Consider the following 456,578-nt stretch of genomic DNA (forward strand, 5'->3'; position numbering starts at 1 on the left):
GCGACAGATCGGCCGGCATGTCTATCAGCGCCTGCTGGATGTCGATGGGAATCTCCACGCTGACCGGGCCCGTGGGGGCAGTCATCGCGGCCTGCACCGCAGCCTTGAGCGTGGACAGGCAGGTCTCTGCGCTCAGCACGCGGAAGGCGGCCTTGGAGACGGACTTCAGCATGGTCAGCTGGTCCGGTGCCTCATGGATGTACGACAGCTTCTTGTCCAGATACTGGGTCTCGATCTGGCCCGTGATGTGCAAGAGCGGCGTGCCGGCCGTATAGGCTTCCACCAGGCTGCCGGCGATATTGCCCGAAGCCGGGCCGGTGCTGGTGATGCACACGCCCAGGCTGGAAGTGGAACGCGCGCAGGCGTCGGCCATATTGCCGGCGCCAGCCTCGCCGCGCGCCATCACAAAGCGCACCTTGCCGCGTGCAAACATCGCGTCGAGGATGGGCATGTTGTGGATGGAGATCACCCCGAAGGCGGCCTTCACATCGCAGTGCTCGAGGAATTCGGCAATGACGGCGCCGACGGTGATTTGGGTTGCGTTAGGCATGGCGGGAAAGGCCTCCGGAAACATCGATATGGCTGCCGGTCGTGTATGACGACAACGGCGTGGCGAGATAGAAAATGGCGCGCGCGGCTTCGGCGGGTGATCCCAGGCGGCCCAGCGGAATGGACTTCTTGCTGGCCAGCTCGGCGCTCCACTGCTCCCAGGTCTGGCTGCGGTCCTCGCGGGCATCGAAGCGGCGGCGCCACTGGCCTGACTCGATGAGGCCGACCAGGATCCCGTTGACGCGCACGCCCTTGGGCGCGAACTCGGTGGCCATGGAGCGCACCAGGTTCTTGAGACCGGCGCGCGCCGCCGAGGTCGCGACCATGTGCGGCTCCGGCTGGGAAGCCAGCAGCGAGTTCACACAGACGATGGCCGAGCCTTCGCCGCGCTCAAGCTGCGGCAGAAAGGCGCGCGTGGGATGCAGCACCGAGAAGAACTTCAGGTGCAGCTCTTCGGTCCAGGCTTCGTCGCTGGTGTTCTCGAAGGTGGAGACACGTCCCTGACCGGCGTTGTTGATGAGGATGGAAGCCGGGCCCAGAGCCGCTTCGCTGGCGCGGGCGAACTGCTGCACCTGCTCGGCATCGAGCACGTCGCAAGCCTGGGCGAACAGGCGCGCGCTGGCCTCGGGATGGCGCTCCAGCAGTTGCTTGACGGCCTGCTCCAGGCGCTCTGGATTGCGGCCGCACAGGGCCACGCGTACGCCCTGGGCCAGCAGCAGCTCCACCGTGGCCAGGCCTATGCCCGAAGAGCCGCCGGTGACGACGGCCGTCGCGTCGAGTGTGAAATCATGCATGGCCGCCTCCTGCGCGCCTTGAAGTGATGGACAGAACCTGCGCGCTGGATTGCGGCCGGTAATTGAGCAGCTCCGACAGTTCGGTGGCCGCCGCACAGACACGCGGCACCAGCTCCGTCTGGCGCTCGAGGTCGATCTGGGCCGAGGCCAGGGTCACCCCAAGGGCTGCGATGACTCGGCCGCTGTGATCGCGCACGGGCGCCGCGATGGTGGAGATCGAGCTTTCGTAGAAGCCCGCACCGGCCACATGGCCACGCTCGCGATCGGACTGAACCAGGTCGAAGAGCTCGATCACGGTCCTGGGCGTATTGGGCGAATGGCCTTCCAGTTGCTCTTCGGGATAGAGGGCACGCAGCTCCGGCAGCGACAGGTCGGCCAGCAGGATTCGACCCAGCAGCGTGGCATGGGCGGGCAGCCGCGTGCCCACGCGCACCGAGCTGGTCAGCGGTGTCGGCGGCGTGACCTTGGCCACATAGACGATGTAGCGGCCGTCGCGCACCACGATGTTGCAGGGGAAGCGGATTGCCTCGCACAGCCGCGCGATCACGGGCTGGCCCAGCTCGGTCAGGTCCATGGAGGACAGGAACTCGAAGCCCAGGCGCAGCACGGACAGGCCCAGCCGGTAGTCGTTGCCGCCCTCGGCGCGCTGCAGAAAGCCCATGCTCTCCAGCGTGTTGAGCATGCGGAACACTGTGGCGCGCGGCAGCTGCAGGCGGCGCGCCAGCTCGGGAGCGCCCAGCGTGGCGTTGCCGCGACCGAACTCCTGCAGCAGGCGCAGGCCGCGCTCCAGCGCGGGCACCATGTACTTGTCGGAGCCGCCGTCGGCGGAGACGTTGTCGTTGTCGCTCATGGGGCGCTCAGTTCATGACGAAGCCGCCGTTGACGGGCAGCACCTGCCCCGTCACGAAGCGCGCACCGTCCGACAGCAGATAGGACACGGCACCCGAGACATCCTCGGGCCCTTGCTCGCGCTGCAGCGCGCGCTGATCGATATAGAGGCGATGACGATGCTCGGGCACGTACTCGGTGGCCTCGACCAGCACCAGGCCCGGAGCCACGGCATTGATGGTGATGGCATCCGCGCCCAGCTCGCGCGCCATGGAGCGCGTCATGGCCATCACGGCGCCCTTGCTCGCCACATAGGCCATCAGGTTGGGAGCGCCCCACATGGCGGTGTCGGAAGCCAGATTGACGATGGCGCCGCGCCCGCTGTCCTTGAGCGCCGCACGGCAGGCACGGGTCATCAGCCAGACACCACGCACATTGACGTTCATCACCTGATCCCACTTTTCCAGGGCGATGTCGTCCATGCCCTTGCCGCCGGAGTCCGTCACGGCCGCGTTGTTGACCAGGCCGTCCAGACCGCCGAGGGTCTGCACGGCCTGCTGTGCGCACTGTTCTATGGAGGCCGGGTTGCTCGCATCAAAGGCGATGCCGTGAGCCTCGAAGCCCATGGCGCGCAGCTTGGCAACGGCTTCGCTCAGCAATTCGGCGCGCAGATCGGCCAAGACGAGCTGTGCCCCCTGTTGGCACAGCGTCTGAGCAAAAGCAAAACCCAGGCCGCGGGCAGCGCCGGTCACAAGGATCCGGCGCCCAGCGAGCTGACCGGTGGAAGGCATGGTGTTGAGGGTCATCTTAAACCTTGTTTGTTTCAAATATGAAATGACACTTTTTTCTTGAAACAAGACTGCAGTTTAGTGAGCTTCTTTTGAGTCAATACCCGGAGAAACCCGTAGTCAGCACACCACAGCGACATACGGGCGTAAAAAAACCGCGACAAGCGCGGTTGAAAGGAAAACGGGGCAACAAAAGGTATCCGGCCTGCAGTTGTCGGCAGGCTGGATCGAAGTCATCAATATCAATAGCTTATAGCGCCTATTAGTGAATGAGTTCAGGCTTAAAACACCTTAAAACTCATATTTATCAATCGTTTACAGCTATTAAAAGATTAGCAAACAGCCTGCTTCTTCGCGGGCGTCTGGCGCAGAAAGTCCAGCACCACGCGTTGCGCGTAGCGGCTTGCCACCGTGCGCACGAAATCCGAAAAATCCACATGGGCGCTGTCGTCCGCCCGGTCCGAGATGGTGCGCATTGCAGTAAACGGCGTGCCGTAATCCAGGCAGGTCTGGGCCACGGCAGCGCCCTCCATCTCCACGGCCAGCACGGCATGGCCGGCGGCCTCCAGATCGGCTCTGAGCTGTGCGCTGGCCTGGCGCGAGCTGACAAACTGATCGCCGCTGGCAATCAGGCCCTCATGGACGCGGGCCGAAGCATACGAAGCCACGATGCCCGAGCGCAGCGCCGAGTCGGCGGCCTGCACCAGCCGGTCCGTCGCCGCTTCGTCGCAGGCCAGGGTGCTGCGACCGTAGCCGGGCAACTGCCAGCGCGGAAAGATCGGCGAGGCATCCATGTCATGCTGCAAAAAGCTCCGCGCGATCACCACATCGCCCACGTTCACATCCGCGCCGATGCCGCCCGCCACTCCGGTGAACAGAATGCCGCGCACGCCAAAGCGCTCGATCAGCGCGGCGGTGGTGGTGGCGGCGGCCACCTTGCCTATGCCCGACAGCGCGCAGACCACCTCATGCCCGTGCAGCCGGCCCAGCCAGAAGTCGCGCCCGGCATGGCGCAGGCACTGCATGTCCTGCATGGCGTCGACCAGGCCGTTTTGTTCTTCGGCAAGAGCGCTGAGAATGGCTAGCGTCATGGATGGGGATACTCCGAACATGGGCCTGTAGGCCCTGGTGAAAGCACAAAAGCGGCACTGGGCCGCTTTTGTGGGAAGCGCAAGAGGCGCGATTAGAGCATGACGGTTACTGTGCCACGATATTGTGGCTCTTGACCACGGGCGCCCACAGTGCAGTCTCCTTGCGGATCAGCTCGCCAAAGGCATCGCCCTTGACCACCCAGGGGGTCATGCCCTGGGCCTTGAGCTGGTTCTGCGCGGCCTGGGTCTTCATGACCTTGTCGATGTCCTCGGCCAGCTGCTTGACCACTTCGGGCGGTGTGTTCTTCGGAGCCAGCACGCCATACCAGGACGAAACGGCAATACCCGGAACACCAGCCTCCGCCAGTGTCGGCACATTGGGCAGGAAGCTCGAGCGCGTGGCATCGGTCACGGCCAGGGCGCGCAGCTTGCCCGACTGCACATGGGGCAGCACGGTGGGCATGTTGGCGATCAGCATGGGGATGGTACCGCCCAGGGCATCGTTCAGGCCCTGCCCCGAGCCCTTGTAGGCCACGTGCATGATGTCGGCACCCGACTTGTCCTTGAACAACTCGCCGGCCAGGTGCAGGCTGGAGCCCACGCCGGGCGAGGCATAGCTGATCGAATCGGGCTTGGACTTGGACAGTGCCACCAGCTCCTGGATGGTCTTGGCCGGTACCTGGGGATTGACGACGATGACATTGGCCGCACGCCCCATGGAGGCCACGGGCACGAAGTCGCCGAACACGTTGTAGGGCAGCTTGGGCATCAGCGTGGGATTGATGGTCAGGTTGCCCTGAGGCACGACCAGCAAGGTATGGCCATCGGGCTTGGCGCGCTTGACCATGTCGATGCCGATGTTGCCGTTGGCACCGGGGCGGTTGTCGACGATGGAGGCCTGCTTGTACTCCTCAGTCAGGCCCGTGGCCAGGATGCGGGACAGGATGTCCACCGCTCCGCCGGCGGGGAACGGCGCAATGATGGTGAACTGACCGCTGGACAGCTGTTCGGCGGCACTGGCAGCGAAGGCCGGGGATATGGCGGCGGGGAGCGCAGCGGTGCAGGCCAGCGCCAGACAGGACTTGAGGAAGGCGGAACGTTGCATGGTCTTGTCTCCTGGGAGAACGGAAATTTCAAAAAGGCTAAAGGCCGATGCGCCTCAGGCTTGATGCAGCGCAAAGGCCGGCGGGCAAAGACATGACACCATGGATGCCATGCTCAGATGGGCGGTGCTGGCGCGCACTTTTGCAAACACGCAAGCAAGACCGATGCCACCGGCACGGCACATGGCTGGAACGGGTCAGTACCGGGTTAGATGGCCAGGGAAGCCACGTTGTTGAGCACGGCGCGCACCACGCTGTACACGGTCAGCGCCGAGGTCTTGGGATTGGCCGCCAGAGGCTTGCCGCGCATGGTCAGTTCCATGGCGCCGAAAGCACCCCGCGCCTCGACCTGGTGCACGTTCTCCTGAACGGCAGGATCGGCAAACAGACGCACCATGGTCTTGTCCAGCCCCAGTCCGGCCAGCGACAAGGTGGCCGCCACATTCGCATTCTTGGGATAGAGCTGTGCGGCCTCGCGCGCCGAGCCCTCGAAAATGCAGAAGGCCTCGGTCAGGCCGTCCAGATCGCAGACCTGCTCGGCCGGGGTGCCGCTCCATGCCTTGGGCGGCTTGCGGCCCGTGTAGAGCACCGTCTCCAGGCCGCCGACACGCGCCGCAGCCAGGGCATCAATGCCGCCGATGGCGCCCGACAACAGCTGGGCCTGCGTCTTGCCGGTCTCGGCCGCAGCCTGTACGCGCTCGGCCATGCCCGGCGCGCTCAAGGCGCCTATGGATGCGATGACCGCAGGAATGCCGCGCGCCAGCGCCGGCAGCACATGCTCCTCTATGGCTGCATGACCCGCGCATTCCACGAGAAGATCCGGCACCGCATCGCCGGGCAGGGCCTGCAGCAGCTGCGCCTGTGGCGCCAGGCGGGCAGCCGTCTCGCGCACGGCTGGCGTGATCTCGGGAACCAGTACCCAGCCCACTTGCAACCGGGTATCTCCGCTCAACAGCTCCAGCACACTGGAGCCAATCGCGCCGCAGCCAATCAAAGCAATATTTTTCATCTCTAGCCTCCTGAAAAATGCGCTGGCCCGGCGTGATCGGGGTCAGCGCAAATGGTCCGGGTGCTGCTGGCGCAAATGAGCGGACAGAGTCTCTGCCGCCTGCTGCACCTTCTGCACCCAGAGCTGGGTTTTTTCGGGCCCCAGCTCGGTAAACGGAATGGCCATGGCCAGCCCCGCAACCACCCGCCCGTCTGCGGCGCGCACCGGCGCTGCAATACTGGAAACGCCAGGCTCGTAAAAGCCCTCTCCCATGGCATAACCACGCTCGCGATCCTCGGCCAGCAGGCGCAGCAGCTCGTCGACATTGCGCGGCGTGCTCTCGGAGAACTGGGGCAGTTCCTCGCCGCCAAACACCGAGCGCAGCTGCGCGCCGTCCATGTCATGCAACAGGGCCCGTCCAAGCACCGTTGCATGCGCCGGCAGACGCGATCCCACACGCACAGCGCCCTGGAATGCTCCGGACGGAGTGACGCGAGCCACATAGACCACGGAAGTGCCGTCGCGCAATGCAAGATTGCTGGTCATGCCCAGCTCATCGCACAAGGCCTGCAGCACAGGCTCGGCCAGTTGTGCCAGCGGCTGGGTGGACAGGTAGTCATAGCCCAGGCGCAACACGGCCAGACCGAGCCGGTATTCGGTGCCGCTGCGCTGCAGATACCCCGAGTTTTCAAGCGTGGTCAACATGCGAAACACCGTGGAGCGCGGCAGCTCGAGGCTGCGCGCCAGCTCGGGCGCACTCCAGACCGGTTGCGCCGGGCCAAAGCAGGCCAGCAGGCGCAATCCTCGGTCCAGAGCGGGCACGGTGTAACGGTCTTGTTCGTTGGTTGAAATCTCGGAGGTTTCGCTCATGGCAATCAGCTGGTATTGGGGCAATAGCTTTGGTTCAACAAAGATGCCAGCCTATGCGCGACCTCCATTGGTTGTTCCACGGGTGAAGCATGACCGGCAGCCGCAAGCGTACCGTAGTGCGCGCCCAGCATTTCGGACCAGGACTTGCAAGCTGCAGGTGTAGTCACCACATCGTGCTCGCCGACCCAAACCTCGACCGGCATGCCAAGCCTGCCCCGTGCCTGTGCCAGATCGCTGCCGCAAAGCAGCTCGACCGCCTGCGCATAGCCCTGCGGCTGCATGCGCGCCGTATTCCAGCGCACCCATGCACGCACGACTTCAGGAGCCTCGGAGGACACCAGACGCTGGTCGATGACGGCCGCCAGACCGGCGACGCCCTTCTCGGCCAGAGCCGCCAGCCGGCCCTCGCGCACCTTGGACTGCTGCTCGGCCTTGGCCGCAGCGCCGTAGCCGCCCGCCGGGCTGATGAGCACCAGTTGCTCGACCAGTCCTGGTGCTGCCATGGCAGCCAGCCTGGCTGCCATCAGGGCGCCCAGCGAGTGCCCGACCAGGATGCAGCGCCGCACGCCCAGCACCAGCAGCGACTGGGCCAGCGCCTGCGCATAGTCGGCATCGGCAGGCGCCGACTGTGCCAGCGGCGTCGACACGCCATAACCGGGTGCATCCCAGGCCAGGACACGCACTTTGTCAGCCAGCTGCAGCGCCACATCCAGCCAGGATGCAGCCCCGGAGCTGATGCCATGCAGCAGCACCACCGCAAAGTCGGAGCTGGCGTCGCCTGCCTCACGCCAGGCGACCTGGGCGCCCTGGGGAAGCTTCACCAGCCGCTCGGGAAAACCGGTCTGCAGCAGCTGCAGTTTCAGCGACAGCAAATCCTCGTGCATGACGAAGCTCAGCGCTTGATCTTGGCCAGAGGATGCTCGGGCGGATAAGTCGGAGTGACGGGCTTTTTAGCGCCCAGCATCACGCACATCAGCGCATCCTCATCACCGACATTGATCTCTTCGCGGTAGACGCCGGGCGGCACCGAAACCACATCGCGATCGGTCAGGATGGTCTCGAAACGCTCGCCGTCCTTTTCCAGCACCAGCTTGAGCTTGCCGCGCATCACGAAGAACACTTCTTCCACATCGGTGTGCAGATGCGAAGGGCCTTCATGGCCGGCGGGAATCACCATGGTGGAGAAGGTGAAGTTTTCCGACGGAATGGTGTTGCTGTCGGAGGCCACGCCCGTGCCGCCCGTGCCGATGTAACGCATCTGGCCGCGGCGATATTTGGGATCAAAGTCGGCCTGGAACTTCAGGGCATCGAAGTCGTACTTGCGCGTGGCAAAGCGCGCAATGCGTGTGCTCATCCAGTCTTCAAAGCTGGAGCCCTCGGGGCGATCCCAAGTACGGGCGCTGTTGTCTTGTGCGATCTCGCTCATATGTCTCTCCTGAAACCGTTGTAGAACACAAAAAGCGATTTGCTTTTTGTTTTACTAATAAAACCAGGTTCATTTGGCGAAACAATTATAAGAAGACTTGCCCGATATCAACAAGCACATTTCCTTGTTGCTGCGGTGGAGACAGGTATCGGCGTGACGTTTTGCTCCCGGCTCACACAGGCACGGGCCTGAAAACAGGCATAAAAAAAGGAGCGCCAAGCGCTCCTGTGAACTCGCCTTGAAGGACAAGATGAAAAACTCTCAGGCGTCGCGCAGTTCCCTGCGCAGGATCTTGCCCACGGGAGTCTTGGGCAGATCCGTGCGAAAGACGATGTGGCGCGGACGCTTGTAGCCGGTCAGATTGGCTTGGCAGTAGTCGCGGATGGCCTGCTCGGTCAGTGCCGGGTCTTTCTTGACGACGACGAGCTTGATGGCCTCACCGGACTTTTCGTCGGGCACGCCGACCACCGCGCACTCCAGCACGCCGGGGCAGTTGGAGACCACGTCCTCGACCTCGTTGGGGTAGACATTGAAGCCGCTGACGATGACCATGTCCTTTTTGCGATCCACGATCTTCACAAAGCCGCGCTCGTCCATGGTGCCGATGTCACCCGTGAGGAAGTAGCCATCGGCCGTCATGACCTTGGCGGTTTCGTCGGGGCGCTGCCAATAGCCGGCCATGACCTGCGGGCCCAGCACGGCGACTTCACCGGGCAGACCCGGCTCGCTCACGTCCTGGCCGTCGCTGCCGACCAGCTTCACATAGGTGCTGGGCAGGGGCACTCCTATGGTGCCCGAGTAAGCCGTGGCCGTGACCGGATTGCAGGTCACCGAGGGGCTGGTCTCCGAGAGGCCGTAACCCTCGCAGATAGGGCAGCCGGTCTTCTTGAGCCACAGCTCGGCCACGGCACTCTGCACGGCCATGCCGCCGCCCACCGAGACCTTGAGGTGGCTCCAATCCACTGTGCCGAAGTCGGGGTGGTTGGCCAGTCCGTTGAACAAGGTGTTCACGGCCGGAAAGCTGTGGAAACGATGCCTGGACAGCTCCTTGAGCGTGGCCTTGAGATCGCGCGGATTGGGAATCAGCACGGTCTTGCCGCCGGTACGCATGGCCAGCATCATGTTCACCGTGAACGCGAAGATGTGATAGAGCGGCAGCGCGCAGATGCTGGTGGGCTGTTCGCCGGCCGGCACCTTCTTCATGGCAGGCTCGTTCCAGGCTTCGGACTGCAGCACGTTGGCGATGATGTTCCGGTGCAGCAGCACAGCACCCTTGCTCACGCCGGTGGTGCCACCCGTGTATTGCAGCAGCGCCATGTCGTCGGCCTTGAGCACCGGCGCGTTCAAGGTCGCACCGCGCCCCTTGGCCAGTGCATCCTTGAAGCGCACGGCACCGGGCAGGCTGAAGGGCGGCACCAGCTTCTTGACGGAGCGCACCACGTAATTGACCAGCATGCCCTTCAAAAGCCCCAACTCGTCGCCCATGGCACAGAGCACGATGTGCTGCACGGCGCTGCCATGCATGCCGTCCTGCAGCGTCTTGGCGAAGTTCTCGATGATGACGATGGCCTTGGCGCCCGAGTCCTTGAGCTGATGCTCGAGCTCGCGTGCCGTGTAGAGCGGGTTGACGTTGACCAGTACATAGCCGGCACGCAGCACCCCGGCCACGGCCACCGGGTACTGGGGAATATTGGGCATCATCAGCGCCACACGGTCGCCGCGCTGCAGCCCCAGGCTTTGCAGATAGGCGGCAAAAAGCTTGCTCTGCGCATCGACCTGGGCGAAGGTCAGCTCCTTGCCCATGAAGGAATAGGCCACCTTGTCGGCATGCTTGGCAAATGCCTCTTCCATCAAGGCCACCAGCGATGGATACTGGGACGCATCGATGTCCGCAGGAACTCCCTCTGGATATGCATTCAGCCAAGGACGGTCACTCATTCTTCTGTCTCCGTGTCTTATCGTCTGATCCGGCCATTGTGATAAAAAGCACGGTCGTTCGATACTGTAGTAACCCTAGGAAACAAGCCGGGTCACCTTGGTAACAGAAGTCAAAGCCCATGAAAAAAGCCCGCAGGCATCAGGCTGCGGGCTTTGAGTGTTTTCAGCCTCCAGCGCTTGCTGGAAAAGCGCTGACAGCTATCAAACTTGAGCTCACTTGACCAGCTGGGCCAGATCGCCGGCGGCGTACTTCTTGGCCATTTGCTCCAGGCTGTAACCCTTGATCTTGGCACCCTGGCCTTCGCAGCCGAACTCGATGTAGCGGGCCTTGCAGACTTGCTTGGCCGCTTCGCGTGCAGGCTTGAGCCATTCGCGGGCGTCGAACTTGTCGGGGTTCTCGGCCAGGAACTTGCGCACGGCGCCGGTCATCGCCAGACGGATGTCAGTGTCGATATTGATCTTGCGCACGCCGTACTTGATGGCTTCCTGGATCTCTTCCACGGGCACGCCGTAGGTTTCCTTCATCTTGCCGCCGTACTGGTTGATGATGGCCAGCAGCTCCTGGGGCACGGAAGAGGAGCCATGCATCACCAGATGGGTGTTGGGGATGCGGGCGTGGATTTCCTTGACGCGCGAGATCGCCAGGATGTCGCCTGTGGGCTTGCGGCTGAACTTGTAGGCGCCGTGGCTGGTGCCGATGGCGATCGCCAGCGCATCCAGCTGGGTGGCCTTGACGAACACGGCAGCTTCTTCGGGGTCGGTCAGCATCTGGCTGTGGTCCAGCTTGCCCTCGGCACCGATGCCGTCTTCTTCGCCGGCTTCGCCGGTTTCGAGGTTGCCCAGGCAGCCCAGCTCGCCTTCCACGGTGGCGCCGATCTGGTGGGCCATGGCCACCACCTTCTGGGTCACGTCCACGTTGTAGTCGAAGGACGAAGGTGTCTTGCCGTCGCTCATCAGCGAGCCGTCCATCATTACCGAGCCGAAGCCCAGGTTCAGCGCGCCCTGACAGACTTCAGGCGTGGTGCCGTGGTCCTGGTGCATCACCAGGGGGATGTGGGGATACATCTCGGCAGCCGCCTGGATCAGGTGCTTGATGAAGGGCTCACCGGCGTACTTTCGGGCACCGGCGCTGGCCTGCAGGATCACGGGCGCGCCGACTTCGTCAGCCGCCGACATCACGGCCTGGACCTGCTCCAGGTTGTTCACGTTGAAGGCGGGGATGCCATAGCCGTTTTCAGCAGCATGGTCCAGCATTTCGCGCATCGAGATCAAAGGCATGGTGGGTTCCGTTCAAAGTTTTGAGAGGCAACGCCCCCGGCAATGAATCACTGCAGTGCGCCGCACGACAGCTGTGGCCCGGGGAAAAACCAGCGGCCACGCTTCGGTAACCGCTTAGTAACCGGGTATTTTAACCGGCTAGCGGTAATTCCATGCGATAGCAGGTGGTGAAGCCTTGCGGCGCCTCGGCCACCATGAAGCGCCCGCCATGGGCCTGCATGACACGGCTGACGATTTCATGGCCCAGATGCAGGCTGTCCACGGGCGGCACATGGTCCGGAGCGGCATCCCGTCGGCCGTCATCGCAGACCTGCACCCAGGCCCGTTCCTGGACGCTGTCAAGGCCGGCCTGCACCTCGATCTGCGTGCCCGTCGGCGTGTGGCGCACGGCGTTTTCCACCAGATTGCGCAGGGCCGAATCGAGCAGCAGCGCATTGCCGCGCACCGGCAGCTCCTGCGGGGCGTCCACGGAGATCATGTCTTCACGCTGCCAGGCATGCTGGGCCTGCGCCGCCGCCACATTGCGCACCACATCGGCCCAGTTCACGGTCTGCAAAGGCGCATCCAGCATGCCGCGTCCAGCCCGGGCCAGGGTCAGCAACTGATCGAGCACATGGCCGGCATGCAGGGCGTCCTGACCGATGCGCTGCAGCGCGGCCTGCATGACAGCGGTATCGGCCTGCCCCTCCGTCTTCAGCGCCTGGGCCTGCAAAGCGATGGAAGCCAGCGGCGTGCGCAGTTCATGGGCCACTTCATTGGCCAGATTGCGCTCGCGCTCCAATGCCTCCTGCTGGCGGTCGAGCAAGGTGTTGATCGAGCTGACCATGGGCGAGAGCTCGCGCGGCACATGGGCATCGGAGAGGCGCTGGTCACGGCCCAGATCCAGTGCCTCCACGCGTTGCGTGAGCTGATTGAGAGGACGCATGCCGCGGCGCATGGCCACACCCAGCGCAATCACGATCACGGGCAGCAGCCAGAATCCCGGCTCTATCATCTGCATGGCGATGTCGTCGGCCAGACTGTCGCGCTCGGCCAGGTCGATCATCACCGTGACCTTGGCGGTTTTGTCGTGGCTCCACTGGGTATAGCTGCGCCAGGCCTTGCGTTCATCCGCACCAATCGTGGCAAAGCCCTGCTCGATGTCGAAGTCCGGCAAGGGCGCCTGTCCGGTGCGCGATATCAGCAGGCCTTGCGCATTCCAGAGCACCACGCTCAGCGACTCCTGATAGTCGTGGGCGTGCAGGCCTGCAGGCGGCTGGACAGCCGTGGTCTCTCCGGCCGGCACATCGTCCTGCACATGCCAGTTCAAGGTCAGCGCGGCCACTCCGGCCAGGTGTCCGTCGGTCAGCTCATCGGCCTCGTGCACTCCGGTCTGGTAGCCCCAGATGACGAAGCTGCCCCAGACCAGCGCCAGCGCGCCCAGCATCCAGGCCAGCAGATTCAGCTGCAGCGAGCTGCGGCGCATGCCGGTCTGCGGCATGGCCTTCATTCCTGCTCCTGCGGCATGAAGTAGCCCACGCCGCGCATGGTCACAATGATCTTCTGGCCCAGCTTCTTGCGAAGATGGTGGACATAGACCTCCACGGCATTGCTCTCCACCGTATCGCCCCAGCTGTAGAGATGCTCCTCGATTTGCGGGCGCGACAGCACCCGCCCGCGCGCAAGCAACAAGGCCCAGAGCACGGCAAATTCGCGCGGTGATACCTCCACCTTCTGCCCCGCCTGCCTGATGGTGCGGGTAGCCGGGTCCACCTCCAGATCTGCATGGCGGATCACCGGCGATGCCTGACCGGCCGCGCGGCGCATCATGGCGCGCAAGCGTGCCTCCAGTTCGTCCATGTCAAAGGGTTTGACCAGATAGTCATCGGCGCCCAGATTGAGCCCCGCGACCCGGTCCTGCACCTGATCGCGTGCCGTGAGGATCAGCACCGGCGTGGCCGGATCGGGCAGTTGCGGCGCACCGGGCCGTCCTGTCTGCAGACGCAGGCGGCGCACGACCTCGCTGCCATCACCGTCGGGCAGACCCAGGTCCAGCAACACGGCATCGAAGCGCTCGGCACTCAGGGCATGCCAGGCCTCGGCCACGCTGGCGCACACGTCCACCGCATAGCCGCGCTGCATGAGATTGGTTCGCAGCCCTGCTGCAATGCCTTCGTTGTCTTCGACCACCAGAATTCGCATGCACGCATTGTGCGCGGCAATCCGCAATCCGCTCAACTGGCTGGTCAACGCCGGCAACCACCTCCCCTGATCGCTCATGGGCTTGACATCCGCAAGCCTGCATTTCGCTTTAACATCGGCCACCTTCCATTGCCGCAATCTGCCGCAGCGCCTTCATGTTCTTCTTCGATCCATTTCTGTTTGCGCTGTTCAATGCCGATGCCCAGACGCACTGGTTCAGCATCCAGCTGGCACGTGCACTCTCGGCCTGGTTGCCCAATCTCAGCGGCATTCTTGTCCTCATCGCCCTGGTGTTCGGCTCGCCGGCAACACGCCGCACCATGTTGATGCTGCTGCTGTCCATGGCCACGGCCTGGCTGATCGCCAGACTCATACGCTGGGGCTTCCCGGCCCCGCGCCCGTTCCAGCTCAATCTGGGTACGCTATGGATTCAGCATGGAGGACGTGCCGGCTTTCCCAGCCTGCATGCCAGCGGAGCCTTTGCCCTGGCCATGGCCCTCAGCCTGGGCGCAACCCGCCACCGCAAGCCGCTTGTCTGGCTGGCCTGGATAGCCGCCATCGGCATCGCCTGGAGCCGCGTCCATCTGGGGGTGCACTTTGCGTCCGATCTGATGGCCGGCGCGCTGATAGGCATCAGCGGCGCGCTCATCGTCTGGCACATCGCCTTCCAGCTGCGCCGCCGCCGTCATCTGCGCGTCGTGCCGCATCTCAAGCGCCTGCGCGGCGCATGGGCGGCCCAGGGCTGAGCCTGCTCTTAAGCGCTTGTTAAGCAGCGCTTTCTATCGTGGCGGACATGAAGTCGTCCGCCCCCTCGCACCCCCTCCCTCCTCTTCGCCAAGCCTCCGCTCCAGCCCTGCTGAGCTGGACTGTCATTGCCCTGGCCTGCGTACTGGCCTGGGACATGAGCAGCCTTGACATGCCCATGGCGCACTGGTTTGGCAGCAGCCAGGGCTTTGCCCTGCAGAACGACTGGTTCATGGTCAACATTGCCCATGAAGGTGCGCGCAAACTGGCCTGGGCCATCGTCATGGGGCTGAGCCTGATGATCTGGTGGCCCATAGGCTGGATGCGAAAAGTGTCTTACCCACGCCGGATACAACTGGTCGTGGGCGCACTGGTCTCGCTCATCATCATGGCGCTGATGAAACGCATCAGCGTCACCAGCTGCCCCTGGGACCTCGCCGACTTCGGCGGCGTGGGCCACTATGTCTCGCACTGGGCCTGGGGTGTCATAGATGGCGGTGGCGGCCACTGCTTTCCGGCCGGTCATGCCTCGGCGGGCTTTGCCTTCATCAGCGGCTACTTCGCGCTGCGCCACGAGCTGCCGCGCACTGCATGCCTGTGGCTTGCCGCTGCCCTTGCGGTCGGTATGGCCCTGGGTCTGGCGCAGCAGATGCGCGGTGCCCACTTCATGAGCCACACGCTGTGGACCGCCTGGCTGTGCTGGACGGCCAGCTGGTTTTGCGATCTGCTGACCACCCGCCGCCTGGCGCACCAGACACCGGCGGATGCAGCCCTGCCCCTCGACGAGCTGCTTGCCCAGGACTGAGCGCAGCACACACGCAAAGGCCATTCATGCTGCTTATCGATGCCCCCGTATTTCACTTTCTGAATGCCAACACCCAGAGCCCGCTGTGGTGGATTCAGGCCTCGCGCTTCGCCTCCAACTGGTTGCCCGGCCTGTGCGCCCTGCCCGTGATTGCCGCCATGCTGGCGCTTGGCAAGGGCTGGCGGCGCAGCCTGCAACTGGCCTTGCTGTCAATGGCATGTGCCTGGGTGGCCTGCCGTCTGATTCGCTGGGGCCTGCCCATGCCCAGGCCGGCGCAACTGGGCATGGGCATGCAGTGGATAGCACATGGCGCCAGCGCCAGCTTTCCCAGCATGCACGCCGCCGGCGCCTTTGCCCTGGCTCAGGGCATCAACCTGGGAGTGGGCAGACACCAGCGCTGGCTGGTTGTTGTCGCATGGCTTCTCGCCACCAGCGTGGCACTGAGCCGCGTGGTGCTGGGCGTGCATTTCCCTTCGGACGTTCTGGCCGGCATGCTGGTCGGTGCCGCCAGCGCCGTGCTGGTCTGGCGCAGCGCCCTGCAGATCCAGCAAGCCCGGCGTCGCAAACAGCTCAAGCGCCGCCTGCAACCCCTGCTCGGCTGATTCACGCTCTCAAAACAAAAGCTGCCAGCGCTTATGCATAAAGCGCTGGCAGCTTTTTTGATGAGGCATGCTTCAAGTCAGAGACATCAAGCAAGAGCCGCCTCGCAGCGAAGATGCCGTCCCCCTCGGGGGGAAGCGGCATAGCCGCTCAGGGGGCTCACTCCACCCTGCAGATCTTGAGCATATTGGTACCACCGGGCTGACCCATGGGCTCTCCGCAGGTGATGGCGTAGACATCACCGGACTGCACGATGCCGCGGGCCAGCAAATGGCCCTTGGCCTGGTCCAGCGCCATGTCGCGCTCGGCGCTGGTGTCCATCAGCAGAGGGCGCACGTTGCGGTACAGCGCCATCTTGCGCTGCGTGGCCAGCTTGGGTGTCAGAGCGTAGATGGGAATATGGATGCGATGACGGCTCATCCACAGCGCTGTCGAGCCGGAGTCGGTCAGCGCCACGATGGCCTTGGCACCCAGGTGATGAGCGGTGAACAGCGCGCCGATGGCGATGGCCTGATCGGTACGCTTGAACTGGCTGTTGCTGAAGTCGGCATCCTTGACGCGGTCTTCGGCCGCTTCCGCAGCGGCGCAGATGGCGGCCATTTCGCGCACGGTTTCCAGCGGGTACTTGCCGGCAGCGGTTTCGGCGCTCAGCATCACGGCATCGGTGCCGTCCAGCACGGCATTGGCCACGTCGCTCACTTCGGCACGGGTGGGCACGGGGTTGGTGATCATGGACTCCATCATCTGGGTCGCGGTGATCACCACCTTGTCCATGTCGCGCGCCATGCGGATCATCTTCTTTTGCAGCGCGGGCACGGCAGCGTTGCCCACTTCCACGGCCAGATCTCCACGGGCAACCATGATGCCGTCGGAGACCTTGAGAATCTCTTCCAGGCGCGGAATGGCCTCGGCACGCTCGATCTTGGCAATCAGGCCGGGCTTGTGGCCGTACTGGGCAGCGGCCACATTGCAAAGCTGGCGCGCCATTTCCATGTCGGTGGCGTTCTTGGGGAAGCTCACGGCCACGTAGTCGGCCTGGAAGGACATCGCGGTCTTGATGTCTTCCATGTCCTTGGCGGTCAGTGCGGGAGCCGTCAGGCCGCCACCTTGCTTGTTGATGCCCTTGTTGTTGGACAGCTCGCCACCCAGCTTGACGACGGTGTGTACCTCTTCACCGCGCACTGCGTCCACGGTCAGCACGATCAGGCCGTCGTTGAGCAGCAGCACATCGCCGGCCTTCACGTCACGGGGCAGCTCCTTGTAATCAAGGCCCACGCCGTTGATGTCGCCCAGTTCGGTGCGCGATGCATCGAGCACGAAGCGCTCGCCGGGCTCGAGCATGACCTTGCCCTCGGCAAACTTGCCGACGCGGATCTTGGGACCCTGCAGGTCGGCCATGATGGCCACTTCGCGGCCTGCACGCTGGGCAGCCTCGCGCACCATGGTGGCACGGTCGATATGGTCCTGCGCCTTGCCATGGCTGAAGTTCAGGCGCACGACGTTCACGCCTTCGCGCACCATTTGTTCAAGCAGTTGCGGATCGCTGGAAGCGGGGCCCAGTGTGGCGACGATCTTGGTAGCACGACTCACTTGCATGAAATGTCTCTCTCGCGATGGAATGTAATCGGGTTTCAATTCTGGCACGAATGCGGTTACATGACTGCATCTTGCACGCTGCTGCCGCACCCGACAAGCCAGCCACAGGACCACAAAAACAGTAGCTGCCTACACATGTCCATTATTGAACTCAGGTCATATCAAGCATGAAATGTTTATATTTCAAGCGCTTGCAGCTACTGATTCAGAAGCATAAGAGCGAAACTCGCGCCCGAATCGGCGCGCCTGCTGCAGTGCATCAAAGACCGCGTCGAAACAGTTTTGCCCGGCAGGTTCAAATGTGCAGGCCTCAGATCAGCCCGTGCGAGAGCAGATAGGTCACCACATGCGTGAGCATGGCGGCCTCGAGCCCGTAGCGCCAGAACATGATGCCCGCCAGCAACCCGTAGACGCTTTCACACACCAACAGCTGCAGTACGACCGGCGCCGACAGCTCGCCGACCACGGTCCAGCCCAGAAACACCGGAATGCAGCCGGACAGCAAGGCAGCCAATGCAATCGCCGCCCAGCCCAGCCGCCAGTCCGGGCGCTGCCTGGGGCTGCCAAAGGCCTTCCACAGCAGCCACATCACGGCGCTCAGCATGCCAAGACGCAACAGCAACTCTTCGGTAATCGCGCCATAGAGCAGCTTGGGCCATAGCGGCAAGCCGTAGACCGGGTCCACAAAAGACATGCTCTCGGGCCAGACCACGGCCAACGTCACCAGCCAGGCCGCGCCGATCACGCCGCCCGCCACGCCGGGCAGGCTCAGCACGCGCACACCGCGCCAGGGCATGCGCCCCTCGGCCACGGCATGAATCAATGGTGCGCTCAAGCCCAGCCTCGGGCCCAGCCGGACCCCGAGGCCCACGCTCAGCGCCAGCAGGACGCTCAACCCCGCCGTCGCGGCCCAGCCGACCACAATGTCTGAGCCGCCACTGGCGAGAGCGGCCAGCCAGGCAGGCGGCGTCGTCCAGGCCAGCGCCACCACGCCTGGCAGACCCAGCAACCAAAGCAGCAAGCCCATGCGCGCGGCAGACTGTGGCCTGGCCGCAGCGCGATGAGACAGGTGGGTAAAGGTCTGCGGCATGATGAACCCTGGCTCAGGCCTCTCAGTCACGCATCAACGCTTCGATCTCGTCGGCCTTGACCGGCACGCCGCGGGTGATGAGCTCGCAGCCGGTCTCGGTGACGATGGCATCGTCCTCGATGCGGATACCGATGTTGTGGAACTGCTCGGGCACGCCGGGCGCAGGACGCACATAGATGCCCGGCTCTACCGTCGTGACCATGCCGGGGCGCAGGATGCGGCTGGGGCGATTGGCAATGGTTTCGCCCGAGATCGGGTCCTTGCGCTCGCTGACCACGCCCAGCTCGCTGGGTTCCACATAGCTGCCGCAGTCATGCACATCCATGCCCAGCCAGTGGCCGGTGCGGTGCATGTAGAACTGGAAGTAGGCACGCGACTCGATCACATCCTCGGCCGTGCCGTACTTGGTACGGTCCAGCAGCCCCAGGTCCAGCATGCCCTGGGCCAGCACGGCCACGGTGGCGTCATGCGGGTCGTTGAAGCGCTTGCCGGCCCTGGTGACGGCAATCGCCGCTTCCTGGCTGGCCAGTACCAGGTCGTACAGCGCACGCTGCGCCCCGCTGAACTTGCCGTCGGCCGGGAAGGTGCGCGTGATATCGCTGGCATAACCATCCAGCTCGCAGCCCGCGTCGATCAGCACCAGCTCGCCCGCGCGCACCGGCGCCTTGTCGGCCTGATAGTGCAGCACACAGGCATTGGCACCGGCGGCCACGATGGAGCCGTAGGCCACGTACTGCGAGCCATGCTGGCGGAACTCGTGCAGCAGCTCGGCGTCCAGATGGTATTCGCGCACCTCCTCGCCATTGCGGATCATGCGGGCCGAGCGCTGCATGGCACGCACATGGGCCTGGGCACTGATCTGCGCGGCGCGGCGCATGATGTCCTGCTCGTGCGCGTCCTTGACCAGACGCATTTCATCGAGCAGCGCACAGGCATCGCCCTGCTGCGTGGGACAGAGCACGCCAAAGCGCGAGCGGGCGCGCACCTGGCTGAGCCAGCCTTCGACCTGCTCGGCCAGGCCCTTGTGGGTGGCAAAGGGGAACCAGACGCGCTCACGATTTTCCAGCAGGCGCGGCAGGCGGGAATTGATTTCATCGCTGGAGAACGCCTGAGCCATGCCCAGCTTGGTCTTGGCAGCCTCGGGGCCCAGGCGATAGCCGGTCCAGACCTCGCGCTCCAGATCCTTGGGCTGACAGAACAGCACGCTCTTGCCGTCGCTGGTCAGCACCAGGCAGGCATTGGGCTCGGAAAAGCCCGTGAGGTAGTAGAAGTAGCTGTCGTGGCGATACAGATACTCGGTATCGCGGTTGCGATGCAGCTCGGGAGCCGTGGGGATGATGGCGACACCGCCGTCGCCCAACTGGGCGGCCAAGCGTGCGCGGCGTTGGGCATATACAGAAGTCATGGGCATATCGTAATGCTGGCCGGGCATCTGTACATCAGCTTACATCTGCGGATGTCAGCTATTGCGCTCCTACCCTTGTGCCGGTCTGAGTCCCGGCGGCCAGCAGCGCCATCGCATCACCGGGCACCAGGGCCTCGGGCTGACTCGCGCGCCAGCCCGACCAGAGCAGGCTTGCCCCGGACAGAATCAGCAGGCCGCAGACCAGCCATTCCACCAGCCTTTTGGGCCAGGCGGGCGGATGTCTGGCACTCCACCAGGTCACGCCTGTGACGACAGGAAAGGCCAGTGCCGTCCAGCCCATGACCGCCCAGTTCAGTTGCCCCTCCACAGCCACCATGGCAGCGCGCAGCAAGGAGCAGGAGACAAACATGGCAAACAGGCAGTGGCGCACCAGCATGCGATCCAGCGGCTGGCGGTAGAGGTGATAGACCATGGGCGGGCCGGGTGTGGCAAACAAGCCACCGAGCAGCCCCGACGACACGCCGGCCACCCACATCGAGACAGGGCCCGAGGGCTGGTCCAGCGCCTTCTTCTGCATCAGCAGCAACATGGCGCACAGCACGATCACCAGGCCCAGCAGCATGCGCAGGCCGTTGAGCGTATTGCCGCTGAGCCAGTGCAGCAGCAGCACCCCGCCGACCACGCCCAGCACGCTGCTGATGAGCATGGGCTTGAGCATGACCCAGTCCGGCTCGAAGCGGTAGGCGCGCATATAGCTGATGCCGTTGATGATGGACAGCAGACAGGCCACATTGGCCGCATCGGCAATATTCATCAGGCCCGTGGCCCCTGCCACGCCGACAAAGATCAGTCCGAACGCGAAGCCCGTGAGGTTCTGGCAGAACGCGGCCAGCCCCACCAGAGCCATGAAGAAAACGATTTGCATGCACTCACCCGATGACGGCCACAAGAGGAACTGTGGATTTGCATCCGGTTGCGCCAGTCAGAAAATTAAAAAGCATAGCAGACGCTTGCCATGACAAGCATTCGTGCGATCCACAGAGAAGCTCCTCAACTCATAGCTTCGTGCGCATTGCTGGCATAAGTTCCAAAGTAGTTTAGGGAGTAAGTATTTTTATCTGCTGCGCCGACCACTCGACCAGCTCGCCACGCTGCGCATGCCAGCCCTGGGGCGCGAAATCGGGCCAGAGGCAAAGCAGCTCGCGGGTTGGCATATCCCAGAGCCAGCTCTGCCCTTCGCCCACCACCAGCAAGCGACCGTTCACGCAGTGCAGATATCGGGCGCGCGGCAGGCCAGGCATGGGCCAGAGCTGGCCCGCATGGCCTTCCTCGGGCACAGGCTCATGGATATCGAAGATCACCGCGCCCGGCGCATGCAGACAGTCGCCAAAGCCGTCGTCATCCCAGTTGCCGACGTTCCAGATCGCGACGCGCGAGTCATCCAGCCACACGCAGGGCTGGTCCCAGCCCTCGCCCTGCGCCAGCCGCTTGCGCGAGGGGCCGTCCTCGGACTCCCAGCGATTGCCATCCAGCCAGGCCGGCAGCGACCACACGGCGGGAATGCCCACGGGCGCCCAAACCCAGCCGTCGTCCAGCAGCCATTGCTGCGAAGGGCTGGGCAGAAGACGGCCATGAAAATAATCCAGATAGTGCGGCTGCTCGAACGCCAGCCCGTCGCGCTCGGTCAGGTTCTCGCCCGTCGCGCAATCCATGGCATCGAGCCGGTTCCACTGCGTGCGATGAATCAGCACATCGCGGCCCTGGTGCTGGACAAATGCGATGGAAAAAGGCACGGTCCTGGGGTGGTAGTCGCCCCCAAAAAGCTGCACGACGCGCTCGCCCGTACACAAATTCACCAGCACGCCAAATGTGCCTCCATCATCTGCAATCACCGCATAGTCGCCACTGATTGCGCAATGCACCTTGAAGCCATGCTGCCAGTGCGGCGTAGGCGATGTCGGCTCTGGCAAATCCAGCTGCGCCAGTTGCTGGCTCCGGCCGCTTGGCAGCTTCAACGCATGCAAGCCGCCGTCCCCGGTCAGCAGCAGCAACTGGCCCCAGCCAGCCTGCGCAGTGCAGGCGTGGACGATGTGCGGGCCTTGCCAGTCGATGCTGCGTGCGCTCATGTCTCAGCCCTGATTCAGCTCGGCCAGTCGCTCGGGCGTGCCCACATCGACCCAGCGACCGGTGTAGAGCGAGGCCCCCACGCGGCCGTCCTGCATGGCGCGGCGCAGCAGCGGGGCCAGCGGGGCGCGCAGGCCTTCGGGGTTTCCGGGCTGCACATCGAACCACGGTGCTGCAAACAACTCGGCTTTCAAGAGCGCAATCGTGCTGTAGGTATAGCGCGGGCGTTCGTCGTCGGCAGACAGATCCAGCGCCTTGCCGTCCTCGCTCAGACCGAAGTCGCCACGCGGATTGTGTGCAGGATTTGGCACCAGCCACAGATGGGCCAGTTCATCGCTGTGCGCAAACGCCTGGGCATCCTGCACCGCAAAGCAGAAATCCGGCGCATAGACATCGCCTGCGGCCAGCCAGAAAACCCGGCCCAGCTGAGGCAGGGCGCGGCTGATGCCGCCAGCGGTCTCAAAGGCTTTCTCGGGTTCCTCCGAATAGGAAAGCGCTAGCTTCGCGCTCGCGCGCCCATCGGGTTGCGGCACGAATTCATCGCCGAAATACGCGGGAATCTGCGCCCCCAGCCAGCCGGTATTGATGACGGCCCGTGCCACGCCCGCAGCCTGCAGCGCCTGCAGGTGCAGCTGCAGCAGCGGCACGCCCTGCACCTTGAGCAACGGCTTGGGCGTGATATCGGTCAGAGGCCGCATGCGCTCGCCCCGGCCTGCGGCCAGCAGCATTGCAGGGGGTTGCACCAGGAGGGGGGCAGCGTTTTCTACAGTCATTGCAATCAGCTTTTCAACACGGTTTGAGGTGTAGCAGACACCTGTTTCTGGGGTTGCACTGTAGAGCATTGACCCGCATCCCGCCTGCGAAAATTGGGCCTCCATTAAAATGATGGGCTTAGCAGAATTACCCCTCCTTTTCGGAGCGCCCTGATGGCCAACACTCAAAATATGGCGAATGCAATCCGTGCACTCGCAATGGATGCCGTTCAACAAGCCAATTCCGGCCACCCCGGTGCCCCCATGGGCATGGCCGACATGGCCGTAGCGCTGTGGAGCCGCCACCTCCAGCACAACCCCGTGAACCCTCACTGGGCCAATCGCGACCGCTTCATTCTGTCGAACGGTCACGGCTCCATGCTGATCTATGCGCTGCTGCACCTGAGCGGCTACGACCTGCCCATCGAAGAGCTGAAGAACTTCCGTCAGCTGCACAGCAAGACTGCCGGCCACCCCGAAGTGGGCATCACTGTCGGCGTGGAAACCACCACCGGCCCTCTGGGCCAGGGCATCACCAATGCCGTGGGCTTCGCACTGGCTGAAAAGCTGCTGGCTGCCGAGTTCAACAAGGACAAGCACGAGATCGTCGACCACCACACTTACGTGTTCCTGGGCGATGGCTGCCTGATGGAAGGCATCTCGCATGAAGCCGCTGCCCTGGCCGGCGCCTGGAAGCTGAACAAGCTGATCGCCCTGTACGACGACAACGGCATCTCCATCGACGGCAAGGTTGCCCCCTGGTTCATCGACAACACGCCCGAACGTTTCGAAGCCTACGGCTGGAACGTGATCCGCGCCGTGGACGGCCACAACGTGGACGCCCTGGACAAGGCCATCGCCGCCGCCAAGAAGAGCGCCGACAAGCCCACGCTGATCTGCTGCAAGACCCATATCGGCAAGGGCTCGCCCAACCGTCAGGACACAGCCAAGGCCCACGGCGAACCTCTGGGCGCCGAAGAAATCGCACTGACCCGCGCGGCTCTGGGCTGGACTCATGGCCCCTTCGAGATCCCTGCCGAGGTCTACACCGACTGGAACGCCAAGGATCTGGGCACCAAGGCCGAAGCGGCCTGGAACGAAAAGTTCGCAGCCTACACCGCTGCCTTCCCCGAGCAAGCCGCCGAGTTCACACGCCGCATGGCTGGCGATCTGCCCGCCAACTTCGGTGAAATCGCCGCCAAGATCGCCTCCGACGCCCATGACGCCGGTGCCACCGTGGCCAGCCGCAAGGCCAGCCAGCTGGCTCTGGAAGGCCTGACAGCCGCTCTGCCCGAGCTGCTGGGCGGCTCTGCCGACCTGACCGGCTCCAACCTGACCAACACCAAGTCCACCCCCTCTTTCCGCGTGGACGACAAGGGTGCCGTGGTCAAGACCGAAGAAGGCCAGATCGGCCGCCACATCAACTACGGTGTGCGCGAGTTCGGCATGGCAGCCATCATGAACGGTGTGGCGCTGCACGGCGGCTTCATCCCCTACGGCGGCACCTTCCTGACCTTCTCCGACTACAGCCGTAACGCCATCCGCATGGCGGCTCTGATGAAGCAGCGCGTGATCCACGTCTTCACGCACGACTCCATCGGCCTGGGCGAAGACGGCCCCACCCACCAGTCCATCGAGCACGCAGCCTCCCTGCGCCTGATCCCCGGTCTGGACGTGTGGCGCCCCGCCGACACCACGGAAACAGCCGTGGCCTGGACTGTGGCCCTGAGCCAGAAGAACAAGCCCACAGCCATGCTGCTGAGCCGCCAGAATCTGGCTTACTCGCCCAAGAGCGAAGACGCGCTGGACGACATCGCCTGCGGCGCCTATGTGCTCTCCGAGCCCAAGGATGTGGGCCTGAAGGGCAAGAAGGCCCAGGCCGTGATCATCGCCACCGGCTCCGAAGTGCAGCTGGCTCTGGCTGCCCAGAAGCAGCTGGCCGAACGCAAGATCGCCGTGCGCGTGGTCTCCATGCCCAGCACCACGACCTTCGACAAGCAGGATGTGAAGTACAAGAAGGCCGTGCTGCCCGCCGGCCTGCCCCGCATCGCCGTGGAAATGGGCGTGACCGACTTCTGGTGGAAGTACGGCTGCGCCGCCGTGGTCGGTATCGACACCTACGGTGAGTCCGCTCCTGCAGGCGTGCTGTTCAAGCACTTCGGCTTCACCGCCGAGAATGTGGCCGACACCGTGCAGGTCGCCCTGCAGAACGCTGGCAAGTAAGCGCAAAAGGGGCCTCGTGCCCCTTTTTTCCGGCTGAAGTTTGCTCACCCGCAGTCCTCAGCCATCCGGACCAGGCCCCAGGGTGCCGAGTCCGGGCACAATCCGCTCCGGTTTTTCATTACTCACTATCTACGAGGCAACTATGACGATCAAGGTTGGTATCAACGGCTTCGGCCGCATTGGCCGCAACGTGCTGCGCTCCGCAGTGCAAAACTTCTCCGACATCGAAATCGTCGGCATCAACGACCTGCTAGAGCCCGACTACCTGGCTTACATGCTGAAGTACGACAGCGTGCACGGTCGTTTCGACGGTGAAGTTTCTGTCGAAGGCAACACCCTGGTCGTCAATGGCAAGAAGATCCGCCTGACCCAAGAGCGCGATCCCGCGAACCTGAAGTGGAACGAAGTCGGCGCCGACATCGTGATCGAGTCCACCGGCCTGTTCCTGACCAAGGAAACCGCCCAGAAGCACATCGACGCAGGCGCCAAGAAGGTCATCCTGTCCGCTCCTTCCAAGGACGACACCCCCATGTTCGTGTTCGGCGTGAACCACGGCACCTACAAGGGCGAAGCCATCATCTCCAATGCTTCGTGCACCACCAACTGCCTGGCTCCCGTGGCCAAGGTGCTGAACGACAAGTGGGGCATCAAGCGCGGCCTGATGACCACCGTGCACGCAGCGACCGCCACGCAAAAGACCGTGGACGGCCCTTCCAACAAGGACTGGCGCGGCGGTCGCGGCATTCTGGAAAACATCATCCCCTCCAGCACTGGCGCTGCCAAGGCCGTGGGCGTGGTGATCCCCGAGCTGAACAAGAAGCTGACCGGCATGTCCTTCCGCGTGCCCACTTCCGACGTGTCCGTGGTTGACCTGACCGTGGAGCTGAACAGCGAAGCCACCTACGAAGAAATCTGCGCCGAAATGAAGGCCCAGTCCCAAGGCGCTCTGAAGGGCGTGCTGGGTTACACCGAAGACAAGGTCGTCGCCACCGACTTCCGCGGCGAGACCTGCACCTCCGTGTTCGATGCCGAAGCCGGTATCGCCCTGGACAAGACCTTTGTGAAGGTCGTGTCCTGGTATGACAACGAGTGGGGCTATTCCAACAAGTGCCTGGAAATGGTGCGCGTGGTGGCCAAGTAATCTTCACGATTACATGCCAAAACAGGCTCAATCGCTTATCAGATAAGCGCTGAAAGCTATCAAAAAGCCAGCATGGGACGCCATGCTGGCTTTTTTTCGTCCCGCAAGACCGGAGCCGGCCGGAGCATGTCTCGGATACATTTGTAACACGCAGCCACCACCAACGCCCAAGAGTATGAAGCGCTGCCACTTCCTGGGACAAGGCCGCCATGTTTATTGCGATTCCTCTTGAGAACAAGCCTTCCTGGCGCTCACCGCCCTGGATGACGGTGCTGCTCATCATCATCAACTGCGTGATCTTCTGGGGCTGGCAGGCACCCGAGGAACATGCCGTGGAAAAAGCGGCCCAGCAATATGCCCAGACCGCCTTGCCGACGCTGGAGCTGCCACCGTTCCTGACCTATCTGGAGGAACAAGCCGCCCAGGGCAGCAAGCGCTTCGACCAGCACACGCTGCAGACCGTGCGAAAGCTCTATCAGCACAAGGCCTATGCCCAGCTCTATGCACTGCTGTGGCAGGAGAAGAAATTCCGTCAGCGCCTGCTGGACGGCCAGGTCATTACCTCCAGCCACCCACGCCATGCGCAGTGGCAAGCTGCACGTGCCGCCTTCGCGCCCCATGAACCGCGCGGCAGCTTTACCGAGCAATGGTCCATGAGCTATGAGCATGGCGCCGGCTGGCAGCCCCTGCAGGCCTTCACTTCCATCTTTCTGCATGGCAGCACCAGCCATCTGCTGGGCAATATGGTGTTTCTGTTCCTGTTCGGCTTCACCCTGGAGCTGGCTCTAGGAGCCTTCACCTATCTGGCCTTTTACGTGATCGGCGGCATCGGCGCCTCGCTGTTCGCGCTGATGTTCTATGCCGGCATGGGCGGTTACGGCCTGGGGGCATCGGGCGCGATTTCGGCCCTCATGGCCATGTATGCGGTGATGTACCGCATGCGGCGCATCCGCTTCTTCTACATGCTGCTGTTCTACTTCAACTACGCGAGCTGGCCGGCCCTGATCATGCTGCCGGTCTGGATGGGGGTGGAGTTGCTGCAGCATCTGCTGGGCGGCAAGCAGGTGGCCTATATGGCGCACTTTGGCGGTCTGCTGACGGGTGCCCTGCTGATGTGGAGCTATATGCGTCTGCAGACCGTCGCGGCGCCAGTCAACGAAGAAGAGCAGGCCCTGGCCGCCGCCCGGCCGCTGGCCGAAGCCGTGGCCCGGGCCCAGCGCCATACCTATGCGCTGGAATTTGGCCGCGCCGCTCCGGCCTGGCGCGAAGCGGCACGCCTGGCCCCCTCGGACCCGGCCATTCTGCGGGCCTGGTTTGAAAGCTCGCGCCATCAACCCGCCAGCGAGGACTTTCATGCTGCGGCGCGACGTATCTTCAAGCTGCCGGCCACCACGGACGCCGAACGCCAGCTGCAGCTGGCCAGCTATCGCAGCTATCAGCAGCGCGCACAGCCCGGCATGCGCATGAGCGCCGACACCATGCATGGACTGGTGCGCAGCTTCGTGCGCCTGGGCGCCCTGCCCGAGGCCGAAAAGCTCTGCCGCTCCCTGCACAAGCTGGCAGACCATCCCCAATGGCCGGCAAGCTTGCTGCTGCTGGTCAACGGTATGGCCCAGGCCGGACGTGTGCAGGAGGCCAAAGCCTGGCTGCCTGTGCTGCAGCAATCGGCCCCTGAGGAAGCTCTCACGCGCTGGCTGGCACAACAGCGCTAGCCAACGCCTTGCCGCGCTCAGGTCTTGGCTTCCAGCTCCTGCAGCTCATCACGCAGCACCCACTGCGCCTCCTTGGTGCTCTCGTGCTCGGGAAAGAGCTGCTTCATGCGCATGTAAACGGCCACCCCCTGCATGGGCTGCTCCACGCCCTGCTTGTAGGCGCGCACCACCAGCTCCAGCATGGGCGGGATCAGAGTGCTGCCGGCAAAGCGCTTCTCAAAATCCTTGGCCAGGATCAACACATACCTGGGCTTGCCGGCCTTCCAGGCCTGCTGTGCCAGCTCGTAACTGAGCTGGGCCGAGTCGGGCTTGAAGTCCGGCTTGCGCTTGACGCAGCTCACCCAGGCTTCCAAGGCCTCGCTGGCGCGCTGCTGGGCGAGCAACATGGGAATGAAACGCTGGCCCAGCTCCGCCAGGGCATCCGCGCGTTCGGTCAGCTTGAGCACCCGGAAGTAACGGCGGCAATCGGGCAGGCTCTCATAGTCCTCCCGCTGCCATTCGCGCGCCTGGTTAACAGCCTCGTCCATCTTGTTGTCCTGCACCAGTCTGGCCACCAGCGCATCGCGATGCCTGGCCTCCAGGGCCGCAGGGTCGATCTGCACGGTCGCAGGCCCCTCGGGTGCCTGCACGGGATCGATATCCAGAGCCGCATGATGCTGGTACATGACATAGCCGATCATGGCCGCCATCACCCAGCTGAAATAAATCATCACAAAGCTCACCAGGGGCAGCACCAATCCAGGCGCCGCAACCTTGAGCAGCATCGCCAGAACCATGGGCGAGCCCTGCTGCAGCAGAAACAGAAAAAAGCACAGCAGCAGATAGGACTTGCCGATACCGAAAATCGTCGCCAGCAGCTCGAAGGGATTAACAGCCGAGCTCAGGCTATTGGTATTGATCAGCACCATCCAGGTAGCAGGAATCAGGAAGGCCACCAACAGATTGGCAACCACGCCCAAGGTCAGGCTGCGGGTCGCCATAAAGCCCACAAATATCCCGAAAACGACGAGTACCCCGAAGAATTTCCAGGGCAGCCATTTCCAGTCTTCATCGACCTGACTGGACCGGAAATCGGAGCTATGAGTAATTCCACGAGATGCGAGTGCCGAAACCTTGAATGCATAACGGCTGACTGCCAGCATCAAGCCCAGACCCACAAACAAGACTCCAATCCACCCGAACATCAAGCCATAACTGCATGCCGACAACAGCAAGGCATAGAGCAAAGGCTCGGTCTGCAGAGGAAACAGAAAAAAGCTATTGAGCTTTTGCCAGAACGGAGGGATTTTCCACTCGGAAGAATCACCTTTTTGGTGAACACCACGTATCGAATTCAATGTCTGCTCTCCCACTCTCGGTTTGATGAATCATCTGCAAGCCCGCTTGCAGTGACCTAATCCGCTCTGGTATTGCCCGATTTTTCTTTGAAATCGGGTCATTGCGGAATTCTGCGGTAGAAATTCGCCCTGAATCCAAATACCGATAAACAGCCGGCATATTGCTTTTTTTCGCTTGCCAGAAACCCCGCAAACGCTTTTGCAGCCGTGCTGGCTGGCCAAACCTCATCGAACCGATAACGGATATGACTGCAAGAATTGCAGGCAGCGCTTAAAGTGGCCCAGGTTTTATGGAGAAGCAGCGAATGATTCACAGCGCACACGCACAAAGCAGCCCCACCCCGTACCGCATCACTCTGACCGATGCCCAAGGCCATGTCTGGCATGCCGATGAACCCGTGAATGATGGCGGCGCCGACACCGCGCCCAACCCCATGCAGCTCATGCTCTCGGCCCTGGGAGCCTGCACGGCCATCACCCTGCATATGTACGCGGGTCGCAAGCAGTGGCCGCTAAGCCATGTCGATGTGGATCTGCAGCTCAACCCCGAAGGCAAGCCCGCGGACGCCAACCAGATCACGCGCAGCATCACCTTGCATGGCGAGCTCGATGACGAGCAGCGCCAGCGCCTGCTGCAGATTGCCAATGCCTGCCCCGTGCACAAGCTGCTCGAAGGCAAGGTTTCCATCCCCACCGCCTTGACCGAAGCCGCACAGGCATGAAAAAAGGCACCTCACGCCCCCACCGCGTGGTGCTCGCCTCCTTAGGGAGGGCCGCCTTCATCTTGGGAACTGCCTGGCGACAAAAAAAGCCCTGCAGTCACCGGCAGGGCTTTGGTCGCTGTTGTGTGTAACTTGATTACACCGTCACTTCCAGCGCACCCACTTCCACATAGTGTTCGAACTCACGTTTGGCCAGAGATGCGGTTTCGGGTTGCTGGTCCTCTGGGTCAACCCAGGACAGCACATAGCTTGCGATGGCGGTATCGACCTTCATCTCTATGCCCATGGGAATCTGCTCGGACGGACCATCTCCGACACGATGCTCCACCTTGCCTGTGACGCGAGCGGCAAAGTGCTCGGGATACAGCTGGATCTCGACTGCCGAGATCTGGTTGCCTTGAGTGCTGTGTTCGTTCATGTTTATTCCTCCTGCAGTTGTTAGGTCGCTGCGCACGAATTGCACAACGTGAAAGCCACTGCTAGCGGCCTACGCCTTTAACTTAGCCGACTCCTGGCGGAGCCCGTGTCAGCCTATTGGCTGAATCCTCACAGTGATGTAACTGCGTGCAAGGCGTTGCTGCATTCTGCCGTCTGATTGCGCGAATACCGCATATCCCTGACACTCGAATCCCCTCGCCGTCAGGATTTGTCATGAGTGAATCAAAGAACTTACAACGTCTGCCCACCCGTATAGCCGATGTCGGCGGCATCCCCATCCACCGAGCCATTCCTCAGGCCGCGCTGCGCAAAGTAGGGGCCTGGTGCTTCCTCGACCACGCCGGCCCGGCCGTCCCCCCTCCACCCGGCATGCAGGTCGGGCCCCATCCTCACATCGGCCTGCAGACTTTCACCTGGATGATCGAGGGAGAGGTACTGCACCGCGACAGCCTGGGCAGCGAGCAGATCATCCGCCCCGGCCAGGTCAATCTGATGACGGCCGGCCACGGCATTGCCCACTCCGAAGAAGCCCAGACACTGGGCGTGCATGCAGCCCAGTTGTGGATTGCCCTGCCCGACAGCCATCGCCATATCGCGCCCCGCTTCCAACATTACCCCGACCTGCCCAGGACCGAGATCGGCGACTTTGCCGTGACCGTGCTGGCCGGTGAAGCCCTCGGTCTGGCGGCCCCCGCAGAAGTCCACTCCCCGCTGATGGGCGTGGACCTTCTGGCCTGCGGCACGGCTGGCCAAGCGTGCGCCACCATGCCGCTGCGCGCCGACTTCGAGCATGCGGTGATGAGCCTGTCAGGCGAGGTGAAGGTTGAAGGCCAGGTGTTGCCCTCGCAGGAGCTGATCTACCTGCCCGTGGGCACGCAGGAAGTGCAGCTGGAATGCACGCCCGGCAGCCGCCTCATCATCATCGGGGGCGAACCCATGGATGAAGCCATCTTGCTGTGGTGGAACTTTGTGGCCCGCACCACCGAAGAGATGCAACAGGCCCGGCAGCAATGGGAGGCAGAGGCTGCCACCGATGCGGAACTCGTCAACGGCCAGCCACGCCGTTTTGGCAAGCCAGTGGCTTCGCCTCTGAAGTCGCTGCACTCTCCCTCGCTGGCTGGTGTCAGCCTGCGCGCCTCCAGATAATCCTGCCGGCGCTTATTCAATTCGCACCAAATTGGTGCGAATTGAATTTTTCAAAAAGAAAAATAAAAGCATCTTTGCAAGTTTTGATGGATTTTGAAAGCTTTTAGAGGCAACGCACTCTATTCAAGAGAAGGTAATCCGGACGTTATGCATGAAACGTTTGGACTCATGCACGCCAAGCTTTCATAATCGAGCCAACGCCCTGGCCACGAGAATGCGACCGCCGCTTTTCGTCCGGGGCGTTGCCACGTCCTGCCCAACTCAACTTTGCAAAGAAAGCCGATCAATGCGTCAAGAACATGACTTCATTGGCATCAAAACCATCCCTCCCGACGCGTACTGGGGCGTTCATTCCGCACGCGCAGTGGAAAACTTCCCCATCACCGGTCACTCGGTCGCGCACATGCCCGAGCTGATCCGCGCGTTTGCCTTTGTCAAAAAGGCCGCGGCCCAGGCCAATCTGCAGTTTGGCGCCATCAATCTCAAACAAGCCACCGCCATCTCCCAAGCCTGCGATGATCTGATTTCCGGCCAGCTGCACGAGCAGTTTGTGGTCGATGTGATCCAGGGCGGCGCCGGCACCTCCACGAATATGAACGCCAATGAGGTGATCGCCAACCGTGCACTCGAGCACCTGGGATTGCCCAAAGGCACTTACGACGTGATCCACCCCAATGATCATGTCAATGCTTCGCAGTCCACCAACGACTCCTACCCCACAGCCGTCAAGCTTGCCACCTACGCTGGCATCCAGAAGCTGTTGATCGCCCTGGCCGAGTTGCGCTCTGCTTTCGAAGCAAAGGCCGGCGAATTCGCCCATATCCTGAAAATCGGCCGCACACAATTACAAGATGCCGTGCCCATGACTTTGGGCCAGGAGTTTTCCGCTTTTGCAGCCATGATCGCCGACGATGAAAAGCGTCTGCGCGAATCCGCCTATCTGATGACCGAGGTGAATATGGGTGGCACGGCCATCGGCACCGGCATCAACGCTCCCGTAGGCTACGCCGGCGCCGTGACCAAGGCCTTGGCAGAAATCTCTGGCGTCCCCGTCGTCAAAGCCGGAGATCTGATCGCCGCCACGGGAGATACCGGCGCCTTTGCCGACATTTCCGGCATCTTGAAGCGTGTTGCAGTCAAGCTATCCAAGATCAGCAATGACCTGCGCCTGCTCTCCTCGGGCCCTCAAGCAGGAGTGGCAGACATCAAGCTGCCGGCGCGCCAGGCCGGCTCATCCATCATGCCCGGCAAGGTGAATCCCGTGATTCCCGAGGTAATGAACCAGGTCTGCTTTGAAGTGATAGGCAACGATGCCGCCATCACCATGGCCGTGGAAGCCGGCCAGTTGCAGCTCAACGCCTTCGAGCCGCTGATGGCCTGGGCTCTGCATAAAAGCCTGAGCCACCTGAGCAGCGCCTGCAAGACGCTGCAAGTCAACTGCGTGGAGGGCATTGTGGCCAATGAAGCGCTGCTGGATTCCCGGATTGCCGAGTCGGTGACGCTGGTGACGGCGCTGAACCCTCTGATCGGCTACGAAAAGGCCGCCAAAATTGCCAAGACCGCCATTGCCAACGGCAAGCAGATTGCCGTGGTGGCGGAAGAACTGGGCATCATGAGCCGGACCGAAATGAACAAGCTGCTGGTCGCCGACAAGCTGACCCAGGCCGGCGCATTGACCGCTGCATAAGCGCACTCTTTATCGACAATGCAAAAGGGGCATGTTCGCCATGAACATGCCCTTTTTGGTTGATATGCTTTTAATAGCTTGCTGTGCCTATATTCAAAGGTCAGGAAGCCAAAAACGCTTCATATTCAAGCCACTGCGGCATTCTCGTCACTGGGGTCATCCACGCCGCGCACGCTTTCACGAAGATTTTTGTCCTTGAGCTTGCCAAGATCGGTCTCCACCGCGCGTTTGAGCTTTTCAATCGCCGCGCTGAAGGCCTCCTTGACCTTTTCGGCTTCCGCATTCACTGCGATGGGGGGGCGACCTGTGGCCCGGGTTTCGAGCACACAGCGTTTGCCTGGGCCGCCCGTGGTCTTGAGGGCATCAACGCCCGTGAGGAAGACCTCCACACGCACCACATACTCCTTCAGGCGGGCCAGCTTGGCATTGATCTCCTCCTGCGCCCATTGAGCCAGAGACTCTCCACCCTGGATGGAATCGTCGGCATGAACCTGTACTTGCATGCAAATCCTCCTAGTCACCAAATGCCGCAACCGCTGCGGCGAAATCTGTAGGGGTGCCATAAAGGCAGGCGAAAACATCGTAACGCCAGAACCTTGTTCTGCCCATCGGGGCTTGTTACGCCAGCAAAGGACAGGGGCTTTGACCATTGTGGAGGCAGCTTCTCCCGGATTTGAAAGAGATAGCAACAAGGGTAGGTTCTATGAGCTTTGCCCTTGAGCCAAAGCAAAAAGTGCCGACCGGTAATTTGCAAAAAGTAAGCGTTTTTACGCCTCGGGCCGTCAGTTAATGCCAGCCTTCGATTCAGGCTCCGCGACAAAGCCGATGCGCGTCAGGCCTGCTGCGTGGGCCCAGCCCATGACCTGCACCACGCGACCATAGGGAACGCTGGTGTCGGCACGCAACTGCACCTCGGCCTGAGGATTGCGCCGCCCCAGCTCTTCCAGTTGCTGCTGCACTGCCGCATCGTCCGCCACGACTCCCTGAATCCAGATTTCGCCGGCGGGGCTGACCTCCACCATCAAGGCATCGCTCTTGCTCACGGCAGTCTGCTGCACTGCTGTTTGCGCCTTGGGCAGTTGCACGCGCAAAGTGGCAGCCAGCATGGGAGCAGCCAGAATGAAGATCACCACCAGCACCAGCATCACATCCACCAGCGGCGTGACATTGATGGTGTTGATCGGAGTTTCCGCCCCCTGACGGCGGCTCATGCGACCGAATGCCATGACGCCATCCTTTATGAAGCATCCACTCCGAACTGGGCATGCAGATCATGGGCAAACCCCTCCAGCACAGCCTCCAGCTGGCTGGCCGAACGCCCGAGCAGGTTATAGGCCAGCACGGCCGGCAAAGCGACAGCCAGACCGGCGGCCGTCATGACCAGAGCTTCACCCACAGGCCCGGCAAGCTGAGCGATATCAACCTGACCGCTGCCCGCCAGCGTTCCCAGTGCATGATGAATGCCCCAGACCGTACCCAACAGGCCCACAAACGGTGCCGTTGCACCAATGGTGGCGAGCAAGGTCTGACCCCATTGCAACTGGGTCGATGCCTGACCCAGAGCCTCACGCAGGCTGCGCAACAGCCGCTGCCCCTGCGCCGCGCTTTGTGCCAGAGAGCCTTGCGCAGCCATTCCGCCCTGCGCCACGGCATCGGCCATGGCCTGCACCAGCCCCTGTCTATCCAGCGCCTTGACCTGCGCCCTAGCCTGGACCAGATCGGGCATTTGCCAGAACGCGGCCACGGCCTGCGGCACGCTGCGGCGCGCAACAGCCATAAACCAGAGCTTGTAGAGGATGACCACCCAGCTGAGCACGGACATCAGCAGCATCAAGGCCGCCGTCGCCCATGTGACCGCATCGCCCTCTGCCAGCCATTGCCACATTCCTGCAGACATCGCTCACCTCGCTCCCAGAAATAGCAAGGGGCCGTCACGGCCCCTTTGCAAATTGCGCGGTCAGCGCAGATTCAGCACATCGTACATATCGTACTGGCCGGTCTTTTTGTCGGCCAGATAGGCCACGGCGCGCAGGCTGCCGTTGGCATAGCCGGCACGGCTGCTGGATTTGTGCGCGATCTCGATGCGCTCGCCGGTACCGGCAAACAGCACGGTGTGATCACCCACGATATCGCCGCCGCGCACGGTGGCAAAGCCAATGGTGTCGGCCTTGCGCTCGCCGGTGTGGCCGAAGCGCTCATACACGGCGCGGTCGGCCAGCTTGGTACCCTGGGCTTCGGCAATTACCTCGCCCATTTTCAGGGCCGTGCCCGAGGGTGCGTCGACCTTGTGCTTGTGGTGGGCTTCGACGATCTCGATGTCGTAGCCGCCTTGCTGCAGGGCCTTGGCCGCCATCTCCAGCAGCTTGAAGGTCACGTTCACGCCCACGCTCATATTGGGGGCGAAAACGATGGAAGTTTTTTGGGCAAACTCGGCGATCTGCGTCTTTTGCTCATCCGAAAAGCCTGTGGTGCCGATGACCACGCCCACGCCCAGATCGGCCGCCACGGCCAGGTGCTCCATCGTGCCTTCGGGGCGCGTGAAGTCGATCAGGCAGTCGGCCTTCGACAGGGCTGCGCGCACATCGCTTTCGATCTTCAGCCCGCTGGGCTTACCCAGGAATGCAGAAGGATCGGTGCCGATGGCAGGGCTGTCGGCGCGGTCCAGTGCCGCAGCCAGCACGCAGTCGCTGCTGTTCAGAATCGCTTCGATCAGCATATGGCCCATGCGGCCGGAGGCACCCGCCACAGCAACGCGCTGAGGGGTGGAGGAATGGGTGGTGGATGCGGTCATGGCGCTATCACTCGATCAAATGAAAGACGGCAGGATCACATCCACGCCGTCACAAAAAGAGAGCATCCACCGCTTTCTGCAAGCGGGGAACAGCCTGTTCTGATGCTTAACGCGATTCCAGCGATGGATAGCTGGTGGCGGCGGGCGGCAGATTGGCCGCAGCCTGCTCGGCTTCGGCGTTATTGCGTGCAGGGTATTTGGCCAGCTGGGCTTCGCTGGCTTCCAGCTGCGGAACCTTGGGCGTGCCCTTCATGCCTTTGAGGCTGGCCACGAACTCGGACTCGGAAGGCATCTCGTCACCCTCGGCGCGCGCAAAGGCGTCGCCATTGAAGAAGACGGTGAGCTTGCGGATCTGCGACTCCACGCCGGGGCGATTGATGGTGAACACGTATTCCCAGCGATCGCCGTGGAACACGCTGGTCACGAGGGGTGTGCCCAGAATGTCGCGAATCTGCTGACGGCTCATGCCGGGCTGCAAGGCCTCGACCTGTTCCTTGGACACGAAGTTGCCCTGCACGACATCAATCTTGTAAGGAGTGACGGCATTGGCGACACGGTGCGCGGCGCCATCGATACTGTTGCAGCCGGCCAGTGCCGCTGCGATTGCCAACGTCAGGGCCAGACCTGCGCGGCTACGGGCTTGAACATGCATGGGTAATGGCATAGGGATATGATCGGGTTCATTGTAGCGGCAGGCCCCGGAGACACTTGGAGATTCCCTTTATCTGCGTGTAAAGCTTCTCCTTAAACAAGTGAGTCCAGCCTTCCATGTGCCCGTAGTCCACCAAGAGAGCCGACATGAAAAATATTGATGAACTCAAAAGCACGGGCCTCAAAGCCACTTTGCCGCGTCTGAAAATCCTGGAAATCTTCCAGAAGGGCGCCCAGCGCCACATGACGGCCGAAGACGTGTTCCGGGTGCTCCTGGACGAGCGCTCGGATATTGGCCTGGCCACGGTTTACCGCGTGCTGACCCAGTTCGAGCAGGCCGGCATCCTGATCCGCAGCAACTTCGAAAGCGGCAAGGCCGTCTACGAGCTCAACGAGGGCCAGCACCACGACCACTTCGTCTGCACCAGCTGCGGCAAGGTCGAAGAGTTCTATGACGCCGAAATCGAAAAGCGCCAGAACCTGATCGCCAAGGAAAAAGGCTGGGTGATCCAGGATCACTCCATGGCGCTCTACGGCCAGTGCGCCGAATGCGCCACACGCGCTGCCAAGTAAGAACGCAAAACGCGACGGTGAACCCAGGGGCAGGACATGCAGATGTCTTGCCCTTTTTACATTTGGTGAGGACTTCTTTACATAGCTCCATCAAGCCTCAAGCCAATATCGAGCCGGACTGCGTATGCTGCAGTCATTCCCGCGCTTGAGGAGACCCGGTTCATGCGGCTGCTACCGTTTTCACCTGTCCAGGGCCTGCTCTGTCTGGCAGCCCTCGCCTTGACCGCCTGCGCACCGCTGGCCCCCTCATCGGGCCGCCCCAGCCCCAAGGTGCTGCAGACGCTGCACAGCAGCGCCCTGCCCGACAAGCCCAGCGCGCAGCAAAGCCAGCAATGGCTGGACCGGGTCACCTGGGGCGCCACCGACCATGATGCGGCCCGCCTGCAGCAGCAAGGCCTCAAGCGCTGGCTGGCCGCCCAGCTCAGTCCCTCCTCCGCGCCCATGCCGACCGAGGTGCAGCAGCACATCGATGCCCTGGGCATCAGCCAGAAGCCCATGACGCAGATCCAGCGCGAAATTGCCGACCAGCGCCTGGCCATTCGCAACAGCCAGGATCCCGAGGAAGCCGCCAAACTGCGCAGCGAGCTGCAACGCCAGCTCAATCAGCTGGGCGGCGAAGCCCAGAAACGCCATATCTGGCGCGCGCTTTATTCGCCTCACCAGTTGCAGGAGCAAATGACCTGGTTCTGGATGAATCACTTCAACGTCAGCACCCGCAAGGGCGATGTGCGCATGTGGGTGGGCGACTACGAGGAGCAGGCCATTCGCCCCCATGCGCTGGGAAAATTCCGCGAGCTGCTGACTGCCAGCATGCGCCACCCGGCCATGCTGCTGTATCTGGACAATGCCAGCAATGCCGCCGGGCGCATCAATGAAAACTACGCGCGCGAACTGCTGGAGCTACACACCATGGGCGTGGGCAGCGGCTACACCCAGGCCGATGTGCAGGCCATGGCCCATGTGCTGACCGGTGTGGGCTTCTCCACCCGGGAAGCCGATGCCCCACCACCCAGGCTGCGCCCCGAACGCCAGGGCGACTATCTGCGCCATGGCTTCTTCGAATTCAACCCCAATCGCCACGACTACACGCCCCAGGTCTTGCTCGGCAGGCCGCTGGAAAAAAGCGGACTGGCCCAGGTCAATGAGGCGGTAGACCGCATCGTGGCCTCGCCCGTCACTGCGCGCTTCATAGCACGCAAGCTCTGCGTCTATTTTCTCGGCGACAAGCCGCCCCAGGCCGTGGTCGAGCGCACGGCCCAGGCCTTCGAGCGCAGCCATGGCGATATTGCCGCCACGCTGGCGGCCCTGCTGAGCGACCCGCAGGCTCAGCAGTTCGGCCAGGGCTTCAAGGACCCGGTCCACTATGTGCTGGGCGCCACACGCCTGGCCTATGACCAGCGCGTGGCCAGCGACGTGTCACCGGTACAGAACTGGCTCAATCAGTTGGGCCAGCCGCTGTACGGCCACGAAACTCCCGACGGCTACCCCGTGACGCAGTCGGACTGGTCCAGCTCCGGCCAGATGAATGCCCGCTTCGAGGTCGCAAGGCAGATTGGCAGTCGCGGCGGGCTGCTGTTCCGCAGCAGCGCGCAGCAGCCGCTGGAGAAGCCTCCCTATCCCGACCTGGACAAGCGCAGCAGCGTCCAGGCTCGCGTGCCGGCATTGGGTGCCGCCACACGCGCCGCACTGGCCCAGACCAGGAACCCGGCGGACTGGAACAGCTTTTTCCTCTCTGCCCCCGAAATGATGTACCGCTAAGGAGGGCAGCCATGCAAAGACGTCAATTTCTCAGCCTCGGCGCTGCCCTGCCGCTGTTCTGCCAGCTGGGCCAAGGCCTGGCCGCCCCCTTGCAAAGCGGCTCGCCCCGTTTTCTGCTGGTCTTCCTGCGCGGCGCCTACGACAGCAACAGCCTGCTGGTGCCAACCCATAGCGACTTCTACTATCAGGCCAGGCCCAGCATCGCCATTGCCCGCTCGGGATCGGCCGACGGGGCTCTGGCCCTGAGCTCTCAATGGGGACTGCATCCCGCGCTGCAAAGCAGTCTGCTGCCGCTGTACGAGCAGGGCCAGGCCTGTTTTGTGCCGTTTGCAGGCAGCCACGACCTCTCGCGCAGCCATTTCGAAACCCAGGACTCGATCGAGCTGGGCCAGCCCCAGGAAGGCGGGAAAAGCTATCAGAGCGGCTTTCTGAACCGGCTGACCCGGGTGCTGCAGGCCGACAGCCAGAGCCGGCTCAGCCTCAGCCCCATGGCCTTCACCGCCCAGCTGCCTCTATGCCTGCGCGGCAGCGCCCAGGTGGCGAACATGGCGCTGGCCTCCGTGCGCAAGACGGCCGTGGATGAGCAGCGCAGCCAGATCATTGCCTCCATGTATCAGGGCTCGGCACTGGAGACGCCGGTTCGCGAAGGCTTTGCGGTACAGCGTGCCGTGCAGCGCAGCATGCAGGAGGAAATGGACCAGGCCGGGCGCAATGCCATCAGTGCCAAGGGCTTCAGCCTGGTAGCCCAGCGCATGGCGCATCTGATGCGCGAGCAGTTCGACCTGGGCTTTGTCGATATCGGAGGCTGGGACACCCATGTCAACCAGGGCGCCGCCAGCGGCAATCTGGCCAACCGGCTCGGCGACCTGAGCCAGGGCCTGGCGACTTTCGCCGAGGCCATGGGAGCCGAAACCTGGCGCCATACCGTGGTGGCGGTGATCAGCGAGTTCGGGCGCACCTTCCGCGAAAACGGCAACAAGGGCACGGACCACGGCCATGGCACGGCTTACTGGTTTCTCGGCGGCGGCCTCTCGGCCCAGGCCGGCGGCAAGGTGCTGGGCGAGCAGATCGAAGTCACCGAAAAAGCGCTGTTCCAGAACCGCGACTACCCCGTGCTCAACGAATACCGCTCCCTGCTCGGCGGCCTGTTTGCGCGCATGTACGGCTTGAACGCAGCGCAGCTGCAGCAGATCTTTCCGACGTCCCAGCCAGGCAGGCTGCAGCTGGTCTAGAACGACTCGCCGCTTTCCATGGCGCGGCGGTGGCGCATCACGAATTCCTGGTAGGTGTCGATGCCGCGCAGCTGCAAAATGGCATTGCGCACTGCGGCTTCCACCAGCACGGCGATGTTTCGGCCCGCCACCACCTGGATCACCACCTTGCGCACGGGCACGCCCAGCACATCCTGGGTCAGCGGCTCGGCGGGCAGGCGCTCGTATTCGCGCTCCATGGTTTCCTTGCGCACCAGGTGCACGATGAGCTTGAGCCGCATCTTGCGGCGCACTGCCGTCTCGCCAAAGATGGAGCGAATATCGAGCAGGCCGATGCCGCGCACTTCAAGCAGGTTCTGCAGCAGCTCGGGGCATTTGCCTTCGACCGTGGTCTGGTTGATGCGGTACAGGTCCACCGCATCGTCGGCAACCAGACCGTTGCCGCGCGTGACCAGCTCCAGCCCCAGCTCGCTCTTGCCCAGGCCCGATTCACCCGTGATCAGCACCCCCATGCCCAAAATATCCATAAACACGCCGTGCATGGTGATGCGATCGGCGAAATGCTTGGACAGATAGGCACGCAGCACGTCGATGACAAAGGCCGACTGCTCCTTGGTGGAGAACAGCGGGATATGCGCGCGCTCGCACATGGAGATCAGCTCGTCGGGAGCGTCCTGGCCATCGGCCAGCACCAGCACCGGCGGCTCCAGCGTGACGATGCGGGCAATGCGGCGCAGGCAGTCCTGCGAGGTGGCATTGGTCAGATAGGCGATTTCACGCTCGCCCAGCACCTGCAGGCGGTAGGGGTGAATGTAGTTGAGGTAGCCGACCAGATCGGCACCCGAGCGGGCCGAGCGCACGGCCATCTCGTCAAAGCGGCGCTCGGAGGCACCCAGCCCCGCTACCCACTGCCAGCGCAGGCTGGAGTTGCGAAATGCCTCGAACAGTACGTCGGCACTGATGGCGCTGGGTCTCATGGCAAGGCCCTGTCAGTCAAAAAGAAGGGCCAGGACTCAGGCCTGGGAGGTGATTGAGGACTGCCAGCTGTCGATCATGCCGTGCAGCTGCTGCGCATCGGTGGACGACTTCAGACGCTCGCGCAACTGGCTGTCGCTGAGCAGCTCGGCGATCTCGGAGAGGATTTCCAGGTGCTTTTGCGTCGCCGCCTCGGGCACCAGCAAAAAGATCAGCAGGCCGACCGGCTGTTCATCGGGCGCATCGAAGCCGATGGGGTTGGCCAGCTGGAACACTGCCGCCATGGGAGCCGTCAGGCCCTTGATGCGGCCATGGGGAATGGCAACTCCATGCCCCAGACCGGTAGAGCCCAGGCGTTCGCGTGCGAACAGGCTATCGGTGATCAGGGCACGAGACAGACCATGCAAGCTCTCAAAGAGCAAACCCGCTTCCTCGAAAGCGCGTTTCTTGCTGGTGACATCAACGCTCACAAGCACTTGAGCGGCGGGAAGGATAGAAGCTAGGCGATTCATGGTGTGATCAACAATTATGCACCGCAGCGCTGAAAACCGTGGGGAAACCCTGATCACCATCAAAAACCGCCCCGTAGGGCGGCGCTTTTAGCGTTGTAACAAGGCTACAGCCCTGCAACAAACCGGCGCAAAAGCTAGGTTTGCGCCTCGCTTTCATCAAGCTGACACCTGCGCCAGCTGCAAGCCCCCGGAGTCCAGTCGCTTGGCTGTGGCACGCGGGCCTTGCTGACGAGTCTTGTAGCGCATCACCACACGGTCGAGTTTGTCGGCCAGGGCGTCCACGGCGGCATAGAGGTCGAAATGCTGCGTCTCTACGAACAAGTCTTGCCCTTTCACGCGCACCGTGCAACCGGCGCGCTGTCGTTTGTCTTTTTCCTTTTGCTTGTGGACTGTGAGCAGTACCTTCACGTCCACAACCTGATCGAAGTGCCTGAGAATGCGTTCCAGCTTGGCCATGACATAGCTGCGCAGCGAGGGAGTGACCTCCAGGTGATGCCCGCTAATCGTCAAATTCATAACAAAACACTCCTTAGCTCTCGGTGAAATCACTGCGGTTTCACAGCGCCTGATGGCTGTGCCGCAGCCTGGCAGTTCGGAATGCGCATTCGTCTTTGCTGTGAACCCACTATGCGCCCGCCCCACGCCAAAGGCAACGAAATGACCGTGATAGCGCAGGCTCGCCAGGGGCCTTGTTTGTCGGTTTGATGACAGGCGGTTTTGACGCCACAATGAGTGGCTTTGGCCCGCATGCAAGGGATACGCCAGCATGCCCCAGGGCCTCGATCGCAGCAGGCGCGCACTGGCAAAGACCGTGACCGTCCAAACCCCTGCCTGCGCCATTAAAATCGCGTTTTTACGCAGCCGCCTCTCGGGCCTGCGACGCTGGCAGCCCCTTGGGCTTTCAGGCGCCTGCTGACCGACTGCACGCCTGAATTGCCTGACAGCCCTATCTCGACCATGACCACCCAGCCCTCCGCCCTGCATACCTCCAACATTGCCTCGCTGCCCCTGCTCGCACGTGGCAAGGTCCGCGACAACTACGCCGTGGGCGACGACCGCATCCTGATGGTGGCCTCCGACCGCCTGTCCGCCTTTGACGTGATCATGGGCGAGCCCATTCCCGGCAAGGGCGTGCTGCTGACGCAGATGGCGCTGTTCTGGTTCGACAAGCTGGGCCATATCTGCCCCAACCACCTGACCGGCGAAGCGCCCGAGTCCGTGGTCAAGCCCGAGGAAGTCAAACAGGTCGAAGGCCGCTCCATGCTGGTCAAGCGCCTCAAGCCCGTGCTGATCGAAGCCGTGGTGCGCGGTTATCTGGCCGGCAGCGGCTGGAAGGAATACCAGGAATCGCAATCGGTCTGCGGCGTGAAGCTGCCTGCCGGCCTGACCAACGCGGCCAAGCTGCCCGAGCCCATTTACACCCCCGCGGCCAAGGCCGAAATGGGTGACCACGACGAGAACATCACCTACGAGCGCACCGTGGAAATGGTGGGCGAGCAGCTCGCGGCCCAGATCCGCGACACCGCCATCCGCATCTACAAGGAAGCGGCCGAGATCGCGCTGACCAAGGGCATGATCATTGCCGACACCAAGTTCGAGTTCGGCCTGACCGAAGACGGCACCCTGGTGCTGATGGACGAGGTGCTGACCCCCGACAGCTCGCGCTACTGGCCCGTGGAAGGCTACGAGGACGCGCTGGCCAAGGGCGAGAACCCTCCCAGCTACGACAAGCAGTTCGTGCGTGACTGGCTGGAGCAGGCCCAGGTCAACGGCAAGGCCTGGGACAAGAAGGCTCCTGCGCCCCGCCTGCCCAAGGAGGTGATCGACAGGACGGCGGCCAAGTACCGCGAAGCGCTGGATCGCCTGACCGCCTGAGCGATCGGTGCCAAGCAGACAAAAGGCCCCCGGAACAGAAATCCGGGGGCCTTTTTATTTTGATAGCAGCTTGCGCTTTCAGAAAGAGGATTTCAGCCTGAAATAATTCTGAAATCCTTTATGAGCATGCGCTGACAGCTATGTTTTTAGTGGTGATGGCCGTGGCCGCCGTGCACATGCTTGTGGGCAATTTCTTCTTCGGAGGCCGCACGCACCTCGTTGACCACCGCGCTGAAGCGCAGCGCGAAGCCGGCCAGAGGGTGGTTGCCGTCCAGCAGCACCACGGGGCCCTTGATCCTCACCACGTTGTAGATCTGGGGCAGGCCCTGGTCGTTGGTGCCGCGCAGCTGGCCGCCCACCTTCACGCCAGCAGGGAATTCACCCTTGGGAATGGTGCGCTTGAGGCTTTCGTCGCGCTCGCCGAAGGCGTCGGCCACGGCCAGATCCACGGTCACGGTATCGCCTTTTTGCTTGCCGTCCAGAGCGGCTTCGACCTTGGCGAAAATGTTGTCATAGCCGCCGTGCAGATAGGCCACATCGCCCTTGTCCAGCAGTTTGACGGCCACGCCGCCCGCGAGCAGCTCGTGAATCTTGTAGTTGATGGTGACGGCAGTGTCTTTGGTGATGTTCATGACAATGGATTTCGAGTGGTGCGGTGTCTGACCCCGAGTCCGGCACCGCGCAAAGCTGCCATTGTCGGTGACTCGGGCTATTCCAGTGTCACGCCCGTGGCCTTAACCACGCCGCGCCATTTGTCCACGTCGGCGCGGATCTGCTGCGCGAAGGCCTCGGGCCTGCTGGCCACGGGCTCGGCGCCCAGGCTGCGCAGCTGCCGGGTCACCTCAGGGTCCCGCACGGCCTGGGCGACTGCGGTCTGCAGCGTCTCGAGCACCGCCTTGGGCGTTCCCGCCGGAGCCAGCAGGCCGAACCAGCCCGAGACCTCGTAGCCAGGCACGCTTTCGGCGACGGAGGGAATGTCTGCCGCCCCGGGCCAGCGCTGCGTCGTGGTCACAGCCAACGCCCGCAGCTTGCCGCTGCGCACGAAGGCGATGGTGGACGGCAGGTTGTCGAAGCCTGCCTGTATCTGCCCGCCCATGAGATCGGTGAGCATGGGCGATGCGCCCTTGTAAGGCACATGGGTCATGTCCACGCCCGCCATCATCTTGAGCAGCTCGGCGCTCATGTGCGGAGAGCCGCCGGGGCTGGTCGAGCCGAAGTTGATCTGCCCGGGCCTGGCCTTGGCCAGCGCCAGCAACTCGCCCAGGGTGCGCGCGGGGACGCTGGGATGGACCACGATGATATTGGGCGTGCTGGCCACCACGGTAACGGGCGCGAAGTCCTTGACGGCGTCATAGGGCAGGTTCTTCTGCAGCGCCGAGTTGATGCCGTGCGAGCTGGCCGTTCCCATGACCAGGGTATAGCCGTCGGCGGCTGCCTGGGCCACGGCCACCGAGCCTATGGCACCGCTGGCGCCGGCCCGGTTTTCGACGACGAAGGGCTGGCGCAGCCGCTCGGACAGCTGGGCCGCCGCCAGCCGTGCGATGATGTCCGTGGTGCCTCCTGCCGGATAGGGCACGATGATGCGAACGGGCTTGGCGGGATAGGCCGTGGCCTGCGCGAGGGCCACGCCCGCGCAGGCCACCATGGCCAGCGCGGCGGCGCGAAACAGATGCAAGGTCATTGCGGTGTCTCCTGGTGGAGTTTTATGGAATATGCGGCGGATGCCCGTACTGGATGTCGGCGCCAGTTCAGCCCGGCGCACGGCGGCGCAGCAGCGGCGCCAGCACTGCGGGCACGAGCAGTTCGAAGCCCAAGATGGCCGCCGACAGCGCCTTGCCGTAGTTGTCCACCGACAGGCTGCGCGAGACGCCGCCGCCCAGCGCACCGTGCGCCACGAAGTTCAGCGCGTGCAGGTTATCGGCCTCGTAGCGCAGCACCTCGCCGGTGATGACCCGGCCATGGAAGGCCTTGAAGCGTTCGGCGCTCAGTTGCTGCTTGAGCAGCGCATAGAGCTCGGGCTCGTAGGCAAACACCGCGATGTTGGAAGTATTGCCCTTGTCGCCCGAGCGCGTATGCGCCACCTGCTCCAGCGGCACCCGGATGTCCTGGTTCATGTCCTGCATGCTTTGCTCCCCTGCTCAGCTCGTGAAGTAGTCGATATGCGCCGTCACCTGCTCGCGCGGCACCAGTGAGGACCACACGCCTATCACCTCGCGCGTGCGCTCCTGGTGCGGCACGCGCTTGCCGGTGTGGGCAATCCCCGAGACCGCCATGCCGTCCACTTCCCGCCCCACCTTGACTGCCTCCTCGCGCGAACGGGTGCGTGCCGCCACGCGCACGGCCACTTCATAGGGCTCGGGCGCATCCACCGGCGTGGCAGCGCCATGCACGGCATTCAGGCCCAGGAAGTCGATGCGTACCTCCTCGGCATCGAGCTTCACGATGCGCAAGCGCTCCTCCAGGATGCGCCTGGCCAGTTGGGCGCGGCGCAGCGCGCCGGGGCCGGCGTAGAAGAACATGTCCTCGCCGATGAAGCCCTCCGTGCATCCCATGGAGACCTTGAGCGTGGGTGTGCGTGGCTTGCCCGTGAGCCCCGTCACGCGCACGCGGTCCGGCGCCAGTTGCTCAATGCGGGCCTGCGTGAAGTCGACCACCACATCAGGCGTGATGTAGTTCGCCGGGTCGTGCACCTCGTAGAGCATCTGTTCCTTGACTGTCTGCGGGCTGATCATGCCGCCCGTGCCGTCCACCTTGGACAGGGTCACGCCGCCTTCGGCATCGACCTCGGCGATGGGAAAGGCCAGGTTCCAGGGCTCGGGCACGTCCTTGAGGCCGGGGTCCGCAAAATACCCCCCGGTGACCTGAGCCCCGCACTCCATCAGATGGCCTATCGCACTGCCGGCACCCACGCGCTCATGGTCCAGCAGGTCCCAGCCGAACTCATGCACCATTGGAGCCAGGAACAGCGAAGGGTCGGCCACGCGGCCCGTGACCACGATCTGCGCACCTTCCGCCAGAGCATCGACGATGGGAGCGGCCCCGAGATAGGCTTCGGCCGAGATCAACGAGTGGGCAATGCTCTGCGTGGGGGCACCGGTCTCCAGGATGGTCGGGGCCAGCGACAGCACGCGGTCGGTGATCAGGCTGCCGCCCACGGCCGCCACCTTGACGCCGGTGATGCCCAGCTCGCGCAGCAGCTCGACGATGCGCCGTGCCGCGCCCTGCGGGTTGATCCACCCCTGATTGGAAATGATCCGCGTGCCCTGGCGCATGCAGGCAGGCAGCACGGCGCGCATGCGGTCGTCGAGATAGGTGTCGTAGCCCGGGAAGGACGGGTCCCGTCGGGACCGGACCTGCGCAGCTGAGACCGTGGCCTCGGCCATGGTCTCGAAGCACAGGTAATCGAGCCGGCCACGCTCGGCATTGAGGGCGGCGGGCTCGATCCGGTCGCCCCACCAGGCGGCTCCCGCGCCTATGCGCAGGATCTTGCTGTCATTCATTGCGCTTGTCTCCGTTGTTCCCCCAGACCCGGGGGCTGAGACCATTCTGTACAGTCGTTTTTCAAGAGACAACGCATGCGCGCGCACAGCGCATGTGAATCAAATTCACAGGGGGGCGAAGACCTTAGATGGACCAGTTCGGCGAGATGACGGTGTTCCTGCGCGTGATCGAGGAAGGCAGTTTTTCCGGTGCCGGCAGAAGGCTTGAGCTGTCGCCTTCGGCGGTGAGCAAGCTCATCGCTCGCCTGGAGGCACGCCTTGGCGTGCGGCTGTTCGAGCGGATTGCCGGAGCCATACGCCTGACCCAGGAAGGCGAGCACTTTCGCATCGCCAGCCAGCGCGTGGTGCAGGCCATGGAGCAGGCTGAGGCCTGTGTGCGCGTGGCCGATGCCGAAATCTCGGGCACGGTGCGCATCCATACGGCGCTGACCACGGCCAAGTACCTGGTGGCGCCGCGTCTGCATCTGCTGATGGACCGGCACCCGCGCCTGCACCTGGATTTCGTCCTTGGCACGGAGCGCGGCGACTTCGTGCGTCAAGGCATAGACGTCGCCATCCACAGCGGCAGGCCTACGGAGCAGACGCTGATCGGCCGCCCGCTGATGCTCAGGCCCTGGGTGATAGCCGCAGCGCCGCAGTACCTCCAGCGCTTCGGCCATCCCGAGCAGCCCGAGGACCTGCTGCAGCACCGCTGCCTGAACTTCACCATACGCACGCAGTGGAACCGCTGGACCTTCCACGAGGAAGGCGGGCTCAAGACCATAGACATTCCCAGCCACATCGGAGCCAACCAGGGCGAGCTGTTGCGCAGCCTGGCGCTGCTGGGCCACGGCGTGGTGCGGCTGGCCCACTTCCATATCGCCGCCGACCTGGAGCGCGGAGCCCTGGTGCCGCTGCTGCAGCAGTTCCAGGAGCGCAGCGAGGACGACCGCTTCTATCTGCTGTATCCGCGCGGCAGATCCCTGGCACCGCGCGTGCGCGCCGTGGTGGATTTCCTCGCAGGGGAGTTCGGCTGAGCGGATGCCCCCAGGCATTGCCGCGCACATTCAAACAGGCTGCGCCCCCTTGGATCTGGGCACCGCCCGCAGGGACGCACGAACAATACCGGCATGGCCGGTGCTCAGGGAACTGGGCCGCACGCCGGAGGCTGCCAGCTTCAGGCCCTGAGCCGTATCAGGCGCCGGGAGGCAGCTCCTCGACCTCGGCCCCCGGGTAGCGCGCAAAGCGGCGGTTCTCGCTGCCATGCACCGGATCGTTGTCCTTCCAGGGCCAGCCGCCGAACTGGGTGCGGCGGTAGTCCTGCATGGCCTGCATGATCTCCTCCTGTGTGTTCATCACAAAGGGGCCGTATTGCGCCACCTTCTCGCCAATCGGCTTGCCCTGCAGCAGCACCAGTTCTGCACTGACATCGCCGGTGTTGACCAGCTCCAGCTCGCGCTGAGCATCGATATGCATGGCCAGATGTCCGTTCACGGCTTCGCCACCCACAGTCATGCTCTTGCCTACGAAGAAGTAGAGCATGCGGTGAGTTTGGTCACCGGCTGCCCTGGGCAGGGTCCAGCGGGCACCGGGCTCCAGCTCCAGCGTCCAGATGGCCACATCGCTGCCGGCCTGGGAGGCCCAGGATTCGGGCGGAGGCGGCAAGGCCTTGTCCGCACCGTCCAGGGCACCAGCCACTACGGTCACGGTGGTTTTGCGGCCCGCCGCATCGCTGAAGCTCAGGCGCGGGATCTGCTCGTTCCAGAACATGGTGAAGTGGGGCTCCACCATCTTGTTCCTGGCGGGCAGGTTCAGCCAGATCTGGAACAGCTCCAGCGGATTGGGCTTGTCGCTGTTCAGCAGCGGAAACATCTCCGAGTGCTGGATGCCCTTGCCGGCCGTGAGCCACTGCACATCGCCGCCGCCGAAGCGCGCGGCTGCGCCCAGCGAGTCCGCATGGTCGATGCGGCCCTTGCGCACCAGGGTCACGGTTTCGAAGCCGCGATGCGGGTGGCCCGGAAAGCCCGGAATCGGCTCGCCGTGGTACATGGAGAAGCCGTTGCGGGCGCTGAAGTCGCTGCCCATCTCGCGCCCCTCGAACTCCACGGCCTGCACGCCCATCTTTCCGTTGCTGGCCGGATAGCTGTCATCGTGGTGAGCACAGAACAGGAAAGGGTCCAGGCAGGGCCAGCGCGGTCCCAGCGGGGCACTTTCCAGAATGGGTTGGCGATTCGTGGTCATGAAGTTCTCCTCTTGAGAGGCCGCTGCCAGCTGCAGGGCCTTAAGTCTCGAAGATAAGGCCAGCCCACGGGTTTGAAAGACATCACCACTGGGACAGTACTTGCCGCTTTTGCAACAGCGGCAAGCCCGTACTGCCCTGGTCGGCGTTCAGCCGCGCGGCGGAATGTTCAGACCTTTTTGCGTAGCCGGGCGGGCCATGAAGGCCTTGAGCACGCGCTGCAGCTCTGGAAACCCGTTCCAGCCCACCAGCTCGGCGGCGTTGTAGCCGTTCTCGTCGACCATATTGCGCACCCAGGGCCAGATGGCGATGTCGGCAATCGTGAGCTGCGCGCCCATGATCCACTCGCGGCCCTGCATGCGCTGCTCCAGCACGCCCAGCAGGCGTTTGGACTCGTTGATATAGCGGTCGCGCGGGCGCTTGTCCTCGAAGTCCTTGCCCGCGAACTTGTGGAAGAAGCCGACCTGGCCGAACATGGGTCCCACGCCGCCCATCTGGAACATCAGCCACTGCAGCGTCTCGTAGCGCGCCGCGGGGTCGGCGGGCAGCAGCGGGCTGCTGCTCTTCTCGGCCAGGTAGATCAGGATGGCCGCCGACTCGAACAGTGCCAGCGGCTTTCCGCCCGGGCCTTGCGGGTCGATGATGGCGGGAATCTTGTTGTTGGGGAAAGTGCCGACAAACTCTGGCGTGAGCTGGTCATTGGTCTGAAAGCTGACCAGATGCGCCTCGTAGGGCAGCTGCATTTCCTCCAGCGCAATCGACACCTTCACGCCGTTGGGCGTGGGCAGCGAGTACAGCTGGATGCGCTCGGGGTGCTGCGCGGGCCATTTGCGGGTCACGGAAAAATCGGCAAGGGTGCGGGTCATGCGGCTGGCTCCTGAAAAAGGGTTTGCCGCATCGTAACGGCAGAGGCCGCTCAGCGCAGCATCTGCCAGAACATCTGCACGCAAGGTGATGGCGCCTGCTGCATGCTGACCAGCGCAATGCGCGAGTGGCGCGCGGCATCGGCCAGCGGTTGCAGCACCACGCCGGGCGGGCAGATGCGTTCATAGACGCTGGGCACGATGGACAGACCCAGGCCGGCGGCCACCAGTGCCAGCATGGTCGAGGTCTCACGCGCCGGCTGGGCGATGCGCGGCACAAAGCCGGCCTCGCTGCACAGCGCCAGAATATGTTCGTGCAGGCCGCCGCCGAGCACGGCCGGGTGCAGCACAAAAGGCTGGTCGGCCAGGCTGCTCAGTGCCGGTGCTTCGCCCGCAGCCGCCTTGGCATGTGCCACCGGCAGGGCCAGCTTCAGCTCATCGCGCCACAGCGTCTGCTCCCTAATCGGCACGGGGATGCGAAACGTCGGCGAGGGACGCATGAAGCCGATGTCGATCTGCCCCGCCGTCAATGCCGCGATCTGCTCGCCCGTGGTCATATGCTGCAGATCCAGCTCCACCTGCGGGTGACGGCTGCGAAAGTCGCGCAACATGGTGGAGAACTCTTCAAACAGCGGCACCGATGCCGTGAAGGCGATGCGCAGCCGCCCCGCCAGGCCATGAGCCGCCATGCGCACCAGCTCGCCCGCCTGCTGGTGCAGCTCCACGATCTGCCGCGCCTTGTCCTGCAGCAGCAGGCCTGCCGGCGTCAGCGCCACGGCGCGGCGCGAGCGTTCGAACAACTGCGCCCCCATCTCCTGCTCCAGCAGACGGATCTGCTGGCTCAGCGGGGGCTGGCTCATATGCAAGCGCTGGGCCGCACGGCTGAAATTCAGCTCCTCGGCCACAGCCAGAAAACAGGTCAGACGGCGCAAATCCATAGGACGATTTTCGTATCAAGTCCAGACGCAAACGGTATTGGACGCAATAGCCGCAGCTTTTCACAATCCGGTCAGCCGCAGCAGCCATGACGAAAGTAGCTGCCTGCGTTGATTCCAAAAGGGTTCAAGGCCTATCCCGCCCGCCCAATACAGAGAGACATTGATGAAGCCGTTTCCCCTTTTCACCGTCCGCCGAGCCCTGCTGATCAGCGCTGTGGCGCTGGCCGCAGGCTGCGCCCAGCAGCCAAGCAGCACGCCCAAGGAGCCTGTGCGTCTCATGACCTCGGGCGGCTTCACCGCAGCGCACAAGCTGCTGGCACCGCAGTTCACGGCCCAGACCGGCCTGGCGGTGGAGTCGGCCTATGGCTCGTCCATGGGGGCCTCGCCCACCTCCATTCCCAATCGCCTGAGCAAGGGCGAGAAGGCCGATGTGGTGATTCTGGCGCGCGGTGCGCTCGACGATCTGGCCGCCAGGGGTCTGGTGCGCAACGGCACCCAGATCGACCTGGTGCGCTCGGCCGTGGGCGTGGCCGTGAAGAAGGGTGCCCCCATCCCCGACATCAGCAGCGAGGACAAGCTGCGTCAGGTGCTGCTCAACGCCAAGAGCATTGCCTATTCGGCCAGCGCCAGCGGCACTTACTACGAAACCCAGATGCTCAAGAAACTCGGCATTCACGATCAGGTCATGCCCAAGAGCAAGAAGATCGTGACCGAGCGCGTGGGCACCATCGTGGCGCGAGGCGAAGCCGAAATCGGCCTGCAGCAGGTCAGCGAACTGCTGCCCATCGAGGGCATCAGCTATGTCGGCACCCTGCCCGATTCGGTACAGCACTACACCATCTTCTCGGCCGGCACGGCCAGTACCTCCACCAACCCGCAGGGGCTGGAGCAACTGCTCAAGTACTACACCTCGCCCGCCGCCGCCAAGACGATTCGTGACACCGGCCTGGAGCCCGTCGCCAAGCCCCGCTGAGCGCCGCAGTTCCCGCAAAAAAGCCCGCCAGGCAGACGCCTGCGGGCTTTTCTGTCACCTGGCAGCTCAGCGCTTGCTGCCCGCACTGGCCTTCTGCACCAGGGCCACTGTCAGTCCCTGGGCGGTGACGGTGATGGCGCCAGGCTCCATGGCCAGCGCATCCACCAGGGCCAGATCCTGGTCCTGCAACTGATAGAGCACTACCTGACCCATGGCCTGCTCAGCCAATGCCGTGGCATAGGTGCCCAGCATATCGCTGAGCGCGGGCGACAGCCCGTCCATGCTCAGCTGGTTGACCTTGATCTGGTAGGCGCGCAAGGTGCGGTCGGTGGGCTCATAGCGCAGTGCGAAATCGACATTGAGCAGGCCGCTGTACTGCTCCTTGAGCACCTTGCCGCTGAGCTCGGCCGGGATCACGGCGTTGAGCATATTGCGCTCGGGCAACATGCTCAGCTGCGGCGCCTTCAGGTCCAGTTGCAGCAAACCCGCCACGGGGAACTGCCTGGGGAAACGCCTGGCCAGCATCTCCTGCAGCTTCTGCTGGCTCACGCTCACGCTGCTGGGCACGGACTTGCCCGAGCAGCCCGTGGCAGCCATTCCCAATCCCAACACTGTCACCGCCAACCATGCGCGCCGATTCATCACGACCACCGAACTCCGTAAAACCTGATTCAAAACCCATGCAAACACTTGATAAACCAACGCTGTCAGCTATGGTTTTTGATCAATCCATTGTCTCTGAGCCTGCTATTCCACAGAGTCTCGATGGGTGTTCGCAGTTCCCTATCTGATGCAATCTGCAGGTAAAAGACTGTTATCTAACGTCCGACGCCATCCAGGGTTGACTGTCAACGCTAGCGGCAGTGCATGCACAATGATTTGCATGACTGCAAATTCCCTTCCCGTCAGCCATGAGGCGCTGACCGCCGCCGCCCAGGACACCAGCCTGCCCGACCAAGTTCTGACCCAGTGGTTCGGCAGCCCCAGGCCTGGCAATGCCGATGCCCTGAGGCACAAGGCGCAGTGGTTCACCAAATCGGCGGCCTTCGACGAGGAGCTGCGCCAGCGCTTTGGCACTGCCGTGGAAGCCGCCCTGGGCGGTGCACTGCAGCACTGGGCAACCCAGGGTCCATGGCAGCAGCTGGCATTGGTGATCCTGCTGGACCAGTTCACGCGCAATATCCACCGCAACACTCCCAAGAGCTTTGCCGGTGACGCGCAGGCCCTGGCACTGGCGCTGCAGGCAATCGACGCCGGCAGCGACCGGCTGCTGCCCGAGGTGGTCCGCGTCTTTATGTATCTGCCGCTGGAGCATGCCGAAGACCCGGCCATGCAGCAACGCAGCGTGGCCGCCTTCGAGGCTTTGCTGCAGAGCGCCACGGACACCGAATTGCGCGAATATCTGGCCGGCACGCTGGACTACGCCCATCGCCATCAGGTGGTGATAGAGCGCTTTTGCCGCTTCCCGCACCGCAACCACATTCTGGGCCGCGCCAGCACCGCCCAAGAGGCCGAGTACCTGGCCCAGCCCGGCTCAGGCTTCTAGAGCAATCACGAGCCGCGCGTAGCCTCGCGCAGCGCGGGCTCCTGGCGCGCCTGAGGCTGGCGCTCAGGCTTCTTGCTCGCTCCCAGATCGCGGTGGCGCATGGCCCAGCGCTCCACCGTGTAGAACGACAGTGCCGACAGCGCGGTAGAGATCAGCAGGCCTGCGACCACGGTCACGGGCCAGGAGTAATCGGCGCGCAGATAGCGCACCACCGGGTAATGCCAGAGGTAGATGCCATAGGACAGCTGGCCCAGCTTGATGAGCACCGGTGCCGTCAACATCTCATAGACCAGTCCCGCGGGCTTTTGCACGGCCAGCAGCACGACCAGGGCCGCGCATTCCACCACCGTGATGCCCCAGACCATGGCGTGCTGGTTGTCCCACTCCAGCTCCATGATCAGCGGTACGGCCAGCACAAACCACATGGTGTAGGCGCGCAGCGACTGCAGACGCTCTACCCATTGCGGGCGCTCCATCATCAGCGCCGCTAGCAAGGCGCCGGCCAGCAGACCCGAGGCCCGCGTGTCGAAGCGGAAAAAGATTTCGTAGAACTGCTGGCCCTGCACCACCCAGAAGATGCGCCACAGCGTACTCAGCAGCCACAGCGCCGCAAGCGGCGCCCAGACTCGGCCAGGCGTGGCCTTGCGCAGCAGCAGAACCAGCAGCGGCGGCCAGATCAGATAGAAATGCTCCTCCACCGACAGCGACCACATGTGCAGCAGCGTGTCCGGACTGTCGAAGAAGGCAATGCCGTAATCGGCCAGATAGAGAATGGAGACCAGGGCGTCCGAATAGATGTCCGTGAGATCGGGCCAGATAAAAGGCGCGAACACACAGTAGGCTCCAAGGAACAGCGCCAGCGCAGGCATGAGCCGGAAGAAGCGGCGACGGTAAAAGCGCCAGTAATCGAGCTTGCCATGCTGCCGATACTCCATCAGCAGCAAGGAGGTGATCAAAAAACCGCTGAGCACGAAGAACAGATCGACGCCGAAGAAGGCGCCATCGAACATCGGGGCATGTGCATGCGAGAGCAGCACCAGCACAATGGCTATGCCTCTCAATCCATCGAGCGCTGGGTTGTAGCGCAGCTTGAACGCCGACTCCACCAAAACCGGACACCTTTCCTTTCGCCCAGGCACGGGCCGGGCTTGCAGACAAACAATCACAGCCATGCACAAGACATGGCTGAAGCAGTATTCAGAGTTTGAGCAAAGAGGCAGTAACAGCTCTTTGCAGCGACCCGGGGGTCACTGAGCGCATGAAAACGCGCTCGGGGGTGCCGGAACCTGGCAGGCGATTTGTCTGCTTCAGCTCACTGACGGTGAGACGGCAGATTGTTATGGATGCCCACAGCCAGACGGCTTGGCGTCTGTTGACAGGTGAACAGACCGGGCCAATTTGAACAGATTTTTGCCACCGCCCCAAACCAGGGGCAGAGCTTGCCGGGCTCTGGCAGGGTCTTGGCAAGCCGTGTTAACAATTAAGAACAAAAACAGCATGCCGAGCTCCACCCATCAGCATCATCAGCTATCAAATTCGAAGCTTCAGGATGACTTGCGGCGCCCGCAGGCGGGCGCACTCTGGTGAACATCGCGCCACAGCAGCATCTCGGCCACGCGCTCGGACTTGTCGTCATCAAAGCCCAGCTTCTGCGCGCGCTCGGCGGGGTTGGTCCAGGTGCCGAACAGCATGTCCCACAGCGGCAGACCGTAGTTCTGCGCATGGTGGCCATGCTGATGGTGCACGGTATGCATTTCCGGGCGCTGCAGCACATAGCCAAGCCAGCGCGGCGTGCGCATGTCGGCATGGGTGAACAAGTCGAAGGCCGCCGTCAGTCCCAGGGCCACGGCCGCCGCCGCCGGGCTGGCACCCAGCACCCAGTAGCTGGAGATCACGCTCAGCAGCATGGCAGCGCAGGAGTCCAGCGGGTGGGCGTAGAACGAAGTCAGCACCTCGATGCGGCGTGCGCTGTGATGCAGCTGGTGGAACACGCGCCACAGCAGATCCGAGGCATGGGTGGCGCGGTGCCACCAGTAAAAGACAAAGCTGGTGATGAAAAAACTCAGCAGCCCCACCAGCAGCGGGTTCCAGCGTGCCCCCACATCGAAAAGCGCATGCTGGCGAATGCGCTCCTCCAGCAACCAGCCCAGAACCAGCGTGCAGACCAGCGTCAGCGCGCCCAGGGCGCTGCTGTAGATCAGCCAGCGCCGGTCGCAGAGATTGCGCGAGGCGGGCGCAATCACCTCGCGCGTGAAGACTGCCACGAACAGCAGCGCAATCAGCGGATAGACCAGGTACTCCAGCACGGCAATCATTCCCCTTGAGGTTTGCCATGCAGTCTATCGACTGGCGCCGCTCCAGTGCTTTATTGGGGCAATACGAACTGCTCCAGCGGCGTGTCGTTGGGCGCGGCCAGCTGTTTCTTGAGCACCTCGCCCATGGGCAGGTTCAGATTCACGTTCTTGGGCGCAATGGGCTGCATGAACCACTTGGCGTAGAGCTTTTGCATCTCGCCCGAGCGGATCATCTGCAAGATGGCGCCGTCCACGGCCTTCTTGATCTGCGGGTCGTTCTTGCTGAACTGGATGGCAATCGGCTCGGCACCAATCACCTCGCCCACGATCTTGTAGCCCTTGGGATTCTTGCTCTGACCGATCACGCCGGCCAGCATGTTGTCGTCCAGCACAAAGGCATCGACGCGGCCCGACTCCAGCATCAGAAAGCTCTCGAACTGGTCCTTGCTCATCAGCGTCTTGAAGTTCAGCTCGTTGTCGCTGGCGTATTTGCGCAGAATCTGCACCGCCGTCGTGCCCGTGATGGCGCCCACATTACGCCCCTGCAGCTGCTTGAAGGAGGTGATGCCCGAGTCGGCACGCACGGCCATGCGCACCTCGCTGACATAGGTGGTCAAACCAAACGCCACCTGCTTCTGGCGCGTGAGGTTGTTGGTCATGCTGGCGCAATTGAAATCGGCCGTGCCGTTGTTGATCAGCGGCATGGTGTTCTGCGGCGTCAGCACCATGTACTTGATCTGGGCCTTGGGCGCGATCGCATGCACCACGCGCTCGCAGAGGTCCATGTGATAGCCGACGAACTTCTCGTTGGCACCGATCGCGTAGGACATGGGGACAGCGGCTTCGCGCACGCCCAGCACCACGGTGCCGCCGGCCTGCCAGCGCTGCAGCGTGGGCGATGCGGACAGATCCACGGCCGTGTCGATATTGGCACCGATAGTGGAACTCGCCGCTTCAGTCTTGCCCGCAGCCATGGCCGAACCCGCACATACCAGCGCTGCTGCCAGCCCAACCCATTTCAAGGACATGCCCATCATCCACTCCCAAAAACAAAAGCGCCGAGACCCCTGGTCATCGGCGCTCATCACCAACCCGATCCGGCACACACCTCATGCAGTCATGAGGCCCTGGCCCGATTGTCCTTGTTCGCTTATTGCTTTGAGTGGAATGCTTATGCCTGCACTGCGCTTCATGCGTCGCGTTTGGCGGGGGCGGCCCCCATCAGTTCACGCAGGCGCTGGTGGGCGCTGCTGGCCTCATCGACCGGCTGCTGGTGCTTGGCCTGCAGATAGCGCTCGGTAAACACCCCCAGATAGCTCTCCAGTACCTGGCCGGCCTGCACATCGCCGGCATCGCCCACCAGCTCCAGACACAGCGCCGCCACCTCGCTGGTGCAGAAATGGTCGTCGCGCTTGGATCTGCGCAATTGGTAGCGAGAGATCAGATCCGGGTGCAGGCTGAGCACGGGAAAGCCATCGAGATACGGGCTTTTGCGAAACATCTTGCGCGCCTCCGACCAGGTCGCGTCCAGCAGTATGAACAGCGGGCGTCTGCCGGGCTGCAGCGCACGGCTGTCGCCGCCGTCCAGCGTCTCCAGCACACGCTCTGCAGGCTCTGCATATTCACCGGGGAAGACCACATAGGGCTGCCATTGCGGATCGGCCAGCAAGGCCTCCAGCTGGGGGGCCAGTTCGGTGCGCGACCAGCCAAAGGCATGGGTGTCCTGCACCACGTCGGCAATCAGCCAGCCCGTGTTGCTGGGCTTGAGCGGCTCGGCATCATGCATCAGCAGGCAGAAGGCCGCGCGCGTGGCCAGCTCGGGGCGCAGCGCGCACATGCAGTGGGAGGGGCGCAAACGGCAGCCCTCGCAGCGCTCGCCCTTGGGGCCGCCACGCGCCAGAAACGGACGCGTGCTGCGCGCCAGCCGCGCCTGGCGCAAGCGCGAGACGGCATGCGGAGACAGCGTGGAGGCAACGCTTTTCTGCGGAGTCAGAGTGGCGGAGGACAAAGGCGTGGAAGCGGGCAAGACAGACACCAGCAGGTTCGGACAGATGCCCGGATTGTCCCGCCTTTGCCAAATCCAGTGCTGATGCTGCAGGAGCGCCGCTTACTCGCAGCCCCCCTGCTCGAAGGTCGGACCACGGCCAAAACTGAACACCGTGGGTCTGGCATTCCTGAGTCCGGCGGAAATCACGTTCCTGAAGCGATCCGGCTCGCAGTTGAAGCGCGTGTCCAGCACATAGTCGTCGGACTCTGCCTTGACCATGGCATCGCGCCAGGCGGCAGTCGCATCCAGCACCTTGCCGTCCACCATGGGGGCCTGCACCGAATAATTGATGAAGTTGGTCAGGCGCGAACCCTTGGCCTCCAGATACACCACAGGGTCGGCGGCATTGCCGCACAGCGTCAGGCAGTCGGCGTAGTAACGGCTGTCCAGCAAGGGCTCGAAGCCGCCAAAGGTCAGGTCGCCGAGCTTGATATCGGGCTGGCCCTCGGACACGTTCAGCACGCTCTTGAGCGAGAGATTGCAGCTGGGTGCGATATCGATCTCGACAGACTCGATCACCTTGTCGGCCTCGTCGCTGACCAGGGTGATATCGCAGCCATCAGTGCGGAACTGGTGGCGGTGGAATTCCGAGCGCATGGCCGGGCCGGCAATCTTTTGCACATAGGCTAGATTCATGCCTATGGTCTCGGTGCTGAACAACTGGTCGATCACGCGCCTGGCTTCTGCGGCAGGCGGTGCCGGCGCAGGGGCTGGCGCAGTTGCGGGGGCCTGTGCCGAGGGCGCGGCGCCCTCGGTCTTGGAGTCCGAGCAGGCCAGAAGCAGGGCAGCGCCAGCCATGGCAGCGGTCCAGACTCCGCAGCGTTTGATCCAGCGATGAGGCATCTGCATATCCTTGTGAGTTCGCAAGCCCCGCAATATAGGTGCAGGCCCCGAAATCACCAAGAACCAGAGGCTTCAGCCCCCAACGCACTCCAGTTCGAACAGCGGCATATCGGCCTGACGACTCAGCCATACGCCGCCGCCCAGCTCCTTGAAGTTAGGCTGCAGGCCGCGGCGGTACAGCTCAGCGCGGTGGCGATACAGGCGCGGGTCGGTCAGTTCCTCGTCGATGATGTCGCGCTCGTAGTCCTCGCGTGCCACAGCCTCGATGTAGAGCCCGCCGCGCGACAGCCGGCCCAGATTGGCCAGCGCCTTTTTCAGGTCAGTCGGACTCAGATAGGGCAGCACGCCCTGGCAGATCACCAGATCGAAAGGCTGGCAATCTTTGGGCTGCCAATCCACCACCGAGCCCTGCTCCCAGCCATAGCGCTCGCACAGATAGGGACTGAACTCCACGCCCTGATACTGCACGCCCGGAAAGTGCTTTTGCACCGCCTCGCGCCACAGGCCTATGCCGCAGCCCACATCAAGCACCCGCTGCACGGGCACGCGCAGATACGCAAGATACGAGCAGACAAACGCACCCAGCCGCCGCGCGTGCTCGGGGTCGATCACGCTGGTCTTTTTGTCAAAGTAAAAGCGCTGGTAATACGCCTCGTCAAACCACTCGTTGCTTGCTGATTGCACGCAGCCTCCTTCAAAAAACAAACGGCGCCCGAAGACGCCGAAACTTCAAAAACCGACGCTGACTCAGGAAAGAGACAGCCAGCAAGGGCCTGGGCGGCCCCGCCGCCCCGCAGCGATGGCTTTCGTCCCCCGCCGGGGCAAGGCGCGCAGCGCCTCAGGGGAGTTAAATTCTGCCGACCACGGACCAGCCCTTGCGCTGGTCCTGCTTGTTGTTCTCATAGTCCCACACCGTGCCGCAGCGCTCGCAGACATAGCGGGTCACCGTCGCCGTGGTCGAGCCGCGCTCCTCCTTGCGGTTGCCGCGCTGCATCAGTTCGGCATGGCCGGGGGCTTTGCGCCAGTTGCGCTGAATGCCGGCACAGGCGTCGCACAGATGGTCTTCGGCAGGAGTGGTGGTGTTGGTCATGAAAAAACTACTGAATGTGGTGCAGGCCCCGGACATACGCCCGCGCTGCAAAGCAGCCATTGTGCCGCCTGCCCCGGTTTTGCACCGGCAGCGGGCACAGCATCACCGCTTGCAGGTCGGGCATGACCGCACTCCATGTTGCCGTTCGTGGTTCAAGGCCTTGCCCTGCAAGCGCAGACAGCTCCTGTTTTTGATCCCCTCCACTGAAGATAAAAAAAGGCCGCTTGCGCGGCCCTGGTTCAGGCAGCCTGGATCAGACCTTCGCGGGGCGATAGGCCAGGCAGATCTTGTTGCCGTCTGGGTCGCGCAGATAGGCCAGATACATGGAGTCGCCGCGCCAGCCCGGCGCGTCCTCGATCGACACACCACCCGCTGCCAGGCCTGCCGCATGGGCCGCATTCACCTGATCGGTGGACTGGGCCAGAAAGCCCGTGGTCGCACCATTGCCCGAGCTGGCCGACTCGCCGTTGATGGGCGTGGAGATGGCAAACACGCCCGTGGGGCTGCGGTAGAAGAAGCGGTTCTTGTTGGCAACGCCGGGCGCAATGCCCAGCTGACCCAGCAGCGCGTCGTAAAAGCGCTTGCTGGACTCCAGATCATTTACACCCAGCATGATGTGGCTAAACATGGTTGTCTCCTGGAAAAGCCCTGTTTCGGGCGAAGATGGGAAATCAGCAAGCCATCGTAACGGGAGCTTGCCGTCCTCTTCTGTCACCCATATTCAGCCCGCCATGCTGCCAGACCATTTCACCCCGGTTCCCCTGGACAAGTCCTACCGCCTGCTCAACCACGGCCCCACAGTCATCGTCTCGGCCCAGCATGCGGGCGAGCGCAATGCCATGAGCGCTGCCTGGGCCTGCGCGCTCGATTTCGCACCGCCCAAAATCAGCGTGGTGCTCGACAAGGCCACGCGCACGCGTGCGCTGGTCGAGGGCAGCAGCCTCTTTGCCGTGCAACTGCCCACCGTGCCCCAGGCCGCGCTGACGGTGGGCATAGGTACGGACAGCGCCGTCACCGAACCCCACAAACTCGTCAAACATGGCGTGCAGCTTTTCGACGCACCGGGCTTAGCTGTACCGCTTGTAGCAGGCTGCGCCGCATGGCTGGTCTGCAAGCTGATCCCCGAGCCACACAACCAGCAAAGCTATGACCTGTTCATCGCCGAAGTCGTCGCCGCCTGGGCCGACGAGCGCGTGTTCCGCAATGGACACTGGGAGTTCGGCTCCGCGCCTGCCGAGCTGCGCACCCTGCACTATGTGGCGGGCGGGCAGTTCTTCGCGATTGGCGAATCGGTGCTCGTGAAATAGAAGCTCTCATGGCCGCATCGCTTATGTATCAAGCGCCGGCAGCTATCAAAATAATGCGAACTTTGCCGTGACGGCCACCGACACCCTCAGGCGCCCCGGCCCGCAGCACCTGCACACCCGGGTCTTTGTAACCGCCTTGATTTAGACTGCATCACTGACTGACATATCAAACAACCCATGACTGCAGGTGCCGTACCTCCGCACAGGGCAGCGGTCTCTGCTATCAATCACCGTGAAGTGACAGGCAATGGCGCAAGAGTTTTTTGATCCCGTGCTGTTCATCAAAGAAGATGCGCCGACGTCGGTCGATCTGTCGCAGACACCGTTTTTCTGCAATATCCACGGGTTCCCCCACTATTGCGCAGAGCCGCCCACAGGCTTGCAGCTGCTTGAGCCTGCAACCAGTGACCCCACGGCCGTCATCGGCAACGCATACCGCGTCCTTTCTGCGACCACCACCCACCCCGACCCCAAGTACGGCAATCAGACCAGACTGGATTTCCAGGCCGATCAGGTCGAGTACGAAGCCATTGCAGTCACGCATCAAACTGCAGCGGCGTTCGGCATGACGCTGATCGAGCCGGGCCAGGGAATTCGCATCACCAGCCCCCAGCCACATCTTTCGCTGGTCGACTATGAGTACGGCATGTTTGCCGGACACCGCTCCCCCTATGAGGGAACCGGCTACCGCTTGCTGGGCAAGGTCTGCACCGACCTCGAGCATCACGATTTCCCGCATGTCTTCACCTCCATCGACCCTCACCTGCCGCTGGTGATTTCGGTGGGAAAGTACTGGCCACAGCAGCAGAAAATCTGCCTGGCAGACCTCTGGCTGCCGCGCGGTATGGCCTTGTATGTGCCGCCCCGGCCCAGCCTGCCCGGACAGACCTGCCTGGATCTGCACGGCAACCGCAACTCGGCCCTGGCCTGCTGGCGCGGGATAGAGCGCTCCAGCGTCAAAACCCAGACCCTGCTGCAGACCGAAGGCGGCTATTTCTACTGGTTCTGGAACGAGCTGCCCACCACCCACCCTCTTCTCGATCTGACAGGAGCGTCCCATGCTTGAAGCCCGCCCCCGCCTGCGCACCCTTGAACCCGACACGGACAACGGCCTCTACCAGACGCTGCTGGAATCCACCCTGGCGATTCCGTTCAAGATTGACTGGACCACGAAGAAATACAGCTATATCGGCCCGCAGATCGCTGATCTGCTGGGCTGGAGCCCCGAGAGCTGGGAGACCGTGAACGACTGGGCCGAACGCATCCACCCCGACGAGCGCGAGCAAACCGTCTCGCGCTGCGTGGAGCTGTGCCTGGCGGGTGTGGATCACGAGGCCGAGTACCGGGCGCTGACCAGCGACAACCGCTTTGTCTGGGTCAAGGAGGTCGTGCATGTGCTCTGCGACGAACAGGGCCAGCCCACAGCGCTGATCGGCTTCACCTTCGACATCACCGAGCAGAAAAAATCCGAGCATTTGCGCGCCGAACTGGAAGCCCAGAAGCTCTCCAACGCGCGCCTGCAGGAGCGCCTGCGCCTGACCCACGACCTGCACGACGGCCTGGGCGGCGAGCTGGTCCATATGATTGCTTCCGTCGAGCAGGGCAGCGATGCCATGACCCGGCCCCAGGTACTGTCCATGCTCAAGCTCATCCGCAACGATCTGCGCCAGAGCATAGACAGCAACGCCTCGGCCCAGGTGCGCGTGCCAGCCACTCCACAGGAATGGCTGGCACCCTTGCGCCGCCGCTTCAACGATCTGTTCGAGGCCCTGGGTGTGCGCTGCGACTGGCAGTTTCCGCAAAGCTGGAGTCAGCCGCCTAACGCGCTGCAATACCTGGCTCTGACCCGGCTGATCGAAGAGGCACTGACCAATGTCATCAAGCACAGCCAGGCCCGCCATGTGCGCCTGTCCCTGGTGCAACCGCAGGCGCAGGAGTTGCTGCTGGAGATCGAGGATGACGGCGTAGGCTTTGATGTGCAGGCCGTGGATGCATCGGGTCTGGGCGTGGGCATGCGCTCCATGGCCGTGCGCATTGCGCGGGTCGGCGGACTGCTGGGGATTGAGTCGTCGCCGGGGCGGACTGCTTTGACGGCGCGGGTGGTGTTGGGTTCTGAGGATTGAGTTTTTGGGCTATGGGACTTGCCTAGCTTGCGGCTATAGCTATTCTTTTTAGCGCTTTGCTTGGTTTGAGTTCAGAGGGCGGGTCTCGGCCCGGCTGTCTGGGTCCCTGCGCTTCAAGTGCCGACAGCTGTCAAAACAGCGTTTGCTATGTCGTTAACGACAGGAGCCGGGATTTCGCCCCGGCTGGCGAGTTACTTTCGTGTTCACGCACGAAAGTAACCAAAGAACGTGGCCCGACTGTCTGCGGCCCTGCACTTCGCTGCGGGCAAACCTGCGTCACGCCATTCGCGCTGCGGTGCCGCCCAACTCGCTGCGCGGCATGCCGCTTCGCTCACACATACGGCGGCAAGTCAGAATACGATGCAACGCTGTCCTGCGGCAGCGTTGCCCGCAGCCCGAACCGCGTGCCGCAGGCGCAGACACACGGGTGGATGCGGGCGGCCTGCGAGAGCTATGAGCAAATCGGGCTGTAACGCTTATTCAGCAAACGCAAGCAGCTATCAAAAGCACAAAGAAGCTATTCCGCATTTGGTATTGCCCCTTGTGCCCACGCCTGTGATGGCGGCCTCTTGGTGCTGGCGGCTGCACCGTAGAGTGCAGACGCTTCAACTTCAAATCTGCGGCAATCTGTTTGAACGGAGCGCTGAAAGCGCGCAGTGAGTTTTGCCGCAAGCAGCAAGAGGTTGACGGCGCAGGTTGCCCCGTAGCGCAGCGAAGGGGACGTGGGCAGCAGGGGCTGTGTTCTTTGCTCACTTTCTTGGGGGCGGCCTTCCGTCACAAGCAAGAAAGTGAGTCGGCAGGCGGGCCGAGACCCGCCCTCTGTCCATCAATCGGGCATGTCGTTAAAAGCAAAAACTCAAGCCAAATCAGCCTTTCCCCAAGGCAGACCAAGCGCCATCAGCGATCAATACTCGAGGCAGATCTTGCCGAAATGCCTGCCCGCTGCCTGATGCTCGAAGGCCGCCACCATCTGCTCCAGCGGATAGCGGCTGTCGATCACGGGCTTCCAGCCGAAGTTCTCCAGCGCGCGCACCATGTCCTGCTGCTGCTCGCGGCTGCCGACGATCAGGCCCTTGAGGGTTTGCTGCTTGCGCATCATCTCCACCGTGGGCACGGCGCCCGCAAAGCCGGTCAGCACGCCGATCAACGCGATATGGCCGCCGACGGCACAGGCACGAATGGACTGGGGCAGAGTGCCCGGGCCGCCGACCTCGACCACGATATCGGCACCGCGACCGCCGGTGGCTGCCAGCACGGCGTCGCCCCATTCGGGCTGGTCCTTGTAGTTGATCACCAGATCGGCTCCCAATGCCTTGAGCTGCTCGGCCTTGGCCGCGCTGGAGGTGGTGGCGATGACGGTGGCGCCCATGCTCTTGGCCATCTGCAGCGCAAAGATGGAGACGCCGCCCGTGCCCAGCACCAGCACGGTGTCGCCGGCCTTGAGATGGCCGTCCACCACCAGTGCGCGCCAGGCCGTGAGGCCGGCCGTGGTCAGCGTGGCGGCCTCGGCATGGCTCCAGCCCTCGGGGGCATGGGTAAAGCTGGTGGCGGGCAGGTTCACGAATTCGCGTGCAAAGCCGTCCACGCCGTCGCCGGGCACGAGCTGGAAGTCGGAGGGCACGTGACGGCCCGACAACCATTGCGGGAAGAAGGTGGAGACCACGGCATCGCCCACGGCAAATTCCTTCACACCTGCGCCCACGGCCGTGACCAGGCCAGCACCGTCGGCCATGGGAATGCGGCCGTCGGCCGCCGCGCCGGGGCGGCGCACCACACCCAGGTCGTGGTAGTTGAGCGAGCTGGCGTGAATGCGTACCTGGATCTCGCCGACGGCGGGTGCCGCAGGTGCAGGCAGGTCGACAAGCTTCAGGTGCTCGAAACCGCCGGGGGCGGCCAGTTGCATGACTTTCATGGAGTGCTCCTCAAGAAGTGAAACAGATGCTCTGCATGGTGCCGCCAATGCACGTCAGCCGCCAGTACCAACATATTTGTTGGGTAGTATTAAAAATGTAAGTAATGCATGGGCGCTGGCTGGCGCTACGATGCTTGCAGTCCGGAACTGCAGCGAGGTGATCATGAAGCGATTGAACAGCAAGAGCGGCTGCGCCGTGGAGGTGACGCTGTCCGTCATGGGTGGCACCTGGAAGCCCATCATCCTGTTCCAGCTGCTGCATGGCAAAAAGCGCTTTGGCGAACTGAGCCGTGCCATCCCCGGCATCACCCAGCGCATGCTGACACTGCAGCTGCGCGAGCTGGAAGAAGCCGGCATCGTCGAGCGCACGGTGCATGCCGAAGTGCCGCCGCGCGTGGACTATGCACTGACCGAGCTGGGCCGCAGCCTGCAGCCGGTGCTGATTGCCATGCGCAACTGGGGCATCGCCTACAGCCAGAACTTTGCTCAGGCCGAGCCCATGCATGACGCGGATCAGAACGGCGCAAGCTGCCTGCCGGAATTGAAGCAAAAACAGGCTTGAGCGCTTACCAATCAAGCGTTTAAAGCTATCAATTTCAATAAATCAACAGCAGAAAGCCCACAGGCTGCAAAGCCTGCGGGCTTGGGTGTGAAACCGCCGCGCTTATTTGCTGGCGGTCAGCGTGGTGTAGCTGTTGATCAGATTGCGATAGTCGGGGATGTGGTTGGAGAACAGAGTCCCCAGCCCCTCGATGTCGTTGCGCCAGTCGCGGTGCAGCTCGCAGGCCGCGCCGAACCAGGTCATGAGCTGGGCGCCGGCCTGCTCCATGCGGCTCCAGGCGGCCTGCTGGGTCATGGAGTTGAAGGTGCCCGAGGCATCGGCAATGACGAACACCTCGAAGCCTTCAGCCAGGGCAGACAGCACGGGGAAGGCCACGCAGACCTCGGTCACCACGCCGGCGACGATGAGCTGCTTCTTGCCCGTGGCCTTGACGGCCTTGACGAAGTCCTCGTTGTCCCAGGCATTGATCTGGCCGGGACGCGCGATATAGGGGGCAGTGGGGAATTTTTCCTTGAGTTCGGGCACCAGCGGGCCATTGGGGCCGTTCTCGAAGCTGGTGGTCAGGATGGTCGGCAGCTTGAAGTACTCGGCCATGTCGGCCAGGGCCAGCACATTGTTCTTGAACTTGTCGGGGTCGATATCGCGCACCAGGGACAGCAGACCGGTCTGGTGGTCGACCAGCAGCACGGCGGCATTGTCTTTGTCGAGGCGAACGTAAGGCTTTTGGCTCATGGGAATCTCCTTCAAGAGTGGAGGTGGGTGAAAGCCGGCGGGCGCGCCCGCCGGTGGGAAAACTCGATACCGTGCGACCTGCTCAGGCCGCAGCGCCATGGCGCTCGACCGCCGGGATGCGGCCGAACTGGCCGCTGCGGAAGTCCTCCAGCGCCTGCTGGATTTCCTCGTCGCTGTTCATGACGAAGGGGCCGTAGCCGACCACGGGCTCGTCAATCGGTTCACCCGACAGCCACAGCAGCGTGACGTCGCTGTTGGCTTCCAGATGCACGCTGTCCGCAGCGCGGTCCATATGCACCAGCTGTCCGGCGCGGGCAATCTCCTGTCCGTTGACCAGCAGCGTGCCGTGCAGCACCACCAGCGCCAGCGTGTGGCCGACCCGGGCCTGCAGCTCGGTCGCGGCCCCGGCGTTCAGCCGCACATCCCAGACATTGATGGGCGTGAAGGTTTTCGCCGGGCCGCGATAGGCGGGCCCCTTGCTGCCACGGTAGTCACCGGCGATGACGCGCAGATGACCCGCGTCATCGGGCAGAGCGACCTGCGGGATGTCGGCATTCAGCAGGTTCTGGTAGCCGGGGGCGGACATCTTGTCCCTGGCTGGCAGGTTGACCCACAGCTGCACCATCTCCAGCGGTCCACCGCTGCGTGCAAAGGCTTCGGAGTGGTACTCCTCGTGCAGGATGCCCGAGGCCGCCGTCATCCACTGCACATCGCCGGGGCCGATGGTGCCGCCGGCGCCCGTGGAGTCGCGGTGGGCCACTTCGCCCTCATAGACGATGGTCACGGTTTCGAAGCCGCGGTGCGGGTGCGTGCCTACGCCGCGCCGCGCCGTGGTGGGCGTGAAGCTCTGGGGACCGGCGTGATCGAGCAGCAAGAAAGGGCTCAGGGCCTTGCCGTGGTCGCCATAGCTGAACAGCGAGCGCACCGGAAAACCGTTGCCCACCCAGTGGGGACGGGGAGCTTCGTAGACACCCAGGATTTTCTTGAGCATGACATTTCTCCTTGCGGCTGGCCTGCAGTCCCTATGGAGACCGCAGGCGTTGAACATGGAGAAAGTATGAATTTGGAACGATAACTTGAGTAGTCCACAATATTCAGCCTCAGAGTTCTATTTTTAAAACGATGAAGCTGCCAGATCTCAACGAGCTCTACTACTTCGCCCAAGTGGTCGAGCATGGTGGATTCGCGCCTGCAGGCCGCGCCCTGGGCCTGCCCAAGTCCAAGCTCAGCCGCCGCGTGGCCTTGCTCGAAGAGCGCCTGGGCGCGCAGCTTTTACTGCGTTCCACGCGCAGCTTTGCCGTGACCGAGGTGGGCAAGCGCTACTACCAGCACTGCCGCGCCATGCTGACCGAGGCCGAGGCCGCCGAAGAGTCGGTGGCGCTGGTGCATTCCGAGCCCTGCGGCAAGGTGCGCATGAGCTGCCCCGTGGCCCTGCTGGCCTCACGCGTGGGCCGCATGCTGGGCGAATTCATGCGCCTGTATCCGCGCGTGGAGCTGCAGGTGGACGAGACCAACCGGCGCGTGGACGTGGTCGGCGAAGGCCTGGATCTGGCCCTGCGCGTGCGCCCGCCGCCGCTGCAGGACAGCGATCTGGTGTTGCGCACGCTGGCCGAGCGCCGGCAATGCCTGGTGGCCGCACCCGAGCTGCTGCAGCGCCTGGGTCAGCCCGGCGGCCCCATGGACCTGTCGGCCTGGCCCAGCCTGGACATGGGCGGCGTGCAGGAAACCCACCGCTGGGTGCTGCACGGCCCCGACGCCGTGCGCGCCGAGGTCAGACACCAGCCGCGGCTGGTGACGCAGTCCTTGCTGGCCCTGCGCGACGCGGCCGTGCTGGGCGCCGGCGTGGTGCAGTTGCCCAATATGTTTGTGCGCGAGGAGCTGCGCAGCGGCACGCTGGTGCAGGTGCTGCCAGGCTGGCAGCCGCGGCCCGAGATCATTCACGCCGTCTATGCCTCGCGTCGCGGGCAGCTGCCGGCCGTGCGCGCGCTGCTCGACCATCTGGCCCAATCCTTCAGCGCCCTGTCCGAGGACTAAGCGCCAAAAACGGCTGCAGCGCTTATCGAGCAAGCGCTGGCTGCTATGGATTGCAAGTCTGTCAGACCAGGGCCGCCTCGATATCGTCCGCCAGCTTCTCGGGCTTGTCCTGAGGCGCGTAACGGCGTATCACCTGCCCGTCGCGGCCCACGAGGAATTTGGTGAAATTCCATTTGATGGACTTGGTGCCCAGCACACCCGGCGCTTCAGAGGTGAGCCAGCGGTACAGCGGATGTGCACCGTCGCCGTTGACCTCGATCTTGTGCATGAGCGGGAAGCTGACGCCGAAGTTCAGCTCGCAAAAGCTCGCGATCTCGTCATCCGAGCCTTTCTCCTGGGCACCGAACTGGTTGCAGGGAAAGCCCAGCACCACTAGGCCCCGGTCCGCATACTGTTCGTGCAGTGCCTGCAATCCCTTGTACTGGGGCGTGAAACCGCAGGCGCTGGCGGTATTCACGATCAGCAACACCTTGCCCTGGTACTGCGACAGAGGGACGCTGCGCCCCTGGATGTCGGTGGCTTCAAAGTCATAAACGCTGTTTGCCATGCTGCTCTCCCGCCAATGCGAAGCCGCAAGCTTAAGGCAGTCGGCAACTTGTCTCACAGCTAGAAACAACCCTGCATAACCGCGCCACGGAGACAATACCGGGGCTGCGACCATAGAAAAACCGATCCCCGCAAGCAGAGCGCCTGTTTTTTGGGCATTCTTCGCAGTCTTGCCTTCTTGCGGCCCTTGGCGGGCTGCCTTGCCACGTGCGTTTGTCCTTGAAAGATTTGAAAGAAAAATGGGTAGCTCAAGCCACAGCTCTGTGGATGCGCGCTCGCGCCAGCACTGCCGGCCAGCGCATTGCGGCCCTGCCCTGGTGGCGTCGCTGGCCGACGCGGCGTGAATGGCTGTGGTTTGCCGCAGCCTTGCCGGTGCTGTTTGTCGTCTATGTGCTGCTGCTGATTCCGTTCACGCCCAGCATCAGCGACATCCGCAAGGCCAAGCTCGAGCAACCCGCGCAGATCCTGAGCGCCGACGGCAAGCTGATCGGCGAGTTCAAGCGCAGCAACCGCCAGTGGGTGCCGCTGGAGCAGATTTCGCCCGCCGTGGTCAAGGCCCTCGTGGCCACCGAAGACCACCGCTTCTACGAGCACCACGGCATGGACTTCACGCGCACCGTGGGTTCGGTCATCCATACGCTGGGCGGCAATCCCCAGGGCGGCTCCACCATCACCCAGCAGCTGGCGCGCAATCTCTATCCCACGGAAATCGGCCGCGCCCGCAATGTGAACCGCAAGCTCAAGGAGGCGATCACGGCCTTCAAGATCGAAGCGCTCTACACCAAGGACGAGATTCTCGAAACCTATCTGAACACCGTGCCCTTTCTCTACAACGCCTATGGCATAGAGATGGCGGCGCGCACCTATTTCGACAAACCGGCGGCCAGGCTCACGGTGCTGGAAAGCGCCACGCTGGTGGGCATGCTCAAGGGCAATGCCTATTACAACCCGGTGATCAACCCCGACCGCGCGATTGCGCGGCGCAACACCGTGCTGAGCCAGATGGTCAAGCGCGGCGAACTCAAGGACGATGAGTTCGAGCGCCTCAGGAAACGCCCCATGCGTCTGGACTTCGAGCGCCAGGAAGAACCTACAGGCATGGCGCCGCATTTTTCCCAGCAGCTGCGCAAATGGCTGATCGCCTGGGCCGACAAGCACGACTACAACATCTATACCGACGGCCTGGTCGTGCGCACCACCCTGGATTCGCGCCTGCAGAACTGGGCGCAGCAGGCCGTGAACCGCCAGATGCATACGCTGCAAGGCATTGCCAACAACAACTGGAGTCACCGCGACGGCTGGAGCGCAGAGAACGCGCTGGTGCTGCAGCTGGTACGCGAGACGGAGGCCTTCCGCAAGCTCGCCAGAAGCGGCAAACCTTCCGACATCAGCGAGGAAGAGGCACTCAAGAAGCTGCTGGCCGACAAGACCTTCATGAGGCAGCTGCGCGAGGACAAGACCCGCGTGCAGGCCGGCTTTCTGGCCATAGACCCGCGCACCTCGGCCGTACTGGCCTGGGTGGGCAGCCGCGACTATGCCCAGGATGCATTCGACCATGTGGCCCAGGCACGCCGCCAGCCCGGCTCCACCTTCAAGCCCTTTGTCTATGGCGCAGCCCTGCAGCGTGGCGCCAGGCCCGAGGACACACGCAATGACGAAGCCGTGGAAATCCAGCTGCCTGGCGGCGAGGTATGGCGTCCCAGCGATGCCGTCGAGCCCACGGGCGTGCCCATGAAACTCGGCGACGCGCTGGCCTATTCCAAGAACACCATCACGGCCGAGCTGGGCCAGGAAGTGGGCATGGACCGCGTCATCAAGCTGGCCCGCGGCCTGGGCGTGCGCCAGAGCCCGCTGGAGTCCGTGCCTTCGCTGGCACTGGGCTCCAGCCCCGTCACGCTGCTGGAAATGGTCAACGCCTACGGCAGCATTGCCAACTCCGGTCGCTACATACCGCCCCAGCTGGTCACCCGTATCGAGAATGCCGACGGCGAGCTGCTGGCCGAATTCACCCCGCCCAAGCCCGATCAGGTCTGGGACGAGGAAGAGAACTACGGTCTGCTGGAGATGATGCGCGCCGTGATCGACAAGGGCACAGGCCGCGCGATTCGCAAGCAATACGGCATTCGCGCCGACGTGGCCGGCAAGACCGGCACCACCCAGGGCAATGCCGACGGCTGGTTCATCCTCATGCACCCGCAGATCGTGGCCGGTGCCTGGGCAGGCTTCAACGATGCACGCATCACGCTCAGGAGCGACCAGTGGGGCCAGGGTTCGCGCAGCGCCCTGCCCATGGTGGGTGACTTCATGTCGCGCGCCATGCGCAGCCCGCTGCTCAATGCCAAGGCCCGGTTCACCGAGCCCAACACCAGCCACTGGTGGAGCGATCTGGTGGGCCGTCTGCGCGACAAGGTTCAGGAATGGAGCGGGCCCGCAGATGAGGGCAACGACCCTGATCGCACAGCGCCGACAGCTCCCGCCCATCCAGCGCCCAACAGAAGCAACGGCAGCGAGGTGGACATCATCGAGAGCACGCCCGCTGCACCGCCCTCGACAGGCGGCCAGCCCGCGCCAGCCGACAGCAGCGCCCAGCCGCCTGACCTCGACAGCAGCCCCGGGCTGGCTCCCGGCGAGATGATGTCTGCGCCTGCACCGAGCAAAGCCCCCGCGCCTTCAAGCTGGAGCGATATAGGCACACCACTGCCGCCTGCGGCGCCACTGAATGCGCCGCAGGACAGCCAGTAGCGCGGTTTTCAGCCACATGCCCCACTGGGCTGTCGAATAACTGGTCCAATTGCAGACTGATACCCGCCAGCAGGTCTCCCACCAGGAGGCCGCTGGCGGATTTGTTTTCGCCGGGCATGTAACCCACATGCCGATGGCGCTGCGCCGATCCGGAGCCGACATGACCGCCAATACGCCAACCATAGTCACCTTTGCCATCTACCTGCTGGGCATGCTGCTCATCGGTTGGGCGGGATACAAAGCCACGTCCAACCTGTCCGACTACATCCTGGGCGGGCGCAGTCTGGGCTCGGTGGTCACGGCCCTGTCGGCCGGGGCATCGGACATGAGCGGCTGGCTGCTCATGGGCCTGCCCGGGGCGGTGTTTGCCACCGGCCTGTCGGCCTCGTGGATTGCCATCGGCCTGTGCGTCGGTGCCTGGCTCAACTGGCGCTTTGTGGCGGCACGCCTGCGCGTCTATACCGAAAAGGTGGGCAATGCGCTGACATTGCCCGATTACTTCACCAACCGCTTCGAGGATGGCAGCAGTCTGCTTCGCATCGTCACCGCGCTGGTGATTCTGGTGTTCTTCACCGTCTACTGCGCCTCCGGCGTGGTCGCCGGAGCCCGCCTGTTCGAGTCCATGTTCGGCATGGACTACCAGACAGCCCTGTGGGTGGGTGCCGTGGCCACCATGGCCTATGTGTTCATCGGCGGCTTTCTGGCCGTGAGCTGGACCGACACCATCCAGGCCTCGCTGATGATCACCGCACTGATCCTCGCGCCGCTGATGGTCATCTATGCCGATGGTGGCGTGGGTGCCAGCGCGGCCATCATCGAAACTGCGCGCAGCGGTGCCTTCGACATGTTCCAGGGCCAGGGAGCGATCGCCATCGTCTCCTTACTGGCCTGGGGTCTGGGCTACTTCGGCCAGCCCCATATTCTGGTGCGCTTCATGGCGGCCGAGTCGATCAAGACCATTCCCAACGCGCGCCGCATCGGCATGAGCTGGATGATGCTGTGCCTGGGAGGCGCCGTGGCCGTGGGCTTCTTCGGCATTGCCTTCTTTGCCAGCCGCCCCGATATTGCGACAAACGTCAACGGCAACCATGAACTCGTGTTCCTGGAAGTCGCCAAGTTGCTGTTCAACCCCTGGATCAGCGGTGTGCTGCTGGCCGCCGTGCTGGCGGCCGTGATGAGTACCCTGTCCTGCCAGTTGCTGGTCTGCTCCAGCGCCCTCACGCAAGATATCTACAAGACCTTTTTGCACAGGAACGCCAGCCAGAAGCAGCTGGTCTGGTTCGGCCGTGCCATGGTGTTCGCGATTGCCGTGATCGCCATCCTGATTGCGCAGGACCCCAAGGCCAAGGTGCTGGGCATGGTCAGCAATGCCTGGGCCGGCTTCGGCGCCGCCTTCGGCCCGCTGGTGCTGATCTCGCTGCTCTGGGCCCGCATGACACGCAACGGCGCGCTGGCCGGCATGGTCGTGGGTGCGGTCACGGTTCTGGTCTGGCAGCATTACCAGTGGTTCAAGCTCTATGAGATCGTTCCCGGATTTGCGTTTTCCGCTATCGCAATCATAGTGGTCAGCCTGCTGGACAAAGCGCCTTCGGCCACGATCACGGCCAAGCACCGCGAGGTGGAGGCTGAAATCGCTGCCCACGGCGAATAAAAGCTGCCACGCCCCTGCCAAAGCCCTGTCCGGCCATGCCGACAGGGCTTTTTTGTCGTCGAAAACCGCTCGACAGACTGCACAAAAAATAGGCGCAACTTGCATTTTCGAGGCCTATCCGTCACACTTACGGGTCGAAATTTCAGGCATTACCTGAGATTCTGAAAGGTTTAGTGAATGCTCAAGGCCGCTGCAGCCAAGGTATATCAGACGGGTTTAGCGTTGATGCTGGGTGCCGCTTTTGCGCTGGCATCCCCTGCGGCTTTGGCGCGCAAAGCGCCCGAAGTCGGTGCCACCGTTCCCGGCTTTGAGACCGTGAGCCTGGCCGAACTGCCGCGCGAAGGCCGCACCACCTATGGTCGCATCCTCCAGGGTGGTCCGTTCTCCAGCGACAAGGACGGCACAGTTTTCGGCAACCGTGAGCGCATACTTCCGCGCCAGGCCAGAGGCTATTACCGCGAATACACCGTGCGCACGCCAGGTGCGAAAAACCGGGGTGCGCGGCGCATAGTCTGTGGCGGCTTGCAGCCCCAGGTGCCCGATGCCTGCTTCTACACGGGCGACCACTACAACAGCTTTCAGCAAATCGTCCAATGAAGTTAAAAGACGCCCTCCAGGCCCGCCATACAGCGGCTTTTGACCTCTTGAATTCCGCAGCGGCGGTTTGCGCAGACAGCCTACAGCGCTGTCAGTACCGACTCTGCCACCAGTTTTGATGTTTTTAGAAAGAATCACGGAGATGGACACGCCACTTCGTAAGCCCTCGGAAACACCGTTGCGCAATGTTCGCCCGAACATCGTGCAATCCATTCGCGCCTATCGCATTCCTGATCTTCAGGCAGCAGCAGAGGCGCTGGGCTCCCATTTCCTCTATGCCAACCTGGCCCATGCCCAGACCAAGGCCGATGTTTTCGAGCTGCTGTCCACACAGTTCTACCTGCCGGCACACTTTGGCAAGAACTGGGATGCGCTGTATGACTGCATGACCGACCCGATCAACAAATCCGGCCCGCAACCCGGTTTTGTGGTGGTGCTCGACCAGATTCCGACCACTCCCAAGTTCGACAAGGAAGTGCGCGAGCAGTTGCTGGACGTGTTCCGCGATACCGCGGACTTCTGGGCAGAGCGCAAGATTCCCTTCCGCTGCTTTTACTCATTCCTATAGGCCGGCTGCTGCGGCGCACACAACACAAAATGCCCGCCTTGAATGCGGGCGTTTTTGCTTTCAGAACCAAAGACTCAGGCAGTGCTGTCCTGAGCGGCGACCTTGAGCTGCATCCACTTGCCCATTGCAATCACCAGCACGGCGCCGCAGGCGGCCGCTGCGTAATGCGCCCAGGGATTGATCCGTACAAAACCTTCGAGCATATGGTCGCTGGTGATGGTTTCGCCGGCCACCCAGCCAATCAGTGCCGCGCCCAAAGTGACGATGACCGGAAAACGCTCCATCAGCTTGATCATCAGCGTGGAGCCAAAGATGACCAGCGGAATGCTGATGGCAAGGCCCAGAATCAGCAGCAGCATATCGCCGCCCGCTGCCGCAGCCACGGCGATCACATTGTCCAGGCTCATGACCAGATCGGCGAGCAAAATGGTGCGAACGGCAGCCATCATGCCCTGCCTGGCCACGCTGCCGGAATCCTCTTCTTCATCTTCGCCCTTGAGCAGGCCCACGCCAATCCACAGCAGCAGCAGGCCACCGATCACCTCGACGAATGGCAGCTGCATCAGCTTGGCAGCCACCACGGTCAAGGCAATACGCAACACCACGGCGGCACCGGAGCCGAACAGCACCGCTTTTTTCTGCTGCTCCGGCGGCAGGCCACGTGCGGCCAGAGCAATGACCACCGCGTTGTCACCCGAGAGAATGATGTTGATCCAGACGATCTTGAACAAGCCGATCCAGAAATCGGCACCGAGCATGGCATCCATGGAAAATATTCCTGAGTTCTCTGTCCATTGCACCTTGAACGGACAAACGCCCGGCATTGCAAAGCCAGGCGTGATCAATGCAGGGAAGTTTAGCCAACTGCCTCTTGGAGCCGCTATCGGCGTATTGCTTCTGACGTCATGGGAATTGCAGGCCACGGAGTTCGCTTCCGTTTTGGGACAGACTCCGCAGGCACCTCAAATTACCAGTTTTCAGTGATAGCCAAGCGACTTGATCTCGGTAACAGTGGGACACGAAAACCAGCGGCACCTCACACAATATGGCAGAGACTTTTTCCCTCCCTACAGAGTCCATTCTCCCCAGCCCCTTGATCGTGGTGGAGGATGAGCCGTTGATCCGCAATCGGCTGGAAAACATTTTGCATGGCCTCGGATATGCGGATGATGCCCTCATCTTTGCTGCAACCCTGGGGCAGGCACGCGCCCGGCTGGCGGAGCATCCAGTCGCCATGGCACTGGTGGACCTGGGCTTGCCCGACGGCAGCGGCATAGAGCTGATCAGCCAGCTGCGCGCCGCCGATCCCGGCATGGGAATTCTGGTCATCTCCGCCTGGAGCACCGAGGACGCCATTCTGTCGGCGCTGCGTGCCGGGGCCAACGGCTATGTGCTCAAGGAGCGCGACGACCTGGAGGTCACCCTGTCCATACGCAGTGTGCTGCGCGGTGGCGCCCCCATCGACCCTTTCATTGCGCGGCGCATCATTGCCGAGTTGCAGCCCTCCCAGCCCACGGAAGCGCACAAGGAGATGCCGCCCGAAGCCATACTCAGCGCCCGCGAAATCCAGATCCTCAAGCTGGTCGCAGACGGCATGACCAACCGGGAGATCGCAGAGTCGCTCTTTCTCTCGCGCTACACCGTGGAGTGCCATGTGAAGAACATTTACCGCAAGCTGGCCGTGCCTTCGCGCACCAAGGCGGTCAGCGAGGCCCGGGCACGCGGTTTGCTGAGCTGAATGTTCAAGCGGTCGGCTCTCTTGCTCCGCCTGATATTTGCGCTCGTCATGAGCTGGAGTTGCGGCGTGGCCTGGGCACAGGAGCCCAGGCCTCAGGATCTGCTCTGTGAACCGCGCATTGTGGCCCGCCAATCGGCCAAGGCACTGCCCGAGGGGCCTCCACCCGATGCGGCCTTGCTGAAATGGGTGGATGTGCCGGGGCTGGATGACTGGAGTCAACGCTGGCCCGGCTATGACGGTGCAGCCTGGTACCGCATCGATTGGGAGAGCCCCTGCGGGCGCGATCAGCCCGTGGCGCTGGCCGTCGTCAATATCGTGATGGCGGGCGAAGTGTTCGTGAATTCAGAACTGATCTGGCGCGATCAATCGCTGGTGGAGCCGCTGAGCCGCAGCTGGAATATGCCACGCTACTGGCTGCTGCCCAAGGCGCTGCTCAAGGAGCAGGGCAACAGCATCTGGGTGCGCGTCCACGGGCTCAGCAGCCAGACGCCAGGCCTGGGGCGGCTGCGTATAGGCCATCCAGCCGAGCTCAAGCAATGGACGGCACAGGCCACCTGGAACCTGCGCACCATTTATATGGTCTGCATCACGGTCAGCCTGGTGCTATGCCTGCTGTTTTCGTTTGCCTGGCTCCACAACCGCAATCAAAAACTCTATGGCTGGTACGCACTCAATCTAATGTGCTGGGCACTGATGCTCTGCTTTATGGTCATGACTGATCCCTGGCCCTTCAGCAGCACGCCGGCCTTTGCCAAGGGAAATCTGCTGGTTTTCATTGCCTTTACCTACACTTTCTGCATTTTTACCCTGCGTTTTGCCGAATTACGCCTCATGCGTCTGGAACGTACGCTGACCGGCATATGCGGCCTCTGCGCTGTATTCGCCCTGTCTGTCCCCGATGCACAGATGGCGCTGAGCCAGGCCGTCTGGCTGCTGATGTTCTGTCTTTGCGCTCTGGTCTGCCTGCTGTTTCCACTGCGCGCGCTGCAGACACGCACGCCAGCCCACATCGCTTTCAGCCTCTGCTTCGTGCTCTACCTGGCCATCGGCGTGCACGACCTGCTGCTGCTGACCAAGACCCTGGATCACAATCTGACGCTGACTCCCTACACCACCTTGTTGAGCATGCTGGTGATTGCGTGGTTGCTGGGTCGGCAGGTCGTGTGGAATATGCGCCGCATCGAGCACTTCAACCACGAACTCAGTCTCACCGTCACACAGGCCTGCGACGACCTGAGCCAGACTCTGGAGAGAGAGCATCATCTGGCTCTGAGCCACTCCCGCCTGCAGGAACGTCTGCGCATTTCCCAGGATCTGCACGACGGTCTGGGCGGCTCTCTGGTGCGCTCCATTGCCCTGGTCGAGCAAAGCAGCGCCCCTTTGCCCAATGCCCAGGTGCTGTCCATGCTCAAGCTCATGCGTGACGACCTGCGTCAGATGATTGATACCGGCACCAGCACCGCCATCCAGGTTCCCGAGACACCCATGCAGTGGCTTGCTCCACTGCGCCACCGCTTTGCACGACTGTTCGAGGAGCTGGACATTCAGGTGAAGTGGTGTCTGCCCGAATACTGGACTCACGCGCCCAGCCCCATTCAGTGCCTGACGCTGACCCGCGTGCTGGAAGAGGCATTGACCAATGTCATCAAGCACAGCCGCGCCAGCCAAGTCCAGGTTCGGCTGGAGATTCCCGACTCCAGGGAGTTGCAGCTGCAGATCGAGGACAACGGCACAGGCTTTGATCTCGACAGCACCCAGATCAACAGCATGGGCGTGGGCATGCGCAGCATGCTGGCGCGACTGGAGCGCCTGCAAGGCACTCTGGTCATACAGTCCCGCCCCGGCCGCACCGAGCTGCGGGCCAGCCTGCCGCTGTTCGGCAAGGTGCAACGCCACACCGAAGTACAGAGCGCCGTGTCGTCTCCCCAGAGCATCTGGTAACTGCGCTAAGCTTTCTGCATGCCCCTGCTTATCGACGGAACACCGCATGAAGACGGCGTCTTCAACCTTCAGCTGACGCCTGACGCGCCGCACAGGCTCAAAACCAGCCCCGGTCAGGGCAGCCTGACCCTTGGCCCCAGGACGCTGTTGAAAACAGCGGACCTGTGGCTGCCTGTCGACGCCTGCGTGCTCTGGTCCTGCTTTGACCCCTTTGCCACGCCCGCCGGCTCGCCCTGGCCACGCAGCTTCTACTACACGGGCAATGACAGCGGCTTCTTCACATGGGCGCAGCTGCGTGCTATCGAAAACTTCAGCTGGTACCCACAGCTGCAGCAAGATGTACATATCGACGCCAGCCGGTCACAGATTCGCGAGTTGAGCATTCATCTGCAAGCGGGCAATCAGGGCCACATCCACCTGAAGCTGCCGCAGCAGGGCATGCGCCTTCATCTGCATGGCAATCTGGAGCAAATCACCGTCACCGCAGGCCTGCCTGAAAGCCTGAGTTTGAGCCCGGCCACCAGCAAGAACCCGGCCGACGAGGCCTTCCAGCTGCCCGACATGGGCAGCCTGAAGCAGGTCACCACGCTGGAGCTGAGCAATGGAGCGGGAAAGCAACCCATTTCGCTGCAAAACCTGCTGCAGTTTTCGAAGCTGGAATCGCTCTCCCTGTGGGGAAACCACAGCGATTTGGCTCAGCTTTCATCATGTACGCAGCTCAAGGCGCTATCACTGCGTTTTATGCGCCATCTGTCGGGACTGCCTGCGCTGCCAACCTGGCCGGAGCTGGACTTCTTCATCGCCTACAACGTGGAAGAAGCCACTGGCAAACACCTGCGCCAGCAACTCAAGGACCGTGCCAAGGCACGACCCTGGGCTGACTACACATCCGTCAGCCAGTTGCGCAAGCCCGAATGGTGGGCCAAGGAATATGGGCGGCCATTTGCGGGCTGGCCCGCAGCCCGCGCCAGGATTGCGCATGCAGCTTATGAGCTGGCAGAGCAGGAAATCGGCACTGCCAGCAGCCTTGGCCATGTGCAAGCTGCACTGACGGCCTTTGCCGCCCGCTTCAACACGGTCAAGGGCATTGAAACCAGCGAACGTGAAGACCTGGGGCTGGCCGTGCAGCAACTGGCACAACTGCCTGCGGCACTGTCACTGAAGCTGACGGATGAGCAGGCCCAGCAGTGGTTTGATGAAAACCGCGATTACTAGCGCTTACCTAGTGGCCGCAGGATCGACCTGCGCAATGATGCCGCCGCCCAGGCAGACATCGCCGTCATAGAGCACGGCGGACTGACCAGGGGTGACAGCCCACTGCGCTTCTGGAAAGTCCAGACGGAAGCCGGCATCCGTGGCCTGGGAAATCAGCGCAGGCGAATCGGGCTGACGGTAGCGGGTCTTGGAGCCGTAGGCCTTGCCCTCAGCCGGAGCATGGCCGGCCACCCAGCTGACCTGATCGGCCAGCAGGGCATGCGACTGAAGCAGCGGATGGTCATGGCCCTGCACCACGCGCAGAATGTTCTTGTCCATTTCCTTGCGCGCCACAAACCAGGGCGCATGGTCCCCCGCACCACGGGCGGCGCCCTTTTCCTTGACGCCGCCAATGCCCAGACCCGAACGCTGGCCCAGCGTGTAGAAGGACAGGCCCACATGCTTGCCCAGCTTGCGGTTGCGGTCGTCGAGGATAGGCCCCGGCTCCTTGCTGATGTAGCGGTTCAGGAAGTCGCGGAATGGGCGCTCGCCGATGAAGCAGATACCCGTCGAGTCCTTCTTCCTGGCATTGGGCAGGCCAATCTCTTCGGCAATGCGGCGCACCTCGGTCTTGTGCAGCTCGCCCACGGGAAACATGGCCTTGGACAGCTGGGACTGGTTCAGCCGGTGCAGGAAATAGCTCTGATCCTTGCTGTTGTCCAGGCCCTTGAGCAGCTCGAACAGCTGGGTGGACGGATTCTGGCGCACGCGTGCATAGTGGCCGGTGGCGATCTTCTCGGCACCCAGGCGCATGGCGTGGTCGAGGAAGGCCTTGAACTTGATCTCCGCATTGCACAGCACGTCCGGATTGGGCGTGCGACCGGCCTGGTACTCGCGCAGGAACTCGGCAAACACGCGATCCTTGTAGTCGGCGGCGAAGTTCACGTGCTCGATCTCGATGCCGATCACGTCGGCCACGGCCGCCGCATCGACAAAGTCGATATTCGACGAGCAGTACTCGCTGTCGTCGTCATCTTCCCAGTTCTTCATGAAGATGCCGACGACCTCATGGCCCTGCTGTTTGAGAAGATAGGCGGTGACGGCGGAATCCACACCGCCCGACAAACCCACCACGACACGCTGCTTGTTGCTCATAGGTATGCGATTATCCCAGCGCCCGTCAACTGCTGCGGGCGTGAGGATTTGCCATGGAACTGCGCCAGCTGCGCTACTTTGTACGAATTGTTGAACTGGGCTCCATGAGCCGGGCGGCGCTGGATCTGGACATGGTGCAGTCGGCGCTGAGCCAGCAGATCAGCCGCCTGGAGTCGGAACTCTCGACCCGGCTGCTGCAGCGCACACCACGCGGAGTCATCCCCACCGAGGCCGGCCAGGCCTTTTTCCACCAGGCCCAGCTGACCCTGCGCCATGCCCAGCAGGCCATTCACGCTGCCCAGCAGGCGCGGCTGTCGGGCGCCGTCAGCATGGGACTGTCGCCCACGATTGCCAATGTGCTGGGCCTGCCGCTGATGCGAGCCATGCGCGAACGCTACCCCGATGTGAGGCTGCACATGGTGTCAGCCCTCTCGGGGCATCTGACGAGTCTTCTCAACGCCAGACAGCTGGATCTGGCTATCCTTTTCGATACTCAGAGCGCCCGGCGATGGAGCGTGATGCCGCTGCTGGAAGAGCAGCTGTTTCTGATTCAGTCGCGCCAGCAACCGGTGGCGCCGCAGATTCAGCATGAAGTGCCCATCAGCCTGGAGCAGTTGCAGCAAGTGCCGCTGATCCTGCCCTCGGGCAGCCACGGCCTGCGCAGCTCCATCATGGCCTCGTTCACCAGCGCCGGTTTCCAGTCGCAGATGGCCATGGAAATCGACTCGCTGTCCCTGCTGATGGAAGCGGTCGCCGCCGGCATGGGCGCCACAGTCCAGCCCTGGTCGGCCGTGGGCATGTACCGTGATGCTGCCGAGCGTTTTCAGTGGTCGCAAATCGCCGATGACTCGGTGCGGCGCAAGGCCGCGCTGTGCAGCCTGTCGGACGATGAGCTCTCGCCAGCAGCTCTTGCCGCCCGCGTAGTGCTGATGGATTGCGCACGCCAGCTGGTGCATTCCGGAGTCTGGCGGGGAGCATCGCTGACGGAATGAGTCCTCATCTTCCGTGCAGAGGATGAATGCGAAGCTGGCCGGCCATAGGCGATGTCGGGAAATCAAGGCTCAGGCCTTACGTAATTTCCACAGCAACTTTGTTGCCATGTGAAGCTCATACCTCATGGCAAACCTAGATCTTCATTACAACATTGCTGTTGCGTCCCCTGGGTCGCATCTCGACATCCAACTTGCACCACGCCGACGGCGCCAGCCTACAGCGGGTGCGAGTGCGCTTTTTTTAATATGAGCCTTGCCTCGTGCTGGATGTGGAGTGCGCTTCAGGACAGCCAGCCAAAACCAAGGTTCATTTATGACATCTCTCGATATTCAGCTGCTGCTGACCGCCCTGGTCAGCGTGCTGGTGCTGGTTGCATTGATCGTTTCACGCATCAAGCTGCACCCGTTGCTGGCTCTGCTCATAGTCTCGGTCGGCGTCGGCTTTGCCACCGGCATGGAGCCGGAAGCCATCGTCAAGCAGCTGACCAATGGCGCGGGCAAAACGCTGGGCGCCGTAGGCGTCGTGATCGCGCTGGGCGCCATGCTGGGCAAGATCCTGGCCGATGCAGGCATCACCGAGCAGATCGCCGAAGCCATTCTCAGGCACTCCTCCGATCGCATGATCCCCTGGGCCATGACCCTGGTGGCCTTCATCGTCGGCATCCCCATGTTCTTCGAGGTCGGCCTAGTGGTCATGCTGCCGCTGATCTTCAGCGTGGCGCGCAAGCTGGAAGGCCAGGCCCGCTTCAAGGGCTCGGCCTATGTCTACGTCGGCGTGCCCGTGATCTCGGCACTGGCGGCCATGCACGGCATGGTGCCGCCCCATCCCGGCCCCCTGACCGCCATCGCCACCCTCAAGACCACGGTCGGCCCGACCATGCTGTACGGCTTTCTGGCCGCCATTCCGGCCATGGTTCTCGGCGGCCCGCTGTATGGCGCCTTCATCGCCCCGCGCATGAGCACCAAGCCCGACCAGGCCTTGCTGGACCAGTTCACCATCACCGAGAAAGCCACTGCCGGCCAGCAGCCCAGCATCGCCCTGGGCGTGCTGGCGGCCCTGCTGCCCGCCATTCTGATGCTGATCCATGCCATCGCCGAGATGCTGCTGCCCAAGGATGCGGCAGCCATGCATGTGGCCAGCTTTCTGGGCAATCCCCTGATCGCCATGCTGCTGGGCGTGCTGTTCGCCATCGTGTCCCTGGTGATGGCCCGTGGCGGCGATACCGAAAAGCTGCGTGACGCGCTGGGCAAGAGCCTCAAGCCGATTGCCTCCATCATCATGATCATTGCCGGCGGCGGCGCCTTCCAGCAGATGCTGACCAGCGCCAAGGTCGGTGATGCCATCGTCCATCTGACCCAGCAGTTCGCCTTCCCGCCCCTGATCCTGGGCTGGCTGATCGCCATGCTGCTGTCCGTCTCCACCGGCTCGGCCACCGTGGGCATCGTGGGCGCTGCCGGCCTGCTCGCGCCGCTGGCGGGGGCCGACCCCAGCCTGAACCTGCCCCTGCTGGCCCTGTCCATCGGCTGCGGCTCGCTGTTCTTCAACTATGCCAACCACGCCGGTTTCTGGATGGTCAAGGAATCCTTCGGCATGACCATGGGCGAAGCCACCAAGACCATCTCGGTCGTGCAGTCCATCGTGGCCGTGGTGGGCCTGCTCATGGTGCTGCTCTTCAACGCGCTCGTCACCGTGCATTGAGGCTGGCCGGGGCTGCAGCGCAGCGGCCCTGGTGCCTTCCTCCGGGGTTGCAAGCCGTGGCGCATGACCGCATCGCACCGGCTTCCGCCTGCGGCACAAGCAATACATCACGATTGGTGATACCCCCATCCCCTAGCCCCGCTGCACGGGTGAGGCGGTGCTCACTACAGTGGCGTTCAACTCCAATCTGACCCTGTCAACCGCGCTCCGGCAGCGGAGATGACAGAGGACATTTCCCCACGTTGAACCGCTGCAGGCATCGCCCCGTGGCAGCCCATCATGAAAACTGAAGCCTTTGACACCGATGTACTCGTCATCGGTGGTGGCAATGCCGCCCTGTGCGCCGCGCTAATGGCGCGCGAAGCAGGTGCCCGCGTGCTCCTGCTCGAATCCGCACCGCGCGAATGGCGCGGCGGCAACTCCGGCCACACCCGCAATCTGCGCTGCATGCACGACGCTCCCCAGGACGTGCTGGTCGAGGCCTATCCCGAAGAAGAGTACTGGCAGGACTTGCTCAAGGTCACGGGCGGCATCACCAACGAGCATCTGGCGCGCATGGTGATCCGGGCCTCCTCGACCTGCCGCAACTGGATGCGCAGGCATGGCGTGCACTTCCAGCCGCCGCTGTCGGGCGCGCTGCATGTGGCGCGCACCAATGCCTTCTTCATGGGCGGCGGCAAAGCGCTGGTGAACGCCTATTTCCGCAGCGCCGAAAAGCTGGGCGTGGAAATCCGCTACGAGTCCCCCGTGGACAAGCTCGAAATCGAGAATGGCCGGTTCCAGGCTGCCTGGGTCAAGACCAAGGATGGCAGCCAGCGCATCACGGCCAAAAGCTGCGTGCTGGCGGCGGGCGGCTTCGAGTCCAACCGCGAATGGCTGCGCGAGGCTTGGGGCCAGAACGAGCGCGGCGAATGGCCGGCCGACAACTTCATCATCCGCGGCACGGCCTTCAACCAGGGCGTACTGCTCAAGCATATGCTGCAAGAGCAGCAGGCCGACGGCCTGGGCGATCCCACACAAGCGCACATGGTGGCCATCGATGCCCGCGCCCCGCTGTACGACGGCGGCATCTGCACGCGTATCGACTGCGTCTCGCTGGGCGTGGTGGTGAACCGCGATGCCCAGCGCTTCTATGACGAGGGCGAGGACTTCTGGCCCAAGCGCTATGCGATCTGGGGCCGCCTGGTGGCCCAGCAGGCCGGCCAGATCGCCTACTCCATCATCGACAGCAAGGCCATAGGCCGCTTCATGCCGCCGGTGTTCCCTGGTGTGAAGGCCGATTCCCTGCCCGAGCTCGCGCAGAAGCTGGGTCTGGACGTGGACACCTTCATGGCCACGCTCGACGCCTACAACAGCAGCTGCAAGGTCGGCCATTTCGACCATACAGCGCTGGACGACTGCCACACCGAAGGCCTGGCTCCGGCCAAGACGCACTGGGCGCGCCCGCTCGATACCGGACCTTACTACGGCTATGCGCTGCGCCCCGGCGTGACCTTCACCTATCTGGGCCTGAAGGTGGACGACACCTCCGCCGTGCGCTTCAAGGATCAACCCAGCCAGAACCTGTTCGTGGCCGGCGAAATGATGGCCGGCAATGTGCTGGGCAAGGGCTACACGGCTGGCGTGGGCATGTCGATAGGCACCGCCTTTGGCCGTATTGCCGGACGCAATGCTGCTCTCGCGGCTGCAGGCAAACCCGCTATTCATGGCGCCGTAAAGGACTGAAATGAAACACCCCCTGAGCGGCTTCGCCGCTTCCCCCTCCCTCTTTGGGAGGGGGACAACGCCCTCGCTGCGGGGCGGCCCTTGCTCGGCGTCTCTGACTTGGAGCACGCCAGTTTCAAGTGATGCGAATCACGCTCAACATCATTGATACTGACATGCAAACCCTGAAATCCCTGCAAGAACTGGGCAAGGAAGCCCAGACCCTGGCCACCGGCAAGGTGATTCCCATCCTCCCCGCCCCAACGGAAACCGCTGCCGAAAGCGAAGTGGCGCGCGTGATGCAGATCTGCAATGCCTGCCGCTATTGCGAAGGTTTCTGCGCCGTGTTCCCGGCCATGACGCGCCGTCTGGAGTTCGGCAAGGCCGATGTGCATTACCTGGCCAATCTCTGCCACAACTGCGGCGCCTGCCTGCACGCCTGCCAGTACGCACCGCCGCACGAGTTCGGCATCAACATTCCCAAGGCCATGGCCGAAGTGCGCGGCCAGACCTATGCCGACTATGCCTGGCCGCCCGCCATGGGCAAGCTGTACCAGAAGAACGGCCTGACCCTGTCCCTGGCACTGGTGGCCGGACTCTTCCTGTTCCTGGCGCTGGCCGTCGCAGCGCAAGGTGGCATTGGCCAGCTGTGGAACGGCAATCTGGGCAACAACTTCTACAACCTGTTTCCGCACAACCTGCTGGTCGGCATCTTTGCGCCGGTGTTCCTGTTCGTGGTGTTTGCGCTGTCCATGGGCGTGCGCCGCTTCTGGAAGGATGTGAAGCCCGCCACCAGCAATGTGGATGTCAGCGGCCCTGCCGCTGCCGAAGCCACACACGACGTGCTGCGCCTGAAATACCTGGACGGCGGCCATGGCGACGGCTGCCACAACGAGGACGACGAGTACACGCTCAAGCGCCGCCGCTTCCACCACCTGACCTTCTACGGCTTCATGCTGTGCTTTGCAGCCACCGGCCTGGCCACGGTCTATCACTATGTCTTTGATCTGCCTGCTCCCTACGAGCTGCCCAGTCTGCCCAAGATTCTGGGTGCCCTGGGCGGCGTGAGCCTGATGATCGGCACGGCCGGCCTCTGGATGCTGAACCGCGCGCGCCATCCGCTGCATGGCGATGCCAGGCAAAAGCCCATGGACCTAGCCTTCATCGCCCTGCTGTTCCTGGTGGCTGCCAGCGGCCTGGCGCTATGGCTGGGCCGCGCCACGCCGGCGCTGGCACTGCTGCTGTGCCTGCACCTGGGCGCCGTGATTGCGCTGTTTGCCACCCTGCCCTACGGCAAGTTTGCCCACGGCGTGTTCCGCACGGCTGCGCTGCTGCGCCACAACACCGAAAAGCGCCAGCCCAGCCCCATCGGCCTGGGCGCTGATTGAGCGAAGTCCCATGACAGGCACGCCCGCCGTGCCTGCTTTCAAAAAATCAGCCGGGATACCGGCATTCCTTTCCGACCAAGGAGACATCCCATGATGAACAAACGCCATTTCCTGCGCGCCACGGCCGTGGCCGCCTCCCTGCTGAGCCTGGGCTCGGCGGCACAGGCCGCACCTGACTGGCTGCCCAACAAGCCCGTGACCCTGGTCGTGGGCTTTGCCGCAGGCGGCGCCGCCGACGCGGCGGCGCGCATGATTGCCAAGAAGCTGGGCGAGAACATCGGCCAGACCGTGGTGGTGGACAACAAGGGCGGCGCAGGCGGCAATATCGCCCACCAGTTCGTGGCCAAGGCACCGACCGACGGATCGGTGCTGCTGTTCGGATCCATCGGCCCTCTGACGATTGCGCCCCACATCATGAAGGTAGGCTACAACCCCTTCTCCGATCTGGCTCCCATCTCGGGCGGTGTGAACTTCCCCAATGTGCTGGTGGTGCACAAGGGCGCGGGCGTGAAGAACCTGGCCGAGTTCGTGGCCAAGGCCAAGAAGAGCCCCGGTAGCGTGGACTATGCATCGACCGGCGCGGGCTCGGCCTCGCATCTGGCAGGCGAGTTGTTCAACCAGCGCGCCGGCGTGGAGATGGTTCACGTGCCTTACAAGGGCGGCGCACCAGCCCTGCAGGACCTGCTGGGCGAGCGCGTCACCTCCTACTTCGCCGCACCCCCGACGGCCCTGCCGCATGTCGAGACCGGCAAGCTGATTCCGCTGGCCACCACCGGCCTCACCCGCCCCGCCTACATGCCCAATATCCCCACCGTGGCCGAAGCCGGCTTCCCCGGCTTCGAGGCGCTGAACTGGTATGCCTTCGTCGCCCCCGGCAAGACCCCTACGCCCGTGCTGGACCGCTGGAACCAGGAGATCGTCAAGGTGCTCAAGGACCCCGGCGTGGCCGAGGCGCTCAAGGTCCACGGCCTGACGCCCCAGCCCACGACTCAGGCCGAGTTCGCGGCCTTCATGAAGAAGGAATACGAGCAATGGGGCAAGGTTGTCAAGGAACGCAAGATCACCCAGAACTGAAAGCGTGTTCACGATCTGAGAGCACAAACCCGCTCGCGCCGATGGCATAACGCATGAATTGGGCGCAATCCAGGTCAGGGCGGCGAGAGAGGGCGCCGTGCAGCAGCTCAGACGGTGATGGGCTTTTTCTCCACGGGAGCCGCAAAGCCCACGCACAGACGGTTCCAGACATTGATGCAGCCGATCGCGTAGCTGAGCTCCACGATTTCGCGCTCGCTGAAGTAGGGGCGCAGGGCCTCGAAGTCCTGCTGCCCGGGATGGGCCTGGCTCAGCTGGGTGCAGCGCTCGGCCCAGTTCAGCGCGGCGCGCTCGCGCATCTCGAAGAAGTCCACCTCGCGCCAGACCACCACGCTGTTGATGCGCTGCAGGTCCTCGCCGCGCGACAGCAGCTCGCGCACATGCATGTCCACGCAGAAGGCGCAGCCGTTGATCTGCGAGACGCGCAGATAGACCAGCTCCAGCAGCTGCACACCGAGGCTGGAGCGCGCGATCTGGGCGTTGAGGCCGGCCTGTGCCTTGTAGAGCTCGGGAGCCAGCGCACGGAAGTCCAGGCGCGGCGTGGGGATGGCAATAGGGCTGGCGGTGGGGTTGGCGATGTCGGCCATGTGAATACTCCTTGAGGGACATTGCAGGCCCGCCCCTGCGGCCGGCCCATACCTCTTAGACGCGGCAGCGCTGCGGTTTGTGACAGGCTCCGCCATCCATCTCCGGGCCATCAATAAACATAGCTGCTATCGCCCTTCACTAAACAAATTCAGCAATAAAACTATATGAATCTATTGATTGGCATGCGGTAACAGCTATTGTTTTATTCGCCTTCTGCGACGGGCCTCACCCATCAGGCTGCCGGCACCAGCACGCGAGTCAGCTTGTCCGGATTGCGCAGCGTGTAGATGCGCCGGATCAGTCCGTCCTCGACCAGCAGCGTCTGCACCGACTCCACCTGGCCGTCCACACAGCGCACCAGACCCGGCAGGCCGTTGACCCGCGCCAGATGCAGGGTCTGCTCCTGCCCGTCGCGGCGCAGGCGCCGGGCCGTGGCGAAGTACAGCAGCGCCAGGCGACGCCCGGTCTCCAGCACGCGGCCAAAGGATGCCACCTTGCCGCCGCCGTCGCTGATCAGCGCGGCGTCGGGCGCGAAGAGCGCCTGGATCTGCGCCAGATCGCCGCCCCGCGCCGCCTGGGCAAAGCGGCGCAACAGCTCGGCATGGGCTTGTGCGGGTGCCTCGAAGCGCGGCCGCCCGGCCTTCACATGGGCACGCGCGCGGTGCACCAGCTGGCGGCAGGCGGCCTCGCTGCGGCCCAGCGCCTGGGCTACTTCGGCGTAGTCGGCATCGAAGACCTCACGCAGCAAAAAGGCCGCGCGCTCCTCGGGCGTCAGTTGCTCCAGCACGAACAGCAGCGCCGTGGAGACATCATGGGCTTGCTCCAGCAGCTCTTCGGCCGAGGGAGCGGCCTCGGTCCAGGGCTGGACCAGCGGCTCGGGAAGCCAGAAACCCGCATAGTGCTCGCGCTCCACGCGCAGGCGCCGCAGCCGGTCTATGGCCAGCCGCGTGGCCGTGGTCACCAGCCAGGCCTCGGGCTGGGCAATCGCGGCGCGCTCGCTGTCCTGCCAGCGCAGCCAGACATCCTGCACCAGATCCTCGGCCTCGGCGCGCTGGCCCAGCATGCGATAGGCCAGCCCGAACAGGCGCGGGCGATGGCGCTCGAAATCCTGCAGTCCCGCATCGGCGGACGGCGCAGTGTGGGAAGTGGGGCTCACGTGATGTCTCCTGCAAATAGGCCAGGGCCAGCCACCCAGTGTGACAGGCACCACAAGCCTTAGACGCAGAACGCACAGCTTTTGTGACAACGCAGCCAAAAACTGGCAGAGCCCAAGCCAGGGACGGCAAGCAAGGGCCTCGCCGGCCGCGCCGCCCCGCAGCGAGGCCGTCGTCCCCCTTGGGGGGAAGCGGCACAGCCGCTCAGGGGGGACCTCAGAACCCCACCGCGCACCCATCCTTGCGCGGATCGGAACCCGCGATGTAATGCTCGCCGTCGCGCAGCACCAGCTGGGCGCCGCCAAAGGCGAACACGCCGTGGCCGGTCTCGATGCTGACCTCGTGCCCGCGTGCGCGCAGCTGCTCAACCACGGCAGCATCGAAGGACGGCTCCACGGCCACTCCCTTGCCGCCGGTCACGCGCCAGCGCGGTGCATCGGCCGCAGCCTGCGGGTTCTGGCCGTAGCGCAGCACGCGCAGGGCCATCTGCAGATGGCCCTGGCTCTGCATTGGGCCGCCCATGACGCCGAACGCCATTTGCGGCGTGCCGTCGGCATGCATGGCAAAGGCCGGAATGATGGTGTGCGAGGGGCGCTTGCGCGGGCCGACCTGATTGGCATGACCGGCCTCGGTGGTAAAGCCGTGGCCGCGGTTCTGCAGGCTGATGCCCGTGCCCGGCACGACCACGCCCGAGCCGAAGCCCATGTAGTTGGACTGGATGAAGGAGACCATCATGCCGCTGGCATCGGCCGCCGCCAGGTAGACCGTGCCGCCGGGCCGGGGCGCGCCGCAGCCCGGTGCGCCGGCCAGCTTCGGGTCTATGAGACTGGCGCGTTCGCGCAGGTAGTCGCGGTCCAGCAGTTGGGCGGGAGTGACGCGCATATGGTCGAGGTCGGCGTTGTACTGGTGCAGGTCGGCAAAAGCCAGTTTCATGGCCTCGATCTGCAGGTGCACGCTATCCACGCCGTCCAGCGGCTGCGATCCCGCGCCCAACTCGTCCAGCATGCCCAGCGCCATCAGCGCCGCAATACCCTGGCCGTTGGGCGGGATCTCGTGGATCACCGAGTCACCGAACTTCTGCGACACCGTTCCCACCCAGTCGGCCTGGTGCGCGGCCAGATCTTCCTCGCTCATCACGCCGCCGCAGGCCCGCGAATGCTCGACCATCTTCCTGGCCAGCGCGCCGCGGTAGAAGGACTCGCCCATGGTCTCGGCAATCTCTTCCAGCGTGCGCGCATGGGCTTCGCTCCTGAACACTTCACCGGCCCGGGGAGCGTGGCCACCGGGCAGAAAGCACTCGGCAAAGCCGGGCTGGTCGCCCAGCTTCTTGCCACCCAACTCCCAGAGCGTGGCAATCGTGGGCGAGACCGGGAAACCGTTGCGCGCATAGTCGATGGCGGGCCGGGCCACCTGCGTGAATGGCAGCTTGCCGAAGCGCTTGGACAGCGCCACCCAGGCCGACACGGCGCCGGGCACGGTCACGGCATTCCAGCCCTTTTCCGGAATGCCGCCCAGCTGGGCAAAGTAGTCGGGCGTCCAGCCCTCAGGCGAGCGGCCCGAGGCGTTGAGGCCGTGCAGCTCCTTGCCGTCCCAGACGATGGCAAAGCCGTCGCTGCCGATGCCGCAGCCCGTGGGTTCGACCACGGTCAGCGTCATCGCCGCGGCCAGTGCCGCATCCACGGCGTTGCCACCAGCCAGCAGCATGGAGAGGCCAGCCTGGGCGGCCAGCGGCTGCGAAGTGCTGACCACATTGCGCCCCAGCACCGGCGAGCGGTTCGAAGCATAGGGAAGCGTCCAGTCCTTGATGAGGTTGGTCATATTTAAGTCCGATCAGTGATTCATGGGCGCCGCGCTTAACACTGACACGCCCCAGGCCAAAGGCATCGAGCAAGGGCCGCCTCACGGCGGGAAGCGCCTAGCCGAGGATGCCGTCCCCCGGCGCAGCCGCACAGGGGGTTGCATATGTCATTCCAAAGTAATGTGGTTGTCCCTGATGACCTTGGCCCAGCGCGCGCTGTCTGCCTGCACCATGGCCGCGAACTGCGCGGGCGTCTGCGGCTTGGCGGGCTCCACGCCCTGCTTGGCCAGGCTGGCGATCACCTCGGGATTCTGGAGGGCGCGGTTGAAGGCCTGGTTGATTCTTGCAACCAGCTCGGGCTTCATGCCGGCCGGGCCGTAGATGCCGAACCAGGTGACCGAGGAATAGCCTGGCAGGCCGGATTCGGCCACCGTGGGCAGATTCGGAGCCAGCGTGCTGCGCCTGTCGCCGGTCACGGCCAGGGCGCGCAGGCGGCCGCTGGCCACATGGGGCATGCCCGTGGGGATGGAATCGAACAGCAGATGCACCTGGCCTGCCGCCAGATCGGTGATCGACTGCGCCGTGCCCTTGTAGGGCACATGGGCGAGCTGGATACCGGCCTGCGCGGCAAAGGCGGCGGTGTTCAGGTGCACGATGGTGCCATTGCCGCTGGTGGCGTAGTTGAGCTTGCCGGGGTTGGCCCTGGCATAGGCAATCAGCTCCTGCACGCTCTTGACCGGCAGCGAGGGCGTGACCAGCAGCACGCTGGCCGCGTCGGCCGCGTGGGCGATGGGACTGAAATCCTTGTCCGCCTTGTAGGCCAGCCTGGGCATCAGATGCGGCGAGATGGCATGCGTGCTGCTGGTGGTGAACAGCAGGGTGTAGCCGTCGGCCGCCGCCTTGGCGGCCTCGGCCGTACCTATGGTGCCGCCGGCGCCGGGCCGGTTGTCGATGACCAGTTGCTGGCCCAGCTCCTGCGATACGCGCTGGGCAATCACGCGTGCCACCAGATCGGTGGCGCCGCTGGCCGGAAACGGCACGATCACGCGCACCGGTCGGCCGGGCCAGACCGCCTCGCCCTGGGCCAGAGCCGGAAAGGCCAGCAAACCACCGGCCACGGCCACAGCGGCCTGAAGCCACTGGCGGCGCGTCGTTGAAACAGTAAACCGTGCCCGCATGGCAACTCCCACAGAAATGGAGGGCTGGCCGCTGCCTGGCGACCATCGAACGGGAGATCTTAGAAAACCGGGGCATTTGCCGCTATCGGCAAATTTGCAAGCCATCGTTGCCAAAACAGCAAACCGAGCACAATGGCGCTTTGCTCTCACCGACTGTCATGCCCGAGTCCCGCCATTTGCTGCTGCAAGACACCGCGCTGCGCTACTTCCACGAAGTCGCGCAATGCGGCTCGCTGAGCGAGGCTTCGGCAAGGCTGCATGTGGCGGCCTCGGCCATCAGCCGACAGATTGCGGCATTGGAGGCGCGCCTGGGCACGCCGCTGTTCGAGCGCCACCCGCGCGGCATGGTGCTCAACGCCGCCGGCGAGATCCTCGCCGATCATGCGCGCCGCGCGGGGCTGGACGCAGAGCGCGCGCTCGACGAGATCAAGGCCTTGCAGGGCCTGCGCAGTGGCAAGGTGCGCATCGTCAGCTCCGATGCCTTCGCCAGCGAATTCCTGCCGCGCCTGTGCGCGGCCTTCCAGCGCGAGCACAGCGGCATCGTCTTCGAAGTGACGGTGCTTCCCACGCACGAGGTTTCCGGTGCCGTGCGTACCGGCACGGCCGACATAGGCCTGTGTTTCAGCCGGGCCCCCGAGCCTGGCATCGCCGTCGCCTGCCGCGTAGCCGCACCCGTGCTGGCGCTGGTGGCATCCGGCCATGAACTGGCGCAGGAGCGCAGCGTGGCACTGGCAAGGCTGGTGCGCTATCCGCTGGCATTGACGCCACCCAGCACTGCCGTGCGCCAGCTGCTGGATGCAGCCTGCAGCCGCCAGGGACTGATGCTGGCGCCGGCCCTGGAGAGCAATCACGGCAAGACGCTGCTGAACTTTGCGGCCCAGGGCGCAGCGGTCGCCGTGGCCAGCGAAATCGCCGCCCGCGACATGGTGGCCACAGGCGCGCTCGTGGCCGTGGCGCTCAGCGACCGCGGCATGGATCTGCGCGATATCGAGGTTCAGACCCTGGCCGGCCGCACGCTGCCACATGCGGCGCAGTCCTTTCTGGAGCTGTTGCAGCTGCGCCTGCCCGCCGCCTGGTGAAAAGACGGCCGAAGACCTCGGCTCAATCCGCCTTGGGGCGCAGCACCAGCCAGAGCGACAGCGCAATCAGCCCGCCACCCATGGCATGAGCGATGGTCAAGGACTCATTGAGCAGGGCCCAGCCCCAGAGCACGGCAAACACGGGCACGATAAAGGTCACGGTCAGCGCCTTTTGCGGGCCTTCATCGGCAATCAGCCGGAAATACAGCACATAGGCCAGAGCCGTGCTCAGCAAGCCCAGCAGCGCCACATTGCCCCATGCCAGCAGCGGAGCGGCCTGCAGCCTGGCCAGCATGCCGGGCTCCAGCGCCATGTCGATGAGCAGCGCCGGCGTCAGCACCATCAGCGCGCCCAGCTGGCTGATGAAAACGGCAGCGCGCGTGTCCACGGACGCATTGGCACCCGCAAGCCTGAGCGTCAGATAGCTGGAAAACGCATAGCAGACCGTGGCCACAAAACAGGCCGCCATACCGCCCAGCACGGCTGCGCCGAGATCCAGCGGCCCGGCCTGGGCCAGCACCGCCACGCCGCCAATTCCGAGCAGCACGGCAGCCACACGCGCGGGCGTAATCGCCTCGGCAAACACCAGCGCCCCCACCACGGTAGCAACCAGTGGCGTGGTGGCATTGAAGATGGCGCTATAGCCCGATGGCAGCACCTGGGCCGCCAGCGCGTACATGAGAAAGGGGATGCCGGAATTGATGACACCCAGCCCCAGCAAGGGCCAAAGATAGCGTCCTAGCCTGGGCCGGTAGCCCATGGCAAACAACGCCGCGCCAAGGCCCAGCGCCGAAAACAGGCCGCGTCCCACGGCCGTGGGCACGGCCCCCAGATGGGGTACGGCCACGCGCATGAATAAAAAACTGCCGCCCCAGAGGGCGGCCAGTGTCATGAGTCGGATCAGGCTGGCTACAGACATACAGGACATTGTGCACAGCCCCGGCCTGCACGCCTGTCACAACTGCCGAATGCCAGGATCAGTGAATCTGCACCAGCACATCGTCCAGCGTGGCACCGGCCTCTTCGGGCACCGGGCGCGTGAGCTGCGGCACCTTGTAGATGCTGGCATCGGCATGAATGAGGCCTATGTCATAGCGCTGGCCGGCCAGATAATCGCCCACCGACTCCAGCACGATGGGGCTGCGATGCAGATGCTCGGTGGCCCGCAGTTCGTCGAGCGAGAGCCAGACGCTGCGCACGATGCCGTCGTCCAGATGGCGCTGGGCATGGTGCATGCCCAGATCGCCCGTAAAGGCAAAGCGCAGATAGGTGATGTCCGAGCCCGTGCGCGTGCGCACAAAGCGGTTCATGTAGATGCCGACCAGAGCCGTGGGCGTGAAGCTGTAGGCCGTCTCTTCCATGACCTCGCGCACACAGGCATCGACAGGGCTTTCGGAAGGGTCGAGATGACCGGCCGGCGTGTTCAGACGCAGTCCATCCGCCGTTTGTTCTTCCACCAGCAAAAAACGGCCATCGCGTTCGATGATGGCCGAGACAGTCACATTGGGTTTCCAGCGATTGGGCATGGCGGGCATTATCCTTGTCCCAACCCGACGATGTGTCAGATAAATCCCACCATATAGAGCGCTCCTTCGCCGTAACTGGCCAAATGTTGTTGCTGCGCAGCATTTGTCACGGATTCGACCACATAGCCTTGACGCTCCCAGTAAAGCCGGGAGCCCTGCACCGAAACCAGTGCCGTGCGCTGCACGCCGCGCGCTCTGGCCTGTGTCTTCAGGACCTGGACCATGCGCTGCGCCAGGCCCTGGCCGGCTGCAGCCTCGGACACAGCCATATCGTGCAGATAGAGCACGCTGGCGTCGTCATATTCGGTAAAGTCGCCGTTGAGCGGCGTGATGGCTCCGGGGCGCGACCAATAGGCTGCCAGATAGGCCACCAGCTCGCCGCCCTGCTCTGCCGCCCAGGAACAATGCCCGGCCGTCCGCAAACGGCGCACAAACACCTCGCGCGGCTCCGAAAAGTCCGCACCATAGCAATGCTGCTGTATGCGCATCACGGCATCCACATCGTCCGCGCCCAGCGCACGCAGCTGAATTGGCATCGACCCCGTCATCAAAAACTCTCAAATCAATAGCTGTCAACGCTTATCAGTCAATGGCTGACGGCCAATTTCAATCAAAATCTGGCACATAGCTTAGCAAGCCGTTCATCTCGCAGCAGTCTGTAGGCGCTATCGCAATGGTAATGATTCTCAATTGGAAACTCAGCGCCATCCTCCCTACCATTCATTCATCGCTCAGGGAGAAACAGATGACACGCTTGATCAAGACATTGCGCCAGAACCAGCTCACGCTGACCAAGACCGCCAGCTACTACGTGATCCACATCACCGTCGCCGCCTGCGTCGCCTATGCCGTGACCGGCAATCTGATTGCCTCGCTGACGCTGAGCCTGCTCGAGCCCACAGTCCAGGCCTTTGCCTTCTTCTTCCATGAAAAAGTCTGGGAGCGCCGCCTGAAGAAACGCGAGCAGCAAGCGCTTGCCGGACAGGCACTGAGCGCCTGAGAGCCGTCTATGAACGCCGACCAGCCCACCACTTTTACGCAATGGCTGCTGCAGTCCCTGGCCATGCTGGGCGACTGCAACGGCCATCTTCATGATCTGTAGAAATCATGTGAACAAGCCTTTTGATAAGCCATGGGTAAATATTGAATATCCCAGACTCTTTGTGAGCTTCTGATCATTCACGCCAGAAAATCATCCGAGCCTGACTCTCCGGCATCAGAAAATACTGTGGATAAGTCATGCGGAAGATGCCAATTCGGACTCGCGCCCATGGGTTTGCGGCTATTGCCAAACCGGGCCCAAGGCCAACAATGGCCGGGAATCCAAGGAGTTCCCATGCAGCTTGCAGACCGCCAGACATCCGCAGACCTCGCGCGCCACGACGAACAATGGCTGAGGGCCCACTGGATGCCGTTCACCGGCAACCGCAACTTCAAGGCCAGGCCCCGCATCATCACGGGCGCCCAAGGCGCCTACTACAGCGATGCCGATGGCCGGCGCATTTTCGACGGCCTCTCGGGCCTGTGGTGCTCGGGTCTGGGCCATGGCCGCCGCGAGATCGCCGAGGCCATTGGTCAGGCCGCGCTGCAGCTCGATTACGCTCCCGCCTTCCAGTTCGGCCACCCGGCCTCGTTCGCGCTGGCCAACCGCATCGTGGCGCTGATGCCCCAGGGGCTTGAGCATGTGTTCTTCACCGGCTCGGGCTCGGAAGCGGCCGACACCTCGCTGAAGATGGCGCGCGCCTACTGGCGCGCCAGGGGCCAGGGCAGCAAGACCCGGCTGATCGGGCGCGAGAAGGGCTATCACGGCGTGAACTTTGGCGGCATCTCGGTGGGCGGCATGGGGGGCAACCGCAAGATGTTCGGCCAAGGGATTGAAGCCGACCATCTGCCGCACACCCAGCCGCCAGCAGGTTCGTTTTTCAAGGGCCAGCCCCAGACCGACGGGCGCGCCCTGGCAGACCGGCTGCTCGATCTGATCGCCCTGCATGACGCCAGCAATATCGCCGCCGTGATCGTGGAGCCCATGTCGGGCTCGGGCGGCGTGGTGATTCCGCCCGCCGGCTATCTGCAGCGTTTGCGCGAGATCTGCACCCAGCACGACATCCTGCTGATCTTCGACGAGGTCATCACGGGCTTTGGCCGCCTCGGAGCGATGACGGCGGCCGAAGCCTTTGGCGTGACGCCGGACATCATGAATATCGCCAAGCAGGTCAGCAACGGCGCCCAGCCGCTGGGAGCCTGCGTGGTCACGCCCGCCATCTATGAGCAGTTCATGGAGGCAGGAGGGCCGGAGTACATGCTGGAATTTGCCCACGGCTATACCTATTCGGCCCATCCCGTGGCCTGCGCGGCAGGCATCGCGGCACTGGATCTGCTGCAGCGCGAAGACGGCCCGGGCCGCGTGCGCGCACTGGCCCCCTTGTTCGAGCAGGCCGTGCACAGCCTCAAGGGCGCCAGGCATGTGCTGGACATCCGCAATATCGGCCTGGCGGCTGGCATCACGATCGCCCCCCTGCCCGGCGAGCCCGCCAAGCGCCCTTATGAGATCGCCATGAAATGCTGGGAGGCCGGCTTCTATGTGCGCTACGGCGGTGACACGATTCAGCTGGCGCCGCCCTTCATCAGCGAGCAGGCCGAGATCGAGCGGCTGATCAACGCACTCGGCGATGCGCTGCAGGCCACTGACTGAACTATCAAATCAGTAGCTTCAATCGCTTACCTATAAAGCGATTGAAGCATTTTTCATCCAAATTCAGGAAAGCTGTGCCGCCAGGGCTTCGAATTCGGCGACAGGCACTTCTTCCGCGCGGCGCTGCAGGTCGAACTCGCCGGCAAAGCCCTTGGCTTCCAGCCACTTGCCCAGGGTGTTGCGCAAGATCTTGCGGCGCTGGCTGAAAGCGACCTGCACCAGCTCTTCCAGCAACTTGGGATCGAGATCCGCAGGCTGCTCGCGCGGAATCATGCGCACCACGGCACTGTCCACCTTGGGAGGCGGATTGAAGCTGCCCGGCGGCACGAACAGCACATCTTCCATGGCGTAGCGCCACTGCAGCATCACCGACAGACGGCCGTAGGCCGAGGTGCCGGAGTCCGCCACCATGCGGTCGATGACTTCCTTTTGCAGCATGAAATGCTGGTCCTGCACCACATCCACCTGCTCCAGCAGATGAAAAAGAATGGGGCTGGAGATGTTGTAGGGCAGATTGCCGACCACGCGCAGCTTGGCCACGCCCAGTCGCGCAGCCAGCGCACGGAAGTCCACCTTGAGCACATCGGACTCGACCACATCGAGATCGTCGCGCAGACGCAGACGGGCCGCCAGGTCCCGGTCCAGCTCGATCACGGTGAGCTTGCCCAGGCGCTCGACCAGAGGCTGCGACAGCGCCATCAGGCCGGGGCCGATCTCGACCATGGGTTCGCCCGCCTTGGGGTCGATGGCCTGGACGATGTTGTCGATGATGGCGCCGTCGGTCAGGAAGTTCTGGCCGAAGCGCTTGCGGGGAATATGTTTCATGAATGCGAAAGCGGTGCCTGGGCACCGCTTGGAATGAGGGGGAGCTTCGATGCCCGGTGCGCAATGATGACATTACCGGGCACTTCAAGCGGATTGAATGGGCTTATTGGGGTGGCTCGCGGTATTCCACAAAGGCCTTGCCGCGCAGTTCCTTGAGCCAGGTTTCGTAGTCCTGCTCGGCCTTGCGCTCGCGCACCACGTTGCGAACCATTTCGCGCTGCTCGCGCTCGGTGAGCTTTTCCTGGCGGCGCTCGATCAGCTGAATCAGGTGCACGCCGAAACGCGACACCACGGGGTTGCTGATCTGGCCCGGCTGCAGGTTGTCGAGCACGCGTTCAAACTCGGGCACGAACTGGCCGGGCGAGGACCAGCCCAGATCACCGCCATTGCGCGCGCTGCCGTCCTTGGAGAACTCCTGCGCCAGTTGCTGGAAGGTGGCCTGGCCGGCTTCCACACGACGCTTGTAGTCCTCCAGACGCTTGGCCGCCTGGGCTTCGGTCATGCCATCGCCTACGGTCAGCAGAATATGGCGGGCGTGGTTCTGCGTGATGTATACAGGTGCTCCGGTCTGAGATTTTTCCAGCACCTTGAGCACGTGGAAACCAGCGCCCGAACGAAACGGACCGACGATGGCACCGACAGCCGAATTGCCCACCTGTTGAGAAAACAGCTCGGGGTAATCGCTCATGGGGCGCATGCCCATGGCGCCGCCACCCTGACCGTTGGGTACATCCGAAAATTCCCGCACGGCGGCGATGAAGTCGGGATTCTTGCGCGCCGCTTCTGCCGCCTGCTTGGCCTTGGCCTCGCGCTCCGCCACCACGGCAGGGCTGGCATTTTCAGGCACGGTGATCAGGATGTGGCCCAGATTGGCTGCCGCACCTGCAGCCGCATCGCCCGGACGCTTCTGCTCCTTGAGATAGCGATCGATGTCGGCTTCCGCGACCTTGACGCGACCGTCCACATCACGCTCGCGCACGCGCTGCATCAGCATCTGGTTGCGGATCTCCGAACGGAACTGCGCTTCGGAAATCCCTTCGGCCTTCAGGCGCGACACCAGGCCGGCCTTGTCGGTATTGTTCTGGCGCGCCACATTGGCAACGGCCTGATCGACCGTCATGTTGTCAATGTTGATGCCCGTGTCCTTGGCTTCCTGCAACTGCACGCGCTCGACAATCAGGCGCTCCAGAACCTGGCGGGCCAGCTCGCTCTGGGACGGCAGCTGCCCGCCCTGCTCGGTCACGTTCTGCGCAACGCGCGCCATGCGCGCACGCACTTCGTTATTGGTGATGGGCTCGGAATTGACCACGGCCACGATGTAATCGGCCGAGCGAACACCCTGTGCGGCTGCTGGAGCCTGACGCCCCGAGGGCTGGGCCGTAGCCTCCAATGCACGCGAGATGGAGGAGTCATTGCCAGCCTTGGCCTTGCTGCCGGGACTCTTCAGGCCCTGGGCCTGCACACCGGCAGCCATTACAGCCAGTGCCACGGCAACAGCACATGCATTGGATGTCTTGGAGAAAAAACGCATGAAAAAAGCCTTGATTAATCGTAATTGGTAAAGCGGCTGGGCGGAGTCACCGCCTCACGCAAATATTGGTAGCGCGGCACATTCTGCTTGAGACTGGAGGTGGGGTCGGCACCAAAGCTCAGGCGCGAGAAGCCCACGAACTCCATCTGGAACAGCAGACGCAGATTGGACTGGATGACCGAGCTTTGCAGACGCTCCAGCACCACACGGCCAATCCAGCAGCAACCGTCGTATTCGAAGCCGACCACGGTATCCACCAGCTTGTTGTCCTTGATGGAGTAGTTGAGGCGGCCCACGGCATACCAGCGGCCACCGCCCTGGCCGCGACCGGCGCCCAGATCCTTGCCCTTGTCACCCCAGAGGTCGTTGATGGGCCATTGCCAGCCCACATCCACCAGCTCGCTGGACGGCTTCTTGGTGACCGTATCCAGCTGCGTGCGGTAGCCGATGTTGAAGGTGCGATAGTTGCCCGGACTGTAACGCGCCGTGGCCGTGGTACGGACCGTGCGGTTCAAGTCCTTGTTGTACTGGGTCGTGCCTTCCAGCGACCACTTGTCGGTCCAGTTGAAGGCAGCACCCAGCAGGATATCGGACAGCTTGCTGGTAGCAGCCACCTCACCGGGCAGCAGCACGCGCTGATCTGACAGGCGAACGCGCTGGGCCACGGCGAACTTGAGCTTTTCCGCACCGCTTTCAGGGTCGATGAAGCGCGAGGTCGCGCCCAGCGTCATCAGATGGTTGTCGGCAATGCGGTCCTGACCGACATAGTCGTTCTCGGAAAAAATACTCGCGAAGTTGAAATCGCTGCGACCCGTATCGTAGAGCGGCAGCATGCTCTGATCGCGATAGGGCGTATAGGTATAGAAGGCTCGGGGTTCGAAGGTCTGCAACAGATTCTTGCCGAACCAGGAGGTGTCGCGCTCGAAGACCAGGCCGCTGTCCAGGCTGAAGGTGGGCAAGGTCCGGTTGGCGCTCTTGCTGCCGTTGCTCATCAACTGATCGGTCTGATACATGGAGGTATGCAGCATCAGCTTGGGCGTGATGAAGGCGCCGGGAGACAGGAATGGCCGGCTCAGCTGCGCCTGCACATAGCTGCGCTGGCCGTTGTTGCCGACCTGACCCGTGATGGGGCGAATCAGCTCGAAGCGTGTGGTGTCGGCCACCACGGAGAAATCCAGCCCATGCGGCAGGTCCAGCGGCGTGTAGCGGTACTGCAGCTGCGGCACCATGCTGTAGGGCGGCGCAATCGGCGAAGTCACATCCTGCTGCACTTGATAGCGCAGCACATTGAGGCTCAGCACCCCATCGCCCTTGGCCCAGCTCAGATTGGCCGTGCTGGGCAGCAGGCGCTGGCGCAGCGCCACGGGAGCCAGGCGGAAGTCGCGCCAGTAATCACCGTCGCTGACGCGGTTCAGATTGAGGTTCAGCCCCAGACCGCCGACCGGCGTGTCGAAGCTCGCACGATGCTGCCAGGAATAGCCCCAGCGATCGCGGTTGCGCAGATTGTCTCCCAGCATGTAGCTGGCATAGGTCTCGCCCGAGTAGCTGGGCTCCAGATAGCGGAACTGCCCCGTCAGGTTCACGCCGCGCTTGGTCATCAGCGAGGGCGTGATGGTCATATCGCGATTGGGGGCGATATTCCAGTAATAGGGCTGCGAATACTCGATACCGCCGAGCTTGTCCATGCCTATCATGGGCGGCAGCAGGCCCGATTTGCGCTTGTCCGAGAGCGGGAAGCTCATGCGCGGCACGGGCAGGACGGTCACGCCCTTGAACTTCAGGGACGCACCCTCGGCCACCCCCACCTCTTCGGCCATGTCCAGATGAATGGTCTTGGCCTCGAGCACCCAGCTCGGCTCCCAGCTGGCCTCGTCATCGCGCTGGCAGGTGGTGTAGGTGGCGTCATGGACGACCGAACGATCCTTGTCGATGAAATCCACTCGCGACGACTCGCCATGGCCACCCGTGGCCAGAAAGCGATAGTTGGCGTTGTCGAACTGGCCCTTGAAGGCATCCATCTGCAGATCCAGCGCTGTTCCCTCATAGACATTGCCAGCCTGGTTGATGTGGACCGAGCCCACGGCGTTGATCCTGTCGTCCGGAACCGCATAGTCGAGCTTGTCCGCGCGGATCATGGTGTCGCCGCGGCGCAACTCTGCCTCGCCATGAACCGAGGCCTTGAGATCGGGCTGACCGGACAGGCTGTCACCTTTGATATAGATGGGCTGCTGGTCACGCACTTCCTGAGGATAGCTCTCCTGCAGCGCACTGCTGGACTTGAGTTCCAAGGCTGGCAGCTCGCCCGCGACGCTGGAGGAGGACGATCCGCTCGTTTCGGCCGACTGGGCATAGACCTGCATGCCTGCACCCGCCCATGCCAGTGCCACAGCCCATGCCAGAGGACGAATCACCGGCCGAGCAGCCCCCGCACGCGTCGAACGGGCAGGGCAGGCAGGTAGGAAATCTCGCGGATGGGATGGGGATTGCACGATGATCTTGAACGTCAAAAGCGCGCGTGCCCTGGCACACGTCAACAGAAAACCGAGAGCCTAGCACCACTGTCCACAGATGCGGCGGCATCGGTTTGTAAAATCCGATTATCCATGACCGCTCCTATCACCCCCACAGTTGGCGTTGCCTGGGCAGATTCTGCCCGCCACGCCGCATTCGACGCCTGGCTGGCACCGCTGGCTCAAAAGCACCAGATGCTTCCCGCAACCCTGCGCCCCGCTTCGGCCGATGCGAGCTTTCGCCGCTATCTGCGCCTGTATCGCAGCGATGGAAGCAGCCTGATCGTCATGGACGCGCCGCCAGACAAGGAAGATTGCGCGCCTTTTGCCAAGGTTCAGAGCCTGATGAACCAGGCCGGCCTGTGCGTGCCGCAGATCCTGGACTGGGATGCTGTTCATGGCTTCATGCTGCTCAGCGACCTGGGCGGCCAGACCGTCATCGAGGCTCTGAACCCCGAAAAACCCCAGGATGCCGAAGCCTGGTACCGTTCGGCCATCGAGGTGCTGCTGGACTGGCAACTGGCCTCCAAGGCCGGCAATACCGGCAGCTTGCCTCTCTATGACGAGGCCCTGCTGCGCCGCGAGCTGCAGCTGTTTCCCGACTGGTACATCGCCAAGCACCGCCAGTTCAGGCTGGACGACAAGCAGCAGGCCCTGCTCAGCAAGACCTTCGATCAGATCGTCGCCCACAATCTGCAGGCTCCCAGCGTCTATGTGCACCGTGACTTCATGATGCGCAACCTGATGCAACCTGTGTCCAGCGGCGCGCCGCTTGGCGTGCTGGACTTCCAGGATGCCGTCTACGGCCCCATCACCTATGACATCGCCAGCCTGCTGCGAGATGCCTTCATCAGCTGGGAAGAGGACTTCATCATCGACATCACCATCCGTTACTGGGAAAAGGCCCGCAAGGCCGGCCTGGTGGGAGCCAACAGCGCCAGCGGCTGGGGTGATGACTTCGGCGAGTTCTACCGTGGGGTTGAATGGATGGGTCTGCAGCGCCACCTCAAGGTTGCGGGTATCTTTGCGCGCCTGACGCTGCGCGACGGCAAGCCCAAGTATCTGGCCGATACGCCTCGTTTCATCCACTACATCCGATCCACCTGCAACCGCTACCGCGCGCTGGGCCCGTTCCTCAAATTGATCGACGAGATCGAGGGTATCCAGACGCAGGTGGGTTACGCCTACGGGCGGATGTGAGCACCCCCCCTGAGCCGCTTTGCGGCTTCCCCCTCTCTGCTTCGCGGAGGGGGACGACACCAGCGCTGCGGGGCGGCCCTTGCGCGGTGTCCCTAGGTTAGAGGGTGCCAGTTTTACAGGCTGCGAAGCAGCTCTAACCGCAAGTAACAAATATCAATTTCCCCTATGCCGCGCTATCACTGCCCTATTCCACTGCACATCGGCAACGAGCTGGACCTGCCTGCAGGTGCCGCCCGCCATGTGCAGGTGCTGCGCCACCAGCCCGGCGATGTCATCACGCTGTTTGAGGGCCAGACCGGCAACGGTTTTACCGGTGGCGAGTTCCAGGCGACCATCACCCACATGGGCCGCAGCGATGTGGGCGTGCGCGTGGACAGCCACAGCCCCGCCGAGCGCGAAGCCGCACGTGCCGTGCACCTGGTCGTCGGCATGCCCGCCAACGAGCGCATGGACTGGCTGGTGGAAAAAGCCACCGAGCTGGGTGTCGCCAGCATCCAGCCCGTGATGGCGGCACGCAGCGTGCTCAAGCTCAAGGGCGACCGCGCCGACAAGAAGATCGAGCGCTGGCAGTCGATTGCCGTCTCGGCCTGCGAGCAATGCGGGCGCAACCAGGTACCCGTGATTCATGCCCCGCTGTCGCTGGCCGACTGGCTGCGCAGCCAGCAGGCGCCTGCGGCCGATGCGGCGCGTCTGGTGCTGTCGCTGCGCGAGGGCAATCAACCGCTGCGCGCCGCCGCCGGCGATGCCCGGGCAGTCTGGGTGCTGCATGGCCCCGAAGGGGGTCTGACCGCCCAGGAAGAAGACTGGGCGCTGGAGCAGGGCTGGAAACCTGCCAGCCTCGGCTCCCGCGTGCTGCGCGCTGAAACGGCATCTGTTGCCGCCCTGTCCCTGCTGGCCCTGGAGTAATTCAATGAGCAGCTGTCATCTCTCTCTGGCCAAGCCCGAGTTTTATCTGCAGAACTTTCGTGTGGAGGCTCCCGAGCCCAGGCCCGAAAGCATCATCACCCCGCGCCGCCTCGGCTGCATCATCATCAACGCTGCCACAGAGTCCTCTGCAGCGCTCTTGGGACGTACGTTTACAGCTCCTGAAGAAGGAGCACCCGCACTGCCGGTGGAACGGCTGCTGGTGCCGGCCAGTTTCGGTCTGGTGCCGCACTGGGTGAAGTCGGCGTCTGACGGCCGCCTGCGCGCGCTCAAGCTGGTGAATGCAAAAATCGACAATCTGACCACGGGAACGGCGTTCCGCGATGCCTGGCTGGCCGGCCAGCGCTGCATCGTGCCGCTGCAGTCCTTTCAGGTCGACGACCTGCGCCCCGGCAAGCCCCTGCCGACCCGTATCACCCGCGTGGACAACCAGCCCATGGGCGCCGCCGGCGTCTGGGCGCGCTGGGTGGGCGAGGACGGCGAGGTCATCGTCAGCTACGCCCTCATCACCATCAATGCCAATGCCCATGCGCTGATGAACCGCTACGGCCAGCCCGGCAACGACAAGGCCATGCCGGCCATCCTCAACGAAGGCGCATACGACGCCTGGCTCAATGCCAAGGTCAACAAGGCCAAGGAGTTTCTGCGCCCCTACCCGGCGGAAAAGCTGCGCGCCAATCCCGTGGAAAAAGGCCGCAAGCAGCCGCCACAGCAGTGCTAATCAGGGGGCTGGAAACTGCTGTTCCAGCCACTGCTCGAGCCGCGCAAAAACCGGTGCGGCAAGTTCGGGGCTCTCGTTGAAGATCTCGTGATAGGCCGCCTCAAAGCACTGGGACTGCACCAGACCGCGTGGTGCCTGGGCGGCAAACGCGGCGCTGCCGGCCGGATTGACCAGCTTGTCCTCGCCCGCCCATAGCAGCAGCGTGGGCACGCACCAGGCCGTGGCCTTGGACAGCACATGGCGGCCACCCTCGGCCATATAGCGCGCCAGCCTGGCGCTGATGCGTCTGTGCTGCAGTGCATCGGTGTCATAGGCCAGAGCCACTTCGGGATCATGCGAGAGATGCGCGGACTGCACGCCATTGGCCACGCGCAGATTGGGCAGCAGCCTGGGCAGGCTCGCCACCAGCGCCTTCTGCACACCCGACAGATGCAGGGCCAGCGCCGGCGAGGACAGCACCAGCCCGTCCACATGACGCAGGCCGGACGCGACAAAATCAGCGGCCACCAGTCCACCCAGGCTGTGCCCCAACAGCACCAGGGGCTGATGCCTGGGCATGGCTGCACGTGTGGCATCGAGCACCACGGCCAGATCGTCGAGCAAGCGCATATCGCTGGTCAGGCCGCCCTGCGGCCCGCCCGACAGGCCGTGGCCGTACTGGTCATAGGCCCGCACCGCAAAGCCGAGCTCGTTGAGCCGCTGCGCCAGCACGGCATAGCGGCCGCTGTGCTCGCCCAGGCCATGCACCAGCAGCACCTGGGCACGGGGCTTGACGCCCGGCGCCAGCGGCCAGTCGCGCAGCGCGAGCTGGGTGGCGTCCGATGCGGCCATATGCAGCAGCCGGGGCGTCGTCTGGGTGCGGGTATCGGTAGGCGTCATGCAGGGTCTCTTCAGCTGGCAAGAGCTTGCAGGATGCAGCCACCCCCCCGCCCGCGTCAACCGTGGCAATCCTCGGCCCGCCCCCGGGAATTCAACACTATCGCCACCAAAAGGATAGCTACCGACGCTTTCTGGAAAAGCGTCAGCGACTATTTTCAATGCCGCGATCAGGCCTGGTCCGGCTCCGTCTGATGGCGGGCCATGGCGGCAATCACCTCAGCCACCGACGCCGTGAGCTTCTTGGCATAGGGCACATGGAGGAACTCGTTGGGACCGTGGGCATTGCTCTTGGGTCCGAGCACGCCACAGACCATCATCTGCGCCTTGGGAAAGCCCTTGCTCAGCATATTCATCAGCGGAATCGTGCCGCCCTGGCCGATATAGCCGCAGCCGGCGCCGAAATGGGCCTGGCTGGCGGCATTGAGCGCCTTCTCGAACCAGCCGTCCATGCCCGGCGCATTCCAGCCACTGGAGCTGGACAGGCCTTCCCAGGTCACCCTGGCCTCATAGGGTGCGTTGTCCTCCAGCAGGGCCTTCATCTCCTGCACGCAGGCTGCGGCATCGACCAACGGCGGCAGCCTCAGGCTGAGCTTGAAGGCCGTGTAGGGGCGCAGCACATTGCCGGCATTTTGCAGATTGGGCATGCCCTCCACTCCGGTCACGCTCAGCGTGGGCTCCCAGGTGCGACGCACCAGGGCCTGGACGGGATCGGTGGTCGTGGGCAGGGACACACGAGCCGAGCCGCCGCAGTCGTAATGCGCCCAGGGAAAGCGCGCATAAGCGTCCTCGCCGAGGATCTCCGCCGTGGCGCGGATCTGCGCCATGCGCTCGGCCGGCACCTCGCAGTGAAAGCTCTGCGGCAGCACGCGGCCGTTCTTGCTGTCCTCGAGACGATCCAGCACCTGGCGCATGATGCGAAAGGACGAGGGCACCACGCCCGAGGCATCGCCCGAGTGCACGCCCTCGGTGAGGATCTGCACCTTGAGCGTGCCGCTGGCCATGCCGCGCAGGCTGGTGGTCAGCCACAGCTGGTCGTAGTTGCCGGCACCGCTGTCCAGACAGATCACCAGGCCCACATCGCCCAGACGCGGGCGCAAGGCATCCACATAGGGCAGCAGATCGGCCGAGCCGCTTTCCTCGCAGGTCTCGATGATGGCCACGATGCGGGGGTGAGGCACGTTCTGGCGCTTGAGCTCCTGAATCGCCGCCACGCTGGCATAGACCGCATAGCCGTCGTCGGCGCCGCCACGCCCGTAGAGCTTGCCGTCCTCGTACTTGGGCGTCCAGGGACCCAGATCGCTGCGCCAGCCTTCGAACTCGGGCTGCTTGTCGAGGTGGCCGTACATCAGCACCGTGGGACTGGTCGAGGCCTTCTCGGCCGCACCTTCCACCTCGAAGAAGATGACCGGCGTGCGACCCGGCTGCTGAATCACCTCCAGGGTCAGCCCGGCCACTTTTTGCGCTTCCACCCAGGCAGCAGCGTTGCGCAGCACGGTGGCGATATGGCCTTGCTGCTCCCAGTCGGGTGCAAACATGGGCGACTTGGCAGGAATGGTGATGTAGTTGGTCAGCTCGGGGACGATGCTCTGGTCCCACTGCTCGGTGATGTGCTGCAGCGCGTCCTGTGGCTGCAGCAGATTGGTGGGAGTACGTGCGTTCATGGTCGGCTCCTTCAGTGACGGGGCTACGAGCCATGACGGGCCCGCGCCATGCCCGTGATTGTGCGCCAATGCCGGTGCCTGCGCCGCAGGCATTGACATGGCGATCAGGGTTTAGCGCAATGCCAGCGCCCCCCGCTCCAACTGGAAGCGGGAAACCTCCGTCAGCAGGCTTTCTGCCTGTTGGCGCAGCCCCTCGGCAGCGGCTGCGCTTTCCTCCACCAGGGCAGCGTTTTGCTGCGTGGCCTGGTCCATCTGCATGACAGCCTCGCCGACCTGGGCCACGCCTGCGCTCTGCTCGCTACTCGCTGCGCTGATCTCGCCCATGATGTCCGTCACGCGGTGAATGGCACTGACGATCTCGTCCATGGTGTGACCTGCCTGGTCGGCCAGCGCACTGCCGTCTGCCACGCGCTCCACGCTGGCAGTGATCAACGTCTTGATTTCCTTGGCCGCATCGGCGCTGCGCCCCGCCAGGGCGCGCACCTCGCTGGCCACCACGGCAAAGCCTCGGCCCTGTTCACCGGCGCGTGCAGCCTCCACGGCCGCGTTCAGTGCCAGGATATTGGTCTGGAAGGCGATGGCGTCTATGACGCCGATGATGTCGGCAATGCGCGAGCTGCTGGTGTTGATGTCCTGCATGGTCTGCACAACACGCGCTACTACGGCACCGCCCTGCCGGGCCACTTGCGAGGCGTTCTGCGCCAACTGATTGGCCGTCTGGGCGCTATCGGCGTTCTGGCGCACGGTGGCGTTGAGCTGCTCCATGCTGGCTGCCGTTTCCTCCAGCGCGCTGGCCTGGCTTTCGGTACGCGCAGACAGGTCGGCATTGCCCTGAGCAATCTCGCTGGAGGCATGCTGCATCTGCACCGATGCGCCGTGCATGCGCTGGACCAGTTCGCGCAGCGCGCCGCGCATGGTTTGCAGATCGGACATCAGCCCCCGGGCCATGCCGCCCGAGCTCCCATCGGTCAGATCGCCATCGGCCACGCGGCGCAACGCCTTGCGCGCATCGGCCGGGTCTCCGCCCAGCTCGCTGCGCAGCGTGCGCACCATCACCCAGAGCAGCGTGGCCGAGATGACCACGGCCAGCAGGGCCAGCAGACCCGACCACAGCTGCATGCGCTGGGCGCTGGCACGGGTGGCTGCATGCGATGCTTCGGCCGCATCGCGGGCCGCCTTGAGCTGTTGCAGCACGGCTTCGCGCAGCTTGCGCCAGGCCGGGGTTTCCCGAGTCTTGAGCGCGGCGGCGGCGGTGTCATAGTCCTCGGCCGCCAGAGTCACGATCTGGTCCTGCGCTTCGGACTGGGCCTGGCGCAAGGCCCGCAGGCTCTTGACGGCGACTTCCATGGCCGTGCCCTGCACGCGCCGGCTCAGATCGTCATAGGCGGCGTCATAGGCCCGACGGGCATTGCCCAGGTTCTGCACGGCCTGCCCGTCCGACGGATCCATCACGATATTGCGCAGTGCCTGGCCCGATTGCAGACCCTGGGCATACAGCTCCTGCAACTGCGCCACCACAGCTTGGTTGTTCCTCAGGTAGTCGTTGAAATCGGACTGTGTGCGGGTCAGCCCCCACTGGCTGCTGAGCAGCGCCAAAACAAACAAGGCTGCAGGCGCAGCCGAGCAAAAAATGAGACGGGAACTAAAACGCATGGCAAGGCGCGCACCGGCCGAAGCGTCGGTGCATTGATTCAGATCAAAAAGAAATAAGCAGTTGATTATGAATCAAATGCTTACATTTTTGCATTACGGCGGCGGCAGCACCCCCGCCTTGCCGCAGGAGTGCCGCCCTCTCAGATTTAAGAGCTTCCGGCTCTTGTCAGACAAAGAATTCGATGTGAATCGATACCAGATTCATTGCCAATGAACCGCAATTAGCTACTGTTTCAAGAGCAGCAATCAAGCATGCTCGAAGTGGAACACCGCCGTTGTCGCCAACAGATTGGGCAGGCTCCTCACCACCTGACCGTTTTGCAGACCGAAGGAGTCGCGAATGCGCAGGCGGTTCTTGGTGGCCAGCACCTCGAAGTCCTTGTAGGTGCCCACCCGGATATTCGGCGTGTCATACCACTGGTAAGGCAGGCGACGCGTGACCGGCATGCGCCCGCGCAGCACGGAGAAGCGATTTTGCCAATGTGCAAAGTTGGGAAAGGCAACCACGCCTTGCTTGCCGATGCGGGCTGTCTCCTGCAACATCACCTCGGCATTGCGCAAATGCTGCAGCGTGTCGATCTGCAGCACCACATCGAAGCTGTTGTCGCCGAAGATGGCCAGGCCGTCCTCCAGATTGAGCTGCAGCACGTTCACGCCGCGGCGCGTGCAGGCCAGCACATTGGCGTCGTCCAGTTCCACGCCATAGCCCGTACAGCCGCGCTCGCGCACCAGATGCTCGAGCAGCGCTCCGTCGCCACAACCCAGGTCCAGCACGCGTGCGCCCACAGGCACCAACTGGGCAATGGCTTTCATGGTGGTCAACTCGGTCATGCGGCTTCTCCTGCGCGTTCGGCGGTATTCAGTTCTTTGGCAATGCCTTCAAAATAGGAGCGCATCACGCCCATATAGCGTGGGTCATCAAGCAAAAACGCATCATGACCATGGGGGGCGTCGATCTCGGCATAGCTGACGTCGCGGTTGTTCTCCAGCAGCGACTTGACGATCTCTCGGCTGCGCGCCGGAGCGAAGCGCCAGTCCGTCGTGAAGCTCACGAGCAGAAACCGGGCCTTGGCCACGGCCAGCGCCCGGGTCAGATCGCCGTCATGGGAGCGCGCCGGATCGAAATAGTCCAGTGCGCGCGTGATGAGCAGATAGGTGTTGGCGTCAAAGTAGCCGCTGAACTTCTCGCCCTGGTAGCGCAGATAGCTCTCGATCTGGAACTCCACATCCTGGGTGCTGTACAGGTAATCGCGCCGATCCGGCGCCGGGCCGCCCCGAGTCAGGTCAGCCCCCTCAGCGAGGAGTGCGGGGGCCCTGAGACTGCGGCCGAACTTCTGGTTCATCACGTCATCGCTGAGATAAGTGATGTGACCGATCATGCGCGCGATGCGCAGGCCGCGCGCGGGCACCACGCCATGCTCGTAGAAATGGCCGCCGTTGAAATCCGGGTCGGTGACGATGGCGCGACGCGCCACCTCGTTGAAGGCAATGTTCTCGGCGTTCAGATTCGGCGCACTGGCCACCACCACGGCATGGCACATGCGCTCGGGATAGCGCAGCGACCAGGACAGGGCCTGCATGCCGCCCAGGCTGCCGCCCAGCACGGCGGCGAGCTTGCCTATGCCCAGGCGGTCCAGCAAACGTGCCTGCGCATCCACCCAGTCCTCCACCGTCACCACGGGAAAATCCGCACCATAGGGCTTGCCCGTGGCCGAGTTGGTGTGCATGGGGCCGGTAGAGCCGAAGCAGGAGCCCAGATTGTTGATGCCGATGACAAAGAACTTGTCGGTATCGACGGGCTTGCCCGGGCCGATCATGTTGTCCCACCAGCCTTCGCTCTTGGACTGGCCCTCGTAGCTGCCAGCTACATGGTGGGAGGCATTGAGCGCATGACAGACCACGATGGCATTGCTCTTGTCGGCATTGAGCTGGCCATAGGTCTCGAAGGCAAGGTCGTAATCGGCGATGGAACCACCGCTCTGCAAGGGCAGCGGCTCATCAAAATGCATGAACTGAGGTGTCGCGATGAAGGACATATGAAAAAACCCGGCATCGCTAAAAACGAGGCCGGGTCGGTGTACTGTCACTTCGCGGACGGGTCTTTAGCTGGATTTATAAAGCGCCCGCAAGCTTTGGCAAATCGGCGCGTGAAAAGTGCAGTGTACTGCATTCATTGCACCGAACTCAAAAGCAGACTGTCAAAGCTGTCCAAGCCTTTTTAGGCTTGTGCAAATAGCTATGCTTTTGGTAGCTTCACACTTTGGTCAGGAGCGCCGCCACACCCAGCACCAGGAAGATCACGGCGCACACACGGTGAATCGTCTTGATCGGCAGCTTCTTGGTGATCTTCTCGCCAAACCACACCACCGGTGCATTGGCCAGCATCATGCCCAGCGTGGTGCCAGCCACCACCCAGTAATACGACAGAGGGTACTTGGCGGCCAGGCCCACCGTGGCCAGTTGGGTCTTGTCCCCCATCTCGGCCAGGAAGAACAGCATCAGCGTCGTACCGAAGACACCCCAACGCCCGGCGCCATTGCCGGTATCGTCATCGTCTAACTTGTCGGGAATCAGCATCCAGCCCGCCATGAGGATGAATGAACCCCCCAAGATCCAGCGCAGCACGTCGGGACCTAGCATCGTGGTGATCCAGTTGCCCACGGCGCCGGCCAGAGCATGGTTGACCAGCGTCGCGGCAAAAATGCCGGCCACGATGGGCAGTGGCTTGCGGAACTTGGCTGCCAGTACCAATGACAGCAGTTGGGTCTTGTCCCCCATCTCTGCCAGGGCGACGATGGAGGTGGATATGAGAAAGGCTTCCATGATGGGGATAGACGGCCGGAGTTGCCAGAACGCATTGATCACGCACCGACTCCGGCCTATCTCTTCATAGGTTTTCTCGATACGTAATCAATGGTCTCGGCCGGTCGCACCACGCATTGCACGCGGTACCGCATGCGCCATAGGTCACGAGGACCCAAGTCTGTTGACGCATGCATCCGGCAGACGGCTGCCGAACGGCCTACTCCCCAAAGAAAGTAGCCGTCATTCTACATGCTTAACCCTGTAAGACATCTGCGTATTTGGATATTCAAAATTTTGTATTTCAGGGTAACTCCCATCAGGACAATGTTGTTACAAGCACGAAATTTGATCTTTTCGTAATACTACGGCTTCTCTTGTGACTCATAATGCTTGAGTCTTTGTCTGGAAAGCAATTTCTGGATGGGGCAAGTGCGTTAGCGTCTCTAATGTTGTCATCCAAGGCTGACTCCCTAGGGCTCCATCGCGTTTTCAAGTTTTTTCAGGAGTCCAGCATGGGCAACAAGCTTTACGTAGGCAATCTGCCTTATTCCTTCCGCGACCAAGATCTGCAAGACAGCTTCAGCGAATTCGGCACTGTGAACAGCGCCAAGGTGATGATGGAGCGCGACACCGGCCGTTCCAAGGGCTTTGGCTTTGTGGAAATGGGCAGCGATGCCGAAGCACAAGCCGCTATCCAAGGCCTGCACGGCCAAAACCGTGGCGGCCGTGATCTGGTCGTGAACGAAGCACGCCCCATGGAGCCTCGTCCTCCCCGCTCCGGCGGCTTCGGCGGCGGCTTCGGCGGCGGTCGTGAAGGTGGTTTTGGCGGTGGCCGTGGTGACGGCGGCTTCGGCGGTGGCCGTGGCGACGGCGGCTACGGCCGTCGCAATAGCTACTAATCAGTTATTGCCAATAACAAAAAAAGGATCTTCGGATCCTTTTTTTGTTGCTAAACGTTAGCAATGCGGTTTTCGAGCATTTATTTTTTTCATTGTTCTCCGTCATAATTCCTTTCTCGGGCATTTCCCGTTCACAAGCGAATAAGTGTTCAGGATTTTTTGCATGTTTTCCCATGGATATGCAGTGGACGTCCTGAATTCGATCGCGCCATTGAAGCATTGAGGAGCTAGGAGTTATTAATGGGCAATAAGCTGTATGTCGGCAACCTTCCTTATGGTGTGCGTGACAACGATCTTGAGCAGGCGTTCAGCCAGTTTGGAGCCGTAGCAAGTGCACGCGTCATGATGGAACGAGACACCGGCCGCTCCAAAGGCTTTGGTTTTGTGGAAATGGCCAGCGAAGCAGAAGCACAAGCCGCCATTCAAGGCATGAATGGTCAGCCCCTCGGGGGTCGCAGCCTCGTCGTGAATGAGGCACGCCCTATGGAACCCCGCCCCCCTCGCTCCGGCGGTTATGGAGGCGGCTTCCGCAGTGAAGGCGGTTTTGGCGGCGGTAATCGCGATGGCGGTTACGGTGGCCGCAGTGAAGGTGGTGGCTATGGTCGCGGTGATGGCGGCGGCTATGGCGGTGGTGGTCGCGGCGAAGGCGGCTTCCGCAGCCCCTATGGCTCAGGCCCACGCCACGGCGGTCGCGGCGGCTACGGTGGTGGCAATAACCACGGCGAATGAGCTTCTTTTAACAGCTCAGCAATAAAGGCACGATAGCGTGCCTTTATTTATTTTTGAAGACATTCAAATGCATAGTCATTTTCCCAATGTCTTCCACTCAATCCTTTTTTAGATGCCGGGGCTTTCTGGTTTTCCCCAGAGTCAATCTATCCCACAGATAAGCGGGCAACACCCGCATTACGCCGCCGACAATCCTCATCTGCCAGGGAATAATCGCATATCTGGCTTTGCGCTCGATAACACGAAAGGCACGCCTTGCGAACTCCTCGGGCGAGAGCAGAAAAGGCATGGAATACGGATTATTTTTCGTCAACGGAGTGTCCACATAGCCAGGCAATAAACTGGTCACAGAGACCCCGGATTTCTGCAACTCAACACGCAGACTCTCACAGTAAGCAATGGCTGCCGCTTTACTGGCCGAATATGCGGCATGGCCAGGCAAACCGCGAATACCAGCCACACTGCAAATACCCACCAGACGCCCGGAGCCGCGTCGCACCATGGGTGCAATAAACGGCTGGAAGCTTGCAGCCAGCCCCATTGTGTTGCTGGCCAGCACCTGCTGCATGACCTCAAGATCCTCGCGCAAGGCGGTATCCACACCCCAGCTGACACCCGCGTTGGCAATAACAACATCAGGCAGACCCTGGCGCTCAAGACAGGCATTCGCAGCACTGCAAGCACTTGCTATATTCGTGACATCCGCAGCATAAACGGCGTAGCGGGATGCATCCATTCGCATGGACTGCGCCCATTGCTCCATGAGCACGGTGCGTCTTGCCACCAATGCGATCGACCAGCCACGCTGATAGTAGTACCAGGCCAGGGCCTGCCCAATGCCGCTGGAAGCACCGGTGATATAGACGAGTCCGGCCCCATGCCCTGCCATGATTTACGGCTTTTGGTTGGGCAGGATGACACCCTTGACCCGCCCCTGCATCTGCAGAATCTGATCAAGGTGCGCATACTGCATGCTGTCACCCGTAAATCTGTCATTGCCACGGGTCATGACCACCGCTTTGTTGGTGCTGACGCGCTCGTCATTGGGCCAGATTTGCAGGAACTCGCTCTCCAGCCGCATGGCAGGCAAGGCCTTCTGGGTTGCAGTTGCAGGCACCGGCTCGCGCTGAATGACGGCCTGGCCGAACATCTGGATTTCCGAGCCGTCGCCATTGCTCAATGCCCGGTTGGAGCTGCCCACGGTCTTGCGTCCATCAGGCGTGAAGCTCAGCATGCGTGCGTCGTAGACTTCCAGCGTATCGGTATCGGGAAAGTGCTCACCTGTGGCGCCATTCAGGCGATTTTTGAGGCGGCCCGATGCTTCGAAATTCTTGATGACGAAGTCTTTGAGGAAATAGTCTGGATCGTGCCGCACGGCCTTCTCCGCGCCACTGACAATCGGCTTGGGAGCATTGCGCACCAACCACCAGGTGCCCAGCGCCAGCAGGCCCATGATGAGCACGGGGAGGTACATCGAGGCCTTGTCGCCCACACGGCGCCATTGCCCGCTCATGAGCCATACCCCGAAAGCAGCGCCGCATAAGCACCATTGGCGGCCAGCAGCAGATCGCAGAACTGCCGCACCGCCCCCTCTCCGCCATTCTTGGCACTGACCCAGTCCGCCACATGCGATGCCTCGTCATGGGCATTGGCGGGTGCGCAAGAAAAGTGGCTGCGACGCATGACGGGAAGATCGGGCCAGTCGTCCCCCATGGCGGCGGCCTGCGGCCATTGCAGACCCAGTTCAGCCAGGATGGACTCGGCAGCCGGCACTTTGTCCTCCGTGCCAAAGCGCGCATGTTCAATGCCCAGTTGCTTCAAGCGCAAACGCAGCGGCGCAGAATCTCGCCCCGTCACCACGGCCGGCGTGATGCCGGCCTTTTGCAACATTTTCAGGCCATGACCATCCAGCGTATGGAAGCGCTTGAGGACCTCACCCTCACCCGAGAAGTAAAGGCCGCCGTCGGTCAGGACGCCATCCACATCGAAGAAGGCCACACGAATTCCCTGGGCCTTGAGCAACAGCTGTGGGTCCCATTGCTGGCGGGGTGTCAGAGCAGGTCGGTTCATCAAATCACCTTGGCACGCATCAGATCGCGAATATGCACCACACCCTGCAGGCGCTGGTTGTCATCGGCCACCAGCACTGCGGTAATCCCATGCTCTTCCATCATGCGTGCCGCAGCCACCGCCAGCAGATCGGGCTTGATCGTCAGAGGCCTGGCATGCATGACGTCCTGCGCCGTGCGGCTGCGCAGATCCACGCCAGCTTCCACACAGCGGCGCAAATCACCATCGGTAAAGATCCCCACCAGCTCACCGGATGCGTTGACCACGGCGGAGCAGCCCAGGCCCTTGGCACTCATTTCGCGCATCAGGTCCACGCTGCTCACATCCTGGGCAACCTGGGGCACATCGACACCACGACGCATCACATCGCGCACATGGGTCAGCAGTCGTCGTCCCAATGCTCCTCCGGGGTGTGAGCGCGCAAAATCCTCGGCACCAAAGCCCCGGGCATCGAGCAAGGCCACGGCCAGCGCATCTCCCATGGCCAGCTGAGCCGTGGTGCTGGCAGTGGGAGCCAGGTTCAAGGGACAAGCCTCCTTGTCGACATGGGTGTCCAGCACCCAGTCTGCATGCTTGGCCAGTGTCGATTGCAGACCGCCGGTCACGGCCACCAGGGGCACGCCCATGCGCTTGATGGCAGGCAACACGCCCGTCAGCTCATCGGTCTCGCCACTATTGGACAGGGCCAGCACCAGATCGTCCTGCGTCAGCATGCCCAGATCGCCATGACTGGCTTCTGCGGGGTGCACGAAAAAGGCAGGGGTCCCTGTGGACGCGAGCGTCGCAGCCACCTTCCGGCCCACATGCCCGCTTTTACCCATGCCCATGACCACCACACGGCCTGGCAGCTGCAGAATGCGCTGAACCACCGCCGTGAATGCGCCATTGAGGCGCACCGACATCGCACGCAAGGCAGCGGCCTCTATATCCAGGGCCTCACGGGCCAGGTTCAAAGCTCGCGGTGCGTCGATCAGACGCGAATTGGCAGCATCAGAATTCATGCCCGGATTTTAGCCAGCCCATGCCTGCCGGGCAGCGGGCAACACCCCTTTGGCCCGCATTTCAAGCCCGAGCCCATACACTGGCGAGCATTCAAGAACTCAGGCGGCCACATGCAAACTTCCACCAGCGTCAACGACTATCTGCGTGACCATATCCGCACCGTGCCGGACTGGCCTGCGCCGGGCGTGCAATTCCGTGACATCACGCCCCTGCTGCAGGACCCCAAGGTTTTTCGCATCATGACCGATGCCTTTGTTCATCGTTACATGGACCCCAAGCTGCGCCCCGACGTGGTTGCCGGCCTGGATGCGCGCGGATTTATTCTGGGTGCCGTGATCGCCCACGAGCTCAACGTCGGCTTTGTGCCCATCCGCAAAAAAGGCAAACTGCCCTTCACCACGGTGGAGGAAACCTATGAGCTCGAATACGGCAGCGCTACCGTGGAGCTGCACACCGATGCCGTCAAGTCCGGCGACCGTGTGTTGCTGATCGACGATTTGATCGCCACCGGCGGCACCATGATGGCCGGCAAGAAACTGCTGGAAAAGCTGGGGGCTACCGTGGTGGAAGGCGCAGCGATTGTGGATCTGCCGGAACTGGGCGGCTCCAAGCACCTCAAGGACAGCGGCCTGCCCCTGTTCACTCTGGTTGACTTTGCAGGGCACTGAGCAGCCCCGCAACAGCCCTGGATCAGCGCAGCTCTCCGTACTGCGTCGCGCCCAGAGAGCCCAGTCCGGACACGGCAAATTCGCCGCCTTCCTCATGACCAGAGCCAGGGCCCAGCAATGGCGCCTGGCGTGATTGGCGCACACTCGCGGGCGATGCAGCGGCCATGGCCACTGCCTGCTTGAACGCATCCATTTCCTGCGCGTCAATGGGCTCGAAAGAGCGGCCTGAATGTGCCGCAACCGGAGCATGTCGTGGCGCCTTCATCGGGGGTGCGGCCCCGTCAAACTGCATCTGCGCAAAATCAGGGCTAGCAGCGCTTTGAAGCTGTCCGTTCACGCGCCAGTAAACAGCGTGAACCCCTGCATCCATGCGGGTTCTGGCGAGCTCGGCAATCAATGCCTCGATACGTCTTTGCTGCAGAGCATCCGCAGCGTATGCAGGAGCCAGATCCACCATCACGACAAAGCGCTGGCCGACGTTGTCCAGCGAGAGCACCTTGAACTTGTAGCCGGCCGAAAGAATGCCGACCCTGACCATGGCTTCGCGCACGATGACGTACAACTGCTCGCGTCTGGCGGAGCGCTCCCGGCGCTGCGACTGACGCGCTACCGAATCATCCTCGTGGCGCGGTGCTTGCGTGCTACCTTCTCGGCGAGGCCCGCGAGAAAACCATCGGAACAGGGACATGAGCACACTCGAACAAGCAGGATTTACAACGAGACACATTCTGCCTCCAGGTCTGGAGCAGTTCGTGACATTTACCGAAATATTAGCCTTTGTCCGACGTGGATCAAGCGCCCAGCCCGGCCGAAATACAAAAAATCTTCACTCAGGTGCTGGCCACCCGGCGACGACTGTCCCCAGCGCGGCGGGCCAGCACCTGACCTGCCATGGTCAGCAGCGCCAGGGCCAGAGCAGGCTGACGGTTGGCAATTTCGGAATAACGCAGCGCTGTCAGACACCATAGACGGCTGGGCGCTGCGGCCTGCACCGTGGCCTTGCGTGGTCTATGGGCGAAGAAGGCTCCTTCCCCCACAATCGCCCCCGGCCCCACCAAGGCCAGGCGGATTCTTTCCTTCGAATCCTGGTAATGCACGCTCAGCGAGCCGTACTCCACCAGGTACAGATTGCGATCCAGCGCCCCTTCGGCAAACAACACTTCGCTAGCCGCCAGATTGATCGGCTGCAGATAGGGCGCCAGCAACTCCCATTGAGCGGCACTGAGCACGTTTTGAGCGGTATCGGCGGCAACCGAGGTCGTCATCGCCTGAATCAGCGCCGACAAATCCTGAGGTGTTGAAGCGAACATAAGCAGTGGGTGGAACGCGAACGCCGCATGCCATCCGGTGGACAAATCCGGATACGCATCCCGGCCGCTCAGGGTAAAAGAAATTCATAGCGCGCCATGGCTCACCATCAACGCAGGCTGAATGCTAAGCGACTCTGACAGTCCCGCCAATCACTTGCGGTGCGGAGTTGCTTTTACTTCCCCAGAGTGTCTGCATCTTCATCCGCGTCAAAACAAAAAAGGATCGATGATTCGATCCTTTTTTGATAGCTTACATCGCCCTTCCCAGTTGGGTTAGCGATATTTTTCAAGAAAATCAGCCGTTGGCGCGCTTTTCCAGGATCTCGAAGGCAGGCAGCTTCTTGCCCTCCAGCACTTCCAGGAAGGCACCGCCGCCGGTGGAGATGTAGCCCACGTCCTTTTCAATGCCGTACTTGGCAATGGCGGCCAGGGTGTCGCCACCACCGGCAATGCTGAAGGCGGGTGACTCGGCAATCGCCTGGGCGATGACCTTGGTGCCATTGGCAAACTGGTCGAACTCGAACACGCCCACGGGGCCGTTCCAGACGATGGTGCCAGCCTTTTTGAGCTGCTCGGCCAGCAGGGCTGCGGTTTCCGGGCCGATGTCCAGAATCATGTCGTCGTCGGCCACTTCGGAGGCCTTCTTGACGGTGGCCACGGCATCGGCAGCAAAGGTCTTGGCAGTGACCACATCGGTGGGCACGGGCACATTGGCGCCACGGGCAGCCATGGCGTCGATCACGGCCTTGGCATCGGCCACCAGATCGGGCTCGGCCAGGCTCTTGCCGATCTTCAGACCGGCAGCCAGCATGAAGGTGTTGGCAATGCCGCCGCCCACGATGAGCTGGTCCACCTTGTCGGCCAGGCTCTTGAGGATGGTCAGCTTGGTGGACACCTTGGAGCCTGCCACGATGGCGGCCAGAGGACGTGCAGGCGCGGCCAAGGCCTTGTTCAGCGCGTCGATCTCGGCCGACAGCAGCGGGCCGGCACAGGCGATGGGGGCGTATTCGGCGATGCCGTAGGTCGTGCCTTCGGCACGGTGCGCGGTGCCGAAGGCATCGTTCACAAAGATGTCGCAGAGCTTGGCCAGCTTCTGGGCCAGCTCGGGCTTGTTCTTCTTTTCACCCACGTTGACACGGCAGTTCTCCAGCAGCACGACCTGGCCGGGAGCAATCTGCACGCCGTCCACCCAGTTGGCGACCAGGGGCACATCGCGGCCCAGCAGCTCGGACAGGCGTTTGGCCACAGGGGCCAGCGAGTCCTGGGGCTTGAATTCGCCTTCGGTGGGGCGACCCAGGTGGCTGGTGACCATCACGGCAGCGCCGGCCTTCAAAGCCATTTCAATCGCAGGCACGGAAGCGCGCACACGCGTGTCTTCGGTGATTTCACCAGCGTCGTTCAGGGGTACGTTCAGGTCGGCACGGATGAAAACACGTTGACCCTGGGCCTTGCCCTGGGCGCACAGATCGGAGAAGCGGATGATGTTCATGCAGCAAAAAAGCGACTCCGAAAGTCGCCCATACAAAGGTTGGAAAACACAAAATCTGCCTGCATTCTAGGGCGATCGCCACTTTCAGGCATCGCTTTTACACGCTTACTCGACTCAAAAACAGGAGCATCCTGCGCGCTCTGTAACTTGGTTTCAAGCCTTTTTATAGACAACCCATATGAAAACAGGAGCACGCAGCTCCTGTTTTCTCTGGTCTTGGAGCTACCAGCCCAGACCGATATGCAGAGGCAGATAAATCGCCATGCCCAGAGCAATGGTGCCAAGAATGCTGCGCTTGTAAAAAAAATACACCACCGAAGCGGCCAGCGCAGGCAGTCGAGCATCAGCCAGACTGTTGATCAGCTGACCATTGCTCATCACGATCTCGGGCGCAATCACCGCCGCCAGGGCCGCCAGCGGTGCATATTTGAGCCCGCGCTTGAGCCAGTCGGGCAGCGGCAGTTCACGCTCGGGGATCATGAAGAAAGCACGCGTGATCAGCGTGATGAGGGCCAGACCGATGCAGGCAACGATGACCCAGAAACTGCTCATCATGACCGGTCCTCCTCATTCTTCACCGCAGGCAGCCGGCTGGCCTGCTTTTGCAGTTGCTCGGCCGTCAGGCCTGCAGCCACCGCAGCTGCGATCGCCACCAGGATATTGAGCTTGAGCGGCAGCGCAAAAGCCGCCACAGCTGCCGTACAGGCCACGATGGAGGCCACCCAGGTTGCACGGTCCTTGAGCATGGACAGCAACACGCCCAACAACGCCAGCACGCCGGCAAAGCCCAGTCCCCAGGACAGAGGAATCTGGTCGGCCAGGAAAATGCCCAGCGTGGACGGGATCTGCCAGGCCAGCCAGTTGGTCAGTGCTGCGCCCCAGAAATAGGGCAGTTGCTCGGGCTGCGGCCTGGCCTCTGGGTAGCGACGCATGAAATTCACGAAAATCACATCGCCGCTGAAATAGGCGACCGCCAGACGGTGACGCAGACTCAGCTTGGCGAAATAGCTGCGCCACATGCTGGACAGGATCACAAAACGCAGGTTCACGCAGATGGCGGTGAACCAGACCACCCACAGCGGAGCCCCCACGGCCATCAGCGGCAGCACGGCCAGCTGGGCACTGCCCGCATAGACAGTCAAACCCATGAGCAGCGCCAGAGGAACGGACAGACCGCTCTTGACCATGGCCACGCCGGTCACCAGACCCCAGGCGGCGATGCCCAGGGCGGTGCCGCCCATCTCCTTGGAGCCGACCCAGAAGAACGGATCCCTGACTATCGATTTCGCACGCTGACCCAGCGTGAACGCCATATCCGTCATACCTCGCCAGCACCCTCGCCCAGTTGCGCGCCTGCGGGCAGCTCGAAACCACGCAGAAAATCGCCTGCGGCCAGACGCTTGCCACCGGCACGCTGCAACAGCGTCATGTTGAGCACGCCACTGCCACAGGCCACGCGCACGCCCCGGGCATCGGCCGACAGCACGGAGCCGGGCGCGCCGCTGCCTTGCTGGGCCTCTGCTTCCCAGACCTTGATGGCTTCGCCGCCCAGGCTGGTTGCGCCGCCGGGGAAGGGGTTGAAGGCACGCAAGCGCCGCGCAATGACTTCGGCGCTTTCGCTCCAGTCGATCAGGCTCTCGGCCTTCTCGATCTTGTGTGCATAGCTCACGCCATCGGCGGGCTGTGGCGTACGCGGCAGACCGCCGCAGCCCGCCATTTCCAGCGCTTCCACGATCAGGCGGCCGCCCAACGCGGCCAGCTTGTCCTGCAGGCTGGCCGTGGTGTCGTCTGCGGCTATCGGCAGACGCTCGATCACACACATATCGCCGGTATCCAGGCCTGCATCCATCTGCATGATGGTGACGCCGGTTTCGGCGTCACCGGCCTCGATGGCGCGATGAATCGGCGCTGCACCGCGCCAGCGCGGCAGCAGGCTGGCGTGGATGTTCAGGCAGCCCAGACGAGGCGTATCGAGCACCCACTGCGGCAGGATCAGGCCATAGGCCGCCACCACCATCACATCGGCCTGAGCGGCATCGATCGCGGCCTTGGCGGCAGCGGCATCTTCGGGATATTTGCCGTCCAGACGCAGACTCAGCGGCTGAGCCACGGCAATGCCATGCTCCAAAGCGCACTGCTTGACGGGAGAAGCCTGGAGCTTCATGCCACGCCCGGCCGGACGGTCCGGTTGGGTCAGCACCAGCGGAACTTCAAAACCTGCAGCCAGCAGACTCTCCAGGGCCACGCGCGCAAATTCGGGCGTGCCGGCAAAAATGACTTTCATGGGACTCACAAATTAAAAAGGCAGCCGCCGGCTGCCAGATGTTCAACGATGCGGCTCTCTGAGGTACATGCTTTCATCGGTAAACATGACCTTCTGCACCACACCTTGCGGGTCTATGTGCACATGGGCACGCCGAGCAAAGGTATTGTCCAGAAAACGGTAGGTCCAGATGTCACCTTTGAAGCTGTAGACCCTCTCGACTATGGCGGGCGGGCCGAACATGCGGTAGACATCATCACGGGTATCCACACCATTGCGCAACGCGAAAAAGTGCGCCGTATCCAGTACCTGCTCCACATGCACCAGCTTGCGCTGGGCATCGAAATCCATGTGATAGACCTGCTGACCGGCCGGCTGCTGGCTATAGACCAGGCGCTGGCCGCCCTCGGGCAGAGGCACGACCAGAGTGGGCTTGCCCATGCCTTTTTCCACCTCGGCCTGAGGCATGCCGGGCTTTTGCCACTGGGGCACCATGCAACCCGCCAGTCCCGCTGCCAGCAGACTTGCAGTCAACAGCGTTTGCAGGCGAGGCAGGGACATGGACACTCCGATCAGGCCCTCAGGGCCTGCTTCTGGGCTTTGACCAGCTTGGTCTTGATGCGATTGCGCTTCAGCGGCGAGAGGTATTCGACAAACACCTTGCCCAGCAGGTGATCCATCTCGTGCTGGATGCAGATGGCCAGCATGCCTTCGGCGTCGATCTCACGGCTGTTGCCGTTTTCATCCAGGGCCTTGACCTTGACGGCAATGGAGCGCTCCACGCCGTCGTAGATGCCGGGCACGGACAGGCAGCCTTCCTCGCCCAGCTGCTTTTCCTCGCTGGCCCAGAGAATCTCGGGGTTGATCAAGGCCATGGGCTCGTTGCGCTTCTCGGACACGTCGATCACGATGACGCGCTCATGCACATCGATCTGTGTCGCGGCCAAGCCGATGCCCTGAGCGTCATACATGGTCTCGAGCATGTCTTTCACCAGAGTCTGGATGCGCTCATCCACCTGCGCCACGGGCTTGGCGACCTTGTGAAGACGGGGATCGGGGTAGCAGAGGATGGGAAGAATGGCCATGGTGTCTCGGTAAATCTGTCGTTATTGTCCCAACATTTGATGCCAAACGCTTGGCACGTCCTCAATAAACATTGATCTATCGAGGCCTTGCATCGAGAATTTCGACACATTTGTAAGACTTGTTGGCTGGCTATGCCAAGATCGGCCACAGTGCGGCGACGCGAGGGACGCTGCAGCAAACGAATCCCGCCAGAAGGAACTTCATGACCGCATTTGCCACTGCACGCGCCTTGAGCATTGGAGCCACATTGCTTGCAGCCCTGACTTCGGTCCACGCCCAAAGCTATCCTGTGACCGCCACCCAGCGCTCCACCGCACAGCAAGTCGCTCAGCAAGGCATCCCCGAGAACGAACTGGCGCCCAACGCTCCCGCGCAATACACCGTCAAGCGCGGCGACACGCTCTGGGGCATCTCGGGCATGTATCTGCGCCAGCCCTGGCGCTGGCCCGAACTCTGGGGCATGAACCTCTCCAGCATCGCCAACCCTCATCAGATCTACCCCGGCCAGGTGCTGTATCTGGTGCGCAGCAACGGTTATGCCCGTCTATCGACCACTGCCCCCAACGGCGATTCCGGGGTAGTTCGTCTGTCGCCGCAAACGCGTGAATCGTCACTGAACGACCTGGCCCTGCCCACGCTGCCGCCGCATCTGATCGAGCCCTTCCTGGCCGAGCCGCTGGTGGTGGACAGCCAGGCACTTACACAAGCCCCGCGCATCATCGCCACCCAGGACAAGCGCGTGCTCATGGCCATTGGCGATCGCGCCTATGTACGCAACTCCGGTGGCGCGCTGGTCACCGCCGGCAAGGGCCGGCCCGCGAGCTATCGCATCTTCCGCGATGCCACGCCGCTCAAGGACCCCATCACCGGGGAAATCCTTGGCTACGAAGCCAAGTACCTGGGCAGTGCCACCGTGGCACGTAGTGAAACATTGCTTGAATCCGCGCCAGGCCAGCCTGTACAGACCACGCCTGGAACTGTGGACATCATCCGCTCCAAGAATGAAATCCGCGCAGGTGACCGTCTGCTGCCCTCGCCCGAGCAGCAGTATCTGAGCTATGTGCCCCATGCACCGCGCCATGCGGTGGATGCCGCCGTGGTCTCCATCTATGGCGACTCGGTGGGCTATAACGCAGCTCAGAATCAGGTCATTGCCATCAACAAGGGAGCCCAGGACGGCATGGACATCGGCGCAGTGCTGGAACTCGTCAGCAAGGGCAATGTCATCGTGGACAAGACCAGCCCCAGTCGTGACCGGGTGAAGCTGCCCGATGAGGCCAATGGCTATGCCATGGTCTTCAAGGTGTTTGACCGGGTTTCCTACGCGCTCATCACCACGGCCCAGCGTGGTGTGAACGTGGGCGATGGCCTGCAGTCGCCCCAGCCCTGAATGGAGCATGAGCACGGTGTCGCCCCCTTCACAAGATGCGCACCATGCCCTGCCCGATGCCGAAACTCTGGCCTGGCTGCGCCTGCTGCTGACGCCGGGTCTTGGACGCACCACGGCACGCCGCCTGCTGGCCAAAGCCGGCAGTGCAGACGCGGTCTGGCGGCTGCCGCTGTCAACATGGGCTGAATGCGCCACTCAGGCTCAGATCAAGGCTCTGACAGAGCTCCCGACAGACTGGGAAAAACATTGCAGCACCCTGGCTCGATGGCTGGCCTCGCCCGCACCGGGTACCTTGCACACCGTGATCCATCTGGGCAACTCTCAGTATCCGGACTGCCTGCTGCAGACCGAAGATCCGCCCCTGCTGCTGTTTGTCCAAGGTCCAGCGGCACTGCTGGCATCTGCCCGGCCCTGGTTTCCCTACCCCGCCACCCTGGCCATGGTGGGCAGCCGCAATCCATCCGCCCAGGGCGTCATCAATGCGCGCAGCATGGCGCAGGCACTGGCCGAGCAAGGGCTGTGCATAGTCTCAGGCCTGGCACGCGGCATAGATGCAGCTGCCCATGAGGGAGCACTTCAGGCCCGCTCAGGCCCTACCCCCTGCACGATTGCCGTCGTCGGCACCGGACTCGATCAGGTCTATCCGCGTGCGCACGCCAAGCTGGCACAGCAAATTGCGCGCAACGGGCTGGTCATCAGCGAATACCCGCTGGGCAGCGAGCCCCTGCCCCGGCATTTCCCTCAGCGCAACCGCATCATCTCCGGCCTGTCGCAAGGCACCCTGGTGGTGGAAGCCGCCCTGCAGTCTGGCTCGCTGATCACGGCCCGCCTGGCCAACGAGCAGGGGCGTGAAGTCTTTGCCATCCCCGGCTCCATCCACGCGCCGCAGGCCAAGGGCTGCCATGCGCTGATACGCCAGGGTGCCAAGCTGGTGGAAACCGCTGACAACGTGCTCGAAGAGCTTCAAGGACTGAAACTCGCGTCGACCAGAGCCGAACCAGCGCAGGAAGCTGCCAAAAACAAGGCGTCGACACCGGATAACCCGTTGCTGCAGGCGCTGGGCCATGACCCCATGACCCTGGAGTCCTTGAGCGATCGCACGGGCTGGGATGCCGCCCATTTGCAGGCGCAGCTGATGGAACTGGAGCTCGACGGCCTGGTCGCGCGCCTGCCTGGCGGCCTGTACCAGCGACTTACGCAAAGCTGAAGCCCCAAACCGGCATATCCCGACAAGGCGACGCCCAGCAAGGGCTGCTCCCTTCCCTGGTGCAGCGCGTAGAGAAAGGGGAAAGATGCAAAGCACCTCAGGGGCTTAGACCAGTCTTTCCGGATTCGCCTGAATTTTCTGCAGTGCATCGCGTGTGGCACGCACCGTCAGGGCTTCGGCATCATGCACCGCGAGCAAGCCGGCCTGCAGATAGGTCGCCATGCGTTGCGCCTGCAGCAGATAACAGTGTCCATCCAGCGAGGCGAACAAATGCAGATGCTTGCGACGGCTATGCCAGACATATTGCACCTGCACACGGGCACCGTTGTGGTCCAGCGTGAACCAGCGACCGCTTTCCAGCGACTGGGCCCACTCCAGCATGGTGGGCTCCACCGGACTGTCCGTGTTGGGAATGACGTTCAGATCGCCCGCATCCACGCCCAGCATCAGCTCTATGCTCTCGCTGGACAGCGGCATATCGTCGAGCTTGCCATCCTCGCTGATGTATTTCTCCAGCTCCGCCAGGCGCTTGGCCATGGCCTCGATACGCTCGGCCGGAATGGCTGCCGTCTTGGACATGAAGGCCTGGGCCAGCGTATCGGTCAACACCTTGATCGCGGCCGACTGTGCATCGCCGGTCACGCTCACCAGCTCCAGCCCCTCGCGCAAGGTCTGCAGCAAGGTCGGCAAGCCCTGGATGACACGCGCGCGCTCCTGACGCAAGGGCTTGGCGCTGGCCGACCAGACCAGCTCGCTGGCCGCCTGCTTGAGGCGCATGGCCCGTGCATCCTTGGCGCCATAGCGCACGGTGGCCATGGCCAGCACATCGGCCCAGGATTTGAAGAGAAAGTCTCGCACCTCTTCGCGCACCGGCATGTCGGTGAGCATATTGCGCAGCTCTATGGTGTATTGGATGGCCAGCGTCTCCTTCTGCTCCACCTGCTGAGCCACGCTGGTGATCTTGGCCGTGGACCGATTCTGGGCAAAGTGCCTGGTGAGGAATTCCTCAAACTCGCGCAGCACCAGGGCAAAGACCTTCTGCCCGGTTTCAGGGTACTGCTCTATCACCTGAACCACCCGGCGGATCTCGGTCTCCAGCGCATTGCCGTTGATGCTGCTGGCGTCAAAACCCATGACGCAGGAGCCCATGCGGTCGATCAGCTTGCGCGCCGGGTGATTGAGGTCGCTGAAGAACTGCGGCTCGGCCAGCGCCACGCGCAACACGGGGACCTGCAGGCGCGCGAACCAGACGCGAATGGACGGCGGCAGCCGGTCTTCCGAAAGAATGCTCTGGAACATCAGCGCCACCACCTCGATGGTCGCCTTCTCGCTCTTGGTCTCGGCCTTTTGCTTCCAGTCGGCCGAGCGCTCGCGCACCAGATTGACCAGCTGGCTGATCGCTGCCGGACTGTAGTCCATGGCGAGCATGGCCATGGCCGAACCGGCCGCAGACGGATACTGGGCCTGGAGCTCGGCCGCCATCAGTTGTTGCTGCTCCTGCAGCGCCTGCGCCAGAGCGGCAGACGCAGGAGGCATGGGAACGACAGGCGCGCCAGGCATCAGACCTGGAATGCCGACCGCAGGCTGACTCAGCACCTGGCGCAGCTGATTCATGGCATCCAGCGCGCGATGGCGCGCCCGCGCCAGCATGCCCAGGCCGGCGCTGGCGCCTGGCGGCAGGGCAATGCCCGGAGCCATCCCTGGCCCGGCGCCCAGACCTGCAGCCATACCGGCCGGCATGTACTGCATGGCAGAGTTGCTCCAACCCGCATCGGACGGATTGCCATAGCCACTGCTGGCGCCCAGATGCATGGCACCGGTGGACGGGCCACCCTCGGTACGTCGCACGCGCAGCGGCGCATCCTGTGCCTTGCTGACGCCCTTGGCATCGAGCAGCTTGTGCAGGATGCTGTATTCGGACTCCATCAGCGGTGCCAGCGCATTCTGCAAAGGCTCCACGGCCCTGAGCAAATGCTTGCGCTCCATGCCGCTGCCAAGCCATTGCTCGACCAGATGCAGACAGATGGTCTCGGCACGGAACATGTCCCGGGAAGCCAGCTCATGGCCCTCCAGCGCCTGAATGCGCAGGCGCATGGCCTCGAAGCCGGGCTGCAGCGTCTCCCCCATGGCCAGAGCCATGCGGGAGGCCAGAATCCTGTTTTCGACGACATCGTCGCTGAGCAGCTCGAAGGTCAGCGGAGCCGAGCCCGAAGCATTGCTCTCGGCTCCACCAGAGGGTGGCTTGCGCGCAGCCTGCTGCAGCGCCTGAACGCCTGCCTGCAACCAGGCGTCCTTGTTCTGCTGAAAGCCGACCCAGGCCTCGCGCCACTCCTGCATCTCCTTGGCAGTGGAGACGGCACTGCTCTGGTTGGAGAGGAATTCATCCAGTTGCCGAGCGACCTTGGGCAGGCCCTGACAAATGCCATGGACCCAACGCAAGCGCGCCTGCCAGCCCAGCTGTTGCGGGGCCGCAGGCGCGGTGGAGGAAGACTGCGAGAGAGCCATTCCGTAAGTGTAATGGCGGCAGAAGCAGTCATGCACCCGCCGCAATGGTCAAAGCGTCAGACCACGGCTCCCGCGTTGGGATCGTTGGGATCTTGCGACCCGGACTTGGCGGGAGCCTTGACCAGATCTTCGCGCTTGACGCCCAGCCACATGGCAATGGCGGCCGCCACGAACACCGAAGAATAGATACCGAACAAGATACCGATCGTCAGCGCCAGCGCAAAGTAATGCAGGCTGGGGCCGCCAAAGAAGAACATGGACAGCACCATGGCTTCGGTCGAGGCGTGGGTGATGATGGTCCGGCTCATGGTCGAGGTGATGGCGTGGTCGATCACCTCGTGGGTGCTGAGCTTGCGGAACTTGCGGAAGGCTTCGCGGATACGGTCGAAAATCACCACGGACTCATTGACCGAGTAGCCCAGCACGGCCAGCACGCCTGCCAGCACGGAGAGCGAAAACTCCCACTGGAAGAAGGCGAAGAAGCCCAGGATGATGATCACGTCGTGCAAGTTGGCAATGATGGCCGCCACGCCGAACTTCCACTCGAAGCGAAAGGCCAGATAGATGATGATGCCCAGCACCACCATGCCCAGCGCCATCAGGCCGTTGTGCATCAGCTCATCGCCCACCTGCGGGCCGACAAACTCGGTGCGGCGCAGCGTGACCTCGGCATCCTCGGCCTTCAGTGCAGTGATCACCCGCTCACTTTGCTGAGCAGTCGTCACGCCCTTTTGCACGGGCAGACGAATCATCACATCCTTGGATGTACCGAAATTCTGCACGATCACATCGGCATAGCCGAGCTTGGAAACGGTTTCACGCACCTTGCCGATATCGGCAGGCTGGGTGTAGGCCACTTCCATGACCGTACCGCCCGTGAACTCCACGGACAGATGCAGGCCGCGCGAGAACAGGAAAAAGACGGCCAGCGCAAAGGTGATGAAGGAAATCGCGTTGAAGACCAACGCGTACTTCATGAACGGAATGTCTTTTTTGATGCGGAAGAACTCCATGATCTTCCTCCTTAGTTGTTGCTGCCGCGACCGGCCACGGAACGGTGACCCTCACCCTCAGGCTTCCAGACCTGACCGATGGAGACGCTCTTGAGCTTCTTCTTGCCGCCATACCAGAGGTTGACCAGCCCGCGAGAGAAGAACACGGCAGAGAACATGCTGGTCAGAATGCCGATGCAGTGCACCACGGCAAAGCCGCGCACCACGCCCGAACCGAAGGCCAGCAGGGCCAGACCGGCGATCAGCGTGGTCACGTTGGAGTCCAGAATGGTGTGCCAGGCGTTCTCGTAGCCTGCATGGATGGCCGCCTGAGGCGAAGCACCGGCACGCAGCTCTTCACGAATACGCTCGTTGATCAGCACGTTCGAGTCGATGGCCACGCCCAGCGCCAGCGCCATGGCGGCAATGCCGGGCAGGGTCAGCGTGGCCTGCAACATGGACAGAATGGCCAGCAGCAGCAACACGTTCACCGACAGAGCAATCGTGGAGAACACGCCGAACAGCATGTAGTACATGCACATAAAGGCCGCAATCGCCACCATGCCCCAGACCACGGAGTGAATACCGCGGTTGATGTTGTCGGCGCCCAGGCTCGGGCCGATGGTGTATTCCTCGATGATTTCCATGGGCGCGGCCAGCGAGCCGGCGCGCAGCAGCAGCGAAGTGTCGTTGGCTTCAGCCGTAGTCATGCGACCCGAGATCTGCACGCGGCCGCCGCCGATTTCGCCACGGATCACGGGAGCCGTGACCACTTCGCCCTTGCCCTTTTCGAACAGGATGATGGCCATGCGCTTGCCCACGTTCTCGCGCGTCACGTCCTTGAAGATGCGCGCGCCCTTGGCATCCAGCGTCAGGTTGACGGTGGGCTCCTGGGTCTGGCTGTCAAAACCGGGCTGTGCATCCGTCAGGTTCTCGCCGGTCAGCGTCACCTGCTTTTGCACGATGATGCTCTGGCCGTTGCGGTCCAGGTATTTCTCGGAGCCGAAAGGCACGGGGCCGGAGCCCATCTCGGCAGCACGCGCTTCGGCGGACTCGTCCACCATGCGCACTTCCAGCGTGGCGGTGCGGCCCAGAATGTCCTTGGCCTTGGCCGTGTCCTGCACGCCGGGCAGTTGCACCACGATGCGGTCCAGGCCCTGCTGCTGGATCACGGGCTCGGCCACGCCGAGTTCGTTGATACGGTTGTGCAGCGTGACGATGTTCTGCTTGAGCGCCTGCTCCTGCACCTTGCGCAGGGCTTCGGGCTTGATCGAGGCCACCAGCTTGAAGCCCGTGCCGTCAGGCGTGGAAGTGGCCGCCAGATCGGGGAACTGGTCCGCGATCAGATTGCGCGCCGCCGTCAGCGTGGCTTCGTCGCGCACGCGAATGGTGACGTTGTTGCCATCGCGGCTGACACCGCCGTGGCGGATATTCTTGTCGCGCATCGAAGAGCGCAGATCGCCCGCATAGCTCTCGGCCTTCTTGGTCAGGGCCGCCGCCATGTCCACCTGCAGCATGAAGTGCACGCCGCCGCGCAGGTCCAGACCCAGATACATGGGCTTGGCGCCGATGGCTGTCAGCCAGTCGGGCGAGCGCGACACCAGGTTCAGCGCCACGATGTAGGAGGGGTCGGTGGGGTCGGAGATCAGGGCCTTCTGGATGACGTCCTTGGCCTTGAGCTGCTCGTCGGGCGTATCGAAGCGGGCGCGCACCGAAGTGCCTTCCAGCGACATCGATGTGGCTTTGACGCTGGCTGCGCTCAAGGCAGATTCCACCTTTTGCAGCACCGCGTTGTCCACCTTGACGGTGGACTTGGCCGAGGACACCTGCACGGCAGGCGCTTCACCAAAGAAATTGGGCAGGGTGTAGAGCACCCCCACCAGCAGCGCGATCACGATGATCGCGTACTTCCAGACCGGGTATCGGTTCATGATCGCGCTCTTTTTTTTACAGCAACGCACAACGGGTACGCGCACTCTGGTCGAGCGCCGTACCCCTCAAAATCCACAGCGGACAGGCTTACTTGGCCGTGCCCTTGGGCAGCACCTGCACCACAGCGGAGCGCTGGATCTGGACTTCCACGCCGGAAGCCACTTCGATGTAGATGAATTGCTCGGCCATGCGGGTCACGGTGCCGATGATGCCGCCGGCGGTAGCCACTTCATCACCCTTGGCCAGCGCGTCGATCATGGAGCGGTGTTCCTTCTGGCGCTTCATCTGTGGACGAATCATCACGAAGTACAGCACCACGAACATCAGCACCAGAGGCAGCATGCCGGTGAGCGAACCCATGAAGCCGCCTTCAGCAGCGGCGGCAGGAGCGGTCTGGGCGAAAGCAGAAGAAATGAACACGAAAAAGACTCCGAAAGAGTGAATTTGTCAGGAATAGGTCCCGGCAGGCGCGCACTTGCGCGATCTCGCCAGGTCAGCGGGACATTGTATTCGGCTGGCTTGTACCCAAGATTGGCATGGGCAGCCGCGCAGCACAGGCATTCCCTGATGCGATGAGGACCTCCCTTTCCACATCAGCAATGTCTGCAAAAAACATAGCTATCAGCGCATTACCTGTATTGTTTTGTGACTGTTTTATCTTTGAATATCACTCAATACAAGCGCTGGCAGCTATCAAATTCAGATAGCCCACTGCCAGCATCGCCTCTGGCCATGAATACAAAGGCCGGGTTGCCCCGGCCTTGTTGTGATGCGCCTCGGCGCAATTAGTTCACTGCCATCAGCTTGACTGCTGGCGCAGCAGCTGCAGCCGAGCCATTCCAGCGAGTCATCAAGGACTGCCACTTGATGCGCGCAGCCGCCAGATGGTGCTCCTTCACATGGCCGTAGCCTCGAATGTCTTCGGGGATGGAGGCGATCTCCACGGCCAGCGCCAGCTTGTCGGTCGTCAAACCCGTCAGCAGGGTTTCGATGCACTGGCGGTATTCGACGATCAGGGCGCGCTCGGTACGGCGCTCCTCGGTGCGACCGAAGGGATCGAGCGCCGTGCCGCGCAATCCCTTCATGCCGGCCAGCCAGCCCATGGCCTTGCGCATCCAGGGGCCATAGGATTTTTTGAGCAGATGGCCCTGCTCGTCCTTCTTGGCAAAACCGGGGGGCGCCAGGTGATGGACGAGCTTGTAGTCGCCCTCGAACATCTCGCTGATCTTCTGGGTGAAGGCCGCATCGGTGTGCAGACGCGCCACCTCGTACTCGTCCTTGTACGCCATGAGCTTGAACAGATAGCGCGCCACGGCCTGGGACAGGCGCGTGCCCTGGGCCAGCGGCTCTTCCGCTGCGCGCACCTTGGCCACGAAGTCGCGGTACTGCTGGGCATAGGCCGCGTTCTGGTAGGCCGTGAGGAACTCCACACGCTTGTCCAGCATTTCCTCCAGCGACGGCTTCTTGACGAACTGGATCACCTGCGATGCCTGATACAGAGCGCGCACGGCCTCCAGATCGTGGGCGCAGCGGCGGCCCCATTCAAAGGCCTCCTGATTGCGCGCCACCTGCACGCCGTTGAGCTCCATGGCGCGCATCAGCGAGGCATGGCTGAGCGGCACCCTGCCTTTTTGCCAGGCGTAGCCCAGCATCATGGGGTTGGCGTAGATGCTGTCGCCCAGCAAGGCCGTGGAGGCCTTCTCGGCATCGAAGCTGCCCAGGGCGCCATGACCCACGGCCTCGGCCAGCGCCGTGGCGCAGCGTGCGGCCGGCGACTGCCAGTCGGGGTTGCCCACGAAGGTGGCCGTGGGCGCGGCGTGGCTGTTGAGCGCCACATAGGTGCGCCCCGGCTGCATCACGGACAAGGTGGTCGGCGTGGCCGCCACGATGGGGTCGCAGCCTATGACCAGATCGGCCTTGGCCATGTCCACCTTGGTGGTGTAGATCGCATCGGCGCGGTTGGCGATCTGGATATGGCTCCAGGTGGAGCCGCCTTTTTGCGCCAGACCCGCCGCATCCTGCGTGACCACGCCCTTGCCTTCCAGGTGTGCGGCCATGCCCAGCAGCGAACCGATGGTGATCACGCCCGTGCCGCCGACACCGGCCACCACGATGCCCCAGGCCTGCTCGGCCACGGGCAGGACGGGCTCGGGAATAATGGGAAGGGCCTCCAGGCTGCCCTTCTTCTCCTGCTTGGGCTTCTTGAGCTGACCGCCCTCGACGGTGACGAAGCTGGGGCAGAAGCCCTTGACGCAGGAATAGTCCTTGTTGCAGCTGTTCTGGTTGATGCGGCGTTTGCGGCCGAACTCGGTCTCCACGGGCTCCACCGACAGGCAGTTGGACTGCACCGAGCAATCGCCACAGCCCTCGCAAACCAGCTCGTTGATGACCACGGTCTTGTCGGGCGTGCTCAGCACGCCGCGTTTGCGGCGGCGGCGCTTTTCCGTGGCGCAGGTCTGGTCGTAGATGATGGCCGTGCAGCCCTTGAGCTCGCGGAACTGGCGCTGGATCGCATCCAGCTCGTCGCGATGGTGCACGGTCACGCCCTCGCCCAGCTTCACGCCATCGTATTTCTCGGGCTCGTCGGTGACGATGACCAGCTTGCCCACGCCTTCGGAGAGCAGGCTGTTCATGATCTGCAGCACCGAATGGCCTTCGGGCCGCTCGCCCACGCGCTGGCCGCCCGTCATGGCCACGGCGTCGTTGTAGAGCACCTTGTAGGTGATGTTGGTGCCGGCCGCAATGCTCTGGCGGATCGCCAGCAGCCCGCTGTGGAAGTAGGTGCCGTCGCCCAGATTGGCGAAGACATGGGCTTCCTTGGTGAAAGGCGCCTGCCCCACCCAGGTCACGCCCTCACCGCCCATCTGCGTGAAGGTGCTGGTGCGGCGGTCGGGCATCCAGGTGGTCATGTAGTGGCAGCCGATGCCGGCCACGGCGCGCGAGCCTTCGGGCACGCGTGTCGAGGTGTTGTGCGGGCAGCCGCTGCAGAACCAGGGCGTGCGGTCGCCGGTCGAAACCTCCTTGGCCGCCTTGATCGCCGCTTCGCGGGCGTCGAGCACGGCCAGACGCTGCTGCATGCGCGTTTGCACATGCTCGGGCACGCCCAGCTTCTTCAGGCGCTGGGCAATGGCGCGCGCAATGATGGCGGGAGTCAGATCGGCCGTGGGGCGCAGCAGCCAGTCGGTGCTGGGGTTGGGCAGCGACCATTCGCCGCCATGCTCGTCGCTGAACTTGCCCACCACATTGGGGCGCACGTCGTCGCGCCAGTTGTAGAGCTCTTCCTTGATCTGGTATTCGATGACCTGGCGCTTTTCCTCGACCACCAGAATCTCCTGCAGGCCGCGCGCGAAATCGCGCGTGATGGTGGCCTCCAGCGGCCAGACCACGTTGACCTTGTGCAGCCTGATGCCCAGCTGGCGGCAGGTGTCCTCGTCCAGCCCCAGATCGGCCATGGCCTGACGCGTGTCGTTATAGGCCTTGCCGCTGGCGATGATGCCGAAGCGGTCGTTGGGCCCTTCGATCACATTGTGGTTGAGCTTGTTGGCGCGCACATAGGCCAGGGCTGCATACCACTTGTAGTTCATCAGCCGCGCTTCCTGCTCCAGCGGCGGATCGGGCCAACGGATATGCAGGCCGCCGTCCGGCATCTGAAAGTCTTCGGGCAGGATGATGTTGACGCGATCCGGGTCCACCAGCACCGAGGAGGAGGACTCCACCACCTCCTGGATCGTCTTCATGCCCGACCACAGGCCCGAGAAACGGCTCATGGCAAAGGCATGCAGGCCCATGTCGAGGATGTCCTGCACATTGCTGGGGAAGAACACCGGCGTGCCGCAGGCCTTGAAGATATGGTCGCTCTGGTGCGCGGCCGTGGAGGACTTGCTGATGTGGTCATCGCCCGCAATCGCAATCACGCCGCCATGCTTGGCCGTGCCCGCCATATTGGCGTGCTTGAACACGTCGGAGCAGCGGTCCACGCCCGGCCCCTTGCCATACCAGATGCCGAAGACGCCGTCGAACTTCTTGGTTTCGGGATAGAGATCGAGCTGCTGCGTGCCCCAGACGGCCGTGGCGCCCAGCTCTTCGTTCACGCCGGGCTGAAAGACGATGTGATTCGCCTCCATATGCTTTTTGGCCGCCCACAGGGACTGGTCGTAAGTGCCCAGGGGCGAGCCGCGATAGCCGCTGATGAAGCCGGCGGTGTTGAGCCCGGCCTGCGCATCGCGCAACCGCTGCAGCATGGGCAGGCGGACCAGGGCCTGCACGCCGCTCATAAAGGCGCGGCCGCGGGCCAGGGAATATTTGTCGTCCAGAGTCACAGACTCCAGGGCGCGACGGACTTCATCGGGCAAAGGGGCATTCATGGCTTGTCTCCATGTGGGTGACCACCCGTGGCAGCTGTTGGCTACCAGAGCAGCATATTGCTTTGGGCATTCCTGCGCCAGAGGCACGGAACGCAAGTTGTTTGAGCAAAGTTTAAGGAAAACGCCCCGAATAGAGCTTTCTTTTTATTGCCGGGATTAACCTAGTTTTTGAAAGAATCTTGCTGTAAATTGCGAATCATGAACCAACTTGATCGCTTCGACTGGGCCATCCTGAATGAGCTGCAAATGGATGGCCGCCTCACCAATGCCGAGCTGGCCCAGCGCGTAGGCCTGTCCGCCGCGCCCTGCTGGCGACGCGTGCGCGCGCTGGAGGAGTCGGGCTATATCACCGGCTATCACGCCACGCTGGACCGCCACAAGCTGGGCCTGGGCGTGCTGGCCTTTGTGCGCGTGGATGCCGCACAGAACACGGCCGACATCACGCTGCGCATGGAGGAAGCCATTCGCCTGCTGCCCGAAGTCACCTCCTGCCACTACATCAGCGGCGCGGGCACCTTCGAGCTGCAGGTCGTGGCCAGGGATCTGGAGAGCTTTTCCGGTTTTGTGCGCAATGTGCTGCTGCGCCTGCCCAACGTCAAAGACGTGCACACGATTTTTTCGCTGGGCGAGGTCAAGTCCAGCAGCGCGCTGCCGCTGCCCAGCACGCTGACGCACGCCTGAGTGCCGTTCGCACCAGGCCGGCATCCTTCAAAAGTGGAGCATGTACCGCTTTATTCATCTGCGATGTGGACTCAATCAACATTGAAATCCTTGCTCAAAAAGCGCTGCAAGCTCACTTATCAGTAGCACTCAGGACATGAGCAGCATCGAGCTCCGAGCCAGGCAGGTTTGAGTAACTACGTATTTGTCACATCAACTTTCCTGCTACAGAATCATGCCCCATGGCCCACGATGATTCCGCAGAGCGCGCTTCCCACAATCCAATAACTTCAGAATCCGGCCAGGTCCCTGCAGGCAAGCTGCTGGAAGATCCCTCGGCCATGAATGACGGCGGCGCGCCGCCTGCCGCAGCCCCGGGCGTCTGGACGCCGCTGGCCACGCCCACCTTCCGCATGCTGTGGATGATCTGGATGACGGCCAATATCTGCATGTGGATGAACGATGTGGCGGCCGCCTGGCTGATGACATCGCTGACCACCTCGCCCGTGCTGGTGGCGCTGGTGCAGTCGGCCTCCACCCTGCCGGTCATGCTGCTGGCCCTTCCCAGCGGGGCGCTGGCCGACATCCTGGACCGACGCCGCTACTTCATCGTCACCCAGTTCTGGGTGGCTGCCGTGGCGCTGCTGCTGTGCCTGGCCGTGCTCTCGGGCCAGCTGACGCCCTATCTGCTGCTGGCCCTGGTGTTTGCCAACGGCATCGGCCTGGCCATGCGCTGGCCGGTGTTCTCCGCGCTGATCCCGGAGCTGGTGCCCAAGCACCATCTGCCTTTTGCGATGGCGCTCAACGGCGTGGCCATGAATGCCTCGCGCATCATCGGCCCGCTGGTGGCGGGTGCCCTCATCGCCAGCCTGGGCAGCGCCTGGGTGTTTGTGCTCAACGCCGTGCTGTCCATCGTCTCGGGCTTTGTGCTGCTGCGCTGGAAGCGCCAGCAGCCCGCCAACCCGCTGGGCCGCGAGCGCCTGGGCTCGGCCATGCGCGTGGGCCTGCAGTTCATCCAGGAGTCGCCGCGCATGCATGCCGTGCTGCTGCGCACCGTCTGCTACTTTCTGCAGGCCGCCGCCATCATGGCCCTGCTGCCGCTGACGGCCCAGCGCCTGGACCACGGCACCGCCAGCAGCGGCAGTGCCGGCACCTTCACGCTGCTGCTGGCCTCCATGGGCGCGGGCGCCATCCTGGGCGCCATGCTGCTGCCGCGCATACGCCAGATGCTGTCGGGCGAGCGCACGGTGCTGGCCGGCGTGGCCGCGCAAAGCCTGGCCACGCTGACCGTGGCCTTCGCCCCCCATATCGCCGTGGCCGTGCCGGGCATGATGCTCTCGGGCATGGCCCTGCTGGCCACAGCCAACACGCTGGGCGTGGCCGCGCAGATGGCACTGCCCAACTGGGTGCGGGCACGCGGCATGTCCATCTACCAGATGTCCATCATGGGCAGCACGGCCATTGGCGCCGCCATCTGGGGCAAGATCGCCAGCCTGGGCTCGGTGCAGATCAGCATGGCCGTGGCCGCCGTCAGCGGGCTGACGGCCCTGCTGATCGTGCAGCGCCTGAACCCGGACCGCGACATCGAGGAAGACCTCAGCCCTTCGCGCGCCTTCACGCCGCCGACGGCAGCGCTGCCGCCCGAAGCCGGCCGCGTGGTGGTGACCATCGAATACCTGATCGACCCGGCCAGGGCCGGCGCCTTCCGCGACCTGATGCAGCTGAGCCGGCGCAGCCGCCTGCGCCAGGGCGCGCTGTCCTGGAGCCTGCTGCACAGCATGAGCCAGCCAGAGCGCTTCGTGGAGCAGATCACCGACGAATCCTGGACCGAGCATCTGCGCCGCTTCGAGCGCGTGACGACCGCCGATGTGGCGCTGCGCGACCGCAAGCTGAGCTTTCACAAGGGCAAGGAGCCGCCCGTGGTGCAGCGCTACTTCACCGACGCTCTTTAAAAGAGAGCTTACAGCGCTTTCAATTCAATGATTTCAGATGGTTATTCATCGAAATTCATTGACTGACAAGTGCTTGCAGCTCCTGTTTTTTGCATCAGCGCAGATGCGGCGCCGATCCGGCCAAGGCCTTGGGCCAGAAGGCCCAGAGCTTGAGCGGCTGCTTGATGCGGCCCGCCACATCACCGGCCTCGGCCCCCCAGCCCATGAAATAGTCGGCGCGCACGGCGCCCAGAATGGCGCTGCCCGTATCCTGCGCGAACACCAGGCGGTTGAGCGATACCGTGGGGCCGGGCGTGGACAGCCAGACCGGCGTGCCATAGGGGATGCTGTTGCGATCCACGGCAATGGAGCGGCCCGGCGTCAGCGCCACGCCCTGCGCGCCCTTGGGGCCGAACTGGGCATCGAAGTCATTGAGCGCCTCCTCGCGGAAGAACACATAGCGCGGATTGCTCCAGAGCATCTCGTTGACACGCGAGGGATTGGCGGCAATCCAGGCACTGATGCCGGGCCAGGTGGCATCGCGCACCAGGTTCTGGTCGAGCAGCCAGCGGCCCACGCTCTTGTAGGGCTGATCGTTGGTGCCGGCATAGGCCACGCGGATCATGCGCTGGCGGCCGTCGGCCTCGGTCAGCATCAGCCGGCCCGAGCCCTGGATATGCAGCACCAGCATGTCCACCGGGTCGCGCAGCCAGGCAATGGCACGACCGGCCAGGGCGGCCTGCGCCTCGGAGTTGGTGTCGATCTGCTGGCGCGTGAACCAGGGCTTGCGCTTGCCAAAGCCCTGCGGAACCTGATAGATGGGCACGTTGAAGCCGTTGCCCTGCACACGGCGCGCCTCGTACAAGGGCTCGTAATAGGCGGTCAGCATGCCGTCGGGGCTGCCCGTGGTCGCTTCGATGCGATAGGGCTGCAGCGTGTTCATCATCCAGCTGCGCTGCTCGTCTTCCGAGGCAATGCTCAGCCTTCGTACCTCGCCGCACAGATTGGCAAACACGGTGCTGGGACGCTCGCAGTTCTTGATCCAGGCATTCCAGGCCTCGTTCAGGGAATCCTGGGGCACACCGGGCAACTCGCCCCAGTCCACCGCCACCCAGCGGCTTTTAGTCGGTACATTGGCGGTGAACGGCGGCTTGGCTGCGGAAGCCGGCCCGCCATGCGGAGCCATCTCGGGCACCGATGCCGGGTCGTTTTGCTGCTTGGTGGTGGTGCATGCCACCAGGGTTCCTACAATCAGCGCCAGTGAAGCACGGCGCAGGAGATGGAAATTCATGGGTCTGATTTTGCTTGAAGCACTGCTGGCATTGGCCATTTTGGTCGCTATTGTGTGGTGGACCATGTTCTCAGGTCGAAAAAAGGGTGAGTTGCCGGCCCCGGTCGAGCCTGCGCAGCACAAAGAAGTGCTTGCAGACCCCGAGCAAGATCGCTCTAATCGAGCTTAGCCCATGGCGCTGCAGCCACTGCAGCGCGGGCTGCATGTGACAATCTTTTGCATCAGAAACCGCTCGCTGGCCCGCGTCCTACTTTTTTTGCCTTCTCTTGGCAGTACGCTCGTGGCCTTGCAGCTTTTACGCGAAGCTGGTTTGCAAGACCCTCCGGGTCGTTTATCAAACTAAGGAGTTTTCTATGCGCAAGCAAATGGCTGTGACGGCCGCTCTGGCCTCTGCATTGTTGATCACCGGCTGCGCCAATACCGGCGGCATGTCGGACACCACGCGTCGTACTGCCACCGGTGCAGGCGTGGGCGCACTGGGCGGCGCTGCCATCGGCGCCATTGCTGGCGGCCATGCCGGCAAAGGTGCACTGATCGGTGCCGGTGTCGGCGCCCTGGGCTCCTATATCTGGTCGCAGAACCTCGAGAAGCAAAAGCGTGAAATGGAAGCCGCGACCCAGGGCACAGGCGTGGGCGTGACACAGACCGCGGACAACCAGCTCAAGCTGGACATCCCCAGCGACATCTCCTTTGACACCGGCCGCGCCGACATCAAGGGCAACTTCGCCCCCATCCTCGATCGCTTTGCCGAAGGTCTGCGCAACAACCCCAACGCAGAAGTGCGCATCATCGGTCACACCGACAGCACAGGCTCCGATGCCATCAACAACCCTCTGTCGCTGCAGCGCGCCGAGAGCACCCGCAACTATCTGACATCGCGTGGCGTCAACGGCGCCCGCATCCAGGTGCAGGGCATGGGCTCGCACCAGCCCGTGGCCTCCAATGCCACCAACGAAGGCCGTGCGCGCAACCGCCGCGTGGAAATCTTCGTGGGCGAGCGTGCACCTCAATAAACCAGCGCGAGACCAGCAAAAAGCCCCGCCAAGCGGGGCTTTTTTCATGTCGCGGAGGCTTCCGCTCAGGCGTTGCGCAGCAGATTGGCCAGCTCCACGGCCGACTTGACCTGCATCTTGTCGAAGACCCGCGCCCGGTGCACTTCCACGGTGCGCACGCTGATGTCGAGCTGATCGGCGATCAGCTTGTTCGGCACGCCCTCGACGACCAGCTTCATCACGTCTTTCTCGCGATCGGTCAGCTCGTCCAAGCGGCTGCGCACCTCTTCGCGCGCCTGCAAGGCGGCCAGATGCTCGGCGGACAGCGCCAGCGCCTGCTCCACCCGGTCCACCAGCGCGTTGTCGGAAAACGGCTTCTCGCAGAAATCGAAGGCACCACGCTTGACCGTATCCACGGCCGTCGGCACATCGGCATGGCCGGTCAGAAAGATCACAGGCATGGCCTCGATCTGGCCGCGCTCCAGCATGCGGTTGAACAGCGACAGCCCGCTCATGCCCGTCATGCGCATATCGAGCAGCAGGCAGCAAGGGCGACGCGTCACGGGGCTGGTCTGCAGCACGGCCTGCTCGAATTCTTCGGCGTTGCGATAGCACTCGCTCAGCAATCTGCGCGAACGCAGCAGCCATGCCAATGCCTCTCGGACATCGGCATCGTCGTCCACCACGTAGACGGTAGCGTCGGTTACAGGTTCCATGAAGCCTAGTTCTCTCTGGGTTCCCAGTGGGCCGGAAGCGTGAAGACAAACTCCGTGCCCTGCGGGAGGTGCGGGCGGTAATCAAGGTGACCACCATGTTGCTCCACCACCGTGCGGCACAGACTCAGGCCCAGGCCCATGCCTTCGGTGCGCGTGGTGAAGAAGGGGGTGAACAGCTGCTCGGCGACTTCCGCAGAAATGCCGGCGCCGCAGTCCATGATGGAAAATTCTACCCAACGCGCGTTATTACCGTCAGAACTGCGCCTGACAGCCATGGTCAACACCCTCTCCTTGAGCTCGGGCAGGTCCATGGCCTGCATGCCGTTGCGCGCCAGATTGAGCAGCACCTGCTCGACCATGGTGACATCGCACAGCACCCCTGGCAGATCGGGCTCCAGCTCCAGCTGCACAGTTGCATTGAGCTTGTGCGCCTGCAGATAGACCAGAGGCATGACGGCATCGATCAGCTCCACGGGCTGCACCACCTCTCTGGACTTGTCGCGCCGGCGCACGAAATCGCGCACGCTCTTGATGACCTTGCCTGCGCGGTCGGCCTGAAAACCGATGCGCTCCAGAGCCATGCGCAAGTCCTTGAGATGCGGGACCTGAGGGCCGGTCGGCTCATGCTCCAGCAGATTGAGCGAGCCCGTGGCATAGCTGGAAATGGCGGCCAGCGGCTGTGTCAGCTCATGACTGAGCATGGAGGCCATCTCGCCCACCGTCGCAAGGCGTGCCGTGGCCTGCAGGCGCTCCTGGGAGGCACGCGACATCTCCTCCATGCGGCGCTGCTCGCTGATATCGATGAAAGCGCTCATCCAGCCCGTGTGCTGGCCCTGGGCGGTGATCAGCGGCGCCTCGAAAATCAGCACCGGAAAGCGCGAGCCGTCCTTGCGCATGAACACGCTCTCGTGGCCCTGGCGCGGTGTGGGCAGCAGGCCGGCAAGGCGCTGATCGCGCCGGCTCACATATTCCTGGGCCAGCTCGGGCGGCCAGTAAGGCGCCACATTGAGGCCCAGCAGCTCCTGCGCGCTGAAGCCCACCATATTGCAGAAGGCCGGGTTCACATAGGTGATGCGGCCCTGGAGATCGCGTGCACGCATGCCCGTGACCAGGGAGTCCTCCATGGCCTTGCGAAAGGCCAGCGCATCGCCCAGATCGCGCTCCGCCCGCAGGCGGCGGCGGTTGTCGCGCACCAGCACCACCACCACGGTCACCAGCGCGATCGACATGCCGGTCACCAGCGCCGTCATCACATTCGGAAAAACACTGGGCGCGTGATGCCAGCTGTCCATGCGCAGCACCAGGGTGTTGCCTGGCAGATCCAGCAACTGCTGGGCCGTGAACATGCGCGAGCCGCGCCAGGCCGCCCCCACCATGGCCAGACGCGTGCCGTCCGGCTCGGTGAACGAAACCTCCTGGGTGCGCGGCAGGGACTTGCCCACCTGGGCCATCAGAATGCCCTGCAGGCTGTACGTGCCCAGCACATAGCCCACCACATGGCCGTTCTCCGTCAGCGGCATGCAGACCTGCATGGTCTCCGTGCCCAGGCCCTCGCCCAGCAGCTGGAAGCGGCTGGGCGAGTACGACGGCCCGTTGACGCGCCTGGCCTGGGTACAGGTCAGTGCCTCGCCCGAATGCAGCTCGGGCAAATGGCTTTCGTCCTCGACCAGCAAGGTGCGATAAGGCGTCTCGGCATGCTCGATGAGACGCATGTTTTCACCGCGCCATTCGATGCGCATCAGGTCGCGGCGCTGCTGCAGCAGCTCGGTCGCATGCTCGCGCCAGGCGGCATGCTTGCTGCTGTAGGCGCTCAGCGCCAGCAGGTCCTGCAGATTGCGGCCCAGCGCTGCACGGATATCGCCGACCGCATTGGCAGTGTCGCGCTCCAGCTTTTCCTGCACCTGCGAGGCCTCATAGCGTCCGGCCAGCCAGACCATGGTGACCAGCATGCTGACCACCAGTGCCACCAGCAAGGTCCATAGCGACCAGCGCTTCCAGGCCATGCGCCAGCGCCGCCAGGGCCAATGGGCAGGATGGTCCTCGGGCAGTGCGTCAAGAGCGGTATTCAGCGGATCAGTCACAGCACACGATGGGTCAAGGCCGGCAATTGCTGGCGCACCTGCAGCAGGCGGTCACGATTGAGCTCTCCCGCCACCACGCCGGTGCCGCTGGCCTGCAGGCCCTGCACCTCGCCCCAGGGGTCGATCAGCAGGCTGTGGCCCCAGGTGCGGCGACCGTTTTCATGCACGCCGCCCTGGCCCGGTGCCAGCACATAGGCCAGGTTCTCTATCGCCCGCGCCCGCAGCAGCACCTCCCAGTGCGCCTGGCCCGTGGTGTAGGTGAAGGCACTTGGCACCAGCAGCAGATCGGCCCCCTGTGCGCTGAGCGCGCGGTACAGCTCGGGAAAGCGAAGGTCATAGCAGACACTCAGGCCCAGGCGCCAGCTCACGCCATTTCTGGCCTGTATGTCGCAGACCACGGGCTGGCTGCCCGCCTGCACCACGGCGGCCTCGGTATAGCTCTCACGCCCGTTGTCGAACTGAAAGAGGTGGATCTTGTCGTAGCGGGCCACGCATTCGCCCTCGGGCGAATAGACCAGACTGGTGTTGAGCACATGGCTGTCGTCAGCGGCCTGCAGCGGCAGCGTGCCGGCCACCACCCACAGCTGCAGCTGCCTGGCAGCCCCGGCCATGAAGTCCTGGATCGGCCCCTGGCCAAAATCCTCCCGATAGGCCAGCTTGTCGGTGTCCCTGGCTCCCATGGCACAGAAATACTCGGGCAGCACCACCAGCTCCGCACCCAGGGCGGCAGCCTGCTGCATCAGGCTGCGCGCCTGCGCCAGATTGGCTGCGACGTCCTGACCCGAGACCATTTGTAGAGCGGCAATCTTCATGGCTTCTCCTCCGAGCTTGGAGCGGCAGCGGGCTGCTTGCCGGCATCGTCGGCTCCGGCCTTGGGCACGCTGCGCCTGGGCAGCTCGGTCACCTGCGGGTCTTCCCAGCTGCCGTGGATATGGAACTCCTTGGTCGTGGCCGCAATCAGCGGGCCACGCAGAATCATCTGTGCCAGAAAGCTGCTCAGCCCCACCACGGGATTGATGGCCGTCGCAACCAGGGAGGCGGACAGGGCGTTGATCTCCGGCACCACCACCACATGCAGGTCCTGGGTTTCCTTGTCGATATCGGCAGAGCCCTCCATCAGCACAGCCGCGTTCACGCCCTTCATCTGCATGTTATTCGTCTTGGCAATGCCGCGCTCTATGGTGACATCGCCTCGCATGAAGTCGAACGAGAAGCCGTTGCGGAACACGTCGCGGAAATCCAGCGTCAGCCGCCTGGGCAAGGACTGCAGGCTGAGCACGCCCAGCAGCTTGGCCAGTCCCGGATCGGCCTTGAGGAACTGGCCTTTTTGCACCTCCAGATGCACGGCGCCGGACATGGTCTTGAACTCCGGCGTCACGGGCGCTCCTGTCCAGCTGATTTCACCCTGCAGCTGGCCCTGTCCATTGGCAACCACGCCAGGCATGTCAAAGCGATTGAGCAGCTTGCCCACATCGCGCAGATTGAGCTGGAACTGCAGCTGGGTCTGCCCCGGGTGCTTCTTGTCACTGGAGCGCAGCCCCCAGGAGCCCTGGGCCGTCAACGTCGCCTCGGGCGTGCTGATATTGAAGCGCGACAGTTGCCATTCGCGCTGCCCCGCGCCGACGGACAGCCCGTGATTGCGCGCCACCACATCCAGCTTGCCCAGCGAACGCTTGCCCAGCTGGAAGTCGTCCACACTGACCTGCAAGGCCGGCAGCTCACGCACATTGCCGGTCTGTTCCGCAGCGGCATCCAGCCCTTCGTCCGGGCCGTCGGGAATGCTCAGACGCGAGAGCTTGGCGATGACAAGGCCGCCCGGCTCCTGCGCAGAGGGCTCTCGGTACTCCACACGCCCTGCCAGCTCGCGTGACTGGATCTGGTTGATCCAGACCTTGCTGGCATGGCTGAGCTGCAGGGATACGTCGTGCAGCGAACGGCCATGGAGCTTCACCTCGCGCGCCTGGAGCGCCAGTTGCTGCGGCACAAACTGGCGCCAGCTCTCTTCCTCGGCACCGGGGCCATCGGCAGCGCCCCCTGCGCCATCGGGCCACAAACGACTCCAGGCATCCAGATCAAGCACCGGCAGTTGCACCCTGGCCTGCAGGCCGGCAGGCGGCAACGTGGCTTCCGCCGTGCCCGACTCCACCAGCTCCAGGCTGCCACGTGTGATGCGGGCCTGAGCCCCGCTGATATCGCGCTCCAGCAAAGCTGCGGCGTGATTGCCCCATTGCACGCCGAACTGATCGGTCAGCGGCTTGGCCACGGCTGGCACCGTGCGGTTGACACGCAAGGCCAGGGAGCTGTCGGCCGCCTTGCCCAATGGAGCTGGCAACATGACCGCCATGCCCTGCAGGTCGGACTGCAGACTGATTTCCGGCACGCTGTGCAGCACCTTGATCTGCAAGCCATAACGGGCCTGGCCCTGCAGATGCTTGCCCAGAGCCACCAGTTCGCTCATCTCCTTGGCATCACGCAGGCCCTGGGCCGTGGCAATGCCGTCCACACGCACTTGCACCGGAGCCGTGGCGGCATCGGCGGCAGGCTTCATGCCGCCCTCGATGCGCACATCACCGCCCAGCGCTCTGGCCTGCACGCCCGAGAGCTGAAAGCCGGTCTCCGAAAACTGCACATTGCCGCGCAGTTGGCTGAGTGTGGGCACCTCGGGCATCAGCTGCAGCGTATTGCCCGCCAGCGCCACTTCACCCTGTACCTTGCTGCGCTCCATATGCATGGTGGGCAGATGCAGCCTGAGGCTGAGCTTGGCATTGCCCGTGGCCTTGCTGCCATCCAGAGCATGGGCAGTCAGCGCAGACAGGGCAGAGCCTTGAACCAGGTTCAGCATATCGCCCAGGGCTCCATGAGCCTTGGCGTTGACCTCCACCTCGGTCAGGTTCCAGTCGGCCACTCCGGCCTGCGCTTCATCAACCACGATGGCGGTATGCCCCAGAAAGCCCTTGGCCTTGCGCACCTGCATGGAGTTGCGGTCAAACACCAGCTCGCCCGACAGCTTGGTCAGCGGCGGCCAGGGCTTTTCGCCAGGGCCCAGCAGATAGCCGGGCACAAACTGGTAGTTCACATCATGCACCTGGGCACTGATGTGGAATTCGCCCTTGCCCGGTTTTTCAAACGGCACATGCTCGAGCTCGCCCTTGACGCGGAAGTTCACCGCGCTGGCCTGACCCGTGGTGATGGCCTCGCGCACATAGCGCAGCGCATCGCTGCCCAGATCCTGGGGCAGATAGCGATAAATCCGTTCACCCTTGGCGCGGCTGAGCTGCCCTTGCAGATCCAGCAGTCCCGGAAAGCGCGGCTGCTCCTTGGTCCCAGCACCGGACTGCCAGTTGGCCTGGGCCTGGCCGGCCGTGTCCTCATTGGCGAAACGCAGCCGGGGCACCTGCACCTTGATGGACTGGCCCTTGTCCAGCAGCTGCCAGCGCACCAGGCTGTCGAACTGGTCGAACGGAATATCGGGGTCTTCAAACACTCCGGGGAAGCTCAGCATGGCCTGGCTGGCGGCCGCCGTCTTGGTCAGCGTTGCCTCGCCGCTGTCCTGGTCCAGGCTGAACTTGCCACTCAGCCCCCGCACGCCGGGGATACCAATGCTGTGCGGGCCCTCCTGCGAAGCCTGGGAACGCAAGCCCAGTTGCTCGAAGCGCCCCGAAGCCTTGTACTGGGCCAGCTGCTGCAGAGGTCCGCGCCATGACAGCTTGAGATCACTCAGCTGTCCTGCCGGCGCAAGCGCCTTGAGCTGGGTCTGCACGGCCTGCGGCAGGGGCAGACGCTGCAGCATCTGCGCCGCAATGGCCAGATCGATGCCATCGGCCTGAACCTCGCCATGCTCGCCCTGGCTGCCCTGCTCGGAAGCGCCGGTCGGCACATAGCGCAGGCTGAAGTCACCTCTGGGCCAGTTCAGGCCGTCATCGGCCGTGAACTGCAATCCCTGGACGGAAAACTGGTAACCATTCTGGTTCTTGGCCCGCAGGCGCCCCTGCAAGGCCTGCAGGGCCAGGGGCTCAGGTCTGTCCCGCCATTGGAGTTGCAACGCCTGTACCGCGACATCGGCCACCCCGCCCACGGGCTGGCCGTGCTCCACATCCAGCCAGGCCCTGACCGAGCCCTTGCCCTGCTGCAGCTTCCAGTCCTGCGGACCCAGATACTGACCCAGATGGGACAGATCGATATGCGTGAAGTCCAGATAAGCCTGTCCGCTCCAGCGCTCCAGACGCCCTTCATGCACCGACAGCAAAGGCTCCTTGAAGTTGCCCATGACCGTAAAGCGCTGGCCCCAGCCCTCTGGCGGCGTGGCATCCAGCCGCAGGGAGTGGTGCCAGCGCTTGTTGCGCAGCACCAGATCCACATCCTGCAGCTGCAAGGGCGCGGCATTGCGCAGCTCGTCCACCCACTGCAGCTTGCCGCTGCGGATGGCGATTTCGGGTTGGGAGAAGATCCAGTCGGAGTCGGTTCCCTGCCCCGGATCGGATGACACGGCAATACCGGCCACAAAGATCTGGCCGTCGGCATCGCGGCGGACCGTCAGATCCGGCCCTTCCAGATATATCTGCTCGACTCCCAGGGTCATCAGCGAATGGGCAGAGACCGCCACCACCACCTTGGGCAGCAGCAAGGCCTCACTCTTGTTCGCAGGGTCATGCAGGACTACGTCGCCCAGCTCGAAAGTCGGCACCAGACCCGAGCGGTAAGCATTCAGCCTGCCAATGGAAACCGGTACACCCAGGCTGCGTGAGGCCAGGGATTCCAGCTCGGGGCGCCACTGTTCGATTCGCGGCACAATCCAGAAATGGAGCACCCCCCACACGGTGGCCAGCAGCAGCCACAGGCTCAGGACCAGTCCCAGAGACCACCGTGCCAAGCTGGCCAGCCTATGAATTTGGCGAGTTGGGAGTGGTTTCGGTTCGATCATCGGTGGCCTAGCAATGGCAGGAATTATGACCGGCGCCCCCGTGCGCGTTTCGGTAACCACACGTTGCCGGGCTGATTACCTGCCTGCCTGACACCATTTTTCACGGTCCGCATGCAGTCCCCAGAGCAAGCAATGGCAGAAAACGCCCTCAATGTTCCTTCCCCGGCCCAGTACTCGCGCTTTGTGCAGCGCCTTCACCGCCGTTACGAGAACTGGTTTGACGCCTTGCCGCCGGGAGCCCCCGACCGGGCCCTGATGGAGCAGGCCCTGGGCACGCTGCAGTCGCGCGGCCTGGACCTCTCCGCGGCGCTGCGCGTGCTGCGCCAGTTGGTGATGGAGCGCATCATCGTGTTGGACTGCGAACAGCAGGCACCTCTCGCCGTGGTGACCAAGGCCGTCACCGAGCTGGCCGAGCTGGCCCTGGATCGCGCCTGCACCCAGGTGCGCGCCGAACTCGACACCCGGCATGGTGCACCTCAAGGACCCGCCGGCCAGGAAGTCCAGTTCTGGGTCATAGGCATGGGCAAGCTAGGTGCCCGCGAGCTCAATGTCTCCAGCGACATCGACCTGATCTACGTCTACGAACATGATGGCGACACCCGGGGCAAGGCCGACGGCCGCGGCGTGATCTCCAACCACGAGTACTTCGGCCGTGCCGTCAAGGGCATCTTCAGCCTGATCGGCGACACCACCGAACACGGCTTTGTCTTTCGCGTCGACCTGGCCCTGCGGCCCAACGGCAATTCCGGCGCCCCCGCCGTTTCGCTGTCCTCGCTGGAGGAGTATCTGCAGATCCACGGCCGGGAGTGGGAGCGCTTTGCCTGGCTCAAGAGCCGCATCGTGGCGCCGCTGGCCGATATCCAGACCCCCAACGTCCAGGCCCTGCGCGGCGTGGTGCTGCCCTTTGTGTTCCGCCGCTATCTGGACTATGCGGTGTTCGACTCGCTGCGCAGCCTGCATCGCCAGATCCGCGACCACGCCTCCAAGCGCAGCGCAGGCCATCCCGAGCGCGCCAACGACGTCAAGCTCTCGCGCGGCGGTATCCGCGAGATCGAATTCATCGTGCAGCTGCTGCAGGTGGTGCGCGGCGGCCAGTTCCCCGAACTGCGCCGTCGCCCCACACTGGAAGCGCTGCAGCGCCTGGTGCAGGCCAATCTGATGAGCGCCGAGATTGCCGATGCGCTGAGCCGCGCCTACATCTTCTTGCGCCAGGTGGAGCACCGCATCCAGTATCTGGACGATCAGCAGACCCATGTGCTGCCCACACGCGACGATGATCTGCTGTGGATTGCCCGCACCCTGGGCTATGCCGATGCCTGCGGCTTTCTGCACCAGCTGGACGAGCACCGCGAACTGGTGGCGCAGGAGTTCGACACCTTGCTCGGCGGTGACTCCCAACAATGCAGCAACGGCCACTGCAATGCCGCCAAGGCCGCGGCAGGCGGACCGCCCACGCCCAGAGACATCGAAGACCTGATCGAGGCCCTGCCTCCCTCGCTGGCCGGGCAGGTCGCCGACTGGCGCAGCAATACCCGCATCAATGGCCTGCGCGACGAGGCGCGGGCCCGTTTGTTCAGGCTGGTGGAGCGCACCTCGCAATGGGTGGAAAGCGGCCAGTCCAGCGAAGAAGCTGCCAAACGCTTTCTGCAGTGGCTGGAACCCTTGCTGCGCCGCGAAAGCTACCTCGCCTTGCTGCTGGAACGCCCGGCAGTTCACGAGAGGTTGCTACATCTTTTGGGAGCTGCACGCTGGCCTGCACGGTACCTGCAGCAACACCCCGGGGTGATCGATGAGCTGGCCAGCGATGCCATCCTCAAGGAGCGCTTTGTCGCAGCAGACTTCGAGCACGAGCTGGCCATGCGCCTGGCCGCCCTGCAGTCCACGGGCGAGGACGACGATGAAACCCTGCTCAATCTGCTGCGCCGCGCCCACCATGCCGAAGTCTTCCGCACCCTGGCGCGCGATATCGAAGGCCGCATTACCGTAGAGCAAGTGGCAGACGACCTCAGCGCCCTGGCCGACAGCGTGCTGCGCATCACGGCCCAATGGTGCTGGAGCCGGCTCAAGAACCGCCATCGCGATACGCCACGTTTCGGCATCGTGGGCTACGGCAAGCTGGGCGGCAAGGAGCTCGGCTACGGCAGCGATCTGGACATCGTCTTCGTCTTCGATGACGACGATGAGCGCGCACCCGAGGTCTACGCGGCCTATGTGCGCAAGCTCATCAACTGGCTGACCGTCAAGACCGGTGAAGGCGATCTGTTCGAGATCGACACCGCGCTGCGCCCCAACGGCAACTCGGGCCTGCTGGTGACCAGCTTCGAGTCCTATGCCAATTACCAGCAGCAGCGCGGCAGCAACACCGCCTGGACCTGGGAACACCAGGCCATGACGCGTGCCCGCTTTGTGCTGGGCAGCCGCGACTTTCCCTCTCCTGCAGGCGAGCCTGCGACCGATCTGCACCTGCATCAGCGTTTTGATGCGGTGCGCGAAGCCGTCATCACCGCGCCGCGCGATGCCGCTGCTCTGCGCAACGAGATTGAAACCATGCGTGAGCGGGTGCGTGGCGCCCACCCGGTACGCGGCGGCCTGTTTGACGTCAAACACAGCCCCGGCGGCATGGTGGATGTGGAATTTGCCGTGCAGTACCTGGTGCTGGCCGAATCCGGCGCGCACCGCGAGCTGATCGCCAATGTGGGCAATATCGCCTTGCTGCAGCGCGCCGAAGACGCGGGCCTGCTGCCCAAGACAGTGGGCTATGAAGCAGCCAAGGCCTACCGCGAGCTGCGCCGCCTGCAACACGTGGCAAGACTGGACGAGCGCTCCGGACAGCTGGAGCCGGAGCAGGCCCAGGCCCAGCGCGAAGCGGTACTCAAGCTCTGGGCTGCGGTGTTCGGGCCTGTCGCCTCAGCACAAAGCAGCTAACTGTCTCAAGGGACCGGAGATTGGTGAGTACCTGCTTTTCGAAGCACTGGCAGCATCCATCAAGATTTGCCTACAGGCATTGCCAAACTGTTACAAAAATGAAACCCACGGGGGCTGGAACTTCTGCAACAGTGTCTTATCTGATAGTCAAGTGCAATGAACTGACAGGTCTGCATTCACCAATTTCCAGTTGCGAAGCCCTTGGGTACGCCCATTGAACAATCCCCGGAGCGCTTCTCCTCCCTCCCTCTCTTAATTCGTTTCGGGATGCTTCGCAGCTTTTTTATGCCCCAAAAAAGGCCACTTTCGAGTGGCCTTTTCTTTGACGGCATGCTGTCACTCAGTGGGGCACGGTGTTCACAAAGCTGGGGCGTGCCGCCAGCTTGATCAGCAAGGCGGCCAGATTCGGATGCTCGGCGCGCCAATCCATCTCGGGAAAGCGGAAATCCAGCCAGGCCAGGGCACAGCCGACGCTGATATCGGCCAGCGTCAGATGCGTGCCTCCGCAGCAAAACGGCTTCTCGCCCAGGCCCTGAGACATGACCTTGAGCGCGGCCTGGACCTTGCCCATCTGGCGATCCATCCAGGCCTGGCTGCGCTGCTCTGCGCTGCGGCCGGGCCAGGTGGCCTCCAGCCGCACCAGAACGGCAGCGTCCAGCATGCCGTCAGCCAGGGCCTCCCAGGTCTTGACCTCGGCGCGCTCGCGGCCCGTGCCCGGAATCAGCTTGCCAACCGGCGAAAGTGTGTCCAGATATTCGACGATGACGCGCGAATCGAACATGGCCTCCGTGCCGTCCATCACCAGACGCGGCACCTTGCCCAGAGGATTGCCCGTCCCCGGCGCAAGCGCTTCCTCCCAGGGGTTCTCTTCGACGAATTGATAGTCCAGCTTCTTTTCGGCCAGCACGACGCGGACTTTGCGCACAAAGGGGCTGGTGGTGGAGCCTATTAGTTTCATAGCAGCGGTTCCATGACACGAGTCACCGGCGACGGGCCGGTGCGATGATTCTATGCGCTGGCATGGCGGCACGGCTGCCGCCGCAAAGGGCCGGCATGCATGTCAGTCACGGCCGCAGAGCAACCCAGCGCGGCGTGCGACTGATGCAGCGCACCTACAATTGCGCCACCATGAACCTGTCCTCCCTCACCGCCATCTCTCCCTTGGACGGCCGCTACGCCGCCAAGCTGTCCGCACTGCGCCCCATCATGAGCGAATACGGCTATATGCACCGCCGTGTTCAGGTCGAGGTGACCTGGTTCATCGCCCTGTCCGATGCCGGCTTTGCCGAATTCCCCGCGCTGTCGGCCGAATCGCGCGACTATCTGCACGCGCTGGTCGCCAACTTCTCCGAAGCCGATGCAGACGCCATCAAGGCCATCGAAAAGACCACCAACCACGACGTGAAGGCCGTGGAGTACTGGATCAAGTCCAAGTTCGATGGCCGCGCCGAGCTGCAAAAGGCCGCCGAGTTCGTGCACTTTGCCTGCACCAGCGAAGACATCAACAACACCAGCCACGCGCTGCAGATCCGCGTCGGCCGCGACACCGTGCTGCTGCCTGCCATCGACGGCATCATCGCCAAGCTGCGCGAGATGGCCCACCTCTACGCCGAAGTGCCCATGCTCAGCCGCACGCACGGCCAGACCGCCTCTCCCACCACCGTGGGCAAGGAACTGGCCAATGTGGTCGTGCGCCTGCAAAAGGCCGCTGCCAACATCGCCGGTGTGAAGATCCTGGGCAAGATGAACGGCGCCGTGGGCAACTACAACGCCCACCTGTCGGCCTGGCCCGAGTTCGACTGGGAAGCGTTCAGCCAGAACGTGGTGGAATCGGCCGAGCCCAAGGGCCTGGGCATCAGTTTCCAGCCCTACTCCATCCAGATCGAGCCCCATGACTACATGGCCGAGCTGTTTGACGCGATGGCGCGCACCAACACCATCCTGATCGACCTGTCGCGCGACATCTGGGGCTATGTGTCCCTGGGCTTCTTCAAGCAGCGCCTGAAGGCCGGCGAGATCGGCTCGTCCACCATGCCCCACAAGGTCAATCCCATCGACTTCGAGAACTGCGAAGGCAATCTGGGCATGGCCAACGCCATGCTCAAGCATCTGGCCGAGAAGCTGCCCATCAGCCGCTGGCAGCGTGACCTGACCGACTCCACCGTGCTGCGCAACATCGGCGTCGCCTTCGGCTACACCACGCTGGCCTACGCTTCGCTGATGACCGGCCTGAACAAGCTCGAACTCAACGAAGAGCGCCTGCAGGAAGACCTGAACCACGCCTGGGAAGTGCTGGCCGAGCCCATCCAGACCGTGATGCGCCGCTATGGCGTGCAGGGCGCCTACGAAAAGCTCAAGGAAGTCACGCGCGGCAAGACCGTGCTGGCCGAAGACCTGCACCGCCTGATCAACGGTCTGGAAATCCCCCAGGCCGACAAGGACCGTCTGCTGGCCATGACGCCAGCCTCCTACATCGGCAAGGCTGCCGAGCTGGCCAAGCGCGTTTGAACCGCAAAAAGGATAGCTGCTAGCGCTTGATACTCAAGCATCTCAGCATTAAAGAGCTGCCAAAGCCAATGTTGATTGGCGCTGGCAGCTCTTGTTTTTGATAGTTTTCAAAAGGACTGCCTGCGGGCAGCACCGCCATGGCCATCAAGTCCACCATCTTCAAAGCCAATCTGTCGATTGCCGACATCGACCACAACTACTACGCCGACCACAATCTGACACTGGCGCGCCATCCCAGCGAAACAGATGACCGCATGATGGTGCGCCTGGTGGCCCTGGCGCTGAACGCCTGGAAGCTGCAGGACCTGTGCAATGGTGACGGCACGCTGGGCTTTGGCATCGGCTTGTCCGACCCTGATGATCCGGACGTGCACATCACCGACTACACCGGCCAGAAGCGCCTGTGGATCGAAGTCGGCCAACCCGACGAAAAGCCCATCACCAAGGCCTGCAACAAGTCCGACCATATGCTGGTCTATCCCTTCAACCACGCCGCCCATGTCTGGTGGAAGGGTCTGGAAGGCAAGCTGGCCCGCCAGAGCAAGCTGGAAGTGCATTACATCGACTCGGAAGTGGCCCAGCAACTGGGTGCGCTGGCCGAGCGCAGCATGCAGCTGCAGGCCACGATTCAGGAAGGCCAGCTCACACTGTCCAGCAATCTGGGCACGGTGTTTGTCGAGCCCACGCGCTGGAAATAAGCTTCAAAAACTCTGGCCGCGCCGCTCCGCCGCGCGCTCCGCATAGCGGTTGAAGCGCCAGGAATCGCCCTCGACCGTGATGCGGCGCCATACGGCCCGCTTCTCGGCGGGCTCCATGGCCGTCCAATACTGCACCTCGTCGAAACTGCGGCCGCAGCCCTTGCATTTCTCGTCGCCCTGGCTGGTGGAACAGATGGCAATGCAAGGCGTATCGGGCATGGTGTCGAACCAGGCCAGCCAGGCAGCCATGGCATGTGACGGAAAGCCCTCCACCGCCACCTCGGACTCGCAGGCATGAATCATCAGCGCATACACCTCGGCCAGAGCCTTCACCTCGGGTGCCAGCAGCACGCCGTCGGGCGATGGAGCGCGGCCTCGCCAGTAATTGATGGCAGCTTCGATGTCGGTGATGTGAATGGCAGTCATGGAGCAGGCATCATAAGCCGCTGCCATGAGGCCTGCGTCAGCAAGGTTGCTTCGTTTTTGGTAGCTGCCTGTGCTTTGTGCAAAGGCGCCGCAAGACGGCTGCTCAATATAAAACCTGTGAACTAGATGGGGTTTGAAACTTGAAATCCCATGCCTGCTGTGTTGAAATGCGCAGCTTCGAAGGGGAGTAGCTTATCGGGCGCATGTTTTGCGCCATGAGCGGATGGTCGTCAATACGAAGCGCAAGCTTCCGGCCATACGGTTTGCAGCCAGGCTGCAATCGAGCAAGACCTTTGATAGGCCGATGACGGTCAATCAAAGTGTCTGCCCCTGCACGATTCCTCGCGCGGGTTTGCGCTTCGACTTACGTCACCTTGGTCTTCACCCGCTGGCGTCAAGTGCCAAACCTATGCAGACTGCACCAGCGGCATTCCACAACGAGGAAAAATCACATGGATCTGGACTTTCTGACCCACACGCCCTTCTGGATTGCGCTGGGCCAAATCATCATCATCGACATCCTGCTAGGCGGCGACAACGCGGTCGTGATCGCACTGGCCTGCCGCAAGCTGCCACCCGAGCAGCGTCGCAAGGGCATCATCTACGGTACTGCCGGTGCCATCGTCCTGCGCATCATCCTGATCGCCTTTGCCATGGTGCTGCTGCAGCTGCCGTTCCTGAAGGTCGTGGGTGCCATACTGCTGATCTGGATCGGTATCAAGCTGATTGCTCCCGATGACGAAGGTCATGACAACATCGAAGGCAGCGACAAGCTGTTTGCCGCCATCAAGACCATCATCGTCGCCGACCTGGTGATGTCCGTGGACAACGTGATCGCCATCGCCGGCGCAGCCCAGAGCTCGGGCGACCACCAGATGCTGCTGATCGTGCTGGGTCTGCTGATTTCCGTGCCCATCATCGTCTGGGGCTCGCAGCTGGTCATCAAGCTGATGGAGCGCTTCCCCATGATCATCGTGGCCGGCGGCATGCTGCTGGGCTGGATCGCGGGCGGCATGTTCGTGACCGACCCCGTGTTCGTGAATACCGACAAGTGGCTGTGGATGCCCAAGCTGGGCACGACCGATGCACAAGGTCTGGCCGAGATCTCCAAGACCCTGTACTGGGCAGCCCATATCGGCGGCGCACTGCTGGTTCTGGCTCTGGGCAAGTTCATTGCCAGCCGCCGCCCCGCTGTTGCAGCCCACTAAGTCTGGAAAACCCAGCAATTCGTGAAGGAATGCGGGAACTGACCGCAGCCTTCACGACTCACAATAGAAACAAGTCGGCACATTCCTACAGATGTGCCGCATTCTTCAACCTTCGTTCCAGTTAGGACGCACTTTGAACCCCATCATTGTTTACGTGGATGACGCCACATACGCCCAGCCTATGCTCGAGGCACTGGCGGGATCGAGCCAGGCGGCTTCCTCCCACTGGTTGCTGGTGGCCTGTGCTCCGCGCATGACCCACCGTGTGAGCAAATGGGTCAGCCATCGCGCTCGCGAGAACTGGCGCGGCAAATGGGCAGACAAGCTGTTTGCGGCGCTGATGCCCGTAATGGCGACGACAGGAGGCAAGGTCACCGCCGTGCTGGCCAAGGGCCCGCTGACCGAGCTGGTCGCCGAGTTGCAGCAGGAACATGGCGCAGCGCAGATCATCGACGCCCGCCGCCCCAAGCAGGAGGTCGTGCAAGCCGCTCCCGTCAAGGCCAATGCCAAGACAGGTGCCACCGGCGGCCGCTGGAATCTGCCCGGCACCATGGCGGCGATTGCCGCCATGATGGGCTTTGTGATCGACGACTCGCTCTCGATTTAAGAGCTTCAAGCACTCTTTGAATAAGCCTTGCGCGGCCAACACCTCGCAAGGCTTTTTTTATGCTGCGCCGCGATGACCGCAGACACGGCCTGCTGCTATGCTGGCCAGCATGAAAATCCTCGTCAAATGGCTTCTTTGCGCGGCGGCTCTTCTCGCGGTCGCCTATGTCTACAGCGGCGTACAGGTACAGAGCTTCGGCTCGGCCATGATTGCAGCCCTGGTCATCGGCCTGCTCAACACCATCATTCGCCCCATCCTGGTGATACTGACGCTGCCCGTGACCATCATCACCGTGGGCCTGTTCCTGCTGGTGGTCAACGGCCTGATGTTCTGGATGGCCTCCGGCATCCTCGGCGGCTTCCATGTCACGGGCTTCTGGGCCGCCATGCTGGGTGCGCTGATCTACTCGGTGCTGGGCCTACTTATTGACCGCCTTGTCGCGCAGCTGTTCCCGGAGTAACTCGTCCACGGCACGCAAACGCGTGTCGATGATGGAAGCCTCGAAGTAATCGGCACCGGCGCCGGCCTTGCGGGCCAGATCCTGCGCGGCCTTGAAGCGATCCACCGCTGCCGCGTAGTCATAGTGCGCCACCTGGGCCTCTGCTTCAGCCCGCAGGGCGCGCATCTCCTGGCCCTGGCTGCGCCACACGCGGGCCAGCGTCTGCCAGGCCGAGCCATCGCGGGGATGGTCCGTCACCCAGGTCTGCAAGGGGCTGGCCATGGAGCCAGCCTGGTTGAGCCTGAGCAGGATTTCCGCCTTGAGCAACAGCTCTGGCCTGCGCGGCGCAACCCGCTCCACCACGTCAATCGTGGCCAGACTCGGCCCGGCCTCACGTGGCCCGGCCTCGCGCGGCCCGGCCAGATTGCCGCTGGCCGTGACCCTGGGCGCCGCCTGGGGCGCATTGCCGGACTGCAGCGGCAAAGCCGCCAAGGCCGCCTGCGGGTTGTCGGCCTTGAATTCAAGCTCGGCATTCAGCCATCTGGCTTGAATATTCGCTGGTGCGTTGCCCGCCGTCGCCGCGAGCAACCGCTGCGCCATCTCGCGCGCCAGCGGCCAGTCGCGCAGATACATGGCACTGAGCGTCGCTGCATAGAGCTGAGCAACCTGCTCCAACTGGCTCAGGCCGGAAAAACTGCCGGAACGCGGCAGCGTGGCCCACTGACGACGCACCTCGACACCGGGGTTGGAAATCACGCGTGCGCGGGCCGACATCATCACATGCTCCAGCGTCGGCACAGGGTCGGCCGCACGCTTGCCAGGCGGAATGCGCGAATCCATGTCCGCTATACGCTGGGTGGTCAGCGGGTGGCTGCGCAGATAGGGCCAGCTGCCGTTGTCATTGAGCCGGCTGGCCTGCTGCAGCTTGCCGAACATGCTCACAAAACCCTGGGGGGCAAAACCGGCAGGAGACATCAGGCTGTAACCCATGCGGTCCGCCTCGCTCTCCATGGCACGCGAGAAATTCAGCTGGTTCTGCATCACCGCCGCCGGACCGCCCATCATGATGGCCATGGCTGCATCGGGGCTGCGCGTGGCCGCCAGGGCGCCCAGCAGCATGGAAGCCAGCATCAGCGGCGTCTGCTTGCCTTGCTGCGCCATCATGCGGGCAATGTGGCGCTGGGTGATATGACTGGTTTCATGGGCAATGACCGAGGCCAGCTCATCGCCGCTGCTGACCACGCCGATCAGGCCCAGATAGACGCCCATATAGCCGCCGGGCAGCGCAAACGCGTTGACCTGACGGTCCTTGCCCAGGAGCAGCGTCCAGGCAAAGCGCTCCTCCAGCTCGGGCGACAGCTCGCCATTCTTGCGCGCAGCATCCTGCAGATGCAGCCAGATGCCTTCCACATATTCCTGCAGCACCGGGTCGTCCAGATAGTCCGGATCGCGGTACAGCTCGCGGACGATGGAATCGCCCAGACGCCGCTCCTCGCCCGTGGTCAGCGACGATGCGCCGTCGCCCAGGGTCGGCAAACCCGCCGCCTGCGCAGAGGAAGCCAAGGGGGATACGGCCTGAATAGCTATCAAAACAGAAGCTGTCAGCGCTTTTAGAATATGAACTGTACGCAGTTTTGGCATCAAAAATGGCATGGCAATCACAGCATTGCCGACATACGGATCCTCCATATGCCGACCGTTCAACACCCCACTATGATGCCTTGATTGATGGATGCGGCGAGATGCCCGCCTGTGATGCCCAGGTATAGCCGCCACCCACCACAACCCTGATTGCGCCGCAGAGCCGAACCCGTCTGCTGCCGGAAAGAACCGCCATGTCCTCTCTTACCCACTTCGACGCCCAGGGCCAGGCCCATATGGTGGACGTTGGAGCAAAGCCCAGCACCCACCGCATTGCCGTCGCCGAAGGCCGCATCACCATGAAGCCCGAGACCCTGGCCATTGTGCAGGCCGGCACGGCCAAAAAAGGCGACGTGCTGGGCGTAGCCCGCATCGCTGCCATCATGGCCGCCAAAAAGACCAGCGATCTCATCCCGCTTTGCCACCCCCTGGCCCTGACCCGCGTCGCCGTGGAGTTCGAGCTGGAGCCGGAATCCAATTCCATCCTCTGCACCGCCACCGTCGAGCTAAAAGGCCAGACCGGCGTGGAAATGGAAGCCCTGACCGCCGTGCAGGTCGGCTTGCTGACTATCTACGATATGTGCAAGGCGGTGGATAAGGGGATGGTGATGGGGGGGGTCAGAGTGATGGAGAAGCGAGGGGGGAAGTCGGGGAGCTGGATCGCCTGAATCCTTCCCCGTACAAACTCGGACAACCTTGAGCGGGTGATACGCGATGTACGCTCGCGAAACGGGCCATGCAGCTTCCTTTCTTCACTGTTAGGAACGGTTTCGAGGGTGAGTTCACACTGTAGAACACCCGTTATTTTTTTCCATATTTGTATTCCACCAGCATATTGTCATCTCGGATCACTTCAGGGACTCTGCCTAGCGCCTGAAGATCGTGCTCAACTTTCAAAAATGGGACTTTGGCGTACTTCTCGACAAAATCGCCCCCCTTTCTGAACCCTGGTTTACCATCCACGGTCACCTGATAAAGGCGCTCCCAAGACTGCAAAGATTGGGCCTGGGTGAAAGGGTCCCACTGTGCGCCATAGATAAAGTTTTGATAGCGTCGCGTTTCCTTGAACACCGTCGATGCCGTATAGAACGCATCCACCGAGCCCGTCGCGTTGAATGCCAGCACTCCTTTATCGGTCAGATGGCGACTGACCAACGCCATCATTTCCTGTGAAAGCAACATGGAGCTATTGGCGCGCCAATGCCAGGTCGTATTCATCAGAATAAGGTCGTATTTTTCTTGCGGGTAGTACTGCAGCCAGCGGCGTGCATCGTCAATATGGATACGTACACGCGGGTCTTCCAGCGCCCTGCGCTGTGCCTCAAACTGGCGAGCCAGAGTCATATAGCCGGGATTGATCTCGACGACCTCTATCTGCTCCACGCCAGGAAATCCCCGCACAACTGTCAGCCACGAACCAATGGACAGACCCAGAATCAGCACCCTCTTGGCCTCGGGTTGCAGCACATGCAAGGCAAGCGGCCTTTCCAGTCCATTCGTGTTGCGTTCCAGATCGACATTCACCTTGCCGTCATACACGTTCCCGCCATATACCAAATAATCAACAAACCCCTGCCTTCTGACGTTTTGGGATTCAGTGATCGTAATAATTCCATGCCGATTTTCATGTACAGCAACCAAGGACTGCCCAGGCGCAATTGCCCAGGAGCGGGCAAACGAATGCGCGTCACTCCAGGCCCAGTATCCACCAACCAGAGTCAAGCCCAAGCAGAGCAGCATGCAGCTTTGCACCAATAATTTGTGCCCCAGGCCATATACCCAACCAGCAGCGCAGGCCAGCAAAAAAATCACAGCCGCCAGAAAGGCAAAGGTCTGCGTAATCGTCAAAAACTCCAGCAAGACATAGCCCGTTACCAGCGGCCCCAGCGCAGCCCCTACCACATTCATAATGTAGACCCGCGAAAAGTGCCGACCCTTTCCCATAACACTGCCAGCCGACTGTTGCGGAGTACCTAAATGATGAGTTATGGGAAACAAAACCGACAAGGTGGCAGCAGTCAAGAGAATACCCAGTGGGGCGACAATATCGTCTAACGCCAAATCTCTGGAGCCTAAAAAAACCCAAGGAGCCATTACTGCTACAACAGATCCCACCAGCAGCACCAGCACTGAGACTTTTTCTATATCCTGGCGCAGAGGCAGCTGACACACGCGTTTGCCAATCTGTGCGCCCAGCGCAATCCCCAGCAAATAAATCGCCAGCACATAGGCAAACGCCTGCGGGGTACTCTGATTGGCATAGCCATAGAGACGCACCCAGGCAATTTCAAGCGACAGACTACAAAACCCTGTCCAGAAACTGATAAAGCGAGCTGCATTCATGGCAACAAGTCTCCATTAGGCTGCAGCATATGCAGTTCTATTCGCCGAATGCCCACGTGACAATTTCGCCGCCAGCAAGGTCGCAGCAAAGCAGCCAAAATTGATGGCTGCCGCAGTCCAAGCACTGGCATTCAGGCCCCATTGCATGAACAAGATATTGGCTGTCAACCAAGCACCAAACGCCGCTCCCAGGGTATTGAAGAAATACAGCACTCCGACCGACACACCCACATTGGTCAGCGACTCATCAAAGAACATGGTGAGCAAGGGCAGCGTGGCTCCCATAATCGTAGTAGGCACAAGTACCACCAATACCGCCATACAAGCCACACTCCCATAGGACCAGCCCCAGCTACCAAGCGACTGCATTGCAGCAAACAGCCACGGGCTGGCAAAGCCGATCACTGCCAGCCCCAGCTCCGCCAACGCGTACAGCCTCAGCCGCTCGCGCGGCAAGCGGTCTGCTAGCCACCCACCAAGCGCCCCACCAATACCAATACCCAGCATGAACGACGACACGATCAGCGTCACAGAATCGATATCGACCCCCAGCCCGGTGAACAAATAGCGCTGCCACACTATTTGGTAGACCAGTGCAGCGCATCCCGACGCAAAAAAAGTAAGCGCAATCAGCGCGGAAGAAAGTTTTTTCATGGCAAGCATCCTTATTGCTGGTACCAATACTGGGTAGTTACATCTCACCCCTCAGGGAGCTTTGATTAAGCAGGGGTTGCGAGCTGCGGCCTCTTGAAAATCAACCCATTGCGTACCAGCGGACACGACCCGTTGGATCGTTTCTCGCCGGGGCTTTCGCAAAAAGCTGCCGCCCTGCGCCAACGACGTGGCGACTGCAGCCCCGTCTCCTTCCAGCAGGTCGCGCAAGGTCTGGTGGACAGACGCCGTAGTGTAAGGACTTGCAGCATTGGCCTGCAGTGCTGCCACCACGTTCGGATTAGCCTGTGCATAGGCTTGGCTCAACCACAACAGGGCAGGCACTTCGTAAGCGTCAGCTGTAACCCGGTTCGTATCTGGCCTGTTACAGCGCTGATCGGCTCTTCCCTGTCCATGATCGGATACATACAGCAGCACCGCTGAGCGCGCATTCTGCTCAAGAGCTTCAATCATTTGATCAAGCACCATATCGGTATAGGCCACGCTATTTTGGTAAGCCTGCTCTGCATTGCTTGGCACGGCAAAGGGGCCAAAACCCGGCGGGTATCGGTGCTCAAACCGGAAGTGGCTACCCATGGTGTGCAACACCACAAATGCTCGGCCATCCTGCGCCGCCAAAAAACGCCTCAATGCGGGTACCAGCACTTCGTCATAACTGCCCTGCGTTACAAAACTGGAAGGGTTCAAAAAAGCTTTGGACTGAGCCTCATCGGCATACGATGCAATCACACCATCGAACTCACCCACAGCTGCTTGATTCGAGAACCATCCGGTGCGGTAGCCGACTTTCGCCACCTCCGACAAAATGGAGCGTGTGGCCTGAGGATTTGGTGTGCCGTCCGGCCAAAGCACTGGCTGAGCCGTCAACATGGAAGGCACTGCCTGTCGGGTCGAAACGGTCTGCGCCACCACATTGGAAAAGAGGTACACATCTTCACCTCGATTCAGACGTTGCTGCAATCGGGGCGTAGTCTGCACACCACTCTGCTGATGAAACAGACCCCAGGCTTTGCGTGAGGAAGACTCTCCAATCACCAATACCACCACCTCTGGTGCACTCTTCTTTAACGTGAGTGAATCGGGTATCTCACGCATGCTGGCTATAGAAGCCTCCACCACAGCTCTCGCCTGCCAGTACTGTGCCAATGCCCACGGCAACTCATACGGAAATGCCAGAGGCATATCACCGTCGATACCAATGGGCTGATCCCCCTTTTTGAAAGGGTCCTCGTTTGCCTGTATATGAGCCTGCTCGCCAGCAAGCACTCCCTCCCCTCCTGGTTCCTTCATAGTCCAACGAGCGATCCAGGGAAGAAGGAGCAGGCAGACACACACCCCAAAAACTGAAGCCCGCAACTTTCCGGCCCAGTGCCAATGGCGCTGACGCCAAAGCCCAAATAGCACCACGCCACACATGACATTCCACAGCAGCATTGCCCACACAATACTGCGCGGAATGGAAAGCAGCAGTCCACTCCACTCGCCCGGACTGCTCGCCATAGCGATGCCTACCAGGCTTGCATTCAACGGAGATTCGTTCACATAGCGCACAGCCACCGAAATAGGTAACCACCACAAGCACAATGCCCACGAAATAATCCATGCCACCCAAGGCCGGGCAAAAAGCGTCATTGCCAATGTGGCTAGCAACACGGATTTGAACAAGCGATCCAGCATGTCCAACCAGTACGTGGCAGGGTATAAATTCCGCTCCCAAGGAAGCAGATTCGGAATATTCCAGACAAGCACCATTAGCGCAAAAGTCCACCAAGCAGGCTGCGCATACCACTTCGGGAACTGGAGCGGCAATGCGTCCACATCTTTTCTATGCTTGAGAGACCGGTACATAGCGCGTTATGAGTGAGCTTTCAAAGCAAAAAAAGGGCGGGAATTGAAAAAGCATCGAGAAAACGAGCCATGAACGAATATAAGAAATTACCATTCACGATCCGATGCGTCTGGGTTTGACTAATGCTTGCGAACAAGGAGCGGTGAGGCATCATAAATTGAAGCGAAGTCGAACTGCAACGAAAGCCATACCTCAAAATCGATTATTTGACTGAAAAGCTGATCGATGAAACCTGATTTTTCTCAAATTTCTCTCGTGATTCTTCATCATTAAAGATCGGTGCGTGGTCTCCGACAACAATAACCTCCATTCCCTTCAGAGCGGGATCATGGGTCATTTTTTCCAGTTCTTTAAAGAACTGATAATGTAATTGATGATATACACACAGCTGTTCTGAATAATTTTCTCCTAGCCCATTTTTACAAATGGCTTCATCATAGAAACTGATATCACGTTTATCATAAGGCGTATGAGAATTTAGACTCATCCAGTACAATAATACCTTGGGCACTGACTTCAGCTCATGCAATGCATGCTCAAATAAATAACGATCACAGTATCCAGGAAATGAATAGCACTCTTTGGTCTTGTCAAAAGGCAAATTCTCTTTAAATAACATTTTCTGTATACCCACTAGCGGATACCATGTCATCCGGTCATACATGGTTCCGTGTGCGCCATGGAGGGATACCGTTTTATACCCGTTAGCCATCAAATCATTTGGCAGACACCCTATGAGATCTTCTTTATTGACTTTTCTAAATTTCAGTTTAGTGGGAACAATTCCACACAATTCTCTGAACTCACCATAGATAGTCGCACCACCAGACGAGACATTTCCTATTTTCAAATTACTGATATTTTTGCTTTGAACTAGAGAAGATATCTCGTGGCTCACGATTTTTTCGTCTTTTGACTTTCCCCATGACTCGGCCACAACCAGCATAAGCTTATCCGGCAACCCAGAAGTATCTCCCCAAGCCAAATGAACTGCAGAGGGTTTCTTGACCGGCAAGAACTCTCCCTTTTCGTCACTGGTTAACGCATAAACTTCTCTGTTTAAACCCATCACCTCACTGCTGACATAAAGAGAACTACCGAAAATCAGATTCCCACGAGAGGTCAATGTCGGTCGTATGAGATTCCCATCTCTCAAAGATAATGTAAATTGCGTCATCAAGAGAAGAATTCCTAAAACAGCAAATCTTTTCCAACCCACAGATTTCGAAAATTTTCCAATAGCCACAAAAAACAGAATCAACAAGGAAAAATATAGAACAAACAAGAAAATATAAGATCTCTTAGCCTCAGAGAAAAAACTCAAAACAGTTTCCACTTGAGAAATATCGAACAGATATAAAATCGAAGACATTCCCAACACAAGCTCTATTGCAATAGAGAAGACGAACAATGGAATGGCAATCCACTTCTTCCCCATTAAAATAAAAAAGAAGGATGCATACATTTCTATGCTGAATATGTACCTTTTATATCCAAAAAAATATGACAAATATTCGAAAAACAAACCAAAAATAAAAAAAGCACCTGGAATAATCCAAACCTTCCAGTAATTCTTATTTAACGTCATTTTCTATTCAGAAATAAATCCATCAATTTCTGCGTATGCAATCAATGCCGCACTGCTCTTATCGATAAAGACTATCCAGCCCATATTTTTCTCAGAAGTCAAAGGAAGCCACAGCACACGTTCTGAAGAATAGCCATTGCTTTTTAGAAGCTCATGGATGGTATTTTTTTCATCTGGTCTGTATTTATACAAAAAGCTTACCTCATGGGCCACACTCAATACTTTCTCCTTGGAGTCAATATATTGCGCCCACCAATCAGGGCGCACTGATGGAGGTATTCCATTAAGAGACATTTCCAGGCTTTTCAGGTACTCCTGTCCGTCATTGGGCTCCCTTAGGCTTATGACTTTCGGGCCATCCCAAAATTTATTTTCAAGACCTTTCGAAGCCATGGGATTTTTTTCGCTCTGAACCTCAGAGGCCGTCACCACGCGAAATCTGTCAACTTCGAAAACCGTATATAGCGGACGTGCTTCCACTAACGCATAGCAGCCATAGGCAAGAGCACAAAATTGAATAATGGCCACAACAGCCATATCGAAAAATATTTCTTTGTTTTTCTTGTTTTCATTGAATACTATAAAAGTCAGAACGGGTCCACATATCAGATCTACGCATAAAATCAGAAGAAAAATTCTTTCTCCATCAGAAATTTTATAGTAAGGATATGGAAACCAAACTTTAAATACAAGCCATGCAATAAAAATTGCAATCACTACAGAGATTGCAAAATGGACAGAGCTGACCTTTAATTTACCTTGAATCGACATCATTCAATCAAATAAAAAGGGCGCAAACGCGCCCTTTTTCATCTATGTGCCAATACCGTGATTAACGGCACTCTGCAGGTGAAAACTTGGCTCTCACGCCAGAAGTACCGGCAGCGGTAACAGTTACTTTGCGGGCCGTTGCAGTGGTGGCAGTCTCGCCGGTGCACATCCAGTCCAGAGCACCTGTCGTGCCAGCAGTCCAAGCAGTAGCCAGGGACACAGGAGCAGTGCTTGCATTCGCTGTGCGAACACGTGGGTACAGCCAGATTTCATTCTCGGTCGATTTCATACCACCGACAGTGGTTGTGTTGTAAGTGATAATGATTCTGGCAGTATCACCACCGGTCGCGCTAGAACCTTGTTCACTAAACTTAACCGAAGTCACATACTTGGAGTTTGCGCCAGTGCTGCTGGCCTGCTCGTTCCAGTTGAGTGTATAGCGCTGGTAATCAGCCAAGGCTGCAACGCCATCCGTAGCCAAGCCAGCGCGTGCTGGTTGGGCCAAGTTAAAGCCTTCAGTTACACGTGCACGCACTGTGTAATCCTGATAAGCAGGCAGAGCCACGGCGGCCAGAATACCGATGATCGCCACAACGATCATCAGTTCGATCAGGGTGAAACCCTTTTGAATGGAACGCTTCACTTCAAACTCCCTAGTTGGATGAGACACGGGGTACCAAGCAAGCTTCATGCCAACAATTTGGCAAAGGCAGGCCTTATCCAAGATGACACGTTTGGCAACATTCAAGCGAGTTTGCGTAACAATTTTGGCGTTCCCGTCACAAGTAATGACAAATTTGTCAGACTCTTGGCACAAGTCAAGCCAGCCTGTCACTCCACGACAAAGCGCATGGTGCTGCCCGCCAGGTCCACCGTATCGCCATTGAGCAGCGGCACAGACAAAGGGCCCACCACCTGACCATTGAGCTTGAGGTCTTCGCTTGCGCCCTCCAGTTGGGTGAGCACAAAGCCATGGGGCTTCTGGGTGATGGAGGCGATGGCTACACCGGGCTTGCCCAGGGTGGTCACAACCTTGAATAGAGGTATTTCCCTGCCAGCCAGGCTGCCGGTGAGCATGCGAATCACGGCATGGCGCTCAGGCAGTGCGGCGAGCGAGCCCTGAATGGTGGAGCTGAAGCTAGAGATTTCGCCAAATCCTGAGGGACTGGCGACTTTGGCATAGCCGCTGTCTGCTTCTTCGGAAATATGCGCCAACGCCTTTTTGCCGCCTTGGGCAGTTGACGTATTCGTATCGGCAATCACGGTATCGAGAAAGCGGATTTTGTAGCGGCCAATGTCCAGCAGGTCGCCGTTGAGCAGGTCCTGCTTCTGGATGGCGCGACCGTTGACATAGGTGCCGTTGGTGCTGCGCAGGTCTTCAATGCTGACCTTGCCGCCAGAGATGGTGAGCACGGCATGCTCGCCGCTGACTGCCAGATTCTCGATCACGATGTCGTTGTAAGGACGACGACCCAAGGTCGTGCGCTCCTTGGTGAGCTGTACTTCCTTGATGACTGCGCCGTCGATTGAGATGACCAAAGTCGGCATGCTCGAAGCTCCTGAGGAAACGCCAAGTCCTGCTTGGCTGCACTGGCTAGGACCACTCCCACTTGAGTGTGTGATTCAGCGCTCAATCATCAATCGTAACTGGATGAAACGCGCTTGCATGCTGCATCTTATTTCACTAATTCGATGAAGCCAGCTATTCGATTGAAATTTTCAACCATGCTGTCATTCGACTGCAGCATCTTTCGAATCGCACCCGCAATCTATCAAGTCGCCACATAAGAAAAGCCCGCGCTCATTGAAAGCGCGGGCTTTTTTGCAAATCTTTGCAAAGTGGCGACAGCGACCTGTCCGTGATTTAGAACGGGATGTCGTCATCCATGTCGTCAAACCCCGAAGCTGCGCGCTGGGGAGGAGGAGCCATGGGTGCAGGAGCAGGACGCTGCTGCATGGGTGCCGGTGCGGGGCGCTGCTGCATGGGAGCGGGAGCCTGACGGCGGGGTGCTTCGTAGCTGCTTTCGCCATAGCCATCATCGCTGCCGTAGCCGCCTTGCTGCTGAGCACCTCCCTGGCGGCTGCCCAGCATCTGCATGGCGTCGGCACGGATTTCGGTGGCGTAGCGTTCCTGGCCGGAGGCCTGGTCGGTCCACTTGCGGGTGCGCAGGCTGCCTTCCACATAGACCTGGCTGCCTTTGCGCAGGTACTGGCCCACGATTTCGGCCAGTTTGCCGTTGAAGACCACACGGTGCCATTCGGTGGCTTCGCGGTTTTCGCCGGTGTTCTTGTCGCGCCAGCGGTCTGTGGTGGCGATGGTCACATTGGCCACCTGATCGCCGCTGGGGAAGGTGCGCATTTCGGGGTCACGACCCAGATTGCCGACGATGATGACTTTGTTGACGGATGCCATAGAGATACCTTTTCAAAAAGTGGCCCGGGCAATTACGAAAGGTCCCGAACCAATGAACCTCGTATTCTGCCCCAAGCCAGCCATGACGAGCACGGGATTGCCCTATATCCCATCACGGCGATACATGGTGCCCCAGCAGGAAAGGGGCCACTGCGCGCGAGCAGCCGAGCAAGGGCAGCCCCGCTGCGAGGGCTGCGTCCCCTCTGCGTAGCAGAGAGGGGGAAGGCGGGGCCGCCTAGGCGCACAGCGCCTCAGGGGGTGTTGCTGTAAGTCAGTGACGCCCCACCGGGCGCAGCGGCCAGGTCACGACCAGCCACAGGGCAACAAGCACAGCCGTCATGATGAACAAGCCCGGCACGCCAGCAAATTTGGCGACTGCACCACCGAAAGCGCCACCGGCAAACAGGCCCAGCGACTGCAACGTGTTGTAGGCACCCAATGCCGCGCCACGCAGCGGCGCCGGAGCCATGCGCGAGACCAGACTTGGCTGGGTGGCTTCAAGAGCATTGAAGCCGCAGAAAAACAGAAACATCAGCAGCGCCATGCACCAGACCGTCGGAATGGTGCCGCTGGCGGCCAGCATGCCCAGACCGATCTGCACGACCAGTACCAGGCCAATGGCTCCCAGCAAGGCCTTGCGCAGCTTGCCCTTGCGCTCCATGGAAAACAGCAGGCCCATGGCCAGAAAGGACAGCAGCACGGCGGGCAGATAGATATGCCAGTGCTGCTCCTTGGCCAGACCGGCTTGCACCAGCATGGCAGGCACGGCCACCCACATGGACATCTGCACGGTATGCAGAATGAAGACGCCAAAATTCAGACGCAGCAGATCGGACTGGCCCAGCAGCTCGCTGAACTTGCCCTTGGGCGCATCGGCATGCTGTCTGGGCTCGGGCGGCACCACCCACAGCACCACGGCAATGCCGGCCAGCGCCAGCGCACAGGTCAGACCGAAGATGCCGGACAGGCCTATCCAGGCATTGAGCAGCGGCGCCAGCACCAGCGCCAGTGCAAACATCAGGCCGATGCTGCCGCCGACCATGGCCATGGCCTTGGTACGCACGCCGTCGCGCGTCAGATCGGCCAACAGGGCCGTGACGGCGGCAGACACGGCGCCTGCGCCCTGAATGGCACGCCCCGCCATCAGGCCGGTCAGCGAGTCGGCCATGGCCGCAATCAGGCTGCCCGCCGCAAACACCAGCAGGCCGGCGACGATGACACGCTTGCGGCCGATACGGTCGGAGGCCAGGCCGATAGGCAACTGGAACAGGGCCTGGGTCAGGCCATACAGGCCCATGGCCAGGCCGATCATGGCCGGGTCGTCACCGCCCGGGTATTTGCGTGCCTCCAGCATGAAGACGGGCAGCACCAGGAACAGGCCCAGCATGCGCAGCGCAAAGATCAGCGCCAGGGCACCGCTGGAGCGGCGTTCCTGGGAGGTCATGGTGGAAGAGGATTTGTCCGTGCCCTGCGTGCCCGCGCTGGGGGAGGTATTGATTTTTTTCACGCTCAGATTTTGCCAAGAGTCAAAGTCTTATGCCCAGGTTAACTAAACCACTGCCGGGCAAAAGAGAGGAAATAAAACCGTAGATTGTCCGTGAACCTGAATCATCTAGTCACGCGCAAGCCCGTCTGACTATCATGGAGAGTTTTCCCCGTCTGGAGCGCCCGTGTCCCTGAAGCCTGATTCGCCCTCTGAAGTCCATGATGACAGCCTCTATCTGGGCCGTTCTCTGGCGCAGACACGTATCGCCATTCGCGGCGCACGCACGCACAATCTCAAGAACATCGACCTGGACATCCCTCGCAACCAGCTGGTTGTGATCACCGGCCTGTCGGGCTCGGGCAAGTCCAGCCTGGCCTTCGATACCTTGTACGCCGAAGGCCAGCGCCGTTATGTGGAAAGTCTCTCGGCCTATGCACGCCAGTTTCTGGGCCGCCTGGACAAACCCGATGTCGATCTGATCGAGGGCCTGTCGCCCGCCATTTCCATCGAGCAAAAGGCCACCAGCCACAACCCGCGCTCCACCGTGGGCACGGTGACCGAGATCAACGACTATCTGCGCCTGCTCTACGCCCGTGCCGGCACGCCGTTCTGTCCCGACCACAATCTGCCGCTGCAGGCCCAGACCATCAGCCAGATGGTGGACAGCGTGCTGCAGCTTCCCGAGGACACCAAGCTGATGATCCTCGGCCCCCTGGCGCGCGAGAAAAAGGGCGAGTTCGCCGAGCTTTTCGTGCAGCTCCAGGCCCAGGGCTATGTGCGCTTTCGTGTCGACGGGCAGATCTACGATGCACAGTCCCTGCCCAAACTGGAGAAGAACGAGCGCCACAACATCGATGTGGTGATAGACCGCGTCAAGGTGCGCGAAGACATCAAGCAGCGCCTGGCCGAGAGCTTTGAGGCTGCCTTGCGCGCCGGCGGTGCCGATGCCGGCGGCCGCGTCATCGCCCTGGAGATGGACGGCGGCAAGGAGCATCTGTTCAGCGCCAAGTTCGCCTGCCCGCTCTGCGACTACTCCCTGCCCGAGCTGGAGCCGCGCCTGTTTTCGTTCAACTCCCCCATGGGAGCCTGCCAGGCATGCGACGGCCTGGGCAACAGCGAAGCCTTCGACCCCGACCGCGTCGTGCCCTTCCCGTCGCTGAGTCTGGCCAGCGGCGCCATCAAGGGCTGGGACAAGCGCAACAACTACTACTTCTCCATGCTGGAGAGCGTGGCCAAGCACTATGGCGTGAGCACCGAGACGGCGTTCGAGGAGCTGCCCGAGAAAGTGCGCGACGTGATTCTCTTTGGCTCGGGCGACGAGTCCATGGAGTTCAACTATGTTTTCGAGAGCGGCGAACGCAAGGGCGAAGCCTTTATCAAGTCGCACCCGTTCGAAGGCATCATCCCCAATATTCAGCGCCGCTTTCGCGAGACCGAATCCCAGGTCGTGCGCGACGATCTGGCCAAGCTGCGCAGCATCCGCAAATGCCCCGAATGTGAAGGCACACGCCTGCGCCGCGAAGCGCGCTTTGTGCGCGTGGGCGATGGCGAACAGGCCCGCTCCATCTATGAGGTCAGCCATGCCACGCTGGCCGATGCGCTGGGCTGGTTCAAGCAGCTGAGCATGGCCGGGGCCAAGGCCGAGATTGCCGACAAGATCGTGCGCGAGATCGCCTCGCGCCTGCTCTTCCTCAACGATGTGGGCCTGTCCTACCTGAGCCTGGACCGCAGCGCCGACACGCTCTCGGGCGGCGAGGCCCAGCGCATCCGCCTGGCGTCTCAGATCGGCTCGGGCCTGACGGGCGTGATGTATGTGCTGGACGAGCCCTCCATCGGCCTGCACCAGCGCGACAACGACAAGCTGATTGCCACGCTGGAGCACCTGCGCGATATCGGCAACAGCGTGATCGTGGTCGAGCATGACGAAGACATGATGCGCGCAGCCGACCAGATCATCGATATGGGTCCGGGCGCCGGCGTGCATGGCGGCCGCATCATGGCCCAGGGCAGCTATGAAGACATCAAGGCCAGTCCCGATTCGCCCACGGGCCGCTACCTGAGCGGCGTACAAAGCATTCCCGTGCCCAGGCACCGCACCGCCTGGCTGCCCGTGCTGCGCAAGGACAGTGACGCCGAGGCCACCCAGAGCACATCGCGCTTTCCGGTCACGGCCGCCAAAAAGCGGGAATCTGCGAGCAAGGCACGCACCGACCTTCAGGCGCTGACCGTGCAAGGCGCGCGCGGCAACAACCTCAGGAACGTGACGGTGGACTTCCCCGTCGGCCTGTTCACCTGCGTGACCGGCGTTTCGGGCTCGGGCAAATCCACCCTGGTCAACGACACGCTATATGCCGAAGTGGCACGCCAGGTACACCGTGCAGGCACCGAGCCGGCTGCGCATGACGATATCGCGGGCATCGACTATTTCGACAAGGTCATCAACGTCGACCAGTCGCCCATCGGTCGCACGCCGCGCAGCAACCCGGCCACCTATACCGGCCTGTTCACGCCCATCCGCGAGCTGATGGCCGAAACCAATACCGCCAAGGAGCGCGGCTACGGCCCCGGGCGTTTCTCGTTCAATGTCTCCGGCGGGCGCTGCGAAGCCTGCCAGGGCGACGGCGTGGTCAAGGTGGAAATGCATTTTCTGCCCGATGTCTACGTGCCCTGCGACATCTGCCACGGCCAGCGCTACAACCGCGAAACACTGGAAGTTCAGTGGAAGGGCCGGAACATCTCGCAGATTCTGGAGATGACGGTCGAAGACGCTCATGCCTTCTTCAAGGACGTGCCCAGCATTGCGCGCAAGCTGCAGACCCTGCTGGACGTGGGCCTGTCCTATATCCGCCTGGGCCAGAGCGCGACCACGCTGTCGGGTGGCGAGGCCCAGCGCGTCAAGCTCGCACAGGAACTGTCCAAGCGCGACACCGGCCGCACGCTCTACATCCTCGACGAGCCCACCACGGGGCTGCACTTTGCCGACATCGCCCTGCTTCTGAAAGTGCTGCACCAGCTGCGCGATGCGGGCAACACCATCGTCGTGATCGAGCACAACCTCGACGTCATCAAGACCGCAGACTGGCTGATCGACATGGGCCCCGAGGGTGGCTCGGGCGGCGGCCAGGTCGTGGCTCAGGGCACGCCAGAGGAAGTCGCGGCCAACCCGGCCAGCGTGACGGGCCGCTACCTCAAGCCCTATCTGGACAAGGCTCCTGCCAAATCCAGAGCCAAGTCGGCAACAAGCCAGGATTGACCAAGCACAGCCGGCCATGCAGGACCATGGCCGGCGACACCGAGGAGAGAAGCAATGCAGAAAGATGTCTGGGATTTCGTCATCGTGGGCGCGGGCATGGCCGGTGCATCCGCCGCCTGGCAGTTGGCGCAGTCGGGTGGCGAGAACCCGCCCTCGGTGCTGATGCTGGAGCGCGAATCCCAGCCCGGCTATCACACCACCGGCCGCTCGGCCGCACTGTTTGAAGAGCATTACGGCCCCGCCCAGGTGCAGGCCCTGACCCGCGCCAGCCGCGCCTTCTACGATGCGCCACCGGCCGGTTTTGCCGAAGCCCCCATCCTCACGCCGCGCGGCGTGCTCTATGTGGGCACGGCCGAGCAAAAGGATCTGGTGGATGCCGCCTACGCCGAAGCTACCATCCACTCCCCCGAGGCCCAGCGCCTGAACGCCGAGCAACTCAAGGCCCTGGTTCCCGTACTCGACGCCGAAGTCTTGGTGGACGGCTTTCTGGACACCGGCGCACGCGACATCGATGTGCACGGCCTGCACCAGGGCTATATCCGCGGCCTGCGCCAGCGCGGCGGCGATCTGTGGTGCAACGCCGAGGTCCAGGCCATCACCCGGGTCAACGACTTCTGGCACATTGCCCTGCCCCAGGGCCGCAGCCTTCGTGCCAAGGTCATCGTCAACGCCGCCGGTGCCTGGGTGGATGTCGTGGCCGCCATGGTGGGCGCGGCTCCCATCGGCATCACGCCCAAGCGCCGCAGCGCCTTCACCTTCCCGGCCCCCGAAGGCATGGATGCCACGCACTGGCCTGCCATCATCAGCGCCGATGAAAACTGGTACATCAAGCCCGACGCCGGCCAGCTGCTGGGCTCACCCGCCAATGCAGACCCCGTGGCTCCGCACGATGTAGTGCCCGAAGAGCTGGACATTGCCACCGGCATCTATCACATCGAGGAGGCCACCACGCTGCAAATCCGCCGCCCCTCGCATACCTGGGCCGGCCTGCGCAGCTTTGTCGCCGATGGCGAGCTGGTGATAGGCTGGGATGCCTCGCCCACGCCCGTTCCGGGCTTTTTCTGGGTTGCCGCCCAGGGCGGCTATGGCATCCAGAGCGCCGCCGGCTACAGCCTGCTGGCGCGCAATCTGCTGCTGGGGGAGACGCTGGATGCGTCGCTGACGCAGCAGAAGGTGAATGTGGGGGCGGTGTCACCTGCGCGTTGTCAGCGGACTGATCAAAATTGATAGCGCATCGCGCTTTCTGAATGTGGGTTGTAGCCTGATTTTTTCTTGATCTCAGGGCAGAGGCAGGGATTTCACCCCGGCGCGTGACCTACTTTCGGCCACCAGAAAGTAGGCAAAGAGCACAACCCGAGTGTCTGCGCCCCTGCGCTTATCCAGATTACGGAAGCAGCTATTCAAAGCATAAAGAAGCTATCCCGCATTCGGTATTGCCCCTTTTGCCCACGCCTGCGACGGCTGCCTCTTGTGGCGGGCAGTTGCACCGTAGAGTGCAACTGCATCGTCATCACTTTTACGGCAACGTGTTTGAGCGCAGAGCGAAGCTCGAAGTGAGTTTTGCCGTACAGCCACAAGAGGTTGACGGCGCAGGTTACCCCGTAGCGTAGCGAAGGGGGCGTGGGTAACAGGAGCGGTGTTCTTTGCTTACTTTCTTGGGGGCGGCCCCCCGCCACCAGCAAGAAAGTGAGTCGGCAAGGCGGGCCGAGACCCGCCCTCTGTCCTGCAACCAGCAGAAAAAACAAAAACGGCCTGCGCCCCAGAGGCACAAGCCGTTTCCCAACCGAAGCGACCTCAGGCCGCCGCCAGTCAACGCAAGATCAGTTCTCGATCTTGGCGAACTGAACAATCTTCGAGTACTTGGCAATCTCGGTGTTGATGTACTTGCCGGCATCCACCTTGGGATCGGCCACCACATTGCCGGTCTCTTCCATCTTCTTGCGGAACTCGGGCGAAGCCATGGTTTCCTCCAGCGCCTTCTTCAGCTTGGCAGCGATGGGAGCGGGCAGGCCCTTGGGAGCCATCAGCGCAAACCAGCTGTTGATGTCCACGTTCTTGAACTGGGGCAGCTCGGACAGGGCAGGAATATCGGGGGTGATGGCCGAGCGCTTGGCTTCGGTCGTGCCCAGGGCCACGACCTTGCCGGCCTTGATATGGGGCAGGCCCGAGGACAGCACGAACACGCCAAACTCGATGTTGTTGCCCACCAGGTCGGTGGTCAGAGGCGCCACGCCCTTGTAGGGTACATGGGTCATCTGCAGCTTGCCCTGCTCCTTGACCAGCTCGCCGGCCAGGTGCAGCGCCGTGCCCACGCCGGAGCTGCCGTAGCTGAACTTGTCGGGGTTCTTGGACACCAGGCTCACGAACTCGGCCGCGTTCTTCACGCCAGCCTTGTGCGATGCGACCAGCACCATGGGCTGGGAACCCACCAGACCGATGGGAGTGAAGTCGCCAATGTTGTACTTCACGGCCTTGTTGATGAGCCTGGCAATGGCCAGCTCATTGTTGGCGCCCACCATGATGGTGTAACCGTCGGCAGGGGCCTTGGCCACCTTCTGCGCACCGATGGCGCCACCGGCACCGCCCAGGTTTTCCACCACCACGGGCTGGCCCAGCTGCTTGGCCAGGCCGTCGGCCACCAGACGACCGACCAGGTCGGTGCTGCCGCCGGCCGGGTAGCCCACGACCATGGTGATGGCCTTGCTGGGATAGTTGTCGGCGGCGATGGCAGGCACTGCCACGGCAGCGCCCAGCAGCAGGCCCGCGGCGATGGCGGTACGGCGGAGGATGTTTGTGTTCTGCATGAAACTATTCCGAATCTGTATGAGGCAATTGTCCGAATACGGAGAAAACCTTTTAGTGCCGATCTGGCACATTTCCGTGCCATTTCAGCACATCAACGCGTTTTTGAGCAAATAGAGGGGGAGCAGTGCCGCCAGGAGTCCGATACCAGCTGTTGTTTTTCCAGCTTCAAGTCTGGCCGCAGGCAAAAAAGGAGTGACTGCTCATTTACTGGCCAGTGATATCGGTCCAGAACTGCTCCGCAGCGGTGCTCAAGCGGCGTTTGGGCCGATAAAGCCGCACATCGAAATGCACGTCCAGGCTGCCGTCCCCGGCCAGCGCCAGACGACCGTCCTGGCAGTCGCGCTGCACCATGGACCAGGGCATCCAGGCCACGCCCAGGCCCTTGAGCACGTACTCGTAATTGGCATCCGCCGAATCGCATTCGATGCAGCGGCGCAGGCGCGGCCACAGCGGATGGCTGGCCAGATGATCTTCGGCCAGCCGCCCCAACGCCATGCTGTGCGAGAAAGCCAGATAGGGCACGGGGCTAGCACCGGGCAGCAGGGCCTGCGCCAGTGCAAACAAGGGCTTGCCTTCGGCATCGGCCCGCGCCACGGGCACCAGCTTGTCGCTCATCACCGTCAGATAGCTGAACTGGCGGCCATCCAGCCGCACGGCAATGGCCGCATGGTGATAGAGCAGGGCAAAGCTGACCTCGCCGCGCTGCAGCATATGCACGGTTTCGTCGAGTGTGCGGGTAACGATGCGCATCTCCGCCGTCTGCAGCACGCTGCCGTAGCGCGCCAGCCAGTCGGCCACGATGGTGCGCGCCAGGGTACGCCCCGTGGCCAGCGTGATCACATGGGCCTGCCGACCGGCCACGGCCTGCAGCTCGTCATGCGACTGGGCCAGGGTACGCACCATCTGTTCGGCGGTATCGCGGAAGGCTTCACCGGCCGGGGTGAGACGAACCGGCCCGCCGCCCGCTTCGATCAGCGGCGTTCCAGCCCATGCCTCCAGCGCACGAATGCGCCGGCCAAAGGCGGGATGGGTGACATGGCGCAGCTCTGCCGCACGGGTGAAGCTGCGCTCCTGAGCCAGAAGCAGAAAGTCTTCCAGCCATTTGCTTTGCATGGCCAGAGCCTACCCTGGCTCAGCTCTGGGCTGCAGCCTGCAGCGTGGCGCGCGTGGCGATGGCGGCTTCGCGTGCAGCCTTGGCAAAGTCGTCGCCCTGCCCTGCGTACAGAATGGCGCGCGAGGAGTTGATGATGATGGGTCCGCCGCCGATGCGGGCTGCCTTGACGGTTGCCACGGCATCGCCACCCTGTGCACCCACGCCGGGAATCAGCAGCGGCAAGGTGGGAGCCACGGCACGCACACGCTCGATCTCGTTGGGACGGGTTGCACCCACCACCAGGCCCAGCTGCCCGTTGGTGTTCCAGGGACCCTGGGCCAGCTTGGCCACATGCTCGAACATATGGGGGTTGCCAGGCACATCGGCCAGGACCTGGGCCTGCAGATCGTCACCGCCGGGGTTGGAGGTGCGGCACAGCAAAAAAGCTCCCTTGCCCTCGTACTTGAGATAGGGCGTGATGGAGTCGAAACCCATGAAGGGAGAGAGCGTCACGGCATCGGCGCCATAGCGCTCGAAGGCTTCCTTCGCATACTGCTCGGCGGTGGAGCCGATATCGCCGCGCTTGGCATCCAGAATCACGGGCACATGGGGTGCCACTCGGCGCATGTGCTCCATCAGCTTTTCGAGCTGGTCTTCGGCACGGTGGGCGGCAAAGTAGGCGATCTGGGGCTTGAAGCTGTTGACCAGATCATGGGTGGCATCGACGATGGCTGCACAGAAGTCGTAGATCTTGGACGCATCGCCCTTCATGGCACCGGGAAAGCGGCTGGGTTCGGGGTCCAGACCCACGCACAGCATGGAGTCATTGCGCGTGGACGCGTCGCGCAGCATGTCGATGAAAGTCATAAAGCGTGATTTTAATTGCTCGACCCTTCCAAGCCCCGCTACAGGTCTTGCGCCAAGCCGCAAAGCAGACGCACACACCAACTCAGTGACACCGAGGAAGCGCCGCCGCGCACCGACGGTGTCGTCCCCCTCCCGCGAAGCGAGTGAGGGGGAAGGCGCGAAGCGCCACAGGGGGAGAAAGTCATTCCGGGGGAGATAATCCACACCCATGCCTTCGTTCACGCCCAAACAGCTCATTCTTCTCGTCCTGCTCACCATCGTCTGGGGCCTGAACTGGCCGGTAATGAAGCTCGGCGTACAGCATTTCCCGCCGCTGAGTTTTCGCATGGTCAGCATGTGGATAGGCCTGCCGATTCTGGCCCTGTTTGTGACCAGTCAGCGCTTGCCGCTGACCATACCGCGCAGCTACTGGGGCCAGTTGGCCAAGCTCACGCTGTTCAATATGGTGCTCTGGCACTGCCTGATCATCATCGCCATCCCCACGCTGTCCAGCGGGCGTGCGGCGATTCTGGGCTACACCATGCCCATCTTCTCGGCCGTGTTCGGCAGCCTGTTCTTCAAGGACCGGCTGGGCGCACGCGCCTGGGCCGGCGTGGGAGCGGCCTTTGCCGGCGTGCTGCTGCTGCTGTGGCATGAGGTTGGCGCTCTGGGCAGCAAGCCCCTGGGCGTGATGCTGATGCTGATCGCCGCCGCCGGCTGGGCCTGGGGCACGCAGCTGCTGCGCCGCACCGAGGCACCGGTGCCGCTGATGACGCTGTCGCTGTGGATGGTGGCCATCACCACCGTGGTGCTGACCGTGCTGGCCTTTGTTTTCGAGCGCCAACAATGGCATATGCCCGACCAGAGCGCTCTGGCTGCCATCGCTTTCAATGGTGTGCTGGTGCTGGGCTTCGCCCAGGCCGTATGGTTCTATCTGGCCCGCAGCCTGCCGCCCGTGGCCTCCACGCTGAGCGTGATGATGATTCCGGTGCTGGGCGTGTTCGTGGGCGCCTGGTGGCTGGGCGAGGTCCTGCATTGGCAGGACTGGACTGCTGTCTGCCTGATGGTGGTGGCAATTGCTTCGGTGCTCTGGCCTGCCAGAAGCAGCCGTTAATTCGCGGGCGACTGCGTCTTGCACACGGTGTAGCGCAGCTCGGCCATTCCCGGGCCCATCTGCTGCACGGACTGCAGCTGCAGCACGGGACTCAGCAAGCGGCGCGGCAACAAAGGCTTGCCACGACCCAGAGTGGCCGAGCCAATCTGCACGATGACTTCATCGAGCAGGCCCGCGTCATGGAACTGTCCCGCCAGATCTCCGCCACCCACGATCCAGATGTTCTTGTCGCCGGCTGCAGCCCTCATGCTTGCCAGCACGGGCCGCACATCGCCGCTGACAAAGCGTACATCGGCTCCCTCTATCAACGGCAGCTGACGGCTGGAGAAAACCCAGGCAGGCTGTGCATAAGGCCAGGCCGCGCCGCTCTCCTTCTTCACCGCATCGGCGTTGCGGACCATCCACTCATAGGTGGACGAGCCCATGGCCAGCGCACCGACCTGCGCAATAAAGCCCGGATAGCTGGACTGCGTCAGGCTGCCCAACGGAAACAGCCAGTCCAGAGAGTCGTCTTCGGTGGCAAGAAAGCCGTCCAGGCTGGAAGCGGTGTAGTACTGGGTCTTCATGATGGGCTGTAGTTTGCCTTGAAGGCGCTGACTCGGCCGGTTACAGGCCCGCTATCGAGAAAAATCAATCTCGATAGCATCCAGCGTTCAGGCGCTACGCCCCCCAAAAGGCCCCCTACTGTGCAGGCGCCAGGTTCCGCGCCGTGGCCAGCATGGTGGAGCACAGCAGCTCCCGGCCCGCCTTGCGAGAAAACACATCCGCCCTGGCCACCGTCAGCAGCTTGCTGGCCTGGATGACGCGGCCACGTGCCAGCAATGTCTCGCCATCGGCAGGAGCCAGGTATTTGATGCTGCAGTCGATCGTGGCATTGAGCCAGCCCGGCGGCAGCAGCGTCCCTGCCGCCGATACGGCGGCAAAGTCTGCGATGGCAAAGACCGGCGTTGCCTGCAACTGGCCGGGCCTGAAACTCAGACTTTCCTGGTAGGGCAGGCAGAGATCGACCTCGCCGGGCTCTATGCGTTCAAAGCACAGTTGCAGCATCTGCGCCACTGGCATGGACAGCACCAGCGCCCTGATGTCTCGGGCAAAGTGTTCGTTCTGCGGTGTCATGACTTGCTCCCCCTCCTGCCGGATGGACCGGCATCATTGCCGCCTCGCGCAGAGACGCGAGGAAATCCCGGTTTCGAGGCTGGCCGCTGCTCGCGCAGACGAAACCATTCCACATGGGAAACCAGGTGCTGACGCAGAGCGTTGCGCTTGGCGATTTCGGCATCGATCTCGGCAATGCGCTCCTCAAGCCTGCAGACGATCTCGCTGGCCGTCAGGGACTTGCAGCGGTAGGCCGGCAATACCTCGGCAATCTGCGCAAGAGAGAAACCACATTGCCGCGACATGGCGATGAATCGCAGCTCGCGGATCACGCTGTCATCGAACTCGCGGTAGCCGGAAGGACGCCGGCTGGCGGCAATCAGGCCCAGACTCTCATAGTGGCGAATGGCGTGTACGGACACACCCGACAGGCTGGCAAGTTCCGATATCTGCATGGCGACAAGGCTAACAAGCCTGGGGTTACACGAAGGTTGGTGTCCGCCAGATGTTCACACAGTTTGTCTCCGCACTGCGGCCATAAAAAAACGCACTGTGAATCCACAGTGCGTTCTTTGGGGAGAGACTTCCGGGGCGATCAGGCCGCAGCGACTTCCTTCTTTGCAGAGCGTGCCTGCATGAACTTGCCCAGTCCGACCACCAGCACGGCACCGACCGCAGCGGCAGCATAGTGCAGCCAGGGGTGGGCCATGGTGTAGCCATGCAGCAGGTTGTCGTTGACGATGGTCTCGCCGCCCACCCAGCCGATCAGCGCCGCGCCCAGCGTGACGATGACGGGGAAGCGTTCCATGAGCTTGATCATCAGCGTGGAGCCGAAGATCACCAGGGGAATGGAGATGGCCAGACCCAGGATCAGCAGCACCATATTGCCCTGGGCGGTAGCGGCCACGGCAATCACGTTGTCCAGGCTCATCACCAGGTCGGCAATCAGGATGGTGCGGATGGCGGTCATCATGGAGCCATGGCCCTTGGATTCGCCCTCGCCGTCTTCGTCGCCGGTCAGCAGCTGATAGCCGATCCACAGCAGCAGGCAGCCGCCCACAACCTGCAGGAAGGAGAGTTCCAGCAGCTTGGCAGCCACCACGGTCAGCACGATACGCAGCACCACGGCGGCGCCGGAGCCAAACATGATGGCTTTCTTTTGCTGTTCAGGGGGAAGAGAGCGCGCGGCCAGTGCGATGACCACGGCGTTGTCGCCGGAGAGAATGATGTTGATCCAGATGATCTTCACCAGGCCGATCCAGAAATCGGCGCTATTGAGAAATTCCATTTGTGACTCCACTGTTTTGAATATGAAAGCGCCGCATTGCGCGGCGCTTTCTTTTAAGAGTGGAGGCAGTGTAGGGCGCGAAGCCCATCTTGCCAGTTCGTAATACTGCGTAAATTCAACGCTGTATCACGAACTTTTGCACGAGCTTACTTCTTCAGCAGGCCTTGCAGCAGGCGACCCATTTCGGAAGGGTTGCGGGTGATGGTGAAGCCGCACTCTTCCATGATGGCCAGCTTGGCATCAGCAGTGTCGGCACCGCCGGAGATCAGGGCACCTGCGTGGCCCATGCGCTTGCCGGGAGGGGCAGTCACGCCAGCGATGAAGCCCACGATAGGCTTCTTCATGTTGGCCTTGCACCACTGGGCAGCTTCGGCTTCATCGGGACCGCCGATTTCACCGATCATGATCACGGCATCGGTGTCGGGATCGTCGTTGAAAGCGCGCATCACGTCGATGTGCTTCAGACCGTTGATGGGGTCGCCACCGATACCGACGGCGGAGGACTGGCCAATGCCCAGTTCGGTCAGCTGAGCCACGGCTTCGTAAGTCAGCGTGCCGGAACGGGACACCACGCCCACGCGGCCCTTCTTGTGGATGTGACCGGGCATGATGCCGATCTTGATTTCGTCAGGCGTGATCAGACCGGGGCAGTTGGGGCCCAGCAGCAGAGTCTTCTTGCCGCCGGCAGCTTCCTTGGCCTTCATCTTGTTGCGCACTTCCAGCATGTCGCGCACGGGGATGCCTTCGGTGATGCAGATGGCCAGGTCCAGGTCGGCTTCAACAGCTTCCCAGATGGCAGCAGCAGCACCTGCGGGAGGCACGTAGATCACGGACACGGTAGCGCCGGTTTCCTTGGCAGCGTCCTTGACGGAACCAAAGATTGGGATGTCGAAAATCTTTTCGCCAGCCTTCTTGGGGTTCACGCCTGCCACGAAGCAGTTCTTGCCGTTCGCGTATTCCTGGCACTTTTCAGTGTGGAACTGGCCGGTCTTGCCAGTAATGCCCTGGGTGATGACCTTGGTGTCTTTGTTGATAAAGATCGACATGTTTCTATCTCCGGGGCGTATTACTTAACGGCAGCAACGATCTTGGTCGCTGCTTCAGCCATGGTGTCGGCAGCGATGATGGGCAGGCCGGAATCCTTGAGGATTTGCTTGCCCAGTTCTTCGTTGGTGCCCTTCATGCGCACGACCAGAGGCACGGACAGGTTCACGGCCTTGCAAGCGGTGACCACGCCGGTGGCGATGGTGTCGCACTTCATGATGCCGCCGAAGATATTGACCAGAATGCCCTTGACTTCGGGGTTCTTGAGCATGATCTTGAAGGCTTCGGTCACCTTCTCGGCCGTAGCGCCGCCGCCCACGTCCAGGAAGTTGGCTGGTTCGCCGCCGAACAGCTTGATGGTGTCCATGGTGGCCATGGCCAGACCGGCGCCGTTCACCAGGCAGCCGATGTTGCCGTCCAGGGAGATGTAGGCCAGATCGAACTTGGATGCTTCGATTTCGGCAGCGTCTTCTTCATCCAGATCGCGGAAAGCCACGATTTCGGGGTGACGGAACAGAGCGTTGGGGTCAAAGTTGAACTTGGCGTCCAGGGCCATCAGGTCGCCCTTGGAGTCGCAGTTCAGGGGGTTGATTTCCACCAGCGACGCGTCGGTGTCCATGTAGCACTTGTAGATCTTGGCGAACAGATCCACGGCCTGGTCCACGGACTTGCCTTCCAGACCGATGGCAGCTGCCACCTTGCGCGATTGCGCTTCGGTGATGCCGGTCAGGGGGTCGATCATCTCGGTGATGATCTTTTCGGGAGTGGAGTGAGCCACTTCCTCGATGTCCATGCCGCCTTCGCTGGAAGCGATCAGGGCAACCTTCTGTGTGGCGCGGTCGGTCACCAGCGACACATACAGTTCGTTCTTGATGTCGGCGCCGTCTTCGATGTACAGGCGGCGAACCTTCTGGCCTTCAGGGCCGGTCTGGTGAGTCACCAGCTGCATGCCCAGGATCTGCTCGGACAGCTTTTGCACGTCCTCGATGGACTTGGCAACCTTCACGCCGCCGCCCTTGCCGCGGCCGCCAGCGTGGATCTGGGCCTTCACCACCCACACGGGTCCACCCAGCTTCTGGGCTGCTTCAACAGCCTCTTGCACGGTAAACGCAGGAATGCCACGGGGAACGGGCACACCAAATTGGCGCAAGATTTCCTTGCCTTGGTATTCATGAATCTTCATGACTTTGTCTCTCTGAACTGAGGGGAAATACCCGCTTGCCACCGACTCGGGGGAGCCTGGCCATCGGGTTCATATGACATGGCGAGCAGGAATGTACCATGCTGCACCGCGCAAAACGACACCTGAACATGCGCAAAATCCACAATTTCGCGCAACTTTGTCGTGTTCCGGAAACAGCTGCAATGCCTTGAATTCTTTAGGGAAATTATTCCTACACGATATCTTTTCTTCCCGCAACTTTCTTATGTCTTATATACGAGTCAAGGACATTGGGGCAGCGGCTGGCAATGTGCTGACAACCGCTAATAGCTGCTACGTCTACTGGGCCATTCGCGCGAGACTTGCCCAAAAGACAGGCAGTGCACATCCCTGACGAGATTCAAGGACAATCACCGCTCGGAAAGCGGCAATGGTGCCGCAGGCAGCGGCATAGAAACCAAGAAATGCGCGCGCCGGTGCAGGAGAAAATGCAATGGCAAAAGTCTTTATTGACGGAGAAGCAGGAACCACGGGTCTGCAGATCCGTGATCGTCTGGTCGATTTTGCAGGTGTGGAACTGGTCAGCATCGACCCCGCACTGCGCAAGGACCCGGCCGCCAAGCGCGCTCTGATTGCCGGTGTGGATCTGGTCATCCTCTGCCTGCATGACGATGCCGCCCGTGAAACCGCAGCCATGGTGGACTCCATCACCGCAGAGACAGGCCGCGCCATCAAGATCATCGACGCCTCCACTGCCCACCGCACGGCCGCAGGCTGGGTCTACGGCTTCCCCGAACTGCGCGCCGACCAGCTCGACGCCGTGAAGAGCGCCACCCGCGTCTCCAACCCCGGCTGCTACGCCACGGGCGCCATCGCCCTGCTGGCACCGCTGGTGGCTGCCGGCCTGATTCCCGCCGACTACCCCGTGAGCCTGCCCTCCGTGTCCGGCTACACCGGCGGCGGCCGCACCATGATCGAAGCCTATGAAGGCGGCGATGCCGCACCTTACGAGGCCTACGCGCTGGGCCTGTCGCACAAGCACATTCCCGAAATCCTGCACTACACGGGCATGACCCGCCGCCCCGTGTTCATCCCCGCCGTGAGCAACTTTGCCCAGGGCATGCTGGTGCAGTTGCCGCTGCACCTGGACCTGCTGCCCGGCGCACCCAAGGCCGCCGACCTGCATGACGCACTGGCCAGCCACTACGCCAGGACCAATACGCCTGCCAACTGGGTCAGCGTGTTGCCGCCCACGGACGACAACAAGCTGGCCGCCGACACTCTGGCCAATACCAACAAGCTGGAGCTGCGCGTATTTGCCAACGAACAATACCGCCAGGCCGTGCTGATTGCCCGCCTGGACAATCTGGGCAAGGGTGCCAGCGGCGCTGCCGTGCAAAACCTGCAGATCATGCTCGGCCTGTAAGCCCTGCCCTGCTCCCGAAAAAACGGCCCTGGTGGCCGTTTTTTGCTTTCCATGTCCTGGCAAAAATCGAAAAAAAGAAATTAATTTTTCATATTTTCATTTTTGAAATTTAAATTTCTTGTTTTGTCCAGACGGAAAAGCACCGGCTGTGCTTTGCGCAAGCCACTTCTATAGTCGCCCCATCTGAGCTGTACCTGCCAGAGCCTTTCCCGGCCTTGTGATGCCGGCCGCGCCTGACCCCCGGCGCGGCGGCATCCGCGCAGGCAGCAGTGGATGCGCGGAGCTGCTACCCCTGCTCTCGTAGCCGTTCTCAGTCCCACTGTTGTACGAAAGCGAGGAAACCATGTCTTCCATCCCCGTCTCGGCGGCGCGCAGCGATGTCAGCACCGTGCAGGAGCGCGACATCACCTTTGGCCGCATCATCTGGCGGCTGATTCCGTTTCTCACCCTGATCTGGTTTCTGGCCTGGGTAGACCGTGTCAACGTCGGCTTTGCCAAGCTGACCATGATGAGCGACCTGCAATGGTCCGACGCCGTCTATGGCGCAGGGGCCGGCATCTTCTTCATCGGCTATTTCTTCTTTGAAGTCCCCAGCAATCTGCTGTTGCACAAGTTCGGGGCCAAGAAGACCATCATGCGCATCACCATAGGCTGGGGCGTGACCGGCATCCTCATGGCCTGGGTGCAGACGCCTTTGCAGTTCTATGTGCTGCGCTTCTTGATGGGTGCTTTCGAAGCCGGCCTGCAGCCCGGCGTGATTCTCTATCTGACCTACTGGTTGCCGGCGCACCGCCGCGGCAAGGCCCTGGCGTTCTTTGTCTCGGCGTCGGCCCTGTCGCTGATGCTGGGCAGCCCGATTGCCGCCTATCTGATGGAAACCTTCCATGGCGTGGCCAATCATGCGGGCTGGCAATGGCTGTTCATCATCGAAGGCATTCCGTCCGTTCTCGCGGGCATTGCTGCCTACTTTCTGCTCAGCGACACACCGGCCAAGGCCCCCTGGCTCAGCGCCCGTGAAAAACAGCATGTAGCCGAAGAGCTCAAGGCCGAGGAAGCCTCTTTGGGCCAACGCGAGCACAGCTTCTGGGCCTCCATGCGCAACCCTCGCGTGCTGATGCTGATCCTGATCTTCTTCTGCATCGTGGCCGGCAACTCCACGCTGGTGTTCTACGGACCCAGCATCGTCAAATCCGTGGGCATCACCGACCTCAAGACCTTGGGCTGGGTCATGTCCGTGATCTACGCCTGTGGCTGGATAGGCATGGTGGGCAACGGCTGGCTGTCCGATCGCAAAAAGGAAGTGCGCTGGCACACGGCGATTGCCGCTGCCATGGGCGCTGTCGGGCTGGTGCTGACGGCCTTGTTCCTGCAGCAGGGCAATGTGGCCGGCGTCGTCGCGTCTCTGGCTCTGTCATCGCTGGGCACCATGGGCTCCATCCCCGTGTACTGGCAGATTCCCAACCGCTTCCTCTCGGCCACTGCCCTGGTTGTGGGCCTGGCGGTCATCAACTCTGCAGCCAATCTGGCCGGCTACTTCTCGCCGCAGTTGCTGGGTCTGCTCAAGTCCAGCAGCGGCTCGTATGCGCCAGGCCTGCTCATCATCGCTGCCGTGGAGTTCTGTGCCGCCATTCTGGTGCTGCTGTTCGTGAAGCGCGACAGCGCCGGGGTCGCCAAACAGCATCCATGACCCATAGGCCGCAGGCCAGATGCAATATGCGCAAGCAGTTCCACGACAGCGATGACAATATGCACGGCATGACCGTCAACGGCAGAGTGCCGGGCCGCGCATAGCGCAGCCCTCGCCCTTACCCTCCAAAGCCGCAGGTCTGCGGCTTTTTTCATATCTGCATTCATCAATTTCGTAGCAGCCTGCGCAGCATTTACAAGGTTTACATGGCAGTTATTGTGAATTTTTCAGATAGGACTAACGTTAACAGCTCCTGCTTCAGGAGCAGGAACGGCTGCGCATGAACGCAGCCGCCGCGCAAAAGGCCACGGCCATCGGCCTGATCGCCGTACTCTGCTGGAGTTGCACCGTGGGTCTGATGCGCGCCGTGGCCGAGCCGCTGGGCGCCGTCGGCGGCGCGGCCTGCCTCTACACCATGGCCGCCATCTGCATTGCCGCAGCACGCGGGCGCAAAGGCTGGCGCGAGCTGGCACGCTGGCGCAGCATGCACCCTGCCTACCTCTGGGGCTGCGGCCTGCTGTTCGTGGTCTATGAAATCTGCCTGTCCGTGGCCGTGGGCCTGGCCCACGACCGCAGCCAGGCCATGGAAATCGGGCTCATCAACTATCTCTGGCCCAGCCTCACCATCGTGCTGGCCGTGCTCTGCGGCCAGCAGGCGGCTCGCTGGTGGCTGTGGCCGGGCGTGCTGATCTGCCTGTGGGGTCTGGCGCGCGTGCTGGGCGGCGACAGCTTCAGCCTGCCGGTCATGTGGAGCCATGTGCTGGGCAACCCGCTGGCCTATGGCATGGTTTTTGCAGCCGCCCTGCTCTGGCCGGCCTACTCGCTGCTGGCGCGCCGCTATGGCGCCGGCTTCAACGCCGTGGGTCTGTTCGTGACCTGGACTGCCATCGCGCTGTGGCTCAAGTGGCTGATGCTGGGCGAGTCACAGCCCATGCTCTGGAGCTGGCTCACCGCCGGCCAGGTCTTGCTGGTCGGGGCGCTCACGGCACTGGGCTATAGCTGCTGGGAGCACGGCATCCAGCATGGCAAGCTGGCCCTGCTGGCTGCGGCGTCCTATTTCACACCCGTGCTCTCGGCGCTGATGGCCAGCGCACTGCTGCAGGTGCTGCCGGGCTGGAGCTTCTGGCAGGGCGTGGCACTGGTAACGCTGGGTTCGCTGGTCTGCTGGTGGGCTACGCGCAGCCACCGACATTGAGCCGGTGCCAGGCCGGCCGGGCGCTCAGGCGGTCAGCCAGATGCCCAGGCCGAGCACGACGGCATGGCCGGCCAGCAAAATCCACAACAGCGTCCAGGGCGGCTCGGTCAGGCCCTGCAGCATCTCCTCGATGCGAGCGCCCAGAAAAGCACGCAGCGCCGGGTCGTCCTTGCCGCCTTCGCTGCCCCACTGGGCACGTGTGCGCCCCCATTCCTCGAGCAGATCGGACAGCGGCAGGCGATTGAGCACGCTGCGCACCACGAACTGCACAGCGCGCCCGTTGCCCACCCAGGGCTGCAGATGCTCCATCGCCGCGCCCACGGTGAGCAGGTCGGCCGCCTTGTGCATGGCCTTGTGAGCGCTGGGCAGGGCCTCGATGCGCTGTGCCAGCATGGCAGCCAGGCGCTCGGCCAGGCCCTGGCCGTAGCGCGCCACCAGCTTGCCTGCCGCGCGGGCGCGGCCCAGCTGCAGACCGACCATGAGGTAGGCGGGGATGATGAAGATCAGCACCACGGCCACCAGCAGCGGCGGCGACATCAGCAGGCTGATCACGGCGCCGTAGATGCCGGTATGGGCCGAGGCATGAATGCCCTGGCCGGGATCGGCCATCAGGCGGGAAAAATAGAACACGGCCGCGCCGCAGCCCAGCACCAGGGCCAGCAAGGCACCCAGCATCAGGCCGCCCAGCAGCGATTTGCCGGCACTCAGGCCCACGCGCAGGGCGGATGGGGAATCAGGGGGTTGCGAAGCAGTCAGCACGTGGGTCCCTCCGGTGTAAGAAGCTGTTTCCGCCGCAGGCGGGCGGGGACCGGGTGGCCGCCTCAGTCCTCGTCCTCGCTGTCGGGTGCAGGGGAGTATGGGGCATCGCGCAGCACGCGTGAAGCCACGCTGGACGAAAAGCCGCGCGACGCCAGAAAGCGCAACTGCCTGGCCTTTTCCTTGAGGTCGACGGGCACGCTGCCAAAACGCTTGCACCACAGCTCGCGCGCGCGCTGCAGCTCGCTGCCGCGCAGCTGCTCGCCCGCCTGGCGCACGGTCTCGTCATCAAGCCCCTTGCTGCGCAGATCATGCACCAGACGCGCTGCGCCATAACGGCCGGCCTTGCTGCGCAAGACAGACTCGACCACGCGCTCCACGCTGATGAAGCCCCGCTGCTCCAGCTCGTCGAGCACGGCATTCAGATCGTCGCCCTCCTCCACATGGGCGGCCAGCTTGCGCTGCAGCTCCAGCCGCGAATGCTCGCGCTGCGCCAGCAGCTTGAGGGCGCGGCCCTTGAGTGAAAGTTTGGCAAAGCTCACGACGCATCTCCAGAAACAAAAAGGCGCAGGACGAACCTGCGCAAAGATGGCAAACCTTTTGAGCAATGAGGCCCGCACTCAAACACTGGCGCTCACCAAGCCAGGGACATCAAGCAGGGGCCGCACCCGCAGCGAGGATGTAGTCCCCTTTCGCGAAAGGCGCATGGCGCCTCAGGGTGACTGAATCAACCTTCAATCACGCCGTCCTTGTCCACCTTGCCCTTGCCGCCCTTGGCAGGCTTGGCTTCGGCAGCCGCAGCACCGTCCACGGGCAGCAGCTTGATGCCCAGGCTTTCGCGAACCTTGTTTTCGATCTCAATGGCCAGCGCGGGGTTCTCGCGCAGGAATTCACGCGAGTTGTCGCGGCCCTGGCCGATTTTTTCGCCGTTGTAGGCATACCAGGCACCGCTCTTTTCCAGAATCTTGGCATTCACGCCCATGTCCAGGATCTCGCCTTCGCGGCTGATGCCTTCGCCAAACAGAATGTCGAACTCTGCAGTCTTGAAGGGGGGCGAGACCTTGTTCTTCACGACCTTGACCTTGGTTTCGTTGCCGATGGCCTCGTCGCCCTTCTTGATGGTGCCGGTGCGGCGGATATCCAGACGCACGGAGGCATAGAACTTCAGCGCATTGCCGCCGGTGGTGGTCTCGGGCGAGCCGAACATCACGCCGATCTTCATGCGGATCTGGTTGATGAAGATGACCATGCAGTTGGTCTTCTTGATGGTGGCCGTCAGCTTGCGCAGGGCCTGGCTCATCAGACGGGCCTGCAGGCCGGGCAGGGCATCGCCCATCTCGCCTTCGATTTCGGCCTTGGGCGTCAATGCGGCCACCGAGTCGATGACGATCAGGTCAACGGCACCCGAACGCACCAGACTGTCGCAGATTTCCAGAGCCTGCTCACCGGTGTCGGGCTGGCTGATCAGCACGTCGCTGAGGTTCACGCCCAGCTTCTGGGCGTAGCTGGTGTCCAGCGCATGTTCGGCGTCGATAAAGGCGCAGGTGCCGCCCTGCTTTTGCATCTCGGCAATGACCTGCAGCGTCAGCGTGGTCTTGCCCGAGGATTCGGGACCGTAGATTTCGATCACGCGGCCACGGGGCAGACCACCTACGCCCAGCGCGATGTCCAGACCCAGAGAGCCGGTGGAAACGACCTGAATGTCTTCGATGGCCTCACCTTCACCGAGCTTCATGATGGTGCCCTTGCCGAACTGCTTTTCGATCTGGGCCAGGGCTGCAGCCAGGGCTTTGGCTTTTTCGCTGTTGGCGTCGTTGGTCTTGGCGATGGCGTTCATATCAGGCTCCGAAGTAGGTGAATGACTGTCTGTGGCCAGTCCTGTTTTTGCATTCAGGCTGGATGCTTGAACAGTAGTTTAGATGCGGATACTGCAGATTTATTTAAATATTTAGTCAGTTTGCCTTACTATTTATCCATGTCAGAAATCGCCCCTGTCACCCCGCCCGCCGATGCCTGGCGCCAGACCCATCTGGGCCGTTTGCTGGGCCATGCCATGCGCCGCTTCGATGCGCGCGTGCTGCAGCTCATGGCGCGTGCAGTGGAGGTGCCGCTGGCGCTATCCAATCTGGCGGCGCGCGACAAGGTAGGAGCGGCCCATATCCACATCACGCGCCATCTGTCGCTGGCTGGCGACCGGCTCACCGATCTGGCCGACAAGGCCGGCATGACCAAGCAGGCCATGGCCGATCTGGTGGCGCAGTGCGAAGCCTGGGGATTGGTCACGCGCGAGGCCGACCCGCATGATGCGCGCGCCAGGCGCGTGCGCTTCACCGATGCGGGTCTGGCCTGGCTGCAGGCTTTTCACGACGCCGTAAGCCAGGCCGAGGCCGAATTTCGCGAAGCCGTGGGCGCGGATGTGGCCACCGTGGTCGCGCTGGGCCTGGAAGCCTATGCCGAAGGCTACTGAGATTCTGTATTGACGCCTTCTTGACGCCTATGAGCGGCTGTCGAGAATTGCCCCGAACGGCCATGAGCCATCCCTACAATGGCAGCAAAAGTGCAAACAGGCACACATAACAAGCAGGAGACACACATGCGCATACTGATTGCCGAAGACGACCAGGTGCTGGCGGATGGCCTGCTGCGCACGCTGCGCAGCTCGGGTGCCGTCGTCAGCCATGTGGCCAACGGCAGCGAGGCCGATACCGCCTTGCTGACCAGCAGCGAATTCGATTTGCTGATTCTCGATCTGGGCCTGCCAAAGGTGCACGGCCTGGAAGTGCTCAAGCGCCTGCGCGGGCGCGGCGATGCGCTGCCGGTGCTGATTCTCACGGCCGCCGATTCGATCGAAGAGCGCGTACAGGGCCTGGACTATGGTGCGGACGACTACATGGCCAAGCCGTTTGCGCTGTCCGAGCTGGAAGCGCGCGTGCGCGCCCTCACGCGTCGCGGCATGGGCGGCGCCAGCTCCACCATCAAGCATGGCCCGCTGGTCTATGACCAGACCGGCCGGGTCGCCACCATAGACGGCAAGATGGTGGAGCTGTCGGCGCGCGAGCTGGGCCTGCTGGAGGTGCTGCTGCAGCGCGCGGGCCGCCTGGTCAGCAAGGACCAGCTGGTGGAGCGCCTGTGCGAATGGGGCGAAGAGGTGAGCAACAACGCCATCGAGGTCTATATTCACCGCCTGCGCAAGAAAATCGAGAAAGGCCCGATCCGCATCGCCACCGTGCGTGGCCTCGGCTACTGCCTGGAAAAGATAGCCCCCCCCTGAGCGGCTTTGCCTAGGCGGCCCCCACCGCTTCCCCCCGAGGGGGACGATGGCCTTTGCTGCGGGGCGGCCCTTGCTGGCCATCCCTGAGTTGGAATACGCCAGTTTTACAAGCATGAAAATTTTTCAGCGTGAGCAGCGATCCCTCTTTGGCGAGATCCTCGACTGGATGCTCACGCCGCTGCTGCTGCTCTGGCCCGTGAGCCTGGCGCTGACCTGGCTGGTGGCCCAGGGCCTGGCCAACAAGCCCTTCGATCGCGCGCTGGAGTACAACGCCCAGGCCCTGGCTCAGCTGGTCATCGTGCAGCGCGGCAAGGTGCAGTTCAATCTGCCTCAGTCGGCCAGCGAGATCCTGCGCGCCGATGAATCGGACACGGTGTTCTTCCAGGTCAGCGGCACCAGGGGCGAATATCTGGCCGGCGAGCGCGACCTGCCGCGCCCGCCCTCCGTCGACGAGGACACGCCCACCGGCTCGGTGCTGCTGCGCGATGAGGAATACAAGGGCATTGACCTGCGCGTGGCCTATATCTGGGTGCGCATGCCGCTGCCCGGCGAGCCCAACGCCCTGGTGCAGGTCGCGGAAACACGCGAAAAGCGCAGCGTGCTGGCCACGGAAATCATCAAGGGCGTGATGCTGCCGCAGTTCGTCATCCTGCCGCTGGCCGCCCTGCTGGTCTGGCTGGCGCTGGCACGCGGCATCAAGCCGCTGCACCGGCTGGAGGAGCGCATCCGCGCGCGCAAGCCCGAGGATCTCTCGCCCATCAATCACAAGGATGTGCCGCTGGAGGTGGTGCCGCTGGTCGATTCGGTCAACGATCTGCTGCAGCGCCTGCATGACTCCATCGCCACGCAAAAACGTTTTCTGGCCGACGCGGCCCACCAGCTCAAGACCCCGCTGGCGGGCCTGCGCATGCAGGCCGACCTGGCCCAGCGCGAGGGCACGAATACCGAAGACCTGAAGCGCTCGCTGGCGCAGATCGGCCGCTCAAGCATGCGTGCCACCCATACTGTCAACCAGCTGCTGGCACTGGCACGGGCCGAGAGCGCCGTGCCCGCCATGCAGGGCTGCAACCTCGTGCGCATCGTCACCGACGTGGTGCAGGACTGCCTGCCGCGCGCCATGGACAAGCACATAGACCTGGGCTACGAGGGTGCCAGCGCCAGCACGCCCGGTGTCTGGCTCAACGGCAATGCCACGCTGCTGGCCGAGCTGGTGCGCAATCTGGTGGACAACGCCATCAACTACACGCCATCGACCAGCGAACAGCCAGGCGTGGTCACCGTGCGCGTGCAGGCCGATCATTTCGGCCAGATTCTGCTGCTGCAAGTCGAGGATTCAGGCCCCGGCGTGCCGCTGGGCGAGCGCGAACTGATCTTCCAGCCCTTTTACCGGGCGCTGGGCTCCGAAGCCGACGGCTCCGGTCTGGGCCTGCCCATCGTCATGGAAATCGCCCGTCAGCACGGCGCGCAAGTGCTGCTGCAGGATGCCAGGCCCGGCCATACCCCGCCGGGGGCGCTGTTTACCGTGCGCTTCAAGGCCATGCCCGGACAGCAGTGAAGCGCAACCTAAAAATGCACCAATTCGGTGCCTCCCAAGGCTGAGAAGCCGCGCCAGGCTTGGCTTTGCGCCCGTTTGCCCCGATGCGAATATCGGAAACTGCGTATTTGGCAAGTTCTCGCTTACCCTAGAATCAATTCGATCATGGGTTGTCTGAAGAGTCGCTATTTGCGCTCTGCAAGACAGCAATTTGGAATCACTGGATCCTGGGAGCTTTTTGATGCAACGACGTCAATTCATCTACACCGCCGCTGCTGCCGCAGCCGCTTCTTCTTTCTCCGGCATGAGCATGGCGCAGGACACATCGCGTCCTCTGCGTATCGTCGTGCCCTTCCCCGCTGGCGGCCCCACCGACATGGTGCCCCGCAATATGCAGGACGTGCTGATCAAGCTGCTGGGCGGCCAGGCCGTGGTGATTGAAAACAAGGCCGGCGCCGGCGGCTCCATCGGCATGGCAGAAGTGGCTCGCGCCACCGATGGCGTGACTTTCGGTATTGCCACCCTGTCCACCCATGGCGTGAACCCCGCCGTGTTCAAAAAGCTGCCTTACGACGCGATCAACGACTTCGTGGGCGTGACCGAGATCGTCAAGGCCCCCGGCGTGCTGGTGATCAACCCCAAGCTGATTCCCGTGAAGACTTTTGCCGAGTTTGTGGCCTACCTCAAGGCCAACCCCGGCAAGGTGTCCTATGCCACCCCCGGCAACGGCACCATCGGCCATATGTGGGGCGCCCAGTTCCTCAAGAGCACGGGCACCGAAATGCACCACATCCCCTACCGTGGCTCGGCTCCTGCCATCAACGACGTGCTGGGCAACCAGGTTCCCGTGTACTTCGACCAGGTGAACTCGTCCCTGCCCCATATCAAGTCGGGCAAGGTGCGCGCCCTGGCCGTGTCCTGGCATGAACGCCTGGACGTGCTGCCCGATGTGCAGACCTATGCGCAGGCCGGTCACCCCGATCTGAACGAGCCTTCCTGGTTCGGCCTGGTAGCCCCCAAGAACACGCCCGCCGCACAAGTGGAACGTGTGCAAAAAGCCATCATTGCCGCACTCAAGGACCCTGCCGTCAAGCAGCGCATGGCTGCTCAAGGCCTGTACCCCTCGGGCACATCGAGCGCCGACTTCACCAAGCAGATCGCCAGCGAAGTGGCCAAGATGAAGAAGCTGGCCGCCGTCGCCAATATTCATCTGGACTAAAAACAGGAGCTGGTTGCGCTTGTCGCAACTGGTTTTCCAATACAAAAGGCCTGCAAATGCAGGCCTTTCTTGCGATAGCAGCTACGAAAATTACTTGGCACAGGCCTGCAAGGCCTTGGGCACCAGATTCTTGCCAGCCAGCGCCGCCACTTCGTTGCGCAAGGTCGGCGTGGCCTTGGGCAGGCGCAGCGCATAGGTCGTCACATCGGGGCGCTCCTGCACCACGCGCGCCGTGCGCACGCCCTGGCGCGCGAAAGTCGCCAGCTGGCGCTGGGCGGCTTCTTCCGTCGAAAAACGCCCCAGCGACAGACCGGGCTCGAAGCTGCCGCCGGCGCGGTCGAAGTCGATATTCATCAGGCGCAGCTCGCCGCGCTTGCGGTCCATGAACTCGGCGTCTGGGAACTTGCCCATATAGACCATCCAGCGCCCGCCCTGATGGCTGGCCACCAGCTCCCAATCGCTCTTGGACTTGCCCGCCAGCGCACGGCGAATGCTGTCGGCCTGCGCCTCTTCGATGCCGTTGGCCTGATAACAGGCCTCGGGCTCTTTGATGGCGGTCTTGGCATCCTTTGTGTCCTTGGCGTCCTTGGTTTCCCTGGCCGCGACGGTTGCAGCTTCAGGCTTGCCATCCGACTTGCTTTCGGGAGCGGCTGGCGGCGCGCTGTCGTCCACCGCAGGCGCTTCGGGCTCCATAGTCTTTGCCGGTTCAACAGCCGGAGCTTGCGCCGCTTCGGGCTGCTGCAGCACCAGGGCATCCGGCCTGATCTGCTCCTGAAGGCGCTGCGGCTCGGACTGCAACTCCGGCGCCAGCCCCATGCCGGCCAGATAGCCGTGGCTCCACAGGTAGTAACCGGCGTTGCCCAGTACCAGGAGCAGAAAAACGATTCTCAGCATAGGTTTCTCACATCAGTTATCCATGGGCTGCAGCCGCTCGCGGGCAGCCGGGCAAGGGCCTGGGCGGCCCCGCCGCCCCGCAGCGAGGGCTGCGTCCTTCTCCCCTAGCGCGCACCGCGTAGAGAGAGGAGGAAGGCGCAAAGCGCCTCAGGAGGTGCTTCATTTCAAGCCTGCAGCGGGCTGCCAGCCGGACGCACGCTGATTTCGGAACTGGTCACGGTTTGCAGCCCGGTCGCTGTACGCACCAGAAAGCCGCCATCGGCAGCCACACCCTGAGCCATGCCGCTCGTGCCGTCGCTCAGATTCACCTCGCGTCCGGCCAGCAGGTCGCGCTGGGCGAAACGCTGCATCAGCGGAGCAAAGCCATGCCGGGCAAAGCTCTGCACCTCGGCCACCAGGTTGGGCAATATGCAGGCCAGGGCCGTGGGCGCATCCAGTGCGGCATCGAGCTCCTGCAGGCAGGCCGGGGCCGTGCGCATGCCGTCACCGGGACGGGGACGCACATTGATGCCGATACCGATCACCACATAGCGCGGAGCCGTCATATCGTGCTGCTGGCCGCCGACAAAGCTGGCAGTCTCGATCAGAATGCCGGCCAGCTTGCGGTCGCCCTCCAGCCACAGATCGTTGGGCCATTTGATGCCGATCTTGGGCGCAGCCCCCGCTGCGGGAAGCTGAGGCTGCAGGCTCTCGGCCACGCTCACGCCCACCGCCAATGACAGCCCCGACCAGTCGCGCGGTGCCAGCGGCAGGCCCAGCGAGAACATCAGCGAATCACCGACGCCGCTGACCCAGTTGCGGCCCAGGCGGCCTCGGCCCTGGGTTTGCTGCTCGGCAATCAACAGCACCGGATCCGTCAACCCGTCGCGCGCGCGGCGCATGAGTTCGGTATTTGAGGAGTCGATGGTCGGCAGCACCTCGACCGTAAAGCCCGGCAACTGCGGTGCAATGGCTTCCCACAAGGCTTCGGCATTCCAGTGAATCGGCTGAGTCATTTTTTATCTATTCAAATCTAGAAACTGGCGCAACGCAAGTCAGAGACGCCAAGCAAGGGCCGCCCCGCAGCGAGGGCGTCGTCCCCTTCCCATAGCGCAAAGCGCGTAGAGAGAAGGGGAAGGCGCGCAGCGCCTCAGGGGATGCTTGCAGGCATCGGCGGTCTCCAGCCCCTTTTCGGCGCCAGCATGGTGCCGCGGCAGTTCGCAGCGCCGCAGTAGCAGGCATATTCAGCCTTGAGCTTGGCCGTATAGCGCTCCTCCACCATCAGGCCATAGTCGTAGTTCAGTTCTTCGCCCGCTGCAATATTGCGCAGCGCCACGATATAGACGCGACCGTCGATCTCGTCGGTGTAGCAGTTGGGCGCGCAGCTGTGGTTGATCCAGCGCGAGGAATTGCCCTTGTGCGTGGCGTCTATCACCCGCTCATCGTCGACCTGAAAGTAAAAAGTGTGATTGGGCTGGCTGGGATCATGCGGATGACGGTCCTGCGCCTCCTGCCAGTCAATCACTTCACCCACGTACTCAATAATGGTTTCGCCTTCCGCAATATCCTGCGCGGCGAAAACGCCTTTGCCATGAACGCCGGAGCGCCGGGTCTGGATGCGTCGACCCGTTGAAGAGGCCAGTGATGTGCGGGGCATGTTTTCTCTGATACTTTGAATATGCACACATGTGCGCATGCGCGCGCGTGAGAAGCGAATTGTATGAGCCTGAGTTTCGATTCGGGTTCAGGTGGTTAATGACGACGAGAACACACAATGACTAAAACCCTGGTGATTGCAGAAAAGCCTTCTGTCGCACAGGACATCGTCCGTGCGCTGACCCCGGTGGCAGGCAAGTTCGAAAAACACGATGACTATTTCGAATCAGACAGCTATGTGGTGACCAGTGCGGTCGGCCACCTGGTGGAGATTCAGGCGCCCGAAGAATTCGATGTCAAGCGCGGCAAATGGAGTTTTGCCAACCTGCCGGTCATCCCCCCGCGCTTCGACCTCAAGCCCGTGGACAAGACCAAGACCCGCCTGAACGCCGTGGTCAAGCAGGCCAAGCGCAAGGATGTGACCGAACTCATCAACGCCTGTGACGCGGGCCGCGAGGGGGAGTTGATCTTCCGCCTGATCGAGCAATACGCGGGCGGCGCCAAGGGCGGCCTGGGCAAACCCGTCAAGCGACTGTGGCTGCAGTCCATGACGCCGCAGGCGATTCGCGACGGCTTCAACAATCTGCGCAGCGATGCCCAGATGCAGGGCCTGGCCAGCGCCGCGCGCAGCCGCTCCGAAGCCGACTGGCTGGTGGGCATCAACGGCACGCGCGCCATGACGGCCTTCAACTCGCGCGACGGCGGCTTCTTCCTGACCACCGTGGGCCGCGTGCAGACACCCACCCTGTCCCTGGTGGTGGAGCGCGAGGAAAAGATCCGCAAATTCGTCAGCCGCGACTACTGGGAGGTGCACGGCACTTTCGACGCCCAGGCCGGCCAGTACCTGGGCAAGTGGTTCAACCCGCAGTGGAAGAAATCGGACGATGCCGAGGCCAAGGCCGACCGCCTGTGGAACAAGGCCGATGCCGAAGCGATTGCCGCCGCCGTGCAGGGCAAGCCAGCCCAGGTGACCGAAGAGAGCAAGCCCACCACCCAGGCTTCGCCCCTGCTGTTCGACCTGACCAGCCTGCAGCGCGAGGCCAACGGCAAGTTCGGCTTCTCGGCCAAGACCACGCTGGCGCTGGCGCAAAGCCTGTACGAACGCCACAAGGCCCTGACCTACCCACGTACCGACTCGCGCGCCCTGCCCGAGGACTATCTGCCCGTGGCACGCCAGACCTTCGACATGCTGGCCACCAGCGGCATGCGCCATCTGACGCCCTTTGCCCAGCAGGCCATCAACGACAACTACATCCGCCCCACCAAGCGCGTCTTCGACAACAGCAAGGTGTCGGATCACTTTGCCATCATCCCGACCACGCAGGCCCCTTCGGGCCTGTCGGAAGCCGAACAGAAGCTGTACGACCTGGTCGTGCGCCGCTTCATGGCCGTGTTCTTCCCCAGCGCCGAATACCAGGTCACCACACGCATCAGCAAGGTGGAGCAGCACAGCTTCAAGACCGAGGGCAAGGTGCTGGTCAAGCCGGGCTGGCTGGCCATCTACGGCAAGGAAGCCGCCAACGAGGTGGAGGACGCCAAGGAAGGCGACAAGGGCCAGCCCCTGGTGGCCGTGCAGCCCGGCGAGCAGCCGCGCACCCACCACGCCGATGTCAAGGGCCTCAAGACCAAGCCGCCGGCACGCTACTCCGAAGCCACGCTGCTGGGAGCCATGGAAAGCGCCGGCAAGCAGATCGACGACGACGAGCTGCGTGAAGCCATGCAGGAAAAAGGCCTGGGCACGCCAGCCACGCGCGCGGCCATCATCGAAGGCCTGCTGACGGAAAAGTACATGCTGCGCGAAGGCCGCGAGCTGATCCCCACGGCCAAGGCCTTCCAGCTGATGACGCTGCTGCGCGGCCTGGAAGTCGAGGAGCTGTGCCGCGCCGACCTGACCGGCGAATGGGAATTCAAGCTGTCGCAGATGGAAAAAGGCCAGCTCTCGCGCGAAGCCTTCATGCAGCAGATCCAGGCCATGACCGAGAAGCTGGTCAAGAAGGCCAAGGAATACGACCGCGACACCATTCCCGGTGATTACGCGACGCTCTCCACGCCCTGCCCCAACTGCGGCGGCGTGGTCAAGGAGAACTACCGCCGCTATGCCTGCACGGGCGCCAATGGCGCCAGCGAAGGCTGCGGCTTCTCGTTCACCAAGTCGCCGGCCGGCCGCACCTTCGAGACGGCCGAGGCCGAGCAGTTGCTGCGCGAACGCCGCATCGGCCCGCTGGAGGGCTTCCGCTCCAAGGCCGGCTGGCCGTTCGTGGCCGAGGTCGCCATCGTGCGTGACGAGGAAAACAGCAACTTCAAGCTGGAATTCGACTTCGGCGACGACAAGGACTCCGAGGACACGGGCGAGATCGTGGACTTTGCCCACCAGCAAAGCCTGGGCCCCTGTCCCAAGTGCGGCTCGCCGGTCTTCGAGCATGGCGCCAACTATGTCTGCTCCAAGGCCGTGCCTACGCTGGCCCAGACCACGCCCAGCTGCGACTTCAAGAGCGGTCAGATCATTCTGCAGCAGCCCATCGAACGCGAGCAGATGAGCAAGCTGCTGCAGACCGGCAAGACCGATCTGCTGGAGAAGTTCGTCTCCAACCGCACGCGCCGCAACTTCAAGGCCTTCCTGGTCTGGGATGGTGCTGCGGGCAAGGTGAACTTCGAGTTCGAGCAGCGCGAAGGCAAATACCCGGCACGCAAGACTGCCGGCGCAGCGGCGGCCAAAACCACGACGGCTGCCGCCAAGAAGACAGGCACGGCGGCCAAGAAGACCGCCGCCAAGACAGCGACCAAGACCGCTGCGGTGAAGAAGCCCCGCACCGTGAGCGCCACGCTCAAGCCCAGCGCCGACCTGGCCGCCGTGATCGGCAGCGAACCCACCTCGCGCCCCGACGTGATCAAAAAGCTCTGGGACTACATCAAGGCCAACGGCCTGCAGGATGCCAAGGACAAGCGCGCCATCAACGCCGACGCCAAGCTCAAGCCGGTGTTCGGCAAGGAGCAGATAAGCATGTTCGAGCTGGCCGGTATCGTGGGCAAGCATGTGAGCTGATCGCCAGCCCTGGCGCAATGACCAACGAGGACCGCCGCGGCTTGCCGCTGGCGGTCTTTTTCATTTCAGGCAGCGCAGGGCGTTCAGATAACCGGATATGGCCGTGTTGGCGCGCTGGCGCAGCAAGTCCAGATCCGGCGGTGCATCGGCGGCCAGATAGCTGTGATTGAACAGGCCGTACAGAATGCACTGGCTCACCCGCGCAGCATCGCGCACCGGGTAGTCCGGGGGCAGATCGACGGCCTGCTCTATGGCTGCGGCCCAGGCATCCACAAAGCGTTCGAACATCTTGCGGTAGGCCTCGGAAGTGGAATAGTGGCGCTCCAGCAGATAGTGGGCACCCCATTCATCTGCCCGCTCGCGGTGCGCCTGCAGCTGTGACTCGATCACCGCCTCGGCAATCTGCATCAGCGGCTGGCCCGAATGACTGCCGGTCACGCCGCGAATGCCCAACAGCAGCGACTTGGAACGCAGATGCAGGCAGACCTTGGCCAGATCTTCCTTGCCCGAGAAGTACTCGTAGAAGCTGCCCAGCCCGGTGCCCGCCACCAGGACGATCTCGCGAACGGTGATTTCCGCGTAGCTGCGCTCAAGCAAAAGCCGAACAAAGGCGTCCTGCAGGGCCTGAAACGTCTGCCGCGCGCGGGACTGCAAAGGGCGGCGACGCCCTGCTGTCGCGGTCGAAGGAGTGCGTGGTTTCATGCTGGCCAAATCCGAACACCTTTTTTGCACGGTTTCCTAGAATTTTTGACAGGTACCTCGATGCCATTGTGCATTGCTGCCTGGTGAATAAAAAATTCTCATGAGAGGACGGAGACAAGCATGCACCCTCGTATTTCCACTCCCCTGGCGGCAGTGGCTCTGGCCTGCGCATCACTCGTTCATGCGCAGCCGGCCACGGTGGTGAAGATTGCCTCGCTGGATGCCATGAGCGGCCCCATGGCGGGGCTGGGCCTGAACATACTCAAGAGCTTCCAGTACAGTGCCAAGCTTGCCAACGAGCAAAGCTGGGCCGGTGCCGTGAAGTTCGAGGTCGTGCCCTTCGACAACCGCCTCTCCGCACAGGAGGCGCTGAGCCAGCTCAACTCCATCATCGGACAGAACATCCGCTATGTGGTGCAGGGCGCCAGCTCCTCGGCCGTGGGCCTGGCACTGCAGGAAGCCATCGAAAAGCACAACAGCCGCAACCCCGGCAAGGAAATCATCTACCTGAACTATGCGGCCCAGGCACCGCAGATGACCAATGCCAGGTGCAGCTACTGGCACTTTCGCACCGATGCGAATTCGGACATGAAGGTGGCCGCGCTGACCTCCTACCTGGCCGGGCAAAAGCAGGTGAAGCAGGTCTTTCTGCTCAACCCCAACTATGCCTACGGCCAGGAAGTCTCGCGCGCCGCACGCAGCATGCTGGCGGCCAAGCGCCCCGACCTGAAGATCGTGGGCGATGACTTCCACCCGCTGGGCCAGGTCAAGGATTACTCCCCCTATATCGCCAAGATCAAGCAATCCGGGGCCGATGCCGTCATCACTGCGGACTTCGGTGCCGATCTGGCGCTGATCGTGCGGGCCGCACGCGAAGCTGGCTTGAGCACGGACTTCTACACCCTCAACGGCAACAACTTCGGCGTGCCCAGCGCCATGGGGGCAGCAGGGCAAGGCAGGGTCAAGCTGATCTCGGCCTTCAGCCCCAACTCTGAGCCACTGGCAAGCAACCCGCTGCTGCCGGGCTTCAAGCGCCAGTTCAACGAGGACTTCATCAACGGCCTGGGCCACAACGCCATGCTGATGCTGGCCCAGGCCATACGCGAAGCCAAGTCCGTGGAACCTGCCGCCGTCGCGGCCAGGATGTCGGGCATGCGCTTCGAGGGCATCAACGGCCCCGTGGAAATGCGCAAGAGCGACCACCAGGCCCAGCAACCCATCCATGTGCTGAGCTGGGAGCAAGTGGACGGCAAGGCCGTGGTGCATGACCAGGAAGGAACGGGCCTGGGATGGAAGCCCGTGAGCACGGTTTCCGCACCGGCGGCCAGCCTGGACACCAGCTGCAAGATGAAGCGGCCATCCTGAACCCGCACCCTGGCGGCCCCTGACCGCCAGTTGCGCATGACATAGAAATCACAAAGCCCTGCGCCCTGCTGCGGGCAGGGCCACATAGCAAGGAAGAGACATCATGACTGGCATCCACCCCCATAACCAGGCTCCGGAGCTCAAGGACTACAACGTCTACACCAGCGATCCGGTGCTGCAGCGTGCCGTGACACGCGGCGGCGCACAGTGGCGCGACCCGGAGCTGCAACGCCAGGGCGCGGAATACGGCGCCGAAGCCACGCTGCGCGCCGCAGAAGAAGCCAACCATTTCGAGCCCGAGCTGCACACGCATTCGCCCTCAGGCGACCGTATCGACCAGGTGCGCTTTCACCCTGCATGGCACCAGATGATGACGATTGCACGGCGCAACGGCATCTCCAACCTGCCCTTCACCGACAAGCGGCAGACGGCCTGGGCCGCCTATGGCGCATCGCTGTTCATGCACAGCCAGATCGAGTCCGGCTCGACCTGCCCGACGACCATGACCAAGGCCAGCATTCCGCTGGTGCGCATCAACCCGCAACTCAATGCGGTGCTGGGGCCGCTGCTGGAATCCACCGATTACGACGCGCGCGACATCCCCGCCGAGGGCAAGCGTTCCATCACCGTGGGCATGGGCATGACGGAGCGTCAGGGCGGCAGCGATGTGCGCAGCAACATCACGCGTGCCGTGGCCCTGAACCCATCGGGCAGCAGCGGCCCCTGGGGCGAGGAATACCTGATCACCGGCCACAAGTGGTTCTTCTCGGCCCCCATGTGTGACGGGCATCTGGTGCTGGCCAAGACCGAGGAGCGCGGCCCCACCTGCTTTTTCGTGCCACGCTGGCGGCCCGACGGCAGCAAGAACGCCATTCATATCCAGCGCCTCAAGGACAAGGTGGGCAACCGCTCCAACAGCAGCAGCGAAGTGGAGTTCGACAACGCCTGGGGCGTGCTCATAGGCCAGGAAGGCCGGGGCATTGCCACCATCATCGAAATGGCCACCTACACCCGCCTTGACTGTGCGCTGTCCAGTGCAGGCTTCATGCGCCAGGCCCTGGTCCAGGCCCTGCACTACACGCGCAACCGCCATGCCTTCGGCTTGCCCCTCGCCGAGCAGCCGGTGATGACCGGCCTGCTGGCCGATATGGCATTGGAATCCGAAGCCGCCACCTGGCTGGCCATGGATCTGGCAGCACGCTTTGGCTCCGAAGACGCCCTGGATCAGGCCTGGCGCCGCATCGTCACGCCTGCCGCCAAGTTCTGGAACTGCAAGCGTGCCGTGGGCTACACAGGCGAAGCCATGGAAGTCTTCGGCGGCAACGGCTATGTGGAGACCGGCCCCATGGGGCGCTTGTTCCGCGAAGCACCCGTCAACTCCATCTGGGAGGGGTCGGGCAACGTCATGTGCCTGGATGTGCTGCGCGCCATTGCCCGCAATCCGGACGACGCCCATCTGCTGCTGGACCATTTGCGTGAAGTCGGTTCGGAGGAAGCCGTGCTGCGTGCGCAGGTGGACAAGCTGCGCCAGGCCGTCACCCTGCCCCCTCAGGAGCTGGAGCGCGAGGCTCGCCGCTTCACCCAGCGCCTGGCCACCACGGTGCAAGCCACGCTGATGCTGCAGCATGCGGGCAGCGACAGTGCCTCGGCCTTCATCGGCAGCCGCTTCGACCCGGACTGGGGCCCGGTGGCAGGTGTTGCCTTCGGCAGCAGCGACCCAGCCGCCCTGCTGCGCAATGCCTGGACTGGCTGAGGAGGACGCCAGCAATGATGAATTTCATTTCCCTGCTCGACCAGCAGGCACGCACGCGCCCCGAAAAACTGGCGCTGCGCGCCGACGGCCAGGACTGGAGCTATGCCGCGCTGGCGCAGGCCGGCCGCCGAGCCGCCACCGTGCTTTATGAGCAAGGCGTGCGCCAGGGCGACAAGGTAGGCCTGCTGTGCTTCAACACCCCGGGCTTTGTGTTTGCGCTGCTTGGCGCCTGGCGGCTGGGCGCGGTCGTCGTGCCCATCAACCACAAGCTGCAGGCCCCGGAGGTCAGCTACATACTGCGCCATTCGGGTGTCCGCCTATGCCTTGTGGATGGTGCGCGCGCTTCGCTGATCACCGCCATCCAGGCCGAACCACAGCCGCTGGCCGACATGCAGTGGCTGAGCACAGCTTCTGCCGCCGAGGGCCTGGACTGCTTCGATGAGCTGCTGGCACAGGCTGCGCCCTGCGGCGACGAGCATGGCCGACCTGCGCCACACGCTCTGGCCGAGATTCTCTACACCTCCGGCACCACGGGCCAGCCCAAGGGCTGCCTGCACAGCCATGCCAATGTCTTCCATGCCGCCCTGTGTGCAGCGGCAGCCACCTCGCTGGCGCCCACGGAGCGCACGCTGATCGCCATGCCCATCTGGCACTCGTCGCCGCTGAACAACTGGTTCCTGGGCACCTTGCTCATGGGCGGCACCGCCGTGCTGATGCGCGAATATGCGCCCAGGGAGTTTCTGGAAACGCTGGCGCAGGAACGCATCAGCTTCACCTTCGGCGCACCGATTGCCTTTCTGGCTCCGCTGGCCGTGGTGCCCGATGTGGCCAGCTACGACTTCAGCGCCATGCGATTGTGGGCCTACGGCGGTGGCCCGCTGGGCGCGGACATGGCTCGCAAGCTGGCTCAGGTCTATCGCAGCGACCGCTTCATGCAGGTCTATGGCATGACCGAATCGGGCCCGCTGGGCACCGTGCTCTACCCCGAAGAAGCCGTGGCCAAGGCAGGCTCCATAGGTCGCTGCGCCATACCCGGCGTTGAACTGGAAGTGCGCCGTCAGGACGGCAGCCTGTGCAGCTCCGGCGAAGTGGGCGAGATCTGCCTGCGCTCTGCGGCCATGATGCAAGGCTATCTGGACAACCGCGAGGCCACGGCCGCCGTGCTGGATGACCAGGGCTGGTATCGCAGCGGCGACCTGGCGCGCGTGGACGAGGACAGCTATCTCTACATCGTGGACAGACTCAAGGACATGATCGTCACCGGCGGCGAGAACGTCTACTCCAAGGAAGTGGAAGACGTGCTCTGCACCCACCCCGATGTGCAGGACGTGGCCGTCATCGGCCGCCCTCATCCCGAATGGGGCGAGACCGTGGTGGCAGTGCTGACCCTCAAGCCCGGCAAGACGCCGGACCATGAGGATCTGCGCCAGTTCATGGAGACCAGGCTGGCTCGCTACAAGATTCCGCGCATCTTCGAAGTCCGTGACGCGCTGCCACGCACCGCGACCGGCAAGCTGCTCAAGCACATGCTGCGCGGCAGCACGACCAGCCACTGAGGTCAAAGGCAAGGCAGGCGACGCTTTTCGTCGGGGCCGACGATGCATGCGCCGCAGCTGGGTAACACGGATGACATGGACGGGTCTTTGCAATCCGCTATAAGCAGTGATATGCAACTGAACCACGACCTGCTGACGGAGCGCCCAGCGCGCCAAGTCTCCCTCTCGGGAGCCTCCAATTTCCGTGATCTGGGCGGATATCGGGGCTTGGACGGCCGCCGCCTGCAATGGGGCAAGCTGTACCGCTCCGCCCATCTGGCGCATCTGACGCAGCAGGACCTGGAACAGCTGCAAAAGCTGGGCATCCACCGCAGCGCGGACTTTCGCGGCGAAGGCGAAAGCGCGCATCTCTCCTATGACTGGCCCAGGATCGAACGCCATGCCCTGGTCGTCGAGCCCACGGTAGTGCAGCGCGCCCAGTCCATGATGGAGCAGGGCCGCAACCTCAGCAGCCGCGATACCGAGGAGCTGATGCATGACACCTACCGCAGCTTTGTGAACGTGTACGGCAATCGCTTTGCACAGTTCCTCGCGCTGCTGCAGCTCAGCGATGCGCCGCTGGTCTTCCACTGCACGGCCGGCAAGGACCGCACGGGCTGGGCCGCTGCCCTGCTGCTGACGGCGCTGGGTGTGGACGAGGAGCAGATCATGGAAGACTATCTGCTGACCAATCAATACTTCAGACGCCCCGCCCAGATGTACGGCCAGCTGTCCGAAGAGGCTCTGGATGCGCTGTGGCGCGTGCAGCCGTCCTACCTGATGGCCTCGGTCGATGTGGTGCGCGCCCAGCATGGCAGCGTGGACCGCTATCTGACCCAGGTTCTGGGTATAGACGGTGCTGCACGCGAGCGACTGGCCGAGCTGTATCTGGAGACTTGATCAAATTTGATAGCTGTCAATGCTTATCCTGAATTGGTTTCATACCAATTTCAGGCATAACAAGCTGTTACGGCAGGGTATCTTCGGCCCGCTACCATGGGCCATAAGCCGCAATGGATGCGGACAAGGAAATGCAGATGCGCAAATGGCTCACCCTGGCCGCAGCAGCCGCCACGCTGGCGCTGACGGCCTGCTCCGGCACCATGCCGGCCTCCTCCAGCTCCAGCGGCTCCGGCGGCGTGGAAATCTTTGGTACGGTGGACGCAGGCGTCAGCCGCACCTGGTAGGCCCCGCAGGCACAAAAAAGCCCGCCGTGCTCCATGCACGGCGGGCTTTTGTTTTTACCGCGTAATTAACGGCTGACGTTGGCGTCGGCCACGGTCAGCGCCGTCATGTTCACGATACGGCGTACCGTGGTGCTGGGAGTCAGCACATGCACGGGCTTGGCCGCACCCAACAGCACCGGACCCACCGCAATGCCGCCGCCGGCAGCCTGCTTGAGCAGGTTGTAGCTGATGTTGGCGGCGTCGATGTTGGGCGAAACCAGCAGGTTGGCATCACCCAGCAGCGTGCTGTTGGGCATGAGCTTGGCGCGGGCCTTGCCGTCCAGGGCCACATCGCCGTGCATTTCGCCATCCACTTCCAGCCATGGCGCCTGCTCGCGCAGCAGCTCCAGGGTCTGGCGCATCTTGACGGCGCTGGGCTGGTTGCTGGAGCCGAAGTTGGAGTGGCTCAGCAGCGCAGCCTTGGGCTTGATGCCGAAGCGCATCATTTCCTCGGCGGCCATGATGGTGATCTCGGCCAATTGCTCGGCCGTGGGGTCGTAGTTGACGTGGGTGTCGACCAGGAACACCTGGCGCTCGGGCAGCAGCAGGCCGTTCATGCAGGCATAGGTGGCCACGCCGCTGCGCTTGCCGATGACCTGATCGATGTAGTTCAGGTGCACATTGGTGTTGTTCCAGGTGCCGCAGATCAGGCCGTCGACCTCGCCCTTGTGCAGCAACATGGAGCCGATCAGCGTCAGGCGGCGGCGCATTTCGATCTTGGCGATGGGCGCGGTGATGCCCTTGCGCTCCGTCATGCGGTGATAGCTCTGCCAGAAGTCGCGGTAGCGCTCGTCATGCTCGACGTTGACCACGTCGTAGTCGGCGCCTTCCTTCATGCGCAGGCCGAACTTCTCGATGCGCTGGGCAATGATGGCGGGACGGCCGATCAGCGTCGGGCGGGCAATGCGTTCGTCCACCACGATCTGGGCCGCGCGCAGGATGCGCTCTTCCTCGCCCTCGGCATAGGCCACACGCTTCTTGGTGGCCTTCTTGGCGGCGTGCACGATGGGCTTCATCATGGTGCCGGAGGCATAGACGAAGGTCTTCAGATGCTCGCGATAGGCATCCATGTCCTGGATGGGGCGCTTGGCCACACCGGCTTCGGCCGCAGCCTGGGCCACGGCGGGCGCCACGATCAGCATCAGGCGCGGATCGAAGGGCTTGGGAATCAGGTACTCGGGGCCGAAGCTCAGCACCTCGCCCACATAGGCGGCAGCCACTTCTTCGGACTGCTCGGCCTGGGCCAGCGCGGCAATCGCGTGCACGCAGGCGATCTCCATCGAGGTGGTGATCGTGGTCGCACCGCAGTCCAGCGCGCCACGGAAGATGTAGGGGAAGCACAGGACGTTGTTGACCTGGTTGGGGTAGTCCGTGCGGCCCGTGGCGATGATGGCGTCGTCGCGCACCGCCTTCACATCTTCAGGAATGATTTCCGGGTTGGGGTTGGCCAGCGCGAAGATGATGGGCCTGGCCGCCATCTTCTTGACCATGTCCTGTTTGAGCACGTTGCCGGCGGACAGGCCCAGGAAGGCGTCGGCGCCCTCGATCACCTCACCCAGCGTGCGCAGCTCGGTCCTCTGGGCAAACAGCGCCTTGTCCGGATCCATCAGCTCGGTACGGCCCTCATAGACCACGCCGGCGATGTCGGTCACGAACACGTTCTCGCGCTTCAGGCCCACTTCCAGCAGCAGGTTCAGGCAGGCCAGAGCCGCGGCGCCGGCGCCCGAAGCCACCAGCTTGACCTCTTCGATCTTCTTGCCCGCTACCTTGAGCGCGTTGACCATGGCCGCTGCCACCGTAATGGCCGTGCCGTGCTGGTCGTCGTGGAAGACGGGAATGTTCATGCGCTTGCGCAGCTCGCGCTCCACGAAGAAGCACTCGGGCGCCTTGATGTCTTCAAGGTTGATGGCACCGAAGGTGGGCTCCAGCGCAGCAATCACGTCGACCAGCTTTTGCGGGTCCTTCTCGTCGATCTCGATATCGAACACATCGACGCCGGCGAACTTCTTGAACAGCACGCCCTTGCCCTCCATCACGGGCTTGGAGGCCAGTGCACCGATGTCGCCCAGGCCCAGCACTGCCGTGCCGTTGGAGATCACGCCCACGAGATTGCCGCGGCTGGTGTATTTGAAGGCCGCAGCCGGGTCCTTGACGATTTCCTCGCAGGGCGCAGCCACGCCGGGCGAGTAGGCCAGGGCCAGATCATGCTGATTGGCCATGGGCTTGGTTGCCGTGATGGCCACCTTGCCGGGCTTGGGGAACTCGTGATACTCCAGTGCCGCCTGACGCAGCAACGCACGTTTATCAATCGAGGTAATGGGCTTGGTGTCGGACATCAGCGGTCTCCAGCTCGCAAAGTAAGTCATCCGCAGTAAGGACTCTCTATGGGCACACAGCCCGGCCCCTGCGCTCCTGCGGACGATGAAATCGGATTTTGGATTGTAGGCCGAGTGCTATCAAAAAAAGAGGGGGTGCAGCTCGGCGTTTAAGGTCAAACAGCCATGACTGTTCAATAACAATGCAAACAAAATCATAACATTATGCGAACGATGCATAACACATGGAGATTTTGCACCTCAGGGCGTGCAGGCATCGTCGCGATAGAGCTCGGCATAAGGCACGCCATCGAAATGCAGCTTCCGGCTGTCCTGCAAATGCGGCATCGCCGTGCTGACGTCGTATCCCTGAGCTGCAATCAATATCTCGGGCGCCAGAGTCGTGCTGTGTGCCATAGGACTTTCAGAGATCGCCACCTCTTCACTCCCTTGCAGACCCCTCATTGCCTCGTTCGCCCAATATGCCAGTGGCACCTCCAGCACTGACTGATCATTGCCCTGGCGAGGGCTGTCCACACAAGGAGGAACTCCAAGGCCATGATCAGACACGTAAAGCAGCGCGCTGGGCGCGTCAGACGCTTCATCCAGCATGCGAATCCAGTCGGCCAGCAGGTCCGAGGTATAGCGAATCGAGTTATCGTATGCATCTGCGCCCTCATAACGGGAACGAGGGTAGCGCTGGGAGATATCGGGATGACTGCCATAGGTATGAAGAACCACTAGCTTATGTGACGCTTCATCCGCCAGCGACTTCTCCAGCCAAGTCGTCATCACTTCGTCATGTGCCCCATTGCCCACCTTGGCATAGACATCCGCAGAGCGACGCAATATCTGCGAGTACATATCCTCGCTCTTGTCATTGAATCTGGAGTTGGAAAAGACAAAGGTCTTGTAGCCAGCATGCCGAGCCAAATCCAGGAACGAAGGCGAGGCATTTTTCTGGCTGTCGAAAGCAGACTGCCCCGTCAAAATATAGGGCAGCGCCTTTGCCGTATTGAAGCCATGAGCCATGACCTTGTAGGTCCGCAAACCGGAAACCTGCCTCAGTGACTGATTGGTATCGTCTTCCTGATAGCCCAATAGTGACCAGCGATGGCTGCTGGCACTCTCACCAATAATCACCACCAAGGTGTTTGCCTGAGATGCACTTGGCCTGGCAGGCAGTGTCGGCTGATAGAAAACCTCTTTTTCCAGATCTCCATAACGCACTGCAGCCTTGGCCATATGCATGGGGTAGATATGACGCAGTTTATGCACATAGTCATTGACGGTGAACTGCTGAGTCATGCCAAAGGCAAAAAAGCTGGTCCAGAGCAATCCTATGCCAAGCAGTATTCTTTTCTCCCATTTCTGAAATGGAGCTGCTCCAGGCTTGCAGTTTTTAAAGAGAAAGTAGCCACATCCGAAACTTGCCACCAGCCAGCACAGCACGACAAGAACCATCTGGCGATTGATAGAGTTCAGGAACTCGGCAGCCTCGTGAGCCTCGGTGCGCAGCAGCGTGGCAAGGGAAAACTCATCGATCATGTTTCCCAAAAACTGGGCATGAAAAATATTCGCAGCGCCGATAAAAATCAGAAGTGGAATACAGATCGCCAGAGACTTTCGGGACAGCGCCAAAGGATAGAAAAACAGCGCGGCCAACAGCGTGTAGCCCACTTCTTTTCCATATGAGCGAATGAGAAACGGAGGTGAAAAAAGCAATATCCAGGCGAGTAGAGAGCCCAGTCTCATTGCAAAGGAAGATATATTCATTTTTCGTGACAGATTTGTGACGATTGTATGAAATACTTCTTTTGTTAAATAGCCGCCCAAGCAGCGCTCACCACTGACTTTCTAGGACTTGACCCGCAGGGCTATGATTCGCGGCTTCTCTTCTCGACCGAAAGTCCGCCCATGCTTCCCCGCCACAACGACCCTATTGCCGCCATTGCCACCGCTCCGGGGCGTGGTGCCGTGGGCATCGTTCGGGTCTCCGGCAAAGGCATTGCTGCGCTGGTACGGACGCTTTGCGGCAAGGAGCTGAAACCGCGCGAAGCGACTTATCTGCCTTTCAGGGACGCGGGCGGCTCGCCCATAGACCATGGCCTGGCCATCTACTTTCCCGGCCCGCACAGCTACACGGGCGAGGATGTGCTGGAGCTGCAGGCCCATGGCGGCCCCGTGGTGCTGCAGCTGCTGCTGGCACGCTGTCTGGAAGCAGCACAGAGCGCCAATGAAGATGGCAAGCCGGTGCTGACTGGGCTGCGTCTGGCCCAGCCCGGCGAGTTCACCGAGCGTGCTTTTCTCAACGACAAGATCGACCTGGCCCAGGCCGAGGCGATTGCCGACCTCATCGATGCCAGCACCGAAGCCGCCGCGCGCAGTGCCAGCCGTTCGCTGTCCGGTGCCTTCTCGCAGGAAATCCATGTACTGCGCGATGCCCTGGTGCATCTTCGCATGCTGGTGGAGGCCACACTGGACTTCCCCGAGGAGGAAATCGACTTTCTGCAGAAGGCCGATGCCTTTGGCCAGCTGGAGCGCCTGCGCCACCAAGTCACTGCCGTGCTGGCACGCGCCCACCAAGGCGCGCTGCTGCGCGAAGGCATCAAGGTGGTGATTGCCGGCCAGCCCAATGCGGGCAAAAGCTCGCTGCTCAACGCGCTGGCGGGGGCCGAGCTGGCCATTGTCACCCCCATTGCCGGAACCACGCGCGACAAGGTGCAGCAGACGATTCAGATCGAGGGCGTGCCCCTGCATGTGATCGACACCGCAGGCCTGCGTGACAGCGATGACGAGGTGGAGCGCATCGGCATTGCACGCGCCTGGGACGAGATTGCAGCGGCCGATGCCGTGCTCTTCCTGCACGACCTGACCCGCGTGGAACAGGCCGACTATGCGGCAGCCGATGCCGATATCGCCCGCACCCTGCAGGACAAGCTGCCCGCGCAGGTACCGGTCATCCATGTCTGGAACAAGACCGATATGGCGGCTGCCGACGTGCAGTCCCGCCACACCGCCCAGCTCAATGCCGAGCAGATCGCCTTGTCGGCTCGTACCGGCGACGGCCTGGATGCGCTGCGCAAGCGCCTGCTGGAAGTGGCGGGCTGGCAATCCGCCCCCGAAGGCCTGTACCTGGCCCGCGCCCGCCATGTGGAAGCCCTGCAGGCCGTGGATGCCCATCTGGAGATGGCCGACGAGCAGTTGGCCGCTCAATCCGCCCATCTGGACCTGCTGGCCGAGGAGCTGCGCCTAGCCCAGCTGTCGCTGAACTCTATTACCGGCGAATTCAGCTCCGACGACCTGCTGGGGGTGATCTTCTCCAGCTTCTGCATTGGCAAGTAAGGCCGCAGGCTGGCCCGCCGTCTTGTTCGAGTGGGCATAAAAAAACGCCACCTTTTCAGGTGGCGTTTTTGTTGGCGCTGGCGCCGTGCTTACTTGCCTTCGGCAGCCTTGCCGAACTTCGGCAGATTGAACTGAGGCGGCACGCCCATGCGCTTGTTGATGATCCACTGCTGAGCGATCGACAAAATGTTGTTCGTCAGCCAGTACAGCACCAGACCCGAGGGGAAGAAGAAGAACATCACGCTGAACATCAGCGGCATGATCCACATCATCTTGGCCTGCATGGGGTCAGGAGGAGCGGGGTTCAGGGCGGTCTGCAGCAGCGAGGACAGAGTCATCAGCAGCGGCAGGATGAAGAAGGGATCCGGCACCGAAAGGTCATGAATCCAGCCAATCCAGGGCGCGTTGCGAATTTCCACGCTGGATTGCAGCACCCAGTACAGAGCCATGAAGACAGGGATCTGAATAACGATGGGCAGGCAGCCGCCCATGGGGTTGACCTTCTCCTCGCGGTAGATGCGCATCATCTCCTGCTGCATCTGCTGGGGCTTGTCCTTCAGACGCTCGCGCATTTCCTGAATGCGGGGGTTGATGGCCTTCATCTTGGCCATCGAGGAGTAAGCCTTGGCGTTGAGCCAGTAGAAGGCAATCTTCAGCAGCACCACCAGGGCCACGATGGACCAGCCCCAGTTGCCGATGAACTTGTGCAGCTCGGACAGCAGCCAGTACAGCGGCTTGGCCAGAATCGTCAGCCAGCCATAGTCCTTGACCAGTTCCAGACCGGGCGAGAGCTTTTCCAGCATGGGCTCGACCTGAGGGCCGGAGAACAGGCGCGAGCTCACGGTCTTGGTCTGGCCGGGCTCCACGGTGCCCACGGGCGTAATCATGCCCACGGCGTAGAGGTTGTCACCCACCTTGCGCACGAAGTTGTCACGCTGGATGCCGTCGGCCAGCAGCCAGGCGCTGGCGAAGTAGTGCTGCACCATGGCCACATAGCCATTGGAAGATGCCTTGTCGACTTCGGCCTTGCCGTTCTCGATGTCCTTGAACTCGACCTTGTGGTACTTCTTGGCTTCGGTATAGACGGCCGGGCCAGTGAAGGTGGAGTAGAACGTGGACTCATGCTCGGGCTTGTTGCCGTCGCGCACCAGCTGCATGTACAGCTGGGGGTTCACGGCGGCAGAGCCGGTGTTGACCACATCGTGCTGCACATCGACGGCATAGGAGCCGCGCTTGAGCGTGAAGGTCTTGACCAGCTTCACGCCACCCTGGTCGGCCGACTCGAAGCGCACTTGCACGCTGTCCTGACCGTCCTTGAGCTCGCGCTCGCCGGGCATCACGGTCATGGGAGTCTTGTGCGTGGGGAAGTTGCCGCCGATCAGGCCGGTCTGACCCAGATACACACGCTTGGCGTTTTCCTCGAACACCTGCATGAGCTTCTTGTCATCCACGGTGTCGGAGTACTTGAGCAGCTCGGAAGCTTTCAGCGTGCCACCTTCGCTGTCGAAGGTCAGACGCATCACATCGCTGCCCACGATCACGTCCTGACGGGGCGTCACGGCTGCTGCGGGCTGAGCCGCGGCATTGGCGGCACCGGGCACATCGCCGGCAGAAGCTGCTGCTGCGGGCTGGGGCACGCTGACGTCAGCAGGCTTGACATCGGCCGCAGCAGGCGCACTGACCGTCTGCGGCGATGGGAAGAAGGTGGGCTTTTTGCCGTTATGGATTTGCCACTTGTCCCAGAGCAAAACCATGGAAAAGCCAAATATCACCCACAGTATGGTGCGGCGAATATCGTTCATGAAGACTTCTTAGGTGAGGAAGGTTGGGTGGTCGCGGAAGAGTCCGAGGCATCGTCCAGAAAGGAAAACAGCCTGGGCTTTTGCTGTGGCACGGGATCATGCCCTCCGTCACACCACGGATGACAACGCGCCAGCCGGCGCACCGTCAGATAAGAGCCTACCGCAGCGCCGTGTTGCTCCAGCGCTTGAAGGGAATAGGCCGAGCAGGTCGGCTCGAAGCGACAGGCCGAGCCCAGCCAGGGACTGAGCAGCAGCCTGTAGCCACGCACTACAGCCATGAGCAGTCGCTGCATCATGGCTGATTCTCCGGCTGACTTGCTATTGAATCAGTAGCTTCTCGCGCTTTACCATCAATGGCTTGAGGTGAATTCTTCTTCAAATCCACCTCGGCCTCGGCGGTCTGACGGGCCTGCGTCAGGCGGCGCGCCCCGGTCGCAAAAAGCTGTTGCAGTTCCTTGCGGACCGCTGCCTTGAGCTGATCCGAAGTTGCACTGACGAATTGCTTACGGTCAAACCCCGAGCGCAGGCGCACCACATAGGAAGCACACAGCAGGGCATCCTCGTAATCCGAGGACACCGCGTAGATCTGGCGCTTGATGGTGTGGCGCGTGACCGAGCGGCGTGCCCAGCGCTTGGGCACCATGGCACCCAGCCAGGCCTGCTTGCGCACGGCACCAATGCCAAACAGGGCCTGCGGATCGTTCGATCCGGGCCCTGTCCTGGGGTTGGCAACCATGTCGGGAACCTCGGCCACCAGCTCCATGCGATGCAGGGCGAAGTGCGGGGTACGGGCAATCGTGCCCGCGGACATGGTGGCCTGGAATTGCGGACGCGTTTTCAGCCTTTGCATAGGAGAGCCTCCGTTCAGAGGCCTTCAGCGCAGCGAATGAGCAGACCGCTAGCCAACGCCGGCCTTAGACGGCCAGACGCTTGCGGCCCTTGGCGCGACGTGCGTTGATCACGGCACGGCCACCCTTGGTCTTCATGCGGACCAGGAAACCGTGGGTACGGGCGCGGCGGATCTTGGAAGGTTGGTAAGTACGTTTCATGTTGGTTCCTTGAGAAGGTTCAGTATTTGCGTCGGCAAGGCGCCATGTCTGCGCCCGACCATTCCGGTTTTGCGCCGCACACTGTCACCGCCAAACCCGATATTTTTTCACATGCCGTGCATGTCATCGGACCAGAAGGCAACAAACGGAACAAAGCACCCGCCACAGCGCTAAAGCAACTGGGCGCGCGCGCACAAAAAAGGCGCCCGGCTCATATCACCCTGAACACATTCAGGGAAACCGGGGATTATCACAGCGTTGCGCCTTTGATGCAATGACCCTTGAATTTGCTAAGGACTCACGGGGTATCCCGTCAAGCACCTGCGCAGCCCAGAGATTCTTTACAAACAGCAGGCGGCCAATCTATTAGGATGTGCAGCCTATAACGCACCGGAGTCGGGGACAGCCTTCTGATATTTTGTGGATAACTTCCGCAAAAGCTACAATACCAACCCCGCAACTGTTCCTCCTATCCACAATTAGACTTTTGACAATGACAGAGGAACCAACCAATGATGCAGGCCAGGCCCTGTGGCAGGTCTGCGTTGAGCAACTGGGTCAGGAGCTGCCAGAGCAGCAATTCAACACCTGGATCAAGCCGCTGACGGCACTCGTTGCAGAAGATTTTTCCAAGGTCACCGTCTATGTGGCCAACCGCTTCAAGCTGGACTGGATCCGTGCCCAGTATGCGGGCCGCATCTCGGCCATGCTGGAGTCGCTCTACGGCCAACCCGTCACTCTTGAGTTAGCACTTGCTCAGCGGGAAAGCGTTGTTCGCACTTATGTGCGCCCTCCTTCATCGACTCAGCAGGCTGCACCGCAAACGCACAATGTCGCCGTGCCTACCGTCACCAGCGAAGAGGCCAGCGCACCGGTTTTCCGCACCCGATTGAACCCGGCCCTCACCTTCGAGACGCTGGTCGAAGGTACGGCCAACCGCATGGCGCGCTCGGCCGCCATGCATGTGGCAGGCTCGCCCGGTCACCTCTACAACCCGCTGTTCATCTACGGCGGTGTCGGTCTCGGTAAGACCCACCTGGTGCATGCTGTGGGTAACCAGCTGCTCAAGGACAAGCCCGACGCCAAGATTCTCTACATCCACGCCGAGCAGTTCGTCTCGGATGTGGTCAAGGCCTACCAGCGCCGCACCTTCGACGAGTTCAAGGAACGCTACCACTCGCTCGACCTGCTGCTGATCGACGATGTGCAGTTCTTCGCCAACAAGGACCGTACGCAGGAAGAGTTCTTCAATGCCTTCGAGGCCCTGCTGGCCAAGAAGAGCCATATCGTGATGACGTCCGACACCTACCCCAAGGGTCTGGCCAATATTCACGAGCGCCTGGTCTCGCGCTTCGACTCCGGCCTGACGGTGGCCATCGAACCGCCCGAGCTGGAAATGCGCGTGGCGATTCTGATCAACAAGGCCCGCGCCGAGAACGCCGACATGCCCGAGGAAGTTGCCTTCTTCGTGGCCAAGAACGTGCGCTCCAACGTGCGTGAGCTCGAAGGTGCGCTGCGCAAGATCCTGGCCTATTCGCGCTTCAACCAGAAGGAAGTGTCGATCCAGCTGGCCCGCGAGGCGCTGCGCGATCTGCTCAGTATTCAGAACCGCCAGATTTCTGTGGAAAACATCCAGAAGACGGTGGCTGACTATTACAAGATCAAGGTGGCCGACATGTACAGCAAGAAGCGCCCGGCCAGCATTGCCCGGCCGCGCCAGATTGCCATGTACCTGGCCAAGGAGCTGACGCAAAAAAGCCTGCCCGAGATCGGCGAGCTGTTCGGCGGCCGCGACCACACCACGGTGCTGCACGCCGTACGCAAGATTGCGGGCGAGCGCCAGACCAACACCGAGTTGAACCAGCAGCTGCATGTGCTGGAACAAACGCTCAAGGGTTAAGAGCGTGTTCACGATCTGCTCGCGCCGACGTAGAGATCATGACCACGCTCTGAAAAACTCCCCCATGAATGTCACTCACACAGGGCAAAATGGGGAATTCACGCGGCATGAGGGAGCGTCCGCCCTGCCCTGCGGATGCCGCCGCGTCAAAACAAATGCGCACTTAAATCACTGAGGTTGACATGATCGTCCTGAAAGCCACACAAGACAAAGTTCTCGCGGTCCTGCAATCGGTGGCCGGCATTGTCGAGCGCCGCCACACGCTGCCCATTCTGGCCAATGTGCTGATCAAGAAGACCGGCAATGCACTGCAGCTGACAACCAGCGATCTGGAAATCCAGATCCGCACCACGGCCGAGCTGGGTGGCGACGCCGGCGACTTCACCACCACCATCGGTGCCCGCAAGCTGATCGACATCCTGAAGACCATGCCCGGCGACCAGACCGTGAGCCTGGAGACGCAGCAGTCCAAGATGATTCTGAAAGGCGGCAAGAGCCGCTTCACGCTGCAGACCCTGCCCGCCGAAGACTTCCCGCTGGTGCAGGAATCGGCCGCCTTCGGCCCCGCCTTCAGCGTGCCGCAGAAGGTGCTCAAGGACCTGCTGGGCCAGGTCTCCTTTGCCATGGCCGTGCAGGACATCCGCTACTACCTCAACGGCATTCTGTTCGTCGCCGAAGGCAACACCCTGAGCCTGGTGGCCACCGACGGCCACCGCCTGGCCTGGGCCAGCGCCACGCTGGACGTGGAAGTGCCCATCAAGCAGGAAGTGATTCTGCCGCGCAAGACCGTGCTGGAGCTGCAGCGCCTGCTGTCGGACGCCAGCGGCGAGAACCAGCCCGTCATCGAGATGCAGTTTGCCAACAACCAGGCCAAGTTCACCTTTGGCGGCATGGAGTTCGTGACCAAGCTGGTCGAGGGCAAGTTCCCCGACTACAACCGCGTCATCCCGCGCAACCACACCAACAGCGTGACCCTGGGCCGCGCCCCGCTGCTGGCATCGCTGCAGCGCACGGCCATCATGACCAGCGACAAGTTCAAGGGCGTGCGCCTGTCGGTCGAGCCCGGCACGCTGCGCGTGGCGTCCAACAACGCCGAGCAGGAAGAGGCCATGGACGAACTCGACATCGACTACGGTGGCGACACCATCGAGATCGGCTTCAACGTGACCTACCTGATCGATGTGCTCACCAATATGAGCCAGGACATGGTCAAGATCGATCTGCAGGACGGCAACAGCTCGGCGCTGGTCACCATCCCCGAGAACGAAAGCTTCAAGTACGTCGTGATGCCCATGCGCATCTGAGTGGACCGAACGCAGCCAGCCATTTCATTGCCTGAAATAACAGGAGCAGCTACCGCTCGTCCTGTAATGATTTCAGGCAAGTATTCATTTGAAAGTTATGCAGGTCAGGCGCTAACAGCTCCTGACCTTGTAGCAGCAAGGTAATTTCATGACCGAAGAGAACAAGCCAGACACCCAGACCGCCGCAGATGCAGGCGGCTATGGCGAAGGCGCAATCCAGATCCTGGAAGGCCTGGAGGCGGTGCGCAAGCGCCCAGGCATGTACATCGGTGACACCTCGGACGGCACCGGTCTGCACCACCTGGTCTTCGAGGTCGTGGACAACTCCATCGACGAAGCGCTGGCCGGCTACTGCGACGACATTCTGGTCACCATCCATGCCGACGGCTCGCTGTCCGTCATCGACAACGGCCGCGGCATTCCCACCGGCGTGAAGATGGACGACAAGCACGAGCCCAAGCGCTCGGCTGCCGAAATCGCGCTGACCGAGCTGCACGCCGGCGGCAAGTTCAACCAGAACAGCTACAAGGTCTCGGGCGGCCTGCACGGCGTGGGCGTGTCCTGCGTGAACGCGCTGTCCGTCTGGCTCAAGCTCACCGTCAGCCGCGACGGCCGACGCCACGAGATCGACTTCTCGCGCGGCTTTGTGCAAAACCGCCTGATCGAAGTCGTGGACGGCGCCGAAGTCTCGCCCATGCGCGTGGTCGGTGCCAGCGACAAGCGCGGCACCAAGGTGCACTTTCTGCCCGACCAGGAAATCTTCAAGGAGAACTTCGAGTTCCGCTACGAGATTCTGGCCAAGCGCCTGCGCGAGCTGTCCTTCCTGAACAACGGCGTGCGCATCCGCTTGAAGGACGAGCGCGACGGCAAGGAAGACGACTTCTCGGGCGCCGGCGGCGTCAAGGGCTTTGTGCAGTTCATCAACGGCACCAAGAAGGTGCTGCACCCCACCACCTTCCATGCCAACGGCTCGCGCCCAGCGGAAACCTATGGCGGCATTCCCGGCACCGAAATCGGTGTCGAAGTGTCCATGCAGTGGAACGACAGCTATGCCGAGCAGGTGCTGTGCTTCACCAACAACATTCCCCAGCGTGACGGCGGCACCCACCTGACCGGCCTGCGCGCCGCCATGACCCGCGTGATCGGCAAATACATCGCCGATAACGAAATGGCCAAGAAGGCCAAGGTCGAAGTCTCCGGCGACGACATGCGCGAAGGCCTGTGCGCCGTGCTCAGCGTGAAGGTGCCCGAGCCCAAGTTCTCCAGCCAGACCAAGGACAAGCTGGTCAGCTCGGAAGTGCGAGCGCCCGTGGAAGACATCGTGGCCAAGAGCCTGACCGACTTCCTCGAAGAAAACCCCAACGACGCCAAGATCCTGTGCGGCAAGATCATCGAGGCGGCCCGCGCCCGTGAAGCCGCGCGCAAGGCCCGCGAAATGACGCGCCGCAAGGGCGTGCTCGACGGCATGGGCCTGCCCGGCAAGCTGGCCGACTGCCAGGAAAAAGATCCTGCGCTGTGCGAAATCTACATCGTCGAGGGTGACTCCGCCGGCGGCTCCGCCAAGCAGGGTCGCGATCGCAAGTTCCAGGCCATCCTGCCGCTGCGTGGCAAGATCCTGAACGTGGAAAAGGCCCGCTACGAAAAGCTGCTGTCCAGCCAGGAAATCATCACCCTGATCACGGCCCTGGGCACCGGCATCGGCAAGGTCAGCGAAGACTCGGGCAAGAGCAGCAGCGACGACTACAACCCCGACAAGCTGCGCTACCACCGCATCATCATCATGACCGACGCGGACGTGGACGGCGCCCACATCCGTACCCTGCTGCTGACCTTCTTCTACCGCCAGATGCCCGACCTGGTCGAGCGCGGCCATATCTACATCGCCCAGCCGCCGCTGTACAAGGTCAAGAACGGCAAGGAAGAGCTCTACCTCAAGGACGGCCCGGCCCTCAACAAATACCTGCTCAAGATCGCGCTGAACCATGCCAGCGTGAACACCGGCGGCGACAATCCGCGCACCGTCGAGGGCGAAGAACTGGCCAAGCTGGCCAACATGCACCTGGCCGCCGAAACCGTCATCGAGCGCCTGTCCAACTTCATGGATGCCGAAGCCCTGCGCGCCATTGCCGACGGCGTACAGATCAAGCTCGACACCATCGAGGACGCCCAGGAGTGCGCCCCGATTCTGGAAGCCAAGTTGCGCGAGCTGACCACCACCGGCGTGCCCGCCGATGTGACGGCCGAGATCGACCCCAACAGCGAGCACCCCATCCTGCGCATCAGCCGCCATCACCACGGCAATATCAAGAGCTCCATCCTGACCCAGGAGTTCGTGCGCAGCCATGACTACGCCGCTCTGTCCGACGAAGCGCAGAACTTCGTCGGCCTGCTGGGCGAAGGCGCCAAGGTCACGCGCGGCGAAGGCGAGAAGGCCAAGACCGAAAAGGTCGGCGACTTCCGTCAGGCCATGGCCTGGCTGATCTCCGAAGCCGAGCGCACCACGGGTCGCCAGCGCTACAAGGGTCTGGGTGAAATGAACCCCGAGCAGCTCTGGGAAACCACCATGGACCCCAACGTCCGCAGCCTGCTGCAGGTCAAGATCGGCGACGCCATCGAGGCCGACCGCGTCTTCACCATGCTCATGGGCGACGAGGTCGAACCGCGCCGCAACTTCATCGAAGACAACGCGCTGCGGGCGGGGAATATCGACGTTTGATGTCCTCGGGCGACGTGGGTACCAGTATGGATCAGGATTCACAGGAGGCGCATGCGCTGCCTCCCATGCCTTTTGTTGAAGACTATCTGCCGGCGCTGCTAGCGCAGGCCAGCAAGCTAATTTCAGCTGAATTCCATACCGTGGTCGAGTCCGAGGGCTTCTCAATCACCGAGTGGCGAATCCTAGCCTCGCTGACAGGCACCTCCGGCATCAGCACCGGTCGCCTGGCGCAGATCTCGGTCAGCAAGCAGCCAACTGTCACGCGCCTTCTTGATCGCATGGAAGCCAAGGGGTATGTGGAGCGCTTCGCGCACGATACCGACCGACGTCTCACCATGGTGCGCATCGCGCCGGCCGGCCAGACTATTGTGGCCGACCTGATCCGTAAGGCCAAGGAGCACGAGTTGCGAGTGCTGCAGCCCTTCGGCCTCAAGCGCGCCGAAGCGCTCAAGGTCACGCTACGGCGCATCATCGAACTACACCTGCCTCCGGGCTGAGAGGCGGATTCACTTCAATCCGCCTTGATGCCCTGCGTCCTCACGATAGGACCAAACAACGCCGCTTCCTCGCCTACCATGGCCGTCAGTTCAGCGGGCGACAGCGTCATTGGTTCGGCTCCGACCTCTGCAAACCGGGCTTTGATGACAGGCTGCGCGAGCAACCTGTTCAGTTCGCGGTTCATGCGCATCACGTGGGCCGCTGGCATCGCTGCTGGCGCATAGACCGCAAACGGCGTGTCCACGTAGACTTTGCCAAAACCAGCCTCCTCAATCGTGGACACATCGGCAGCATAGGATGGCCGACGTCGGCTTGCCACGGCCAGCAGCTTGAGCTTGCCGGCCTTTACGCTGGGAAATACCGTGCCTGGCACCAGCGCATAGTCGACCTGGCCGGCCATCACGCTTTGGATTGCCGGCGCTGCCCCTCGATAGGGAATGTGCGCCGCGGTGATGCCCGCCGCCTGCTTGAACAGCTCACCGCCCACATGCGGCGTGGTGCCGTTGCCGGCCGATCCGTAGCTGAGCTTGCCGGGGTTGGCCTTCGCATAGGCCACGAATTCGGCCAGCGTGTCCGCCGCCAGCGTTGGCCGCGTCACCAAAAACAACTGGGTATTGGCCAGTAGCGCCACATGCTGCAGGTCCTTAGCAGGCTGGATCGGCATGCGCTCGAACATCAACGGATTGACCGACTCCAGCGTGGTCACGTTGACCAGGAAGGTGCGGCTATCGCTGCCGTTGCGCGCCACCTCCACTGCAGCGACATTACCGCTGGCACCGCTACGGTTGTCGATAATCACAGGCTGACCAAGCGCTTCGCTCAATTGAGGTACCAGCAGGCGCATCAGCACATCGGCCAATCCTCCCGGAGGAAAAGCCACAACAAAGCGTACGGGCTTGCCGGGCCAGACAGCCTGGGACAGCGCCGGAGTGCCGACTATGGTCATAGCCCCTGCCAAGGCCAGCAGGTCTCGGCGGCGTGGAGAGTGAAAGCGTGAGGCCATCAATATGCTCCTGGAAATGGTCCTACAGTGCCAGGCTGCCGACGCTGGTGCCGCCGCAGACGTAGAGTACCTGGCCGGTCACGAAGCTGTTGGCCGCATCGGCGAAGAAGCCGACGGCGCGCGCCACGTCGGCCGACTCGCCGAGCCGGCGCACGGGCACCGAGGCGGCGAGCTGGCGCTCGCGGTCGCTGCCCTGCTCCACCACGTCGTAGAACATGTCGGTGCGGATGGGCCCGGGCGCGACCACGTTGACGGTGATGCCCTCGGGCGCCAGCTCCAGCGCCCAGGTACGCGCCATGCCCTGCATGCCGGCCTTGGTGGCCGAGTAGCTGGTGCGCGTGGCCAGGCCCAGCGCGGCGCGCGACGACAGCAGCACCACGCGGCCGAACCGGCGCGCGCGCATGGCCGGCAGCGCCGCCTGCAGCATCTGCACGGCGCAGCCCAGGTGCAGGTCGACCAGCGCATCCAGGTCGCTGAGCTTCACGTCGGGCAGCAGCGCGGCGCGGATCACGCCGGCGTTGTGCACGATGGTGGTGACCTCGTGCCGCCGCACCATGGCCTGCACGGCCTCGGCCGTAGCAGCGCGGTCGGCCAGGTCTACTTCGATGCTGTGCAGCCGGGGATGGGCTATCTCGGTGCGCCGTCGCGCGAGCGAGACGACTTCGTAGCCCTGCTCCAGCAGTTGTTCGCAGATGACCTTGCCGATGCCGGCGCTGCCGCCCGTCACCGCCGCGATCTTGTTGGGCTTCATGCCTTGCCCTCCACCAGTGCCAGCACGCGCAGCGGGCTGCCGCTGCCGTTCTCGATCTTCAAGGGCGCCGCCACCACCAGCGCGCCGGTGGGCGGCAACTGGTCGAGGTTGGTGAGGCACTGCAGGCCGTACTTGCCGGCGCCGTGCATCAGCGAATGGCAAGGGTACGGCGGGCGCAGGTGGTAGCCCTGGCCGGCGTCGGTGCCTATGGATTCGGTGCCGAAGCCCAGCACGCCGCGCCGCTCGACCAGGAAGCGCACGGCCTCAGTGTCCGGCCCGGGCGTGTGCTGGCCACTGGCGTCGAAGTTCTGGAAGGCCACGGCATCACGCGCCTGCGACCAGCGCCGCGCCCAGTCGGTGCGCATCAGCACCCAGTGGCCCTCGGGAATGCGGCCGTGCGCGGCCTCGAAACGCTCGATGTCGGCCACGCCCATCAGGTAGTCGGGGTCGGCCGCCGCCTGGGCGCTGCAGTCGATCACGCAAGCCGGCGCGATGAAGTGCTGCGGCGGGATGCTGTCCACCGCGTTGTTGGGCAGGTCGCGCCCTGAGATCCAGTGGATGGGCGCGTCGAAGTGCGTGCCCGTGTGCTCGCCGCAGGAGAAGTTGTTCCAGTACCAGCCGGGGCCGCGTTCGTCGTAGGCCGAGATCTGCTCGATGCGGAAGGGCTGGCACTGGCCCATCTCGGGCGGCAGCGCGATGGCGGGGAAGTCGGGACTCAGCGTCTGCGTCAGGTCGACGATGCGGATGCGGCCGGTGGCGATGGCAAGCGCCATGCCGCCAAGGAGTTCGAGGGGGGTCTGCATGTCAATATCCTCCTGCGGCGATTTCGCGCTCCAATACCTTGGGGTTGTGGCGCCAGCGCTCCAGCCATTCCTGGGCAACGTCGCCGGGGTAGATGTCTTCCACGCCCTCTTTCAGCGCCTTCACGATGGCCGAGGCCAGCGCGGCCGGCGCCAGCTTCGGCGGCGGCAGGTTCTGGTTCCATTCGTCGTCGATGGGGCCGGGAAAGACGTTGACCACGCGGATTCCCGCCGCCCGCATCTCGGCGCGCAGGCACTGCGCCAGCGACAGCGCTGCGGCCTTGGAGGCCGAGAAGGTGCCGTGCGGCGGGAAGTTGGCCAGCGCATAGATCGACAGCAGGTTGACCCAGGCCGTGGCATGCGTGGCGCCGTCGGCCGCGCGGCCCTTGAGCGCCGGGCCGAAGCACTGCGCCAGCCGCAGCAGGCCGAGGTAGTTGACCTCCATCTCGGCCTTGGCCACATCGGTGCCGCGCCGCGCGGCGATGCCAAAGCCACGGTGCAGTTCGGCGGTGTTGACCACGATGTCGACCTTGCCGCCGATCTGGCCGGCCAGGGTACTGACCGAGCGCTCGTCGGTCACATCCAGCGGCACCAGCGCGACCTGCGGCAGGGCCGCCAGCTCCGCCAGGCCCGGCAGCTTTTTCCAGGGCTCGGCATGGCCCACCCAGACGAGGTCGGCACCGGCCTTGACCATTGCATGGGCCACGGCCTGGCCGGTGGCGGACTTGCCGTCCGTCACCAGCACCTTGCGGTACTTCGGGTCGCTGGCCATCTCGCGCAGCATGGGGTCGTCAGCCATGTTCTCCGTTCCTTTCTCGGGGTATCCGATCACCACCGCCTGGCCGGCGCGGTCGAGGCGTGCGCCGACGCGCACGCGCTGGGGCGCTTCGCCCACCTCGCCATGCAGGTGCACCATGACGCTGGGGCCTGCGTCGAGCCGCACCATGCCCAGGCGCCAGGGCAGGCGCTCGCGGAAATACAGGTCGTTGCTGTGGGCCAGCGTGGTCGTGGCCAGCAGCTCGCCTGCGCCGCTCTGCGGCTGCCACGGCAGCTCGGGCGACAGGCAGCGGTGGCAGGCCTCGCGCGGCGGGTACTGCACGGCGCCGCAGTCGGCGCAAACCTGCAGCGCGAAGCGGCCTTCGGCCGCCGCGGCGGTGAGCCCCAGCGCCACGCGGCCGCGCGCGGCTGGCGGCAGGTTGATCTGCGGGGTGCGCAGCACCGGGTTCTTGCGCGGGGGCTTGATGAAGGGCATGGTCATGGCGCCTCCGCCGGGGCGCCCCTAGGAGAGCGCCGCGCCCCCTCGGGGGGCAGTGAGCACACGCAGTGCCGAACGTGGGGGTCTTTCATTCGCTTGTCTCCAGGATCACCGCCCCGGTGCACAGGCAGCGGTCGTAGGTCACCATGCCGAATCCGCCCACCAGCCCGGTGCGCGCGCCCGCCACGCCGCGCTCGCCGGCCTGGCCGGTGAGCTGGCGCAGGGTCTCCGTCATGCCGAGAAAGCCGCCGGCCGCGCCCGCCTGCCCACACGAGAGCTGGCCGCCGCTGGTGTTGTGCGGAAAGTCGCCGGCATACGTCAGGTCGTTCCCGCGCACGAAGGCCGGGCCCTCACCCTTGTCGCAAAAGCCCAGGTCCTCGATCTGCATCATCGCGATCACCGGGTAGTCGTCGTAGGTCTGCAGCAGGTCGATGTCCTGCGGCGCGAAGCCGGCCTGGGCATACAGGTCGGCGCAGTCCATGCGCCAGCCGCCGCGCAGCATCACCGGGTCGTCGGCATAGGCGTTGTGGCGCTCGATCGCGCCGCGCAGCAGCACATGCGGCAGGCCCAGGTCGCGCGCTCGCTCGGGCGCCATCACTAGGAAGGCCTCGGCGCCGGCGCAGGGCATCACGCAGTCGAACAGGTGTATGGGATCGGAGATCGGCCGCGCCGTCATGTACTCATCGAGGGTCAGCGGCTTCTTGAACAGCGCGTTGGGGTTGCACAGCGCGTTCGCCCGCTGGGCCACCGCGATGCGGCCGAAATCCTCGCGCCGCGCGCCGTAGCTGCGCATGTAGCTCGCGGTGACGAAGGCGAACATCGAGTTCGGCCCGCCCGCACCATAGGGATAGCTGGCGTCGCGGGCGAAGTCGCTGAACGCGCCCAGCGTCTGGCGGAACGAATCCACATGGTTGGTATCGGCCGCCACGCAGGCCACCACCTCGGCGTCGCCGCACTGCACGGCGCGGGCCGCGCGGCGCAGCGCCATCACGCCCGAGGCGCCGCCGGTGGGGATGTGGTCGAGCCAGCGCGGCGACAGGCCCAGGTGCTGGGTCACGCCCACGGCCGTGTCGGGCGCCAGCGAGAAGCTGCTGACCGTGAGGCCGTCGATCTGCTCCTTGGCCAGCCCGCTGCCTGCAAGCAGACCACGCACGGCCTGGCCCAGGAACCAGTGCGCGCCCCGGATGGAGTAGCGCTCGTAGGGCACGGTGACGGGCACGGCCAGCGCCACGCCCTCGTAGCCCCTGCGTCGGATGTATGCGGTCATGTTCAGTCCAGCCTGATGCCGGCCGCGCGGATGATGCGACCGAATTTCTGGGTGTCGCCCTGGATGGTCTGCGCGAACTGCTCGGGCGTGCCGGCCACCACCGTCATGCCCACGCCGGACAGCAGCTCGCGCGTCTGCGGCATCTGCAGGATGCTGGCCAATTCCTGGTGCAGCCTGGCTATGACGGGCTGGGGCGTGCCGGCCGGCACCACGAAGCCGATCCAGGTGAGCAGATCGACGCCGGGCACGCCGGATTCGGCCAGCGTGGGGACATCGGGCAGCAGCGGGTTGCGCTGCGCGCTGGTCACCGCCAGCGCCCGCACCTTGCCGCCCTTGATGTAGGGCATGGCCGGGCCCAGCGCATCGAAGATCAACGGCACCTGGCCACCCACCGTGTCCGTCATCGCTGGCGCGCCGCCCTTGTAGGGCACGGCCAGCAGGTCCGCGCCGGTCGCGCTCTTGAAGACCTCGCCCGCAACCTGCGCCGGCATGGCACCATGCGCATAGGCCAGCTTGCCGGGCTGCGCGCGCGCCGCCGCCAGCAACTCGGGCACCGTGCGTGCACTGACCGACGGGTGCGCCGCCAGCACCATGGGCATGGTGATGGCCAGCGTCACCGGCGCAAAGCTCCTGGCCGGGTCGTAGGGCAGCTTGCCGTACAGGCTCTGGTTCATGGCCAGCGTGGAATCGATGGCCACGAACAGCGTATAGCCGTCTGGCGCCGCCTTGGCGGCCGCCTCGGCAGCGATGATGGTGTTGCCACCGGGCCTGTTGTCCACCATGACGGGCACCTTCCAGCGCTCACCGAGGCGCGCCGCCACGGTGCGGGCCACCAGGTCGCTGCCGCCGCCGGGTGGAAAGGGCACGATGATGCGGATGGGCTTGCCGGGATAGGCATCCTGCGCGGCTGCGCCGCAGACCAGGCAGGCGCTGCACAGCAGCAGGGCCAAAGATCGTTTCAGGAAGGGCAAAGCTCGCATGGAAGCTCCTTCGGGTCAGCGCTTGAGCTGGATGCCGGCCGCTTCGCGGTCCCAGGTCTGCTCGGTGATGCCGCGCTCGCACAGCTTGAACTTCTGCACCTTGCCGTTCTCGGTGGCGGGCAACGCGGCCATGAATTCGAGGTAGCGCGGCACCGCGAAATACGCCATGCGCGGCTCGCAGAAGCGCACCAGCTCCACCGGGTCCAGCGCGGCGCCTTCGCGCGGCACGATGGCGGCCATGACCTCGTCCTCGGCCAGCTCGCTCTTCACCGGAAACACCGCCGCCACGGCCACGGCCGGGTGGCTGAGCAGCACCTGCTCGACCTCGTAGGATGAAATGTTCTCGCCGCGCCGGCGGATCAGCGGATTCAGTTGGTCGGCGGCGACGACTTCGACAGCAATCGTTTCCATGGAGGTTCTCCTTCAGGCCAGGGCATGGCGCGCGAGCGCGGCCCGCAATGTCTTGCCGTGTTCATCGGCCAGCGCTGCCTCGCGCAGCTCGCGCAGCGTGGCCGGGGCCAGGCGCCGGCCCGCTACGCGCACCGCGTCCATCAGGTGCAGGTAGTTGGCCAGGCCGCGCGCATGGGTGTCGCTGTAGCCCTTCACAAGGCGCTGGCACTGCGCCACCTCCACCGCCAGCGCGGGGTTGTGCTGCGCGGCCGCTTCGATGTGCGCCAGCCACTGCTCGATGCGCGTGTTCTCGATCTCGTAGCGCAGCGTGCGCCGCCGCATGCCGCGCAGCCGCGACAGGCCCCACAGCAACAGGTAACCGCGCAGCGAGCTGGTGACAACCACCCGGCCCTCACGCGTGAAGCGCGCCAGCAGGCGGTGCACGGCATGCGGACGCTGCAGCCAGCGGCCCAGGCCGGCCGGCAGGGTCTCGCAGATCTCCTCGATGCGCGGGTGCATGAATTCATTGATCGCCAGTTGCTGGCCCTGCTGCACCCCCACCTCGGACTGCACGCGCGCAAAGCGCTGGGCGCGCGTCTTGAGGTCGGCCACGCGGATGGTGTCCTCGTAGCTCATCCACAGCGCGAGATGCCGCGCCGTCTCGCGCAGCAGCAGGCCGGAGCCTTCGGCCAGCACCTGCACCCGCGCCAGGCGGTCGAGGTAGAGCGCGGCATAGTCCGGGTCCTGGTAGTCGAGCATGCGGCGCACGCCCTCGATGATCACTGGTCGCGCGTCGGCCGCAAAGCCCTGCTCCACGCGCTGCAGCAGCGCCGCCACCTGGGGATCGCGCGGCGTGGCCACGGCGACTGCGGCTGTTGCCGTTGCAGGCGATGCACTGTCCGCCTGCTGCGCCTGATCGCATGCGCCGCCAAAGGCCCCGAGGCTGGCCTTGACGCCCACGCCGCCGCGCTCGATCGTGGCCTCGAACTGCGCGCGGTTGAAGGGCAGGACGCCCGTGCCCGCCAGCGCGCCGAACAGCACGGCGCTGACCACGCTGCCGCTGGCCTGCGCAGCCGCGGCCATGTCGAAGCGCACGAAGCGCCTGGCGGCGCGCCCGGCATGGGCCAGCAACTGGGCGTCGTCCACGCGGCCGTCGCCCATGGCCGTCTTCTCGGCGATGGAATAGACGCGGTGCGTGGAGGAGATCAGCGTGGTACGGTCCGGCGTGACCAGGCCGCGCTGCACCGCGCGGCCGGCCTCCATCAGCTCGGATGCCAGCACCACGTCTACATCGCCCGGCAGCGGCATCAGCGCCAGCACGGGCTGCGCCCCGTCGCGGCGCGCCTGCTCCGCCGGGTACAGCTCGACGTAGTAGATGGTGGCGCCGGTGCGCTGCGCCACCCCGGGCACCGAGGTGGTCTGGGCGATGTAGTCGTTGTGCTCCGCGAGGTCGACGATCCAGTCGGCCAGCACGCCGCCGCCCTCGCCGCCCATGGCGAGGATCGCAATCTTGATGGGTTGGGTTTTCATGGCAGTGTCAGCTCAAAAGGCATGGCGGTCGAGGCGGCGCTGGTCGCGGCCCTGCAGCCAGCCGATCACGGCGCCGCGCAGGCGCTGGCGCAGGCGGTCCCAGCGCGTGGGGTTGCTCACGATCTGCGTGCGGTAGAACGAGGGGCAGAGCACGGCCGCGTGCGACACCTCGCCGCACAGGCCGCAGCCCACGCAACTGTCGATAACGGTCGCCACCGGGTCGGTGCGAAGCGGATCGGGGTTGGGCTTGATAGACAGCGACGGGCAGCCGGAGAGTCGGATGCACGAATGATCGCCCGTGCAGGTGTCGGAATCGACGCCGAAGCGCTCGCGCACCACGCGCTCGCCGCGCGCCGCCGCGGCCCGCTGCTGCGGTTTGATGCGGCGCTGCTTGTTGAGCATGCATTCGCTTTGCGCCACCAGCACCTTGGGGCCCTGCTCCTTGGTGGTCAGCGCCTCGCGCAGCGTGCCGACCATGGTCTTCAAGTCATAGGTGCGGCGCACGGTCTTCACCCAGTTCACGCCCACGCCGCGCACCGCCTTCTCGATCGCATGGTTGGTGCTGCGCGTGGGGTTTTGTGCCGCCGACGAGAGGATGTCCTGCCCGCCGGTGGCCGAGGTGTAGCTGTTGTCGACGACGATGGTCAGGTTGTCGCTCTTGTTGAACACCGCGTTGGCGATGCCGCTGGTCAGGCCGTTGTGCCAGAAGCCGCCATCGCCCATGACCGAGATCACGCGCTTGCCGCCTTCCTTCGGCTGCGGGGGATTGAAGGCCGCCGCCCCTGCGGCGCCCAGGCCGTATCCCATCGTGGTGTTGCCCAGGTTGAAGGGCGGCAGGATGGAGAACAGGTGGCAGCCAATGTCGGCGCTTACATGGTGCTCGCCCAGCTCGCGCTCGACCAGCTTCATGGCGGTGAAGATCGGCCGCTCGGGGCAGCCGGTGCAAAAGCCCGGCGGGCGCGCCTGCACGCTGGCCTCGATCGGGCGCTCCGGCTCGGGCGGAGCAGGTTGCAGCGGAATGATCTTGCGCGGCGCGGGCTGCGGCTGCAGCCGGCCATGTGCTTCGAGGAAGGCGCGCAGCCCCTTGAGCACGGCGGCCGTGGTGTACTCGCCTGCGGCGGGCAGCACGTCCTTGCCATGCAGTTGGGTAACCGAGTCGGCTTGGCGCAGGATGGTCGCCACGTTCTGCTCGACGAAGTTGGGCTGGCCTTCTTCCACCACCAGCAGGGCGCGCTTGCCCTCGCAAAAGCGCAGCAGCTCGCCATCCACCAGCGGGTAGGCCACGTTCATCACATACAGCGGAATCTGCGTGTTGCCATAGGCATCGGCCAAATCAAGTTGCTGCAGCGCGCGGATCAGCGTGTTGTAGCTGCCGCCCTGGCAGGCGATGCCGATGTCGTCCGCGCCTTCGGCGAAGAACTCATTGAGCCCACGCTCCTCGATGAAACGCACGGCAGCCGGCCAGCGCTGCTTCAGCTTTTCCTGCTCGTGCAGGAAGCTCGCCGGCGGCAGCACGATGCGGTCCACGTCGCGCTGCGGCCGGGCCATGGCCTGCTCGATGGTGTAGGCCAGCCGGCGGTTGTCGCTGGCGGTGAACTGGCCGTGCACATGGCAGGCGCGGATGCGCAACTGCAGCATCACGGGCGTGTTGCTGGCCTCGGACAGCTCGAAGCCGTCCTTCACAGCCTGCACAATGCCCGGCAGGTTGGGGCGCGGGTCGAGCAGCCATATCTGCGACTTCATCGCGAAGGCGTGGCTGCGCTCCTGCATGATGGACGAGCCCTCGCCATAGTCCTCGCCGACGATCACCAGCGCGCCGCCCTTGACGCCGCCCGAGGCCAGGTTGGCCAGCGCATCGGACGCCACGTTGGTGCCCACCGTGGCCTTGAAGGTCACGGCGCCACGCAACGGGTAGTTGACCGACGCGGCCAGCGTGGCGGCGGCCGTGGCCTCGCTGGCGCTGTTCTCGAATCGGATGCCGTGCTCGGCCAGGATGTCCTGCGCATCGGCCAGCACGTCCATCAGGTGCGAGATGGGCGCGCCCTGGTAGCCCGCGACATAGTTCACGCCCGACTCCAGCAGAGCCTTTGTCACTGCCAGGATGCCCTCGCCGTGGAATACCTCGCCCGCGCCCAGGCGGAGCTTCTTGACCTCTTCGACAAACGAGCGTTCTGCCATCGCAAGATCCTTCACAGGGCCCGCGTGGGAACGGGCATTTATGATTTTGGATGAATATGGCACGTATTACTTTAAAAATAAATATATCCAAAATCATTGTTTTCCCTAGCTTAAAAGGGGATGACAAATACCGTGTCACGGATCAAAAGCAGTGTGAAAACGCCTAGCGCACGCAATGGCCCATGCATGTGCGCCAAGGGGAGAGTGGTTCTGGAGACCCCGGGACGGTCCAGGATCAGGCACACGCCTGCCACTGTGGCCAAAGCCAAGAGCACCGAGGCCATGGATCTGATAGCGGCTAGCGGCTACCAGGAGATCGCTTCAGGCTGATTTGCGTTGAAATTCGAGCAATTTCAGCATCACACCCGATGTTCACAAGATGGGATTTGCCAGCTCTGGGCCGTGCTGCTGCAGCGGAACTACGCTGGTTCCGGGAATCCAAATCCGCCTTTGCCTTCAGCATTGCATAAAGTTGCCCAGATACACGGAAGCCACTCGGAACTCAATGTCTAGTTGCACCTTATTTGCCGATCACCCCAGGCCATTCATGATGGTGTTGCACAGCGAATTGCGCAGATCCGGTGAGCTGTTGAACTGCTCCTTGCAGACCGCTTGATCAGCATCTGCTCTTACAACAACTGGCCCTTAAGCACACCACCGACATACAGAAGTTGCTCACAGTCGGTCAATTCGACCTCGAACACGTCATTCACCTTTTCGATGATTTCTGCCGAATAGGCTTTTTTCCTTCTCCGGCACCGGTCCACTACCCATGGCCTGGACCCTGTAGGTGCCAGCCTGGCTCAGACCCATGATTTCCTTGTCCACTTTTTTGAGCGAGTGATCGCGCTATCGCGTACCGTGAAGAGAGCCTATGGCCCTCTCCCATTGGGACGCAATCAGGCCTGCCACAGCCCTCGTCACAAGCGCTATGGCAATTCACCGATACGCTGGCAGGCGTATTTCTTATCCCTTCACGTCCGGCATTTGAGATGCCGTCAGCCCAGCCTCTGCACCGAAGCCCTGGCCTTCACGCGCTCGAAATGGGCCGCCACGCGCGGGAATTCGGCGATGTCCACGCCGTCGCCCTTGAGCCAGCCGGCCACGGTGTAGAGATAGCCGTCGGCCACGGTGAACTGCTCGCCCATCACCCAGGTCTTGTCGCCCAGATAATGCTCTTCGATCACAGCAAAGCAGTCGCGCATGTTCTGGGGCACCTTGGCGCGCATGGCGGCCTGGGCGGCCTCGTCGTCGGCCCAGCGCGAGGCGCGCGGACGGTGGGCGTGGGCGATGTGCGCGGTCGATGCCAGATAGGCATTGAATTCCTGCATCTGCGCTAGCGCAAAAGGGTCATCCAGCGGCGCCAGCCTTGCCTGCGGATGGGTCTGCGCCACATACAGCAGCAGCGCAGGAGTTTCGGTCAGCACGCCGCGTTCCGTGGCCAGCGCGGGCACCCTGCCCTTGGGGTTGATGCTCAGGTATTCGGGGCTGCGCTGCTCGTTGTCGGCAAAGCTCAGCGTCTTGAGCGTGAACTGGGCATCGGCCTCATAAAGCGCAATCAGTACGGCCTGCGCGCAGGTGCCAGCTGCGTAGTAAAGCGTGGTTTGGCTTGCCAAAATCGTTCTCCCGTGGATGGTGATATGCCTGTGCAGTGTAGGCTGCTGCGCAGCCGGCTCAATCCCATGAGCCGGGTCTGCTCATAGCAATGGCGCAAGGCAGACATCGACATCTCATGGCAGCATCGCGCTTCTCCCAGAAGTGCCCCACCCGAAATGAAATCCTCCATCCGCATTGTTGACGTCGACCGCCTGGAAACCTGGAGCAAGTACAAGGCCGGCATGTGCGACAGCTGCGCAGCCAATTGCTGCACCATGCCGCTGGAGGTACGCCTGCCTGATCTGGTGCGCCTGGAACTGGTGGACCCGTTCGAGGTCGAAAACATCGATCCCAAGCTGATCGCCAAGCGGCTGCTGAAGATGCGCCTGATCGACCACTTCAACCCCAAGCACGAGATCTTCACCATGGCCCGCCGGGCAGGTGGAGACTGCAACTTTCTGGACAAGAACACGCGCCGTTGCACGGTCTATGAAAAGCGCCCGGAGACCTGCAGATTGCATCCCAAGAAGGGGCCCAAACCGGGGTTCTGTGCCTACGGCAACAAGGCGCTTTCGCAGATCTGAAAGCTTCTGGGCAGCGCTTCAGACATCGGCCACGGCAGGCAGCCAGATGCGCGCCACCATGCCCGGATTGGCGTTGTGAAAACTGAGCTTGCCGCCATGCAGCTGGACAATGGCCAGCACACTGGCCAGGCCCAGTCCGTAGCCTGGGCGATCCGATTCTGCGCGATAGAAACGGGTAGTCATTTTCTCCAGAGTCTGAGGATCTGCGCCCGGTCCCTGGTCCTGCACGGTGATCTCCACCCCCCATACGCCATCGCTGCCCTGCTCCTGCGCCGGGGCCGCACGCAGCAGCACGTCAGCGCCATGAACATCATCGGATGACGCTCCGTATTTGATAGCGTTATCAACAAGATTGGAGACGGCGCTGGCCAACAAGTCACCATCGCCCAGGGCCTGAACACCTTGCTGCACATCCAGCCTGAGAATGCCGCCGGCGTCTTCCACCAGCGGCTCGTAGAAGTCCACCACATCGACCAGCAAGGCCTGCAGATCAACCGGCGCAAAGCTCTTGCGGCTGGCTCCGCTTTCCACTTCGGCAATCTGCAAAAGCTTCTCGAACACCACACCGAGTTCAGCGACTTCTTCGGCCACCAGCGCCAGCGTGGCGGACTGCATTTCGGGGCTGGCCTGCTGCGCGTTGCGCAGGCGCAGCAGGATGCGCGTCAGCGGCGTTCTGAGGTTGTGCGCAATGCTGTTGGAGACATGACGTATGCCTTCCATCAACTGCTCGAGCCGATCGAGCATGGCGTTGATATCGCGGTTGAGCAGCGTGAATTCATCGCCGCGCTGATCGACCGGAATGCGCTGTCGCAAATCGCCCGCCGCAACGCGCGACATGGTGTTGCGAATGGCTGCCGCGCGCTCATCCACCACACGCCTGAAGACCATGGCACCGATCAGGGCCATGATGCAGGCTGCAACGGCCGCCAGCAAGCTGGCCTGACCGAACAGCTCCTCCATGTCGCGCTGCAGCTGCATGTCGCTGCCTACGGCCAGCAGATTGCCATTGGGCATTTCGACCACGGCAACCCGGCCCACCATAAGCCGCCCGTTGCGCTTCACGGTCAGCTCGCGCACGCCCATGATGCTGAGCTTGCGCGGAGGATAAACCTCGGCATTGCTGACAATGGTCTCGCCCTGCGGGTTCATGAGAATGAGGATTTCCGTGTCGGTATTCACACCGTCACGAATGGTCTGCAGTATCTCGCTTTCCAGCGCTCCGGGGCCGTATTTGGCCGAGTGCTCGGTCAGTCTGCGCACATGGTTTTCAGCCTGCTTGTCGAGCCTCACCCGCACCACGCCCACGGTCTGCACATAGAAGACGGCCAGCACAATGGCCATGGTCAGAACCAGGAGGCCGCCATAGCTGAGTGCCAGCCTGAAGGCCAGCGAACTCCAGGGTCTGGAGCGCATCATCAGACCACCTCGGGCAGGTCTTGCGGCTGGTCCGAAAGGCTGTATCCCACACCGCGCACGGTATGAATGAGAGGCGTGGCAAAGCCTTTGTCCACCTTGCTGCGCAGGCGGCTGATGTGCACGTCGATCACATTGGTCTGCGGATCGAAGCGGTAATCCCAGACCGACTCCAGCAGCATGGTGCGCGTGACGATCTGGTGCGCGTGCTGCATGAGGAACGCCAGCAGGCGGAACTCGCGCGGCTGCAACGACAGCGGCTGGCCGGCGCGCTCGGCGCTGCGCGAAATCAGGTTGACGCGCAGATCGGCCACCTGCATCTCGCGCGTGGGAGCCGGGATCTGGGCGCGGCGCACCAGGGCTTCGAGCCTTGCCGAAAGCTCGGAAAATGCAAAGGGCTTGGTCAGATAGTCATCGCAGCCGGCCTTGAGCCCGCGCACTCTCTCGTCCGTGGCAGACAAGGCACTGAGCACCAGCACCGGCGTCTGCTTGCCCATGGAGCGCAGTGTCTGCAGAATCTGCAGCCCGTCAAAGCCATTGGGCAACATGCGGTCGAGGATGATGACATCCCAGTTCTCGCCAACGGCCTGTGCAATGCCTTGCACGCCGTCACCGCAGACGCTGACATGCGCGCCTTGCTGGCGCAACCCTTCAGCGATGTAACGCGCGTTGAGCGCATCGTCTTCGATGATGAGGTAGCGGTACATGCTGAGTCTGTCTCTGGCCGTTGGTGGACAGACACTATAAGCCGTTGCCTCCACCTTCGCAGCCGAAGACGCAGCGGCATCAGGAGGTGGTACAGGGGTTTGTGCCATCTCCCTCGCCTCGCTCAAGGCTGCACCTGTGGCAGATCGCCGCTGGCCAGACGCACTTCCCACTCCGCATCCAGCATGTCCTTGACCAGCTCCAGATGCTCCAGCCTGTGCTCGGTGATCGAGCCCAGCGCATCGATCAGCTCCAGGATCGTTCCCTTGCCCAGCTTGTAGGCGTCTTGTGCCATCTGGTGCAGCGGCGCAATCTGCGCCAGCCCTTCCTTCTCGTAGTCGCGCACGGCCGTTCGGCGCAGCGACAGTTGCTGCAGGGCGCGCTGCAGCTCGGACTGGGCGGCAAGCACAGCCGCATCGCGGCGCAGCTCGGCCTGATCGGCCTCGACCTTGGCGCGCTCGATAGGGCCTTGACGGCGGTCGAACAGCGGGATCTCCACGCTCACGCCCACCTGGTTGAAACTGCCATCGACGCTGTTGCGGATGCGGGCCAGACCAAAGGATGGCGTGGGCAATGCTTCACGCTGCTCCAGCTTGATTTTCTGGCGCGACCTGTCGAGCTCGGCCTGCGCGGCACGCAGACTCGGCAACTGGGTCTGCGCCTGGTTCCACAGCTGCTCGTAGCTGGCTGCCTTGCGAATGTCAGTAGCCTGCAGGCTGCCTTCCACACGCACCTGCCATTGCGGCAAGGCCGCAATGCTGGCCACGCGTGATGCAGCATCCCGCAAGGCGGCCTGGGCCTTGCTGACCTGCATGCTCATCTGGGCCTGTTGCAGGTTAAGGCGCGCGCCGTCATAGCGGCTGCGCGTGCCTGCTTCGATCTGGCCCTTGACGATGTTGCCGGCCTTCTCCAGCTCATCACGGGCAGCCAACCACACCTGATAGCGCTGCTGGGCCACCAGCAGCTCATTGAAGGCATGGGCTGCATCGCTCATGGTGACGGCGACTGCGACATCGGCATTCGCCGCGGCGGCCTTCTCGCCCAGCCTGGCGTTCTCGATGCGCATGCCGCGCTGGCCGAAGATGGGGATGGCCTGCTCCACACCCCATTCCTTTTCTCCGCGCTTGCTGGAGTAGTGCATGGCGGGATTGGGTATGGTGGCAGCCGTTTTGCTGTCTGCCTTTGCCAGATCCAGCTGCATGCGATCTGCCGCCAGATTGGGTTGGTTCTGCACGACGATGCGCAGATATTCCTGCAGGGTCACAGGCTGTGCAGGGGCCGCCAGACGGCCCGCTGCAGCATTGCTCTGTGCGGCTGCATCCATAGCCTCGGCAGCATGGCCTGTGCCGCTGAAAGCGCCGCAGCACAGTGCTGCGGCCATGGCCAGAGAGTGCCACTTATTCATCTTGAGCGCTTTCATCACGTTCTTCCTGCGTCAACATGTTCTTGGGGCCCAGCAAGGCATACAGCACGGGCAGCAGCACCAGCGCCACCAGTGGCAGCACCACCATGCCGCCAACGATGACCGAGGCAAAGGGGCGCTGGGTTTCGCTACCCACGCCGGTAGACAGAGCCATGGGCAGCAGGCCCAGCAGCGCCAGTAGTGCCACCAGAATGATGGAGCGCATGCGCTCGGCTGCACCTTCGATCAGCGCCTGCATCAGGGGCATGCCCTGGCGGCGCAAATCCTCGACCGCAGAGACCACCAGCAAGCCCGCCAGAGCCACCTGACCCAGCAAGGCGATAAAGCCGATGGCCGCGCTGATGGACAGTTCGATGTGTGCCAGATGCAAGGCTGCGATGCCACCCACCATGGCAAACGGCGCGCACAGCAGGATGATGCCGGCGCTGCGGGCCTGGCCCAGAGCGCCGAACAGCAGGGCATAGACGATGACCAGAGACAGCGGCACCACCACCTTCAGGCGTGCAGCCGCACGCTGCTGGTTCTCCCACTCGCCGCCCCAGACGGCCTGGTAGCCTTCGGGCAGCTTCACGTTCTGCTTGAAGGTGGCCAGCGTGTCCTTCACTACCGAGCCGATATCGCGGCCTTCCACGTTGAACTTGAGCGCCATGTAGCGCGCATTGCCTTCGCGGAAGATGGAGGAGTTGCCGATCTTCATGCTGACCGTACCTACCGATCCCAGGGGGACCGAACCACCATCGGGCAGCGGTATGGCGATGTTGCGAATGCGCTCCTCGTCCATGCGGTCCACGTAGGGCAGACGCACGCGCACCGGCACGGGGAATTCACCCTCCCACAAAGTGGTGGCCACATTGCCTGCCAGGGCCACTTCCAGCGTCTTTTGCGCGTCTTCCATGGCAATGCCCTGGCGCGCCAGCGCCTGGCGATCGAACTGCACATGCACCTGCGGTGCCGGAGCATCGCGATACAGATCCAGGTCAACCACTCCGTCGATGCCTTTCACCAGCGACTTGGTCTGCTGAAGAATGCCGCGCAGGGTGGGAATATCGGGGCCGAACAGCTTGAGTACCACCTGGCCGCGCGCCCCCGATGTGGACTCTTCCACGCTGTCGCGAATGGGCTGCGCAAAGTTGAAGGCCACGCCGGGAATTTCACCCAGCGTCGCACGCATTTCCTCGATCAGCGCGGGCTTGGTCAAGCCCTTGCGCCAGTCACCATGAGGCTTGAGGCGGACCAGCACCTTGGCCAGATTGAGCGTCTCGTTGTCGGTTCCCGATTCGGGGCGTCCCTGCTCCGTGGTGACGGTGATCACCTCGGGGAAGACCTTGAGACGCAGACGCACATCGCGCAGCACTTCCTGGCCTTTTTCCAGCGAGATGGAGGCAGGCATCTGCACCAGCACATAGGCATCGCCCTCATCGAGCTCGGGCAGGAACTCGGTGCCCAGCCATTTGGCTGAAACCCCGGCCACCACCAGCACGCTCACAAACACGGCAATCACGGCCGTGCGGCGCTTGGCTGCGCCCAGCACCTTGGCGATCCAGTGCTGGTAGCCATGATGCGCGCGGTCGAAGATCTTGGGCTCTTCCACCATCACATGCTTGGGCTTGAGCATCAGGGCGCACAGCGCAGGCACCAGCCCCATGGCAAACACCAGCGCGCCCAGCAGGGCAAAGCTGTAGGTCATGGCCAGCGGGCGGAAGATGCGGCCTTCGATGCTCTGCAGCGAGAACACGGGAATCAGCGCCGCAATCACGATGGCCATGGCGAACAGCGTGGGCTTGGCCACGGCAACGGCTGAATCCACAATGATGTGGCGCATGTCGTTCGCCGTCTGCGGCTTTCGCTGGCGTGCATTGCGGATGATGTTCTCGGCCAGCACCACGGCACCGTCCACCATGATGCCGAAGTCGATGGCTCCCATGGAGATCAGATTGGCGGGCATGCCCAGCCAGTGCAGGCCGATGAAGGCCACCAACAGCGACAGCGGAATCACGGTGGCCACGATCAGCGAGCCACGCAGGCTGCGCAGGAACAGCCACAGCACGGCCACGATCAGCGTGGCCCCGAACAGCAGGTTGTGCTGCACGGTCTTGAGCGTATGGCCCACCAGATCGGAGCGGTCATAGTTGGTGACCATGTGCATGCCTTCAGGCAGGCCGCCACTGTTGAGCTCATCGACCTTGGCATGAATGTCATCGAGCACGATGGAAGGGTTGGCGCCGCGCTTGAGCAGCACAATGCCCTGCACCACATCGTTCTGGTCGTCCATGCCCACCGAGCCCTGACGCGGCGTATGCGACTGCGCGACACGCGCCACGTCACCGATGGTCACGGGAGCCTTGCCACGCATGGCAACGACCACATCCTGAATCTCCTGCGGATTGCGCAACAGGCCGATACCGCGAATGATGAAGGACTGTTCGCCGCGGCGCATCAGACCACCGCCGACGTTGCGGTTGGACTTGGACAGTGCATCGCTCACATCGTCCAGCGACAGGCCCAGGCTGTATAGCTTCTCGGGGTCCACTTCAACGTGGAATTCCTTGACGAAGCCGCCAATGCTCACCACGTCGGCCACGCCCTGCACCTGCTTGAGCACGCGCACCACATGCCATTCCTGCTCGGTGCGCAGCTGCGCCAGAGTGTGCCTGTCGCTTTGCAGGCGATAGTAGAAAATCTTGCCCAGCGGCGTGTAGTCAGGCGCCATTTCAGGCGTCACGCCGTTGGGCAGATCTGCCTGCGGCAGACGCTGCGAAACCTCGGCGCGCGCGGTGAAACTTTTCGCGTCGTCGTTGAAGACCAGGTTGATCATGGAGAGGCCGAAATAGCTCTCCGAGCGCAGCGATATCAGACCCGGCGTGCCGTTGAGCTCACGCTCCAGCGGCTGGGTGATCTGGCGCTCCACTTCTTCAGGAGCCAGCCCCGGTGCCTGGGTGATCACGCCGACCTGCACATTGGTCACGTCAGGATAGGCTTCGATGGCCGTCTGCAGATAGGCGTAGACGCCATAGATGGCAATCGCCAGCGTGGCGCACAGCGCCAGCAGCCGGCGATGGACGACAAATGCAATAAATGAACGCAGCATGGTTCAGACTCCTGCCGGGACTACAGCAGCTGACTGGCCGCGCCGTCGAGCAGCAGGCCACCACGCACCACGATCTTCTCACCGACCTTGAGGCCGCTGATCACCGGCACCATGCCGCGCGATGGACGCCCCAGCGTCACCACGCGTGCCTCGAACTGGTTGTTCTCATGCTGCACATAGACCACGCTGCGGCTCTCATCCTTGATGAGCACGGCAGTGACGGGAATCAGCATCTCCTGCAGATTCGACAACTGCACGCCCACCTTGGCCTGCATGCCGGGACGCAGCACCGGGTTCTGTTCGCTCAGCTCCACCACCACGGCAGCGCGGCGCGACTCCTTGTCCAGCGTAGCCCCCAGATGACGGACCGTGCCCTTGATCGGCTTGGGCAGCTGCGGTACCTCGACCTGCACGGAACTGCCCAGACGAATGCCGGGCAGATCGGACTCGAATACCTCTGCGACCACATTCATGGCCTGGGGATCGCCAATCATGAACAGCGCCGCTCCCGGCTCGGCAGCAGTACCCACCACAGCCTTGCGCTCGGCCACGATGCCGGCACGCGGTGCGCGCAGCTCGATCCGATCGCCGCCACCGGAGCCCAGCAGCGCTGCCGTGCCCTGTGCACGACCAAGCTCCTGCGAGGTTTCACGCAGCTTGGCCTGCGCGGCACGCAGATCGACCTCCACGCCCACGCCCTTGTCCACCATGGTCTGCTGGCGCTGGGCTTCCACCACAGCCACGTCGTGTGCGGTCTTGGCCGCAGCCACGTCATAGCGGGTGCGCAGTGCATCGGGGCTGACCAGCGTCGCCAGCAAATCACCGGCCTTGACCATATCGCCCACATGCGCATTGACAGCCACGACACGCGCCGATAACGGCACTGCAACCGAAGCCACACGATCCTCGACAAACGCCACGTGCGCAGGAGCCCAGGCCATCTGCACCCCTTGCGGATCGGCCACGGGCGCGATCTCCAGCATCTTCACGGATTCCGGCTTGACCTGAATAAAGCCTTTGGGCAGCTGCGCAACCGGTTTCTTCGCTTCCTCGGTGGCCTTGGAGGCATCACAGCCACCCAACAGACCCGCCACGGCAATGGCCGCAGCCACCACCGGCAGTCTTGCCCATGTCCAGTTTGGTAAATGTGCCGCTCCCGGCAGTCCCACAAGGCTTTTGTTCATCGTTCACCCTCTTCCATGACTGGCAAGTGACGAGCTGGTCCGCAGCTTCACTTGCAGTGATGCCACCATGCTAGGAACAGCCCCCAGCTGCGTGGATGACACACGCATTACGGTTTGGTAAGACCGGACACAGGTACAAGCACGACCAGAGAGCAGCCGGGCCAGGGTTGAACAGGGAAATCAGCCTGCAGACTCGACGAATTGCCCGTTTTTCAGGCAATTCATTGACAGCATCTGTCAATTGCTCAAAAAACAGGCATTTTTCATGTATTTTTTCATACATGAGTATTAAAAGTAGCCAAAAATCGTGACCAAAGCCAAGGCCACGCCTGATCTCTGAATTCCTCAGAAAACACGATCAATCCATTGATAAGCAATGTATATCTACTATCAAAAGTAGAGCTTTGAAGTTATCCACGCAGTGGATAGATTGCGCCCCTCCCTCCTCCGCATCCCGGATTTCAACAGAAATGACCGCTCTGGCATACAAACCAGCGGCATGACCGTCATCAGTGGAAAATTCAGAGCCTGCATGCCTTCATGAGCAGATCCATCGAACCTGTGGATAAACTGAGAACTCCATACCCTGCAAGAGCGATACAAGCCATGGATAAACTTACTCACAGCGCTTGAAAACTATGCAGATCCCGAAAAATCTCAGCTGTATCGAAATCTAGAAAAAGCTTTTTATTCATAAAAATTTAACAACCATATCCACAGACATGAATACATGGTTGTCTCCAGGATATGTACAGGCCAATTCTCGGATCTCTCTGTGGATAAGTTTCTTGGTAACTACCATGGACGGAATCCACAACTACAATGAACAAGTCACATACAAGTGGTGGAAAAGTTTCATTGAAACCGCCCACTGGATACAAGCGCAGAACATACAAACTCCCCTGTTTTGTATGCCGTATCACATAAGAAATTCAATCTTATTTGATACATATCTCTGTACGAATACTTATAAAACGCCAAAGCACAGCGTCTTTGCGTCTCAAAAAACGCTGAAATGCATGAAAAAAAGTGGGCTGAAGAGGCCCTGAATTCCTTTGATGCCGTGGTCGGGGCCATGCCGGGGTTTCGCAGTCGTGATGGACAGCGAAAAATGGCAGCCCAGATCGCGCAAACGCTGAGCCAGGCCCAGCTCGGAAAAGTCGATGAAGGCGAACCGGAACCGCGTCGTGCCATCGCTGTCGTGCAAGCCGGAACCGGGGTCGGAAAATCGCTGGCCTACAGCATTCCGGCCATTCGCATGGCGCTGTCACGCGGCACGCGCGTGCTGATCTCCACAGCCACGGTGGCGCTGCAGGAACAGCTGGTGAACAAGGATTTGCCGGCCCTGGCGCAAAAGCTGGACCAGCCATTCAAATTCGCACTGGCCAAGGGGCGTGGCCGCTTTGTCTGCAAACTCAAGCTGGAACGTCTGGCGAGCACGGGGGAAGCACAGGACGAGATGGACGATCTGTTTGGCGATGAGCAGGGCCAGACCAAGTTCAGCCGTCCTCAGCATGAACTGCAGGCCCGCATGCAGTTCTACAAATCCATGGCCGATGCGCTGGCCACGGAGGCCTGGAACGGCGACCGCGATTCGCTGGAGACCCCGCCTGAGGCCGAGGCCTGGAGCCCCGTGGCAGCCGAGTCCTCTTCATGCACCGGAAAGCACTGCCCGGCCTTCGGCAACTGCGTCTATTACGAACGCCGCAAAGACCTGGTGGCGGCGCAAGTCATTGTCGCCAATCATGATTTGCTGCTTTCCTCGCTGGGCTCCAAACTGCTGCCCGAGCTGGACAATTGCCTGTTGGTGCTCGATGAGGCCCACCACCTGCCCTCTACGGCTCTGGACCAGTTTGCCGGCGAGATGGATCTGAGCCGCCTGGGCTGGATCGACAAGCTGGCCAGCCGTGCGCTGCGCGTGAACCAGGTCGCCGAAGTCGAGGAACTGGCCGACGTGCCCAAGCATGCGGGTCAGCTGCGCCAGCAGATGCAGGAGCTGGCGCGACTGGTCATGGAGCACTACGGAGAGACTCTCAAATCGCAGAAAGACAGCTATGGGCCAGCAAGGGTACGGGCACCCCGCGGAATGCTGCCAGAGGCCCTTCTGGAGCCTCTGGGACAGATTGCGCACCATGCCGACGGCTTTCTGGATGCGCTGCGTGCCGTCTCCAAGGCCCTGCGTGCCGAAATCAAGGAACAACCCGAGGAAGCACAGCGCCTGTCCACCGTCTATGCGCAGGTAGGCGCCCTGGCGCCCAGGCTGGAAGCCATTTTCAACACCACGCAATTGCTGCTGCAGAACAACGAGAGCGATGGCGACGGCAAGATGGTGCCCCATGCCAAGTGGTTCACGCTGGAGATGGACGGCGAGTTCATCGTGGTCAAGGCCCATGCCAGCCCCATACAGCCCGGCTCCACCCTGCGCCAGCACCTGTGGTCGCAGGTACGCGGTGCGGTGCTGACATCCGCCACGCTGACCAGTTGCGGCCACTTCGACTTCTTTCTGCGCGAAGCGGGGCTGGCCAATGACGATTCCGTCACCACGCTGGAAGTGCCCAGCCCATTCGACTATGCGCGCCAGGGCACGCTGGTGGCCCGTGAAACGGCCTCAGACCCGCGCGAAGCCGCCCGCTTTACCGAGGAGATGGTCGAGGCCCTGCTGAACGATCTGAGCCGCATAGAGGCCGGCGCACTGGTCCTGTTCACATCCCGCGAGCAGATGCGCCAGGCCGTGGATGCGCTTTCCACCAGCATGCGCAATCAGGTGCTGGTGCAGACCGCCCTGCCCCGCCAGACTCTGCTGGCACGCCATCGTGAGGCCGTGGCGATGGGCGAGCCCTCCATCATCTTCGGCATGCAGTCCTTTGGCGAAGGACTGGACCTGCCCGGAGCGCTCTGCGAGTCCCTGTTCATCACCAAGCTGCCTTTTGCTCCGCCCGATGACCCTGTTGGCGAGGCAAGAGCCGAATGGCTGCGCAGCAGCGGCCGCAACCCCTTCAACGAGCTGGTGGTGCCGGCCACGGCCATTCGTCTGGCCCAGTGGGTAGGCCGTGCCATCCGGACCGAGGAAGACCAGGCCCATGTGTACTGCTATGACCGCCGCCTGACGGGCACCAGCTACGGCCAATTGCTCATCAAGGGCCTGCCGCCCTTCACGCTGCAACGGCGCCCTGTTTCAATGCCTTGAAGTCCTGAGCGAAGCGCGCCTTTCACACTGCTGATCCAAGGCCGTTTCGCTGCTCTTTTGCGCCATTCCTGAGGCAGGTTTTCAGCGCTCCAGGCCTTTGCAGCATGGCTCTTTTCTGCACTGCTGCAGCGCCCTTCCTGCGCACGTTCACTCAGTCCCGGCGCACTCCGCGCAGTTGTAATTTTTCTAACAGTTGCCGGGCAATGCGAGACGGCATCCGTCTTGCAGGACTGGCAACCCGCAAGGTCTTGCCCGAAGCGGCGCAGCCGGGCAGGTGCGCTGCAGACCCCATGGTTGTTGAGCAACTCCGGATTTCAGACCTGTCGGTGTTGGCGGGTGCCGCACTTTCCCAGTGCTTGCCATATCTGGTCCGGGTCTTGCTCCACCGACAAGCGAAAAGTTCTTTTAAAACAACGATCTATAGATCATTGAATTTTTTTGAATGAGTAGGGCGCAATCATGGCTGATATCGATTGCACGCACTTCTGGCCAGTTTCCCCCAGCTGTTCATAACATTCTGTGGATAACAGTCGCTTCAAAGACTCTTCAATGGGAATTTATCCCCACCTCCTGTCATTGAGGAGGCGCATCTTACGCCAATTTTTCGAGATCTGGCGCGTCAATTTTCCCAAAGCCCTTTTTTTCTGAACTTCCCTCTGAATCAAAGGGATTGAAGCGCCTGATCAGCTGCAGTTTTGCATGACCCGGGCTCTTGCCTGCGACTTTGCCTTCAGTTGTTCTTTAGAAGTTTTATAAAAATATAGTCGTAGTAGTAAGACTTGGCATCTGCTGTTGATAACTTTAAAAACTCAAGGTAAATCAAGCATCTTGCGTAATGACAAACATGGAGACAAATGACGGTTGCTGCTGTCCTCGATCCATGAACAACTTGGCCTTCTTCCATATTTTTGTGGAAAACATGAAAGTTGATATCTGCTTATCCACAGAAATCCATTTTTCTGTTGATTGGCAATAAATGCTATTTATCCTTTGATATATATACGCTGTTAGCTATTATTTTTATAGTGAACAACTGATGAAGACATGCTTGAGCACATCGGATTTCAAGGGTGTGATGTAGCAAGAACTTCTTGAAGCCGATCTGATCAGCCTCTTTTTTTATTCAGACCATCTCCGATTGCTGTGTACACTTCGGCCAAAGTTGTTATTTCTAGTCTTATCTTTTTACTTAGTAGTAATAGTAAGTAGTCCACTTAATTGTTGATAAGTAATTAAGTTCATTTAAAATCAATAACTTAGACTTTTCCAAAGTCTGTGCCCTTACATGGGCTGCCGATGTCATTGATTTGGGAACAACTTTCCAGAAGACAGATGGGCTGTGGAAAACAGAGAATTTCTCTGACTTTTATCACCATGTTTATTCACAGGTCGTGCTGCTGTTGCAAAGCATGAAAAAAGCCGCCCGTTGGGTGGCCTGGTCGACCCGGATAGCGCTGGCCCGGGAATTCAGAAGTGGCGTGCGTATCGCAGCTGAAGAAAGTTCTCTCCCGGATTGGGGCGCTTGATGCCTGCATTGGACTGGTGCTCGAAGCGCAGACTGATCTCGTTTTTCAGTTGCTCGCCAAACAGGTAGCCGATGCCTATATGGCTGGCAAAGTTGTAGCGGGTCGAAAATTCCTTGTGATCGGTGATGAAGCGGTGGTTGATGGCATAGCTCACGCCCAGGCCGGCTTGCAGGAACCAGGGAGACTGGCCTTGAGAGGGACGCCAGCGCAATGTGGGTTGTGCTCCCAGAACCCAGGTTGAACGATTGCCGCCCTGATAGTCGGCCGACCAGCGGCTGACAGAGAGATCCCAGTAACCCGTCATCCGACCCGAGCCAAGGGCGTAGCTCCAGTTCCAGGGGAGGATGACGCCGCCTGTCCAGCTGTCGGTGCTGTGCTCCGCCGAGCCGTATTGCAGATAGAGGCCGGTCGTCGATGCTTGAACAGGCTGTGCATGAAGCATGGGGCTGCCCAGGCTGATCAGCATCGGGATTACGAGATTCGTTGCCAATTGCAGTTTTTTCATGTCAATTGCCATCTAAATGTTTTGAATCTGGTCGCGACATCAATGCTTGGGTCATGCCTGGATTTCGCTCCCTCTGTGGATATGAATTTAGAAGCTTGTGAATAAATGTTCTGTCGGCAAGCGCTTGCGTTGGTAGTCAGCCAATTGACATCGAAATGAAAAAAGCCCCCGGTCATGACGACCGAGGGCTTTTATGGAGAAGGCGATTGAACTCGGCTTACTTTGCCGCAGGGGCTGGAGCTGCGGGACGTTCCTGGCCGGGTTTGCCGCCATGATGGCCGTGATGGTGCTCACCGCGCTGGTGATGCATGTGCAGGGTGGCCGCATCGAAGGTCTTTTTCTGCTCGGCATTGAGCTGGGCGTAGAAGGCCTTGGTGGCTTCGGCACGGCGGTCCATTTCGGCCATGCGCTTGCCGCGCATTTCACGCATCTTGTCGATGCGCTCGGGCGTGGTCAGCTTGGCAAAGGCTTCGCGGTCGCCGGGGGCTGGGCGTTCACCGGGCTTCATGGCCTGGGTGTAGGTGGTCCAGGCAGTTTGCTGCGCAGGCGTCAGCTTCAGATCGGCCTTGAGTTTTTCCATGCGCTGCTTCATATGCTCCATGCGGTCGCCGCGCTTGTCACCACGCTGGTGCTTGTGCGGCTCTGGCGCTTTCTGGGCTGCGGCAGGTTGCTCGGCGGCAGCGGTAGTCTGGGCAAAGCTGGGCAGGCTCAGCGAGGCGAGCAGGGCGGTTGCCACAGCGGCGCTGGTCAATGTCTGGCGAAAGCGGGTCATGTCTGTTTCCTTTTCGGTTGAAGTGGAAGAAGTGGCCGCCTGGTCTTGCTCCTGAATGGGCATTCGGTAGCGGATGACTGAAGTGTGGACCCCCCATGTTTCTGAGACGTGAGGTTTTGCAGCCGCTCTGTAAAGATTTGATAAGTTTGAGTGGCTGCGACTGCGCAACAATGCATGCATGGGCTGCATTGGCGGCCGATTTTTTTCCGCGAGATCCAGCTGCAGGAGCTGGCGACGATTGAAGATTTAGCAAAGGTTTTTGATGTTCAAGAACATGATTGTTTATCGCATTGCCGAGAGCTGGCAGGGCGATCTGCAGCAGCTCGAAGATGCGCTGCAAAAGACGGTGTTTGAGGAGTGCGGCGCGACCCAGGAGCGTTCCGTGGGCTGGGTGCCGCCGCGCGGCGAGGCCCATGGCCCGCTGGCGGAAAGCGTGGCCGGCCAGTGGGTGATGCGCTTCATGAGCGAGTCCAAGATGCTGCCGGCCAGCGTGCTCAACCGCAAGGTCAACGAGAAGGCCGAGCACATCGAAAAGACCGAGGGCCGCAAGCCCGGCAAGAAGGAGAAGAAGGAGCTCAAGGACGAGGCCAAGCTGGACCTGCTGCCCATGGCCTTCACCAAGCAGGGAGCCATGTGGGTCTGGATCGATGCGCAGGCGCGCACGCTGGTGCTCGATACCAGTGCACAAGGCCGTGCCGACGAGATCGTGACGCTGCTGGTCGAAGGCCTGCCGGGCTTTGCGGTGGCGCTGCTGGATACGCAGACCAGTCCGCAGGCCGCCATGGCGCACTGGCTGATGACGCAGGAGCCGCCCGCAGGTTTTTCCATAGACCGCGAGTGCGAGCTCAAGGCCGCCGATGAGTCCAAGGCCGTGGTGCGCTATGCGCGCCACCCGCTCGATATCGACGAGGTGCGCCAGCACATCGAGCATGGCAAGCTGCCGACCAAGCTGGCCATGACCTGGGACGACCGCGTGAGCTTTGTGCTCAGCGAAGGTCTGCAGATCAAGAAGATCGCGTTGCTCGACGCAGTGATGGACGGCAACAGCCAGGACGATGGCGGTTTCGATACCGATGTGGCGATTGCCACGGGCGAGCTCTCGCGCCTGATTCCCGATCTGATCGAGGCGCTGGGCGGGGAAGGGCGCACGGGCCTGGGCGACGGCCTGCCTGCATCGCTGTCGTCGGCTCCTGCCGCAGAAACTCTGCCCGTGCGTCTGGCACAGGGGCGGAGTCAGGGGACGGTCACCGGGCCGGCCACGGCGCCCGCCGATACGGCCCCGGAAGAGGCGCCGTTCTGATGCTATGGATGATGTAGCTGCTTGCGCTTTTCAAGCATTGATTTCAGTATTCATAGATGCTGAAATCAATAGCTAGCAAGCGCAAGAAGCTATCAAAAAAGGCCTGCCAGATCTCTCCGGCAGGCCTTTTTCATGGGCATATTAGACGCCTGGAATATGTGCTTCAGACGCGCTCGAAAATCGCGGCAATACCCTGGCCGCCGCCGATGCACATGGTCACCAGCGCATAGCGGCCGCCGGTGCGCTGCAGCTCGTAGAGCGCCTTGGTGGTGATGATGGCGCCGGTGGCACCCACGGGGTGACCCAGGGAGATGCCGGAGCCGTTGGGGTTGACCTTGGCAGGGTCCAGAGCGAGCTCCTGAATCACGGCGCAGGCCTGGGCGGCGAAGGCTTCGTTGGCTTCGATCACGTCCATCTGTTCGATCTTCAGACCGGTGCGTGCCAGCACCTTCTGCGTGGCGGGGACCGGGCCGATGCCCATGTATGCGGGCTCGACGCCGGCGTGGGCGTAGCCGACCAAGCGGGCAATGGGCTTGGCACCGGAAGACTTCAGTGCCTGCTCGCTCATCATCAGCACGGCAGCCGCGCCATCGTTGATGCCGGAGGCGTTACCGGCGGTGACCGTGCCGCCTTCTTTCTTGAACGCGGGCTTCATGCCGGCCAGGGTGTCCAGCGTGGTGGCGGCGCGCACATGTTCGTCGGTGTCGAACAGCACCACGCCCTTGCGGCTGGCAATTTCCACGGGAACGATCTGCTCCTTGAAGCGGCCGGCCTCGATGGCGGCAGCGGCGCGCTGCTGGCTGATGACGGCCAGCTCGTCCTGCATCACGCGGCTGATCTTGTAGCGCTCGGCCACGTTTTCAGCAGTGATGCCCATATGCATTTTTTGCCAGGGGTCGTGCAGGATGCCCAGCATGTAGTCGATGCTCTTGGCATCGCCCATGCGTGCGCCCCAGCGCGCGGACATGTCGAAGTAGGGGCCGCGGCTCATGGATTCGGAGCCGGCGCCAATGGCCACTTCGCAGTCGCCCAGCGCAATCGATTGAGCTGCCGAGACGATGGCCTGCAGGCCAGAGCCGCACAGGCGGTTGACGTTGAAGGCAGGGGTTTCGATGGGGCAGCCGGCGTCCACCGCCGCCACGCGGGACAGGTAGGCGTCGCGCGTGTCGGTGGGGATGACGTTGCCCATCACCACATGACCCACGGTGTCGGCAGCGATGCCGGCACGCGCAATGGCGGCCTTGACCACGGTGGTGGCCAGCTGGGCGTTGGGAACGTCCTTGAGGCTGCCGCCAAAAGTGCCGATGGCCGTGCGCGCGGCGCTGACAACGAAGATGTCTCTGGTGCTCATGGTTTGTCTCCTGCATCGCGTCGGCAATGCTTGTGCTTGAGTGATTTGAAAAGATGAATGAGAGCAACCGCATTCATCGCACAGAGTATTCTGCAGTATTTGCTGCAGTGCAACATGTCTCATTGTTGACGCGGCCCTGCGTGGGCGGCGATGGTTTCACGTGAAACCCATGAGCAGCCTCAGGCCGCAGCCCTGCGCCGGCTTCTCGGGGTGGGAGCCCTGGGTTCGTGATGGGCCGGCGTCAGGTCGGTGTCCGCGCTGGCCAGGTCGTCGAGGATGGGGCAGTCCGGCCTGTCATCGCCATGGCAGCAATGCACCAGAGTCTGCAGCGTGCGCTGCATGGACTGCATGGCGGCGATGCGCTCGGTCAGCGTGGCGATGTGCTTTTGCGCGATGGCCTTGACCTGGCTGCTGGCGCGGCCCTGGTCCTGCCACAGGCCGAGCAGGGTGGCGATCTCGTCCATGGAAAAACCGAGATCGCGCCCGCGGCGGATGAAGCGCAGCGCATGCACATCGGCTTCGGTGTACTGGCGATAGCCGCTGTCGGTACGGTGCACGGGTGGCAGCAGGCCCAGTGATTCGTAGTGACGCACCATGCGCGCAGAAACCCCGGCGCGGCGTGCGGCCTCGCCGATGACGACAGGCCAGTTCTGAGCGATTTTTTGTGTCGATGGGTGGTTGGGCATGGACGATCCTGAAAAAACGCGCCAGCGGCCTTCTGATGGCTCGCGTGAGGTGCTGGCGCGGTAGGGGAGGCTGCGCTCAGGCTACCTTGTAGCCCTCTTCGGCAATGGCGGCTGCCACGGCCTCGCGGCTGGCGCCGGTTTCGACTTCCACTCGATTGGCGGCGCGGTCGATCTTGATCTGCGCCTGGGCATCGACGCCCTGGATGGCATTGGTGACGGCGCGTTCGCAGTGGCCGCAGGTCATGCCTTGAACTTCAAAAACTTGTTGCATGGATGGCTCCTTCAGAAAGTGAGTCGACCGGACTGGCGGACTCCATGTCTTGAATGGTCAACCCTAACATCATGGCAAGGTCAAGCCTTTGACAAGACATGAAGCCGGCAGGGTTGATAAGCCGCAAAGACTGCCGATAAGAACTTGTCATATTGCTGATCGCCATGGCTTGGGCATCGCAGTCACGGGTTTTTCTTGGTGTCGGTGACAATCTGAAACAATTTGCAAGTTCTGGCCCGACAATGCCAGTCGTTCAAAGTGGAGAGGGATTCATGAGTCTGTTGGAAATGATGCGGGGCTTCACCATCCGCACGCGCATGCTGGGCGCCATTGGTGTGGTGATGGTGTTGCTGAGTCTGCTGGGGGGCGCCGGGATGTTGGGCATGTTCCGCATCCAGGACATGAGCCAGGAGTTTCTGAGCAACGCCTTTGTCAAATCGGGCCATATGGCGCAGTTGCGCACCGAGCTGGGTGGCATCCGTTCCAGCGAGAAGGACATGGTCATCCAGTATGAAAAGCCCGAAGAGGTGCGCAAGGCCTATCAGCAATGGGTCATGTTCATCGACAAATCCAAGGTGACATTGGGCAAGTTTGTGACCGACCAGAACGCGCAGGACGCACAGCTGACCAAGAGCATCATTGGGCACATCGACGCTTATCGAAAGCTCTTCGAACCTGTTGCGCGCCAGCTGGAAGCCGGTGGCTATGACTCGGCCACCACGGCCAACCGCATGAGCGGCAAGGCTCTGGCCGAAGTCATGGAGGCCGACAAGCTGCTGGCGCAGCTGGACAACTTGCTGCGTGAGCAGGCCAATGCACTGGCCGCAGCCGAGCGCGACGTGGCCGACCAGACACGCTGGATGTTTGTGGCGGCCGTGATCCTGGCGCTGGTGGTGGTGATTCCGCTGACTTTGCTGAACATGCTGTCCATCTGCCGTCCGCTTGAAGTGGCCCGCCAGATGGCACTGACGATTGCCGGCGGCGATCTGTCGCACAGGGCCGAGGTCAGCGGCAAGGATGAGCTGACGGATCTGCAGCGTGCGCTGGACCAGATGCAGCAATCGCTGAGCACCACGGTGGCCCAGGTGCGCGATGCCAGCGGCAATATCGCCACGGCCAGCCAGGAAATTGCCACGGGCAATCAGGATCTGTCGGCGCGCACCGAACAGACTGCCAGCAATCTGCAGGAAACCGTCGCGTCGCTGGCTCAGCTGACGGCCACGGTGCAGCAGACCGCATCGTCTTCGCAGCTGGCCAACCAGCTGGCAGCCTCGGCCTCTTCGACGGCCGTGCAGGGCGGCGAGATCGTCGGCCAGGCCGTCAACAGCATGCAGGAGATTTCGGCCTCCAGCCGCAAGATCGGCGACATCATCGGCCTGATTGATTCCATTGCTTTCCAGACCAATATCCTGGCGCTGAATGCCGCTGTGGAAGCGGCCCGTGCCGGCGAGCAGGGCCGTGGTTTTGCCGTGGTGGCGGCCGAGGTGCGCAGCCTTGCCCAGCGCTCGGCCCAGGCCGCCAACGAGATCAAGTCCTTGATCAACACCAGCGTGCAGACCGTGGATGTGGGCGCGCGCCAGGTGGAGAGCGCAGGCAAGGCCATGCAGGAGACCGTGGACAGCGCACAGCGTGTGGGCGACATCATCGGCGAGATTACGGCGGCGTCCAGCGAGCAGTCGCTGGGCATCGGCCAGGTCAATCAGGCCGTGGGTGATATCGACCGCATGACCCAGCAGAATGCGGCCCTGGTGGAAGAGTCTGCCGCCGCCGCAGAATCGCTGCGCGAGCAGGCGGCGCGACTGGCACAGCTGGTCAGCCAGTTCAAGCTGGCGGGCGGCGCGATGCATGCAGTCATGCGCAGCCCCAGAGGCGCAGCCCATCCCGGCATGGCACCGGCGGTGCCTGCATCCGCGCAGACTGCTTTGCCTGGTCAGAAGGCGCAATTGCTGGAACATGCCTGAGCCCCGAGCGGCTCATTCCTGAGCGGCTCGTTCCATGAAAAAAGCCCGGTTGCAGTGATGCACCGGGCTTTCGCTTTTTATTCGACAGGCTCCAGCCAAATCAGAGAAAGGGCTGGAGGCTTGATGGATTGAAGTTACTGGCAGGCAACCGAGGGGTAGTCGGTATAACCATCGGCACCGCCCCCGTAGAAACGTTCGCTGTTCCAGGCATTGAGCGGCAGATCGTCGCGCAGACGATGCACCAGATCGGGGTTGGAGATATAGGCCTTGCCGAAGGCCACGACATCGGCATAGCCGCTTTCCACAGCGCGCGTGGCCAACTGGCGGTCATAGCCGTTGTTGACCATCCAGGCTCCCTTGCCGCCTGCAGAGCGATAGGCCTGCTTGAGCGCCTGGTAGTCGAAGGGGCGATCTGCCAGCTCGCGCGGACCGCCTGTTGCGCCTTCGATCACATGGATATAGGACAGGCCCAGCGGGGCGAGCTGGCGCACCAGATATTCGAACAGCACCTGCGGGTTTTCGTCCACGATGTCATTGGCTGGCGTGACCGGAGAGATGCGGATGCCGACCTTTCCGGCACCGATGGCATCGGCCACGGAGCGCACGCATTCCAGCACCAGACGGGCGCGGTTCTCGATGCTGCCGCCGTAGTCGTCGCTGCGCTGGTTGGTGCCGGTCTTGAGGAATTGATCGAGCAGATAGCCGTTGGCTGCATGCAGCTCCACGCCATCGAAGCCCGCCGACTGTACGGCTTCGCGCGCGGCGGTGGCGAAACTGTGAACAATGCCCGGCAGCTCCTGCTGCCGGAGTGCGCGCGGTGCGGAGGTGGCGACAAACTGGCCTTGCCCCGTCTGCTTGTCGATCACATAGGTCTTGGAGCGGGCCGTCAGCGCGGAGGGCGCGACCGGGGACTGGCTGTCTGGCTGCAGCACGTTGTGGGAGATGCGACCCACATGCCAGAGCTGGGTGACGATGCGGCCACCCTTGGCATGCACGGCATCGGTGACTTTTTTCCAGGCCCGCAGTTGCTCTTCGTCATAAAGACCGGGCACATCGGCATAGCCTTGTCCCTGGTGGCTGATGGCCGTGCCTTCGCTGATCAGCAGACCGGCGGAGGCGCGCTGGACGTAGTAGGTCTGCATCAGCGGCGTGGGTATCGCGTCGGGGGCGCGGTTGCGCGTCAGCGGTGCCATGGCAATGCGGTTGGGCAGACGCAGGCTGCCTGCTTCAATCGGTTCGAACAATGAGGTCATGCAGAACTCCAGATGAAAAAAGCTCGGTGGGTACCGAGCTCTGAGAACGTATTTACGATCTCTACGCAGCCGCGTTGGAGCGCAACCGGGATGAATTCGAAGCGATGGCTCGCCGCTAGCACCGGGGTGCAAGCAAGAGTCAGCGCGCAGAAATCGCCCGATTTCGCTCCAACCCTCCGGGACAGTGTCTTTGCGGGTGCTCTGCGGCGTTGCGAATCCTCGCAATAGCACGGCTATTGCTGCGGTATCGCGCGCGGGGGGCCGCCCCCTAGCACCCCATCCCGCAAAGCCTCTGTCGCGGCGCGAGGAGATCGTAAACACGTTCTCAGTTTGCATGGATGTCGAAAAACTTACTTGAGCAAGCCCTCTGCCTTCATGGCAGCCTGCACTGCGGGGCGCGCCAGAATGCGCTCGCGATAAGCCTGAAGGTGCTGGAGTTCAGAGATGTCCAGGCCCACAAATTGGGCCCAGCCTGTGACCGTGAAAAAGTAGGCATCGGCCACGGTGAACTGATCGCCCATCAGATAGGACTTGTTGGCGAGCTGCTCGTTGACCCAGCTCAGGCGCTTGAACAGATTGCCGAGCAGCACAGGCTTGAAGTCTTCGGGCGTTGCGGGGCTGAACAAGGGGCTGAAGCCCTTGTGCACCTCGGTACTGATGAAGTTCAGCCATTCCTGAAGGTGGTAGCGGGCCACGGTGCCGTTGGCCGGCGCCAGGTTCTTTTCGGGGGCCAGGTCGGCGAGGTACTGAACAATGGCCGGACCTTCGTGCAAGGTGTCGCCGTTGTCCAGCACCAGAAAGGGCACATAACCCAGCGGATTGATGCCGTAGTAATCCGTTCCGTCCTGGAGCTTGTGGCTCTTGGTGCTGACCATCACGGTTTCATGCGGCAGGCCTGCTTCATGCAGCACGATGTGCGGAGACATGGAGCAAGCGCCGGGGCTGTAGTAAAGCTTCATGGTGAGTGGCTCTCTATGCAATGAAAAGACAAGCGCCCATGCTAAACCGGTTGCACTTCATATGCATGCGCAGCCGGCAGAAGTCCGGATCGGAGAGGAGATTGCTCAGCCCAGGCGCCCTGCAGCCCACAGCACCTGCTGCACAAGAGCCTCCATGCCTTGCTGGTTCTGTGTACGCAGCAGATGACCCTGGGCATCGAAAGCCTCTGCAGCATGGCTCACGGCATGGCTGCGCGGTGCTACCCAGCATTCCAGATTCAATAGCAGCGCTGCGAGGTGAGACTGGGCTCTCAGGCCACCTAGACCTCCAGGCGAGGCACTGGCCATGCCGACGACCTTGTTGCGAAAGGGCAGGACGCCATCAGACCACTGTGCATCGCCCTTGACCGGGCTGGAGGCCCAGTCAATCGCGTTCTTGAGCAGGGCAGGGTAGCTGCCGTTGTACTCGGGGCTGCAGACAATCCAGGCTGCATGGCTGTGCATGGCCTGCTTGAGGCGAATGACATCGGCTGGAGTGCCCTGCGCTTCGAGGTCGGCGTTGTAGAGCGGAATGTCGTAGTCCGACAATTCCAGCAGGCTGGGTTGTGCGCCCTGTTGTTCCGCGATGGAGGCTGCCACCTTGGCCAGCTTGCGGTTGTATGAGTCCTGGCGGGTACTGCCCGCAAAAATGAGAATTTGCATGCAGTGATTGCAGCACAGAGCGATTGCATTTTTCATGCATAGACGGGACTATCAGGGCAAACATCTAGGCTGGGCTTCAGGTCGCCATGTTTCACGTGAAACCCCCCTGGCAAGGCATTGTTGCGCCAATGGTGGGAAAATTGCAGGTTCCCCGCAGGGCTGGACATGGCGCGAGAACATGTCCGCCTGCCGTGAGAGCCGAGGCATGGTTGCTTCGTGCAGGGGCAAGGGCCGGGCTTGGCCCGGAGCAGGAATATGTTGTACCCACAGGAATTTGATGTGATCGTGGTCGGTGGCGGCCACGCCGGCACCGAGGCTGCGTTGGCCGCTGCGCGCATGGGCAGCAAGACATTGCTGCTGACCCACAATATCGAAACCCTGGGGCAGATGAGCTGCAACCCCAGCATCGGCGGTATCGGCAAGGGCCATCTGGTCAAGGAGGTCGATGCCCTGGGCGGCGCCATGGCCCTGGCGACAGACAAGGGCGGCATCCAGTTCCGCATCCTGAACAGCTCCAAGGGCCCGGCCGTACGCGCCACGCGCGCCCAGGCCGACCGCATTCTGTACAAGGCCGCGATTCGCGAGATGCTGGAAAACCAGCCCAATCTCTGGCTCTTTCAGCAGGCCGTGGATGACCTGATGGTGGAGGGCGACCGCGTGGTAGGTGCCGTCACCCAGGTGGGTCTCAAGTTCCGCAGCCGCACCGTGGTGCTGACGGCGGGCACCTTCCTCGATGGCAAGATTCACGTGGGCCTGAACAACTATGCAGCAGGCCGTGCCGGCGATCCTCCGGCCGTGAGCCTGTCGGCACGCCTGAAGGAACTCAAGCTGCCACAGGGGCGCCTGAAGACCGGCACGCCGCCGCGCATCGACGGCCGCAGCATCGATTTCAGCCAGTGCGAGGAACAGCCCGGCGACGGCATGCCTGGCGGCGTGAACGAGGGTGAAGTGCCTGTATTCAGTTTCATGGGCAACCGTGCCATGCATCCCCGGCAGATGCCTTGCTGGATCACGCACACCAATGCGCGCACGCACGAGATCATCCGCAGCGGCTTTGACCGCAGTCCCATGTTCACCGGCAAGATCGAGGGTGTGGGTCCGCGTTACTGTCCCAGCGTGGAAGACAAGATTAACCGTTTTGCGGACAAGGAAAGCCATCAGATCTTTCTGGAGCCCGAAGGCCTGACCACGCACGAGTTCTACCCCAACGGGATCTCCACCAGCCTGCCGTTCGACATCCAGTACGAACTGGTGCGAAGCATGAAGGGTCTGGAGAACGCTCATATCCTGCGTCCCGGCTATGCCATCGAGTACGACTATTTCGATCCCCGCTCGCTCAAGAGCAGTTTCGAGACCAAGCAAATTCAAGGGCTGTTCTTTGCGGGTCAGATCAATGGCACGACCGGCTATGAAGAGGCGGCCGCCCAGGGCCTGTTCGCCGGCTTGAACGCAGCGCTGCAGTGCCGTGGCGAAGGCCCCTGGATGCCGCGTCGTGACGAAGCCTATCTGGGCGTGCTGGTCGACGATCTGATCACCAAGGGCGTGACCGAGCCCTATCGCATGTTCACCAGCCGCGCCGAGTTCCGCCTGCAACTGCGTGAAGACAATGCCGATATGCGCCTGACCGAAGCGGGCCGCCAGATGGGGCTGGTCGACGATGCGCGCTGGGATTCCTTCAGCCGCAAGCGCGATGCTGTTTCACGTGAAACAGAGCGCCTCAAGTCCACCTGGGTGAACCCGCGTGTCGTGGCAGCGGAAGAGTCAGAGCGCGTGCTGGGCAAGGCCATGGAGCGCGAATACAACCTGTTCGATCTGCTGCGTCGCCCCGGTGTGGACTACGACAAGCTCATGGGCATGAACCAGGGCCGGTATGCATCTGCCGATGTGCAGCCCGAGGCTCTGGGCGAGCTCAGCGCTCCAGTGATCGAGCAGGTGGAGATTGCCGCCAAGTACTCTGGCTATATCGACCGCCAGAAGGATGAAGTCGAACGCGCTGCACATTTCGAGCGCCTGCGTCTGCCGCTGGACTTCGACTACATGCAGGTGGCGGCGCTGTCCTTCGAGGTGCGCCAGAAGCTGCAAAAGCACAGGCCCGAAACCCTGGGTCAGGCCTCGCGTATTTCGGGAGTGACGCCTGCCGCCATCTCGCTGCTCATGGTGCATCTGAAAAAAGGCGGCTTCAAGGGCTTTGCCAATCAGAACGAAGAGGCTTCCGCATGAGTCAGGTTTTGCGTACCCAACTGGAGCAGGGCGTTCAGGCACTGAAGCTGGAACTGGCTCCGGCGCAGATCGATCTGCTGATGTCCTTCATGGATCTGCTGCAGAAATGGAACAAGGTCTACAACCTGACGTCGGTGCGTGATCCCCAGGAGATGCTGACGCATCACCTGCTCGACAGCCTGGCCGCCGTGCCCGCCTTGCTGCGGCATGTGAACCGCCTGCCGCTGGAAGAAGGCAAGCGCCTGCCTCTGCTGGACGTGGGCTCAGGCGGTGGTCTGCCCGGTGTGGTGTTTGCCATCTGCTGCCCGCAGATCGATGTGAACTGTGTGGATACCGTGGGCAAGAAGGCCGCTTTCATCCAGCAGGTGGCTGCATCCTTGCGCCTGCCCAATCTGCGCGGCATTCATGACCGGGTGGAAAACCTCAAGACCCGGTATCCGGTCATCAGCTGCCGCGCTTTTGCGTCCTTGGTGGACTTCACTACCTGGTCGCGCAAGGCTCTGGCCGAGGACGGCATCTGGTTTGCCATGAAGGGCAAGCACCCTGATGAGGAAATTGCTGCGCTGCCTGCCGATGTGAAGGTGTTTCACGTGGAACCTTTGGCCGTTCCCGGCCTGGACGCCGAGCGCTGCGTGATCTGGTTGAAACTGGCTTCTTGAGCGGTAAAGCTTGGTCGGGCACTTTGTTTCCAAGGGGAGCAAAGTGCCTTTTTACATACTGTGTCAGGCAACATCTGTGCAATGCAGATGCGTCGGTCACGGCCCTCGCATAAACTTGCTGTTTTCCATCGCGCAGGGTTTGAATGTTTGGCATCTCTGATTACGGCGCTTTTGCAGCCGCCGTTACCGTCTTCTTGCTGATCCCTGGACCAGGCAATCTGGCCTTGATTACTTCCACGGGCAAGGGCGGATGGAGGGCCGGTGTCGCCTGCTGCCTGGGTGTGATGGCTGCCGACCAGGTGCTGATGTGGCTGGCTGTAGCCGGCGTGGCTGCGGTGCTGGCAGCCTATCCGGCGGCCTTCCATGCCGTGCAATGGGTGGGTGCGGCCTATCTGGCCTGGCTGGGCTACAAGCTGCTCACGGCCAAGCCTGGCGATGCGCCGGCCATTGAAATCCAGCCGCGCCAGTATTTCCGCCAGGGTGCTTTGATCACCCTGATGAACCCCAAGGCCATCGTGTTCTACATGGCCTTCTTTCCCATGTTCGTGGACCCGGCCCGGCATCAGGGCGCCATCACCTTTGGTGTGATGGCAGCCACGGTGGCGGCAATTACCTTTATCTACAGCGTCATCGTGGTGATGCTGACCACGGTGCTGGCAGAGCGCTTGCGTGCCAACCCGGCCGTGGTGAAGTGGCTGGAAAAAACAGCCGGTGTGTTTCTGATCGGTTTTGGCCTCAAGCTGGCCGCCAACTAAAAGAGAAGTTCAATGGCCAAAATTTTCTGCGTTGCCAATCAAAAGGGTGGAGTGGGCAAGACCACGACCACGGTCAATCTTGCAGCCGGTCTGGCCAAGGTCGGCCAGCGTGTGCTGCTGATCGACCTGGACCCCCAGGGCAATGCCACCATGGGCTCCGGCGTGGACAAGCGCGCGCTGGAGTTGACGGTTTACGATGTGCTGCTGGAAAACGCCAGCGTCAAGGAAGTGGCCCAGAAGTCCGAGCAGGTCGGCTATGACGTGCTGGGCGCCAACCGCGAGCTGTCGGGTGCCGAGATCGAGCTGGTCTCGCTGGAGCGCCGCAACGAGCGCCTCAAGACCGCTCTGCAGGCCGTGGCCGCCGACTACGACTTCGTGCTGATCGACTGCCCGCCTTCGCTGTCCATGCTGACCCTGAACGGTCTGTGCTCGGCGCATGGCGTGATCGTGCCCATGCAGTGTGAATACTTTGCACTGGAAGGCCTGACCGATCTGGTCAATACCATCAAGCAGGTGCATGCCAATATGAATCCCGACTTGCAGATCATCGGTCTGCTGCGCGTGATGTTCGATCCGCGCACTACGCTGCAGCAGCAGGTCAGCGACCAGCTCAAGGAGCATTTCGGCGACAAGGTGTTCGATACCGTGATTCCGCGCAATGTGCGCCTGGCCGAAGCCCCCAGCTACGGCCTGCCCGGCGTGGTGTTCGATGCCTCGGCCAAGGGCAGCAAGGCCTTTGTCGAGTTCGCCGAAGAGATGGTGCGCCGCATCAAGAAAATGTGAGTGTTTCACGTGAAACAGCTCCCAGTCTCCCATCCAGCCATCGCCAACCGTCATGACCTCTGAAGCACTGAACCCGCAGCATGTCTGGCTGCTGCCCGGCTGGCAGAACTCCGATCCCGGCCACTGGCAGAGTCTGTGGCAGGACCGGTATGGCTACCAGCGGCTGGAGCAGCATAGCTGGCAGCATCCGCTGCGCGGCGACTGGAGCATTCGCCTGCAGGAAACCGTGCTCGACGCTCCGGCTCCCGTCACCCTGGTGGCGCACAGCCTGGGCTGCGTGCTGGTGTCCTGGTGGGCGGCACATTCTCAGGTTGCCAGGAGCAAGGTGCGCGCAGCTTTGCTGGTGGCACCCGGCGACACCGAGCAGGAGAGTCTGCGCGGCGTCCTGCCGGGCTGGTCGCCCGTGCTGCTGCAAAAGCTGCCCTTCCCGTCGATACTGGTGGGCAGCGAGAACGACCCCAATTGCTCTGTAGCGCGCGCGCAGGCCATGGCACAGGGCTGGGGCAGCCGCTTCGTGAATGCGGGCGCCGTAGGCCATATCAACACGGCCAGCGGACTGGGACTGTGGGAAGCCGGGCATGAGCTGCTGCTCTCCCTTTAAAGAAAGAATTCAGCAATGGTGACTAAGAAACCCAAGGGCCTGGGACGAGGTCTGGAAGCCCTGCTGGGCCCCAAGGTCAGTGAAGCAGAGCAGGTCGCTGCGAGCGGGCAGCAGGCCAATCTGCCGAGCAGCCTGGCGCTCAATGTGATGGTGGCCGGCCAGTACCAGCCGCGCACCCGCATGGACGAAGGTGCCTTGTATGAGCTGGCCGAGAGCATCAAGGCCCAGGGCATCATGCAGCCGATTCTGGTGCGCCAGCTCTCCAGGGGCGACAACGCCGGCAAGTACGAAATCATTGCCGGCGAGCGGCGCTTCCGTGCCGCGCATATCGCGGGTCTGTCCGAGGTACCGGTGCTGGTGCGCGAAGTGCCCGACGAGGCCGCTGCGGCCATGGCGCTGATCGAGAACATTCAGCGCGAAGACCTGAATCCGCTTGAAGAGGCGCAGGGGCTGGCCCGCCTGGTCAAGGAGTTCGGCCTGACCCACGAGCAGACCGCGCAGGCCGTGGGCCGCTCGCGCAGCGCCGCCACCAATCTGCTGCGTCTGCTGAATCTGGCCGAGCCCGTGCAGACCATGCTGATGGCCGGCGATATCGACATGGGCCATGCACGGGCGCTGCTGACGTTGGACCGTGCCACCCAGATCACGGCAGGCAACCAGATCGCGGCCAAGAAGATGTCGGTGCGCGAGGCCGAGTCACTGGTCAAGAAGATCGGTGCCGAGTTCAATCTGACGCGCCAGAAGGCCAAGAAGGATGGCAAGTCGCGCGACGTGAAACGCATCGAGGAAGAGTTGTCCGACCTGCTCACGGCCGATGTCGAGGTGCGCATCAAGAAGACCGTGCGCCGTCACGGCAAGCAGCAGGAAATGGGCGAGATCGCCATCCAGTTCGGTTCTCTGGAGGAGCTCAACGGCATCATCGAAAAGCTTCGCGGCGAAGTCTGATTCTTTGGCCGGAACAAGCGAAAAGAGCATCCAAGGGATGCTCTTTTTTTGTGCGCGCGCAGCGTTCAGCTGCGGTAGCCGGGGTCGATTCTGTCGAGCTTGCGCAGCAGGGCGGGCCAGGCAAACTGGCCGCCCATGCCGCCGGTCTGTACCTTCATGGCATGGGTGATGCCCTGCAGGATCTGCGGGTCGACCTCGGTGAGTTCGGCGCCGCCGGACTGGGCAGAGATCTGGATCTGGCAGGCGGACTCGAAGACGTACATGGACAGAAAGGCGTCGGCAATCGTGGGGCCGCAGGTCAGCAGACCGTGGTTGCGCAGCATGAGGAAGTTGGCCTCGCCCATGTCGGCCAGCAGGCGCGGCTTCTCGTCCTCGCGAAAGGCCACGCCCTCGTAGACGTGATAGGCCAGGGACCCCAGGACAAAGGTGCTTTGCTGGCTGATGGGCAGCAGACCTTGCTTCTGGGCTGCCACGGCCACGCCGGCACGCGTGTGGGTGTGGATCACGCATTGCGCATCGGCGCGGGCCTCGTGCACGGCGCTGTGGATGACGAAGCCGGCCGGGTTCACGGGGAAGGGCGAGTCCATGAGCTTGTTGCAGCCCAGGTCCACCTTGATCAGCGAGGAGGCCGTGATCTCGTCAAACATCAGCCCGTAGGGGTTGATGAGAAAGTGATGCCCTGGGCCCGGCAGCCGTGCGCTGATGTGGGTAAAGACCAGATCGCTCCAGCCGTACAGTGCCACCAGCCGGTAGCAGGCGGCCAGATCCACGCGCAGCTGCCACTCTTCGGGGCTGACCAGATGCTGCACGCTGGGGATGTTCAAGGGCTCTTGGCTCACGGGCGACTCTCCTTCATCGTTGATGAGATGAATGTAGAGACTCGCGCGGCAGCGGTCTGTTGGCTAGGCGACAGAACCCTGGAAACATGGGCGAGGCCAATTCGGATCAGGTGCTTTGGCAATGCCCGTGGCAACTGTTGCCCAGCGTTCGAGAAATAAAAAAACAGGAGCTTGCAGCGCAAGCTCCTGTTGATTTTCAGATCGCTTCTGTACGAAAACTGAAGCAGATCAGGCGAAAGCCGCTATCAAAAGCGCTTACTTGATCTGGCCGCGCGACAGGTCCTGGATCATGCGGGCGGCCAGATACAGGCGCGGTGCGATGGTGTTGATCTGCACGTATTCGGCATCGTTGGAATGCGCGCCATAGCCCGACAGGCCGAAGCCCTCGATCACGCCGCCCTTGGCCTTGAGGGCCGCGAAAGCCGCATCCGTGCCGCCGCCCGTGGCCTTGTCCATGACCTTCATGGGCAGCTTCAGCTCCTGCTCATAAATGCCCTGGGCATGGGCGGCCAGCTTGCGTGCCGTGGCATTGGCTTCCAGCGGCGGGCGGCGCACTTCGAATTTCAGTTCCACCTTGCTGGCGGGGAGCAGCTTGTTGCCGATCTTGTCCTGCATGGCTTTTTCCAGCGCCGTGAAGTCGGCCACGCGCAGCGCGCGGGCATCGGCCTGGGCCGTGGCTTCGGCGGGAACCACATTGCGGTTGGTGCCGGCCTTGGACACCGTCCAGTTGAGTTTGAGGCCGTCCTGGGGCTGGGACAGATCCTTCATCTGCAGCAGCTGGTGCGACATCTCGTACAGCGCATTCACGCCGTCCTCGGGCTTGGCGCCCGCATGCGATGCCTTGCCCGTGACCTTGAGGTAGGCGGCGCCGATGCCGCTGGTGGCCAGGCGCAGGCTGCCGTCGGTGCCGCCGCCTTCAAAGCTGAACACGGCGTCCTGCTCGGCCCCCAGGCGGGTGATGGTGCTGCGTGCTCCGGGTGAGCTGATTTCCTCGTCGCCGTTGATCAGCACCGTGAGCGTACCGTAGTCCTCGATGCCCAGCTTCTTGAGCAGGGGCACGATATGCATGATCAGGGCCACACCCTGCTTGTCGTCGGCAATGCCCAGGCCATAGGCCTTGTCGCCGTCGATGCGAAAGGGCTGGTCCTTGAGCATGCCGGGCAGATAGACGGTGTCCATATGCGCAATCAGCATGATGCGGCTGCTGCCCTTGCCCTTGAATTCGGCATGCACCATGGGGCCGACTTTCTCGGGCGTGTCATCGAGGCGGTAGATGTCGCTGGGCTCGATCACCTCGACCTTGCCGCCCTGCGCGCGCAGCTTGCCGGCGATGTACTCGGCGATCTTCTTCACGCCCGCCACATCCTTGCTGCCGGACTCGATGTGCACCAGATCGCGCAGCGTATCCAGATAGGGCTGCTGCTCCTTTTTCGCATGCTCCAGCCATTCGGCCTGAGGGGCAGCCTGGGCAGAGCCGAAGGACAGCACCAGGGCCAGGGGCAGGGCGCGCAGCAAAGGGGCAGAGGGCGTGTTCCAACGCATAGAAATTCTCCTTGGGGGGGCGGGCCGCTCCCGGATAGGGCCGCGGCAGGAAAGCGGCGTGATGCGCCGCTGAGGGAATTCAGCTTAGCAGCCGTGTTTGCGGCCTCCGGGCTGCCGACCTAGGGATAAATACCAGGGTAACTTGATCTCTCGCGCCGACAAAAAAGCCCTGCAGCTTGCGCGGGCAGGGCTTGGTGGGTTGCGCCGTTTGCTCAGGCCGCCGCCAGATGGGATTTGGTCTTTTTGCTCACACCGTCGCCGACGATGACGGCCGAGACCACCGACAGTACAAGCGCAATTGCCGAGCCGTAGAACACTGCGTTGGTCATCTGGTGGTCCAGCATGTAGCCGAAGACCGGCGCCGCCAGGCAAAAGCCCAGATCCAGGCCCGAATACACCGTGCCGTAGACGCGGCCCGTGGCGCCGGGGGGCGCTGCGCGCTTGATCAGCATGTCGCGCGAGGGGCCGGCCAGGCCCGTGCCCAGACCGGCGACTGAGGCCACGACCACCGCCACCATGCCGGGCAGCCAGCCCGTTCCGACGACAAACAGCAACAGGCCCGAGCCCAGCATGCAGATGGAGATCACCTTTTCCAGCCGCTGCACGCGGCCGACCAGAAAGCCGCCCACGACCATGCCGGCAGCGCCGCACAGCATATAGCCGGTGACGATCAGCGCCGTCACGGAAAGCGGCAGGCCGTACATGGATTGCAGGGCCGGGCTGGCAAAGCTCTGAATGGCACTGAGCGCGCAGGTGCTCCAGAAGAAGAAGGAAAAGCACAGCCACACCGATGGCAGCTTCATGAAGGCCATGGGGTGTTCCTGAGGTGCGGCAATGGCTCCGGCGGCCGGCTTGGAGGCAGCTCCGGCGGATTCGGCGCGATCATCGAGCGCGTCGCGGTTGAAGACCATGATGGCCAGCACCACGGCTGCGCAGAGGGCTCCGCCCAGGCAGGCCAGGCGCCAGGAGCCCGTGGCCGTGGTGATGCCCGCCATGAACAGCGGCGCCAGCGCCCAGCCTAGGTTGCCGGACAGGCCATGTACCGAGAACGCATGGCCTATGCGCTGCTGCGACACGCGCTTGTTGAGGATGGTGAAGTCAACGGGGTGGAAGGGCGCATTGCCCAGGCCCGCAAAAAAGGAGGCAGCCAGCAGCATGCTGTAGCCTTGGGCCGTGCTGGCAATCAGGCCTGCCACCACAAAGCTGCCGAGGGCGGCAAACAGAATCGGGCGTGCGCCAAAGCGGTCCACCGCAAAGCCGGCCAGTGCCTGGCCGGTGCCGGAAACAATGAAGAACAGCGAGACCATGACGCTGAGCTCGGCATAGCTGTAGCCGAAGTCCTTGATCAGCCAGGGAAACAACGGCGGCAGCAGCAGATGGAAGAAATGCGACGAGCCATGGGCCAGACCGATGAGGCTGATGGTGCGCGCGTCACTGCGCAGTGTCTCTGGCGCCTGGTTTTGAGGTGTTGTGGAGGCAGGGCGGTTCATATGTCGCATCTTAGGCAGACTGCTCGCGTCTTGTATGCGATAGTCTGCCAATTGCTATCGCAAGCCAGCCAACCATCATGTCCAGCCTCCACGACCCCGAGCCCCTGCGCGCAGGCAAGGCCAGCGCCTATGTGGAGACGCTGACACCCCATCTCTACATACCCACGGCACAGCGTCCGGTGCGGGCCAAATGCCGCTGGCTGGAGGCCGACACCCAGGTCAAGCCGCACCGTCATCCCTGGGGGCAACTGGCCATCTCCACCACGGGCACCATACGCCTGACGGTAGCGCAGGGCACCTATATCGTGCCGCCCTCGCGCGTGCTGTGGGTGCCGCCGGGCATGGAGCATGCCGTGACCATGGTGGAAAGCGCCGATCTGCGCACCTTGTACTTCTTTCAGACCCAGGGGCGTTGCGGCCCCGATGTGGCCCCCGGCGAAGAGGCTGCCTGGCGCCAGTGCCGGGTGCTCAATGCCTCGGATCTGCTGCGCGCCGTGGTGCGCGAGCTGCCCACGCTGCCCGATGACAGCCAGCAACTGTGCGAGCAGGACAGGGCACGCGAGCACCATCTGAGCCAGCTGCTGCTCGACGAGCTGCGCCGTGCCAGTGCCGTGCAGCTGGGCGTGAACCTGCCCCAGGACAAGCGCTTGCGCCAGCTCTGCGAGGCCGTGCTGGCCGATCCCACGCGCAACGAAACGCTGGAGGACTGGGCGCGCGATACCGGGGCCAGTCCGCGCACGGTGGCGCGACTGTTTCGCCAGCAACTGGAATGCAGTTTTACCCAGTGGCGCCAGCAGGTGGTGCTGGCCCATGCCGTCAGCCTGGCAGCGCGCAACTGGCCGATTCAGCGCATTGCGGCCGAGCTGGACTACAGTCCCAGCGCCTTCAGCGCCATGGTGCGCCGCACGGTGGGTATGCCTCCGGCACAATTTTTCGGCATGCATGCACAAAATGTATAGCTGCTAGCGCTTTGTACAAAAGGGTTTGAGGCTATTTTTGTTATTTTGAGGGGCGGAGCCTCAAACAATATTTGCAGCGGCATGGAATGAAAGCTGCAAACCTGCGCTCTTTAGCACCATGATCTTCTCCGCCGAGTCGCGCTACAACCAGTGGGTGCGCGAGCACTACCGCTTTTTGCTGCGCAGCGCCTGGGCGCTGACGGGCTCTCGCGCCACGGCCGAGGATGTGGTGCAGGATTGCTTCACCAGCGCCTGGCGCTTTCGCCACCAGCTGCGCGACCAGAGCATGGCCAGGGCCTGGCTGTTCCAGATCATGCGCCGCCATGCCTTCAGGCACTTCGATCCTGTGCAATCGCAGACCGAGTCTCTGGATGAAGCCTGCGAGCAAGGCGTGAATCATCACGATGCACTCGATGCGCAGCTGGACGTGGTCAAGGCGCTGAGCCGCATTGCCCCCATCCATCGTGAAGTGCTGGTGCTTTACTACTTTGACGACATGCCCACGGCCCAGATGGCCGAGGCGCTGGATATTGCACCGGGCACCGTGCTCTCTCGCCTGGCGCGGGCACGTGAAGCGCTCAAGACGGCACTGCAGGAGCCGGCGCGCCATCCCGCCGGTGCCGCCACTGAATCTTCTGCAGCTGCCAGCGTGATACCGCTGAGAAAGCGCGCACCATGAAACACCAAGACCGCCCCGAAGACACCGATTTCGACCTGCGTGCCCGTGCCGAGCTGGCGCTGGCTTTCGAGCCCGGCGAGCCGCCGGCCCATTTGCTGCGCCACACGCCATGGCATGCCCGTCGTGGCCTGCAGGCGCTGTGTGCCGCAGTGATCGTCGGCAGCGTCGCTGCGGGCAGCGTGCTGAGCCTGCGCCCACCGCAGATGGTGCGCTCGGCCATCGAGCATGAGTATTACGAGCGCACGCTGCGTGGTCAGTTCATCCCGGAGGCCGAGATTGCCAGGCATATGGACTGGCCTGTCGACCAGAAGCTGCCTGGTTATACCCAGCTCATGCGGCCCTGCGACATCGACGGCAGTCGCGCCTATCACCTGACCACTTTCTTTGAAAAAGGCGGCATCGTTACCGTGCTGGCCTTCGAGCAGCCCCAGCGGATGGCCGACGGCCAGGGCTGGTGGGCCAACAGCTACTGGAAGGTGGTGCGTTCGAGAGAAGGCCGTCCGCTGGTGCTGATCGCACAGAAGAAACAGGCTCTGGCCGTGGCATCGCGCGCTCTGGGGGCCCCTGAGAAAGTCGATGGCTGAACCGGATTTTTCGCTCTGATCATTCACCAAAATTACCAAGGAGACCCCATGCAACAACCCACCTCTCTGCCACGTCGCCGCCTGCTCGCCGGTAGCGCCAGCGCGCTGGCTGCAGCCGGTCTGGCAAGCTTCCAGAGCCAGGCCATGGCACAGGCCGCTGCACCCGCAGCCAAGCCTCTACCCGGCTATGCCGGCTTCAAGAATGCCGATGCCGTGATCGTGCACAGCTCCACCACCATCGAGACCAAGCGCAGCGCGTTTGGCTCCAGCGTGGTCACGCCCACCAACCAGCTCTATGTGCGCAACAACCTGCCCACGCCTTCCGAGTCCATCGTGGCCGATCGCGATGCATGGGCGGTGCAGATTGATGGCGTGAAGAAGCCCGCCAAGCTGACCGTTGGCGAGCTCAAGAAGCTGGGCCTGGAAACTGTGACCATGGTGCTGCAATGCTCGGGCAATGGCCGTGCCTTCTTCCCCACCAAGCCCAGCGGCACGCAATGGACCGTAGGCGCTGCAGGCTGCGTGGTCTGGAGCGGCGTGCCAGTGCGTGAGGTGGTCAAGGCCCTGGGCGGCGTGGCCAACGGCATGCTCTACATGACGGGAACGGGCGGAGAGGTGCTGCCCGCAGGACTGGACCCCAAGAGCGTGCTGGTGGAGCGTTCCGTGCCTCTGTCGGCCATGGAGGACGCGCTGCTGGCCTGGGAGATGAACGGCGAGCCCGTGCCTCTGGCCCATGGCGGCCCGCTGCGCCTGATCGTGCCCGGCTACACCGGCGTGAACAACATCAAGTACATCAAGCAGCTGGCCTTTACCGTCCAGGAAAGCGAAGCGCACATCATGTCCCACGGCTACCGCATCTCGCCCCCCGGCAGCAAGGGCGACCCCAGCCAGCCTTCGGTGCAGGAAATGAGCGTCAAGTCCTGGATCAACAGCCCCATCCCCGAAGACGGCAACCAGGCCTCTGGCCTGGTGCAGATTCAGGGCGTGGCCTTCGGCGGCATGAACGCCGTCAAGGGGGTGGAAGTCTCCATCGACGGCGGCAAGACCTGGAAGCAGGCTCGCCTGATTGGCCCCGATATGGGCAAGTACGCCTGGCGCCAGTTCGTGCTGCAGGCACAGCTGCCCAAGGGTACCTACACCCTGGCCAGCCGCGCTACCGACGTCAAGGGCAATGTGCAGCCCGAAACGCGTGGTGAAAACCAGAGCGGCTACAACAACACCAGCTGGGCCGACCACGCCGTGACTGTCACCGTGGCCTGAGTGTCGCAATCACTGCCCATGCCCCGTGCCGGAAGAAGGGACACAGGGCATGGGATCCAACCCCGATGCATCGCATTTCTCCAAGAACAATGATGAAGACAAACCACACCCTCGCTGCCCTGCTCTTGACCGCCCTTGCGGGCACTGCAGCCCACGCCGATCAGGCTGCCCAGATGGCGCGCGGCAAAGAGCTGTTCACCACTGCTGCAGTCCCTGCCTGCGCGGTGTGCCATACCCTCAAGGACGCTGGTGCGGAAGGTGCCATAGGCCCGGTGCTGGACGAGTTGCAGCCCGATGCGGCCCGCGTGGCGCGTGCTCTGAAGGACGGCATCGGCTCCATGCCCTCCTTCAAGGCCACAATGAGCGAAGCCGATATCGCTGCCGTTGCTCTCTACGTGAGCAAGGCCAGCGGCGGAGCCAAATAAAGCGTCTCAGCTGCGTTCTGCGCCATCCAGCGGAATGGCGTAGATCCATACCTTGTGGCGGCTATTGCCTTGCAGGCATGCCGTCGCTTCCACGCCGGGCAGCTGGAAATCCAGGCTCACCAGCCAACTGCCGGGCTGCATCTCGGTGGCAGCCTTGACAGCAGCGCGGCCCATGCTTTCGGGCCGCTGGAACAGATAGACCAACTGATAGCCGCTCCAGTCGGCCAGCCAGATATCGCCACGCCGCACGCGTGCCCAGGGGCAGCGCAGGGCGCTGGCAATCGCCAGTGGCCAGCTCCATTCCAGACCATTGAGGCGGGCCTGCGGCAGCGCGCTGCGCAGTGCGCGCAAGCCATCGCCCATGCCGCAGCCGGCGTCCAGCACCAGCGCCTGCACCGGCAATTGCACGACCTCTGCCAGCCCTTTGAGCGCATTTAACGGCGTTGGAAAGACCGGGGCATCACGCCATGCATTGAGCGGGTAGATCAGCAGCAGCAAGGCCAGAGGCAGCAGCCAGCCCCAGGCGGGCAACTGGCTGGCGCTGAGCACCAGAAACGACAGCGGAAACCCGGCCGCAATGATGAGCCTGCGCCACCAGTTAGGCCCGTAGAGACTGGCCGCCGTGCTGAAGCCGCCGCCGACCAGCAGGGCCAGCCACCAGGGCAGCAGGCGCGCCAGACCCGCAAAAATCACCCAGGCCAGCAGCCAGACGAGCAGTGCAGGCAGAGGCCAGGTCGAGGCAAGCCATTTTTTTGTCATGAGTTTTGAAATGTATCCGTCATACACAGGCTCCACGACACCGAAGTGCAGGCAAGGCCTTGTCGGGATTTTGCATTTTGTGCGGGATACCCCTCTTTGGTGGGGTATGCGTGTTGTCAACTCGTCGTAAAAATTACCGATTTTTGCTTATGTATACTTTTCGGCTTTCAGCGGCCGAGAATTCAGAGGAGACATCCATGCGCCTGCTCGCCCCCACCTTTTCATTGGCGGCTCTTGCATTGACAGCATGCGCGGTACAGACACCGCAGGAGCAGTTGGCACCTGCTTCGCCCACCGTGCGCCTGTGCGAAGGCAATAACTGTTCCGAGCTGCCGCGCAATGTCGCGACTTTCCGTGGCGAGCCCGTCAATCCCGAGGCGGAGCGCCGCCTGGCGGCACTGGTGCAAAAGGCCGAAGCCGATCCTCGCGCAGCCTATGACCTGGGGCTGCGCTATCTGCGCGGCGATGGCGTGGAGCGCAACAGCTATCAGGCCATCGAATGGATGCGCAAGGCCGGCGATGCCGGTAACGGTCAGGCTCAGTTTGCATTGGGCCGTCTGTATCTGCTGGGCTTTGAAGAGATGGGCCCGGACCCCGCCGAAGCCGAGGCCTGGCTGTCGCGTGCTGCCGCCAAGGGCTTCAAGGAAGCCAAGCGCCTGCTGCCCCAGGCGCAAGCCGCCAAACAGAATGCTCATGCACGCTATCAGGCCATCGAGGATGAGCGCAAGTCCTGGAATGGCTGGTATGTGGGCGCGCCCTACTACATGGTATGGGGCTCGTCGGGTTGGTATTACCGCTGAGGCGCTGTGAGCGCTGCAGCATTTTCTATTTTTTTGAAAGCATCACTATGTCCAAGAAGACAACGCTGCGTCTGGCAGCTATCGCATCGGCCCTGGCACTGGGCGGTTGCGTGACCCCCGGCGGCGGCACCATTTCCACGGGTACGGCTCCCACGGCTGCCACTGGCGCAGCGGGCGGCGCAACCAGCGTGAATGCGAACTCTACGCTCGAGCGTTGCGATGCTCCTCTGGGTACGCTGGCCGTGGACGACGGTCGCGGCAAGGAGTGGTATGCGAGCTTTGGCGCCGCCACCAAGATCACGACCATCGAGCCCCTGATCCGTCTGGCCGTGCAGCAGTCCAACTGCTTTGTGATCACCTCCATCGGCAACAACCGCACCGAAAGCAAGATGTCGGCGATCACCGACAAGCAGCGCAACTCCGGTGAATTCCGCGCCGGCTCCAAGCAGCAAAAGGGCCAGCGCGTGGCTGCCGACTACTACATGGAGCCTTCCATCATCATCGACAACGATGCCACCGGTCAGCTGGCTGCGGGCGTGGGCGGTCTGTTCGGCAATGTGGGTACGCTGATCGGCGGTGCCATGCAGAGCAAGGCTTCGGTGGTGACGCTGAGCATGTTCGACATCCGTTCTGGCGTGCAGATCTCCATCTCCGAAGGCAACTCCACAGCCACCAACTTCGGCGCAGCCATGGGCGCGTTCGGTGGTGGCGTGGGCGGTGGTCTGGGCGGCTTCTCGCGCTCACCCGAAGGCAAGGCCACGGTCGCCGCCTTCATGGATGCCTACAACAACATGGTGATCTCGCTGCGCAACTACAAGGCACAGGAAGTCAAGGGCGGCCTGGGTCGTGGCGGTCAGCTCAAGGTCGGCAAGTAAAGCGCCGATCCGAGAACAGAAAAGGGCCTGCAACTGCAGGCCCTTTTTCATGGTTTGCACGTCTTCAGCAAGCGCGAGCGAGGCTCACTGCAGCTGAAAGATCTTGCCCGGGTTCAGGATGTTCTTGGGGTCCAGAGCCTGCTTGATGGCACGCATCATCTGCACCGCACCGGCTCCCACCTCTTCGAGCAAAAAGCCCTGCTTGTGGATGCCGATGCCGTGCTCGCCCGTGCAGGTGCCGCCCAGCGCAATCGCGCGCGCCACCAGCGTGTGGTTGAGTTGCTCGGCCTGCTGACGCTGGGCATCGTTGTCGGGGTCGATCAGATAGCCGAAGTGGAAGTTGCCGTCGCCCACGTGGCCGACCAGGAAGTAGGGGATGCCGCTGGCATCGGCTTCAGTCACGCACTCCAGCAGCGCATCGGCCAGGCGGCTGATGGGCACGCAGGCATCGGTGGTGATGCAGCGGCATCCGGGCACGCTGGAAACGGCTGCGAAATAGGCGTTGTGGCGCGCGGTGAACAGACGCGTACGGTCTTCGGGGCGTTCGGCCCATTCAAAGGCATTGCCGCCGAATTCATGGGCAATGTCCTGAACCATCTCGGCCTGCTCCTTCACGCCGGTGGGGGAGCCGTGGAACTCCATCAGCAGCATGGGCTCTTCACGCAGGGACAGCTTGCTGTAGGCATTGACCATGCGCACGGAGTTCACATCGACCAGTTCCACGCGGGCGATGGGAATGCCCATCTGGATGGTCTGGATCACCGTGTGCACGGCGTTCTCGATGCTGGAGAAAGAGCAGATGGCGGCGCTCACCGCTTCGGGCAGCGGGTAGATGCGCAGCGTGATCTCGGTGAAGATGCCCAGCGTGCCTTCGCTGCCCACCAGCAGGCGGGTCAGGTCGTAGCCGGCGGCGCTCTTCTTGGCGCGGTTGCCTGTGCGCACCACTTCGCCGCTGGCCGTCACTACCTCCAGGGCCAGCACGTTCTCGCGCATGGTGCCGTAGCGCACGGCATTGGTGCCGCTGGCGCGGGTCGAGGTCATGCCGCCAATCGAAGCGTCGGCACCGGGGTCGATGGGAAAGAAGAAGCCGGTGTCCTTGATGGCCTCGTTCAACGCCTTGCGCGTGATGCCGGGTTGCACGGTGATGGTCAGGTCTTCGGTGTTGACCGAGAGCACGCGACTCATGCGGCTGACGTCGATGGTGATGCCGCCTTGCACGGCCAGCAGATGGCCTTCCAGCGACGATCCGGCGCCATAGGCAATCACGGGCACGCCGTACTGGTCGCAGAGCTTGACGGCATCCTGCACGTCCTGGGTGGATTCGGCAAACACCACGGCTGCCGGAGGGGGCGCGGAAATCGCGCCTTCGTCGCGGCCATGCTGCTCGCGCACGGCCAAGGCCGTGGAGCACTGGCCGCCGAAACGTGTTTGCAGAGCCTGCAGAAATTCTTCGGGGATGGGGCGCTGCACGAAATCGGGCTGCAGCGAGGTATGGGCAACAGGTGCGTTCATCGGGGTCTCCAGAGGAGAAAAAGAATACCACCTGGCCCGGTCCGGGCGTGTACGTATTGGGTACTAGGCCATGCCGCTCAAGGTCGCAATCGCTACGCATGGCACATGCCCATTGAAGCTGGCAGAGATCGCGGTTTCGTCGTGGCGCAGCCGTCTGGCGCGGGCACATAGATAAGTTCAGCCCTAGCTAATGAGAAATCAGTGTTTAGGGTTTGCTCCTGGTGTGCCTATATTGGCAAGCCTCATGGCGTGCGCTGCAGAGCTCGCTTCAAACCAAAAGCAGTTCGGAGGGCGGAGCTATGCGCGATAGGGATCGCAGATCATTCATACAGGGGCTGGCCGGGGTGTCGGCGGCAGGCATGCTGGGCGCGGCATGGCATGTGCGTGCGGCGCAGACCCAGGCCTGGCCGGTGCGGCCCATCAAACTGGTCGTGACCTTTCCGCCCGGCGGTTCCAGCGATATCGTGGCCCGGGTGCTGGCTCCCGCGCTGGCCGAGAAGCTGGGCCAGAGCGTGGTCATAGACAACAAGCCCGGTGCGGGCTCGTCGATTGGCGCGCAGATCGTGGCACACAGCGCCAATGATGGCTACACGCTGCTGGTATCGAATTCGGCGGCGCTGTCGATTGCGCCATCGCTGCTGCAAAGCCCTGGCTACGATCCCTTGCGCAGCTTCGAACACCTGGCCTATATCGGCGCCGTGCCCACGGTGTTTGCCGTGCATCCCTCGGTCCCCGCCAACAGCCTGAGCGAGCTGGTGAGCTGGATCAAGGAGCAGCCTGCCCCCGTGGCCTTTGGCAGCGGCGGCGCTGCCTCGGTGGGGCATCTGGTGGGCGAGCAGTTTGCGCAGACGCTCAAGCTGTCCATGAAGCATGTGCCTTATCGCGGTGCCGGTCCCATGCGTGCGGATCTGCTCAGCGGCCATATCAAGCTGGCGATCGACGCCCTGCCGCAGAACATCGCGCTGCACAAGCAGGGCCGGCTCAAGCTGCTGGCACTGACATCGCCACGCCGCGTGGCGCAGGCACCGGCGGTGCCCAGCGTGGCCGAACTGGGGCTGGCGCAGCTGGTCTCCGAAAACTTCGTCGGCATTTCGGCTCCCGCCGGCCTGCCCAGGGCGCTGGCCGAAAGAATCGCCAGCGCGGTGCGGCAGATCAGCGCGCGTCCCGAGTTTGCACAGACGCTCGAAGCCCAGGGATTCGTGACCCGGGATATGGAATCCAAGGCCTTCACCCAGCTGATTGCGGACCAGCATCTGGCCTGGGGAGATATCGCGAAAAAGACAGGTGCAAAACTTTAAGCAGAAGAGACAACAATGAGCAGCGAGAAACTGTATTCACCCCGTAAGCCACGCTATGCCGTGGTGCTGTTTGGCCCCGAAGGGCAGGGCAGTTTCAACGAGTCGGGACTGCGCGGAGCCCACAAGGCCAGAGATGCCGGTCATGAGGTCGATGTGCTCTGGGTGGCCGGCCAGTCGGCGCAGCAGCGCGCCGCCGAAATGTCCGCATTGTGCGGCGGCCGCTATGCGCTGATTCTTGCGCATGGCGGTCAGGGTGACGGTCCGGTGAAGATCCTGGCCGAGCGCTGGCCCGAGCAGGCCTTTGCGGTCACGCAAGGCAGCTGGGCGGCAGCCAATGTGGCGCGTTACGAGGTGCTGCAGGAGCAGTCGGCATTCCTCGCCGGCGTGCTGGCCAGCCAGTGGAGCAAGACGGGCAAGGTGGGGCATTTCTCGGGCGAGAAAGTGCCGCCGGGTCTGCGTGGCCGCGCGGCCTATGCGGACGGTCTCAGGCGCGCCGGCTTCGAGGGGCAGCTGGTCACCCAGTTCTGCGGTCACCAGCATCGCCCGGGCTGGGCCCGGACCTGTGTCTCGGCAATGGTCGAGCAGACGGGCCTGGACATTGTGTTTGCCATGCTGGATGGCGGCCGCCCCGGCGTCACGCAGGCCTGCCGGGCGCATGGCGTGGCGCAGATCGGCAATGTGCTGGACTGGGTGGCGCGCGACCCCGAGGTGTTTGTAGCCTCGGCGATCTGCGACTCCGGCGAGGCCTTGTTTCGCGCCGTCGAGGACCATGCCCGGGGTCTGCTGCCTCTGGGTGGCTATCGTGCCTTTGGCCTCGAGGAGCCGAGTCTGGTTCGGCTGGAAATGGGGGCCGGGGTGAGTGCTGCGCAGCGCAGCCTGGTCGAAGACTGGGCGCAGCGCCTGCTGCGCCGCGAGTTCGAGATTCACCTGGACTATGCCGGGGCCGAGTTCGCCTTGCCGCAGGAGGAGCTCGGCGCTGCGGCGTGACCAGGAAAGCGCCGCGGCAGGGCCTCAGTACTGCTGAGCACCCTTGTCGAATTCGGCGCGTGACAGCTGGCCGTTGCGGTCGCTGTCGATCTCTTCGAAGCGCTGGGAGATGACAGGCAGCTGGCGTGCTTCCTGCGCACTGAGCTGACCGTCGCGATTGGCGTCGGCACGCTCGAAGGCCGCTTGCACGCTGCTTTTTGCAGTCGGCGCCTGCTGCACGCCGGTGGCGGAACCCGACTGCACGATGCGCGCAGGCTCCTTGTTGTTGCCGGCGTTGCCGCCGCCGGTTTGCGCAAAAGCCATGCCCCCGCCCAGGGTGAGCGCAGAAAACAGCACCACGCTGACGACTTCGAATGACGAGACCTTGCAATTGAGCAGATTCTTCTTGTTCATGAATGGCATTCCTTCTCTATGCGATAACAGGAGTGCATTGCACCCTGTGAGGCGGCAAAGGGCCAGCACTTTTGCCTGCTGTTGCCTCAGACTACATTTGCCTGCGGGCTGTAACGCACAATGGCGGCAGTATCTGAGGGCCGCTCCGGCCCTGAAAACTCGCAGCTTTGACAAGGGATGACCCATGGGCAACCGCCTCACGCAAATCGCCACCCGCACCGGAGATGACGGAACCACCGGCCTCGGAGACAACACCCGCGTTTCCAAGAACAGCGGCCGCCCGCATGCCATGGGCGATGTGGATGAACTGAACTCGCATATCGGCCTGCTGCTGTGCGAGCCAATGCCCCAGGAGGTGCGCGACCTGCTGATCGACATCCAGCACCAGTTGTTCAACCTGGGCGGCGAGCTGTCCATGCCGGGCTATGAGCTGCTCAAGGACGATGCACTGCTGCAGCTCGACAACGCACTGGCCCACTACAACGCACAGTTGCCGCGTCTTCAGGAGTTCATCCTGCCGGCCGGCACACGTGCTGCCGCCCAGGCCCATGTATGTCGCACCGTGGCGCGCCGTGCCGAGCGCCAGGTGGTGGCACTGGAGCAGGCCGAGGCCATGCGAGCCGCGCCGCGCCAGTATCTGAATCGTCTGTCCGATCTGCTGTTCGTGCTGGCCCGCGTGCTCAACCGCCTCGACGGCGGCGACGATGTGTACTGGAAGAGCGAACGCTTGGCGCGCGCGCAGTCCGAGTGAGGCGGTGGCAGGAGGCCGGGCATGCGTCTGCGACATATCGAAGTCTTCAATGCCGTGATGCAGACCGGCAGCGTCAGCGCGGCCGCGCGCCTCATCAACGTCACCCAGCCCGCAGTCAGCCGCACGCTGCAGCATGCCGAGTTGCAGATGGGCTTTGCGCTGTTCCAGCGCGCGCGGGGGAGGCTGACGCCGACCAATGAAGCGCTGGCCCTGTTTCCGCATATCGAGAAGCTGTTCGAGCAGCTCGACGAGGTGCAGCGCCTGGCCGCCAATCTGCGTCATGGTCAGTCGGCCGACCGGCTCAATGTGCTGACGGTGTTCGCGCTCAGCCGCGAGGTGTTGCCGCGCGCCGTGGCGGGCTTCAGGCGTCGCCATCCGCAGGTCCAGGTGCACGTGCAGGCGCTGCACACGCCGCAGGTGGTGTCGGCCCTGCTGCTGCAGGAGGCCGACGTGGGCTTTGTGATCAGCTCCGTGGGCCAGCCCGCGCTGGAGCACGAACTGCTGGCCGAGGTCGACATGTTCTGTGTGCTGCCCAAGGGACTGCTGCCGCCTTCGCGCGTGAGCGCCGAAGGCATGGAACTCAAGGATCTGGCCGATCTGCCCGTGGTCGCGCTCGATGCGCGCGACCCGCTGGGCATGCGCCTGGGCCAGGCCTGCCGCGAGCATGGCGTGGGGCTGTCGCCTGTGGTGACGGTGCAGACCTACCATGCGGCGCTGTCCATGGCCGAATACGGGCTGGGCGCGGCCATCATGGATGGTTGCACGGCCCTGGCGGCCGACCGGCGCCGAGTGCATGTGGTGCCGCTGCTGCCGCGCATCACCGTGGGAGTGAATGCGCTGAGCCTGCCTCAACGCCCGGGCTCGGTGCTGGCGCGCGCCATGACCCAGGAAATGCGCAAGGCCCTGCAGGAGCTTCTGAGCGCCTCCTGAGCGGCAGGCCCGCGCTCAGGCAGCGTGCATCTGCGCGACCAGCCGCTGTGCCGAGCCGAAGGCCAGCGTCAGGCCCAGCGCGCCATGGCCGGTCTGCAGCCACAGATTGCGCGGGCCGCCGCGCTGGCGGCCGGTGATGGGCAGGCCCGTGGGGGTGGCCGGGCGCATGCCGCTCCAGGGATGCAGCGAGCCCTGCAGCGGCAGCTGGGCAAAGACCTGCTGCGTGGAGCGGCGCAGGCTGTCGATGCGGGCCGGATCGATGCGTGTGTCGCGGCCGATGATCTCCACCATACCGGCCACGCGCAGGCGCTCGCCCAGGCGTGCGAACACCACCTTGCGCGCGGTGTCGGTCACGCTCACGCGCGGCGCGGCCTGGCTGTGGTCGGATGCTATGTCCACGGTGATGCTGTAGCCCTTGAGCGGATAGACGGGAAGGCGCAGGCCCAGCTGGCGCGCGTGGGCTGGGCTTTCCCAGCCGCTGGCCAGCACGTAGTGCTCGGCCTGAAGCAGGCCTGCGGCGGTGCGCAGGCCCGTGACGGCGTCGCCCTGGCGCTCGAAGCCCAGCACCTCGGTGTCGTAGCGCAGCTCGGCGCCGCGCACGGCCAGCAGCACCGCCAGCTGCTCGCACAGCTGGCGGCAGTCGGCGGCGCTTTCGCTGGGGGTGTGAACGGCGCCCGCCATGCGGCCCCTGTAGCCTGCCAGCGCGGGCTCCAGGCGCACGGCGGCGGTGGCATCCACCACCTGCTGGCTGGCACCGCCAAGGCGCGATTGCAGGGCCACCTGCCGGGCTGCGGCATCCAGGCCCTGCTGTGTGTCGTACAGCACCAGCTTGCCCGGCGTGTGCAATGCGCAACTCAGGGACTCCTGCGCCTGCAGGCTCTCGAAGGCCTGCCGGCTTTCGGCGGCCAGCCTCAGCAGCGCCTGCGTGCCGGCCATGGAGGCGCGTGCATTGCAGGCGCCCAGAAAGCGCAGCCCCCAGGCCCATTGGGCGGGATCGGCGCGCAGACGCAGGGCCAGCGGCGAGTCCTTTTCCAGCAGCAGCTGCGGCAGCATCTTCCAGATACCGGGATCGGCCAGCGGCTGCACATAGGAATAGCTGAGCTGCGCGCCGTTGCCGCCGCTGGCGCCCGTTGCCGGGCCGGGCCCGCGCTCCAGGATCGTGACGCGGCAGCCCGCGCGCTGCAGCGCATAGGCGGTGGCCAGGCCGACGATGCCGGCGCCCACGATGCAGACATGCATTGATCGTTTCTTCATGCTGCCGCACTGTAGGCCCGTACGGGGCTGCGCAGCCATGGCATTTGACATGCAGGGTATGCACCCAGGTTATGGTCTGCCCACGCGATGTCGATGTATGCGTGCGGCCGGGCGGCCCTCGGTCGCGGTGTTTACCGGAGCATGGCAGTGCCTGCGCTGCCACCCATAAACCAGGGACATGGACCAGCCCGATATTGTCATCCCCCGAAGCTGGGCGCGCTTTCTACACTGGCGGCACATCCACCACCGAAGAGGAGACACCGCATGCAACTTCACTCCACCGTGCTTTGTGCGGCACTGGGCCTGGGTTTTCTGGGCGCTGCCCATGCCGATACCCTGGCCAAGGTGCGCGACAGCGGGCGCATCACGCTGGCCTACCGCGAGTCCTCCGTGCCCTTCAGCTACCTGGACAACGGCAAGCCCATCGGCATGACCGTGGAGCTTTCGCAGACGGTGGCCGAAGCCGTGAAGAAGCAGTTGAACCTGCCCGCGCTGGAGGTGCGCTGGCAGGCCGTGACCTCGCAAAACCGCATGCCGCTGCTGGCCAACGGCACCATAGACCTGGAGTGCGGATCGACCACCAACAACACGGTGCGGGCCAAGGAGGTGGGTTTTGCCATCAACCACTTCTACACCGGCACGCGGCTGCTGGTGAAGAAGAGCTCGGGCATCCAGAACTATGTCGACCTCAAGGGCAAGACCGCGGCCATCACCACCGGCACCACCAATCTGCAGGTGCTGCGCAAGGCCAATGCCGAGCAGGGCTGGGGCATGAACATCGTCATGGCCAAGGACCATGCCGACGGCTTTCTGCTGGTCGAGAACGACCGCGCCGCAGCCTTTGGCATGGACGACATCCTGCTCTATGGCCTGATCGCCAACGCCAAAAATCCCAAGGATTTCCACGTCGTGGCCGATGCGCTGCAGGTCGAGCCCTATGCCTGCATGCTGCGCAAGGACGACCCGCAGTTCAAGCAGCTGGTGGATGGCGTGATCGGCGACATGATGAAGTCGGGCGCTTTCGCCAGGCTCTACGACAGATGGTTCATGAAGCCCATTCCGCCCAAGAACGCAGCACTGGGTCTGCCCATGAGCGAGCAGCTGCAACGCAACCTGCAGGAGCGCGGCGACAAGCCGGCGTTCTGAGATGCAGGCAGTGGGCATTCTCGGCGGCATGGGGCCTGCAGCGGGCGCGGATTTCGTGCGCCTGTTCGTGCAGGCCTGCACCCGGCACCTGCAGGACCAGGGCCTGCCCGTGCATGACCAGGCCTATCCCGAGCACTGGCTGGTGCAACTGCCCATGCCCGATCGCACACAGGCGCTGCGTCGCGATCCGCAGTCACCTGAGGGCCCGGCTGCGCATCTGCTGCAGGGCGCGGGCCGGCTCGCGGCCCTGGGCGTGCGCAGCGTGGCCCTGGCCTGCAACACGGCCCATGCCTGGCATGGGCAGATACAGGCGCTTTTCCCGCAGCTGCGCGTGCTGCACATCGCGCAGCAGACGGCGCTGTACCTGAAGGCAGGCGGCGCGCGCCAAGCCCTGGTGCTGGCCACGGATGGCACCTATGACAGCGGGCTCTACGACGCGGCGCTGGCCGATTGCGGCATTGCCGCGCTGCGTCCCGGACAGGCGGGTCGGGCCCGGCTCATGCAAGGCATATACGAGGGCGTGAAACAAGGTGACATGCCGCTGGCCATGCAATGCTTCGGCGAGGTGCTGGCGCCGCTGCTGCAGCACCACGGCGCCGTGCCCGTGATCATGGGCTGCACCGAGATTCCGCTGGCCCTGCCGCAGGCGCCGCAGGCCTGTGGCGCCGAGCTGGTGGACCCGGCCTGGATACTGGCCTGCGCGCTGGCGCAGGACGCCTACGCGCATTAGTAGCGGCGAGGGAGGGCCAGAGCCCTGTAAAAAGATGAGCTGCAATCGCCTGCCACACAACAGATAGGTGTCGAATCACGGCCAGATCTATTGATGGGTGTGCGGTGCCAGCTCATCTTTTAATGGTGGTTTGCCGGCACGTGCTAGGACTTCCGGGCGTCCCGCATCTCCGAGTCCATGGCGGCCTTGTAGATGCTTTGCCGGGGCCGCTGCATCAGGCGGCGCAGCATGGGCTCGAATTCGCCGAGGGGCAAGGTCTCGGCCCGGGGATCGAAGGCCGGGTTGTCATAGAGTTCGCAGAACTCGGCCGTGCGCTGGTAGTGCGGATGTTCCCGGAACTGCTCGCGCATGTCCCTGTCCAGGCCGATGTGATGGAAGAAGTAATGGCCCTGGAAGATGCCGTGATGCTGGACCATCCAGTGGTTGGCCTCGCTCACAAAGGGCTGGAGAATCGCTGCGGCAATGTCGGGGTGGTTGAAGCACCCGAGGGTATCGCCAATATCGTGCAGCAGCGCGCACACCACATACTCCTCGTCACGGCCGTCGCGCAGCGCGCGCGTAGCGGTTTGCAGCGAGTGGGTGTAGCGGTCCACCGGAAAGCCGCCATAGTCGCCCTCCAGCAGCTTCAGATGGGCCATCACCCGCTCGGGCAGACCCTGGGTGAACTGTGCAAATTCGCCGCCGATCAACTGCCAGTCTTCACGCGTGCTGTCTTGCATGCGCAGAAAGTTCGCCCGTGCATTCATGCCATGTCTTTCGTGGGTTATGGTCGTTGCACTGTAGGGCGCTGGCAGGGGCTGCGCTGTCAAGGGCATGACATGCAGCCGCAGCGTTGATGCGCGAATCCTGTTTGCCGTCCACAGGATTCGCGCGGGCTCGAGGCCTCAATAGGTTTCCAGGTGCAGACGTCCTTCGCGCTTGAGTCTGGCTCCCAGTTCCTCCCAGCCCAGGCCTGCTTGCTGGGCCACGTCACGCAGGGCCAGAACGACGCCGTCCTCCATGCTTTTGAGACCGCAGACATAGATGTGCGTGTTGTCGTCGCGCAGCAATTCCATGAGATCGGCCGAGCGCTCGCGCATGGCATCCTGCACATAGCGCCTGGGCTGGCCGGCCACGCGAGAGAAGGCGAAGTTGATGTCGATGAAATCCTTGGGCAGGTTTTGCAGGGGGCCGAAATAGGGCAGCTCCTGAGGCGTGCGCGCACCAAAGAACAGCAGCAGCTTCCCGCTGTCGAACTTGCCGCTCTTGCGCAGGCGGCGGCGCCATTCCGTCATGGCGCGCATGGGCGCGCTGCCCGTGCCTGTGCAGATCATCACGATGTGGGAGCGCGGGTGATTGGGCATGAGAAAACTGCTGCCGAACGGGCCTATGACTTGCACCTTGTCACCCACCTGCAGATCGCAGAGATAGTTGCTGGCCACGCCGCGCACGGGCTGGCCCTGGTGATCCTCGACCACGCGTTTCACGGTCAATGCCAGATTGTTGTAGCCGGGGCGCTCGCCATTGCGGGCACTGGCAATCGAGTACTGGCGCGCCACATGGGGCTTGCCGCCGGCATCCACACCCGGCGGGATAATGCCCAGCGACTGGCCTTCGAGCACAGGGAAAGGCATGGCGCCGAAGTCCAGCACGATATGGTGGGTCTCGTTGTCGAAGCCGGCCTCCGTGCAGTTCAGATTACCCACCACCGTGGCCGTCACCGCAGCCTTGGGACCATGCAGATTGGTGTAGGCATGGGCGGCAGACCAGGGCGGTGTGGTGGCTCCGTAACTGGCTGCGCGAAAGACTTCCGCAGCGCCGCTTTCGGCCAAGCCGGCAGCGGCCGCGATCACGGCCTGGGCCTGGCTCAGATCCTGCACATCGCCGACATTCTCGGCCGTCTGCGCGGCGGCCAGCACATCGGCGGAAAGCTCTTCGGGCAGGCTCTCCCAGCCCAGTTGTTCGGCCACGCTGTAGGGCTTGCTTGCCGACACCAGCCGCCAGTTGTCGATGGAGCCGGTCGGGCAGGGCGAGATGCAGTCCATGCAGCCGTTGCACTTGTCCGCCATGACCACATAGTTGTTGTCGTCATGCGTGATGGCGTCCACGGGGCAGGTCGCCTCGCAGGTATTGCAGCGAATGCAGATTTCGGGGTCGATCAGATGCTGCTTCAGGATGCCGTTTTCAATCAGCGTGATGGTGCTCATTTCGTTCTCCAAACCGTGGCAACCCAACTCAGTGACATCGAGCAAGGGCCGCCCCGCCGCGAGGATGTCGTCCCCCTTGGGGGAAGCGGCTCAGCCGCTCAGGGGGGATCAAAATTTCACATACTCGAAGTCCACGGGCTGGCGATTGATACCCATGACCGGCGGGGCAATCCAGCCGGCAAACTTGCCGGGCTCCAGGCATGGCTTCATCAGTGATGCGACAAAGCTGCGGTCGTCGTCGCTGGCCAGCCACTCGTTCTTCCTGGCCAGCCATTCCGGCTCGCTGACGGGACGGCCGTCGGGGCTGATGCGCACGCCTGCCAGCGCGCCGATCTGCCGGTTGAAGGCCTTGTGCGGCACCGTCAGGCGGAAGTCGATTCCGGCCTTTTCCATCACCTTGTTCCAGCGGCCCACACCGGCATTGCTGTCCTTGATGTAGTCGTCGCGCAGCACCTCGTTCAAGGCGTTGAGCATGGGCACTTCCTTCTCCTGCAACTTGCCGTCCACCACCTCCAGAACCTTGTAGTTCTGGTCGTGCAACCTGTGGTCGTCCTCGCGCTTTCCCTCTTCGTAACGGCCCTTGAGGCCCGAGCTGTAGAAGGTGGCGGCATTGCTCGACTGGTCGGCACCAAACAGGTCGATGGTCACGCTGTAGTGAAAGTTCAGATAGCGCTGAATCGTGGGCAGGTCGATGACGCCCGCGCTGCGCAGCTTGTTCACATCGTCGGTCTTGAGTTCGTTCATGACTTGGCAGGTTCGGGCCAGCACGCGCGAGACGCCGGACTCGCCGACAAACATGTGGTGCGCCTCTTCGGTCAGCATGAATTTGGTGGTGCGCGCCAGCGGGTCGAACGCGGATTCGGCCAGCGCTGCGAGCTGGAATTTTCCGTCTCTGTCGGTGAAGTAGGTGAACATGAAGAACGCCAGCCAGTCCGGCGTTTTTTCGTTGAAGGCGCCCAGAATGCGAGGGTTGTTTTCATCGCCGCTCTGGCGCTCCAGCAGTGCCTCGGCTTCCTCGCGTCCGTCACGTCCGAAATGCTTGTGCAGCAGGTAGACCATGGCCCAGAGATGGCGGCCTTCTTCCACATTGACCTGGAACAGATTGCGCAGGTCGTACATGGACGGTGCGGTCAGGCCAAGGTGGCGCTGCTGCTCCACCGATGCGGGCTCGGTATCGCCTTGCGTGACGATGATGCGACGCAGGTTGGCGCGGTGCTCGCCGGGCACGTCCTGCCAGGCTTTCTCGCCCTTGTGATCGCCAAAGTGAATGCTGCGTTCCTGATCCGCCGGGTTCAGGAAGATGCCCCAGCGATAGTCACGCATCTTGACGTAGCCGAACTGCGCCCAGCCCTGCGGATCCACGCTCACCGCGGTGCGCAGATAGACATCGTAGTTGGTCGATCCTTCGGGGCCCACGTCGTCCCACCAGCGGATGAAATTAGGCTGCCAGCTCTCCAGGGCACGCTGCAACGTGCGGTCGCCGCTGAGGTCCACGTTGTTGGGAATCTTCTGGCTGTAGTCGATGCTGCTCATGGGGTGTCTCCTGTGATGTTTTGCCGATTCAGGGCCGTTGGCTCATACCCTGTTGAAATCGAAGCCGGCTTTCTGTCCGGTGCCGTAGAGCTTCAGCGCCCCTTTTTCGCCCACCGCGTTGGGGCGGTTGAAGATCCAGTTCTGCCAGGCCGACAGACGCCCGAAGATGCGCGTGACCATGTTTTCCTGGCTGGCAAAACGCAGGTTCGCTTCCAGACCCGTGAGCGCATCGGGCGACATCGCGGCGCGCTCTTCCATGGCGATGCGGATCTCGTCTTCCCAGTCGATATCGTCAAGCGCGGCGGTGACCAGTCCAAGCTGTTGCGCGGCATCGCCGTTGAGCGGCTTGCCCACCGCTGCGCGAGCGGCTTCCAGAGGCCCGGACTCCTCATAGAAGCGACGCTGCAGACGGCTTTGATCGTTGACCAGCGGCAGCAGGCCGAAGTTGAAGGCATCGAGCTCGATGACGGGCTCGCGCTCGGGCTCGTCGGGCAGCACCAGCATGTAGGCGCGATCGGCGCAGAAGACCAACTCGGCCAGCATGCCGACAAAGCAGGAGCCGGGCTCGATCAGGGCGAACAGCGAGCGCGACGACACATCGAGGCGTGCAAAGGTACGGCGCAGCAGGCCTGTGGTTTGCTGCACCAGCCAGTGATCCTTGTGCGCAATCAAAGACTGGTCCGCCGCCAGCACGGCGCGCGCATCGCCCTCGGTCTTGAGAATCCAGGTGCCCACATCGAGCTCGTTGGTGCGCAGATGCAGTATGGCGTCGTCGAGCTCGCGGCCCATGGCCAGCGGCCACCAGGCGGCGCCTGCGCTTTCTATGGCTTCAATGCTGCCGGGCTGTTCGCCACGGGGAGCCTTGACCGTGATGGTGGCACTGCGCTTGCTGCGATCGATTTGCACGCTGACGTGGCGATAGTGCAGGCCGTCCGGGCTTTGCTCGCGCTGCAGCCTGGCAAGCTGTACGCCTTTGGCGGAAGCCGGGCGCGGGCTGCTTTCGCCCAGGGCCGTGGCACGTTGCTGCACCACTTCGGCAAACTGTGCGGGCTTGGCAATCGCGTCCACCAGCCGCCAGTCCACGGCGCGCTGGCCGCGCACGCCTTCCACGCTGGTGCAGAAGATGTCGGCCAGGTCGTGACGCACATGGCGCTTGTCGGTCACGCGCGTCAGCCCGCCCGTGCCAGGCAGCACGCCCAGCAGCGGAACCTCGGGCAGTGACACGGAAGAAGAGCGGTCGTCGATCAGCACGATGTCATCGCAGGCCAGAGCCAGCTCGTAGCCGCCGCCTGCGCAGGCACCGTTGACAGCGGCGACGAACTTGAGTCCGTCGTGCCTGGAGCTGTCTTCCATGCCGTTGCGCGTCTCGTTGGTGAACTTGCAGAAGTTCACCTTCCAGGCGTGAGACGAGACACCGAGCATGAAGATATTCGCACCTGAGCAGAAGATGCGTTCCTTGCCGCTGGTCACGATCACGGAGCGCACCTGCGGGTGCTCAAAACGGATGCGGTTGAGCGCATCGTGCAGCTCCACATCCACGCCCAGGTCATAGCTGTTGAGCTTGAGCTTGTAGCCGGGGCGTATGCCTGCGTCCTCGGCGATGTCCAGCTTGAGCCGGGCGATATTGCCATCCACTTCAAACGACCAGTGCCGGTACTGGCTGGGCTCTGTGCGGTAATCGACGTTGGTTTGCTGCTGCATGCTCGGCTCCTGCTGAGATGAAAGATAGTGCAGTTACTGACTCGGTGTTGGCACAATTATGCAGATGCATTGAAAAAAAGCACGTCAATTTAGGCACTATGTTGCATGTTTTGCTGAAACCAAGGGAAATCCTTAGGTGCTCATAGTTCGCGGAACGGCGCCGGATTGGAAGTGTTTTGGCGGCTATTCCATTGCTAGGAAAGGGCGAGTAGCTAGCAATTACTGAGCAACCGAGCCGGATGGCTTTGATTCGCAAACCCAGCACTGGCGCGGGGTGATGAGCTGCTTGCAAAATGGATCCACCATGCTGACCTTTGCAGATATCCAAGCCGCCGCTGCGCGCCTGAATGGCGCCGTCCTTCAAACCCCTTTTGTGGAATCACGCACGCTCTCGCAGATCACGGGGGCGCAGGTCTATCTCAAGTTCGAGAACCTGCAGTTCACTGCATCCTTCAAGGAGCGTGGCGCGCTGAACAAGCTGCTCATGCTCAGCGATGCCGAGCGCGCACGCGGCGTGGTCGCCATGAGTGCGGGCAACCATGCCCAGGGCGTGGCCTATCACGCTCAAAGGCTGGGTCTGCGTGCCGTCATCGTCATGCCGCGCTTCACTCCCGGTGTGAAGGTGGAGCGCACGCGCGGCTTCGGTGCCGAGGTGGTGCTGCATGGCGACACATTGGCCGAGGCGCGAGCCCATGCCTATCAGCTGGCGCAGGAGCAGCAGCTGACCTTTGTCCATCCCTATGACGACGAAGCGATTGCTGCGGGCCAGGGCACGCTGGCGCTGGAAATCCTGCAGGCACAGCCCGATCTGGATGCGCTGATCATTGCCATTGGCGGCGGCGGTCTGATTGCGGGCATTGCCACGGCAGCCAAGGCCATCAAGCCCGAGATGGAGATCGTGGGGGTGCAGACTCAGCGCTTTCCCTCCATGGTCAATGCGCTGCGCCACACAGATCTTCCCATGGGGACTTCGACGATCGCCGAGGGCATTGCGGTGACCCAGCCAGGCATCATCACCCAGGAGGTGGTGCAGCGCTGCGTGGACGATTTGTTGCTGGTGGACGAAGGAGATATAGAGCAGGCCGTGCTCATGCTGCTGGAGATCGAGAAGACCTTGGTCGAAGGCGCAGGGGCGGCGGGCCTGGCGGCCTTGCTGCGCTATCCCGCTCGCTTCAAGGGCCGGAAAATAGGTCTGGTGCTGTCGGGCGGCAATATCGACCCCATGCTGCTGGCTGCCATCATCGAGCGCGGCATGGTGCGCTCCGGTCGTCTGGCGCGTGTGCGTGTCAGCGCGCGCGACGTACCCGGCGTGCTGGCCCAGATCACGGCCACGGTGGCCGGAGCCGGCGCGAATATCGAGGAAGTCCATCACCAGCGTGCCTTCACCATGCTGGCCGCGCAGAATGTGGAGATCGAGTTCGTGCTGCAGACACGCGGCCACGCCCATGTGAGCGAGGTGCTGGAGCAACTGCGCCGCGCAGGCATGGAGGCGGCCCTGGTGTGAGGCTTGAGCCGCAGGCCTTGCTCAGGCCTGCAGGGGCGTGATCTTCTTGATCAGCGGGGTCACCAGGTCCATGGGCAAGGGGAACACCACGGTGGTGTTCCTGTCCGCGCCGATCACGGTCAGCGTCTCCAGGTAGCGCAGCAAGATGGCCTGAGGCTCCTGCGCCAGAACTTTCGCTGCCTGAGACAGTTTTTCCGAAGCCTGCAATTCGCCTTCGGCGTGAATCACCTTGGCGCGGCGTTCTCGCTCGGCCTCGGCCTGACGTGCGATCGCCCGGATCATGGATTCGGTCAGATCGACCTGCTTGATCTCCACGTTCGAGACCTTGATGCCCCAGGTGTCGGTTTGCGCATCCAGCGCCTGCTGGATGTCCAGGTTCAGCGATTCGCGCTCTGCCAGCATTTCGTCGAGCTGATGCTTGCCCAATACGGAGCGCAGCATGGTTTGCGCGAGCTGACTGGTGGCCTCCAGATAATTGACCACCTGGATCACCGCCTTTTCCGCATCCACCACGCGCAGATAGATCACGGCATTGACCTTGACCGAGACGTTGTCGCGCGAGATCACATCCTGCGCGGGGACCTCCAGGACCACGGTGCGAAGATCCACCCGTACCACCTGCTGGATGGCAGGAATGATGAAGATCAGTCCCGGCCCCTTGACCTTCCAGAAGCGCCCCAGCGTGAAGACCACGCCGCGCTCATACTCGCGAAAAATCCGGATCGACGCCGTCCCCAGGCCAATCACCAGCATCAGCAGGATCAGCCAGAACAGGAAAGAAGCGCTAACCATAGGAGCCATCCTTTCAGCGAGGGACTTCGGCGCTGCGATCTGACGCGGAACAGTGCACATCGATTTCTTAATCGGCGCCGGGTCGTCCGCAAGCCCAGCATATGCTGTTGCACTCCGAGTGCGAACTTATCTGCGCATGGTCGACATCGAAGAAGTGCTGTTCGCCATTGGCGGACATGGGATGCGGGTCTGAGCGCCAACAGCGGCTATGGCTTTCCCTGAGCCATGTCGCCAGGGCTGTGCCTAGAATGGCTGCAGAGCTTGCTTGTTTCACCGCCTGCTTTCAGGAGGAGCATTGATCACATGTCAGATGATTCCGCAGTGAACCACGAGGCACAGGACGCGGCCGAAGCCGTTGTGCCCTATATTCCCATCATCATTCCCGCCGCTGGCGCCGTGATGATGTTCCTGCTGGCCTTTATTGCCGTGAACATGGCCTAGGCATTCCAACCTTCTCGAGCCCAACCCCGCGACGCGGGGTTTTTTTACGTCTGCGCAGGTTATGAATGAATGCGATATGCATATATTGATGCGCAAAATGCATAGATATTGCCCATGATTTGCTGACAAATTCAAGGCCCCTACCTAAAATCGATTTCCCGCTGCTATTCAAAACAAGGTTGTTTTGACTATTTCAGACGGATTTCAGGCGCCAACAAGCGCTAGGGAAAGCAGGCGAGACACCTTCAAAAGCCTTTTTTCAAAGACGCAGCCGAGGATGCTTCTTTGAAAAACTGGTTTTTTAATTGAAGGACTTCCCCCATGAACGCCGCTGTGCAAAGCCTGAACATCCAGGCTCCCGACTACGTCAAGAACCCCAAGCTCATTGCCTGGGTCGCCGAAATGGCCGCGCTGTGCAAGCCTGCCCAGATTCACTGGTGCGACGGCTCGCAAGCCGAATATGACGCGCTGTGCCAGCAGCTGGTGGATGCCGGCACCTTCAAGCCCCTGGCCAAGCGCCCTGGCTCCTTCCTGGCCTGGACCGATCCTTCGGACGTGGCTCGCGTGGAAGACCGCACCTATATCTGCTCCGCCAAAAAGGAAGACGCAGGCCCCACCAACAACTGGATGGAACCTGCCGAAATGCGCGCCACGCTGAACCCGCTGTTCGACGGCTGCATGGCTGGCCGCACCATGTACGTGGTGCCTTTCTCCATGGGCCCGCTGGGTTCGCCCATCGCCCACGTGGGTATCGAGCTGTCCGACAGCCCCTATGTGGCCGTCAACATGAAGATCATGACCCGCATGGGCAAGGCCGTGTATGACGTGATCGGCACCAGCGGCGAGTTCGTGCCCTGCGTGCACACCATCGGCGCACCTCTGGCCGCAGGCCAGAAGGACGAGACCACCTGGCCTTGCAGCAAGACCAAGTACATCGTTCACTATCCTGAAACCCGCGAAATCTGGTCTTACGGCTCGGGCTACGGCGGCAATGCGCTGCTGGGCAAGAAGTGCTTTGCGCTGCGTATCGCCTCCACCATGGGCCGTGACCAGGGCTGGCTGGCCGAGCACATGCTGATCCTGGGCGTTACCAACCCCGAAGGCAAGAAGTACCACGTGGCTGCGGCCTTCCCCTCGGCCTGCGGCAAGACCAATTTCTCCATGCTGGTGCCGCCCAAGGCCTTCGACGGCTGGAAGGTCACGACCATCGGCGACGACATCGCCTGGATCAAGCCCCAGGCCGACGGCTCGCTGCGCGCCATCAACCCCGAAGCCGGTTACTTCGGCGTGGCTCCTGGCACCAATATGCTCACGAACCCGAACTGCATGTTGAGCCTGGACAAGAACGTGATCTTCACCAATGTGGCCCTGACCGATGACGGCGACGTGTGGTGGGAAGGCATGGAAAAGGACCAGGGCAAGCTGCCCGATCACCTGATCGACTGGCAAGGCAAGGACTGGACGCCCCAGATCGCCAAGGAAACCGGCGCCAAGGCCGCCCACCCCAATGCCCGCTTTACCGTGGCTGCGACCAACAACCCCGCGCTGGACGAAGCCTGGGACGATCCCGCCGGCGTGAAGATCGATGCCATGATCTTCGGCGGCCGCCGCTCCACCACCGTGCCTCTGGTGACCGAAGCCCGCGACTGGACCGAGGGCGTGTACATGGCTGCGACCATGGGCTCCGAAACCACGGCCGCCGCCTTTGGCGCGCAAGGCGTGGTACGCCGCGACCCCTTCGCCATGCTGCCTTTTGCCGGCTACAACATGAGCGACTATTTCCAGCACTGGCTGGATCTGGGCGCCAAGATCGAAGGCCAGGGCGCAACTCTGCCCAAGATCTTCACCACCAACTGGTTCCGCAAGAATGCCGAAGGCAAGTTCGTCTGGCCCGGCTACGGTGAGAACATGCGCGTGCTGAAGTGGATGATCGACCGTCTGGAAGGCCAGGCTCAGGGTCAGGAAACCGCCTTTGGCATTGCTCCCCAGTACGCCGAAATCAACTGGAGCGGTCTGGACTTCGATGCTGCCCAGTTCGACAGCGTGACCAATATCGACAAGGCGGCCTGGGCCGAGGAAATGAAGCTGCACGGCGAGCATTTCGACAAGTTGGCCTACAACCTGCCCAAGGCCATGCTGGATACCAAGGCCAAGCTCGAAGAGCGTCTGTCCGCCTAAGCCTTTGACAGAATAAAAAAGCCCTGCAGGCCGTTGGCCGCAGGGCTTTTTGTTTTTGAACCGTTGTGTTGATAGCTGTTGGCGCCTGTCGGACAAGGGGTTGACGCCGATTTCATGAGACGCTGAGCGGGCATGAAAAAGCCGCTGGCCTTGTGGGCAGCGGCTTTCTTCGGAGAGGCGCGGAGCTTAGCGGCTCTGGCGATCCATGGCACGGGCCAGATCGGCCATCAGGCGGGCATCTTGCAGCGCGGCGTTCCAGACGCGTTCATCGGCAGCAGCTTGCTGGCGGCTCTTGACCCAGGCGCGGTAGCCAGTGCGCACCAGATTGATGGCACGGCGTGCGGGAGTGGAGAAGAGGGCAATGCTGGCAAAGGCCATGGCCCACAGAACCATCCAGGCAGCCATCATATGACCGTCGCTCCAGGTTTCGGTGGCCTGGAAGACGCCGGCGGCCAGGGCGGCCAGCACCACAGCCAGCACCATCCAGTACGACCTGGACTGGGATTGCGCCTCGTGCTCGGCGGCAATGGCGGCCATGCGTTCATCGCTGGCTTGATAGATACGCACCACACCAGGGTGCTCGACACAGTAGGAGTTGTAAATAAAGTTGCTCATGGCAGTTAACCCTTTGACCCACGCTTTTGGCGAATTGCCCGGGGAATAGGTGTAACTATAGGGATTACCCTAGGTGTGTTCAAATTTATATTTTGAATCTGTAGCATTCACAGCAGTGATGTATTGGGTGATGCCATGTCTTTGAACTTTCGTTCTCTGGATCTCAATCTGCTGCGCGTCTTCGACGAGGTCATGTCCGAGCGCAGTCTCACGCGTGCGGCGCACAAGCTCAGCATCACCCAGCCGGCGGTCAGCAATGCCATGCGCCGACTGCGCGAGGTCCTGGGCGACGAGCTGCTGGTGCGCCAGGGACAGGGCGTGGAGCCTACGCCGCGTGCCCAGGCCCTGTGGCCGGTGATACGCGAGGCCTTGCAACATCTGGAGGGTGCACTCGCACCCGATGAGTTCGATCCCGAGACGGCCGCCACCACGTTCGTGATCGCCATGGCCGATGCTACGGCTGCCACGCTGATTCCGCCGCTGTACCCGATTCTGGCGCGCGAGGCACCGGGCCTGGGCATACGCCTGCTGCCGCTGACCACGCGCGATCCAAGGCCCTTGCTCGATGATGGCGAGGCCGATATGGCCGTGGGCTATTTCCCCGCCGTACTGGCCGATCTGACGGCGCGTGCCCAGGCTGGCGGTCTGGTGGCGTTTGACAGCCGCCGTCTGTATGAGGGCGAGTACCTGTGCGTGATGCGCAAAGGCCATCCGCTGGCGCATGTTCCGCTGACGCTGGACAACTATTGCGCGGCACGCCATATGCTGGTCAGCTTTTCGGGCCGCTCCTTCGGCTTCATCGACGAGGCCCTGGCCTCGCTGGGGCGTTCGCGCGAAGTGGTGCTCACCGTCAACCAGTTCTTCACCGCGGCGCGCGTGGTGCTCAACTCCGATCTGCTGACCATCCTGCCGCGCCATTTTGTGCCCGTGACCGGCATGAGCGACCAGCTGGAGCTGCGCGATCTGCCCTTCGATGTCACGCCCGTGCATGTGGATGCACTGTGGCGTCGGCGGGGCCCGCACCCGCAGGCCTATGACTGGCTGCTGAAAACGCTGACGCGCTCGGCCGAGATCACCTTTGCCAACGGTTCGGCCCAGGTCACTCACCATGGTTGACTAAACTAGCCACATGAAGATCCAGCTGCTGTCCGACCTGCACCTCGAAGTCCACCCCCAATTCGTGGCCCAGCCAGCTGCGGGCGCCGATGTGCTGGTGCTGGCCGGCGACATCGGCTCCTACCAGAGCAGCACCCAGGTCGACGGCGAGAACTTCGGGCTGGAGCGTTTCTCGCCGCTGCCGCAATACGCCAACTGGCCCACACCCGTGCTGTTCGTGCCCGGCAATCACGAATACGACATGCAGGACTTCGACGAGGCAAGGCTGCGCCTGCAGCGTGTGTGCGACAGGCTGGGTCTGATCTGGCTCGATCGTGAAACCGTGGTCATGGACGGGGTGCGTTTCATCGGCACCACGCTGTGGAGCGACTTCGACGCCATGGCCATGCATGAAGGCGTGAGTGATGCCACGCGCTTGCACAAGCTGCGCGAGAAGGCCTTTCGCGCCGCCAATTTCTATCTGCAAAAGACAGGTGGCAGTCGCCAGGGCGAGCCGTTTCTGGCCGCGCCCATGCGCGAGGAAAGCCTGCTCTGCCAGGACTGGCTGCGCGCTGCGCTGCAGCAGCCTTTTGACGGACCCACGGTGGCCGTGACCCACTTTGCGCCCAGCCTGCGCAGTGCCGATCCGCGCTACGGCCTGGTACCCGGCACGGCCGGTTTCTGCAATGTGATGGACGACTTTCTGCCCCATGCCCAGCTCTGGCTGCACGGCCATCTGCATTGCGCCAGCGACTACATCGCATGCGGCCAGCGCGAGGACGGCAGCGAATGGCAATGCCGTGTGGTGGCCAATCCCCTGGGCTATGCCCGCAAGGGAGAGCAGGATGACTTTCTGCCGGCATCGACAATTGACTTGAGCCAAGTCAAGATGCTGACTGTCCCCAGCCCTTAGGCTTGAGACATCAACAAGGAGAAATTGGTATGAAGATCTTGCTCGCCGTGGACGGCAGTGCCTATACCCAGAAAATGCTGGCCTATCTGACCTCGCATCAGGAGATGCTGGGCACGGGCCATGAGTACACCATCATCACCGTGCAGCCGCTGCTGCCGCCTCGTGCACGCGCTGCGCTGGGCAAGGAAGTGGTGGAGCAGTACTACGACGAAGAATCCGCCAAGATCCTGCAGCCCGTGCTGGAGTTCCTGAAGGGGCGTGGCGTCGAGGCGCAAAGCATCGCCAAGGTCGGCCCCATTGCCGACACCATCATCCATGCCGCCCAGGACGGCAAGTTCGACCTGATCGCCATGGGCACGCACGGCCACGGCGCGCTGGGCCGTCTGGTCATGGGGTCGGTCAGCTCGCAGGTGCTGGCGGGCTGCACCATCCCCGTGCTGCTGATTCGCTGATTTTCATAGCTGCTTGCGCTTGATTTACATGCGTATCAGGCGTAAATCAGCTTCAAATCAAGGTTAGATGAGCGTCCACAGCTACAAAAACCAAAGTACCTCCGTTTGACATCAAGCTCTCAAGGCCGCGCTGCAAAGCACGGCCTTTTTTCTTGTCTGCATCAAACAGCTTGCAGCACTTGGCGGGCCTTGCCCAGCAAGGCCTGGCTGACACGGGCCAGCACGCGTGACTCCAGATTCCAGCAATGCCAGAACAGCGCGATGGACAGCGCATGGCCTGTTGCCACGTCGATCAGTTCACCGGCATCCAGCGCGGGCTGCACCAGCAACTGCGGCAGCACGCCCACGCCCCAGCCGGCACGCACGGCGCGCACCTGCGCCTCGCAGCTGGGCAGCAGAATCTGATGCTGCAGCGACACATTGCGCAGACCCAGGCAACGCGCCACAAATTCGGCCTGCATATCGTCCTTGCGGTTGAAGGACAGATAGGGCAGCTGGTTGAAGTTCTTGCGCGTCAGCCCCTGCGGCAATCTTTGCTGCGCAAATTCGCTAGAGGCCACGGCCACATAGCGCATGGCGCCCAGAGGCTGCACGGTGCAGCCGCGCATGGCCTGACTCAGCGTGGTGACGCAGCCCATGACCTGGCCCGAGCGCAGCAGCTCCTGCGTGAAGTCCTGATCGTCGACCACCACCTCCAGCGGCAGGCCGCTCTTCACCAGCTCGTCCAGAGCCGTCATGGCCCAGGTGGCAATGCTGTCGGCATTGATGGCGATGGAGACGATTTCTCCGGCCAGACTCTGCCCGGTCTGCGGTGCCAGCTCCTGCAACTCATGAGCGAGATCGGCGCGCAGCAGGCGCAGCTGCTTGGCATGCTTGAGCAGCAGCCGCCCGGCGCTGGTGGGCTTGACGGGACGCGTGCGCTCCACCAGTACCGAGCCCACCTGGGCTTCCAGTGCACGCAGGCGCTGGGACACGGCCGACTGGGTGATGTGCAGCCTTTGCGCCGCGCGCTCGAAGCCGCCTTCTTCCACGATGGCGGCCAGGCATTCCAGCGCAACAGGGTCCCAGGAGCTCATGGCAACTTCATTAGCATTTCTGATGAAACTGCTGAAAATTTAATGCTGCTTTTGTTTGCCCGCAAGAGTGCAGACACTGGCCGCATGAACATCATCGTCCTGGGCGCCGGCATCATCGGCATCAGCACCGCCTGGCATCTGCGCGAGCGCGGTCATCAAGTCACCGTGGTGGACCGCCAGAGCGGTCCGGCCCTGGAGACCAGCTATGCCAATGGCGGCCAGATCTCGGTCAGTTACTGCGAGCCCTGGGCGAATCGCCAGGCACCCTGGAAGGCGCTCAAATGGATGTTCGACAAAGAGGCTCCTCTGCTGCTGCGGCCCCAGGCCGACAGCGCGCAATGGCGCTGGTGCCTGCAGTTCCTGGCCCAGTGCAATGACCGCGCCTTTGCGCGCAATGTGCAGCAGATCGTGGCGCTGGGCGCCTACAGCCATCTGGCGCTCAAGGACATGGTCCAGAAGACCGGTATCGAGTTCGAGCGGCTGGAGCGCGGCATTGCCCATTTCTACAGCAGCCCGCAGGCGTTTGCCGAGGCCGCCGAAGGCGTGGAGCTGATGCGGCAATACGGCGTGCAGCGTCGTCTGGTCAGCCGCGAAGAGCTGCTTGCCATCGAGCCAGCATTCACGCCCTATGCCGCGCAGATTGCGGGCGGCACCTTCACTGCCACCGATGAGTCCGGTGATGCGCGTCTGTTCACCGAAAAGCTGGCCGGTCTCTGTGCCCAGGCCGGTGTGCAGTTCCTCTACGGCCACGACATCCTGAGCCTGCAGCCGGCGCGCAGGGGCAGGCCTGCCCAGGTGCAGATTCGCGACGGCAGCGATGGCGCCCCGCGCATGCTGAGCGCGGATGCCGTGGTGGTCGCCTGCGGCTCCTACACGCCGCTGCTGCTCAGGCCTCTGGGCGTGCATGTGCCCATCTACCCGGGCAAGGGCTATAGCGCCACCCTGCCGCTGCTGCGGCTCGAAAAAGCCCCCATGGTCTCCACCATCGACGACAGCCGCAAGGTGGCCATGAGCCGTTTGGGCGACCGACTGCGGGTAGCCGGCACCATAGAGCTGGGAGGCTTCGATCTGAGTCTGGACACGCCTACGGCCAGGGCGCGCTGCGAGATGCTGGTCAGGCGCGTGGAGGAGCTGATGCCCGGCGTCTGCGACACGCGCCTGCCCGAGCAGGGTGGCGATCCGCAGTTCTGGTGCGGTCTGCGGCCCGCCACGCCCAGCAATATTCCCTGCATCGGGGCCACGCAGGCAAGAGGCATCTGGGTCAATGCCGGGCATGGCACCCTGGGCTGGACGCATGGAGCAGGCTCGGGCAAGGCCATGGCGGCGCTGATGAGCGGCGAGCGCCCGGCACTGGATTTCCGGTTCTGGGATGAGCCGGCACCCGAGGTCGCTCGCGGCGCGCGGATTGCGTCGGCCTGAGACAGGGCATAGGACTGCAGGACGAGTACGGGCCGGCTGACTCTTTTGCCCGGATTGACGGTATCGCTGCGTGGGGCTCTTACATACAATTACGCCAGCAACTCGTCCATGCCATGATCCAGCACGACATCACTCCTGCCCTTGAAACCTCACGTTCCTTTGCGCGTTCATTGCCCATGGCTTTGCTCAAGGCCCGCGAGGCGGTCATGGTGCGCTTTCGTCCCTCGCTGCGTGCGCACGGCCTGACCGAGCAGCAATGGCGCGTGCTGCGCATCATGTGGGTGGCCGACAAGCGTTTGCGTCCCATGGAGCTGTCGCAGCTGACCTTCATCAGCATGCCCAGCCTCTCGCGCCTGCTCAAGACGCTGGAAGGACGCCTGCTCATCAAGCGCGGCCGCCATGTAGCCGATCTGCGGGGTTCCGAGTTCGCCCTCACGCCAGCCGGCCAGGAGATGGTGGCCCAGATCGTGCCGCATTTCGAGACCATCTACACCGAGATCGAGGAGCAACTGGGCAGCGCCGAGAGCGAGCAGCTGTTCCGCATACTCGAGCATGTGGTGCAGAGCCTGGGTCTGCCCGGCGAAGACGAGCTGGGTCAGGACTGAGGCGCCTGCCACGGCACAATGCAGTCATGAGTGCTGCGATTGCCGTCATCGACTTCGAAACCACGGGCATGACGCCCGCCCAGGGTGCCAGGGCCACCGAGGTAGCCATCGTGCTGCTGGAGCAGGGCCGCGTGGTGGACCGTTTCCAGAGCCTGATGCAGACCGGGGCCTGGGTCTCGCCCTTCATCACCGAACTCACCGGCATCACCAATGCCATGCTGCGCACGGCGCCGCCCGCCGCCGAGGTGATGCGCGATGCGGCCCGCTTTGTGGGCGCTGCGCCCATGGTGGCCCACAACGCATCGTTCGACAGCAAGTTCTGGCAGGCCGAGCTGGCGCTGGCGGGCGAGGCGGCCCCCCAGCTGTTTGCCTGCACCGTGCTGCTGTCGCGCCGCATCTATCCGCAGGCGCCCAGCCACAGCCTGGGCAATCTGGCGCGCTACCTGCACCTGCCTTCCACGGGCCGCGCCCACCGGGCGCTGGCCGATGCCGAGATGGCGGCGGCCCTGCTGGCCCGCATGCAGCAGGATCTGTGCGAGCGACATGCCTTGCCCTGGCCCGAGCACGAGCTGCTGATGCAGCTGCAACGCTGCAGCAAAGCCAAGGTCGGCGGCTGGCTGGCGCAGCAGGCCGGCCAAGGGCTGCTGGCAGCTCAGACCCAGGATTGATGAAGTTTTAGGCCTGCAGGCCTGTATATTACTGCGTGAGAAGCTATCAAAATTGATGATTCTGGCCTTAAGCCCTTACGGATTGTGACCGGCAAGGTTCAAGTTGATAATTGATCAAGTCCTGCAGATGCTCTTTGGGTCTGCTGATCTTGAACCGTGGCGCACCGTTGTGGTCGCTGACCTGAGCTCTGAATTTCGTGAACTCCGCCTTGCCTACCTCCGTCTTGCGTTCGGCCTTGCCTTTCTCGCAGCGCGAATTTCGCGATGCGCTGGGGCAATTTGCCACCGGCGTGACCATCATCACGGCGCGCAGTGCAGAGGGCCATGCGGTGGGCTCCACGGTCAGCTCCTTCAACGCACTGTCGCTGGCGCCCTCGCTGGTGCTATGGAGCCTGGGTCTGAAGGCCAACTCACTGCCCGTGTTCCGCCACTGCACGCATTACGCGATTCATGTGCTGGCGGCTTCGCAAAAGCCGCTGGCCGAGCTGTTTGCACGCAAGGGTGCGGACCGTTTCAGCCATACCCAGCATCATGACTCCGAGCATGGCGTGCCGCTGCTCGAGGGCTGCAGCGCGGTCTTCGAGTGCCGCAATCTGCGCCAGCATGAGGAGGGCGACCATCTGCTCTTCATCGGCGAGGTGGAACGCTGCGAGCACCATGCCGACCGCGCGCCGCTGCTCTACCACTCGGGCCATATGCACGCCCACGGCTTCGTCAGGTAAAGCCGGCTGCCGACTGGGAACCCTACCTAGTCGGCTTGAACGATACCGATCTCCAAGGCCCGCCCTAGATTGCCCCAGGCCTGCTGCGTCAGGCCCGAGGACAGTGGTTGCAACGCTTTGGAGACACATCATGATTGATTGCGAAGACAGGCCGGCCCATACCCGGCTCAAGGTGGCCGCGGTAAGCAGGACGGGTATCGAGCTCAGGCGCATCTCCCCCGCCATCGGCGTGGAGGTTTCGGGCATAGACCTGCGCCAGCCCATGAGCGAGGAGCAGGCGCGCGAGCTGCGTCAGGCGCTGGTGGCGCACAAGGTGCTGGTGTTTCGCGAGCAGAACATCACGCCTGCCCAGCATGTGGCGTTTGCGCGCCGCTTCGGCGAGCTGGAGCTGCATCCGGTATTTCCCCATCACCCCGACCATGCCGAGCTGGTGCTGCTGGGCGGCAACAGCAAGATCCCGGGCACCGAGAACGTCTATCACACCGATGTCTCCTGGCGCGAGACGCCTTCCATGGCTTCGGTGCTGCGCTGCGTGGAATGTCCCGAGGTCGGCGGCGACACGGTCTGGATCAATATGGAGCAGGCCTACGAGCAGCTGCCCGAGACGCGCAAGCAGCAGATCGCCAGCCTATATGCCGTGCATGACATCCTGCCTTCGTTCGGCGCGCGCATGACGCCCGCACAGCAGGCCCAAGCCCGCGGCAAATACCCGCCTGTGGTGCACCCGGTGGTGCGCACCCACCCCGAAAGCGGCCAAAAGATTCTCTACGTCAACGAGACCTTCGTCACGCATTTCGCCAACTTCAGCTCGAACTTCGACAGCTTCCGCTCGGCCAACGAAATTCATGCCCAGCAACAGGATCTGATGAACTATCTGCTGCGCCAGCCTGCGATTCTGGAATACCAGATGCGTCTGCACTGGGAGCCCAACACCATTGCCATGTGGGACAACCGCTCTACCCAGCATTACGCGATTCAGGACTATTTCCCGGCCGTGCGCCGCATGCATCGCGCCACGGTCGTGGGCGACAAACCGTTCTGAGCCGCCCGCCAATCAAACTGGGTCGTGCAGGTGGTTTAACGCTGCGTTAAACCACCTGCGGCAGTCTTGTCTTGTAGAGTTCAAAGCAGCAAGCATCTGCTTTGACCCTCCCAAACAGCGAGACAGAACATGCAGCAACAAGACTTTGATTACGATTTTCTGGTCATAGGCGGTGGCTCGGGCGGCGTGCGCGCCAGCCGTGTGGCTGCCGGCCTGGGGGCCCGTGTGGCTGTGGTGGAAGCTGCCCAATTGGGAGGTACCTGCGTCAACGTGGGCTGCATCCCCAAGAAGCTGCTCAGCCATGCCGCGCACTTCAGCCAACTGGCCGAGGAGGCCCGGGGCTTTGGCTGGCAGCTGGAGCGGCCGCGCTTCGACTGGCCCACGCTGATTGCCAACAAGGACCGCGAAATCGAGCGCCTGAACGGTGTCTACGGCCGCATGCTGGCCGGGGCAGGCATTACCCTTATCCATGGCCGTGCGGCGCTCTCGGGGCCGCATAGCGTGCTGGTGAACGGCCAGACCATCCATGCCCGCCATATCCTGATTGCAACGGGCGGAACGCCCAGCCTGCCCGATATTCCTGGCGTGGAGCATGCCATCAGCTCTGACGAGGCCTTCCATCTGCCGCATCTGCCTAGGCGGGTGGTGGTCGTGGGCGGAGGCTATATCGCCGTGGAGTTCGCCTCCATCTTCAACGGTCTGGGCGCCGAGACGACCCTGCTGCACCGCCGCCAGCAGTTGCTGCGCGGCTTTGATGCAGACCTGGGTCTGCATCTGGGCCAGGAGATGGCTCAGCTGGGTGTGAACTTTCGCTGGGGCGAAGAAATACAGGCCATCGACAAGCAGGCGGACGGCCTGCACCTGCAGCTCAAGAGCGGCGAGCAGCTGGTCGTGGACTGCGTGATGTATGCCACGGGTCGTGTGCCCCTGATCGAAGGCCTGGGGCTGGAGGCCGCGGGTGTCAAGGTCAACGACAAGGGCGCCATCGAGGTGGATCAGCATTTCTGCAGCAACGTGCCCTCCATCCATGCCGTGGGCGATGTGGTCGATCGCATGGCCCTGACGCCCGTGGCGCTGGCCGAGGGGACAGTGCTCGCCCATCATCTGTTCGGCCAGGGCGGCAAGAGCGCTCCCGACTATGAGCTGGTGCCGACGGCGGTGTTTTCCCATCCGCAGGTGGGCACCGTGGGCCTGTCGGAGGAAGTGGCGCGCGAGCGCTTCGGCGCAGTGCAGGTTTTCCAGTCCGGCTTCAGGCCGCTGACCAACCGCATGGGGGCCGAGCCCGAGAACGTCTTCCTCAAGCTCATCGTCTCCAAGGCCGACCAGCGCGTGCGCGGCGTGCATATGGTGGGAGAGGGCGCGGGCGAACTGATGCAGGGCTTTGCCGTGGCACTGCAATGCGGCGCGACCAAGCAGCAGTTCGATGCGACCATCGGCATACACCCGACCGTGGCCGAGGAGCTGGTGACCATGCGCGAGCCGGTGCGCGAATGAGAAACGGCTCCCGCGCTTTCGCAGGGGGCAGGGCCGCGCGGCGGCATCGCAATGAAAAATGGGCCTTTTCAGGCCCATTTCCTTGTCCATCAAGCGCTAGCGCTATGGATAGATGAGTTGGTATCAGCCGCGTGCGGCGTCCGGCAGCTCGATCTTGACTTCCAGAACCTCAAGGTTTTCCTGGCGCTCCAGCTGTACCTTGATGTCATTGGGGTTGATGTCCACATACTTGGAAATCACGGCCATCAGCTCTTTTTGCAGGGCGGGCAGATAGTCGGGCTTGCCACTTTCGCCGCCCACGCGCTCGCGCGCGAGAATGATCTGCAGTCGCTCCTTGGCGACCGAGGCGGACTTCTTCTTCTCTCCGAGCAGAAACGACAACATGGACATCAGGCTTACCTCCCGCCAAACATGCGCTTGAAGAAACCGGGTTTGACGGCTTCGGTAAAGCGCATGGGTTTTTCTTCGCCCAGGAATCGGGCCACCACGTCCTGATAGGCCTCTGCCACATCCGTGCCTTGCATGTGCACGGCGGGAATGCCCTGGTTGGAGGCCTGGAGCACGGTTTCGGATTCGGGGATCACGCCGATCAGCTCGATGCGCAGAATGTCCTGGATATCCTCCAGCGACAGCATCTGGCCGTCTTCCACACGATTGGGGTTGTAGCGCGTGATCAGCAGATGCTCCTTGATACGCTCGCCCTTGACCGCACGCTCCGTCTTGGAGCTGAGCATGCCCAAGATACGGTCCGAGTCTCGCACCGACGAGACTTCGGGGTTGGTCACCACCAGGGCCTCTTCGGCATAGTGCATGGCCATCAGTGCGCCGCTTTCAATGCCGGCGGGCGAGTCGCAGATGATGAACTCGAAGTCCATGGCGGACAGATCGTCCAGCACCTTCTTCACGCCTTCCTGCGTGAGGGCTTCCTTGTCTCGGGTCTGCGAAGCGGCCAGCACGAACAGGTTTTCGCACTGCTTGTCCTTGATCAGGGCCTGGTTCAGATTGGCTTCGCCCTGGATGACATTGATGAGGTCATAGACCACGCGGCGTTCGCAGCCCATGATCAGATCGAGATTGCGCAGACCCACATCGAAGTCAATCACTGCGGTCTTGTGGCCGCGCAGTGCGAGGCCGGATGCGAAGCTGGCGCTGGTGGTGGTCTTGCCGACACCGCCTTTGCCAGAGGTCACGACGACGATTTTGGCCATGTTTGCACGATTCCTTTAAGACAAATGGGGCAGGTTGATAGGGTGTCCGGTGTGTCTCTCATACCGGCTCGATAACGATTCTTTCTCCCTCCAGGCGCACCTTGGCAGCTTTGCCGGCGACGTCCTTGGGGAGATCGGTTTCAATTGTGCGGTAGATACCTGCGATGGAAAGCAGTTGCGCCTCCATGCAAGTGCTAAAAATTCTTGCGCTGGTGTTGCCGCTGGCCCCGGCCACGGCGCGGCCGCGCAGCGGCGCATAGACATGGACGTTGCCGTCGGCAATCACCTCGGCACCATAGCTGACCATGTCCAGAACCACAATGTCGGTGCCTTTGGCATAGACGCGCTGTCCCGAGCGCAGCGGCCGGTCCACGATGACGGCATCGGCCAGCGGAGCAGGCACCTCGACCTCCACTTCGCGAATGATTTCGTGGATTTCCGGCTCGGTGCGGCGCGTCGGCATGGCATCGGGGGCTGCGCTCAGACCAAGGGCCTTGGCTGCTTCCATCTGGGCCTCGCTGCCGCTGCGCACGGCAACGGGCACTGTGCGGTGGTTGCGCAGGGCCTCGATCAGGGCCGGGAAGTCGATTTCTTCCTCTGCTTCGCGCACCTGGCTGAGGTCGATCAGCACAGGGTCGTTGTCGAAGAAGTCCGGGTCGTCGGCAAGACGGCGGGCCAGATCCTGGGCCAGCGCCTGCATGTCGGTGCTGCGAAGTACCACGGAAAGCACCGGCAGTTGTGCGCTCTTGAGGTCAAAGCTGGGGCGCTCGGCGCCGGTCGATTCAACAGACATGGATGGGATCAGCGCACATCAGGTGCTCTATGAGGACGACAAAGTGTACCTGCCTACCGGTAAAAGATATGGTCACCGAGTGTTTGCACTGCAACACTTGATGCACCTCAGAGGCCTGTGTCTGTGCAGGTCTGGATGAAAATACAGTCATGTCTCCAGAGCTTTTGATCCAGGGCGCCTGTGCCAGCATCACCTTGCGCCGTCCCGAAGTTGCCAACAAACTGCTGCCCGAAGACCTGATCGTGCTGCGTCGTCAGATCGACGAGGTCAATGCCAGCCCCGCGGTGCTGGTGCTGACGCTGCAGGCGGTGGGCAGGCATTTCTGCAGCGGTTATGACATTGGCGAGATCGCCAACAGCCAGAACGAGGGCAGCTCCTTCGGCGAGATGGTGGATGCCATCGAGAACTGCCGTCCCGTCACCATTGCCGCGATTCAGGGCGGCGTGTTCGGCGGTGCCACCGATATGGCACTGGCCTGCGACTTCCGCGTGGGCGGGGCCAACAGCCAGATGTTCATGCCCGCCGCGCGGCTGGGCCTGCATTTCTACCTCTCGGGCCTGGAGCGCTATGTGACCCGCCTGGGCGTGGATACGGCCAAGCGCCTGTTCCTGAGCTGCGAGAAGCTGCAGGCCCAGGCCATGAAGGACTGCGGCTTTCTGACCGATCTGGTGGACGGCACCGATATCGGCGAGCGCGTGATGCAGCTGCAGACCACGTTGGCCGGCATGGCGCCGCTGGCCTTGCTGGGAATGAAGAAACATCTCAACGCCATTGCCCGCGGCGTGCATGACAAGGCGGGCGTCGATGCCGCCGTGCAGGCCACCATCGCCTCAGCCGATCTGAAGGAAGGCGGCGCGGCCTGGCGCGAAAAGAGAACTGCCCGCTTTCAGGGGCACTGATCCCCAAGAAGGGACGGTAATCCTTTGCAAGGCGGCGGAGGCCACTCAGGCCCTCGCACCGCGCCTGCCGCGTCAGGACACTGTGCCTGCTCCTGCCCGGGCCAGATATTCCCTGGCAAAGCCCTCGTACCAGTCCAGGCAGCCTGGGTTGGCCATGGCGTCCTTGTTGACCACCTTGGCCAGCGGCTGGCCCAGCAGCAGCTTCTTGATGGGCAGCTCCTGCTTTTTGCCGCTGAGCGTGCGCGGTATCTCGGCCACGGCAAAGATATCGTCGGGCACAAAGCGGGGCGACAGCGCCGAGCGGATGGCCTTGTTGATGCGCTCGCGCAGCGCCGCATCGAGCTCCACGCCCGGACGCAGGGCCACAAACAGCGGCATATAGCTGTCCTTGCCCAGATATTCGAGATCCACCACCATGCTGTCCAGCACCTCGGGCAGGGCCTCGACGGCGCTGTAGATCTCGCTGGTGCCCATGCGCAGGCCATGGCGGTTGATGGTGGCGTCGCTGCGGCCGTAGATGATGCAGCCGCCCTCGCCAAGCAGCTTGATCCAGTCGCCATGACGCCAGACCGGCCCCATTTCGGCGTCACCATCGCCGCCGCCCGGTTGGCGGCCATGGCCGGCCGGGTACATATCGAAGTAACTCGACAAATAGCGCTTGCCGTCCGCATCGCCCCAGAGAAACAGCGGCATGGAGGGAATGGGCTGGGTGCAGACCAGCTCGCCGACCTCGTCCATCACGGGCTGGCCCTGCTCGTTCCAGGCCTCGACGGCGGCGCCCAGCTGGCGGCACTGCATGACGCCGGGCACCAGGGGCAGATCGCGGTTGCCGCCGATGAAGGCCCCCGCGAAGTCGGTGCCGCCCGAGAGGTTGTTCCACCAAATGTCAGGGCGCCCAAGCTTGGCAAACTGCTCCGTCCCCCACTGCTGTACCTCGGCAGACAGCGGCGAGCCCGTGCTGCCCAGCCCGCGTATGCGCGACAGGTCGCCGCAGCTGGACAGCTCAAGGCCGGCTTTCATGCAGTTGGCATAGAAGGCCGCGCCCGAGCCAAAGCTGGTCACGCCGGTCTCGGCCGCAAAGCGCCACAGCGTGCCCCAGTCGGGCTTGTCCTTGCTGCCGCCGGGGCTGCCGTCAAAGATCACGCAGCTCGTGCCGCCCAGCAGGCCCGAGACCTGGGCATTCCACATCACCCAGCCCGTGGAGCTGTACCAGTGGTAACGCTCGCCCCAGCTATTGGGCTCGTAGCTGCAGCCGATGTCGTTGTGCAAGGCCTTGAGCTGCAAGGCCACCAGCACCATGCCGCCATGGCCGTGGACTATGGGCTTGGGCAGGCCCGTGGTGCCGCTGGAGTAGACGATCCACAGCGGGTGGTCGAAGGGCAGCCACTCTGGCGTGAAGGCTGCCGTCTCTGCATCATTTCGCGCGGTAACGCTGGTGTAGTCTGCGGTGTCGGCTATCTTTATCGAGGTATCCAGATTGGGCACCAGCACCACGTGCTGCACGCTGGGCAGGCCCTGGCGCAGCTCCTGCAGGACTTCGCGGCGGTCTATGTCCTTGCCTGCGTAATGCACGCCGTCCACGGCGATCAGCGCCTTGGGCGCTATCTGCTTGAAGCGGTCGAGCACGGCATGGGTGCCCATGTCGGGCGCGCAGATGCTCCAGATGGCGCCCAGGCTGGCGCAGGCCAGAAAGGCGACGATGGCCTCGGGAATATTGGGCAGATAGGCCGCGACGCGGTCGCCCTTGGCAACGCCCTGGGCACGCAGATGCAGGGCCAGGGCCGCCACCTGGCGCTGCAGCTCGGGCCAGCTCAGCTCGCGCTGCAGACCCTGCTCGTTGCGGCTGATGACGGCCGGCATGCCGGCGGCATGGGCCGGCTGGACATGGCGCAGCACCTGCTGCACATAGTTCACCTGCGCGCCCGGGAACCACTGCGCACCGGGCATGGTGTTCCTGGCCAGCACCGCGCTGTGCGGCGTGGGCGACTGCAGATCGAAGTAGTCCCAGATGCTTTGCCAGAAGGTGCCGAGATCGCTGGTCGACCAGCGCCACAGCGCGTCATAGTCGGCAAAGCTCAGGCCGCGCGTTTCATGCAGCCAGTTCTGGTACAGCCGGATCTGAGGGATATAGGGAGCGGGGTGTTGCGGTGCGGAAGACATGGATCCAGCCTAGCGCTGCAGCCCTTGCAAGTCATTGGTGGTGGCCCCGCCAGATGTCACCTGTGCAGCAGCGCGGTCGGCTGTATGGGCGCACACGAGCACAGCTGAGCGGTCAAACCGATAATCGGGGCCTGTCTACACCGTCAACGGCGCATGCCGGCGACCCGCACCCCATGTCCGCTTTGCCCACCCGCGTGCTGGCCGTCATTCCGCCGATGACGCAGCTCAACACTCCCTACCCCTCCACGGCCTACCTGACCGGCTTTCTGCGCTCGCGCGGCATCACCGCCATGCAGGAAGACCTGGCACTGGCCCTGGTGCTGCAGCTGCTCTCGCCCGATGGCCTGCGCGCCGTGGCCGAGCGCATCCAGAGTCTGCCTGCCAGGCAGCACACGCCTGCCGTCCAGTCCTTTGTCGCGCAGCAGGAGCGCTATCTGGCCACGATCGCGCCCACGATTGCGTTTTTGCAGGGGCGAGACTCCACGCTGGCCCACCGCATCGTGGGGCGCCACTTTCTGCCCGAAGGCCCGCGCTTTGCCACGCTCGATGTGTATGAGGACGAAGAGGGCGGCGATCCGCTGGGATGGGCTTTCGGCGCTTTAGGCCTGCAGGACAAGGCCAAGCATCTGGCCACGCTGTACCTCAACGATCTGGCCGATGTGCTGCGCGATGCCGTGGACGAGCGCTTCGAGTTCGTGCGCTATGCCGAGTCGCTGGCTGGCAGCCAGCCCAGCTTCGATCCGCTGGCCAGCGCACTGGCGGCAGAGCCGAATCTGGTGGACGAGGTGCTGGAGCGCCTGACGCTGGAGGCCGTGGAGCGCCACCAGCCCACGGTGGTGCTGCTGTCCGTGCCCTTTCCGGGCTCGGCCTATGCGGCGTTTCGTATTGCCCAGACCATCAAGCGGCGTTTCCCGCAGATCGCCACCGTGCTGGGCGGCGGCTTTGTCAACACCGAGCTGCGCGAGCTGGCCGAGCCGCGCGTGTTCGACTACTTCGACTTCGTGACGCTGGATGCGGGCGAACGCCCGCTGCTGGCGCTGCTCGAGCATCTGCGCGGCGAGCGCGGCAGATCGCGTCTGGTGCGCAGCTTTGTGCGCGGCGACGATGGCAAGGTGCAGTACGTGAACATGATGGAGTCCGATATCGCGTTTGCCGAGGTCGGAACGCCCACCTGGGACGGCCTGCCGCTGGACCGATACCTGTCGCTGCTGGACATGCTCAACCCCATGCACCGGCTCTGGAGCGACGGGCGCTGGAACAAGCTCACCGTAGCCCATGGCTGCTACTGGAAGAAGTGCAGCTTCTGCGATGTGAGCCTGGACTATATCGGTCGCTACGAGGGCGCCAGCGCCGCCGTGCTGGCCGACCGCATCGAGGCCATCGTCGCCGAGACCGGCCAGACCGGTTTTCACTTTGTCGACGAGGCCGCGCCGCCCAAGGCGCTCAAGGCGCTGTCGCAGGAGCTGATTGCGCGCAACGCCGGCATCTCCTGGTGGGGCAATGTGCGCTTCGAGAAGACCTTCACGCCCGAGCTGGCAGAGCTGATGGCCGACAGCGGCTGCATCGCCATCTCCGGCGGTCTGGAAGTGGCGTCCGACCGGCTGCTGGCGCTGATGAAAAAAGGCGTGACCGTGGACCAGGTGGCACGCGTGACCAAGGCGTTCTCGGAGGCCGGCATCCTGGTCCATGCCTATCTGATGTACGGCTTTCCGACGCAGACCGTGCAGGACACGGTGGACGCGCTCGAGTATGTGCGCCAGCTGTTCCTCAACGGCTGTATCCAAAGCGGCTTCTTTCACCGCTTCAGCTGCACCGTGCACTCGCCCGTGGGCCTCAACCCCGAGGAATACGGCATCGAGCTGCCGCCGCTGCCCGAGGGCAACTTCGCCAAGAACGACCGTCCCTTCATCGACCCCACGGGCGTCGATCACGATGCACTGGGCGCGGCGCTCAAGAAGGCCATCTACAACTTCATGCACGGCATCGCGCTGGAGGAGGATGTGCGCATGTGGTTCCCGTTCAAGGTGCCCAAGCCTACGGTCAAGCGCGATCGCATTGCGCGCGCGCTGCAGCAGAAGCAATGAATTTGATAGCTTCTTGCGCTTGCTGATCAATCACTTCATATCTATTTATCAATGAAATCATTGATGGGTTGGCGCTGGAAGCTATGTATTTGATAGTCTGACGTTCTGCCGCCGTTTTCCCGCGTGTGCAAGAGACCACAGTCCCTGGTTTACCAGTGCTTGCACGACCCCAGCGGGCAAGCACTGCTTGCCATAATCTGCTCCGTTTTTGATATCTCCAAGGAGCGATGGGATGGGAATGTTTCAATGGACGGAGCGATCGTCCGATGTCTTGCAGGGCGGTGGCGTCATCGGCCCCGATGAGCGACTGCCCTGGACGCAGACCGGTTTGATGGGTATCCAGCACGTGATCGCCATGTTCGGCTCCACCGTGCTGGCCCCCATCCTCATGGGGTTCGATCCCAATCTGGCGGTGTTGATGAGCGGCATCGGCACGCTGATCTTCTTTCTCATCACCGGCGGCAAGGTGCCCAGCTATCTGGGCTCTTCCTTTGCCTTCATCGGCGTGGTCAACATCGCCACCGGCTACGTGGCCAGCCAGGGCCCAGCCAACGCCAATATCGGCGTGGCGCTGGGCGGCATCATTGCCTGCGGCTTTGTCTACATGCTGGTCGGTCTGCTGGTGCAGATGGTGGGCACGGCCTGGATCGAACGCTTCATGCCGCCCGTGGTGACGGGCGCCGTGGTGGCCATCATCGGCCTGAACCTGGCCGCGATTCCCATCAAGAACATGGCGTCCAACAACTTCGAGTCCTGGATGCAGGCGCTGACCTTTGTGTCCGTGGCGCTGGTGGCCGTGTTCACGCGCGGCATGCTGCAGCGCCTGCTGATTCTGATCGGCCTGATCATTGCCAGCGTGCTCTACGCCGTCTTCACCAACGGCCTGGGCTGGGGCAAGCCGGTGGACCTGAGCGGAGTGCTCAATGCCGCCTGGTTCGGCATTCCCAGCTTCCATGCGCCGGTGTTCACCAGCAATGCCATGCTGCTGATCGTGCCCGTGGTCATCATCCTGGTGGCCGAGAACCTGGGCCATATCAAGGCCGTGACCGCCATGACGGGCAAGAACCTGGACCAGTACATGGGTCGTGCCTTCATCGGTGACGGCGTGGCCACCATGGTCTCCGGCGCAGCCGGCGGCACGGGCGTGACCACCTATGCCGAAAACATCGGCGTGATGGCGGCGACCCGCATCTACTCCACGGCCGTGTTCTTTGTGGCGGCCCTGCTGGCCGTGCTGCTGGGCTTCTCGCCCAAGTTCGGTGCGCTGATCCAGGCCATTCCCCTGCCCGTGATGGGCGGTGTCTCCATCGTGGTGTTCGGCCTGATCGCCATTGCCGGCGCCAAGATCTGGGTGGACAACAAGGTGGACTTCTCCGACACCAAGAATCTGATCGTGGCTGCCATCACCCTGATCCTGGGCACCGGAGAATTCACGCTGAGGTTCGGCGAATTCGCGCTGGGCGGCATCGGCTGCGCCACTTTTGGCGCCATCATCCTGTATGCGCTGCTGACCATGGGCGAGCGCAAATCTGAAACCAAGGTACAGGCCAAGTGAGTGCCAACATGTAATCGGGGGAACATTCCCCTGACAGCAGCGCGGGGCCTTTGCCGAGAATCCCGGTGTTAATGTTCCGCGCTGGTAACATTTCTCTCTGGAGATATGCCGCCCTACCCGGGCGGTTTTTTTTGGAGGTGCCAGCCTGAGCGCCGAGCATGAGCCGCAAGAATGCCAGCGCGTTGGCGCCGGTCAGGCTCGCGTGCCGGGCCGGGGCCTCTGAGTTTGGAGCATGCAATGTCCATCGCAGATCGCGTACGTTACCCAGAATTCCTCTCGCGCGTCATGACGGCCGAAGAGGCCGCCGCCCTGATTCCCCACGGTGTCAATGTCGGCATGAGCGGCTTTACCGGAGCCGGTTATCCCAAGGCATTGCCACAGGCCATAGCGGCCCGTGCCAAGGCCGAGCATGCCCAGGGCAAGCCCTACAAGATCAATGTCTGGACCGGCGCGTCCACCGCCGCCGAATGCGACGGCGTGATGGCCGAAGCCCACGCACTGGGTCAGCGCCTGCCCTTCAACACCGATCCCATCGCGCGCAAGGCCGTGAACTCGGGTGAGATCGACTTCATCGACATGCACCTGTCCCATGTGGCGCAGCATGCCTGGTTCGGCTTTCTGGGCCATATGAACATCGCCGTGATCGAGGTGCTGGGCGTGACCGCCGACGGCCTGCTGATACCGTCGACTGCCGTGGGCAACAACAAGACCTGGCTGGAGATCGCCGACAAGGTGATTCTGGAAGTCAACACCAAGCCACCCGCCCGGATGGAGGGCATGCACGACATCTACTACGGCACGGCCATCCCGCCGCGCCGCATGCCCATCAACATGACGCATGCCGACGACCGCATCGGCGATGCCTACCTGAAGGTGGACCCCGCCAAGGTCGTTGCCGTGGTCGAGACCCACAAGGGCGACCGCGACAATGTGTTTGCCACACCGGACGAAAACTCCCAGAAAATAGCCGGCTACATCATCGACTTTCTGGCCCACGAGATGAAGATGGGCCGCCTGCCAAAGGAAATGCTGCCCATCCAGTCGGGTGTGGGCAATGTGGCCAATGCCGTGCTGGCAGGCTTGCTGACCGGCCCGTTCGAGAACCTGCTGGGCTTTACCGAAGTGCTGCAGGACGGCATGCTGGATCTGCTGCGCGCGGGCAAGATGAGCAAGGCCTCGGCCACCTCCATCTCGCTGTCTGCCGCGGCTTACAAGGATTTCGAGGACAACATCGACTTCTACCGCGAGCGCATCATCCTGCGCCCGCAGGAAATCTCGAACCACCCCGAGCTGGTGCGCCGCCTGGGCATCATCGCCATGAACTCGATGATCGAAGCCGACATCTACGGCAACATCAACTCCACCCATGTCATGGGCACAGGCATGATGAACGGCATCGGCGGCTCGGGCGACTTTGCTCGCAACGGCTATCTGTCCTTCTTTGTCACGCCCTCGGTGGCCAAGGACGGCAAGATCAGCTGCATCGTGCCCATGTGCTCGCATGTGGACCACACCGAGCATGACACCCAGATCATCGTCACCGAGCAAGGCCTGGCCGATCTGCGCGGCCTGTCGCCCAAGCAGCGTGCGCAAGTCATCATCGACAGGTGTGCCCATCCGGACTACCGCGCCCAGCTGCAGGATTATTTCGACCGCTCGCGCCAGCAGGGTGCACAGCACACGCCGCATATCCTGACCGAGGCACTGTCCTGGCATCAGCGCTTCATGGACAAGGGCGATATGCGTAGCTGAGCTACCCCCTGAGCCGCTGCACCTGGGCGGCTCCGCGGCTTCCCCCAGGGGGACGACACCCTCGCTGCGGGGCGGTGGGGCCGCCTAGGCCCTTGCTTGGTGTCTCTGACTCGGGGTGTGGGTGGGCTGACCGCTGCGAGCTAGTCCGCTTGGTGCTGGCGCCTGCTGCTCCAAGTCCTTAGCATCGAAGGACGCTCTGCAAAGAGCGTCCTTTTTTCATGCACCACAAGGACTGGTATGGCGATCTGGACCCGAGAGCTCGATCTGAAAGCGCTGAACGCAGGCAGCGCAAACACTGCAATTTCCCACCTGGGCATTGAGTTCACCGAATACGGCGACGACTATGTGCGCGCACGCATCCATGTGGATGAACGCACCTGCCAGCCCTATGGCATTTTGCACGGCGGTGTCAGCGTGGTGCTGGCCGAGACGCTGGGGTCGATGGCCGCGGCCTGCAGCATTCCCGAAGGCTACCGCTGCGTGGGCCTGGGCGTGACTGCCAATCATGTGCGAGCAGGTCGCAAGGGCAGCTGGATCACCGCCACGGCGCGGCCCACGCACCTGGGGCGCACCACGCATGTCTGGGCGGTGGAGCTGCGTGATGAAGAGGGCAAGCTGACCTGCAACTGCAGTCTGACGATGGCGATCCTGCCGCCAGAGGCGGCGAAGAATGTGCGACTGGATGCTGCTTCGTTGGGCGGGGTTCAGTAGGTTTTGGTTTGCGAGACCGCTTTGTTTTGAGGATATAGGCCGGGGCGAGTCCCGGCCTCTGTCCATAAATCAGGTACCCAGTTTCACTCCAAACATCAAACAGAGGAGGTCTCAAAAGCTTATCTATCAGGCGTGAACAGCTATCAAAACAAGACGACAGTCAAACTCCCAACAACACCGACAACTTCTCCGGTTGCCGCAACAGATCAGCGGACTGAGCCTGCAAGGCCAGTCGGCCTTTTTCCATCACCACGGCCTTGTCGGTATGGGCCAGCACCTTCTTGTAGTCCCGGTCCACGATCAGCGTGGAGATGCCGGTTTCCCGAATCTGGGCAATCACGCGCCAGATTTCGGCCACCACCAGCGGAGCCAGGCCCTCGGTGGCTTCATCCAGAATCATGAGGCGAGGATTGGTCATCAGTGCGCGGCCGATGGAGACCATCTGCTGCTCGCCGCCCGAGAGTTGATCGCCGCCGTTGGACAGTCGCTCCTTGAGGCGTGGAAAGGTTTCCAGCACACGTTCGTAGGTCCAGCCCCGGCTGCCGTCCAGGCCGGCTCTGGCGCTCATTAGGAGGTTTTCCTTGACGGAGAGATTGGGGAATACGCCGCGCCCTTCGGGGACATAGCCAATGCCAAGACGCGCCATTTTCTCGGGGGCGGAATTCGTCACCTCCTTGCCGTCGGCAAACACCCGGCCCGAACGTGCCGCCACATAGCCCATCAGCGTGCGGATCAGCGTGGTCTTGCCCATGCCGTTGCGGCCCAGCAGGCCCACGGCCTGGCCCTGGGGCAGATCCAGCGAGATGCCGTGCAGGATATGGCTGTCGCCGTAAAAGCTGTGCACTTCCTGCAGGCTGAACATGGCATGGTTCGAAGCCCCGGAAAGTGGGCGCGTGCCTGTGCCAGAGGCAGCAAGCAAGGGCTGCCCCGCAGCGATGGTGCCGTCCCCCGAGGGGGAAGCGGCAGAGCCGCTCAGGGGGTGCTTTGTTTCAAGCATGCTCTTCCTCTCCCAGATAGGCGGTGCGCACGACCGGGTCGTTGCGAATCTGATCGGGCGTGCCCGTGGCCACCACGCTGCCGTTGACCATGACGGTGATGCGATCGGCAATGCGAAAAACGGCATCCATATCGTGCTCCACCAGCAGCACGGCATGCGCGGATTTGAGCTCCTGCAGCAGCTCCAGCATGCGTTCTGTCTCTTCGGCGCCCATGCCTGCCAGAGGTTCGTCAAGCAGCAGCACGCGGGGTGCTGTGGCCAGACACATGGCGACCTCCAGCTGGCGCTTGGCGCCGTGGCTGAGGCTGCCGGCGATGCGCTCGGCATGCTGGGCAAGACCTGCGCGCTGCAGCGCAGATTGCGCCCGCTGCATGCTGGCTGCGCAATGCTGGGCCGATTCCCAGATGCGCCAGGGCCTTGGTAGGGCCTGGGCCTGGGCCGTGAGGCGACAGTTCTCCAGCACCGTGAACTCGGGAAAGATGGTGGTGCGCTGATAGCTGCGCCCGATGCCGGCCTTGGCGCGCTGCGGCTGCGGCATCTGCGTGACGTCCCGGCCTTCAAGCGCAATACTGCCGCTGCTGGCCGCTATCTCGCCCGAGAGCATGTTGATCAGCGTGGACTTGCCTGCGCCGTTGGTGCCGATGACGGCATGGACCTCGCCCTGGTGCAGATCCAGGTTCACATTGTTCACGGCCACCAGCCCGCCAAAGCGCCGCGTCAGGCCGCGCACCGACATCTGGGGAGCATTTTCCGCATCAGCCATGATCTGCTCCTTGCTGGCCAGCGCTTGCCGACTGAGACTTCTGCGCTGCAGCCTTCTTCTGCCATTTGTCGTTGATGCCCACCAGACCCTTGGGCAGCAGCGCGACCAGCGCGATGATGGCGATGCCCAGCGTCAGCTGCCAGTGGTCTGCTGCATTGCCAACGATGGCATGGGTGCTCAGCAGCTCCTTGAGCAGCACAAAGGTGATGGTGCCCAGCACGGCACCGCGCAGCGAGCCCACGCCACCCAGAATCAGCATCAGCAGTACCTCGCCGGAGTGGTGCCAGGCCAGCAGCTCTGGGTTGACCACGGCATCGCGTGCGGCCAGCAGAAAGCCCGCCAGACCCGCCAGCGCACCGGCAATCACAAAGCCGGCGAGCTTGTAGCCGTAGGTGGCAAAGCCGGCAGCGCGCATGCGCTGCTCGTTGACGCGAATGCCGGCCAGCGCATGGCCGAAGCGGGAGTGGCGCAGCATGGCGATGAAGGCATAGACCAGCACCAGCGCGGCCAGTACCACGAAGTACTGCGTGCTGCTGCTTTCCATGTCCAGTGCGCCTATGGCCGGGCGCTGCATCAGATAGATGCCGTCGCTGCCGCCGAAATAGCCCACGTCGTGCACGACAAAGAAAGCCAGTTGAGCGAATGCCAGCGTGACCATGATGAAGTACACGCCCTTGGTGCGCAGACTCAGGGCGCCCACCACCAGCGCATACAGGCCCGAGACACCGACGGCGGCGCCGAGCATGACGAGAAAGTTGCTGCCGTCCTGGCCGGCGGCCTTCACCGCAGCATAGGCACCGAGCCCGAAGTAGGCCGCATGGCCCAGGCTGACCAGCCCTGCGCCGCCCACCAGGATATGCAGGCTCAGCGCAAAGATGGACAGGATCATGATCTTGACCACCAGATCGGAGAGATAGGCCGACCAGAAGGGCTGTGCAGCAGCCAGCAGCGCTGCAGCAGCCAGCGGCAGCACCACAGCTACCCACACGCTTTTGGCGCGAATGGGGCGGCTCTGGTTGGTGACGGCCGGTGCTTCTGCATAGGCCTGATTGGATTGCGGCAGCGGCGTATAGGAGGTGTCGCTCATATCAATGATCCTTGACACTGCTTGCAGAACTGGCGTGAGCCAAGCAGGGGACATGGGGCAAGGGCCTGGCCGGCCGCACCGCAGCGAAGGTGTTGTCCCCCTCCCGCGTCGCGAGAGAGGGGGAAGGCGCGAAGCGACTCAAGGGGAACTTCATCATCTCTTGCCCATCAGGCCTTCCGGGCGCCATACAAGGATCACGGCCATCAGCAGATAGATGCTCATGCCGCTGAGTTCCTGGAAGAACACCTTGCCGAAGGTATCCACAAAGCCCACCAGCAGCGAGGCAATCAGCGCGCCGGTGATCGAGCCTATGCCGCCAATGACCACCACCACAAAGCAGATGATGAGCACGCTGGAGCCCATATTGGGGTAGACCGAACTCATGGGCGCCGCGATCATTCCGGCCAGGGCCGCCAGGGCCACGCCCACGGCAAAGACGATGCGGTAGAGGCGCTTGATGTTGATGCCCAGGCCGCGCACCATGTCGCGGTTGCTGGCACCGGCACGAATCATCATGCCCAGACGCGTGCGGTTGACGGTGTAGTACATCAGCAGCGCCACCAGCAGGCAGGCAGCGGCTGCAAACACGTTGTACCAGGGGTACTGCATCATGCCCATCAAAGGGAAGCTGCCGGCCAGCCAGGCAGGCTTTTCCACGCCATGCACATCGTTGCCGACGAGGATGGCGCGCAGGCCTTCAAACACCAGAATCAGGCCATAGGTCATCAGCACCTGCTGCAGGTGATCGCGCTCGTAGAGAAAGCTGAAGAATGCCCATTCGAGAAAATAGCCCAGCACCACGGCCAGCACCACGCCGGCCAGCAGCATGATGATGAAATGCTGGCCCAGGTACGGTGCGAGCGAGAACGCCACATAGGCACCAATCATGTAGAAGCTGCCATGGGCGAGGTTGATCACCCCCATGATGCCGAAGATCAGCGTCAGGCCAGAGGCCAGCAGAAACAGAAGCAGTCCGTACTGAACAGAGTTCAGACACTGCACCAGAAAAGTGGCGAGATCCACGGCAATCCTTGTTGAAGCAGGAGGCTGCAAAGCGAGGCATACAGCACGGCGAATCGTCGATTCGCGCTGGAGACGAGGTGCTCTGTCGCAGGCGGCACCGAAGGTGCGGCAGGACAGAGCAACCAGGTATCGAGGGCGGTATGGCTCGCGTCTATTACATGCGGCAGCCGCGGGCCGGGTCCGCCAGAGCCTTCACTGCCACGCTGATCTTCTTGTTCTCCTTGCCGTCGACCTTGCGCAGATAGATGTCCTGCACGGGATTGTGTGCCTTGCTCAAGGTGAAGTCGCCGCGCGGGCTGGCAATAGTGGCTTTCTCGATGGCGGTACGGAAGACGTCTTTCTTGCCGATGTCGCCACCGGCGGCCTTCAGGCCCACGGCCAGCATCTGTGCTGCGTCATAGCCTTGCACGGCATAGACATCGGGCTGCAGCTTGTAGTTCTTGGCGTAATTGGTGCGGAAGGCCTGATCGCGCGCCGTACCCAGTTCGTCGGCATAGTGCAGCGTGGTCAGCATGCCCTGGGCGGCCTCGCCCTGAGCGTCCAGCGTGCCGTCGGTCAGAAAGCCCGGTCCGTAGAGCGGAATGGTTTTGGACAGGCCAGAGGCGTGATAGTCCTTGACGAATTTCACGGCACCTGCGCCCGCGAAGAAGGAGAACACGGCATCGGGCTTGGCCGCTGCGATCTCGGTCAGCAGAGCCTGGAATTCGACGTTGGGAAACGGCAGCGTCAGCTGCTTGCTGACCTTGCCGCCGCTTTTCTCGAAGCCTTCCTTGAAGCCGTTGACGGCCTCTTCACCGGCAGCGTACTTCCAGGTCAGGGTCATGGCATTTTTCTTGCCTTCCTTGGCTGCGACCACGCCCATGGGGTAGGCCGTCTGCCAGTTGGAGAAGGAGCTGCGGAAGATATTGGGAGCGCACATGGGGCCGGTGACTGCATCGGCTCCCGCATTGGGCACGATGAGCACGGTGCCGCTTTCCTTGGCGGCCTTGGCCATGGCCATGGCCACGCCGGAGTGCACGGTGCCGACGATCACATCGACCTTGTCGCGCTTGATGAGGCGGTTGACGTTGTCCGTTGCCTTGGCGGGATCTGACTCATCGTCGACCTTGAAGTATTCGATCTCGCGCCCGCCCAGCTTGCCGCCTTGCTCGGCTACCTGCATGCGAAAGCCGTTCTCGATCGCCACGCCCAGGGCTGCATAAGTGCCGCTGAAAGGCAGCATGAAGCCGACCTTGATCTTCTCCTGCGCGATGGCGCTGCTGCCGCTTGCGGCGGCAGCCAGTGCGATTGCGCTCCATATTGCCCATTGCTTGCTCATGCTTGTCTCCTGCTGGTTGATGGACGAATGCCGGCTTACTCTCAGATCAACGGTTATGACTGGCTGTGGTGCTGGGGTTGGCACTGATGCACGAGCGCACTCTAACAACTTTAGGTTTAAAGCAATACCAGCGATTGCCCTAGTTTGTGACTACTGTTTTGATAGCTTCTTGCAACCTTGCGATAAGCAATTAGCGCGGCTTGGATTCCAGCTCACGCAAACGAAAGCGCTGGATCTTTCCTGTCGCGGTCTTTGGCAGCTCATCGACAAATTCAATGAAGCGCGGGTATTTGTAGGCGGCCAGCCGATTCTTCACAAAGGCCTTGAGTTCAGCCTCGCTGGCGCTCTGGCCGGGCTTGCACACCACATAGGATTTGGTCTTGGTCAGGCCCTGTTCGTCGGTCACGCCGATCACGGCCGCCTCCAGTACGGCAGGGTGCTGCTGCAGCGTGGATTCGACCTCGAAGGGCGAGACATAGATGCCGCTGACCTTGAGCATGTCGTCGCTGCGGCCTGCATAGGTGTAGTAGCCGTCTGCATCGCGCACATATTTGTCGCCGCTCTTGAGCCAGACGCCCTGGAAGGTGTCGCGTGTCTTGTCACGGTTGGCCCAGTACATCAGGGCGGCGCTCGGGCCCTTGATGTAGAGGTCGCCGATCTCGCCGTCGGCCACGGGCTGACCGTCCTCGCCGCGCAACTCCACCACATAGCCTGGTACAGGCTTTCCCGTGCTGCCGTAGCGTATGTCGTCCGGGCGGTTGGAGATGAAGATGTGCAGCATTTCGGTGGAGCCGATGCCGTCCACGATATCGGCGCCGAAGCGGGCCTTGAAGCGCTGGGCAATCTCGGCCGGCAGGGCCTCGCCCGCCGAGGAGCACATGCGCAGGCTGACCTGCTCGCGTGCCGGCAGGGCGGGGTGAGCCAGCATGCCCGCAAAGCCCGTAGGCGCGCCGAAAAACACCGTGGGCTGGTGTTCGGTCCAGCGCCTGAAGGTGGCTTCCGGCGTGGGACGCTCGGCCATCAGCACCACGCTGGCTCCCACGCTCAAGGGGAAGGTCAGGGCGTTGCCAAGACCGTAGGCGAAGTAGAGCTTGGCGGCGGAAAAGCAGACATCGCTTTCGTTCAGGCCCAGCACCGGTTTGCCATACAGCTCGGCCGTCCAGTAGGGGTTGGCGTGGGTATGCACCGCGCCCTTGGGTTTGCCGGTGGAGCCCGAGGAATACAGCCAGAAGCCGGGGTCGTCGCCCATGGTTCTGGCGGCATGAGCGAGCGGCGTTTGCTGCTGCAGCCAGGGCTGCAGCGGCTCGAAGGCCGGCGGCAGGCCTTGCGGTGCTTCATCGGGCCTGGCGACCCAGATATGGTTGACCTCATGCTGCGCCTGCTCCAGGGCCTGCTGCACCACGGCAACCAGCGCGCCATTGGTCACGATCGCCTGAGCACGGCAATGCTCGAGCATATAGGCATAGTCGGCGGCCGTGAGCAAGGTATTCACCGCCACCGGCACCACGCCTGCGTACATGGCGCCGAGAAACGAGACCACCCATTCGCGCATATCGTGCATGACCAGCAGCACGCGCTCCTCGCGATGGATGCCGGCCGCGAGCAGGCCATGGGCCAGGCGGCGCGCCTGCTCCTGCAGCTGGGCATAGCTGAGCGTGCCCTGGTCATCGGTGTAGGCGTTCTTGTCACCGCGCCCCTGATTAAGATCGAACAGATGCTGGGCGAAGTTGAAGGGCTGACTGAAGTCTGTCATGGCTCATGCTCCCGTCGTTTCGGCCAGTGCCTGCAGAAGCTGTGGTGCGGCTTGTATGGCGCTTTTGCGATGATAGAAATCCAGTGCCCGCAGGCCGCCGAGTTCGGAGCCGCCGCCGGCGCGGCCCGGACCGCCATGCAGGGACTGGGGCATGACATTGCCGTGGCCGGTATGCAGCCTGGCGACAGCGGGCGTGACCACATGCACGCGGCCGTGGCTGACTGCGAGATCGGTGGCGGCGGCGGCCAGGGCCTGGTCGTCATCGCCATAGATCGAGCAGACCAGCGAGCCCTGGCCGCGATGTGCAAGTGCCAGGCCATGTGCCAGGTCACGGTAGGGCATGAGCGTGGCCACCGGGCCAAAGACTTCCATGTCATGCACGAATGCACTGCCATCGGGGTCCTGTGTTCCCAGCAGCACAGGCTGGGCGCAGGCGGCAATCGCCGGGTCGGCATCGATCAGCGCATTGCGCTGGCCGTCATGCAGGGCCGTCGTGTGCTCCAGCAACCGGCCTAGGCCCTGCTGCACGCTGTCGTACTGCTCGCGGCTGACCAGAGATCCCATGCGCACAGCGTCGTTGCGCGGGTTGCCTACAGTGATTTTGGCCAGTTGTGCACCGATGGCCTGGGCCACACCGTCGTACAGAGCTTGCGGTACCAGCACGCGGCGTATGGCCGTGCATTTCTGGCCGGATTTGACCGTCATTTCGCGCACCACTTCACGCGCCAGCAAGGCGCTGGCTTCGCTGTCCGGGCCATGGCCGGGCAGCAGCAGCGCGCAGTTCACGCTGTCGGCCTCGATATTGCTGCGCACCGAATGGCGGCTGATGGCCGCGTGAGAGCGTATGGTTGCAGCCGTCTCCGCAGACCCTGTGAACGAGACCACATCCATGGGCTGCAGCTGATCCAGCAATCCGGCGGCACTGCCGCAGATGACGGACAGCGCCCCCGGCGGTAACACGCCGGCATCGATCACATCCCTGACCATGCGCTGGGTCAGCCAGGCGGTGGCCGTGGCCGGCTTGACGATGACGGGCACGCCCGAGAGCAGGGCCGCAGCCGCTTTTTCCCACAGCCCCCAGGCAGGGAAGTTGAAGGCGTTGATGAACAGCGCCACGCCGCGTGTCGGGACCTGGATATGCCGGGACAGAAAGGCTCCATCCTTGGCCAGCGCCACGGCTTCGCCGTCGCTCAGATGCCTCGCATCGCCGAGCGCCGCGCCCCATCTGGCGTATTGGTTCAGGGTGTAGATGCCGCCGTCCACATCGACGGCGGTGTCGTTTCTGACGGTGCCGCTGTTGGCGGTGGAAATCTCGTAATACGCGTCGCGCCGGCTTTGCAGCACGGCGGCAATATCGGCCAGCAGGCTGGCGCGCCGGGCGTAACTGAGGGCTCGCAAGGCTTTGCCGCCGGTGTCGCGTGCGAAGGCAAAGGCGGCGCCCAGATCAAGCCCTGTGGCATCGACACGCACCAGCTCTGCTCCCAGTACCGGGTCGCGTAACAAACTGCCCGGGCCGCTGCCGGTTTGCCAGCGGCCAGCCACATGGTTGGCCAGTAACTCGGTCATGGGGGTCTCCTGAAGTGCTGTTCTGATCAGCATCAAATCCTTGATGAAACATGCAATATTGTGCGTGCAATCAAAAGATAAATACGTGACAATGCAGTGTCAAGCAATATATTGCATGATTCGCGTTAACCCCGACTGTTTATCATTCACGGCCTCTGAGGAGCTTTATGGATCAGTTAGACATGGCATCCGCGTCGGTTGCGGAAGGGGATGAAGCGGGCAAAAGCCCGTTGCTGCAGGCCTTGGGCGAGAGGGTGCGCAATCTGCGTGCGCGTCGCGGTCTCACGCGCCGCGGGCTGGCTTCGGCGGCCGTGGTGTCCGAGCGCCATCTGGCCAATCTCGAATACGGCACGGGCAATGTCTCCATCCTGGTGCTGCAGCAGATCGCGCATGCACTTCAGTGCAGCATGGCCGAGCTGCTGGGCGATGTGACGACGGCCAGTGCCGAATGGCTGTTGCTGCGCGAATTGCTGGAAGGCCGCAGCGAGGCCGATTTGCAGCGCGTGCGACTGGCGGCCGGAGAGATTCTGGGAACGGCGCCCATGGGCGATCCGCACCGGGCTTCGCGCATTGCCCTGATAGGCCTGCGTGGCGCGGGCAAGTCCACGCTGGGGCGTATGCTGGCCGAGCAGCTGAATGTGCCGTTTCTCGAGCTGAACCAGGAGATCGAGCGAGTGGCCGGTTGCAGCGTGCGCGAGATTTATGACCTCTATGGAGCGGGCGCCTATCGTCGTTACGAGCGCCGTGCACTCGAAGAGGCCGTGCAGATCTACAGCGATGTGGTGATTGCCACCCCGGGCGGCATCGTGTCAGACCCCGCAACCTTCAACGAGTTGCTCAGCCATTGCACCACAGTCTGGTTGCAGGCCCAGCCCGATGAGCATATGAGCCGTGTCGTGGCCCAGGGCGACACGCGGCCCATGGCGGCCAATCCCGAGGCCATGGATGATTTGCGCCGGATTCTGGACGGCCGATCCGCCTTTTATTCCAAGGCCGACCATGTGCTGGACACCAGCGGAAAGAGCGTGGCGCAAAGCCTCAAGCAGCTGAAAGTGCTGGTCGCAGCCTGACGGTATTCACAGGGGCAGGGCACGCTCCAGCACGGCGGCGATGTCCAGCCCAGCCGGGTCGAATGCTCCGACCACCATGGCCCCGTTCTGCGCGCCCAGGCGGGTGTGGATGAAGCCATCGGCCATGGGGGCGGGCGCGTGCCTGTGCAGGAGGCAGGCCTGGGCCAGCAGACACAAGTCCTGCACCAGTCGGCGGGCCTGCGGCTCCAGTGCCTCGGGGGAAACGGACAGGCGTTTGGCCAGCGATTGCGCCGTGGACGTCAACAGGGGCTGGCCGGCAGCCATATCGCTGAGATCCTGCAACAGCAGGCGCGTGGCCTCGGGCTCTCGGCCCATGGCGCGCAGCACATCGAGACACATCACATTTCCAGAGCCTTCCCAGATGGAGTTGACCGGCGCTTCGCGGAACAGGCGCGCGACTATGCTGTCCTGTACATAGCCGTTGCCGCCAAAGACCTCCATGGCTTCGCCCGTGATCTCCACCGAGCGCTTGCAGACCCAGAACTTGGCGGCCGGAGTCATGATGCGCTTCCAGGCGCGGGCCACCAGATCGCCTTCGGCCTCCAGCTCATAGGCCTGAGCCAGATGCATGGCGAGCTGCATGGAGGCTTCGCTTTCGAGTGCCAGGTCCGCGAGCACGGTGGCCATCAGCGGCTGATCCGCGAGATGTCTACCAAAGGCCGAGCGCTGGCGCGCATAGGCAATCGACTGCACGGTTGCGCTGCGCAAAATGGCCGCGCTGCCCAGCACGCAGTTCAGCCGCGTGTAGCTGGCCATTTCGATGATGGTGGGAATGCCTCGGCCTTCCTCGCCCATGAGAATGCCCCAGGCGTCCTGCAGTTCTACTTCCGAGCTGGAGTTGCTGCGGTTGCCTACCTTGTCCTTGAGGCGCTGCACACGCACGGGGTTCTTGCTTCCGTCAGGGCGCCAGCGCGGCACGAAAAAGCAGGCATGACCGCCGAGCTCACCGCTTGCCGTGGCCATGCGAGCCACCACCAGATGGGCGTCGCACATGGGGGCCGAGAAAAACCATTTGTGGCCGCGCAGCAGATACTCGCCGCCGCGACCTCCCTCATGCACGGGGCGAGCCACCGTGGTGTTGGCGCGCACGTCCGAGCCGCCCTGTTTCTCCGTCATGCCCATGCCTATCCAGATGGATTTTTTCTGGCTCAAGGGCAGATCGCGTGCGTCGTACTCGTGGCTGAACAACCGGGCCTGCAACTGGCTCCACAGCTGCGGCTCTTTTTGCAGCACGGGGATGGCCGCGGTGGTCATGGTGGCTGGGCATAGCGTGCCTTGCTCCACCTGGCCGTGCAGGTAAAAGCCGGCGGCCCAGGCGCTCCAGCGGCCGCGGCTTGGGCTCTCAAAGGGCAAGGAGATCAGGCCCTGTTTGCGATACAGCTCCATGAGGCGGTGCCAGCTGGGGTGGAATTCCACGGCATCTAGCACACGCCCGCGTGCGTCAAAACGCTGCAGCTCGGGCGTATGGCGGTTGGCGAGTTCGGCATGCTCCCAGTTGTGCTTCTCGCCAAGCTGTTGCGCAAAGCGGTTCAGAGCCGGCACAAAGCCCTGCGCCTGCTGGCGCTGCAGCACTTCCTGCAAGGCCGCATCGGCCTGCAGCAGATTGATGCCGGTCAGCTCATCGAACTGGTTGAAGACGTCATGGGTGTCCAGGGCCTGCATGCGATCACTCCTGTGGCTGTGCGCTCGTCACAGGCCAATATAGAGCGCAGCATGGCTGACGCAAAGCGGGTTTTCAGCCGCCTTGTCGCTGGTGTTCAGCGCCTGCGTGCCTGCTCGTACAAGCCCATGACGCGCGGCACGTTACCCTCCAGCTGGCGTATGCGATCGGGGCCTGTAGGGTGAGTGGAGAGAAAGCCTATGCCGCCTTCGCCCGTGGCCTGACCCATCTTGCGCCACAGACTCACGGCGGCCTGCGGGTTGTAGCCGGCGCGTGCGGCCAGTTCCAGTCCGACCAGGTCGGCATCGCTTTCGTCATTGCGGCTGAACTTGAGGCTGAGCAATTGCCCGCCCAGGCGTGCAGCGGCATTGCCGATATCGCCCAGACCCAGCAATTGCGCGCCCAGCGATATGCCTATGCTGGTGGCCTGGTTCTTGGCCAGTTGCTCGCGCGAATGCTCGCGCAGGGCATGGGCCATCTCGTGGCCCATGATCATGGCGATCTCGTCGTCCGTCAGCTTGAGCTGGTCGATGATGCCTGTGTAGAAGGCGATCTTGCCGCCGGGCATGCAGAACGCGTTGATCTGCTTGCTGCCTATGAGGTTGACTTCCCAGCGCCATTGGCTGGCGCGCGGGTTCCATTGCGCGGCATAAGGGATGAGGCGCTGGGCAATGCTGCGCAGGCGCTGCAGCTGCGGGTTGCCGGCGTCTGCCAGCGCGCCCTGGGCCTTGGCCTTTTGCAGCAGCTCCTGGTATTGCTGGGTCGCAGAGTTTTCCAGCGTCTCGGCCGGCACCAGCTGGCGCATCACCGATGCTTTGCCGACCTCCACCTGCGCATGCGCTGGCGCGTGCATCAGCGCAGCACAGACCAGTGCGGGCAGCAGGCAGTTGCGGGTGGCGGGCAGGCGCAGGGATGAGATGAGGGCGTGCATAAGCGCCAAGTCTATGCGAGCTGTAGTCTGCCTCGGGTCAGACGGTTTCTGCAGTCTTGCGCTCTGCCTGTACTACCAGCCACAGACCGCCGATCACGCCGAGCAGACCGATCACGGACCACCAGGCGGGGCGCTCGCCAACCACCAACAGCGACAGCGCAAAAGCGGTGATCGGCTCGGCCTTGCTCAGTGCCACGCCGGTCGCGGCAGACATGCCGCGCAGGCCCACGGAGAACAGCAGATAGGCAAAGCCCGTGGCGAACATGCCCAGATAGATCACCACTGCCCAGCCGCTGGCGCTGATCTGCAGCGGCCCGCCCAGCCAGGCCGAAACGGGCAGTGACAGCAGGGCCGCGCAGGCAAACACCCAGGCATTGACCGTGGCCACGCGCGATTGCAGCACCAGTGCCTGGTTGACCAGCGCGTAGGCGGCATAGGACAGACCGGCGAGCAGACACAGGGCCATGCCCGCCCATGGCAGATGCTGTCTGTCGGTGGCGGCCAGCGCCATGACAATGCCTCCGCCCACGCCGGTGCAGGTACCCAGCCACCATTGGAGACTGGGCATGCGCTTTTGCACCACGGCCTGCATCAGGCCGGCCCAGATGGGACCGCTGCCTATGGCCAGCGCCGTACCCAGGGCTACGCCGCTGGCCTTGACGCCGGCAAAGAAGCTGAGGTTGTAGATGGCCATGCAGAGGCCGCAGAACACGATGCGCGCCCAGCGCATGGGCTGGCGCGCATGGCCTCGGTCCAGCAGCAGCGCCAGCGCGCCAAAGAACAGCGCGGCCATGACCATGCGCAGGCCGCCCACCCAGTAGGGCGAGAGCTGTGCAGGCGCGAAATGCTGTGCCGTGCCCGTGGTGCCCCAGAGCATGGCGGCGGCCAGCACCAGGCCGACAGGGCCCAAGGCGCTGCGGGGTGATGGGGAAGAGATAGCGGAAGTGACAGACATGAGTGAGCCATCATGCGCGGGCCCGGGCCACCCATCTGTCGAGAAACGCTTGAAGTGAGGGGGCGGCTCAGCGGCGCTCACGCAACTGGCGCGATGTCAGGCCGCGCTCGCGCCGCAATGCATAGGCCAGGGCGCTGGCCGATGCGTAGCCGCAGCGCAGCGCGGTCGCTTCGAGTGCCGCCCCCTTTCTGAGCTGCAGCACGGCAGCGTCCAGACGCAGGCCGCGAAGCCAGTCCTGCGGCGTGCGATCCGTCAGCTCCACGAAACGGGCATGGAACTGGGCCACGCTCAGATGCACCAGGTCCGCCAGCCGGGCCGTGGGCCAGCTTTCATGCAAAGCCGCCTGCACTTGGCGCTGCAGCCACAGCAGATCCATGCCGCGACGTTGCAGCAAGGTGGGAGCCTGCAGCACCAGCGCCATCTGCGCGGCGGCTGACAGGCTTGATTGCGGAAAGCGCAACGCCGGGGGCACGGCAAAGCGGCGCAGCTTGTCCAGCCCCTGGATCATGGGCGCATCGATCACCAGCACCTGGGTTTGCGGTGCTGCCAGATAGCCGTGGCCGGTACCTGCGGGTATGACCATGCCGCAGGCGCTGTCCACAAAGCTGGGCCTGCCACCCACCTCCAGCTCCATGCGGCCCTGCAGCGCAAACAGAATCTGGGCATGGTCATGGGCATGGGCCTGATGCTCGCCGCTGTAGCTGCGCACCGATGCCTGTGCCTGGTCAAGCACGGGGTGCGGGGATGCGGTGTCACGGCTCATGGCTAATCTTGCTTGCTTACAGAAAGAGACGGTGATCCGGCCAATGGTAGCGCCCGGTGACTGGCGTGGGCAACCGATAATGCCCTCTGCCTCAGAGAACCAGACCATGACCGAGTCGTCCCAAACAAGTCGCAACCCCTCCTCCGCAGATGTCGTCATCAAGCCCAAGCGCAGCTGGAGCCAGGCCTTCAAGGTCTATGCCCAGCCCACCAGCCTGCGCATGCTGGCTTTGGGTTTTTCGGCCGGCCTGCCGCTGTTGCTGGTACTGGGTACCTTGAGCTTCTGGCTGCGCGAAGCCGATATCGATCGCACGACGATTGGCTTCCTGAGCTGGGTGGGTCTGGCCTATGCCTTCAAATGGGTGTGGTCTCCGCTGGTGGACCGCTTGCCCTTGCCTGCACTGACGCGCATGCTGGGGCGTCGCCGCAGTTGGCTGTTGTTTTCGCAGCTGCTGATCGTGGCGGGCCTGCTCGGCATGTCCTTCATGGACCCCAAGCAATCCCTGCAGCCGCTGGTGTTATGCGCGGTGCTGGTGGCTTTCGGCTCGGCTACGCAGGATATCGCGCTCGATGCCTATCGCATCGAGTCCGCCAAGGTCGACGATCAGGCGGCTCTGGCGGCCACCTACCAGACCGGCTATCGCCTGGCCATGATCTGGGCTGGCGCCGGCGTGCTGTGGGTGGCGGCCCAGGTTCAAGGTGATGTGCAGGGCTATATGGTGCAGGCCTGGCATGTGGCCTACACGGCCATGGCGGCGAGCATGCTGGTGGGCATGATCACGGTGCTGCTATCGCCCGAGCCTGAAGCTCGTCCCATGGCACCGGCACGCAATGCGGCCGAGTGGATCAAGGGCGCGCTGATCGCTCCGTTTGCCGACTTCATAGGCCGCTACCGCTGGCAGGCGTTGCTTCTGCTGGCGCTGATTGGTCTGTATCGCGTGAGCGACGTGGTCATGGGCATCATGGCCAATCCGTTCTATGTGGACATGGGCTATACCAAGGAAGAGGTGGCTGCCGTGACCAAGGTGTTCGGCGTCATCATGACGCTGCTGGGTGGCTTTGTGGGCGGCACCATGGCGGTGCGCTGGGGCGTGATGCGCGTGCTGATGCTGGGCGCCGTGCTGTCGGCATGCACCAATATTCTGTTTGCCTGGCTGGCTACGCGCGGCCACGATGTCTCGGCGCTGGTCTGGGTGGTCAGCGCCGACAATCTCGCCGGGGGAATCGCCTCGGCGGCCTTCATCGCCTATCTCTCGGGCCTGACCAACGTGCAGTACTCGGCCACGCAATATGCGCTGTTCAGTTCGATGATGCTGCTGGCCCCCAAGTGGCTGGCGGGTTTCTCGGGGGCGTTTGTCGATGCTTATGGTTACGAGGCGTTTTTCCACACCACGGCGTTGATGGGCTTCCCCGTGCTGCTGCTGATTTTCCTGGCATCCAGAGTAAAAATTGGCTCTGACGCTTGATGAACAAGCACTGACAGCTATTGTTTTTGAGCGACTCGGCGTTTACCCAACTTTACGCACCAGACAAGAGCAGGTCACCTGCGTGCTGCAGCATGGCGTCTTGAAGAAATACCGAGGCGCGAGCATGACTACACTGCCCCCTATGAGCACGCACCAACTTCTGATGATTGAGGACGACGTTCGCCTGGCGCAAATGGTGAGCGATTACCTGGGCAATAACGGCCTGGAAGTGACCCATATGGCTGACGGCAAAAGCGGCCTGGAACAGCTGCAGCCCGGCGATGGCGGCTCGGTCGAGCTGCCCGATCTGGTGATCCTGGACCTGATGCTGCCCGATATGGACGGTCTCGAAGTCTGCCGCCGCATACGTTCCATGCCTGGTGCCCCCGCACAGGTCCCGGTGCTGATGCTGACCGCCAAGGGTGATCCCATGGACCGCATCATCGGTCTGGAGCTGGGCGCCGACGACTATCTGCCCAAGCCTTTCGAGCCGCGCGAGCTGCTGGCCCGCATTCGCGCCATCCTGCGCCGTAAAGGCAGCGAGAGCCAGGCGGCCCCCGCCAATGCCGTCATGCGCTTCGGCAGCCTGGAAATCGATCGTGATGCCCGCACCGTGTCGGTGGGCGAGCAGCAGGCCGATCTCACTTCCTACCAGTTCGACCTGCTCGTGGCACTGGCCGAGCGCGCCGGTCGCGTTCTGACGCGCGACCAGATCATGGAAGCCGTGCGCGGCCGCGAACTGGAGGCCTTCGACCGCTCCATCGACGTGCACATGGGCCGCATCCGCGCCGCCATCGAGGCCGACCCCAAGGCTCCCAAGCGCATTCTCACGGTGCGCGGCGTGGGCTATGTCTTTGCCAAGCAGCAAGACTGATGAAGCTGCTGCACATCTTCTCCCAGCGCCTCTATCTGCGCATCTGGCTGGCCGTGGTGGTCGGCGTGGCCGTGCTCACGCTGTGTGTGGCCTGGGCCTGGAATATTGCTGAAGAGCAGCGCGCACAGAACAGCACCACGCCTCCCTCGCGCGAGATGGTGCTCAAGGGCCCTGAGGGCGAGGTGCTGGTGGAGGGACGTGGCAACCGCATCTCCGGCTCGCCCGTGGATGGCGTGCGTTTTGAAATTGCCGCCAGAGACGGGCAGGTCTATGAGCTATGGATGGCGCCACGCGAGTGGCGTGAGGGCCGCCCTCCCCCGCGTGACGGTGCCGTCGCCTTCTGGCTGCGGCCGCCATTCGGCTTTCTGTGGATGCTGGGCCTGGTCGGCGTGGCGGTGGTTGTGGGTGTGTTCCCCATCATTCGCCGTCTGCTCAAGCGTCTGGAAAACCTGCAGCGCGGCGTCAAGCGCTTTGGCGAGGGTGATCTGTCGGTGCGCGTGCCCGAGCATGGGCATGACGAGGTGGCGGATCTGGCGCACCAGTTCAACGCTGCTGCAGCGCGCATAGAGACCTTGATGACCTCTCACAAATCTCTGTTGGCCAATGCCTCGCATGAACTGCGCTCGCCGTTGACGCGCATCCGCATGGGCCTGGAGTTCATGGGTGACGACCCGGCCAGTGCACGCGCCAAGGCCGAGATTCAGCGCAATATTGGCGAGCTTGACCAACTGGTCGACGAGATCCTGCTGGCCAGCCGCCTGGATTCCAGCGAGGTCGATGTGGGCACGGTGGAGTCGGTCGATCTGATCGGTCTGGCGGCCGAGGAGTGCGCGCGCATCGATGCCGATCTGGAGATGCAGACCGATGGTCCGCTTGAGGTGCAGGGGATCGCGAAACTGCTGCGCCGTGCCGTGCGCAATCTGCTGGAGAATGCGCGCCGCTACAGCGAGGGCGAGATCACTCTGTCCCTGTCCAAACAGGATGGCATGGCGTTGATCCGTGTCGAGGATCACGGCCCCGGGGTTCCCAAGGCGCAGCGCGAGCGTATCTTCGAGAAGTTCTATCGCCTGCCCGGGGCCAGCGAGCGCTCCGGCGGCGTGGGCCTGGGCCTGTCGCTGGTGCGCTCGATTGCCGAGCGCCATGGCGGCACCGTGCACTGCGAGGCGCGCCAGGACGGCCGCAGCGGTGCGAGCTTTGTGATCTGCCTGCCGCTGTCCTGAGCCGCTGCCCGGAAAAAAGCCCCGCAGGTTTCTGCCTGCGGGGCTTTTTGTTTCAGCGCGGCTGCTGGGCGGGGCGGCCTATGGAGACATAGCCCAGGCCATGGCTGGCAGGCAGGGCAGGCTCGTAGAGGTTGCGGCCGTCAAAAATCATTCTGTCGTTCAGTGTTGTGGCCAGCAGGTCGAAGTCCGGCGCACGGAAGATCTGCCATTCGGTCACGATGGCCAGACTGTCTGCATCCTGCACGGCAGCCAGGGGGCTGTCCACCAGCTCCAGGTCGGCACGCTCGCCGTAGATGCGACGGGCTTCCTTCATGGCAACGGGATCGTAGGCTTTCACCTTGGCACCGGCGGCCCAGAGCGACTCCAGAAGATTGCGGCTGGGCGCTTCGCGCATATCGTCGGTATTGGGCTTGAAAGCCAGGCCCCAGACGGCGATGGTCTTGCCCTCAAGCTGGCCGCTGTAGAAGGCGCTGATGCGCTCGAACAGCACATTGCGCTGGGCATGGTTGCGGTCCTCTACGGCATTGAGCAGCAGAGGCTCGAACTTGACCTCCCTGGCTGTGTGGATCAGCGCCTTCACGTCCTTGGGAAAGCAGCTGCCGCCATAGCCCACGCCCGGGTAGATGAAGTGGTAGCCGATGCGCGGGTCACTGCCAATGCCGCGGCGCACGGCCTCCACGTTGGCACCCAGCTTTTCCGACAGGTTGGCAATCTCGTTCATGAAGCTGATCTTGGTCGCCAGCATGGCATTGGCCGCATATTTGGTCAGCTCGGCGCTTCGGACATCCATCATCACGATCTTGTCGCGATTGCGGTTGAAGGGAGCGTAGAGCTCGCGCAGCTTGGCTTCGGAAGCCGGGTTGCCGGTGCCTATGATGATGCGGTCCGGGCGCTGGCAATCGCCCACTGCCGCGCCTTCCTTGAGAAACTCGGGGTTCGACACCACATCGAAAGGGTGCTGCAGATTGCGCTGCGCAAGGCCTTCGGCAATCACGGCCGAGACCTTGTCCGCCGTGCCCACGGGCACAGTCGATTTGTTGATGACGATGCGCGGTCCGTCCATGTGCTGGGCGATGGTGCGGGCCACGGCCAGCACATATTGCAGGTCGGCGCTGCCGTCTTCGTCGGGCGGCGTGCCCACGGCCAGAAAGATCAGCTCGCTGTGCGCCACGCCTTCGGCGGCATTGGTGGTGAACTGCAAACGACCCAGTTGCTGGTTGTTGATGACGAGTGCATCGAGGCCTGGTTCATGGATGGGAATCTGGCCAGCCTTGAGTGCCGCGACTTTCTTCTCATCCACATCCACGCAAAGCACCTGGTGGCCGACATCGGCCAGCACGGCACCTTGCACAAGACCGACATAGCCGGTACCAAAGACAGTAACTTTCATACGCGATAAAAAGAGCGATACCAATCCACAAAATGCTGCACGCCCGTGGCCACGGGCATGGCTGGCGAGAAGCCGACCCAGGCTTGCAGGGCACGTGTGTCGGCCGAGGTGCTGTGCATGTCGCCGGGCTGTATGGGGAGCATTTGCTTGCGGGCGGTAATTTGCAGGGCGCCCTCCAGTGCCGCGATGTAGTCCATCAGCACGGTGGGCGAGTTGTTGCCGATATTGAAGATGCGATAGGGCGCGGTGCTGGTGCCGGGATTGGGATTCCGGCTGTCATAGCCGGCATCGGGCGTGGCGGGCTTGTCCAGCACGCGCATGATGCCTTCGACGATATCGTCGATATAGGTGAAGTCGCGCACCAGCTTGCCTTCGCCATAGACATCGATGCTCTCGCCGGCCAGCATGGCCTTGGTGAACTTGAACAAGGCCATGTCGGGGCGGCCCCAGGGGCCGTACACCGTGAAGAAGCGAAGGCCTGTGGTGGGAATGCCGTACAGGTGCGCATAGCTATGGGCCATCAGCTCATTGGCCTTCTTGGTGGCCGCGTAGTAGCTGATGGGGTGGTCCACCGCGTCGCTTTCGGCAAACGGCATCCTGGTGTTGCCGCCATAGACGCTGGAGCTACTGGCATAGACCAGATGCTCGACCTGGTGCTTGCGGCAGCCTTGCAGGACATTGCCAAAGCCCAGCAGATTCGAGTCGGTGTAGTCGTCGGGCTGATCGATGGAGTAGCGTACACCGGCTTGTGCGGCCAGGTGCAGAACTTTGCTGGGGGCTGCCTCGGCAAACAGGTCGGCCATGCCTTGCCGATCCGCCAGATCGAGTTCCACAAAGCGGAAGTGGGCGTGTGGGCGCAACTCGGCGAGGCGGGCATGCTTGAGCGCCACATCGTAGTAGTTGTTGAGGTTGTCGATGCCAACCACGGCCACACCTTGCTCAAGCAGTCGCTTGGCGCAATGCATGCCGATAAAGCCGGCACAGCCGGTGATCAGGACAGGATTCATGGGGCAATCCAGAGATATTGGTATTGCGCAGGTGTTGCGCTGGCAGGCATTTTCTCGAAAGGGATGCTCAGTGTCTGCAGCGCGGTTTTTGCCTGGGTGGTGAAGATGCCGTCCCACCAGCCCGCGACGGGCTTGTCGGCGCGTGTGATCAGCAGCAGGCCGCCTGCGGTATCGGCGCCGGCCTGAGACAGGCACTGCCTCAGCTGGGCGCCATCGGAGCAGCCCAGGGCATAGGTTTGCGGGAACTGCGAATGCAGCATGGCCGCCATCATATGGTCCGAGCCGACGATGACGCCCTTGCCGTCATAACCGGCCTGGCGCAGTTCCTGGGCCAGCGTCTTGACCGGATGGTTGAGCTCGTCGGGATCGTGCTTGCGGCCGCCCTGCCAGGGGCGCAGCGTGGCCATGATCAGAAAGATCAGGGCAAAGACGATGACGAAGACGGTGAACATGCGGCCCACGCCCTGTTCCAGCAGTGCCGGGCGCCAGACATACAGGGCCAAGGGTACAACAGCCGTCAGAGGCAGCATCCAGCGCTGCTTGAAGTCCGTGACATCAGCTGCCAGCACCATGCCCAGCAGGCAGACGGCAATGATGAGCAGGTAGTTGCGCAGCAAAGGCCTGGCCCATTCCTGGCTGGGCAAAGACGCGTCGGTGCCGGGCTTCCAGAGTCTGGAGCGATAGCTGAGTACGGCGGCAATCAGCCATAGGCCCAGGGTGGAAAGCAGGGCCTTGAGCAGATTGCCCAGACCTTTCAGATGCGAAGCCTCGGTGGAGATGGACATCTTCTGTACGGTCTCGGTGGTTGCCATGCCCCAGTGCGAGGCCAGCCAGAAGGCATGGGGCGCAAACACCAGCAAGCCCACCAGCGGAGCCAGCCACCAGCCCCTGGCGAAGATGGCCGAGCGGACCTGCGTCACCGTCATGGAGGCCACGAACAAGGCGCCAATGAGCATGGCATAGCTGTATTTGGACAGCATGCCCAGACCGCAGAAGAGGCCGATCCAGACAAAATTGACGGCTTGCGGCTTTTGAACCTGGCGCAGCACGGCCCACCACAAGCCCATGGTCATGGCTGTCACCATCACCGTATGAGTCTGGTCGCGCAGCGAGTCCCAGCCGAAGGGCGGCATCAGCAGCAGACCTGCGGCAACCCACCAGGCACCTTTTTGATTGAGCAACTGCCGGCCAGCCAGCCATGCCAGGCAATAGGCCAGGGCAATCAGCAGATGTTTGAGCAATGCCAGAGCCAGCACCGAAGGGCCGAGAAGCTGACAGACCGCCCATTGCATCCAGGTATACAGAGGCGGCTGCGGGCCATAACCCAGCTGCAATTGCTGGGCCCAGAGAATCTGTTCGGATTCATCCCATTTCATGCCTGCTGAAATGCTGATACGGGAAACGATATGGGCACAAACTAAAAGAGCCAGCCATATCCATGGCTTGGCATAAAGGGTCTGCTGCCAGTCTGGGCGAATAGAAGTCGAGGAGTTTGATGCCATAGGATTTGGCGGGCGCACATGTTTTGATAGTGCGCACTTACGATTGCGCTTGGCTTTGCAGGCCAAACAATGGGCCTGGCGCAAATGGCACCTAGGGTATTCAGTTAGTATAGGTGACTGTTATCCAAAATCATTGAGCATGACGTCCGTGCACGATTCCAATCCCGAAGTTTCCATCGTTGTTCCTGTTTATAACGAGTTCGATAATCTGCCCGATCTGGTGGCCCGCATTGACGAGGCCATGCGCACCCAGTCACTGAGCTACGAACTGATTGCGGTGGACGATGGGTCGACGGATGGCAGTGCCAGACGTCTGCGCGAGCTGGCCGAACAGCATCCCTGGGTGCGTGCCGTCTGTCTGGTGCGCAACTACGGTCAGTCCAGTGCCTTGCAGGCCGGTTTTGACCGGGTGCGCGGCCGGTATGTGGTCACGCTGGATGCCGACCTGCAAAATGAACCCGGCGATATTCCGCTGTTGCTGGAACGTCTGGAAAATGACCCCGATGTGGACATGATCTCGGGCTGGCGCAAGAACCGCCAGGACAAGGCCCTGTCGCGCCGCCTGCCCTCGGTGCTGGCCAACCGCCTGATTTCCAAATTTACCAATGTGCAGCTGCATGACTATGGCTGTGCATTGAAGGCCTATCGCCGCGAAATCATTGACCGCATTCGCCTCTATGGCGAGATGCACCGCTTCATTCCCTCACTGGCGCGTGATGCCGGTGCGCGTATCACGGAGATTCCGGTGCGTCACCATGCACGCACGCGCGGTGTTTCCAAATACGGCATAGATCGCACCTTCCGGGTGATTCTGGATCTGATCTTCATTGTCTTTTTCATGCGCTTTCGCCAGCGTCCGCTGCATGCCTTTGGCGGCATGGGACTGTGGATGGCAACGCCTGGCGTGCTGATCCTGCTGTGGCTGCTGGCACAGAAGATCATGGGCGAATCGATTGGCGGCCGACCCCTCTTGATGGCGGGAGTCATGCTGGTGCTGATGGGCATGCAGTTCATCGCAGCGGGCCTGATCGGCGAGCTGCTGACGCGTATCTATTACGAGTCGGGCAGCGGCCTTCAGTACCACGCCAAGGATTACAGCGCAGCCAGGCACAAGCCCGAAGAAAAAACAGCGAAAACCGAGACTACGGTCCTGTGAGCAAGGCGCGTAAGGCGGTTGTCCGAGCCCTGATGGGCATCGCTTTGCTGGCCGCCGTTGTCTATCTAGCCAACCCTGTGCAACTGTGGGGCCGGCTGCAGCAGGCCAGCCCCTGGTGGTTGCTGGGGGGCTTGGGGATTTCCATTGCCTCGAACGCTGTGTCGGCATGGCGCTGGCGTGCCATGGCGCGGTGGCTCGGGGCCGAGATGTCGGTGACCTCTGGCATACGCTGGTACTTTCAGGCCATTGGCCTGAATGTGTTGCTGCCTGGCGCTGTTGTGGGCGGTGATGTCTATCGTGCGATTGCGCTGCAGAAGACCGGGCAGGCCAAGGCGGCAAGCAATCTTTCGGTGATTCTGGATCGCGTCAGCGGTCTGTGGATGTTGTGCGCGATCGGTGGCCTGGGGGCGGTGGCCTGTGCTTCCACACTGGCCCCCTGGATACACATGAACACCACGGTTTTCATCGCTCTGCTGCTTGTCGTCATCATGCTGTGGTTGCTGCTGCCTTGGGCTGCTCTGCAGGGCCTGCGCAGCAACTGGCTCAAGTTGCCTGGTGCATGGATGGAGCCTGTGCGCTTGGCGGCAAGCAGCCCGAACTTCCTGCTGCAACTGTGGGTGCAAGCCGCATCCTCGGCATTGGTGCAATTGCTGTCTGCTGGTGCGCTGGCCTGTGGCGCCATGGCTCTGGGCCTGCATTTGCCGCTGGCCGTATGGGCCTTTGTCATCGCCCCCGTGTTTTTGATGGCTGCACTGCCTGTCAGTGTGGGCGGCTGGGGCACCCGTGAAGCTGCTGCTGTGGCAGCCCTGGCTCCCTTCGGAGTCCCTGCGGTACTAGCGGTTGGGGTTGGGCTCTTGTATGGTGTCTTTGCCCTGGGCCAGGGGGCTCTGGGAGCTCTGGCCCTGGGTTTGCCGGGCAGGTCTCAGGACTGAGTTTTGGTGACTGCAGACTGGGTTTCCATTCTGCAAATACCGCCCCAGAGCACGGCGAGGCTGAAAATATAGAACATGTTTCCGCTGTTGTGCGCGAAGAACACCTGGGTCCAGCCAAAGCCGAAGTAGGCCAGCGGCAGCAGCGTGGCGGCCGCGCGCAGAGCCAGCAGCTTGGAGCGCTGCGCCGCATCGGCATGCGCCAGACGGCGCTGCGTGGGCCAGAAAATGGCTGCAGGCACGGCATAGAACGCCAGCAGCAGGATCAGACCCGGCAGCCCGCGCTTGACCCACATGTCCAGGATTTCATTGTGCGCATGCCCATATTCCATGACCGAAGGGTGGGCCAGGCCTTGATCGACCATTTGCTGCTTGGCTGCAGAATAGCCGGCCAGTCCCCAGCCGCTGAAGGGGCGCTGTTCGATCAGATGTATGGCAAGCCGCCATTGCTCCAGACGCTGACCGACAGAGGTCACTGCATATTTCTGCGGGTCTTGCAGATACTGTGAAACTTCCCGAGCAGCTTCGCTGCTTCGTTGTTCCAGCTTCTGGTAGGCCGGCACTGCCACGATCAGCCCGAGCAGCAGCATGGCTGCCGCCGTCATGCTGGCCAGACGCTTGTAGCCATTGAGCCATGCCATCAGCCAGATGGCCGCAATCAGCAGCGGTATCACGACCCAGGAGCCGCGGGAGTCGGAAAGAAAGGACGCATAAATACCGCATGCAGCCATTAGCCCCAGAGCTGCTGTTTGAGACTTGCTCCAGCGGCCCAGCAAAGCCAGGGACAAGGTGGCAAAACCCATATACATGGCGATGCCACCATACTGGATGGCATTGGTAAAGCCGGAGACACGTAGCATCTTGAGCACGCCGGCCTGATACGCAGCAATCGCCAGAGCACCCACACTCCCCAGAGCCAGGCCCCAGACAATGGCCGTGAGCCGGATACCTGTTTTGCTCAGATACCAGAGGCAGAGAGCGGCCAGCGCGTATTTCGCGCCATAACCCCAGCCCGCCGCCGAGAACCAGTGGTCGAAGGACAGGCTCCAGAGCAGGCCCAGCACCAGCAGAAGCCCCGCCAGCACGAAAGTCTCGCGCCTGGCAAGGCCTTGGGGGCGGGCCGCGATACAACCGGCGAGAGTCAAAAGAGCCAGGGCCGTGGATCCGTAAGAGTAGCCAGAGGGGACGCAAAGACTCAACGCAAAGAATGCAAAGCAGGCGGCATCCAGGGCATGCGCAAGAGCAGTCGCCCGCTTGCCGGTTCGAGGTGTGACTTGTGTAGGCACATTCATAGTTGTCAATCAGGTTCTCCTGCGAGGCAGTTGGCTTCAACCTACACTGCAGGTCTTGTATTCGGTGCAGAAGTGTATGTCGTCATTACCCATTGTCTTTATCAATCTGTCCAAGGATGCAAAGCGCCGCGAGCGGATGACAGCCCAGTTCTCGCAAATGGGGTTGACAGCATCGCGCTTGCCTGCAGTGTGGTGGGCGGATCTGTCCGAGGCCGAGCAAAAACGTTACTTCTGTGCGCCGCAAAGCCATGGCCGCTACTTCAAACCCCTGAGCAACGGAGAGAAGGGCTGTTACGCCAGTCATCTGAGGTCATGGCAGCAACTCATGGATAGCGACGCTCCTGCCATGGTTGTCTTCGAGGATGATGTGCGGCTTCTGCCAGATTTGCCCCAGGCGCTGGCCGCGATTGAAGCACTGCCCGCCGATGGCAGCTGGGACATGATCAAGCTCTACGGGCGCGAGCCGGAAAAGATCGCGGATCAAGGTCCGTTGGTTCAGGGATCTTTGCAACTGATCTCCTATCAGCGGGTGCCCAGCTTTGCTGCCGGTTATGTCATCAGTCGATCCGGTGCCCGCAAGATGCTGGAGGCACGTGTTCCCTTCGATAGACCAGTCGATGTGGATATTCGCTTCTGGTTTGAGAACGACCTGCGTGTGTACGGGGTCTACCCCTCGGTCATTTCTCTGGATGACACCAGCGAGATCAGCAGCATCTGGGCCCAAAAAGAAGCACCGGCGAATCGTTTGCAAAAAATGCGCAAATTCAAGATGAAGCTGGCTTTGAGCTGGGGGAACTTTCGGGCTTCAAAGCCTCTTGTAACGGCAGTTCTCAAGCGCTGACCGGCAGCAGTCTTTGATAGTGGCACCACATCTGTTCTCGTCCGTAGTGGCTTAGTGCGTGGACACGCGCCGCTGTGCCCAGGCTCTGGGCCAGCGCTGGATTCTGGAGCAGTCTTTGCAATGCGTCTGCCATGGAGTCGGGGTCTGACTCCCGCACCCGCAGGCCGTTCACCTCGGGGGTGACGACTTCCCGGGCTCCGATGACATCGGACACCACACAGGCACAGCCTGCGGCCATGCCTTCCACCAGCGCCAGAGGCATGCCTTCCCAGTGCGTAGCCAGAACAAAGATCTGAGTTCTGGACAGTCGCTGGGGCAGGTCCGAGACATTGCCCAGGAAGCGAACCTGCTGCTCAAGTCCCAGCTCAGCAACCAGCCGCTCGGCTCTGGCCCTGAGCGAACTCTTGCCTGCGCCGGCCAGATAGAGTGTGGGCGTCAGGCCGCGTTGCCTGAGCGCGGCCAGAGCCCTGATCAGCGTGTCGTGATCTTTCTGGCGCGCAAAGCGCGACGCCATGTAAATGGCCGGCTCGCGTTCCTGCCAGAGCTGGGGCATGGCGTCTTGAGCAAAGCGTGTCAGGTCGATGCCGTTGCAGATGGCAATGCATTTTTCGGCCGGGAAGCCTCGTTCGACCAGACTGGTTCTGACGCCTTCAGAGACGCCGATATGGGCCTGGGTGAACGGCTCCAGCGCCAGGGCCTGGCGCAGACGACGCGGCGTGTAGCGCTCACGCGAGTTGTGCTCCACATGAAAGATATGCGCCACACCCTCGGCTGCAGCAGCGCGCCTGCCCCAGATATGGTCGCTGAAACCATGGGCGAACATCGCATCGGGCTTGAAGTCTCGAATGACTTTGCGCAACTCCCAGACGGTGAGTGCATGCAGCCAGTTGGACACCACCTTGACCTGCAGGCCTTGCTGGCGCAGGGCATCGATCTTGCGCTCATCCGTGCTGGGCTTGCGGCGCAGCACCAGCAGAACTTCATAGCCTGGCGTGTGTAGTGCGGCCAGACTCAGGTCTACCGCGACCTGGGTGGCGCCGGAAAATCCTCCGGTCACGAAGTGCAGGATTCGGATCGGCGTTGTAGCGTCAGTTTTTGGCTCAGGGAAAGAGTGTGAGTTCATTGTTCTGATGGACAATCTGCACAGATCATTTGCGTCTATTGTTTCTTTTTGTTCTCCGCACCATGACCCGGATTCCTGCCCAATTATTCAAAAGCGCATTGAAGCTGGTTCAGCCCCGGACGCTGAAATCCTCAGCAAGCTATTGCGACGCAATACCGGTCATTGTCGAAGGCAAGGTAGCTGCTCCCGCACCGCAATTAGCGGCGTCGCCGGGCGCTGCGATTCCCAAGAAATTGTGGACCTACTGGAACCATGCTCAGCCCGACTCGTTTGTGCGCGAATGCATCCAGAGCTGGCGTTTGCAGTGTCCGGATTATGAAGTATGCCTTGTGCATCCTGGCAACCTGGCACAGTACGTGGCACAAGAAGCTTTGCCTGCCCGGTTCCATGAGCTGCATCCCACCAAACAATCTGACTGGCTGCGCCTGTACCTCGTGGCCCTGCATGGAGGCTTCTGGCTGGATGCCAGCACCCTGCTGACGCGCTCGTTGGGCTGGATGCAGGCAGCCGTCGACTCCAGGACTGAGTTTGTGGGTTTCTATCTTGAGAAATTCACCACCCAGGTGCAGAGGCCTGTGATCGAAAGCTGGGCATTTGGCGCTTTGGCGGGCTCCGATTTCATCGTCGCCTGGCAGCGGGAATTTCACCAAGCCTTGATTGTCGAGGGAACCGAGGCCTATCTGCAGCGGCTCCAGGCACAGCCCGATTGGGTCGATATCCGGCAGAACATTGGCGATCCTCATTACCTGCTGATCCATGTCACGGCACAGCAGGTGCTGCGCCAAAGACAGTATTCACGCATGGCATTGTTCAAGGCCGAGGACTCGGCTTATTACTATCACCATGCCTTGCGCTGGAAATGGTATTTGCTGTATCCCCAGTTGTGTCGGGTTCAGGGGCCGAAGATCAGTGCTCCCATCGTCAAGCTCAGAGGCGGAGAGAGGCGGCATTTCACGGAAATGTTCAAAGCCCATGGCGGGGCAGTGCCAGGCAGCACCTGGCATCGGGCTCTCAATCCCGAGGCATAAAAAAGAGGCTCCTATCGGGAGCCTCTTTCATGAACGGTGGTTGCTTCAATGCCCGCCAGCAAACACCTCACCGGCCTTGAGGCGGTAGGTCGTGCCGCAATAAGGGCATTTGGCGTCGCCGGTCTTGGCCACGTCCAGATAGACCTTGGGGTGGCTGTTCCACAGCTTCATGTCGGCCTTGGGGCTGGGGCAGAACACGCCACCTTGTGCGTTGAGGTCTTTGGCGGCCAGTTCGACGACGGCATTCGTGGTCATTTCTCGTGTCTTTCGTGTTTTCAATAATGAAGCATGGCCGGAAATACTGGCGCAATTGAGGTCAGATGCACCAAGCAAGGGCCGTCCCGCAGCGACGGTGCTGTCCCCCGGGGGGAAGCGGCAAAGCCGCCCAGGGGGTGATTTATACCAAGGTCAGCCAGTGTGCGTACTTGGGATTGCGGCCGTTGACGATGTCAAAGTAGGCCGCCTGGATTTTCTCGGTGATCGGGCCGCGGCGGCCTTCGCCGATCTGCACGCGGTCCACTTCGCGGATGGGCGTGACTTCTGCGGCGGTGCCGGTGAAGAACAGCTCGTCCGAAATGTAAAGCTCATCGCGGGTGATGCGCTTTTGCACCACTTCCAGGCCCAGGTCCTTGCAGATGTGCAGCACGGTGTTGCGCGTGATGCCGTTGAGTGCGCCAGCGGACAGGTCGGGGGTGTAGATCACGCCATCCTTGATCACAAAGATGTTCTCGCCCGATCCTTCGGAGACAAAGCCCGATGCGTCCAGCAGGATGGCCTCGTCGTAGCCGTCGTCCAGAGCCTCGGTATTGGCCAGGATGGAATTGGTGTAGTTGCTCACCGCCTTCGCCTGGCTCATGGTGATGTTCACATGGTGGCGGGTGAAGCTGGAAATCTTGGTGCGGATGCCGCGCTGCATGCCTTCCTCGCCCAGATAGGCGCCCCAGGCCCAGGCCGCCACCATCAGGTGGATGGTGTTGCCCTTGGGCGAGACACCCAGCTTGCGGTCGCCGATCCAGGTCAGCGGGCGCAGATAGCAGGATTTGAGGCCGTTGGCCTTGACCACCTCGACCTGAGCCTGGTTGACCTGCTCCTGGCTGAATGGGATCTGCATGCGCAGGATCTTGGCGCTGTTGAACAGGCGCTTGGTGTGCTCTTCGAGGCGGAAGATGGCCGTGCCCTGTGCGGTTTCATAGGCGCGTACGCCTTCAAAGGCGCCGCAGCCATAGTGCAGCGTATGGGTCAGCACGTGGATCTTGGCATCGCGCCACTCCACCAGCTGACCATCCATCCAGATCTTGCCGTCGCGGTCGGACATCGAGGGAACAACAGGGCTCATAAAACCATCCTCTATGGGTTGTGTGTTCGGCGGGCGCTGCTGCCGGGTCGGCGGCAGCGCTTGTCTCCTGAAGCTGCCATTTTAGGGGGAGGTCGGGGCAGATGTCCGGTCTGTTGCTTGCGCATCAGCCGCCGCAGAGTCTTCCTTTTGCTCGGGACGCTGCAGCTCCCACTTCATGAGACGGCCAGCGACAAATTCGCAGGTCACATGGGACTGTGTACCGTCAGTCCAGCGGTAGATCTCGGGGCTCTGGCCCTCTTCGGACAGACGCTGACCCAGGGAGCGGGTCATGGCCACCACATGGACCAGAGGAGCCTTGGGCTTGAGCTTGGCATTGAGCATCACGGCGCTGCCCACATAGCCGATAGGCCGGTCCGACGCCTTCTTCATGATGGACATCAGGCGCGTGAAGTGCAGCAGCACCCACATGATGATGCCGCCTGCCACGGCCGCCACGCCGGGCCAGCCCGCAGAGTTGTAGGCCGCGATCACCAGCACGATCAAGCCCAGGGGAACCAAAATATTGCGCAAATTCATGGGCTTATTGTCATACGAGGGTATGGGTTTGAGTGTGCGGACAGTGCGTATGCCCGTACAGGCTGCTGTGATCAAGGGGTTTTCAAAAACAGTAGCTGTATGCGTATTTAGAGAAACGATTTCAGATTATTTACTACCTGATGTCGATGCTTCACAAGCGTAGGCAGCTATCAAAATACATCAGCCAATGCCGCGCACGATGTTGATGGCTTCATCAACGCGCTCCACGGCATGGATGGTCAGGCCGGCGATAGGCTTCTTGGGGGCATTGGCTTTGGGAACCACGGCGATAGTGAATCCCAACTTTGCCGCCTCCTTGAGTCGCTCCTGACCGCGAGGGGCGGGGCGCACCTCGCCGGCCAGACCGACCTCGCCAAACGCGATAAAGCCCTTGGGCAGTGACTTGCCACGCAGGCTGGAAGTGATTGCTAACATCACCGCCAGGTCGGCTGCAGGCTCATTGATGCGCACGCCGCCCACTGCATTGACGAAGACATCCTGGTCGGCGCAGGCCACGCCCGCATGGCGGTTGAGCACGGCCAGCAGCATGGCCAGCCGGTCGCGGTCCAGGCCGACGGAGAGGCGGCGCGCGGCCGGGCCGCCCTGGTCCACCAGGGCCTGGATTTCCACCAGCATGGGGCGCGTGCCCTCCAGTGTCACCAGCACGCAGCTGCCGGGCACGGGCTCGCTGTGCTGGCTCAGGAAGATGGCGCTGGGGTTGGTCACGCCCTTGAGGCCTTTTTCTGTCATCGCGAAGACGCCGATCTCGTTGACGGCGCCAAAGCGGTTCTTGATGGCGCGCACCAGACGGAAGTTGCTGTGCGTGTCGCCTTCGAAATAGAGCACCGTGTCCACCATGTGCTCGAGCACGCGCGGGCCGGCCAGCGCGCCGTCCTTGGTCACATGGCCCACCAAAATGATGGTGATGCCCGTGGTCTTGGCCGCGCGCGTCAGATGGGCCGCGCATTCGCGCACCTGGGCCACGGATCCCGGTGCCGAGGAAAGCTGGTCCGAATACACGGTCTGGATCGAGTCGATGACCACCACGGCGGGCTGGGTGGCCTCCACGGTGGCCAGGATTTTCTCAAGCTGGATCTCGGCCAGCACATTGACCTGGCTGTTGTCCAGCCCCAGCCGGCGCGAGCGCAGCGCCACCTGGGCGCCGCTTTCCTCGCCCGTCACATAGAGCGTGGGCAGACCGATACGATGTAATGCATCCATGGCCTGCAAAAGAAGTGTGGACTTACCTATTCCAGGATCTCCGCCAATCAGCACCACGCCGCCTTCGACCACGCCGCCGCCCAGCACGCGGTCCAGCTCCTCGATACCGCTGGGCGTGCGCGCCACATCCTGGGCCTCGATGGCCGACAACGGGGTGACGGGCTGGGCATTGGCCAGACCTGCATAGCCCTGGGGCTGGCTCAGGCGGTTCTTGCCGCCCGAGGCGGAGTCGGCCACGGTCTCGACCAGGGTGTTCCAGGCGCCGCAGCCAGGGCATTTGCCCAGCCAGCGCGGGCTGGTGCCGCCACAGGCGTTGCAGGTGAAAGTGGTTTTCTCTTTGGCCATGGGCGGCAACTATACCGACTGGCCCGGGTGGCAATTGCTGCCCCCAGTGCGGGGCGGGCGACAAATTTCAGAGCCAGTAACCATAAAAAGCGCGTGTTTATATAACTGCTCCGCATGACAGGCCGATTTAGGCTACAATTGCGCCTATCGACACAGCGACTGCTGTTGAGAAACAAATTACCGCGCGATGGAGCAGTCTGGTAGCTCGTTGGGCTCATAACCCAAAGGTCGGAGGTTCAAATCCTTCTCGCGCAACCAAACAAAAAGCCTTCTGGAAACAGAAGGCTTTTTTCGTTTGGGCCTCAAAGCCGCTTGCCCTCTCCAAGAGACGGCAAGCTAGGGCCGGATCGATGGCGAAGCCGGTATCCCCCTTCCGGTTGATACCGGAGAGGGGGAAGCGGCAAAGCCGCTCAGAGGCAGATCATGGATACAGGCCGCGTGCTTCGCGGGCGTGGAGAATGCGCTTGCAGGCCACGATGAAGGTGGCAGTGCGCAGTGTCACCTTGTGCTCCTGGGCCACGGCCCAGACGCCGGCAAAGGCTTCCTGCATGATGCGCACCAGACGGGCGTTGATTTCGTCTTCGGTCCAGAAGAAGCTGGAGAAATCCTGCACCCACTCGAAGTAGCTCACGGTCACGCCGCCGGCATTCGCAATCACGTCGGGCAGAACCAGCACGCCTTTTTCGCTGAGGATGTCGTCGGCCTCAGGAGTGGTGGGGCCGTTGGCACCTTCGATCACGAGCTTGGCCTTGATCTGGCCGGCGTTTTCCTCGGTGATCTGGCCTTCCAGTGCCGCCGGGATCAGGATGTCGCAATCCACGCCCCAGAAGGCGGCTGCATCCATGGCCTCGCCACCGGCAAAGCCACCCACGCCGCCGGTATTGCCCACATGCTCCAGCAATGCCGTCACATCCAGACCATTGGCGTTCTGAATGGTGCCTGTATGGTCTTGCACGGCCACGACCTTGGCACCGGCATCGGCAAACAGCTTGCCCGCAGTGCCGCCCACATTGCCGAAGCCCTGCACGGCCACGCGTGCGCCCTGCACATTCAGGCCGGTGAGCTTGGCTGCTTCCACGCCCACGGTGAACACGCCGCGGCCCGTGGCCTCGACGCGACCCAGCGAACCGCCCAGATCCACGGGCTTGCCCGTGACCACGCCGGTGGCCGTGGCGCCTGTGTTCATGGAGTAGGTGTCCATCATCCAGGCCATGACCTGGCCGTTGGTGTTCACGTCAGGTGCCGGAATGTCCTTGGTGGGGCCGATCAGCAGACCGATTTCGCTGGTATAGCGGCGTGTCAGGCGCTCCAGCTCGGCCTTGGACAGCTTTCGCGGGTCGACACGGATGCCGCCCTTGGCGCCACCGTAGGGCACGTTCACGGCGGCATTCTTGATGCTCATCCAGGCCGACAGTGCCATCACTTCAGACAGCGTCACATCCTGGTGGAAGCGCACACCGCCCTTGCCGGGACCGCGGCTCAGGTTGTGCTGCACGCGGTAGCCCTCGAAGTGGGCGATACGGCCGTCGTCCATCTCGATGGGGACATCGACGATCAGGATGCGCTTGGGGCGCTTGAGCGTTTCCACCCAGCGGGCCAGCGAGCCCAGGTAGGGGGTGACACGGTCGACCTGTTGCAGATAAATGCCCCAGGGACCGAGATGATCGGAGTTGAGGTAGGAGGGCAGAGCATGCGCTGTGGACAGCGCTGAAGAGTCTTTGGCTTGCATGATGTAGGCCTGGTTGACTGAGTGGAGCAAGGTCGTTGTAAGCCCTTGCTGTCCGGGATTCACAGTGTGCGCGCGCCGAATTTTCCTGTCCAAGGCTTCTTGTTTGAGATGCTATGCATTTTGTGCATAACCATCCGAAAGCCGCTCTGGATGTGGGCCAAGCACTGAATTGCTGACATGGAGACCGGAAATTTGCCATCATTGCCGTCATGTCTGAAAACAATGATTGCAAAAGCGGCTGGTGCGGCCCGGCACCGTTTGCCAATACCCCGCCCATAGGTCTGGCTCCCGAGTTGCAGACGCAGGACGAGGTGCTGCCCGACTGGAAGACGTTGTGGCCCGAATTGCCCGAGGACAGCTATGCCACGGCCGATGCGCTGTGGTGGTCGCGCAAACTGGGCACGGCTCAGGCCCAGGGCGCCGACGTGGCGGCGCTGATGCGCGATGCCGCCGATGCCCGTGCCGTGCAAAGCGCGCTGGCGCGCACCTGGAACTGGTGGCCCGCCGATCGCGCGCCGCGCTACTGGAAGTCCGGCGGCCCGGGCCGCAACGCCGCGCTGCTGCATGTGCCGCTGCCCGAGGACGGCATTCGCCAGGGCGTGAATCCGGTGCCTGCGCCCGACACCGTCTTCAATCTGCGCTGTGCCGAGGCCGAGATCGCCCTGCGCATAGGCCTGGATGTGAGCGCCGATCAGGCCGCAGCCCTTGATTACGACAGCGCGCTGGCGCTGGTGGATGCCGCCTGCGTGGCCGTGGAATGGGTGGATGTGCGCTGGCGCGACGGCCTCAAGGCCCCGGCCCTGGCCTTGCTGGCCGACGGCCAATGCCATGGCGGACTGGCGCTGGGCGAGTGGCAGAGCGCTTCCGTCATTGCCGGCCGCGACTGGGCCCGGCAGCTGTGCACGGTGACCGTGAATGACGGCCCGCCACAGCGCTTCACCGGAACGCACAGCCTGGGCGATCCGGCCTGGCTGCTGGTGGACTGGCTGCAGCATGTGGCGCGCGAATACGGCAGCGTGCCTGCCGGCACAGTGGTGACGACGGGAACCTGGTGCGGCTGCATGCCGCTTCAAGCCGGCGATCGCTTCGAGATGGAGTTCGACGGCCTGGGCGCACTGGGCTGGCAGTTCTGATCTGTCCCGGTAGTTTTCAAAAACAGGAGCTGCTAGCGCCTTTTGATGAATGACTTCAGATATTTTTCAATCTGAAAATCATTGAACACAAACGCCAACAGCTCTTTTTTTGAGAGCGATGTGCGAGCTCTGATGGCGGCGGCAGCTGTGTGCGTCACCGGACCTTGATGTGATCCAGCGCCGGTGCCCCAGGCGGATATTTGAGCTCCAGATTGCCCAGCACCTCGCGCAACACCGTGGCCACCATCAGATTGCGGTGGGTCTTGGAGTCGGCGGGCACGATGGTCCAGGGTGCCCAGGGTGTGTGCGTGGCGCCCAGCAGCTGGCCGTAGGCCTGCTGATAGTCGTCCCACTGGGCGCGTACCTTGAGGTCGTTCTCGTCGAACTTCCAGTGCTTGCAGGGGTCGTCCAGCCGCTGCTGCAGCCGCTCGCGCTGTTCGTCCTTGCTGATGTGCAGCATGAACTTGACGATCACCGTGCCGGTCTCGCTGAGCATGCGCTCGAAGTCGTTGATCTGCGCATAGCGCTGGGTCTGCTGCTCGGACGTGAGCCAGCCGTTGACCACAGGCACCAGCACATCCTCATACTGGCTGCGGTTGAAGAGCACGATCTCGCCCGCACCTGGCAACTGCTGGTGAATGCGCCACAGATAGTCATGCGCCTTCTCGGTTTCGGTGGGCGCCTTCCAGCCCACGGTGCGCACGCCCAGCGGCGACATGCGACCGAAGACCGCGCGCAGCGTACCGTCCTTGCCTGCGGCATCCATGCCCTGCAGGATGACCAGCAGCTTGAAACGCCGGTCGGCATAGAAAATATTCTGCAGCCCGTCCAGAGCCTCGGCCAGCTGGTTCACGCTGTCCTTGTCATATTGCTTGCCCTTGTCGGAGGAGAAGGGCTTGGCGGACGGGTCGAACTTCTGCAACTCCACTGCGGGCCGAGAGTGTCCGGTGGTCGAACGACTGTCCCGTGGCTGGCCCGGTTGCCAGGGCTGCCATAGCTTGCGCAGCGCCTTGTCCTTGGTCTCGAAAGGATAGACCAAGGACAAGGCGGGCGCTTTTGCCGTGGGCGCAGCGGTCCGGCTCACGGTTTTGGCGGCAGGCTTTTTGCGCGGCACAGGCCGGGAGGGCGATGGCCTGGCTGCCTTGGAGGCCTGTACCGATTCACTGGTCGGAAACGGCAGGCGCTTGCGTGCCGGCTGGCGCTCTGGTTCGGCGGTCGCAGCAGGCGATGTGGCGGGGGCGGCTTTGGCGGGCTGACGGGGCATGTATTGAAACTCCTGTGCAGTGCAAATTGATTCGCTATGGAATGACTAGCGGCTGGCGCTTTTACATTCTGCTCCTTACGCGTTTTTGTCTTCAAGACCAGATGTTGAAGGCCAGTCCATGGAGCTCAGCGCTCGCGCAGCAGTTGCACAAAGCGCCTGGCCGCCAGACCCTGGGCCCGCTCCTTGGACCAGACCCAGTCCACGAACAAGGTCGTGCCGTTGCTGATGTTGAGCACGGGAATTTCCATCAGCGCACCGCTGCCGATATGCGACTCCACCAGGCCCTTGGGCAGCCAGCCCCAGGCCAGACCTGCACTTATCAGCGAAAGCGCTGCCTGGTGGCTGTCCGTGCGCCAGAGCTGTCGCGCAAACACAAAGCGCGGATCTGTCTGCTGCGGGTCGCGGCTGGCCACCAGCACCTGACGCGTGGCAGCCAGTTGCTCCACCGTGAGCTGTGGCCGTGTGGTGCGGCCCTGCTCATGCTCGGCCAGCGCCTGCTGCCAGAGCTCGAACTGCGGTGACATCACGGCCACCAGCGTCTCGCGGCCCATTTCCTGGAAACCCTCGCGCCCGTCAATGGCGGGCCGCTCGAACACCAGGGCCAGATGGGCGCGGCCCGCATGCAAAAGCTCCAGCGCATCTGCCTGGGGAGCTGCCAGCACCTCAATGGGCAGCGCAGGAAACTCGCGCACCAGCCGGTTCAGCGGTTCGCTCCAGTGCGTGGCCAGCAGTTCGGGGGCGATGGCCAGCGTCAGCCTTTCCTCCAGCCCGGCATGCAGCGCCTGAGCCTGCCAGTTCAGCAACTGCAACTGCTCGGCCAGCAGGCGTGCCTGCGGCTCGAGCGCGCGGGCGGCGGCGCTGGGCACGGGCTCGCGTCCGCTGCGGTCAAACAGCTGCAGGTCCAGCTCTGCCTCCAACTGGGCAATGGCCATGCTGACGGCCGAGGGCACACGCCCCAGCTTGCGTGCAGCCGCTGAGAAAGAGCCGGCATCGAGCACGGCAAGAAACAGCGGAACCTGGTCGGCGCTAAAGGGCATGGTGTCGATCTGTCAGAAAAACTGAAAGGAACTGACTTTTATCTTCAATTTATAGAACATACACTGCAGCCCATGTCTCAACAAGCCTCAGCGATGGCATCCGCTTCTTCCTCTGCCGTTTCTCTCAAAAATACCGCCGCTTTTGCCACCCCCGCCAAGGCCAAGGGCCTTCAAGGACCCAAACGTCGCATCCTCTATGTGGGTCTGTACGAAATCATTGCCATCATCGTCTCCAGCCTGATCTTCATGGCCATCGGCCAGAAGGCCAGCGATTCCGGCGTCATGGCCGTGGCTGCCTCGGTGATCGCGATCTGCTGGAATCTGAGCTTCAACCACCTGTTCGAAAAATGGGAATCGCGCCAGAGCGTCAAGGGCCGCTCCCTGATGCGCCGCGTGGTGCACGCCATCGGTTTCGAAGGCGGCATCGCCGCCATGCTGATCCCGCTGATGGCCTGGTGGTTCGGCATCTCGCTGTGGGAAGCTGCAGTGATGGAAGCCGGCCTGCTGGTGTTCTTCATGGTCTACACCTTTGCCTTCAACTGGGCCTTTGACCGCATCTTCGGCTTGCCGGCTTCGGCCCAGGCCGTGGCTGCATGACCTGAGTCAGATATGTCTCTGGCGCTTTTCCATAAAGCGTGAATAGCTATGAAAAAAGGCGTGTTCCTGTTTGACAGGAACACGCCTTTTTTGTGGGCGCAAGCTGCGATCAGCGAACGATGCTGATCATGGCCTGCAGCACAAAGGCGTTGATGATGTCGATGAAGAAGGCTCCGACCAGAGGCACGATCAGAAAGGCCTTGTGCGACGGGCCGTACTGGTTGGTGATGGCCTGCATATTGGCAACGGCCGTGGGTGTGGCGCCCATGCCGAAACCGCAGTGGCCGGCAGCCAGCACGGCGGCGTCATAGTTCTTGCCCATGATGCGGAAGGTCACAAATGCGGCATACAGCGTCATGACGATGGCTTGTGCGGCCAGGATGACCATCAACGGGCCGGCCAGGTCGGTCAACTCCCACAGCTTGAGCGACAGCAGGGCAATAGCCAGATAGATGGATAGCGCGGCATTGCCGAAGACATCGATGGCGCGGTCAAACACCTTGAAGCCGAACATATAGTCCAGCACGTTGCGGATGACCACACCGCCCCCCAGCGCCCAGACAAAAGTAGGCAGCTGGATGGCCGTGCCCTTGGTCAGGCCGGTCATGAATTCGGCAAAGGCCAGGCAGCCAGCGAAGAGGGCCAGTGTTTCCACTGCAGCATCAGCCGTGATCAGGCGCGGGGCCTTGTTGGGTGACTCGAAGTTGGCGACCTCGCTGCCTTCGCTCACCGTGGGAGCATCGGCGCGCAGTTGCTCGGACTCGGTCAGCGGCTGGGCCAGCTGATGGCGCGTGATCAGCCGCTTGGCCAGCGGTCCACCCAGCAGGCCGCCGATGACCAAGCCGAAAGTGGCGCAGGCAATGCCCAGGGTGGTGGCTCCCGTGAGACCGTATTGGTTTTCCAGCACCGAGCCCCAGGCTCCGGCCGTTCCGTGGCCGCCTACCAGTGTGATGGAGCCTGCGACCAGGCCGATCAACGGGTCCAGTCCCAGCACGGTGGCCAGGCTTACGCCCACGATGTTCTGCATCATGATGAAGACGGCAATCACGCCCAGGAAGATGAACAGCGCAGAGCCGCCCTCACGCAGCTTCGCGAAGTTCGCACTCAGGCCGATGGACGAGAAGAACACCAGCATGAAAGCCGACTGCAGACTGCCCTCGAAGCTCAGCGCCAGTCCCGTGGTCTGATGCAGCATGAAGATGATGGCCGCCACGACCAGGCCGCCGGAGACAGGCTCGGGAATATTGAAGTCGCGCAGAAAGCGGATATGTCTTGTCATGAGCTTGCCAAGCATGAGCACAAGCACGGCCATGATGAGGGTGTAGTACGCGCCGAAGGTCACGTTCATAGGATCTCCTGGGTGTTCCATGCGAGGGCTGAATGGCCTGCCTGGTCATGGCTGGCAATCGGCTGTGCACGGCTGAGCACATGGACCAGACATTTGCTGTCGATGGTGCCAAAGACTCAAAGATAGGGGCTGTAGGTGCTTGTCCACTCATGGCAGGCGGCCCCGTCGGTGCCGGGCTGCCTGAGAGCAGGAAAGCGATGTGCGCCATTCCTTGCGGATGCGCACCATGCCGGGAATATGCTTGAAATGAGATGGTTGCATTCGTGTTTTGCGAAATTACCTTTTGCCCTGCTCCTGTTTTTGGGGTGTGGAAAGTCGAATCTGCTATAGCCGTTCGCAAAGAGCTATCCTGCACAGCTGCGGGGCAAAGCGCCTTGAAGCCCCGATTGCCCGCCCTCGCCGTAGAATGACGGGCTTCACCCCGAGGAGCGCTGCAGCCGGTCATCCCAGAGATGTTTGACCCGTCAGGCTCGGGGTCGCAGATCAGGTTGACGATCTGCTGGCACTCACAACGGCGCTCACCTGTTTTCGATTCTGTTTCTGGTTTTCACACAGGTGAGCTGATGTCCGCTGCTACCCCTTCCACTGCCATTCCTCCCATGCGCCTGTCGGGCCTGGAGCCCGTCTTCATCGGCGATGAGACGCTGTTCGTCAACGTGGGCGAGCGCACCAACGTCACCGGCTCCAAGGCCTTTGCGCGCCTGATCCTCAACGAGCAGTACGAAGAGGCTCTGGCCGTGGCGCGCCAGCAGGTGGAAAACGGCGCCCAGGTGATCGATGTGAACATGGACGAGGCCATGCTGGACAGCAAGGCCGCCATGGTGCGCTTTCTGAACCTGATTGCCTCCGAGCCCGATATCGCCAAGGTGCCGGTGATGGTGGACAGCTCCAAGTGGGACGTGATCGAGGCCGGTCTGCGCTGCCTGCAGGGCAAGGGCATCGTCAACTCGATCTCCATGAAGGAGGGCGTCGAGGAGTTCAAGAAGCACGCCAAGCTGGTCAAGCGCTATGGCGCTGCCGCCGTGGTGATGGCGTTTGACGAAAAAGGCCAGGCCGACACCTTTGCGCGCAAGATCGAGATCTGCGAACGAGCCTACCGCATTCTGGTTGACGAAGTGGGCTTCCCGCCCGAGGACATCATCTTCGACCCCAACATCTTTGCCGTGGCCACCGGCATCGAAGAGCACAACAACTACGGCGTCGATTTCATCGAGGCCGTACGCTGGATCAAGCAGAACCTGCCCGGTGCCAAGGTCTCTGGCGGCGTCTCCAATGTCTCGTTCTCGTTCCGTGGCAACGACCCCGTGCGCGAGGCCATCCACACGGTGTTCCTCTATCACGCGATTGCGGCGGGCATGGACATGGGCATCGTCAATGCCGGCATGGTCGGTGTGTACGATGACCTGGAGCCCCAGCTGCGCGAACGCGTGGAGGATGTGGTGCTCAACCGCCGCCCCGATGCGGCCGAGCGCCTGCTGGAGATCGCCGACAGCGCCAAGGGCGCGGCCAAGGACGACAGCAAGAAGCTCGAGTGGCGCGGCACGCCCGAGGCACCGAAGACTGTGGGTGAGCGTCTGTCGCACGCCTTGGTGCACGGCATCACCGACTTCATCACCGAAGACACCGAAGAGGCCTACCAGCAGATCGTGGTGCAGGGCGGCGGTCGCCCGCTGCACGTGATCGAAGGCCCGCTCATGGACGGCATGAATATCGTCGGCGACCTGTTCGGCGCCGGCAAGATGTTCCTGCCCCAGGTGGTCAAGTCCGCGCGCGTGATGAAGCAGGCCGTGGCCCACCTGGTGCCCTATATCGAGGAAGAGAAGCGCCAGCAGGAAGCGGCGGGCCTGGACGTGACCAGCAAGGGCAAGATCGTCATCGCCACCGTCAAGGGCGATGTGCACGACATCGGCAAGAACATCGTCACCGTGGTCCTGCAGTGCAACAACTTCGAAGTCATCAACATGGGCGTGATGGTGCCCTGCCACGAGATCCTGGCGCGTGCCAAGGCCGAGGGCGCGGACATCATCGGCCTGTCGGGACTGATCACTCCCAGCCTCGAAGAGATGCAGTATGTGGCCGGCGAGATGGACAAGGACGACTACTTCCGCATCAAGAAGATTCCGCTGCTGATCGGCGGCGCGACCTGCTCGCGCGTGCATACGGCCGTGAAGATTGCCCCCAAGTACGACGGCCCTGTGGTCTATGTGCCCGATGCCTCGCGCTCGGTCAGCGTGGCGCAGAGCCTGCTGGGCGACGGCAAGCAGGCCTATCTGGACGAGCTGAGCGCCGACTACGACAAGGTGCGCACCCAGCATGCCAACAAGAAGAAGACGCCGCTGTGGACGCTGGAGCAGGCCAGAGCCAATGCCGCCGTGGTGGGCCATGCGCCTGTGGTGCCGCGCACCCTGGGCCGCCGCGTGTTCAAGAACTTCGACCTGGCTGAAATTGCCCAGTACATCGACTGGGGCCCGTTCTTCCAGACCTGGGATCTGGCGGGTCCCTACCCGGCCATCCTCGACGATGAGGTCGTGGGCGTGGAGGCGCGCAAGGTGTTGGCCGATGCCAAGCTCATGCTGCAGAAGATCATTGACGGCCGCTGGCTGCAGGCCAATGGCGTGATGGGCCTGTTCCCCGCCAATCGCGTGGGCGACGACATCGTGTTCTACACCGACGAATCGCGCAGCCAGGTGCTGACCACCTGGTACGGCATGCGCCAGCAGACCGAAAAGCAGGCCGTGGACGGCCCGGATGGCCGGCCCGTGATGCGCCCCAGCCGCTGCCTGGCCGATTTTGTGGCCGCCAAGGAGTCGGGCATTGCCGACTATGCCGGCCTGTTTGCCGTGACCGCCGGCATCGGCGCCGAGAAGAAGGACAAGGAATTCGAAGCCGCGCTAGACGACTACAGCGGCATCATGTTCAAGGCCCTGGCCGACCGCCTGGCCGAAGCCTTTGCCGAGTGCCTGCACCAGCGCGTGCGCAAGGATCTGTGGGGCTATGCCGAAGACGAGAACCTGAGCAACGAGGAGCTCATCAAGGAAGCCTACAAGGGCATTCGCCCCGCGCCCGGCTACCCTGCCTGCCCCGATCACACGGCCAAGATCGACCTGTTCAAGGCGCTGCAGGCCGATGAAATCGGCATGACGCTGACCGAGAGCCTGGCCATGAACCCGGCATCCAGCGTGAGCGGTTTCTACATCGGCAACCCCGAGGCCAGCTACTTCAACGTGGGCCAGATCGGCGAAGACCAGCTCGCCGACATGGCTCAGCGACGTGGCATGGATGTCGAGGAACTGCGCCGCTATCTGGCGCCGAATCTGGGCTGAACCAGCTTCGAGATCGCACTTCGCAAATGAAAAAAGCCAGGGTCGACCCTGGCTTTTTGGTTTGGAGAGCGTTGCTCAGAGGCGTTGCTTGAGCACGGGGGCGAGCGTGGCACGCAATCGGCCGCCGGGCTCCTCGGTCTCGGTCGCACGGATTTCCAGCGAGCGTTCCACCATGCCTATATGTTCCAGCAGCAGCGCCTTGGCACCCTCGGTGTCGCCGCGTTCCAGGGCGGCCACGATGCGTTCGTGCTCGGCGCAGGACTGGCTGGCGCTGTGCGTGGATTGGTAGAGCGTGGCAGCCAGGGTGGTGCGTGCCGTCAGATCGCGCAGCGTGTCGGCCAGGAGCCTGTGGCCCATCTGTTCGGCCAGGCAGACATGGAAATCCGCAAGCAGGAAGGCACGCGTGGCGCTGTCCGCCCCGGCGATGGCTTTCTGCTCCTGGGCGATATGGCGGCGCAGTCTGGTGATGACGCGCTGCAGCGGCTTGCCGGCTTCCTGCAATATGCCGGTCTCGATGATTCGCCGTGCAGAGAATGCATCCATGGCCTCGGCAGCCGAGGGCTGGACCACGTACCAGCCCCTGCGGGCCTGGACCTGGACGAAGCCGCGAGCCTGCAGTTGCATCAGCGCTTCGCGCACCACGGTGCGGCTGACGTCGAAATTGTTGGCAAGCTCCTGCTCTCCCAGCCGCTCCCCGGGTGCCAGTTTCTGGGCCAGGATGGCTTCGACGACGCGTTCCGCGATGTGCTGTGGAGAGGCAGGAGTCATTGCTTGGTTCAGTGGCTGGAGTGAGGGATGGGGACTACGACAGGCGGCACGATAGCAGATGCATGGTCTTCTTCTTCGGTCAGTGGCTCGGCCTTGCCGTCAAGTACCGCATGGGCACGTTCGCGGTCGATGTCTCCCTCCCAGGCAGCAATCGCCACGGTGGCCACGCAGTTGCCGATCAGATTGCCCAGGGCGCGTGCAATGCCCATGAACCAGTCCACCGACAGCACCAGCACCAGGCCGATCGCAGGGATGGCGGGAATGGCATGCAGGGTGGCTGCCAGCACCACGATGGCCGAGCCTGGTACGCCGTGTGCGCCCTTGGAGGTCACCAGCGCGATGGCCAGAATGGTCAGCAGGTCGGACATGCTGATCGGGGTGTTGGTGGCCTGGGCGATGAAGACCGCAGCCAGTGTGATGTAGATGGAAAACGCGTCCAGGTTGAACGAGTAGCCGGTGGGAATCACCAGGCCCACGGTGGAGTCGCGCACACCCATATTGCGCAGCTTGGCCATGATCTGGGGCAGCACGCTGTCGGAGGAGGTGGTCGCGAAGACGATGGTCAGCTCCTCGCGCAGATAGCGCAGCAGCTTGATCAGGCTGAAGCCTGACAGGCGCATCACCAGACCCAGCACCACGAACACGAAGATCAGCACCGAGACGTAGAACAGCGCCACCAGCATGCCCAGCTGCTTGAGCGAGCCTATGCCGTACTGGCCCACGGTGAAGGCGATGGCACCCAGCACGCCCAGAGGTGCCAGCTTGATGATGATGCCCATGACCTTGAACAGAGCCATGGACAAGGCGTCCACCAGCGCGGAGACGGGCTTGCCGCGCTCACCCAGCATGGTCAGCGCGCAGCCGAACAGCACGGCGAACAGCAGCACCTGCAGCACGTCGCCTTTGGCGAAGGCTTCCACCACGGTGGTGGGAATGAGCTTCATGAGAAAGTCCACCGTGCCGCCGCTGGTCAGCTTGTCGGCATTGCTGGCATAGGCCGCCATGGCCGAGGCGTCGAGCTTGCTGGCGTCCACGTTCATGCCCACGCCGGGCTCGAAGACAAAGGCAAGCACCAGGCCCATACCCAGGGCGATGGTGGTCAGAACCTCGAAATAGATCAGAGCCTTGACGCCCACGCGGCCTACGCGCTTGAGGTCGCCTGCACCGGCAATGCCGTGCACGACAACGCAGAACACCAGTATGGGGATGATCATCTTGATGAGCTTGATGAAGCCATCGCCCAGGGGTTTGAGTTTCACGGCCCATTCAGGGGCCAGTAGTCCGGCGAGCACACCCAGTATGAGTGCGATCACCACCTGTCCGAACAGTGATCTGACAAAGCGGCGCATAGTCGTCTTTCGCAAGTTGTGGAATCTTGTATGCAAGTTGTCTGCAACTTGCATGCAAGAATGTAGGCAAGCGAAAGGCGTGCCAGCAGAGGGTATTCCTGCAGATTTGTGTAAATTAGGGGAGGATCAGTCCTGACTTTCACGTATGAAATAAAAGGGCGTTCCGCCTTGGTGCGAGAGGAGGCGCCAGTGTGCACGCGCGTGGTGCGCGGGCTTTGGACATGCCCAAAGCCAGGGCATGGCGCTTACAGCAGCGGGCTCAGGGCGCCCAGCAGATTGTCCCAGATGCGCTTCCACCAGGGAGCCGAATGCACCTGTGCCAGCGTCACCACATCGGAATCGCGGAGATAGCTTTGCTGGCGCTGACGGATGGCCTCGGTAATGGCTTCGTCGTGCAGCAATACATTGTTTTCGAAGTTCAGGTCAAAGCTGCGCAGATCCAGATTTGTGGAGCCGATCAGGCTGACCGATCCGTCCAGGCAGAGGGTCTTGGCATGCAGCAGGCCAGGGCGGAATTCGTGGATGTGGACGCCGGCGCTCAGCAGCCGCCAGTAATGGCTGCGGCTGACGGCACCGACTATCCATGAGTCATTGCGGGCGGGCAGGATCAGTGTGACCTGCACCTGGCGCAGCGCGGCGGCGCACAAGGCATCTAGCACCGTGCTGTCGGGCACGAAGTAGGGGGTGGAGATCACGACCTCGCGCTGCGCACAGGCCAGCAGGCTGGCAACCAGCTGGGGTGTAGAACGTGCCCTTTCTGTAGGCCCTTCGGCAATCGCAACGGCATGGAAGCCGTCGTCAGCGGCAGCGCCGGCCTCGATTGTCGGTGGTGCAAGGCTCGCATCGGACTGCGCCCAGTCGCTGGCAAAAGCCTGCTGCATCTGCATGACCACCGGACCCTGCAGGCGCAGCATGATGTCCACCCAGGGGGCATAGCGAGCCTTGATGCGAAAGCCTTCGTCGGCGCAGTTCTGGCTGCCGCAATAGTTGATCCTGCCGTCTATGAGCGTGATCTTGCGGTGGTTGCGCAGGTCGATGCGGCTGGTCAGCATGACTTTGAGCAGATTGCTGATGGGCAGGGCAATCGCCAGGTGCACGCCGGTCTGCCGCATCTGCTGCCACAGTGGCGAGCGCGTCAGTGCGCGCGAGCCCAGACCGTCGACCATGGCCCGGCAGGTCACGCCGCGCTGCGCGGCACGCATCAGGGCATGGGCCACATCGGTGCCGGTGCTGTCGTCCAGCCAGATGTAGTACAGCACATTGATCTCGTGGCGCGCGGCATCCATGTCGGCCAGCATCTGCGCACGGGCATGCGCGCCATCGCGCATGAGCTCGGCCCTGTGGCCGGGCAGCGGTACAAAGCCGTTGATGGACGAGGCATAGCGGAAGGCCGGCAGCCATTGATCGGGAATGGCGGGCCGTGCCTGCGGCATGGGGCCGGGGGCGGTCGCAAGGGCGCTGCCCCGGGTCTGGCAGAACTCGCGCACATTGAGCCTTCTGCGGCCTGGTACACGGCCCAGGGCCACTTCCCCAAACAGGTAGTACAGCAGGCAGCTCACATAGGGCAGCAGCACGATGACCATGAGCCAGGCCAGCCGCACATCGGGCCGCATGTCTCTGCGCAGCAGAATGCGCAGGCCGAAGCCGGCAATCAGCAATACATGAAGAGTCAGCAGCAGCCAGGTCATGAATCAGTGCAGCAACGATGGACCTTGTCGAGCATAACGGGCTCAGGCCTGAGCACAAGCTGCCCGTCGTGGTTCTCATGAAACAGGCGCAAAGACCTTGATGGGTTAACGCATGCTGCTATCCATCATGAAGCATCGACAGATCGGCATGGCACTGGCATGGAACCTGCTTCCTTTTTTTCTCAAAGCAAACAAGCAGGGGGGAGTGCATGGAAATGGTGCCATTGACTGCCATCGACAAGGCAGATACCGGTTGGGTCATGGTCGCGTCGGCGCTGGTCTTGCTGATGACCTTGCCGGGCATTGCCCTGTTCTATGCGGGGCTGGTGCGGCGCAAGAATGTGGTCAACACCATGGTGGCCGTGTTTGCGGTGGCCTGCGTGGTGACCCTGACCTGGTTCGGCCTGGGCTACTCGCTCGCGTTCACCGCCGAGTCTGCCTGGCTTGGCAATCTGGGACGAGCCTGGTTTGCCTCGCTGCACTTCGATGGCCGGCGCAGCATGATCTCGGTCAGCCATCTGGCACCGCATCTGCCCGAGGCGGCCTATGCCCTGTTCCAGGCCGCATTCGCCATCATCACCACCTCGCTGATCGTGGGGGCCGTGGTAGAGCGCATGCGCTTTGCGGCCCTGCTGGTGTTTGCCGCGCTGTGGAGCGTGGTGGTCTATGCGCCGGTGGCCCACTGGGTGTGGGAGAGCGGGGGCTGGCTGAACCAGCTCGGCGCACTGGACTTTGCCGGCGGTGCCGTGGTGCATGTGAATGCGGGCGTGGCGGCACTGGTCTGTGCCTTCATGATGGGGCGCAGGCGCGGCTATGGAACCGAGCCATTCGAGCCGCACAGCCTGGGCTGGACGGCCATGGGCACGGCGCTGCTGCTGTTCGGCTGGTTCGGCTTCAACGCGGGATCGGCCCTGTCTGCCGACGGGCGTGCAGCGCTGGCCTTTGTGGTCACTCTCGTGGCGGCAGCGGCTGCCGGTCTGGCATGGATGGTGGTGGAGTGGCTGGTTCGCGGTGCTCCGACCTTGCTGGGCCTGCTCTCGGGCATGGTGGGCGGACTGGTGGCCATCACACCGGCTGCGGGCTTTGTGCAGGTGGGCAGTGCGGTGTGGATAGGCCTGATTGCGGGCGCCGTCTGCTTCTGGGGCGCAACCTGGCTCAAGCGCCGTCTCGGGGCCGATGACTCGCTCGATGTCTTCGGCGTGCATGGCGTGGGCGGCATTGCGGGCTCCATCCTCACGGCGGTGTTTGCCGACCCCCTGATTGCGGGCACAGGCGCCACGGTGATGAACCAGTTGATTGCCGTGGCCGCGGTGGCTGCCTACAGCGGCGCAGCCACGGCCGGGGTGCTGGTGCTGATCCGTCTGCTGATGCCTTTGCGTGTGGATGCCGTGCAGGAAATGGAGGGCCTGGATATCAGTCTGCATCTGGAGCGTCAGCACTAGTGATCCATCAAAGATAGGAGCGGTGTATGGAGGACAGCGAGCGAGTGGCGGTGGCCGCACATCTGCATGTGGTGCTGCGGCGCAGGACGGGCCGGGTGACCGATACCGAATGGATGGCCTGTAACCAGGCCTATGCACAGGCCATGGTGGCTTTTGCGCTGGAGCATGCACGAGAGCAACAGGACGAGGAGCTGGCGCGCCTGGCCCGGCGTCTGCAGGACAGCTGGAGCGGCGACAAGCCCCGGCATGCAGCGCCTGCCGAGACTGCGCAGAGCAACAGCTCCGTCACCGCCAAGGCCGCCGAGATACTGCGCACCTCGGCACGCTATATCGGCGGGCTGCGCTGAGGCACAAGCAGGTTCTGAGGCCGGGACGGCCCCGGCGCTCAGGCCGATGCCGGCAACGAGCCCGGTCTATGGCTTTTTCAGCTCGGCGATATAGGCTTCGCGAGCCTTGACGCCAGCAGCAGTGAAATCGGTGAATACGCCATCAATGCCCAGGCGGTAGTAAGCGAGGTATTCCTGAGCAGGGTCACCCTTGAAGATGCCAGCCAGGCGGCTGGCCTCACTGCGGAAGGTAAAGCTGTGCACCACCAGCCCTGCCTTGTGCGCGTTGGCGATCAGGCCGGTGTCCTTGAGCGTGTTGACGTCCTTGAGGCCTGCGCCGTCCTTGTAGGGAACGACGGAATGGGCCAGCACCTGGGGTTTCCAGGGGCCGATGCCGTCGGCATAGGTCTTGATCTCGGCCAGGCCTGCCGGTGTCTGCATGACCGCGAAGGTGCGCGCATCGCCGGCCAGCGTCCAGCTATAGGGGCGGCCGCTGATGAAGGTCCATTCGTCGCTGGTGATGTAGCCGACCGAGCCATCCCTGAAGTTGTAGTCATTGCCGTCGATCAGCTGCACGCCCTTGGCCTTCATGCCCGCCTTGCGCAGATACTTCAGGCTGTCGGGGTCGAAGCTCTGGATGTAGATGGGCGCGTCCTTGCGGTTGAGCTGGTTCTTCTCGAGCAGCGCCATCACGGCATCCTCGAACGGATGCTCGCCCGTGCCGCAGCTGTTGGCGATGGCCTGCTGGTTGTTCCAGTAAGGGTTCTTGGTCTCGGCGTAGACGGCAATCGTGCGGCCTGCCGCCTTGCCCTTGGCCACGGCGATATCGATCACATCCTGTGCGCTGATCAGTGGCAGCTTGCCATTCCATTCCGTGGGGCGGTCGGCACGGTTGTCCAGTATGGTGCCGCCCAGCAGGGTGCGCAGCTCATGCAGGGTGAAGTCGGAGATGGACCAGTCGTTGGTGTGATCCTCGCCATCGACGACCAGGGCCTGAAGCACGGATTTCTGGTTGTTGGGATCGATACGGTCGCTCAGATAGCGGGCCGGCCCGTTGTCGGGTGTCGCGGGGTATTTCACATCGACCCATACCCCGGGCGTGGTGCGCTTGCGCGCGGCCACATAGGAATTGCTCTTGGCAACGTCGGCGATATTGGTGCTGTCGCTGAGCCAGGCGTTGTGGCGTGCCACCAGCTGGCAGTCACGCGTCATGTGCATGTCCAGCTCGATCATGTCGGCACCGGCATCAATGGCTTTCTCATACGCCATCTGTGTCTGCTCGGGGTATAGCCCCGAATAGCCGCGGTGGGCGATGACCTGGGGCTGCTTGCCGTCCAGCGTCAGAAACTGCGGCGCAGGTGCTGGCGTCGGGCCATCTCCGCCGCCACAGGCGCTCAGGGCAAGGGCGGCAAGCAAGGTCAGAGCAAAGACGGGGTGGCGGGTATGGGACATGGTTTCAGGCATGGATGGAGATCGCCTCATGCTTGCGGTTGTTGATGACGGTTGTGTGACCGTGCCCTCAGAGCATTTCACGCTCCGAAGCACAGGGCTGCCGGGGCGGCTGCCCTGTGCGGGATGCGGCAGTTACAGTCCCAGCTTCCTGGCGACGTAATCGGCATCCTTGTCGCCGCGACCCGATAGGTTGACCAGAATATGTTGGTCCTTGCCGAGCCCCGGCGCTTCGCGCATGGCCCAGGCCACGGCGTGCGCACTTTCCAGCGCCGGGATGATGCCCTCCACACGCGACAGCGTCATGAAGGCATTCAGGCATTCCTTGTCGTCCACGGACTGGTAGTCCACGCGGCCTATATCCTTGAGATAGCTGTGCTGCGGGCCCACGCCGGGGTAGTCCAGGCCCGAGGCAATGCTGTGCACGGCGGCCGGCGTGCCGTCGGCGTTCTCCAGCACATAGCACTTCATGCCGTGAATCTCGCCGGGCTTGCCAACCGACAGCGTGGCGGCATGGCGGCCGGGCTTGTCCACGCCCTCACCGGCAGGTTCCACGCCCACCAGATGCACGGACTCGTCACCCAGGAAGGCCGTGAAGATGCCCATGGCATTGCTGCCCCCGCCCACGCAGGCGGCCACATGGTCGGGCAGCTTGCCGTGCCGGGTCTGGAACTGTTCGCGTGCCTCACGACCGACGATGGACTGGAAGTCCCGCACCATCATGGGAAAGGGGTGGGGGCCGACCACCGAGCCGATGGCGTAAATGGTGTTGACGGGGTCCTGCAGATAGACCTCGAAGGCACTGTCCACGGCCTCCTTCAGCGTGGCCGCGCCACGCGTGACGGGCACCAGATTGCACCCCAGGATGCGCATCTTGGTGACGTTGGGGTGCTCCTTCTCGATATCCACCTGGCCCATGTGAATCTCGCAGGGAATGCCCACCAGCGCGCAGGCCGTGGCCAGGGCCACGCCATGCTGGCCGGCACCGGTCTCGGCAATGACTTTTTTCTTGCCCATGAACTTGGCCAGCAGTGCCTCGCCCAGGCAGTGGTTGATCTTGTGAGCCCCCGTGTGATTCAGATCCTCACGCTTGAGATGGATCTGTGCGCCGCCCAGTTGATCGGACAGGCGCCTGGCGTGAAAGATGGGGCTGGGCCGGCCCACATAGTCGGCAAACAGCGCGGCCAGCTCGTCCTGGAAGTCCTGGCGTTTGACGATCTCCTCGTAGGCTGCGGCAATCTCGTCCATGCATCGCTTGAGCTCTGGCGGCACGAGCTGGCCGCCGTAGGGGCCGAAGAAGCCTTGCGCATCGGGCATGGCCTGGGGGTTCTGGGTCATGGCTTGTCTCCTTGGTGTGTGGTGCAGCAAAGCTGCATTCATAGCACACGGCGGGCTCAAGTCGCTTGCAGGCAAGTCCGGATGGAATCAGCACAGAAATGAACGCAGCCCTCAAGATGAAAGCGCTGACAGCTATTGTTTTGATATTGGCAGGCAACCTGCCCCTGCTCTGAAACACAATAGCGACATGAAAGCCAGCTCAGCCCGCGATATTGTCTTTGCCCATGCCCTGGAAACCGCAGCTCCCCACGAGGCGCTGCCCACGACCGAGCGCTGCACTGCCATCACGCAGGAGTGCCTGCACGCCCAGGGCAAGGCCAAGGGCGGCGGCCGTGCAGCGTTCGAGAGTTTTCTGCATGAGCGGGCACAACGCGTGATTGCTGCAGCGCAGCTGCCTGCCGACATACGCGCCGTGGCCCGGCAGCACGCCGGTATTTCACGCTGGTTGGTGCTGGCCGTGATGACAGCGGCATTTGCGCTGGGCTTTGCGGGTCATGCGATCACGGACCCGCATCGTGTGGATCTGCTCTCCGCCTCCCTGATTGGCATCGTGCTGTGGAACTTGCTGGTCTATGTGCTGTTGCTGCTGTCCTGGCTGCGCAGTCTTGTTCGGCGCAGGCAAACAGTGATTGCACCGCTGGAGCCTGAGCCAGGTCAGGGCGCTGCGGCACAGCGGCCCGTGGCTGCGCCCGGTGGCTGGCTGCAAAAGCTGCAGACGAAAAGGTGGAGTGTTTCGCGCGGCACGGGGCTGCGCAAGATGGCGCTGAACTTCGAGCGCAACTGGTGGCAGGTCAACCAGAGACCGCGCCGTGCGCAATGGCTTGTGTGTCTGCATCTGGGTGCGGCAATGCTGGCATTGGGTGCGCTGGCATCGCTATGGCTCACCGGCCTTACCAAGGCTTATCAAGTGGGGTGGGAGAGCACTTTCCTCTCGCCGCCTGCCGTGCAGACCTGTCTGAACATGCTGTTTGCGCCGGTGCAGCATCTGCTGGGCCTGGCACCGTGGAGTCTGGCGCAGATCCAGGCACTGCAGGGCTGGTCGGTCGGTGATGCCGCAGAGGCGGGGCCGCGCTGGGTGCAGCTCTACAGCTGGTTGCTGGGATTGATGGTGGTGGCACCGCGTCTGCTGCTGGCGCTGTGGCAAGGTGCCAGGGTCTGGTGGTTGAGCCAGCATCTGGCATTGCCGCTGCAGCAGCCCTATTTCCAGAAGCTGCAGCGTGACTGGGCGGGGCGTGCAACGACGCTGCTGGTGCAGCCCTACAGCCTGGACATCACGCCTGAGCGCGAAGCCGTCCTGCGCAGCCATGTGGCGCAGAGCTACGGCGCTGGTGCGCAGCTTGCGTTGCTGCCCGTGCTGGCCTATGGATCGCCCTTGCCGGACGTTTCGGCTGTTGACGCACAGCAGGTGCTGCTGCTCAATCTGGCGGCTACGCCCGAGACGGAAATTCATGGCGTGCTGCTGGCGCAGGTATTGAACCGCTGGGGTGCGCATACCGATGTGTGGCTATGGGCGGCGGACTTTCGTGCGCGCAACAGCGGTGCCCCGGCGCGAGTGCAGGAGCGCGAGCAGCTGTGGCGGGAATTTGTGCGCGGCGCGGGTCTGAACGCGACCCTGGTGCCCGGCGCAGGAGTGTGATGATGAGTGAGAGCAACGAGCTGGTTCCGATTGACAGCAGCATTCAGTGGTGTCTTTTGTCGCACACCAATATCGGCAAGACCACGCTGACCCGTACGCTGATGGCCGACGATGTCGGCGAGATTGACGATGCCGCACATGTGACCACTCAGTCACAGCGCTATCTGCTTCAGAAAACGCAGCAGGGCGATGAGCTGTGGCTTTGGGATACGCCGGGCTTCGGCGACTCGGTGCGGCTGTATGAACGCCTGCGGCAGCAGGGCAATCCGCTGGGCTGGTTTCTCAGCAATGTCTGGGATCGCTGGCGCGACAGGCCTTTCTATCTGAGTCAGCGTGCCTTGCTCGCTGCGCGCGATCATGCGGATGTGATGCTCTACCTCGTCAACGCGGCCGAAGACCCGGCCGATGCAGGCTACTGGAGCGCCGAGATGAACATTCTGGCCTGGATGAACAAGCCGGTCATCGTGCTTCTCAACCAGATTGGCAGCGACACCACGGCAGAGCAGACACAGGAAGATTTGCGGCGCTGGCAGCAGGCGACGCAGAGCTTTCAAAGCGTGGTGCGCGATGTGCTGGTGTTGGATGCCTTCACGCGCAGCTGGTGGCATGAGCGCAAGATGATGCAAAGCATTGGGCCTTTGTTGCCTCAGTCCAAACAGTCTGCCTATCAGCGCCTGCTGGAGCAGCGAGCTTTGCTGCAGCAGCAGCGCGAGCAGGCGAGCCTGGGGGTCATGGCGGATCAGCTGATAGCTGCGGCAGGTCTGCATGAAAAGCTCGATCCAGAGCAAGGCAAACTGCTGGCGCGTGCCTGGCAAAGCCTGAGCCAGCTCACCGCCAAATTGGGTAAATCGGCAGAGGGCGAAGAGCGGCTCGGAGCCCAGGCCAGGGCAGCCGTTCAGCGGCTGATGCAGGCTTTGCGTCAGGCCGATGTGCAGGCCACCCAGCGCTTGCTCGAGATTCATGGACTCGACGGTCAGGCGGCCAGTCAGATACAGGAGCAATTGCGCAGCCAGCTTCAGATCACCACGCCGGTCGATGCGCAGGCAGCCAGCTTGTGGGGGGCGTTGACTGCCGGCGCAGCCACAGGACTGGGGGCCGATCTGATGGCAGGAGGTTTGACGCTGGGTGCCGGTGCCCTGGTGGGGGCGCTGCTGGGGGCCCTCACCTTTGGGGGCGCGGCCTGGGGAGCGAACAAGATGTTCGACCAGGAGCAGCAGAGCTTTCAACTCTCGACCGACTATCTGAACGCAGCAGCTAGTCAGGTATTGCTCAAGTACCTGCTGATCTCGCATTTCGGCCGTGGTCGCGGTCGCTACACCAGCCCTGCGGCGCCCAGTCAATGGAGTGAGCTGGCCCAGGGCACGGTGCAGACGCATGCCGCGCAATGGACAGCACTCTGGGCGCAGCTGCGCGAAGCACATGCCGAAGGAGCGGCTGCCGATGCGCAGAGAGTCGCCATGATGGAGCTGCTCTCGCAAAGCCTGCAGCAGATCATGGCCGACCTCTATCCGGGGCTGAACGCAGAGTCCGGTGTCAGAGACGGGGAAAGCGCACGGTAAAAAGCGCGCCGCCACGCTCGGATATGCCCGTGCTGACGGTGCCGCCCTGCGAGGTCACCAGAGCCTTGACGATGGACAGGCCCAGACCCGAGCCTTCCCGGCGGCGCTTTCCTGGGGCCTGAACAAAGCGCTGGAACGGATGGGCCTGAACTTCGTCAGCAAGGCCGGGCCCCGCATCGCCCACTTCCAGGATCACCCATGACTGGTTCTGGTGGTCGGAGCTCGCATGCACCCGGATGCTCAGCCAGTGGCCGCTGCTGGCATGGCGCAGCACGTTGCTGATGAGGTTGGTGGTGATCTGGCGCAAGCGATCGGTGTCGGCCTTGATGTCGGTGCTGCCATCGCCGTCCTGCATGGGCAGATCCAGTGACAGGGCCATGTCCAGCTTCTGCAGCTGCGGGTGCAAGTCCTCGACGACATCACCGACCAGTGCGGCGAGGTCTATGCGTTCCTTGCGCAGAGACAGCTGTCCGGCGTCGGCCATGGAAAGGGTGTGCAGATCGCCGACCAGTCGTCCCAGATGCTCGACCTGAGCCAGCAGCGTCTTCATCTCGGCCTGGCTGGAGTCGATGACGCCGTCGCAGATCGCATGCAGTCTTGCCTGCAGCACCGTCAATGGGGTGCGCAGTTCGTGGGAGATGGAGGCGGCCGTGGCCAGACGCTCTGCTTCCAGCGTCTCCAGCGAATCAACCATGCCGTTGAAGGCATCGATCATTTCTGCCATCTCGCCATGGGCATTGCCCTTGACGGCTCTGGAGGCCAGATCGCCACGCTCCACGCGCGCAGCCACTTCCACCATGGAGGCCAGCGGACTGGTGATGCGTCGCGAAATCCAGAAGCCCACGGCCATGCCGAAAGGCAGGCTGACAGCCAGGCCGATGACCAGCGACCATTTCTCGCCAAACAGGCGGTCGCCTTCCCAGTACTCGGAGTAGATCTGCAGGGCTCTGGGGCTGTCTTCCAGATCCTGGGACTTCAGCGCCTCCAGCTCGGTTTTGACGGGGCTTGGCAGGTGGCGGTAGAACTCGCGGTACTGCAGCTCGGAAAACGCCAGCACGCCAATGGCCAAAGAGGCAATGGCCAGCAGCACAGCGGCCGTGATCCACAGACCAAAGCGGACCCAGATGCGGTTCAGTCCCAGGGCCATAGACGATAGCCAATACCGCGCACGGTCTCGATCAGCCCGTCCTGGCCGGCCAGTTGCAGCTTGCGGCGCAGTTTGGATAGGTGGGAGTCGATCACCCGCTCCAGCGCATCGCTTTCCGGCAGGCAGTTCTCAATCAGGTAGGCACGTGAAAAGCAGCGGCGTGGCTGGGCCGCCAGGCAGGCCAGCAGACGGAACTCCGTGAGCGTCAGCGCCAGAGGCACGGCCTGGCCCGCATCGTCATAGACGGCTGCACTATGGGCTTCCACGTCGATCTCTATGGGGCCGACGCGAATGGGAGCGGCCACCGGCGCAGGCTTGGCCTGGGTACGGCGCAGCACGGCACGCACCCGGGCCACCACCTCGGGAGGGTTGAAAGGCTTGACCACATAGTCGTCCGCCCCCAGGCGCAGTGCCAGCAGCTTGTCCACATCGTCTGCCAGGGCCGTCACCATGATGACGGGGACATCGCTGTCATTGCGAATCATGCGCAGCACATCCACTCCATCGACCTTGGGCAGATGAATGTCTAGCAGCACCAGGTCCGGGCGCAGCTGGCGAAAGCTCTGCAGGGCTTCCTCGCCGTCTTGCGCCATGCGAATGCGCAGGCCGTCGCGCTCCAGATAGGCGCTGAGAACGCCGGCAATGCCGGGTTCGTCTTCGACTACAAGCACCATGGGCGTGGAAGCAGGTTGAGCAAAAGTAGTCATGGTTTTGTGTGCAGCAAAGTCATGCATCTGCTGGACTCCCTGAAACTTGTTATCTGCACATTATGTGCGTTGCCGCTGCAATAGCCGAATGGCTACGGCTCTCCATAATTCCTACATAAACCCTGCAATCTGGCGAAAGCTTGCTGCCGTTCAATGGCGAGGATGGAAAGCTGTTTCTGCTTTCTGCAGCTTCCCGGGTGACACCTATAGCTTGAGCCAACTGCGCTGTGATATTCCCTTCCCACGTCTCGCGTCTTCGCATGGGCAGTCTGTGTCTGTGTGCCTTGTCGTTGCTGGCAGGCTGTGCTGCGCCCGAGGCAGTCAAGCTGGACCGGACCACGCCACCTCAGTGGCAGCAGCAGGAGTCGGCTCAAAAGTCGGACCCTGCGGCATTGGCCCACTGGTGGCGCGCCTGGAATGACCCTGCTCTCAATGTGCTGGTGGACGAGGCGCTGGCCCAGAACCTTGATGTGGCTCAGGCCGTGCTGCGTCTGCGTCAGCAGCGCTTGCTGGCGGGTACGGCCGATGCGGCTTTCCGCCCCATAGTCAGCACCGGAGCGCGGACCCTGCAGGATATCGCGGCAGTTGATACCTACTTTCATGCCAGCATTGATGTGAGCTGGGATCTTGGCCTGTTTGGTGACTCCGAAGCGGCGCGCCGTGCAGGCACGGCCGGCGTGCTGGATGCGCAAGCCCAGCTGCATGCAGCACGGGTAGCGCTGGTGGCCGATGTGGTGCACCGTTATCTCGATATCCGGCTGGCCCAGGTGCAGCGCAGCCTGGTCGAGAGGCAATTGCAGCAGGCGCAGCGACAGCTGCAGCTCTTGCAGATTCGGTATGAGCAGAGACTGACAGATGCCCAGTCTCTGGAGCAGCAACAGCTGCAGCTGCGCACCGCAGAGTCTCAGCTGTCCACCCTGAACGAAGCCCAGGCGCGTGCTGCCCATGCGCTGGCTGCTCTGCTGGGACGTGAGCGCGCCGAGCCGCAGTGGCTGCAGCCCAGGACGGATGCCGCATTGCCGGCAATGCAGGCGCTTGCCGTACTGCCGGCAGACCTGCTGCGCAACCGCCCCGATATTCAAAGTGCCGAGGCTGCGGTGGAGCAGGCTGCGGCCGAGGTCGGCGTGTCGCGCGCGGCGCTCTATCCGCGGTTGACCCTGACGGGGTCCCTGCTGTATGCATACAACCTGACGCGCAATCACCGCACGACCTCGGACTCCATTCCCATGGTCGGTCCGCAGATCGACATTCCGCTCTTTGACTGGGGTCGCCGCCGTGCCGTGGCGGACGGCAAGGAGCTGGCGCTGCAGGCCAGCATCAAGGCATACCGCCAGGCCGTGCTCAATGGCATTGCCGAGTCCGAAACTGCCCTAGCAGCGGTTGCCGCCCAGCAGCAAAGGCAGCAGCAGCTGCAGTCCCAGCAGCAGATTCATGCCGGGCGCGAGAAGGCTCAGGCAGTGCGCCAGCAACTGGGCCTGTCCAGCGAGCTTGCTGGCATCGATAGCGCCCGCGCCAGCCTGCAAAACCAGAGCGAGCTGGCAACCGCCAGGGCTGCCGAGGCGCTGGCCTATGTGGCTCTCTACAAGGCAGTGGGTGCTGCGCCTGTCGATGCCGCGCTTGTTACCCGGACCACAGAGGCTCAGCCATGATTGCCCTGGCGCGCAAGACGCTGATCCATGAGTGGAGACGCTTTGTCCCTTCGGTGTTCGCCGTGGGCTTTTCGGGCGTTCTGCTGGCCATGCAGGCCGCCTTGGTGCTGGGCATCTTCGGCTCTGCCGCGATCTACGTGACGGCCTCTTCGGCCGATCTCTGGGTGGGCTATCCGGGCACGCAAAGCGTGAACTTCGGGCGCAATATCGGCAGCGATGTGGAGATGCGCCTGCGCATGGACCCCGATGTGGCGGCCGTGGAATCCTATGTCTGGGTCGATGGCGACTGGCGCGCGCGCGCCGGTGCCCAGGGCGCGACCGGAGGCGGAGTCTCTGTCTATCTCTCGGGCGTCAGCACTGCGGACAACTCCATGATGTTCACCAAGGTGCTCACCTCCTGGCAGCGGCAGCTGCTGCGCGAGCCCGGTGCCGTGATTGTTGACAGGGCGGACCTGGGGACTCTGGGCGCGCAGGAAGGCAGCACGGCCTGGATCAACAACCATGCGGTCAAGATCGTGGCTGCCGTAGACGGCTTGCGCGGCCTGGGTGGCGTCAACGTGATCTCCTCGCTCAGCACGGCCCGCGAAATTGCAGAAACCAGTGCCGAGCATGGCTGCACCTATTTCGTGGCACGCCTGAAGCAAGCTGCCAAGGCAGGCGAGGCCCAGGCGAGATTGAGCCAGTCCAGCAGCAGCTTCGGCCCGTACGAGGTCTGGACGGCCGATGCCTTTGCGCGCCGCTCTCAGCGTTACTGGATGCTCGATACCGGAGCCGGTGCCGGCGTGCTCTTCATGGCCGTCATCGTCTGCCTGGTGGGCGCCATCGTGACCAGCCAGTCGCTCAAGGCGGTGGTGGCAGGGTCCGCCCGCGAGTATGCGGTGCTCAATGCTCTGGGCGTGAGCCGAGCGGCACTGGGCCGCGTGGTGGTCGAGCAGGCCTGCTGGATTGGCGGCCTGGGCTTTGTGCTGGCGGCACTGGCCAGCGCGGTGCTGCTCAGCATTGCATCCAGCTACCGCGTCCCTGTTGCCCTCAACCTTTCAGCGGTACTCGCTTGCGGCTTTCTGGTGGCCGTGCTGTCGCTGCTGTCGGGTCTGGGCGCCATGCGCAGCCTGCTGCGTGCCGATCCGGCAACCCTGTTGCGTTAAGGCCTGAAACATGCAAGCCGAGACCATGATGGAACGCATCAAAACGCCTGCTGCAGCCAAGGATGCAGCGCCCAGCCTCGAGGCCGTGCGTCTCGACAAATCCTTTGTCTCGGGCATCGTCCAGGTGCATGTGCTGCAAGGGCTGTCCGTCAGCCTCTATGCGGGGGAGCTGAGCCTGATCTCCGGCCCTTCGGGCTGCGGCAAAAGCACGCTGCTGTCGCTGATGTCGGGACTGCAAAAGCCCGATGCCGGTCACGCGATCGCACTGGGCGAGGACCTGGCCAAGCTCGGCACGGCGGCGTTGGAGAAATTTCGTCTGCGCCATACGGGCTTCGTCTTCCAGGGCTTCAATCTGTTTCCGGCCTTGACGGCACTGGAGCAGGTGCAGTTGCCGCTGGGCTATATGGGGCTCAGAAACGCCGAGACATTGCGCCGTGCCAGGGAGGCGCTCGACGAAGTGGGGCTCTCGCACCGCAGTCATATGCGCCCGGCCCAGCTGTCGGGCGGCGAGAAGCAGCGTGTGGCCATCGCACGTGCCATGGCCAAGCAGCCCCGCCTGCTTTTCGCCGACGAGCCCACCAGTGCGCTGGACGCCGAGAGCGGCCAGCGCGTCATTGACTTGCTGCACCGTGCGGCGCGCACGCACGGCACCACGGTGCTCTGCGTCAGCCATGACCCGCGTCTGGTGCGCCACGCCGATCGTGTGCTGGGCATGGAAGACGGCGCCATTCGCAGCGACTGGCGCCAGAACAGCCCCATCAAGGAATAAACATGAACCCAAGCCCATTTCGTCTCAGCATTGTGTCGGGCGCGCCGCTGCTGGCGGCGGCCGTGCTGATGCTGGGCGGGTGCTCTCCGTCTCAGGATGCTGCCTCCGTGATCACGCCGGCTGCAGCCCAGATCAAGCCTCAAAGCCAGGTAGCCGTTGCGCGAGGCAAGATCGACGTAGAAGGTGGTCTGCTCGATCTCTCCTCGGCCGCATCGGGCGTGGTGCAGCAATTGCTGGTCAAGGAAGGCCAGAGCGTACAGAAAGGCCAGCCGGTGCTGCGTCTCGCGGATGATGCGGCGCGTGCCGATCTGGCCGTAGTGGAGTCCGAACTGCTGCTGGCGCAGACCAAACTCAAGACGCGCCAGGATCGCCTGCCCGCGCTCAAGGCCACGCTGACGCGCTGGCAGGCTGCTGCCAAACAGGGGGCAGCGGATCTGCAAAGCGTGGACGAAGCCGTGCAGGCCCTGCGTGATGCGCAGTCCGAAGTGGATATTGCGGCTGCAGAAGTCACGGTCGCCAAGCGCAAGGCCGAACAGTTGCGGGCTCTGCTGCAGCGCCACGAGCTGCGTGCGCCCGAAGCCGCAGTCGTGGTGCGTCTGCAGGCACAGGGCGGCAGCATGCTGCAAAGCGGCAGTCCGGTGGCGGTGCTGCTGCCCAAGCGCCCCTTTATCGTGCGTGCCGAAGTCAACGAAAGCTTTGTGACGGCGATTCGCGAAGGCATGAAGGCCCTGGTGACGGTGGACGCAGACGGCAGCGCTGCCCGCCAGGAGTTTCCCGCTGCGACCGTGCTGCGAATCAGCCCCGTCTACGGCACGGCCAGGCTGCAGGACGATGCACAGCGTGGCCCGGTAAGAGTTGTGGAATGCGTGCTGGCATTTGACCAGCCGCCCGCCAATGTCAAGGTCGGTCAGAACGTGAGGGTCAGTTTCCATGAATAAGCGCATTCAGATTTGCCCGTCGCCGGCAGGGACAGCTTCGGCCGGCTGGATGGTGCAAAGCGATTTCGACGGCACCATCAGCCTGCTGGACGTGACCGATATCCTGCTCAACCGCTTTGGCAAGCCGGGCTGGCAGGAGCTGGAGGACGCCTGGGAGCGTGGCGAGATCGGCTCGCGCGAATGCATGAAGGGGCAGGTGGCCCTGCTGGACATGAGCGAGGCTGAACTGCAGAACCATCTGGACAGTATCGAGATCGATGAGCACTTTGCCGGCTTCGTGGCCGAGGCCGGGCTGCATGGCATCAAGGTGCAGGTCGTCAGCGACGGCATTGACTATGCGATTCGCCATGTGCTCGCACGCCATGGCCTCGGGGATCTGGAAGTCATCGCCAACCATCTGGTTCAGACGGGCGAGCGCAGCTGGCGACTGGATTCGCCCTGGGCCAGCAATCGCTGTACACGGGCCAGCGGCAACTGCAAGTGCGAACGTCTGGCCGAGCAGCAGGCCGTCCATGGGCGGGTGCTCTATATCGGCGACAGCACGTCGGACTTCTGCGTTTCCGGCAAGGCGGATTTCGTGCTGGCCAAGTACAAGCTCATCGACTATTGCGAGAGCCAGGGGATTGCCCATGCGCGCTTCGAGCATTTTGCGCAGGCCACCCAGTTGCTGGAGCAAGTCATCTTCGGCATGGAGCAGACTGCATGAATGCCTCTGATGGATTTGGGTTGCTGCAGCAGCCGGATTTGCAGCAGCTGTGTGTGACGCCGCATGAATTCGTCATGCCCGGCGAAGGCAGCAATGCCCGCACGGGCGTGCTGCTGATCCATGGCCTGACCGGCACGCCGGCCGAGATGCGCCTGCTCGCAAAAGGTCTGAACAAGCAGGGTTTCACGGTCTACGGGGTGCAGCTGGCAGGACATTGCGGCAGCATGGAAGACTTGGTGGCTGCCCGCTGGACGGACTGGCTGGCAAGTGTGGAGTCGGGTCTGCAGCGCTTCTTGCCGCATGTGGACCATATGGTGGTTGGCGGTCTGTCCATGGGGGCGCTGCTGTCGCTGGCTGTGGCCGAGCGCCATCCCGACAAGGTGGCGGGCGTCTGCGCGCTGTCCACCACCTTCCGCTATGACGGCTGGAGCATTCCGGCCTATACCAAGCTGGCGTTCCTGCTGCCGCTTTTTCGCCTGCTGGGCATTGGCCGCAACAGTGTCTTCATGGAGGCCCCACCCTACGGCATCAAGGACGAGGCCTTGCGCGCGCGCGTGGTCGAGCAGATGAACAGCGGCGACAGCTCTGCCGCAGGCCTGCCTGGCAATCCCTGGTGGAGCGTCATCGAGCTGCGCGCCCTGTCCGCGAATGTGCAGGCCGGACTGGCGCAGCTGCGCTCGCCCTGTCTGGTCATTCATGCCCGGGAAGACGATATTTCCTCGGTCAGCAATGCCCACGATATCCGGCGCGGCGCGGTCAACGCCCATGTCGACCTGGTGCTGCTGGACAATTGCTATCACATGATCACCATCGACCGCGAGCGCCGCACAGTGATTGCCAAGCTCAACGAGTTCATCGCGCGCATCGCCAGCTCGGCGGCGCCTGCCAGGGGTGCGAATGGGTAGTGATCTCTCGCCCCTGGTGGTGACGCTGTGGATACTCAATGTGCTGGTGGACAGCGGGGGGCAGCTGGCCTTCAAGGCCGCGGCCAGCGAGCCGGGGCATCGCAATGGCACGGAGCGCTGGCGCTTCATGCTGGCCAGGCCCTGGCTGTGGGTGGGCATTGCCTGCTATGTGGCGGAGTTTCTGGTCTGGCTGGCGTTTCTGTCGCTGGTGCCGCTGTCGGACGGGGTGCTGCTGGGCTCGATCAACATCGTCGCCATCATGATTCTGGGGCGGGTGCTGTTTCGCGAAAAGCTCGCGCCCATGCGCGTGGCCGGCATCGTGCTGGTGTCCGTAGGCGTGGCCATCGTTGGATTGCACTGAGGGCCGTCGGCTATGAAGCGTTTTTACATTGTCGGCTTTCTGGTACTCATGGCCTTTGACACGCTGGCGCAGCTCAGCTTCAAGCAGGCCGGTGATTCCGCACTGCCGCTGGAGTTCTCCACCGGCTGGCTGCTGCGCGTGTTCAGCCAGCCCTGGATCTACGGTGCATTCGTTGGCTACATCGGTGCCTTTTTCACCTGGATGAGCCTGCTCAAGCACGCTCCCATCGGCCCGGCATTCGCGGCCTCGCATCTGGAGATCATCTCGGTGCTGGCGCTCTCGTACTGGCTGTTCAACGAGCCCATTGGCTGGCCGCAGATCATTGGCTGTCTGTTCATCGTGGCCGGCATCATGTGCCTGGCGGTGAGCGAGAAGCCAGAGGCCGAGCAGGTCGCCTGACATGCGCCAGCCCACAGTGCCGCCAACGGCAGGACTGCCACTGCAGCTCGGCGATCTCTGGCCCTCGGGTGCGTTCAGCCTGGCAGGACAGCTGGCCGCATGGCTGGGCGTGGAGGCGGTGCAGCTCGAATGCTCGGGGACCTCGGCCCTGATGGTGGCGCTGCGCAGCCTGCAGGCCCTCAGGCCTGGGCGCAGCGAGGTCGTTGCACCGGCCTATACCTGTCCGCTGGTGGCGCTGGCGATTGCGCAGTGCGGGCTGCAACTGCGCCTGTGCGATCTGCGCGCCGATGCGCTGGACATGGACCCTGTCTGCCTGCAGCGCCTGTGCAGCGACCGGACGCTGGCCGTGCTGCCCACGCATCTGTGCGGGCGTGTGGCCGATGTGGACGCCGCCCTGCAATGCGCGCGTGCCGTGGGCGCCTATGTGATCGAGGATGCCGCCCAGGCGCTGGGGGCGCGCAGCGGCGAAGCTTCGGTGGGCCTCAAAGGCGATATCGGCTTTTTCAGCCTGGCCGTCGGCAAGGGGTTGAGCACCTTTGAAGGTGGCGTGCTGATGGCGCGCGAGCCTTCCATGCGTGCTGCGCTGAGCGCAGCTGGCGCCGCCACCCGGTTCAGCCTGTGGTGGGAGCTGCGCCGCAGCATCGAGCTGCTGGGCTATGCCATGCTCTACCGGCCCTCGGGTCTGCGCATGGCCTATGGCAAGCCGCTGGAGAAATCATTGTCGCGTGGTGACTGGGTAGAGGCCGCAGGCGATGACTTCGACGATCTCATTCCCCAGCACAGTCTGGGGCGCTGGCGCCAGAGCGTGGGGGCCAGGGCATTGCGACGGCTGGAGGGGTTTCAGCAGCAAGCATCCGGACAGGCCCGCCTGCGCATCGCTCAGTTGCAGGCTTGCGGGCTGGAAGTGGTGCAGGATGCCGTGCCCCGGGCGCAGGGCGTGTGGCCGGTGATCCTGCTGCGCATGCCGAGCCAGCAGGCCAGGGATGCCGTGCTGCGCGCGCATTGGGGCGGTGGCTCGGGTCTGTCTCTGCCCTTTGTCCATGTGCTGCCCGACTATGGCCGCTACGACCATGTGCTGGGTGCTGCACGCGACGACGCGGTCAGCCAGGCGCGCGACTGGGCGCAGCGCTTGCTGGCCATCAGCAATAGCCCATGGCTGGATGACGAGCGCTTTGCGGATTTGCTGGACACGCTGGCAGCACGCTGATACGCCTACGCCTACGCCTACGCCTACGCCTACGCCTACGCCTACGCCTACGCCTACGCCTACGCCTACGCCTACGCCTACGCCTACGCCTACGCCTACGCCTACGCCTACGCCTACGCCTACGCCTGCAATCTGTCTGCAATAACGATATAGAAATCCATTCGTTCTGTTTTCGCCGGCTCGTTTCTACACTGAACTTGAACGGACTGCATGGCCTGTTGCCCCGCAGATCAAGGCACAAGGAGTGGTGAAAATGGGAGTAGGAAAACGCTCAAGGCAAGCGCTGTCAAGCGCGGCGGGGGCTTGCCAGCACGACGTGGATGTTCTGGTTATCGGCGCTGGACCAGCAGGGGCATGGGCTGCCATCAGCGCAGCCAGTCAGGGGGCAAACGTGCTGCTGGTCGATAAGGGATATTGCGGAACATCGGGCGCAACTGCACCTTCGGGCTGCGGCGTTTGGCATGTCGACAATACCGGGGATTTGCGTGAGAAAGCCAAAGCCAGTCGTTACACCATGGGGGGCATGCTGGCCGAGCAGGCATGGATGGATCGGGTGCTGGAGCAGACCTGGAACAACATCGAGCTGTTGACTGAATGGGGCTACCCGTTCCCTGTCGATGTGGAAGGCAAGCTGCGGCGCAACTCCCTGCAGGGCCCTGAATATATGCGTTTGATGCGCAAGCAGGTCAAGGCTGCCGGTGTACGTATTCTTGACCATAGCCCGGCGCTGGAATTGCTCGTGGATGACGCCGGCACGGTATGCGGCGCAACAGGTGTGCGCAGGCAAGCCGAAGATACCTGGGTTGTGCGTGCAAGTGCAACCATCATTGCCACCGGGGGCTGCGCTTTCCTTAGCCGCGCGCTGGGCTGCAATGTGCTGACCGGTGATGGATACCTGATGGCCGCCGAGGTGGGGGCACAGCTCTCGGGCATGGAATTCTCCAATGCCTATGGGCTGGGGCCGGCGTTCTCTTCGGTCACTAAGTCATTGTTCTACAACTGGGCCAGTTTTTACTATGCAGACGGCTCGCTGATCGAGGGTGCAGGGTCTTCGCGCGGGCGCAGCATCATTGCGCAGACGTTGCAAACACAGCCTGTTTTTGCGTGCTTGGATAAAGCCGATGCGAGCATTCAGGCATGGATGCGCACGGCACAGCCCAACTTCTTTGTCTCGTTTGACCGCAAAGGCATCAACCCTTTTCATGAAATGTTCCCGGTCAGCTTGCGGCTGGAAGGAACGGTGCGTGGCACTGGCGGTCTGAATGTGGTGGATGCCGACTGTGCAACCTCCGTGGCCGGGCTGTACGCTGCAGGCGATGCAGCAACGCGCGAGCTGATCTGCGGTGGCTTTACCGGAGGCGGCAGTCATAACGCAGCCTGGGCGCTCTCTTCGGGATTCTGGGCTGGTGCCGGCGCTGCGCGCTTTGCCTTGCATAACCCGATGAAAACACGGCAGCTTTACCGCGCTGGCAGTCCAGGTCTTGAGGAGCAGGGTCAAGCTCGGCTGGACAGCAGTCAGCTGATTCAAGCGGTACAGACCGAAGTCTTCCCGTACGAGCGCAACTGGAATCGCCAATCCGATGAGTTGCAGCAGTCTCTGCAGAACCTTGATGCCTTGTGGCTGCGCCTGCGTACAGGTGTGCAGTTCCAGTCCATCGAAGAGCGCCTGCGCATGCTGGCTACCTCGCGATGGATGTACCGGAGTGCCTTGCAGCGTACCGAAACCCGGGGCATGCATCGCCGTCGCGATCATCAAGAATTGGACCCTGGCCAGAGACATCGATTGATTTCTGGCGGCCTTGATGAAGTCTGGGTGCGTCGTCAGCGGGTCAAAGAAGTGCCGTCTTCCGAAGGAGTGCTCGCATGATCGAAATCATCAGTTCAGAGCGTTGCACCGGCTGCAATATCTGCGTCCATGCCTGTCCTACCAATGTGTTCGACATGGTCAAAGGGCAGGCTCCGCGCATTGCCCGGCAAAGCGATTGCCAGACTTGCTTTATGTGCGAGCTGTATTGCCCTGAGGACGCCTTGTATGTTGCCCCGGTGGCAGATGCTGCAGCCCATGTTGATGAGCTCGCGCCTGCCACGCAAGCTTTGCTGGGCAGCTATCGCGCCTCCGTTGGTTGGGGCAAAGGTCGCCAATCTACCGCGGCACTGGATGCCAGCTACGAGCTGCTGGCGCGTGCGCATTAGAAATTTTGTCATCCATGTCAGAACATGAAATCCGTTTGTCGGAAGCAGGCTCTTGTGCCGCTTTCAATCGTCGTCAATGGCTGCTTGGCGCTTTGGCGGCAAGCATTCCCATGCTGGGTGAAGCGCAGTCTCAAAGCGCGGTGCAGACCTTGCGTATCGGCTATATCGGTCCTGGAAAGAAGCCTGCTTATGCCACGGGCTGGGCGCTGCAGCAGGGTATCTTGCAGCGGGAGCTGAGCACGTTGGGCTTCTCCCAGGTCGTGACCCGTGTGTTTCCCAATGGACCGGACTTGAACGAAGCATTCATTGCCGACCATCTGGACATCGGCATCTATGGCGACACACCCGCAGTGGTCGCTCATGCGCAAGGCTTTCAAGGTAAGTTACTGGGTTTTGATTGCGTGGGCATGAACACCTGGCTGCTGACCCCCAAGGCTGGCATCAAGACGGTGGAGGAGCTCAAGGGCAAAGTCGTTGGCGTGGCTCTGGGCTCATACATGCACCGCTTTGTGCTGGGTCTGCTCAGGCAGCATGGTTTGAGCGGCAGGGTCAAGGTGGTGCATATGCTGCCGCGCGACGGTGCGCCGGCGCTGGAGCGTGGGGATGTAGCTGCGTTTGCCGCACCTATCAATATGGGGCCGTTGCTGGCGCAGCAAGGCTTTCCGGTTCTGGCAGAGGCTGCGCAGTATCCGACGCTGCTGGGCACATCGGTCATTGTGATTTCTCCCAAACTGCTTGCGAGGTTGCCGCAATTTCCTGCTACCTGGGGCCGTGCACGCAGCATTGCCCTGGGGGAGATTCGTAGCGACAGCGCAGCGTATCTGGCGTTTCATGCCGAGGCCAGCGGTTTCCCGGTGCCTGCGGTCAAAGCCTCTGTGGCATTGAGCAATCTGCCCGCTCAGGCCTATCCGGAGCAAGGCTTGCATTTGATCTCCGAGGCCAAACGCTTCCTGCTCAATGAAAAGCTGGTGCGCAAGGATTTTTCCGTTGAGAGCTGGAAGATTCCCGGGTTTTCATGAGCTTTTCTTCTGACAAGATCATTGGAGTCAAGCGATATTTGCCCTTGCTTCAGTGGGATCTGTCATCGCGGAGACTCTGCATTTCTGTTCGGATTCCCTGGCTTTCAGTGCTGTCTCACGCTCGGCGATATAGCTGCGCGTGAGCGGTACGGCATCCTGCCTGCGCGCCAGCTGAACCTGGAAGATGGCGATGTCCTGATAGCGGAACGCGGTCTCCGACATGGACAGATAGAACTCCCACATGCGGCAGAAGCGCTCGTCATACAGGGCTGCGGCTTCGGCACGGCGTGTCATGAAACGCTCGCGCCACAGGCGCAGGGTCTGGGCATAGTGCAGGCGCAGCACCTCAATATCGCAGATCACCAGCCCCGCGCGCTCTATGGCAGGCGTGAACTCCGACATCGACGGAATATGGCCTCCGGGAAAGATGTAGCGCTCAATCCAGGGATTGTTGAAGTCGGGCACATCGCTGTTGCCGATGAAGTGCAGCAGCATCACGCCGTCCTCGCTGAGCAGCTCATGGCATTTGCGGAAGAAGGCGTCATGGAATCTCGTGCCCACATGCTCGAACATGCCGACGGAGACAATGCGCTCGAACGGCCCATGTGTTTCGCGATTCATGTCGCGGTAGTCTTCCAGTCGGTACTCCAGCCGCTCGCCATGGATGGATTGCGAGGCCCTGGACTGCGCGCCGGCCAGTTGCTCCGTGGACAGCGTGATGCCTGTGACATGGCCGGCACCGCCCACCTCGGCCAGATAGCGCGAGAGACCGCCCCAGCCGCAGCCGATATCGAGCACGCGCTGGCCCGGCTCGATTAGCAGCTTGGCGGCGATATGGCGCTTCTTGGCCAGCTGTGCCGTTTCAAGGTCTTCGTTGCCCTGCTCGAAATAGGCGCAGGAGTACTGGCGCTCGCTGTCGAGAAACAGCTGATAGAGCCGGTCGTCCAGATCGTAGTGATGCGCCACGTTGGCACGCGATTTGCCGCGCAGATTGTTCTGCAGCAAGGGCCGCAGCTTCATGCGCCAGGCATCGAGCAGGCGTACCGTGGCGCTGACGGGCACCTGCCTGGCGCCGCGCAGCACCAGCTCCAGCACGTCGTAGACCGTGCCTTGCTCGACCAGCAGGCGCTGTTGCATGAACAGTTCGCCAAAGTTGAGGTCGGGGTCGCGCAGCAGCGCAAGGACGGCGCGTCTGTCGGCAAAGCGCAGGCGCGCCTGGGGCTGGCCGCCGTCGCCGAAGATCAGCGCCTTTCCTGAGGGAGTGATGACTTCGAGCCGTCCCGTGGTGACCAGAGGTGCAAATGCCTGTTGCAGCAATTTTTCGGTCAACCGATCCAGCATGTCAGCTCCTTGAAGCGAAGTGTTGAAAAGTGGCCGGTGAAATCGCTCTAACTCGTGCTGCTGAGCGCTATGCGCTGTATCAGCCGCTGGTTCAATGCATGCTGCCCGGCCTGCCAGCCGGCCAGCGTAGCAGCGTCAATCTGTGTGTCCTGGCCGTCGCCTGCGCTCATCAGTCGCTTCCACCAGGTGCCATAGTGCCATGACGACACGTCGCCCGTGATGTCACTGCCCGCGATCTGTCCGCGCAGCGCATCGATCAGCTGCACGGCCTGCTCTTCCAGCATCCGGCCCTGGTCCCAGTTGGTGCGCACGACTTCGGCGGCGAACACATCCTTGTCTATGCTCAGATACGTGTCCTGCGGCCAGTCATGCAGATGGCTGGACAGCGCCTGTACCAGCTCCGAGATATTGGCAAAGCTGCGAAACGCCTTGCCCGCGCCCAGGCGCCGGGCCCAGCCGGTGTCCACGCCGCAGCTCCAGTAGGTGAGCTTGCCAGCGCGCAGCGGCCGCAGATAGTTCTCCCAGGCGTGGGCCGAGCCAATGTCCTGCGAGGTAATGCCTGCCACATGGACCTGCGACACGGCCGGGTGCATGGCCACGCGTCGCACCCAGGAGCCGCAGTGCACACCCCAGGGAAAGCGCATATTGTCCGGGTGGTTGTCCAGCACCACCACGCGCAGCGGATGCTTGGCGCTGAAGCCCTTCTGGGCAATGCAGCGCTCGATCAGCGGCCAGCTCAGATGGTGAAAGTCGCCGCTGCCCATGAGCACGGTACCGTGCTGCGCGGGCAGCTGCTCCTGCATGGCCTGGGTGAAGCGCCTGAAGCTGCGCAGGCCGCAGCCAAAGCGCACCAGCTCCTGCCACTGGGCGAGCGCAAGCCGCTTCTCCTGGAGCAGCGGGCCTACCGATTCATCGACATCCAGCACCACAGGTGTTTGTTGCATCATGCCTTGTCACTCCACTGGCGATCGCTTTCAAACAGACCGGAGAAGCGCCGGCCCAAGGCGCGCAGCAAGGGGTTGCGGATGAAGACCAGATGCTGCGTCATGGTGAAGCTGGCGCCGAGCTGGGCCTTGACTTCCGGGTCGGTCCAGCCCGCTACATAGTGGGACAGGCCCCGCTCCAGTGCGTATTCAAGATTGACCATCCAGCTCACGAAATAGAGATTCGCTTCGCGCGCTGCGGGGTAGGACAGGCCTATGTATTTGTCGATCAACCTGCCGTCATGCTCGAAGCACAGATTCCAGCCCAGCAGCGCATCGCTTTGCCGATCCCGGTATTCGAACACGATGCCGCCGTTGTCCTCATCGCGCAGCAGGCCGGCCAGGAAGGCGCGAGAGAGTTTGTCGAAATGGATCTCGCTTTGCGCATACACCGCCTCGAACAAGGCGTAGTAGGCGTCGATCCGGTTCTCGTCGGCAAAGGCCGCACCGGTCGGCAGGCGGCGAATGTCAAGCTCGGCACGGCTCTTGAGCTTGCGCCTGAGGCTGCTGCGGCGGTTCTTGGACAGGCCGGCCAGATACTCGTCCGTGCTGGCAAAGCCAAGAGGTACATAGGCCAGTGCTTGGCCTTCGAGCGTCACAAAGCCTTGCTCGGCCAGTGCCTGGGACAAGGCCTTGGCAAAGTCGTTGTCGCTGGCGCTCAGAAGGGGTGATGCCTGCGGCAGATCCTTGACGATGGTGAGCATGGTCCGGCCCGCCACGGCGCGCAGCTGCCGCGCCAGCGTGGCCGCATCCACGCCCTGGGGCAGGGGCGCATACTCGCTGACCGTGCTGCCGATGAAGTCCGTCTTCAGCCTGAGCCTGGAGCTCAGAAAGCGCCCGCCCGGCAAGGACAGAAGACGCGCCTTGAGCGCGTCATCTGCGGTGGTCAGCAAATCGAAGGGGGCGGTGAATGCTGGCGCCGGCCATTCCTTCAGCAAGGCAAAGCCTTCTGGAGGATGGTTGGTGAACTGCTGCAGCAAGCCACTGGGTTCGAGCTGGTTGCGGAAATTTTCCGTCGCCATTTCGCCTTTTTGTAGTCGGTTGTGATGGCGCCTGAGTGTGTCTGCAGCGCAGAAAACTGGCACAACCCAAGCATGAGACAGCGAGCAAGACCTGGGCGGCCCCCGCCGCCGCACAGCGAGGCTGTCGTCCCCCTCCCGAAGACAGAGGGGAAAGCGGCGGGGCCGCCTAGGCAAAGCCGCTCAGGGCGGTTACGCCTTTTTAGCCTTGCTCAGCAACTGATCCAGCAGCACCATGGCTTCGTCGATCTCGCTGCGCGAAATCATCAGCGAAGGCGCGAAGGTGATCACGTTCTTGTAGTAGCCGCCCACGTCCAGCACCAGGCCGCGCTTCTGGCCCTGGTATTCCAGGCCGCCTTCGAGGCCGATGTCCACCATCTTGTCCAGCAGCGCCTTGTTGGGCGTGAAGCCGTCCTCGGTGCAGATTTCGGCGCGCAGCGCCAGGCCCAGGCCGTCCACATCGCCGATTTCCTTGTGGCGCTTTTGCAGCTCCTTGAGGCCTTCGAGGAAGTAGGCACCCGATTCGCGCACCTGACGGCCGAAGTCCATCTCGTGGGTCATCTTCATGACTTCCAGGCCCAGGGCCGTACCCAGCGGGTTGGAGGCAAAGGTGGAATGGGTGGATCCGGGCGGGAACACCGTGGGGTTGATCAGCTCTTCGCGTGCCCACAGGCCGGACAGCGCATTCAGACCATTGGTCAGTGCCTTGGCAAACACCAGTACATCGGGCTTGATGCCGAAGTTTTCCACCGACCACAGCGTGCCGGTACGCCAGAAGCCCATCTGGATTTCGTCGACCACCATCAGCACGCCGTGATCGTCCAGCACCTTCTTCAGACCCTTGAAGAAGTTGGGAGGAGGAACCACGTAGCCGCCCGTGCCCTGAATGGGTTCCACGTAGAAGGCCGCGTATTCGCACTGGTTGGTCTTGGGGTCCCAGACCGCGTGGTATTCGTTCTCGAACTTGCGCGCGAATTCGCGCACGATCTGGTCCGCATACTCCTCGGACGTCATGCCCTTGGGACGGCGGAAGGGGTAGGGGAAGGGGATGAACTGCGCGCGGTCGCTGAAGTGGCCGAAACGGCGGCGGTAGCGGTAGCTGGAGGTAATCGAGGACGCGCCCAGCGTACGGCCGTGGTAGCCGCCTTCGAACGCGAACATCAGGCTCTTGCCGCCGCTGGCGTTGCGCACGACCTTCAGCGAGTCCTCGATGGCTTGTGCGCCGCCCACGTTGAAGTGCACGCGGCCGTCATGGCCCCACTTGCGCTTGGCGTCTTCGGCAATGAACTTGGCCAGTTCGATCTTGGTGGGGTGCAGATACTGGCTGGCCACCTGGGGCAGCTCCTGCAACTGCTCGATCATCTTGGCCTCAAGACGCTTGTTCTTGTAGCCGAAGTTGACGGCCGAATACCACATCTGCAGATCGAGGTAGGACGTGCCTGCATCGTCGTACATATAGCTGCCTTCGCAGCCCGTGAAAATCTTCGGAGGATTGACGTAGTGGACGGTGTCGCCAAACGAGCAGTATTTGGCTTCGTCAGCCAGCAATTGGGCAGTATTGATCACAGCAGAAAGCGCTCCGCAAAAATGGATTCGGTCAACGGTATGCGGCAGCAGTGTGCGTTTGCAATATTTCCGGGCTGTCGAGCATTTGTGTGGGAATTGTGGAGAGCTCTGCGTCGGCCGATTTCCAGCGCCGCAAATGGCGGCGACAGATGTCCGGGCGCACGCAGCTGCCTGCAGCAGCTTGCCCGGCCCTGTTCAAAGTACGGGGCGCGGCTCGCTGCCGCTCGTCGAGGCAGCGTCCAGACCGCTGCCGAATCCGGGCCGATTAGCCCAGTGCCACCACGCGCAGCACCTCGGCGCCATAGGCATCGAGCTTCTTGGTGCCCATGCCGCTGACGCCCTGCAGCTCCTGCAGGCTCTGGGGGTTGAGCTCGGCAATCGATGCCAGCGTGGCGTCGTGGAAGATCACATAGGCCGGCAGATTGTGCGACTTGGCGACTTCGGCACGCCAGGCCTTGAGATTGATGAAGCGAACCTGTGCGTCGGGACCCAGATTGACCGCAGCTGCATTGGCGGCGGATTTCTTGCCCTGCTTCTTGCTGCGCGATGCGGCCACGGCCTCGCGCAGCTGCACCTGTATCTCGCCCTTGAGCACGGCACGCGAGCCCGCGGCCAGACACAGGGTGTCAAACACATGGCCGCTGTTCTCGCTCACCACCTTGTGCAGGCCCAGGGCACCCGTGGCCAGCAACTGGCGCATCACGGCGCGCAGTTGTGGCTCGGAATACTCCTTGCCGATGCCGAAGGTGGATACCTTGTCATGCCCGTACTGGGTGACCTTGTCCGTCTCCTTGCCGCGCAGCACGTCCATGATGTGGCCCGCACCATAGGTCAGGCCGCTGGCCTCGTGCACGCGGAAGATGGTGGACAGCAGCTTGCGTGCCGCATCCGTGCCATCCCATAGCGCCGGCGGCTCCAGGCAGTTGTCGCAGTTGCCGCAATGGGTGCGGGCAACGGCCTGCAGTGGCTTGCCATCCAGGCTCGGCTCCTGTCCATACTGTTCGCCAAAATAGGCCAGCAGGCGTACGCGGCGGCAGTCGGTGGCCTCGGCCAGACCGAGCAGGGCATCGAGCTTGCCGCGCATCACCTGCTTGAACTGTTCCTCGGCCGGGCTTTCGTCGATCATGCGGCGCTGGTTGACCACGTCGCTGAGACCGTAGGCCATCCAGGCATCGGCGGGCAGGCCGTCGCGGCCCGCACGGCCGGTTTCCTGGTAGTAGCCCTCGATGTTCTTGGGCATGTCCACATGAGCCACAAAGCGCACATCGGGCTTGTTGATGCCCATGCCGAAGGCAATCGTGGCGCACATCACCACGCCTTCTTCGCGCAGAAAACGGTCCTGATGGTTCTGGCGCATTTCCTGGGGCAGGCCGGCGTGGTAGGGCAGGGCATTGATGCCGTTCTGCACCAGGGTCTGGGCCAGTTCCTCGACACGCTTGCGCGACTGGCAATAGACCACGCCGGCCTCGCCCTCGTGCTCGCGTTCGATAAAGCGCAGCAGCTGGTTGCTGACGTCCTTTTTCTCGGCGATCTTGTAGCGGATGTTCGGGCGGTCGAAACTGCTGATGAAATGCTGGGCCGCTTCCAGCTGCAGGCGCTCGATGATGTCGGCGCGCGTCAGCGCATCGGCCGTGGCCGTCAGCGCGATGCGCGGCACATCGGCATAGCGCTGGTGCAGCACGCTCAGCGCACGGTATTCGGGGCGGAAGTCGTGTCCCCACTGGCTCACGCAATGCGCTTCGTCGATGGCGAACAGCGACAGCTTGCCCTGGGCATGCAGATCGTCGAGCAGACCCAGAAAGCGTGGCGTGTTCAGACGCTCGGGAGCGGCATAGAGCAGGGTGATGTCGCCGCTTTGCAGGCGCAGCTCTACCTCCTGCGTCTCGTCGTAGCTCAGGGTGGAGTTCAGATAGGCGGCGCTGATGCCGGCCTCATGCAGCGCACCGACCTGGTCGTGCATGAGCGCGATCAGCGGCGAGACCACGATCGTCACGCCATGGCCGAGCTGCTGGCGCGCAATGGCCGGAACCTGGTAGCACAGCGATTTGCCGCCGCCCGTGGGCATGAGCACCAGCGCATCGCCGCCGTTGATGACATGCGAGACGATGGCCTGCTGAGGGCCACGGAATTGCTCGTAGCCAAAAACGGCTTGCAGAATGGATTGCGCGGAAGACACCGGGTACTCTTGAATCGATAGCTGGTAGCGCTTGCTGGATATGGGGAAGAGGCCGATTTGGCCTCTGGTGCAAGCATCAGGACTGGCCCTATTGTGCGCCGCGACCCGGCGCGCTGCCCAGGCCGGGTTATGCGCAATCAGCCAGCCTGCCCTATGGTGGAGGGCGAAAAATGCGCATCCAGCTCGTAGAGATCGGCGGGATAGGTCAGGCGCACAAAGGTGATGGGCAGCTGCCCGGTCCAGGTACGGCGGTCGATCACCAGGCAGGGAAAGCCGGGCTTGATCTCCAGCAGGCCGGCGGTTTCCTCGCTGGCTGCCTCGGCGCGAATGCGGTGTTCGGCCGAGCTCCAGGGCACGTGGTTGACCATCCAGGAGCTGGGACTGTGCTCGGTGAACGGCTCGTGCTCGGCGTCCGGCACGGATTCGAGATTGATCAGGCGGTCTTCGATGCAGAACGGACGCGCTCCCGCCATGTGCAGGCACAGCACATGGACGATGGAGGCCGGCCGGGCCATGCGCATGGCCTCCATGTCCTCGCGCGTGCTGCGCCTTTGCGTGCGCCCGAGCAGCCTGCTCGAATACTCCTGCCCCATGCCCAGCACCACCTGGCGCAGATCGGGAATCTCCAGCACGGCAGAGCTGGTTTGCGGGCGCGTCACAAAGCTTCCCGCCTTGCGCTTGCGCACCAGCAGACCGGCTTCTGCCAGCTTGTTGAGCACCTTGCTCACGGTCATGCGCGAGCATTGGTAATGGACGGTCAGTTCCATCTCCGACGGGATGCGATAGCCGGGCGGCCAGCGGCCACTGAGAATGTTCTGTTCAATCTCGGTGAGAATTTTTCCGTGCAGCGACATGGAAGAGTGTTTGTCCATGGAGTGGATTACACCAGCAAATCCGGCCGGGTGCCGCTGCGCCTTCTAAGCGTTCAATACGGAGCGTGCAATGATGGTGCGCTGAATCTCGGAAGATCCTTCGTAGATGCGCAGGATGCGGGCATCGCGCACATAGCGCTCCAGGGGCATTTCCCGGGTATAGCCGTAGCCGCCATGGATCTGCAGCGCCTCGTCGGTTACGAAGCCCACCATCTCCGAGGCGAACAGCTTGGCCATGGCCGACTGCTGGGTGAACGGTTGCCCCTGCTGGCGCAGTGCCAGGGCCTGCATGGTCAGCGCCCAGGCGGCTTCCAGGCGCAGCTTCATGTCGGCCAGCTTGAACTGTATGCCCTGCTTGTTGGCTATCGGTTCGCCGCCCACCAGACGCTGGTTGGCCCAGTCGGCCGCCGTCTTGAGTGCGGCCTCGGCAATGCCCAGAGAGGTCGCAGCCACGTCCAGGCGGCTGTTGTCCAGCACCTTCATGGCAGTCTTGAAGCCGCTGCCCTCGGCACCGAGGCGGTTGGCGGGAGGAACGCGCACGCTGTCCAGCGAGACTTCAAAGGCATGGCCGCCGCGAATGCCCATGAGCTTCTCGGGCGACGAAATCTGTATGCCGGGCAGATCGCGCGGCACGATGAAGGCGCTGACCCCGCGTGCCGCAGCTTCCGCATCGGTCTTGGCGAACACCACCATGAAGCGGGCCTCCGCCGCATTCGAGATGAAGTGCTTGACGCCTGTGATCAGATAGTCGTCGCCGTCGCGCACGGCCCGGGTACGCATGTCTGCAGGGTGGGAGCCGCCGCGCGGCTCGGTCAGCGCAAAGGCCGCCAGCCATTCCCCGCTGGCGCAGCGCGGCAGCCATTGCTCGCGCTGCGTTTCGTCGCCGGCTATGAGAACGGCATCCGTGCCCAGGTAGTGAGCACCGATCATGGACGAGGTCGCGGCGCAGGCGCGCGAGATGGCGACCAAGGACATCAGCATGGCGGTGGGGGTGACGCCCGGTCCGCCAAAGCGTTCCGGCAGATTCATGCCCATCACGCCCAGCGCGGACAGGCCGGGCACATGGCGCGTGGCGGAAAAGGCTTCCTCGTCCATGGCCTGGGCCACGGGCGCCAAGGTTTCCTCGGCAAAGCGTGCAACGGCATCGGCAACGGCCTGATCTTCTTCGGTCGCGCCCAGACGAATCAATGACATGGCGGTCTCTCCTTGTTTTCTACCAATCAAAATCAACCCAAAGCGCCTGCTTCGCGCAAAGCGGCAATGGCATCCGTGCTGCGGCCCAGCCAGCTTTGCAGCAGCAGCTCCGTGTGTTCGCCCAGGGCCGGTGCGCGTTGCGCACGATTGGGCAGAGCGCCGTTGAAATGCACGGGCTGTGTCGGCAGCTGCAGGCCCGGGAGGCGTTCGTCCTCGACCTCGCAGAGCAGGCCACGCGAGCGGATCTGCTCGGAGTTCAGGGCCTGCTCTATGTTCCAGATGGGGGCTGCGGGAACGCCTGCCGCTTCGAGCCGCGCCACCACATCGGCCACATCGTGCTGCGTGCTCCAGCCCTCCAGCGCGGCGCGCAATGCGGGCTCGTTGGCCGAGCGGGTTTCATCGCTGGCAAAACGCGGATCGCTGGCCAGCTCGGGCAGGTTCATGGCAGCAGCGGTGGCGTCGAACAGCTTCTTGTTGAGCACGGCCAGGGCGTAATGGCCGTCACGTGCCCTGTAGACGCCAAACGGCGCCGAGAGCGGATGCCGGTTGCCCACACGCCGGGCAGGCTGGCCGGTGAACAGATAGCGCGACATCGATGTCGCCAAAAAGCTCAGCGTGGTGTCGAACATGGCGACATCGACATGCTGGCCGACTCCGGTTCTCTGCGCCTGCAACAGGGCCGCCAGTGTCGCCCAGGAAGCAAACAGGCCGGCAACCACATCGCTGACCGCCTCGCCGACCAGGGTGGGCGCGCCTTGAGGCTCGCCCGTGGCCTCCATCAGGCCGCTCATGGCCTGAACAATGATGTCGTAGGCTGGGCGGTGGGCCAGCGGGCCGGTCTGGCCGAAGCCGGAGACGCTGACATACACCAGCCGGGGATTGAGGGCGCGCAGCGTTTCGGGGCCGATGCCCAGGCGCTCGGCCACGCCCGGCCTGAAGTTCTCGACCACCACATCGACCTGCCGGGCCAGCTCATGCACCACGGCGACCGCATCCGCATGTTTGAGGTCCAGCACCAGGCTTTGCTTGTTGCGATTCATGACCGTGAACAAGGCGCTTTGCCCATTCTTCATGGGGCCGATGGCGCGGTAGTCGTCGCCCTGGGGCGGCTCCACCTTCACGACTTCCGCGCCCAGATCGGCCAGCAAGGCCGTGGACATGGGGCCCGCCAGAACCCGGGTGAAGTCCAGGATGCGGATGCCGTCCAGCGGACGGGAGGCAGTTTTTTCGGTTGATGCAAGCATGGGAGTCCTGCTGTTGATCTGAAGCGATGCCTGCATGCTGCCCAAAACATGAATCAATGGAAAATATTCATTTCCCATTCACTGGATTCAAAAAATTGATTCAGATAAATCTGCGCCAGCTCGAATATTTTGTCGCCGCGGCACGCCACGGCAGCACGGCCAAGGCGGCGCTGGCCATCAATGTTTCACAGCCCTCCATCTCCAAGGCGATTGCCGACCTCGAAGCCCAGTGGGGTGAGCAGCTGTTCGTGCGCCGCCATGCCCGCGGTATGGATTTGACGGCCGCGGGCAGCGTACGTCAGCGTGAGGCGCAGGCATTGATAGAGCGCGCACGGCTGCTGCAGGGGCCGCGCACACAGGCTATGGCCGGACTGCTGCGCCTGGGCTATCTGAGCACGTTGGGGCCGCGCTGGGTGCCGGCCATCGTGGCGCAGATGCGCAAAAGCCACCCGCAGGTGGAGATTGAGCTCGTTGATGGCGACATCGAGAGTCTCACGCGGTGGCTGGAGCGTGGCGAACTCGATGCAGCACTGCAATACGACCTTGGTCTGGCGCGTCCGCGCCTGGATATGGCCCATGTGGCGAACCTGACGCCCTATGCGCTGCTGCCTTGGGGTCACGCCCTGGCGGACAAGGCCACGGTGCGCCTGACAGACCTGGCGCTCTGCCCCCTGGTGCTGATAGGCCTGCCTCACAGTCGCGAGTATTTCCTGTCTCTGTTCCGCGAGGCGGGCGCCACGCCGCAGATCGCCTTCGAGACCGGATCGCTGGAGATGGCTCGCTCTCTGGTGGCCAATGGCCTGGGGGTCGGTTTGCTGACGACGAGACCTGTGGTGGACAAGTCGCAAGACGGCAAGCGCCTGGGCTGCCGGCGCTTGCGTGGTCCGGTGGCCCGGCAGTCGGTGGTGGTGGCTTTCCCGAGGGATATGGCTTCCCCTTTGATCCAGCCGCTGCTGCCCGTGGCCCGCTCGGTGTTCGCGCGCGCAGGCTGAAGGCCGGACCAGGGCTGCAGCAGGGATCCCCCGCGATTTCCCGGACAGGGAAGATATGTATATACAGGTATGTGCAACTCTAGGATTCTCGAGTCCGGAGGCATGGGCGCCAGACGGCAGAAATGCACAGAACCGGTGCAGCCCATTCGCTCTTTGCACCAGACAAAGCGTGAATCCGCACCAGGAGTTGCATGCAGCTTCCGGTAAGACAGGTGGCAGACACAGCGATGAGACTGGCACACATCCTGCTTTGTCGGGAAATGTATAGACAGTTCTATTGGGGGTTTGACATGGCAGTTGTGGAGCACATGCAGTTGTCCGAAGAGGACATCACCGCATTCGAGCGCGACGGCGTCATCGTGATCCGTCAGGCGTTCAACGATTGGATGGAACCGTTGCGCGAGGGCGTGCGTCGGCTGATGGCCGATCCGGGCCCCATGGAACGCTCGGTGGTGCCTGCCGACGGTTCGGCGGCCTTTTTTCAGGATCTATGCAACTGGCAGCGTATCCCTGAATTCAGCGATTTCGTACTGCGCTCTCCGGCCGGCTCGCTGGCCGCGCAGCTGATGCGCTCGCGCACAGCGCGCTTCTTTCACGACCATGTGCTGGTCAAGCAGCCTGGAGGCAGCACCGTTACCCCCTGGCACCAGGACCAGCCGTATTACTGCGTGGATGGTCGGCAGAGCGTGAGTCTCTGGACGCCGCTGGACCCGGTGGTGCGCTCGGTGGTGATGGAGTGCGTGCGCGGCTCGCACCGTTGGGGCCAGGATTTCCGGCCCATGCGCTTCGACGGCACGCGCCTGTACGAGAACGACAACTATGCCGCGCTGCCAGACATCGATGCGGCACGCGACCAGTTCGATATCGCGGGCTGGGACATGGAGCCCGGCGACGTGATCGCCTTCAATTTCCGCACCGTGCACGGCGCACCCGGTAACCGATCGCAGATCGCGCGCAGAGTGTTCTCGGCACGCTGGGTGGGTGATGACGCCGTCTATGCCGACCGCGGCGGCAAAGGATCGCCACCGATCAAGGGACTCACCATGAAGCATGGCGATCCCTTCGATGACCCGATGTTCCCTGTGGTCTGGCGCGATGGCGCGCCAGCTGTCTAGGTCCCTGGTGGAGGCAGGCCGGCCGCACCGGGCGCCTGCGCAGTGTTGTCAATCTCGTCGAGAGGAATATTCCATGTCCATGATGAAGAAAACCGTGCTGGCTCTTTCGCTGGCAGCAGGTCTGTCCGGGGCGGTCCTGGCGCAGGAAACCAAGGTGTCCGTCGCCATGTCCGGCTGGACGGGCTTCGGCCCGCTGACGCTGGCCAAGGATGCTGGCATCTTCAAGAAGCTGGGGCTTGATGTGAGCATCCGCAAGATCCCTCAGAAGGATCGCCATCTGGCGATCGCCTCGGGCGACGTGCAATGTGCCGCCACCTCAACCGAGACCTGGATCGTCTGGAACGCCAACGGCGTGGCAACGACCCAGATCTTCAAGATGGACCAGGGTATGGGTGCCGACGGTATCGTGGCCAGGCCCGGCATCGAGAAGGTCGAGGATCTCAAGGGCAAGACCATTGGAGTGTCTGCGCCCGGCACCAATCCGTATTTCTCGCTGGCCTGGATCCTCAAGAAGCACGGCATGACGCTCAAGGATGTGAAGATGGTGACGCTGGAACCAGCCCAGGCCGCCAATGCGCTGATCGCAGGCAACAGCGGACTGGACGCAGCCATGACCTATGAGCCATATCTGGGCCTGGTGCGCAGCCAGCCCGACAAGGGCAAGCTGATTGCCGACTCCAAGCAGTACTCCATGGTGTTCGACACCTTCGGCTGCACGCCCAAGTTCCTCAAGGACAACCCCAAAGCCGCCAAGGCACTGACCGAAGGCTATTTCGAGGCGCTGGACATGATCGAGAAGGACAGGACCAAGGCCTTCACCATCATGGGCGCCGACCTCAAGCAGACGGCCGAGCAGTTCGAGACCTCTCAAAGCAAGATCAAGTGGGCCGACCGCGAGGCCAACATTCGCTTTTTCAATGGAGAGATCCAGGCCTTCAACAAGGAAGCAGCCACCTTGCTGCTGGAGACCGGCGTGATCCGTGCCATTCCCGCCAATCTCGACAGCCTGTTTGACACCCAGTTCCTGAGGAAGTGACCATGGTCTCCGTCAGTTCCATAGACAAGCAGGCGGTGGCGGGAGAGCCCGCCGCTGCGCCGGCTTCCCACGGACCCCGCAAGATGAAGCTGCTGCATCCGGTAGAACCTCGTGTCCGCCTTTTTCTGGGGGTGGCATTTTTCGCGCTATTCCTGCTGTTCTGGACGTTCCTGACGGTGGCCGGCATCGTCGCTCCCCATTTCCTGGCGTCGCCCTTGCAAGCGCTGAAAGCGGCCTGGAAACTGTTCACCGAATTCGGCTTCCTGAACGATGTGGGCATGACGGTATGGCGGGTGATGGGCGGCTTTGTGCTGGCGGCAGTGATCGCCGTGCCCCTGGGCATTGCCATGGGGGCATACAAGCCCATAGAGGCCATATTCGAGCCCTTCGTCTCGTTCGCGCGCTATCTGCCGGCCTCTGCCTTCATCCCGCTGCTGATCATGTGGGTGGGCATAGGCGAGGCGCAGAAGCTGTCCATCATCTTCATCGGCTGCTTCTTCCAGCTCACGCTGATGGTGATGATGATCGTCGGCAATGCGCGGCGTGACTTGGTCGAAGCCGCTTACACGCTGGGCTCCACCGACTCCAGCGTGATCCGGCGCGTGCTGCTGCCCGGTGCCGCTCCCGAAATCGCCGAGGCCTTGCGTCAGGTGCTGGGTCTGGGCTGGACCTATGTGGTGGTCGCCGAGCTGATCGGCGCTGCCTCGGGCATAGGGCACATGATCATGGACAGCCAGGCGTTGATGGCCACCGACAACATCATTGCCGGCATCGTCATCATCGGCCTCGTGGGCCTGACTTCGGACCTGCTGTTCAAGAAGCTGAACCAACTGCTTTTCCCCTGGAGCCTGATGCGATGAGCCGCCTGTCCATACGCCAAGTCACCAAGGTCTTCCAGGGCACGGCCCGGGGAGCCTCTCCCACCACGGCGCTGCAGCCCACGAGCCTGGAGGTGGCCGACAACGATTTCATCACCGTGCTGGGGCCTTCGGGGTGCGGTAAGTCCACGCTGCTGCGGCTGGTGGCGGGGCTGGAGACGCCCACTGGCGGAGAGATACTCCTCGATGGCCATCGAGTCGAAGGGCCGGGCGCTGACCGTGGCGTGGTGTTTCAGAGTTATACGTTGTTTCCCTGGCTCAACGTGCGCCAGAACATCTGTTTCGGCCTGCGCGAGAAGGGAGTGCCTGAGGCCCAGCAAAAGGAGATCAGCGAGTACTTCATCGCCAGCGTGGGGCTGCGCGGCTTTGAGCAGCACTTTCCCAAGCAACTGTCTGGTGGCATGCAGCAGCGCGTGGCCATAGCACGGGCGCTGGCCAACGATCCCAAGATCCTGCTGCTGGACGAGCCCTTTGGCGCGCTGGACAACCAGACCCGGGTGGTCATGCAGGAGTTGCTGCTGGGTATCTGGGAAAAGCACCGCAAGACTGTGATCTTCGTCACGCACGACATCGACGAGTCCATCTTCATGGCCAGCCGCGTGGCGGTGTTCAGCGCCCGCCCGGGCCGCATCAAAGCCGACATTCCCGTGAACTTGCCGCATCCACGTCACTACACGGTCAAGACATCATCGGAATTCATGGAGCTTAAAGCCCGACTGACCGAAGAGATTCGCGCCGAGGCGCTGGCGGCTGCTGCACACTGAGGGCTTTCATGACCACAGTCCACACCATGCCTTCCCGCATCACCGCTACTCGTTTTTCCTCACCGACGGCGGAGGTGCCAATGGCCCTGTACCAGCAGGTCAAGGACCATGTGCTGCGCAAGATCGGCGACGGATCGCTGGCCGCCGGTGCGCGCGTACCTTCCGAGCAGGAACTGGTGAACGAGTTCGGCGTGGCGCGCATGACGGTGAACCGCGCGCTGCGCGAACTGGCCGAGCAGGGCGTGATCGTGCGTGTGGCCGGTGTCGGCTCCTTCGTGGCCGAGGAAAAGCCGCAATCGACCCTGCTGCGCATCGCCAATATCGGTGAAGAGATCACCCAGCGCGGGCATGACCATCGCTTCGAGCTGCTCGATATGCGCCGCGAGTCCGCCTCGCCCGAGGTCGCTGCGGCGCTGGACCTGGCGGTCGGCGCCTCGGTCTTTCACCTGCACGGCGTGCACTTCGAAAACGAGCTGCCGGTCCAGATCGAAGACCGCTATGTGAACCCCCGTCTGGTCCCCGACTTCATGGACCAGGATTTCTCTGCCGTGCAACCCTCGGTCTATCTGGTGCGCAATGTGCAGTACGACCAGATCGAGCATGTGGTCGATGCGATCTTGCCTACGGCCGAGCAGGCTCGGCTGTTGCAGATGGCTCTCGACCAGCCTTGCCTGATGCTCACGCGCCGTACCTGGCTGCGCGGCGTCCCTATCACCTGGGTGCATTGCGTGCATCCGGGCATGCGCTACCGACTCGGTAGCCGTTTCCGAACCGATTCAGTGCACGGCGGCTGATCCCGGCCAGGCCCTTGAATCCCTCAGTACGTTTTTGTTTCTCTTGACTGTATAGACAGGTATAGCCATGAACACGACCACCACCCAAGAGCTCTCGAACTCCGAACTGGAACTGCATCCCGGCGAGCTCACGCTGGCTCAGCTGCGCCGCATTCAGGACGGCGGCGTGCAGCTCAGCATGGCGCAGGCTGCCTATGGCGCCATGCGCAAGGCCGAGGCGCATGTGCAGCACATCGTCGATGAAGACCAGGTGGTCTACGGCATCAATACCGGTTTCGGCAAGCTGGCTTCGACCAAGATCGCCCATGAGCGTCTGGCCGAGCTGCAGCGCAATCTGGTGCTTTCGCACAGTGTCGGCACGGGCGAGCCGCTGCCGGATCATGTGGTGCGCCTGGTTCTGGCCACCAAGGCCGTGAGTCTGGCCCGCGGGCATTCGGGAGCCCGCACGGCGTTGGTGGACGCGCTGCTGGCCCTGGCCAATGCCGATGTCCTGCCCGTGATTCCCTCCAAGGGGTCGGTAGGGGCTTCGGGCGATCTGGCGCCGCTGTCGCACCTGGCCTGCGTGCTGATCGGCGAGGGGCAGGCCAAGGTGGGCGGCAAGCTCGTTTCCGGCCGTGAGGCCATGCAGCATATCGGCCTGGAGCCCTTTGTGCTCGGCCCCAAGGAAGGGCTGGCGCTGCTCAATGGAACCCAGGTTTCCACCTCGCTGGCGCTGGCCGGCCTGTTCCAGGCCGAAAGCGTGCTGGCCGCAGGACTGGTCGCAGGTTGCCTGACGCTGGAAGCCATACAGGGCTCCATCAAGCCCTTCGATGCGCGCATCCACGCGGCACGCGGCCAGCAGGGACAGATCGCCGTGGCGGCTGCCGTGCGCTCGCTGCTGGACGGCAGCGCCATCGACCCCTCGCACCCCAATTGCGGGCGCGTGCAGGACCCCTATTCCATCCGCTGCGTGCCGCAGGTCATGGGCGCCTGCCTGGACAATCTCAGCCATGCCGCGCGCGTGCTGGTCATCGAAGCCAATGCAGCCTCGGACAATCCGCTGGTGTTCGATAACGGCGACGTGATTTCGGGCGGTAACTTTCACGCCGAACCCGTGGCTTTCGCCGCCGACATCATGGCCTTGGCGATCGCTGAAATCGGCGCCATCTCCGAGCGTCGCATGGCCTTGCTGCTGGACACCGGACTATCGCGCCTACCGGCCTTTCTGATCGAGGACAGCGGCGTCAACTCGGGCTTTATGATCGCCCAGGTCACGGCGGCTGCCCTGGCGGCCGAGAACCAGTGCCTGGCCCATCCCAGCAGCGTGACCAGTCTGCCCACCTCGGCCAACCAGGAAGACCATGTCTCCATGGCCACCTATGGCGCGCGTCGCCTGGCAGACATGGTCAGGAACACGGCCGTGATCGTGGGCGTGGAGGCCATGGCCGCAGTCCAGGGCATGGACTTCGACCGCCGGCTCAAGAGCTCGCCGCTGATCGAGGAGCAGTACGCGCTGATCCGCAGTCAGGTGCCCTATCTGGACAAGGACCGCTATCTGGCCCCCGATATCGAAATCATGCGTCTGTGGGCGCTGGAAACCGCCTGGCCCGAGGTGTTGCAGAGCATTCTGCCGAGCAACGCGGTCTGAGCCGCCACCATGCCGTCACGCCGCAAGCATCGGGCAAGAGCGGTTCTTGCCGTTGCGGGGCGGAGTTCCGGCTGCGCTTGCCGGGGCGGCGGGTCAGAAACTGCCGGCGAACTGGTAGCGCGAAGCCGGGTGCCACAGGGCCGAAACCGAGGCCACCTGGCCCTGGGAGCGGGTTCTGCGGCGCAATACCAGACAGGGTTCGGTGACCTCCATGCGCAAAAGCTCCGCCACCTCGGCCGTGGGCATGCTCGCTTCGATGGAGAAATTCACGCCCTGCAGCGGAGCCACGCGCACCAGGTAGGCATTGGGCGTCTGGCTTGCAAAGTCCTGGCTCAGATAGTCGGGAGCCACGGCCGGATTCACATAGCGGTCTTCGATCTGGATGGGGACATCGTTCTCGAAGTGCACGACCACGGAGTGAAACAGATGGGTGGTGGCGCTCAGCTCGAACTGGCGCAGCAGGGCGGCATCGACCTTGCAGCGCTCGAGCCGCTGCAACTCCCCCCGGTGCCGGTGGCCGCGTGCGCCAATTTCGTCGGCGATATTGCGCAGCTCCACCAGGGTGGCCTGGTACTTCTGCTGGGCCACGAAAGTGCCCGAGCCCTGGACACGCGTCAGTGTTTTTTCGTCGCTGAGCTCGCGCAGCGCGCGGTTGACGGTCATGCGCGCCACATTGAACTGCTTGACCAGGGCGGCCTCGCTGGGAATGGCCTGGCCTTCCTGCCATACGCCACTTTGAATCTGCTGCAGCACATGGTCTTTGATGCGCTGGAACGCAGGTACGGCGGCGGTGGTATCGGTTCGCGACATAGGGTTTGTGTGGATCAGAAAAGCTGTCTAGATGATTGACGTGGGTTGGAGTAAATCACAAAATTAGTCTATACAACTTCGCGAAAATAAATGAAAGTTGTTCGGACATATAAGAGACATCCAGAGGGATTGACGGAGCAATTCATGAGTATTGATACAGCAACGCTGGGTTCCTCTGGCGCCATAGAGACCAGAACCATAGACATGGTTCCGGAGAGCGAGCGCCACGGCTCGCCCTCCAGCCAGTTCACCCTCTGGTTCGGAGCCAATTGCCAGATCACGGCCATTGTCGACGGAGCGCTGGCCATCGTGTTCGGCGCCGAGGCCATGACGGCCATCATCGGTCTGCTGATTGGCAACATTCTCGGCGGCATTGTCATGGCCCTGCATTCGGCCCAGGGCCCGCGCCTGGGCCTGCCTCAGATGATTTCCAGCCGCGTGCAGTTCGGCGTCAAGGGCGCGGCCCTGCCGCTGCTGCTGGTGATCCTTATGTACCTGGGCTTCGCGGCCACGGGCACGGTTCTCTCGGGCCAGGCCATCAACCGCATGTTCGATTTCTCGGCCCCGCAGACCGGCATGATCATCTTCGGCACGCTGACCGCTATCGTGGCCGTGGTGGGCTATCGCCTCATCCACGTGCTCGGCCGCGTGGCCACGGTGATCGGGCTGCTGGGCTTTGCCTACCTGGCCGTGCGCCTGGGCATGCAGTACGACGTGGCCAGCGCCTTCGGTCAGAAGCCCTTCACCTGGGCGAGCTTCCTGCTCACCATCGCGCTGTCGGCCGGCTGGCAGATGACCTTCGCGCCCTACGTCGCCGACTACTCGCGCTACCTGCCGTCCAACACGCCTACGTCGCGGGCCTTCACCACCACCTTCATGGGCAGCGTGATCGGCGCGCAGATCGCCATGACGCTGGGCGTGCTGGTCGCCGCGCTGGGGGGCCAGTTCCTGAAGAACCAGGTCGGCTTCATCGGTGACCTGGCTGGTCCGGCCGCCATCGTGATCTACCTGGTGATCGTCTCGGGCAAGCTCACGGTGAACTGCCTCAATGCCTACGGCGGCTTCATGACCATCCTGACCACGGTCAGCGGCTTCAACAACAAGACGCAGATCTCGCCCGTCGCGCGCATCGCCTACATCGTCGGCTTCGTGCTGCTGTCGCTGGTGGTGGCCTTGCTGGCCAGCGCCGACTTCCTGAACAACTTCAAGAACTTTGTGCTGCTGCTGCTCGCCGTCTTCGTGCCCTGGAGCGCTGTGAATCTGGTGGACTACTACCTGGTGTCCAAGGAGCGGGTCGACATTCCCGCGCTATACGACCCCCAGGGCCGTTATGGCAGCTACAACTTCATGGCGCTGGGTTGCTATGTGCTGGGCATCCTGGTGCAGATCCCGTTCCTGAACCAGGCGCTGTACAAGGGTCCGCTCGCCTCCATGCTGGGCGGTGCTGACATCTCCTGGATCGTCAGCCTGCTGGTGACATCGCTGGTGTACTACCCACTGGCCAAGCGGTCCATGAAGGTGCCTGCGGCCATGATCTATCCCAAGTGCAGCCCGGCCCCAGCCGTCGAGCCCGACTTCTACGCCGAGGCAACCCGCTTCCGCGCCGAGCCGTAACGCCTTTTCCATATTCTCTCCATTACTGTCAAAGGAGCAGCCATGACTACCCCTACCGATTCGCGCATCGACCCCACCCGCGTCATCCGCGCCCCTCGCGGCAACCAGCTCAGCTGCAAGAACTGGCTGACCGAAGCGGCCTACCGCATGATCCAGAACAACCTCGACCCCGAGGTCGCCGAGAACCCGCAAGCCCTGGTGGTCTACGGCGGCATCGGCCGCGCCGCCCGCAACTGGGAGTGCTACGATCAGATCCTGGCTTCCCTCAAGGAACTCAATGAGGACGAGTCCCTGCTGGTCCAGTCGGGCAAGCCTGTGGGCGTGTTCAAGACCCATCCGGGCGCGCCCCGCGTGCTGATCGCCAACTCCAACCTGGTGCCCAAGTGGGCCACCTGGGAGAAGTTCAACGAGCTGGACCGCAAGGGCCTGTTCATGTACGGCCAGATGACGGCCGGCAGCTGGATTTACATCGGCAGCCAGGGCATCGTGCAGGGCACTTTCGAGACCTTTGTCGAAGCCGGTCGCCAGCACTACAACAACGACCTGACCGGCAAGTGGATTCTCACGGCCGGCCTGGGCGGCATGGGTGGCGCCCAGCCCCTGGCCGCCACGCTGGCCGGCGCCTGCTCGCTGAACATCGAATGCAAGCAGTCCAGCATCGACTTCCGTCTGCGCACCCGCTATGTGGACAAGCAGGCCAAGGACGTCGACGACGCGCTGGCCCTGATCAAGCATCACACCGAAAAGGGTGAGGCGGTCTCCATCGCGCTGTTGGGCAATGCCGCTGAAATCCTGCCCGAGCTGGTCAAGCGCGCCAAGGCCGGCGGCCCCAAGCCCGACATCGTGACCGACCAGACTTCGGCCCACGACCTGATCAACGGCTACCTGCCCGTGGGCTGGACCGTGGCACAGTGGGAAGCAGCCGCTGCCGACCCCAGCCAGCACGCCAAGCTGACCAAGGCCGCAGCCCAGGGCTGCGCCGTGCATGTGCAGGCCATGCTGGACTTCCAGGCCATGGGCATCCCCACGGTGGACTACGGCAACAACATCCGCCAGGTGGCCTTCGACGAGGGTGTGAAGAACGCCTTCGACTTCCCCGGCTTCGTGCCCGCCTACATCCGTCCGCTGTTCTGCGAGGGCAAGGGCCCGTTCCGCTGGGTGGCGCTGTCGGGCGACCCCGAGGACATCTACAAGACCGACGCTAAGATCAAGGAGCTGTTCCCCGAGAACAAGCACACCCACCGCTGGCTGGACATGGCGCGCGAGCGCATCGCCTTCCAGGGCCTGCCCGCACGTATCTGCTGGCTGGGTCTGGGCGAGCGCCACAAGGCGGCCCTGGCCTTCAATGAAATGGTCAAGAACGGCGAACTCAAGGCCCCCATCGTCATCGGCCGCGACCACCTGGATACCGGCTCCGTGGCCAGCCCCAACCGTGAGACCGAAGCCATGAAGGACGGCACGGATGCCGTCTCCGACTGGCCGCTGCTCAACGCCCTGCTCAACACTGCCGGCGGCGCCACCTGGGTCAGCCTGCACCACGGCGGCGGCGTGGGCATGGGCTACTCGCAGCACTCCGGCATGGTCATCGTGGCCGACGGCACCGATGAAGCCGCCGCGCGGCTGGCGCGCGTGCTGGTCAACGACTGCGGCTCGGGCGTGATGCGCCATGCGGACGCAGGCTACGAGCTGGCCATTGAGACCGCACGCAAGCAGGGCCTGAAGCTGCCCATGGTGAAGTAAGCGCCATGGCCGCCGCGCACATGACTCAACGGAGAATCCTCCGTGCTCCCGCATTGCTGCGTGGCGTCGCCCTGGCCGCGGCGCTGCTGGTGCCCGGCTGGGCGGCCGCGCAGGAGCCCGCCGCGATCGATCGCCTGATGGGCGAGATGTACCCGCAGCTGGATACGCTGTACAAGGATCTGCACGCCCACCCCGAACTGGGCTTTGCCGAGACCCGTACCGCCGCCCGGCTGGCGAAGGAGCTGCGCAGCCTCGGCTTCGAGGTGACGGAGCAGGTCGGCAAGACCGGCGTGGTGGCCCTGCTGCGCAACGGCACGGGCCCCACGGTGATGGTCCGTACCGACATGGACGCGCTGCCTATGGAGGAAAAGACCGGCCTGTCCTATGCCAGCCGCGCCAAGACCACCTGGAACGGCCGCGAGACCTTCGTGGCGCATAGCTGCGGCCACGACGTTCACATGGCGGCGTGGGTCGGCGTGGCGCGCACGCTGTCGGCTCTGAAGTCGCAGTGGCGCGGCACGCTCATGCTGGTTGCCCAGCCCGCGGAAGAAACCGGCGCCGGTGCGCGTGCCATGCTGGCCGACGGACTGTTCACCCGCTTTCCCAAGCCCGACGTGGCGCTGGCGCTGCACACCGACCCGCGCCCCATCGGCACCGTCAGTTATGCGGTGGGGCCGATGACCTCGGCCGCCAACGAGGTGCAGATCACCTTCAAGGGCCGTGGCGGCCACGGCTCGGCGCCACACAAGGCGCTCGATCCGGTGATGATTGCCGCGCGCTTCATCGTCGACGTGCAGTCGGTCGTCAGCCGTGACAAGGACCCGATGGAATTCGGCGTCGTCACCATCGGCGCGATGCAGGCGGGCAGCTCGGGCAACATCATCCCCGACCGGGTGGTGCTGCGCGGCACGATCCGCAGTTACGCACCGGCGGTACGCGCGCAACTGCTCGACGGCGTGCGCCGTGTCGCGCTTGCCTCGGCCGCAGCGGCTGGCGCGCCGGAGCCCGATATCTCGCTGCCGGACACCAGCTCCGCCACCGTCAATAACCCGGCCGTCGTGGCGAAGGTCGAGTCGGTGCTGAAGGCCGCATTGGGGGCCGACAACGTGGCGCGCACGCCGCCGCTGACCACCAGCGAAGACTTCGCCGAATACGGCGCCGAGGGCGTGCCCTCGATGTTCTTCCTGGTCGGCGTCACCGACCCGCAGGAAGTGGCCGCCTCGCAGCGCCCCGGCGGCAAGCCGCTGGTGTTCAACCACTCGCCGCAGTTCGCGCCGCTGCCGGAGCCCTCCATCAAGACCGGCGTGAAGGCCATGAGCCTGGCGGCGCTGGGCTTCCTGGGCAAGCCTTGACACGCATCATTGCGTGCCAGACGGCTGCGGCCCCGGCTCGGTACTCCCGCGCTGGGGTACGCCGGTTCTAGCGCGGCGTTTGTTTTAATTCTTTGTGCTTTTGATCGATGCAACGCTTTGACCTGAACCAGATTGCGCCCAGCCCGTGGAAGAACGGGGGCGGCAGCACGCGCGAGATTGCCTGCTGGCCGCAGGGTGCGGGCATGGACAGCTTTGGCTGGCGCGTGAGCGTGGCCACAATTGCCCAGGCCGGCCCGTTTTCTGCATTTCCGGGCATAGACCGCCAGATCATGCTGCTTGATGGCGACGGGGTACGGCTGCACAGCGCCCAGGCCGGGCTCGAGCATGCATTGACCGAGCGCTGGCAGCCATTCGCCTTTTCGGGCGATATGGCGCTGGATTGCGATCTGCTGGGCGGGCCGTCCAGCGACTTCAATGTCATGACCCGGCGCGGACAGTGGTCGGCCAGTCTGGAGCAGCTCGGCGGCCGGGCAGAGGTGGGGCTGAGCGCCGCAGGGCTTTGCATGGTGCTGGAGGGTGGCTGGAAATGCGCCGACGGGCGGATACTGCAAGCCGGTCAGGGCCTGTGGTGGACCAGCCCCCAGGCCGAGCCGCTGCTGGCGCAGGACGAAAAGGCCAGGCTGATCCTGGTCAGCCTGACGCCGCATAGCTGAAACAGGAGCAGCTTGCGCGCTTTGGTTGGTCATTTCAATGTGTATTGATATGAAAAATCAGGAGTGGCAAGCGCATGAAGCTATGAAATTAGTAGTTTCATGGTTTGAATTGCCGTAATCGAACACTAGGAGCATCGCCATGACGCAAGTTATTTCCCATCCCGCAGTCTCTGCCGACGGCTGCTGGTACAACCTGCGTCTGGCGCCGGAGCTGTATGTCTCCGAAGTGGCGGATATTCCCGAGGGCACGCTGGCCTGCATCGTGGTGCAGCAAGGCCGCATGGTCTGGGTGGGCCCGCAGGATGCCATGCCCGCCGAATACCAGGCGCTGCCCCGGCATGATGGCGCAGGGCGCCTGGCCACGCCGGGCCTGATCGACTGCCACACCCACCTGGTCTATGGCGGCGAGCGTGCCAACGAGTTTGCCATGCGCCTGGCCGGGGCCAGCTACGAAGAAGTGGCCCGTGCCGGCGGAGGCATCGTCTCCAGCGTCAGGGCCACGCGCGAAGCGTCGGAGGACGAGCTGGTGGCGCTGGCGCTGCCGCGTCTCGAGCAGTTGCTGGCCGAAGGCGTGACGGCCATAGAGATCAAGTCGGGCTACGGCCTGGCCCTGGAACACGAGCGCAAGCAACTGCGTGCCGCTCGGCGCCTGGGTGAGCTGTGTGCGGTGACTGTGCGCACCACCTTTTTAGGGGCCCATGCGCTGCCGCCCGAATATGCAGGCCGCAGCCAGGAATACACGGATCTGGTCTGTCAGGTCATGCTGCCGGCACTGGCCGCCGAAGGCCTGATCGATGCCGTCGATGTGTTCTGCGAGCGCATTGCCTTCTCGCTGGCAGAGACCGAGCAGGTCTTTCAGGCGGCCAAGGCATTGGGTCTGCCCGTCAAGCTGCATGCCGAGCAGCTGTCGAATATGGAGGGTGCAGCCCTCGCGGCCCGCTATGGTGCGCTGTCCTGCGACCACATCGAGCACCTGTCCGAACACGGCATTGACGAGATGAAGAAGGCCGGTACCGTGGCCGTGCTGCTGCCCGGAGCCTTCTACACGCTGCGCGACACCAAAGTGCCGCCGATTGAGGAATTAAGGGCTGCCAAGGTCCCCATGGCCGTTTCTACCGATCACAATCCGGGTACCTCCCCGTGCTTGAGCTTGCTGCTCATGGCCAATATGGCTTGCACGCTGTTCCGTCTGACGGTTCCCGAGGCTCTGGCAGGCATCACCCGGCATGCCGCGCAGGCTCTGGGTCTGCAGGACGAGCAAGGCCTGATTGCCGTGGGCCGTCCCGCCAACTTCGTGCTCTGGCCCGTGAAGCAGGCTGCCGAGCTGGCCTACTGGTTCGGCAGCAAGCCTGACTGTACGGTGGTGCGCCAGGGCCTGATTGCGCAGCAAGCCAAAGCCTGAAAGCGGGGAGCGCGAAAGGTTGCTGATGTCTCACGAACAATTTCTCAATGAACTGATTTCCACCCTGGGCGCCGATGTGGCGCTGCACGGCACGGACACGCCCGAGCGTAGCCGCACCGACTGGAGCGGCACGCCGCCCCAGCAGCCGTTGGCGCTGGTGCGCCCGCGCAGCACGGAGGAAGTCAGCGCGGTCATGCGTCTGTGCAGCGCCCACCGGATTGCGGTAGTGCCGCAGGGCGGTCTGACCGGGCTGGCCGGTGCAGCGGTTCCGATGGAGGGGGCCGTGGCCCTGTCGCTGGATCGCATGAACCGCATCGAGGACATCGATGCCAAGACCGGGCTGATGCAGGTGCAGGCCGGCGTCACCCTGCAAGCCGTGCAGGAAGCGGCCGTCGATGTCGGCATGGTGTTCGGCGTGGATCTCGGTGCTCGCGGCAGCTGCCAGATCGGCGGCAATGTCTCCACCAATGCGGGCGGCAACGGCGTGCTGCAGCACGGCATGATGCGCGAGCAGGTGCTGGGCCTGGAGGTGGTGCTGGCCGACGGCACGGTGCTGCCCATGCTGCGCCCCATGATCAAGAACAACACGGGTTACGACCTCAAGCAGTTCTTCATCGGAGCTGAAGGCACGCTGGGCATCATCACGCGCGTGCTGCTGCGCCTGCGCCCCGCGCCCCAGGCCACGGCCACGACGCTGGTGGCCATGTCCGATTTCGACTCGGCGCTGGCCGTGCTCAAGCGCATGCAGTCGCGCTTCGGCAACAGCGTCGCGGCCTATGAGCTGATGTGGGACAGCTTTGTGCAGGCCTCCATGTCCTGGCTCAAGCTCGCTGCGCCTTTTGAGCAGCGCTACCCCTTGCTGGCCCTGATCAATGTGGACGGCAAGGACGAGGCGCAGCTGCAGGGCGATCTGCAGCAGGTGCTTGAGGAAGCCATGGAGGCCGGCGAGGTGCTCGATGCCATCGTGGCCCAGTCGGTCGCCCAGGTGCAGCAGCTGTGGAAGCTGCGCGAGGCACCGGCCGAGCTCAACAACAATATGCATCCCGCGATCAACTTCGACGTGAGCCTGCCTCAGGCCGACATCGGCCGTTTTGCCGAAGCCTGCATGCAGGCCTTTGCCGCTCGCTGGCCTGGTCACCAGGCGCTTTACTTCGGCCATGTGGGCGACGGCAACCTCCATGTCTCGGTGGATGGCAAGACCGTCAACGGCGAATGCGAGCAGGTGGAGGAGCTTCTCTACCGCATCGTGGGCGAGATGCAGGGCAGCGTCTCCGCAGAGCACGGCATCGGCCTGCACAAGAAACCGTATCTGGGCAACAGCCGCACGCCTGCGGAGCTGGCGGCGATGCGGGCCATCAAGCTGGCCCTCGATCCACTGGGCCTGATGAATCCCGGAAAGGTGTTTGATCTATGACGAATTCCCTGGTGGCCTCGCTGGCCCGTGCCCAGGTGCGCCCGCTGCCTGCGTACAACGCCGGCCTGTCCAACGAAGCGGTGCGGGCGCGCTATGGCGTGACCGATATTGCGCGACTGGCCAGCAATGAAAATCCCTTCGGTGCCAGCGCCTCGGTGCGCCGGGCGATTGCCGATGTGGCCAATGATGTGGGCAACTATCCCGATGCCAACTGCACGGCCTTGCGCGAAGCCATTGCCGAGCGCACGGGGCTGCCCGCCGGGCGCCTGGTGTTCGGCGACGGCTCGGAAGACCTGATCAAGATTCTCTGCGAGGTCTTTCTCGCTCCCGGCGATCTGGTTGTGACCCAGCGCCCCGTGTTCGGCCTGCACGAAATCTATCCGAAGATGATGGGCGCGGAGGTCGAGCTCCTCGACCTCAACGAGGAGCTGGGCTTCGATCTGGGCGCCTGGTGCGCTGCAGTGGCCAAGGCCCCCAAGATAGCCTTCCTGCCCAACCCGTCCAACCCCGTGGGCTGCATGATGGATGCGGCGCAGTTTGCGCAGGTGCTGGAGGCCACGCCCGTCAACACCGTGCTGGTGGTGGATGAGGCCTATTACGAATACGCGCTGCATGACGACGACTACCCCGATGTGCTGGCCATGCTGGAGGCGCGTGTCGGGCCCTGGATCGTGCTGCGCACCTTCTCCAAGGCCTGGGGCCTGGCCGGTCTGCGCGTGGGCTACGGCATGGCCGACAGCGCCGAGCTGGTGAGCCTGATGGACAAGGTGCGCTCGCCCTTCAATGTGAACATGGCGGCCCAGCGTGCGGCGCTGGCCGCCTGGAACGATCCCGCGCACATGCGCAGCGGTGTGGCGACCACGGTGGCGCTGCGCGAAGATCTGCGCAGACAGCTGCTGGCGCTGGCAGGGCCGGGCCGGCCGCTGCAAGGCCTGCGCATTGCGCCTTCGGTGGCCAACTTCCTGTTCCTCGACCTCGGCCGTCCCAATGGCCCGGTGACCGAGGCGCTGCTCAGGCAGGGCGTGATCGTCAAACCCTGGAAGGAGCCCGGCTTCGAGCATTTCCTGCGCGTGTCCATAGGCACCGAAGGCGACAACGTGCGTTTTGTGCAGGCCTTGCTGGCCGCGCTCGAGGCCTGAGCCATGAAGCTGTTCCGGGGCTGGACGATTGTGGCGGCGGCCCATGGCCTGCTCGCCCTGGCCTTCGGTGCAGCTTATTCCTTTGGCGCTTTTTTCAAGAGCATCCAGACGCAGTTCGATGCGGGCCGTTTCTCCGTGGGCTCGCTGTTTGCCGTGACGGCTTTGCTGTATTACTGCGTGGGCGCTGTTGCCGGCCCCCTGGCCGACCGCATAGGCCTGCGCCGCGTGACCGGTGCGGGGGTCTTGCTGCTGGCCACAGGCTTTGCGCTGGCCAGCCAGACCCGCTCGCTGGCGCAGCTGTTCGTGGTTTTCGGCCTGTTCGTGGGCGCTGGCGTGGGCCTGATCTACGTACCGGCCCTGGTGGCCGTGCAGCGCTGGTTCATACGGCTACGCAGCCGTGCCTCCGGCCTGGCCTCGGCCGGCACCGGCGTCGGCACCTTCGCCGCGCCGCTGTTTGCGGGCTGGCTGCTGGAATTGCAGAGCTGGCAGATCACCATGCAGTGGTTTGCGCTGGCCATCTTGCTGCTGGGACTGCCGGCCGCGCTGTCCATGGTCGGCCAGCCCTCGCAGCTAGGCCTGAGCTGCGACGGCGATCCTCACCCTGCCCAGGCTGCAGCTCAGGCGCAGGGCATGGAGCTGTCCCAGGCCGTGCGCAGCAGCAGCTTCGGCTGGTTTTTCCTGGCCATCTTCCTGGCTTCGGTGAGCTTGTTTGCGGCCCTGGTGCATATCGCTCCCATGGCCCAGGGCCTGGATATCGATGCCGTTTCAAGCCAGTGGCTGATCGCCCTGATAGGCGCTGGCAATGTGCTGGGCCGGCCGCTGCTGGGCGGTCTCGGCGACAGGCTGGGAGCTCTGCGTCTGCTCATGGGTCTGAGCATTTTTCTGGCCCTGCTGCACCTGCTGTGGTGGCAGGCACATGGCTGGGCCGCGCTTGCCGTGTTTGCCCTGCTGTTTGGCGCGGCGCATGGCGGCTGCATCGCCCTGTTTCCCGTCCTTGCCGCCCAGTGGTTCGGCACCTTGCGGCTGGGTGCCATTTTGGGCATTCTTTACATCAGCGTGGGGCTGGCGGCAGTCGTCGGCGCCAGCGCGTCCGGCTGGGTGTTCGACCAGACTGGCGGCTACACCCAGGCCATCCAGGTCAGCGCCGCGCTGGCCTTGCTGGCTGTGGCTGCGCTGGCGCTTGCGGCCCGTGGCCAGCGTTTGGTTTCATCTCCTTCAGGCATTTCGAAATGATCATGCACTCTTCCTCCTCCAGCGGCACACTTTTTGCCGAAGACGCCTTACTGCCCACGGGATGGGCGCGCAATGTCCTGCTCAGCTGGGATGAGAGCGGGCGTCTGGCCGAGGTGCTCACCGATGTGGATCCGCAAAGCGGAGAGGCCGGCGAGGTCGATACCGCCATCCGCGCCGCTGGCCCGCTGATCCCCGGCATGCCCAATCTGCACTCGCATGCCTTCCAGCGTGCGTTCGGCGGGCTGACCGAGTTCCGTGGCCAGGCGCAGGACAGTTTCTGGAGCTGGCGCAAGCTGATGTACGGCTTTGCCAACCGCATGACGCCCGAGGCGCTGGAAGCGATTGCGACCTGGCTGTACCTGGAGATGCTGGAGGCAGGTTACACCTCGGTATGCGAGTTTCACTATGTGCACCATGATGTGGGCGGCAAGCTCTATGCCAACGATGCCAGCCTGTCCCTGGCGCTGCTGCGTGCGGCGCAGAAGACGGGCATAGGCATGACCTTGCTGCCCGTGCTCTATCAGACCAGCGGCTTCGGGGGGCTTCCGCCTCGCGAGGATCAGGCCCGCTTCATTCGCAGCACGGACAACATGCTCTCCCTGCTGCAGCAGCTGGAGCCCGTGACCAGGGCGCAGCAGGCAGCCCTGGGCCTGGCTCCGCATTCGCTGCGCGCCGTGCCGCCGGACAGCCTCAAGGCCGTGCTCGCAGGCCTGCACGCCATGCTGCCCAAGGCGCCGGTGCACATCCATATCGCCGAGCAGACCCAGGAGGTGGATGACTGCCTGGCCTGGAGCGGTCAGCGCCCCGTGCAATGGCTGCTCGAGCATGCGCCCGTCGATGCGCGCTGGTGCCTGGTTCATGCCACGCATATGACGCCCGAGGAATATGCGGGCGCGGCTCGCAGCGCTGCCGTGGCCGGCATCTGTCCCACCACCGAAGCCAACCTCGGTGATGGGATTTTCGACATGCCGGCGTGGCTCAGGCATGGCGGCCGCTGGGGCATTGGCTCGGACAGCCACGCCACGGTCAACGCGGCCGAAGAGCTGCTGATGCTCGAATACAGCCAGCGCCTGAACCTGCGCCAGCGCAATGTGCTCGGCGGCGGTGCCCAGCCCCAGGTGGCGACTTCCATGACTTTGCAGGCGGTGGCCGGCGGTGCCCAGGCATCCGGCCGCGCCATTGCCGGTCTGGCCGTGGGCCAGCAGGCCGACTTCGTGGTGCTCGATGCCCGGCATGTGGCCCTCAACGGCCTGCCAGCCGACAGCGGTCATGCGGCCCATGTGTTTGCAAGCCATCGCACTTCGGCCATAGCCGATGTCTGGGTTCGCGGCCAGCAGCGCGTGCAGGCAGGCCGCCATGCGCTGCACGAGGTTGCGCAACAGGGCTTTGTCCTGGCCCGCAAGGCATTGCTGCAAGGCGCCTGAGGGCGGCTGCATTCAGATTTTTGACAGAAGAGAGACGCTCCATGAGCCAAGCCATCGCCCCCTTTGTCTTCCACCAGGGTACGGCACCGCTGCTGATTTCCATGCCGCATACCGGCACCCATGTACCGGCCGACATTGCGGCCAGGCTCACGCCCGAAGGGCGCGAAGTCCACGACACCGACTGGCATATGCCGCAGCTCTACGACTTCGCCAAGGCGCTGGGCGCATCCATTCTGGTCGCCACGCATTCGCGCTATGTCATCGATCTGAACCGTCCGCCCGATGGTGCCAGCCTCTATCCAGGCCAGAGCGTGACCGGGCTGTGCCCGGTTGACGGCTTCGACAGCAAGCCCTTGTATGCAAGCAAGGACCAGGAGCCCGACGAGGCGGAAGTCGCGCGCCGCCGCGAACTCTACTGGCAGCCCTATCATGCGCAGCTGCGCGCCGAGCTCGATCGCATCAAGAGCCAGCACGGCGTGGCCATGCTGTGGGATGCGCACAGCATCCGCTCGGTGCTGCCGCGCTTTTTCGAGGGCAAGCTGCCCGATCTGAACCTGGGCACCGCCGACGGCAAGAGCTGCGCGCCGGCGCTGGCCCAGCAGCTGCTGGACATTGCACGGCAGGCGCCGGACCACACCAGCGTGCTCAACGGCCGCTTCAAGGGCGGCTTCATCACGCGCAACTATGGTCAGCCGGAGCAGGGCTTCCACGCCGTGCAGCTGGAGATGACACAGTCCAGCTATATGCAGGAGCAGATGCCGTTTGACTATCTGCCCGAGGTCGCGGCCCGTATCCAGCCCACCATGCAGCGTCTGCTGCAGGCCGTGCTGGCCTTCGCCCAGGCCAGCGGCCGCTGAGCCCTGGCCGAGGCTAATGGTCCTCGGCCTGCAGCTCGTCGCCTAGCCAGCGGCGCGGCCCCGGGCCGCCGCGCTGGCATTGGTCGCCGGGGTTGTACATGCTGCAGACCTTGAGCGACAGACAGCCGCAGCCTATGCACTGGTTGAGGCTGTCGCGCAGGCGCTGCAGCTCGGTGATGCGCTCGTCCAGCCGCTGCTGCCAGATGCGCGACATCTTCTGCCAGTCGCCGCCCGTGGGCACATGCCGCGTCGGCAGTCGCGCCAGCTGCGCGGCGATCTCCTCCAGCGTGAAGCCCACACGCTGCGCAAACACGATGTAGGCAATGCGCCGCAAGCCCGAGCGGTGGTAGCGCCGCCTGCCGCCGGCGCTGCGCACCGATTCGATCAGACCCAGCGACTCGTAAAAGCGCAGCGCCGATGCGTTGACGCCGCTGCGCTGCGCGAAGTCGCTGATGCTCATCAGCGGATCATCCTCAGTTTTCATGATGTCTTTCTCCGGAGCTTGACTTAAAGTTCACTTGAACTTTAAGAATGCCGCCATTGTGATCGATAGCCGGTGGAGCCGCAATCAACGGCCCAAGCGCTGGCCGGAGTTCTTCTGATATCCGTAGCTGTATTCGCTTGATGAAAAACGACTTCAGATGGTTTTGTGTCTGAAGTTGTTTGGTGAAGTGCGATAGCAGCTATCTTTATTGAATCTCTCCCAGCCACCTGCCAATGCTTGTCACAAGCCTGGCTGCTCCTGCGTCTTGTAGGCAGAGGTGGCCGTTCCGTCAGGCCTGCTGCCGCCAGCAGGGCGGGCGCATTCATTCTGGGAGAGTCCATATGTCAGTCCATTCCACGCCGCCACTGCGGCCCTTGCTGCTGGCCGGCGGCTTCGCGGCGCTGGTCCTGCTTTCCGGCTGCGGCCGTCCCGGCGCGGGCGATGCACATGCCAGCAACGGCCCGCCGCCCGCGCCCGAGGTGCAGGTGGCCGAGGTCGCCTTGCAGGCCATACGTCCCTGGGACGAGTTCAATGGCCGCATCGAGGCCGTGGAGTCGGTGCAGCTGCGCTCGCGTGTGTCGGGCTATATCGAGCGCATCGCCTTCGCCGAGGGCCAGGAGGTGAAGAAAGGCCAGCTGCTGTTCGTGATCGACCAGCGGCCCTATCGCGCGGCCCTGGCCAGCGCTCAGGCCCAGCTCGAACGCGCGCGTGCCGCTGCCGGGCTGGCGCAGACGCAGGACCAACGCGCGCGTCAGCTGGTGGCCGAGAATGCGGTCTCGCGCGAAGAGGCCGATACAAGGGCCGCAACACTGGCCCAGGCCACGGCCCAGGTGCGCGCGGCCGAGGCCGATCTGGCCACAGCGCGGCTGCAGCTCGATTTCACCGAGGTGCGCGCGCCCATCACGGGCCGTGCCAGCCGAGCCATGCTCACCGTGGGCAATATGGCCCAGGCCGACCAGAGCGTGCTGACCACCCTGGTCTCGCAGGACCCAGTGTATGCCTATTTCGATGCCGACGAGCACAGCTTTCTGCGCTACCAGAAGGCCGGCCTGAGCGGCCAGGGCCGCGCGGTGCGCGTGGCCCTTGTCGGCGACAGCGGCTTTGCCCATGCGGGCACGCTGGATTTCAGCGACAACCAGCTCCAGCCGGGCACGGGCACCATGCGCTTGCGCGCGCGCCTGGCCAACCCCGATCGGGTGCTGACGCCAGGCCTGTTCGCACGCGTGCAGATGCAAAGCGGCCCGGATCCGCAGGGGGGCGAGTCCCAGGCGCTGCTGATCGACGACAAGGCCGTGCTCACCGACCAGGACCGCAAGTACGTCTATGTGGTGGGCGAAGGCAATGTGGCCGAGCGTCGCGACCTCACGCTGGGTCGCATGGTCGATGGTCGGCGCCTGGTGGAAAAAGGACTGGCCGCGGGTGACCGGCTGGTGGTGGGCGGCGTGCAGCGCATCTACTACCCCGGCATGCCCGTCAATCCCAGGCCGGTGGCGGCAGCGGCCGTGCAGCCTGTGCCCGCCGCTGCGCAGTAAGGGGGGAGTGCCATGGACTTCTCCAAGTTCTTCATAGACCGGCCCATCTTCGCGGTCGTGCTCTCCATCATCATGTTCGCCGTCGGCCTGGTGGCCATTCCGCAGTTGCCGGTGGGCGAATATCCCGAGGTCGTGCCGCCCAGCGTGGTCGTGCGCGCCACCTATCCGGGAGCCAATCCCAAGGAGGTCGCCGAGTCGGTGGCAGTGCCCTTGGAGGAAGCCATCAACGGGGTCGAAGGCCTGATGTACATGAAGTCGGTCGCGGCTTCGGACGGCAGCCTGCAGGTGGTCGCTACCTTCCGCCCCGAAATCGACCCCGACACGGCAGCTGTTCGCGTGCAGAACCGTGTCAGCCAGGCCCAGAGCCGGTTGCCCGAGGAGGTGCGACAGTTCGGCGTGACCACGCAGAAGCAGGCGTCCACGCCGCTGATGTACGTGGGCCTGGTGTCCCGCGACGGCGCGCATGATGCGCTGTATCTGCGCAACCATGTCACGCTCAAGATCAAGGATGTGCTGGCACGCATTCCCGGCGTGGGCGACGTGGGCATCTACGGCGCGGGCGACTATGCGATGCGCGTCTGGCTGGACCCGCACAAGGTGGCGGCACGCCAGCTCACGGCCGGCGAGGTGATCGCCGCCATCCGCGAGCAGAACATCCAGGTCTCGGCCGGCCAGCTGGGCGCGGAGCCCAGTGCGCAGAAGTCCGACAAGCTGCTGTCCATCAATGTGCGCGGGCGGCTGAAGACGGCCGAGGAGTTCGGCAGCATTGTGCTCAAGAGCGGCGAAGGCGGCCAGGTCGTGCGTCTGGCCGACGTGGCGCGCATCGAGCTGGGCGCCAGCGACTACACGCTGCGCTCGTGGAGCGACACCAAGAACATGGCTGCCGTGGGCATCTTCCTGTCACCGGGCGCGAATGCGCTGGGCGTGGCCGAGCAGGTCTACGCGGCCATGGACCGGCTCTCCAAGGACCTGCCCGAAGGCGTGGCCTTCGAGTCCGTCTGGGACCCCACGGTCTTTGTGCGCGACTCGATCAAGGCCGTGCAGAGCACGCTGATCGAGGCCGTGATCCTGGTGGTGCTGGTGGTCATCGTCTTTCTGCAGACCTGGCGCGCCTCCATCATTCCGTTGCTGGCCGTGCCTGTGTCCATCATCGGCACTTTCGCGGGCCTGTACCTGCTGGGCTACTCGATCAACACGCTGACGCTGTTCGGCCTGGTGCTGGCGATCGGCATCGTGGTGGACGACGCCATCGTCGTGGTCGAGAACGTGGAGCGCTACATCGAGCAGGGGCACAGCCCGCAGGAGGCTGCCCATCTGGCCATGAAGGAGGTCTCCGGGCCCATCATCGCCATCGCCCTGGTGCTGTGCGCGGTCTTCGTGCCCATGGCCTTTCTCAGCGGCGTCACGGGCCAGTTCTACCAGCAGTTCGCGGTGACAATCGCCATCTCCACGGTGATCTCGGCCATCAACTCGCTGACCCTGTCGCCGGCACTGGCGGCCAAGCTGCTGCAGCCGCATGGCGCACCGCGCGACGCGCTGGCGCGTGTCATCGACAAGGGCCTGGGCTGGCTCTTCCGGCCCTTCAACCGCTTCTTCGATCGCAGCGCTCATGGCTACCAGAATTCGGTGGGCCGCTCGCTGCGTCGACGCGGCCTGGTGTTCGCGGTCTATGCGGCGCTGCTGGCCGGCACTGCCGTGCTGTTCCATGCCGTGCCCGGGGGCTTCATCCCCATGCAGGACAAGCTCTACCTGTTTGCCGGCGCCAAGCTGCCAGAGGGCGCGTCGTTGAACCGTACCGATGCGCTCACGCGCCAGATGGTGGAGACGGCCAAGAGCGTGGATGGCGTGGACATGGTCGCGGCCTTCGCGGGCTTCAATGCGCTGCAGTCCACGACCACGCCCAATCTGACCAGCTCCTACATCATGCTCAAGCCCTTTGGCGAGCGCACACGCAGCGCCGAGGCCATCAATGCCGAACTGGGTGCCAAGTTCGCGCAGATCGAGGGCGGCTTCGCCTATGCGCTGATGCCACCGCCCATCCAGGGCCTGGGCAACGGATCGGGTTATTCGCTGTTCCTGCAGGACCGCGCAGGCCTGGGCTATGCAGCGCTGCAGCAGGCGCTTGAGGCCTTTCAGGCCGAGATTGCCAAGACACCGGGCATGACCTACCCGGTCAGCAGCTATCAGTCCAACATCCCGCAGCTGGAAGTGAAGGTGGACCGCATCAAGGCCAAGGCCCAGGGTGTGGCGCTGACCGACCTGTTCCAGACCCTGCAGGCCTATCTGGGCTCGGTCTACGTCAACGACTTCAACGCCTTCGGCCGCGTCTGGCGCGTGATGCTGCAGGCCGATGCCGACTACCGCCAGGCCGTGGAGGACATCGCCCAGCTGCGCACGCGCAACACGCGCGGCGAGATGGTGCCCATAGGCTCCATGGTCACGGTGGTGCCCAGCTACGGGCCCGATCCGGTGCTGCGCTACAACGGCTTTCCGGCCGCCGACCTGATCGGCGACTCCGATCCGCGCCTGCTGTCCTCGGCCGAGGTGCTGACCAAGCTGCAGGAGATTGCGCAGCGCACGCTGCCGCGCGGCATCGAGCTGGCCTGGACGGACCTGAGCTACCAGCAGGTCGAGCAGAGCCATGCCGCAGCCGTGGTCTTCGTGATCGCCGTGATGCTGGTCTTTCTGGTGCTGGCCGCGCTCTACGAAAGCTGGACCCTGCCGCTGGCCGTGATCCTGATCGTGCCCGTGTGCATCTGCGCGGCGCTGTTCGGCGTCTGGCTGGCCGGGGGCGACAACAACGTCTTCGTGCAGGTGGGCCTGGTGGTGCTCATGGGCCTGGCCTGCAAGAACGCGATCCTGATCGTGGAGTTCGCACGCGAGCTGGAGATGCGCGGCTCGCCCATCGTCGATGCTGCGCTGCAGGCCTGCCGTCTGCGGCTGCGTCCCATCGTCATGACCTCCATCGCCTTCATCGCGGGCGCCGTGCCATTGCTGATCGGCGGCGGCGCGGGCAGCGAGGTGCGCGCGGCCACGGGCGTGACGGTGTTCTCGGGAATGCTGGGCGTGACGCTGTTCGGCCTCTTCCTCACGCCGGTGTTCTACGTCACGCTGCGCCGCCTGTCGGGCCGGTCGCTGGCGACCCGCACGCCTGCCCATCCTGCTTCACCTGTTTCACCCACATCCCTGGAGGGCAGCCATGTCTGAGATCCGCAAACCCTTGCACCGGCATGCTCTGGCATATGCCGTGGCGGGCCTTTCGGCCTTGCTGGCAGGCTGCGCCGTCGGCCCCGATTTCCGCACGCCCGAGCTGCCCCAGGCCGGCGCGCAGTTCGCGCGGGCCGAGCCCTCCGCAGTCCCGCAACAGGCATCGCCCGAGACCGGCTCCGACGCCGCGTTCTGGCGCCAGTTCCAGGATGCGCAACTCACGCAACTGGTCGAGCAGGCCCTGCGGGCCAACCAGGATCTGCGCGGTGCGCTGGCGCGGCTCGATGCGGCCCAGGCCCTGCTGCGCGAGAGCCGTCTTGATCAGCTCCCGACGCTTACCCTGTCGGGCCAGGCGCTGCAGCAAAGACGCAGCGAAAGCCAAGCCATGGGCGGGCCGCGCAGCCAGCGCAGCTACAGCGCCGGAATCAATGCGAGCTGGGAGCTGGACCTGTTTGGTCGCGTGCGTCGCAACATCGAGGCAGGCAGAGCCGATCTGCGGGCCAGTGCCGCCGATCTGGCTGCGCTGCAGGTCGCCATTGCTGCCCAGGTCGCGGCCAGCTACGCCGACCTGCGCGGCTGGCAGCAGCGCCTGCAGCTGGCCGAGGCCAATGCCGCCAATCAGCAAGATACGCTGCGCCTGGTGCAGCTGCGGCTGGCGCATGGCAGTGGCACAGACTTCGACCTGGCGCGCGCCCAGGCGCAGCTGGAGACCACGCGCTCGCGCATTCCGGCGCTGCAGGCCCGGATCGCCATGGCCCAGCACCGGCTGGCCGTGCTTACCGGCCAGGCGCCCGAGGCACTGATCGCAGCGCTGGACGCGCCGTCCGCGTTGCCGCAACTGCCGCAGACCATCGCTCCCGGCACGCCTGCCGAGCTGTTGCGCCGTCGCCCCGATGTGGCCGCCGCCGAGGCGCGTCTGCATGCCGCCACGGCGCGGGTGGGCGTGGCCACGGCAGAGCTGTTCCCGCGCCTGTCGCTGGGCGGTCTGCTGGGCAGCTCCGCTCTCAGCACGGGAGCGCTGTTCGAGGCCGGCAGCGCCAGCCGCAGCGTATTCCTGGGCGTGGACTGGTCTTTTCTCGACGTGGGCCGCGTGCGCGCGCGCATCGCTGCCAGCGAAGCGGGCGCCCAGGTCGCGCTGGCCCAGTACCAGCAAAGCGTGCTGCTGGCGCTGGAGGACACCGAGAACGCCCTGGTGCTTCTCACGCGCACCCGCACCGAGGATGCCCATCTGGCCCAGGCCGCCGATCAGCGAGCACGGGCTGAGCAGCTCGCGCAGCGCCGCTACCGCCTGGGCAGCGTGGGCCTGTACGAGGTGCTGGATGCACAGCGCGACCTCTACGCGGCCCAGGACGCAGCGGCCGACAGCCGCGCGCGCGGCCTGCGTGCCGCCGTGGCGCTGTATCAGGCGCTGGCTGGCGGCTGGGAGGGGCAGCCCCTGTCAGGCCTATGATGGCGTTGCAATGACGCTTTCGCTGTTTCCTGACGACCCCCTGCCTGCCGAAATCATTGATGACGGTGCCGTGTTGCTGCGCGGCTTTGCCGCAGCCGAGGAGCAGCGCTGGGTGGCCGAGGTGACGGCTTTGCAGACACGGGCCGCATTTCGCACCATGCAGGTGCCAGGCGGCAAGTTCATGTCGGTGGCGATCACCAACGCCGGCGGCTGGGGCTGGATTTCGGATCTGCAGGGCTATCGCTACAGCGCCGTAGATCCGCAGACCGGCAAGCCCTGGCCTGCCATTCCGGCTTTTCTGGGCGAGCAGGCCGCAAGGGCTGCGGCGCTGGCCGGCTATCCGGGCTTTGCACCCGATGCCTGCCTGATCAACCGCTATCAGCCGGGCGCGCGCATGGGCTTGCACCGCGACCAGGACGAGCATGACTTTGCTGCGCCCATAGTCTCGGTCTCGCTGGGCTTGCCCTGTCGTTTTCTCTGGGGCGGGCTGACGCGCCAGAGTCCCACCCGGCGCCTTGCGCTCACCCATGGCGATGTGCTGGTCTGGGGCGGGCCCTCGCGCCTGGTGTTTCATGGCGTCGCTCCGCTCATGGAGGGCCAGCACCCGCTGCTTGGCAATGAGCGCTGGAATCTGACGTTCCGCATGGCCAAGGCTCGCTACCCGGCAGGCCAGCCATCGGAATAGGCGCTGGCGGCAGGGCAATGCCCGGCTGCCCGGCAAAGTCGGCCAGCTTTCCTACAATGGCGGTCTATGAGCCAGTCGCACCCCACCCCCGCCTACACTCGAGCCCAGGAGCTGCCCGCAACGCTTGCCAAGCGCCTCGTCATTCTTGACGGCGCCATGGGCACCATGATTCAGCGTTTCAAGCTGGGCGAGGCTCAGTATCGCGGCGAGGGCTATGCCGGTGCCGACGGTGCGGGCGAGCGCTTCAAGGACTTCGCCCATGACGTCAAGGGCAACAACGAACTGCTGTCGCTGACCCGTCCCGACGTGATTCGCGACATCCATGAGAAATACCTGGCTGCCGGCGCCGATCTGATCGAGACCAATACCTTTGGCGCGACCACGATTGCGCAGGAGGACTATCACATGGCCGATCTGGCCTATGAGATGAACCTCAAGAGCGCCCAGCTGGCGCGTGCGGCCTGTGACAAGTACAGCACGCCCGATCACAAGCGTTATGTGGCCGGCGCTCTGGGCCCCACGCCCAAGACGGCCTCCATCAGCCCCGATGTGAACGACCCTGCCGCGCGTAACATCACTTTCGAGCAGCTGCGCCAGGCCTATCTGGAGCAGACGCTGGCGCTGATTGAAGGCGGTGCCGACGTGATCCTGGTCGAGACCATCTTCGACACCCTCAACGCCAAGGCCGCGCTGTTTGCCGTGGACGAGGCCTTCGAGCAGACCGGCGAGCGCCTGCCCATCATGATCAGCGGCACGGTGACCGATGCCTCGGGCCGCATTCTGAGCGGACAGACCGTGACGGCCTTCTGGCACAGCGTGCGCCACAGCAACCCGCTGTCCGTGGGTCTGAACTGCGCCCTGGGTGCCACGCTGATGCGTCCCTATGTGCAGGAGCTGGCCAAGGCGGCTCCCGACACCTTCATCAGCTGCTACCCCAATGCCGGCCTGCCCAACCCCATGAGCGACACCGGTTTTGACGAAACGCCCGAGATCACCAGCCGTCTGGTGCACGAGTTCGCGGCCGAAGGTCTGGTCAATATCGTGGGCGGCTGCTGCGGCACCACGCCCGACCATATCGGTGCCATTGCCAAGGCCGTGCAGGCCACGGCCACGCGCAAGCTGTTCTACTCAGCCGAGGCCTGATTCCGCCTGGAATGGTTCGCCCCTGACCCGCGCTTCGGATCGCCGGTGTGAACCATGCGGCCCCGGCACGATCCGGGCAGCCCTGGTGCTTGAGCCACAAGCATTGGCAGCTCTTTTTCCGATGCTTATCCGCAGGGGCGGGCACAATGCCCTGATTCCGGCTTTGATGCCCCGCCACCGACGACCGCATGACTGCACCACTGCAACCCGTTGCCTCCATACTGCCCGTGTCCGTGCCCACGGGTCAGGCGGCTGCGCAGGCCGGCAATGTGGCTGCAGCCGCTGTCTCGGTCCTTCCCGCAGCGCAGCAACCGCCTGCTGCTCAAGCTGCGCCCCCGGCGACCAGCATGGTGCAGTGGTCGCCGCAAACCTTGCAGAACCTCAAGCTCCAGGCCTTTGAGCATCTGATTGCGCAACTGGCTCTGCAGGTGCAGGCCCAACCCGGTGCGCCTGCGGCGAGCTGGCCCAGTCAGGGCCTGCCAGCGGCCGTGCAGCAGTTTGTGCAAAACCTGCTCGCGCAGGTTCAGGTCAGCCTGCAGGGACAGGCCCAGCCCTTGCAACTGCTGGCCGGCCAGCAGGGATCGGTTGCGCTGATGCAGGCCTTGGCGCAGGCTGCGGTGTCTGGCGCGCAGCCGCCCAGCTCGGCTTTGCAGACGGCTGCGGCCCTGTCGCCCACGGCGGCCGTGGCGCTGGAGCAGGCACAGCAGGGCATGGCTGCAACCGCTGCTGGCGGCGCTGCCGCACCGCGTCTGCCCCAGTTGCAGAACTGGCTGGTGCAGCAAGGCACGCTGGTCACGCCGCAAGGCGAGCGCAGCTTTTCCCTGACATTGCAGGTGCCTGCCGCCTGGGCGCAGGCTGTGGGTGCGGCAAGCATTCCGGCAGCCCAAGGAACGGGGACGACCCTGCGCCTGCCCATGGCGGATCCGGGTGTCTTGAGCAGCGGTCCTCTGGCTCTGGTGGTGCAGCCGCAGTCGTCGGCGGCGACCAGCACGCTGGCTACCAGCGCATTGCTGTGGCTGGAGCTGCAGCCCGTCACGGCGAGTTCCGCTCAGGCGACGCCGGTACAGATGGCCGGTCTGCCTCTGGCCATGCCCGCACCGGCACTGGCGCAGGAAGTGCAGCAACTGCTGCAGAACAAGTCCGATCCCTGGCTGATGATGGCCGCGGCCCAGGCTGCCAATGCCCTGCCTGTGCCGCGCCGCAGCGGCGAGCACCGTTCGCATCTGTGCATGACCGAAGGCTGCCAGTACCAGGGCCTGGCACCCTGCGCCCAGCCGTTCTGCAGCGAGATGAATCGCATCTGGGCCGCCTCCGGCGTGGCGCGCAGCGGCTGAACCAAGCTGACGCAGGGCTGGACTCTGCGCGTGCCGCACTTTCATAATGCTTCCCGTTGCCTGCTTTTTGAGCAGGCTTCTCGGGTCGGAATTGGCAGCCAGGCTGCCAGCCATGTTCCGGCTGTCTTCAGTGCATCAGGCAGGGCCTGACTGCCTGTCATCACCTCATCTCACAGGTCTTCGACCTTCTCTGTCTTCTGCTGTGCCAAGAGCTGGCTGCGGGGCAGTGACTTCACAATTCAAGGAGAACCACCGGCATGCGCTTGCGTACTGGCATTGCTTGTTCCACATGTTTCACTCTTTTGTCTGCCGTGCTGCCTGCGGCGGCCCAGTCGTCCAGCGTCAGCATTGGCGGTCTGATCGACGGCGGCATCTATCGCGGCTTTGATGGCACGGCGCAGGCCGGCACGATTCAGCGCAGCAATCTTGCGATTGCCGGCTGGGAGGACCTGGGCGGTGGCCTCAAGGCCACCTTCCGTCTGAGCGCACGTTTCGATATCGATACCGGGCGTCTGGAGGATCAGGGCCGCAAGCCGTTCTGGCACGACGAGTCCACGGTGGGCTTGCAGGGCGGCTTTGGCCACTTGCGCCTGGGCCGCGCCCTGTCGGCCATGTGGTCGCAGGACTGGAAGTTCGACCCCTGGGCCAATTTCAACCGCATTTCCTCGCCCGCCTGGTATCAGTGGCACTACCTCACGCCTACCGACCGCTACAGCAACAACGGCACCGCCGAGTATGGGCGCATGGCCAATGGCATCTTCTACGACTCGCCCACGGTGGCCGGCTTCACCCTGCATCTGAGTGCCTCGCCGGAGCGCACCGAGGTACCGCTGACCTTGCGCCGCGAAGGGCGCGGTTATTCGGCCTCTCTCAACTACGACTCGGAAAGCCTGAGCGGGATGCTGGCCTTCGAGCGCAACGGCAGCGGTGACAAGGACACTTTCGTGGCTGGCAAATACCGCTTTGGCGCAGCCGCCGTGATGGCCGCCTGGGACTATTCGCGCGTGGCACAGACGGCACTCTCGGCCAAGGCCGTGACGTTGGGCGCTACCTATCAGATGGGACAGACCACGCTGAAGGCCGGTTATGGACGCCAGCGCATGCAGGAGCAGACCAATCATTTCTACTCTCTGGGCGCCGACTACGCGCTGTCCAAGCGCACCACGCTCTATGCCAGCCTGGGGCGCAAGAGCTACGAGTACGGCGCGGACTCGGGAACTTCGTTCGGCGTGGGCATGGCTCACGCCTTCTAAGCCCAGGCCTCCAGCCCCACAGCCGCAGCCTTGCTGCGGCTTTTTTGCGCCCGGTGCGAATGTCCAACAAGAGTTGAGGGAATTAAATCCGCCAGTTTGGGGTGTTTGTCCGCCTTTGCACGGGCGGTACAGCACCGTTTCTGGCCCTGATCCAGGCCTTGTCCGGGTAAAAATCGCCAAAAACCGTGTTTTTTGCCGATATCTACGCTCTTCCTCGTTGAAATCCAAGGTCTGAATCTGGTGTGTTCCACTTAATTGAGTGCACAAGAGCTCAATTTGGCAGAAGTTATGGCTGGCTGTTTTTAATGAGTGCTGAAAATCTGTCAAATGCATTGAAATAGCGCTCAAAAATAGCGCTTCTTGTTGCAACTCTTTGGTGAGCAACTATTTGCATGCGGGCTCTGTAAATCCTTGATTTTTTTGCCCAAAATGCGCGGCATTCCCCCGATTGAGGAGAGACCGCGATGTCCTATTCCGTGCCCGAGCAAGACAACCCAGTGCGCGCCGCCGACGCGCAGCAAGCCGCTGCCTGCGGCAGCCAGACCATGCACTGGCATGCGCCGGCCAAGCCCGTCGCGGCTCCCGAAGCGCAGCGCTGGCCCGTGGAGGCAGTGCAGTCCTTGCTGGACCTGCCTTTTCTGGACTTGTTGCACCGTGCTCAGAGCGTGCACCGTGAGAACTGGCCTGCAGGCGAGATCGAGCTGGCGACCCTGCTGTCCGTCAAGACCGGCGGCTGCCCCGAGAACTGCGGCTATTGCCCGCAGTCGGCCGAGTTCGATACGGGCGTGAAGGCCGAGAAGCTGATGAGCGTGGAGGAGGTCACCCGCGCCGCCAAGGCGGCCCAGGATGCCGGAGCCACCCGCTTTTGCATGGGCGCTGCCTGGCGTGCGCCCAAGGACCGCGACATCGAGAAGATGAACGAGCTGATCGGTGCCGTGAAGGGACTGGGCATGCAGACCTGCGCCACGCTGGGTATGCTGCAGCCCCACCAGGCCGCATCGCTGCGCGATGCGGGTCTCGACTACTACAACCACAACCTCGACACCGCGCCCGAGTACTACAAGGATGTGGTCAGCACGCGCCAGTACCAGGATAGGCTGGACACGCTGGCTGCCGTGCGCGATGCGGGCATCAGCGTCTGCTGCGGCGGCATCATCGGCATGGGCGAGACCGAGGTCCATCGTGCCGGCCTGATTGCCCAGCTCGCGAACATGGAGCCCTACCCCGAGTCCGTGCCCATCAACAGCCTGGTGCCCGTGCCCGGCACGCCGCTGGCCGACAGCGAGCCGGTGGATCCGCTGGACTTTGTCCGTGTGATCGCCGTGGCGCGCATCACCATGCCCAAGGCTCGCGTGCGCCTGTCGGCGGGCCGCCAGCAACTGGGCGAGGCCGTGCAGACCCTGTGCTTCATGGCGGGAGCCAATTCCATCTTCTACGGTGACAAGCTGCTGGTGACCGGCAATCCAGATGTGGAGGCCGATACCACCTTGATGCGCAAGCTGGGCCTCAAGGGGCTGGGGGCATCGGCAGCAAGCTGATCCCTGAATCTTCCCCGGCCGTCGCGCCGGGGCTTTCTCATTGCAAATTGCATGGCCCTGCCTCTGGTGCGGGCCAGGCCGCGCTGCGCCTGCGTTTTGACAAGGCGGGTGATTCGCCTCAGGAGTTTTTGATGGAACACAGTCTTGCCAGCCGCAGCGTGCGCCATGTCTGGCATCCCTGCACCCAGATGAAGCGGCACGAAGCCGCGCCGCCGATTGCCATTGATCACGCCACCGGGCCCTGGCTGGTGGACACCGAGGGCCGCCGTTATCTGGACGGCATCAGTTCCTGGTGGGTCAATCTGTTCGGTCACTCGCATCCGCATATCCGGGCGGCGCTGACCGAGCAGATGTGCAAGCTCGATCATGTGATGCTGGCCGGCTTCACCCATGCCCCCGTGGTCGAGCTGTCCGAGCGCCTGGCCGGCCTGACCGGCCTGGGCCATGCGTTCTATGGCAGTGACGGCGCTTCGGCCACCGAGATCGCGCTGAAGATGAGCGCCCATTACTGGCGCAACCAGGGGCATCCTGCCAAGCACCGCTTCGTGGGCCTGGCTGGCGGCTACCACGGCGAGACGGTAGGCGCGCTGTCGGTCACCGATATTGCGCTGTTTCGCGATGCCTATGGCCCCCTGGTGCGTCTGTCGGCCACCGTGCCCAGCCCTGATGCACGTCAGGCCCGGCCTGGCGAAACCGCCGCCGATGTGGCACGCCGCGCAGCAGAGGGTCTGGAGTCCTGGTTGCAGGCGCATCACCAGGAGACTGCTGCCCTGATTCTGGAGCCGCTGGTGCAGTGCGCCGCCGGCATGGCCATGCACGATGTCGAATATCTGCGTCTGGCCCGTGCGCTGTGCGACCGCTATTCAGTGCATCTGGTGGTGGACGAGATCGCCGTGGGATTTGGCCGCACCGGCAGCCTGTTTGCCCACCAGCAGGCCGGTATCAGGCCGGACTTCATCTGCCTGTCCAAAGGGCTGACCGGCGGCACGCTGCCCTTGTCTGCCGTGCTGACCACCGACGCGGTCTATGCCGCTTTTTATGACGACGATGCCGCTCGCGGCTTTCTGCATTCGCATTCTTATACCGGCAACCCCCTGGCCTGCCGCGCTGCCGTGGCCACGCTGGAGCTGTTCGAGCAGCTGGACCAGCTGGCTGCCAATCGGCAGCTGGCCCGGAAAATCAGTGCAGCATTCGCCGGGCTGAATGCTCACCCCCGTGTCAGCAACGCGCGCCAGCAGGGAATGATCTGGGCCTGGGACATCGATACCTCCCTGCCGGACTTTGCGCAGCGCTACCACCAGGCGGCTCTGGATCTCGGTCTGCTGCTGCGCCCCATAGGACGCACGCTGTACTGCATGCCGCCCTATGTGCTGAACGATACCGATATCGCCCACCTGGGTCAGGCGGCGCTGGCCGCGTTGAATACCACCTTGCAGCAGGAAGCGGAGCTCGCCGCGAAGAAGGGAAAAGCATGATCGGCTGTTTCGTCACGGGCACCGATACCGGTGTGGGCAAGACCCTGGCCAGCTGCGCGCTGCTGCACGCACTGGCAGGCCACCATTCGCGCGTGGTGGGCATGAAGGCCGTGGCCGCAGGCGCCGAGCCCGACGGGCAGGGCGGCTGGGTCAACGAAGACACGGTGGCCTTGCGCGCGGCCTCCACGCTGGCCGTGCCGGCAGCGCTGGACAACCCCGTGCTGCTGCCCGACCCCATGTCGCCGCATATTGCAGCCCGGCGCGCGGGCGTGGAGGTGACGCTGGCGCCGATTCTCGACGCCTACCGGCAGCTGGCCGCGCAGGCAGATGCCGTGGTGGTCGAGGGCGCGGGTGGCTGGCGCGTGCCGCTGTCCGAGACTCTGTGCATTGCCGATCTGGCCGTGGCGCTGCAGCTGCCGGTGGTGCTGGTGGTGGGGCTGAAGCTCGGTTGTCTGAACCATGCGGTGCTGACCGCAGAGGCGATTCGCGCCGCCGGCTTGCCGCTGGCGGGCTGGGTGGCAAGCCGTGTGGAGCCGCAGATGCTGGTCCCTGAGGAAAACATGGTCTGGCTGCGCAACCAGCTGGGACGGCTTGGCGCGCCGCTGCTGGCCGATATTCCGTGGCAGGCCACTCCCGATCCTCGCCTGACCAGTTTCTCCTTGCCCAAGGAATGGCAATGACCGCATCTTCCAATTTCTGGCTGCAGGATATTCCACAGCAGCTGGCAGCCCTGGACGCCGCCGCGCTGCGCCGTACCCGCCGTACCGTAGCGCCCCTGCAAGGCGCGCGCATTCTGGTCGACGGGCAGCCCATGCTGCAGTTCTGCAGCAACGACTATCTGGGGCTGGCACAGCACCCGGCCATGATTGAGGCGGCCTGTGCCGGTGCGCAGGATTTCGGAGTGGGCTCGGGCGGCTCTCCAATGGTCAACGGCCATAGCACGGCCAATGCCGCGCTGGAGGAAGAACTGGCCCGCTTTGTGCAACTGCCCCGTGCGCTTTACTTCTATGCCGGGTTTGCCACCAACGCCAGCATCATCCCGGCGCTGGTGGGGGCGGGCGACGCCATTTTCTCTGACGCTCTGAACCACGCCAGCCTGATCGACGGCTGTCGCCTGTCGCGTGCCCAGATCCACCGTTTCGAGCATGGCGATCTGGCTGCCTTGGAGCAGCTGCTGGCTGCTTGCCCGGTGCAGCGCAAGCTGGTGGTGAGCGATGCCGTCTTCAGCATGGATGGCAATGTGGCAGATATCGAGGGGCTGCTGGCACTGTGCGAGCGCTACGACGCGTTGCTGCTGCTGGACGATGCCCACGGCTTCGGCGTACTCGGCCCGCAAGGCCGTGGCAGCCTGGCGGCTGCGGGGCTGACAGGGGTCAAGGCCTCGCCGCGTGTGCTTTACATGGCCACGCTGAGCAAGGCGGCTGGCGTGTCGGGGGCCTTTGTTGCAGGACATGCGCTGCTGATCGAATGGCTGCTGCAAAAAACGCGTAGCTACACCTTTGCGACCGCCGCCCCTGCGATGTTGGCGCGCGCATTGCAAACCAGTCTGCAACTGATTGAGGAGCAGAGCGCTTTGCGCGAGCAGCTGCAGGCTCGGATTGCCCAGCTGCGTGCGGGGCTGCAGCCCTTGTTGCAGGGCAAGGACTGGCGGCTTTTGCCATCGGACACGGCCGTGCAGGCACTGGTGGTGGGCGGAAATGACGCTGCGCTCGGCCTTATGGAGGGGTTGCGCCGCCATGGCCTGTGGGTGCCGGCGATTCGCCCTCCCACCGTGCCCATGGGCACGGCGCGGCTGCGTATTGCCTTGTCGGCGCTGCATACCGAGGCCGATGTGAAGCAATTGCTGGCGGCGCTGCAGGAGCTTGCCGGTTGAGGCCTGGCCGTTTTGCGCTGGCGCGCCGGTCGCTGTCAGTGGCGTAGCGCCTGCAGTACCTGCGCCAACTTCCTCGCGGCGACTTCCAGCTCATGCGGTGTGTGAGCGGCAAATCCCATGAGAAAACCCGCCTGTTGCGGGCTTGATGCATGCAGCTGCGTCAAGCCGAGCAGGTCTATGCCCGCCCTGCGCGCGCTATCCACGGCGGCGCGTTCAGCAATGCCGTGTAACAGGGTGCAAGGCATCTGCATGCCTCCCGCCGGCACCCGTGGCTCGAGGAAGTCGCCCAGATGCTCGCGCACTAGCCGCGCCAGCACATCGCGTCGCTCGGCATAGACGGCGCGCATGGTACGCACATGCGCACCCAGGTGCCCGCCTTCGATGAACCGCCCCAGCGTCAATTGCGCAATCGCTGCGCTGTGTCCATCCAGCAAGGTTCGTGCCACCGTCATGGGGGCGACCAGCGAAGCCGGCAACACCATATAGCCTATGCGTAGCCCAGGGAACATCGACTTGGTGAAGGTCCCGACATAGATCGTGCGCTCGTGCTGATCCAGCCCCTGTACGCAGGCCATGGGCTTGCCGGCGTAGTGAAATTCGCTGTCGTAGTCATCTTCGATGATCCAGGCCTGCTCCTGCTGCGCCCAGGCTATGGCGGCCAGCCGGCGATCCAGGGCCAGAGTGGTGCCCGTAGGGAACTGGTGGGAGGGTGTCAGAAACACCGCCCTGGCAGCGGGTAGGGTCTGCAGTAAGTCCACCCGCATGCCGTCGCCGTCCAGCGGCACGGGCACACATTCCAGCCCGGCCGCATCGAAGGCTTTGCGTGCGCCGTGATACACAGGGTCTTCGATGAAGATGCGATCACCGGCATCGAGCAGTACATTGGCGCACAGGGTCAGAGCCTGTTGCGAACTGGTCAGCACCAGCACGCGTTCAGGTGTGGCGCGCGCGCCGCGCTCCAGGTTCACATAGGCGGCAATGGCCTGGCGCAAAGCCTTGGTGCCCTGTGGCGGACTGTGCAGCAGAGCCCGGGTGCCGTGCTCCTTGAGCACCTGCCGCTGCAAGCGCTCCCAGGTCTGAAGCGGGAAGTTGCGTGTCTCGGGCACACCGGGCGCAAAAGCGCGTGGCGCGAGGAAATCACGCAGGCCACCGCCCGCGAACATGGCTGCGCCGCGTTGGCTCAAACGCAGGGCGGGAACGCGCGCCAAAGGACTTTGCATCAGGCCGCGTCCCGGAAGGCGTTGCACCTGCTCGGACACAAAGCTGCCGCTGCCCGTGCGTCGTTCGATAAAGCCTTCGGCATGCAGCTGGCCATAGGCGGCCTCCACCGTATCGCGCGAGACACCCAAGGACTGGGCCAGGGCTCGCGATGCCGGCAGGCGCCGGCCCACGTCCAGCGCGCCATCGAGGATCAGGTGCCGTATGGCCCGTTGGATGCGGACATGCAGCGGCAAGGCGCCATGAGCGGGGTCGCCGATCCAGGCTTTGACGGATTCGAGTTGGGCGTGCTTGAACAAATGGTCTGTATTCCTGCAAAAAAGTGGCCGGGAGTATCAGGCCATTTCGATTCTATAAATCTGCTACCCCATGGGGTCAATCACTTTTCCGGGAGCCCTTGCAAGACCATGTCAACCACCCACTCGCCTTCGTCTCTTCGCTGGAACGATCTCACACATCCCGTCGTGGCAGGCCTGATCTCGGTCATCGTCAACTACGGTGGTACCTTCATCCTTGTGTTCCAGGCGGCCAAGGTGGCGGGCCTCGGCCCCGAGCTGACGGCCTCCTGGGTATGGTCGATCTCGATTGGCGTAGGGCTGACAGGTCTGCTGCTGAGCTGGGTGACGCGCGAGCCCATCATCACGGCCTGGTCCACACCTGCTGCGGCATTCCTGGTGACTGCCCTGGCGAGCACGCCCTATGCCGAAGCAGTGGGGGCCTACATGGTCTCCGCGCTGGCTTTCGTGGTGCTGGGGCTGTCGGGATATTTCGAGCGCGTCATCCGGCTTATTCCTGCCGGCATTGCGGCCGGACTGCTCGCGGGCATCCTGCTGCAATTCGGTATCAAGGCGTTTGGTGGCATGAGCGTCGATCCCATGCTGGCGGGCCTGCTGATCGCGACCTATGTGGTGCTCAAACGGATTTCGGCACGCTATGCCGTCGTCGGCATCCTGGTGCTGGGGCTGGTCTTTTTGCTGTCGCAGAATCGGGTCGATCTGTCCGGGCTGGAGTTGCAGCTTGCTGCCCCAGTGTTCACCAGGCCGGAGTTCTCACTCAATGCCTTGCTCAGCGTCGCGCTGCCGCTGTTTCTCATCACGCTGACCGGCCAGTACATGCCCGGCATGCTGGTGCTGCGCAACGATGGCTTCAAGACCAGCGCCAATCCCATCGTCACGATCACGGGTCTGGGCTCGCTGCTCATGGCTCCGTTTGGTTCGCATGCGTTCAACATCGCCGCGATCACGGCTGCAATCGCTACCGGCCCGCAGGCGCATGAAGATCCCTCCAGGCGCTGGATTGCCGGCGTTGCTGCAGGCATGTGCTACATCCTGGTCGGCGTGTTCGGGGTCACGCTGGCGGCGGTCTTCATGGCCTTTCCCGCCACCTTCATCACCACGCTGGCAGGTCTCGCCCTGCTGGGCACCATTGGCGCCAGCCTGGCCACGGCCCTGGCGGATGCCAAGGTGCGCGAGGCCGCGCTGATCACCTTCCTGGCCGCCGCCGCCAACATCACGTTGCTGGGTATTGGCGGCGCCTTCTGGGGCCTGGTCATAGGGCTGCTCGCCTATGCCGTCCTCAACGGCCGGCTGCCGTGGAGCGCACAGTCGGCCGCGATAGCCGCCATGGAAAAAGGATGAGGTGATGCCCATGACTTCAGAAACCCCGACCCGTCACGATCAACATGGCCTGTACCCCGAGGCCGGCACGGTAGAGGACTTTCTTCGCAACCTCGCCACCGTGCAGGAGCGCATTGCAGCTGCCTGCCAGCGCGTGGGGCGTGATCCAGCCAGCGTGCGCTTGCTGCCCGTCAGCAAGACCAAGCCGCAAGCCAGCCTGCGTCTGGCCTATGCAGCGGGCTGCCGCCTGTTGGGCGAGAACAAGGTACAGGAAGCGTTTGGGAAATGGGAGTCCATGCAGGACCTGGCCGATCTGCGCTGGTCGGTCATCGGCCACCTGCAGACCAACAAGGCCAGGCTGGTGGCACGTTTTGCCAGCGAGTTCCAGGCATTGGACAGCCTGCGCGTGGCAGAGGCGCTGGACAGGCATCTGCAGGCCGAAGGGCGGTCGCTGGACGTGTTCGTGCAGGTCAATACCTCGGGCGAGGCCAGTAAATATGGCTTGAATCCCGAGGATGTGCCGGGTTTCATCCAGCAACTGCCCGTGTTTTCCGCATTGCGCGTGCGTGGTCTGATGACGCTGGCGCTGTTTTCCGCCGAAGCCGAACGGGTGCGTCGGTGTTTCATTCTCCTGCGCGAGCTGCGCGAGCTGCGCGATCAGTTGCAGCAAAGCGCACCTGCGGGCATGGAGCTGGATGCGCTGTCGATGGGGATGTCCGGCGATTTCGAGATCGCCATCGAGGAGGGCGCTACCGTGGTGCGCGTGGGGCAGGCCATCTTCGGCGCGCGTCCGTTACCCGATAGCTATTACTGGCCAACGCGCTCTGATCCGCAGACGCCGGAATCCGTTACCGATTGATATGGCATAGGCGCAATCGCAGGTGGCTTGTGCTCGCGCTGTGCGTTGCGGCCGTAGCAAGCCGGCCAATCTGCCGCCAAGTCCTGCGGGTGCTGCGCCATGCCCGGCAAGCGCAATGCGCGATTTTTGCCGCTGAGACCGGGCATTGGCCAGCTGCAGAGTTCTCCTGAACCGGCTGATATCCGCCAGTTTTCTTTTACATCCCACCGGAGCATTGCATGCCGCAAACCGATTCCCACTTGATGAGGGCATACGCCCGCCAGCCTGTTTCTTTTGTGCGCGGTCGCGGTGCCCGCCTCTGGGACGAGCAGGGGGTGGAATACCTGGACGCCATCGCCGGCGTGGCGGTCACCAGCCTGGGCCATGCCCATCCGGAGATCGCCGCCGTCATGGCCGAGCAAGCCGCGACGCTGCTGCACACTTCCAACGTGTTCCGTATCGACTGGCAGGAGCAGCTTGGCGAGCGCTTATGCGCGCTCGCCGACATGGAAAAGGTGTTCTTCTGCAATTCGGGTGCCGAGGCCAATGAGACGGCTCTCAAGCTCGCCCGCTTGCACGGGCATCGCAAGCAGGTGGCCGAGCCGCAAATTCTCGTGATGGAGAACGCTTTTCATGGCCGCACGCTGGCGACACTCGCCGCCACGGGCAACGCGGCCAAGCAACAGGGCTTCGAGCCGCAGATGCCCGGCTTTGTGCGCGTGCCCTATGACGACATCGATGCGGTGCGCCGTGCGGCCCAGGAAGTACCAGGTATCGTCGCCGTGCTGGTCGAGCCCGTGCAGGGCGAAGGCGGCATCCGTGTCGCCAGTCGCGGCTACCTGCGCGCTCTGCGCGAGCTCTGCGACAGCCAGGGCTGGCTGCTGATGCTCGACGAGATCCAGACCGGCCTGGGCCGTACGGGGGCCTGGTTCGCGCACCGGCACGCCGGTATCACGCCCGATGTGATGACCCTGGCCAAAGCTCTGGGCAATGGTGTTCCCATTGGCGCCTGTCTGGCGCGTGGCACGGCCGCGAACCTGTTCTGTCCCGGCCAGCACGGCTCCACCTTCGGTGGCAATCCGCTGGCATGCCGCGTGGCCTGCGCCGTGCTCGACATCATGGAAAGAGACGGCATTGCGCAGCGGGCAGCCCTGCTGGGCGAGCGCCTGCTGGCCGGGCTGCGGCTGGCTCTGGGAGGACACCCAGACGTGCAGGCCATCCGAGGCCTGGGCCTGATGGCAGGGATCGAGTTGAACCGGAACTGCCAGGAGCTGGTCGGCCGCGCGCTGGCCGAACAGCGATTGCTGATTACCGTGACCCGTGAGCGCACGATCCGGCTGTTGCCGCCGCTGATCTGCGACGAGGCACAGATTGACGACATCGTTGTCAGAGTCGCCAGCCTGTGCCAGGACAGTGCACCAAGCCGCCACACTGTTTAGCTGCCGGTGCGTGAGCGCTGCGACCGAAGTCGTCGCTGGTCCGATGAGGTCGTTCCTGGCGCCGCATTCCGGGCTCTGATGCGCGGTCCTGCATGCCTGCATCGCGTCGGGTGCAGGCATGTCTACGCTTTCTGAATCGATAAAAAGCCGCTGTGCTTGCCGCGGCTTTTTGACGGGAGCAGGCCGGTCTACTTGCCTGCTCCCTCCACCTGCTTGGGGACGCGGGGAGCCACGGCGCACATCAGCTCGTAGCCCAGCGTGCCGGCAGCAGCGGCTACCTCGTCGATGGGCAGCACGGCGCCATTGCTGGCGCGACCCCAGAGCGTGACCTCGCTGCCCAGCCTGGCCTTGGGAACGGGGCTCAGGTCCACGGCCATCATGTCCATGCTGACGCGGCCCAGCGTGCGGGTGCGCACACCGTCCACCAGCACGGGCGTACCCGTGGGGCAGACGCGCGGATAGCCGTCCGCATAGCCGCAGGCCACCACGCCCAGGCGCAGCGGTCCGTCGCATTGAAAACGCGAGCCGTAACCCACGGTGTCACCGGCATGCAGCTCCTGCGTGCCTATGATTTTTGACGACAGCGTCATGGTCGGCTCAAGACCCCAGTGAGCCGCATCATGGGTGGGAAAGTCTGGCGAGCTGCCGTAGAGCACGATGCCGGGGCGGACCCAGTCGCAGCGCACATTGTTCTCGTCACCATGCAGCAAGGTGGCAGCGCTGTTGCTGACGCTGCGCTCGCCGGGCAGGTCCAGCGTGGTTTCGTGAAAGACCCTGAGCTGGTGATCCAGGCCATGCTCCACATCGGCATCGCTGAAGTGGGTCATGAACGAGATCTCGTCGACCTGGGGCAGGGCGTTCAGCCGCGCATAAGCCGCACGAAAACGCTCGGGTGTAAAGCCCAGTCGGTTCATCCCGCTGTTCATCTTGAGAAAGACACGGTGGCCGACCTGGGTCTTGTGGGCGGCCAGCCAGTCGATCTGCTCGTCACAGTGCACTGCATGCCAGATGCCCAAACGCGAGCAGATTTCCAGGTCGCGCAACTCGAACACGCCTTCGAGCAGCAGGATGGGGCCGCGCCATCCCAGATTGCGTACGCGCTGGGCCTCATCGAGGTCCAGCATGGCAAAACCGTCCGTCGCTCGCAGACCCTCAAACACGTTTTCGATACCGTGGCCATAAGCGTTGGCTTTGATCACGGACCACAATTTGGCATCAGGGACGGCTTGCCGTACCCGCTCCAGGTTGTGGCGAACGGCTTCAGGATGGATGGTGGCAGTAATGGGACGAGGCATGGTTTTTCTCAATCAGACCAGTGGGATTCTGGCACTGTCAGCTGGAGCCTGCGTGATATAACCGCCAGTCACTTGCCACGGGGTCTCTTATTTCCTTGGCATCGGTCCGTCCGGTGCCAGTTACAGCTAATTCATGAAGCGCGGTTTCTACACCATCATGTCAGCGCAGTTTTTCAGCTCGCTGGCAGACAACGCCTTGTTTGTGACCGCTGTAGAGCTGTTGCGTGCCAATGGTGCCCCCGAGTGGCAACGTGCTGCCCTGGTGCCCATGTTCGCCCTGTTCTATGTGGTCCTGGCCCCCTTTGTCGGAGCCTTTGCGGACGCCTTGCCCAAGGGCAAGGTCATGTTCATCAGCAATGCCATCAAGGTGATGGGTTGTCTGATGATGCTCTTCGGTCATCATCCTCTGATCGCCTATGCCGTCATCGGGCTGGGCGCGGCCGCCTATTCGCCGGCCAAGTACGGCATCCTGACCGAGCTGCTGCCGGCCTCCCAACTGGTCAAGGCCAATGGCTGGATCGAGGGGCTGACCATCACCTCCATCATTTTGGGCGTGCTGGTGGGCGGCCAGCTGGTGGGGCCGACCATTTCCCAGCATCTGCTGGGCTTCGACTTCCCGTATTTCAATACCGGCGTGGACACCCCTGCCGAGGCCGCAATTGCCCTGCTGATCCTGATCTACGTCGTGGCGGCCTGGTTCAATCTGCATATTCCGCTGACGGGCGTGGCCATGCGCCCGCTGCGCGAAGACCCGAACAAGAGCCTGGTTGCCAATCTGCTGGGTCTGCTGCCCGACTTCTGGCAGTGCAGCAAGCGCCTGTGGGCCGACAAGCTGGGCCAGATTTCGCTGTCCACCACCACGTTGTTCTGGGGGGCTTCGGGCAATTTGCGCTATATCGTGCTGGCCTGGGGAGCTGCGGCCCTGGGTTACAGCACCACCCAGGCCTCGGCCCTGGTGGGGGTGGTGGCAATCGGTACGGCCGTCGGTGCGGTGCTGGCATCCATGCGCATGCGCCTGGACAACGCCACGCGTGTGATCCCCCTGGGCGTGCTCATGGGCCTGCTCGTGGTCTGCATGATCTTTATCGACAATCTCTGGGTGGCCGTGCCCTTCCTCATTCTGCTTGGCGGTTTGGGCGGATTTCTGGTCGTTCCCATGAATGCGCTGCTGCAGCATCGCGGCCATAATCTCATGGGCGCGGGCCGCTCGATTGCGGTGCAGAACTTCAACGAGCAACTGGCCATTCTGGCCATGGGCGGCTTCTACAGCCTGTCCACCAAGATGGGGTTGACTGCCTTTGGTGCGATCACGGTATTCGGTCTGCTGGTTGCCGCTAGCATGGTGCTGATCGGCATCTGGCACTGGAATAATTGCAGAAGGCACCCGGCAGAGGTTGAAAAGCTGCTGGAAGTCGCCCGCCGCGACTGCCATTGAAGCCCTGCAGCTGGCGCCGACAAGCTGCATTCACTACACGATCAATAGCTTCTAACGCTTGCAGAGCAAACGTTAGAAGCCTTTTTTATGCATAGTCCACTGCCTGTATTTGCGCTGCTGCTCAATGCCCTTATCTGGGGCTTGTCATGGTGGCCGTTTCGTCTCATGCATGAGGCCGGACTGCATCCGCTGTGGGCCACGGCATCGATGTATGCGCTGGTGCTGGCCGGTCTGCTGGCGCTGCGTCCCGCCAGCCTCAGGCAGGCCTGGCAATACCCGGTGCTCCTGCTGCTGGCTGCCAGTTCGGGCCTGAACAACGTGGCTTTCAACTGGGCCGTGACCGTGGGCGACGTGGTGCGCGTCATCCTCTTGTTCTATCTCATGCCCGCCTGGGCGGTGTTGCTGGCCTGGAAGCTGCTGGGCGAAAAGCCCACGCCCATGGCGCTGCTGCGCCTGTTGCTGGCCTTTGGCGGTGTGGTGCTGGTATTGCTGCCCGCCGATGCCTCGCTCTCCGGGGTGTTTGCCGGTCTCACCCTGGCCGATGCGCTGGCCGTGTTCGGCGGCTTCATGTTTGCGCTGACCAATGTGTTGCTGCGCCGCTTTCAAGGCATTCCGGCCCAGGCCCGCATGCTGGCCATGTTTGCCGGCTGCATGAGCATGGGCCTGCTGACCGCCTTGAGCGCCAGCAGCGCTGGAATGGTGCCGGGCTTTCCTGCTTTTGATGGCAGTTGGGGCTTTCTCGCACTTGGCTTGGCCGTGGTTTTGATGTTTGGCAACTGGGCTCTGCAATTTGGCGCAGCGCGTCTGCCCTCGGGCGTGACCTCGGTGGTCATGCTGTCGGAAGTGGTGTTTGCCAGCATCTCCTCGGTGCTCATCGCCCACGAGCAACTCAGCGCACGCACGCTGGCCGGCGGTGCGCTCATCATGGGAGCAGCCTTGCTGGCCACTTTGGGCAGAGCCCCGAGAAAATAGCCCAAACCACATCAAGGACACCGAGGAGGGGCCTGGGCCGGCCGCGCCGCCCCGCACCGAAGGTGTCGTCCCCATCCCGAAGAGAGAGGGGGAAGGCGGGGCCGCCCAGGCGCACAGCGCCTCAGGGGGTCACATCAGCTTCCCAGCCAGGATCAGGTATCCGGGCACCCAGCCCGTAAGCACGCCCTGGGCAATGCACAGCCAGCCCGTGGGGCGTTCAATGCTTTTCCTCAGGGCCAGCAGCGCGAAGAACAAGGCCCAGAGTACGGCCCAGGCGGCCCAGTTGACGCCCATCCACCAGTCCAGCCCCGAGCTGGCGCTGGTCAGCGTATCGAGGGCGACGGGAACAGCGGTGATCGCCACGAACAGGCTGAACCAGCCCAGACCGCGGCCGTCGGCGCCGCTGAAGCGATTGAAAGCCACCCAGAGATAGGTGAAGGCGAACAGCAGGGTCAGAGCGCCGCTCTTGACCGATGCCGCATCGGCTGCTGGACCGAAGATGCTGGCCAGACCAATACATAGCGACACCACCCCGGTGAAGATATTGATGACCCAGATTTCCTTGTCGGCAATCTTGCCCAGCATCCACAGGCCGTTGAGAAACAGCACCGCACCCACATAAAACAGCGACAAACCCAACCACATACACGCTCCTTGGCTGCAGGCCGGTGCAGCGCGGCCAGGATTGTGGGGCCGAGCGGGGCGGGGCGGAACCCTGGGCGAACGCAAAAGAGTCTTGCGCCATGGGTCGGGAATGGGCTCAGAAACCCTCGTCCCGACCGCCACGCAGGCGGCGATACAGCGTGCCGCGCGAGATGCCCAGGGCGCGCGCGGCCTGGGAGACATTGCCGCCATGCTGGTCCAGCGTCTCCCGGATCAGCTGCGCGCTGTGCTCGCGCAGCGTCGCCAGGGGCTGTGCCTCGGCGACGGGCGTTGCTTCGGTGGTTGCGGGGCTGGCCTGGTCTTCCACGCTGCTGGTGTCCAGGTGCGAGCCAAGGCCATGCGAGGTTTGCAGATGCGCCTGTATCCAGACGCCCAGGCCGCTGGCCAGGCGCAGCGGCGCGGGGCCGGGCTGGCCGCTCAGTTGCAGCAGGCGCGATAGATCATGGCCCAGCAGTTCCTGCGCGCTGCACGCTGTGTCCAAGGGCTGGCCGATGAGCTGGGCGGCAGTGCCGTTCATCCAGGCGACGCGACCATCGGCAGCCACGCCCATCAGCGCCTGCAGCGGCGTGTGCAGCAGGGCAGGCGTCACCTGAAAGCGCAGCACCAGATGCTCGTGCGACTGAGCCTGCAGCAAGGTGTTTTCGATGGTCGTGGCGTACATGCCGACCACGGGAGCGGCATCGAAGCTGAAATGCTGCTGCTCCACCATCAGATTGAGCACCCCGGCCAGGCGGCCGTGCACGTCGCGTATGGGGGCTGCTGCGCAGCGGAAGGCGTGCAGCTCGTCGAAATAGTGCTCGCCGTTGGTGACGGTGCAGGCCTGGCCGGTGGCGGCGACGATGCCCGGGGCGGTCGTGCCCATGGCCTGCTCGGACATGTTCAGGCCGACCCGCTCGTCACGGGGCCGCATGGATGCCGGGGAGACATGGAGCACGATGCCCTTGTCGTCCGTCAGCATCACGCGCGTGCCGGTGCCCGCCAGTGCCTGCTCCAGGGTCGGCAGCTCGTGCTGCAACGCCTGCAGCAGGCCGCGACAGCGCTCCTGCGTGGCATGCAGCCGGCTGGGGCTGACCGGAGCCAGAGCCAGCCGCCGTCCATTGCAGTGCTGGCGCTGGCTGCGCAGCCAGGACTGGATGACCGCCTCGCTGACCAGGCCCGAGGGGCGTATGCCGGCCTCGAAGAACTGGCGGCGAGCCTGCAAGGCCCGCTCCGCCCCGGTGCTCGAGAAGCACTGCTGTAGCGCGTCCATCGCGCGTGGCTCATCAACGTTCATGTCATGCCCAGGCTGTCCGCAGTAGCGGTCAATGTGTTCCGCAATGGAACAGTTCTAGCCTGGGGAAATCCCGATCATGAAGAAAAACAGGCGATACACCATGCTTTGCGGCATAGCAATCACAACAGGAGACCTCGATGAAACGGCTGATCGACAACTCTCATGGACGGCCCGGTCGCATGGCCTGGATGCTGGCCGCCTGCCTGGGCAGCGCAGCGGCCCTCGCGCAAGCCGACCCTGCGGCGCAGGCCGCGGTCGCCGTGCAGCGAGTCGATGGCGCTTTCATCCGCGCCAATGCCGCCAAGACGCCCGACTGGCCCACCATCGGCGTGGACTACGCCGAGACCCGCTACAGCCGCCTCGATCAGATCAATGCCGCCAACGTCAAGGACCTGGGCCTGGCCTGGTCGTACAACCTCGAATCCACGCGCGGCGTGGAGGCCACGCCTGTCGTCGTGGACGGCATCATGTACGTCAGCGCTTCATGGAGTGTGGTGCACGCCATCGACACCCGTACCGGCAACAGGATCTGGACCTATGACCCGCAGGTCGACCGCAGCACCGGCTTCAAGGGTTGTTGCGATGTCGTTAACCGCGGTGTGGCGCTGTGGAAGGGCAAGGTCTTTGTGGGTGCCTGGGATGGCCGCCTGATCGCGCTCGATGCCGCCACCGGCAAGGAGGTCTGGCAGAAAAATACCTTCGAGGGGCAAAAGGGGTCGCTGACCATCACGGGTGCGCCGCGCGTGTTCAAGGGCAAGGTCATCATCGGCAACGGCGGCGCCGAATATGGCGTGCGCGGCTACATCACGGCCTATGACGCCGAGACCGGCGAGCAGAAATGGCGCTGGTTCAGCGTGCCCGGCGATCCGTCCAAACCCTTTGAGGACGAATCCATGAAACGCGCCGCCAGGACCTGGGACCCCAGCGGCAAATGGTGGGAGGCCGGCGGCGGCGGCACCATGTGGGACAGTATGACCTTCGATGCCGAGTTCAACACCATGTACGTGGGCACGGGCAACGGCTCGCCCTGGTCGCACAAGGTGCGCAGCCCCAAGGGCGGCGACAACCTGTATCTGGCTTCCATCGTGGCTCTGGATCCCGACACCGGCAAATACAAGTGGCACTACCAGGAAACGCCGGGCGACAACTGGGACTACACCTCCACCCAGCCCATGATCTTGGCCGACATCAAGATCGCCGGCAAGCCGCGCAAGGTCATATTGCATGCGCCCAAGAACGGTTTCTTCTTCGTGCTCGACCGCACCAACGGCAAGTTCATTTCGGCCAAGAACTTCGTGCCTGTGAACTGGGCCAGCGGCTACGACAAGAACGGCAAGCCCATCGGCATTGCTGCGGCACGCGACGGCAGCAAGCCCCATGACGCGGTTCCCGGCCCTTATGGCGCGCACAACTGGCACCCCATGTCCTTCAACCCCCAGACTGGCCTGGTGTATCTGCCTGCGCAGAACGTGCCCGTCAATCTGATGGACGACAAGAAGTGGGAGTTCAACCAGGCCGGACCGGGCAAGCCCCAGTCGGGAACGGGCTGGAACACGGCCAAGTTCTTCAATGCCGAGCCGCCCAAGAGCAAGCCTTTTGGCCGCCTGCTGGCCTGGGACCCGGTTGCGCAAAAGGCTGCCTGGAGCGTGGAGCATGTCTCGCCCTGGAACGGCGGCACGCTGACCACGGCGGGCAATGTGGTGTTCCAGGGCACGGCCGATGGCCGCTTTGTGGCCTATAACGCGACCAGTGGCGAAAAGCTGTGGGAAACGCCCACGGGCACCGGCGTGGTGGCCGCGCCCAGCACCTATATGGTGGACGGCAAGCAGTATGTCTCGGTGGCCGTGGGCTGGGGCGGTGTCTACGGCCTGGCTGCGCGCGCCACTGAGCGCCAGGGGCCGGGCACGGTCTATACCTTCGTCGTGGGCGGCAAGGCCAGGATGCCGGAATTCGTGGCCCAGCGCACAGGCCAGTTGCTGCAGGGCGTGAAATACGACCCCGCCAAGGTCGAGGCCGGCACCATGCTGTATGTGGCCAACTGCGTGTTCTGCCACGGCGTGCCGGGTGTGGACCGCGGCGGCAATATTCCCAACCTGGGCTATATGGACGCGAGCTATATCGAGAACCTGCCCAGCTTCGTCTTCAAGGGCCCGGCCATGGCGCGCGGCATGCCGGACTTCACGGGCAAGCTGTCGGGCGATGACGTGGAGTCCCTCAAGGCCTTCATCCAGGGTACGGCGGACGCCATCCGGCCCAAGCCCTGAAGCCTGCACTTCACCACGCCGATGCGTCGGGCCGCCGGAGCGTCGGACCGCCGGTGCGCCCGAGCCACGCACCGACAGCCCCAGATCGCAAACATCTTCTTTTGACTCGATACCAAGGAAATAGCCTCATGCAAGACCATCTGCAGTTCTATATCGACGGCCAATGGGTGAATCCGGTCAGCCCGCGCAGCCTGGAGGTCATCAATCCCTCCAACGAGCAAGCCATTGCCCGCATCAGCATGGGCTCGGCCGCCGACGTGGACAAGGCCGTGGCCGCCGCGCGTCGCGCCTTCGAGAGCTACTCGCGCACCAGCCGCGAAGAGCGCCTGGCCCTGCTGGCCAAGGTGCTGGAGGTCTACCAGAGTCGCTACGGCGACTTTGTGCAGACCATCTCGCAGGAGATGGGGGCGCCGCTGTGGCTGTCCAAGGCGGCACAGGCCGCCATGGGCGTGGCCCATCTGAGCTCCACCATCGAGGTCCTCAAGAACTTCGCCTTCGAACATGTGCAGGGCAGCACGGCCGTCGTGCATGAGCCCGTGGGCGTGGTTGGCATGATCACGCCCTGGAACTGGCCCATCAACCAGATCATGTGCAAGGTCGCCCCGGCCCTGGCCGCTGGCTGCACCATGGTGCTCAAGCCCTCGGAGGTCGCCCCGCTCAACGCCCTGCTCGTGGCCGAGGTGCTGCACGAGGCGGGCGTGCCGGCCGGCGTCTTCAACCTCGTCAACGGCGACGGCCCCGGTGTGGGCGAGGCCATGTCCTCCCACCCCGGCATAGACATGATGACCTTCACGGGCTCCACGCGCGCAGGCATTGCCGTGGCCAAGGCCGCGGCCGACAGCGTCAAGCGCGTGGCCCAGGAACTGGGCGGCAAGTCTGCCAACATCGTGCTGGATGACGCCAACCTGCAGAAGGCCGTGACCCAGGGCGTGCAGGCGGTGCTGATGAATTCGGGCCAGAGCTGCAACGCACCCACGCGCATGTTTGTGCCGCGCGCCCTGCATGGGCAGGCCGTGGAGATCGCCCGTAGCGTCGCCGGCGCAGCGACCGTGGCCGATGCGCTGGCCGAGGGCATGCACATGGGCCCCGTGGTCAGCGAGGCGCAATGGGGCAAGATCCAGGCCCTGATCCGCAAGGGCATTGAAGAGGGGGCAACCCTGGTGGCGGGCGGCACAGGCCGCCCCGAAGGGCTGGCCCGGGGCTACTTTGTCAAACCCACGGTGTTTGCCGACGTGAGCAATGACATGAGCATTGCGCGCGAGGAAATCTTCGGTCCCGTGCTGGTGATGATTCCCTACGATGACGAGGAAGACGCCATCCGCATGGCCAACGACACGGTGTACGGCCTTTCGGGCTATGTGCAATCGGGCAGTCTGGAGCGTGCGCGTCGCGTGGCCGCGCGCCTGCGCACAGGCATGGTCCACCTTAACGGCGCGGGGCCTGACTTCAATGCGCCGTTCGGCGGCTACAAGCAGTCAGGCAATGGCCGTGAATGGGGCGAGCACGGTTTCCGCGATTTCCTCGAAACCAAGGCTGTCATGGGCTACGGCGCGGCCTGAATTATTCAAAATCAATAGCTGCTGGCGCCCATTTGATGGGCGTCAGCAGCTATTTTTATTGAAGATTCTGCTGGCGGCGACGCGCGCGTTCCAGCTGCTGTACGACCTGACGCGGATTCATGCCGTACATCTCGGCGAACTCCTGCTCCGAAGTCTGGCCGCTGAGCTGGAAGGAGCGCAGCAGCGCCTCGTCCTTGGCGGCGCGGGCATCGGCCTCGGCCAGGGCATCTACCACCAGGGCGTTGGTCTTTTCGTCACGGCCCTGCACGCGCTCGGCGTATTCCTCGCGCGTGAGACCGGAGGCTTCGTAGGCGACGACGATGCGGTTGCGCAGCTTGGGCGTCAGGTCTTCCTGCGTGCGCTGCTGGCGGCGGCGGAAGACTTCGATCAGCGCGTGGTGAACATGCTCGGGCAGAGTGGCTTCCACGGGCTGACCGCTCAGGTCATGGCGCTGCTGACCGCTGGCCATGGCCGCCAGATAGCGACCGGAGCGGGTGTGCTGCTGCAGCGCGCTCTTGAGTGCGTCCTTGTCCAGCTCCGGGTGGGCGGCCAGCAGGTCTTCAAAAATGCCGCGCTTGAAGGGCAGCAGCTGTTCGCCGAACAGGGCCGGGTGCCACTGTGCCAGCTGCTCCAGCAAGGGGTGTTGCGGGCGTGGGGCCTGCGGGGCGGCTTTGGCTGCGGGAGCCGGGTTCTGGCGGCCACGGCCGCCTCGGCGCGAGCGTGAGCCGGGCTGCGAGTCCTGCACGCTGTGCTGCGATGCCGCTTGCGAGGCTTTCTGCTCTTGTGATTCAGACACGATTTCAGTCATGGCAAAGCCCGTGGGCCTGGGAAAACAAAACCCCCAATCATGCCAGCATTGCAAACTGCAGTGGCATGCGGGGGTGTCAGCCGGTGGCCAGGGCCTGATCCAGCAGCTCCACCCAATGTATGACCGGGACCTCGGTGCCGTTTTGCAGATGGACGATGCAGCCCATATTGGCCGAGAGAATCGCTGCGGGCTTTTCTGGGGCGAACGGCTCGTCCAGTGCGGCGATCTTGCGGTCGCGCAGCTGGTGCGAGATTTCAGGCTGCAGCACCGAGTAGGTACCTGCAGAGCCGCAGCACAGATGGGATTCGGTGCGCGCCACGCGCAGATCGAACCCCAGCTCGCGCAGGCCCGCTTCCACGCCGCCGCGCAGTTTCTGCCCATGCTGCAGCGTGCAGGGCGGGTGATAGGCCACGGGGGCCCGGGGCACCGTGATGCGGTCCTTGAGCTTGTCCACCAGCTCGGGCAGCATGTCGGGCAGCAGTTCGCTGAGGTCGCGGGTCAAGGCGCTGATGCGCGCGGCCTTGTCGGCGTATTGCGGCTCCAGCCGCAGCAGATGACCGTATTCCTTGACAGTGACGCCACAGCCCGAGGCGTTCATCACGATCGCCTCGACCTCGCCGCGCTCGACAAGCGGCCACCAGGCATCGATATTGGCGCGCATCTGGGCCTTGCCGCCGTCCTGGTCGTTGAGGTGGAACTTCACCGCGCCGCAGCAGCCGGCCTTGTCGGCAATCACGGTCTGCACGCCCACGGCATCCAGCACGCGGGCCGTGGCGTAGTTGATGCGGGGCATCATGGCCGGCTGCACGCAGCCTGCCAGCAGCAGCACCTTGCGCGCATGTTCCCGTGAGGGCCAGGCTCCGGCCTCCTGGGCGGCCGGAATTTTTTCGCCCAATGACTCCGGCAGCAGGCCTTTCACGGCGCGGCCCAGCTTCAGCGCGGGGGCGAACAGCGGGGAGTTCATGCCCTCCTTGAGCAGCCAGCGCTGCAGCTTCTCGCCCGTCGGGCGCTCGACCTGTTCATCGACGATCTTGCGGCCGATATCGACCAGATGACCGTACTGCACGCCGCTGGGGCAGGTGGATTCGCAGTTGCGGCAGGTCAGGCAGCGGTCCAGGTGCAGCTGCGTGGCCCGCGTGGGTGTTTGCCCTTCCAGCACTTGCTTGATCAGATAGATGCGGCCGCGCGGGCCGTCCAGCTCGTCGCCCAGGGTCTGATAGGTGGGGCAGGTGGCGGTGCAGAAGCCGCAATGCACGCATTTGCGCAAGATGGCTTCGGCTTCCTGGCCTTCTGGCGTGGCACGGTATTCGGGCGCGAGATTGGTTTGCATGGGGTGCTGTCCTTGTTCTTACCAATGCGCCGAGAGACGGCCCACATTGAGAATGCCGGCGGGGTCGAATGCCTGCTTGAGCCGGGCATGCAGCTGTGCCGATGTGCGGCCGGCCGGGCTGGCCTGCGCATGAACATCAAGATCGCTGTTGGCGCTTGTCTGATTGGCGTCCTCGGCTCTGAAAAGAGAAGCGGACCCACCGGCTGCCTGCGCGAGTTGCTGCAAGGCTGCGGCGGCCGAACGCGGGGCCTGCACCCAGCGCTGAGCTCCATGCCAGTCGATGAACGGGCCTGCTGCACCTTGCGGCAATGGCAGCGGCGCCGTGGTCGCAGGAACGGACAGACGCCACAGACAATGATCGGCAGCGCGCTGCTGGAACCAGGGCAGGTTCAGATCGCGGCTGGCGCTCCAGTCGGCGGCAACGGCGTCGCTGTCCAGCCGCTCGCCACCCAGGCGCAGTGTGGCGGCCTGAACGGCGGCGCGGGCGCCGCGCAGTCGCAGATACAGCGTGCCCTTTCCGTCTTCTTCCAGCCAGTTGCTGGCATTGAGCGGCAGAGGCTGGCCGCCCCAGTGATTGAGCCAGTCCAGAGCCTGCTCCTGGCTGCAGCTATCAAAGCGCAGCGTGGCCTCGGCCGGAGCCACAGGCAGGACCTTGAGGCTGATCTCGGTGATCAGGCCCAGCGTGCCCCAGCTGCCCGTCATCAGGCGCGAGACGTCATAGCCGGCCACATTCTTCATGACCTGGCCGCCGTAGCGCAGCAGCTCGCCCTGGCCGTTGATCATCTCCAGGCCCAGCACGAAGTCGCGTACTGCGCCAACGCTGGCACGCGACGGGCCCGACAGGCCTGCGGCGACCATGCCGCCCACGGTGCTGGCGGCGCCGAAGTGCGGCGGCTCGAAAGCCAGGCACTGGCCCTGGCTGGCCAATGTTGCCTCCAGCTCGGCCAGCGGCGTGCCGGCGCGCACGGTGACCACCAGCTCGCTGGGCTCGTAGCTGACGATGCCGCTGAGCGCGCGCGTGGACAGCGGCTCGCCCTGTAGACGCAGGCCGTAGAAGTCCTTGCTGCCGCCGCCGCAGATGCGCAGCGGGGTCTTGTCACTGGCAGCGGCGCGAATGCGCTCGCCGAGCTGATTGATTTGGCTGGTGGCTGAATCCATGGCCTGCATGGTAGCCGGGGCGCCCCCGGGGCAGGAAGGCCTGGTCTTTGATTTTTTTGAAAAGCAGGCGTGAATAAAAAAGCCCCGCAGTTCGCACTGCGGGGCAACGTAATGAAACTGAACTTGCGAAGAGCCTGCCGCTTAACGGGTGTAGGCCACCTCACCGTGAGAAGTGATGTCCAGGCCCTGGCGCTCGGACTCTTCCGAGACACGCAGACCCACGGTCAGATCGGCAATCTTGTAGGCCAAGAAGGAGACCACGCCGGACCAGACGATGGTCACCAGCACGCTCTCGACCTGCACCCACAGCTGATGCGCCATGTTGTAGCCCTCGGGCTCGATACCGCCCAGGCCCTTGGCACAGAACACGCCGGTCAGGATGGCACCCAGGATACCGCCGACGCCGTGGACGCCAAACACGTCGCAGACGTCGTCAACCTTGAGCAGGCGCTTGAGGCCGGAGACGCCCCAGAAGCACAGTGGGCCGGCGATGATACCCATGACGATGGAGCCCATGGGGCCGACAAAGCCGGCGGCGGGGGTGATGGTCACCAGACCGGCCACGGCACCCGAGGCAGCGCCCAGCATGGAGGCCTTGCCGCGCAGCAGCGCTTCGGCCACGATCCAGGAGATGGCGGCAGCGCCGGTCGCGAGGATGGTGTTGATGAAGGCCAGGCCGGCAACGCCGTTGGCGGCACCGGCAGAGCCGGCGTTGAAGCCGAACCAGCCCACCCACAGCAACGAAGCGCCCACCATGGTCAGCGTCAGGCTGTGAGGGGGCAGGGCTTCCTTGCCGAAGCCGATGCGCTTGCCCAGCATGTAGGCACCCACCAGGCCGGCCACGGCGGCGTTGATGTGCACCACGGTGCCGCCAGCGAAGTCCAGTGCGCCATCGGCACCCAGCAGACCACCGCCCCACACCATGTGGGCCATGGGGATGTAGCTGAAGGTGAACCACAGCACGGAGAACACGATCACGGCCGCGAACTTGATGCGCTCGGCGAACGCACCCACGATCAGCGCCACGGTGATGGCGGCGAAGGTGGACTGGAAGGCTACGAACACGTATTCGGGGATGGTCTTGAGCATGGACGACAGCGTGTCAGGCGTGATGCCCATGAGGAACAGCTTGTCGAAGCCCGCGAAGAACTTGCCTTCGCCGCCAAAGGCCAGCGAGTAGCCGTAGATGGCCCACAGCACGGTGATCAGCGAAAAGATCACGAAGACCTGCGCCAGCACGGACAGCATGTTCTTGCTGCGCACCAGGCCGCCGTAGAACAGCGCCAGGCCGGGGATGACCATCAGGATCACCAGCATGGTCGAGGTCAGCATCCAGGCGGTGTCGCCGGCGCTCAGGGTGGGAACGGCCTCGGCCGCTGCTTCGGCCACAGGCGCTGCGGCGGCGGCAGCCGTTGCAGCTTCCTGGGCAAAGCCGGTGGCGCCGGCAGCCAGCAGGCCCAGTCCCAGGCCTGCGCTCAATAGTTTCTTGATCATGGCAATCTTTCTCAAAACGGTTCCAGAGAGACTGGGCCTTTACAGGGCCGCGTCGCCGGTTTCTCCTGTACGGATACGGATCGACTGCTCCAGCGCCTGCACAAAAATCTTGCCGTCGCCGATCTTGCCGGTGCGGGCTGCGCCCTCGATTGCGTCGATGGCGGCATCGACCAGATCGTCGGCAATCGCGGCCTCGATCTTCAGCTTGGGCAGAAAGTCCACCACATACTCGGCACCGCGGTACAGCTCGGTGTGGCCCTTCTGACGGCCAAAGCCCTTGACTTCGGTCACGGTGATGCCTTGCACACCGATTTGGGAAAGAGCTTCACGCACTTCGTCGAGCTTGAAGGGTTTGATGATGGCGATCACCATTTTCATGACGGGCTCCTGAAAAGTTAGAAAGTCTTGGAGAGCGTCAGAATCAGACGCGCCTTGTTCACATCGCCGAAGTAGGCCTTCTTGTTGGCGCCGGTCACTGCCGCAGCGGCAGAGAAGCCGTCGCCCAGGTCATACGCACCACCGACGCTGTAGTCCACATAGTTGGGAACGCCCAGGTCCTTGATGTCGCTGGAGAAATGGGTGTAACCAACTGATGCTTTCAGTGTCACCTTGGGCATCACTTCCTGGCTGTAGGAGAACTGCAGATAACCGGTATTGCGGCCCTTGAGACCCGAGCCCGCCTTGGCGCCGGCCCAGCCGAAGTAGTCCTTGGACACCGTGTGCGAGTACTTGGCCGTGAACGGGCCGTAGGTGCCGGAGCCATAGATCTCGGTGGTGTTGCCGTTGGCGTTGCCCGAGTACACATAGGTCAGCATGCCCACGTCCCAGTCCACATCGGCAGCCTTGAACTTGTAGCCGCCGTAGAAGTCGGTTTCCAGCGAGTTGCCGGGCAGCCAGTCCACGGAGGAGTTCCAGTTGCCGACGTAGAAGCCGCTGTCGCCGAACGTGTAGTCAAAACCGCCTTGCAGCGCGGGCTTGACGGCCCTGGTGCGGCTGGCGTCCTGATCCTGACCACGGAACTTGTAGTTGGTGGTCAGGGCAACGTTGGCGGAGAGCTGGGCATGGGCCCACATGGGGGCGACAACGGCGCAGGCCAGGGCGGCAGTCTTGGCGAAAGTCTTGAAACGGCTTGCAGCGGGACTAGGCATTCAGGGTTCCTCCGGTTTGAAAATTTCGTGGCAAAAATCTCGGATGAACTCTCAAAGCACAGACCGTGCCAGCCTCTGCGGCGGCTGCGGCGCGGTTCGCTGCCCAAGGCCCTAGAACAGGCAGCGGGCCATAGCTGTCCGGTACAAAAAGCTACGAGTTTTCACAATCACTGAGCGCAACTTTCGCCACCCGGTTTGCGGCCTGAACCGAATGCACCAGGATGGTGCGTTTTTGCAATGCACCGCCATGGCCCGGTTTTTGTCCGGTTTTTGCACCAAACAGGTGATTTGAAAGTGAGTGCGTGCTCTCTGTTTGGGCGTGGACGCAAAAAAGCCCATCGCCTGGGCGATGGGCTTGCAGGCAGCGCTCAGCTCAGAAGCTGGCCTGGGGCAGGTCTGCCTTGGTGAACACCAGCGAGACCTTGGCTTCCTCGGGAATCGGCGGCAGCTCCTGATTCCAGTGCTCCCAGGCGCTGCGCAGCTCGGCCAGTTTCCGGGGCTCGCGATCACGCAGATTGGCGCGCTCGCGCGGGTCGCTGGCGATGTTGAACAGGTATTCGATGCCCTCGATCTGCAGATATTTCCAGTCGCCGCGTATCAAGGCCTTTTGCTCGCGGTGCTTCATGCGCCAGGCCAGGTCGCGCTCGGGCATCCAGCTTTGATCCTGCATCAGGGGCAGCAGGCTGATGCCGTCCAGCGGATAGTCGGCATGCGCGTCCACGCCGGCGGCGGCCAGGAAGGTGGCCGACCAGTCCATGGTCAGGCTGGGCGTGTCGCAAACGGCACCAGCCTTCATGCGCGCCGGCCAGCGGGCCAGCAAGGGCACGCGGATGCCGCCTTCGAGCAGGTCCATCTTCTGGCCCACGAAGGGCCAGGTATTGGAGAAGCGCTCGCCGCCGTTGTCGCTGGTGAAGACGATGAGCGTGTTCTCGCTCAGGCCGTTCTCCTCCAGCGCATCCAGCAGCCAGCCGATGCCTTCGTCCATGTGATGGATCATGCGCTGGTAGGTGTCGATGCTGCCGCCGTCGGTGTGCTTGCCGAAGCCGCCGATGCGGCGCGACTCCTCTAGGTCGTCGCGCGTCAGCCAGGGCCAGTGCGGCGCGCTGTAGTGCAGCGAGAGGTAGAAGGGCTTGTCGGCCGTCTGTCGCTTGACGAAGTCCACGGCGCGGCGGCTCAGCAGATCGGTGAGGTAGCCGTCTTCGGTGTGCGGCTCCTCGTTGATCCAGAAGTCGGGGCGACCGCGCGGATCGCAGTGGGCGAAATAGTCGGCGCCACCGGCATGAAAGCCGTAGAACTCCTCGTAGCCCGACAGGCGCGGGCCGAAATGCGGCGGGTAGCCCAGATGCCATTTGCCGACCAGGGCCGTGGCATAGCCGGCATCGCGCAGCAGCGAGGCCACCGTGGGGTGATCGGGCGGCAGGCCCAGCACCTTGTCGCCATGCACGCTGGCGATGGGTTCCTCGGCCGCACCGCGCAGGCGGTACTGCCAGCGACCCGTGGCCAGCGCAAAGCGCGTGGGCGAGCACACCGAGGAGTTGGAGTAGCCGCGCGTGAAGCGCAGGCCCTGGGCGGCCATGGCGTCCAGGCGCGGCGAGACGTCGGTGGCGTTGTTGTGCGCATCGCGCGCACCGGTGCAGCCCAGGTCGGCATAGCCGAGGTCATCGGCCAGGATGAAGATCAGATTGGGGCGGGAGTCAGTCATGAGAGAGCGGAGAACATTCAAAAACAGGAGCTTTTATCGCTTGTTATGCAAGGATTTTGAATAGATTTGATGCTGAAAATGTTTGGTAACAAGCGATAGCTGCTCCTCAAACATCAGGGCTTGAAGCCCGAGCGCTGAACCACCGGCGCCCATTGCGCGCGGTAGGCCTTGAGCATTTTTTCCGTGTCCTGCGCGCTGCTGACCACGGGCACCAGGTTGGAGGCGGCGAACTTCTGCTGCGTGTCGGCTTCCTTCATCACCTCCTGCACCAGTTGGGACAGGCGTTGCACCGTGGCCGGCGCCATGCTTTGCGGCGCGAACAAGGTGTTCCAGCCCGTGCCGACCAGGTTCACGCCCAGCTCCTTGAGCGTAGGAATGCCGGGTGCCATGCTGCTGCGGCGCTCGCCCGAGGTGGCCAGCACGCGCAGCTTGCCCGCTTCGTGCTGGGCGATCTGGGTGTCTAGAGTGTCCACGGCGATGGGGACCTGCCCGCCCATCAGGTCGGTGAGCAGCGGGCCCGAGCCCTTGTAGCCCACGACCTCGACGGGCACCTTGGCGGCCTCGCCCAGCATCAGCGCGAAAAAGTGCGGCAGGCTGCCCGTGGCCGGCACGCCGAAATTGGCCTGCTGCGGATTGGCCTTGAGCCAGGCCAGCAGATGCGGCAGCTCCTTCACGGGCACGGCGCTGGCGACGGCCAGGCCGAACTCGTAGCGGTTGACCTCGCTGATGGGGCGGAAGTCCTTTTCCGGCTCGTAGCCCGAGTCCGGAAACACCAGCGGCGCGACCACCATCACGGCGGGATTGGCCAGCAGCACGGCGGGCTGGGAGGCGGGCGCGTTCTTCACGTACTGGGCCGACAGGCGGCCGCCTGCGCCGGGCTTGTTTTCCACGATCACCGGGCTGCCGAGGCGGGCCTGCAGCCGGTCGGCCACGATGCGTGCCACGCGGTCGGTGGCGCCGCCGGGCGGATAACCGACCACCATGCGCAGCGGTGTCTTGTTGGGAAACAGGGCATGGCTCTCCTGGGCCTGCAGCGCGCCGCCGCCCAGCAAGCCTGCGCTCAGGCAGAGCCCCGCGGCGAGCTTGCCGAAGATTCTTCTTTGCATCGTCATGTCTCTCCTGGTCTGTGGTCCGCGCCGGTACCGGCTCGCGAATTCACACCATTAATGATTGGAAACCGGGCAGTGTAGGTGGGTTCCGGCACCGGCCTGAACCGCTCAAATGGCCGGCGCCCGGGCTTGGGGCATCAATCGGGTTTCAGGTTGATCTTGCGGGTCAGCGCTTCCCATTTGTCGGAGATCTCGCGCACCCTGGCCTGGGCCTGCTCGGGGCTGCTGCCCACCATCTCGATATCCACGGCCTTGACCCGCTCCTGCTGCTGCGGCGAGCGGATGGCGGCATCCATGGCTGCGAGAAAGCGCTTCTGGATCTCGGCAGGAACGCCCTTGGGAGCCGCCAGCAGCAGCCAGTAGGTGCCGTCGAAATCGGGGTAGCCGGACTCGGCAATCGTGGGCAATGTCGGCAGCAGCGGCGAGCGCGTGCGGCCCGAGGTGGCCAGGGCGGTGACGCGACCGCTCTGTATCTGTGGCAGCACCGTGGGTGCCGCCAGGAAGCCGCAGTTCACCTGGCCGCCCATGAGGTCCTGCATGGCAGGTGCCGGCCCCTTGTAGGGCACATGCACCATTTTCACGCCGGTGCTGGACAGCAGCGACTCCATGACCAGATGACCGGGCGAGCCCGCGCCGCCGGTGGCATAGGTCAGCTCGCGCGACTTGGCGGCCTCCAGCATGTCCTTGACGGACTTGAAACCGAGGCCGGGGTTGCAGATCAGGGTCTGCGAGAACCTGGCGGCGGCGTTGAGCACCACGATGGCATCGCTGGAATAGCCGATGTTCTTGTAGATATGCTTGTTGACGGTGAGCACCGGGTCCATGGCCCACAGCCATGTGTAGCCGTCGGCCGGGGCGCGGGCGACCTCGGCCGCACCGATATTGCCATTGGCACCGGCCCGGTTTTCCACGATCACGGCTTGACCTAGCGCCTTTTGCACGGCCGCCGCCAGCGGGCGCACGGCGATGTCGGAAGGGCCGGCGGGCGGCGTGGGAACGATGATGCGTATGGGCTTGGCGGGCCAGTTGTCGGCAGCATGGGATGCCGTCAGAAGCGCGGCGGCCGCCAGCCCGGCCAGAGTGCGGCGGGCAATACGGGTGCAAGGCATGGTGTCTCCTGTCGTTTTCTTTGGAGCCACTGTAAGCAGTGACTCGATAATGGATCTAATCCATCATTCCTAGAGAAAACCCACAAAGACCCATGACCAAGGCGCAGCGCCACCCCTGGCGGCAGCCGTCCGAGCTGGACGATCTGTTCCTCTACCATCTGGCCCGCCTGATGAGCTCGGCCGGGACCATGGTGGTGCGCCTGTGCGAGGGCGGCTTCGGCATCACCCGGCGCGAGTGGCGCATGATCGGCCTGCTGGCCACCAAGGGCGCCATGCAACCCTCCAGGCTCGCGGAGCTGGCGCAGCTCGATCGCACGCGCACCTCGCGCACCATCTCCACGCTGATTGCCAAGGGGCTGCTGCACAAGCAGGGCATGGCCGGCGACGGGCGCCAGGCCATGGTGCAGCTGACGGACGCCGGGCTGGCGCTGCACACCCAGCTGTTTCCGCAGATACAGGCGATCAACCAGGAGCTGCTCGGCGACGTCAGCGATGCCGAGCTTGAGGTGTTGTCCCAGGTGTTCGAGCGCGTGCGCAATCGGGCGGCGCTCATGCAGGAGCAGGGCAGCTTTCCCAAGGCCGAGCGCCGCCGTGGCCGGGCTGCCGGCAGGCAGCCTGCCCGTGACGACGACGCCGCCGGCTGACGGCCTGTGCACACCCCTATTGCCTGTTTGAGCCGCTGGCGCATACGCTAGGCCCTACAGTCCGGCTTGAAGGGGAGGAGCGTGATGGGTCTGGCACTGGTTCAAAGTCGTGCACTGCTGGGCTTGCAGGCACCGGCTGTCACGGTGGAGGTCCATCTGGCCAACGGACTGCCTTCGTTCACCCTGGTGGGTCTGGCGGATGTGGAGGTCAAGGAGGCCCGCGAGCGCGTGCGCGCAGCCATCGTCAATGCGGGGCTGGAGTTCCCGAACAACAAGCGCATCACGGTCAACCTGGCTCCGGCAGACCTGCCCAAGGACTCAGGCCGCTTTGACCTGCCGATAGCGCTGGGCATTCTGGCGGCCAGCGGGCAGATCGATGCGCAGCGGCTCGCCGATTATGAGTTTGCAGGAGAGCTGTCCCTGACCGGTGCCCTGCGCCCGGTACGCGGCGCCCTGGCTACTGCGCTGGCCCTGCAGCGTCAGCAACAGCGTGTGCGGCTGGTGCTGCCGCCAGACAGTGCGCTGGAGGCCGCCTTTGTGCCGGCCATCGAAGTCTTCGGCGCCGCGCATCTGCTGGATGTGGTCAGGCAGTTCATCGCGCATGACGCCACCCTGTCGGAGCAGGGCGATGGCGTGGAGGGCTGGCAGCGGGTGCACTCCAGACCTGCCGAAGCCTCTTTGCCGTCGCTGGATCTGCGCGAGGTGCGCGGCCAGATGCAGGCCAAGCGCGCGCTTGAAATTGCAGCTGCCGGCGCACATGGTGTGCTGATGATCGGCCCTCCAGGTTCGGGGAAATCCATGCTGGCCCAGCGCTTTGCGGGTTTGCTGCCGGGCATGACAGACGAGGAAGCGCTCGAAGCCGCCGCCATTGCCAGCCTCAGCGGTCGTTTTACGCCGCAGCTGTGGCGCCAGCGGCCGTTTGCCGCTCCTCATCACACGGCCAGCTCCATCGCGCTGGTCGGCGGCGGCTCTCCGCCCAGGCCCGGCGAGATTTCATATGCCCATTGCGGTGCGCTTTTCCTGGATGAGCTGCCCGAGTTCGCGCGCAGCGCCCTGGAGGCCCTGCGCGAGCCGCTGGAGACCGGGCGCATCACCATCGTGCGGGCCGTGCAGAGGGCGGAGTTCCCGGCCCGTTTCCAGCTGGTGGCAGCCATGAACCCCTGTCCCTGCGGCTTCTGGGGGTCGCGCATCAGGGCCTGCCGCTGCTCGCCCGATCAGGTGGCACGTTATCAGGCACGCATCAGCGGTCCCTTGCTGGACCGTATCGATCTGCATGTGGAGGTGGCAGCGCTGTCGCCCGAGGAGCTTCTGGCAGCGCCCGAAGGGGAGAGCAGCGCTGCCGTGCAGCAACGCGTGAGCGCGGCCAGGGACAAGGCCTTGCAGCGCCAGGGCCTGCCCAATCATCAGTTGCAGGGGGCACAGCTCGACACGCATCTGCAGCTGGAGCCCGAGGCGCTGACCTTTGCCCACAAGGCTGCAGCGCGCCTTGGCTGGTCGGCGCGCGGCACGCACCGGGCCCTGAAGGTGGCGCGCACCATTGCCGATCTGGCGGACTCGGATGCCATCACGCAAACCCATTTGGCCGAGGCATTGCAGTACCGCCGCGCGCTGATGCAGCCGTGATGTCCTGCCGCTCTCAGGCGGCAAGAGCCAGCGCCACGGGCTGTGCCCGTGTGGCTTGCGGATTGACACCCAGTACCTGCGCAAATGCATGCAGTGCCGGCGACCAGCCTTGTACGGCAGCGGTCACAAAACAGGTGTCGACAAAGGCCAGCTCCTGTCCGCTCCTGCCGGGCAGAGTCATCCAGTGCACGCCAAAGCGCTGCTGCTGGGCTTCGACCAGCGAGCGCGACAGCAGCGCATAGCCCATGCCGGCAGCCACGCAGCCGAGGATGGTGTCCAGCATGCCCAGCTCCATGATGCGTACCGCCGTCACCCCCATGGAGGCCATCAGCAGCTCGATCCGCTGGCGGTAGCTGCAGCCCTGGCGAAAGGCCAGAAACACGGAGCTGCTGAACTCTGCGGCGGTGGGGAAGCGCGTCAGCGGCTGTCCGCTGACCAGCACCAGCTCTTCACGAAATACCGGCCAGGATTGCAGCTCGTTTTGTGGTGCGGCACCGTTGATGAAGGCACAGTCGATGCGGCCGGCCGCCAGCTCCATCAGCAATGCGGCGCTGGGCTGGGCGTCCAGCTCCAGGTCGATATCCGGATGCTGCCTGCGCAACTCGGCCAGCAGTGGCGGCAGACGCAGTGCGGCCGTGGTTTCCATCGAGCCTATGCGCAAGGCACCCTTGACCTGGCCGGCTGCAAATTGCCGGGCTTGCAGCATGGCCAGCACCTGGTCATGCGACTGCAGCATCTGCCGCGCAGATTCCAGCAGCGTGCGTCCGGCCGGAGTGGGAAAGACCGGGTTGGCCCGCATCAGCAATTGCACGCCTGCTTCGTCCTCGAGCTTTTTGATATGGGCCGTGACATTGGATTGCACGGTGTGCAGAAGCTGGGCTGCGGCACCAAAGCTGCCGCTTTCGCAGACGGCTTCGAACATGCGCAGGGATTTGAGTTGCATATGCGGCTCCAATATCTTGAATTGAGATGCAAGTCATCATTTTGAATCATTGGACATGATCGAGTCGCAGCGTTTAGGCTTGATGCCAATTTCCCCTCCATAACCCGAGCTGTGATCGAACGCAAAGAACTTCCCCTGCTGTTGACCGGCTTCATGGCCACCCTGAGCGGCGTCGGCCTGGCTCGTTTCGCCTATACGGCGCTGATGCCGCAGATGGTTCATGCGGGCTGGTTCAGCGGCGAGCAGGTGGCTTATCTGGGTGCCGCCAATCTGCTCGGCTATCTGATCGGGGCTTTGGTCGCCGCGCCGCTGGCCGAGCGCATGGGCGCGCTGCGCGTGCTGGTGATCTGCTGGGTGGCCGTGACGCTGAGCTTTGCCGGCTGCAGCCTGCCCCAGCCTATGGCCCTGTTCTTTGTCTGGCGGCTGATCTCCGGCATTGCCGGTGCCGCGCTGATGGTGCTGGGCCCGTCGGTGGCCATGGCTGCAGCAGCGCCGCAGCGCCGTGCCACGCTGGGCCCGCTGATGTTCTGCGGCATTGGCGTGGGCGCCTTGCTGGCCGCCACGCTGGTGCCCATGTTTGCGCGCAGCAGCCTGAGCGCCGTCTGGTGGGCGTTGACGGCGCTGTCTGCGCTGTCGCTTTACAGCGGCTGGCATGCTGCGCGCCAGATCCCGCTGCATGCACCGGTGGCGATCCAGCCCACGGCGGTCGCAGCCTCCAGCACAACGCCGTGGAGCCTGGCGGTGATTCTGGTGCTGGTCGCCTATGCCTGCGACGCCTTCGGCTTTGTGCCGCACACCGTGTTCTGGGTGGACTACCTGGATCGCGAGCTGCAGCTGGGCGGCGCCTATGCCTCGACGCAATGGGCATTCTTCGGGCTTGGCGCGATGGTCGGGCCGCTGTGTGCGGCCTACTGTGCCACGCGCTGGGGCTGGTGGGGTACGACCACGGGCGCCTATGCCCTCAAGGCCGTGGCCATCGGCCTGCCGCTGGCCTGGGCAGGTTTCGGTGGCCATGCGCTGTCGGGTTTTGTGGTGGGGGCGCTGTCGCCTGGCATGGCAGCCATCACATCGGGCTATCTGATGCAGCTGATCGGCCCCGGCCAGCACAAGAAAATGTGGGGCTACGCCACGGCGGCATTTGCGCTGTTGCAGGCCAGCTCCGGCTATCTGATGGCATTCGTCTACGCCAGCAGCGGCAGCTATCGCCAGCTGTTCGTGCTGGGCTGCGCGGCGCTGGGGCTGGGAGCGCTGCTGGTGGCCTCCAGCCGCCTGGCCCGCACTGCGCAATGATCAGGATCGAGAAGTGACAACCGGGAGACGCACGATGAGCAAACTACCTTTGTGGATGACAGGCTTGGGCCTGCAGCATCCCATCATTCAGGCCCCGATGGCCGGGACCTCGACCCCGCAGCTGGCGGCTGCCGTGAGCAATGCATACGCCCTGGGTTCGGTCGGCATAGGCGCCTACGGCCTTGAGCAGGCGCGCCAGCACATCGAACAGACGCGTGCGCTGACCGATCGCCCCTTCAACGTCAACCTCTTCTGTCACCGTGCGCCGGCAGCAGATGCGGAGCGCGAAGCACAGTGGCTGCGCTATCTGGCGCCGGAGTTCGAGCGCTATGGCGCGTCCGCGCCGCCCAGCCTGCGCTGCATCTACGAGTCAGCGCTGGGCAATGAGCGGTTGCAGGCCATGCTGCTGGAGCTGCGCC

Annotated in this window: 404 protein-coding genes, 1 tRNA gene, 1 pseudogene and 1 riboswitch (2 of these 407 cut by a window edge); of the genes and pseudogenes, 186 read left to right on the top strand and 220 right to left on the bottom strand. The window is 63.1% G+C overall.

Annotation, left to right across the window (positions count from 1 at the left end; translation table 11 throughout):
- The 14 genes from CSE6_RS04575 to CSE6_RS04640 form a co-directional block, all read right to left on the bottom strand.
- Window positions 1-550 carry the 5' end (the start) of a thiamine pyrophosphate-binding protein gene (locus CSE6_RS04575; RefSeq protein ID WP_059440146.1) on the bottom strand. Its footprint begins 1,145 nt before the window's first position, so 550 of the gene's 1,695 nt are visible here — the first part of the coding sequence; its start codon is at window positions 548-550; its stop codon lies beyond the left edge, outside the window.
- Window positions 543-1,343, bottom strand: a complete 801-nt coding sequence (locus CSE6_RS04580) for an SDR family oxidoreductase (RefSeq protein ID WP_059439977.1) — start codon at window positions 1,341-1,343, stop codon at window positions 543-545. Before CSE6_RS04580 ends, CSE6_RS04575 begins: the two co-directional genes overlap by 8 nt.
- Window positions 1,336-2,193 (bottom strand): IclR family transcriptional regulator, encoded by an 858-nt coding sequence (locus CSE6_RS04585; protein ID WP_034350821.1) that lies wholly within the window; start codon window positions 2,191-2,193, stop codon window positions 1,336-1,338. The genes CSE6_RS04580 and CSE6_RS04585 overlap by 8 nt, the downstream gene beginning before the upstream one ends.
- A 7-nt stretch (window positions 2,194-2,200) precedes the next feature.
- Window positions 2,201-2,977, bottom strand: a complete 777-nt coding sequence (locus tag CSE6_RS04590) for an SDR family oxidoreductase (RefSeq protein ID WP_034350824.1) — start codon at window positions 2,975-2,977, stop codon at window positions 2,201-2,203.
- Between the two features lie 314 nt (window positions 2,978-3,291).
- Window positions 3,292-4,050, bottom strand: coding sequence for a 5'-methylthioadenosine/adenosylhomocysteine nucleosidase (locus CSE6_RS04595; protein WP_059439978.1), 759 nt, complete (start codon window positions 4,048-4,050; stop codon window positions 3,292-3,294).
- 106 nt (window positions 4,051-4,156) lie between these two features.
- Entirely contained in the window at window positions 4,157-5,155 is a 999-nt protein-coding gene (locus tag CSE6_RS04600) for a tripartite tricarboxylate transporter substrate binding protein (RefSeq protein WP_034350829.1), read from the bottom strand.
- 206 nt (window positions 5,156-5,361) lie between these two features.
- On the bottom strand, window positions 5,362-6,162 hold the full coding sequence (locus tag CSE6_RS04605; protein ID WP_059439979.1) for an aspartate dehydrogenase: 801 nt from the start codon (window positions 6,160-6,162) through the stop codon (window positions 5,362-5,364).
- A gap of 42 nt (window positions 6,163-6,204) precedes the next feature.
- The gene (locus tag CSE6_RS04610) at window positions 6,205-7,011 is read right to left on the bottom strand and encodes an IclR family transcriptional regulator (RefSeq protein WP_034394676.1); all 807 of its coding nucleotides are present in this window, start codon (window positions 7,009-7,011) and stop codon (window positions 6,205-6,207) included.
- A gap of 5 nt (window positions 7,012-7,016) precedes the next feature.
- Window positions 7,017-7,895 carry an alpha/beta fold hydrolase gene (locus tag CSE6_RS04615; protein WP_059439980.1) on the bottom strand — a complete coding sequence of 293 codons (879 nt, stop codon included), beginning with the start codon at window positions 7,893-7,895 and terminating at the stop codon, window positions 7,017-7,019.
- Between the two features lie 8 nt (window positions 7,896-7,903).
- On the bottom strand, window positions 7,904-8,437 hold the full coding sequence (locus CSE6_RS04620) for a cupin domain-containing protein (protein WP_003072476.1): 534 nt from the start codon (window positions 8,435-8,437) through the stop codon (window positions 7,904-7,906).
- Between the two features lie 261 nt (window positions 8,438-8,698).
- Window positions 8,699-10,375, bottom strand: a complete 1,677-nt coding sequence (locus CSE6_RS04625) for a long-chain-fatty-acid--CoA ligase (RefSeq protein WP_034350834.1) — start codon at window positions 10,373-10,375, stop codon at window positions 8,699-8,701.
- 213 nt (window positions 10,376-10,588) lie between these two features.
- Window positions 10,589-11,653: a class II fructose-bisphosphate aldolase gene (fba, locus tag CSE6_RS04630; protein ID WP_004340312.1), complete on the bottom strand. Its 1,065-nt coding sequence runs from the start codon at window positions 11,651-11,653 to the stop codon at window positions 10,589-10,591.
- Between the two features lie 130 nt (window positions 11,654-11,783).
- Entirely contained in the window at window positions 11,784-13,142 is a 1,359-nt protein-coding gene (locus tag CSE6_RS04635) for a histidine kinase dimerization/phospho-acceptor domain-containing protein (RefSeq protein ID WP_080746046.1), read from the bottom strand.
- The gene (locus CSE6_RS04640; RefSeq protein WP_034350838.1) at window positions 13,139-13,834 is read right to left on the bottom strand and encodes a response regulator transcription factor; all 696 of its coding nucleotides are present in this window, start codon (window positions 13,832-13,834) and stop codon (window positions 13,139-13,141) included. Before CSE6_RS04640 ends, CSE6_RS04635 begins: the two co-directional genes overlap by 4 nt.
- Before the next feature lie 155 nt (window positions 13,835-13,989).
- Between CSE6_RS04640 and CSE6_RS04645 the strand changes: the two genes are divergently transcribed.
- From CSE6_RS04645 to CSE6_RS04655, 3 genes are read left to right on the top strand one after another with little or no spacing between them, the layout of a single operon-like run.
- The gene (locus CSE6_RS04645) at window positions 13,990-14,580 is read left to right on the top strand and encodes a phosphatase PAP2 family protein (protein WP_059439981.1); all 591 of its coding nucleotides are present in this window, start codon (window positions 13,990-13,992) and stop codon (window positions 14,578-14,580) included.
- A gap of 47 nt (window positions 14,581-14,627) precedes the next feature.
- On the top strand, window positions 14,628-15,383 hold the full coding sequence (locus tag CSE6_RS04650) for a phosphatase PAP2 family protein (RefSeq protein ID WP_059439982.1): 756 nt from the start codon (window positions 14,628-14,630) through the stop codon (window positions 15,381-15,383).
- A gap of 26 nt (window positions 15,384-15,409) precedes the next feature.
- A complete protein-coding gene (locus tag CSE6_RS04655; RefSeq protein WP_034350844.1) occupies window positions 15,410-15,985 on the top strand; it encodes a phosphatase PAP2 family protein in 576 nt (191 codons plus the stop codon).
- A gap of 157 nt (window positions 15,986-16,142) precedes the next feature.
- Here CSE6_RS04655 and pyk read toward each other — a convergent pair whose 3' ends face one another.
- The 6 genes from pyk to CSE6_RS04685 form a co-directional block, all read right to left on the bottom strand.
- A complete protein-coding gene (gene pyk, locus CSE6_RS04660) occupies window positions 16,143-17,579 on the bottom strand; it encodes a pyruvate kinase (protein WP_004340286.1) in 1,437 nt (478 codons plus the stop codon).
- Between the two features lie 310 nt (window positions 17,580-17,889).
- Window positions 17,890-18,669: a CPBP family intramembrane metalloprotease gene (locus CSE6_RS04665; protein ID WP_034394668.1), complete on the bottom strand. Its 780-nt coding sequence runs from the start codon at window positions 18,667-18,669 to the stop codon at window positions 17,890-17,892.
- Between the two features lie 22 nt (window positions 18,670-18,691).
- Window positions 18,692-20,101 carry an aminopeptidase P N-terminal domain-containing protein gene (locus CSE6_RS04670; RefSeq protein WP_034350856.1) on the bottom strand — a complete coding sequence of 470 codons (1,410 nt, stop codon included), beginning with the start codon at window positions 20,099-20,101 and terminating at the stop codon, window positions 18,692-18,694.
- Between the two features lie 31 nt (window positions 20,102-20,132).
- Complete coding sequence (locus CSE6_RS04675) at window positions 20,133-20,960, bottom strand: TSUP family transporter (RefSeq protein ID WP_045839377.1); 828 nt, start codon at window positions 20,958-20,960, stop codon at window positions 20,133-20,135.
- A gap of 172 nt (window positions 20,961-21,132) precedes the next feature.
- On the bottom strand, window positions 21,133-22,161 hold the full coding sequence (locus CSE6_RS04680; RefSeq protein WP_059439983.1) for a hypothetical protein: 1,029 nt from the start codon (window positions 22,159-22,161) through the stop codon (window positions 21,133-21,135).
- Between the two features lie 3 nt (window positions 22,162-22,164).
- On the bottom strand, window positions 22,165-22,932 hold the full coding sequence (locus CSE6_RS04685; RefSeq protein ID WP_059439984.1) for a nucleotidyltransferase family protein: 768 nt from the start codon (window positions 22,930-22,932) through the stop codon (window positions 22,165-22,167).
- Window positions 22,933-23,085: 153 nt separating this feature from the next.
- On the opposite strand from CSE6_RS04685, the gene tkt reads away from it, so the two are divergent.
- The 3 genes from tkt to CSE6_RS04700 all read left to right on the top strand — a co-directional run bounded on the left by tkt (window position 23,086) and on the right by CSE6_RS04700 (window position 27,987).
- Entirely contained in the window at window positions 23,086-25,134 is a 2,049-nt protein-coding gene (gene tkt, locus CSE6_RS04690; protein WP_034350865.1) for a transketolase, read from the top strand.
- A 142-nt stretch (window positions 25,135-25,276) separates the two neighbouring features.
- Window positions 25,277-26,275, top strand: coding sequence for a type I glyceraldehyde-3-phosphate dehydrogenase (gene gap, locus CSE6_RS04695; RefSeq protein WP_003060372.1), 999 nt, complete (start codon window positions 25,277-25,279; stop codon window positions 26,273-26,275).
- 209 nt (window positions 26,276-26,484) lie between these two features.
- Entirely contained in the window at window positions 26,485-27,987 is a 1,503-nt protein-coding gene (locus CSE6_RS04700; protein ID WP_059439985.1) for a rhomboid family intramembrane serine protease, read from the top strand.
- 17 nt (window positions 27,988-28,004) lie between these two features.
- On the opposite strand, the gene CSE6_RS04705 is transcribed toward CSE6_RS04700, so the two are convergent.
- The gene (locus CSE6_RS04705; RefSeq protein ID WP_059439986.1) at window positions 28,005-29,324 is read right to left on the bottom strand and encodes a hypothetical protein; all 1,320 of its coding nucleotides are present in this window, start codon (window positions 29,322-29,324) and stop codon (window positions 28,005-28,007) included.
- Window positions 29,325-29,629: 305 nt separating this feature from the next.
- Here CSE6_RS04705 and CSE6_RS04710 point away from each other — a divergent pair, with 305 nt between their 5' ends.
- Window positions 29,630-30,046: an OsmC family protein gene (locus CSE6_RS04710; protein ID WP_012840258.1), complete on the top strand. Its 417-nt coding sequence runs from the start codon at window positions 29,630-29,632 to the stop codon at window positions 30,044-30,046.
- 136 nt (window positions 30,047-30,182) lie between these two features.
- Here the strand turns inward: CSE6_RS04710 and CSE6_RS04715 are convergent, their stop codons facing one another.
- Window positions 30,183-30,464, bottom strand: coding sequence for a hypothetical protein (locus CSE6_RS04715; RefSeq protein WP_003072434.1), 282 nt, complete (start codon window positions 30,462-30,464; stop codon window positions 30,183-30,185).
- 233 nt (window positions 30,465-30,697) lie between these two features.
- Between CSE6_RS04715 and CSE6_RS04720 the strand changes: the two genes are divergently transcribed.
- Both CSE6_RS04720 and CSE6_RS04725 read left to right on the top strand, forming a co-directional pair.
- Window positions 30,698-31,630, top strand: coding sequence for a pirin family protein (locus tag CSE6_RS04720; RefSeq protein ID WP_034394370.1), 933 nt, complete (start codon window positions 30,698-30,700; stop codon window positions 31,628-31,630).
- Between the two features lie 286 nt (window positions 31,631-31,916).
- The gene (locus tag CSE6_RS04725) at window positions 31,917-33,317 is read left to right on the top strand and encodes an aspartate ammonia-lyase (RefSeq protein WP_034350879.1); all 1,401 of its coding nucleotides are present in this window, start codon (window positions 31,917-31,919) and stop codon (window positions 33,315-33,317) included.
- A 125-nt stretch (window positions 33,318-33,442) separates the two neighbouring features.
- Here the strand turns inward: CSE6_RS04725 and CSE6_RS04730 are convergent, their stop codons facing one another.
- The 5 genes from CSE6_RS04730 to CSE6_RS04750 form a co-directional block, all read right to left on the bottom strand.
- Window positions 33,443-33,820 carry an HPF/RaiA family ribosome-associated protein gene (locus tag CSE6_RS04730; protein ID WP_003060358.1) on the bottom strand — a complete coding sequence of 126 codons (378 nt, stop codon included), beginning with the start codon at window positions 33,818-33,820 and terminating at the stop codon, window positions 33,443-33,445.
- Between the two features lie 279 nt (window positions 33,821-34,099).
- Window positions 34,100-34,543 (bottom strand): biopolymer transporter ExbD, encoded by a 444-nt coding sequence (locus CSE6_RS04735; RefSeq protein WP_034350882.1) that lies wholly within the window; start codon window positions 34,541-34,543, stop codon window positions 34,100-34,102.
- An 11-nt stretch (window positions 34,544-34,554) separates the two neighbouring features.
- Window positions 34,555-35,214 carry a MotA/TolQ/ExbB proton channel family protein gene (locus CSE6_RS04740; protein WP_034350885.1) on the bottom strand — a complete coding sequence of 220 codons (660 nt, stop codon included), beginning with the start codon at window positions 35,212-35,214 and terminating at the stop codon, window positions 34,555-34,557.
- A 60-nt stretch (window positions 35,215-35,274) separates the two neighbouring features.
- Window positions 35,275-36,108, bottom strand: coding sequence for a 4-hydroxy-tetrahydrodipicolinate reductase (gene dapB / locus CSE6_RS04745; protein WP_012840263.1), 834 nt, complete (start codon window positions 36,106-36,108; stop codon window positions 35,275-35,277).
- Between the two features lie 106 nt (window positions 36,109-36,214).
- The gene (locus CSE6_RS04750) at window positions 36,215-36,760 is read right to left on the bottom strand and encodes an outer membrane protein assembly factor BamE (protein ID WP_034350888.1); all 546 of its coding nucleotides are present in this window, start codon (window positions 36,758-36,760) and stop codon (window positions 36,215-36,217) included.
- A 146-nt stretch (window positions 36,761-36,906) separates the two neighbouring features.
- Between CSE6_RS04750 and fur the strand changes: the two genes are divergently transcribed.
- From fur to CSE6_RS04765, 3 genes are all read left to right on the top strand, one after another.
- Entirely contained in the window at window positions 36,907-37,332 is a 426-nt protein-coding gene (fur, locus tag CSE6_RS04755; protein ID WP_003060349.1) for a ferric iron uptake transcriptional regulator, read from the top strand.
- Window positions 37,333-37,494: 162 nt separating this feature from the next.
- Complete coding sequence (locus CSE6_RS04760; protein ID WP_059439987.1) at window positions 37,495-39,090, top strand: DUF1800 domain-containing protein; 1,596 nt, start codon at window positions 37,495-37,497, stop codon at window positions 39,088-39,090.
- Window positions 39,091-39,101: 11 nt separating this feature from the next.
- A complete protein-coding gene (locus CSE6_RS04765; RefSeq protein WP_059439988.1) occupies window positions 39,102-40,322 on the top strand; it encodes a DUF1501 domain-containing protein in 1,221 nt (406 codons plus the stop codon).
- On the opposite strand, the gene hprK is transcribed toward CSE6_RS04765, so the two are convergent.
- From hprK to hpf, 3 genes are all read right to left on the bottom strand, one after another.
- On the bottom strand, window positions 40,319-41,278 hold the full coding sequence (hprK, locus tag CSE6_RS04770; RefSeq protein WP_034350896.1) for an HPr(Ser) kinase/phosphatase: 960 nt from the start codon (window positions 41,276-41,278) through the stop codon (window positions 40,319-40,321). The genes CSE6_RS04765 and hprK overlap by 4 nt on opposite strands.
- A 36-nt stretch (window positions 41,279-41,314) precedes the next feature.
- Complete coding sequence (locus CSE6_RS04775; protein WP_034347954.1) at window positions 41,315-41,788, bottom strand: PTS sugar transporter subunit IIA; 474 nt, start codon at window positions 41,786-41,788, stop codon at window positions 41,315-41,317.
- A gap of 156 nt (window positions 41,789-41,944) precedes the next feature.
- Window positions 41,945-42,304: a ribosome hibernation-promoting factor, HPF/YfiA family gene (gene hpf, locus CSE6_RS04780; RefSeq protein WP_003067012.1), complete on the bottom strand. Its 360-nt coding sequence runs from the start codon at window positions 42,302-42,304 to the stop codon at window positions 41,945-41,947.
- Window positions 42,305-42,745: 441 nt separating this feature from the next.
- Here hpf and CSE6_RS04785 point away from each other — a divergent pair, with 441 nt between their 5' ends.
- Entirely contained in the window at window positions 42,746-43,663 is a 918-nt protein-coding gene (locus CSE6_RS04785; RefSeq protein WP_003067010.1) for a phosphoribosylaminoimidazolesuccinocarboxamide synthase, read from the top strand.
- Window positions 43,664-43,809: 146 nt separating this feature from the next.
- Here the strand turns inward: CSE6_RS04785 and CSE6_RS04790 are convergent, their stop codons facing one another.
- The 4 genes from CSE6_RS04790 to CSE6_RS04805 form a co-directional block, all read right to left on the bottom strand.
- Window positions 43,810-44,295, bottom strand: a complete 486-nt coding sequence (locus CSE6_RS04790) for a peptidylprolyl isomerase (protein WP_059439989.1) — start codon at window positions 44,293-44,295, stop codon at window positions 43,810-43,812.
- Window positions 44,296-44,372: 77 nt separating this feature from the next.
- The gene (locus CSE6_RS04795; protein ID WP_059439990.1) at window positions 44,373-45,344 is read right to left on the bottom strand and encodes a tripartite tricarboxylate transporter substrate binding protein; all 972 of its coding nucleotides are present in this window, start codon (window positions 45,342-45,344) and stop codon (window positions 44,373-44,375) included.
- A gap of 67 nt (window positions 45,345-45,411) precedes the next feature.
- Entirely contained in the window at window positions 45,412-45,786 is a 375-nt protein-coding gene (locus tag CSE6_RS04800) for a hypothetical protein (RefSeq protein WP_034382323.1), read from the bottom strand.
- Window positions 45,787-45,801: 15 nt separating this feature from the next.
- Window positions 45,802-47,163: an acyclic terpene utilization AtuA family protein gene (locus CSE6_RS04805; protein ID WP_045839365.1), complete on the bottom strand. Its 1,362-nt coding sequence runs from the start codon at window positions 47,161-47,163 to the stop codon at window positions 45,802-45,804.
- Between the two features lie 128 nt (window positions 47,164-47,291).
- Between CSE6_RS04805 and CSE6_RS04810 the strand changes: the two genes are divergently transcribed.
- Window positions 47,292-48,179 carry a LysR family transcriptional regulator gene (locus tag CSE6_RS04810; RefSeq protein ID WP_034350902.1) on the top strand — a complete coding sequence of 296 codons (888 nt, stop codon included), beginning with the start codon at window positions 47,292-47,294 and terminating at the stop codon, window positions 48,177-48,179.
- A 157-nt stretch (window positions 48,180-48,336) separates the two neighbouring features.
- Here CSE6_RS04810 and CSE6_RS04815 read toward each other — a convergent pair whose 3' ends face one another.
- From CSE6_RS04815 to CSE6_RS04825, 3 genes are all read right to left on the bottom strand, one after another.
- Entirely contained in the window at window positions 48,337-49,383 is a 1,047-nt protein-coding gene (locus tag CSE6_RS04815) for a pirin family protein (RefSeq protein ID WP_059439991.1), read from the bottom strand.
- 147 nt (window positions 49,384-49,530) lie between these two features.
- The gene (locus CSE6_RS04820; protein WP_034405641.1) at window positions 49,531-50,247 is read right to left on the bottom strand and encodes a glutathione binding-like protein; all 717 of its coding nucleotides are present in this window, start codon (window positions 50,245-50,247) and stop codon (window positions 49,531-49,533) included.
- Window positions 50,248-50,297: 50 nt separating this feature from the next.
- Window positions 50,298-51,182 (bottom strand): LysR family transcriptional regulator, encoded by an 885-nt coding sequence (locus tag CSE6_RS04825; protein WP_059439992.1) that lies wholly within the window; start codon window positions 51,180-51,182, stop codon window positions 50,298-50,300.
- Between the two features lie 163 nt (window positions 51,183-51,345).
- Here CSE6_RS04825 and CSE6_RS04830 point away from each other — a divergent pair, with 163 nt between their 5' ends.
- Window positions 51,346-52,155 (top strand): substrate-binding domain-containing protein, encoded by an 810-nt coding sequence (locus tag CSE6_RS04830; protein WP_059439993.1) that lies wholly within the window; start codon window positions 51,346-51,348, stop codon window positions 52,153-52,155.
- A gap of 66 nt (window positions 52,156-52,221) precedes the next feature.
- Here CSE6_RS04830 and CSE6_RS04835 read toward each other — a convergent pair whose 3' ends face one another.
- Window positions 52,222-52,752, bottom strand: coding sequence for a hypothetical protein (locus CSE6_RS04835; protein WP_003066992.1), 531 nt, complete (start codon window positions 52,750-52,752; stop codon window positions 52,222-52,224).
- Between the two features lie 277 nt (window positions 52,753-53,029).
- Here CSE6_RS04835 and CSE6_RS04840 point away from each other — a divergent pair, with 277 nt between their 5' ends.
- A complete protein-coding gene (locus CSE6_RS04840) occupies window positions 53,030-53,701 on the top strand; it encodes a DUF924 family protein (protein WP_193751090.1) in 672 nt (223 codons plus the stop codon).
- 5 nt (window positions 53,702-53,706) lie between these two features.
- On the opposite strand, the gene CSE6_RS04845 is transcribed toward CSE6_RS04840, so the two are convergent.
- The 8 genes from CSE6_RS04845 to CSE6_RS04880 all read right to left on the bottom strand — a co-directional run bounded on the left by CSE6_RS04845 (window position 53,707) and on the right by CSE6_RS04880 (window position 60,603).
- A complete protein-coding gene (locus tag CSE6_RS04845) occupies window positions 53,707-54,810 on the bottom strand; it encodes an acyltransferase (protein ID WP_034350912.1) in 1,104 nt (367 codons plus the stop codon).
- A gap of 435 nt (window positions 54,811-55,245) precedes the next feature.
- Window positions 55,246-56,016: a sterol desaturase family protein gene (locus CSE6_RS04850; RefSeq protein WP_034405649.1), complete on the bottom strand. Its 771-nt coding sequence runs from the start codon at window positions 56,014-56,016 to the stop codon at window positions 55,246-55,248.
- Between the two features lie 50 nt (window positions 56,017-56,066).
- Complete coding sequence (locus CSE6_RS04855; protein ID WP_059440147.1) at window positions 56,067-57,029, bottom strand: transporter substrate-binding domain-containing protein; 963 nt, start codon at window positions 57,027-57,029, stop codon at window positions 56,067-56,069.
- 155 nt (window positions 57,030-57,184) lie between these two features.
- Window positions 57,185-58,021: a tRNA-uridine aminocarboxypropyltransferase gene (locus tag CSE6_RS04860; RefSeq protein ID WP_059439995.1), complete on the bottom strand. Its 837-nt coding sequence runs from the start codon at window positions 58,019-58,021 to the stop codon at window positions 57,185-57,187.
- 81 nt (window positions 58,022-58,102) lie between these two features.
- Window positions 58,103-58,885 carry a hypothetical protein gene (locus CSE6_RS04865; protein ID WP_059440148.1) on the bottom strand — a complete coding sequence of 261 codons (783 nt, stop codon included), beginning with the start codon at window positions 58,883-58,885 and terminating at the stop codon, window positions 58,103-58,105.
- A gap of 72 nt (window positions 58,886-58,957) precedes the next feature.
- Window positions 58,958-59,569, bottom strand: a complete 612-nt coding sequence (locus CSE6_RS04870) for a class I SAM-dependent methyltransferase (protein ID WP_045839361.1) — start codon at window positions 59,567-59,569, stop codon at window positions 58,958-58,960.
- Window positions 59,570-59,732: 163 nt separating this feature from the next.
- Window positions 59,733-59,975 (bottom strand): hypothetical protein, encoded by a 243-nt coding sequence (locus CSE6_RS04875; protein WP_019042688.1) that lies wholly within the window; start codon window positions 59,973-59,975, stop codon window positions 59,733-59,735.
- A gap of 253 nt (window positions 59,976-60,228) precedes the next feature.
- Window positions 60,229-60,603 carry a VOC family protein gene (locus CSE6_RS04880; RefSeq protein WP_034350925.1) on the bottom strand — a complete coding sequence of 125 codons (375 nt, stop codon included), beginning with the start codon at window positions 60,601-60,603 and terminating at the stop codon, window positions 60,229-60,231.
- Window positions 60,604-60,706: 103 nt separating this feature from the next.
- Between CSE6_RS04880 and CSE6_RS04885 the strand changes: the two genes are divergently transcribed.
- The 3 genes from CSE6_RS04885 (at window position 60,707) to CSE6_RS04895 (ending at window position 63,405) form a co-directional block, all read left to right on the top strand.
- Window positions 60,707-61,282, top strand: coding sequence for a flavin reductase family protein (locus CSE6_RS04885; protein ID WP_034405657.1), 576 nt, complete (start codon window positions 60,707-60,709; stop codon window positions 61,280-61,282).
- A 247-nt stretch (window positions 61,283-61,529) separates the two neighbouring features.
- Window positions 61,530-62,348, top strand: coding sequence for a hypothetical protein (locus CSE6_RS04890; RefSeq protein WP_059439996.1), 819 nt, complete (start codon window positions 61,530-61,532; stop codon window positions 62,346-62,348).
- Window positions 62,341-63,405, top strand: coding sequence for a PAS domain-containing protein (locus CSE6_RS04895; protein ID WP_045839359.1), 1,065 nt, complete (start codon window positions 62,341-62,343; stop codon window positions 63,403-63,405). Before CSE6_RS04890 ends, CSE6_RS04895 begins: the two co-directional genes overlap by 8 nt.
- Before the next feature lie 904 nt (window positions 63,406-64,309).
- Here the strand turns inward: CSE6_RS04895 and CSE6_RS04900 are convergent.
- Window positions 64,310-65,317: an NAD(P)-dependent alcohol dehydrogenase gene (locus tag CSE6_RS04900; RefSeq protein ID WP_059439997.1), complete on the bottom strand. Its 1,008-nt coding sequence runs from the start codon at window positions 65,315-65,317 to the stop codon at window positions 64,310-64,312.
- 163 nt (window positions 65,318-65,480) lie between these two features.
- On the opposite strand from CSE6_RS04900, the gene CSE6_RS04905 reads away from it, so the two are divergent.
- Complete coding sequence (locus tag CSE6_RS04905) at window positions 65,481-65,879, top strand: helix-turn-helix domain-containing protein (protein ID WP_193751091.1); 399 nt, start codon at window positions 65,481-65,483, stop codon at window positions 65,877-65,879.
- A gap of 102 nt (window positions 65,880-65,981) precedes the next feature.
- Here the strand turns inward: CSE6_RS04905 and ycaC are convergent, their stop codons facing one another.
- Both ycaC and CSE6_RS04915 read right to left on the bottom strand, forming a co-directional pair.
- Window positions 65,982-66,611, bottom strand: a complete 630-nt coding sequence (gene ycaC / locus CSE6_RS04910; protein ID WP_059439998.1) for an isochorismate family cysteine hydrolase YcaC — start codon at window positions 66,609-66,611, stop codon at window positions 65,982-65,984.
- Window positions 66,612-66,693: 82 nt separating this feature from the next.
- Window positions 66,694-67,602, bottom strand: coding sequence for a pirin family protein (locus CSE6_RS04915; RefSeq protein WP_034350940.1), 909 nt, complete (start codon window positions 67,600-67,602; stop codon window positions 66,694-66,696).
- A gap of 131 nt (window positions 67,603-67,733) precedes the next feature.
- On the opposite strand from CSE6_RS04915, the gene CSE6_RS04920 reads away from it, so the two are divergent.
- Window positions 67,734-68,645 (top strand): LysR family transcriptional regulator, encoded by a 912-nt coding sequence (locus tag CSE6_RS04920; RefSeq protein WP_080747040.1) that lies wholly within the window; start codon window positions 67,734-67,736, stop codon window positions 68,643-68,645.
- Between the two features lie 61 nt (window positions 68,646-68,706).
- Here CSE6_RS04920 and CSE6_RS04925 read toward each other — a convergent pair whose 3' ends face one another.
- A complete protein-coding gene (locus tag CSE6_RS04925) occupies window positions 68,707-69,192 on the bottom strand; it encodes a glutathione peroxidase (RefSeq protein ID WP_059439999.1) in 486 nt (161 codons plus the stop codon).
- Window positions 69,193-69,458: 266 nt separating this feature from the next.
- Between CSE6_RS04925 and CSE6_RS04930 the strand changes: the two genes are divergently transcribed.
- The 4 genes from CSE6_RS04930 to CSE6_RS04945 all read left to right on the top strand — a co-directional run bounded on the left by CSE6_RS04930 (window position 69,459) and on the right by CSE6_RS04945 (window position 74,749).
- Complete coding sequence (locus CSE6_RS04930; protein WP_059440000.1) at window positions 69,459-71,933, top strand: penicillin-binding protein 1A; 2,475 nt, start codon at window positions 69,459-69,461, stop codon at window positions 71,931-71,933.
- 160 nt (window positions 71,934-72,093) lie between these two features.
- Window positions 72,094-73,584 carry a sodium/proline symporter PutP gene (gene putP / locus CSE6_RS04935; RefSeq protein WP_193751092.1) on the top strand — a complete coding sequence of 497 codons (1,491 nt, stop codon included), beginning with the start codon at window positions 72,094-72,096 and terminating at the stop codon, window positions 73,582-73,584.
- A 177-nt stretch (window positions 73,585-73,761) separates the two neighbouring features.
- Window positions 73,762-74,181: a ribonuclease domain-containing protein gene (locus tag CSE6_RS04940; RefSeq protein ID WP_003066953.1), complete on the top strand. Its 420-nt coding sequence runs from the start codon at window positions 73,762-73,764 to the stop codon at window positions 74,179-74,181.
- 142 nt (window positions 74,182-74,323) lie between these two features.
- A complete protein-coding gene (locus tag CSE6_RS04945; RefSeq protein ID WP_003072350.1) occupies window positions 74,324-74,749 on the top strand; it encodes a barstar family protein in 426 nt (141 codons plus the stop codon).
- Between the two features lie 74 nt (window positions 74,750-74,823).
- On the opposite strand, the gene CSE6_RS04950 is transcribed toward CSE6_RS04945, so the two are convergent.
- A complete protein-coding gene (locus tag CSE6_RS04950) occupies window positions 74,824-75,516 on the bottom strand; it encodes a TerC family protein (protein WP_034394409.1) in 693 nt (230 codons plus the stop codon).
- Between CSE6_RS04950 and CSE6_RS04955 the strand changes: the two genes are divergently transcribed.
- The 4 genes from CSE6_RS04955 to CSE6_RS04970 all read left to right on the top strand — a co-directional run bounded on the left by CSE6_RS04955 (window position 75,515) and on the right by CSE6_RS04970 (window position 79,643).
- Window positions 75,515-75,733, top strand: coding sequence for a hypothetical protein (locus CSE6_RS04955; RefSeq protein WP_059440002.1), 219 nt, complete (start codon window positions 75,515-75,517; stop codon window positions 75,731-75,733). The genes CSE6_RS04950 and CSE6_RS04955 overlap by 2 nt on opposite strands.
- A 61-nt stretch (window positions 75,734-75,794) precedes the next feature.
- Entirely contained in the window at window positions 75,795-76,487 is a 693-nt protein-coding gene (locus CSE6_RS04960; RefSeq protein ID WP_034350946.1) for a response regulator transcription factor, read from the top strand.
- Window positions 76,488-78,428, top strand: a complete 1,941-nt coding sequence (locus tag CSE6_RS04965; protein ID WP_034406470.1) for an ATP-binding protein — start codon at window positions 76,488-76,490, stop codon at window positions 78,426-78,428.
- An 18-nt stretch (window positions 78,429-78,446) separates the two neighbouring features.
- Window positions 78,447-79,643, top strand: coding sequence for a hypothetical protein (locus tag CSE6_RS04970; RefSeq protein ID WP_059440003.1), 1,197 nt, complete (start codon window positions 78,447-78,449; stop codon window positions 79,641-79,643).
- 3 nt (window positions 79,644-79,646) lie between these two features.
- Here CSE6_RS04970 and mnmA read toward each other — a convergent pair whose 3' ends face one another.
- Entirely contained in the window at window positions 79,647-80,777 is a 1,131-nt protein-coding gene (mnmA, locus tag CSE6_RS04975) for a tRNA 2-thiouridine(34) synthase MnmA (RefSeq protein ID WP_034350952.1), read from the bottom strand.
- A 53-nt stretch (window positions 80,778-80,830) separates the two neighbouring features.
- On the opposite strand from mnmA, the gene CSE6_RS04980 reads away from it, so the two are divergent.
- The 5 genes from CSE6_RS04980 to CSE6_RS05000 all read left to right on the top strand — a co-directional run bounded on the left by CSE6_RS04980 (window position 80,831) and on the right by CSE6_RS05000 (window position 87,634).
- On the top strand, window positions 80,831-81,769 hold the full coding sequence (locus CSE6_RS04980; RefSeq protein ID WP_059440004.1) for a LysR substrate-binding domain-containing protein: 939 nt from the start codon (window positions 80,831-80,833) through the stop codon (window positions 81,767-81,769).
- Between the two features lie 313 nt (window positions 81,770-82,082).
- Window positions 82,083-83,468: a GntP family permease gene (locus CSE6_RS04985; protein WP_059440005.1), complete on the top strand. Its 1,386-nt coding sequence runs from the start codon at window positions 82,083-82,085 to the stop codon at window positions 83,466-83,468.
- Window positions 83,469-83,747: 279 nt separating this feature from the next.
- Entirely contained in the window at window positions 83,748-85,193 is a 1,446-nt protein-coding gene (tcuA, locus tag CSE6_RS04990) for an FAD-dependent tricarballylate dehydrogenase TcuA (protein WP_059440006.1), read from the top strand.
- A 155-nt stretch (window positions 85,194-85,348) separates the two neighbouring features.
- A complete protein-coding gene (gene tcuB, locus CSE6_RS04995) occupies window positions 85,349-86,560 on the top strand; it encodes a tricarballylate utilization 4Fe-4S protein TcuB (RefSeq protein ID WP_059440150.1) in 1,212 nt (403 codons plus the stop codon).
- Between the two features lie 90 nt (window positions 86,561-86,650).
- Window positions 86,651-87,634: a tripartite tricarboxylate transporter substrate binding protein gene (locus tag CSE6_RS05000; RefSeq protein WP_083994679.1), complete on the top strand. Its 984-nt coding sequence runs from the start codon at window positions 86,651-86,653 to the stop codon at window positions 87,632-87,634.
- 107 nt (window positions 87,635-87,741) lie between these two features.
- Here the strand turns inward: CSE6_RS05000 and CSE6_RS05005 are convergent, their stop codons facing one another.
- The 4 genes from CSE6_RS05005 to CSE6_RS05020 form a co-directional block, all read right to left on the bottom strand.
- A complete protein-coding gene (locus tag CSE6_RS05005; RefSeq protein ID WP_046460421.1) occupies window positions 87,742-88,239 on the bottom strand; it encodes a carboxymuconolactone decarboxylase family protein in 498 nt (165 codons plus the stop codon).
- Between the two features lie 233 nt (window positions 88,240-88,472).
- The gene (locus tag CSE6_RS05010) at window positions 88,473-89,396 is read right to left on the bottom strand and encodes an RNA polymerase sigma-70 factor (protein ID WP_034406487.1); all 924 of its coding nucleotides are present in this window, start codon (window positions 89,394-89,396) and stop codon (window positions 88,473-88,475) included.
- A 214-nt stretch (window positions 89,397-89,610) separates the two neighbouring features.
- A complete protein-coding gene (locus CSE6_RS05015) occupies window positions 89,611-91,212 on the bottom strand; it encodes a gamma-glutamyltransferase family protein (protein ID WP_059440007.1) in 1,602 nt (533 codons plus the stop codon).
- Between the two features lie 147 nt (window positions 91,213-91,359).
- A complete protein-coding gene (locus CSE6_RS05020) occupies window positions 91,360-92,370 on the bottom strand; it encodes a tripartite tricarboxylate transporter substrate binding protein (protein WP_059440008.1) in 1,011 nt (336 codons plus the stop codon).
- A gap of 158 nt (window positions 92,371-92,528) precedes the next feature.
- Between CSE6_RS05020 and CSE6_RS05025 the strand changes: the two genes are divergently transcribed.
- Window positions 92,529-93,449 (top strand): LysR family transcriptional regulator, encoded by a 921-nt coding sequence (locus CSE6_RS05025; protein WP_059440009.1) that lies wholly within the window; start codon window positions 92,529-92,531, stop codon window positions 93,447-93,449.
- 22 nt (window positions 93,450-93,471) lie between these two features.
- Here CSE6_RS05025 and CSE6_RS05030 read toward each other — a convergent pair whose 3' ends face one another.
- From CSE6_RS05030 to CSE6_RS05040, 3 genes are read right to left on the bottom strand one after another with little or no spacing between them, the layout of a single operon-like run.
- Window positions 93,472-94,368 (bottom strand): DMT family transporter, encoded by an 897-nt coding sequence (locus CSE6_RS05030; protein WP_059440010.1) that lies wholly within the window; start codon window positions 94,366-94,368, stop codon window positions 93,472-93,474.
- Window positions 94,369-94,426: 58 nt separating this feature from the next.
- Window positions 94,427-94,984 (bottom strand): NUDIX hydrolase, encoded by a 558-nt coding sequence (locus CSE6_RS05035; RefSeq protein WP_059440011.1) that lies wholly within the window; start codon window positions 94,982-94,984, stop codon window positions 94,427-94,429.
- 26 nt (window positions 94,985-95,010) lie between these two features.
- Window positions 95,011-95,523 carry a GNAT family N-acetyltransferase gene (locus tag CSE6_RS05040; protein ID WP_059440012.1) on the bottom strand — a complete coding sequence of 171 codons (513 nt, stop codon included), beginning with the start codon at window positions 95,521-95,523 and terminating at the stop codon, window positions 95,011-95,013.
- A gap of 197 nt (window positions 95,524-95,720) precedes the next feature.
- On the opposite strand from CSE6_RS05040, the gene CSE6_RS05045 reads away from it, so the two are divergent.
- A complete protein-coding gene (locus CSE6_RS05045) occupies window positions 95,721-95,975 on the top strand; it encodes a DUF2061 domain-containing protein (protein ID WP_003066898.1) in 255 nt (84 codons plus the stop codon).
- Window positions 95,976-96,311: 336 nt separating this feature from the next.
- On the top strand, window positions 96,312-97,667 hold the full coding sequence (locus CSE6_RS05050; protein ID WP_059440013.1) for an aspartate aminotransferase family protein: 1,356 nt from the start codon (window positions 96,312-96,314) through the stop codon (window positions 97,665-97,667).
- A 63-nt stretch (window positions 97,668-97,730) separates the two neighbouring features.
- Here CSE6_RS05050 and rsmA read toward each other — a convergent pair whose 3' ends face one another.
- The 3 genes from rsmA to CSE6_RS05065 form a co-directional block, all read right to left on the bottom strand.
- Window positions 97,731-98,492, bottom strand: coding sequence for a 16S rRNA (adenine(1518)-N(6)/adenine(1519)-N(6))-dimethyltransferase RsmA (rsmA, locus tag CSE6_RS05055; RefSeq protein WP_059440014.1), 762 nt, complete (start codon window positions 98,490-98,492; stop codon window positions 97,731-97,733).
- Between the two features lie 103 nt (window positions 98,493-98,595).
- Complete coding sequence (locus CSE6_RS05060) at window positions 98,596-100,023, bottom strand: peptidylprolyl isomerase (RefSeq protein ID WP_034350982.1); 1,428 nt, start codon at window positions 100,021-100,023, stop codon at window positions 98,596-98,598.
- A gap of 14 nt (window positions 100,024-100,037) precedes the next feature.
- Window positions 100,038-102,383 (bottom strand): LPS-assembly protein LptD, encoded by a 2,346-nt coding sequence (locus CSE6_RS05065; protein ID WP_238585646.1) that lies wholly within the window; start codon window positions 102,381-102,383, stop codon window positions 100,038-100,040.
- A gap of 243 nt (window positions 102,384-102,626) precedes the next feature.
- Between CSE6_RS05065 and CSE6_RS05070 the strand changes: the two genes are divergently transcribed.
- The 3 genes from CSE6_RS05070 (at window position 102,627) to CSE6_RS05080 (ending at window position 105,378) form a co-directional block, all read left to right on the top strand.
- Window positions 102,627-103,733 carry an aminoglycoside phosphotransferase family protein gene (locus tag CSE6_RS05070; protein WP_059440016.1) on the top strand — a complete coding sequence of 369 codons (1,107 nt, stop codon included), beginning with the start codon at window positions 102,627-102,629 and terminating at the stop codon, window positions 103,731-103,733.
- A gap of 165 nt (window positions 103,734-103,898) precedes the next feature.
- Window positions 103,899-104,639 (top strand): 16S rRNA (uracil(1498)-N(3))-methyltransferase, encoded by a 741-nt coding sequence (locus tag CSE6_RS05075; protein WP_034350987.1) that lies wholly within the window; start codon window positions 103,899-103,901, stop codon window positions 104,637-104,639.
- Window positions 104,640-104,643: 4 nt separating this feature from the next.
- On the top strand, window positions 104,644-105,378 hold the full coding sequence (locus CSE6_RS05080; RefSeq protein WP_059440017.1) for an SOS response-associated peptidase: 735 nt from the start codon (window positions 104,644-104,646) through the stop codon (window positions 105,376-105,378).
- Here CSE6_RS05080 and CSE6_RS05085 read toward each other — a convergent pair whose 3' ends face one another.
- From CSE6_RS05085 to CSE6_RS05110, 6 genes are all read right to left on the bottom strand, one after another.
- Window positions 105,379-106,257: an alpha/beta hydrolase gene (locus tag CSE6_RS05085; protein WP_059440018.1), complete on the bottom strand. Its 879-nt coding sequence runs from the start codon at window positions 106,255-106,257 to the stop codon at window positions 105,379-105,381.
- Window positions 106,258-106,424: 167 nt separating this feature from the next.
- Entirely contained in the window at window positions 106,425-107,918 is a 1,494-nt protein-coding gene (locus tag CSE6_RS05090) for a M20 family metallopeptidase (RefSeq protein ID WP_059440019.1), read from the bottom strand.
- Window positions 107,919-108,029: 111 nt separating this feature from the next.
- Window positions 108,030-109,514: a methyl-accepting chemotaxis protein gene (locus CSE6_RS05095; protein ID WP_059440152.1), complete on the bottom strand. Its 1,485-nt coding sequence runs from the start codon at window positions 109,512-109,514 to the stop codon at window positions 108,030-108,032.
- Between the two features lie 303 nt (window positions 109,515-109,817).
- Window positions 109,818-110,402 (bottom strand): methionine biosynthesis protein MetW, encoded by a 585-nt coding sequence (gene metW / locus CSE6_RS05100; RefSeq protein WP_059440020.1) that lies wholly within the window; start codon window positions 110,400-110,402, stop codon window positions 109,818-109,820.
- Complete coding sequence (locus CSE6_RS05105; protein ID WP_059440021.1) at window positions 110,399-111,607, bottom strand: homoserine O-acetyltransferase; 1,209 nt, start codon at window positions 111,605-111,607, stop codon at window positions 110,399-110,401. The genes metW and CSE6_RS05105 overlap by 4 nt, the downstream gene beginning before the upstream one ends.
- 217 nt (window positions 111,608-111,824) lie before the next feature.
- The gene (locus CSE6_RS05110; protein ID WP_034406527.1) at window positions 111,825-112,394 is read right to left on the bottom strand and encodes a TMEM165/GDT1 family protein; all 570 of its coding nucleotides are present in this window, start codon (window positions 112,392-112,394) and stop codon (window positions 111,825-111,827) included.
- 494 nt (window positions 112,395-112,888) lie between these two features.
- Here CSE6_RS05110 and CSE6_RS05115 point away from each other — a divergent pair, with 494 nt between their 5' ends.
- Window positions 112,889-113,275: an RNA-binding protein gene (locus CSE6_RS05115; RefSeq protein WP_003066853.1), complete on the top strand. Its 387-nt coding sequence runs from the start codon at window positions 112,889-112,891 to the stop codon at window positions 113,273-113,275.
- Between the two features lie 240 nt (window positions 113,276-113,515).
- Window positions 113,516-114,004, top strand: coding sequence for an RNA-binding protein (locus CSE6_RS05120; RefSeq protein WP_003066850.1), 489 nt, complete (start codon window positions 113,516-113,518; stop codon window positions 114,002-114,004).
- Between the two features lie 97 nt (window positions 114,005-114,101).
- On the opposite strand, the gene CSE6_RS05125 is transcribed toward CSE6_RS05120, so the two are convergent.
- From CSE6_RS05125 to CSE6_RS05140, 4 genes are read right to left on the bottom strand one after another with little or no spacing between them, the layout of a single operon-like run.
- Entirely contained in the window at window positions 114,102-114,893 is a 792-nt protein-coding gene (locus CSE6_RS05125; protein WP_034382376.1) for an SDR family oxidoreductase, read from the bottom strand.
- 3 nt (window positions 114,894-114,896) lie between these two features.
- The gene (gene lptC, locus CSE6_RS05130) at window positions 114,897-115,517 is read right to left on the bottom strand and encodes an LPS export ABC transporter periplasmic protein LptC (protein WP_034406534.1); all 621 of its coding nucleotides are present in this window, start codon (window positions 115,515-115,517) and stop codon (window positions 114,897-114,899) included.
- Window positions 115,514-116,074: an HAD family hydrolase gene (locus CSE6_RS05135; protein WP_034350998.1), complete on the bottom strand. Its 561-nt coding sequence runs from the start codon at window positions 116,072-116,074 to the stop codon at window positions 115,514-115,516. The genes lptC and CSE6_RS05135 overlap by 4 nt, the downstream gene beginning before the upstream one ends.
- Window positions 116,074-117,075 carry an SIS domain-containing protein gene (locus CSE6_RS05140; RefSeq protein WP_034351000.1) on the bottom strand — a complete coding sequence of 334 codons (1,002 nt, stop codon included), beginning with the start codon at window positions 117,073-117,075 and terminating at the stop codon, window positions 116,074-116,076. The genes CSE6_RS05135 and CSE6_RS05140 overlap by 1 nt, the downstream gene beginning before the upstream one ends.
- A 111-nt stretch (window positions 117,076-117,186) precedes the next feature.
- On the opposite strand from CSE6_RS05140, the gene CSE6_RS05145 reads away from it, so the two are divergent.
- On the top strand, window positions 117,187-117,744 hold the full coding sequence (locus tag CSE6_RS05145) for an adenine phosphoribosyltransferase (protein ID WP_003066840.1): 558 nt from the start codon (window positions 117,187-117,189) through the stop codon (window positions 117,742-117,744).
- A gap of 22 nt (window positions 117,745-117,766) precedes the next feature.
- Here CSE6_RS05145 and CSE6_RS05150 read toward each other — a convergent pair whose 3' ends face one another.
- The 8 genes from CSE6_RS05150 to def all read right to left on the bottom strand — a co-directional run bounded on the left by CSE6_RS05150 (window position 117,767) and on the right by def (window position 123,891).
- Window positions 117,767-118,432: a hypothetical protein gene (locus CSE6_RS05150; protein WP_034351531.1), complete on the bottom strand. Its 666-nt coding sequence runs from the start codon at window positions 118,430-118,432 to the stop codon at window positions 117,767-117,769.
- A gap of 142 nt (window positions 118,433-118,574) precedes the next feature.
- The gene (locus CSE6_RS05155) at window positions 118,575-119,054 is read right to left on the bottom strand and encodes a Crp/Fnr family transcriptional regulator (protein WP_059440022.1); all 480 of its coding nucleotides are present in this window, start codon (window positions 119,052-119,054) and stop codon (window positions 118,575-118,577) included.
- A gap of 295 nt (window positions 119,055-119,349) precedes the next feature.
- Entirely contained in the window at window positions 119,350-120,543 is a 1,194-nt protein-coding gene (locus CSE6_RS05160) for a phosphoglycerate kinase (protein WP_034394464.1), read from the bottom strand.
- 222 nt (window positions 120,544-120,765) lie between these two features.
- Window positions 120,766-121,098: an AzlD domain-containing protein gene (locus CSE6_RS05165; protein ID WP_003066830.1), complete on the bottom strand. Its 333-nt coding sequence runs from the start codon at window positions 121,096-121,098 to the stop codon at window positions 120,766-120,768.
- Window positions 121,095-121,865, bottom strand: coding sequence for an AzlC family ABC transporter permease (locus CSE6_RS05170; RefSeq protein ID WP_122974450.1), 771 nt, complete (start codon window positions 121,863-121,865; stop codon window positions 121,095-121,097). Before CSE6_RS05170 ends, CSE6_RS05165 begins: the two co-directional genes overlap by 4 nt.
- A complete protein-coding gene (gene fmt / locus CSE6_RS05175) occupies window positions 121,862-122,827 on the bottom strand; it encodes a methionyl-tRNA formyltransferase (protein WP_059440023.1) in 966 nt (321 codons plus the stop codon). Before fmt ends, CSE6_RS05170 begins: the two co-directional genes overlap by 4 nt.
- A 42-nt stretch (window positions 122,828-122,869) precedes the next feature.
- Entirely contained in the window at window positions 122,870-123,367 is a 498-nt protein-coding gene (locus CSE6_RS05180) for a hypothetical protein (protein ID WP_059440024.1), read from the bottom strand.
- 11 nt (window positions 123,368-123,378) lie between these two features.
- On the bottom strand, window positions 123,379-123,891 hold the full coding sequence (gene def, locus CSE6_RS05185) for a peptide deformylase (RefSeq protein WP_003072256.1): 513 nt from the start codon (window positions 123,889-123,891) through the stop codon (window positions 123,379-123,381).
- Window positions 123,892-124,094: 203 nt separating this feature from the next.
- On the opposite strand from def, the gene CSE6_RS05190 reads away from it, so the two are divergent.
- Window positions 124,095-125,282, top strand: a complete 1,188-nt coding sequence (locus CSE6_RS05190) for a LysM peptidoglycan-binding domain-containing protein (RefSeq protein ID WP_034407018.1) — start codon at window positions 124,095-124,097, stop codon at window positions 125,280-125,282.
- Window positions 125,283-125,289: 7 nt separating this feature from the next.
- On the top strand, window positions 125,290-126,489 hold the full coding sequence (gene dprA / locus CSE6_RS05195) for a DNA-processing protein DprA (protein WP_045839339.1): 1,200 nt from the start codon (window positions 125,290-125,292) through the stop codon (window positions 126,487-126,489).
- A 105-nt stretch (window positions 126,490-126,594) separates the two neighbouring features.
- Here dprA and CSE6_RS05200 read toward each other — a convergent pair whose 3' ends face one another.
- From CSE6_RS05200 to CSE6_RS05220, 5 genes are all read right to left on the bottom strand, one after another.
- On the bottom strand, window positions 126,595-128,994 hold the full coding sequence (locus CSE6_RS05200; RefSeq protein WP_059440025.1) for a DUF1631 domain-containing protein: 2,400 nt from the start codon (window positions 128,992-128,994) through the stop codon (window positions 126,595-126,597).
- 56 nt (window positions 128,995-129,050) lie between these two features.
- A complete protein-coding gene (secF, locus tag CSE6_RS05205) occupies window positions 129,051-130,007 on the bottom strand; it encodes a protein translocase subunit SecF (protein ID WP_003066813.1) in 957 nt (318 codons plus the stop codon).
- A gap of 11 nt (window positions 130,008-130,018) precedes the next feature.
- Window positions 130,019-131,917 carry a protein translocase subunit SecD gene (gene secD / locus CSE6_RS05210; RefSeq protein ID WP_034351013.1) on the bottom strand — a complete coding sequence of 633 codons (1,899 nt, stop codon included), beginning with the start codon at window positions 131,915-131,917 and terminating at the stop codon, window positions 130,019-130,021.
- A gap of 88 nt (window positions 131,918-132,005) precedes the next feature.
- Window positions 132,006-132,338, bottom strand: coding sequence for a preprotein translocase subunit YajC (gene yajC / locus CSE6_RS05215; RefSeq protein WP_003066810.1), 333 nt, complete (start codon window positions 132,336-132,338; stop codon window positions 132,006-132,008).
- Between the two features lie 365 nt (window positions 132,339-132,703).
- Window positions 132,704-136,282: an indolepyruvate ferredoxin oxidoreductase family protein gene (locus CSE6_RS05220; RefSeq protein WP_059440026.1), complete on the bottom strand. Its 3,579-nt coding sequence runs from the start codon at window positions 136,280-136,282 to the stop codon at window positions 132,704-132,706.
- A 198-nt stretch (window positions 136,283-136,480) separates the two neighbouring features.
- Between CSE6_RS05220 and CSE6_RS05225 the strand changes: the two genes are divergently transcribed.
- The gene (locus CSE6_RS05225) at window positions 136,481-136,963 is read left to right on the top strand and encodes an Lrp/AsnC family transcriptional regulator (RefSeq protein ID WP_003060152.1); all 483 of its coding nucleotides are present in this window, start codon (window positions 136,481-136,483) and stop codon (window positions 136,961-136,963) included.
- Window positions 136,964-137,184: 221 nt separating this feature from the next.
- Window positions 137,185-138,894, top strand: a complete 1,710-nt coding sequence (locus tag CSE6_RS05230; RefSeq protein WP_059440027.1) for an MFS transporter — start codon at window positions 137,185-137,187, stop codon at window positions 138,892-138,894.
- Between the two features lie 94 nt (window positions 138,895-138,988).
- On the opposite strand, the gene CSE6_RS05235 is transcribed toward CSE6_RS05230, so the two are convergent.
- Window positions 138,989-140,164, bottom strand: coding sequence for a murein transglycosylase A (locus tag CSE6_RS05235; RefSeq protein WP_003066801.1), 1,176 nt, complete (start codon window positions 140,162-140,164; stop codon window positions 138,989-138,991).
- On the opposite strand from CSE6_RS05235, the gene CSE6_RS25990 reads away from it, so the two are divergent.
- Both CSE6_RS25990 and CSE6_RS05240 read left to right on the top strand, forming a co-directional pair.
- Window positions 140,163-140,333, top strand: a complete 171-nt coding sequence (locus CSE6_RS25990; protein WP_169749767.1) for a hypothetical protein — start codon at window positions 140,163-140,165, stop codon at window positions 140,331-140,333. The two genes, CSE6_RS05235 and CSE6_RS25990, sit on opposite strands and share 2 nt — an antisense overlap.
- A 184-nt stretch (window positions 140,334-140,517) precedes the next feature.
- Window positions 140,518-141,177 (top strand): OmpA family protein, encoded by a 660-nt coding sequence (locus CSE6_RS05240; RefSeq protein ID WP_003066797.1) that lies wholly within the window; start codon window positions 140,518-140,520, stop codon window positions 141,175-141,177.
- Window positions 141,178-141,242: 65 nt separating this feature from the next.
- Here the strand turns inward: CSE6_RS05240 and CSE6_RS05245 are convergent, their stop codons facing one another.
- The 4 genes from CSE6_RS05245 to CSE6_RS05260 are packed head-to-tail and all read right to left on the bottom strand — an operon-like array spanning window position 141,243 to window position 148,823.
- Window positions 141,243-141,872, bottom strand: a complete 630-nt coding sequence (locus CSE6_RS05245; RefSeq protein WP_003066795.1) for a response regulator transcription factor — start codon at window positions 141,870-141,872, stop codon at window positions 141,243-141,245.
- Window positions 141,873-141,877: 5 nt separating this feature from the next.
- Window positions 141,878-143,953 carry a nitrogen regulation protein NR(II) gene (locus CSE6_RS05250; RefSeq protein WP_034351024.1) on the bottom strand — a complete coding sequence of 692 codons (2,076 nt, stop codon included), beginning with the start codon at window positions 143,951-143,953 and terminating at the stop codon, window positions 141,878-141,880.
- Window positions 143,950-144,765 (bottom strand): carbon-nitrogen hydrolase family protein, encoded by an 816-nt coding sequence (locus tag CSE6_RS05255; protein ID WP_059440028.1) that lies wholly within the window; start codon window positions 144,763-144,765, stop codon window positions 143,950-143,952. The genes CSE6_RS05250 and CSE6_RS05255 overlap by 4 nt, the downstream gene beginning before the upstream one ends.
- Window positions 144,762-148,823, bottom strand: coding sequence for a YhdP family protein (locus CSE6_RS05260; protein WP_083994680.1), 4,062 nt, complete (start codon window positions 148,821-148,823; stop codon window positions 144,762-144,764). Before CSE6_RS05260 ends, CSE6_RS05255 begins: the two co-directional genes overlap by 4 nt.
- Window positions 148,824-149,006: 183 nt before the next feature.
- On the opposite strand from CSE6_RS05260, the gene glnE reads away from it, so the two are divergent.
- Entirely contained in the window at window positions 149,007-151,799 is a 2,793-nt protein-coding gene (glnE, locus tag CSE6_RS05265) for a bifunctional [glutamate--ammonia ligase]-adenylyl-L-tyrosine phosphorylase/[glutamate--ammonia-ligase] adenylyltransferase (RefSeq protein ID WP_045839334.1), read from the top strand.
- 340 nt (window positions 151,800-152,139) lie between these two features.
- On the opposite strand, the gene CSE6_RS05270 is transcribed toward glnE, so the two are convergent.
- Window positions 152,140-152,757 (bottom strand): glutathione S-transferase C-terminal domain-containing protein, encoded by a 618-nt coding sequence (locus CSE6_RS05270; protein ID WP_012840344.1) that lies wholly within the window; start codon window positions 152,755-152,757, stop codon window positions 152,140-152,142.
- Window positions 152,758-152,927: 170 nt separating this feature from the next.
- Between CSE6_RS05270 and purB the strand changes: the two genes are divergently transcribed.
- Window positions 152,928-154,307 (top strand): adenylosuccinate lyase, encoded by a 1,380-nt coding sequence (purB, locus tag CSE6_RS05275; RefSeq protein ID WP_003066783.1) that lies wholly within the window; start codon window positions 152,928-152,930, stop codon window positions 154,305-154,307.
- Window positions 154,308-154,444: 137 nt separating this feature from the next.
- A complete protein-coding gene (locus CSE6_RS05280) occupies window positions 154,445-155,005 on the top strand; it encodes a YaeQ family protein (protein ID WP_003072218.1) in 561 nt (186 codons plus the stop codon).
- A 3-nt stretch (window positions 155,006-155,008) separates the two neighbouring features.
- Here CSE6_RS05280 and CSE6_RS05285 read toward each other — a convergent pair whose 3' ends face one another.
- A complete protein-coding gene (locus CSE6_RS05285) occupies window positions 155,009-155,458 on the bottom strand; it encodes a DUF3717 domain-containing protein (protein WP_034351032.1) in 450 nt (149 codons plus the stop codon).
- Between the two features lie 425 nt (window positions 155,459-155,883).
- Between CSE6_RS05285 and CSE6_RS05290 the strand changes: the two genes are divergently transcribed.
- The 3 genes from CSE6_RS05290 (at window position 155,884) to CSE6_RS05300 (ending at window position 157,706) form a co-directional block, all read left to right on the top strand.
- Window positions 155,884-156,639 carry a TerC family protein gene (locus tag CSE6_RS05290; RefSeq protein WP_034351034.1) on the top strand — a complete coding sequence of 252 codons (756 nt, stop codon included), beginning with the start codon at window positions 155,884-155,886 and terminating at the stop codon, window positions 156,637-156,639.
- A gap of 133 nt (window positions 156,640-156,772) precedes the next feature.
- Window positions 156,773-157,246, top strand: a complete 474-nt coding sequence (locus CSE6_RS05295; RefSeq protein ID WP_034351037.1) for a hypothetical protein — start codon at window positions 156,773-156,775, stop codon at window positions 157,244-157,246.
- Between the two features lie 109 nt (window positions 157,247-157,355).
- Window positions 157,356-157,706: a phage holin family protein gene (locus CSE6_RS05300; RefSeq protein WP_034348032.1), complete on the top strand. Its 351-nt coding sequence runs from the start codon at window positions 157,356-157,358 to the stop codon at window positions 157,704-157,706.
- Here the strand turns inward: CSE6_RS05300 and CSE6_RS05305 are convergent.
- The gene (locus tag CSE6_RS05305; protein WP_083994684.1) at window positions 157,665-159,326 is read right to left on the bottom strand and encodes a M48 family metalloprotease; all 1,662 of its coding nucleotides are present in this window, start codon (window positions 159,324-159,326) and stop codon (window positions 157,665-157,667) included. The genes CSE6_RS05300 and CSE6_RS05305 overlap by 42 nt on opposite strands.
- Window positions 159,327-159,520: 194 nt before the next feature.
- Here CSE6_RS05305 and moaC point away from each other — a divergent pair, with 194 nt between their 5' ends.
- The gene (gene moaC / locus CSE6_RS05310; RefSeq protein ID WP_059440030.1) at window positions 159,521-159,994 is read left to right on the top strand and encodes a cyclic pyranopterin monophosphate synthase MoaC; all 474 of its coding nucleotides are present in this window, start codon (window positions 159,521-159,523) and stop codon (window positions 159,992-159,994) included.
- A gap of 133 nt (window positions 159,995-160,127) precedes the next feature.
- On the opposite strand, the gene CSE6_RS05315 is transcribed toward moaC, so the two are convergent.
- The 9 genes from CSE6_RS05315 to CSE6_RS05355 form a co-directional block, all read right to left on the bottom strand.
- Entirely contained in the window at window positions 160,128-161,669 is a 1,542-nt protein-coding gene (locus CSE6_RS05315) for a spermidine synthase (protein WP_059440031.1), read from the bottom strand.
- A gap of 15 nt (window positions 161,670-161,684) precedes the next feature.
- Window positions 161,685-162,323: an MFS transporter gene (locus CSE6_RS05320; protein WP_152668540.1), complete on the bottom strand. Its 639-nt coding sequence runs from the start codon at window positions 162,321-162,323 to the stop codon at window positions 161,685-161,687.
- Window positions 162,324-162,374: 51 nt separating this feature from the next.
- Window positions 162,375-164,189 (bottom strand): phosphoethanolamine transferase, encoded by a 1,815-nt coding sequence (locus CSE6_RS05325; RefSeq protein WP_059440033.1) that lies wholly within the window; start codon window positions 164,187-164,189, stop codon window positions 162,375-162,377.
- Window positions 164,190-164,392: 203 nt separating this feature from the next.
- Window positions 164,393-165,778: a sulfatase-like hydrolase/transferase gene (locus CSE6_RS05330; RefSeq protein WP_059440034.1), complete on the bottom strand. Its 1,386-nt coding sequence runs from the start codon at window positions 165,776-165,778 to the stop codon at window positions 164,393-164,395.
- 3 nt (window positions 165,779-165,781) lie between these two features.
- Window positions 165,782-166,552: a TfpX/TfpZ family type IV pilin accessory protein gene (gene tfpZ / locus CSE6_RS05335; RefSeq protein WP_059440035.1), complete on the bottom strand. Its 771-nt coding sequence runs from the start codon at window positions 166,550-166,552 to the stop codon at window positions 165,782-165,784.
- A gap of 58 nt (window positions 166,553-166,610) precedes the next feature.
- The gene (locus CSE6_RS26675; RefSeq protein WP_370545697.1) at window positions 166,611-167,297 is read right to left on the bottom strand and encodes a prepilin-type N-terminal cleavage/methylation domain-containing protein; all 687 of its coding nucleotides are present in this window, start codon (window positions 167,295-167,297) and stop codon (window positions 166,611-166,613) included.
- 83 nt (window positions 167,298-167,380) lie between these two features.
- Entirely contained in the window at window positions 167,381-168,097 is a 717-nt protein-coding gene (locus tag CSE6_RS05345) for an FHA domain-containing protein (RefSeq protein ID WP_059440036.1), read from the bottom strand.
- A 316-nt stretch (window positions 168,098-168,413) separates the two neighbouring features.
- Complete coding sequence (gene ssb, locus CSE6_RS05350) at window positions 168,414-168,962, bottom strand: single-stranded DNA-binding protein (RefSeq protein ID WP_059440037.1); 549 nt, start codon at window positions 168,960-168,962, stop codon at window positions 168,414-168,416.
- Window positions 168,963-169,233: 271 nt separating this feature from the next.
- The gene (locus tag CSE6_RS05355; protein ID WP_059440155.1) at window positions 169,234-170,406 is read right to left on the bottom strand and encodes an MFS transporter; all 1,173 of its coding nucleotides are present in this window, start codon (window positions 170,404-170,406) and stop codon (window positions 169,234-169,236) included.
- Window positions 170,407-170,632: 226 nt separating this feature from the next.
- On the opposite strand from CSE6_RS05355, the gene uvrA reads away from it, so the two are divergent.
- Together uvrA and CSE6_RS05365 are read left to right on the top strand one after the other, a co-directional pair.
- Window positions 170,633-173,701 (top strand): excinuclease ABC subunit UvrA, encoded by a 3,069-nt coding sequence (gene uvrA, locus CSE6_RS05360; RefSeq protein ID WP_059440038.1) that lies wholly within the window; start codon window positions 170,633-170,635, stop codon window positions 173,699-173,701.
- 54 nt (window positions 173,702-173,755) lie between these two features.
- The gene (locus CSE6_RS05365; RefSeq protein WP_059440039.1) at window positions 173,756-174,928 is read left to right on the top strand and encodes an FAD-binding oxidoreductase; all 1,173 of its coding nucleotides are present in this window, start codon (window positions 173,756-173,758) and stop codon (window positions 174,926-174,928) included.
- A gap of 593 nt (window positions 174,929-175,521) precedes the next feature.
- Here CSE6_RS05365 and CSE6_RS05370 read toward each other — a convergent pair.
- From CSE6_RS05370 to pyrF, 3 genes are all read right to left on the bottom strand, one after another.
- The gene (locus CSE6_RS05370; protein WP_003064714.1) at window positions 175,522-176,505 is read right to left on the bottom strand and encodes a tripartite tricarboxylate transporter substrate binding protein; all 984 of its coding nucleotides are present in this window, start codon (window positions 176,503-176,505) and stop codon (window positions 175,522-175,524) included.
- A 205-nt stretch (window positions 176,506-176,710) separates the two neighbouring features.
- A complete protein-coding gene (locus tag CSE6_RS05375) occupies window positions 176,711-177,619 on the bottom strand; it encodes a LysR family transcriptional regulator (protein ID WP_012840359.1) in 909 nt (302 codons plus the stop codon).
- 19 nt (window positions 177,620-177,638) lie between these two features.
- Window positions 177,639-178,466 (bottom strand): orotidine-5'-phosphate decarboxylase, encoded by an 828-nt coding sequence (gene pyrF, locus CSE6_RS05380; protein WP_003064718.1) that lies wholly within the window; start codon window positions 178,464-178,466, stop codon window positions 177,639-177,641.
- A 208-nt stretch (window positions 178,467-178,674) separates the two neighbouring features.
- Here pyrF and CSE6_RS05385 point away from each other — a divergent pair, with 208 nt between their 5' ends.
- On the top strand, window positions 178,675-179,559 hold the full coding sequence (locus CSE6_RS05385; RefSeq protein ID WP_003064721.1) for a DMT family transporter: 885 nt from the start codon (window positions 178,675-178,677) through the stop codon (window positions 179,557-179,559).
- On the opposite strand, the gene CSE6_RS05390 is transcribed toward CSE6_RS05385, so the two are convergent.
- The 6 genes from CSE6_RS05390 to sucC form a co-directional block, all read right to left on the bottom strand.
- Window positions 179,556-180,125 (bottom strand): dihydrofolate reductase family protein, encoded by a 570-nt coding sequence (locus CSE6_RS05390; protein ID WP_034351057.1) that lies wholly within the window; start codon window positions 180,123-180,125, stop codon window positions 179,556-179,558. The genes CSE6_RS05385 and CSE6_RS05390 overlap by 4 nt on opposite strands.
- Window positions 180,126-180,240: 115 nt before the next feature.
- The gene (locus tag CSE6_RS05395) at window positions 180,241-180,675 is read right to left on the bottom strand and encodes a PaaI family thioesterase (RefSeq protein WP_059440040.1); all 435 of its coding nucleotides are present in this window, start codon (window positions 180,673-180,675) and stop codon (window positions 180,241-180,243) included.
- A complete protein-coding gene (locus CSE6_RS05400; protein WP_034406581.1) occupies window positions 180,672-181,109 on the bottom strand; it encodes a MerR family transcriptional regulator in 438 nt (145 codons plus the stop codon). Before CSE6_RS05400 ends, CSE6_RS05395 begins: the two co-directional genes overlap by 4 nt.
- Before the next feature lie 140 nt (window positions 181,110-181,249).
- Window positions 181,250-181,942: a TerC family protein gene (locus CSE6_RS05405; RefSeq protein WP_034351067.1), complete on the bottom strand. Its 693-nt coding sequence runs from the start codon at window positions 181,940-181,942 to the stop codon at window positions 181,250-181,252.
- A gap of 146 nt (window positions 181,943-182,088) precedes the next feature.
- Window positions 182,089-182,988 carry a succinate--CoA ligase subunit alpha gene (sucD, locus tag CSE6_RS05410; RefSeq protein WP_003064739.1) on the bottom strand — a complete coding sequence of 300 codons (900 nt, stop codon included), beginning with the start codon at window positions 182,986-182,988 and terminating at the stop codon, window positions 182,089-182,091.
- Window positions 182,989-183,008: 20 nt separating this feature from the next.
- Entirely contained in the window at window positions 183,009-184,169 is a 1,161-nt protein-coding gene (gene sucC / locus CSE6_RS05415; protein ID WP_003064741.1) for an ADP-forming succinate--CoA ligase subunit beta, read from the bottom strand.
- A 472-nt stretch (window positions 184,170-184,641) separates the two neighbouring features.
- On the opposite strand from sucC, the gene argC reads away from it, so the two are divergent.
- From argC to yddG, 3 genes are all read left to right on the top strand, one after another.
- A complete protein-coding gene (gene argC / locus CSE6_RS05420) occupies window positions 184,642-185,574 on the top strand; it encodes an N-acetyl-gamma-glutamyl-phosphate reductase (protein WP_059440041.1) in 933 nt (310 codons plus the stop codon).
- Window positions 185,575-185,917: 343 nt separating this feature from the next.
- Window positions 185,918-187,261 carry an MFS transporter gene (locus tag CSE6_RS05425; RefSeq protein WP_034382450.1) on the top strand — a complete coding sequence of 448 codons (1,344 nt, stop codon included), beginning with the start codon at window positions 185,918-185,920 and terminating at the stop codon, window positions 187,259-187,261.
- A gap of 280 nt (window positions 187,262-187,541) precedes the next feature.
- Window positions 187,542-188,456, top strand: coding sequence for an aromatic amino acid DMT transporter YddG (gene yddG, locus CSE6_RS05430; RefSeq protein WP_059440042.1), 915 nt, complete (start codon window positions 187,542-187,544; stop codon window positions 188,454-188,456).
- Between the two features lie 24 nt (window positions 188,457-188,480).
- Here yddG and CSE6_RS05435 read toward each other — a convergent pair whose 3' ends face one another.
- The 3 genes from CSE6_RS05435 to recA form a co-directional block, all read right to left on the bottom strand.
- Window positions 188,481-189,215, bottom strand: coding sequence for a hypothetical protein (locus CSE6_RS05435; RefSeq protein WP_034382405.1), 735 nt, complete (start codon window positions 189,213-189,215; stop codon window positions 188,481-188,483).
- Window positions 189,216-189,277: 62 nt separating this feature from the next.
- Window positions 189,278-189,754 (bottom strand): recombination regulator RecX, encoded by a 477-nt coding sequence (gene recX / locus CSE6_RS05440; RefSeq protein WP_034351075.1) that lies wholly within the window; start codon window positions 189,752-189,754, stop codon window positions 189,278-189,280.
- A 185-nt stretch (window positions 189,755-189,939) separates the two neighbouring features.
- Window positions 189,940-191,049, bottom strand: coding sequence for a recombinase RecA (recA, locus tag CSE6_RS05445; protein ID WP_003072158.1), 1,110 nt, complete (start codon window positions 191,047-191,049; stop codon window positions 189,940-189,942).
- Between the two features lie 138 nt (window positions 191,050-191,187).
- Here recA and CSE6_RS05450 point away from each other — a divergent pair, with 138 nt between their 5' ends.
- The 4 genes from CSE6_RS05450 (at window position 191,188) to CSE6_RS05465 (ending at window position 195,236) form a co-directional block, all read left to right on the top strand.
- Window positions 191,188-191,679, top strand: coding sequence for a MarR family winged helix-turn-helix transcriptional regulator (locus tag CSE6_RS05450; protein WP_012840368.1), 492 nt, complete (start codon window positions 191,188-191,190; stop codon window positions 191,677-191,679).
- 126 nt (window positions 191,680-191,805) lie between these two features.
- Window positions 191,806-192,483, top strand: coding sequence for a response regulator transcription factor (locus CSE6_RS05455; RefSeq protein ID WP_003064757.1), 678 nt, complete (start codon window positions 191,806-191,808; stop codon window positions 192,481-192,483).
- A 112-nt stretch (window positions 192,484-192,595) separates the two neighbouring features.
- Complete coding sequence (locus tag CSE6_RS05460) at window positions 192,596-194,038, top strand: sensor histidine kinase (protein ID WP_003064759.1); 1,443 nt, start codon at window positions 192,596-192,598, stop codon at window positions 194,036-194,038.
- A gap of 220 nt (window positions 194,039-194,258) precedes the next feature.
- Window positions 194,259-195,236 (top strand): tripartite tricarboxylate transporter substrate binding protein, encoded by a 978-nt coding sequence (locus tag CSE6_RS05465; RefSeq protein ID WP_003064761.1) that lies wholly within the window; start codon window positions 194,259-194,261, stop codon window positions 195,234-195,236.
- Window positions 195,237-195,326: 90 nt separating this feature from the next.
- On the opposite strand, the gene CSE6_RS05470 is transcribed toward CSE6_RS05465, so the two are convergent.
- The 3 genes from CSE6_RS05470 to CSE6_RS05480 form a co-directional block, all read right to left on the bottom strand.
- Window positions 195,327-196,130 carry a hypothetical protein gene (locus CSE6_RS05470; protein WP_059440043.1) on the bottom strand — a complete coding sequence of 268 codons (804 nt, stop codon included), beginning with the start codon at window positions 196,128-196,130 and terminating at the stop codon, window positions 195,327-195,329.
- Between the two features lie 164 nt (window positions 196,131-196,294).
- Window positions 196,295-197,125, bottom strand: a complete 831-nt coding sequence (locus CSE6_RS05475) for a biotin--[acetyl-CoA-carboxylase] ligase (protein WP_059440044.1) — start codon at window positions 197,123-197,125, stop codon at window positions 196,295-196,297.
- 134 nt (window positions 197,126-197,259) lie between these two features.
- The gene (locus tag CSE6_RS05480) at window positions 197,260-197,766 is read right to left on the bottom strand and encodes an SET domain-containing protein (protein ID WP_059440045.1); all 507 of its coding nucleotides are present in this window, start codon (window positions 197,764-197,766) and stop codon (window positions 197,260-197,262) included.
- A 117-nt stretch (window positions 197,767-197,883) separates the two neighbouring features.
- On the opposite strand from CSE6_RS05480, the gene CSE6_RS05485 reads away from it, so the two are divergent.
- The gene (locus tag CSE6_RS05485; protein ID WP_059440046.1) at window positions 197,884-200,808 is read left to right on the top strand and encodes a DNA topoisomerase III; all 2,925 of its coding nucleotides are present in this window, start codon (window positions 197,884-197,886) and stop codon (window positions 200,806-200,808) included.
- A 60-nt stretch (window positions 200,809-200,868) separates the two neighbouring features.
- Here CSE6_RS05485 and CSE6_RS05490 read toward each other — a convergent pair whose 3' ends face one another.
- Window positions 200,869-201,462, bottom strand: coding sequence for a TetR/AcrR family transcriptional regulator (locus CSE6_RS05490; protein ID WP_059440047.1), 594 nt, complete (start codon window positions 201,460-201,462; stop codon window positions 200,869-200,871).
- A 168-nt stretch (window positions 201,463-201,630) separates the two neighbouring features.
- On the opposite strand from CSE6_RS05490, the gene CSE6_RS05495 reads away from it, so the two are divergent.
- The 5 genes from CSE6_RS05495 to CSE6_RS25995 all read left to right on the top strand — a co-directional run bounded on the left by CSE6_RS05495 (window position 201,631) and on the right by CSE6_RS25995 (window position 207,350).
- Window positions 201,631-202,875, top strand: coding sequence for a branched-chain amino acid ABC transporter substrate-binding protein (locus CSE6_RS05495; RefSeq protein ID WP_034382413.1), 1,245 nt, complete (start codon window positions 201,631-201,633; stop codon window positions 202,873-202,875).
- Between the two features lie 103 nt (window positions 202,876-202,978).
- Entirely contained in the window at window positions 202,979-204,628 is a 1,650-nt protein-coding gene (locus CSE6_RS05500; protein WP_059440048.1) for an acyl-CoA dehydrogenase family protein, read from the top strand.
- A gap of 14 nt (window positions 204,629-204,642) precedes the next feature.
- Window positions 204,643-206,184, top strand: a complete 1,542-nt coding sequence (locus CSE6_RS05505) for a class I adenylate-forming enzyme family protein (RefSeq protein WP_083994682.1) — start codon at window positions 204,643-204,645, stop codon at window positions 206,182-206,184.
- Window positions 206,185-206,295: 111 nt separating this feature from the next.
- Complete coding sequence (locus CSE6_RS05510) at window positions 206,296-207,063, top strand: tyrosine-protein phosphatase (protein ID WP_034351093.1); 768 nt, start codon at window positions 206,296-206,298, stop codon at window positions 207,061-207,063.
- A gap of 137 nt (window positions 207,064-207,200) precedes the next feature.
- Complete coding sequence (locus CSE6_RS25995) at window positions 207,201-207,350, top strand: hypothetical protein (protein WP_165571812.1); 150 nt, start codon at window positions 207,201-207,203, stop codon at window positions 207,348-207,350.
- A gap of 65 nt (window positions 207,351-207,415) precedes the next feature.
- Here the strand turns inward: CSE6_RS25995 and CSE6_RS05515 are convergent, their stop codons facing one another.
- Together CSE6_RS05515 and CSE6_RS05520 are read right to left on the bottom strand one after the other, a co-directional pair.
- A complete protein-coding gene (locus CSE6_RS05515; protein ID WP_059440049.1) occupies window positions 207,416-209,725 on the bottom strand; it encodes an NADP-dependent malic enzyme in 2,310 nt (769 codons plus the stop codon).
- A 240-nt stretch (window positions 209,726-209,965) separates the two neighbouring features.
- A complete protein-coding gene (locus CSE6_RS05520) occupies window positions 209,966-211,480 on the bottom strand; it encodes a sulfatase-like hydrolase/transferase (protein WP_238585641.1) in 1,515 nt (504 codons plus the stop codon).
- Between the two features lie 141 nt (window positions 211,481-211,621).
- Between CSE6_RS05520 and mnmE the strand changes: the two genes are divergently transcribed.
- Window positions 211,622-213,049 (top strand): tRNA uridine-5-carboxymethylaminomethyl(34) synthesis GTPase MnmE, encoded by a 1,428-nt coding sequence (gene mnmE, locus CSE6_RS05525; RefSeq protein WP_012840381.1) that lies wholly within the window; start codon window positions 211,622-211,624, stop codon window positions 213,047-213,049.
- Window positions 213,050-213,138: 89 nt separating this feature from the next.
- Here the strand turns inward: mnmE and yidC are convergent, their stop codons facing one another.
- The 4 genes from yidC to rpmH all read right to left on the bottom strand — a co-directional run bounded on the left by yidC (window position 213,139) and on the right by rpmH (window position 215,900).
- A complete protein-coding gene (yidC, locus tag CSE6_RS05530; protein WP_012840382.1) occupies window positions 213,139-214,851 on the bottom strand; it encodes a membrane protein insertase YidC in 1,713 nt (570 codons plus the stop codon).
- Window positions 214,848-215,147, bottom strand: a complete 300-nt coding sequence (gene yidD / locus CSE6_RS05535) for a membrane protein insertion efficiency factor YidD (protein WP_003064792.1) — start codon at window positions 215,145-215,147, stop codon at window positions 214,848-214,850. Before yidD ends, yidC begins: the two co-directional genes overlap by 4 nt.
- On the bottom strand, window positions 215,144-215,701 hold the full coding sequence (locus tag CSE6_RS05540) for a ribonuclease P protein component (protein ID WP_034382418.1): 558 nt from the start codon (window positions 215,699-215,701) through the stop codon (window positions 215,144-215,146). Before CSE6_RS05540 ends, yidD begins: the two co-directional genes overlap by 4 nt.
- Before the next feature lie 64 nt (window positions 215,702-215,765).
- Window positions 215,766-215,900, bottom strand: coding sequence for a 50S ribosomal protein L34 (gene rpmH, locus CSE6_RS05545; RefSeq protein ID WP_003060014.1), 135 nt, complete (start codon window positions 215,898-215,900; stop codon window positions 215,766-215,768).
- Between the two features lie 44 nt (window positions 215,901-215,944).
- On the opposite strand from rpmH, the gene CSE6_RS05550 reads away from it, so the two are divergent.
- The 5 genes from CSE6_RS05550 (at window position 215,945) to CSE6_RS05570 (ending at window position 222,317) form a co-directional block, all read left to right on the top strand.
- Entirely contained in the window at window positions 215,945-216,178 is a 234-nt protein-coding gene (locus CSE6_RS05550) for a hypothetical protein (RefSeq protein ID WP_034382419.1), read from the top strand.
- Window positions 216,179-216,393: 215 nt separating this feature from the next.
- On the top strand, window positions 216,394-217,800 hold the full coding sequence (dnaA, locus tag CSE6_RS05555; RefSeq protein ID WP_003064795.1) for a chromosomal replication initiator protein DnaA: 1,407 nt from the start codon (window positions 216,394-216,396) through the stop codon (window positions 217,798-217,800).
- 182 nt (window positions 217,801-217,982) lie between these two features.
- Window positions 217,983-219,104: a DNA polymerase III subunit beta gene (gene dnaN, locus CSE6_RS05560; RefSeq protein WP_003064798.1), complete on the top strand. Its 1,122-nt coding sequence runs from the start codon at window positions 217,983-217,985 to the stop codon at window positions 219,102-219,104.
- Between the two features lie 148 nt (window positions 219,105-219,252).
- Window positions 219,253-221,820: a DNA topoisomerase (ATP-hydrolyzing) subunit B gene (gene gyrB, locus CSE6_RS05565; RefSeq protein ID WP_034351106.1), complete on the top strand. Its 2,568-nt coding sequence runs from the start codon at window positions 219,253-219,255 to the stop codon at window positions 221,818-221,820.
- A 26-nt stretch (window positions 221,821-221,846) separates the two neighbouring features.
- Entirely contained in the window at window positions 221,847-222,317 is a 471-nt protein-coding gene (locus CSE6_RS05570; protein ID WP_050788956.1) for a MarR family winged helix-turn-helix transcriptional regulator, read from the top strand.
- 14 nt (window positions 222,318-222,331) lie between these two features.
- Here CSE6_RS05570 and CSE6_RS05575 read toward each other — a convergent pair whose 3' ends face one another.
- The 10 genes and pseudogenes from CSE6_RS05575 to CSE6_RS05620 all read right to left on the bottom strand — a co-directional run bounded on the left by CSE6_RS05575 (window position 222,332) and on the right by CSE6_RS05620 (window position 234,088).
- Window positions 222,332-223,321: a tripartite tricarboxylate transporter substrate binding protein gene (locus CSE6_RS05575; protein ID WP_059440051.1), complete on the bottom strand. Its 990-nt coding sequence runs from the start codon at window positions 223,319-223,321 to the stop codon at window positions 222,332-222,334.
- Window positions 223,322-223,343: 22 nt separating this feature from the next.
- Window positions 223,344-224,072 (bottom strand): SDR family oxidoreductase, encoded by a 729-nt coding sequence (locus tag CSE6_RS05580; RefSeq protein WP_059440052.1) that lies wholly within the window; start codon window positions 224,070-224,072, stop codon window positions 223,344-223,346.
- A complete protein-coding gene (locus tag CSE6_RS05585; protein ID WP_059440053.1) occupies window positions 224,069-224,875 on the bottom strand; it encodes a cyclase family protein in 807 nt (268 codons plus the stop codon). Before CSE6_RS05585 ends, CSE6_RS05580 begins: the two co-directional genes overlap by 4 nt.
- A gap of 1 nt (window position 224,876) precedes the next feature.
- Window positions 224,877-226,130, bottom strand: coding sequence for an SDR family NAD(P)-dependent oxidoreductase (locus CSE6_RS05590; RefSeq protein ID WP_059440054.1), 1,254 nt, complete (start codon window positions 226,128-226,130; stop codon window positions 224,877-224,879).
- An 85-nt stretch (window positions 226,131-226,215) separates the two neighbouring features.
- Complete coding sequence (locus CSE6_RS05595; protein WP_059440055.1) at window positions 226,216-227,394, bottom strand: thiolase family protein; 1,179 nt, start codon at window positions 227,392-227,394, stop codon at window positions 226,216-226,218.
- A gap of 2 nt (window positions 227,395-227,396) precedes the next feature.
- On the bottom strand, window positions 227,397-228,374 hold the full coding sequence (locus CSE6_RS05600; protein WP_059440056.1) for a tripartite tricarboxylate transporter substrate binding protein: 978 nt from the start codon (window positions 228,372-228,374) through the stop codon (window positions 227,397-227,399).
- A 15-nt stretch (window positions 228,375-228,389) separates the two neighbouring features.
- Window positions 228,390-228,737: pseudogene (locus CSE6_RS05605) on the bottom strand (ATP-dependent acyl-CoA ligase); the annotation flags it as partial.
- A 60-nt stretch (window positions 228,738-228,797) separates the two neighbouring features.
- A complete protein-coding gene (locus tag CSE6_RS05610) occupies window positions 228,798-230,294 on the bottom strand; it encodes an indolepyruvate oxidoreductase subunit beta family protein (RefSeq protein ID WP_059440058.1) in 1,497 nt (498 codons plus the stop codon).
- Between the two features lie 12 nt (window positions 230,295-230,306).
- Window positions 230,307-232,472: an indolepyruvate ferredoxin oxidoreductase subunit alpha gene (locus CSE6_RS05615; protein ID WP_059440157.1), complete on the bottom strand. Its 2,166-nt coding sequence runs from the start codon at window positions 232,470-232,472 to the stop codon at window positions 230,307-230,309.
- A 998-nt stretch (window positions 232,473-233,470) separates the two neighbouring features.
- Window positions 233,471-234,088, bottom strand: coding sequence for a glutathione S-transferase family protein (locus CSE6_RS05620; protein ID WP_059440059.1), 618 nt, complete (start codon window positions 234,086-234,088; stop codon window positions 233,471-233,473).
- Between the two features lie 156 nt (window positions 234,089-234,244).
- Between CSE6_RS05620 and CSE6_RS05625 the strand changes: the two genes are divergently transcribed.
- Window positions 234,245-234,652, top strand: coding sequence for a YkgJ family cysteine cluster protein (locus CSE6_RS05625; protein WP_059440060.1), 408 nt, complete (start codon window positions 234,245-234,247; stop codon window positions 234,650-234,652).
- Window positions 234,653-234,670: 18 nt separating this feature from the next.
- On the opposite strand, the gene CSE6_RS05630 is transcribed toward CSE6_RS05625, so the two are convergent.
- The 5 genes from CSE6_RS05630 to CSE6_RS05650 all read right to left on the bottom strand — a co-directional run bounded on the left by CSE6_RS05630 (window position 234,671) and on the right by CSE6_RS05650 (window position 242,465).
- On the bottom strand, window positions 234,671-236,068 hold the full coding sequence (locus CSE6_RS05630) for a HAMP domain-containing sensor histidine kinase (protein WP_059440061.1): 1,398 nt from the start codon (window positions 236,066-236,068) through the stop codon (window positions 234,671-234,673).
- Window positions 236,068-236,772 (bottom strand): response regulator transcription factor, encoded by a 705-nt coding sequence (locus CSE6_RS05635; RefSeq protein ID WP_003065317.1) that lies wholly within the window; start codon window positions 236,770-236,772, stop codon window positions 236,068-236,070. Before CSE6_RS05635 ends, CSE6_RS05630 begins: the two co-directional genes overlap by 1 nt.
- A 122-nt stretch (window positions 236,773-236,894) precedes the next feature.
- Window positions 236,895-238,190: a TolC family protein gene (locus CSE6_RS05640; protein WP_041744392.1), complete on the bottom strand. Its 1,296-nt coding sequence runs from the start codon at window positions 238,188-238,190 to the stop codon at window positions 236,895-236,897.
- Window positions 238,168-241,281 carry an efflux RND transporter permease subunit gene (locus tag CSE6_RS05645; protein ID WP_012836546.1) on the bottom strand — a complete coding sequence of 1,038 codons (3,114 nt, stop codon included), beginning with the start codon at window positions 241,279-241,281 and terminating at the stop codon, window positions 238,168-238,170. The genes CSE6_RS05640 and CSE6_RS05645 overlap by 23 nt, the downstream gene beginning before the upstream one ends.
- Before the next feature lie 20 nt (window positions 241,282-241,301).
- Window positions 241,302-242,465 carry an efflux RND transporter periplasmic adaptor subunit gene (locus tag CSE6_RS05650; protein WP_034347924.1) on the bottom strand — a complete coding sequence of 388 codons (1,164 nt, stop codon included), beginning with the start codon at window positions 242,463-242,465 and terminating at the stop codon, window positions 241,302-241,304.
- Between the two features lie 1,015 nt (window positions 242,466-243,480).
- Between CSE6_RS05650 and dinG the strand changes: the two genes are divergently transcribed.
- Window positions 243,481-245,652: an ATP-dependent DNA helicase DinG gene (dinG, locus tag CSE6_RS05655; protein WP_072248247.1), complete on the top strand. Its 2,172-nt coding sequence runs from the start codon at window positions 243,481-243,483 to the stop codon at window positions 245,650-245,652.
- A gap of 1,467 nt (window positions 245,653-247,119) precedes the next feature.
- On the opposite strand, the gene CSE6_RS05660 is transcribed toward dinG, so the two are convergent.
- Both CSE6_RS05660 and CSE6_RS05665 read right to left on the bottom strand, forming a co-directional pair.
- Window positions 247,120-247,683: an acyloxyacyl hydrolase gene (locus CSE6_RS05660; RefSeq protein ID WP_034351557.1), complete on the bottom strand. Its 564-nt coding sequence runs from the start codon at window positions 247,681-247,683 to the stop codon at window positions 247,120-247,122.
- 217 nt (window positions 247,684-247,900) lie between these two features.
- Window positions 247,901-248,455 (bottom strand): Spy/CpxP family protein refolding chaperone, encoded by a 555-nt coding sequence (locus CSE6_RS05665; RefSeq protein WP_034351558.1) that lies wholly within the window; start codon window positions 248,453-248,455, stop codon window positions 247,901-247,903.
- A 262-nt stretch (window positions 248,456-248,717) separates the two neighbouring features.
- Here CSE6_RS05665 and CSE6_RS05670 point away from each other — a divergent pair, with 262 nt between their 5' ends.
- Window positions 248,718-249,755, top strand: coding sequence for a recombination-associated protein RdgC (locus CSE6_RS05670; RefSeq protein WP_059440062.1), 1,038 nt, complete (start codon window positions 248,718-248,720; stop codon window positions 249,753-249,755).
- A gap of 163 nt (window positions 249,756-249,918) precedes the next feature.
- Here CSE6_RS05670 and CSE6_RS05675 read toward each other — a convergent pair whose 3' ends face one another.
- The 3 genes from CSE6_RS05675 to CSE6_RS05685 form a co-directional block, all read right to left on the bottom strand.
- Window positions 249,919-251,106: an acetyl-CoA C-acyltransferase family protein gene (locus tag CSE6_RS05675; protein WP_003072098.1), complete on the bottom strand. Its 1,188-nt coding sequence runs from the start codon at window positions 251,104-251,106 to the stop codon at window positions 249,919-249,921.
- Window positions 251,107-251,285: 179 nt separating this feature from the next.
- Entirely contained in the window at window positions 251,286-251,792 is a 507-nt protein-coding gene (gene cueR / locus CSE6_RS05680; protein ID WP_034351148.1) for a Cu(I)-responsive transcriptional regulator, read from the bottom strand.
- 76 nt (window positions 251,793-251,868) lie between these two features.
- The gene (locus tag CSE6_RS05685) at window positions 251,869-252,063 is read right to left on the bottom strand and encodes a heavy-metal-associated domain-containing protein (RefSeq protein ID WP_012836553.1); all 195 of its coding nucleotides are present in this window, start codon (window positions 252,061-252,063) and stop codon (window positions 251,869-251,871) included.
- 272 nt (window positions 252,064-252,335) lie between these two features.
- Between CSE6_RS05685 and CSE6_RS05690 the strand changes: the two genes are divergently transcribed.
- Window positions 252,336-254,024, top strand: coding sequence for a methyl-accepting chemotaxis protein (locus CSE6_RS05690; protein WP_034406650.1), 1,689 nt, complete (start codon window positions 252,336-252,338; stop codon window positions 254,022-254,024).
- Window positions 254,025-254,158: 134 nt separating this feature from the next.
- Here the strand turns inward: CSE6_RS05690 and CSE6_RS05695 are convergent, their stop codons facing one another.
- From CSE6_RS05695 to CSE6_RS05705, 3 genes are all read right to left on the bottom strand, one after another.
- Window positions 254,159-255,277, bottom strand: a complete 1,119-nt coding sequence (locus tag CSE6_RS05695; protein WP_059440063.1) for an alkene reductase — start codon at window positions 255,275-255,277, stop codon at window positions 254,159-254,161.
- A 350-nt stretch (window positions 255,278-255,627) separates the two neighbouring features.
- The gene (gene gstA, locus CSE6_RS05700) at window positions 255,628-256,236 is read right to left on the bottom strand and encodes a glutathione transferase GstA (protein WP_003065291.1); all 609 of its coding nucleotides are present in this window, start codon (window positions 256,234-256,236) and stop codon (window positions 255,628-255,630) included.
- Between the two features lie 105 nt (window positions 256,237-256,341).
- Window positions 256,342-256,917, bottom strand: a complete 576-nt coding sequence (locus CSE6_RS05705) for an NADPH-dependent FMN reductase (protein ID WP_034351157.1) — start codon at window positions 256,915-256,917, stop codon at window positions 256,342-256,344.
- 255 nt (window positions 256,918-257,172) lie between these two features.
- Here CSE6_RS05705 and mnmG point away from each other — a divergent pair, with 255 nt between their 5' ends.
- The 6 genes from mnmG (at window position 257,173) to CSE6_RS05735 (ending at window position 262,880) form a co-directional block, all read left to right on the top strand.
- Entirely contained in the window at window positions 257,173-259,137 is a 1,965-nt protein-coding gene (mnmG, locus tag CSE6_RS05710; RefSeq protein ID WP_034351159.1) for a tRNA uridine-5-carboxymethylaminomethyl(34) synthesis enzyme MnmG, read from the top strand.
- Window positions 259,134-259,796, top strand: a complete 663-nt coding sequence (rsmG, locus tag CSE6_RS05715; RefSeq protein ID WP_059440064.1) for a 16S rRNA (guanine(527)-N(7))-methyltransferase RsmG — start codon at window positions 259,134-259,136, stop codon at window positions 259,794-259,796. Before mnmG ends, rsmG begins: the two co-directional genes overlap by 4 nt.
- Before the next feature lie 143 nt (window positions 259,797-259,939).
- On the top strand, window positions 259,940-260,551 hold the full coding sequence (locus CSE6_RS05720) for a LysE family translocator (protein ID WP_003065281.1): 612 nt from the start codon (window positions 259,940-259,942) through the stop codon (window positions 260,549-260,551).
- Window positions 260,552-260,563: 12 nt separating this feature from the next.
- Entirely contained in the window at window positions 260,564-261,334 is a 771-nt protein-coding gene (locus tag CSE6_RS05725; protein WP_003059963.1) for a ParA family protein, read from the top strand.
- 52 nt (window positions 261,335-261,386) lie between these two features.
- Window positions 261,387-261,935, top strand: coding sequence for an alpha/beta hydrolase (locus tag CSE6_RS05730; protein ID WP_059440065.1), 549 nt, complete (start codon window positions 261,387-261,389; stop codon window positions 261,933-261,935).
- 15 nt (window positions 261,936-261,950) lie between these two features.
- A complete protein-coding gene (locus CSE6_RS05735) occupies window positions 261,951-262,880 on the top strand; it encodes a ParB/RepB/Spo0J family partition protein (RefSeq protein ID WP_012836560.1) in 930 nt (309 codons plus the stop codon).
- A gap of 65 nt (window positions 262,881-262,945) precedes the next feature.
- On the opposite strand, the gene CSE6_RS05740 is transcribed toward CSE6_RS05735, so the two are convergent.
- The gene (locus CSE6_RS05740) at window positions 262,946-263,719 is read right to left on the bottom strand and encodes a class II aldolase/adducin family protein (RefSeq protein ID WP_059440066.1); all 774 of its coding nucleotides are present in this window, start codon (window positions 263,717-263,719) and stop codon (window positions 262,946-262,948) included.
- 86 nt (window positions 263,720-263,805) lie between these two features.
- On the opposite strand from CSE6_RS05740, the gene CSE6_RS26000 reads away from it, so the two are divergent.
- A complete protein-coding gene (locus CSE6_RS26000; RefSeq protein ID WP_193751093.1) occupies window positions 263,806-263,982 on the top strand; it encodes a hypothetical protein in 177 nt (58 codons plus the stop codon).
- On the opposite strand, the gene CSE6_RS05745 is transcribed toward CSE6_RS26000, so the two are convergent.
- Together CSE6_RS05745 and CSE6_RS05750 are read right to left on the bottom strand one after the other, a co-directional pair.
- Complete coding sequence (locus tag CSE6_RS05745) at window positions 263,975-265,261, bottom strand: M20/M25/M40 family metallo-hydrolase (protein ID WP_059440067.1); 1,287 nt, start codon at window positions 265,259-265,261, stop codon at window positions 263,975-263,977. The genes CSE6_RS26000 and CSE6_RS05745 overlap by 8 nt on opposite strands.
- A 212-nt stretch (window positions 265,262-265,473) precedes the next feature.
- The gene (locus CSE6_RS05750) at window positions 265,474-266,751 is read right to left on the bottom strand and encodes an MFS transporter (protein ID WP_059440068.1); all 1,278 of its coding nucleotides are present in this window, start codon (window positions 266,749-266,751) and stop codon (window positions 265,474-265,476) included.
- Between the two features lie 77 nt (window positions 266,752-266,828).
- Between CSE6_RS05750 and CSE6_RS05755 the strand changes: the two genes are divergently transcribed.
- From CSE6_RS05755 to CSE6_RS05775, 5 genes are all read left to right on the top strand, one after another.
- Window positions 266,829-267,710 carry a helix-turn-helix domain-containing protein gene (locus CSE6_RS05755; RefSeq protein WP_059440069.1) on the top strand — a complete coding sequence of 294 codons (882 nt, stop codon included), beginning with the start codon at window positions 266,829-266,831 and terminating at the stop codon, window positions 267,708-267,710.
- Between the two features lie 118 nt (window positions 267,711-267,828).
- Window positions 267,829-268,389, top strand: a complete 561-nt coding sequence (locus CSE6_RS05760) for an RNA polymerase sigma factor (protein ID WP_012836565.1) — start codon at window positions 267,829-267,831, stop codon at window positions 268,387-268,389.
- Window positions 268,386-268,973: a hypothetical protein gene (locus CSE6_RS05765; RefSeq protein ID WP_034382659.1), complete on the top strand. Its 588-nt coding sequence runs from the start codon at window positions 268,386-268,388 to the stop codon at window positions 268,971-268,973. The genes CSE6_RS05760 and CSE6_RS05765 overlap by 4 nt, the downstream gene beginning before the upstream one ends.
- Before the next feature lie 48 nt (window positions 268,974-269,021).
- Complete coding sequence (locus CSE6_RS05770; protein ID WP_034406668.1) at window positions 269,022-270,233, top strand: sulfite oxidase; 1,212 nt, start codon at window positions 269,022-269,024, stop codon at window positions 270,231-270,233.
- A gap of 89 nt (window positions 270,234-270,322) precedes the next feature.
- A complete protein-coding gene (locus CSE6_RS05775; protein WP_034406672.1) occupies window positions 270,323-270,658 on the top strand; it encodes a cytochrome c in 336 nt (111 codons plus the stop codon).
- A gap of 6 nt (window positions 270,659-270,664) precedes the next feature.
- Here the strand turns inward: CSE6_RS05775 and CSE6_RS05780 are convergent, their stop codons facing one another.
- Window positions 270,665-271,417, bottom strand: a complete 753-nt coding sequence (locus CSE6_RS05780; RefSeq protein WP_059440070.1) for a class I SAM-dependent methyltransferase — start codon at window positions 271,415-271,417, stop codon at window positions 270,665-270,667.
- Between the two features lie 197 nt (window positions 271,418-271,614).
- Here CSE6_RS05780 and CSE6_RS05785 point away from each other — a divergent pair, with 197 nt between their 5' ends.
- Together CSE6_RS05785 and CSE6_RS05790 are read left to right on the top strand one after the other, a co-directional pair.
- Window positions 271,615-272,217: a tetratricopeptide repeat protein gene (locus tag CSE6_RS05785; RefSeq protein WP_003065258.1), complete on the top strand. Its 603-nt coding sequence runs from the start codon at window positions 271,615-271,617 to the stop codon at window positions 272,215-272,217.
- A 47-nt stretch (window positions 272,218-272,264) separates the two neighbouring features.
- Window positions 272,265-273,092 carry a hypothetical protein gene (locus CSE6_RS05790; RefSeq protein ID WP_003065256.1) on the top strand — a complete coding sequence of 276 codons (828 nt, stop codon included), beginning with the start codon at window positions 272,265-272,267 and terminating at the stop codon, window positions 273,090-273,092.
- 84 nt (window positions 273,093-273,176) lie between these two features.
- On the opposite strand, the gene CSE6_RS05795 is transcribed toward CSE6_RS05790, so the two are convergent.
- Window positions 273,177-274,604 carry an FAD-binding oxidoreductase gene (locus tag CSE6_RS05795; protein ID WP_059440071.1) on the bottom strand — a complete coding sequence of 476 codons (1,428 nt, stop codon included), beginning with the start codon at window positions 274,602-274,604 and terminating at the stop codon, window positions 273,177-273,179.
- A gap of 299 nt (window positions 274,605-274,903) precedes the next feature.
- Here CSE6_RS05795 and CSE6_RS05800 point away from each other — a divergent pair, with 299 nt between their 5' ends.
- Both CSE6_RS05800 and CSE6_RS05805 read left to right on the top strand, forming a co-directional pair.
- Window positions 274,904-275,902, top strand: coding sequence for a tripartite tricarboxylate transporter substrate binding protein (locus tag CSE6_RS05800; RefSeq protein WP_059440072.1), 999 nt, complete (start codon window positions 274,904-274,906; stop codon window positions 275,900-275,902).
- 15 nt (window positions 275,903-275,917) lie between these two features.
- Window positions 275,918-276,889, top strand: coding sequence for a BMP family protein (locus CSE6_RS05805; protein ID WP_059440073.1), 972 nt, complete (start codon window positions 275,918-275,920; stop codon window positions 276,887-276,889).
- 24 nt (window positions 276,890-276,913) lie between these two features.
- Here CSE6_RS05805 and CSE6_RS05810 read toward each other — a convergent pair whose 3' ends face one another.
- Window positions 276,914-277,282: an EF-hand domain-containing protein gene (locus tag CSE6_RS05810; protein ID WP_012836573.1), complete on the bottom strand. Its 369-nt coding sequence runs from the start codon at window positions 277,280-277,282 to the stop codon at window positions 276,914-276,916.
- A gap of 184 nt (window positions 277,283-277,466) precedes the next feature.
- On the opposite strand from CSE6_RS05810, the gene CSE6_RS05815 reads away from it, so the two are divergent.
- Both CSE6_RS05815 and CSE6_RS05820 read left to right on the top strand, forming a co-directional pair.
- Complete coding sequence (locus CSE6_RS05815; protein WP_012836574.1) at window positions 277,467-278,033, top strand: cob(I)yrinic acid a,c-diamide adenosyltransferase; 567 nt, start codon at window positions 277,467-277,469, stop codon at window positions 278,031-278,033.
- A 21-nt stretch (window positions 278,034-278,054) separates the two neighbouring features.
- Window positions 278,055-278,963 carry a LysR substrate-binding domain-containing protein gene (locus CSE6_RS05820; protein WP_059440074.1) on the top strand — a complete coding sequence of 303 codons (909 nt, stop codon included), beginning with the start codon at window positions 278,055-278,057 and terminating at the stop codon, window positions 278,961-278,963.
- A gap of 15 nt (window positions 278,964-278,978) precedes the next feature.
- Here CSE6_RS05820 and CSE6_RS05825 read toward each other — a convergent pair whose 3' ends face one another.
- Window positions 278,979-280,202 (bottom strand): D-amino acid dehydrogenase, encoded by a 1,224-nt coding sequence (locus CSE6_RS05825; protein ID WP_059440075.1) that lies wholly within the window; start codon window positions 280,200-280,202, stop codon window positions 278,979-278,981.
- 279 nt (window positions 280,203-280,481) lie between these two features.
- On the opposite strand from CSE6_RS05825, the gene CSE6_RS05830 reads away from it, so the two are divergent.
- Together CSE6_RS05830 and CSE6_RS05835 are read left to right on the top strand one after the other, a co-directional pair.
- Window positions 280,482-281,363: an amino acid ABC transporter substrate-binding protein gene (locus CSE6_RS05830; protein ID WP_059440076.1), complete on the top strand. Its 882-nt coding sequence runs from the start codon at window positions 280,482-280,484 to the stop codon at window positions 281,361-281,363.
- 1 nt (window position 281,364) lies between these two features.
- A complete protein-coding gene (locus CSE6_RS05835; protein WP_059440077.1) occupies window positions 281,365-282,093 on the top strand; it encodes an aspartate/glutamate racemase family protein in 729 nt (242 codons plus the stop codon).
- A gap of 143 nt (window positions 282,094-282,236) precedes the next feature.
- Here CSE6_RS05835 and CSE6_RS05840 read toward each other — a convergent pair whose 3' ends face one another.
- The 4 genes from CSE6_RS05840 to boxC all read right to left on the bottom strand — a co-directional run bounded on the left by CSE6_RS05840 (window position 282,237) and on the right by boxC (window position 287,513).
- Complete coding sequence (locus CSE6_RS05840) at window positions 282,237-282,839, bottom strand: HD domain-containing protein (RefSeq protein WP_059440078.1); 603 nt, start codon at window positions 282,837-282,839, stop codon at window positions 282,237-282,239.
- Between the two features lie 138 nt (window positions 282,840-282,977).
- On the bottom strand, window positions 282,978-284,279 hold the full coding sequence (boxA, locus tag CSE6_RS05845) for a benzoyl-CoA 2,3-epoxidase subunit BoxA (protein ID WP_034406699.1): 1,302 nt from the start codon (window positions 284,277-284,279) through the stop codon (window positions 282,978-282,980).
- Between the two features lie 108 nt (window positions 284,280-284,387).
- Window positions 284,388-285,812 (bottom strand): benzoyl-CoA 2,3-epoxidase subunit BoxB, encoded by a 1,425-nt coding sequence (gene boxB, locus CSE6_RS05850; protein ID WP_059440079.1) that lies wholly within the window; start codon window positions 285,810-285,812, stop codon window positions 284,388-284,390.
- 42 nt (window positions 285,813-285,854) lie between these two features.
- On the bottom strand, window positions 285,855-287,513 hold the full coding sequence (gene boxC / locus CSE6_RS05855) for a 2,3-epoxybenzoyl-CoA dihydrolase (protein ID WP_059440080.1): 1,659 nt from the start codon (window positions 287,511-287,513) through the stop codon (window positions 285,855-285,857).
- A gap of 304 nt (window positions 287,514-287,817) precedes the next feature.
- Between boxC and CSE6_RS05860 the strand changes: the two genes are divergently transcribed.
- Complete coding sequence (locus CSE6_RS05860; RefSeq protein WP_003065229.1) at window positions 287,818-289,017, top strand: threonine ammonia-lyase; 1,200 nt, start codon at window positions 287,818-287,820, stop codon at window positions 289,015-289,017.
- 21 nt (window positions 289,018-289,038) lie between these two features.
- Here the strand turns inward: CSE6_RS05860 and CSE6_RS05865 are convergent, their stop codons facing one another.
- Entirely contained in the window at window positions 289,039-289,809 is a 771-nt protein-coding gene (locus CSE6_RS05865; RefSeq protein WP_003065227.1) for a slipin family protein, read from the bottom strand.
- Between the two features lie 303 nt (window positions 289,810-290,112).
- Here CSE6_RS05865 and CSE6_RS26005 point away from each other — a divergent pair, with 303 nt between their 5' ends.
- Window positions 290,113-290,250: a hypothetical protein gene (locus tag CSE6_RS26005; RefSeq protein ID WP_003059912.1), complete on the top strand. Its 138-nt coding sequence runs from the start codon at window positions 290,113-290,115 to the stop codon at window positions 290,248-290,250.
- Window positions 290,251-290,571: 321 nt separating this feature from the next.
- Complete coding sequence (locus CSE6_RS05870) at window positions 290,572-292,428, top strand: phosphoenolpyruvate carboxykinase (GTP) (protein ID WP_034351225.1); 1,857 nt, start codon at window positions 290,572-290,574, stop codon at window positions 292,426-292,428.
- A 186-nt stretch (window positions 292,429-292,614) separates the two neighbouring features.
- Here CSE6_RS05870 and CSE6_RS05875 read toward each other — a convergent pair whose 3' ends face one another.
- On the bottom strand, window positions 292,615-293,043 hold the full coding sequence (locus CSE6_RS05875) for a hypothetical protein (protein WP_003065220.1): 429 nt from the start codon (window positions 293,041-293,043) through the stop codon (window positions 292,615-292,617).
- A gap of 135 nt (window positions 293,044-293,178) precedes the next feature.
- Here CSE6_RS05875 and CSE6_RS05880 point away from each other — a divergent pair, with 135 nt between their 5' ends.
- From CSE6_RS05880 to CSE6_RS05890, 3 genes are read left to right on the top strand one after another with little or no spacing between them, the layout of a single operon-like run.
- The gene (locus CSE6_RS05880) at window positions 293,179-294,159 is read left to right on the top strand and encodes a LysR family transcriptional regulator (RefSeq protein ID WP_034351561.1); all 981 of its coding nucleotides are present in this window, start codon (window positions 293,179-293,181) and stop codon (window positions 294,157-294,159) included.
- Between the two features lie 13 nt (window positions 294,160-294,172).
- The gene (locus CSE6_RS05885; protein WP_012836586.1) at window positions 294,173-295,051 is read left to right on the top strand and encodes a metallophosphoesterase; all 879 of its coding nucleotides are present in this window, start codon (window positions 294,173-294,175) and stop codon (window positions 295,049-295,051) included.
- A 29-nt stretch (window positions 295,052-295,080) separates the two neighbouring features.
- On the top strand, window positions 295,081-295,503 hold the full coding sequence (locus CSE6_RS05890; protein ID WP_003065214.1) for a universal stress protein: 423 nt from the start codon (window positions 295,081-295,083) through the stop codon (window positions 295,501-295,503).
- Window positions 295,504-295,664: 161 nt separating this feature from the next.
- Here CSE6_RS05890 and CSE6_RS05895 read toward each other — a convergent pair whose 3' ends face one another.
- Window positions 295,665-296,579: a LysR family transcriptional regulator ArgP gene (locus CSE6_RS05895; RefSeq protein ID WP_034351228.1), complete on the bottom strand. Its 915-nt coding sequence runs from the start codon at window positions 296,577-296,579 to the stop codon at window positions 295,665-295,667.
- A 42-nt stretch (window positions 296,580-296,621) separates the two neighbouring features.
- On the opposite strand from CSE6_RS05895, the gene CSE6_RS05900 reads away from it, so the two are divergent.
- From CSE6_RS05900 to gorA, 6 genes are all read left to right on the top strand, one after another.
- Window positions 296,622-297,998, top strand: coding sequence for a D-amino acid dehydrogenase (locus CSE6_RS05900; protein ID WP_059440081.1), 1,377 nt, complete (start codon window positions 296,622-296,624; stop codon window positions 297,996-297,998).
- 113 nt (window positions 297,999-298,111) lie between these two features.
- A complete protein-coding gene (gene hpaR, locus CSE6_RS05905) occupies window positions 298,112-298,603 on the top strand; it encodes a homoprotocatechuate degradation operon regulator HpaR (RefSeq protein WP_003065209.1) in 492 nt (163 codons plus the stop codon).
- Window positions 298,604-298,629: 26 nt separating this feature from the next.
- On the top strand, window positions 298,630-299,271 hold the full coding sequence (locus CSE6_RS05910; protein ID WP_039049338.1) for a PolC-type DNA polymerase III: 642 nt from the start codon (window positions 298,630-298,632) through the stop codon (window positions 299,269-299,271).
- A 197-nt stretch (window positions 299,272-299,468) separates the two neighbouring features.
- On the top strand, window positions 299,469-299,993 hold the full coding sequence (locus tag CSE6_RS05915) for a flavin reductase family protein (RefSeq protein ID WP_034351237.1): 525 nt from the start codon (window positions 299,469-299,471) through the stop codon (window positions 299,991-299,993).
- 130 nt (window positions 299,994-300,123) lie between these two features.
- Window positions 300,124-301,035: a TauD/TfdA family dioxygenase gene (locus tag CSE6_RS05920; protein ID WP_059440082.1), complete on the top strand. Its 912-nt coding sequence runs from the start codon at window positions 300,124-300,126 to the stop codon at window positions 301,033-301,035.
- 129 nt (window positions 301,036-301,164) lie between these two features.
- Entirely contained in the window at window positions 301,165-302,529 is a 1,365-nt protein-coding gene (gorA, locus tag CSE6_RS05925; protein ID WP_059440083.1) for a glutathione-disulfide reductase, read from the top strand.
- 123 nt (window positions 302,530-302,652) lie between these two features.
- Here the strand turns inward: gorA and minE are convergent, their stop codons facing one another.
- Genes minE through minC form a run of 3 tightly spaced genes read right to left on the bottom strand, consistent with a single transcriptional unit; the run spans window position 302,653 to window position 304,530 of the window.
- Window positions 302,653-302,919: a cell division topological specificity factor MinE gene (gene minE / locus CSE6_RS05930; protein ID WP_003071985.1), complete on the bottom strand. Its 267-nt coding sequence runs from the start codon at window positions 302,917-302,919 to the stop codon at window positions 302,653-302,655.
- A gap of 5 nt (window positions 302,920-302,924) precedes the next feature.
- Window positions 302,925-303,737 (bottom strand): septum site-determining protein MinD, encoded by an 813-nt coding sequence (gene minD / locus CSE6_RS05935; RefSeq protein ID WP_003069672.1) that lies wholly within the window; start codon window positions 303,735-303,737, stop codon window positions 302,925-302,927.
- Window positions 303,738-303,795: 58 nt separating this feature from the next.
- Window positions 303,796-304,530 carry a septum site-determining protein MinC gene (minC, locus tag CSE6_RS05940; protein ID WP_034351247.1) on the bottom strand — a complete coding sequence of 245 codons (735 nt, stop codon included), beginning with the start codon at window positions 304,528-304,530 and terminating at the stop codon, window positions 303,796-303,798.
- A gap of 149 nt (window positions 304,531-304,679) precedes the next feature.
- Here minC and CSE6_RS05945 point away from each other — a divergent pair, with 149 nt between their 5' ends.
- Window positions 304,680-305,429 (top strand): enoyl-CoA hydratase/isomerase family protein, encoded by a 750-nt coding sequence (locus CSE6_RS05945; RefSeq protein ID WP_034351253.1) that lies wholly within the window; start codon window positions 304,680-304,682, stop codon window positions 305,427-305,429.
- A 72-nt stretch (window positions 305,430-305,501) separates the two neighbouring features.
- Here the strand turns inward: CSE6_RS05945 and CSE6_RS05950 are convergent, their stop codons facing one another.
- On the bottom strand, window positions 305,502-307,589 hold the full coding sequence (locus tag CSE6_RS05950) for an acetoacetate--CoA ligase (protein WP_059440084.1): 2,088 nt from the start codon (window positions 307,587-307,589) through the stop codon (window positions 305,502-305,504).
- A gap of 173 nt (window positions 307,590-307,762) precedes the next feature.
- On the opposite strand from CSE6_RS05950, the gene CSE6_RS05955 reads away from it, so the two are divergent.
- From CSE6_RS05955 to CSE6_RS05970, 4 genes are all read left to right on the top strand, one after another.
- The gene (locus CSE6_RS05955; RefSeq protein ID WP_012836595.1) at window positions 307,763-309,673 is read left to right on the top strand and encodes a B12-binding domain-containing radical SAM protein; all 1,911 of its coding nucleotides are present in this window, start codon (window positions 307,763-307,765) and stop codon (window positions 309,671-309,673) included.
- A gap of 232 nt (window positions 309,674-309,905) precedes the next feature.
- Window positions 309,906-311,228, top strand: coding sequence for a solute carrier family 23 protein (locus tag CSE6_RS05960; RefSeq protein WP_034351257.1), 1,323 nt, complete (start codon window positions 309,906-309,908; stop codon window positions 311,226-311,228).
- Window positions 311,229-311,465: 237 nt separating this feature from the next.
- Window positions 311,466-312,980 (top strand): acetyl-CoA hydrolase/transferase family protein, encoded by a 1,515-nt coding sequence (locus CSE6_RS05965; protein WP_059440085.1) that lies wholly within the window; start codon window positions 311,466-311,468, stop codon window positions 312,978-312,980.
- A gap of 237 nt (window positions 312,981-313,217) precedes the next feature.
- Window positions 313,218-313,691, top strand: coding sequence for a PaaI family thioesterase (locus CSE6_RS05970; RefSeq protein ID WP_034382695.1), 474 nt, complete (start codon window positions 313,218-313,220; stop codon window positions 313,689-313,691).
- Window positions 313,692-313,851: 160 nt separating this feature from the next.
- Here the strand turns inward: CSE6_RS05970 and CSE6_RS05975 are convergent, their stop codons facing one another.
- From CSE6_RS05975 to CSE6_RS06005, 7 genes are all read right to left on the bottom strand, one after another.
- Complete coding sequence (locus tag CSE6_RS05975) at window positions 313,852-314,553, bottom strand: ABC transporter ATP-binding protein (protein ID WP_034389899.1); 702 nt, start codon at window positions 314,551-314,553, stop codon at window positions 313,852-313,854.
- A gap of 127 nt (window positions 314,554-314,680) precedes the next feature.
- On the bottom strand, window positions 314,681-315,451 hold the full coding sequence (locus CSE6_RS05980) for an ABC transporter ATP-binding protein (RefSeq protein WP_059440086.1): 771 nt from the start codon (window positions 315,449-315,451) through the stop codon (window positions 314,681-314,683).
- Complete coding sequence (locus CSE6_RS05985; protein WP_034351270.1) at window positions 315,444-316,538, bottom strand: branched-chain amino acid ABC transporter permease; 1,095 nt, start codon at window positions 316,536-316,538, stop codon at window positions 315,444-315,446. Before CSE6_RS05985 ends, CSE6_RS05980 begins: the two co-directional genes overlap by 8 nt.
- A 153-nt stretch (window positions 316,539-316,691) precedes the next feature.
- A complete protein-coding gene (locus CSE6_RS05990) occupies window positions 316,692-317,561 on the bottom strand; it encodes a branched-chain amino acid ABC transporter permease (RefSeq protein ID WP_012836600.1) in 870 nt (289 codons plus the stop codon).
- Between the two features lie 154 nt (window positions 317,562-317,715).
- Window positions 317,716-318,879 carry an ABC transporter substrate-binding protein gene (locus tag CSE6_RS05995; protein ID WP_034351274.1) on the bottom strand — a complete coding sequence of 388 codons (1,164 nt, stop codon included), beginning with the start codon at window positions 318,877-318,879 and terminating at the stop codon, window positions 317,716-317,718.
- A gap of 190 nt (window positions 318,880-319,069) precedes the next feature.
- Window positions 319,070-320,632, bottom strand: coding sequence for a benzoate-CoA ligase family protein (locus CSE6_RS06000; protein WP_059440087.1), 1,563 nt, complete (start codon window positions 320,630-320,632; stop codon window positions 319,070-319,072).
- A 3-nt stretch (window positions 320,633-320,635) separates the two neighbouring features.
- Window positions 320,636-322,198 (bottom strand): 3,4-dehydroadipyl-CoA semialdehyde dehydrogenase, encoded by a 1,563-nt coding sequence (locus tag CSE6_RS06005; RefSeq protein ID WP_059440158.1) that lies wholly within the window; start codon window positions 322,196-322,198, stop codon window positions 320,636-320,638.
- A gap of 167 nt (window positions 322,199-322,365) precedes the next feature.
- Between CSE6_RS06005 and CSE6_RS06010 the strand changes: the two genes are divergently transcribed.
- Entirely contained in the window at window positions 322,366-323,268 is a 903-nt protein-coding gene (locus CSE6_RS06010; protein ID WP_034351280.1) for a helix-turn-helix transcriptional regulator, read from the top strand.
- A gap of 6 nt (window positions 323,269-323,274) precedes the next feature.
- On the opposite strand, the gene CSE6_RS06015 is transcribed toward CSE6_RS06010, so the two are convergent.
- The 4 genes from CSE6_RS06015 to CSE6_RS06030 all read right to left on the bottom strand — a co-directional run bounded on the left by CSE6_RS06015 (window position 323,275) and on the right by CSE6_RS06030 (window position 327,598).
- A complete protein-coding gene (locus CSE6_RS06015; RefSeq protein WP_034382702.1) occupies window positions 323,275-324,951 on the bottom strand; it encodes an acyl-CoA dehydrogenase family protein in 1,677 nt (558 codons plus the stop codon).
- 95 nt (window positions 324,952-325,046) lie between these two features.
- On the bottom strand, window positions 325,047-325,880 hold the full coding sequence (locus tag CSE6_RS06020) for a M48 family metallopeptidase (RefSeq protein WP_034382704.1): 834 nt from the start codon (window positions 325,878-325,880) through the stop codon (window positions 325,047-325,049).
- 37 nt (window positions 325,881-325,917) lie between these two features.
- Window positions 325,918-326,790 carry a DMT family transporter gene (locus CSE6_RS06025; RefSeq protein ID WP_080746055.1) on the bottom strand — a complete coding sequence of 291 codons (873 nt, stop codon included), beginning with the start codon at window positions 326,788-326,790 and terminating at the stop codon, window positions 325,918-325,920.
- Window positions 326,791-326,902: 112 nt separating this feature from the next.
- Entirely contained in the window at window positions 326,903-327,598 is a 696-nt protein-coding gene (locus CSE6_RS06030; protein ID WP_034389906.1) for an AraC family transcriptional regulator, read from the bottom strand.
- Window positions 327,599-327,704: 106 nt separating this feature from the next.
- Between CSE6_RS06030 and CSE6_RS06035 the strand changes: the two genes are divergently transcribed.
- From CSE6_RS06035 to CSE6_RS06045, 3 genes are all read left to right on the top strand, one after another.
- Window positions 327,705-329,063 (top strand): MFS transporter, encoded by a 1,359-nt coding sequence (locus CSE6_RS06035; protein WP_034351291.1) that lies wholly within the window; start codon window positions 327,705-327,707, stop codon window positions 329,061-329,063.
- Between the two features lie 124 nt (window positions 329,064-329,187).
- A complete protein-coding gene (locus CSE6_RS06040; protein ID WP_034351293.1) occupies window positions 329,188-329,937 on the top strand; it encodes a response regulator in 750 nt (249 codons plus the stop codon).
- Entirely contained in the window at window positions 329,937-331,157 is a 1,221-nt protein-coding gene (locus CSE6_RS06045) for an ATP-binding protein (protein ID WP_034351296.1), read from the top strand. The genes CSE6_RS06040 and CSE6_RS06045 overlap by 1 nt, the downstream gene beginning before the upstream one ends.
- Before the next feature lie 52 nt (window positions 331,158-331,209).
- On the opposite strand, the gene CSE6_RS06050 is transcribed toward CSE6_RS06045, so the two are convergent.
- Genes CSE6_RS06050 through CSE6_RS06060 form a run of 3 tightly spaced genes read right to left on the bottom strand, consistent with a single transcriptional unit; the run spans window position 331,210 to window position 334,930 of the window.
- Window positions 331,210-332,547: a UDP-glucose/GDP-mannose dehydrogenase family protein gene (locus CSE6_RS06050; protein WP_059440088.1), complete on the bottom strand. Its 1,338-nt coding sequence runs from the start codon at window positions 332,545-332,547 to the stop codon at window positions 331,210-331,212.
- Entirely contained in the window at window positions 332,544-333,554 is a 1,011-nt protein-coding gene (locus tag CSE6_RS06055) for an NAD-dependent epimerase (protein ID WP_059440089.1), read from the bottom strand. Before CSE6_RS06055 ends, CSE6_RS06050 begins: the two co-directional genes overlap by 4 nt.
- Complete coding sequence (locus tag CSE6_RS06060; RefSeq protein WP_059440090.1) at window positions 333,551-334,930, bottom strand: glycosyltransferase family 39 protein; 1,380 nt, start codon at window positions 334,928-334,930, stop codon at window positions 333,551-333,553. The genes CSE6_RS06055 and CSE6_RS06060 overlap by 4 nt, the downstream gene beginning before the upstream one ends.
- 265 nt (window positions 334,931-335,195) lie before the next feature.
- Between CSE6_RS06060 and CSE6_RS06065 the strand changes: the two genes are divergently transcribed.
- Together CSE6_RS06065 and CSE6_RS06070 are read left to right on the top strand one after the other, a co-directional pair.
- Window positions 335,196-336,212 (top strand): glycosyltransferase family 2 protein, encoded by a 1,017-nt coding sequence (locus CSE6_RS06065; RefSeq protein ID WP_034351303.1) that lies wholly within the window; start codon window positions 335,196-335,198, stop codon window positions 336,210-336,212.
- A gap of 32 nt (window positions 336,213-336,244) precedes the next feature.
- Window positions 336,245-337,144, top strand: coding sequence for a lysylphosphatidylglycerol synthase transmembrane domain-containing protein (locus tag CSE6_RS06070; RefSeq protein WP_193751094.1), 900 nt, complete (start codon window positions 336,245-336,247; stop codon window positions 337,142-337,144).
- On the opposite strand, the gene CSE6_RS06075 is transcribed toward CSE6_RS06070, so the two are convergent.
- On the bottom strand, window positions 337,135-338,433 hold the full coding sequence (locus CSE6_RS06075) for an O-antigen ligase (RefSeq protein ID WP_059440091.1): 1,299 nt from the start codon (window positions 338,431-338,433) through the stop codon (window positions 337,135-337,137). The two genes, CSE6_RS06070 and CSE6_RS06075, sit on opposite strands and share 10 nt — an antisense overlap.
- Window positions 338,434-338,509: 76 nt before the next feature.
- Between CSE6_RS06075 and CSE6_RS06080 the strand changes: the two genes are divergently transcribed.
- Window positions 338,510-339,274, top strand: a complete 765-nt coding sequence (locus CSE6_RS06080) for a glycosyltransferase family 25 protein (RefSeq protein ID WP_034351307.1) — start codon at window positions 338,510-338,512, stop codon at window positions 339,272-339,274.
- On the opposite strand, the gene CSE6_RS06085 is transcribed toward CSE6_RS06080, so the two are convergent.
- Window positions 339,264-340,397 (bottom strand): glycosyltransferase, encoded by a 1,134-nt coding sequence (locus CSE6_RS06085; RefSeq protein WP_059440092.1) that lies wholly within the window; start codon window positions 340,395-340,397, stop codon window positions 339,264-339,266. The two genes, CSE6_RS06080 and CSE6_RS06085, sit on opposite strands and share 11 nt — an antisense overlap.
- A 62-nt stretch (window positions 340,398-340,459) precedes the next feature.
- On the opposite strand from CSE6_RS06085, the gene CSE6_RS06090 reads away from it, so the two are divergent.
- Window positions 340,460-341,425 carry a glycosyltransferase family 32 protein gene (locus CSE6_RS06090; RefSeq protein WP_174447077.1) on the top strand — a complete coding sequence of 322 codons (966 nt, stop codon included), beginning with the start codon at window positions 340,460-340,462 and terminating at the stop codon, window positions 341,423-341,425.
- Between the two features lie 45 nt (window positions 341,426-341,470).
- On the opposite strand, the gene CSE6_RS06095 is transcribed toward CSE6_RS06090, so the two are convergent.
- From CSE6_RS06095 to radA, 4 genes are all read right to left on the bottom strand, one after another.
- The gene (locus tag CSE6_RS06095) at window positions 341,471-341,680 is read right to left on the bottom strand and encodes a zinc-finger domain-containing protein (RefSeq protein ID WP_003059801.1); all 210 of its coding nucleotides are present in this window, start codon (window positions 341,678-341,680) and stop codon (window positions 341,471-341,473) included.
- 142 nt (window positions 341,681-341,822) lie between these two features.
- Entirely contained in the window at window positions 341,823-342,761 is a 939-nt protein-coding gene (locus CSE6_RS06100; RefSeq protein WP_034382721.1) for a branched-chain amino acid transaminase, read from the bottom strand.
- A gap of 81 nt (window positions 342,762-342,842) precedes the next feature.
- Complete coding sequence (locus CSE6_RS06105) at window positions 342,843-343,298, bottom strand: hypothetical protein (RefSeq protein WP_034351309.1); 456 nt, start codon at window positions 343,296-343,298, stop codon at window positions 342,843-342,845.
- A 180-nt stretch (window positions 343,299-343,478) separates the two neighbouring features.
- Window positions 343,479-344,864: a DNA repair protein RadA gene (gene radA, locus CSE6_RS06110; RefSeq protein ID WP_012836620.1), complete on the bottom strand. Its 1,386-nt coding sequence runs from the start codon at window positions 344,862-344,864 to the stop codon at window positions 343,479-343,481.
- Between the two features lie 181 nt (window positions 344,865-345,045).
- Here radA and CSE6_RS06115 point away from each other — a divergent pair.
- Window positions 345,046-345,122 (top strand) — tRNA-Met (locus CSE6_RS06115).
- Between the two features lie 163 nt (window positions 345,123-345,285).
- Here CSE6_RS06115 and CSE6_RS06120 read toward each other — a convergent pair.
- A complete protein-coding gene (locus tag CSE6_RS06120; RefSeq protein ID WP_034351570.1) occupies window positions 345,286-346,593 on the bottom strand; it encodes a Glu/Leu/Phe/Val dehydrogenase in 1,308 nt (435 codons plus the stop codon).
- Window positions 346,594-346,802: 209 nt separating this feature from the next.
- Here CSE6_RS06120 and CSE6_RS06125 point away from each other — a divergent pair, with 209 nt between their 5' ends.
- Window positions 346,803-347,726, top strand: coding sequence for a fumarylacetoacetate hydrolase family protein (locus CSE6_RS06125; protein WP_034351313.1), 924 nt, complete (start codon window positions 346,803-346,805; stop codon window positions 347,724-347,726).
- Window positions 347,727-347,880: 154 nt separating this feature from the next.
- Here CSE6_RS06125 and CSE6_RS06130 read toward each other — a convergent pair whose 3' ends face one another.
- Entirely contained in the window at window positions 347,881-348,990 is a 1,110-nt protein-coding gene (locus tag CSE6_RS06130) for a PPK2 family polyphosphate kinase (RefSeq protein ID WP_193751095.1), read from the bottom strand.
- Window positions 348,991-349,115: 125 nt separating this feature from the next.
- Window positions 349,116-350,027, bottom strand: coding sequence for a LysR family transcriptional regulator (locus tag CSE6_RS06135; protein ID WP_034351314.1), 912 nt, complete (start codon window positions 350,025-350,027; stop codon window positions 349,116-349,118).
- A 93-nt stretch (window positions 350,028-350,120) separates the two neighbouring features.
- Between CSE6_RS06135 and CSE6_RS06140 the strand changes: the two genes are divergently transcribed.
- On the top strand, window positions 350,121-350,624 hold the full coding sequence (locus CSE6_RS06140) for a PACE efflux transporter (RefSeq protein WP_003069587.1): 504 nt from the start codon (window positions 350,121-350,123) through the stop codon (window positions 350,622-350,624).
- Between the two features lie 109 nt (window positions 350,625-350,733).
- Here CSE6_RS06140 and gltS read toward each other — a convergent pair whose 3' ends face one another.
- Window positions 350,734-351,972, bottom strand: coding sequence for a sodium/glutamate symporter (gene gltS, locus CSE6_RS06145; RefSeq protein ID WP_034351315.1), 1,239 nt, complete (start codon window positions 351,970-351,972; stop codon window positions 350,734-350,736).
- A gap of 417 nt (window positions 351,973-352,389) precedes the next feature.
- Window positions 352,390-352,499: riboswitch (S-adenosyl-L-homocysteine riboswitch) on the top strand.
- Window positions 352,500-352,535: 36 nt separating this feature from the next.
- Here gltS and metH point away from each other — a divergent pair.
- The gene (gene metH, locus CSE6_RS06150) at window positions 352,536-355,295 is read left to right on the top strand and encodes a methionine synthase (protein ID WP_083994683.1); all 2,760 of its coding nucleotides are present in this window, start codon (window positions 352,536-352,538) and stop codon (window positions 355,293-355,295) included.
- A gap of 75 nt (window positions 355,296-355,370) precedes the next feature.
- On the opposite strand, the gene CSE6_RS06155 is transcribed toward metH, so the two are convergent.
- From CSE6_RS06155 to cls, 3 genes are all read right to left on the bottom strand, one after another.
- Window positions 355,371-356,063, bottom strand: a complete 693-nt coding sequence (locus CSE6_RS06155; RefSeq protein ID WP_034351319.1) for a GntR family transcriptional regulator — start codon at window positions 356,061-356,063, stop codon at window positions 355,371-355,373.
- An 8-nt stretch (window positions 356,064-356,071) separates the two neighbouring features.
- On the bottom strand, window positions 356,072-357,412 hold the full coding sequence (locus CSE6_RS06160) for a C4-dicarboxylate transporter DctA (protein ID WP_059440093.1): 1,341 nt from the start codon (window positions 357,410-357,412) through the stop codon (window positions 356,072-356,074).
- Window positions 357,413-357,657: 245 nt separating this feature from the next.
- Window positions 357,658-359,100, bottom strand: a complete 1,443-nt coding sequence (cls, locus tag CSE6_RS06165) for a cardiolipin synthase (RefSeq protein ID WP_034406754.1) — start codon at window positions 359,098-359,100, stop codon at window positions 357,658-357,660.
- Window positions 359,101-359,309: 209 nt separating this feature from the next.
- On the opposite strand from cls, the gene CSE6_RS06170 reads away from it, so the two are divergent.
- On the top strand, window positions 359,310-360,542 hold the full coding sequence (locus CSE6_RS06170) for an ammonium transporter (RefSeq protein ID WP_034351322.1): 1,233 nt from the start codon (window positions 359,310-359,312) through the stop codon (window positions 360,540-360,542).
- Window positions 360,543-360,568: 26 nt separating this feature from the next.
- A complete protein-coding gene (locus tag CSE6_RS06175; RefSeq protein WP_059440094.1) occupies window positions 360,569-360,889 on the top strand; it encodes a hypothetical protein in 321 nt (106 codons plus the stop codon).
- A 66-nt stretch (window positions 360,890-360,955) separates the two neighbouring features.
- Here CSE6_RS06175 and CSE6_RS06180 read toward each other — a convergent pair whose 3' ends face one another.
- Complete coding sequence (locus CSE6_RS06180; protein ID WP_238585642.1) at window positions 360,956-362,332, bottom strand: glycerophosphodiester phosphodiesterase family protein; 1,377 nt, start codon at window positions 362,330-362,332, stop codon at window positions 360,956-360,958.
- Window positions 362,333-362,452: 120 nt separating this feature from the next.
- The gene (gene trpB / locus CSE6_RS06185; protein WP_034389931.1) at window positions 362,453-363,655 is read right to left on the bottom strand and encodes a tryptophan synthase subunit beta; all 1,203 of its coding nucleotides are present in this window, start codon (window positions 363,653-363,655) and stop codon (window positions 362,453-362,455) included.
- A 187-nt stretch (window positions 363,656-363,842) separates the two neighbouring features.
- Here trpB and CSE6_RS06190 point away from each other — a divergent pair, with 187 nt between their 5' ends.
- Window positions 363,843-365,291 (top strand): DUF2868 domain-containing protein, encoded by a 1,449-nt coding sequence (locus CSE6_RS06190; protein ID WP_059440095.1) that lies wholly within the window; start codon window positions 363,843-363,845, stop codon window positions 365,289-365,291.
- Window positions 365,292-365,293: 2 nt separating this feature from the next.
- Window positions 365,294-366,850, top strand: a complete 1,557-nt coding sequence (locus tag CSE6_RS06195) for a DUF3482 domain-containing protein (protein WP_059440096.1) — start codon at window positions 365,294-365,296, stop codon at window positions 366,848-366,850.
- Here the strand turns inward: CSE6_RS06195 and CSE6_RS06200 are convergent.
- Window positions 366,825-367,997, bottom strand: a complete 1,173-nt coding sequence (locus tag CSE6_RS06200) for a cell wall metabolism sensor histidine kinase WalK (protein ID WP_034382737.1) — start codon at window positions 367,995-367,997, stop codon at window positions 366,825-366,827. The two genes, CSE6_RS06195 and CSE6_RS06200, sit on opposite strands and share 26 nt — an antisense overlap.
- Complete coding sequence (locus CSE6_RS06205; protein ID WP_370545698.1) at window positions 367,982-368,731, bottom strand: response regulator; 750 nt, start codon at window positions 368,729-368,731, stop codon at window positions 367,982-367,984. Before CSE6_RS06205 ends, CSE6_RS06200 begins: the two co-directional genes overlap by 16 nt.
- Window positions 368,732-368,964: 233 nt before the next feature.
- Between CSE6_RS06205 and CSE6_RS06210 the strand changes: the two genes are divergently transcribed.
- From CSE6_RS06210 to CSE6_RS06270, 12 genes are all read left to right on the top strand, one after another.
- Window positions 368,965-370,353, top strand: a complete 1,389-nt coding sequence (locus CSE6_RS06210; protein WP_059440097.1) for an efflux transporter outer membrane subunit — start codon at window positions 368,965-368,967, stop codon at window positions 370,351-370,353.
- Entirely contained in the window at window positions 370,350-371,498 is a 1,149-nt protein-coding gene (locus CSE6_RS06215; RefSeq protein ID WP_059440098.1) for an ABC transporter permease, read from the top strand. The genes CSE6_RS06210 and CSE6_RS06215 overlap by 4 nt, the downstream gene beginning before the upstream one ends.
- 10 nt (window positions 371,499-371,508) lie before the next feature.
- Complete coding sequence (locus CSE6_RS06220; protein ID WP_063662641.1) at window positions 371,509-372,267, top strand: ABC transporter ATP-binding protein; 759 nt, start codon at window positions 371,509-371,511, stop codon at window positions 372,265-372,267.
- 2 nt (window positions 372,268-372,269) lie between these two features.
- On the top strand, window positions 372,270-373,205 hold the full coding sequence (locus CSE6_RS06225; RefSeq protein ID WP_034351332.1) for an HlyD family secretion protein: 936 nt from the start codon (window positions 372,270-372,272) through the stop codon (window positions 373,203-373,205).
- A complete protein-coding gene (locus CSE6_RS06230; RefSeq protein WP_059440099.1) occupies window positions 373,198-373,911 on the top strand; it encodes an MtnX-like HAD-IB family phosphatase in 714 nt (237 codons plus the stop codon). The genes CSE6_RS06225 and CSE6_RS06230 overlap by 8 nt, the downstream gene beginning before the upstream one ends.
- Window positions 373,908-374,816 (top strand): carboxylesterase, encoded by a 909-nt coding sequence (locus tag CSE6_RS06235; RefSeq protein ID WP_034406782.1) that lies wholly within the window; start codon window positions 373,908-373,910, stop codon window positions 374,814-374,816. Before CSE6_RS06230 ends, CSE6_RS06235 begins: the two co-directional genes overlap by 4 nt.
- The gene (locus CSE6_RS06240) at window positions 374,809-375,177 is read left to right on the top strand and encodes an EamA family transporter (RefSeq protein WP_003069552.1); all 369 of its coding nucleotides are present in this window, start codon (window positions 374,809-374,811) and stop codon (window positions 375,175-375,177) included. Before CSE6_RS06235 ends, CSE6_RS06240 begins: the two co-directional genes overlap by 8 nt.
- A gap of 12 nt (window positions 375,178-375,189) precedes the next feature.
- The gene (locus CSE6_RS06245; RefSeq protein WP_045839271.1) at window positions 375,190-375,576 is read left to right on the top strand and encodes a multidrug efflux SMR transporter; all 387 of its coding nucleotides are present in this window, start codon (window positions 375,190-375,192) and stop codon (window positions 375,574-375,576) included.
- Between the two features lies 1 nt (window position 375,577).
- A complete protein-coding gene (locus tag CSE6_RS06250; RefSeq protein ID WP_059440100.1) occupies window positions 375,578-376,783 on the top strand; it encodes a DegT/DnrJ/EryC1/StrS family aminotransferase in 1,206 nt (401 codons plus the stop codon).
- A gap of 253 nt (window positions 376,784-377,036) precedes the next feature.
- Window positions 377,037-378,650: an FAD-dependent oxidoreductase gene (locus tag CSE6_RS06260; protein WP_059440101.1), complete on the top strand. Its 1,614-nt coding sequence runs from the start codon at window positions 377,037-377,039 to the stop codon at window positions 378,648-378,650.
- Window positions 378,647-378,976, top strand: coding sequence for a ferredoxin family protein (locus CSE6_RS06265; protein ID WP_034382744.1), 330 nt, complete (start codon window positions 378,647-378,649; stop codon window positions 378,974-378,976). The genes CSE6_RS06260 and CSE6_RS06265 overlap by 4 nt, the downstream gene beginning before the upstream one ends.
- A 14-nt stretch (window positions 378,977-378,990) precedes the next feature.
- Entirely contained in the window at window positions 378,991-379,995 is a 1,005-nt protein-coding gene (locus CSE6_RS06270; protein ID WP_034406791.1) for an ABC transporter substrate-binding protein, read from the top strand.
- A 27-nt stretch (window positions 379,996-380,022) separates the two neighbouring features.
- On the opposite strand, the gene CSE6_RS06275 is transcribed toward CSE6_RS06270, so the two are convergent.
- From CSE6_RS06275 to CSE6_RS06310, 8 genes are all read right to left on the bottom strand, one after another.
- Entirely contained in the window at window positions 380,023-381,336 is a 1,314-nt protein-coding gene (locus tag CSE6_RS06275) for a cyclopropane-fatty-acyl-phospholipid synthase family protein (protein ID WP_059440102.1), read from the bottom strand.
- A 47-nt stretch (window positions 381,337-381,383) separates the two neighbouring features.
- Window positions 381,384-382,283, bottom strand: a complete 900-nt coding sequence (locus CSE6_RS06280; RefSeq protein WP_080746056.1) for a hypothetical protein — start codon at window positions 382,281-382,283, stop codon at window positions 381,384-381,386.
- Window positions 382,280-383,341, bottom strand: a complete 1,062-nt coding sequence (locus tag CSE6_RS06285) for a peptidogalycan biosysnthesis protein (RefSeq protein ID WP_034351347.1) — start codon at window positions 383,339-383,341, stop codon at window positions 382,280-382,282. The genes CSE6_RS06280 and CSE6_RS06285 overlap by 4 nt, the downstream gene beginning before the upstream one ends.
- A 189-nt stretch (window positions 383,342-383,530) precedes the next feature.
- Complete coding sequence (locus CSE6_RS06290; RefSeq protein WP_034351349.1) at window positions 383,531-384,904, bottom strand: aspartate aminotransferase family protein; 1,374 nt, start codon at window positions 384,902-384,904, stop codon at window positions 383,531-383,533.
- 265 nt (window positions 384,905-385,169) lie between these two features.
- A complete protein-coding gene (gene recQ / locus CSE6_RS06295) occupies window positions 385,170-387,080 on the bottom strand; it encodes a DNA helicase RecQ (RefSeq protein ID WP_034389953.1) in 1,911 nt (636 codons plus the stop codon).
- A 137-nt stretch (window positions 387,081-387,217) separates the two neighbouring features.
- A complete protein-coding gene (gene hutC / locus CSE6_RS06300) occupies window positions 387,218-387,952 on the bottom strand; it encodes a histidine utilization repressor (RefSeq protein WP_238585644.1) in 735 nt (244 codons plus the stop codon).
- 45 nt (window positions 387,953-387,997) lie between these two features.
- The gene (locus CSE6_RS06305; RefSeq protein ID WP_059440103.1) at window positions 387,998-389,146 is read right to left on the bottom strand and encodes an acyl-CoA dehydrogenase family protein; all 1,149 of its coding nucleotides are present in this window, start codon (window positions 389,144-389,146) and stop codon (window positions 387,998-388,000) included.
- A 32-nt stretch (window positions 389,147-389,178) separates the two neighbouring features.
- Window positions 389,179-390,468, bottom strand: coding sequence for a CaiB/BaiF CoA-transferase family protein (locus CSE6_RS06310; protein WP_174447062.1), 1,290 nt, complete (start codon window positions 390,466-390,468; stop codon window positions 389,179-389,181).
- A 17-nt stretch (window positions 390,469-390,485) separates the two neighbouring features.
- Here CSE6_RS06310 and CSE6_RS06315 point away from each other — a divergent pair, with 17 nt between their 5' ends.
- From CSE6_RS06315 to hutH, 7 genes are all read left to right on the top strand, one after another.
- Window positions 390,486-391,382 carry a LysR substrate-binding domain-containing protein gene (locus CSE6_RS06315; RefSeq protein ID WP_059440161.1) on the top strand — a complete coding sequence of 299 codons (897 nt, stop codon included), beginning with the start codon at window positions 390,486-390,488 and terminating at the stop codon, window positions 391,380-391,382.
- A gap of 290 nt (window positions 391,383-391,672) precedes the next feature.
- Entirely contained in the window at window positions 391,673-392,497 is an 825-nt protein-coding gene (locus CSE6_RS06320) for a phytanoyl-CoA dioxygenase family protein (RefSeq protein ID WP_059440162.1), read from the top strand.
- Between the two features lie 73 nt (window positions 392,498-392,570).
- Window positions 392,571-393,533 (top strand): ABC transporter substrate-binding protein, encoded by a 963-nt coding sequence (locus CSE6_RS06325; protein WP_012836652.1) that lies wholly within the window; start codon window positions 392,571-392,573, stop codon window positions 393,531-393,533.
- Between the two features lie 2 nt (window positions 393,534-393,535).
- Complete coding sequence (locus CSE6_RS06330) at window positions 393,536-394,393, top strand: ABC transporter permease (RefSeq protein WP_012836653.1); 858 nt, start codon at window positions 393,536-393,538, stop codon at window positions 394,391-394,393.
- Window positions 394,390-395,175, top strand: coding sequence for an ABC transporter ATP-binding protein (locus tag CSE6_RS06335; RefSeq protein WP_012836654.1), 786 nt, complete (start codon window positions 394,390-394,392; stop codon window positions 395,173-395,175). The genes CSE6_RS06330 and CSE6_RS06335 overlap by 4 nt, the downstream gene beginning before the upstream one ends.
- Before the next feature lie 26 nt (window positions 395,176-395,201).
- Entirely contained in the window at window positions 395,202-395,969 is a 768-nt protein-coding gene (gene hutC, locus CSE6_RS06340) for a histidine utilization repressor (RefSeq protein ID WP_193751099.1), read from the top strand.
- Between the two features lie 67 nt (window positions 395,970-396,036).
- The gene (hutH, locus tag CSE6_RS06345) at window positions 396,037-397,596 is read left to right on the top strand and encodes a histidine ammonia-lyase (protein WP_059440104.1); all 1,560 of its coding nucleotides are present in this window, start codon (window positions 396,037-396,039) and stop codon (window positions 397,594-397,596) included.
- Between the two features lie 93 nt (window positions 397,597-397,689).
- Here the strand turns inward: hutH and hutC (CSE6_RS06350) are convergent, their stop codons facing one another.
- Window positions 397,690-398,406: a histidine utilization repressor gene (hutC, locus tag CSE6_RS06350; RefSeq protein WP_059440105.1), complete on the bottom strand. Its 717-nt coding sequence runs from the start codon at window positions 398,404-398,406 to the stop codon at window positions 397,690-397,692.
- 144 nt (window positions 398,407-398,550) lie between these two features.
- On the opposite strand from hutC (CSE6_RS06350), the gene CSE6_RS06355 reads away from it, so the two are divergent.
- From CSE6_RS06355 to hutG, 10 genes are all read left to right on the top strand, one after another.
- Window positions 398,551-400,020 (top strand): cytosine permease, encoded by a 1,470-nt coding sequence (locus CSE6_RS06355; RefSeq protein ID WP_045839262.1) that lies wholly within the window; start codon window positions 398,551-398,553, stop codon window positions 400,018-400,020.
- A 42-nt stretch (window positions 400,021-400,062) separates the two neighbouring features.
- A complete protein-coding gene (gene hutU, locus CSE6_RS06360; RefSeq protein WP_045839261.1) occupies window positions 400,063-401,760 on the top strand; it encodes a urocanate hydratase in 1,698 nt (565 codons plus the stop codon).
- Between the two features lie 20 nt (window positions 401,761-401,780).
- Window positions 401,781-403,112, top strand: a complete 1,332-nt coding sequence (locus CSE6_RS06365; RefSeq protein WP_052057552.1) for an amidohydrolase — start codon at window positions 401,781-401,783, stop codon at window positions 403,110-403,112.
- 107 nt (window positions 403,113-403,219) lie between these two features.
- A complete protein-coding gene (locus tag CSE6_RS06370; protein WP_059440106.1) occupies window positions 403,220-403,786 on the top strand; it encodes a HutD family protein in 567 nt (188 codons plus the stop codon).
- Between the two features lie 139 nt (window positions 403,787-403,925).
- Complete coding sequence (gene hutI / locus CSE6_RS06375; RefSeq protein WP_034406815.1) at window positions 403,926-405,188, top strand: imidazolonepropionase; 1,263 nt, start codon at window positions 403,926-403,928, stop codon at window positions 405,186-405,188.
- A gap of 25 nt (window positions 405,189-405,213) precedes the next feature.
- Window positions 405,214-406,602: an FAD-binding oxidoreductase gene (locus CSE6_RS06380; RefSeq protein WP_059440107.1), complete on the top strand. Its 1,389-nt coding sequence runs from the start codon at window positions 405,214-405,216 to the stop codon at window positions 406,600-406,602.
- On the top strand, window positions 406,599-407,741 hold the full coding sequence (locus CSE6_RS06385) for a histidinol-phosphate transaminase (protein WP_059440108.1): 1,143 nt from the start codon (window positions 406,599-406,601) through the stop codon (window positions 407,739-407,741). The genes CSE6_RS06380 and CSE6_RS06385 overlap by 4 nt, the downstream gene beginning before the upstream one ends.
- A gap of 3 nt (window positions 407,742-407,744) precedes the next feature.
- Complete coding sequence (locus CSE6_RS06390; protein WP_045839259.1) at window positions 407,745-408,974, top strand: MFS transporter; 1,230 nt, start codon at window positions 407,745-407,747, stop codon at window positions 408,972-408,974.
- Window positions 408,971-410,398, top strand: coding sequence for a formimidoylglutamate deiminase (locus tag CSE6_RS06395; protein WP_059440109.1), 1,428 nt, complete (start codon window positions 408,971-408,973; stop codon window positions 410,396-410,398). The genes CSE6_RS06390 and CSE6_RS06395 overlap by 4 nt, the downstream gene beginning before the upstream one ends.
- A 41-nt stretch (window positions 410,399-410,439) precedes the next feature.
- Window positions 410,440-411,255: an N-formylglutamate deformylase gene (hutG, locus tag CSE6_RS06400; RefSeq protein WP_034351381.1), complete on the top strand. Its 816-nt coding sequence runs from the start codon at window positions 410,440-410,442 to the stop codon at window positions 411,253-411,255.
- A gap of 13 nt (window positions 411,256-411,268) precedes the next feature.
- On the opposite strand, the gene soxR is transcribed toward hutG, so the two are convergent.
- Entirely contained in the window at window positions 411,269-411,739 is a 471-nt protein-coding gene (gene soxR / locus CSE6_RS06405; protein ID WP_034351383.1) for a redox-sensitive transcriptional activator SoxR, read from the bottom strand.
- Between the two features lie 341 nt (window positions 411,740-412,080).
- On the opposite strand from soxR, the gene CSE6_RS06410 reads away from it, so the two are divergent.
- From CSE6_RS06410 to bioF, 11 genes are all read left to right on the top strand, one after another.
- Window positions 412,081-413,271, top strand: a complete 1,191-nt coding sequence (locus CSE6_RS06410) for an efflux RND transporter periplasmic adaptor subunit (protein WP_034382769.1) — start codon at window positions 412,081-412,083, stop codon at window positions 413,269-413,271.
- A 12-nt stretch (window positions 413,272-413,283) separates the two neighbouring features.
- Window positions 413,284-416,478: an efflux RND transporter permease subunit gene (locus CSE6_RS06415; protein ID WP_059440110.1), complete on the top strand. Its 3,195-nt coding sequence runs from the start codon at window positions 413,284-413,286 to the stop codon at window positions 416,476-416,478.
- Window positions 416,471-417,928 carry an efflux transporter outer membrane subunit gene (locus CSE6_RS06420; RefSeq protein WP_059440111.1) on the top strand — a complete coding sequence of 486 codons (1,458 nt, stop codon included), beginning with the start codon at window positions 416,471-416,473 and terminating at the stop codon, window positions 417,926-417,928. The genes CSE6_RS06415 and CSE6_RS06420 overlap by 8 nt, the downstream gene beginning before the upstream one ends.
- Before the next feature lie 10 nt (window positions 417,929-417,938).
- A complete protein-coding gene (gene alkB / locus CSE6_RS06425) occupies window positions 417,939-418,613 on the top strand; it encodes a DNA oxidative demethylase AlkB (protein ID WP_059440112.1) in 675 nt (224 codons plus the stop codon).
- 66 nt (window positions 418,614-418,679) lie between these two features.
- On the top strand, window positions 418,680-419,756 hold the full coding sequence (locus tag CSE6_RS06430; protein WP_034382774.1) for a homocysteine S-methyltransferase family protein: 1,077 nt from the start codon (window positions 418,680-418,682) through the stop codon (window positions 419,754-419,756).
- Between the two features lie 188 nt (window positions 419,757-419,944).
- Entirely contained in the window at window positions 419,945-421,090 is a 1,146-nt protein-coding gene (locus tag CSE6_RS06435; protein WP_034382777.1) for a hypothetical protein, read from the top strand.
- Between the two features lie 257 nt (window positions 421,091-421,347).
- Entirely contained in the window at window positions 421,348-422,343 is a 996-nt protein-coding gene (locus CSE6_RS06440) for a porin (protein ID WP_034382781.1), read from the top strand.
- A 545-nt stretch (window positions 422,344-422,888) separates the two neighbouring features.
- The gene (gene bioB, locus CSE6_RS06445) at window positions 422,889-423,881 is read left to right on the top strand and encodes a biotin synthase BioB (RefSeq protein ID WP_045839409.1); all 993 of its coding nucleotides are present in this window, start codon (window positions 422,889-422,891) and stop codon (window positions 423,879-423,881) included.
- Between the two features lie 131 nt (window positions 423,882-424,012).
- Window positions 424,013-425,356 carry an adenosylmethionine--8-amino-7-oxononanoate transaminase gene (gene bioA, locus CSE6_RS06450; protein WP_059440163.1) on the top strand — a complete coding sequence of 448 codons (1,344 nt, stop codon included), beginning with the start codon at window positions 424,013-424,015 and terminating at the stop codon, window positions 425,354-425,356.
- A complete protein-coding gene (gene bioD / locus CSE6_RS06455) occupies window positions 425,353-426,036 on the top strand; it encodes a dethiobiotin synthase (protein ID WP_059440113.1) in 684 nt (227 codons plus the stop codon). Before bioA ends, bioD begins: the two co-directional genes overlap by 4 nt.
- Window positions 426,033-427,229, top strand: a complete 1,197-nt coding sequence (bioF, locus tag CSE6_RS06460; protein WP_080746989.1) for an 8-amino-7-oxononanoate synthase — start codon at window positions 426,033-426,035, stop codon at window positions 427,227-427,229. Before bioD ends, bioF begins: the two co-directional genes overlap by 4 nt.
- Window positions 427,230-427,264: 35 nt before the next feature.
- Here the strand turns inward: bioF and CSE6_RS06465 are convergent, their stop codons facing one another.
- Window positions 427,265-428,746 carry a PLP-dependent aminotransferase family protein gene (locus CSE6_RS06465; RefSeq protein WP_059440114.1) on the bottom strand — a complete coding sequence of 494 codons (1,482 nt, stop codon included), beginning with the start codon at window positions 428,744-428,746 and terminating at the stop codon, window positions 427,265-427,267.
- Window positions 428,747-428,854: 108 nt separating this feature from the next.
- Here CSE6_RS06465 and CSE6_RS06470 point away from each other — a divergent pair, with 108 nt between their 5' ends.
- The 3 genes from CSE6_RS06470 to CSE6_RS06480 all read left to right on the top strand — a co-directional run bounded on the left by CSE6_RS06470 (window position 428,855) and on the right by CSE6_RS06480 (window position 432,340).
- Window positions 428,855-430,084, top strand: coding sequence for a benzoate/H(+) symporter BenE family transporter (locus tag CSE6_RS06470; protein WP_059440115.1), 1,230 nt, complete (start codon window positions 428,855-428,857; stop codon window positions 430,082-430,084).
- 4 nt (window positions 430,085-430,088) lie between these two features.
- The gene (locus tag CSE6_RS06475) at window positions 430,089-430,922 is read left to right on the top strand and encodes a YggS family pyridoxal phosphate-dependent enzyme (protein WP_059440116.1); all 834 of its coding nucleotides are present in this window, start codon (window positions 430,089-430,091) and stop codon (window positions 430,920-430,922) included.
- A 218-nt stretch (window positions 430,923-431,140) separates the two neighbouring features.
- Window positions 431,141-432,340, top strand: coding sequence for an aspartate aminotransferase family protein (locus CSE6_RS06480; protein ID WP_059440117.1), 1,200 nt, complete (start codon window positions 431,141-431,143; stop codon window positions 432,338-432,340).
- A gap of 188 nt (window positions 432,341-432,528) precedes the next feature.
- On the opposite strand, the gene alr is transcribed toward CSE6_RS06480, so the two are convergent.
- On the bottom strand, window positions 432,529-433,635 hold the full coding sequence (alr, locus tag CSE6_RS06485; protein ID WP_003070517.1) for an alanine racemase: 1,107 nt from the start codon (window positions 433,633-433,635) through the stop codon (window positions 432,529-432,531).
- A gap of 133 nt (window positions 433,636-433,768) precedes the next feature.
- Here alr and lplT point away from each other — a divergent pair, with 133 nt between their 5' ends.
- Together lplT and CSE6_RS06495 are read left to right on the top strand one after the other, a co-directional pair.
- Window positions 433,769-435,070 (top strand): lysophospholipid transporter LplT, encoded by a 1,302-nt coding sequence (gene lplT / locus CSE6_RS06490; protein WP_034351410.1) that lies wholly within the window; start codon window positions 433,769-433,771, stop codon window positions 435,068-435,070.
- An 87-nt stretch (window positions 435,071-435,157) separates the two neighbouring features.
- Entirely contained in the window at window positions 435,158-436,042 is an 885-nt protein-coding gene (locus CSE6_RS06495; RefSeq protein ID WP_059440118.1) for a DMT family transporter, read from the top strand.
- A gap of 129 nt (window positions 436,043-436,171) precedes the next feature.
- Here CSE6_RS06495 and CSE6_RS06500 read toward each other — a convergent pair whose 3' ends face one another.
- Together CSE6_RS06500 and CSE6_RS06505 are read right to left on the bottom strand one after the other, a co-directional pair.
- On the bottom strand, window positions 436,172-436,687 hold the full coding sequence (locus CSE6_RS06500) for an AmiS/UreI family transporter (RefSeq protein WP_003070509.1): 516 nt from the start codon (window positions 436,685-436,687) through the stop codon (window positions 436,172-436,174).
- Between the two features lie 115 nt (window positions 436,688-436,802).
- Window positions 436,803-437,954, bottom strand: a complete 1,152-nt coding sequence (locus CSE6_RS06505) for a helix-turn-helix domain-containing protein (protein WP_034382797.1) — start codon at window positions 437,952-437,954, stop codon at window positions 436,803-436,805.
- A 161-nt stretch (window positions 437,955-438,115) separates the two neighbouring features.
- On the opposite strand from CSE6_RS06505, the gene CSE6_RS06510 reads away from it, so the two are divergent.
- Together CSE6_RS06510 and CSE6_RS06515 are read left to right on the top strand one after the other, a co-directional pair.
- Window positions 438,116-440,242, top strand: coding sequence for a PQQ-dependent dehydrogenase, methanol/ethanol family (locus CSE6_RS06510; RefSeq protein WP_059440119.1), 2,127 nt, complete (start codon window positions 438,116-438,118; stop codon window positions 440,240-440,242).
- A gap of 128 nt (window positions 440,243-440,370) precedes the next feature.
- Complete coding sequence (locus tag CSE6_RS06515) at window positions 440,371-441,801, top strand: aldehyde dehydrogenase family protein (protein WP_034351415.1); 1,431 nt, start codon at window positions 440,371-440,373, stop codon at window positions 441,799-441,801.
- A 55-nt stretch (window positions 441,802-441,856) separates the two neighbouring features.
- On the opposite strand, the gene CSE6_RS06520 is transcribed toward CSE6_RS06515, so the two are convergent.
- The 9 genes from CSE6_RS06520 to CSE6_RS06560 all read right to left on the bottom strand — a co-directional run bounded on the left by CSE6_RS06520 (window position 441,857) and on the right by CSE6_RS06560 (window position 451,659).
- A complete protein-coding gene (locus CSE6_RS06520; protein WP_059440120.1) occupies window positions 441,857-442,609 on the bottom strand; it encodes a ProQ/FinO family protein in 753 nt (250 codons plus the stop codon).
- A gap of 76 nt (window positions 442,610-442,685) precedes the next feature.
- Window positions 442,686-443,939 carry a glycolate oxidase subunit GlcF gene (gene glcF, locus CSE6_RS06525; RefSeq protein ID WP_059440121.1) on the bottom strand — a complete coding sequence of 418 codons (1,254 nt, stop codon included), beginning with the start codon at window positions 443,937-443,939 and terminating at the stop codon, window positions 442,686-442,688.
- An 18-nt stretch (window positions 443,940-443,957) separates the two neighbouring features.
- Complete coding sequence (gene glcE / locus CSE6_RS06530; RefSeq protein WP_059440122.1) at window positions 443,958-445,106, bottom strand: glycolate oxidase subunit GlcE; 1,149 nt, start codon at window positions 445,104-445,106, stop codon at window positions 443,958-443,960.
- A gap of 132 nt (window positions 445,107-445,238) precedes the next feature.
- Window positions 445,239-446,591 (bottom strand): ammonium transporter, encoded by a 1,353-nt coding sequence (gene amt / locus CSE6_RS06535; RefSeq protein WP_034406877.1) that lies wholly within the window; start codon window positions 446,589-446,591, stop codon window positions 445,239-445,241.
- A gap of 39 nt (window positions 446,592-446,630) precedes the next feature.
- Window positions 446,631-446,969 carry a P-II family nitrogen regulator gene (gene glnK, locus CSE6_RS06540; protein ID WP_003059648.1) on the bottom strand — a complete coding sequence of 113 codons (339 nt, stop codon included), beginning with the start codon at window positions 446,967-446,969 and terminating at the stop codon, window positions 446,631-446,633.
- A 17-nt stretch (window positions 446,970-446,986) separates the two neighbouring features.
- Entirely contained in the window at window positions 446,987-447,739 is a 753-nt protein-coding gene (locus tag CSE6_RS06545; protein WP_052057548.1) for a TorF family putative porin, read from the bottom strand.
- Window positions 447,740-448,112: 373 nt separating this feature from the next.
- Window positions 448,113-449,441, bottom strand: coding sequence for a sulfatase (locus CSE6_RS06550; protein WP_059440123.1), 1,329 nt, complete (start codon window positions 449,439-449,441; stop codon window positions 448,113-448,115).
- 113 nt (window positions 449,442-449,554) lie between these two features.
- On the bottom strand, window positions 449,555-450,547 hold the full coding sequence (locus tag CSE6_RS06555; protein WP_059440124.1) for a Bug family tripartite tricarboxylate transporter substrate binding protein: 993 nt from the start codon (window positions 450,545-450,547) through the stop codon (window positions 449,555-449,557).
- A gap of 140 nt (window positions 450,548-450,687) precedes the next feature.
- Window positions 450,688-451,659, bottom strand: a complete 972-nt coding sequence (locus CSE6_RS06560; protein ID WP_012836691.1) for a tripartite tricarboxylate transporter substrate binding protein — start codon at window positions 451,657-451,659, stop codon at window positions 450,688-450,690.
- Between the two features lie 92 nt (window positions 451,660-451,751).
- Between CSE6_RS06560 and CSE6_RS06565 the strand changes: the two genes are divergently transcribed.
- Both CSE6_RS06565 and CSE6_RS06570 read left to right on the top strand, forming a co-directional pair.
- The gene (locus tag CSE6_RS06565) at window positions 451,752-452,303 is read left to right on the top strand and encodes a MarR family winged helix-turn-helix transcriptional regulator (RefSeq protein WP_034394276.1); all 552 of its coding nucleotides are present in this window, start codon (window positions 451,752-451,754) and stop codon (window positions 452,301-452,303) included.
- An 84-nt stretch (window positions 452,304-452,387) separates the two neighbouring features.
- Entirely contained in the window at window positions 452,388-453,926 is a 1,539-nt protein-coding gene (locus CSE6_RS06570) for a YifB family Mg chelatase-like AAA ATPase (RefSeq protein WP_059440125.1), read from the top strand.
- 13 nt (window positions 453,927-453,939) lie between these two features.
- On the opposite strand, the gene CSE6_RS06575 is transcribed toward CSE6_RS06570, so the two are convergent.
- Window positions 453,940-454,869 carry a LysR substrate-binding domain-containing protein gene (locus CSE6_RS06575; protein WP_034393366.1) on the bottom strand — a complete coding sequence of 310 codons (930 nt, stop codon included), beginning with the start codon at window positions 454,867-454,869 and terminating at the stop codon, window positions 453,940-453,942.
- A 111-nt stretch (window positions 454,870-454,980) separates the two neighbouring features.
- Between CSE6_RS06575 and CSE6_RS06580 the strand changes: the two genes are divergently transcribed.
- Both CSE6_RS06580 and CSE6_RS06585 read left to right on the top strand, forming a co-directional pair.
- Complete coding sequence (locus CSE6_RS06580; protein ID WP_059440126.1) at window positions 454,981-456,159, top strand: YbfB/YjiJ family MFS transporter; 1,179 nt, start codon at window positions 454,981-454,983, stop codon at window positions 456,157-456,159.
- Between the two features lie 34 nt (window positions 456,160-456,193).
- Window positions 456,194-456,578 carry the beginning of a nitronate monooxygenase family protein gene (locus CSE6_RS06585; RefSeq protein ID WP_059440127.1) on the top strand. It continues 683 nt past the right edge of the window, so the window shows 385 of its 1,068 coding nt (coding positions 1-385); it begins with the start codon at window positions 456,194-456,196; its stop codon lies beyond the right edge, outside the window.

This window comes from Comamonas sp. E6, from assembly GCF_001010305.1.
GTDB classification, from domain to species: Bacteria; Pseudomonadota; Gammaproteobacteria; order Burkholderiales; family Burkholderiaceae_C; genus Comamonas; species Comamonas thiooxydans.

Excerpts from the sequence above, each read along its gene's own strand:
- CSE6_RS04580 (WP_059439977.1), bottom strand. The coding sequence starts at position 1,343 with ATGCATGATTTCACACTCGACGCGACGGCCGTCGTCACCGGCGGCTCT.
- CSE6_RS04585 (WP_034350821.1), bottom strand. The coding sequence starts at position 2,193 with ATGAGCGACAACGACAACGTCTCCGCCGACGGCGGCTCCGACAAGTAC.
- CSE6_RS04590 (WP_034350824.1), bottom strand. The coding sequence starts at position 2,977 with ATGACCCTCAACACCATGCCTTCCACCGGTCAGCTCGCTGGGCGCCGG.
- CSE6_RS04595 (WP_059439978.1), bottom strand. The coding sequence starts at position 4,050 with ATGACGCTAGCCATTCTCAGCGCTCTTGCCGAAGAACAAAACGGCCTG.
- CSE6_RS04600 (WP_034350829.1), bottom strand. The coding sequence starts at position 5,155 with ATGCAACGTTCCGCCTTCCTCAAGTCCTGTCTGGCGCTGGCCTGCACC.
- CSE6_RS04605 (WP_059439979.1), bottom strand. The coding sequence starts at position 6,162 with ATGAAAAATATTGCTTTGATTGGCTGCGGCGCGATTGGCTCCAGTGTG.
- CSE6_RS04610 (WP_034394676.1), bottom strand. The coding sequence starts at position 7,011 with ATGAGCGAAACCTCCGAGATTTCAACCAACGAACAAGACCGTTACACC.
- CSE6_RS04615 (WP_059439980.1), bottom strand. The coding sequence starts at position 7,895 with ATGCACGAGGATTTGCTGTCGCTGAAACTGCAGCTGCTGCAGACCGGT.
- CSE6_RS04620 (WP_003072476.1), bottom strand. The coding sequence starts at position 8,437 with ATGAGCGAGATCGCACAAGACAACAGCGCCCGTACTTGGGATCGCCCC.
- CSE6_RS04625 (WP_034350834.1), bottom strand. The coding sequence starts at position 10,375 with ATGAGTGACCGTCCTTGGCTGAATGCATATCCAGAGGGAGTTCCTGCG.
- fba (WP_004340312.1), bottom strand. The coding sequence starts at position 11,653 with ATGCCTTTGATCTCGATGCGCGAAATGCTGGACCATGCTGCTGAAAAC.
- CSE6_RS04635 (WP_080746046.1), bottom strand. The coding sequence starts at position 13,142 with ATGAAGGCCATGCCGCAGACCGGCATGCGCCGCAGCTCGCTGCAGCTG.
- CSE6_RS04640 (WP_034350838.1), bottom strand. The coding sequence starts at position 13,834 with ATGCGAATTCTGGTGGTCGAAGACAACGAAGGCATTGCAGCAGGGCTG.
- CSE6_RS04645 (WP_059439981.1), top strand. The coding sequence starts at position 13,990 with ATGTTCTTCTTCGATCCATTTCTGTTTGCGCTGTTCAATGCCGATGCC.
- CSE6_RS04650 (WP_059439982.1), top strand. The coding sequence starts at position 14,628 with ATGAAGTCGTCCGCCCCCTCGCACCCCCTCCCTCCTCTTCGCCAAGCC.
- CSE6_RS04655 (WP_034350844.1), top strand. The coding sequence starts at position 15,410 with ATGCTGCTTATCGATGCCCCCGTATTTCACTTTCTGAATGCCAACACC.
- pyk (WP_004340286.1), bottom strand. The coding sequence starts at position 17,579 with ATGCAAGTGAGTCGTGCTACCAAGATCGTCGCCACACTGGGCCCCGCT.
- CSE6_RS04665 (WP_034394668.1), bottom strand. The coding sequence starts at position 18,669 with ATGCCGCAGACCTTTACCCACCTGTCTCATCGCGCTGCGGCCAGGCCA.
- CSE6_RS04670 (WP_034350856.1), bottom strand. The coding sequence starts at position 20,101 with ATGCCCGGCCAGCATTACGATATGCCCATGACTTCTGTATATGCCCAA.
- CSE6_RS04675 (WP_045839377.1), bottom strand. The coding sequence starts at position 20,960 with ATGCAAATCGTTTTCTTCATGGCTCTGGTGGGGCTGGCCGCGTTCTGC.
- CSE6_RS04680 (WP_059439983.1), bottom strand. The coding sequence starts at position 22,161 with ATGAGCGCACGCAGCATCGACTGGCAAGGCCCGCACATCGTCCACGCC.
- CSE6_RS04685 (WP_059439984.1), bottom strand. The coding sequence starts at position 22,932 with ATGACTGTAGAAAACGCTGCCCCCCTCCTGGTGCAACCCCCTGCAATG.
- tkt (WP_034350865.1), top strand. The coding sequence starts at position 23,086 with ATGGCCAACACTCAAAATATGGCGAATGCAATCCGTGCACTCGCAATG.
- gap (WP_003060372.1), top strand. The coding sequence starts at position 25,277 with ATGACGATCAAGGTTGGTATCAACGGCTTCGGCCGCATTGGCCGCAAC.
- CSE6_RS04700 (WP_059439985.1), top strand. The coding sequence starts at position 26,485 with ATGTTTATTGCGATTCCTCTTGAGAACAAGCCTTCCTGGCGCTCACCG.
- CSE6_RS04710 (WP_012840258.1), top strand. The coding sequence starts at position 29,630 with ATGATTCACAGCGCACACGCACAAAGCAGCCCCACCCCGTACCGCATC.
- CSE6_RS04715 (WP_003072434.1), bottom strand. The coding sequence starts at position 30,464 with ATGAACGAACACAGCACTCAAGGCAACCAGATCTCGGCAGTCGAGATC.
- CSE6_RS04720 (WP_034394370.1), top strand. The coding sequence starts at position 30,698 with ATGAGTGAATCAAAGAACTTACAACGTCTGCCCACCCGTATAGCCGAT.
- CSE6_RS04725 (WP_034350879.1), top strand. The coding sequence starts at position 31,917 with ATGCGTCAAGAACATGACTTCATTGGCATCAAAACCATCCCTCCCGAC.
- CSE6_RS04730 (WP_003060358.1), bottom strand. The coding sequence starts at position 33,820 with ATGCAAGTACAGGTTCATGCCGACGATTCCATCCAGGGTGGAGAGTCT.
- CSE6_RS04735 (WP_034350882.1), bottom strand. The coding sequence starts at position 34,543 with ATGGCATTCGGTCGCATGAGCCGCCGTCAGGGGGCGGAAACTCCGATC.
- CSE6_RS04740 (WP_034350885.1), bottom strand. The coding sequence starts at position 35,214 with ATGTCTGCAGGAATGTGGCAATGGCTGGCAGAGGGCGATGCGGTCACA.
- dapB (WP_012840263.1), bottom strand. The coding sequence starts at position 36,108 with ATGACCGCATCCACCACCCATTCCTCCACCCCTCAGCGCGTTGCTGTG.
- CSE6_RS04750 (WP_034350888.1), bottom strand. The coding sequence starts at position 36,760 with ATGCATGTTCAAGCCCGTAGCCGCGCAGGTCTGGCCCTGACGTTGGCA.
- fur (WP_003060349.1), top strand. The coding sequence starts at position 36,907 with ATGAAAAATATTGATGAACTCAAAAGCACGGGCCTCAAAGCCACTTTG.
- CSE6_RS04760 (WP_059439987.1), top strand. The coding sequence starts at position 37,495 with ATGCGGCTGCTACCGTTTTCACCTGTCCAGGGCCTGCTCTGTCTGGCA.
- CSE6_RS04765 (WP_059439988.1), top strand. The coding sequence starts at position 39,102 with ATGCAAAGACGTCAATTTCTCAGCCTCGGCGCTGCCCTGCCGCTGTTC.
- hprK (WP_034350896.1), bottom strand. The coding sequence starts at position 41,278 with ATGAGACCCAGCGCCATCAGTGCCGACGTACTGTTCGAGGCATTTCGC.
- CSE6_RS04775 (WP_034347954.1), bottom strand. The coding sequence starts at position 41,788 with ATGAATCGCCTAGCTTCTATCCTTCCCGCCGCTCAAGTGCTTGTGAGC.
- hpf (WP_003067012.1), bottom strand. The coding sequence starts at position 42,304 with ATGAATTTGACGATTAGCGGGCATCACCTGGAGGTCACTCCCTCGCTG.
- CSE6_RS04785 (WP_003067010.1), top strand. The coding sequence starts at position 42,746 with ATGACCACCCAGCCCTCCGCCCTGCATACCTCCAACATTGCCTCGCTG.
- CSE6_RS04790 (WP_059439989.1), bottom strand. The coding sequence starts at position 44,295 with ATGAACATCACCAAAGACACTGCCGTCACCATCAACTACAAGATTCAC.
- CSE6_RS04795 (WP_059439990.1), bottom strand. The coding sequence starts at position 45,344 with ATGACCTTGCATCTGTTTCGCGCCGCCGCGCTGGCCATGGTGGCCTGC.
- CSE6_RS04800 (WP_034382323.1), bottom strand. The coding sequence starts at position 45,786 with ATGCAGGACATGAACCAGGACATCCGGGTGCCGCTGGAGCAGGTGGCG.
- CSE6_RS04805 (WP_045839365.1), bottom strand. The coding sequence starts at position 47,163 with ATGAATGACAGCAAGATCCTGCGCATAGGCGCGGGAGCCGCCTGGTGG.
- CSE6_RS04810 (WP_034350902.1), top strand. The coding sequence starts at position 47,292 with ATGGACCAGTTCGGCGAGATGACGGTGTTCCTGCGCGTGATCGAGGAA.
- CSE6_RS04815 (WP_059439991.1), bottom strand. The coding sequence starts at position 49,383 with ATGACCACGAATCGCCAACCCATTCTGGAAAGTGCCCCGCTGGGACCG.
- CSE6_RS04820 (WP_034405641.1), bottom strand. The coding sequence starts at position 50,247 with ATGACCCGCACCCTTGCCGATTTTTCCGTGACCCGCAAATGGCCCGCG.
- CSE6_RS04825 (WP_059439992.1), bottom strand. The coding sequence starts at position 51,182 with ATGGATTTGCGCCGTCTGACCTGTTTTCTGGCTGTGGCCGAGGAGCTG.
- CSE6_RS04830 (WP_059439993.1), top strand. The coding sequence starts at position 51,346 with ATGAAGCCGTTTCCCCTTTTCACCGTCCGCCGAGCCCTGCTGATCAGC.
- CSE6_RS04835 (WP_003066992.1), bottom strand. The coding sequence starts at position 52,752 with ATGGCTGCCACGGGCTGCTCGGGCAAGTCCGTGCCCAGCAGCGTGAGC.
- CSE6_RS04840 (WP_193751090.1), top strand. The coding sequence starts at position 53,030 with ATGATTTGCATGACTGCAAATTCCCTTCCCGTCAGCCATGAGGCGCTG.
- CSE6_RS04850 (WP_034405649.1), bottom strand. The coding sequence starts at position 56,016 with ATGATTGCCGTGCTGGAGTACCTGGTCTATCCGCTGATTGCGCTGCTG.
- CSE6_RS04855 (WP_059440147.1), bottom strand. The coding sequence starts at position 57,029 with ATGGGCATGTCCTTGAAATGGGTTGGGCTGGCAGCAGCGCTGGTATGT.
- CSE6_RS04865 (WP_059440148.1), bottom strand. The coding sequence starts at position 58,885 with ATGCCTCATCGCTGGATCAAACGCTGCGGAGTCTGGACCGCTGCCATG.
- CSE6_RS04875 (WP_019042688.1), bottom strand. The coding sequence starts at position 59,975 with ATGACCAACACCACCACTCCTGCCGAAGACCATCTGTGCGACGCCTGT.
- CSE6_RS04880 (WP_034350925.1), bottom strand. The coding sequence starts at position 60,603 with ATGTTTAGCCACATCATGCTGGGTGTAAATGATCTGGAGTCCAGCAAG.
- CSE6_RS04885 (WP_034405657.1), top strand. The coding sequence starts at position 60,707 with ATGCTGCCAGACCATTTCACCCCGGTTCCCCTGGACAAGTCCTACCGC.
- CSE6_RS04890 (WP_059439996.1), top strand. The coding sequence starts at position 61,530 with ATGGCGCAAGAGTTTTTTGATCCCGTGCTGTTCATCAAAGAAGATGCG.
- CSE6_RS04895 (WP_045839359.1), top strand. The coding sequence starts at position 62,341 with ATGCTTGAAGCCCGCCCCCGCCTGCGCACCCTTGAACCCGACACGGAC.
- CSE6_RS04900 (WP_059439997.1), bottom strand. The coding sequence starts at position 65,317 with ATGAAAGTCATGCAACTGGCCGCCCCCGGCGGTTTCGAGCACCTGAAG.
- CSE6_RS04905 (WP_193751091.1), top strand. The coding sequence starts at position 65,481 with ATGAAGCGATTGAACAGCAAGAGCGGCTGCGCCGTGGAGGTGACGCTG.
- ycaC (WP_059439998.1), bottom strand. The coding sequence starts at position 66,611 with ATGAGCCAAAAGCCTTACGTTCGCCTCGACAAAGACAATGCCGCCGTG.
- CSE6_RS04915 (WP_034350940.1), bottom strand. The coding sequence starts at position 67,602 with ATGCTCAAGAAAATCCTGGGTGTCTACGAAGCTCCCCGTCCCCACTGG.
- CSE6_RS04920 (WP_080747040.1), top strand. The coding sequence starts at position 67,734 with ATGAAGCTGCCAGATCTCAACGAGCTCTACTACTTCGCCCAAGTGGTC.
- CSE6_RS04925 (WP_059439999.1), bottom strand. The coding sequence starts at position 69,192 with ATGGCAAACAGCGTTTATGACTTTGAAGCCACCGACATCCAGGGGCGC.
- CSE6_RS04930 (WP_059440000.1), top strand. The coding sequence starts at position 69,459 with ATGCGCGCTCGCGCCAGCACTGCCGGCCAGCGCATTGCGGCCCTGCCC.
- putP (WP_193751092.1), top strand. The coding sequence starts at position 72,094 with ATGACCGCCAATACGCCAACCATAGTCACCTTTGCCATCTACCTGCTG.
- CSE6_RS04940 (WP_003066953.1), top strand. The coding sequence starts at position 73,762 with ATGCTCAAGGCCGCTGCAGCCAAGGTATATCAGACGGGTTTAGCGTTG.
- CSE6_RS04945 (WP_003072350.1), top strand. The coding sequence starts at position 74,324 with ATGGACACGCCACTTCGTAAGCCCTCGGAAACACCGTTGCGCAATGTT.
- CSE6_RS04955 (WP_059440002.1), top strand. The coding sequence starts at position 75,515 with ATGGAAAATATTCCTGAGTTCTCTGTCCATTGCACCTTGAACGGACAA.
- CSE6_RS04950 (WP_034394409.1), bottom strand. The coding sequence starts at position 75,516 with ATGGATGCCATGCTCGGTGCCGATTTCTGGATCGGCTTGTTCAAGATC.
- CSE6_RS04960 (WP_034350946.1), top strand. The coding sequence starts at position 75,795 with ATGGCAGAGACTTTTTCCCTCCCTACAGAGTCCATTCTCCCCAGCCCC.
- CSE6_RS04965 (WP_034406470.1), top strand. The coding sequence starts at position 76,488 with ATGTTCAAGCGGTCGGCTCTCTTGCTCCGCCTGATATTTGCGCTCGTC.
- CSE6_RS04970 (WP_059440003.1), top strand. The coding sequence starts at position 78,447 with ATGCCCCTGCTTATCGACGGAACACCGCATGAAGACGGCGTCTTCAAC.
- mnmA (WP_034350952.1), bottom strand. The coding sequence starts at position 80,777 with ATGAGCAACAAGCAGCGTGTCGTGGTGGGTTTGTCGGGCGGTGTGGAT.
- CSE6_RS04980 (WP_059440004.1), top strand. The coding sequence starts at position 80,831 with ATGGAACTGCGCCAGCTGCGCTACTTTGTACGAATTGTTGAACTGGGC.
- CSE6_RS04985 (WP_059440005.1), top strand. The coding sequence starts at position 82,083 with ATGACATCTCTCGATATTCAGCTGCTGCTGACCGCCCTGGTCAGCGTG.
- tcuA (WP_059440006.1), top strand. The coding sequence starts at position 83,748 with ATGAAAACTGAAGCCTTTGACACCGATGTACTCGTCATCGGTGGTGGC.
- tcuB (WP_059440150.1), top strand. The coding sequence starts at position 85,349 with ATGCAAACCCTGAAATCCCTGCAAGAACTGGGCAAGGAAGCCCAGACC.
- CSE6_RS05000 (WP_083994679.1), top strand. The coding sequence starts at position 86,651 with ATGATGAACAAACGCCATTTCCTGCGCGCCACGGCCGTGGCCGCCTCC.
- CSE6_RS05005 (WP_046460421.1), bottom strand. The coding sequence starts at position 88,239 with ATGGCCGACATCGCCAACCCCACCGCCAGCCCTATTGCCATCCCCACG.
- CSE6_RS05015 (WP_059440007.1), bottom strand. The coding sequence starts at position 91,212 with ATGACCAACCTCATCAAGGACTGGACGCTTCCCTATGCTTCGAACCGC.
- CSE6_RS05020 (WP_059440008.1), bottom strand. The coding sequence starts at position 92,370 with ATGCGGGCACGGTTTACTGTTTCAACGACGCGCCGCCAGTGGCTTCAG.
- CSE6_RS05025 (WP_059440009.1), top strand. The coding sequence starts at position 92,529 with ATGCCCGAGTCCCGCCATTTGCTGCTGCAAGACACCGCGCTGCGCTAC.
- CSE6_RS05030 (WP_059440010.1), bottom strand. The coding sequence starts at position 94,368 with ATGTCTGTAGCCAGCCTGATCCGACTCATGACACTGGCCGCCCTCTGG.
- CSE6_RS05035 (WP_059440011.1), bottom strand. The coding sequence starts at position 94,984 with ATGCCCGCCATGCCCAATCGCTGGAAACCCAATGTGACTGTCTCGGCC.
- CSE6_RS05040 (WP_059440012.1), bottom strand. The coding sequence starts at position 95,523 with ATGACGGGGTCGATGCCAATTCAGCTGCGTGCGCTGGGCGCGGACGAT.
- CSE6_RS05045 (WP_003066898.1), top strand. The coding sequence starts at position 95,721 with ATGACACGCTTGATCAAGACATTGCGCCAGAACCAGCTCACGCTGACC.
- CSE6_RS05050 (WP_059440013.1), top strand. The coding sequence starts at position 96,312 with ATGCAGCTTGCAGACCGCCAGACATCCGCAGACCTCGCGCGCCACGAC.
- rsmA (WP_059440014.1), bottom strand. The coding sequence starts at position 98,492 with ATGAAACATATTCCCCGCAAGCGCTTCGGCCAGAACTTCCTGACCGAC.
- CSE6_RS05060 (WP_034350982.1), bottom strand. The coding sequence starts at position 100,023 with ATGCGTTTTTTCTCCAAGACATCCAATGCATGTGCTGTTGCCGTGGCA.
- CSE6_RS05065 (WP_238585646.1), bottom strand. The coding sequence starts at position 102,383 with ATGCAGGTCTATGCCCAGTCGGCCGAAACGAGCGGATCGTCCTCCTCC.
- CSE6_RS05070 (WP_059440016.1), top strand. The coding sequence starts at position 102,627 with ATGACCGCTCCTATCACCCCCACAGTTGGCGTTGCCTGGGCAGATTCT.
- CSE6_RS05075 (WP_034350987.1), top strand. The coding sequence starts at position 103,899 with ATGCCGCGCTATCACTGCCCTATTCCACTGCACATCGGCAACGAGCTG.
- CSE6_RS05080 (WP_059440017.1), top strand. The coding sequence starts at position 104,644 with ATGAGCAGCTGTCATCTCTCTCTGGCCAAGCCCGAGTTTTATCTGCAG.
- CSE6_RS05085 (WP_059440018.1), bottom strand. The coding sequence starts at position 106,257 with ATGACGCCTACCGATACCCGCACCCAGACGACGCCCCGGCTGCTGCAT.
- CSE6_RS05090 (WP_059440019.1), bottom strand. The coding sequence starts at position 107,918 with ATGAACGCACGTACTCCCACCAATCTGCTGCAGCCACAGGACGCGCTG.
- metW (WP_059440020.1), bottom strand. The coding sequence starts at position 110,402 with ATGACCGAGTTGACCACCATGAAAGCCATTGCCCAGTTGGTGCCTGTG.
- CSE6_RS05105 (WP_059440021.1), bottom strand. The coding sequence starts at position 111,607 with ATGTCCTTCATCGCGACACCTCAGTTCATGCATTTTGATGAGCCGCTG.
- CSE6_RS05110 (WP_034406527.1), bottom strand. The coding sequence starts at position 112,394 with ATGGAAGCCTTTCTCATATCCACCTCCATCGTCGCCCTGGCAGAGATG.
- CSE6_RS05115 (WP_003066853.1), top strand. The coding sequence starts at position 112,889 with ATGGGCAACAAGCTTTACGTAGGCAATCTGCCTTATTCCTTCCGCGAC.
- CSE6_RS05120 (WP_003066850.1), top strand. The coding sequence starts at position 113,516 with ATGGGCAATAAGCTGTATGTCGGCAACCTTCCTTATGGTGTGCGTGAC.
- CSE6_RS05125 (WP_034382376.1), bottom strand. The coding sequence starts at position 114,893 with ATGGCAGGGCATGGGGCCGGACTCGTCTATATCACCGGTGCTTCCAGC.
- lptC (WP_034406534.1), bottom strand. The coding sequence starts at position 115,517 with ATGAGCGGGCAATGGCGCCGTGTGGGCGACAAGGCCTCGATGTACCTC.
- CSE6_RS05135 (WP_034350998.1), bottom strand. The coding sequence starts at position 116,074 with ATGAACCGACCTGCTCTGACACCCCGCCAGCAATGGGACCCACAGCTG.
- CSE6_RS05140 (WP_034351000.1), bottom strand. The coding sequence starts at position 117,075 with ATGAATTCTGATGCTGCCAATTCGCGTCTGATCGACGCACCGCGAGCT.
- CSE6_RS05145 (WP_003066840.1), top strand. The coding sequence starts at position 117,187 with ATGCAAACTTCCACCAGCGTCAACGACTATCTGCGTGACCATATCCGC.
- CSE6_RS05150 (WP_034351531.1), bottom strand. The coding sequence starts at position 118,432 with ATGTCCCTGTTCCGATGGTTTTCTCGCGGGCCTCGCCGAGAAGGTAGC.
- CSE6_RS05155 (WP_059440022.1), bottom strand. The coding sequence starts at position 119,054 with ATGTTCGCTTCAACACCTCAGGATTTGTCGGCGCTGATTCAGGCGATG.
- CSE6_RS05160 (WP_034394464.1), bottom strand. The coding sequence starts at position 120,543 with ATGAACATCATCCGCTTCTCCGATCTGTGCGCCCAGGGCAAGGCCCAG.
- CSE6_RS05165 (WP_003066830.1), bottom strand. The coding sequence starts at position 121,098 with ATGATGAGCAGTTTCTGGGTCATCGTTGCCTGCATCGGTCTGGCCCTC.
- CSE6_RS05170 (WP_122974450.1), bottom strand. The coding sequence starts at position 121,865 with ATGACGGATATGGCGTTCACGCTGGGTCAGCGTGCGAAATCGATAGTC.
- fmt (WP_059440023.1), bottom strand. The coding sequence starts at position 122,827 with ATGAAAGTCATTTTTGCCGGCACGCCCGAATTTGCGCGCGTGGCCCTG.
- CSE6_RS05180 (WP_059440024.1), bottom strand. The coding sequence starts at position 123,367 with ATGTCCCTGCCTCGCCTGCAAACGCTGTTGACTGCAAGTCTGCTGGCA.
- def (WP_003072256.1), bottom strand. The coding sequence starts at position 123,891 with ATGGCCATTCTTCCCATCCTCTGCTACCCCGATCCCCGTCTTCACAAG.
- CSE6_RS05190 (WP_034407018.1), top strand. The coding sequence starts at position 124,095 with ATGACCGCATTTGCCACTGCACGCGCCTTGAGCATTGGAGCCACATTG.
- dprA (WP_045839339.1), top strand. The coding sequence starts at position 125,290 with ATGAGCACGGTGTCGCCCCCTTCACAAGATGCGCACCATGCCCTGCCC.
- CSE6_RS05200 (WP_059440025.1), bottom strand. The coding sequence starts at position 128,994 with ATGGCTCTCTCGCAGTCTTCCTCCACCGCGCCTGCGGCCCCGCAACAG.
- secF (WP_003066813.1), bottom strand. The coding sequence starts at position 130,007 with ATGGAGTTCTTCCGCATCAAAAAAGACATTCCGTTCATGAAGTACGCG.
- secD (WP_034351013.1), bottom strand. The coding sequence starts at position 131,917 with ATGAACCGATACCCGGTCTGGAAGTACGCGATCATCGTGATCGCGCTG.
- CSE6_RS05220 (WP_059440026.1), bottom strand. The coding sequence starts at position 136,282 with ATGAATGCCCCTTTGCCCGATGAAGTCCGTCGCGCCCTGGAGTCTGTG.
- CSE6_RS05225 (WP_003060152.1), top strand. The coding sequence starts at position 136,481 with ATGAACCAACTTGATCGCTTCGACTGGGCCATCCTGAATGAGCTGCAA.
- CSE6_RS05230 (WP_059440027.1), top strand. The coding sequence starts at position 137,185 with ATGGCCCACGATGATTCCGCAGAGCGCGCTTCCCACAATCCAATAACT.
- CSE6_RS25990 (WP_169749767.1), top strand. The coding sequence starts at position 140,163 with ATGGGTCTGATTTTGCTTGAAGCACTGCTGGCATTGGCCATTTTGGTC.
- CSE6_RS05235 (WP_003066801.1), bottom strand. The coding sequence starts at position 140,164 with ATGAATTTCCATCTCCTGCGCCGTGCTTCACTGGCGCTGATTGTAGGA.
- CSE6_RS05240 (WP_003066797.1), top strand. The coding sequence starts at position 140,518 with ATGCGCAAGCAAATGGCTGTGACGGCCGCTCTGGCCTCTGCATTGTTG.
- CSE6_RS05245 (WP_003066795.1), bottom strand. The coding sequence starts at position 141,872 with ATGGAACCTGTAACCGACGCTACCGTCTACGTGGTGGACGACGATGCC.
- CSE6_RS05255 (WP_059440028.1), bottom strand. The coding sequence starts at position 144,765 with ATGAAGATTGCCGCTCTACAAATGGTCTCGGGTCAGGACGTCGCAGCC.
- glnE (WP_045839334.1), top strand. The coding sequence starts at position 149,007 with ATGGCAGAAAACGCCCTCAATGTTCCTTCCCCGGCCCAGTACTCGCGC.
- CSE6_RS05270 (WP_012840344.1), bottom strand. The coding sequence starts at position 152,757 with ATGAAACTAATAGGCTCCACCACCAGCCCCTTTGTGCGCAAAGTCCGC.
- purB (WP_003066783.1), top strand. The coding sequence starts at position 152,928 with ATGAACCTGTCCTCCCTCACCGCCATCTCTCCCTTGGACGGCCGCTAC.
- CSE6_RS05280 (WP_003072218.1), top strand. The coding sequence starts at position 154,445 with ATGGCCATCAAGTCCACCATCTTCAAAGCCAATCTGTCGATTGCCGAC.
- CSE6_RS05285 (WP_034351032.1), bottom strand. The coding sequence starts at position 155,458 with ATGGCAGCGGCTTATGATGCCTGCTCCATGACTGCCATTCACATCACC.
- CSE6_RS05290 (WP_034351034.1), top strand. The coding sequence starts at position 155,884 with ATGGATCTGGACTTTCTGACCCACACGCCCTTCTGGATTGCGCTGGGC.
- CSE6_RS05300 (WP_034348032.1), top strand. The coding sequence starts at position 157,356 with ATGAAAATCCTCGTCAAATGGCTTCTTTGCGCGGCGGCTCTTCTCGCG.
- CSE6_RS05305 (WP_083994684.1), bottom strand. The coding sequence starts at position 159,326 with ATGCCAAAACTGCGTACAGTTCATATTCTAAAAGCGCTGACAGCTTCT.
- moaC (WP_059440030.1), top strand. The coding sequence starts at position 159,521 with ATGTCCTCTCTTACCCACTTCGACGCCCAGGGCCAGGCCCATATGGTG.
- CSE6_RS05315 (WP_059440031.1), bottom strand. The coding sequence starts at position 161,669 with ATGAATGCAGCTCGCTTTATCAGTTTCTGGACAGGGTTTTGTAGTCTG.
- CSE6_RS05320 (WP_152668540.1), bottom strand. The coding sequence starts at position 162,323 with ATGAAAAAACTTTCTTCCGCGCTGATTGCGCTTACTTTTTTTGCGTCG.
- CSE6_RS05325 (WP_059440033.1), bottom strand. The coding sequence starts at position 164,189 with ATGTACCGGTCTCTCAAGCATAGAAAAGATGTGGACGCATTGCCGCTC.
- CSE6_RS05330 (WP_059440034.1), bottom strand. The coding sequence starts at position 165,778 with ATGACGTTAAATAAGAATTACTGGAAGGTTTGGATTATTCCAGGTGCT.
- tfpZ (WP_059440035.1), bottom strand. The coding sequence starts at position 166,552 with ATGATGTCGATTCAAGGTAAATTAAAGGTCAGCTCTGTCCATTTTGCA.
- CSE6_RS05345 (WP_059440036.1), bottom strand. The coding sequence starts at position 168,097 with ATGCCGACTTTGGTCATCTCAATCGACGGCGCAGTCATCAAGGAAGTA.
- ssb (WP_059440037.1), bottom strand. The coding sequence starts at position 168,962 with ATGGCATCCGTCAACAAAGTCATCATCGTCGGCAATCTGGGTCGTGAC.
- CSE6_RS05355 (WP_059440155.1), bottom strand. The coding sequence starts at position 170,406 with ATGACCTCCCAGGAACGCCGCTCCAGCGGTGCCCTGGCGCTGATCTTT.
- CSE6_RS05365 (WP_059440039.1), top strand. The coding sequence starts at position 173,756 with ATGCAGAAAGATGTCTGGGATTTCGTCATCGTGGGCGCGGGCATGGCC.
- CSE6_RS05370 (WP_003064714.1), bottom strand. The coding sequence starts at position 176,505 with ATGCAGAACACAAACATCCTCCGCCGTACCGCCATCGCCGCGGGCCTG.
- CSE6_RS05375 (WP_012840359.1), bottom strand. The coding sequence starts at position 177,619 with ATGCAAAGCAAATGGCTGGAAGACTTTCTGCTTCTGGCTCAGGAGCGC.
- pyrF (WP_003064718.1), bottom strand. The coding sequence starts at position 178,466 with ATGACTTTCATCGACATGCTGCGCGACGCGTCCACGCGCAATGACTCC.
- CSE6_RS05385 (WP_003064721.1), top strand. The coding sequence starts at position 178,675 with ATGCCTTCGTTCACGCCCAAACAGCTCATTCTTCTCGTCCTGCTCACC.
- CSE6_RS05390 (WP_034351057.1), bottom strand. The coding sequence starts at position 180,125 with ATGAAGACCCAGTACTACACCGCTTCCAGCCTGGACGGCTTTCTTGCC.
- CSE6_RS05395 (WP_059440040.1), bottom strand. The coding sequence starts at position 180,675 with ATGACACCGCAGAACGAACACTTTGCCCGAGACATCAGGGCGCTGGTG.
- CSE6_RS05400 (WP_034406581.1), bottom strand. The coding sequence starts at position 181,109 with ATGCAGATATCGGAACTTGCCAGCCTGTCGGGTGTGTCCGTACACGCC.
- CSE6_RS05405 (WP_034351067.1), bottom strand. The coding sequence starts at position 181,942 with ATGGAATTTCTCAATAGCGCCGATTTCTGGATCGGCCTGGTGAAGATC.
- sucD (WP_003064739.1), bottom strand. The coding sequence starts at position 182,988 with ATGTCGATCTTTATCAACAAAGACACCAAGGTCATCACCCAGGGCATT.
- sucC (WP_003064741.1), bottom strand. The coding sequence starts at position 184,169 with ATGAAGATTCATGAATACCAAGGCAAGGAAATCTTGCGCCAATTTGGT.
- argC (WP_059440041.1), top strand. The coding sequence starts at position 184,642 with ATGGCAAAAGTCTTTATTGACGGAGAAGCAGGAACCACGGGTCTGCAG.
- CSE6_RS05425 (WP_034382450.1), top strand. The coding sequence starts at position 185,918 with ATGTCTTCCATCCCCGTCTCGGCGGCGCGCAGCGATGTCAGCACCGTG.
- yddG (WP_059440042.1), top strand. The coding sequence starts at position 187,542 with ATGAACGCAGCCGCCGCGCAAAAGGCCACGGCCATCGGCCTGATCGCC.
- recA (WP_003072158.1), bottom strand. The coding sequence starts at position 191,049 with ATGAACGCCATCGCCAAGACCAACGACGCCAACAGCGAAAAAGCCAAA.
- CSE6_RS05450 (WP_012840368.1), top strand. The coding sequence starts at position 191,188 with ATGTCAGAAATCGCCCCTGTCACCCCGCCCGCCGATGCCTGGCGCCAG.
- CSE6_RS05455 (WP_003064757.1), top strand. The coding sequence starts at position 191,806 with ATGCGCATACTGATTGCCGAAGACGACCAGGTGCTGGCGGATGGCCTG.
- CSE6_RS05460 (WP_003064759.1), top strand. The coding sequence starts at position 192,596 with ATGAAAATTTTTCAGCGTGAGCAGCGATCCCTCTTTGGCGAGATCCTC.
- CSE6_RS05465 (WP_003064761.1), top strand. The coding sequence starts at position 194,259 with ATGCAACGACGTCAATTCATCTACACCGCCGCTGCTGCCGCAGCCGCT.
- CSE6_RS05470 (WP_059440043.1), bottom strand. The coding sequence starts at position 196,130 with ATGCTGAGAATCGTTTTTCTGCTCCTGGTACTGGGCAACGCCGGTTAC.
- CSE6_RS05475 (WP_059440044.1), bottom strand. The coding sequence starts at position 197,125 with ATGACTCAGCCGATTCACTGGAATGCCGAAGCCTTGTGGGAAGCCATT.
- CSE6_RS05480 (WP_059440045.1), bottom strand. The coding sequence starts at position 197,766 with ATGCCCCGCACATCACTGGCCTCTTCAACGGGTCGACGCATCCAGACC.
- CSE6_RS05485 (WP_059440046.1), top strand. The coding sequence starts at position 197,884 with ATGACTAAAACCCTGGTGATTGCAGAAAAGCCTTCTGTCGCACAGGAC.
- CSE6_RS05495 (WP_034382413.1), top strand. The coding sequence starts at position 201,631 with ATGCACCCTCGTATTTCCACTCCCCTGGCGGCAGTGGCTCTGGCCTGC.
- CSE6_RS05500 (WP_059440048.1), top strand. The coding sequence starts at position 202,979 with ATGACTGGCATCCACCCCCATAACCAGGCTCCGGAGCTCAAGGACTAC.
- CSE6_RS05505 (WP_083994682.1), top strand. The coding sequence starts at position 204,643 with ATGATGAATTTCATTTCCCTGCTCGACCAGCAGGCACGCACGCGCCCC.
- CSE6_RS05510 (WP_034351093.1), top strand. The coding sequence starts at position 206,296 with ATGCAACTGAACCACGACCTGCTGACGGAGCGCCCAGCGCGCCAAGTC.
- CSE6_RS25995 (WP_165571812.1), top strand. The coding sequence starts at position 207,201 with ATGCGCAAATGGCTCACCCTGGCCGCAGCAGCCGCCACGCTGGCGCTG.
- CSE6_RS05515 (WP_059440049.1), bottom strand. The coding sequence starts at position 209,725 with ATGTCCGACACCAAGCCCATTACCTCGATTGATAAACGTGCGTTGCTG.
- CSE6_RS05520 (WP_238585641.1), bottom strand. The coding sequence starts at position 211,480 with ATGAATATATCTTCCTTTGCAATGAGACTGGGCTCTCTACTCGCCTGG.
- mnmE (WP_012840381.1), top strand. The coding sequence starts at position 211,622 with ATGCTTCCCCGCCACAACGACCCTATTGCCGCCATTGCCACCGCTCCG.
- yidC (WP_012840382.1), bottom strand. The coding sequence starts at position 214,851 with ATGAACGATATTCGCCGCACCATACTGTGGGTGATATTTGGCTTTTCC.
- yidD (WP_003064792.1), bottom strand. The coding sequence starts at position 215,147 with ATGATGCAGCGACTGCTCATGGCTGTAGTGCGTGGCTACAGGCTGCTG.
- CSE6_RS05540 (WP_034382418.1), bottom strand. The coding sequence starts at position 215,701 with ATGCAAAGGCTGAAAACGCGTCCGCAATTCCAGGCCACCATGTCCGCG.
- rpmH (WP_003060014.1), bottom strand. The coding sequence starts at position 215,900 with ATGAAACGTACTTACCAACCTTCCAAGATCCGCCGCGCCCGTACCCAC.
- CSE6_RS05550 (WP_034382419.1), top strand. The coding sequence starts at position 215,945 with ATGTCTGCGCCCGACCATTCCGGTTTTGCGCCGCACACTGTCACCGCC.
- dnaA (WP_003064795.1), top strand. The coding sequence starts at position 216,394 with ATGACAGAGGAACCAACCAATGATGCAGGCCAGGCCCTGTGGCAGGTC.
- dnaN (WP_003064798.1), top strand. The coding sequence starts at position 217,983 with ATGATCGTCCTGAAAGCCACACAAGACAAAGTTCTCGCGGTCCTGCAA.
- gyrB (WP_034351106.1), top strand. The coding sequence starts at position 219,253 with ATGACCGAAGAGAACAAGCCAGACACCCAGACCGCCGCAGATGCAGGC.
- CSE6_RS05570 (WP_050788956.1), top strand. The coding sequence starts at position 221,847 with ATGGATCAGGATTCACAGGAGGCGCATGCGCTGCCTCCCATGCCTTTT.
- CSE6_RS05575 (WP_059440051.1), bottom strand. The coding sequence starts at position 223,321 with ATGGCCTCACGCTTTCACTCTCCACGCCGCCGAGACCTGCTGGCCTTG.
- CSE6_RS05580 (WP_059440052.1), bottom strand. The coding sequence starts at position 224,072 with ATGAAGCCCAACAAGATCGCGGCGGTGACGGGCGGCAGCGCCGGCATC.
- CSE6_RS05585 (WP_059440053.1), bottom strand. The coding sequence starts at position 224,875 with ATGCAGACCCCCCTCGAACTCCTTGGCGGCATGGCGCTTGCCATCGCC.
- CSE6_RS05590 (WP_059440054.1), bottom strand. The coding sequence starts at position 226,130 with ATGACCATGCCCTTCATCAAGCCCCCGCGCAAGAACCCGGTGCTGCGC.
- CSE6_RS05595 (WP_059440055.1), bottom strand. The coding sequence starts at position 227,394 with ATGACCGCATACATCCGACGCAGGGGCTACGAGGGCGTGGCGCTGGCC.
- CSE6_RS05600 (WP_059440056.1), bottom strand. The coding sequence starts at position 228,374 with ATGCGAGCTTTGCCCTTCCTGAAACGATCTTTGGCCCTGCTGCTGTGC.
- CSE6_RS05610 (WP_059440058.1), bottom strand. The coding sequence starts at position 230,294 with ATGAAAACCCAACCCATCAAGATTGCGATCCTCGCCATGGGCGGCGAG.
- CSE6_RS05615 (WP_059440157.1), bottom strand. The coding sequence starts at position 232,472 with ATGGCAGAACGCTCGTTTGTCGAAGAGGTCAAGAAGCTCCGCCTGGGC.
- CSE6_RS05625 (WP_059440060.1), top strand. The coding sequence starts at position 234,245 with ATGAAATCCTCCATCCGCATTGTTGACGTCGACCGCCTGGAAACCTGG.
- CSE6_RS05630 (WP_059440061.1), bottom strand. The coding sequence starts at position 236,068 with ATGATGCGCTCCAGACCCTGGAGTTCGCTGGCCTTCAGGCTGGCACTC.
- CSE6_RS05635 (WP_003065317.1), bottom strand. The coding sequence starts at position 236,772 with ATGTACCGCTACCTCATCATCGAAGACGATGCGCTCAACGCGCGTTAC.
- CSE6_RS05640 (WP_041744392.1), bottom strand. The coding sequence starts at position 238,190 with ATGAAAGCGCTCAAGATGAATAAGTGGCACTCTCTGGCCATGGCCGCA.
- CSE6_RS05645 (WP_012836546.1), bottom strand. The coding sequence starts at position 241,281 with ATGCTGCGTTCATTTATTGCATTTGTCGTCCATCGCCGGCTGCTGGCG.
- CSE6_RS05650 (WP_034347924.1), bottom strand. The coding sequence starts at position 242,465 with ATGAACAAAAGCCTTGTGGGACTGCCGGGAGCGGCACATTTACCAAAC.
- dinG (WP_072248247.1), top strand. The coding sequence starts at position 243,481 with ATGCATGAAAAAAAGTGGGCTGAAGAGGCCCTGAATTCCTTTGATGCC.
- CSE6_RS05660 (WP_034351557.1), bottom strand. The coding sequence starts at position 247,683 with ATGAAAAAACTGCAATTGGCAACGAATCTCGTAATCCCGATGCTGATC.
- CSE6_RS05665 (WP_034351558.1), bottom strand. The coding sequence starts at position 248,455 with ATGACCCGCTTTCGCCAGACATTGACCAGCGCCGCTGTGGCAACCGCC.
- CSE6_RS05670 (WP_059440062.1), top strand. The coding sequence starts at position 248,718 with ATGTTCAAGAACATGATTGTTTATCGCATTGCCGAGAGCTGGCAGGGC.
- CSE6_RS05675 (WP_003072098.1), bottom strand. The coding sequence starts at position 251,106 with ATGAGCACCAGAGACATCTTCGTTGTCAGCGCCGCGCGCACGGCCATC.
- cueR (WP_034351148.1), bottom strand. The coding sequence starts at position 251,792 with ATGCCCAACCACCCATCGACACAAAAAATCGCTCAGAACTGGCCTGTC.
- CSE6_RS05685 (WP_012836553.1), bottom strand. The coding sequence starts at position 252,063 with ATGCAACAAGTTTTTGAAGTTCAAGGCATGACCTGCGGCCACTGCGAA.
- CSE6_RS05690 (WP_034406650.1), top strand. The coding sequence starts at position 252,336 with ATGAGTCTGTTGGAAATGATGCGGGGCTTCACCATCCGCACGCGCATG.
- CSE6_RS05695 (WP_059440063.1), bottom strand. The coding sequence starts at position 255,277 with ATGACCTCATTGTTCGAACCGATTGAAGCAGGCAGCCTGCGTCTGCCC.
- gstA (WP_003065291.1), bottom strand. The coding sequence starts at position 256,236 with ATGAAGCTTTACTACAGCCCCGGCGCTTGCTCCATGTCTCCGCACATC.
- CSE6_RS05705 (WP_034351157.1), bottom strand. The coding sequence starts at position 256,917 with ATGCAAATTCTCATTTTTGCGGGCAGTACCCGCCAGGACTCATACAAC.
- mnmG (WP_034351159.1), top strand. The coding sequence starts at position 257,173 with ATGTTGTACCCACAGGAATTTGATGTGATCGTGGTCGGTGGCGGCCAC.
- rsmG (WP_059440064.1), top strand. The coding sequence starts at position 259,134 with ATGAGTCAGGTTTTGCGTACCCAACTGGAGCAGGGCGTTCAGGCACTG.
- CSE6_RS05720 (WP_003065281.1), top strand. The coding sequence starts at position 259,940 with ATGTTTGGCATCTCTGATTACGGCGCTTTTGCAGCCGCCGTTACCGTC.
- CSE6_RS05725 (WP_003059963.1), top strand. The coding sequence starts at position 260,564 with ATGGCCAAAATTTTCTGCGTTGCCAATCAAAAGGGTGGAGTGGGCAAG.
- CSE6_RS05730 (WP_059440065.1), top strand. The coding sequence starts at position 261,387 with ATGACCTCTGAAGCACTGAACCCGCAGCATGTCTGGCTGCTGCCCGGC.
- CSE6_RS05735 (WP_012836560.1), top strand. The coding sequence starts at position 261,951 with ATGGTGACTAAGAAACCCAAGGGCCTGGGACGAGGTCTGGAAGCCCTG.
- CSE6_RS26000 (WP_193751093.1), top strand. The coding sequence starts at position 263,806 with ATGGGCGAGGCCAATTCGGATCAGGTGCTTTGGCAATGCCCGTGGCAA.
- CSE6_RS05745 (WP_059440067.1), bottom strand. The coding sequence starts at position 265,261 with ATGCGTTGGAACACGCCCTCTGCCCCTTTGCTGCGCGCCCTGCCCCTG.
- CSE6_RS05750 (WP_059440068.1), bottom strand. The coding sequence starts at position 266,751 with ATGAACCGCCCTGCCTCCACAACACCTCAAAACCAGGCGCCAGAGACA.
- CSE6_RS05755 (WP_059440069.1), top strand. The coding sequence starts at position 266,829 with ATGTCCAGCCTCCACGACCCCGAGCCCCTGCGCGCAGGCAAGGCCAGC.
- CSE6_RS05760 (WP_012836565.1), top strand. The coding sequence starts at position 267,829 with ATGATCTTCTCCGCCGAGTCGCGCTACAACCAGTGGGTGCGCGAGCAC.
- CSE6_RS05765 (WP_034382659.1), top strand. The coding sequence starts at position 268,386 with ATGAAACACCAAGACCGCCCCGAAGACACCGATTTCGACCTGCGTGCC.
- CSE6_RS05770 (WP_034406668.1), top strand. The coding sequence starts at position 269,022 with ATGCAACAACCCACCTCTCTGCCACGTCGCCGCCTGCTCGCCGGTAGC.
- CSE6_RS05775 (WP_034406672.1), top strand. The coding sequence starts at position 270,323 with ATGATGAAGACAAACCACACCCTCGCTGCCCTGCTCTTGACCGCCCTT.
- CSE6_RS05780 (WP_059440070.1), bottom strand. The coding sequence starts at position 271,417 with ATGACAAAAAAATGGCTTGCCTCGACCTGGCCTCTGCCTGCACTGCTC.
- CSE6_RS05785 (WP_003065258.1), top strand. The coding sequence starts at position 271,615 with ATGCGCCTGCTCGCCCCCACCTTTTCATTGGCGGCTCTTGCATTGACA.
- CSE6_RS05790 (WP_003065256.1), top strand. The coding sequence starts at position 272,265 with ATGTCCAAGAAGACAACGCTGCGTCTGGCAGCTATCGCATCGGCCCTG.
- CSE6_RS05795 (WP_059440071.1), bottom strand. The coding sequence starts at position 274,604 with ATGAACGCACCTGTTGCCCATACCTCGCTGCAGCCCGATTTCGTGCAG.
- CSE6_RS05800 (WP_059440072.1), top strand. The coding sequence starts at position 274,904 with ATGCGCGATAGGGATCGCAGATCATTCATACAGGGGCTGGCCGGGGTG.
- CSE6_RS05805 (WP_059440073.1), top strand. The coding sequence starts at position 275,918 with ATGAGCAGCGAGAAACTGTATTCACCCCGTAAGCCACGCTATGCCGTG.
- CSE6_RS05810 (WP_012836573.1), bottom strand. The coding sequence starts at position 277,282 with ATGAACAAGAAGAATCTGCTCAATTGCAAGGTCTCGTCATTCGAAGTC.
- CSE6_RS05815 (WP_012836574.1), top strand. The coding sequence starts at position 277,467 with ATGGGCAACCGCCTCACGCAAATCGCCACCCGCACCGGAGATGACGGA.
- CSE6_RS05820 (WP_059440074.1), top strand. The coding sequence starts at position 278,055 with ATGCGTCTGCGACATATCGAAGTCTTCAATGCCGTGATGCAGACCGGC.
- CSE6_RS05825 (WP_059440075.1), bottom strand. The coding sequence starts at position 280,202 with ATGCATGTCTGCATCGTGGGCGCCGGCATCGTCGGCCTGGCCACCGCC.
- CSE6_RS05830 (WP_059440076.1), top strand. The coding sequence starts at position 280,482 with ATGCAACTTCACTCCACCGTGCTTTGTGCGGCACTGGGCCTGGGTTTT.
- CSE6_RS05835 (WP_059440077.1), top strand. The coding sequence starts at position 281,365 with ATGCAGGCAGTGGGCATTCTCGGCGGCATGGGGCCTGCAGCGGGCGCG.
- CSE6_RS05840 (WP_059440078.1), bottom strand. The coding sequence starts at position 282,839 with ATGAATGCACGGGCGAACTTTCTGCGCATGCAAGACAGCACGCGTGAA.
- boxA (WP_034406699.1), bottom strand. The coding sequence starts at position 284,279 with ATGAGCACCATCACGCTGATTGAAAACGGCATCCTGAAGCAGCATCTG.
- boxB (WP_059440079.1), bottom strand. The coding sequence starts at position 285,812 with ATGAGCAGCATCGACTACAGCCAGAAGATTCCCAACAACGTGGACCTC.
- boxC (WP_059440080.1), bottom strand. The coding sequence starts at position 287,513 with ATGCAGCAGCAAACCAACGTCGATTACCGCACAGAGCCCAGCCAGTAC.
- CSE6_RS05860 (WP_003065229.1), top strand. The coding sequence starts at position 287,818 with ATGCTGACCTTTGCAGATATCCAAGCCGCCGCTGCGCGCCTGAATGGC.
- CSE6_RS05865 (WP_003065227.1), bottom strand. The coding sequence starts at position 289,809 with ATGGTTAGCGCTTCTTTCCTGTTCTGGCTGATCCTGCTGATGCTGGTG.
- CSE6_RS26005 (WP_003059912.1), top strand. The coding sequence starts at position 290,113 with ATGTCAGATGATTCCGCAGTGAACCACGAGGCACAGGACGCGGCCGAA.
- CSE6_RS05870 (WP_034351225.1), top strand. The coding sequence starts at position 290,572 with ATGAACGCCGCTGTGCAAAGCCTGAACATCCAGGCTCCCGACTACGTC.
- CSE6_RS05875 (WP_003065220.1), bottom strand. The coding sequence starts at position 293,043 with ATGAGCAACTTTATTTACAACTCCTACTGTGTCGAGCACCCTGGTGTG.
- CSE6_RS05880 (WP_034351561.1), top strand. The coding sequence starts at position 293,179 with ATGTCTTTGAACTTTCGTTCTCTGGATCTCAATCTGCTGCGCGTCTTC.
- CSE6_RS05885 (WP_012836586.1), top strand. The coding sequence starts at position 294,173 with ATGAAGATCCAGCTGCTGTCCGACCTGCACCTCGAAGTCCACCCCCAA.
- CSE6_RS05890 (WP_003065214.1), top strand. The coding sequence starts at position 295,081 with ATGAAGATCTTGCTCGCCGTGGACGGCAGTGCCTATACCCAGAAAATG.
- CSE6_RS05895 (WP_034351228.1), bottom strand. The coding sequence starts at position 296,579 with ATGAGCTCCTGGGACCCTGTTGCGCTGGAATGCCTGGCCGCCATCGTG.
- CSE6_RS05900 (WP_059440081.1), top strand. The coding sequence starts at position 296,622 with ATGCTGCTTTTGTTTGCCCGCAAGAGTGCAGACACTGGCCGCATGAAC.
- hpaR (WP_003065209.1), top strand. The coding sequence starts at position 298,112 with ATGATCCAGCACGACATCACTCCTGCCCTTGAAACCTCACGTTCCTTT.
- CSE6_RS05910 (WP_039049338.1), top strand. The coding sequence starts at position 298,630 with ATGAGTGCTGCGATTGCCGTCATCGACTTCGAAACCACGGGCATGACG.
- CSE6_RS05920 (WP_059440082.1), top strand. The coding sequence starts at position 300,124 with ATGATTGATTGCGAAGACAGGCCGGCCCATACCCGGCTCAAGGTGGCC.
- gorA (WP_059440083.1), top strand. The coding sequence starts at position 301,165 with ATGCAGCAACAAGACTTTGATTACGATTTTCTGGTCATAGGCGGTGGC.
- minE (WP_003071985.1), bottom strand. The coding sequence starts at position 302,919 with ATGTCCATGTTGTCGTTTCTGCTCGGAGAGAAGAAGAAGTCCGCCTCG.
- minD (WP_003069672.1), bottom strand. The coding sequence starts at position 303,737 with ATGGCCAAAATCGTCGTCGTGACCTCTGGCAAAGGCGGTGTCGGCAAG.
- minC (WP_034351247.1), bottom strand. The coding sequence starts at position 304,530 with ATGTCTGTTGAATCGACCGGCGCCGAGCGCCCCAGCTTTGACCTCAAG.
- CSE6_RS05945 (WP_034351253.1), top strand. The coding sequence starts at position 304,680 with ATGTCTCCAGAGCTTTTGATCCAGGGCGCCTGTGCCAGCATCACCTTG.
- CSE6_RS05950 (WP_059440084.1), bottom strand. The coding sequence starts at position 307,589 with ATGTCTTCCGCACCGCAACACCCCGCTCCCTATATCCCTCAGATCCGG.
- CSE6_RS05955 (WP_012836595.1), top strand. The coding sequence starts at position 307,763 with ATGTCCGCTTTGCCCACCCGCGTGCTGGCCGTCATTCCGCCGATGACG.
- CSE6_RS05960 (WP_034351257.1), top strand. The coding sequence starts at position 309,906 with ATGGGAATGTTTCAATGGACGGAGCGATCGTCCGATGTCTTGCAGGGC.
- CSE6_RS05965 (WP_059440085.1), top strand. The coding sequence starts at position 311,466 with ATGTCCATCGCAGATCGCGTACGTTACCCAGAATTCCTCTCGCGCGTC.
- CSE6_RS05970 (WP_034382695.1), top strand. The coding sequence starts at position 313,218 with ATGGCGATCTGGACCCGAGAGCTCGATCTGAAAGCGCTGAACGCAGGC.
- CSE6_RS05975 (WP_034389899.1), bottom strand. The coding sequence starts at position 314,553 with ATGTTCAGCCTGCAGGAAGTGCACAGCTTTTACGGCGACAGCCATATC.
- CSE6_RS05980 (WP_059440086.1), bottom strand. The coding sequence starts at position 315,451 with ATGGCTGATGCGGAAAATGCTCCCCAGATGTCGGTGCGCGGCCTGACG.
- CSE6_RS05985 (WP_034351270.1), bottom strand. The coding sequence starts at position 316,538 with ATGAGCGACACCTCCTATACGCCGCTGCCGCAATCCAATCAGGCCTAT.
- CSE6_RS05995 (WP_034351274.1), bottom strand. The coding sequence starts at position 318,879 with ATGAGCAAGCAATGGGCAATATGGAGCGCAATCGCACTGGCTGCCGCC.
- CSE6_RS06000 (WP_059440087.1), bottom strand. The coding sequence starts at position 320,632 with ATGACAGACTTCAGTCAGCCCTTCAACTTCGCCCAGCATCTGTTCGAT.
- CSE6_RS06005 (WP_059440158.1), bottom strand. The coding sequence starts at position 322,198 with ATGACCGAGTTACTGGCCAACCATGTGGCTGGCCGCTGGCAAACCGGC.
- CSE6_RS06010 (WP_034351280.1), top strand. The coding sequence starts at position 322,366 with ATGGATCAGTTAGACATGGCATCCGCGTCGGTTGCGGAAGGGGATGAA.
- CSE6_RS06015 (WP_034382702.1), bottom strand. The coding sequence starts at position 324,951 with ATGCAGGCCCTGGACACCCATGACGTCTTCAACCAGTTCGATGAGCTG.
- CSE6_RS06020 (WP_034382704.1), bottom strand. The coding sequence starts at position 325,880 with ATGCACGCCCTCATCTCATCCCTGCGCCTGCCCGCCACCCGCAACTGC.
- CSE6_RS06030 (WP_034389906.1), bottom strand. The coding sequence starts at position 327,598 with ATGAGCCGTGACACCGCATCCCCGCACCCCGTGCTTGACCAGGCACAG.
- CSE6_RS06035 (WP_034351291.1), top strand. The coding sequence starts at position 327,705 with ATGACCGAGTCGTCCCAAACAAGTCGCAACCCCTCCTCCGCAGATGTC.
- CSE6_RS06040 (WP_034351293.1), top strand. The coding sequence starts at position 329,188 with ATGACTACACTGCCCCCTATGAGCACGCACCAACTTCTGATGATTGAG.
- CSE6_RS06045 (WP_034351296.1), top strand. The coding sequence starts at position 329,937 with ATGAAGCTGCTGCACATCTTCTCCCAGCGCCTCTATCTGCGCATCTGG.
- CSE6_RS06050 (WP_059440088.1), bottom strand. The coding sequence starts at position 332,547 with ATGAAAGTTACTGTCTTTGGTACCGGCTATGTCGGTCTTGTGCAAGGT.
- CSE6_RS06055 (WP_059440089.1), bottom strand. The coding sequence starts at position 333,554 with ATGAATCCTGTCCTGATCACCGGCTGTGCCGGCTTTATCGGCATGCAT.
- CSE6_RS06060 (WP_059440090.1), bottom strand. The coding sequence starts at position 334,930 with ATGAAATGGGATGAATCCGAACAGATTCTCTGGGCCCAGCAATTGCAG.
- CSE6_RS06065 (WP_034351303.1), top strand. The coding sequence starts at position 335,196 with ATGACGTCCGTGCACGATTCCAATCCCGAAGTTTCCATCGTTGTTCCT.
- CSE6_RS06070 (WP_193751094.1), top strand. The coding sequence starts at position 336,245 with ATGGGCATCGCTTTGCTGGCCGCCGTTGTCTATCTAGCCAACCCTGTG.
- CSE6_RS06075 (WP_059440091.1), bottom strand. The coding sequence starts at position 338,433 with ATGAATGTGCCTACACAAGTCACACCTCGAACCGGCAAGCGGGCGACT.
- CSE6_RS06080 (WP_034351307.1), top strand. The coding sequence starts at position 338,510 with ATGTCGTCATTACCCATTGTCTTTATCAATCTGTCCAAGGATGCAAAG.
- CSE6_RS06085 (WP_059440092.1), bottom strand. The coding sequence starts at position 340,397 with ATGAACTCACACTCTTTCCCTGAGCCAAAAACTGACGCTACAACGCCG.
- CSE6_RS06090 (WP_174447077.1), top strand. The coding sequence starts at position 340,460 with ATGACCCGGATTCCTGCCCAATTATTCAAAAGCGCATTGAAGCTGGTT.
- CSE6_RS06095 (WP_003059801.1), bottom strand. The coding sequence starts at position 341,680 with ATGACCACGAATGCCGTCGTCGAACTGGCCGCCAAAGACCTCAACGCA.
- CSE6_RS06100 (WP_034382721.1), bottom strand. The coding sequence starts at position 342,761 with ATGAGCCCTGTTGTTCCCTCGATGTCCGACCGCGACGGCAAGATCTGG.
- CSE6_RS06105 (WP_034351309.1), bottom strand. The coding sequence starts at position 343,298 with ATGAATTTGCGCAATATTTTGGTTCCCCTGGGCTTGATCGTGCTGGTG.
- radA (WP_012836620.1), bottom strand. The coding sequence starts at position 344,864 with ATGGCCAAAGAGAAAACCACTTTCACCTGCAACGCCTGTGGCGGCACC.
- CSE6_RS06120 (WP_034351570.1), bottom strand. The coding sequence starts at position 346,593 with ATGCAAGCCAAAGACTCTTCAGCGCTGTCCACAGCGCATGCTCTGCCC.
- CSE6_RS06125 (WP_034351313.1), top strand. The coding sequence starts at position 346,803 with ATGTCTGAAAACAATGATTGCAAAAGCGGCTGGTGCGGCCCGGCACCG.
- CSE6_RS06130 (WP_193751095.1), bottom strand. The coding sequence starts at position 348,990 with ATGCCCCGTCAGCCCGCCAAAGCCGCCCCCGCCACATCGCCTGCTGCG.
- CSE6_RS06135 (WP_034351314.1), bottom strand. The coding sequence starts at position 350,027 with ATGCCCTTTAGCGCCGACCAGGTTCCGCTGTTTCTTGCCGTGCTCGAT.
- CSE6_RS06140 (WP_003069587.1), top strand. The coding sequence starts at position 350,121 with ATGGCATCCGCTTCTTCCTCTGCCGTTTCTCTCAAAAATACCGCCGCT.
- gltS (WP_034351315.1), bottom strand. The coding sequence starts at position 351,972 with ATGAACGTGACCTTCGGCGCGTACTACACCCTCATCATGGCCGTGCTT.
- metH (WP_083994683.1), top strand. The coding sequence starts at position 352,536 with ATGTCCGCTGCTACCCCTTCCACTGCCATTCCTCCCATGCGCCTGTCG.
- CSE6_RS06155 (WP_034351319.1), bottom strand. The coding sequence starts at position 356,063 with ATGACTCCTGCCTCTCCACAGCACATCGCGGAACGCGTCGTCGAAGCC.
- CSE6_RS06160 (WP_059440093.1), bottom strand. The coding sequence starts at position 357,412 with ATGCGCCGCTTTGTCAGATCACTGTTCGGACAGGTGGTGATCGCACTC.
- cls (WP_034406754.1), bottom strand. The coding sequence starts at position 359,100 with ATGACCTGGCTGCTGCTGACTCTTCATGTATTGCTGATTGCCGGCTTC.
- CSE6_RS06170 (WP_034351322.1), top strand. The coding sequence starts at position 359,310 with ATGGAAATGGTGCCATTGACTGCCATCGACAAGGCAGATACCGGTTGG.
- CSE6_RS06175 (WP_059440094.1), top strand. The coding sequence starts at position 360,569 with ATGGAGGACAGCGAGCGAGTGGCGGTGGCCGCACATCTGCATGTGGTG.
- CSE6_RS06180 (WP_238585642.1), bottom strand. The coding sequence starts at position 362,332 with ATGCCTGAAACCATGTCCCATACCCGCCACCCCGTCTTTGCTCTGACC.
- trpB (WP_034389931.1), bottom strand. The coding sequence starts at position 363,655 with ATGACCCAGAACCCCCAGGCCATGCCCGATGCGCAAGGCTTCTTCGGC.
- CSE6_RS06190 (WP_059440095.1), top strand. The coding sequence starts at position 363,843 with ATGAAAGCCAGCTCAGCCCGCGATATTGTCTTTGCCCATGCCCTGGAA.
- CSE6_RS06195 (WP_059440096.1), top strand. The coding sequence starts at position 365,294 with ATGAGTGAGAGCAACGAGCTGGTTCCGATTGACAGCAGCATTCAGTGG.
- CSE6_RS06200 (WP_034382737.1), bottom strand. The coding sequence starts at position 367,997 with ATGGCCCTGGGACTGAACCGCATCTGGGTCCGCTTTGGTCTGTGGATC.
- CSE6_RS06205 (WP_370545698.1), bottom strand. The coding sequence starts at position 368,731 with ATGCATGACTTTGCTGCACACAAAACCATGACTACTTTTGCTCAACCT.
- CSE6_RS06210 (WP_059440097.1), top strand. The coding sequence starts at position 368,965 with ATGGGCAGTCTGTGTCTGTGTGCCTTGTCGTTGCTGGCAGGCTGTGCT.
- CSE6_RS06215 (WP_059440098.1), top strand. The coding sequence starts at position 370,350 with ATGATTGCCCTGGCGCGCAAGACGCTGATCCATGAGTGGAGACGCTTT.
- CSE6_RS06220 (WP_063662641.1), top strand. The coding sequence starts at position 371,509 with ATGCAAGCCGAGACCATGATGGAACGCATCAAAACGCCTGCTGCAGCC.
- CSE6_RS06225 (WP_034351332.1), top strand. The coding sequence starts at position 372,270 with ATGAACCCAAGCCCATTTCGTCTCAGCATTGTGTCGGGCGCGCCGCTG.
- CSE6_RS06230 (WP_059440099.1), top strand. The coding sequence starts at position 373,198 with ATGAATAAGCGCATTCAGATTTGCCCGTCGCCGGCAGGGACAGCTTCG.
- CSE6_RS06235 (WP_034406782.1), top strand. The coding sequence starts at position 373,908 with ATGAATGCCTCTGATGGATTTGGGTTGCTGCAGCAGCCGGATTTGCAG.
- CSE6_RS06240 (WP_003069552.1), top strand. The coding sequence starts at position 374,809 with ATGGGTAGTGATCTCTCGCCCCTGGTGGTGACGCTGTGGATACTCAAT.
- CSE6_RS06245 (WP_045839271.1), top strand. The coding sequence starts at position 375,190 with ATGAAGCGTTTTTACATTGTCGGCTTTCTGGTACTCATGGCCTTTGAC.
- CSE6_RS06250 (WP_059440100.1), top strand. The coding sequence starts at position 375,578 with ATGCGCCAGCCCACAGTGCCGCCAACGGCAGGACTGCCACTGCAGCTC.
- CSE6_RS06260 (WP_059440101.1), top strand. The coding sequence starts at position 377,037 with ATGGGAGTAGGAAAACGCTCAAGGCAAGCGCTGTCAAGCGCGGCGGGG.
- CSE6_RS06265 (WP_034382744.1), top strand. The coding sequence starts at position 378,647 with ATGATCGAAATCATCAGTTCAGAGCGTTGCACCGGCTGCAATATCTGC.
- CSE6_RS06270 (WP_034406791.1), top strand. The coding sequence starts at position 378,991 with ATGTCAGAACATGAAATCCGTTTGTCGGAAGCAGGCTCTTGTGCCGCT.
- CSE6_RS06275 (WP_059440102.1), bottom strand. The coding sequence starts at position 381,336 with ATGCTGGATCGGTTGACCGAAAAATTGCTGCAACAGGCATTTGCACCT.
- CSE6_RS06280 (WP_080746056.1), bottom strand. The coding sequence starts at position 382,283 with ATGATGCAACAAACACCTGTGGTGCTGGATGTCGATGAATCGGTAGGC.
- CSE6_RS06285 (WP_034351347.1), bottom strand. The coding sequence starts at position 383,341 with ATGGCGACGGAAAATTTCCGCAACCAGCTCGAACCCAGTGGCTTGCTG.
- hutC (WP_238585644.1), bottom strand. The coding sequence starts at position 387,952 with ATGGACAAACACTCTTCCATGTCGCTGCACGGAAAAATTCTCACCGAG.
- CSE6_RS06305 (WP_059440103.1), bottom strand. The coding sequence starts at position 389,146 with ATGTCATTGATTCGTCTGGGCGCGACCGAAGAAGATCAGGCCGTTGCC.
- CSE6_RS06310 (WP_174447062.1), bottom strand. The coding sequence starts at position 390,468 with ATGGGAAATGAATATTTTCCATTGATTCATGTTTTGGGCAGCATGCAG.
- CSE6_RS06320 (WP_059440162.1), top strand. The coding sequence starts at position 391,673 with ATGGCAGTTGTGGAGCACATGCAGTTGTCCGAAGAGGACATCACCGCA.
- CSE6_RS06325 (WP_012836652.1), top strand. The coding sequence starts at position 392,571 with ATGTCCATGATGAAGAAAACCGTGCTGGCTCTTTCGCTGGCAGCAGGT.
- CSE6_RS06330 (WP_012836653.1), top strand. The coding sequence starts at position 393,536 with ATGGTCTCCGTCAGTTCCATAGACAAGCAGGCGGTGGCGGGAGAGCCC.
- CSE6_RS06335 (WP_012836654.1), top strand. The coding sequence starts at position 394,390 with ATGAGCCGCCTGTCCATACGCCAAGTCACCAAGGTCTTCCAGGGCACG.
- hutC (WP_193751099.1), top strand. The coding sequence starts at position 395,202 with ATGCCTTCCCGCATCACCGCTACTCGTTTTTCCTCACCGACGGCGGAG.
- hutH (WP_059440104.1), top strand. The coding sequence starts at position 396,037 with ATGAACACGACCACCACCCAAGAGCTCTCGAACTCCGAACTGGAACTG.
- hutC (WP_059440105.1), bottom strand. The coding sequence starts at position 398,406 with ATGTCGCGAACCGATACCACCGCCGCCGTACCTGCGTTCCAGCGCATC.
- CSE6_RS06355 (WP_045839262.1), top strand. The coding sequence starts at position 398,551 with ATGAGTATTGATACAGCAACGCTGGGTTCCTCTGGCGCCATAGAGACC.
- hutU (WP_045839261.1), top strand. The coding sequence starts at position 400,063 with ATGACTACCCCTACCGATTCGCGCATCGACCCCACCCGCGTCATCCGC.
- CSE6_RS06365 (WP_052057552.1), top strand. The coding sequence starts at position 401,781 with ATGACTCAACGGAGAATCCTCCGTGCTCCCGCATTGCTGCGTGGCGTC.
- CSE6_RS06370 (WP_059440106.1), top strand. The coding sequence starts at position 403,220 with ATGCAACGCTTTGACCTGAACCAGATTGCGCCCAGCCCGTGGAAGAAC.
- hutI (WP_034406815.1), top strand. The coding sequence starts at position 403,926 with ATGACGCAAGTTATTTCCCATCCCGCAGTCTCTGCCGACGGCTGCTGG.
- CSE6_RS06380 (WP_059440107.1), top strand. The coding sequence starts at position 405,214 with ATGTCTCACGAACAATTTCTCAATGAACTGATTTCCACCCTGGGCGCC.
- CSE6_RS06385 (WP_059440108.1), top strand. The coding sequence starts at position 406,599 with ATGACGAATTCCCTGGTGGCCTCGCTGGCCCGTGCCCAGGTGCGCCCG.
- CSE6_RS06390 (WP_045839259.1), top strand. The coding sequence starts at position 407,745 with ATGAAGCTGTTCCGGGGCTGGACGATTGTGGCGGCGGCCCATGGCCTG.
- CSE6_RS06395 (WP_059440109.1), top strand. The coding sequence starts at position 408,971 with ATGATCATGCACTCTTCCTCCTCCAGCGGCACACTTTTTGCCGAAGAC.
- hutG (WP_034351381.1), top strand. The coding sequence starts at position 410,440 with ATGAGCCAAGCCATCGCCCCCTTTGTCTTCCACCAGGGTACGGCACCG.
- soxR (WP_034351383.1), bottom strand. The coding sequence starts at position 411,739 with ATGAAAACTGAGGATGATCCGCTGATGAGCATCAGCGACTTCGCGCAG.
- CSE6_RS06410 (WP_034382769.1), top strand. The coding sequence starts at position 412,081 with ATGTCAGTCCATTCCACGCCGCCACTGCGGCCCTTGCTGCTGGCCGGC.
- CSE6_RS06415 (WP_059440110.1), top strand. The coding sequence starts at position 413,284 with ATGGACTTCTCCAAGTTCTTCATAGACCGGCCCATCTTCGCGGTCGTG.
- CSE6_RS06420 (WP_059440111.1), top strand. The coding sequence starts at position 416,471 with ATGTCTGAGATCCGCAAACCCTTGCACCGGCATGCTCTGGCATATGCC.
- alkB (WP_059440112.1), top strand. The coding sequence starts at position 417,939 with ATGACGCTTTCGCTGTTTCCTGACGACCCCCTGCCTGCCGAAATCATT.
- CSE6_RS06430 (WP_034382774.1), top strand. The coding sequence starts at position 418,680 with ATGAGCCAGTCGCACCCCACCCCCGCCTACACTCGAGCCCAGGAGCTG.
- CSE6_RS06435 (WP_034382777.1), top strand. The coding sequence starts at position 419,945 with ATGACTGCACCACTGCAACCCGTTGCCTCCATACTGCCCGTGTCCGTG.
- CSE6_RS06440 (WP_034382781.1), top strand. The coding sequence starts at position 421,348 with ATGCGCTTGCGTACTGGCATTGCTTGTTCCACATGTTTCACTCTTTTG.
- bioB (WP_045839409.1), top strand. The coding sequence starts at position 422,889 with ATGCACTGGCATGCGCCGGCCAAGCCCGTCGCGGCTCCCGAAGCGCAG.
- bioA (WP_059440163.1), top strand. The coding sequence starts at position 424,013 with ATGGAACACAGTCTTGCCAGCCGCAGCGTGCGCCATGTCTGGCATCCC.
- bioD (WP_059440113.1), top strand. The coding sequence starts at position 425,353 with ATGATCGGCTGTTTCGTCACGGGCACCGATACCGGTGTGGGCAAGACC.
- bioF (WP_080746989.1), top strand. The coding sequence starts at position 426,033 with ATGACCGCATCTTCCAATTTCTGGCTGCAGGATATTCCACAGCAGCTG.
- CSE6_RS06470 (WP_059440115.1), top strand. The coding sequence starts at position 428,855 with ATGTCAACCACCCACTCGCCTTCGTCTCTTCGCTGGAACGATCTCACA.
- CSE6_RS06475 (WP_059440116.1), top strand. The coding sequence starts at position 430,089 with ATGCCCATGACTTCAGAAACCCCGACCCGTCACGATCAACATGGCCTG.
- CSE6_RS06480 (WP_059440117.1), top strand. The coding sequence starts at position 431,141 with ATGCCGCAAACCGATTCCCACTTGATGAGGGCATACGCCCGCCAGCCT.
- alr (WP_003070517.1), bottom strand. The coding sequence starts at position 433,635 with ATGCCTCGTCCCATTACTGCCACCATCCATCCTGAAGCCGTTCGCCAC.
- lplT (WP_034351410.1), top strand. The coding sequence starts at position 433,769 with ATGAAGCGCGGTTTCTACACCATCATGTCAGCGCAGTTTTTCAGCTCG.
- CSE6_RS06495 (WP_059440118.1), top strand. The coding sequence starts at position 435,158 with ATGCATAGTCCACTGCCTGTATTTGCGCTGCTGCTCAATGCCCTTATC.
- CSE6_RS06500 (WP_003070509.1), bottom strand. The coding sequence starts at position 436,687 with ATGTGGTTGGGTTTGTCGCTGTTTTATGTGGGTGCGGTGCTGTTTCTC.
- CSE6_RS06505 (WP_034382797.1), bottom strand. The coding sequence starts at position 437,954 with ATGGACGCGCTACAGCAGTGCTTCTCGAGCACCGGGGCGGAGCGGGCC.
- CSE6_RS06510 (WP_059440119.1), top strand. The coding sequence starts at position 438,116 with ATGAAACGGCTGATCGACAACTCTCATGGACGGCCCGGTCGCATGGCC.
- CSE6_RS06515 (WP_034351415.1), top strand. The coding sequence starts at position 440,371 with ATGCAAGACCATCTGCAGTTCTATATCGACGGCCAATGGGTGAATCCG.
- CSE6_RS06520 (WP_059440120.1), bottom strand. The coding sequence starts at position 442,609 with ATGACTGAAATCGTGTCTGAATCACAAGAGCAGAAAGCCTCGCAAGCG.
- glcF (WP_059440121.1), bottom strand. The coding sequence starts at position 443,939 with ATGCAAACCAATCTCGCGCCCGAATACCGTGCCACGCCAGAAGGCCAG.
- glcE (WP_059440122.1), bottom strand. The coding sequence starts at position 445,106 with ATGCAGGCCATGGATTCAGCCACCAGCCAAATCAATCAGCTCGGCGAG.
- amt (WP_034406877.1), bottom strand. The coding sequence starts at position 446,591 with ATGATCAAGAAACTATTGAGCGCAGGCCTGGGACTGGGCCTGCTGGCT.
- glnK (WP_003059648.1), bottom strand. The coding sequence starts at position 446,969 with ATGAAAATGGTGATCGCCATCATCAAACCCTTCAAGCTCGACGAAGTG.
- CSE6_RS06545 (WP_052057548.1), bottom strand. The coding sequence starts at position 447,739 with ATGCCTAGTCCCGCTGCAAGCCGTTTCAAGACTTTCGCCAAGACTGCC.
- CSE6_RS06550 (WP_059440123.1), bottom strand. The coding sequence starts at position 449,441 with ATGACTGACTCCCGCCCCAATCTGATCTTCATCCTGGCCGATGACCTC.
- CSE6_RS06555 (WP_059440124.1), bottom strand. The coding sequence starts at position 450,547 with ATGCAAAGAAGAATCTTCGGCAAGCTCGCCGCGGGGCTCTGCCTGAGC.
- CSE6_RS06560 (WP_012836691.1), bottom strand. The coding sequence starts at position 451,659 with ATGCCTTGCACCCGTATTGCCCGCCGCACTCTGGCCGGGCTGGCGGCC.
- CSE6_RS06565 (WP_034394276.1), top strand. The coding sequence starts at position 451,752 with ATGACCAAGGCGCAGCGCCACCCCTGGCGGCAGCCGTCCGAGCTGGAC.
- CSE6_RS06570 (WP_059440125.1), top strand. The coding sequence starts at position 452,388 with ATGGGTCTGGCACTGGTTCAAAGTCGTGCACTGCTGGGCTTGCAGGCA.
- CSE6_RS06575 (WP_034393366.1), bottom strand. The coding sequence starts at position 454,869 with ATGCAACTCAAATCCCTGCGCATGTTCGAAGCCGTCTGCGAAAGCGGC.